Origin of the sequence: Pseudomonas sp. FP1740 (assembly GCF_030687165.1) — a bacterium.
Lineage (GTDB): Bacteria > Pseudomonadota > Gammaproteobacteria > Pseudomonadales > Pseudomonadaceae > Aquipseudomonas.
The window spans coordinates 3,405,234-3,866,606 of record NZ_CP117461.1 but is presented as its reverse complement, the minus strand read 5'-3'; the positions used below and the strand labels follow the sequence as shown (position 1 = coordinate 3,866,606).

General features: G+C 59.8%; 383 protein-coding genes, 3 tRNA genes and 8 pseudogenes (2 of these 394 running past the window's edge). 168 read left to right on the top strand and 226 right to left on the bottom strand.

The window, feature by feature from the left end; all coding sequences use genetic code 11:
- From narH to PSH69_RS17250, 8 genes are all read left to right on the top strand, one after another.
- On the top strand, window positions 1-492 hold the 3' portion of the coding sequence (narH, locus tag PSH69_RS17285; protein WP_105349140.1) for a nitrate reductase subunit beta. Its footprint begins 1,047 nt before the window's first position; 492 of the gene's 1,539 nt are visible here — the last part of the coding sequence; its start codon lies off the left edge, out of view; its stop codon occupies window positions 490-492.
- Window positions 493-494: 2 nt separating this feature from the next.
- Complete coding sequence (narJ, locus tag PSH69_RS17280; protein WP_018927812.1) at window positions 495-1,250, top strand: nitrate reductase molybdenum cofactor assembly chaperone; 756 nt, start codon at window positions 495-497, stop codon at window positions 1,248-1,250.
- Complete coding sequence (gene narI / locus PSH69_RS17275) at window positions 1,243-1,923, top strand: respiratory nitrate reductase subunit gamma (RefSeq protein ID WP_018927813.1); 681 nt, start codon at window positions 1,243-1,245, stop codon at window positions 1,921-1,923. Before narJ ends, narI begins: the two co-directional genes overlap by 8 nt.
- 10 nt (window positions 1,924-1,933) lie before the next feature.
- The gene (locus PSH69_RS17270; RefSeq protein ID WP_305409210.1) at window positions 1,934-2,890 is read left to right on the top strand and encodes a peptidylprolyl isomerase; all 957 of its coding nucleotides are present in this window, start codon (window positions 1,934-1,936) and stop codon (window positions 2,888-2,890) included.
- A gap of 25 nt (window positions 2,891-2,915) precedes the next feature.
- Complete coding sequence (moaA, locus tag PSH69_RS17265; RefSeq protein ID WP_305409209.1) at window positions 2,916-3,908, top strand: GTP 3',8-cyclase MoaA; 993 nt, start codon at window positions 2,916-2,918, stop codon at window positions 3,906-3,908.
- A 209-nt stretch (window positions 3,909-4,117) separates the two neighbouring features.
- A complete protein-coding gene (locus tag PSH69_RS17260; protein ID WP_305409208.1) occupies window positions 4,118-6,133 on the top strand; it encodes a ribonucleoside triphosphate reductase in 2,016 nt (671 codons plus the stop codon).
- 32 nt (window positions 6,134-6,165) lie between these two features.
- Window positions 6,166-6,333 (top strand): anaerobic ribonucleoside-triphosphate reductase, encoded by a 168-nt coding sequence (gene nrdD, locus PSH69_RS17255; protein ID WP_305409207.1) that lies wholly within the window; start codon window positions 6,166-6,168, stop codon window positions 6,331-6,333.
- A complete protein-coding gene (locus tag PSH69_RS17250) occupies window positions 6,330-7,025 on the top strand; it encodes an anaerobic ribonucleoside-triphosphate reductase activating protein (protein ID WP_305409206.1) in 696 nt (231 codons plus the stop codon). Before nrdD ends, PSH69_RS17250 begins: the two co-directional genes overlap by 4 nt.
- Window positions 7,026-7,041: 16 nt before the next feature.
- Here PSH69_RS17250 and PSH69_RS17245 read toward each other — a convergent pair whose 3' ends face one another.
- The 5 genes from PSH69_RS17245 to PSH69_RS17225 form a co-directional block, all read right to left on the bottom strand.
- Window positions 7,042-8,421 (bottom strand): 4Fe-4S binding protein, encoded by a 1,380-nt coding sequence (locus PSH69_RS17245; protein WP_305409205.1) that lies wholly within the window; start codon window positions 8,419-8,421, stop codon window positions 7,042-7,044.
- Entirely contained in the window at window positions 8,409-9,263 is an 855-nt protein-coding gene (locus PSH69_RS17240) for an FTR1 family protein (RefSeq protein WP_305409204.1), read from the bottom strand. Before PSH69_RS17240 ends, PSH69_RS17245 begins: the two co-directional genes overlap by 13 nt.
- A gap of 22 nt (window positions 9,264-9,285) precedes the next feature.
- Window positions 9,286-9,618 (bottom strand): cupredoxin domain-containing protein, encoded by a 333-nt coding sequence (locus tag PSH69_RS17235; RefSeq protein ID WP_305409203.1) that lies wholly within the window; start codon window positions 9,616-9,618, stop codon window positions 9,286-9,288.
- Complete coding sequence (locus PSH69_RS17230; protein WP_018927822.1) at window positions 9,619-10,143, bottom strand: iron transporter; 525 nt, start codon at window positions 10,141-10,143, stop codon at window positions 9,619-9,621.
- Window positions 10,144-10,230: 87 nt separating this feature from the next.
- Window positions 10,231-10,590, bottom strand: a complete 360-nt coding sequence (locus PSH69_RS17225) for a hypothetical protein (protein ID WP_305409202.1) — start codon at window positions 10,588-10,590, stop codon at window positions 10,231-10,233.
- A gap of 157 nt (window positions 10,591-10,747) precedes the next feature.
- On the opposite strand from PSH69_RS17225, the gene PSH69_RS17220 reads away from it, so the two are divergent.
- Window positions 10,748-10,960, top strand: coding sequence for a DUF3079 domain-containing protein (locus PSH69_RS17220; protein WP_204125088.1), 213 nt, complete (start codon window positions 10,748-10,750; stop codon window positions 10,958-10,960).
- Window positions 10,961-11,071: 111 nt separating this feature from the next.
- Here PSH69_RS17220 and antC read toward each other — a convergent pair whose 3' ends face one another.
- Genes antC through antA form a run of 3 tightly spaced genes read right to left on the bottom strand, consistent with a single transcriptional unit; the run spans window position 11,072 to window position 13,997 of the window.
- The gene (gene antC, locus PSH69_RS17215; protein WP_305409201.1) at window positions 11,072-12,103 is read right to left on the bottom strand and encodes an anthranilate 1,2-dioxygenase electron transfer component AntC; all 1,032 of its coding nucleotides are present in this window, start codon (window positions 12,101-12,103) and stop codon (window positions 11,072-11,074) included.
- A gap of 18 nt (window positions 12,104-12,121) precedes the next feature.
- Window positions 12,122-12,610, bottom strand: a complete 489-nt coding sequence (gene antB / locus PSH69_RS17210) for an anthranilate 1,2-dioxygenase small subunit (RefSeq protein ID WP_018927825.1) — start codon at window positions 12,608-12,610, stop codon at window positions 12,122-12,124.
- A 1-nt stretch (window position 12,611) separates the two neighbouring features.
- Entirely contained in the window at window positions 12,612-13,997 is a 1,386-nt protein-coding gene (gene antA, locus PSH69_RS17205; RefSeq protein ID WP_305409200.1) for an anthranilate 1,2-dioxygenase large subunit, read from the bottom strand.
- Window positions 13,998-14,192: 195 nt separating this feature from the next.
- Between antA and PSH69_RS17200 the strand changes: the two are divergent.
- Window positions 14,193-14,357, top strand: a pseudogene (locus tag PSH69_RS17200) (aldehyde dehydrogenase family protein); the annotation flags it as partial.
- 1 nt (window position 14,358) lies between these two features.
- Here PSH69_RS17200 and PSH69_RS17195 read toward each other — a convergent pair.
- Window positions 14,359-15,102: a GntR family transcriptional regulator gene (locus tag PSH69_RS17195; RefSeq protein WP_305409199.1), complete on the bottom strand. Its 744-nt coding sequence runs from the start codon at window positions 15,100-15,102 to the stop codon at window positions 14,359-14,361.
- A 135-nt stretch (window positions 15,103-15,237) separates the two neighbouring features.
- On the opposite strand from PSH69_RS17195, the gene PSH69_RS17190 reads away from it, so the two are divergent.
- The 4 genes from PSH69_RS17190 to PSH69_RS17175 all read left to right on the top strand — a co-directional run bounded on the left by PSH69_RS17190 (window position 15,238) and on the right by PSH69_RS17175 (window position 20,263).
- Window positions 15,238-16,077, top strand: coding sequence for an ABC transporter ATP-binding protein (locus PSH69_RS17190; protein WP_305409198.1), 840 nt, complete (start codon window positions 15,238-15,240; stop codon window positions 16,075-16,077).
- Window positions 16,074-17,075 carry an ABC transporter substrate-binding protein gene (locus PSH69_RS17185; protein WP_305409197.1) on the top strand — a complete coding sequence of 334 codons (1,002 nt, stop codon included), beginning with the start codon at window positions 16,074-16,076 and terminating at the stop codon, window positions 17,073-17,075. The genes PSH69_RS17190 and PSH69_RS17185 overlap by 4 nt, the downstream gene beginning before the upstream one ends.
- A 7-nt stretch (window positions 17,076-17,082) precedes the next feature.
- The gene (locus PSH69_RS17180) at window positions 17,083-17,832 is read left to right on the top strand and encodes an ABC transporter permease (RefSeq protein ID WP_019649017.1); all 750 of its coding nucleotides are present in this window, start codon (window positions 17,083-17,085) and stop codon (window positions 17,830-17,832) included.
- A gap of 61 nt (window positions 17,833-17,893) precedes the next feature.
- On the top strand, window positions 17,894-20,263 hold the full coding sequence (locus PSH69_RS17175; RefSeq protein ID WP_305409196.1) for a hypothetical protein: 2,370 nt from the start codon (window positions 17,894-17,896) through the stop codon (window positions 20,261-20,263).
- Between the two features lie 49 nt (window positions 20,264-20,312).
- On the opposite strand, the gene fdhA is transcribed toward PSH69_RS17175, so the two are convergent.
- A complete protein-coding gene (gene fdhA / locus PSH69_RS17170) occupies window positions 20,313-21,512 on the bottom strand; it encodes a formaldehyde dehydrogenase, glutathione-independent (protein ID WP_018927872.1) in 1,200 nt (399 codons plus the stop codon).
- Window positions 21,513-21,900: 388 nt separating this feature from the next.
- Between fdhA and PSH69_RS17165 the strand changes: the two genes are divergently transcribed.
- The 3 genes from PSH69_RS17165 to PSH69_RS17155 all read left to right on the top strand — a co-directional run bounded on the left by PSH69_RS17165 (window position 21,901) and on the right by PSH69_RS17155 (window position 25,761).
- Window positions 21,901-23,163, top strand: a complete 1,263-nt coding sequence (locus PSH69_RS17165; RefSeq protein WP_305409195.1) for a serine hydrolase — start codon at window positions 21,901-21,903, stop codon at window positions 23,161-23,163.
- Window positions 23,164-23,280: 117 nt separating this feature from the next.
- Window positions 23,281-24,618 carry an alginate export family protein gene (locus PSH69_RS17160; protein ID WP_111454914.1) on the top strand — a complete coding sequence of 446 codons (1,338 nt, stop codon included), beginning with the start codon at window positions 23,281-23,283 and terminating at the stop codon, window positions 24,616-24,618.
- 39 nt (window positions 24,619-24,657) lie between these two features.
- Window positions 24,658-25,761 carry a polyamine ABC transporter substrate-binding protein gene (locus PSH69_RS17155; protein WP_305409194.1) on the top strand — a complete coding sequence of 368 codons (1,104 nt, stop codon included), beginning with the start codon at window positions 24,658-24,660 and terminating at the stop codon, window positions 25,759-25,761.
- A gap of 91 nt (window positions 25,762-25,852) precedes the next feature.
- Here the strand turns inward: PSH69_RS17155 and PSH69_RS17150 are convergent, their stop codons facing one another.
- Entirely contained in the window at window positions 25,853-26,464 is a 612-nt protein-coding gene (locus PSH69_RS17150) for a TetR/AcrR family transcriptional regulator (RefSeq protein WP_305409193.1), read from the bottom strand.
- A gap of 217 nt (window positions 26,465-26,681) precedes the next feature.
- Window positions 26,682-28,457 carry a sigma-54-dependent Fis family transcriptional regulator gene (locus PSH69_RS17145; RefSeq protein WP_258613903.1) on the bottom strand — a complete coding sequence of 592 codons (1,776 nt, stop codon included), beginning with the start codon at window positions 28,455-28,457 and terminating at the stop codon, window positions 26,682-26,684.
- Window positions 28,458-28,750: 293 nt separating this feature from the next.
- Between PSH69_RS17145 and PSH69_RS17140 the strand changes: the two genes are divergently transcribed.
- The 10 genes from PSH69_RS17140 (at window position 28,751) to PSH69_RS17095 (ending at window position 42,695) form a co-directional block, all read left to right on the top strand.
- A complete protein-coding gene (locus PSH69_RS17140; protein ID WP_305409192.1) occupies window positions 28,751-30,226 on the top strand; it encodes a benzaldehyde dehydrogenase in 1,476 nt (491 codons plus the stop codon).
- Between the two features lie 71 nt (window positions 30,227-30,297).
- Window positions 30,298-31,065 carry a coniferyl-alcohol dehydrogenase gene (locus PSH69_RS17135; RefSeq protein WP_305409191.1) on the top strand — a complete coding sequence of 256 codons (768 nt, stop codon included), beginning with the start codon at window positions 30,298-30,300 and terminating at the stop codon, window positions 31,063-31,065.
- A 79-nt stretch (window positions 31,066-31,144) separates the two neighbouring features.
- On the top strand, window positions 31,145-32,794 hold the full coding sequence (locus PSH69_RS17130; protein WP_305409190.1) for a DUF1302 domain-containing protein: 1,650 nt from the start codon (window positions 31,145-31,147) through the stop codon (window positions 32,792-32,794).
- Between the two features lie 15 nt (window positions 32,795-32,809).
- Entirely contained in the window at window positions 32,810-34,171 is a 1,362-nt protein-coding gene (locus PSH69_RS17125) for a DUF1329 domain-containing protein (RefSeq protein WP_305409189.1), read from the top strand.
- A gap of 70 nt (window positions 34,172-34,241) precedes the next feature.
- Window positions 34,242-35,342, top strand: a complete 1,101-nt coding sequence (locus PSH69_RS17120; RefSeq protein WP_305409188.1) for a YCF48-related protein — start codon at window positions 34,242-34,244, stop codon at window positions 35,340-35,342.
- A 52-nt stretch (window positions 35,343-35,394) separates the two neighbouring features.
- Entirely contained in the window at window positions 35,395-37,818 is a 2,424-nt protein-coding gene (locus tag PSH69_RS17115) for an RND family transporter (RefSeq protein WP_305409187.1), read from the top strand.
- Window positions 37,819-37,962: 144 nt separating this feature from the next.
- The gene (locus PSH69_RS17110) at window positions 37,963-38,946 is read left to right on the top strand and encodes a helix-turn-helix domain-containing protein (RefSeq protein WP_096480362.1); all 984 of its coding nucleotides are present in this window, start codon (window positions 37,963-37,965) and stop codon (window positions 38,944-38,946) included.
- Between the two features lie 78 nt (window positions 38,947-39,024).
- The gene (locus PSH69_RS17105) at window positions 39,025-39,960 is read left to right on the top strand and encodes a transporter (protein ID WP_138867365.1); all 936 of its coding nucleotides are present in this window, start codon (window positions 39,025-39,027) and stop codon (window positions 39,958-39,960) included.
- A 10-nt stretch (window positions 39,961-39,970) separates the two neighbouring features.
- Window positions 39,971-41,218 carry an MFS transporter gene (locus PSH69_RS17100; RefSeq protein WP_305409186.1) on the top strand — a complete coding sequence of 416 codons (1,248 nt, stop codon included), beginning with the start codon at window positions 39,971-39,973 and terminating at the stop codon, window positions 41,216-41,218.
- Between the two features lie 16 nt (window positions 41,219-41,234).
- A complete protein-coding gene (locus tag PSH69_RS17095; protein WP_305409185.1) occupies window positions 41,235-42,695 on the top strand; it encodes an amidase in 1,461 nt (486 codons plus the stop codon).
- A gap of 205 nt (window positions 42,696-42,900) precedes the next feature.
- Here PSH69_RS17095 and mhpT read toward each other — a convergent pair whose 3' ends face one another.
- A complete protein-coding gene (mhpT, locus tag PSH69_RS17090; protein ID WP_018927888.1) occupies window positions 42,901-44,127 on the bottom strand; it encodes a 3-(3-hydroxy-phenyl)propionate transporter MhpT in 1,227 nt (408 codons plus the stop codon).
- Between the two features lie 332 nt (window positions 44,128-44,459).
- Between mhpT and PSH69_RS17085 the strand changes: the two genes are divergently transcribed.
- Window positions 44,460-45,770: an OprD family porin gene (locus PSH69_RS17085; protein ID WP_305409184.1), complete on the top strand. Its 1,311-nt coding sequence runs from the start codon at window positions 44,460-44,462 to the stop codon at window positions 45,768-45,770.
- 6 nt (window positions 45,771-45,776) lie between these two features.
- Here the strand turns inward: PSH69_RS17085 and PSH69_RS17080 are convergent, their stop codons facing one another.
- Window positions 45,777-46,265: a MarR family winged helix-turn-helix transcriptional regulator gene (locus PSH69_RS17080; RefSeq protein WP_018927890.1), complete on the bottom strand. Its 489-nt coding sequence runs from the start codon at window positions 46,263-46,265 to the stop codon at window positions 45,777-45,779.
- A gap of 212 nt (window positions 46,266-46,477) precedes the next feature.
- On the opposite strand from PSH69_RS17080, the gene PSH69_RS17075 reads away from it, so the two are divergent.
- From PSH69_RS17075 to PSH69_RS17055, 5 genes are all read left to right on the top strand, one after another.
- Window positions 46,478-47,308 (top strand): p-hydroxycinnamoyl CoA hydratase/lyase, encoded by an 831-nt coding sequence (locus tag PSH69_RS17075; RefSeq protein ID WP_305409183.1) that lies wholly within the window; start codon window positions 46,478-46,480, stop codon window positions 47,306-47,308.
- A gap of 129 nt (window positions 47,309-47,437) precedes the next feature.
- On the top strand, window positions 47,438-48,886 hold the full coding sequence (locus tag PSH69_RS17070; RefSeq protein ID WP_305409182.1) for an aldehyde dehydrogenase: 1,449 nt from the start codon (window positions 47,438-47,440) through the stop codon (window positions 48,884-48,886).
- A gap of 143 nt (window positions 48,887-49,029) precedes the next feature.
- A complete protein-coding gene (locus PSH69_RS17065; RefSeq protein ID WP_305409181.1) occupies window positions 49,030-50,913 on the top strand; it encodes a feruloyl-CoA synthase in 1,884 nt (627 codons plus the stop codon).
- Window positions 50,910-52,151: a thiolase family protein gene (locus PSH69_RS17060; RefSeq protein ID WP_305409180.1), complete on the top strand. Its 1,242-nt coding sequence runs from the start codon at window positions 50,910-50,912 to the stop codon at window positions 52,149-52,151. The genes PSH69_RS17065 and PSH69_RS17060 overlap by 4 nt, the downstream gene beginning before the upstream one ends.
- Window positions 52,152-52,228: 77 nt before the next feature.
- Window positions 52,229-52,942: a GntR family transcriptional regulator gene (locus PSH69_RS17055; protein ID WP_305409179.1), complete on the top strand. Its 714-nt coding sequence runs from the start codon at window positions 52,229-52,231 to the stop codon at window positions 52,940-52,942.
- Between the two features lie 10 nt (window positions 52,943-52,952).
- Here PSH69_RS17055 and PSH69_RS17050 read toward each other — a convergent pair whose 3' ends face one another.
- From PSH69_RS17050 to PSH69_RS17040, 3 genes are all read right to left on the bottom strand, one after another.
- Entirely contained in the window at window positions 52,953-53,903 is a 951-nt protein-coding gene (locus tag PSH69_RS17050) for a PDR/VanB family oxidoreductase (protein ID WP_305409178.1), read from the bottom strand.
- Window positions 53,900-54,946, bottom strand: coding sequence for an aromatic ring-hydroxylating dioxygenase subunit alpha (locus PSH69_RS17045; protein ID WP_305409177.1), 1,047 nt, complete (start codon window positions 54,944-54,946; stop codon window positions 53,900-53,902). The genes PSH69_RS17050 and PSH69_RS17045 overlap by 4 nt, the downstream gene beginning before the upstream one ends.
- A gap of 128 nt (window positions 54,947-55,074) precedes the next feature.
- Window positions 55,075-56,562: an aldehyde dehydrogenase family protein gene (locus PSH69_RS17040; RefSeq protein ID WP_111454927.1), complete on the bottom strand. Its 1,488-nt coding sequence runs from the start codon at window positions 56,560-56,562 to the stop codon at window positions 55,075-55,077.
- A gap of 274 nt (window positions 56,563-56,836) precedes the next feature.
- On the opposite strand from PSH69_RS17040, the gene PSH69_RS17035 reads away from it, so the two are divergent.
- Window positions 56,837-58,006, top strand: coding sequence for a p-hydroxyphenylacetate 3-hydroxylase oxygenase component (locus tag PSH69_RS17035; protein WP_305409176.1), 1,170 nt, complete (start codon window positions 56,837-56,839; stop codon window positions 58,004-58,006).
- Window positions 58,007-58,074: 68 nt separating this feature from the next.
- Window positions 58,075-59,031, top strand: coding sequence for a p-hydroxyphenylacetate 3-hydroxylase reductase component (locus PSH69_RS17030; RefSeq protein WP_305409175.1), 957 nt, complete (start codon window positions 58,075-58,077; stop codon window positions 59,029-59,031).
- A 108-nt stretch (window positions 59,032-59,139) separates the two neighbouring features.
- Here the strand turns inward: PSH69_RS17030 and PSH69_RS17025 are convergent, their stop codons facing one another.
- The 4 genes from PSH69_RS17025 to PSH69_RS17010 all read right to left on the bottom strand — a co-directional run bounded on the left by PSH69_RS17025 (window position 59,140) and on the right by PSH69_RS17010 (window position 63,455).
- Complete coding sequence (locus PSH69_RS17025; RefSeq protein WP_305409174.1) at window positions 59,140-60,246, bottom strand: class II histone deacetylase; 1,107 nt, start codon at window positions 60,244-60,246, stop codon at window positions 59,140-59,142.
- Window positions 60,247-60,281: 35 nt separating this feature from the next.
- Window positions 60,282-61,445 (bottom strand): MFS transporter, encoded by a 1,164-nt coding sequence (locus PSH69_RS17020; RefSeq protein WP_111454928.1) that lies wholly within the window; start codon window positions 61,443-61,445, stop codon window positions 60,282-60,284.
- Window positions 61,446-61,467: 22 nt separating this feature from the next.
- The gene (locus PSH69_RS17015; protein ID WP_172901189.1) at window positions 61,468-62,349 is read right to left on the bottom strand and encodes a transporter; all 882 of its coding nucleotides are present in this window, start codon (window positions 62,347-62,349) and stop codon (window positions 61,468-61,470) included.
- Window positions 62,350-62,477: 128 nt separating this feature from the next.
- Entirely contained in the window at window positions 62,478-63,455 is a 978-nt protein-coding gene (locus tag PSH69_RS17010; RefSeq protein ID WP_064617365.1) for a helix-turn-helix transcriptional regulator, read from the bottom strand.
- A gap of 266 nt (window positions 63,456-63,721) precedes the next feature.
- On the opposite strand from PSH69_RS17010, the gene PSH69_RS17005 reads away from it, so the two are divergent.
- A complete protein-coding gene (locus PSH69_RS17005; RefSeq protein WP_018927904.1) occupies window positions 63,722-64,627 on the top strand; it encodes a methyl-accepting chemotaxis protein in 906 nt (301 codons plus the stop codon).
- Between the two features lie 39 nt (window positions 64,628-64,666).
- On the opposite strand, the gene PSH69_RS17000 is transcribed toward PSH69_RS17005, so the two are convergent.
- Window positions 64,667-65,995: a hypothetical protein gene (locus PSH69_RS17000; protein WP_305409173.1), complete on the bottom strand. Its 1,329-nt coding sequence runs from the start codon at window positions 65,993-65,995 to the stop codon at window positions 64,667-64,669.
- 305 nt (window positions 65,996-66,300) lie between these two features.
- Here PSH69_RS17000 and PSH69_RS16995 point away from each other — a divergent pair, with 305 nt between their 5' ends.
- The 3 genes from PSH69_RS16995 to feaR all read left to right on the top strand — a co-directional run bounded on the left by PSH69_RS16995 (window position 66,301) and on the right by feaR (window position 69,446).
- Window positions 66,301-67,800 (top strand): APC family permease, encoded by a 1,500-nt coding sequence (locus tag PSH69_RS16995; protein WP_192351260.1) that lies wholly within the window; start codon window positions 66,301-66,303, stop codon window positions 67,798-67,800.
- Window positions 67,781-68,365, top strand: coding sequence for a DUF3156 family protein (locus PSH69_RS16990; protein ID WP_305409172.1), 585 nt, complete (start codon window positions 67,781-67,783; stop codon window positions 68,363-68,365). The genes PSH69_RS16995 and PSH69_RS16990 overlap by 20 nt, the downstream gene beginning before the upstream one ends.
- Window positions 68,366-68,483: 118 nt before the next feature.
- The gene (gene feaR / locus PSH69_RS16985; RefSeq protein ID WP_018927908.1) at window positions 68,484-69,446 is read left to right on the top strand and encodes a transcriptional regulator FeaR; all 963 of its coding nucleotides are present in this window, start codon (window positions 68,484-68,486) and stop codon (window positions 69,444-69,446) included.
- A gap of 60 nt (window positions 69,447-69,506) precedes the next feature.
- Here the strand turns inward: feaR and PSH69_RS16980 are convergent, their stop codons facing one another.
- The 6 genes from PSH69_RS16980 to PSH69_RS16955 all read right to left on the bottom strand — a co-directional run bounded on the left by PSH69_RS16980 (window position 69,507) and on the right by PSH69_RS16955 (window position 74,425).
- Window positions 69,507-70,289, bottom strand: coding sequence for an SDR family oxidoreductase (locus tag PSH69_RS16980; protein ID WP_305409171.1), 783 nt, complete (start codon window positions 70,287-70,289; stop codon window positions 69,507-69,509).
- On the bottom strand, window positions 70,282-71,082 hold the full coding sequence (locus PSH69_RS16975; protein ID WP_305409170.1) for an SDR family NAD(P)-dependent oxidoreductase: 801 nt from the start codon (window positions 71,080-71,082) through the stop codon (window positions 70,282-70,284). Before PSH69_RS16975 ends, PSH69_RS16980 begins: the two co-directional genes overlap by 8 nt.
- Window positions 71,075-71,896, bottom strand: coding sequence for a molybdenum cofactor biosynthesis F family protein (locus tag PSH69_RS16970; RefSeq protein ID WP_305409169.1), 822 nt, complete (start codon window positions 71,894-71,896; stop codon window positions 71,075-71,077). The genes PSH69_RS16975 and PSH69_RS16970 overlap by 8 nt, the downstream gene beginning before the upstream one ends.
- 93 nt (window positions 71,897-71,989) lie before the next feature.
- Entirely contained in the window at window positions 71,990-72,655 is a 666-nt protein-coding gene (locus tag PSH69_RS16965; RefSeq protein WP_305409168.1) for a LuxR C-terminal-related transcriptional regulator, read from the bottom strand.
- A 52-nt stretch (window positions 72,656-72,707) separates the two neighbouring features.
- The gene (locus PSH69_RS16960; RefSeq protein ID WP_018927913.1) at window positions 72,708-73,073 is read right to left on the bottom strand and encodes a cupin domain-containing protein; all 366 of its coding nucleotides are present in this window, start codon (window positions 73,071-73,073) and stop codon (window positions 72,708-72,710) included.
- 53 nt (window positions 73,074-73,126) lie between these two features.
- A complete protein-coding gene (locus tag PSH69_RS16955) occupies window positions 73,127-74,425 on the bottom strand; it encodes an FAD-binding oxidoreductase (protein ID WP_305409167.1) in 1,299 nt (432 codons plus the stop codon).
- 232 nt (window positions 74,426-74,657) lie between these two features.
- On the opposite strand from PSH69_RS16955, the gene hpaR (PSH69_RS16950) reads away from it, so the two are divergent.
- Complete coding sequence (gene hpaR, locus PSH69_RS16950) at window positions 74,658-75,080, top strand: homoprotocatechuate degradation operon regulator HpaR (RefSeq protein ID WP_305412843.1); 423 nt, start codon at window positions 74,658-74,660, stop codon at window positions 75,078-75,080.
- Window positions 75,081-75,235: 155 nt separating this feature from the next.
- On the opposite strand, the gene PSH69_RS16945 is transcribed toward hpaR (PSH69_RS16950), so the two are convergent.
- From PSH69_RS16945 to PSH69_RS16905, 9 genes are all read right to left on the bottom strand, one after another.
- Complete coding sequence (locus PSH69_RS16945; RefSeq protein WP_305409166.1) at window positions 75,236-76,690, bottom strand: NAD-dependent succinate-semialdehyde dehydrogenase; 1,455 nt, start codon at window positions 76,688-76,690, stop codon at window positions 75,236-75,238.
- A 16-nt stretch (window positions 76,691-76,706) separates the two neighbouring features.
- The gene (gene hpaI, locus PSH69_RS16940; RefSeq protein WP_018927917.1) at window positions 76,707-77,507 is read right to left on the bottom strand and encodes a 4-hydroxy-2-oxoheptanedioate aldolase; all 801 of its coding nucleotides are present in this window, start codon (window positions 77,505-77,507) and stop codon (window positions 76,707-76,709) included.
- An 18-nt stretch (window positions 77,508-77,525) separates the two neighbouring features.
- Window positions 77,526-78,329: a 2-oxo-hept-4-ene-1,7-dioate hydratase gene (hpaH, locus tag PSH69_RS16935; RefSeq protein ID WP_305409165.1), complete on the bottom strand. Its 804-nt coding sequence runs from the start codon at window positions 78,327-78,329 to the stop codon at window positions 77,526-77,528.
- Window positions 78,330-78,341: 12 nt separating this feature from the next.
- A complete protein-coding gene (locus PSH69_RS16930) occupies window positions 78,342-79,646 on the bottom strand; it encodes an MFS transporter (protein ID WP_305409164.1) in 1,305 nt (434 codons plus the stop codon).
- Between the two features lie 49 nt (window positions 79,647-79,695).
- Window positions 79,696-80,088, bottom strand: coding sequence for a 5-carboxymethyl-2-hydroxymuconate isomerase (locus tag PSH69_RS16925; RefSeq protein WP_305409163.1), 393 nt, complete (start codon window positions 80,086-80,088; stop codon window positions 79,696-79,698).
- A gap of 201 nt (window positions 80,089-80,289) precedes the next feature.
- Window positions 80,290-81,147 (bottom strand): 3,4-dihydroxyphenylacetate 2,3-dioxygenase, encoded by an 858-nt coding sequence (hpaD, locus tag PSH69_RS16920; protein ID WP_305409162.1) that lies wholly within the window; start codon window positions 81,145-81,147, stop codon window positions 80,290-80,292.
- A gap of 108 nt (window positions 81,148-81,255) precedes the next feature.
- A complete protein-coding gene (gene hpaE / locus PSH69_RS16915) occupies window positions 81,256-82,716 on the bottom strand; it encodes a 5-carboxymethyl-2-hydroxymuconate semialdehyde dehydrogenase (RefSeq protein WP_258613933.1) in 1,461 nt (486 codons plus the stop codon).
- Between the two features lie 5 nt (window positions 82,717-82,721).
- Window positions 82,722-83,492: a fumarylacetoacetate hydrolase family protein gene (locus PSH69_RS16910; RefSeq protein WP_305409161.1), complete on the bottom strand. Its 771-nt coding sequence runs from the start codon at window positions 83,490-83,492 to the stop codon at window positions 82,722-82,724.
- 11 nt (window positions 83,493-83,503) lie between these two features.
- Window positions 83,504-84,160: a fumarylacetoacetate hydrolase family protein gene (locus PSH69_RS16905; RefSeq protein WP_305409160.1), complete on the bottom strand. Its 657-nt coding sequence runs from the start codon at window positions 84,158-84,160 to the stop codon at window positions 83,504-83,506.
- A 189-nt stretch (window positions 84,161-84,349) separates the two neighbouring features.
- On the opposite strand from PSH69_RS16905, the gene hpaA reads away from it, so the two are divergent.
- The 5 genes from hpaA (at window position 84,350) to pcaG (ending at window position 88,377) form a co-directional block, all read left to right on the top strand.
- A complete protein-coding gene (gene hpaA / locus PSH69_RS16900; protein WP_305409159.1) occupies window positions 84,350-85,252 on the top strand; it encodes a 4-hydroxyphenylacetate catabolism regulatory protein HpaA in 903 nt (300 codons plus the stop codon).
- A gap of 187 nt (window positions 85,253-85,439) precedes the next feature.
- A complete protein-coding gene (hpaR, locus tag PSH69_RS16895; RefSeq protein ID WP_026286558.1) occupies window positions 85,440-85,862 on the top strand; it encodes a homoprotocatechuate degradation operon regulator HpaR in 423 nt (140 codons plus the stop codon).
- A gap of 196 nt (window positions 85,863-86,058) precedes the next feature.
- Window positions 86,059-86,937, top strand: a complete 879-nt coding sequence (gene pcaQ / locus PSH69_RS16890) for a pca operon transcription factor PcaQ (protein WP_225602758.1) — start codon at window positions 86,059-86,061, stop codon at window positions 86,935-86,937.
- 103 nt (window positions 86,938-87,040) lie between these two features.
- The gene (gene pcaH, locus PSH69_RS16885; protein WP_018927930.1) at window positions 87,041-87,760 is read left to right on the top strand and encodes a protocatechuate 3,4-dioxygenase subunit beta; all 720 of its coding nucleotides are present in this window, start codon (window positions 87,041-87,043) and stop codon (window positions 87,758-87,760) included.
- 11 nt (window positions 87,761-87,771) lie between these two features.
- Window positions 87,772-88,377 (top strand): protocatechuate 3,4-dioxygenase subunit alpha, encoded by a 606-nt coding sequence (pcaG, locus tag PSH69_RS16880; protein WP_305409158.1) that lies wholly within the window; start codon window positions 87,772-87,774, stop codon window positions 88,375-88,377.
- 104 nt (window positions 88,378-88,481) lie between these two features.
- On the opposite strand, the gene PSH69_RS16875 is transcribed toward pcaG, so the two are convergent.
- The 10 genes from PSH69_RS16875 to bcsQ form a co-directional block, all read right to left on the bottom strand.
- Window positions 88,482-90,905, bottom strand: coding sequence for a glucose/quinate/shikimate family membrane-bound PQQ-dependent dehydrogenase (locus PSH69_RS16875; RefSeq protein ID WP_305409157.1), 2,424 nt, complete (start codon window positions 90,903-90,905; stop codon window positions 88,482-88,484).
- A gap of 245 nt (window positions 90,906-91,150) precedes the next feature.
- Window positions 91,151-92,305 (bottom strand): cell division protein FtsQ, encoded by a 1,155-nt coding sequence (locus PSH69_RS16870; RefSeq protein WP_305409156.1) that lies wholly within the window; start codon window positions 92,303-92,305, stop codon window positions 91,151-91,153.
- Window positions 92,305-93,714, bottom strand: coding sequence for an MBOAT family protein (locus PSH69_RS16865; protein ID WP_305409155.1), 1,410 nt, complete (start codon window positions 93,712-93,714; stop codon window positions 92,305-92,307). The genes PSH69_RS16870 and PSH69_RS16865 overlap by 1 nt, the downstream gene beginning before the upstream one ends.
- Before the next feature lie 18 nt (window positions 93,715-93,732).
- Window positions 93,733-94,407, bottom strand: coding sequence for an alginate O-acetyltransferase AlgF (locus tag PSH69_RS16860; protein WP_064617413.1), 675 nt, complete (start codon window positions 94,405-94,407; stop codon window positions 93,733-93,735).
- The gene (locus tag PSH69_RS16855) at window positions 94,404-95,072 is read right to left on the bottom strand and encodes an SGNH/GDSL hydrolase family protein (protein WP_026286561.1); all 669 of its coding nucleotides are present in this window, start codon (window positions 95,070-95,072) and stop codon (window positions 94,404-94,406) included. Before PSH69_RS16855 ends, PSH69_RS16860 begins: the two co-directional genes overlap by 4 nt.
- A gap of 17 nt (window positions 95,073-95,089) precedes the next feature.
- Window positions 95,090-98,950 (bottom strand): cellulose biosynthesis protein BcsC, encoded by a 3,861-nt coding sequence (locus PSH69_RS16850; RefSeq protein WP_305409154.1) that lies wholly within the window; start codon window positions 98,948-98,950, stop codon window positions 95,090-95,092.
- A complete protein-coding gene (bcsZ, locus tag PSH69_RS16845) occupies window positions 98,926-100,167 on the bottom strand; it encodes a cellulose synthase complex periplasmic endoglucanase BcsZ (protein ID WP_305409153.1) in 1,242 nt (413 codons plus the stop codon). Before bcsZ ends, PSH69_RS16850 begins: the two co-directional genes overlap by 25 nt.
- A 7-nt stretch (window positions 100,168-100,174) precedes the next feature.
- On the bottom strand, window positions 100,175-102,433 hold the full coding sequence (gene bcsB / locus PSH69_RS16840) for a cellulose biosynthesis cyclic di-GMP-binding regulatory protein BcsB (protein ID WP_305409152.1): 2,259 nt from the start codon (window positions 102,431-102,433) through the stop codon (window positions 100,175-100,177).
- 41 nt (window positions 102,434-102,474) lie between these two features.
- Window positions 102,475-104,706, bottom strand: coding sequence for a UDP-forming cellulose synthase catalytic subunit (gene bcsA, locus PSH69_RS16835; RefSeq protein ID WP_305409151.1), 2,232 nt, complete (start codon window positions 104,704-104,706; stop codon window positions 102,475-102,477).
- A complete protein-coding gene (gene bcsQ / locus PSH69_RS16830; protein WP_370695210.1) occupies window positions 104,703-105,788 on the bottom strand; it encodes a cellulose biosynthesis protein BcsQ in 1,086 nt (361 codons plus the stop codon). Before bcsQ ends, bcsA begins: the two co-directional genes overlap by 4 nt.
- Before the next feature lie 614 nt (window positions 105,789-106,402).
- Between bcsQ and PSH69_RS16825 the strand changes: the two genes are divergently transcribed.
- Entirely contained in the window at window positions 106,403-107,179 is a 777-nt protein-coding gene (locus PSH69_RS16825; RefSeq protein ID WP_018927942.1) for an alpha/beta fold hydrolase, read from the top strand.
- Window positions 107,180-107,376: 197 nt separating this feature from the next.
- Here PSH69_RS16825 and PSH69_RS16820 read toward each other — a convergent pair whose 3' ends face one another.
- The 8 genes from PSH69_RS16820 to PSH69_RS16785 all read right to left on the bottom strand — a co-directional run bounded on the left by PSH69_RS16820 (window position 107,377) and on the right by PSH69_RS16785 (window position 118,379).
- On the bottom strand, window positions 107,377-108,075 hold the full coding sequence (locus tag PSH69_RS16820; protein WP_111454946.1) for an outer membrane protein: 699 nt from the start codon (window positions 108,073-108,075) through the stop codon (window positions 107,377-107,379).
- An 84-nt stretch (window positions 108,076-108,159) separates the two neighbouring features.
- Entirely contained in the window at window positions 108,160-108,636 is a 477-nt protein-coding gene (locus tag PSH69_RS16815) for a polyketide cyclase (protein WP_305409149.1), read from the bottom strand.
- Window positions 108,637-108,698: 62 nt separating this feature from the next.
- The gene (locus PSH69_RS16810) at window positions 108,699-112,109 is read right to left on the bottom strand and encodes a beta-ketoacyl synthase N-terminal-like domain-containing protein (protein ID WP_305409148.1); all 3,411 of its coding nucleotides are present in this window, start codon (window positions 112,107-112,109) and stop codon (window positions 108,699-108,701) included.
- Window positions 112,110-112,192: 83 nt separating this feature from the next.
- Window positions 112,193-113,278: an acyl carrier protein gene (locus tag PSH69_RS16805; protein ID WP_305409147.1), complete on the bottom strand. Its 1,086-nt coding sequence runs from the start codon at window positions 113,276-113,278 to the stop codon at window positions 112,193-112,195.
- Between the two features lie 118 nt (window positions 113,279-113,396).
- Entirely contained in the window at window positions 113,397-115,160 is a 1,764-nt protein-coding gene (locus tag PSH69_RS16800) for an FAD-dependent monooxygenase (protein ID WP_305409146.1), read from the bottom strand.
- 3 nt (window positions 115,161-115,163) lie between these two features.
- Window positions 115,164-115,775 carry an HAD-IB family hydrolase gene (locus tag PSH69_RS16795; RefSeq protein WP_018927948.1) on the bottom strand — a complete coding sequence of 204 codons (612 nt, stop codon included), beginning with the start codon at window positions 115,773-115,775 and terminating at the stop codon, window positions 115,164-115,166.
- Window positions 115,765-117,285, bottom strand: a complete 1,521-nt coding sequence (locus tag PSH69_RS16790) for a class I adenylate-forming enzyme family protein (protein WP_305409145.1) — start codon at window positions 117,283-117,285, stop codon at window positions 115,765-115,767. The genes PSH69_RS16795 and PSH69_RS16790 overlap by 11 nt, the downstream gene beginning before the upstream one ends.
- An 80-nt stretch (window positions 117,286-117,365) precedes the next feature.
- Window positions 117,366-118,379 carry an SDR family oxidoreductase gene (locus PSH69_RS16785; RefSeq protein ID WP_018927950.1) on the bottom strand — a complete coding sequence of 338 codons (1,014 nt, stop codon included), beginning with the start codon at window positions 118,377-118,379 and terminating at the stop codon, window positions 117,366-117,368.
- A gap of 529 nt (window positions 118,380-118,908) precedes the next feature.
- On the opposite strand from PSH69_RS16785, the gene PSH69_RS16780 reads away from it, so the two are divergent.
- Window positions 118,909-119,505 (top strand): TetR/AcrR family transcriptional regulator, encoded by a 597-nt coding sequence (locus PSH69_RS16780; RefSeq protein ID WP_305409144.1) that lies wholly within the window; start codon window positions 118,909-118,911, stop codon window positions 119,503-119,505.
- A gap of 117 nt (window positions 119,506-119,622) precedes the next feature.
- Here PSH69_RS16780 and PSH69_RS16775 read toward each other — a convergent pair whose 3' ends face one another.
- Window positions 119,623-120,243 carry a glutathione S-transferase family protein gene (locus PSH69_RS16775; RefSeq protein WP_305412842.1) on the bottom strand — a complete coding sequence of 207 codons (621 nt, stop codon included), beginning with the start codon at window positions 120,241-120,243 and terminating at the stop codon, window positions 119,623-119,625.
- 241 nt (window positions 120,244-120,484) lie between these two features.
- On the opposite strand from PSH69_RS16775, the gene PSH69_RS16770 reads away from it, so the two are divergent.
- Window positions 120,485-121,357 (top strand): DNA/RNA non-specific endonuclease, encoded by an 873-nt coding sequence (locus PSH69_RS16770; RefSeq protein WP_305409143.1) that lies wholly within the window; start codon window positions 120,485-120,487, stop codon window positions 121,355-121,357.
- 71 nt (window positions 121,358-121,428) lie between these two features.
- Here PSH69_RS16770 and PSH69_RS16765 read toward each other — a convergent pair whose 3' ends face one another.
- The 4 genes from PSH69_RS16765 to PSH69_RS16750 form a co-directional block, all read right to left on the bottom strand.
- Entirely contained in the window at window positions 121,429-122,469 is a 1,041-nt protein-coding gene (locus PSH69_RS16765; RefSeq protein WP_305409142.1) for an ABC transporter substrate-binding protein, read from the bottom strand.
- A 388-nt stretch (window positions 122,470-122,857) separates the two neighbouring features.
- On the bottom strand, window positions 122,858-123,829 hold the full coding sequence (locus tag PSH69_RS16760; RefSeq protein WP_305409141.1) for an FAD:protein FMN transferase: 972 nt from the start codon (window positions 123,827-123,829) through the stop codon (window positions 122,858-122,860).
- Window positions 123,813-125,993, bottom strand: coding sequence for a PepSY domain-containing protein (locus PSH69_RS16755; RefSeq protein WP_305409140.1), 2,181 nt, complete (start codon window positions 125,991-125,993; stop codon window positions 123,813-123,815). The genes PSH69_RS16760 and PSH69_RS16755 overlap by 17 nt, the downstream gene beginning before the upstream one ends.
- Window positions 125,994-126,017: 24 nt before the next feature.
- Window positions 126,018-126,488, bottom strand: a complete 471-nt coding sequence (locus PSH69_RS16750) for a DUF2271 domain-containing protein (protein WP_305409139.1) — start codon at window positions 126,486-126,488, stop codon at window positions 126,018-126,020.
- Window positions 126,489-126,650: 162 nt separating this feature from the next.
- On the opposite strand from PSH69_RS16750, the gene PSH69_RS16745 reads away from it, so the two are divergent.
- Together PSH69_RS16745 and PSH69_RS16740 are read left to right on the top strand one after the other, a co-directional pair.
- On the top strand, window positions 126,651-127,310 hold the full coding sequence (locus PSH69_RS16745; protein ID WP_111454957.1) for a response regulator transcription factor: 660 nt from the start codon (window positions 126,651-126,653) through the stop codon (window positions 127,308-127,310).
- Window positions 127,307-128,647: an ATP-binding protein gene (locus tag PSH69_RS16740; RefSeq protein ID WP_305409138.1), complete on the top strand. Its 1,341-nt coding sequence runs from the start codon at window positions 127,307-127,309 to the stop codon at window positions 128,645-128,647. Before PSH69_RS16745 ends, PSH69_RS16740 begins: the two co-directional genes overlap by 4 nt.
- A gap of 118 nt (window positions 128,648-128,765) precedes the next feature.
- Here PSH69_RS16740 and PSH69_RS16735 read toward each other — a convergent pair whose 3' ends face one another.
- The gene (locus PSH69_RS16735) at window positions 128,766-129,431 is read right to left on the bottom strand and encodes a bifunctional 2-polyprenyl-6-hydroxyphenol methylase/3-demethylubiquinol 3-O-methyltransferase UbiG (RefSeq protein WP_305409137.1); all 666 of its coding nucleotides are present in this window, start codon (window positions 129,429-129,431) and stop codon (window positions 128,766-128,768) included.
- Between the two features lie 188 nt (window positions 129,432-129,619).
- On the opposite strand from PSH69_RS16735, the gene PSH69_RS16730 reads away from it, so the two are divergent.
- From PSH69_RS16730 to PSH69_RS16715, 4 genes are all read left to right on the top strand, one after another.
- Complete coding sequence (locus PSH69_RS16730) at window positions 129,620-131,398, top strand: type I secretion system permease/ATPase (protein WP_305409136.1); 1,779 nt, start codon at window positions 129,620-129,622, stop codon at window positions 131,396-131,398.
- The gene (locus PSH69_RS16725) at window positions 131,376-132,689 is read left to right on the top strand and encodes an HlyD family type I secretion periplasmic adaptor subunit (RefSeq protein WP_305412841.1); all 1,314 of its coding nucleotides are present in this window, start codon (window positions 131,376-131,378) and stop codon (window positions 132,687-132,689) included. Before PSH69_RS16730 ends, PSH69_RS16725 begins: the two co-directional genes overlap by 23 nt.
- A 2-nt stretch (window positions 132,690-132,691) precedes the next feature.
- Complete coding sequence (locus tag PSH69_RS16720) at window positions 132,692-134,071, top strand: TolC family outer membrane protein (RefSeq protein ID WP_204125042.1); 1,380 nt, start codon at window positions 132,692-132,694, stop codon at window positions 134,069-134,071.
- A 755-nt stretch (window positions 134,072-134,826) separates the two neighbouring features.
- Window positions 134,827-135,543, top strand: coding sequence for a LuxR C-terminal-related transcriptional regulator (locus tag PSH69_RS16715; RefSeq protein WP_305409135.1), 717 nt, complete (start codon window positions 134,827-134,829; stop codon window positions 135,541-135,543).
- 117 nt (window positions 135,544-135,660) lie between these two features.
- Here the strand turns inward: PSH69_RS16715 and PSH69_RS16710 are convergent, their stop codons facing one another.
- The 7 genes from PSH69_RS16710 to PSH69_RS16680 all read right to left on the bottom strand — a co-directional run bounded on the left by PSH69_RS16710 (window position 135,661) and on the right by PSH69_RS16680 (window position 160,964).
- The gene (locus PSH69_RS16710; RefSeq protein ID WP_305409134.1) at window positions 135,661-141,723 is read right to left on the bottom strand and encodes a DUF5801 repeats-in-toxin domain-containing protein; all 6,063 of its coding nucleotides are present in this window, start codon (window positions 141,721-141,723) and stop codon (window positions 135,661-135,663) included.
- Between the two features lie 272 nt (window positions 141,724-141,995).
- Complete coding sequence (locus tag PSH69_RS16705; RefSeq protein WP_305409133.1) at window positions 141,996-148,025, bottom strand: DUF5801 repeats-in-toxin domain-containing protein; 6,030 nt, start codon at window positions 148,023-148,025, stop codon at window positions 141,996-141,998.
- Window positions 148,026-148,312: 287 nt separating this feature from the next.
- On the bottom strand, window positions 148,313-151,039 hold the full coding sequence (locus PSH69_RS16700) for a hypothetical protein (protein WP_305409132.1): 2,727 nt from the start codon (window positions 151,037-151,039) through the stop codon (window positions 148,313-148,315).
- A gap of 251 nt (window positions 151,040-151,290) precedes the next feature.
- Complete coding sequence (locus PSH69_RS16695; protein ID WP_305412840.1) at window positions 151,291-155,484, bottom strand: DUF5801 repeats-in-toxin domain-containing protein; 4,194 nt, start codon at window positions 155,482-155,484, stop codon at window positions 151,291-151,293.
- Window positions 155,485-155,823: 339 nt separating this feature from the next.
- Window positions 155,824-157,800, bottom strand: coding sequence for a metallophosphoesterase (locus PSH69_RS16690; RefSeq protein WP_305409131.1), 1,977 nt, complete (start codon window positions 157,798-157,800; stop codon window positions 155,824-155,826).
- Between the two features lie 157 nt (window positions 157,801-157,957).
- Window positions 157,958-159,697, bottom strand: coding sequence for a dipeptidase (locus tag PSH69_RS16685; protein WP_305409130.1), 1,740 nt, complete (start codon window positions 159,695-159,697; stop codon window positions 157,958-157,960).
- Between the two features lie 154 nt (window positions 159,698-159,851).
- The gene (locus PSH69_RS16680; protein WP_305409129.1) at window positions 159,852-160,964 is read right to left on the bottom strand and encodes a CapA family protein; all 1,113 of its coding nucleotides are present in this window, start codon (window positions 160,962-160,964) and stop codon (window positions 159,852-159,854) included.
- 224 nt (window positions 160,965-161,188) lie between these two features.
- Here PSH69_RS16680 and PSH69_RS16675 point away from each other — a divergent pair.
- Window positions 161,189-161,263 (top strand) — tRNA-Gln (locus PSH69_RS16675).
- A 170-nt stretch (window positions 161,264-161,433) separates the two neighbouring features.
- Here the strand turns inward: PSH69_RS16675 and PSH69_RS16670 are convergent.
- The 16 genes from PSH69_RS16670 to PSH69_RS16595 all read right to left on the bottom strand — a co-directional run bounded on the left by PSH69_RS16670 (window position 161,434) and on the right by PSH69_RS16595 (window position 181,425).
- Window positions 161,434-163,431: a U32 family peptidase gene (locus PSH69_RS16670; protein ID WP_018928889.1), complete on the bottom strand. Its 1,998-nt coding sequence runs from the start codon at window positions 163,429-163,431 to the stop codon at window positions 161,434-161,436.
- Window positions 163,432-163,550: 119 nt separating this feature from the next.
- The gene (locus tag PSH69_RS16665; protein WP_305409128.1) at window positions 163,551-163,844 is read right to left on the bottom strand and encodes a hypothetical protein; all 294 of its coding nucleotides are present in this window, start codon (window positions 163,842-163,844) and stop codon (window positions 163,551-163,553) included.
- A gap of 68 nt (window positions 163,845-163,912) precedes the next feature.
- Complete coding sequence (locus PSH69_RS16660; RefSeq protein WP_305409127.1) at window positions 163,913-165,382, bottom strand: family 16 glycosylhydrolase; 1,470 nt, start codon at window positions 165,380-165,382, stop codon at window positions 163,913-163,915.
- A complete protein-coding gene (galE, locus tag PSH69_RS16655) occupies window positions 165,379-166,443 on the bottom strand; it encodes a UDP-glucose 4-epimerase GalE (RefSeq protein ID WP_305409126.1) in 1,065 nt (354 codons plus the stop codon). The genes PSH69_RS16660 and galE overlap by 4 nt, the downstream gene beginning before the upstream one ends.
- Window positions 166,444-166,526: 83 nt before the next feature.
- The gene (locus PSH69_RS16650; protein WP_305409125.1) at window positions 166,527-167,945 is read right to left on the bottom strand and encodes an oligosaccharide flippase family protein; all 1,419 of its coding nucleotides are present in this window, start codon (window positions 167,943-167,945) and stop codon (window positions 166,527-166,529) included.
- A 13-nt stretch (window positions 167,946-167,958) separates the two neighbouring features.
- Window positions 167,959-168,912 (bottom strand): glycosyltransferase family 2 protein, encoded by a 954-nt coding sequence (locus tag PSH69_RS16645; protein WP_305409124.1) that lies wholly within the window; start codon window positions 168,910-168,912, stop codon window positions 167,959-167,961.
- Window positions 168,913-168,929: 17 nt separating this feature from the next.
- Window positions 168,930-170,243: an O-antigen ligase gene (locus tag PSH69_RS16640; RefSeq protein WP_305409123.1), complete on the bottom strand. Its 1,314-nt coding sequence runs from the start codon at window positions 170,241-170,243 to the stop codon at window positions 168,930-168,932.
- Window positions 170,240-171,352: a glycosyltransferase gene (locus tag PSH69_RS16635; protein ID WP_305409122.1), complete on the bottom strand. Its 1,113-nt coding sequence runs from the start codon at window positions 171,350-171,352 to the stop codon at window positions 170,240-170,242. The genes PSH69_RS16640 and PSH69_RS16635 overlap by 4 nt, the downstream gene beginning before the upstream one ends.
- The gene (locus tag PSH69_RS16630; RefSeq protein ID WP_305409121.1) at window positions 171,349-172,428 is read right to left on the bottom strand and encodes a glycosyltransferase; all 1,080 of its coding nucleotides are present in this window, start codon (window positions 172,426-172,428) and stop codon (window positions 171,349-171,351) included. Before PSH69_RS16630 ends, PSH69_RS16635 begins: the two co-directional genes overlap by 4 nt.
- 9 nt (window positions 172,429-172,437) lie before the next feature.
- A complete protein-coding gene (locus tag PSH69_RS16625) occupies window positions 172,438-173,145 on the bottom strand; it encodes a WecB/TagA/CpsF family glycosyltransferase (RefSeq protein WP_018928897.1) in 708 nt (235 codons plus the stop codon).
- A 10-nt stretch (window positions 173,146-173,155) separates the two neighbouring features.
- Window positions 173,156-174,547: an undecaprenyl-phosphate glucose phosphotransferase gene (locus tag PSH69_RS16620; RefSeq protein ID WP_305409119.1), complete on the bottom strand. Its 1,392-nt coding sequence runs from the start codon at window positions 174,545-174,547 to the stop codon at window positions 173,156-173,158.
- A gap of 142 nt (window positions 174,548-174,689) precedes the next feature.
- The gene (locus PSH69_RS16615; RefSeq protein WP_305409118.1) at window positions 174,690-176,936 is read right to left on the bottom strand and encodes a polysaccharide biosynthesis tyrosine autokinase; all 2,247 of its coding nucleotides are present in this window, start codon (window positions 176,934-176,936) and stop codon (window positions 174,690-174,692) included.
- A 3-nt stretch (window positions 176,937-176,939) separates the two neighbouring features.
- Window positions 176,940-177,473 (bottom strand): polysaccharide biosynthesis/export family protein, encoded by a 534-nt coding sequence (locus tag PSH69_RS16610; protein WP_305409117.1) that lies wholly within the window; start codon window positions 177,471-177,473, stop codon window positions 176,940-176,942.
- A 13-nt stretch (window positions 177,474-177,486) separates the two neighbouring features.
- Window positions 177,487-178,647, bottom strand: coding sequence for an outer membrane beta-barrel protein (locus PSH69_RS16605; RefSeq protein ID WP_028940767.1), 1,161 nt, complete (start codon window positions 178,645-178,647; stop codon window positions 177,487-177,489).
- A 247-nt stretch (window positions 178,648-178,894) separates the two neighbouring features.
- On the bottom strand, window positions 178,895-179,416 hold the full coding sequence (gene rfaH, locus PSH69_RS16600) for a transcription/translation regulatory transformer protein RfaH (RefSeq protein WP_305409116.1): 522 nt from the start codon (window positions 179,414-179,416) through the stop codon (window positions 178,895-178,897).
- A 476-nt stretch (window positions 179,417-179,892) separates the two neighbouring features.
- A complete protein-coding gene (locus tag PSH69_RS16595; RefSeq protein WP_305409115.1) occupies window positions 179,893-181,425 on the bottom strand; it encodes a PLP-dependent aminotransferase family protein in 1,533 nt (510 codons plus the stop codon).
- A 129-nt stretch (window positions 181,426-181,554) separates the two neighbouring features.
- Here PSH69_RS16595 and PSH69_RS16590 point away from each other — a divergent pair, with 129 nt between their 5' ends.
- Window positions 181,555-182,190 carry an FMN-binding negative transcriptional regulator gene (locus PSH69_RS16590; protein WP_305409114.1) on the top strand — a complete coding sequence of 212 codons (636 nt, stop codon included), beginning with the start codon at window positions 181,555-181,557 and terminating at the stop codon, window positions 182,188-182,190.
- A 37-nt stretch (window positions 182,191-182,227) separates the two neighbouring features.
- On the opposite strand, the gene PSH69_RS16585 is transcribed toward PSH69_RS16590, so the two are convergent.
- From PSH69_RS16585 to PSH69_RS16560, 6 genes are all read right to left on the bottom strand, one after another.
- Entirely contained in the window at window positions 182,228-183,220 is a 993-nt protein-coding gene (locus tag PSH69_RS16585) for a LacI family DNA-binding transcriptional regulator (protein WP_019651691.1), read from the bottom strand.
- Window positions 183,221-183,295: 75 nt separating this feature from the next.
- Window positions 183,296-184,798 carry a glycoside hydrolase family 32 protein gene (locus PSH69_RS16580; protein ID WP_305409113.1) on the bottom strand — a complete coding sequence of 501 codons (1,503 nt, stop codon included), beginning with the start codon at window positions 184,796-184,798 and terminating at the stop codon, window positions 183,296-183,298.
- Window positions 184,795-185,928: an ABC transporter ATP-binding protein gene (locus tag PSH69_RS16575; RefSeq protein WP_305409112.1), complete on the bottom strand. Its 1,134-nt coding sequence runs from the start codon at window positions 185,926-185,928 to the stop codon at window positions 184,795-184,797. The genes PSH69_RS16580 and PSH69_RS16575 overlap by 4 nt, the downstream gene beginning before the upstream one ends.
- Window positions 185,929-185,955: 27 nt before the next feature.
- Window positions 185,956-186,798 (bottom strand): carbohydrate ABC transporter permease, encoded by an 843-nt coding sequence (locus tag PSH69_RS16570; RefSeq protein WP_018928908.1) that lies wholly within the window; start codon window positions 186,796-186,798, stop codon window positions 185,956-185,958.
- Complete coding sequence (locus PSH69_RS16565; RefSeq protein WP_305409111.1) at window positions 186,795-187,757, bottom strand: carbohydrate ABC transporter permease; 963 nt, start codon at window positions 187,755-187,757, stop codon at window positions 186,795-186,797. The genes PSH69_RS16570 and PSH69_RS16565 overlap by 4 nt, the downstream gene beginning before the upstream one ends.
- A gap of 21 nt (window positions 187,758-187,778) precedes the next feature.
- Window positions 187,779-189,053, bottom strand: a complete 1,275-nt coding sequence (locus tag PSH69_RS16560) for an ABC transporter substrate-binding protein (RefSeq protein ID WP_305409110.1) — start codon at window positions 189,051-189,053, stop codon at window positions 187,779-187,781.
- A 168-nt stretch (window positions 189,054-189,221) separates the two neighbouring features.
- Between PSH69_RS16560 and PSH69_RS16555 the strand changes: the two genes are divergently transcribed.
- On the top strand, window positions 189,222-190,787 hold the full coding sequence (locus PSH69_RS16555) for a carbohydrate porin (RefSeq protein ID WP_305409109.1): 1,566 nt from the start codon (window positions 189,222-189,224) through the stop codon (window positions 190,785-190,787).
- A 120-nt stretch (window positions 190,788-190,907) separates the two neighbouring features.
- On the opposite strand, the gene PSH69_RS16550 is transcribed toward PSH69_RS16555, so the two are convergent.
- A complete protein-coding gene (locus PSH69_RS16550; protein WP_305409108.1) occupies window positions 190,908-192,794 on the bottom strand; it encodes a sigma-54-dependent Fis family transcriptional regulator in 1,887 nt (628 codons plus the stop codon).
- Window positions 192,795-193,141: 347 nt separating this feature from the next.
- On the opposite strand from PSH69_RS16550, the gene PSH69_RS16545 reads away from it, so the two are divergent.
- The 10 genes from PSH69_RS16545 (at window position 193,142) to otnI (ending at window position 204,305) form a co-directional block, all read left to right on the top strand.
- On the top strand, window positions 193,142-194,200 hold the full coding sequence (locus PSH69_RS16545; protein ID WP_305409107.1) for an ATP-NAD kinase family protein: 1,059 nt from the start codon (window positions 193,142-193,144) through the stop codon (window positions 194,198-194,200).
- A gap of 33 nt (window positions 194,201-194,233) precedes the next feature.
- On the top strand, window positions 194,234-195,211 hold the full coding sequence (locus tag PSH69_RS16540; protein WP_018928914.1) for a thiamine pyrophosphate-dependent dehydrogenase E1 component subunit alpha: 978 nt from the start codon (window positions 194,234-194,236) through the stop codon (window positions 195,209-195,211).
- Between the two features lie 33 nt (window positions 195,212-195,244).
- Window positions 195,245-196,264: an alpha-ketoacid dehydrogenase subunit beta gene (locus PSH69_RS16535; RefSeq protein ID WP_018928915.1), complete on the top strand. Its 1,020-nt coding sequence runs from the start codon at window positions 195,245-195,247 to the stop codon at window positions 196,262-196,264.
- Entirely contained in the window at window positions 196,261-197,373 is a 1,113-nt protein-coding gene (locus PSH69_RS16530; RefSeq protein ID WP_111453172.1) for an acetoin dehydrogenase dihydrolipoyllysine-residue acetyltransferase subunit, read from the top strand. The genes PSH69_RS16535 and PSH69_RS16530 overlap by 4 nt, the downstream gene beginning before the upstream one ends.
- Before the next feature lie 94 nt (window positions 197,374-197,467).
- Window positions 197,468-198,532: a 2,3-butanediol dehydrogenase gene (locus tag PSH69_RS16525; protein ID WP_305412839.1), complete on the top strand. Its 1,065-nt coding sequence runs from the start codon at window positions 197,468-197,470 to the stop codon at window positions 198,530-198,532.
- A gap of 454 nt (window positions 198,533-198,986) precedes the next feature.
- Window positions 198,987-199,892: an L-threonate dehydrogenase gene (ltnD, locus tag PSH69_RS16520; RefSeq protein ID WP_018928932.1), complete on the top strand. Its 906-nt coding sequence runs from the start codon at window positions 198,987-198,989 to the stop codon at window positions 199,890-199,892.
- Window positions 199,893-199,902: 10 nt separating this feature from the next.
- The gene (otnK, locus tag PSH69_RS16515; RefSeq protein ID WP_305409106.1) at window positions 199,903-201,201 is read left to right on the top strand and encodes a 3-oxo-tetronate kinase; all 1,299 of its coding nucleotides are present in this window, start codon (window positions 199,903-199,905) and stop codon (window positions 201,199-201,201) included.
- Window positions 201,198-201,836, top strand: a complete 639-nt coding sequence (locus PSH69_RS16510) for an aldolase (protein WP_007941469.1) — start codon at window positions 201,198-201,200, stop codon at window positions 201,834-201,836. Before otnK ends, PSH69_RS16510 begins: the two co-directional genes overlap by 4 nt.
- 204 nt (window positions 201,837-202,040) lie before the next feature.
- A complete protein-coding gene (locus PSH69_RS16505) occupies window positions 202,041-203,501 on the top strand; it encodes an SLC13 family permease (RefSeq protein WP_305409105.1) in 1,461 nt (486 codons plus the stop codon).
- A gap of 21 nt (window positions 203,502-203,522) precedes the next feature.
- Window positions 203,523-204,305 (top strand): 2-oxo-tetronate isomerase, encoded by a 783-nt coding sequence (gene otnI / locus PSH69_RS16500; RefSeq protein ID WP_305409104.1) that lies wholly within the window; start codon window positions 203,523-203,525, stop codon window positions 204,303-204,305.
- Between the two features lie 4 nt (window positions 204,306-204,309).
- Here otnI and PSH69_RS16495 read toward each other — a convergent pair whose 3' ends face one another.
- The 3 genes from PSH69_RS16495 to PSH69_RS30280 form a co-directional block, all read right to left on the bottom strand.
- Window positions 204,310-205,128 (bottom strand): DeoR/GlpR family DNA-binding transcription regulator, encoded by an 819-nt coding sequence (locus tag PSH69_RS16495; RefSeq protein ID WP_018928936.1) that lies wholly within the window; start codon window positions 205,126-205,128, stop codon window positions 204,310-204,312.
- Window positions 205,129-205,239: 111 nt separating this feature from the next.
- Window positions 205,240-205,797: a hypothetical protein gene (locus tag PSH69_RS16490; RefSeq protein WP_370695263.1), complete on the bottom strand. Its 558-nt coding sequence runs from the start codon at window positions 205,795-205,797 to the stop codon at window positions 205,240-205,242.
- An 86-nt stretch (window positions 205,798-205,883) separates the two neighbouring features.
- The gene (locus PSH69_RS30280; RefSeq protein WP_370695262.1) at window positions 205,884-206,450 is read right to left on the bottom strand and encodes a methyl-accepting chemotaxis protein; all 567 of its coding nucleotides are present in this window, start codon (window positions 206,448-206,450) and stop codon (window positions 205,884-205,886) included.
- Between the two features lie 1,349 nt (window positions 206,451-207,799).
- Between PSH69_RS30280 and PSH69_RS16480 the strand changes: the two genes are divergently transcribed.
- The 4 genes from PSH69_RS16480 to PSH69_RS16465 are packed head-to-tail and all read left to right on the top strand — an operon-like array spanning window position 207,800 to window position 212,108.
- Entirely contained in the window at window positions 207,800-208,657 is an 858-nt protein-coding gene (locus PSH69_RS16480; protein WP_305409101.1) for a sugar phosphate isomerase/epimerase, read from the top strand.
- Entirely contained in the window at window positions 208,650-209,699 is a 1,050-nt protein-coding gene (locus PSH69_RS16475) for an isopenicillin N synthase family oxygenase (protein ID WP_305409100.1), read from the top strand. Before PSH69_RS16480 ends, PSH69_RS16475 begins: the two co-directional genes overlap by 8 nt.
- Window positions 209,700-209,725: 26 nt before the next feature.
- On the top strand, window positions 209,726-210,523 hold the full coding sequence (locus PSH69_RS16470; RefSeq protein ID WP_305409099.1) for a transporter substrate-binding domain-containing protein: 798 nt from the start codon (window positions 209,726-209,728) through the stop codon (window positions 210,521-210,523).
- 49 nt (window positions 210,524-210,572) lie between these two features.
- Window positions 210,573-212,108 (top strand): amino acid ABC transporter permease/ATP-binding protein, encoded by a 1,536-nt coding sequence (locus tag PSH69_RS16465; RefSeq protein ID WP_305409098.1) that lies wholly within the window; start codon window positions 210,573-210,575, stop codon window positions 212,106-212,108.
- 29 nt (window positions 212,109-212,137) lie between these two features.
- Here the strand turns inward: PSH69_RS16465 and PSH69_RS16460 are convergent, their stop codons facing one another.
- The 11 genes from PSH69_RS16460 to bamA all read right to left on the bottom strand — a co-directional run bounded on the left by PSH69_RS16460 (window position 212,138) and on the right by bamA (window position 226,652).
- Entirely contained in the window at window positions 212,138-212,902 is a 765-nt protein-coding gene (locus PSH69_RS16460) for an ABC transporter substrate-binding protein (protein ID WP_305409097.1), read from the bottom strand.
- Window positions 212,903-213,164: 262 nt separating this feature from the next.
- Entirely contained in the window at window positions 213,165-214,142 is a 978-nt protein-coding gene (locus PSH69_RS16455) for a helix-turn-helix domain-containing protein (protein WP_305409096.1), read from the bottom strand.
- 88 nt (window positions 214,143-214,230) lie between these two features.
- The gene (locus PSH69_RS16450; RefSeq protein WP_305409095.1) at window positions 214,231-215,709 is read right to left on the bottom strand and encodes an aldehyde dehydrogenase family protein; all 1,479 of its coding nucleotides are present in this window, start codon (window positions 215,707-215,709) and stop codon (window positions 214,231-214,233) included.
- A gap of 76 nt (window positions 215,710-215,785) precedes the next feature.
- Window positions 215,786-216,634: a VOC family protein gene (locus PSH69_RS16445; RefSeq protein WP_305409094.1), complete on the bottom strand. Its 849-nt coding sequence runs from the start codon at window positions 216,632-216,634 to the stop codon at window positions 215,786-215,788.
- 24 nt (window positions 216,635-216,658) lie between these two features.
- The gene (locus tag PSH69_RS16440; protein ID WP_305409093.1) at window positions 216,659-218,305 is read right to left on the bottom strand and encodes a bifunctional 3-(3-hydroxy-phenyl)propionate/3-hydroxycinnamic acid hydroxylase; all 1,647 of its coding nucleotides are present in this window, start codon (window positions 218,303-218,305) and stop codon (window positions 216,659-216,661) included.
- Between the two features lie 24 nt (window positions 218,306-218,329).
- On the bottom strand, window positions 218,330-219,151 hold the full coding sequence (locus tag PSH69_RS16435; protein ID WP_305409092.1) for an IclR family transcriptional regulator: 822 nt from the start codon (window positions 219,149-219,151) through the stop codon (window positions 218,330-218,332).
- 3 nt (window positions 219,152-219,154) lie between these two features.
- Window positions 219,155-220,006 carry a fumarylacetoacetate hydrolase family protein gene (locus PSH69_RS16430; protein WP_305409091.1) on the bottom strand — a complete coding sequence of 284 codons (852 nt, stop codon included), beginning with the start codon at window positions 220,004-220,006 and terminating at the stop codon, window positions 219,155-219,157.
- Between the two features lie 316 nt (window positions 220,007-220,322).
- Entirely contained in the window at window positions 220,323-221,774 is a 1,452-nt protein-coding gene (locus PSH69_RS16425) for a carotenoid oxygenase family protein (RefSeq protein ID WP_305412838.1), read from the bottom strand.
- A 62-nt stretch (window positions 221,775-221,836) separates the two neighbouring features.
- On the bottom strand, window positions 221,837-223,018 hold the full coding sequence (locus tag PSH69_RS16420) for an MFS transporter (RefSeq protein ID WP_305409090.1): 1,182 nt from the start codon (window positions 223,016-223,018) through the stop codon (window positions 221,837-221,839).
- A 54-nt stretch (window positions 223,019-223,072) separates the two neighbouring features.
- Window positions 223,073-224,065 carry a transporter gene (locus PSH69_RS16415; protein ID WP_028940724.1) on the bottom strand — a complete coding sequence of 331 codons (993 nt, stop codon included), beginning with the start codon at window positions 224,063-224,065 and terminating at the stop codon, window positions 223,073-223,075.
- A 220-nt stretch (window positions 224,066-224,285) separates the two neighbouring features.
- Entirely contained in the window at window positions 224,286-226,652 is a 2,367-nt protein-coding gene (gene bamA, locus PSH69_RS16410; protein ID WP_305409089.1) for an outer membrane protein assembly factor BamA, read from the bottom strand.
- Window positions 226,653-226,875: 223 nt separating this feature from the next.
- Here bamA and PSH69_RS16405 point away from each other — a divergent pair, with 223 nt between their 5' ends.
- From PSH69_RS16405 to PSH69_RS16390, 4 genes are all read left to right on the top strand, one after another.
- Window positions 226,876-227,559: a response regulator transcription factor gene (locus PSH69_RS16405; protein WP_230139111.1), complete on the top strand. Its 684-nt coding sequence runs from the start codon at window positions 226,876-226,878 to the stop codon at window positions 227,557-227,559.
- Window positions 227,556-228,818, top strand: a complete 1,263-nt coding sequence (locus PSH69_RS16400) for an ATP-binding protein (protein ID WP_305409088.1) — start codon at window positions 227,556-227,558, stop codon at window positions 228,816-228,818. The genes PSH69_RS16405 and PSH69_RS16400 overlap by 4 nt, the downstream gene beginning before the upstream one ends.
- 107 nt (window positions 228,819-228,925) lie before the next feature.
- Window positions 228,926-229,375: a hypothetical protein gene (locus PSH69_RS16395; RefSeq protein ID WP_230139160.1), complete on the top strand. Its 450-nt coding sequence runs from the start codon at window positions 228,926-228,928 to the stop codon at window positions 229,373-229,375.
- Window positions 229,376-229,466: 91 nt separating this feature from the next.
- Complete coding sequence (locus tag PSH69_RS16390; RefSeq protein WP_305409087.1) at window positions 229,467-231,593, top strand: TonB-dependent siderophore receptor; 2,127 nt, start codon at window positions 229,467-229,469, stop codon at window positions 231,591-231,593.
- A 73-nt stretch (window positions 231,594-231,666) separates the two neighbouring features.
- On the opposite strand, the gene PSH69_RS16385 is transcribed toward PSH69_RS16390, so the two are convergent.
- Entirely contained in the window at window positions 231,667-232,350 is a 684-nt protein-coding gene (locus tag PSH69_RS16385) for a response regulator (RefSeq protein ID WP_305409086.1), read from the bottom strand.
- A 3-nt stretch (window positions 232,351-232,353) separates the two neighbouring features.
- Window positions 232,354-233,772 carry a sensor histidine kinase efflux regulator BaeS gene (gene baeS, locus PSH69_RS16380; protein ID WP_305409085.1) on the bottom strand — a complete coding sequence of 473 codons (1,419 nt, stop codon included), beginning with the start codon at window positions 233,770-233,772 and terminating at the stop codon, window positions 232,354-232,356.
- Window positions 233,773-233,885: 113 nt separating this feature from the next.
- Here baeS and PSH69_RS16375 point away from each other — a divergent pair, with 113 nt between their 5' ends.
- Genes PSH69_RS16375 through PSH69_RS16365 form a run of 3 tightly spaced genes read left to right on the top strand, consistent with a single transcriptional unit; the run spans window position 233,886 to window position 239,613 of the window.
- Complete coding sequence (locus tag PSH69_RS16375) at window positions 233,886-235,082, top strand: efflux RND transporter periplasmic adaptor subunit (RefSeq protein ID WP_019578709.1); 1,197 nt, start codon at window positions 233,886-233,888, stop codon at window positions 235,080-235,082.
- A gap of 2 nt (window positions 235,083-235,084) precedes the next feature.
- Window positions 235,085-238,231, top strand: a complete 3,147-nt coding sequence (locus PSH69_RS16370; protein ID WP_305409084.1) for an efflux RND transporter permease subunit — start codon at window positions 235,085-235,087, stop codon at window positions 238,229-238,231.
- A complete protein-coding gene (locus PSH69_RS16365) occupies window positions 238,228-239,613 on the top strand; it encodes an efflux transporter outer membrane subunit (RefSeq protein ID WP_305409083.1) in 1,386 nt (461 codons plus the stop codon). Before PSH69_RS16370 ends, PSH69_RS16365 begins: the two co-directional genes overlap by 4 nt.
- Before the next feature lie 28 nt (window positions 239,614-239,641).
- Here PSH69_RS16365 and PSH69_RS16360 read toward each other — a convergent pair whose 3' ends face one another.
- Both PSH69_RS16360 and PSH69_RS16355 read right to left on the bottom strand, forming a co-directional pair.
- Complete coding sequence (locus PSH69_RS16360) at window positions 239,642-241,405, bottom strand: L-lactate permease (protein WP_305409082.1); 1,764 nt, start codon at window positions 241,403-241,405, stop codon at window positions 239,642-239,644.
- A gap of 410 nt (window positions 241,406-241,815) precedes the next feature.
- The gene (locus tag PSH69_RS16355) at window positions 241,816-242,754 is read right to left on the bottom strand and encodes a class I SAM-dependent methyltransferase (protein WP_305409081.1); all 939 of its coding nucleotides are present in this window, start codon (window positions 242,752-242,754) and stop codon (window positions 241,816-241,818) included.
- Between the two features lie 202 nt (window positions 242,755-242,956).
- On the opposite strand from PSH69_RS16355, the gene PSH69_RS16350 reads away from it, so the two are divergent.
- Together PSH69_RS16350 and PSH69_RS16345 are read left to right on the top strand one after the other, a co-directional pair.
- Window positions 242,957-243,364, top strand: coding sequence for a response regulator (locus tag PSH69_RS16350; RefSeq protein WP_305409080.1), 408 nt, complete (start codon window positions 242,957-242,959; stop codon window positions 243,362-243,364).
- Between the two features lie 58 nt (window positions 243,365-243,422).
- The gene (locus PSH69_RS16345; RefSeq protein ID WP_305409079.1) at window positions 243,423-244,091 is read left to right on the top strand and encodes an HAD-IA family hydrolase; all 669 of its coding nucleotides are present in this window, start codon (window positions 243,423-243,425) and stop codon (window positions 244,089-244,091) included.
- Between the two features lie 25 nt (window positions 244,092-244,116).
- Here the strand turns inward: PSH69_RS16345 and PSH69_RS16340 are convergent, their stop codons facing one another.
- Window positions 244,117-244,776 (bottom strand): isoprenylcysteine carboxylmethyltransferase family protein, encoded by a 660-nt coding sequence (locus tag PSH69_RS16340; RefSeq protein ID WP_096480294.1) that lies wholly within the window; start codon window positions 244,774-244,776, stop codon window positions 244,117-244,119.
- Window positions 244,777-244,943: 167 nt separating this feature from the next.
- Between PSH69_RS16340 and PSH69_RS16335 the strand changes: the two genes are divergently transcribed.
- On the top strand, window positions 244,944-245,891 hold the full coding sequence (locus PSH69_RS16335) for a pyridoxal-phosphate dependent enzyme (protein ID WP_305409078.1): 948 nt from the start codon (window positions 244,944-244,946) through the stop codon (window positions 245,889-245,891).
- An 87-nt stretch (window positions 245,892-245,978) separates the two neighbouring features.
- Here the strand turns inward: PSH69_RS16335 and PSH69_RS16330 are convergent, their stop codons facing one another.
- A complete protein-coding gene (locus tag PSH69_RS16330; protein WP_305409077.1) occupies window positions 245,979-246,296 on the bottom strand; it encodes a DUF2388 domain-containing protein in 318 nt (105 codons plus the stop codon).
- Between the two features lie 231 nt (window positions 246,297-246,527).
- Between PSH69_RS16330 and PSH69_RS16325 the strand changes: the two genes are divergently transcribed.
- From PSH69_RS16325 to PSH69_RS16315, 3 genes are all read left to right on the top strand, one after another.
- Complete coding sequence (locus tag PSH69_RS16325; RefSeq protein WP_305409076.1) at window positions 246,528-247,637, top strand: NAD(P)/FAD-dependent oxidoreductase; 1,110 nt, start codon at window positions 246,528-246,530, stop codon at window positions 247,635-247,637.
- A 243-nt stretch (window positions 247,638-247,880) separates the two neighbouring features.
- Window positions 247,881-248,387 carry a DinB family protein gene (locus PSH69_RS16320; protein WP_305409075.1) on the top strand — a complete coding sequence of 169 codons (507 nt, stop codon included), beginning with the start codon at window positions 247,881-247,883 and terminating at the stop codon, window positions 248,385-248,387.
- A 237-nt stretch (window positions 248,388-248,624) separates the two neighbouring features.
- Window positions 248,625-250,394 (top strand): hypothetical protein, encoded by a 1,770-nt coding sequence (locus tag PSH69_RS16315; protein ID WP_305409074.1) that lies wholly within the window; start codon window positions 248,625-248,627, stop codon window positions 250,392-250,394.
- A 154-nt stretch (window positions 250,395-250,548) separates the two neighbouring features.
- On the opposite strand, the gene PSH69_RS16310 is transcribed toward PSH69_RS16315, so the two are convergent.
- The 3 genes from PSH69_RS16310 to PSH69_RS16300 all read right to left on the bottom strand — a co-directional run bounded on the left by PSH69_RS16310 (window position 250,549) and on the right by PSH69_RS16300 (window position 253,338).
- Window positions 250,549-250,908: a hypothetical protein gene (locus tag PSH69_RS16310; RefSeq protein WP_305409073.1), complete on the bottom strand. Its 360-nt coding sequence runs from the start codon at window positions 250,906-250,908 to the stop codon at window positions 250,549-250,551.
- Window positions 250,909-251,282: 374 nt separating this feature from the next.
- Window positions 251,283-252,677: a HAMP domain-containing sensor histidine kinase gene (locus PSH69_RS16305; RefSeq protein WP_305409072.1), complete on the bottom strand. Its 1,395-nt coding sequence runs from the start codon at window positions 252,675-252,677 to the stop codon at window positions 251,283-251,285.
- Entirely contained in the window at window positions 252,655-253,338 is a 684-nt protein-coding gene (locus tag PSH69_RS16300) for a response regulator transcription factor (RefSeq protein WP_007934994.1), read from the bottom strand. Before PSH69_RS16300 ends, PSH69_RS16305 begins: the two co-directional genes overlap by 23 nt.
- 160 nt (window positions 253,339-253,498) lie before the next feature.
- On the opposite strand from PSH69_RS16300, the gene PSH69_RS16295 reads away from it, so the two are divergent.
- From PSH69_RS16295 to hcnC, 5 genes are all read left to right on the top strand, one after another.
- Window positions 253,499-253,819, top strand: coding sequence for a hypothetical protein (locus tag PSH69_RS16295; protein WP_305412837.1), 321 nt, complete (start codon window positions 253,499-253,501; stop codon window positions 253,817-253,819).
- 182 nt (window positions 253,820-254,001) lie between these two features.
- Window positions 254,002-254,946, top strand: a complete 945-nt coding sequence (locus PSH69_RS16290; protein WP_305409071.1) for a hypothetical protein — start codon at window positions 254,002-254,004, stop codon at window positions 254,944-254,946.
- Between the two features lie 428 nt (window positions 254,947-255,374).
- Window positions 255,375-255,689: a (2Fe-2S)-binding protein gene (locus tag PSH69_RS16285; protein ID WP_019578726.1), complete on the top strand. Its 315-nt coding sequence runs from the start codon at window positions 255,375-255,377 to the stop codon at window positions 255,687-255,689.
- Complete coding sequence (gene hcnB / locus PSH69_RS16280; protein ID WP_305409070.1) at window positions 255,686-257,095, top strand: cyanide-forming glycine dehydrogenase subunit HcnB; 1,410 nt, start codon at window positions 255,686-255,688, stop codon at window positions 257,093-257,095. The genes PSH69_RS16285 and hcnB overlap by 4 nt, the downstream gene beginning before the upstream one ends.
- Window positions 257,088-258,347: a cyanide-forming glycine dehydrogenase subunit HcnC gene (gene hcnC / locus PSH69_RS16275; protein WP_305409069.1), complete on the top strand. Its 1,260-nt coding sequence runs from the start codon at window positions 257,088-257,090 to the stop codon at window positions 258,345-258,347. The genes hcnB and hcnC overlap by 8 nt, the downstream gene beginning before the upstream one ends.
- A 51-nt stretch (window positions 258,348-258,398) precedes the next feature.
- On the opposite strand, the gene PSH69_RS16270 is transcribed toward hcnC, so the two are convergent.
- The 8 genes from PSH69_RS16270 to PSH69_RS16235 all read right to left on the bottom strand — a co-directional run bounded on the left by PSH69_RS16270 (window position 258,399) and on the right by PSH69_RS16235 (window position 266,769).
- Window positions 258,399-259,268, bottom strand: coding sequence for an oxaloacetate decarboxylase (locus PSH69_RS16270; protein WP_305409068.1), 870 nt, complete (start codon window positions 259,266-259,268; stop codon window positions 258,399-258,401).
- 300 nt (window positions 259,269-259,568) lie between these two features.
- Entirely contained in the window at window positions 259,569-260,603 is a 1,035-nt protein-coding gene (astA, locus tag PSH69_RS16265) for an arginine N-succinyltransferase (protein ID WP_305409067.1), read from the bottom strand.
- 61 nt (window positions 260,604-260,664) lie between these two features.
- The gene (locus PSH69_RS16260; protein WP_305409066.1) at window positions 260,665-261,681 is read right to left on the bottom strand and encodes an arginine N-succinyltransferase; all 1,017 of its coding nucleotides are present in this window, start codon (window positions 261,679-261,681) and stop codon (window positions 260,665-260,667) included.
- A 119-nt stretch (window positions 261,682-261,800) separates the two neighbouring features.
- The gene (locus PSH69_RS16255) at window positions 261,801-263,150 is read right to left on the bottom strand and encodes an APC family permease (protein ID WP_305409065.1); all 1,350 of its coding nucleotides are present in this window, start codon (window positions 263,148-263,150) and stop codon (window positions 261,801-261,803) included.
- A 53-nt stretch (window positions 263,151-263,203) separates the two neighbouring features.
- On the bottom strand, window positions 263,204-263,956 hold the full coding sequence (locus PSH69_RS16250; protein ID WP_305409064.1) for an N-formylglutamate amidohydrolase: 753 nt from the start codon (window positions 263,954-263,956) through the stop codon (window positions 263,204-263,206).
- Window positions 263,940-265,271: a glutamine synthetase family protein gene (locus PSH69_RS16245; RefSeq protein WP_305409062.1), complete on the bottom strand. Its 1,332-nt coding sequence runs from the start codon at window positions 265,269-265,271 to the stop codon at window positions 263,940-263,942. Before PSH69_RS16245 ends, PSH69_RS16250 begins: the two co-directional genes overlap by 17 nt.
- Complete coding sequence (locus PSH69_RS16240; RefSeq protein WP_018928988.1) at window positions 265,268-265,912, bottom strand: isochorismatase family cysteine hydrolase; 645 nt, start codon at window positions 265,910-265,912, stop codon at window positions 265,268-265,270. The genes PSH69_RS16245 and PSH69_RS16240 overlap by 4 nt, the downstream gene beginning before the upstream one ends.
- Before the next feature lie 2 nt (window positions 265,913-265,914).
- Window positions 265,915-266,769 carry a MurR/RpiR family transcriptional regulator gene (locus tag PSH69_RS16235; protein ID WP_305409060.1) on the bottom strand — a complete coding sequence of 285 codons (855 nt, stop codon included), beginning with the start codon at window positions 266,767-266,769 and terminating at the stop codon, window positions 265,915-265,917.
- A gap of 466 nt (window positions 266,770-267,235) precedes the next feature.
- Here PSH69_RS16235 and PSH69_RS16230 point away from each other — a divergent pair, with 466 nt between their 5' ends.
- Both PSH69_RS16230 and cobF read left to right on the top strand, forming a co-directional pair.
- Complete coding sequence (locus tag PSH69_RS16230; RefSeq protein ID WP_305409058.1) at window positions 267,236-267,808, top strand: histidine phosphatase family protein; 573 nt, start codon at window positions 267,236-267,238, stop codon at window positions 267,806-267,808.
- Window positions 267,808-268,563, top strand: coding sequence for a precorrin-6A synthase (deacetylating) (gene cobF / locus PSH69_RS16225; protein WP_305409057.1), 756 nt, complete (start codon window positions 267,808-267,810; stop codon window positions 268,561-268,563). The genes PSH69_RS16230 and cobF overlap by 1 nt, the downstream gene beginning before the upstream one ends.
- Window positions 268,564-268,581: 18 nt before the next feature.
- Here cobF and PSH69_RS16220 read toward each other — a convergent pair whose 3' ends face one another.
- A complete protein-coding gene (locus tag PSH69_RS16220) occupies window positions 268,582-269,805 on the bottom strand; it encodes a DUF3422 domain-containing protein (protein WP_305409056.1) in 1,224 nt (407 codons plus the stop codon).
- A 259-nt stretch (window positions 269,806-270,064) separates the two neighbouring features.
- On the opposite strand from PSH69_RS16220, the gene PSH69_RS16215 reads away from it, so the two are divergent.
- The 3 genes from PSH69_RS16215 (at window position 270,065) to PSH69_RS16205 (ending at window position 272,087) form a co-directional block, all read left to right on the top strand.
- Window positions 270,065-270,952 carry a universal stress protein gene (locus PSH69_RS16215; RefSeq protein ID WP_230139139.1) on the top strand — a complete coding sequence of 296 codons (888 nt, stop codon included), beginning with the start codon at window positions 270,065-270,067 and terminating at the stop codon, window positions 270,950-270,952.
- Between the two features lie 49 nt (window positions 270,953-271,001).
- The gene (locus PSH69_RS16210) at window positions 271,002-271,682 is read left to right on the top strand and encodes a phosphoribosyltransferase (protein WP_305409055.1); all 681 of its coding nucleotides are present in this window, start codon (window positions 271,002-271,004) and stop codon (window positions 271,680-271,682) included.
- Window positions 271,683-271,757: 75 nt separating this feature from the next.
- Window positions 271,758-272,087, top strand: coding sequence for a hypothetical protein (locus tag PSH69_RS16205; protein WP_111453226.1), 330 nt, complete (start codon window positions 271,758-271,760; stop codon window positions 272,085-272,087).
- An 89-nt stretch (window positions 272,088-272,176) separates the two neighbouring features.
- Here the strand turns inward: PSH69_RS16205 and PSH69_RS16200 are convergent, their stop codons facing one another.
- On the bottom strand, window positions 272,177-273,175 hold the full coding sequence (locus tag PSH69_RS16200) for an acyltransferase (protein WP_305409054.1): 999 nt from the start codon (window positions 273,173-273,175) through the stop codon (window positions 272,177-272,179).
- Between the two features lie 153 nt (window positions 273,176-273,328).
- Complete coding sequence (locus PSH69_RS16195) at window positions 273,329-274,231, bottom strand: LysR substrate-binding domain-containing protein (protein ID WP_305409053.1); 903 nt, start codon at window positions 274,229-274,231, stop codon at window positions 273,329-273,331.
- 106 nt (window positions 274,232-274,337) lie between these two features.
- Here PSH69_RS16195 and PSH69_RS16190 point away from each other — a divergent pair, with 106 nt between their 5' ends.
- The 3 genes from PSH69_RS16190 (at window position 274,338) to PSH69_RS16180 (ending at window position 277,877) form a co-directional block, all read left to right on the top strand.
- On the top strand, window positions 274,338-275,750 hold the full coding sequence (locus PSH69_RS16190) for an MFS transporter (protein WP_305409052.1): 1,413 nt from the start codon (window positions 274,338-274,340) through the stop codon (window positions 275,748-275,750).
- Window positions 275,747-277,021 (top strand): glucarate dehydratase family protein, encoded by a 1,275-nt coding sequence (locus PSH69_RS16185; protein ID WP_305409051.1) that lies wholly within the window; start codon window positions 275,747-275,749, stop codon window positions 277,019-277,021. Before PSH69_RS16190 ends, PSH69_RS16185 begins: the two co-directional genes overlap by 4 nt.
- Before the next feature lie 130 nt (window positions 277,022-277,151).
- Window positions 277,152-277,877 carry a transporter substrate-binding domain-containing protein gene (locus tag PSH69_RS16180; RefSeq protein ID WP_305409050.1) on the top strand — a complete coding sequence of 242 codons (726 nt, stop codon included), beginning with the start codon at window positions 277,152-277,154 and terminating at the stop codon, window positions 277,875-277,877.
- A gap of 28 nt (window positions 277,878-277,905) precedes the next feature.
- Here the strand turns inward: PSH69_RS16180 and PSH69_RS16175 are convergent, their stop codons facing one another.
- Window positions 277,906-278,580 carry a glutathione S-transferase family protein gene (locus tag PSH69_RS16175; RefSeq protein ID WP_305409049.1) on the bottom strand — a complete coding sequence of 225 codons (675 nt, stop codon included), beginning with the start codon at window positions 278,578-278,580 and terminating at the stop codon, window positions 277,906-277,908.
- Between the two features lie 285 nt (window positions 278,581-278,865).
- On the opposite strand from PSH69_RS16175, the gene PSH69_RS16170 reads away from it, so the two are divergent.
- Window positions 278,866-279,786 carry an alpha/beta fold hydrolase gene (locus PSH69_RS16170; protein ID WP_064617623.1) on the top strand — a complete coding sequence of 307 codons (921 nt, stop codon included), beginning with the start codon at window positions 278,866-278,868 and terminating at the stop codon, window positions 279,784-279,786.
- Here PSH69_RS16170 and PSH69_RS16165 read toward each other — a convergent pair.
- Genes PSH69_RS16165 through PSH69_RS16150 form a run of 4 tightly spaced genes read right to left on the bottom strand, consistent with a single transcriptional unit; the run spans window position 279,763 to window position 284,379 of the window.
- On the bottom strand, window positions 279,763-280,227 hold the full coding sequence (locus PSH69_RS16165; RefSeq protein ID WP_018928998.1) for a response regulator: 465 nt from the start codon (window positions 280,225-280,227) through the stop codon (window positions 279,763-279,765). The two genes, PSH69_RS16170 and PSH69_RS16165, sit on opposite strands and share 24 nt — an antisense overlap.
- Complete coding sequence (locus PSH69_RS16160; protein WP_305409048.1) at window positions 280,224-282,551, bottom strand: ATP-binding protein; 2,328 nt, start codon at window positions 282,549-282,551, stop codon at window positions 280,224-280,226. The genes PSH69_RS16165 and PSH69_RS16160 overlap by 4 nt, the downstream gene beginning before the upstream one ends.
- Complete coding sequence (locus PSH69_RS16155) at window positions 282,548-283,198, bottom strand: response regulator transcription factor (protein ID WP_305409047.1); 651 nt, start codon at window positions 283,196-283,198, stop codon at window positions 282,548-282,550. The genes PSH69_RS16160 and PSH69_RS16155 overlap by 4 nt, the downstream gene beginning before the upstream one ends.
- Window positions 283,195-284,379, bottom strand: a complete 1,185-nt coding sequence (locus tag PSH69_RS16150; RefSeq protein WP_305409046.1) for a sensor histidine kinase — start codon at window positions 284,377-284,379, stop codon at window positions 283,195-283,197. Before PSH69_RS16150 ends, PSH69_RS16155 begins: the two co-directional genes overlap by 4 nt.
- 172 nt (window positions 284,380-284,551) lie before the next feature.
- On the opposite strand from PSH69_RS16150, the gene PSH69_RS16145 reads away from it, so the two are divergent.
- The gene (locus tag PSH69_RS16145) at window positions 284,552-285,070 is read left to right on the top strand and encodes an SgcJ/EcaC family oxidoreductase (protein WP_305409045.1); all 519 of its coding nucleotides are present in this window, start codon (window positions 284,552-284,554) and stop codon (window positions 285,068-285,070) included.
- A 57-nt stretch (window positions 285,071-285,127) separates the two neighbouring features.
- On the opposite strand, the gene PSH69_RS16140 is transcribed toward PSH69_RS16145, so the two are convergent.
- Window positions 285,128-286,054, bottom strand: coding sequence for a bifunctional 5,10-methylenetetrahydrofolate dehydrogenase/5,10-methenyltetrahydrofolate cyclohydrolase (locus tag PSH69_RS16140; protein WP_305409044.1), 927 nt, complete (start codon window positions 286,052-286,054; stop codon window positions 285,128-285,130).
- A gap of 528 nt (window positions 286,055-286,582) precedes the next feature.
- On the opposite strand from PSH69_RS16140, the gene nirB reads away from it, so the two are divergent.
- From nirB to PSH69_RS30270, 5 genes and pseudogenes are all read left to right on the top strand, one after another.
- Entirely contained in the window at window positions 286,583-289,144 is a 2,562-nt protein-coding gene (gene nirB, locus PSH69_RS16135; protein WP_028940688.1) for a nitrite reductase large subunit NirB, read from the top strand.
- Window positions 289,144-289,530: a nitrite reductase small subunit NirD gene (nirD, locus tag PSH69_RS16130; RefSeq protein WP_019578753.1), complete on the top strand. Its 387-nt coding sequence runs from the start codon at window positions 289,144-289,146 to the stop codon at window positions 289,528-289,530. The genes nirB and nirD overlap by 1 nt, the downstream gene beginning before the upstream one ends.
- Window positions 289,531-289,561: 31 nt before the next feature.
- Entirely contained in the window at window positions 289,562-290,002 is a 441-nt protein-coding gene (locus PSH69_RS16125) for a CBS domain-containing protein (RefSeq protein WP_018929008.1), read from the top strand.
- 130 nt (window positions 290,003-290,132) lie between these two features.
- A pseudogene (locus PSH69_RS30275) lies at window positions 290,133-290,840 on the top strand (MCP four helix bundle domain-containing protein); the annotation flags it as partial.
- A 42-nt stretch (window positions 290,841-290,882) separates the two neighbouring features.
- Window positions 290,883-291,746 carry a methyl-accepting chemotaxis protein gene (locus PSH69_RS30270; RefSeq protein WP_370695261.1) on the top strand — a complete coding sequence of 288 codons (864 nt, stop codon included), beginning with the start codon at window positions 290,883-290,885 and terminating at the stop codon, window positions 291,744-291,746.
- Window positions 291,747-291,775: 29 nt separating this feature from the next.
- Here the strand turns inward: PSH69_RS30270 and PSH69_RS16115 are convergent, their stop codons facing one another.
- Both PSH69_RS16115 and PSH69_RS16110 read right to left on the bottom strand, forming a co-directional pair.
- A complete protein-coding gene (locus PSH69_RS16115) occupies window positions 291,776-292,549 on the bottom strand; it encodes an L-iditol 2-dehydrogenase (RefSeq protein WP_305409042.1) in 774 nt (257 codons plus the stop codon).
- A 99-nt stretch (window positions 292,550-292,648) separates the two neighbouring features.
- On the bottom strand, window positions 292,649-293,959 hold the full coding sequence (locus tag PSH69_RS16110; RefSeq protein ID WP_305409041.1) for a sugar ABC transporter substrate-binding protein: 1,311 nt from the start codon (window positions 293,957-293,959) through the stop codon (window positions 292,649-292,651).
- Window positions 293,960-294,260: 301 nt separating this feature from the next.
- Between PSH69_RS16110 and PSH69_RS16105 the strand changes: the two genes are divergently transcribed.
- The 3 genes from PSH69_RS16105 to PSH69_RS16095 all read left to right on the top strand — a co-directional run bounded on the left by PSH69_RS16105 (window position 294,261) and on the right by PSH69_RS16095 (window position 295,760).
- A complete protein-coding gene (locus PSH69_RS16105; RefSeq protein WP_018929012.1) occupies window positions 294,261-295,163 on the top strand; it encodes an AraC family transcriptional regulator in 903 nt (300 codons plus the stop codon).
- Window positions 295,164-295,404: 241 nt separating this feature from the next.
- A tRNA-Cys gene (locus PSH69_RS16100) sits at window positions 295,405-295,478 on the top strand.
- Between the two features lie 195 nt (window positions 295,479-295,673).
- A tRNA-Leu gene (locus PSH69_RS16095) sits at window positions 295,674-295,760 on the top strand.
- A 94-nt stretch (window positions 295,761-295,854) separates the two neighbouring features.
- Here PSH69_RS16095 and PSH69_RS16090 read toward each other — a convergent pair.
- A pseudogene (locus PSH69_RS16090) lies at window positions 295,855-296,083 on the bottom strand (integrase); the annotation flags it as partial.
- Between the two features lie 215 nt (window positions 296,084-296,298).
- On the opposite strand from PSH69_RS16090, the gene PSH69_RS16085 reads away from it, so the two are divergent.
- Window positions 296,299-298,425: a TonB-dependent siderophore receptor gene (locus PSH69_RS16085; RefSeq protein ID WP_305409040.1), complete on the top strand. Its 2,127-nt coding sequence runs from the start codon at window positions 296,299-296,301 to the stop codon at window positions 298,423-298,425.
- 349 nt (window positions 298,426-298,774) lie between these two features.
- On the opposite strand, the gene PSH69_RS16080 is transcribed toward PSH69_RS16085, so the two are convergent.
- Window positions 298,775-299,488, bottom strand: a complete 714-nt coding sequence (locus PSH69_RS16080; protein ID WP_192350398.1) for a class I SAM-dependent methyltransferase — start codon at window positions 299,486-299,488, stop codon at window positions 298,775-298,777.
- Window positions 299,489-299,593: 105 nt separating this feature from the next.
- A pseudogene (locus tag PSH69_RS16075) lies at window positions 299,594-299,674 on the bottom strand (integrase); the annotation flags it as partial.
- Between the two features lie 194 nt (window positions 299,675-299,868).
- Between PSH69_RS16075 and PSH69_RS16070 the strand changes: the two are divergent.
- Both PSH69_RS16070 and PSH69_RS16065 read left to right on the top strand, forming a co-directional pair.
- Window positions 299,869-300,705 carry an AraC family transcriptional regulator gene (locus PSH69_RS16070; protein ID WP_305409039.1) on the top strand — a complete coding sequence of 279 codons (837 nt, stop codon included), beginning with the start codon at window positions 299,869-299,871 and terminating at the stop codon, window positions 300,703-300,705.
- Between the two features lie 99 nt (window positions 300,706-300,804).
- The gene (locus PSH69_RS16065; RefSeq protein WP_305409038.1) at window positions 300,805-301,296 is read left to right on the top strand and encodes an AraC family transcriptional regulator; all 492 of its coding nucleotides are present in this window, start codon (window positions 300,805-300,807) and stop codon (window positions 301,294-301,296) included.
- A 112-nt stretch (window positions 301,297-301,408) separates the two neighbouring features.
- Here PSH69_RS16065 and PSH69_RS16060 read toward each other — a convergent pair whose 3' ends face one another.
- The 5 genes and pseudogenes from PSH69_RS16060 to PSH69_RS16040 all read right to left on the bottom strand — a co-directional run bounded on the left by PSH69_RS16060 (window position 301,409) and on the right by PSH69_RS16040 (window position 305,025).
- On the bottom strand, window positions 301,409-302,095 hold the full coding sequence (locus PSH69_RS16060) for a phytanoyl-CoA dioxygenase family protein (RefSeq protein ID WP_305409037.1): 687 nt from the start codon (window positions 302,093-302,095) through the stop codon (window positions 301,409-301,411).
- 392 nt (window positions 302,096-302,487) lie between these two features.
- Window positions 302,488-303,177, bottom strand: coding sequence for a VIT family protein (locus tag PSH69_RS16055; protein ID WP_111453251.1), 690 nt, complete (start codon window positions 303,175-303,177; stop codon window positions 302,488-302,490).
- A 24-nt stretch (window positions 303,178-303,201) separates the two neighbouring features.
- A pseudogene (locus PSH69_RS16050) lies at window positions 303,202-303,421 on the bottom strand (hypothetical protein).
- A 137-nt stretch (window positions 303,422-303,558) separates the two neighbouring features.
- Window positions 303,559-304,032 (bottom strand): phytanoyl-CoA dioxygenase family protein, encoded by a 474-nt coding sequence (locus tag PSH69_RS16045; RefSeq protein WP_111453252.1) that lies wholly within the window; start codon window positions 304,030-304,032, stop codon window positions 303,559-303,561.
- A gap of 108 nt (window positions 304,033-304,140) precedes the next feature.
- Window positions 304,141-305,025 carry a LysR substrate-binding domain-containing protein gene (locus tag PSH69_RS16040; RefSeq protein WP_305409035.1) on the bottom strand — a complete coding sequence of 295 codons (885 nt, stop codon included), beginning with the start codon at window positions 305,023-305,025 and terminating at the stop codon, window positions 304,141-304,143.
- Window positions 305,026-305,184: 159 nt separating this feature from the next.
- On the opposite strand from PSH69_RS16040, the gene PSH69_RS16035 reads away from it, so the two are divergent.
- The gene (locus PSH69_RS16035; RefSeq protein ID WP_305409034.1) at window positions 305,185-308,214 is read left to right on the top strand and encodes an FAD-binding and (Fe-S)-binding domain-containing protein; all 3,030 of its coding nucleotides are present in this window, start codon (window positions 305,185-305,187) and stop codon (window positions 308,212-308,214) included.
- Between the two features lie 114 nt (window positions 308,215-308,328).
- On the opposite strand, the gene PSH69_RS16030 is transcribed toward PSH69_RS16035, so the two are convergent.
- From PSH69_RS16030 to PSH69_RS16015, 4 genes are all read right to left on the bottom strand, one after another.
- Entirely contained in the window at window positions 308,329-309,441 is a 1,113-nt protein-coding gene (locus tag PSH69_RS16030; RefSeq protein ID WP_305409033.1) for an alkene reductase, read from the bottom strand.
- A gap of 150 nt (window positions 309,442-309,591) precedes the next feature.
- Window positions 309,592-311,829 carry a molybdopterin cofactor-binding domain-containing protein gene (locus PSH69_RS16025; RefSeq protein WP_305409032.1) on the bottom strand — a complete coding sequence of 746 codons (2,238 nt, stop codon included), beginning with the start codon at window positions 311,827-311,829 and terminating at the stop codon, window positions 309,592-309,594.
- A complete protein-coding gene (locus PSH69_RS16020) occupies window positions 311,826-312,299 on the bottom strand; it encodes a (2Fe-2S)-binding protein (protein ID WP_111453256.1) in 474 nt (157 codons plus the stop codon). The genes PSH69_RS16025 and PSH69_RS16020 overlap by 4 nt, the downstream gene beginning before the upstream one ends.
- The gene (locus tag PSH69_RS16015) at window positions 312,296-313,576 is read right to left on the bottom strand and encodes a cytochrome c (RefSeq protein ID WP_305409031.1); all 1,281 of its coding nucleotides are present in this window, start codon (window positions 313,574-313,576) and stop codon (window positions 312,296-312,298) included. The genes PSH69_RS16020 and PSH69_RS16015 overlap by 4 nt, the downstream gene beginning before the upstream one ends.
- A gap of 296 nt (window positions 313,577-313,872) precedes the next feature.
- Here PSH69_RS16015 and PSH69_RS16010 point away from each other — a divergent pair, with 296 nt between their 5' ends.
- Both PSH69_RS16010 and PSH69_RS16005 read left to right on the top strand, forming a co-directional pair.
- Window positions 313,873-315,072 carry an MFS transporter gene (locus tag PSH69_RS16010; protein ID WP_305409030.1) on the top strand — a complete coding sequence of 400 codons (1,200 nt, stop codon included), beginning with the start codon at window positions 313,873-313,875 and terminating at the stop codon, window positions 315,070-315,072.
- Window positions 315,073-315,172: 100 nt separating this feature from the next.
- Window positions 315,173-316,102, top strand: a complete 930-nt coding sequence (locus tag PSH69_RS16005) for a LysR family transcriptional regulator (protein ID WP_305409029.1) — start codon at window positions 315,173-315,175, stop codon at window positions 316,100-316,102.
- Here the strand turns inward: PSH69_RS16005 and PSH69_RS16000 are convergent.
- The 8 genes from PSH69_RS16000 to PSH69_RS15965 form a co-directional block, all read right to left on the bottom strand.
- Complete coding sequence (locus PSH69_RS16000; protein WP_192350413.1) at window positions 316,080-316,364, bottom strand: hypothetical protein; 285 nt, start codon at window positions 316,362-316,364, stop codon at window positions 316,080-316,082. The genes PSH69_RS16005 and PSH69_RS16000 overlap by 23 nt on opposite strands.
- 297 nt (window positions 316,365-316,661) lie before the next feature.
- Entirely contained in the window at window positions 316,662-316,910 is a 249-nt protein-coding gene (locus tag PSH69_RS15995) for a hypothetical protein (RefSeq protein WP_018929055.1), read from the bottom strand.
- Between the two features lie 132 nt (window positions 316,911-317,042).
- Window positions 317,043-317,267 carry a hypothetical protein gene (locus PSH69_RS15990; protein ID WP_305409028.1) on the bottom strand — a complete coding sequence of 75 codons (225 nt, stop codon included), beginning with the start codon at window positions 317,265-317,267 and terminating at the stop codon, window positions 317,043-317,045.
- A gap of 107 nt (window positions 317,268-317,374) precedes the next feature.
- Entirely contained in the window at window positions 317,375-318,412 is a 1,038-nt protein-coding gene (locus PSH69_RS15985; RefSeq protein WP_305409027.1) for a DNA topoisomerase IB, read from the bottom strand.
- Window positions 318,413-318,497: 85 nt separating this feature from the next.
- Entirely contained in the window at window positions 318,498-319,577 is a 1,080-nt protein-coding gene (modC, locus tag PSH69_RS15980) for a molybdenum ABC transporter ATP-binding protein (RefSeq protein WP_305409026.1), read from the bottom strand.
- Window positions 319,578-319,580: 3 nt separating this feature from the next.
- Window positions 319,581-320,261, bottom strand: coding sequence for a molybdate ABC transporter permease subunit (gene modB, locus PSH69_RS15975; RefSeq protein ID WP_305409025.1), 681 nt, complete (start codon window positions 320,259-320,261; stop codon window positions 319,581-319,583).
- A complete protein-coding gene (gene modA, locus PSH69_RS15970; protein WP_305409024.1) occupies window positions 320,262-321,020 on the bottom strand; it encodes a molybdate ABC transporter substrate-binding protein in 759 nt (252 codons plus the stop codon).
- A 215-nt stretch (window positions 321,021-321,235) separates the two neighbouring features.
- Window positions 321,236-322,300 (bottom strand): nitronate monooxygenase family protein, encoded by a 1,065-nt coding sequence (locus PSH69_RS15965; RefSeq protein WP_305409023.1) that lies wholly within the window; start codon window positions 322,298-322,300, stop codon window positions 321,236-321,238.
- A gap of 214 nt (window positions 322,301-322,514) precedes the next feature.
- On the opposite strand from PSH69_RS15965, the gene PSH69_RS15960 reads away from it, so the two are divergent.
- A complete protein-coding gene (locus tag PSH69_RS15960; RefSeq protein ID WP_305409022.1) occupies window positions 322,515-323,498 on the top strand; it encodes an MDR family oxidoreductase in 984 nt (327 codons plus the stop codon).
- A gap of 53 nt (window positions 323,499-323,551) precedes the next feature.
- The gene (locus PSH69_RS15955; RefSeq protein WP_305409021.1) at window positions 323,552-324,040 is read left to right on the top strand and encodes a GyrI-like domain-containing protein; all 489 of its coding nucleotides are present in this window, start codon (window positions 323,552-323,554) and stop codon (window positions 324,038-324,040) included.
- On the opposite strand, the gene ada is transcribed toward PSH69_RS15955, so the two are convergent.
- The 5 genes from ada to PSH69_RS15930 form a co-directional block, all read right to left on the bottom strand.
- A complete protein-coding gene (gene ada / locus PSH69_RS15950; RefSeq protein WP_305409020.1) occupies window positions 324,004-325,077 on the bottom strand; it encodes a bifunctional DNA-binding transcriptional regulator/O6-methylguanine-DNA methyltransferase Ada in 1,074 nt (357 codons plus the stop codon). The genes PSH69_RS15955 and ada overlap by 37 nt on opposite strands.
- A gap of 87 nt (window positions 325,078-325,164) precedes the next feature.
- Complete coding sequence (gene alkB, locus PSH69_RS15945; protein WP_305409019.1) at window positions 325,165-325,845, bottom strand: DNA oxidative demethylase AlkB; 681 nt, start codon at window positions 325,843-325,845, stop codon at window positions 325,165-325,167.
- Window positions 325,835-326,545 carry a 2OG-Fe(II) oxygenase gene (locus PSH69_RS15940; protein ID WP_305409018.1) on the bottom strand — a complete coding sequence of 237 codons (711 nt, stop codon included), beginning with the start codon at window positions 326,543-326,545 and terminating at the stop codon, window positions 325,835-325,837. The genes alkB and PSH69_RS15940 overlap by 11 nt, the downstream gene beginning before the upstream one ends.
- Before the next feature lie 127 nt (window positions 326,546-326,672).
- Entirely contained in the window at window positions 326,673-326,843 is a 171-nt protein-coding gene (locus PSH69_RS15935; RefSeq protein ID WP_086945763.1) for a hypothetical protein, read from the bottom strand.
- 28 nt (window positions 326,844-326,871) lie between these two features.
- Window positions 326,872-327,174 carry a DUF1883 domain-containing protein gene (locus tag PSH69_RS15930; RefSeq protein WP_007900033.1) on the bottom strand — a complete coding sequence of 101 codons (303 nt, stop codon included), beginning with the start codon at window positions 327,172-327,174 and terminating at the stop codon, window positions 326,872-326,874.
- 212 nt (window positions 327,175-327,386) lie between these two features.
- Between PSH69_RS15930 and PSH69_RS15925 the strand changes: the two genes are divergently transcribed.
- Entirely contained in the window at window positions 327,387-327,743 is a 357-nt protein-coding gene (locus PSH69_RS15925; RefSeq protein WP_305409017.1) for a hypothetical protein, read from the top strand.
- Window positions 327,744-327,815: 72 nt separating this feature from the next.
- Window positions 327,816-328,046, top strand: a complete 231-nt coding sequence (locus PSH69_RS15920; RefSeq protein WP_007935641.1) for a hypothetical protein — start codon at window positions 327,816-327,818, stop codon at window positions 328,044-328,046.
- A 13-nt stretch (window positions 328,047-328,059) separates the two neighbouring features.
- On the opposite strand, the gene PSH69_RS15915 is transcribed toward PSH69_RS15920, so the two are convergent.
- Window positions 328,060-328,341: a hypothetical protein gene (locus PSH69_RS15915; protein ID WP_018929069.1), complete on the bottom strand. Its 282-nt coding sequence runs from the start codon at window positions 328,339-328,341 to the stop codon at window positions 328,060-328,062.
- Window positions 328,342-328,480: 139 nt separating this feature from the next.
- Complete coding sequence (locus PSH69_RS15910; RefSeq protein WP_007935646.1) at window positions 328,481-328,669, bottom strand: hypothetical protein; 189 nt, start codon at window positions 328,667-328,669, stop codon at window positions 328,481-328,483.
- A 280-nt stretch (window positions 328,670-328,949) separates the two neighbouring features.
- Here PSH69_RS15910 and galU point away from each other — a divergent pair, with 280 nt between their 5' ends.
- Complete coding sequence (gene galU, locus PSH69_RS15905) at window positions 328,950-329,789, top strand: UTP--glucose-1-phosphate uridylyltransferase GalU (RefSeq protein ID WP_003182953.1); 840 nt, start codon at window positions 328,950-328,952, stop codon at window positions 329,787-329,789.
- A 129-nt stretch (window positions 329,790-329,918) separates the two neighbouring features.
- On the top strand, window positions 329,919-331,277 hold the full coding sequence (gene gorA / locus PSH69_RS15900; protein ID WP_305409016.1) for a glutathione-disulfide reductase: 1,359 nt from the start codon (window positions 329,919-329,921) through the stop codon (window positions 331,275-331,277).
- Here gorA and PSH69_RS15895 read toward each other — a convergent pair.
- On the bottom strand, window positions 331,274-332,293 hold the full coding sequence (locus tag PSH69_RS15895) for a DNA-binding protein (protein WP_305409015.1): 1,020 nt from the start codon (window positions 332,291-332,293) through the stop codon (window positions 331,274-331,276). The genes gorA and PSH69_RS15895 overlap by 4 nt on opposite strands.
- A 179-nt stretch (window positions 332,294-332,472) precedes the next feature.
- On the opposite strand from PSH69_RS15895, the gene PSH69_RS15890 reads away from it, so the two are divergent.
- From PSH69_RS15890 to ahpF, 3 genes are all read left to right on the top strand, one after another.
- A complete protein-coding gene (locus tag PSH69_RS15890; protein ID WP_018929072.1) occupies window positions 332,473-333,411 on the top strand; it encodes a site-specific integrase in 939 nt (312 codons plus the stop codon).
- Window positions 333,412-333,550: 139 nt separating this feature from the next.
- Window positions 333,551-334,114, top strand: coding sequence for an alkyl hydroperoxide reductase subunit C (gene ahpC / locus PSH69_RS15885; protein ID WP_105345993.1), 564 nt, complete (start codon window positions 333,551-333,553; stop codon window positions 334,112-334,114).
- Window positions 334,115-334,259: 145 nt separating this feature from the next.
- Window positions 334,260-335,822: an alkyl hydroperoxide reductase subunit F gene (ahpF, locus tag PSH69_RS15880; protein ID WP_305409014.1), complete on the top strand. Its 1,563-nt coding sequence runs from the start codon at window positions 334,260-334,262 to the stop codon at window positions 335,820-335,822.
- Between the two features lie 188 nt (window positions 335,823-336,010).
- Here ahpF and gloA read toward each other — a convergent pair whose 3' ends face one another.
- Complete coding sequence (gene gloA / locus PSH69_RS15875; protein WP_007935657.1) at window positions 336,011-336,532, bottom strand: lactoylglutathione lyase; 522 nt, start codon at window positions 336,530-336,532, stop codon at window positions 336,011-336,013.
- Window positions 336,533-336,666: 134 nt separating this feature from the next.
- Here gloA and PSH69_RS15870 point away from each other — a divergent pair, with 134 nt between their 5' ends.
- Window positions 336,667-337,191 carry a DUF4946 domain-containing protein gene (locus PSH69_RS15870; RefSeq protein ID WP_026286641.1) on the top strand — a complete coding sequence of 175 codons (525 nt, stop codon included), beginning with the start codon at window positions 336,667-336,669 and terminating at the stop codon, window positions 337,189-337,191.
- 175 nt (window positions 337,192-337,366) lie between these two features.
- On the opposite strand, the gene PSH69_RS15865 is transcribed toward PSH69_RS15870, so the two are convergent.
- The 3 genes from PSH69_RS15865 to PSH69_RS15855 form a co-directional block, all read right to left on the bottom strand.
- Window positions 337,367-337,732 carry a histone-like nucleoid-structuring protein, MvaT/MvaU family gene (locus PSH69_RS15865; protein ID WP_007935661.1) on the bottom strand — a complete coding sequence of 122 codons (366 nt, stop codon included), beginning with the start codon at window positions 337,730-337,732 and terminating at the stop codon, window positions 337,367-337,369.
- Between the two features lie 233 nt (window positions 337,733-337,965).
- Window positions 337,966-339,501: an EAL domain-containing protein gene (locus PSH69_RS15860; protein ID WP_305409013.1), complete on the bottom strand. Its 1,536-nt coding sequence runs from the start codon at window positions 339,499-339,501 to the stop codon at window positions 337,966-337,968.
- A 103-nt stretch (window positions 339,502-339,604) separates the two neighbouring features.
- Window positions 339,605-340,477: a LysR family transcriptional regulator gene (locus PSH69_RS15855; protein WP_305409012.1), complete on the bottom strand. Its 873-nt coding sequence runs from the start codon at window positions 340,475-340,477 to the stop codon at window positions 339,605-339,607.
- A 78-nt stretch (window positions 340,478-340,555) separates the two neighbouring features.
- On the opposite strand from PSH69_RS15855, the gene PSH69_RS15850 reads away from it, so the two are divergent.
- Window positions 340,556-341,503 carry a DMT family transporter gene (locus tag PSH69_RS15850; RefSeq protein WP_305409011.1) on the top strand — a complete coding sequence of 316 codons (948 nt, stop codon included), beginning with the start codon at window positions 340,556-340,558 and terminating at the stop codon, window positions 341,501-341,503.
- Between the two features lie 246 nt (window positions 341,504-341,749).
- A complete protein-coding gene (hppD, locus tag PSH69_RS15845) occupies window positions 341,750-342,826 on the top strand; it encodes a 4-hydroxyphenylpyruvate dioxygenase (protein WP_007935668.1) in 1,077 nt (358 codons plus the stop codon).
- Window positions 342,827-342,893: 67 nt separating this feature from the next.
- Here the strand turns inward: hppD and rarD are convergent, their stop codons facing one another.
- The 3 genes from rarD to PSH69_RS15830 form a co-directional block, all read right to left on the bottom strand.
- Window positions 342,894-343,781, bottom strand: a complete 888-nt coding sequence (rarD, locus tag PSH69_RS15840) for an EamA family transporter RarD (protein WP_305409010.1) — start codon at window positions 343,779-343,781, stop codon at window positions 342,894-342,896.
- A gap of 206 nt (window positions 343,782-343,987) precedes the next feature.
- Window positions 343,988-345,001, bottom strand: coding sequence for an aldo/keto reductase (locus PSH69_RS15835; protein ID WP_305409009.1), 1,014 nt, complete (start codon window positions 344,999-345,001; stop codon window positions 343,988-343,990).
- Between the two features lie 69 nt (window positions 345,002-345,070).
- A complete protein-coding gene (locus tag PSH69_RS15830) occupies window positions 345,071-345,970 on the bottom strand; it encodes a LysR family transcriptional regulator (RefSeq protein ID WP_305409008.1) in 900 nt (299 codons plus the stop codon).
- Window positions 345,971-346,070: 100 nt separating this feature from the next.
- Here PSH69_RS15830 and PSH69_RS15825 point away from each other — a divergent pair, with 100 nt between their 5' ends.
- The 3 genes from PSH69_RS15825 (at window position 346,071) to PSH69_RS15815 (ending at window position 347,860) form a co-directional block, all read left to right on the top strand.
- Complete coding sequence (locus PSH69_RS15825) at window positions 346,071-346,787, top strand: SDR family oxidoreductase (RefSeq protein ID WP_305409007.1); 717 nt, start codon at window positions 346,071-346,073, stop codon at window positions 346,785-346,787.
- Window positions 346,784-347,158: a hypothetical protein gene (locus PSH69_RS15820; RefSeq protein WP_192350443.1), complete on the top strand. Its 375-nt coding sequence runs from the start codon at window positions 346,784-346,786 to the stop codon at window positions 347,156-347,158. Before PSH69_RS15825 ends, PSH69_RS15820 begins: the two co-directional genes overlap by 4 nt.
- Before the next feature lie 342 nt (window positions 347,159-347,500).
- Entirely contained in the window at window positions 347,501-347,860 is a 360-nt protein-coding gene (locus tag PSH69_RS15815) for a DUF6124 family protein (RefSeq protein WP_305409006.1), read from the top strand.
- 223 nt (window positions 347,861-348,083) lie between these two features.
- Here the strand turns inward: PSH69_RS15815 and PSH69_RS15810 are convergent, their stop codons facing one another.
- On the bottom strand, window positions 348,084-349,394 hold the full coding sequence (locus PSH69_RS15810; RefSeq protein ID WP_096480260.1) for an MFS transporter: 1,311 nt from the start codon (window positions 349,392-349,394) through the stop codon (window positions 348,084-348,086).
- 169 nt (window positions 349,395-349,563) lie between these two features.
- Between PSH69_RS15810 and PSH69_RS15805 the strand changes: the two genes are divergently transcribed.
- From PSH69_RS15805 to PSH69_RS15750, 12 genes are all read left to right on the top strand, one after another.
- Window positions 349,564-350,694 carry a sugar diacid recognition domain-containing protein gene (locus tag PSH69_RS15805; RefSeq protein WP_305409005.1) on the top strand — a complete coding sequence of 377 codons (1,131 nt, stop codon included), beginning with the start codon at window positions 349,564-349,566 and terminating at the stop codon, window positions 350,692-350,694.
- A gap of 274 nt (window positions 350,695-350,968) precedes the next feature.
- A complete protein-coding gene (locus tag PSH69_RS15800; RefSeq protein ID WP_305409004.1) occupies window positions 350,969-352,117 on the top strand; it encodes a glycerate kinase in 1,149 nt (382 codons plus the stop codon).
- Between the two features lie 334 nt (window positions 352,118-352,451).
- Window positions 352,452-354,077 carry a methyl-accepting chemotaxis protein gene (locus tag PSH69_RS15795; RefSeq protein ID WP_305409003.1) on the top strand — a complete coding sequence of 542 codons (1,626 nt, stop codon included), beginning with the start codon at window positions 352,452-352,454 and terminating at the stop codon, window positions 354,075-354,077.
- 40 nt (window positions 354,078-354,117) lie between these two features.
- Complete coding sequence (locus tag PSH69_RS15790; RefSeq protein ID WP_018929091.1) at window positions 354,118-355,305, top strand: pyridoxal phosphate-dependent aminotransferase; 1,188 nt, start codon at window positions 354,118-354,120, stop codon at window positions 355,303-355,305.
- 96 nt (window positions 355,306-355,401) lie between these two features.
- A complete protein-coding gene (locus PSH69_RS15785; RefSeq protein WP_305409002.1) occupies window positions 355,402-355,800 on the top strand; it encodes a hypothetical protein in 399 nt (132 codons plus the stop codon).
- Between the two features lie 104 nt (window positions 355,801-355,904).
- Window positions 355,905-356,303, top strand: a complete 399-nt coding sequence (locus PSH69_RS15780; protein WP_305409001.1) for a hypothetical protein — start codon at window positions 355,905-355,907, stop codon at window positions 356,301-356,303.
- Window positions 356,304-356,397: 94 nt separating this feature from the next.
- Window positions 356,398-357,084 (top strand): isoprenylcysteine carboxylmethyltransferase family protein, encoded by a 687-nt coding sequence (locus PSH69_RS15775; protein WP_305409000.1) that lies wholly within the window; start codon window positions 356,398-356,400, stop codon window positions 357,082-357,084.
- Entirely contained in the window at window positions 357,081-357,350 is a 270-nt protein-coding gene (locus tag PSH69_RS15770) for a DUF5676 family membrane protein (RefSeq protein ID WP_018929095.1), read from the top strand. The genes PSH69_RS15775 and PSH69_RS15770 overlap by 4 nt, the downstream gene beginning before the upstream one ends.
- Before the next feature lie 25 nt (window positions 357,351-357,375).
- Complete coding sequence (locus PSH69_RS15765; RefSeq protein ID WP_305408999.1) at window positions 357,376-359,559, top strand: heavy metal translocating P-type ATPase; 2,184 nt, start codon at window positions 357,376-357,378, stop codon at window positions 359,557-359,559.
- Window positions 359,556-359,774 carry a hypothetical protein gene (locus PSH69_RS15760; RefSeq protein WP_305408998.1) on the top strand — a complete coding sequence of 73 codons (219 nt, stop codon included), beginning with the start codon at window positions 359,556-359,558 and terminating at the stop codon, window positions 359,772-359,774. Before PSH69_RS15765 ends, PSH69_RS15760 begins: the two co-directional genes overlap by 4 nt.
- A complete protein-coding gene (locus PSH69_RS15755; RefSeq protein WP_305408997.1) occupies window positions 359,771-360,106 on the top strand; it encodes a DUF2933 domain-containing protein in 336 nt (111 codons plus the stop codon). The genes PSH69_RS15760 and PSH69_RS15755 overlap by 4 nt, the downstream gene beginning before the upstream one ends.
- A 101-nt stretch (window positions 360,107-360,207) precedes the next feature.
- Window positions 360,208-361,392, top strand: coding sequence for a methionine adenosyltransferase (locus PSH69_RS15750; RefSeq protein WP_305408996.1), 1,185 nt, complete (start codon window positions 360,208-360,210; stop codon window positions 361,390-361,392).
- A 95-nt stretch (window positions 361,393-361,487) separates the two neighbouring features.
- Here PSH69_RS15750 and PSH69_RS15745 read toward each other — a convergent pair whose 3' ends face one another.
- The 5 genes from PSH69_RS15745 to PSH69_RS15725 form a co-directional block, all read right to left on the bottom strand.
- Window positions 361,488-362,465, bottom strand: coding sequence for a D-glycerate dehydrogenase (locus tag PSH69_RS15745; RefSeq protein WP_305408995.1), 978 nt, complete (start codon window positions 362,463-362,465; stop codon window positions 361,488-361,490).
- Window positions 362,466-362,477: 12 nt separating this feature from the next.
- On the bottom strand, window positions 362,478-363,776 hold the full coding sequence (locus tag PSH69_RS15740; protein WP_019578820.1) for an MFS transporter: 1,299 nt from the start codon (window positions 363,774-363,776) through the stop codon (window positions 362,478-362,480).
- 153 nt (window positions 363,777-363,929) lie between these two features.
- Window positions 363,930-364,916: a sugar kinase gene (locus PSH69_RS15735; RefSeq protein WP_305408994.1), complete on the bottom strand. Its 987-nt coding sequence runs from the start codon at window positions 364,914-364,916 to the stop codon at window positions 363,930-363,932.
- A complete protein-coding gene (locus tag PSH69_RS15730; RefSeq protein ID WP_305408993.1) occupies window positions 364,909-365,691 on the bottom strand; it encodes a sugar phosphate isomerase/epimerase in 783 nt (260 codons plus the stop codon). The genes PSH69_RS15735 and PSH69_RS15730 overlap by 8 nt, the downstream gene beginning before the upstream one ends.
- Window positions 365,692-365,775: 84 nt before the next feature.
- Window positions 365,776-366,801 (bottom strand): LacI family DNA-binding transcriptional regulator, encoded by a 1,026-nt coding sequence (locus PSH69_RS15725; protein WP_305408992.1) that lies wholly within the window; start codon window positions 366,799-366,801, stop codon window positions 365,776-365,778.
- Window positions 366,802-367,040: 239 nt separating this feature from the next.
- Between PSH69_RS15725 and PSH69_RS15720 the strand changes: the two genes are divergently transcribed.
- The 4 genes and pseudogenes from PSH69_RS15720 to PSH69_RS15705 form a co-directional block, all read left to right on the top strand.
- On the top strand, window positions 367,041-367,877 hold the full coding sequence (locus PSH69_RS15720) for a hypothetical protein (RefSeq protein WP_305408991.1): 837 nt from the start codon (window positions 367,041-367,043) through the stop codon (window positions 367,875-367,877).
- Window positions 367,878-368,021: 144 nt separating this feature from the next.
- A complete protein-coding gene (locus PSH69_RS15715) occupies window positions 368,022-369,989 on the top strand; it encodes a hypothetical protein (protein WP_305408990.1) in 1,968 nt (655 codons plus the stop codon).
- A 198-nt stretch (window positions 369,990-370,187) separates the two neighbouring features.
- Window positions 370,188-372,731: an autotransporter outer membrane beta-barrel domain-containing protein gene (locus PSH69_RS15710; RefSeq protein WP_305408989.1), complete on the top strand. Its 2,544-nt coding sequence runs from the start codon at window positions 370,188-370,190 to the stop codon at window positions 372,729-372,731.
- Between the two features lie 130 nt (window positions 372,732-372,861).
- Window positions 372,862-373,787 (top strand): annotated as a pseudogene (locus PSH69_RS15705) (IS110 family transposase); the annotation flags it as partial.
- Window positions 373,788-373,901: 114 nt separating this feature from the next.
- On the opposite strand, the gene PSH69_RS15700 reads toward PSH69_RS15705, so the two are convergent.
- Window positions 373,902-374,543, bottom strand: a complete 642-nt coding sequence (locus PSH69_RS15700) for a DUF1345 domain-containing protein (RefSeq protein WP_305408988.1) — start codon at window positions 374,541-374,543, stop codon at window positions 373,902-373,904.
- A 273-nt stretch (window positions 374,544-374,816) separates the two neighbouring features.
- Window positions 374,817-375,428, bottom strand: coding sequence for a TetR/AcrR family transcriptional regulator (locus PSH69_RS15695; protein WP_305408987.1), 612 nt, complete (start codon window positions 375,426-375,428; stop codon window positions 374,817-374,819).
- An 85-nt stretch (window positions 375,429-375,513) separates the two neighbouring features.
- On the opposite strand from PSH69_RS15695, the gene PSH69_RS15690 reads away from it, so the two are divergent.
- Window positions 375,514-375,861, top strand: a complete 348-nt coding sequence (locus PSH69_RS15690; RefSeq protein ID WP_305408986.1) for a darcynin family protein — start codon at window positions 375,514-375,516, stop codon at window positions 375,859-375,861.
- 164 nt (window positions 375,862-376,025) lie between these two features.
- A pseudogene (locus PSH69_RS15685) lies at window positions 376,026-376,877 on the top strand (IS5 family transposase); the annotation flags it as partial.
- Between the two features lie 120 nt (window positions 376,878-376,997).
- On the opposite strand, the gene PSH69_RS15680 reads toward PSH69_RS15685, so the two are convergent.
- The 3 genes from PSH69_RS15680 to PSH69_RS15670 form a co-directional block, all read right to left on the bottom strand.
- Window positions 376,998-377,885 (bottom strand): hypothetical protein, encoded by an 888-nt coding sequence (locus PSH69_RS15680; protein WP_305408985.1) that lies wholly within the window; start codon window positions 377,883-377,885, stop codon window positions 376,998-377,000.
- A 188-nt stretch (window positions 377,886-378,073) separates the two neighbouring features.
- Window positions 378,074-381,169, bottom strand: a complete 3,096-nt coding sequence (locus PSH69_RS15675) for an efflux RND transporter permease subunit (RefSeq protein WP_305408984.1) — start codon at window positions 381,167-381,169, stop codon at window positions 378,074-378,076.
- A gap of 14 nt (window positions 381,170-381,183) precedes the next feature.
- On the bottom strand, window positions 381,184-382,341 hold the full coding sequence (locus PSH69_RS15670; protein ID WP_305408983.1) for an efflux RND transporter periplasmic adaptor subunit: 1,158 nt from the start codon (window positions 382,339-382,341) through the stop codon (window positions 381,184-381,186).
- Between the two features lie 222 nt (window positions 382,342-382,563).
- Here PSH69_RS15670 and PSH69_RS15665 point away from each other — a divergent pair, with 222 nt between their 5' ends.
- The 4 genes from PSH69_RS15665 to PSH69_RS15650 all read left to right on the top strand — a co-directional run bounded on the left by PSH69_RS15665 (window position 382,564) and on the right by PSH69_RS15650 (window position 387,254).
- Window positions 382,564-383,265, top strand: coding sequence for a response regulator transcription factor (locus PSH69_RS15665; protein ID WP_018929113.1), 702 nt, complete (start codon window positions 382,564-382,566; stop codon window positions 383,263-383,265).
- Between the two features lie 3 nt (window positions 383,266-383,268).
- Window positions 383,269-384,570, top strand: coding sequence for an ATP-binding protein (locus PSH69_RS15660; protein WP_305408982.1), 1,302 nt, complete (start codon window positions 383,269-383,271; stop codon window positions 384,568-384,570).
- Between the two features lie 234 nt (window positions 384,571-384,804).
- A complete protein-coding gene (locus PSH69_RS15655) occupies window positions 384,805-387,066 on the top strand; it encodes a hypothetical protein (RefSeq protein ID WP_305408981.1) in 2,262 nt (753 codons plus the stop codon).
- A 47-nt stretch (window positions 387,067-387,113) separates the two neighbouring features.
- Window positions 387,114-387,254 carry a hypothetical protein gene (locus PSH69_RS15650; protein ID WP_305408980.1) on the top strand — a complete coding sequence of 47 codons (141 nt, stop codon included), beginning with the start codon at window positions 387,114-387,116 and terminating at the stop codon, window positions 387,252-387,254.
- Window positions 387,255-387,422: 168 nt separating this feature from the next.
- Here PSH69_RS15650 and pncA read toward each other — a convergent pair whose 3' ends face one another.
- Window positions 387,423-388,052, bottom strand: coding sequence for a bifunctional nicotinamidase/pyrazinamidase (gene pncA / locus PSH69_RS15645; protein ID WP_305408979.1), 630 nt, complete (start codon window positions 388,050-388,052; stop codon window positions 387,423-387,425).
- Between the two features lie 229 nt (window positions 388,053-388,281).
- Here pncA and PSH69_RS15640 point away from each other — a divergent pair, with 229 nt between their 5' ends.
- Together PSH69_RS15640 and nudC are read left to right on the top strand one after the other, a co-directional pair.
- Window positions 388,282-389,094, top strand: a complete 813-nt coding sequence (locus PSH69_RS15640) for a crotonase/enoyl-CoA hydratase family protein (RefSeq protein WP_305408978.1) — start codon at window positions 388,282-388,284, stop codon at window positions 389,092-389,094.
- Between the two features lie 6 nt (window positions 389,095-389,100).
- Window positions 389,101-389,931: an NAD(+) diphosphatase gene (gene nudC / locus PSH69_RS15635; RefSeq protein WP_305408977.1), complete on the top strand. Its 831-nt coding sequence runs from the start codon at window positions 389,101-389,103 to the stop codon at window positions 389,929-389,931.
- Here the strand turns inward: nudC and PSH69_RS15630 are convergent.
- The 3 genes from PSH69_RS15630 to PSH69_RS15620 form a co-directional block, all read right to left on the bottom strand.
- Window positions 389,899-390,678: a TSUP family transporter gene (locus PSH69_RS15630; protein WP_019578834.1), complete on the bottom strand. Its 780-nt coding sequence runs from the start codon at window positions 390,676-390,678 to the stop codon at window positions 389,899-389,901. The two genes, nudC and PSH69_RS15630, sit on opposite strands and share 33 nt — an antisense overlap.
- Before the next feature lie 207 nt (window positions 390,679-390,885).
- Complete coding sequence (locus PSH69_RS15625; RefSeq protein WP_105346099.1) at window positions 390,886-391,362, bottom strand: nuclear transport factor 2 family protein; 477 nt, start codon at window positions 391,360-391,362, stop codon at window positions 390,886-390,888.
- A 56-nt stretch (window positions 391,363-391,418) separates the two neighbouring features.
- A complete protein-coding gene (locus PSH69_RS15620; protein ID WP_305408976.1) occupies window positions 391,419-391,982 on the bottom strand; it encodes a TetR/AcrR family transcriptional regulator in 564 nt (187 codons plus the stop codon).
- Window positions 391,983-392,230: 248 nt separating this feature from the next.
- On the opposite strand from PSH69_RS15620, the gene pssA reads away from it, so the two are divergent.
- Window positions 392,231-393,574, top strand: coding sequence for a CDP-diacylglycerol--serine O-phosphatidyltransferase (pssA, locus tag PSH69_RS15615; protein ID WP_019649652.1), 1,344 nt, complete (start codon window positions 392,231-392,233; stop codon window positions 393,572-393,574).
- Window positions 393,575-393,661: 87 nt separating this feature from the next.
- Here pssA and efeO (PSH69_RS15610) read toward each other — a convergent pair whose 3' ends face one another.
- Genes efeO (PSH69_RS15610) through efeU form a run of 4 tightly spaced genes read right to left on the bottom strand, consistent with a single transcriptional unit; the run spans window position 393,662 to window position 397,877 of the window.
- Entirely contained in the window at window positions 393,662-394,486 is an 825-nt protein-coding gene (gene efeO, locus PSH69_RS15610) for an iron uptake system protein EfeO (protein WP_305408975.1), read from the bottom strand.
- A 26-nt stretch (window positions 394,487-394,512) separates the two neighbouring features.
- Window positions 394,513-395,811, bottom strand: coding sequence for an iron uptake transporter deferrochelatase/peroxidase subunit (efeB, locus tag PSH69_RS15605; protein WP_305408974.1), 1,299 nt, complete (start codon window positions 395,809-395,811; stop codon window positions 394,513-394,515).
- Between the two features lie 18 nt (window positions 395,812-395,829).
- The gene (efeO, locus tag PSH69_RS15600; RefSeq protein WP_305408973.1) at window positions 395,830-397,029 is read right to left on the bottom strand and encodes an iron uptake system protein EfeO; all 1,200 of its coding nucleotides are present in this window, start codon (window positions 397,027-397,029) and stop codon (window positions 395,830-395,832) included.
- Window positions 397,030-397,037: 8 nt separating this feature from the next.
- The gene (gene efeU, locus PSH69_RS15595; protein ID WP_305408972.1) at window positions 397,038-397,877 is read right to left on the bottom strand and encodes an iron uptake transporter permease EfeU; all 840 of its coding nucleotides are present in this window, start codon (window positions 397,875-397,877) and stop codon (window positions 397,038-397,040) included.
- Window positions 397,878-398,059: 182 nt separating this feature from the next.
- On the opposite strand from efeU, the gene PSH69_RS15590 reads away from it, so the two are divergent.
- The 6 genes from PSH69_RS15590 (at window position 398,060) to PSH69_RS15565 (ending at window position 404,831) form a co-directional block, all read left to right on the top strand.
- Window positions 398,060-399,076 carry an AraC family transcriptional regulator gene (locus tag PSH69_RS15590; protein ID WP_305408971.1) on the top strand — a complete coding sequence of 339 codons (1,017 nt, stop codon included), beginning with the start codon at window positions 398,060-398,062 and terminating at the stop codon, window positions 399,074-399,076.
- Between the two features lie 168 nt (window positions 399,077-399,244).
- Window positions 399,245-400,909: an AMP-binding protein gene (locus tag PSH69_RS15585; protein ID WP_305408970.1), complete on the top strand. Its 1,665-nt coding sequence runs from the start codon at window positions 399,245-399,247 to the stop codon at window positions 400,907-400,909.
- A 16-nt stretch (window positions 400,910-400,925) separates the two neighbouring features.
- Window positions 400,926-401,687, top strand: coding sequence for an SDR family NAD(P)-dependent oxidoreductase (locus tag PSH69_RS15580; RefSeq protein ID WP_018929129.1), 762 nt, complete (start codon window positions 400,926-400,928; stop codon window positions 401,685-401,687).
- A 12-nt stretch (window positions 401,688-401,699) separates the two neighbouring features.
- Window positions 401,700-402,893 carry an acetyl-CoA C-acyltransferase gene (locus PSH69_RS15575; RefSeq protein WP_305408969.1) on the top strand — a complete coding sequence of 398 codons (1,194 nt, stop codon included), beginning with the start codon at window positions 401,700-401,702 and terminating at the stop codon, window positions 402,891-402,893.
- 22 nt (window positions 402,894-402,915) lie between these two features.
- Complete coding sequence (locus PSH69_RS15570) at window positions 402,916-404,043, top strand: acyl-CoA dehydrogenase (protein WP_007939689.1); 1,128 nt, start codon at window positions 402,916-402,918, stop codon at window positions 404,041-404,043.
- Between the two features lie 14 nt (window positions 404,044-404,057).
- Window positions 404,058-404,831: an enoyl-CoA hydratase gene (locus tag PSH69_RS15565; RefSeq protein WP_028940625.1), complete on the top strand. Its 774-nt coding sequence runs from the start codon at window positions 404,058-404,060 to the stop codon at window positions 404,829-404,831.
- 123 nt (window positions 404,832-404,954) lie between these two features.
- On the opposite strand, the gene PSH69_RS15560 is transcribed toward PSH69_RS15565, so the two are convergent.
- The 11 genes from PSH69_RS15560 to argH form a co-directional block, all read right to left on the bottom strand.
- Window positions 404,955-406,106 carry an acyl-CoA dehydrogenase family protein gene (locus PSH69_RS15560; RefSeq protein ID WP_019649662.1) on the bottom strand — a complete coding sequence of 384 codons (1,152 nt, stop codon included), beginning with the start codon at window positions 406,104-406,106 and terminating at the stop codon, window positions 404,955-404,957.
- A gap of 3 nt (window positions 406,107-406,109) precedes the next feature.
- Window positions 406,110-407,216, bottom strand: a complete 1,107-nt coding sequence (locus PSH69_RS15555) for an enoyl-CoA hydratase/isomerase family protein (protein WP_305408968.1) — start codon at window positions 407,214-407,216, stop codon at window positions 406,110-406,112.
- A 330-nt stretch (window positions 407,217-407,546) separates the two neighbouring features.
- Window positions 407,547-408,242, bottom strand: a complete 696-nt coding sequence (locus tag PSH69_RS15550; protein WP_305408967.1) for an HPP family protein — start codon at window positions 408,240-408,242, stop codon at window positions 407,547-407,549.
- A gap of 160 nt (window positions 408,243-408,402) precedes the next feature.
- The gene (locus PSH69_RS15545) at window positions 408,403-409,581 is read right to left on the bottom strand and encodes an MFS transporter (RefSeq protein ID WP_305408966.1); all 1,179 of its coding nucleotides are present in this window, start codon (window positions 409,579-409,581) and stop codon (window positions 408,403-408,405) included.
- Window positions 409,582-409,636: 55 nt separating this feature from the next.
- Window positions 409,637-410,995, bottom strand: coding sequence for an MmgE/PrpD family protein (locus PSH69_RS15540; RefSeq protein WP_305408965.1), 1,359 nt, complete (start codon window positions 410,993-410,995; stop codon window positions 409,637-409,639).
- A 17-nt stretch (window positions 410,996-411,012) separates the two neighbouring features.
- On the bottom strand, window positions 411,013-411,900 hold the full coding sequence (locus PSH69_RS15535; protein ID WP_305408964.1) for a polysaccharide deacetylase: 888 nt from the start codon (window positions 411,898-411,900) through the stop codon (window positions 411,013-411,015).
- On the bottom strand, window positions 411,893-412,741 hold the full coding sequence (locus PSH69_RS15530; RefSeq protein ID WP_111453306.1) for a polysaccharide deacetylase: 849 nt from the start codon (window positions 412,739-412,741) through the stop codon (window positions 411,893-411,895). The genes PSH69_RS15535 and PSH69_RS15530 overlap by 8 nt, the downstream gene beginning before the upstream one ends.
- A gap of 77 nt (window positions 412,742-412,818) precedes the next feature.
- On the bottom strand, window positions 412,819-413,643 hold the full coding sequence (locus PSH69_RS15525; RefSeq protein WP_305408963.1) for an ABC transporter substrate-binding protein: 825 nt from the start codon (window positions 413,641-413,643) through the stop codon (window positions 412,819-412,821).
- 39 nt (window positions 413,644-413,682) lie between these two features.
- Window positions 413,683-414,447 carry an amino acid ABC transporter ATP-binding protein gene (locus PSH69_RS15520; protein WP_064617790.1) on the bottom strand — a complete coding sequence of 255 codons (765 nt, stop codon included), beginning with the start codon at window positions 414,445-414,447 and terminating at the stop codon, window positions 413,683-413,685.
- Between the two features lie 10 nt (window positions 414,448-414,457).
- Complete coding sequence (locus PSH69_RS15515; protein ID WP_018929142.1) at window positions 414,458-415,336, bottom strand: amino acid ABC transporter permease; 879 nt, start codon at window positions 415,334-415,336, stop codon at window positions 414,458-414,460.
- Between the two features lie 84 nt (window positions 415,337-415,420).
- Window positions 415,421-416,848, bottom strand: coding sequence for an argininosuccinate lyase (gene argH / locus PSH69_RS15510; RefSeq protein ID WP_305408961.1), 1,428 nt, complete (start codon window positions 416,846-416,848; stop codon window positions 415,421-415,423).
- A 296-nt stretch (window positions 416,849-417,144) separates the two neighbouring features.
- Here argH and PSH69_RS15505 point away from each other — a divergent pair, with 296 nt between their 5' ends.
- A complete protein-coding gene (locus tag PSH69_RS15505) occupies window positions 417,145-418,110 on the top strand; it encodes a LysR family transcriptional regulator (protein WP_305408960.1) in 966 nt (321 codons plus the stop codon).
- 142 nt (window positions 418,111-418,252) lie between these two features.
- Here PSH69_RS15505 and PSH69_RS15500 read toward each other — a convergent pair whose 3' ends face one another.
- The 22 genes from PSH69_RS15500 to PSH69_RS15395 all read right to left on the bottom strand — a co-directional run bounded on the left by PSH69_RS15500 (window position 418,253) and on the right by PSH69_RS15395 (window position 445,124).
- Window positions 418,253-419,791, bottom strand: coding sequence for a glycosyltransferase family 39 protein (locus tag PSH69_RS15500; RefSeq protein WP_305412836.1), 1,539 nt, complete (start codon window positions 419,789-419,791; stop codon window positions 418,253-418,255).
- A 56-nt stretch (window positions 419,792-419,847) separates the two neighbouring features.
- Complete coding sequence (locus tag PSH69_RS15495; RefSeq protein WP_019649681.1) at window positions 419,848-421,212, bottom strand: UDP-glucose/GDP-mannose dehydrogenase family protein; 1,365 nt, start codon at window positions 421,210-421,212, stop codon at window positions 419,848-419,850.
- Window positions 421,209-421,622 (bottom strand): 4-amino-4-deoxy-L-arabinose-phosphoundecaprenol flippase subunit ArnF, encoded by a 414-nt coding sequence (arnF, locus tag PSH69_RS15490; protein WP_019578860.1) that lies wholly within the window; start codon window positions 421,620-421,622, stop codon window positions 421,209-421,211. Before arnF ends, PSH69_RS15495 begins: the two co-directional genes overlap by 4 nt.
- The gene (arnE, locus tag PSH69_RS15485; RefSeq protein WP_018925830.1) at window positions 421,619-421,963 is read right to left on the bottom strand and encodes a 4-amino-4-deoxy-L-arabinose-phosphoundecaprenol flippase subunit ArnE; all 345 of its coding nucleotides are present in this window, start codon (window positions 421,961-421,963) and stop codon (window positions 421,619-421,621) included. The genes arnF and arnE overlap by 4 nt, the downstream gene beginning before the upstream one ends.
- On the bottom strand, window positions 421,960-423,615 hold the full coding sequence (gene arnT / locus PSH69_RS15480; protein WP_305408959.1) for a lipid IV(A) 4-amino-4-deoxy-L-arabinosyltransferase: 1,656 nt from the start codon (window positions 423,613-423,615) through the stop codon (window positions 421,960-421,962). The genes arnE and arnT (PSH69_RS15480) overlap by 4 nt, the downstream gene beginning before the upstream one ends.
- Entirely contained in the window at window positions 423,612-424,496 is an 885-nt protein-coding gene (gene arnD, locus PSH69_RS15475; RefSeq protein WP_305408958.1) for a 4-deoxy-4-formamido-L-arabinose-phosphoundecaprenol deformylase, read from the bottom strand. Before arnD ends, arnT (PSH69_RS15480) begins: the two co-directional genes overlap by 4 nt.
- Entirely contained in the window at window positions 424,496-426,490 is a 1,995-nt protein-coding gene (gene arnA, locus PSH69_RS15470; protein WP_305408957.1) for a bifunctional UDP-4-amino-4-deoxy-L-arabinose formyltransferase/UDP-glucuronic acid oxidase ArnA, read from the bottom strand. The genes arnD and arnA overlap by 1 nt, the downstream gene beginning before the upstream one ends.
- The gene (arnC, locus tag PSH69_RS15465; RefSeq protein ID WP_305408956.1) at window positions 426,487-427,506 is read right to left on the bottom strand and encodes an undecaprenyl-phosphate 4-deoxy-4-formamido-L-arabinose transferase; all 1,020 of its coding nucleotides are present in this window, start codon (window positions 427,504-427,506) and stop codon (window positions 426,487-426,489) included. The genes arnA and arnC overlap by 4 nt, the downstream gene beginning before the upstream one ends.
- Complete coding sequence (gene arnB, locus PSH69_RS15460; RefSeq protein ID WP_018925835.1) at window positions 427,503-428,651, bottom strand: UDP-4-amino-4-deoxy-L-arabinose aminotransferase; 1,149 nt, start codon at window positions 428,649-428,651, stop codon at window positions 427,503-427,505. Before arnB ends, arnC begins: the two co-directional genes overlap by 4 nt.
- A 413-nt stretch (window positions 428,652-429,064) precedes the next feature.
- The gene (locus tag PSH69_RS15455; protein WP_305408955.1) at window positions 429,065-430,135 is read right to left on the bottom strand and encodes an ABC transporter ATP-binding protein; all 1,071 of its coding nucleotides are present in this window, start codon (window positions 430,133-430,135) and stop codon (window positions 429,065-429,067) included.
- A complete protein-coding gene (locus tag PSH69_RS15450; protein WP_370695260.1) occupies window positions 430,132-431,730 on the bottom strand; it encodes an ABC transporter permease in 1,599 nt (532 codons plus the stop codon). The genes PSH69_RS15455 and PSH69_RS15450 overlap by 4 nt, the downstream gene beginning before the upstream one ends.
- A 3-nt stretch (window positions 431,731-431,733) precedes the next feature.
- Window positions 431,734-432,750: an iron ABC transporter substrate-binding protein gene (locus tag PSH69_RS15445; RefSeq protein ID WP_305408953.1), complete on the bottom strand. Its 1,017-nt coding sequence runs from the start codon at window positions 432,748-432,750 to the stop codon at window positions 431,734-431,736.
- Window positions 432,751-432,951: 201 nt separating this feature from the next.
- The gene (locus PSH69_RS15440; protein ID WP_305408952.1) at window positions 432,952-434,481 is read right to left on the bottom strand and encodes a glycosyltransferase family 39 protein; all 1,530 of its coding nucleotides are present in this window, start codon (window positions 434,479-434,481) and stop codon (window positions 432,952-432,954) included.
- A gap of 27 nt (window positions 434,482-434,508) precedes the next feature.
- Window positions 434,509-436,230 (bottom strand): lipid IV(A) 4-amino-4-deoxy-L-arabinosyltransferase, encoded by a 1,722-nt coding sequence (gene arnT, locus PSH69_RS15435; protein ID WP_305408951.1) that lies wholly within the window; start codon window positions 436,228-436,230, stop codon window positions 434,509-434,511.
- Window positions 436,231-436,417: 187 nt separating this feature from the next.
- Window positions 436,418-437,098 carry a histidine phosphatase family protein gene (locus PSH69_RS15430; RefSeq protein WP_305408950.1) on the bottom strand — a complete coding sequence of 227 codons (681 nt, stop codon included), beginning with the start codon at window positions 437,096-437,098 and terminating at the stop codon, window positions 436,418-436,420.
- A gap of 286 nt (window positions 437,099-437,384) precedes the next feature.
- Window positions 437,385-437,939, bottom strand: a complete 555-nt coding sequence (locus PSH69_RS15425; protein WP_305408949.1) for a membrane integrity-associated transporter subunit PqiC — start codon at window positions 437,937-437,939, stop codon at window positions 437,385-437,387.
- Window positions 437,940-437,955: 16 nt separating this feature from the next.
- Complete coding sequence (locus PSH69_RS15420) at window positions 437,956-439,611, bottom strand: intermembrane transport protein PqiB (protein WP_305408948.1); 1,656 nt, start codon at window positions 439,609-439,611, stop codon at window positions 437,956-437,958.
- Window positions 439,592-440,260, bottom strand: coding sequence for a paraquat-inducible protein A (locus PSH69_RS15415; protein ID WP_305408947.1), 669 nt, complete (start codon window positions 440,258-440,260; stop codon window positions 439,592-439,594). Before PSH69_RS15415 ends, PSH69_RS15420 begins: the two co-directional genes overlap by 20 nt.
- On the bottom strand, window positions 440,257-440,853 hold the full coding sequence (locus tag PSH69_RS15410) for a paraquat-inducible protein A (RefSeq protein ID WP_305408946.1): 597 nt from the start codon (window positions 440,851-440,853) through the stop codon (window positions 440,257-440,259). Before PSH69_RS15410 ends, PSH69_RS15415 begins: the two co-directional genes overlap by 4 nt.
- A 300-nt stretch (window positions 440,854-441,153) precedes the next feature.
- On the bottom strand, window positions 441,154-442,455 hold the full coding sequence (locus tag PSH69_RS15405) for an FAD-binding oxidoreductase (protein ID WP_305408945.1): 1,302 nt from the start codon (window positions 442,453-442,455) through the stop codon (window positions 441,154-441,156).
- Entirely contained in the window at window positions 442,452-443,540 is a 1,089-nt protein-coding gene (locus PSH69_RS15400) for a polyamine ABC transporter substrate-binding protein (protein WP_305408944.1), read from the bottom strand. The genes PSH69_RS15405 and PSH69_RS15400 overlap by 4 nt, the downstream gene beginning before the upstream one ends.
- A gap of 225 nt (window positions 443,541-443,765) precedes the next feature.
- Window positions 443,766-445,124: a glutamine synthetase family protein gene (locus PSH69_RS15395; protein ID WP_305408943.1), complete on the bottom strand. Its 1,359-nt coding sequence runs from the start codon at window positions 445,122-445,124 to the stop codon at window positions 443,766-443,768.
- Between the two features lie 162 nt (window positions 445,125-445,286).
- Between PSH69_RS15395 and PSH69_RS15390 the strand changes: the two genes are divergently transcribed.
- Window positions 445,287-446,213: a helix-turn-helix domain-containing protein gene (locus tag PSH69_RS15390; RefSeq protein WP_305408942.1), complete on the top strand. Its 927-nt coding sequence runs from the start codon at window positions 445,287-445,289 to the stop codon at window positions 446,211-446,213.
- The gene (locus tag PSH69_RS15385) at window positions 446,210-446,662 is read left to right on the top strand and encodes a YMGG-like glycine zipper-containing protein (protein ID WP_105346200.1); all 453 of its coding nucleotides are present in this window, start codon (window positions 446,210-446,212) and stop codon (window positions 446,660-446,662) included. The genes PSH69_RS15390 and PSH69_RS15385 overlap by 4 nt, the downstream gene beginning before the upstream one ends.
- Here the strand turns inward: PSH69_RS15385 and PSH69_RS15380 are convergent.
- From PSH69_RS15380 to PSH69_RS15370, 3 genes are read right to left on the bottom strand one after another with little or no spacing between them, the layout of a single operon-like run.
- Window positions 446,647-447,678: a DUF2955 domain-containing protein gene (locus tag PSH69_RS15380; RefSeq protein WP_305408941.1), complete on the bottom strand. Its 1,032-nt coding sequence runs from the start codon at window positions 447,676-447,678 to the stop codon at window positions 446,647-446,649. The two genes, PSH69_RS15385 and PSH69_RS15380, sit on opposite strands and share 16 nt — an antisense overlap.
- Window positions 447,668-448,807, bottom strand: coding sequence for an HlyD family secretion protein (locus PSH69_RS15375; protein ID WP_305408940.1), 1,140 nt, complete (start codon window positions 448,805-448,807; stop codon window positions 447,668-447,670). The genes PSH69_RS15380 and PSH69_RS15375 overlap by 11 nt, the downstream gene beginning before the upstream one ends.
- On the bottom strand, window positions 448,800-450,338 hold the full coding sequence (locus PSH69_RS15370) for an efflux transporter outer membrane subunit (RefSeq protein WP_305408939.1): 1,539 nt from the start codon (window positions 450,336-450,338) through the stop codon (window positions 448,800-448,802). The genes PSH69_RS15375 and PSH69_RS15370 overlap by 8 nt, the downstream gene beginning before the upstream one ends.
- Before the next feature lie 206 nt (window positions 450,339-450,544).
- Between PSH69_RS15370 and PSH69_RS15365 the strand changes: the two genes are divergently transcribed.
- Complete coding sequence (locus PSH69_RS15365) at window positions 450,545-451,066, top strand: transporter suffix domain-containing protein (RefSeq protein WP_305408938.1); 522 nt, start codon at window positions 450,545-450,547, stop codon at window positions 451,064-451,066.
- Between the two features lie 6 nt (window positions 451,067-451,072).
- On the opposite strand, the gene PSH69_RS15360 is transcribed toward PSH69_RS15365, so the two are convergent.
- A complete protein-coding gene (locus tag PSH69_RS15360) occupies window positions 451,073-451,705 on the bottom strand; it encodes a response regulator transcription factor (RefSeq protein WP_028940608.1) in 633 nt (210 codons plus the stop codon).
- 33 nt (window positions 451,706-451,738) lie between these two features.
- Window positions 451,739-453,100, bottom strand: a complete 1,362-nt coding sequence (locus PSH69_RS15355) for a cache domain-containing protein (protein ID WP_018925860.1) — start codon at window positions 453,098-453,100, stop codon at window positions 451,739-451,741.
- 242 nt (window positions 453,101-453,342) lie between these two features.
- On the opposite strand from PSH69_RS15355, the gene PSH69_RS15350 reads away from it, so the two are divergent.
- The 3 genes from PSH69_RS15350 to PSH69_RS15340 all read left to right on the top strand — a co-directional run bounded on the left by PSH69_RS15350 (window position 453,343) and on the right by PSH69_RS15340 (window position 457,698).
- A complete protein-coding gene (locus PSH69_RS15350) occupies window positions 453,343-455,400 on the top strand; it encodes a carbon starvation CstA family protein (RefSeq protein ID WP_305408937.1) in 2,058 nt (685 codons plus the stop codon).
- Window positions 455,401-455,414: 14 nt separating this feature from the next.
- Window positions 455,415-455,612 carry a YbdD/YjiX family protein gene (locus PSH69_RS15345; RefSeq protein ID WP_007938220.1) on the top strand — a complete coding sequence of 66 codons (198 nt, stop codon included), beginning with the start codon at window positions 455,415-455,417 and terminating at the stop codon, window positions 455,610-455,612.
- Between the two features lie 322 nt (window positions 455,613-455,934).
- The gene (locus PSH69_RS15340; RefSeq protein WP_305408936.1) at window positions 455,935-457,698 is read left to right on the top strand and encodes a SulP family inorganic anion transporter; all 1,764 of its coding nucleotides are present in this window, start codon (window positions 455,935-455,937) and stop codon (window positions 457,696-457,698) included.
- A gap of 75 nt (window positions 457,699-457,773) precedes the next feature.
- Here PSH69_RS15340 and PSH69_RS15335 read toward each other — a convergent pair.
- Window positions 457,774-457,884 (bottom strand): annotated as a pseudogene (locus tag PSH69_RS15335) (ornithine carbamoyltransferase subunit F); the annotation flags it as partial.
- A 1,176-nt stretch (window positions 457,885-459,060) separates the two neighbouring features.
- Here PSH69_RS15335 and PSH69_RS15330 point away from each other — a divergent pair.
- Together PSH69_RS15330 and PSH69_RS15325 are read left to right on the top strand one after the other, a co-directional pair.
- Entirely contained in the window at window positions 459,061-460,470 is a 1,410-nt protein-coding gene (locus tag PSH69_RS15330) for a circularly permuted type 2 ATP-grasp protein (protein ID WP_111453329.1), read from the top strand.
- A gap of 3 nt (window positions 460,471-460,473) precedes the next feature.
- Window positions 460,474-461,373, top strand: the 5' portion of a protein-coding gene (locus PSH69_RS15325; protein ID WP_019578892.1) for an alpha-E domain-containing protein. It continues 51 nt past the right edge of the window; the window shows 900 of its 951 coding nt (coding positions 1-900); its start codon is at window positions 460,474-460,476; its stop codon lies off the right edge, out of view.

Genomic DNA, 461,373 nt, shown 5'->3' with positions numbered 1-461,373 from the left:
CCAATGGTCTGGTACGTGCCGCCGCTGTCGCCGATCCAGAACGCCGCTACCGCCGGCACCGTGGGCATGAACGGGGTGATCCCGGATGTCGACAGCCTGCGTATTCCACTGAAGTACCTGGCGAACCTGCTGACAGCGGGCGATGAAAAACCGGTCAAGCGCGCACTTAAACGCTTGCTGGCGATGCGCGCCTACAAACGTTCCGAGCAAGTCGATGGTGTTCAGGATCTGCAAGTGTTGAAGGACGTCGGCTTGAACGTGGCGCAGGTCGAAGAGATGTATCGCTATCTGGCGATTGCCAACTATGAAGACCGCTTTGTGGTTCCGAGTGCCCACCGTGAAGACGCCATGAGCGACGCCTTTGCCGAGCGCTCCGGTTGCGGCTTCAGTTTCGGCAGCGGTTGTAGCGGCAGCTCCGACACCAACATGTTCGGTGCAAAGAAAGCCAACCGCCGCGACGTCCTGAAAACCGTCCAGTTGTGGGAGGAGTGAGCATGCAAATTCTCAAAGTGATTTCGCTGCTGCTCGACTATCCGACCGAGACGCTGATTGGCGGTCGCGATGAACTGGAGCAGGCGATCATCCAGTCACGGGAAATCAGCCCTAAACAGCGCGGTGCGTTGTTCGAATTGCTCGAGCTGATCTGCGCCAATGACTTGATGGACGGGCAGGAGCACTACGGAGCGCTGTTCGGCCGGGGGCGCTCGCTTTCGCTGCTGTTGTTCGAGCACGTACACGGCGAATCCCGCGACCGTGGCCAGGCCATGGTCGACATGATGGCGCAATACGAAGCTGCCGGTTTTGCCATCGGCGTCAAGGAGCTGCCGGACTATATCCCGCTGTACCTGGAGTTTCTGTCCACCCGCGAAGACCTCGAGGCCCGCGAGGGCCTGGCGGATGTTTCGCATTTGCTGGCCTTGCTCGCGGCGCGTCTGGAAGAGCGCGAAAGCGCTTATGCCAGTTGCTTCCGGGCGCTGCTGCAAATCGCCGGGGCCGAGCCCCATCAGGCGGTGGCCGACCTGCGGGCGCAGGTGGCGGCGGAACCGCGCGACGACTCCCTCGAAGCCCTCGACAAGATCTGGGAAGAGGAGGCCGTGGACTTTCTCCAGGCCGAACAGCAAGACCGTTGCAGTTCGTTGCCTGGCGCCCCGGGCAAGGCCCGGGAAGAGAGCGCCGTGCCGTTGCACTGGGTGGATTTTCAGCATGAAGGGTTGGCCACCGTGCCAGCCAAGGAGGTAGGCAATGTCTAAATGGAACCTGTTGTTGTTCGGGATCTATCCCTATGTCGCTTTGGCGATTTGCCTGATTGGCAGTTGGGCCCGTTTCGATCTGTCGCAGTACACCTGGAAGGCTGGCTCCAGCCAGATGCTCAACCAGCGCGGCATGCGCGTGGCGAGCAATCTCTTCCACATCGGTGTGCTGTTTGTACTGGCCGGGCATTTCGTCGGCCTGCTGACGCCTGCATCGGTTTATCACCATGTGATCAGCACCGAGAACAAGCAGTTGCTGGCGATGGTGTCCGGCGGGCTCTTCGGCCTGTTGTGCCTGATCGGCTTGCTGATGCTGGTCAATCGGCGGCTCACCGATCCTCGGGTACGTGCCGCCTCTAGCGCTTCGGACATTTTGATTCTGCTGGTGCTGCTGGTGCAGTTGCTGCTCGGTTTGCTGACGATTGCAGCGTCCACCGCGCACATGGACGGTTCGGTGATGGTGATGCTCGCCGACTGGGCGCAGAACACCGTGCTGTTGCGGCCGATGGAAGCGGCGGCGTCCATTGCGCCGGTCGGGCTGACCTACAAGCTGCATGTGTTTCTCGGCTTGACCCTGTTCGTGTTGTTCCCCTTCACCCGTCTCGTACACATCGTCAGTGCACCGATCTGGTACCTGGGGCGTCGTTATCAAATCGTTCGGCAGAAAGTCTGAGGAGAACATCATGTCAGGTGGATGTGGATGTGGCGGCGGTAACGGCGGCAGCGGTGGCTGCGGTTCTTCTAAAAATGCAGAGTCTTCGGTGCCGGAAGTTGTCGACATCGCGCAGTTTGAAGCACTGCCGGTCGAGCCGGCGGCGGCCGAAGACGTCCCGGTGCAGTTGATCGCCAGCAGTGAACAGGAGTGGCCGATCATCAGCGTCAACGGGGTGTCGATCACGTCTGAGGCAATGGCCCAGGAGCTGCAATATCACCCGGCCGAAAGCCGTGAAGAGGCGGTCTATCTAGCCGCCAGGGCGCTGGTGATCCGCGAATTGTTGCAGCAGCGCATTGCCGAACTCGGCCTGGCGCTGGAGATCGGCGCTGGTGAGAACGAAGAAGAAGCAGCTACGCGTTTGTTGCTCGAACGCGAGGTGCACGTGCCGCAGTGCGACGAGGAAACCAGCCTGCGCTACTACGAAAACAATCGCGGGCGCTTTCACAGCGCGCCGTTGCTGGCGGTGCGGCACATCCTGCTCGAGTGCGCGCCGGATGATGTCGAGGCTCGCAGCCTTGCGCATGCTCAGGCCGAGATATTGCTGCAACGTCTGGAGGATTTTCCCGGCAGTTTCGCTGAACTGGCGGTGAAATATTCGGCGTGCCCATCGAAGGCTCAAGGCGGTTCCCTGGGGCAGATCAGCAAGGGTCAGACCGTGCCCGAACTGGAACGTCAGCTGTTCACGCTGGCGCCGGGCCTGGCCAGCAAACCGCTGGAAAGTCGCTACGGCTGGCATGTGGTGAGTGTCGATCAGCGGATTGAAGGCATGCCGTTGCCCTATGAAGTGGTGTCGACGGCGATCCGCACGCAGTTGCAGCAGGGCGTCTGGCAAAAAGCGCTGGTGCAGTACCTGCAAACCCTGATCGGAGCAGCGGATATTCGTGGCATCCACTTACAGGGCGCCGACTCACCGTTGGTGCAGTGAGCCTTGGGGCAAACCGGGAGATGTGATGAACGCTGTCATGCAGGATGGTTTTGGACGGCAGATCGATTATCTGCGGATGTCGGTGACGGACCGTTGCGATTTTCGCTGTGTGTATTGCATGGCGAAAAACATGACCTTCCTGCCGCGTCAGCAGGTCCTGACGCTGGAGGAGTTGCAGCGCCTGGCAACGCTGTTCGTCGGGTTGGGCGTCCGCAAAATCCGCCTCACCGGCGGCGAGCCGCTGATTCGTCCGGGGATTGTCGAGCTGTGCCGCCACATCGCCGCGCAGCCCGGTTTGCGCGAACTGGTGATGACCAGCAATGGCTCGCAACTGGGCCGTCTGGCCCGGCCATTGGCGGAGGCAGGCGTCAAGCGGATGAACATCAGCCTCGATAGTCTGGACGGGCAGAAGTTTCGCGCAATCACCCGCAACGGCGATCTCGATCAGGTGCTGGGTGGCATTGAAGCGGCGCGGGACGCGGGGTTTGAGCGGATCAAGCTCAACTGCGTGGTGATGAAGGGGCGCAACTTCGATGAAGTCCCGGCGTTGGTGCAGTACGCCATCGATCAGCGCATCGATATCAGTTTCATCGAAGAAATGCCGTTGGGCGATGTCGGCAGGTCACGGGGTGAATCGTTTTGTTCCAGCGATGAAGTGCGGGCATCGATCGCCGCTCAACATCGGTTGCTCGACAGTACGGAAAACAGCGGCGGACCGGCGCGCTATGTGCGTCTGGAACGCCATCCCGATACCCGGATCGGTTTCATTTCACCCAACAGCCATAACTTCTGCGGCACCTGCAACCGGGTGCGGATGACCGTTGAAGGGAAGCTGTTGCTCTGTCTGGGCCAGGAAGACGCGCTGGATTTGCGCGGATTGCTGCGGCGTTATCCGCTGGATGACCAACCCCTGATCAACGCGGTGCAGAAGGCGTTACGTGGCAAGCCGCTGCGCCACGACTTTGGCCCCGAAGGAGAGGTGCAGATTGTGCGGTTCATGAACATGAGTGGCGGTTGAGCAGGTCTGTAAAACACAACACTGTGGCGAGGGAGCTTGCTCCCTCGCCACAGTGTTCACACCGATTTTCCCTTCACCGCCTTCGGGCGGTTTTTTTCACCGGTAAATCTTGACGTCGATCAATTGCAGAACAGCGCTTTGTCCGTAGTCTTCACTGCATGTTGTGTTTATTTGAATATAAACATCTATATGTAGTATCTGGAGGCCAAATGCAGAGCACACTGATCTCAGTGGGATGTAACCGCTTGCACAAACGCGATGGCAGTCTGGTTGCCTTCGATGCCGACAAGATCCGTCAGGCGTTGATCGCCGCCGGCAAGGCAACCGGGGAGTACACCGAGGTTGAGGTTGAAGGCTTGCTTGAGGCGGTACTCGCCCGACTGGAAGGGCTGCCAAGGCTGCACGTCGAGCAGATCCAGGATCGGGTCGAACGGGTATTGATGGATGCCGGTTACTTCTTCGCCATGCGCGCCTACATCGTCTACCGCGAACAGCACGGGCGTTTGCGTCGTGACCGCCGGACCATGGTCGAGGTGGCGACTTCTATGAATGAGTACCTGGACCGTGAAGACTGGCGGGTCCAGGCCAACGCCAATCAGGGCTACTCCCTGGGCGGGCTGGTGTTGAACGTGTCAGGCAAGGTCACCGCCAACTACTGGCTGGACGAGGTGTACAGCGAGGCCATCGGCCAGGCCCACCGCGAGGCGGATTTGCATGTGCATGACCTCGATATGCTCGCCGGTTACTGCGCCGGATGGTCGCTGCGCACGCTGTTGCACGAGGGGCTCAACGGTGTGCCGGGGCGTGTCGAAGCCGGTCCGCCAAAGCACTTGAGCAGTGCCCTGGGGCAAATGGTGAATTTCCTCGGCACCCTGCAAAACGAATGGGCCGGTGCCCAGGCGTTCAGTTCATTCGACACCTACCTGGCGCCTTACGTGCGCAAGGACCGGCTGAGTTATCAGGAGGTGCGCCAGGCGATCCAGGAGTTCATCTACAACCTCAATGTGCCGTCACGCTGGGGCACCCAGACGCCGTTCACCAACCTGACCTTCGACTGGGTTTGCCCGCAGGATTTGCGTGAGCAGATACCCGTCATCGACGGTGAGGAGATGCCGTTTGCCTACGGCGACCTGCAAGTCGAAATGGACCTGCTCAACCGCGCGTACATCGAGGTGATGCAGGCTGGCGATGCGAAAGGGCGAGTGTTCACCTTTCCGATCCCGACCTACAACATCACCCATGACTTTCCATGGGACAGTGAAAACGCCGACCGTCTGTTCGAGATGACGGCGCGTTACGGTTTGCCGTACTTCCAGAACTTCCTCAATTCGGACATGCAGCCCAATCAGGTGCGTTCGATGTGCTGCCGGTTGCAGCTCGATGTGCGCGAGTTGCTCAAGCGCGGCGGTGGCTTGTTCGGTTCGGCGGAACAGACCGGATCGCTCGGCGTGGTAACCATCAACTGCGCACGCCTGGGCTATGTGTTCAAGGGCAACACCAGTGGATTGTTGCGACGCCTGGACACGCTGATGGAGCTGGCAATGGAGAGCCTGGAGGTCAAGCGCAAGGTCATTGCGCACCACATGGATGCCGGTTTGTACCCTTACACCAAGCGCTACCTGGGCACCTTGCGTAACCATTTTTCCACCATCGGCCTCAACGGCCTGCATGAAATGCTGCGCAATTTCACTGGCGACGAGGAGGGCATGCACACCGAACATGGCCGACAGTTTGCCCTGAATCTGCTGGACCATGTGCGCGCCACCTTGCTGCGTTTCCAGGAGGAAACCGGTCATCTCTACAACCTGGAAGCGACACCGGCGGAGGGCACCACCTACCGCTTCGCCAAGGAAGACCTCAAGCGCTATCCGGACATTCTCCAGGCGGGCAGTACGCAGGCGCCGTATTACACCAACTCCTCGCAACTGCCCGTGGGCTACACCGAAGACCCCTTCGAGGCCCTGGAACTTCAAGACGAACTGCAATGCAAATACACCGGCGGCACGGTCTTGCACCTGTACATGGCCGAGCGGATTTCCTCGGTGCAGGCCTGCAAGCAGCTGGTGCGCAAGGCCCTTGGACGTTTCCGCCTGCCGTACCTGACCGTGACCCCGACGTTCTCCATCTGCCCGGTGCACGGCTACCTCGATGGCGAGCATGAGTTCTGCCCCAAATGCGACGAAGTTCTGCTGCTGCAAGAACAGAAAGCCGGCGCTGTTCATTGATTTCGATCCACTCAACTGCAAGGAGCTTCACCATGACTGCATCGCAACCACTGCCCCAGGCTCAACGTCAACGCTGCGAAGTCTGGACCCGGGTGATGGGCTATCACCGTCCTGTGTCGGCGTTCAATCCGGGCAAACAGTCGGAGCACCACGAGCGGCTGCACTTCACTGAAAGCGCGGCACTGGCCGGGCGCCAATGAGTCGAATGCTTCGGGTCGGGGGCATGGTGCCCCTGACCACTATCGACTATCCGGGACAGCTCGCCTGCGTGCTGTTTTGCCAGGGTTGCGCCTGGCGTTGTCGTTACTGTCATAACCCGCAGCTGATTCCGCCTCGTGGCAGTGAGGAAGTGGATTGGCGGCGGGTGTTGGCGTTTCTGCAACGTCGTCAGGATCTGCTCGATGCCGTGGTGTTCAGCGGCGGTGAACCAACCTTGCAGGACGGCTTGCTCGGTGCCATGGATGAAGTGCGGGACATGGGCTTTCGCATCGGCTTGCACAGCGCCGGCATCAAGCCTGCCGCCTTCGCCAAGGCTCTGACTGGCGCGGATTGGGTCGGTTTCGACGTCAAGGCGTTGCCCGAAGATTGCCTGGCCATTACCCGGGTCGAGGGCAGTGGAACGGCTAACTGGCGCAGCCTTGAGCATCTGCTGGCCAGTGGTGTGGACTACGAATGTCGCACCACCGTGCATTGGCATCTGTTCGAGCCGGCGCGTCTGCTGATCCTGGCGAAACGCTTGAGCGCGCTCGGCGTCAAACGCTTCGCCGTGCAACTGGTCCGCACCGAGCGGATGTTCGATCCGCTACTGCCAAGCATTTCGGCACAAGCCTTGTTGCCGGAGTTGTGGGAGGCCATGCGCGAGTTGTTCCCAGCCTTTGTACTGCGGGGGTAACGGGGGCTGGGGAAACTCAAGCCCAGCCCCAGAACTGCAACCACCAGCCAAACCCGATCAGGGCGTTGGCGAGGAACAGGCAAACGCCACCCGACACGCGCCGAGCCAGGGGAATACCTTCGTGTTTCAGCCGTTTCCAACCCAGTAGCAGGCTCCACCCCATGGCGGCCAATAGCAGACAGGCCCTGGCGGGTTGTACCCACTCCAGCAGCAGACCTTCATAACGCAGTAATTTGACGGTGGTGGCCGACAGCCCGAGAAACAGTCCGGCGCCACCCACAGGCGTGAGTGTCAGCGCCAGAGGCCAATACAGTGCGCGATCTCGCGCCAGTCGGGCCGTCAGGCGCAGGAGCAGCATCAACGCCGTGCCGAGCATGATCGAACTCACACTCAAGTAAGCGACAATGCTGAAGCCGTCGAGCCAGCTGAAGCTGTCGTTGAGTTGCGGGTAATGGGTCAGCAACCACCAGGGGGCGTTGTCCCGTAAGGCCCAGAGCTGGTTGTGTTCTACCAGCCACTGGGCCAGGTTTTGTTTGAGGGCGATAAACCATGGGCTGACCGTCCACTGAAACGCGCCCATGGCCAAGCCGATCACGCCGAACAGCAGCAAGCGTGTATCCCAAGGGGACAGCGCCTGCGCGGTTGCGTGAAGAATCTCCTGATTGCTGGAGCGGGCGATCAGCTGCACGGCGCCGCGTTGCCCGCTGCAGCGTCCGCAGGCGTGGCAATCACTGGCGCCTTGCAGGCGGCGAATATCGAGCAGGGGAGCGCAGTTGGGTGGCGGCAGGCGTGGCGCGGCATTCTCTATCCAGCGTTGCTCATCGACCTGAAAGTGCACGGGGGCCAGCCTTGCGAGCAGGGCGAAAACCCCGCTGACCGGGCACAGGTAACGGCACCAGACCCGCTTGCCCCGGGCGAACAACAACCCGACGATGACCGCTGCGACGGTTGAGCCACCCAGAATCAACAGTGCGGCCTGGGCGTAGTCATAGACGCTGATCAATTGGCCGTAGAGGGTCGTCAGGCAGAACGCCAATGTGGGCCAGCCGCCCCAACGCAACCAACGCGGCACACCCAGGCCTTTGCCGTAATGGCTGGCCCATTCGCTGAGCGAACCTTCCGGGCACAGAACGCCACACCAGAGTCGGCCGAAGCACACCATCGACAGCAACACGAACGGCCACCAGATTCCCCAGAATAAAAACTGCGCGAGCAAGGTCAGGTTGTCGAGTATCCGTGCCTGGCTGTCCGGCAACGGCAACAGCGCCGGAGTCACCAACAGCACTGCGTAAAACAGTACGACAGTCCACTGCAGCGCACGGATGACGGACGCATGGCGACGCATCCCGTCACCCAGGCGCTGGAGCCATCGATTGTGCCGGTTCAGGTCAGGCATGGGACTTTCTCCGCAGTCCGTTGGCGTAGCCAGGCGCTGACGACCAGCCAGTAACCGACCCATACCAGTAAGGTCATGCCGCTGGGCGTTGCGCGATAACCGACAAAACCGGCCAGAAAGCCACCCAATCCATGGCTGTCGCTCAGCCACGCGCTGTTGTCCCAAAGCGATTCGCCTACGAGGCTGTAAACCACGTCCGGCACATCCAGGGCGAGCAGTTGGCCGCCGATTCGCTCGGTGCCGCTGACCAGCAACCCCGCGCCGAGCATGAGCAAGATGACTTCGCTGATGGCAAAGAATCGTTGCCATGAAATGAAGCGGCGACTGCTGTGCAGCAGCATAATGGTCAGCGCGGACAGCACCAGCCCCAACACGCCGCCGACGGCAAACAGGCCGAGCTGCGGACCCCGCAATCGGGCGCCGGCGCCATAGAGAAATACCACCGTTTCGCTGCCTTCTCGGCTGATCGCGAGCATGGCCAGCAGTAATAGACCTGCGCCTCCTTGGCGGGCCAGGTGGCTATCGGCGTGCCGTCGCAAATCGTGGTTGAGGGTGCGCCCGTGACGGTGCATCCAGCCGACCATTTGCACCATTAACAGGCTGGCAAACAGTGCGAGTGCGGCCTGGAACCATTCACTGGCCGACCCGCTCATGGCCTCACCGGCAAACAGAATCAACACCGCCAGCAGGCCCGAGAGCATCAACCCCAGCACCACACCCGCCCACAGGTATTTGACCAAGCGATGATGTTGGCCTTGTTGGCTGGCCCAGGCCTGGAGAATGCCGATCACCAGCAACGCCTCGACGCTTTCGCGCCAGACGATGAACATTGATTGATTCATGGAAGCTCCGTGTGCAGACAGGTTATTTCGCGAGGATGCCGCCCTCGGGCAATTGCGGATTGAACTCATCGAAAAACGGATAGTGGCCGGGCCTGAGCGGGTGAATGACCACGAAGGTCGTCACGCCCGGCGACAGTACCTTTTCAACCCGCAACGGCGTGCTCTCGAACTCGGCCGGCCCCTGACCGCTATTTTTCAGGACGATCTTGAAGCGCTGTCCGGCCGGGACCTCAAGCAAGGCAGGGGAGAAGTGGCCATCGCGCAGGGTCAGCTCAAAGCTCGGCAACTCGGCATGGGCCGTCAACGGCGCAACTGTTGCGGCCACGATCAGCCAGGTAAGATGCAGGCGCTTCATTCAATAGCCGCCTTTTTTACCGATGCCGGCGTAGATGAACTCGTAGTGCAGTTCGCAGCGTTCGAACCAGGGCGCTACACCGGTTTCCTTATCGGTATGACGCCCGAGGGAGCCGTGACCGGTGGGGGGTAGCACGGTGAACGTCAGCCGATATTTGCCCGGCCCCAGCAGCTTCACATTGTCGCCATAGTGCGGGCCGTCATTGGCGACCATGGCATGGAAGTCACCCTTGATTTCGTCCGGGTTACCCGCTCTACTCAAGTTGAACGAGACATTGAGGTAAGGCACGAAACTGCCTTCCTGAAAGCCCTGTCGATTGTCCGCGGTGGCCCGAATGTCGGCTTCCAGGTGAACATCAGAATCGACAGTAGCCCGCATCATGCCAGCCGGGGCCATCTCGATCGGTTGCAGATACACCGCCCCGACTTCCAGCCCCTGACACAGCTGTGGCTCCCCGATCGGGTATTCCTTTGCGTGAGCCAGCGGTACGAGCAAGAGCAGGGCGAGTGAGAGGTGGGTACGCATAATGTCTTCCTGAGCACTGACGAGTAGGAACCCGAGTCTAGGAAGCTTTGCTGCGAACAATAATGATTGTTATCAAGTTTTGATCAATTAAACCGATGGCTCGTCACGTTGGCGAAATCGCTGGGCGCGCTCGATGCTGTGGGCCATCTGTGCCGCCGCATGAACAGTCAAGGGATGCTGGGTAAAACCGGGTCTGGGGGAAATGTAGTCGGCCATTTCCCGGGCAATGGCGAGCTGGCGTTCCGAGGCTTCTGCCAGCAGCGCGATGACCAGGTTTTCCAAGGCAATCACGCGCACGCGCAAGTGAACCAGCTCGGCGTTGGTCAAGGCGGGCGGGGCGGCAAACGCGTCGCCATCGATGGATGTTGCGGCGTTTTGATCGTCCCATGTCGACAGGGTTGGATGGTCTGGTGTCCCAACGCTTGGGAAAGGATTTTTATTGAGCATGAGCGACGTCTCCAAGTCTGTTCAGTCGTTAGAAGCGTAGCTCCAGGATCGCGATAAGGAGAGCAGTCGCTCGATGTCGATTCTTGATGTCCATCAAGGATGGTTTTGCACAAAGGCTGTAGGTTGCAAGAGCGTCTCTCAATGATCGGAGATCGAAATGGCCAAGAACTTCCCCATCAGCCCCAAGCACCCCGAACGGATCTGCTGGGGATGCGACCGGTATTGTCCGGCCAAGTCCCTGGCATGCGGCAATGGCTCCGACCGTACGATGCATCCGGCGGAGATGTTCGGAGAAGATTGGTATTTGTCTGGAGACTGGGGCATCGAGCCCCTCATCGTCACAGACAAGACAGCGGATGATGGCGTCTAGTGCTCGCCAAACCTCGCTGATTCTTTGAGGAAGGGAGGTTGGCTGCGACGTAGTCAGACGATAAAAAAACAGGGAAATATCTGGATGCCTCTCCGGATATTTCCCTGTTGCTCAATGTGTGGAATTGCTATCGATAAACTTCTCGTAATACATCTGGAACTGCTCGATCTTCTGATCGTTGAACCAGGTTTTAATCGCGTCGACCATGGGCGGAGGACCGCACAGATAGATGTCGAATGGGTTGGCTTCGAAGGACTGACGGTCGAAGTGGTCAGGAATCCACCCGGTTTTACCTTGCCAATCCACGGAGGGTTTTGAAACCACAAGGTGATAGTCGAAGTCGGCGATTCGTTCGCGATAATCAGCCAGGCGTTGAGTTTCGCACAGGTCATTGTCCTGCGTGACGCCATAGAACAGTTGGATCGGGTGCCCGCAGCCACCTTTCTCTGCAATGTTATCAAGCATCCCGAGGAAGGCCGACAGGCCGGTTCCTCCTGCCACCAGTACGAGAGGTTTGGTTACCTGACGTAGATAGAAGCTCCCCAATGGGGCCTCGAGCTCGAGTACTTGACCGGGGCGGCAATGCTCACGGATGAAGTTGCTCATCACGCCATCAGGCAGGAGCCTGATGAGAAACTGCAATTGGTTGGTGGGGTTGGGGCGGTTGGCGAATGAGTAGGAGCGCCACTTACTGGTGCCCGGTACATGCAGTCGAGCGTATTGCCCCGGAAGAAAGTCCAATTGCTGCTGGTGGCCGCAAGCGTCCAGATGAAGGATCGCCGTGGTGGCCGAAACCTGCTCCACACCGGTAATCACCGCTTGCAACAACTGGGTGGCCCCAGCGTTGCACAAGCTCGAATCGAAGTCGAAATAGAACGACGCATCCGATTGCACGCGGGTCTGGCAAGAGAGCATTTTGCGTTGCGCCAGATCCTGCTCGGACAATGCCTCTTCATCGACGTAGTCTTGGGTGAATTGGCCTGATTCGCAGCGACCCTGGCAAGTGCCACAGACACCTTCGCGACAGTCCAGCGGGATGTTCACGCCATTGCGTAGCGCGGCGTCGAGCAGCAGTTCGTTGGGCTTGACCTCGAAGAACGAGGTCTTGCCATCTGCGAAGCTGAAAGCGACTTTATGGTTCATGACAGCGTGCCCCACAGTTCACAGGTGATAGAAATCAAGTACTGAGTTGATCGTGTCGTTGAGCAGCACGATGTGCTTGCGGGTGATCTTCCAGCTGTCTGCGTCCGCTTTGAGGTGGTAGGTCACATGGCCGTAGAACTGCTCGGACAGCCCTTGCCGGGTGTAGAGCGTGACCCAGGCGGCCTTGACTTCAAGCAAGCCGTTATCGATCTCCTTGATTCGCACATTGCTGATTTGATGCAAGGTGCGCGGCATCGGGTTTGAAGCCGCCGACTTGCCTGTGCGCAGACGAAATACCCGGTCTTCCAGGCCGGAGCGGTTCGAGTAGTAAATCAGCGACATGCCGCGCTTGGGATCGGTGGTGTACACATGCTCCGACTCCCATTGCGGCAGGTGGAATTCGCTCTGTTCATCAAACAGGGCGATGTAGGCGTCCCAATCCTGCTGATCACACAGCTCGGCTTTGCGGTAGAGGAATTGTTCGACGGAATGTTGTAGTGCGCTCATTTCACACCTCCTTCAACTTCAGGGCTTTTTGTGCAAGACCTTGCAGAAGGAAGCGCTGCCAGGATCCGTGCTGATTGATGTAGAGCCCCTCATGCGTGAACTCGGTGCCGGTCAGTACCGGGTTGATGCCCAGAACCTCGCTGTTCGGGGTGGGGCCTTCGACCCATTTCTCACTGCCGCGGGATACTTCGTTCCAGCGCTCGAGGCGGGCCTGGAATCCGCGCTGGGCTTCGCGAAACTCCACCAGGTCGTCGGGAGTGCCCATGCCTGAAACGTTGAAGAAGTCCTCGAACTGGCGGATCCGGTTTTCCCGATCTGCGTCGGACTCACCCTTGACGCCGATGCACTGGCTGGTGATCTCGGTCTTGTTCCAGGCCACTGGGCGCACGATACGCAGCTGCGAGCTGATCTGATCCATGAAGAACAGGCTTGGGTAGATGTTGAGATTGCGTAGACGATGCATCATCCACTCGGCTTGTTTCTGGCCGTATTCCTGCACCAGGCGCGGCATCACGCTGGCATAACCGGCGCGTACAGTCGGGTTGGGCATGTCGCTGAACAAGAGGCTGTGGCCATTCTTGAACGAGAACCAGCCGTCGTCGGTCTCGGCATCGCCGGCGCCCAACTTGCTGTAGTCCAGCGTGTCGGAACCGCCGCCCTTGGCCGCGTTGACTTGCTGGCGATGCTGCACCGTGGAGACGTAGTTGTAGTGCACGGTGCTGACGTGATAACCATCCAGGCCGTTTTCGTGCTGCAGTTTCCAGTTGCCGTCATAGCTATAGGTCGACTTGCCGGGCAGTACTTCCAGCTCGCCGGTCGGAGACTGCGCGACCATCATGTCGAAGAACACTTTGGCATCGCCGAGATAGTCTTCCAGCGAGTCGCTGCCATTGACGTCCAGGCTGATAAAGACGAAGCCCTTGTAGCTCTCGATCCGGGCCTTCTTCAGGCCGCGTGTTGCTTTGTCGAAACCCTCCGGGTATTCACCTGGGGCCTTGACCTTGACCAGGCGGCCATCACTTTTGTAACACCAGGCGTGGAACGGACAGGTAAAGGTAGATTGGTTGCCTTTGCTGACGCGAGTCAGGGTCGCGCCCCGGTGCTGGCAAGCGTTGATCAGCGCGTGGAGTTGATTGCTCCCATCGCGGGTGATGATCATCGGCTGACGACCGGCGCGCATCGTCAGGAAATCATTGGGATTGGCGATTTCACTCTCGTGGCAGGCGTAGATCCAGTTCTTCTCGAAGATCAGTTCCATCTCCAGGTCGAACAGTTCCGGCTCTGTGAACATGTCACGGGCGACACGGTAAATACCTTCAGCCGGCCGAAAATCCAGGCAACCCTGAATGTAATCTTGCCACTGCGCAATGCTTCTAGAGCTGTTCATCAGGTACACCCTTTTTGTAGTTTTAGGCACGACCTGATTGAAAGCCTTTCTGTGCGGTGCATCTATCCGGATTCGAGGCGATATCTATCCGTTTCTGAGGGGGCGGGGGGCGTTTTTAGTGAGGGGGGTGTTTTATGCGTTTTTTTGCAGATACCTGCTGGTGGAGATGGTCAGGCGCGTAACTTTTTGGGTCACATGGTGCCGCGTATCGAAGCGGGCACCGTTTGGGGCAACGCTCACGTGCTGCTCGACCCTGCGATGCCGTTTGGTGGTGTTAAACAATCCGGTATGGGCCGTGAGTTTGGTCGCGCGGTAATTGAGACTTACACCGAGCTGAAATCGGTGTGCATCGCGCACTGATTCAGCTGGCGGGTCTGGACTTGAAGACACCACTCAAGACAAAGGCATAACGTTCTGGGCGGATGTAGAAGGTCGTACGGTCGCAGCAGCGGCCGTTGGCAAACCAGGAGGTGCGCTCCATGACCAGCAGTGCCGCGCCACGTTTGATGTGCAAGGCACTGGCCAGGTGTTTATCGGCTTCTTGCGCGCGGATCGCCAGATCGGCTCGGGTGACCGCCATGCCAGTGATCGACTCGAGAATGGAGTAAATCGGTTGATGCTCGACTTCAGTCCAGACCACGCTGGCCAATTCGGCCGGTAAATGGCTGCGGCCCAGTGCGATGGGTTCGTCATCGACGAAATGCAGTCGTTCCAGAAGCAGGCAATCGTCCGCTTCTTCAAACATACCACGCAATGCCTCTGGAACCGGCTGCAGGGTATGGCTGATGACGCGCATGCTCGGTTCGAGCCCTTGCAGCAACAAGGCTTCATGAAAACTACGCAACGCGTCCAGGCCGTGCCGCACCTGTTTGGCCGCCACGAAGGTGCCTTTGCCTTGTTTGCGCTCCACCACGCCGTCGTCGCTGAGTTTGCCCACCGCCAGGCGAACGGTGACGCGGCTCACCGCAAAACGTTTACCCAGCTCTGCTTCTGACGGCAGCTTGCCGCTGGGCTCAAAGTCGCCGCGTTGAATCTCTTCCAGCAATTGCTGGGCAATCTGCTCGTAGAGTGAGGTGGTGCTGTCGCGAAGAATGGACGTAGACACTGTCGGTTTCCATGGCCTTGGAGGAGGGCGGTGCGCCTTCACTTCTAAGGTTATAAAAATAGGTTATTGGGACTACTTGTATTAATACGTATTATGTCAGGCATTCCCATTGTAAACGACCTGACGACACTTGCCATGTTCAAAGCCCTCCCTTACGCACAGCAGCAAGCCGATGCGCTGACGGTCGATGACATCAGCTTCAGCTACCCCAATGGGCATCGCGTGTTTTCCTCTTTCAGTCTGAACGCCAGGCCCGGTGAGTTCGTCGCGATCCTGGGGCCATCCGGCTGCGGGAAAACCACCTTGCTGAACTTGTTGTCAGGTTTTGTGCAACCGCAAAGTGGTCAGATCAGTATCAACCAGACGGCGGTGCGTCCAGAGCGTTCGGAGTTGGGTTATGTGTTTCAGGCGCCGCAGTTGTTTCCCTGGTTGAGCGCCTTGGAAAACGTCCGTTTCGGCCTGCGAATGGCGGCTCGGATCAACGAATCGCAGCAGCGTTCTCAAGCCTTGCAGTACCTGCGTCTGGTCGGTCTGGAGAATGCCGCGCATCGGTTGCCGCATCAGTTGTCTGGCGGCATGCAGCAGCGGGTTTCCCTGGCCAGGACCCTGGCATTGGAGCCCAGCGTGTTGCTGATGGATGAGCCATTCGCTGCACTGGATGCCATCAGCCGCAACAGCATGAACGAAGAGACCTTGCGCATCTGGGCTGAACTGGGTCAGACGGTGCTGTTCATTACCCACGATATCGATGAAGCGGTGTTTCTGGCGGATCGGGTCATCGTGCTCAACATTGCCCCCGGCGGTATCCACAGCGAACTGAATATTCATTTACCGCGCCCTCGCTCCAACCTCAAAACCCGCCGGTTGCCGGCCTTTCTCGATTATCGCAATGAGCTGATGGAGCGCATTTCCCAGGTCATGGAAGTGCCTGCAGCCTCCGCTTACCCAACCCGCCAACCTGAGTTGACAGCATGATCAAACATTCGCTGCTTGCCCTTTCCTTGTCTGTTGCCGCCTTGGCAAGCAGCGTATTCGCCGTGGCTGGCGAAGAGAAACCCTTGCGTGTGGGTTATGTATTCGCCATGGCCAACGCCCCGGCGTTGATCGCCGACAAACAGGGTTACTACCGCGAGGAAGGCTTGAATGTCGATCTCAAGGCCTTGGGCGATGGTCCGGTGATCCAGCAGGCACTGGCCGCTGGCGAGCTGGATGTGGCCTATGTCGGTACGCCGCCGGTGTATCAATGGTTTTCCCGGGGGCTGCAAAGCCGGATTCTGGCCAAGGTCAATTACGGTCAGGCTGCGGTGATTGTCGACGCCAAGAGTCCGGTTACCGCCCTGGATGAACTCAAGGGGAAAAAACTGGCCGGGGTCAAGAAGGGCAGTGGCATGGATGTGCTGCTGCGCGGCTATGTGCTGAAAGAAAAGGCCGGGCTCAATCCTGACAAGGATCTGGACATCATCGACATGCCACCCGGCAATATGAACGCGGCGCTGGAGCGCGGCATTGTCGATGCGGCGTTTTCCTGGGAACCCTTTGTCAGCCAGTCGTTGTTGCGCGGGTCGAGCCGGATCCTGCTCGACGTCAATCAGGCGCTGCCGAATTACCCTTGGTACGTGGTGATCGCCTTACCGAAAACCTTGCAGGAGCGACCGGACGATGTGGTGAGGCTGCTGCGTGCGCACCGCAAGGCCATCGCCTTTCTCAACGAGCACCCCGATGAGTCGAATCGAATCATCGCCGAGGCGTTCAAGCTTGAAGCGGTGCAAGGCGTAGACGGCAAGACCATCGCCCCGCAAGCCATCGTCGCCCAGGCACGTACCCGGTTGGGCTGGTCAGCGGACTTGCAGCCTGCGGATATTCAATTCATCCAGCGCCTGATGAATTACTCCCACGACCTGGGCTTTATCGATACCACGCTCAAGACCGAACAGATCGTGGATACCTCCTACCTGCAAAAAGCCTCGCGCTGAGTCTGTCATGTCCTTGCCAAAACCGAATTGGGGATGGGCGTCTCTGCCATTCCTGCTGTTGATCTGGATGGCCCTGGCCAGCCGCTTTCCCACTTACATCCTGCCGCAGCCATGGGATGTTGCCCGCGAGGCTGTGCGCTGGCTGGGCGACAGTTCGCTGTGGCAGCACCTGCGGGCCAGCGTCCTTGAAGAGGTTGGCGGCTTTTGCGCGGCGGTGATCGTCGCGATTCTGCTGGGTACTGCCGGTGGCCTGTCCTCGCGTTTTCGCGATTTCAGCTCGCCGCTCAACAGCCTGTTCATGGCCATCCCGCCGATCGCCTGGGCACCGCTGATCATGATCATTTTCGGTCTGGGCTATGTCTCCATCGTGTTGGTGATTTTCATTGCCGCGATGTTCCCCATGGCCGTGACCATTCAGGAGGGCGTGCAGAGTATCCGCGGCGGTGAAGTCCGTGCGGCACGCACCTTGGGCGCCAACCGCTGGCAACTGCTGGCCCACGTTTACCTGCCGGCCTCGCTGCCCTTCGTGACAGCGGCGTTGCGCATCGGCTTCAGCCAGGGCTGGAGGGCATTGGTCGCGGCGGAAATGATCGGTGCGTCCCAGGGCATCGGCTGGATGGTGTCGACGGGTGGGCAGATCGGCAACAGCAGCCAGGTGTTGCTGGGCATAGTCGTGATCGGCCTGATTGCCTGGCTGATGGAGAGTTTTGTGTTCAGGCGTATCGAGCGTCATTACCAGAAATGGCGAGTGCAATAAGCATCGTCATTTGATTTCAACCCCCTTCAAACCTTCAGTGGACCACTGCACGAGGTGTCATGTGAGTAACGTTTTCGATCCCCGCGAAGCCGGGTATTACATTGCCCCTCAAGGCCTCTACGAACGCAACAAACAACGCCCGTTTCTGGGCCGCATCCACTGTGATCGTGACACGCTGATTGCCGGCCAATGGGATGAAATCACCTTGGTCTACGAGGTCGGCGGCAGCGGCCTGGCGGACGGCGCCTGGCTGAAACTGGCCTTCAAGTTCTACTCCGACTGGGCCTTGTTCCAGACCTCGAATCCGACTGGCCCCAACTATGTCAGCGCCGAATATCAGGCAGGCGAGCTGGTCCCTGGCCAGAGCCAGGCCTCTGTGCAGCATCTGAAAGTGCGCTTCGACCAGAAGGGGCATGAACGGCCGTTTCAGAAAGCGATCATCATCGACATCATCGACGGTTACCTGAATCCGGGAGACAAAATAATCATTCGCCTGGGCGATCGTCGTCAGGGCGGCGCGGGTACGCGGGTGCAGAGTTTTGTCGAGAAGGACTTCCGTTTTCGTTTGTTCATCGACCCGCTGGGCAGCTCGAAATTTGCCGAGGTGCCGGGTGATCCGCTGCTGAACATCGTGCCGGGACCGGCGCAAAGCGTGCAGTTGATCGTGCCTCGCCTGGTCAGCGCGGGTGAGGCGTTCGACGTACTGCTCAGGGTGGATGATGCCTGGGGCAACACCTGCCGCAACTTGCCGCTCCAAGGTGTCCTGACTCTGGTTGATCCCGAAGGGGGGGAGCGACAACAACCGTTCACCCTGGCGGCTGAAGGTTGGGCGACTGCCCGGCTTGAGGGTTTTGATCTCGGTGCGGTGGGGGAGTGGCGCTTGTCGGCCGAGGTGGCGGCGCCATTTGTGCGTGCCGCTCGGGCGTTTGTCACGGTCGATCCGGCTGGCACTGCATTGCGCCCGCTGTACGCCGACCTGCATGTGCACTCCGATGACACGGTGGGCACCAACGACACCTTGTACAACCTCAGTTATGGTCGCGATGTCGCCGGGCTCGATGTCCTCGGTTACACCGCCAATGATTTTAATATCACTGAGCAGCGCTGGGATCAGGCGGTCAACCTGATTCACGAACTCAATGAACCAGGACGATTTGTTTGCTATCCCGGCACCGAATGGTGCGGCAATTCTTGCGCGGGTGGTGACCGTAATGTGGTGTTCCTGCATGACCGCAAACCCGAGTTTCCCTTCGATAATCAAGGTCGGCTGGTGCGTTCCTTCGAATGGAACGAATTCACCGCCGGCACCATCAAGCCGGGTGCCTGGCCGGTGGATGAGTTGTATGCCGCCTATGCCAAGGACCCCGAAGGGCATTTGATGATGCCTCACGTCGGTGGGCGCCGTTGCAACCTCGACTGGCACCATCCGGAGCTGGAGCGCCTGATCGAGGTCGGCTCGGCCTGGGGGCAGTTCCATTGGGTCTACGCCGAAGCGCTTCAGCGTGGCTATCGGGTGGGGGCCGCGGCGAACAGCGATGAGCATCAGGGGCGTTGTGGCGGTGGTGTTCCGGCCACGGCGGTGTTCGGTTCTCGCGGCGGGCTGACCGGCGTGCTGGCGGAGGCCTTCGATCGAGCCAGTGTTGGCAAGGCACTTCGCGCCCGTCGCACTTTTGCCACCACCGGCGAGCGTTCATTTGGCAGCCTGCGCCAGGGCCAGCATTTCATGGGTGAAGTGTTCACCGCCGATGCAAATGCCACGCTGGACTATCGACTGCTCGGAGAGGCGGGCTGGGAGCAGGTCGATCTGTTCGATGGCGACAAACTGATCTGGTCGCGCAATCTGCACCAGGAGCTGGGGTTTTCCGGACAGCGTATTCGTCTGCGCCTGGGCGGCGCAAGGATCAAGGACCGTTATCGCGGCGCCTACTGGACCGGCGAGATTCGCGTGACGGGTGCGGTCATCAACGGCTTTCGTGCCCTGGGTCTGGATCACCCCGAGCAAACCGTCTGGCGCAAGGATGCAACGGTCCTGGCCTTTCGTACCGACACCAACGGCGACACTGACAGCATCGAGATCGACCTGTCGCAATTGGCCGGCGCGACGTTGCAGGTTCATAGCCGCATCGATAACTACATCAAGGTCGGCGACCCGTCTGAACCGCAACCTTACGTGCATGCGCCGACGGTGCTGATGGAGTTGTCCGGCGATGAGTTGCTGGTGCAATCGCAAGTGACCGAAGAGTTGCCGGGCGCGGAGTTGAAGGTGTCCCTCGAAAGGACAACCGCTGCGCCGCTGCCTCGAGAACTGCAAGGGAAAATCGAGCTTGCCCGGTTGAATCTGGAGCAGGGGCGTGAACATCCATTGTTCATCTGCGCCCGGCAGCGCGATCAATCCCGAGTCTGGACCTCGGCGCTGTTTCTAACGTTATAAACGGCCATAAAAAGGGCAGCTCAAAGCTGCCCTTGTCCCAACCCATTCCTTAGGCCGCGGTAAACAGCTTGTGCGGATCCATGACGAATTTCTTCGGCGCCCCGGCATCGAACTCGTGGTAACCACGCGGCGCGTCGTCCAGGCTGATCACCTGTACACCGACGACCTCGGCAATCTTGATCCGGTCCCACATGATCGCCTGCATCAGCTGACGGTTGTACTTCATCGTCGGGGTCTGGCCGGTGTGGAAACTGTGGGACTTGGCCCAGCCGAGGCCGAAACGGATGTTCAGGCTGCCATGCTTGGCGGCTTTGTTGACCGCACCCGGGTCTTCGGTGACATACAGACCGGGGATACCGATATTGCCGGCGACCCGCACCACGCCCATCAGCGCGTTGAGCACATCGGCCGGGGCCTCGTGCTGCGCGCCGTCATGGCCGTGGCCACGGGCTTCGAAGCCGACCGCATCGACCGCACAATCGACTTCCGGCTCACCGAGCAGGTTGGCGATTTGCTCGTGCAGCGGAGTGTCCAGGGTCAGGTCGGCGATCTCGAAGCCCTGGGCCTTGGCATGCGCCAGGCGCAGCGGATTGACGTCGCCGACTATCACCACCGCCGCACCCAGCAGACGGGCGGAGGCGGCGGCAGCCAGTCCGACCGGACCGGCGCCGGCGATATACACCGTGCTGCCAGGGCCGACACCGGCGGTCACCGCGCCATGGTAGCCGGTCGGCAGGATATCGGAGAGGCAGGTCAGGTCGCGGATTTTCTCCATTGCCTTGTCGCGGTCGGGCAGCTTCAGCAGGTTGAAGTCGGCATACGGCACCAACACATATTCGGCCTGGCCGCCAACCCAGTCACCCATGTCCACATAGCCATAGGCACCGCCGGGGCGCGCCGGATTGACCGTCAGGCAGACGCCGGTGTGCTGCTCCTTGCAACTGCGACAACGGCCGCAGGCGACGTTGAACGGCACCGATACCAGGTCACCGATCTGCACGTTTTCCACGTCACGGCCCTTCTCGATGACCTCGCCTGTGATCTCATGGCCAAGCACCAGCCCGACCTGGGCCGTGGTCCGGCCACGCACCATATGCTGGTCGGAGCCGCAGATATTGGTCGAAACCACGCGCAGGATCACGCCATGGTCAATGCGCTTGCCGCGCGGGTCTTCCATTTTCGGATAGGGGATGGTTTGCACCTCGACCTTGCCTGCGCCGAGATACACGACACCACGATTACCAGACATGATTTCACCTCGCTTTTGTTGTTGTGAGAACACGGCCCTTGTACTGCGAAGGGTCGCGCGGCCTTACAGTGCGGCGGTAAATGTCTTGCGTTTGCGCGTGAATGCAGATGGGTTGGAAGTCACCTTCCAACGATGCGTGATAAGCCGTCATCGTATTGATCCTACGCCTGGTATCAGCACCCTGCGAGGGCATTTAGCACCCAATTACCCCCCGGTTGGCAGGGCTGGTGCAGGAGTAACGGGCGCTGAACGCCGTGTTTGCCCCCCATCAAAGCACAGCGTTTAAAATATTTTTATCTGATAAATGTTTTATTGACTAAAAAATAATACCGGGTAATTATTTCCCTGCATCTGCTTTCACGCAGAGTCATTTTGCAGGGGAAACCCGATGAGTCAGAACACCGTGCCGTTGCTGGCCAGTCTTTACATTGAGACGAATGAATCGTCACTCCACAGGCGCTTGGCGCCTTTGTTTATGCAGGGTTTTCCGGCCGAGCCGAAACGCCGCGTCACCTGGAACAACTGGATGCGTCCACCGTTCAATCAGTGGGGGTTCCGCAATCTGGCGCGCCTGCGTCCCTCCATTGATGTGGAGGCGGGTGGTGGAGCGGTCAGCGTCTTGAAGGAAGCGCCACAAGCGCTGGATGAACTGCACTTCGACAGTGAATGTGGCCTGAGCGTCAGTGTCATCGATCATCTGGTGGCCAGTCAGACCGACGCCTTTTTGGTGATGCAGGGCGACACCGTGTTGTTCGAGCGTTACTTCAACGGCCAGCGTCCCCGGGACCGGCACGTCATGTTCTCGGTGACCAAGTCGCTGATCGGCACCCTGGGGGAGCAACTGGTCTGCGATGGCATCCTCGATCCGCAATTGCCGGCGGCGTATTACGTGTCCGAACTGTTGGGTAGCGCGTTTGGCGATGCCACGGTGCGCCAGCTGTTCGACATGGCCGTGGGCATCGACTACAGCGAAGTCTATGACGATCCCAACTCCGAGAGCTCGCAGTACGGCTATGCCTGCGGTTTCCAGCCGGCACCTGCGCAGTACGCTCAGTTCGAGTCGCTGTATCAGTACCTGCCGTCGCTGAAAAAACGCGGCAGTCACGGCGGCTTTTTCCATTACGTGACCGCCACCACCGAAGCCCTGGCCTGGGTCATGGAGCGCGCTTCGGGCAAGGCTTGCAATCAATTGCTGCAAGACATCTGGAGCCAGTTGGGGTGTGAGCGCGACGGCTACTTCATGGCCGATCCTTGGGGGCGTAGCGTTGCCGGTGCCGGTTTCAACGCCACCTTGCGAGACATGGCGCGGTTCGGTCGGCTGCTGGCCAACGACGGTCGCCATGATGGGCTGCAATTGCTGTCGACCGAGACGGTTGCACGCATTTGCGCCGGCTCCGATCCAGCGATCTACGCCAAAAACTCCGAGTTCTCCCAATGGACCCCTGACGCTTCCTACCGCAGCCAGTGGTACGTCTTCAACGACCACACCCAGGCGATCATGGCCGGCGGTATCCACGGCCAGTACCTGTTCGTCGATAAGCCGTCCGGTGTGGTGATCGTCAAGCAGTCATCGCTGACCGAGGCTGTCAGCCCGTTCGATGCTGACAGCGTGCGCATGCTGCGTGCCATCGCCGCGCACCTTACTCACTGAAACGCCTCATAACGACAAGAAGTTTGCGACCTATTCGCCTGGCTCGACCAGGTGTTGGCGGCGCTTTGCGCCGCCATTCACTGCCCTGTAACAACAATAATCACACAGGAGCTTCATATGGTTCTCATGACGCGTTTCTCTCGAACGCTCTTAGCGGTCAGCTTACCCCTGACCGCCCAAGTCGCACTGGCGGGCTACACCTTCGAGGATGGCAACCTCAAGGGTGAGGTCAACTTCACTGCCGGCGGTGCGACCCTTTCCACCCGTAACGTCAACTTCGGCAGCGGCCGCGTCGATGCGCGCAGTGGCAAGAATGGCGGTACGAAAATCGACTGGCAGGAGCTCTACGTCAAGCCCGGCGTCAAGCTGGAATACGCCCTGCAGCCAGACTTCAGCCTGTTGGCCGGTGGCTCGCTGGTGGCGGCGACCACCTTTGGCGACGGCGATGCCGGCGGCTTCACCCGCAGCTCTGATGGTGATGTAGCCACCGAAGAACTCTACGGTGGTTTCCGGGCCGGGGAGTGGACGCTCACAGCCGGTCGCCAGAACTACATGATCGGGACCGGCTTCATCGTCATGGACGGTAACCTCGACCAACTCAAGGACGGCGCCTACTGGCTTGGCCCCAGAACCGCCTTCAAGGATTCGGCCATCCTGGCCTGGGATCATGGCGCATTGAAGACCCAGGCCTTCACCTTGCGGGTCGATGACGATCTGGGTGACTTCCGCATGACCGGCGCTAACCTGGACTACAACCTCGACGACCAGGTGACACTGGGGGCCATGGCGATGAAGGTCAACGCGCTGGGGCCCAAGGGCAGTACACTGCCACGACGCCGGGACGGGATGCAGGTGTACAACGTGCGTGCGTTGAAGGCCAAAGTACCGGGCGTGCCGGACTTGACCCTGAATGCCGAATACGCCGTGGAGCGGGGCAGTGGTGAAGGCGTGGATTACGATGCCAACGCCTGGTACGGTCAGGCGGATTACGCCTTCAATACGTTGCCGCTGACCCCGGTGATCGGCTATCGCTACGCCAGTTTTTCCGGCGACGACAACCTCGCCGACAACCGGCAGAAAGCCTGGGAGTCACTGAGCAAGGGCTTCGTCGACTGGAGCACCTGGCTGGTGGGGGATGTCGTCGGCAACTACCTGCTATTCAACAGCAACGAAAACGTCCAGCAGTTCTCGCTCAAGACCCACCTCAATGAAACGCTGACCCTCGGCGCGATCCACTATCAGTTCTGGCTGGACGAGAAGAACTACATGGGTGCGCAGGTCAGCGATCGGCGCTTTGCGGACGAGAGTGTGGTTTTCCTCGACTGGACCCCGACGCCGTCGTTCTATACGTCGCTCTCCTATAACTGGGTCAAGCCGCTGGCCGCTGCCAGGCAGGTGTTCGGCGATGACCAGAAATTCAGTGCGCTGGAACTGTACTTCACCTACCGCTATTAAGTGCCGCGAGCCTTCGCGGCCGCGCAGGAGTGCTTAACCATGAACATGTTTTTGCGTAACACCTTATTGGGCGCTGTAGTGTCATTGCTGGCCAGCGGTGTGTGCCTGGCTGAAGAGCGCACGGTGCGGATCTACAACTGGATCGAATACCTGCCACCTGAGGTGCTCAAGAGCTTCCAGGAGGAAACGGGCATCCGTCCGGTCTACGACGTTTTTGACAGTGTCGAAACCCTGGAGTCCAAGCTGCTGACCGGCAATTCCGGGTATGACGTGGTGTACCCCGGCAGCGCCAACCTGAGTCACCTGATCGCCGCCGGTGCCGTCCAGCCGCTGGACCGCAACCAGTTGCCGAACTGGCAGCACCTGGACCCGGAGTTCATGAAAACCCTGGAAGTTGCCGGTGATACGGGCAACCGCTACGCGGCACCGTATCTATGGGGCACCACGCTGATCGGCTACAACGTCGACAAGGTACAGCAAGTCCTGGGCGCCAATGTGCAGATGAACACCTGGGACATGATCTTCAAGGAAGAGAACCTCGCCAAGCTGGCCAGTTGCGGTGTCGGTTTCCTCGACGCAGCCAACGAAATCGTGCCCATCGCCTTGCATTACAAGGGCCTCGACCCCAACAGCCAGAAGCATGAGGACTACCCGCAGGCCCAGGCGGCGATGATGAAAATTCGCCCGCACATCACCTACTTCAACTCCTCACGCTACGGCATGGACCTGGCCAACGGTGACATTTGCGTAGCCGTCGGCTGGTCGGGTGGCGTGGCGCTGGCCAAGCAACTGGCCGATGCGGCCGGCAAGGGCGTCAGGGTGGAGATGGCGTTACCCAAGGAAGGTGCGCCGATGTGGTCGGATGTGATGATGGTGCCGGCCAACGCCCCCCATACCAAAGAGGCCTATGAGTTCATCAACTACATCCTGCGCCCTGACGTCATTGCCCGGATCAGCAACAAGATCGGTTACCCCAATCCGAACAAGGACGCCACCGCACTGGTGAACGCCGAGATCCGTAATAACCCCAACATGTATGTGCCGGACGAAGCGCGCAAAACACTGTTCGCTCTGCAGCCCATGCCGGCAGCCGTGGAACGGATCCGCACCCGCACCTGGACCACCATCAAGACCAACCGCTGATCATCGTGGCCCGGCGTCGTGACGCCGGGCTCGCCAGCAATGACGCGTCTGGGCTATAGCATGCAGCCAGTCTGGGAGGAGGCTGGCGTTCTCAGGCCCGCATTCCGTAAAAGAGCAGCTCGGTGATACGCCTTACCTGGGCGGAGTGTGACTCGATGTCCGGCTGTTCCTGGTTGACCAGCCTGAACAACTGCAGGTGTGAGTAGTCGTTCAACAGGAAGGCGGCCAGGTCGACGTTGAGGTCGGCGCGCAGCTTGCCGGCCTGCTGCAGTTCTCTAAGCAACCCGCTGATTTCTGCCCTGAGCGCATCGTTCATGGCGCGATAGCCTTCGGGCAGTTCATTGTCGCCACCAAACAATATCAGTGGCAGCAGTTCACGCCAGAGGCTGGGGTGCATGACCTCCAGGGCGTAACCGGTCAGCAGGCGTTCCAGGTAGCACAGGGCGTCGACCGGATCCTCAATTTCAGGGATCTGGTTGCGGGTGTCCTTGAGGGCGCGCTGGTCGGCGTCGTGCAGGATTTCCAGGATGATTTCCTGCTTGTTGCCGAAGTACTTGAACACGGTGGGCGCCGACACCCCGGCCTGGTTGGCGATCTGTTCGATGGTGGTGTTCTGGAAACCTTGACGCTCGAACAGTTCGATCGCTGCCTTGCTGATGGCTTGGCGTCGTTCGACTTTCTGACGTTCACGCAGTCCGCTCACGGTTGATCCCTTGTCGCTATGAATAAAGGGGGCGCATGTCGCCCAATCATCCATGCAAAATACTTAATCGGGTAAAACTTTTAAAGCGCTAATTTCTGTAGTGCGCGTTTATCCCGGAAGCGAAAAGTCTCGTTGGCTGATGGCGAGAGTCCTCAGGCTTAATAGTTAATTTCATTAATCTTTTCAGCGCTGTTCACCATGCATTGACCCGCCTGAATCAAGCCGATGCCTGTCGGTATTTTTTCAGTCGATAGGCAAACTGCGCGCGACTCAAACCCAGCAGTCGCGCGGCAGCGGCCAGATTGCCTTGGCTTTTTTGCAGCGCTTCATCGATCAGGCGCGACTCCAGCCCTTCAATGGAGAAACCGTGTTCCAGGCGAGCCAGGGTCTCCAGCAAGGCAGGGCGAGGCTGTGTGCCGGCGGGACTCTGGTCAGTTGCGGCGAGGCTGCCATTGTCGTCCAGAGAGTACGCATCCTGCGGCATGGGTTCGTTGCGAAACAGGTGGATCAGATCGATGGCTTGGCCGTCTTCGCTGGCGATCAGGCCGCGCTCCACCAGGTTCTGCAGTTCCCGTACGTTGCCGGGGAAGTCATAGCGCAATAACACCTTGAGTGCGCGCATGGTCAGGCCGGCGGGTTTGCGGGCGTAGGCCTGACAGAAGCGCCGCAGGAACGCGTTGACCAGCAACGGAATGTCATCGCGACGTTCGCGCAGTGGCGGCAGCACGATGGGGTAGACATTCAGCCGGTAGAACAAGTCTTCGCGAAACTCTCCGGCCGCCACGGCTTTGCGCAAGTCGACATTGGTGGCCGCCACCACCCGGACGTCGACCTTGATGGGCTGGCCACCGCCGATACGCTCGATCTCCCGCTCCTGCAATGCACGCAGCAACTTGCCCTGACCCGGCAGGCTGAGGCTGGCGATTTCGTCGAGAAACAGCGTGCCGCCCTGGGCGCGCTCGAAGCGTCCGGGGCGCGAATGGGTCGCGCCGGTGTAGGCGCCACGCTCGACACCAAACAGCTCAGCCTCTATCAGATTGTCCGGGATGGCGGCGCAGTTGAGCGCCACGAAAGGTGCTTGATGGCGTGGGCTGAACTGATGCAACTGACGGGCGAACAACTCTTTGCCGACCCCGGACTCGCCGCTGAACAACACCGTGGCGGGCGTCGGCGCCACTCGCTGCAAGGCGAGGGTAGCGGCATTGAAGGCCGCGCTGGCGCCAATCGGTTTTGGTCCGCCGGGGTTTTCGCTGTCGTCATCCTGGGGGGCGGGCGCCGGGGCTTGAGGCTGTTTGGGTGCGGCACTTGAGGGCGAGGCGGTTAGATAACTCAGGTCCTGCTCGACATCGCCCCATTGCTCGGCGGTCTTGCCGATCACCCGGCAGCTCTCATGGCCCATGCCCCGGCATTCGGTTTCGCGGAAGATCACCAGACGGCCGAACAGCCCGCTGACATAACCGATGGCATAGCCCAGTTCGGTCCAGCACACCGGATCCTGGCCGATCCCGTAGGCGGCGATATGTTCGTCGGCCTCACAGGAATGGTGCCAGAGGAATTCACCTTCATAGAAGCCTGAGTCGGCGTCGAATTTGAAGTGCAGGGGTTCGACCTTGGTCATGCCTTCAAGTGTATGCAGACGCGTGCCGGCCGAGAAAACCGCCGCGGCGTCGGCGTCTGGCCAGCGCTCGCGGATCAGCCGCGCATCGCGCGCGCCGGAGAGATAGCCGGTGCGGGTAAACAGGCCGCGGCTCTGTTCCAGTCCCTGGCGCTCGATAATTTCTCGTCGCAGCGCGCCGAAGGATGAGCTGTGCAATAGCAGCATGCGCTGGTCGTTGAGCCAGATACGTCCGTCAACAGGGGAAAAGAACAGGCATTCGGTCAACTCGGCCAGGGTCGGTGAGTTGCCTTCGGCCAGTTGGGTACTGTCGCCTCGGGGCGAGAAATGCTCCTCCTGCACGGCAAGATGAGGAAGCAGCGAATGGGGATTGTTCATTGTTATGCCCCTGAGCGAGTCGACTGATCGAAATGATCAACTAGCAAAACAGTTATTAAACATAACTTTATCATTTGGACAAGTGGCGAGCCGCCGGCTGTACGCCAAGCACCTTGTCCTATTCGCAAAAGCCCCTCTAAAGCCCGCAGGCCAGAGCCTTCGCCACTTGAAATGCGGCGCGACGCAGGAAGTCGGCACAGCCCTTGCTCTAGCGCTATCACCACGCAGACGCCTTGCATCGTTTTAGCAAGGCCGCGTCAGGCAATGACAAACACAAGAGCCGGGAGACCGAAATGTCGGTAAGTGAACCATCTGATTTTCTGCGGGACGAGCCATGGCGTGAACGCATCTTCAATGGCGACTGGCTACGTCCATTGGGCGGCAGCCATAGCGTCATCGAACCGGCCACCGGCGAGGTGTTGACCGTCACCGGTTTGGCCGATGCAGCGGACATCGCGTTTGCCAGTCTGAACGCCGCTCGTGCTCAACCGGCCTGGGCGGCGTTGGGACCACGGGAACGCGCAGAGATCTTTCGTCAAGCTGCCGCATTGGCTCAGCAACACTTTGCCGAACTGGCGTTGTACATCGCCCGGGAAAGTGGCGGCAGCCTGTTCAAGGGTGAACATGAGGTCCGTGAGGCGATCGTGTTGCTGCATCAGGCGGCCGGGCTGCTGTCGCAACCCCATGGTCTGGTTCTGCCGAGCGAAGCGGGGCGGTTGTCCTATGCACGCCGGTTGCCCCATGGCGTGGTCGGGGTGATCTCGCCGTTCAACTTTCCCCTGGTGTTGTCCCTGCGTTCGGTCGCGCCGGCGCTGGCGGCGGGCAACGCCGTGGTGCTCAAGCCCGATCCGCAGACCCCGGTCAGTGGCGGTTTCATCATTGCCCGGTTGTTCGAGGCGGCCGGTCTGCCCAAGGGCTTGCTGCAGGTGTTGCCGGGTGCGGCGCCAGCCGGAGAAGCGCTGTGCCGCGATCCGCATGTTCGGATGATCGCGTTCACCGGCTCCACCGCAGCGGGGCGCAAAGTCGCGGAGCTGGCTGGGCGTCATCTGAAAAAAGTCGCCCTGGAGCTGGGCGGCAAGAACTCGTTGATCGTGCTCGAAGACGCCGATCTCGAACTGGCGGCCAGCAACGCCGCCTGGGGTGCCTGGCTGCATCAGGGGCAGATTTGCATGGCCACCGGACGCATCCTGGCCCATGAGTCGATTGCACAAGAACTGGTCCGCCGGCTGGCAGAAAAGGCACGGGCAATCACGGTCGGCAATGCCGCTCGCGGTGAGGCGGTGCTGGGGCCGTTGATCAACAAACGCCAGCTGTTGCGAGTGCATGAAATCGTTACGGAGAGTGTGACGGCCGGGGCAACTCTGCAAGCCGGCGGTGAGTATGAGCAGCTCTTCTACCAACCCACGGTGCTTTCCGGTGTGCGCCCGGGCATGCGTGCATTCGACGAGGAAATCTTCGGCCCGGTGGCCACGGTGGTGAGTTTTGCCAGCGACGATGAGGCCATCGACCTGGCCAACCGCACCGAGTACGGCTTGTCCGCGGGGATCATTTCGCCCTCGGTCGGGCACGCGATGGCGATGGGTGAGCAACTCAATTGCGGGCTGCTGCACATCAACGACCAGACAGTGGCCGACGAATGCATCAATCCCTTCGGCGGACGCGGCAGCTCAGGAAATGCCGGCAGCGTTGGCGGCCCGGCCGACTGGGATGAATACACCCAATGGCAATGGGTGACGGTCAAGGATAAGGCGCCGCGTTACCCGTTCTGACGGGCCGGTTTTTCCGGGCCGACAAGGTAGGTCGGCTCACCGAGTACACAAAAATAATAAGAGGACTCAACATGAAACTCGACAACAAGATTGTGCTGGTGACTGGCGTCTCTTCGGGTATCGGCGCGGCCACGGCAAGCCTGCTGCGCAGCCACGGCGCCCACGTGATTGGCGTGGACCTGAAGGCGCCGCACATGACCCTGGATGGTTTTGTTCAGGGCGATCTGAGCAGTGCCGAGAACATCGACCGGTTGCTGACGCAGCTACCGGCACGGATCGACAGCCTGTGCAATATCGCCGGGGTACCGGGCACTGCAAACCCGCAACTGCTGGCGCGGGTCAACTACCTGGGGTTGCGCCACTTGAGCAGCGCGTTGCTGCCACGCATCAACGCTGGCGGCAGCATCGTCAATATCGCCTCGATCCTCGGCGCCGAGTGGCCGTTACGTCTGGAACAGCACAAGGCACTGGCGCGCATCGAAGGTTTCGCCGCCGGGCAGGCCTGGCTGGCCGAGCACCCGGTACCGGACCAGACCTGCTACCAGTATTTCAAGGAAGCCTTGATCGTCTGGAATTACCTGCAGGCCCAACCCTGGTTTCTCGAACATTCGGTGCGCATGAACAGCGTCGCGCCAGGTCCGGTTTTCACACCGATCCTCGGCGACTTCGTGAGCATGCTCGGTGAGGCCCGAACCCAGGCCGATGCCCATCGCATGAAACGCCCCGCTTATGCCGATGAGGTAGCGGCGGTGATCGCTTTCCTGTGTGCCGACGAGTCGCGCTGGATCAACGGCGTCAACCTGGCCGTCGATGGCGGATTGGCCTCCACCTACATCTGAAATGCACACCTGTAGACAGCGGCGCAAGCCGCTACCTGTGGCGAAGCCATGCCAAAAATAAAAATAATGAGGAGCGTCCATGGACAACGTTAAACGTTGCTTTCGTTTCAAGCATTGCGCCCTGTTTCTGGCGTTATGCAGCGCCGGTGTGATGGTCGAAAGGGTCGAGGCCATGCAAATGGACCTTGGTGATTCCGACTGGAAACTGCGTTGGGACAACACCATCAAGTACAGCCAGGCCTGGCGTCTTCAGGGGCAGGACAGCCGATTGGTCAACGCACCGACCGCCAACGGCCTGTATCCCTCGATCCAGAGTCAGGGCGATAAAAACTTCAGCAGTGGCCTGGTCTCCAATCGTCTGGACCTGTTTTCCGAAATGGACCTCAGCCGGCAAAACTATGGCCTGCGCGTGAGCGGCGCAGCCTGGTACGACGATATCTACAACCAGGACACCGACAGCAGCGAGCAAACGCATTTCCTCAGCGAAACCCGCAAGCTCCACGGTCGCGACGCTGAAATTCTCGACGCCTTCGTGTTTCTGCGCGGTGACCTCGGTGAAGACTCCCAGGGCGTGATGCGCCTGGGCCGACACAGCCTGATCTACGGCGAAAGCCTGTTCTACGGTGGCAACGGCATTGCCAATGCACAGGGCCCGACCGATGTGGTCAAGTTGCTCAGTGTGCCGGGGACCCAGTTCAAGGAGATCCTGCGTCCGGTCAATCAAATCTCCGGGCAGTTGCAGATCAACCCGCAGTTGTCGGTGGGCGCTTACTACCAGTTCGAGTGGGAACGTTCCAATGTGCCCGGCGCCGGCAGCTACCTGAGTGATGTCGATGCCATCGGTTACGGCAGCGGTTCACTGCGCGAAGTGTTCGGCAACGACACGGTGAATGGCGGCGATTTGAAACCGCGAAATTCGGGGCAGGGCGGTATGCAGATCCGCTTCAAGCCGACCGGCACCGAGCTGGAGTTGGGTTTCTACGCTGCGCAGTATCACGACAAAACCCCGACCGGCCTGTACGCCTACCTCGACGGTACGGCTGCGGCCGCCACCGGGTTGCCGATCCTGAGTTCCTATCGTCAGGTCTACGCCGAAGACATCAAGACTGTCGGCGTCAGCTTCTCCACCGCTTATGGGCCGTTCAACTTTGCCGGTGAAACCTCCGTGCGCTGGAACGCGCCGCTGGTGAGCAATCTGCAAGTGGTGAACCCTGGCGTGGCGGCCGATGGCGACGATAACTCACTGTTTGCCAGGGGCAAAACCGCTCACGCCAACCTGTCGGCGATTTACCTGTTATCGCCCACCGCATTTTGGGACGGCGGCTCGGCACTGGCCGAGCTGGCCTGGAACCGCACCCTGAGCGTGACCGAGAACGCCGCCGCGCTGGATGCCAACACCACCCGCGATGCCACGGCGCTGCGGGTATTGGTGGAGCCGGCGTACTTCCAGATTGTCGACGGGATCGACCTGACCGTGCCGATCGGCATGGGTGTGGTACTCGATGGGCGCTCTTCGGCGGTCAACAAATCGGGTTTCGGCAATACCCATTCCGGCGACTGGAGTGTCGGGCTCAAGGCCACCTACCTGCAGCGCTGGGATGTCGGCCTGAACTACGTGAACTTCTTCGGTGCCCCAAAAGCCGGGCTGCGCGAGGACGGCAATTTCAGTTACGGGCAGTCGTTGGCCGACCGCGACTTCGTCTCGCTCTACGTGAAAACCTCATTCTAATAAGGTGGATTCGCCATGCAGAACAAAGCATTTCTCAACACTTGCGTCCTCACCCTGGCCCTTGCCGGCATGAGCCTGGCGCAGGCGGCCGTGTCGCCTGAGCAGGCTGTACGCTTGAAGACTGAACTGACACCCCTTGGTGGCGAGCGCGCCGGCAACGCCGATGGCAGCATCCCGGCCTGGCAGGGCGGTTACACCAAGGTCGCGCCGGGCTACAAACCGGGTGACAAACGTCCCGATCCATTCGCCGGTGAAAAACCGCTGTATTCGATCAAGGCCTCGAACATGGAGCAGTACGCCAATGTATTGGCCGAAGGCACCAAACTGCTGCTGAAGAAATACCCGGACTATCGCCTGGACGTCTACCCGACCCATCGCTCGGCGGCAGCCCCGCAATGGGTGTATGACAACACCGGCAAGAATGCCACCCGCGCCACGCTGGACGTGGCGAGCGAGAAAGTCACCGGCGCCTATGGCGGCATCCCGTTCCCGATCCCGGAAAACGGTACGCAAGTGCTGTGGAATTATCGATTGTCCTGGCAGGGTGGCGACACCATCAGTTCGCCTTTCGATACCTGGCTGATGACCGCCGGCGGCAAGAAAGTCCAGGCGACCCGCGCCCAGTACACCTACCAGTTTCCCTACTACGTTGAAGGCGGCAGCCTGGAAAACTTTTCCGGCAAGTACCTGGTGGGCAAGCTGCTGACCGAACTGCCGTCGTCCAAGGCCGGCGAAGGCCTGATGACCCATTGGGACATGGACCCGGCCAACCGCGCGGCCTGGCAGTATCTGGTCGGTCAGCGCCGGGTGCGCCGGGCGCCGAACATCGCCTACGACACCCCGGACTTCGTGACCTCGGGGGTCGGTCTGTTCGACGAAGCGTTCATGCTGTTCGGGCCTACCGATCGCTATGACCTCAAGCTGATGGGCAAGAAAGAACTGATCGTCGCCTACAACAATAACCGCGCCGCTCTGGCCAAGAGCGACGACCTGGTCAAACAAAACTTCCTCAATCCTGACCTGGTGCGTTGGGAGAAACATCGGGTCTGGGTGGTCGAGGCCACGCTCAAATCCGGCAAGCGCCATGTGGTGCCGCGTCGCACCTACTACATCGACGAAGACTCCTGGCAGATCCTGATGGCCGACGGGTATGACGCGCAGGGCAAGCTCGGACGGCAGATGTATTCGCTGACGCTGCTGGCGCCGGACCTGCCGGCCCTCACCGCGCAGGTCATGTGGGGTAGCTACAACCTCGACACCGGGGCTTACTTCCTCAACTCCTCGAGCAACGATCTGGCGGTCCAGTACCAGAAAGTCGCGAAACCTTCGGCGTCCTATTTCACGCCGGATGCCATGGCCAACGAAAACATGCGTTGAACCTGAGGGGGCCGTGGTGGGTGAGGGTGCGCGCTACGGTCGCTTGTGACTTTGCGAGTGGGATACCGACATGATGGTGCAAAAACGCTATGCGGGCTTCGGCCTGCGCCGGGGCGCCTGCGTCCTGGCATTGGGTTTGATGGCGTGTGTGTGCGACGCCCAGGCGAGCACGTTTGCAGTGCTGCAGCAGCCGGCACTGCCGACCGCCAAGGCCCAGCGCGCGGCATTGCTTGGGCTGACCCGGGCCGGCGAGCGACTAGTGGCGGTCGGCGAGCGCGGGATCGTACTGCTTTCGGATGACGCTGGAAGAAATTGGCGCCAGGCCAGTGTGCCGGTCAGCGTCAGCCTGACGGCGGTGCAGTTCGTCGATGCCGAGCAGGGTTGGGCGATCGGTCATCTGGGCGTGGTGTTGCACACCGAGGACGGCGGTGAAACCTGGCACAAGCAACTCGACGGCGAACGCGCCGCCGCGCTGGCGGTGCAGGCCGCTGAGCGCGATGCCAATCAACCGGGCGGCGCCGGCAACCTGGCGCAGACACGGCAGATGCTCGACGACGGACCGGACAAACCGTTCCTCGACCTGTACTTCAGTGACCGCCTGCATGGCTACGTCGTTGGCGCCTATAACCAGATCTACCGCACCGACGACGGTGGGCGAAGCTGGCAGCCGTGGATGCAGCATGTGGACAATCCGCAGGGCTTGAACCTGTATGGCATTCGCGTCTCGGGCAACGATCTGCTGCTGGTGGGGGAGCGCGGTTTGCTGTTGCGTTCGACCGATGCCGGGCATTCATTCCAGGCCTTGAAGTCACCTTATGAAGGCAGCTTTTTCGGCCTGCTCGGCACTCGCGGCGGCGCCTTGATTGCCTATGGTTTGCGCGGTAACGCCTGGTGGTCCGATGACCGTGGCGGCAGTTGGCGACGCCTCGACACCGGCATCGAATCAACACTGTCGAGCGCCATCGAACTGCGCGATGGCAGCCTGCTGTTAGCCAGCCAGGGCGGCGAGCTTTTATTCAGCCATGACCAGGGTCGTAGCTTCGACAAACGCCAGAGCCGCAGCGGCGGGACTGTCGCGGCCGTGCAACAGGCGGTCGATGGCAGTCTGGCCAGCGTCGGTTTGAACGGTGTGGCCGCTGACCAGGATCCACGGGCCTCCGCCAAACCTTGAATCTTCACGGTGCAGCGCTATCGGGCCACGGCCCGTGCAACAGGAGTCAGACTTGAAAGACGACAAAACCCAAACCGTGATCGGCCGCCTGGCAGACTTCGACCAGGCGTCGGGCAACTTCGCCGAGCGGGCGATCTTCAACCATCGACCGCTGGTGATCCTGCTGTGTCTGCTGGTGACGCTGGTGCTCGGCTGGCAAGCCACGCGCATCGGCATCAATGCCAGTTATGAGAAAACCATTCCCACGGGGCATCCCTATGTCGCCAACTTCCTGGAGAATCGCAGTGAGTTGAGCGGCCTGGGCAACTCGCTGCGGATCGCCGTGGAGGTCAAACAAGGCAGCATTTTCACCAAGGACTATCTCGACACCCTGGCCAGGCTCAACGATGAGCTCTATCTGCTGCCGGGTGTCGACCGGCCCTACATGAAATCGTTATGGACCCCGACCACGCGCTGGACCGCCGTGACCGAGGAGGGGCTCGATGGCGGCACCGTGATCCCCGACGACTACGATGGCTCGGCGGCCAGTATCGAACAGGTGCGGACCAACGTCGCGCGTTCCGGTGAGATCGGTCAATTGGTGGCCGGCAACTTCAAGTCCAGCGTGATTTTCGTGCCGTTGCTGGACATCAGTCCGCAGACCGGCAAGGCCCTGGACTACGGCGAGTTTTCCCGGCAACTGGAAGCCCTGCGGGACAAGTACCAGAGCGACGACCTGCGAATTCATATCACCGGTTTCACCAAGATCGTCGGCGACCTGATCGAGGGACTGACCCAGGTGCTTCTGTTCTTCGTGGTGGCGGTACTGGTGACGGTGTTGGTGCTGTTTGGCTATACCCGCTGCGCGCGCAGCACCCTGGTGGTGGTGACGTGTTCGCTGGTGGCGGTGCTCTGGCAGCTGGGTCTGCTCGCCATCCTCGGTTATGAATTGGACCCGTACTCGGCGCTGGTGCCGTTTCTGGTGTTCGCCATCGGCATGAGCCACGGCGCGCAAAAGATGAACGGCATCATGCAGGACGTCGGTCGCGGCACCCACCGGGTGGTGGCCGCGCGTTATACCTTCCGCCGACTGTTCGCGGCCGGCATGACCGCCTTGCTCTGTGATGCGGTGGGCTTCGCGGTGTTGCTGCTGATTAATATCCGGGTGATTCAGGATCTGGCGATCACCGCCAGCCTCGGTGTGGCGGTGCTGATCTTCACCAACCTGATTCTGTTGCCGATCCTGCTCAGCTATATCGGTGTCAGCCCGGCAGCGGCGCAACGCAGCCTGAGTTCGGAAAACGCCGAACTGCAGGCACAGATCAAGCATCCGTTGTGGCGCGTGCTCGATTTGTTCACCCAACGGCGCTGGGCCATGGGCGCCATGCTGGGCGCTCTGCTGCTGGCAGCGTTCGGTTTTGCCGTGAGCCTGCACCTGAAGATCGGCGATCTCGACCCCGGCGCTCCGGAGTTGCGGGCTGACTCGCGCTACAACCGCGACGCGCTGTTCATGACCCAGAACTATGCGGCCAGCTCGGATATTTTCGTGGTCATGATCAAGACTCCGGAAGATCAGTGCACCCGTTACGCGAGCCTGTCGGCAGTGGATGCGTTGGCCTGGCGGCTGGAGCAATTGCCCGGTGTGGAGTCGACCACCTCGATGGCGGCGCTGAGCAAAATCGCCACGGCCGGTTACAACGAAGGAAACTTCAAATGGTATGAGCTGATCCCCAATGACGGTGCGCTGGGCGCCGTGCAAACCCGTGCTCCGCGGGAGCTGTTCAATCAGGGCTGCTCGATGTTGTCGCTGTACGTTTACCTGGCCGATCACAAGGCCGATACCCTGAATCGGGTGGTGCAGGCCAGCGAGAAATTCATCAGCGAGCATCAGGTGCCAGAGGTCAAATTCATGCTGGCCGCCGGCAGCGCCGGGATCGAGGCCGCGACCAATATCGTGGTGAAAAAATCCATGCGCGAGATGCTGTTCTGGGTCTACGGCGCGGTCAGCCTGTTGTGCCTGCTGACCTTCCGCAGCTGGCGCGCAACCCTTTGCGCGATGCTGCCGCTGATGCTCACCTCGATTCTGTGCGAGGCGCTGATGGTGGGGCTGGGCATGGGGATCAAAGTCGCGACCCTGCCGGTAATCGCACTGGGCGTGGGCATTGGCATCGACTACGCGCTCTACGTCTTGAGTGTGATTCTGGCCCGCATGCGTGCCGGCGACACCCTGGCACAGGCGTATTACCAGGCGCTGCTGTTCACCGGCAAAGTGGTGTTGCTGACCGGCATGACCCTGGCGGTCGCAGTGTCGACCTGGGCGTTCTCACCGATCAAGTTCCAGGCCGACATGGGGATTCTGCTGGCGTTCATGTTCCTGGTGAACATGCTCGGCGCCCTGATCCTGCTGCCGGCCCTGGCCTGGCTGCTGCTGCCGCAGAAGGTCTTCGCAAAAAAGCCTGAAGCCAGCCGGCATGGGCTGTTGGTCAAGGAGGGCTGAGGACTCGGCAAGCGCTACACGAGGACGGGGACAGTGAGGACCGACTAGCCGTTTTCGGCACAATTACGCCAATGCCTGTTACGGCGGAATGGAACTTGCCTCCCCAACAGTCTGCAAGACTTGTGTGCCCAACAGGAAAGGTCCATGAATAACAATAACCCTAGCGTGGAAGGCGCCACCGGTACGCCGGACATGACTGCGGCGATTCATCGTTATCGCACCAACGACATCGATCAGCACGCACAGAACATGGACGGCTGGCAGGTACGCTATGACCAGCTGACGCCCGGGCGCTTTGAAGGCGAGTTGATCGAGTTTCGCGCCGGATGGATGCAACTGGCGCGCGACCGCTCTAATCAGGCGATGCTCAAGAGTGGCAGCGCCTGGAAGGGAGCCATCACCTTCAGCGTGCCGCTGAGCGCTCAGGGGGCGGTGTTTTGTGCGGGGCATCCGATTCATGAGGCGAGCCTGTTGGTGGCCCATGGTGATCACTTGCCCGATCTGCGCACGCCCGAACATCTGGATCTGTTGGGGGTGGCGGTTGATGTCCAGGCCCTTGAACATGTGCTGGAGCGCCAGGGCGCCCGGTTTCAAATTACCGATCTTCCCAAGTGTTACCGTCTGGGGGCTTCCTCGGTGCAGGCTGAGTTGGCGGCGCTGTTCGACGAGCTGGCCGCTGCCGATCAAGGCCACGACAGCCTGCTGGGCTATGAGGCGATCCGTCATGGCATTCGCGATGCCGTGATGGTGCAACTGCTGGAGCTGGTCGCGCCGGATCAGGCCGCGCCCCTTAACCCGACGGCGCGCAAACGCATGGTCGATCGTGCCAGGGAATACGCGTTGGGGCATCTGGACGAACCATTGTCGATCCTCGATCTGTGCAATCACATCGGTGCCAGCCGACGCAAACTCCAGTACTGTTTCCAGGAAACCCTGGGTATCAATCCGGTGGCGTATTTAAGGGCGTTGCGCCTCAATGCAGTGCGTCGTGAACTGCGTGACAGCCCCCATGAACATGGGGTGCAAGAGGTGGCGGCGCGTTGGGGCTTCTGGCACCTGAGTCGCTTTGCCAGCGATTACCGCACACTGTTCGGAGAGACGCCCTCACAGACCTTGCGTCGCCATTAACTGTGCTGAAAACGGATAACCCGCCTACCGGAGTCGTTACTAGGATGGCCCACACCATTTGGTTGGGAGGGGCATTCGATGAATCACAAGAACAACAACTCAGGCATCAGCCGCGTCACTGTGTTTACCCTGGGGCTGTTCGGCCTGTGCGCCGGAGCACAGGCCACTGAAAACGGAGCGCCGACCACCGCGGTAGGCGTCTATGACTTCGGCGCCGGGATGATGCCGCCGGCCACGCCATTCGGCACCCTGGGCCTGCGCACGGCCTACTATTCGGCCAACGTGCAGAAGGACCGCCACGGTCGTTCTCTGGACAACAATCTCTCCCTGGACGTGCTGTCCATCGGCCTGGCCTATATGCGCATGACGGACTACAGCGTCCTCGGTGCCCAATACGGTTTCGGCACGGTGGTGCCTTTCTTCAAGATGGATGCTTCCCTGGAGGTGCCGACGCCGGGCGGTCCGTTGAAGCTTGAGGCCGATCCGTTCCGCCTGGCAGACGTGCAGTTTCTGCCGCTGATCCTGCAGTGGAACCTGTCGCCCAACCTGTTCGTCAACACCCAGTTTCAGATCCAGGCCCCCACCGGCGACTACGACAAGAACCGGCTGATTTCCCCCGGGCTCAATCACTGGACTTTTTCCCCCATCGTCAATGCCACTTACATCAGTGACACCGGCTTCGAGGTGTCATCGAGCTTCGAGGTGGACATCAACACGCGCAACCCTGCCACTGACTACAAGAACGGCGTGGAGTACCGGCATGAGTTCGCCGTGGGCCAGCACTTCGGCCCCTGGACCGCCGGTATCGGCGGGTACTACTACCGTCAGTTCACCGATGACGACGCCCCGGGCCTGACGAGTGGCAATCGCGCCAGGGTGCTGGCTGTGGGACCAGCGGTGAGCTACGTCAAACCGGGCCTGCCGCCGGTCTGGCTGCACCTCTACAAAGAGCAGGGCGCGAGCAACCGCGCCGAAGGCTACACCGTCGCCTTGCGCGTTTCCCAAAGTTTCTGAGGACCGGACCATGACTTCTGTGCATTGCGCTTCAACCCTGGCGACGCCTGTCGTGCGTCAGGCCACGGGACGCCGCGAAGGGCTGGTGCTGGTGCTGGGCAGCAGCCTGACCATCATGGGCTCGGTGATGATCGCGCCGATCCTGCCCAAACTCGGTGCCGAGTTCGGGCCGCTCACTTCCCGGGCCGACCTGCTGGTGCCACTGGCGGTCACCGGACCGGCGCTGGCGATTGCGCTGTGCGCGCCCTTGGCCGGTTGGCTCGCCGATCGAGTCGGGCGCAAGGCGTTGCTGGTGATCGCCACCTTGCTCTATGCCTTGCTCGGCGCGTTGCCGGCGGTGCTGGGAGATCTGCAGTCCATCGTCGCCGTGCGCCTGCTGTTCGGGGTGGCCGAGGCGGCGGTGATGACCTGTTGCGCGACCCTGATCGGCGACTATTGGCAGGGCGAGGAACGCTTGCGCTACATCAATCGTCAGGTGGTCACCATCGGTTTGGTCGGTGCGTTGTTCTTCGTCGTTGGTGGCGCTTTGGGCGAGCACTCCTGGCGCTTGCCGTTCCTCCTCTATTTGCTGCCGCTGCTGCTGGTGCCGGCCATGATGAAGGTGCTCTGGGAGCCGGTTCGTACGCAGCCGTCCGTTGAGGTTCAGGGACCGGAGCGGGTGGCGATTCTGCCGCTGGTGTTGGGTTATCTGCTGATCCTCGCGGGCATGGTGCTGAGCTTTGTGGTGCCGGTACAGACGCCCATTTTGCTGGTGGGTCTCGGGGTCACATCCAGCACCCTGATTGGCCTGTCCGCCGGCTTGAGCCTGCTGGCCACCCTGGGCGGTTCCCTGGCCTGGCCGCTGCTGCGTCGACGCTTGGGGATCGCCGGCACCAATGCGGTGTTGCTGCTGTTGTTGGCGCTCGGGTTGTGGTTGCTGATGCGCGGGCAAAGCTACAACCAAGTGGTGTTGGCGGTGGTGATCCATGGCCTGGGCGCGGGATTGCTGGTGCCCAATGTCATGGCGCCGATGATGGAGGCCTTGAGTGCTCGAACCCGTGGTCGGGGATTGGGAGGCTTCACCGCGTGCCTGTATTTCGGTCAGTTCGTCAGCCCCTTGGTGGTGGCGATGCTCGGCGCGTTTGCCGGCGACCTGCGTCACGCCATCGAATGGCTGGCCTTTGCCAGTCTTGCTGCCGCGTTGCTTTGGGCGATCGCCGGGTTATCGCGCCGCCGCTCGAACTCTTCCGTGCCATCCACCCATTCGTCATTGAAATAGATCCGGAGTATCAAACATGCAAGACATCCATCAGTTGTTGGACAAGGAAGACGCCACCGGCCTGGCCGCTTGGGTCAGGCGTGGTGAAGTGCAGCCCGTGGAGCTGGTCGACGCAGTGATCGAGCGACTGGAGCGGGTTGAACCGCAACTCAACGCAGTGGCCGAGCGGCTCTACGACAAGGCCCGCGAGGCAGCGCTCGAACCTCAGGTTCGGGACGGACTGTTTGCCGGTGTGCCGACCTTGATCAAGGACCTGTTCGCGCCGGTGCAGGGTGCCGCAATGACCAATGGTTCGCTGGCGCTGGGCGGGGCCCGCGCCGATTTCGAATCCGAGGTGGTGATCCGCCTGCGCCGCGCCGGTTGCCTGATCGTCGGCACCAGCACGGCACCAGAGTTCGGCACATCCTATTCCACCGAGTCGACACGTTTCGGCGCCACCCGCAATCCGTGGAACACCGAGCACAGCGCCGGCGGCTCCAGCGGCGGGGCGGCGGCCCTGGTGGCGGCGCGTGTGGTGCCGTTTGCCCATGGCAATGATGGCGGCGGTTCGTTGCGGGTGCCGGCGTCCTGCTGCGGAGTCTTCGGCCTCAAACCCAGCCGTGGTTTGCTGCCCTCCGGGCCAATGATAGGCGAGGGCTGGGCGGGCATGGGCACCAACCACTGCATCACCTTATCGGTACGTGACAGCGCGGCTTTGCTCGACGCCACGGCGGGAATCGATTTGGGTGCGCCCTATGCTGCGCCGCTGTCGGCGCAACCGTATGTGACTGCTGTACAACAGACTCCGCAGCCATTGCGTATCGCCCTGGTGGAGCAGATCGGGTCTTGGCCGACTTCCACACAAAGCCTGGAGGCGGTGCGTCAGGCTGCGAGCCTGTGTGAGTCGCTGGGGCATCGGGTAGAACCCGCCCGGTTACCGGTGGTGCTGCCTGAGTTTCTTGACCAGGTGTTCACTATCATCGGTGCCAGCACGCGAAACTACGTCGACCTGTTGGGCCAATTGCGTGGCGCGCCTGTACAGCCCGAGGAGCTGGAAGCCCGCACGCGGATCATTCTGCGCGACAAGGGCGGGGTCAGTGGCGCGCAATACGCGGCAGCGGTGGAGTGGATTCATGCCCTGGGCCGGCAACTGGCGCTGTTCATGCAGGATTACGACCTGATCCTCAGCCCGACCCTGACCCGTGAACCGGTACCGATCGGCGAGCTGGACCTGCGGGACGACCGCTTGAGTCTCGATGAATTGATCGAGCGCTTCCACAGTTACTCGCCGTTTACCGCGTTGTTCAATGCCAGTGGGCAACCGGCAATGTCGGTACCGCTTCACTGGAGCCCGCAAGGCTTGCCCATGGGCGCGCACTTCGCAGGCCGCTTCGGCGAAGAGGCGACCTTGCTGAGCCTGGCCGCGCAACTGGAGCAGGCTCAGCCCTGGCGGCAGCGCGTACCGCCGGTGAATGCGTGCCTGCGCACCACGCCGTAACACGATTGGTAGCAGCTGCCGAGCCTGCGAGGCTGCGTTCGGCTGCGCAGCAGTCGTGAATCCGGCTGATGCGGTCTGCCAGACGTACCGCAAGTTCTGGTTTGACGACTGCTTCGCAGCCGAACGCAGCCTCGCAAGCTCGACAGCTGCTACGGCCGAACGCGGTCACGCAGGCTCGGCAGCTGCTACAAGGAGGGCGCCCCGGTCAGGTTTTATCCGCAATCGGGTTCGCCGTACGCAACGGCGGCTCGGCCGAGCGGGCAATCACGCTGATGATCGCCAGTGCTGCAATCAGCAGCCCGGGCGAGGTCGCCAGCAAAACTCCGGTGGTGCCAGCCCCGGCCGCCAGAATCTGCCCGGCGGCCAAGGGCCCGGCCACTGATCCGAGGCGACCGATCGCCACCGCAGCGCCGACGCCGGTGGCGCGCACCGAGGTCGGGTACGACGGCGGTGCCAGGGCGTAAAGCACCAGCTGCGCGGCCATCACAAACAACCCGGCGGAAAAGCCGGCGATGGCCATGGGGACGATGCCCACCGACAGGCCAACTCCAGCCAGCGCCGCCAGCAACCCGGCGTAGACAAACAGCACCACTTTGATGCCGTTGCAGCGATCCAGCAGCAGCCCGCCGAGCAGGGAACCGAGGGCGCCGCCAATGTTGAACAGCATCTGCACCAGGCCTGCCTGGGGTTTGCTGAAACCCTGTTCCAGCAACAGCGATGGCAGCCAGTTGAGCAGCATGTACATCACGGTCAGGGTGAAGAAGTAGCTCAGCCACAACGCCAGGGTGACGCGGGTCCGGTCTTCGCCGAACAGCGCCTGGCCGGTTGACGCGCGCGCCACGTTGACGCTGCCTTGTTGCTGGCGAAAGGCGCTGGACTCAGGCAGCAGCAGGACCATCAACGGCACCACCAGCAAGGGCACGAGACCACCGATGATGAAGGTCATCTGCCAATGCTCGGCAAACAGCATGGCGACCACCGCCGCCAGCGCGCCGCCCAACGGCACGCCGGCATACATGATGCTGATCGCGGTGCCGCGACGTTGCTCACCCACGGCTTCGGCACACAGCGCGATCAGGTTGGGCAGGGCGGCACCCAGACCCAGGCCCGTCATGAAGCGCGCCAGCAGCAGGCCGGAAAAACTGCTGACATAGGCCGTGTTGAGGGAGAACACGCCGAACAGCAGCACGGCGCCGATGAGGATTTTCTTGCGGCCGATGCGATCGGCGATCCAGCCGCCGAAGAAGGCGCCCGGCAGTAAACCGATAATGCCGGCGCTGAATACCCAGCCCATCATTTTCGGGTCCAGGGCAAAGGTCTGGCGCAGGCCCGCGGCGGCAGTGCCGGCGGCTTGCAGGTCGAAGCCTTCGATCAGTGCAACGATAAAACACAGGGCGATGGTCAGCGTCGTGCGACGTGATGGGGTGTCCATGGCGAACCTCATTATTGTTTTTGTTGGGGTTTACGGGGGAGCGCGAGCCTGATTGCTGGAGGCGATAGCAGGCTGAAATTAAGATTAACAAAGATAACTAAAAAATGAATGTCCAAGATTTTTTTCTGAAAAATGCCATTAATTTCATTTAAATCAATGTGATGACATATGGTGGAAGATGTATTTAAAAAATAGATAATAATATTAATGTTCGATTATCGGTCATTGCGGATTGACTCCACTCTCAGGCGTTTCCATTCTCTGACCGGAGATCCTTGGGGCAACCCGACGATCCCGTTCAAAAAAACAACAACAATAAGTGGACATCGAACATGCCAAATCTCCCTCGGGACGCCCTCGTGGCGATCTCAACCTTACCTGTTCGCGCACGTCATCTGGCCCTGTTGGGTTTGAGTGTGATTGCCACTCCGGCGCTGGCCGAAGGCTTTATCGATGACAGTCACGGCACCTTGACCCTGCGCAATTACTACCTGGATCGGGACTACAAGGATGACGGGGCGAAGACCGCGGCCCGGGAATGGGCCCAGGGTTTCATCATGAATATGGAGTCGGGCTTTACCCCGGGGAGTGTTGGTTTTGGCCTGGACGCTCGCGGCCTGATGGGCGTCAAGCTGGACTCGTCGCCCGACCGCAGTGGCACCGAGTTGTTGCCGGTGTCTGCCAGTGACAAGCGTGCGGCGGACGAGTATTCGCGCCTGGCCATGACCGCCAAGATGCGTTTTGCTCAGACCACGGTGAAGACCGGCGATGTGTCGATCTTCCTGCCGTTCGCTTTCGCCAGTCCGTCTCGGCTGCTGCCGCAGACGTTTCGCGGCACCACCCTCAGTTCAAAGGACATCGACGGGCTGACCTTCAACACTGGTTACATCGATCGCATCAACAAGCGCGACTCCACCAACTACCAGCCGATGAGCATCGCCTCTCCGAACCGGCGTTTCAACGGCGCGGCCACCTCATCGCACATGGCCTATGTCGGTGGCGATTACCAGGTGAACAAGGATCTGAGCCTGCGTGCCTATCACGCCGAAGTGGCGGATCTGTATCAGCAGAACACCCTGGCCTTGCTGCACACGCTGCAGGTGGGCGAGGGCACGTTGACCACTGACTTGCGCAGTTTTTTCAGCGACGAGGACGGCAGCGCCAAGGCCGGCAAGGTGGACAACCGCAACCTCTCGGCGTTGTTCGGTTATCGCTTTGGCGGCCATCGCCTGAGCCTGGGTTATATGCACTCCAGTGGTGACACCGCGACGCCTTACGTGTCGGGCACCGAGTTGATGGGCATGAGTGAGCTGACCATGAGCTCGGACTTTCTCAATGCCAAGGAGCGAACCTGGCAGGCGATCTACGACTATGACTTTGCCGCCGCCGGGGTGCCCGGCCTGAAGAGCCGGCTGCGTTATGTGCGCGGTGACCATATCGAACTGGCGGCGCTGAATGCCGACGACCGCAAGGAGCGGGAGTTCCAGATGGAGCTGGGGTATGTGATCCAGAGTGGCCCGCTGAAGAACGTCGGGCTGATGGCGCGCAAGTCGATCTATCGCAATGACTTCCCCACCGGCGCGGCGTTTCGCGATGAAAACCAGACCCGCTTTCTGGTGCTCTACACCGTGCCGATCTGGTAAGTCGTTTCAGGCCTGATAGACCTTCTTCAGCAACCTGAGCAGTTCTTCGCGTTCCTGACTGTCGAGGGCGGACGTGGCATCCATGTCGCTCTCGGCAGCGATCAGTTTCAGCTCCTTGAGCAGGGTTTCGCCGGTCTTGCTGAGAAAAATCCCGTAGGAGCGTTTGTCCGGTTTGCAGCGCACTCGCACCGCCAGCGCCCGGCTTTCCAGTTTATTGAGCAGCGGCACCACTTGCGGTGGCTCGATGGCCAGTGCCTTGGCCAGGTCGGCCTGCATCAGCCCGGGGTTCTGGTCGATGATCGCCAGGGCCGAGAACTGCGCCGGGCGCAAGTCGTGGGCCGAGAGCCGGCCAATCAGGTTCTGGAACAGTTTCAGCTGCGCCCGGCGCATGGCGTAACCGATCAGGTCGTCGAGGGCTGCGTCCAGCGACGCCTGGGTTTCGGGGCTGTCGGCAGGCGCCTCGGGGGCGGCGGCAATCTTGGAAGACTTGGCCATTGCAGGGTGAATCCTCGGGCTGGCGGTTAAGAAGGCTATCTAGTTTGCCGAGATTGGCCGGGGATAGCCACGACCTCTTTCAGATTTATGGGCGCTGCGCCCGTTTCAGGCACGAAAACAACTCGGTTAATTTTATTAATAGTTAATTGACATAACTATATTTGCGGTTTAGTTTTTACCCATCGTCAAGCCAAGAACAAGAGAGCATCGCCATGAGCAATTACGAAGGTCGCTGGACAACGGTCAAAGTGGAAATCGAGGAAGGCATCGCTTGGGTCATCCTCAACCGTCCGGAAAAACGCAACGCCATGAGCCCGACCCTGAACCGCGAGATGATCGACGTTCTGGAAACCCTGGAGCAGGATCCGGACGCCGGTGTCCTGGTGCTGACGGGGGCGGGCGAAGCCTGGACTGCAGGCATGGACCTCAAGGAATACTTCCGCGAAGTGGACGCCGGCCCGGAAATCCTTCAGGAAAAAATCCGCCGCGAAGCCTCTCAATGGCAATGGAAACTGCTGCGCATGTACGCCAAGCCGACCATCGCCATGGTCAACGGCTGGTGCTTCGGTGGCGGTTTCAGCCCGCTGGTGGCCTGTGATCTGGCGATCTGCGCCGATGAAGCGACTTTCGGCCTGTCGGAAATCAACTGGGGCATTCCGCCGGGCAACCTGGTGAGCAAGGCCATGGCTGACACCGTGGGCCATCGCCAGTCGCTGTACTACATCATGACCGGCAAGACCTTCGGCGGGCAGAAAGCCGCCGAGATGGGCCTGGTCAACGAGAGCGTGCCGCTGTCGCAACTGCGTGAGGTGACGATCGAGCTGGCGCGTAACCTGCTGGAGAAAAACCCGGTGGTGCTGCGCGCAGCCAAGCACGGCTTCAAGCGTTGCCGCGAACTCACCTGGGAGCAGAACGAAGATTACCTGTACGCCAAGCTCGATCAGTCGCGTCTTCTGGACACCGAAGGTGGCCGCGAGCAGGGCATGAAGCAGTTCCTCGACGACAAGAGCATCAAGCCCGGTTTGCAGGCTTACAAACGCTGAGCCCTGGCGTTGAGAACAAGGCGAGCTGGCCGGGCGATCGAGCGTCCGCCAGCTGTTCGCCCCGGCGCCCAGGCGCTACTGTGAACCCCTCGACTGTATTCCCGATAAAGACAATAAAGAGGAATCACCATGCTGGACGTGCCCCTGCTGATCGGCGGCCAGTCGTGCCCCGCCCGAGACGGTCGAACCTTCGAACGGCGTAATCCGGTGACCGGCGAAATCGTGTCGCGGGTTGCCGCCGCCACCCTGGAAGATGCCGACGCCGCCGTGGCTGCGGCCAAAGCGGCATTCCCCACCTGGGCGGCCCTGGCCCCCAATGAACGACGCACCCGGTTGCTGCGCGCCGCCGAGCAGTTGCAGGCCCGCAGCGCGGAATTCGTCGCCGCCGCCGGTGAGACCGGCGCCATGGCCAACTGGTACGGTTTCAATGTGCATCTGGCGTCGAACATGCTGCGTGAAGCGGCATCCATGACCACCCAGATCACCGGCGAAGTCATTCCTTCGGATGTGCCCGGCAGCTTCGCCATGGCCCTGCGTCAACCGTGTGGCGTGGTGCTCGGCATCGCGCCGTGGAACGCCCCAGTCATCCTCGCCACCCGCGCCATCGCCATGCCGCTGGCCTGCGGCAACACCGTGGTGCTCAAGGCGTCGGAGTTGAGCCCGGCGGTGCACCGGCTGATTGGCCAGGTGTTACAGGACGCCGGCCTCGGTGACGGCGTGGTCAACGTCATCAGCAACGCGCCCCAGGATGCCCCGGCGATTGTCGAACGGTTGATCGCCAACCCGGCGGTGCGTCGGGTCAACTTCACCGGCTCGACCCATGTCGGGCGCATCGTTGGTGAACTGTCGGTGCGTCATCTCAAGCCGGCGTTGCTGGAACTGGGCGGCAAGGCGCCGTTCCTGGTGCTGGAAGATGCCGACCTGGATGCGGCAGTCGAGGCCGCAGCCTTCGGTGCCTTCTTCAACCAGGGACAGATCTGCATGTCCACCGAGCGCCTGATCGTCGATGCCAGGGTGGCCGATGCCTTTGTCGCCAAACTGGCGGCGAAGATCGCCACCTTGCCCGCCGGCAACCCCAGTGCGGAAGGTTCGGTGCTTGGTTCCCTGGTGGACAGCAATGCCGGCGAACGGATCAAACTGATGATCGACGATGCTCTCGACAAGGGCGCAACCCTGGTCGCGGGTGGCCGGTTGGAGGGCAGTATTCTGCAGCCGACTTTGCTCGATAGCGTCACCGATGCCATGCGCCTGTACCGCGAAGAATCCTTTGGCCCGGTGGCGGTGGTGCTGCGCGGTGAGGGCGATGAAGAGCTGCTGCGTCTGGCCAATGATTCCGAATTCGGTTTGTCGGCGGCGATCTTCAGTCGAGACACCGGCCGTGCGCTGGCCTTGGCCCAGCGAGTCGAGTCGGGCATCTGCCACATCAACGGCCCGACCGTGCACGACGAGGCGCAGATGCCGTTCGGTGGGGTCAAGTCCAGCGGCTATGGCAGTTTTGGCGGCAAGGCGTCCATCGAGCACTTCACCCAATTGCGCTGGGTGACCTTGCAGAACGGACCGCGGCACTACCCGATCTGAGCAGCTGTCGCAGCGCCGGGCGACGTACGCTTGAGAGCGCTCGTCGCCCGCGTGCAGGCCAGATATAACAATAACAAGGCTGCCATGCCCCAGTTGACTGCTTCGCAGCGGACCGGTGGCGTGCCTTGATGGAGAACAAGCACGTGAGTTCCGAATTCAGATCGCCACCCCAGGCCGACGCCAGTGCGCCACGCTATCGCCAGGTATCCATCGGCTGTCCTGCGGTCGAGGTCAGCGAAGAGCAGGGCATATTGCATATGCGCTCCCTGGAACCCTTGGCCGAGTTGCCCGTACGCTTGCTCGATCGCCTGGTGCATTGGGCCCGGGTGCGCCCGCAACAGACCTTTGTCGCCGCTCGCCAGGAGGGCGGCGACTGGCGCCGGGTGAGTTACGCCGAGATGCTGACCAGCGTCCGCGCCATTGCCCAGAGCCTGCTGACTTATGGTCTGTCGGCCGAGCGACCGCTGGCGATCCTCTCGGGTAATGACATCGAGCATTTGCAGATGGCCCTGGGCGCGATGTACGCCGGCATTCCCTATAGTCCGATTTCCCCGGCCTATTCGTTGTTGTCCCAGGATTTCGCCAAGCTGAGGCATGTCTGCGACCTGCTGCAACCGGGGCTGGTGTTCGTCAGCGACGCCGCGACCTATCAGCGGGCGATCGACGCGGTGCTGCCGGCCGAAACGCCGCTGGTTACCGTGCATGGCCAAGTACCGGGCCGCCGTCAGGCGGGTTTTGCCAGCCTGCTGGAACGGCCCGGCGGTGCCGAGGCCGATTGCGCCTTCACGGCTACCGGGCCGGACAGCATCGCCAAATTCCTGTTTACCTCAGGTTCCACCAAACTGCCCAAGGCGGTGGTCACCACCCAGCGCATGCTCTGCGCCAACCAGCAGATGCTGTTGCAAACCTTCCCGGTGTTCGGCGAAGAACCTCCGGTGCTGGTGGACTGGCTGCCGTGGAATCACACCTTCGGCGGCAGCCACAACGTCGGCATCGTGCTGTACAACGGCGGCACTTTTTACCTGGACGACGGCAAGCCGACCGTTCAGGGTTTTGCTGAAACACTGCGCAACCTCAAGGAAATATCGCCCACCGCCTACCTGACCGTGCCCAAGGGCTGGGAAGAGCTGGTCAACGCTCTGGAGCAGGATGGCGAGTTGCGCGAGCGTTTCTTCTCGCGCATGAAGCTGTTCTTTTTCGCTGCCGCCGGTTTGTCGCAACGGGTTTGGGATCGCCTGGACAGGGTCGCCGAACAGCATTGTGGCGAACGCATTCGCATGATGGCCGGGCTCGGCATGACCGAGGCGTCGCCGTCCTGTACGTTCACCACCGGGCCGCTGTCCATGGCCGGCTACATCGGCCTGCCGGCACCCGGTTGCGAAGTGCGGCTGGTGCCGGTGGACGGCAAGCTGGAAGGGCGTTTTCGCGGGCCGCACATCATGCCCGGTTACTGGCGTGCGCCGCTGCAGACCGCCGAGGTGTTCGACGAGCAGGGTTTCTATTGTTCTGGCGATGCGCTGAAACTGGCTGACCCCCGTGATCCGCAACTCGGGCTGATGTTCGACGGGCGCATCGCCGAGGACTTCAAGCTCAGCTCCGGCGTGTTTGTCAGCGTCGGCCCGCTGCGCAATCGCGCGGTGCTCGAAGGTTCGCCCTATGTTCAGGACCTGGTGGTGGCCGCACCGGACCGCGAGTGCCTCGGGGCGCTGGTCTTTCCCCGATTGTACGAATGCCGACGTCTGGCGGGTTTGAGTACCCACGCCAGCGATGCCGAGGTTCTGGCCAGCGCGCCGGTGCGTCAGTGGTTCGGCGATTGGCTGCAGCGGCTCAACCGCGACGCCACCGGCAATGCCAGCCGCCTGGAATGGATCGCGCTGCTCGACGAACCTGCTTCCATCGACCGTGGTGAAATCACCGACAAGGGCTCGATCAATCAGCGTGCGGTGTTGCAGTGGCGTGCCGACAAGGTCGAGGCACTGTATCGCGGTGAAGATCCTTCCATCCTGCGTGCCGGACCTCTGCCGTGAACGGCGCGGGGCAGTATTCGAGCTTTAGCGATGTGGCGATTTTCGAAGCCCTGCGCACGCCTTGGGTCGACCTTGGCGGGGCCTTGGCTCAGGTCTCGCCGATCGATCTGGGGATCAAGGTCGGGCGCGAGGTATTGGCCCGCGCCGCTCTCGATCCGTCCTCGGTGGACAGTGTGCTCGCCGGCTCCGTGGCTCAGGCCAGTTTCGATGCTTACCTGCTGCCACGACATATCGGCCTCTACAGTGGCGTGCCGCAAGAGACTCCGGCGCTGGGGGTGCAGCGCATCTGTGCCACCGGTTTCGAACTCTTGCGGCAGGCCGCCAGGCAGCTGGATGACGGTGTGCAGTTGGCCCTGTGTGTGGCGGCCGAATCGATGTCGCGCAACCCGATTGCCGCTTACACCCACCGCAGTGGTTTCCGGCTCGGCGCCGAGGTGGCGTTCAAGGACTTTCTCTGGGAAGCCCTCTACGACCCGGCCCCGGGCGTGGACATGATCACCACCGCCGACAACCTGGCCCGGCGGCATGGCCTGAGCCGCGACGAAGTGGATCGCTACGCTCTGCGCAGTCATCAACTGGCATTGCAGGCGCAAGCCGACGGCTGGTTCGAGCCGGAACTGGTAGCGATCGGTAATGAGCGTTTTGAGTTGGCCGGCTATCAGCCACGCAATATTCAGTTGCCACGGGGCGTGGACCGCGTAACGCACGATAGCCACCCGCGACCTACCGACCTGAGCGCTTTGGGCCGGTTGCGGTCGGTGCATGCCGGCGGGGTGCAAACGGCCGGCAACAGTTGCGCGGTGGTGGATGGTGCGGCGGCCGCGCTGGTGGGGCGAACTTCTGCGGCGCGGCGTCCGGTGTTGGCCCATTTGCTGGCCAGTGCCGTGGTGGGCGTGGCACCGGAGTTCATGGGCATCGGCCCGGCGCCGGCGATCCAGTTGCTGCTGCAACGCAGCGGCCTGGCCATTGACGACATCGGCTTGCTGGAAATCAACGAGGCCCAGGCGGCACAGGTGCTGGCCGTGGCGCAGGTGCTTGAACTGGACGGCGACCGCCTCAACCGGCGGGGCGGCTCCATCGCCTTGGGGCATCCCTTGGCCGCCAGCGGGTTGCGTCTGGTGCTGACCCTGGCCAGGCAACTGCGCGAGGGTAATCTGCGTTATGGCATTGCCGCCGCGTGTGTCGGCGGCGGGCAGGGCATGGCGCTGCTGATCGAGAACCCGGCCTATCAAGGCTGAACACCGCGACCTCTGCCCAAACCTGGCGTCTCTCTCTTGCGTTACTATGCAGGCCCATCTTTCTGGAAGTTGCCTGGATGAGTAAGCCCGGTCAAACGGTGTTGGTCGCATTGCGCAAGATGATCGCCTCGGGCGAGCTGGCGGCGGGCGAGCGGTTGATGGAAATCCCCACGGCGCAGTTGTTCGGTGTTTCGCGGATGCCGGTGCGCATGGCGTTCCGCACGCTGGAGCAGGAAGGCTTGCTGGTGCGTTTTGGCGGGCGCGGGTTTCAGGTGCGTTCGGTCAGCCCCGATGACATTGCCGGTGCGGTCGAAGTACGGGGCGTACTCGAAGGCCTGGCGGCGCGTCAGACCGCCGAGCGCGGGCTCTCGGACGAAGCCCGGGCGACCCTCGAACAGTGCCTGATGCAGGGTGATCAGCTGTTCGATAAAGGGTACGTGACCATAGAAGACCTGGAGGTCTATCACGACCTCAATATGCGTTTTCACCGGGTGATCGTCGAAGGCAGCCACAACCCGGCGATCGCCGATGCCCTGGCGCGCAACGATCATTTGCCCTTCGCTTCGGTGACCGCCCTGGCTGTGGACCGCAACGACATGGTCCGGGAATACCGACGCTTCAACTATGCCCACATGCAACACCATTCGGTGTTCGATGCCTTGGTCAACCGCCAGGGCGCGCGTGCCGAAGCGATCATGCGCGAACACGCCAACGCCACGTTGCGCTACGCCGAGGTCTTCGGCTCAGCGACGGCCGAGGAGCGGATGAAGGTCATTCTCCGCTCGGAATAAGCGTGGTTTATCAGATATCCAGCACCAGCAGCGGCGTTTTCGAGCGTGAGCAGCAAGGGGTGAACTGGTCGTTGCAGGCCTGTTCATCCTCGGTGAGGAACAGGTCGCGATGCTCCGGCACCCCCTCCAGAACCCGAGTCAGGCAAGTGCCACAAATGCCTTGTTCACAGGAAATGGCGATTTCGATGCCGTGGTCTTGCAGTACTTGCACCACGCTCTTGTCGGCCGGCACCTCAAAGACCTGACCGCTGCTGGCGAGCTTGATCGAGAAACTGCCATCGGCGCCAGTGTCGACGGGCGCGGCGGCGAAGTACTCGCGGTGCAGGCATTGCTCCTGCCAGCCCTGCTTCCTGGCCGTGTCCAACACGTGCTGCATGAAGCCACCGGGGCCACACACATATAAATGAACGTCGCTCTGCGGCGTGGCCAGAACCTTGGCCGCGTCCAGCACGGTGTCGGGTTCCTGATCGAAATGCAGGAACACCCGGTCGGCAAAAGGTGAGCGTTGCAGGCGTTCGACAAAGGCTGCACGGTCCCGTGATCGGGCACAGTAATGCAGCTCGAAATCCGCGCCACTGTGTGCCAGGCGTTCGGCCATGCACAGGATCGGCGTGATCCCGATACCGCCAGCGAACAGCAGGCTGCGCCTGGCCTCATGGACCAACGGGAACAGGTTGCGCGGTTCACTGATCGGCAGGCGCGTGCCGGGGTGGATCTGCTCGTGCATGGCCAGTGAACCACCGCGGGAGGTCGGGTCCTTGAGAACGCCGATCAGGTAGCGATGGCGTTCTTCGGGGTGGTTGCACAGGGAGTATTGCCGGATCAAGCCGCCGGGCAGGTGCACATCGATATGCGCACCGGCGCTGAAGGCCGGCAGCGGTCGGTCATCGACACTGGCCAGCTCGTAGCTGCAGATGTCCTGGGCTTCGTTGTTGCGCGATACCACCAGCACTTCGATCATGCCATTGACTCCTGCGGGGCTTGCTCCCTGGCGATCAAGCGCTCCAGAACGCGACGTGACTGCACGCCGCCAGCGTCGATATTGAGCTTGAGCAAGCTGCGCGCGGGATGGCTGAGCAGGTTCTGTTGCTGGCGTTCGAGCATCTCCAGGTCCTCGCTGAAAATCTTGCCCTGTCCCTCGCGAATGCTCGCGGTCAAGGCTTCATCCTGCGGATTGAAGTTGCGCGCCATGCCCCAGAAGTACCAGATCGAGGTCTCGGTTTCCGGCGTGATGAAGTCGACGACGATGCTCGATGCCTTGAGCTGCTGGGGAGCCTGATAACCACCATGGCCGGCATGGGCCACGCCGACTTCGATCAGCACATGGCTGGGCGGGGTGAAGCGGCAGATCTGCCAGCGGTCCACCGGCACATCGTCGGCCAGGTTGTTGCCGCGCAGGGCCATGCGCCAGAAGGGCGGGGCCATGATGTTGTCCATGTGGCGGGCGGTAACCACCTCATCGCCTTCGACCGTGGTCACCGGCGGCGCTTCGTCGATTTCCTTTTGGCCGATGCTGGACGCATGAACGTAGGTTTCATGAGTCAGGTCCATCAGGTTGTCGATCATCAGGCGGTAGTCGCACTGGATGTGGAACAGGCCGCCGCCATAGGCCCACTCGTCACTGACGGCCCATTCCAGGTGATGGATCAGCGCCGGGTCGGCCAACGCCTGATCGCCGGGCCAGACCCAGATAAAGCCGTAGCGCTCGACCACGGCAAAGGTCTTGTTGCACGGGAAGCCGCGAACCCGCTGCCCGGGCATTTCCACAGTCTTGCCGTCGCACCCCATCACCAGGCCGTGATAGCCGCACACCAGATTGCCGTTTTCCACATAACCCAAGGACAGCGGCGCGCCGCGATGGGGGCAGAAGTCCTCGACAGCCGCCACCTTACCCTCGTGGCCGCGGTAAAAAACCATCTTTTCACCGCAGATCTGACGGCCCAATGGCTTGCCAGCGATTTCATCGGGCGTGCAGGCGACGTACCAGGTGTTCTTGGGGTACATGGAGATTCTCCAAGGTTGTTTGTTGTTATTTAGTGGATCCATTAATGGTGATTTATTGAGGTTTTGTCAAACTGATTCTGTTTATTAACGATTTAGTGGATCCACTGGTGACTTTGGAACCCTCCGAATCAATAGCGGATCATCACGGATTTCAGCTCCGTGTAGTCGTCGATGAACGCGCCGCCGAATTCACGGCCGATGCCCGAAGACTTGATGCCGCCGAACGGTACTGCCGGGTCGAGCAGGGTGTGCATGTTCACCCAGACAGTGCCGGCTTCGATGCTCGGGATCATGCGCATGGCTTTGGACAAATCGTTGGTCCACAGGCTCGCGCTCAGGCCATACGGTGTGTTGTTCATCAGTTCGAGCAGCTCGTCTTCGGTGTCGTAGGGGAAGAAAGTGGCGACCGGGCCGAAGGTTTCTTCGTTGAGCAGGGTGTCGTTGACGGTGTTGGCGAGGATCACCGTCGGTTCGACATAACAGCCGGGGCGGTCGATCAGGTTGCCACCGCAGATGATGGTGTTGTTTTCGTCACGGGCCTTGTCGAAAAACGCGCCGAGCTTGAGTTGATGCTGGCGGTTGGTCACCGGGCCGAACTCGGTGCGCTCGTCCAGGGGCGAGCCGATGTTCAGCGTGCTCAAACGTTGGGCCAGTTTGTCCATGATCGGCTCGATCTGTGAGCGATGGGCGAAGAACCGTTCGGCAGCGGCGCAGATTTGCCCGGAATGCAGGAAGCCGGCTTCGATGATGCCATTGACCGCTTTATCCAGATCCACGTCGCGCAGGAACCCCGCCGAGTTTTTGCCGCCCAGTTCCAGGGTGGCGCGGGTCAGGCCGGCACCCATGGCGCTCTGACCGACGGCAATGCCGGTCGGTACGGAACCGGTGAACGAAACCTTGTCGGTGCCGGGGTGCTCGATCAGCCCTTTGCCAACCAGCCCGCCCCCTGTCAGTACGTTCAGCGCGCCGGCCGGGAGACCGGCTTCAATGGCCAGTTCGGCGATCCGCAGGATGGTCAGCGGGGTGAACTCACTGGGTTTGATGATGATGCTGCAACCGGTCACCAGCGCCGAGGCGAGTTTCCAGATGGCGATCATGGTGGAGAAGTTCCACGGCACGATGCCGACCACCACCCCGACGGGTTGGCGCAAGGTGTAGGCGGTATAGCGTTCGCCGGCGAAGGAGGGCAATGACGGGGTGATGGTCTGGCCGCTGATCTTGGTCGCCCAGCCAGCGTAGTAACGCAGAAAGTGAGCGGCCTGATCGACTTCGAAAGCCCTGGAAATCTGGATGATCTTGCCCGATTGGCAGGTTTCGATCTGTGCCAGTTCTTCGCGGTGGCGCTCCAGCAAGTCCGCCAGTTTCAGCAGCACATTGCCCCGCGTCGCCGGTGTGGCCTGGGACCATTGTTTGAAGCCACGTTTGGCCGATTCCACCGCCGCGTCGATATCGGCTGGATCGGCATTGGCGACCTGGGCAATGACCTTGCCAGTGGCAGGATTGATCACTTCCAGTGTCTGGCTGGAACGGCTCTGGACGTAGCCGCCGTCGATAAACAATGCATGGCTTCGACGGAGGAAGGCTTCAACTTGAGGCAGCAGCGCAATATCGCTCATGGGGGTTTTCCTGATCGCGAACAAGAGAAAAACCCGAGGTTAATCCGTGGGGGCATGCGTGGCTTGACTGTGCCTGCCGTGCTACATGCCCGTGGGTGCCAGAACGGCTTCAAGTGTGGGCAGTATGATTGGGCCATTGCCTTTGAAAAGTACAATCTTGGCTCTGGAAGGTGCATTTTCTATCGCGATGGCGGGTTCCATACTGGCCCTGTATCCAGCGCCGTGCCTCGATTCGGGGCACCGGGCGGACATCCAATAATAAGCAGGGCCGTCCATGAAAAAGCCAAACCCGCTCCTCGAAGACCTCAAGTCCATTCTGCCAACCATCGCTGCCAATGCCTTTGAGGCCGAGCGGAACCGCAAGGTCCCCGACGAGAACATTGCGCTGCTCAAAGGCATCGGCATGCACCGTGCCTTTCAGCCGAAGAAGTTCGGCGGCATGGAAATATCGCTGCCGCAATTTGCCGACTGCATTGCCTTGCTTGCAGGCTCTTGTGCCAGCACGGCTTGGGCCATGAGTCTGCTGTGTACTCACAGTCATCAACTGGCCATGTTCTCAGCCAAATTGCAGCAGGAAGTCTGGGGCACTGACCCGGATGCCACCGCCAGCAGCAGCATCGCGCCTTTCGGCCGTACCGAAGAGACCGAAGGTGGCGTGCTGTTCAGCGGTGAAATGGGCTGGAGCAGTGGCTGCGATCACGCCGAGTGGGCGATTGTCGGTTTCCGTCGCAAGAATGCCGAGGGGACCCAGGATTACTGTTTCGCGGTGCTGCCGCGCAGCGACTATCAGATCCGTGACGATTGGTTCGCCGCGGGCATGAAAGGCAGCGGCACCAAGACCTTGATCATCGACAATGTGCTGGTACCGGAGCACCGCATCCAGAAAGCCAAGGACATGATGGAGGGCAAGTCCGCCGGTTTCGGTCTGTACCCGGACAGCAAGATCTTCTACTCGCCGTACCGTCCTTACTTTGCCAGCGGTTTCTCCACCGTGAGCCTGGGTGTCGCCGAGCGGATGCTCGAGGTGTTCCGTGAAAAAACCAAAACCCGCGTGCGTGCCTACACCGGTGCGGCGGTCGGTGCCGCGACCCCGGCATTGATGCGCCTGGCCGAGTCGACCCATCAGGTAGCAGCGGCCCGGGCCTTTCTCGAAAAGACCTGGCAGGAACATGCCGAGCACAGCGAACGACATGAATACCCAAGCCGCGAAACCCTGGCGTTCTGGCGCACCAACCAGGCTTACGCCACCAAGATGTGCATCCAGGCAGTGGACCGTCTGTTCGAGGCTGCAGGTGGCAACGCCTGGTTCGAGCATAACGAGATGCAACGTCTGTTCCGCGACTCGCACATGACCGGGGCCCATGCCTACACCGACTACGACGTCTGCGCGCAGATCCTCGGCCGCGAGCTGATGGGTCTGGAGCCCGACCCGAGCATGATCTGAACCAGATCGTCACCGCGTCCCCATAACAACAATCAGGACTGCTCCTGAAAGCAGTCCGGGAGTCTTGCATGTCTCATAACAGCGTTTGTGCAGCTACTGAAACGACCTTCGACCCACGGGCCTTTCGCCGGGCGCTGGGCAATTTCGCCACCGGGGTGACGGTGGTGACTGCCGCCAGCGCATCCGGGCGCAAAGTCGGGGTGACCGCCAACAGCTTCAACTCGGTATCCCTCGATCCGCCGCTGGTGCTGTGGAGCATCGACAAGCGCTCCAACAGCCACGAGGTGTTCGAGCAGGCCAGCCATTTCGCGGTCAACGTGTTGGCGGCGGACCAGATTGACCTTTCCAATAATTTCGCCCGGCCCAAGGAAGATCGTTTCGCCGAGATCGAGTTCGAACCGGGCGAGGGCGGGGCACCAGTGTTCGCCGATTGCTCGGCGCGTTTTCACTGCGAGAAGTACCAGCAGGTGGATGGCGGCGATCACTGGATCATGATCGGCAAGGTGGTGGCGTTCGATGATTTCGGTCGCTCGCCCTTGCTCTATCACCAGGGCGCCTATTCCATGGTCTTGCCCCATACCCGCATGACTAAACGCGATGAAAGCCAGCCGCCGAGCAGCCATTTTCAGGGGCGCCTCAGCCACAATCTGTATTACCTGATGACCCAGGCGGTGCGGGCCTACCAGTCCAGCTACCAGCCACGGCAACTGTCCACCGGCCTGCGCACCAGCGAGGCGCGCATGCTGATGGTGCTGGAAAGTGACGCAAGGCTGAGCCCCGACGATCTGTTGCGTGAGGTGGCGATGCCTGTTCGGGAAATCGATGAGGCCGTCGCCAACCTCAAACGCAAGGGGTTGGTGAACGACGATGACAACGGTGTACGTCTGACGGCTGCCGGTATCGAGCAGACCGAAGACCTTTGGGCGATCGCTCAGGCGCAACAAGAGAAAGTCTTTGCCGAATTCAGCGAGACGCAGATAGAAACGTTCAAAACCGTGTTGAAACGACTGATCAGCAACTGCTGACCGTTTGATCTTGGGGGTTAAAAAATCCGATGCCGGTAATGGCATCGGATTTTTTTTGCGTCATGCTCGGGCCGTTGAACTGCGCTGCAACATTGTCAGCGCCAAGGCTCAGCGTGCTACGGCCAACTCATCGATCAAGTGCCGTTGAAATGCCGCAAACGCTTCCTTCGGTTGCTGCAGCTGCACAAACTCCAACATGGGGTCGGTGACTTCAGTCCTGATGCCAGCCAATTCCTCAATGGTCGCTAACCCGCAAAACGGCACATACGCTTCGGAGTACCCGCCTTCATGCACCAGAACGAGACGGCCTTGACACAAACGTTCGGCGGCTTCGCGCACGCAGCGAGTCATCTGCCGGTACGAGTCGCTGTGTAACAGCATCCGGGCGAGGGGATCGACGGCGTTGGCGTCGTAACCGCAGGCAATGATGATCAACTCGGGCTCGAAGCGCTCCAGCGCCGGAATCACGATACGCTCCATCGCATAGAGATAAGCCTCATGACCGCAGCCTGGGGGCAACGGAATATTGATATTCGCTCCCAATCCCGCGCCGCGGCCGCGATCGGCTTCACCGCTGTAACCGGCGGGGAAACAGCTGTCTTGATGCAGCGAAATGGTCAGCACATCACCGCGTTCCTCAAAGATTGATTGAGTACCGTTGCCGTGGTGCACATCCCAGTCGATCACCGCGACTTTGCCCAGGCCACGGTGTGCTTTTGCGGCTTCAATGGCGATGGCGATATTGGCCAGGAAGCAGAAACCCATGGCGCTGTCGGCCAGGCAGTGGTGACCCGGTGGGCGTGACAGAGAGTAGGCATTGTCGACCTCGCCGGACAGTACGGCATCGACCGCTGCCATGGCCAGTCCGGCGGACAGCCTGGCTATTTCATAACTGCCGGGCCCAATGGGAGCGTTCGGCCCCAATTCGCCGCCGCCGGCATCACTCATGGCCTTGAAGCGTTGCAGGTAGTCAGGCGTATGAACCCGTAGCAGATCCTCATCCGCTGCCGCATTGGCGCTTCGTACCTGTAAGTGTCGGGTCAGGCCGGAAACGTCCAGCAGGCTCTTCAGACGGCGCTTGGTTTCCGGCGATTCGGCGTGGCCGGCAGCGGCAGGCGGTTGCACCCAACCTCCCACCGGCAAGGTCAAGGCGTGCAGTCCGGCGCTGTGCCAGAGGCTGAGTTCGTCGAAGAAAAACGCACTTTTTCGGCTCATCGTTCTTTCCATTTTCTTTAGGGTAAAAGGACCACTCACGCGCTAGGGCGGCAGCTCAGAATCAACACCAGGGACAGCAAAGTGATGCAGGCCGCTCCGATAAGCAGCGATTGGAAACCGCCGCTGGCTTCGATCAGCCGGCCAGCCACTGTCGGGCCGATGGCGAGGCCACCACCGATCACAAGGTTGGAGGCATTCATCAGTTTTCCGGAACGGTCGAGGTCGGCCAGGCAGGCCAGAATCAACGGCAGAATGAAGGTCCAGGTGAACTTGAAAAGCAGCGCAGCCAAAGCAAAGCGCAGCATTTCAGGTTGGCCCAGCAACAGCAGCACCGAGCCTGCCATCAGCCCGTAACCCAGCAGCAACAACAGCAGGCGTGGCAGACGATTGCCGATCAGCGAGGCACAACCCGCACCGACAATGCCTGTCACCGTAGCAACGGCAAGAATCTCGCCGCTGGACTCGGCAGAGAGGCCGGCGTGGGTGCTGATGGAACCGATAAAGGTCCAGACGCCGCTCAGGCTGATGTAAAAACTCAGGATGGCAAGAATGCCCAGTGCCGCCTTCCACTTCGAGGCGAGGGCTACTCGCTCGGCGGTTTTCTCAGTCGGCGGGCTGCCTTGGGGAAAGTAACGGGCCATTGGCAAAAAGACCGTCATCAGCCCTGCAAGGATCAAGTAGCAGGCTGACAGCCCGTAGTGTTCGAACAGGCGTGGCAGGATGCTCAAGCCAATCGCCCCGACCACCAGTTGCCCCATCACCCATAAGCCATAGACGCGATCGGGGTTGGACGTCGAGGCGGCACTGGACAGACAGATGATCATCAGTGAACCGCCGGCCAGGGCGCTGCAAAAGCGCAATGCCAGGAGTAGCGAATAATCGTGGGCAAGCATCGAGAGCAGGTTGGCTGCAATGAACAGTATCCCGGCCAGCAATGCGGCGCGGCGCCAGTCGATACGTTTGAGCCACCAGAGAGCGGGCAGGGTGGCCAGGCTCATGGCACCGAGTTCGGTGGAGAACAGATTGCCTATCTGTGACGGGCTCAGCTGCCATTGAGTTGCCAGTTGCGCTGCCACAGCCGGTGCGGTCATGAGGATGGTCGGGGTGATGGCGGCGAACAACACAATGGCTGCCAGCAATGCCAGTTGGGATGATGCGAGCGAGCGTTGATTGGTCAGCGGTTTGGTCTGGGTGTTCATGTTCAAGCTCCGATGAATGAATTCAGAACACATGGACCAGACGCAGCAATGCGTCGGTACCGTGATAGCCGTTGTCGGTGGCGACGTTCTGCGAGAGGCTGAACATCAACTGATTCTGTTTATCGAGCCAGTGACCGACTTCGAAACCCACCTGGGTGTAGCGCTTGTGGGTGTCATCGATGCGTTGTTCATTGATCCGCAACTCGCCGCCATCGGCGTGGATCAGTCGCAACGCGCCATAGGTGCTCGACGTGAAGTCATAAGAGGCAAAAGCTTGCAAGCGATACAGAGGGTCCTGTTTGAGGTCATTGCTGAAGTAGTCGTCGTTCTTGCCATAGAGCTGGGCTTCGAGGTTGGCTTCCAGCACCCATTTTTCACCGATGCCCTGGGTGTAGTTGTAAACGAAGGTTGCCCCCCAGCGATTGGCACCGGGTGACACATCGGGATTTGTGCTGTGGTACTCGCCCACCGGCAGGGTAATCAGGGTCAGCAACCCGCTGTAGGTGCGCGAGGTGGGGTCGTTGATGAAGAACAGGGTGCCGCCGACCTGAGGATCACCGAAACCGCTTTCTCCGGTGTGCTGACTGGCACCTGGCAGGCGGGCGCTGATGTCGGCGAAGGGCACGATGAATTGTGGGGTGCAGAGGGTGCCGCAGATGTCGGTGAAAAAGACCTGGCGATAAGCTACGGCGTTGACCTTCAGGTCGGCCTTGCCCGTGCTGTCGGCGGGGCCGTGGAAATCATTGGCGCGGCTTGCCGGCAAATACAGCACGCCCAGGGTGGTGCCCGAAGGGGCGCCGAAAAAATCCCGGGCGTTGAGGTCGGCGGCGCCAGCATGCAGGCTCGACAGACCACTGATAAGAGCCAGTGCAGTGTTGCGGGTGAAGGTACTGGTCATGGGCATTGCGTCTCTTCTTTGAGTTGTTGTGCGGCGAACGGATCGCCCCTACGTGGCATAGGGAAAAAAGGGCAAAAGTGTCCCGTGGCTGTCAAAAAGGCAGCTAAAAAGTCAGCGCGAGTCAGCGGGGTAGATCAGTCAGGCGGGGCGTGCAGCAGATGGGCAATTCGGGCTTTGTCCTTGACCCCGAGTTTGCTGTAGATGGCGCGGATGTGGTGGCGCACGGTATTGGGTGACATGCCCAGATCGCGGGCGACTTCCTTGTAGGTCTTGCCTTCGCCGAAGCCTTGAGCCACATCGTTTTCTCGTGGACTCAATTGCATCAGCACAGTTCGGCTGCGGGCTGCCAGCAGGAACAGATCACCGACCGTCGAGGCCTCGATCTGCAGATGCTTGCCTTCATACCCATTAGCGTCCATTGCCACCGGCAGGCAAGGGCCGGTCCAGTCCGTCCACTCGGTCAGCAGCAAGTCGACGAAACCACGTTCCGCGCAGTGCAGTGTGCCGCGCTGGTCGCATACGGCGAGCGCCAGATTGCGCGGGCGGGTGAGGGTTTCGCGCATGGCCACAAGGGTGCGGATCTGGTTGGCCGATACCGCGGCAACCAGATGAAGCATGAGGTTGTTCAGCAACCGACAATCCTGATCGGAAAAGCGCGGTGCTTCGGGAGCGCGATACACCGTGAGGTGATCGCTGAGGTGGGTTTGTGGGTCGACGTACACAATGCACAGCAATTCGCCAATACCATAGGATTCGCCGAGCCAGTTGAGTCCGGAACCGTTGGAAGGGTCGCGCATGTCGACGATGACCGCTTGCCCGGGGATGTCGTGGACCCTGCCGACGGTCACGTCGATATGGCGAATCGATTGCCAGTCCGACAGGTAGCTGCGGGGCAATTTGTAGAGATAGGAGTTGTGTTCTTCAGGCAACCCCTCAATCAGCGCCGCACGCCCCCACCAGGCACTGTCGAAGGGTAACAACTGATTGATGCAGCCCAGCGCGGCGTGGTGGAAATGCTCGATGTCTTTGTCCTGTGCCAGGCGCTGAAGCTCCAGTGTCATTGCACTGAACGCCTCCAGGAGGCTGGCGTGACCATGATCATGACGGCTCATTCGTATGTACCTCTGTGCGACATTTTTATTGTTTTCGTCACGAAGTCATTAAGGACCGAAACGTCGTTTGGACGTGGGCAGGGCCTGAGGACGAGTATCGGCGGGTTGAGAGAGTATCGCTATCCTACAGATGCACGATGGCTGCTACAGGAAGGCCTTTTGTGTGTGGCAGACAGGAGCAAACGCCTCAGCAGCCAGGTACAAGCAATCATCTCCCGTTTGCTATCAGATCCAGTGTCTCGACTCGATGAACAAAGGACAGGCTGATGTTCTTCAAGAAACATAAACAGCAGCAGGCGCTCACCGAGGCCTTGCAACTGGAACGGTTTACACAAGAAAAAAACCAAATCGTGCAACGTCTGCGGGTCGCCGAGGAGCTGTCCAAGGGCCAGGCCTGCCAATTGGAGCGCAGCGAGCAGGCGCTTGAAACGCTTCGCCAACAGCTGGAACAGACCCGGCTCCGCGAGCAGGCGCTGGAGGCCGAGTTAAGCCTGCACGTGCAGTTGTCCCACCAGCACCGGCAGGAGGAGCAGATCTGGGAGCTGTTGCAGTCGACGCTGACCGAGGGTTGCTGGGACATCACCGTGGTCAACGGTGATGTGCAGGATCCAGCCAGTTGCATGCGGTTTTCCAGTCAGTTCCGCCTCCTCATGGGGTATGCCCCGCACGAGCTGCCCGACGGTTGGGATGCTCAAGTCAACATCACCCATGCTGACGATCTGCCGAAGATCATGGCGATCTTCGATCGGGAAATCCTCGCAACCCACGGCAGTGGTGAATACGTCTTTGAATACCGGATGCGCCACAAGACCCGAGGTTACATCTGGTGTCGCGAGCGTGGTCGCGCAGCCCGTGACGAGCAGGGCCGCTTGACCCGAGTGATCGGCGCGGTGCGCGACATTAGCGATGAGCGTTCAGCCGAGGCCACCCATCAACGAATGCTCGAGCAGAATCAGGCGACCTACGGCCAGATCGCGACGGTGGTAGGAGTCATTAAAGGCATCGCCGACCAGACCAACTTGCTGGCCTTGAACGCCGCCATCGAAGCGGCCAGGGCGGGGGAGGTCGGGCGCGGGTTTTCAGTGGTGGCCGATGAAGTGCGCAAACTGGCGGAAAATACCCGCCAGGCGACTCATCAGATTCAGACGATGTTGCATCAGCACAAACAATAAACCGCGTCAGGAGCTGCGCCAGGCAGCTCCTGAAATGGATTAGAAAGGCACGGCCACGGTCAGTTGGCTGTAGACATTGGTGCCGTTGCCACCAACCTGATTACCGCCGTTGCTTTCATCCTTTTCCGGCTTATACAGGCCCACCAACGGGGTGACGATCAGGTGCTCGTTCACCGCCCATTCGGCATACAGGTCCAGTTCACGACCATCGAGGTCCAGCGCATTGTTCTTGTGCAGGGTCTTGTAGTCGAAAAACAGCACGCCAACGGTCACTGGCTCCAGTGGTTTGACTTTGAGCGCCACATGCTGGATCGCGGTGTTGCTGTTGAACGGGCCCGAATAATTACCGGCCACTTCGCCCTGGAACCAGGTGCCGTAGCCACGGTTGACACCGTTGAACATCGAATCCCAATCTTTGGAATAGCGGCTGTAACGGTACGTCAGGTCCGGCGACCATGGCAGGTCGGCAAAGGTGTAGCCGGCTTCGGTGTACCAGGCTTTTTCCGGGCCGGCGTCCTTGTCCTGCCAGGCATATTCGAAGGAAAAGTGAGCGTTCTCTATTCCGGCATTGCCAGCGCCCCGCAGGCTATAGATGTTCATGCCTTCACGTTGCTTCTGGAAGTCGCTGGCATAACGATCATCGACGTCAATGCCGTGAATATACGTCAGCCCGAGGGTACCTGGCGTGGCGGTGTATTCCAGGGTGCTGGCGGCCATCTCGGTCTTGGCCTGGGCGCGGTTGTCCGACTTGATCCACATCAGGCTGCCGTGCACGCCTTCCTTGCCGCCCAAGCGCAGGACGGCCGTTTCGTCGAATGCATGGCGCGCCGCGAGATAATAGGCACCACCTCGGTTGAACTCACCATCCGCCACACCTTTACCCAGGTTCAGGCCGTCGTCGTTGATGATGAAACCGTCACCGAGAGTAATGACCTGGCGCCCAAACGACACATCCACGCCATCCTTGCCAAGTACCGGGAACAGGTCGCCGGAACGCCAGCCGGCGAAGGCTTCATCAAACTTTGTGGTTCGTTCGGTACCGTCGGTGATGCCCGCGGCATCGCCATCGCCCCAGGTGCCGGAACTGACCAGATTGGCCGTGCCGTAGGCGCTGCCCAGGCCGCCGAGCGTTTGCTCGACACTCAAGCCATACTTGATAAATCCTTCGCGCCAGCTAGACCCGCCAGTGGTGCCGTCATAGTTCTTGCGACTGTTGAACATCCCATAGACCGCGAGGAAGTTGCCCGTGACCTTGGTGTCGTTATCGGCATACAGCTCGTACGCCTGGGCCGACGAGTCGGCGATCAAGAGCGCGATCCCCAGACCAACGGCCTTGGGCAGCGCTCGTGCTTTCAGTGTTTGCTCCATTGTTGTTTTCCCCAGCTTTTGTTGGACAGTTCAATAGGTCGAGTGCGCATTAGGGCGACTGGAGATGGGGGAAGTCTTTCACCTGCGTGCCAGGCATTTGATCCTGTCAGCCACGCGGTGAAGCATGGCAGGGAGCAACAAGACGGGCGGCAGACATGGGCAAGACGATCTGGGTGGCAGAGGAGCACAGTCACTCTGCACACGGCGCCGTTTCGCTCAGGGACTGGCTGGGGAGGGCTTTATCGCCAGCTCCTTGAACGGCTCGTTACATCCACTATAAAAATCCGCTTTTGAGGATCTGCACTATGTCGATCAATGACAGACTCACCGAGCATTTGAACCGGGGCACGGTCGGTTTTCCCACTGCGCTCGCCAGTACCATTGGTCTGATCATGGCCAGCCCGGTGATTCTCACCGCGACCATGGGCTTTGGCATCGGCGGCAGCGCCTTCGCGGTGGCCATGCTGATTGCCGTGGTGATGATGTTGGCCCAGGCGACCACCTTCGCTGAAGCGGCATCGATCCTGCCGACTACCGGTTCGGTCTACGACTACATCAATTGCGGCATGGGCCGCTTCTTTGCTATCACTGGCACGTTGTCGGCCTACCTGATCGTGCATGTGTTCGCAGGCACTGCCGAGACCATTCTTTCCGGGGTCATGGCCCTGGTGAACTTCGAGCACCTCAATACCTTGGCAGAATCTGCCGGTGGTTCCTGGTTGCTTGGGGTTGGGTTCGTCGTGGTGTTCGGGATTCTCAATGCCTTCGGCGTCAGCGCCTTCGGCAGGGCAGAGATCATTCTGACCTTCGGCATGTGGACCACGTTGATGGTGTTTGGCGTGATGGGGTTGATCGCGGCGCCAGCGGTGCAACTGGATGGCTGGTTCGGTGTATCCCTTGTGGGTACTGACCTGATCACCATCCTGTCGCTGGTGGGCATGGCCATGTTCATGTTCGTCGGTTGTGAGTTCGTCACCCCTCTGGCGCCGGACTTGCGCCAATCGGCCAAGGTCATGCCCAAGGCGATGATTCTGGGGTTGTTGAGCGTTGCGTCGTGCATGTTCATCTATGGCGCGGCAATGAAGCGTCAAGTGGAGAACGTGTTGCTTGATGCCGCCGGTGGCGTGCATCTGCTCGATACACCGATGGCCATTCCAAAGTTCGCCGAGCAGGTGATGGGCAATATCGGTCCGATGTGGCTGGGGATCGGCTTTCTGTTTGCCGGGGCGGCGACCATCAATACACTGATGGCGGGTGTGCCGAGGATTCTTTACGGCATGGCAGTCGACGGCGCGTTGCCCAAGGTCTTCACCTACTTGCACCCACGCTTCAAGACGCCGCTGCTGTGCATTCTGGTGGCGATGCTGATTCCTTGCCTGCATGCGCTGTATCTGGGCGGTAACACTGACAACATCATGCATCTGGTGTTGGCCGCCGTTTGTGCCTGGAGTTTTGCCTATCTGCTGGTGACGCTGTCGGTGGTAATGCTGCGCATCCGTCGTCCCGATCTGCCACGGGCCTATCGCTCGCCCTTCTTCCCGTTGCCACAGATCCTTTCCAGCGTCGGCATCCTGCTGGGCATGTGGTTTATCACGCCGCCCGGCATGAACCCCGCAGATATCTATGTCCCGTTCGCGGTGATGCTTGGTGGTACCGCGGTATACGCGCTGTTCTGGACGTTAGTCGTGCAGAAGGTCAATCCATTCAAGCCTGCTTCGGTGGAAGAAGTGCTGGCCAAGGAGTTCTCCAATGAACCGGGGCACCCTGACAACGGGTATATCGACCATGCTGCAAAAACTGTCTGAGCTGTTCAGCGCCAGACGCGCCCCAGCTGGTTATCGGCCTGGGGTGACGCTCGAGCACCTGCGGCGCAACCTCGGTCTGGCCAGTTTCGAGCAGACAGAGCCGACAGCGGCCCGGGCTTCGCTGGACGATGGCAGCCTGCAATTGGAGATCGTCGAGCGCACCGAGTCGCAGCTGTTGATGCACCTGGTCATGACCGAGTTCGTGATCCGGGTGCCTGCCTCGACTGAGGGCGTTGCGAGCTTTGAACTGCACCATAGCGGGGCTGTTCGACGGACCGGGATCCGCTGTCGGCAGCGTGCTGGAGACGCCGCGCTATTAGCCAGGTTGCAGGCCAGGTTGCAGGAGGACAGTGCGCTGCACCAGGCCTTGATGCCGTTGGACTTCAAACGCTTGCGCATCGATCTGCAAGGGCATCAGTGGTGCGTACGGCTGGAGCATATGGGGGGCAGCGAGGTGGTCAACCGGATGCCGGCCTTTCGTCGCTACATCGCTTTGAGCCGTGATCAACGCACTTGGCTGCTTGACACGTTGACTGGATTGCAGCGCCTGTTGCGCACGTTCTGATTCGCGATTTTGGCATCATTAGTGCTACCCACTTTGGCAGACACGTACTTGTTGCGCGTATATAGATAACATGTTAACTATTGCGCAACAAAAACAAAAAGCCATTGTGGAGAGCCCCATGAGCATCCATCAGTCTGTGCAAGACGGGTTGGAAACCTGGACCCGGGATCTGCGAGCAGCCTGTGGTCATTTCGACACAGAATTGGCCTACAACCGTTCGCTGTTCATTGGTGAGGTTTCCGAGTGTTCCCGGGGCGGTCTGTCCTTGGCGAACTTGCGTACCAACGCAGGGCTTATCAAGCGCGACAAGCCCAACGCCGATCACGACAACGAACAGGATTGCTTCCTGGTCAGCCAGCGCAGCGGTTACTGCCAGATCACCCAGTACGGACAGAGCATCCAGTTGGCTCCCGGGGACCTGTTGCTGATGGACTCGGCAGGTTCCATTGAAATCAGCCCATTCGGGCTGATCGAGCATGTCTCGGTCTCCTTGTCCCGCAACGAAGTGTGCAAACAGCTTGGCAGCCAGTCCCGGACGTTCGGCAAGATTTCCTCGAGCAAGGCCTGTGGGCGGATGCTGCATGTGCTGGTGGATCAGCTGTGCAAGGACGCGTGGGTGGGCGAGGGCGCAGTCGGTGAGGGTGAGGCGTTGCAATCGGCTTTTGTATCGTTGCTGGGCTCGGCATTCGATCAGGATCAGGTGTCGGGGGATGACGTTACTTCGTTGCAGGGCAACAACCTGCGCAGCTATGTGCAGAAAGTCATCGACGAGTCCCTGACCCAGCCGGGCTTGAGTCCCGTCGGGCTGGCCAATCGATTGAACATTTCAGTGCGGCATTTGTATCGGTTGTTTGAAGAGCAGGACGATAGCGTCTGTCGCTACATTCAACGGGCGCGGCTCAAGCGCAGCGCCGATGACCTGACCAATCCGTTCTTGCGTAGCGAATCGATCACCTCCATCGCTTACAAGTGGGGCTTCACCGACTCGGCGCATTTCAGCCGCTCGTTCAAGAAGCAGTTCGAGTTGTCACCCAAGGATTTTCGTTCCAGTCATTTGCAACAGGCGGTGGGGGCGGCTTGACTCTCTGGATGAAAAAGGGGGGCCTTTCAAAGCCCCCTTTCAGCATGAAAAAACGCTATATCAAACCTCTGGCAAGGTCGAGCCGCCATCGACCACCAGCGTCTGTCCGGTGATGTAAGTTGCCAGATCCGATGCTAGAAACAGCATGGCTCCGGCAATATCCGCCGCCTTGCCAAGCCGTCCCAGGGGCACTCGACTGGCGATATTTTCGTTCAGTTGGTCGTCCCCCAGATTGCCCATGGCTGGCGTCGCGATCATGCCCGGCTCGACGCCATTGACCCGCACGTTGTGTCCGGCCAGTTCCAGTGCCGCGTTGCGGATGAAACCGTTGACCCCGGCTTTTGACGCCGCGTAATGGCTCAGCCCCGGGTAGGCTACTCGTGGGCCGGTGACCGATGAAGTCACCAGCACGCAGCCCTGACCCTGACGGCGGAACATCGGCAAGGCCGCCTGGGTCAGCCAGAACAGCGCCGAGAGGTTGACCGCCAGAGTTCGGTCGAGAATGGAAGGGGTAATCTCGGCGAACGGTGTCAGCGGAAAATACCCGGCGTTGTGCACGAGAACGTCCAGTTGCCCCAAACGCTGTTCAAGCGCGTGAATCAGTTCGAACACCGCCCTGGATTCGGCCAGGTCGACGCACACGGCTTCAACCTGACACGCTTGCGCAGACAATTCGACAGCCAGCGACTGGGCCAGCGGCAATTGAAGGTCGGCGATTACCACATGAGCACCTCGCACGGCGAAAGCTTCGACGATCGCCCGCCCAATGCCTTGTGCTCCGCCGGTCACCAGGACGGTTTTTCCGCTGAAATCAAGATCTTTGAAAGCGCAGCCTTCAGACATGAGTTTGCTCCATGTGGGTGTAGGCCAGGGTCGGCACATCGACGATGCTCGAGCCGCCGTCGGCCACCACGGTTGCGCCCGTGATAATCGACGCCTCGCGAGAGGCCAGGAAGCGGCAAACCCTGGCAATTTCCTCGGCGCTGGCCGGTCGTCGCAACGGCACGTCGGCGCAGACCCGGTCATAGGCTTGCTGCAGCGTTTCGCCATAAAAGTCCATCAGCGGCTGCATCTCCTGATCGGCCATGGGCGTGCGCACCCAGCCCGGGCAGACGGCGTTCACTCGTACACCGCGCGGGCCGTAATCCCTGGCCAGCGAGCGGTTGAGGCCGAGCAGCGCGTGCTTGGCCGTTGTGTAGCCGCAGACTTCGGGCCCCGCCGCCAGCGAGGCAATGGAACCGATCAGCACGATGTTGCCGGTACTCTCCAGCAGCAGAGGCAGGCAGGCCCGGGCACTGTAGAAGGCGCTGTCCAGGTTGCTGCGCAACGCTGCTTCCCAAGTCTGCGGGCTGGTGTCGGTGGCGCTGCCCAGGCCAAGGCCACCGGCACAGGCCAGCAGTACATCAAGGCGCCCGTAGCGCTGACGAATCTGCGCCACGAATCCTTCCCAGGTGTCCGGGCAGGCGGCATCGCCGACCAAAACCAGCCCGCCGGTTTCCCGGGCAATTTGCTCCAGGGGCTCGCGGCGGCGGCCGATCAACACCAGATTGACGCCTTCGGCTGCGTACAGCCGGGCACAGGCAGCACCGATGCCCGTCCCGGCACCGGTGATTGCAACGGTACGTGGCTCAGGCATTGGGATACTCCGTCCGGTTGAGAACCTGGCAGTAAGAGCTGACCGGAAAGTTCGACAGTTCATCGAAGGACGACCCGGCATAACCGAAGATCTTGCCGTCGCTGCGGTGCTGTTGCAGATCGATCAGCACCAGACCGAGAGTCGGGATGATCTTTTCGCGCCAGACGAACAGGTACAGCTGATCGGCGATCTTGTAGTAGTGACAACGGTCGGTGTCGCACAGGCCTTGCTCGACGCCCTTGAGGCACTGCCAGGAATAGAACTGATCGTTGAGGTAGATGTGTTCGTAGACTTCACTTGGGCTGTAGCGATACAGGTTGCGCAGGCCGGTCAGTTCGCTGGTCGGTGCGTGAGGGCATTGGCCTTCCTGCCACGGACGATCAAGGCTGCCATGCAAAAACTCGACTTCGACCGAGGTCAGGTGCTTGCCCGCCAGCGCACGGCTGTAGAGGCCTTCACAGGTTTGCTCCTGGGTCGGCATGCGGCCGATCACAGCGGTGAATGCAGCGCTAACGGTGTCGAGCACCAGGCTGATCGACCAGGCTTGACCACCTTCGTGCTTGATGAAGTCCACCAGATACAGACCTGGACGCACTGAGGTGGCTCGATAGTTTGCAGTGCCCGTGGAGTGCCCATCGGCAGCGGTCCAGGATAGGGCTTCGGTGTCGAAACGATGTTCGATCTGCCAGCCATTGGCGAAGTTCAGCGTGAAGGCCTTGCCGTTCAGGTCGGCCAGATTCGGCAGGATGAAGGCTTCAGGGGCGAAGCCGTCGGCCAGGGCGCCAACGGTGATCCAGTCGGATGATGTTGTCATTGCAATGCTCCAGTTGAGTGAAATAACAATCTGGAGCATGCGGTTCGCTAACAAGCTCGCCTATCAACCGGATGGTTGAGCCGGGCTAAAAAATCAGAGCTGGAGAAACAGGGTTCCCACAAGCTCGGTGCGGCTGCTGACGCCGGTCTTGCGAAACAGGTTGATCAGGTGGGTCTTGATGGTCGGCAGACCGACTTTCAGTTCCAGGGCCAGTTGCTTGTTGCTGGCGCCCTGGCGCAGCAACAACGCGATCTGCCGCTCCTTGGGCGTCAGGCCGGTCAGCGGATCTTCGCAGGGCTGTATGTTCGCGACGGCGAGTTGCAGCAGGGACTGCAAGGCATTGAGCTGGGCCAGTTGGTCGGTGGTGAAGGCGCCTTGTTCGGCGGTGCGTAACATCGAGATCGCGGCCTGAGGCTGGCCGGCGCGATGGGCGAGGATTTCCACCACATCGACAATGCCATAGCGCTGCAGAAAGTCCCGATAGCGCCGACTGTCCCGTGTCGGCTGTCGGGCCATGGCAAAACCCAGAGGCACCACGGCTCGCCCGCTGGACAGGCAATTTCGCGGTTGCAAAGGGTCGAACCGACGGTAGTTGTCCAGATAGTCGCGATGCATCTCATCGCTCATGCAATGCAGCCGGAAGTCACGGGCTTGCAGTTGCCGGTCGACACAGTAGAACGCCGCCTGACTGGCAGGTACGAGTTGAGTGAAAGCTTGCAGGCAATGGCCGGCGATTTCCTGGGTGGGGAGGACATTCATGTTCGGTACCTCGCCAAGGGGCTACCGGCTGTTCGCCGGCAACCCGAATCGGTCAAGCGACAGCGAAGTAGTGTTTGACGAAACTTTCGCTGACCACTTCCCACAGCACGGGAGTGCCTTTGGTCACGAACCAGCTGTCGCCGGCCTTGTAGCGAGCACTCTGGCCGGTGGATTCGTTGGTCAGGACCACTTCGCCGGTAACCACCGTAGCTTGTTCGGCGAACGGATAGACCATGCGGAACTTGCCCTGGGTGGTGCCGAAATAGGCACTGCTGACCGGGTCGGTCGGTGCGCCGAAAGTCATTTTGCCGAAGGCTTTGACTTCGCCTTCGAGGATTTCCGAGCCGAGGTCGGCAACGGAGCCCCAGGCGTCCAGTTCGGACAGCTGGATGTCTTTCTTGAGGGTGGTAAGGGTCATGGCAGTTGCTCCTGATGAGTAAAAAAACAGAAAAGGGAAGAGCGCCTTGGCAGTTACCGACGCCCGCTCCAATAACCTGACAGCTGGTGCCAGGACTTGCCGGCGGTCAGCAACAGTGGGCGAAACGCATCTTTGCCAAGGATGGTAGGGCGGTGGATCGAGCTGACCAGGTCATAGCGCGCCGAGCCTTCACTCATGCCTTCGGCCAGCACCTTGCAGATGATGTGGCTGGGGGTGACGCCGAAGCCTGAATAGCCCTGAACGAAGAAGGCGTTGCTGCGACCGGGCAGGGTGCCGATCTGCGGGAACAGATTCGGGCTGCAGGCCATCGGACCGCCCCAGGCCAGATCGATTTTCACGTCCTTGAGGTACGGGAAAATCTTCAGCATCAGGTTGCGGTTCCAGGCTTTCAGGTCCAGGGGAATGTGCTCGACCAGCGGTGTGGCCGCACCGAACAACAGACGGTTTTCGTTGGTGACGCGGTAGTAGTCGATCACCGGACGAATGTCGCTGTAGGCGCCGCGAATCGGGCTGATGCGGTTGATCAACTCGTCCGACAGTGGCTCGGTCATCATCTGGAAGGCGTAGGTGTTGATGGTCGATCGGTGTAGTTCCGGTTCCAGCTTGTTGAGGAAGCTGTCGCAGGCCCAAAGTAATTTGCTGGCCTTGACCGAACCACGGCCGGTGCGCACGGTGATGCGCTCGCCATAGCTGACTTCCAGCGCTGGACTGTTCTCGAAAATCCGCACGCCGTGACCGGCCAGCGCCTTGGCTTCACCAAGCAGCAAGTTCAGCGAATGAACATGACCGCCGCCCATGTGCAGCAATGCACTGCTGTAGGCGTTAGAACCGATGATTTGCTTGACGTCCGAACCACCGAGAAAGCGAATCTCATGCTTGGTGTTGATCGATTTGAAGTCTTTTTCCCAGGCACGCAGGGTCTTTTCCTGGCGAGCGTTGAAGCCCATGTAGCCGTAGCCGTGGCAGAAGTCGGCATCGATGTCGTACTTGGCGATGCGGTCCTTGATGATGTCCGCGCCCAGGTCGCTGATCTCGAAGACCTGACGCAGACCGTCTTCACCTACGTCCTTCTTGATCTTCTCCAGATCGTGACCGATGCCGGCCATGATCTGCCCGCCATTGCGTCCGGTGCCGCCAAAACCCAGGTAACGCGCCTCCAGCACGACGATATTGGTGATGCCTTTTTCGGCGAGCTCAAGCGCGGTATTGATGCCGGAGAAACCACCGCCAATGACCACAACGTCGGCTTCCACATCCTGTTCCAGGGTCGGGAAACTGAGGTTGTATTTTTTGGTGGCCGTGTAATAGGTGGGCGTTTCGATATTGATCATGGCGTAGCCTGAAAAAGTGAAGAAAAACTCAACGCAGGGCCTTTGATTAGCTCTGTACCGGATGACTCCTATTAAGAGCCTTGGCTCGGTGTATGTCTTGATTCTCTATGCCGGGATTTTTGATTCAGCGCGCCAGAAGGCCTTTGCGATAAGAAGTTATGGCGCGTCCGGGAGGACAGGATGATAGAGTTTCGTTAAATTATTAACTAAATCAACCGTGATCCTGACTCCGATGCTCAAACCCCGGCAATCCCTGACCTTGACCCTGCTGCAAGCACGTGAAGCAGCCATGAGTTTTTTTCGTCCCTCGCTCAACCAGCACGGGTTGACTGAACAGCAGTGGCGGGTTATCCGCATTCTCAGTCAGCACGGCGAGCTGGAAATCTACCAACTGGCGGAACTGGCGTGCATCCTCAAACCGAGCATGACCGGTGTGCTGGTGCGCATGGAGGCGGCCGGCATGGTCCATCGGCGAAAGGCCGAGCAGGATCAGAGGCGGGTGCTGGTGACCCTGGCCGAAAAGGGCGAAGCATGCTTTGAGTCTATGAGCCAGTGCATGGAAGAGAACTACCAACGGTTACAGGCGCAGTTGGGAGAGGAGAAGTTGCAGACGTTGCTTGGGTTGCTCGATGAATTGAAGACCATCAAGCGTTGAAAGCCTGAACCTGCAGGAGCCGGGCTTGTTCGCGAAGCAGATGCCGCGGTGTATCCAGCCCACCTCGCTATCGTTCATCGCGAGCAAGCCTGGCTCCCACAAGGTCCGCGCAGGACCTTGCTCCTTGCAGCTCCCCAAATCGGAGGTCAGCCGGACTATTTGATACTCAGGCACATGTACTTCTGCTCGATGTAATCATCGATCCCGTACTTGGAACCTTCACGGCCCAATCCTGACTGCTTGATCCCTCCAAACGGCGCCACTTCGGTGGAGATCAGCCCTTCGTTGACTCCAACCATGCCGTATTCCAGCGCCTCGCTGACGCGCCAGGCCCGACCCAGGTCGCGGGTGTAGACATAGGACGCCAGACCGAACTCGGTATCGTTCGCCATGGCGACGGCCTCGGCTTCGGTGTCGAAACGGAACAGCGGTGCCAGCGGGCCGAAGGTCTCATCCCGGGCCACCAGCATGGCCGGGGTGACGTCGCCGAGCACCGTGGGTTCGAAGAAGTTGCCGCCCAGTGCGTGGGGTTTGCCGCCGGCCAGCAGCGTCGCGCCCTGGGCCAGTGCGTCGTTGATGTGTTCCTCGACCTTGGCCACCGCCTTGGCGTTGATCAGCGGCCCTTGTTGCGCGCCTTCGGTTTCTGCCCGGGCGACCTTGAGGGTGTTGACCGCCAGCACCAGGCGGCGGGCGAACTCGTCATAGACACTGTTTTGTACCAGCAAGCGGTTGGTACAGACACAGGTCTGGCCGCTGTTGCGGAATTTCGAGCCGATCGCACCTTCCACGGCGGCATCCAGGTCGGCGTCTTCGAAGATGATAAACGGCGCGTTACCGCCCAGTTCCAGGCTGACTTTCTTGATAGTTTGCGCACACTGGGCCATCAGCAATTTGCCGATGCCGGTGGAGCCGGTGAACGAGAGTTTTTGCACTGCCGGGTTACCCGTCAGCTCTGCACCGATTTCCCGGGAGCGGGTGCCGGTGACGACGTTCAGCACACCCGCCGGAATGCCGGCGCGTTCGCCGAGTTCAGCCAGGGCCAAAGCCGACAATGGGGTTTCTGAAGCCGGTTTAAGCACCACGGTGCAACCGGCGGCCAACGCCGGACCGACCTTGCGGGTGATCATCGCATTGGGAAAGTTCCACGGTGTGATGGCCGCCACCACCCCGATGGCTTGCTTGATCACCACCAGCCGCCGACCTTGCTTGTCATGAGGAATCACATCGCCGTAGACCCGCTTGGCCTCTTCGGCGAACCACTCGATAAAGCTCGCGCCATAGGCAATTTCGCCACGACTCTCGGCCAGCGGTTTGCCTTGTTCCCAACTGAGCAGGCGGGCCAGGTCTTCCTGATGGGCCATGATCAGCTCGAACCATGTGCGCAATACCTTGCTGCGTTCCTTGGCGGTTTTGCCGCGCCAGGCGGGCAGGGCAGCTTGGGCCGCGGCGATGGCGCGGGCGGTTTCGGCTTGGCCGAGGGAGCTGATTTGGGCGATGACTTCGCCATCCGCCGGGTTGGTCACCGCGAAGCGTGAACCGTCATCGGCGTCGACCCATTGGCCATTGATGTAAGCCTGCTCGCGCAGCAGTTTCAAATCGTTAAGTTTCATCGGGCTTCTCGAAAAATCAGTACACGCCGCCGGAGCTGGTGGGCACCGGAGCATCTTTGAATTTGCCGGCGAGGGTTTGCAGGCCACGCATCAGCACGGTGGTGTCGACACCCACGGCAACGAATGCCGCGCCCAACTCGATATAGCGCCGGGCGAGTGTCTCGTCGGCGCTGAGAATGCCTGCGGCCTTGCCGGCCTTCTGAATCCGCACGATGGCGTCCTCGATGGCCGCCTGCACCTCGGGATGCCCCGGATTGCCGCGATGGCCCATGGACGCGCTCAAATCCGCCGGGCCGATAAACACCCCGTCCACGCCCTCGACCGCCGCAATGGCATCCAGGTTGACCAGGCCTTCGCGGTTTTCGATCTGTACCAGCAGGCACATTTGTTCATCCGCTTTGTCGAGGTAACCGGGAATGCTGTTCCAGCGTGACGCACGGGCCAGCGCACTGCCGACACCGCGTATGCCCTGGGGCGGATAGTGAATCGCACGTACCAGTTCCCGTGCCTGTTCGGCACTTTCAACCATCGGCACCAGCAGGGTCTGGGCGCCGATATCCAACACCTGCTTAATCAGTGCGATATCGCCGATCACCGGGCGTATCACCGGATGACTGGGGTAGGGCGCCACTGCCTGAAGCTGGCCGAGCAACCCGCGAAGATCATTGGGTGCATGTTCGCCGTCGATCAGCAGCCAATCGAAACCGGCATTGGCTGCCAGCTCGGCACAGTAGGCGTCGGCCAGACCGAGCCAGAGGCCTATCTGAGCTTCGCCGCTTTTCAGGCGTTGTTTGAAACGGTTGATGGGCATGTCCATGGAACAGTCCTCCAGGGATCAAACAAAGCGGCAGGAGATGGAACCCAGCATGTCGTAATCGACATGGAAGGTATCACCGGGGTTGGCCGCCACCGGGCGGGTGAAGGAGCCGCCGAGAATGATTTGGCCCGCCTCCAGGGTGACGTCGTAGGCGGCCAGTTTGTTCGCCAGCCATGCCACGCCTTTGGCCGGATGATTGAGCACGGCGGCCGACACCCCGGACTCCTCGATCACGCCGTTGCGGTAGAGCACCGCAGGCACCTTGCGCAGGTCGATCTCGGTCGGCCGCACGGCACGACCGCCCATGACCACGCCAGCGTTGGCGGCGTTGTCGGAAATGGTGTCGAACACCTTGCGTGTCGCCTTGGTCTGCGGGTCGATTTGCTGAATTCGCGCATCGATGATTTCCAGCGCCGGGATCACCCATTCGGTGGCGTCGAGCACGTCGAAGATCGTGCAGTTCGGACCTTTGAGCGGCTTGCCAAGGATGAATGCCAGCTCCACTTCCACCCGCGGCACGATGAAGCGCTCGAACGGAATGTCCGTGCCCTCGTCGAAGAACATGTCATCGAGCAATGCACCAAAATCCGGCTCGGTGATGTTCGAGGACACTTGCATGGCCCGCGAGGTCAGACCGATCTTGTGCCCGACCAGTTTGCGCCCGTCCTTGATTTTCTGGGCGACCCAGGCGCGCTGGATGGCATACGCGTCTTCGATGGTGATAGCCGGGTGATCGAGGGAAAATTGCCGGACCTGCTCCCTGGAGCGTTCGGCCTGATCCAGTTGTGCGGCGGCGTGAAGGATTTGCTGTTGATCGAGCATGACGAAGATCTCTTATTGTGGATTGACGATGGCCGCATTGGTGCGCAGCACCAGGAAGCCGCCGAGAGCGATTAACAGCGCCAGGACATACAGGGCCAGGCTGGCGCTCTGAGTGGTGTCGCGCATCCAGCCGATCAGGTAAGGCGCGAGGAACGAGGCGATGCTGCCGAACGAGCTGATCAGGGCAATGCCGGCGGCTTGTGTGCAGTTGGAGAGAAAGGCCGGAGGCAGTTGCCAGAACATCGGCAACGCGGCGCTGGCACCCATGCCTGCGACGGTCAAGCCGCCCATCACCAACAGCGGGTTGCCCGGCGCCAGGCCCGCCACTGCGATACCGGCGGCGGCCATCAGTAGCGGCACACACAGGTGCCAGCGGCGTTCGCGGTTACGGTCCGACGAGCGTCCGCAGCCGATCATGAAGAAACACCCGGCCAGATAGGGCACTGCACTGAGCAGGCCTACCTTGCCGTCGCTGCCAATTCCCGCGCCGTGGATCAGTGTTGGCATCCAGAAGGCCAGGGTGTTGACCGCCAGCATCACCGCAAAATAAATCGCCACCAGCAGCCAGACCTGCGGGTCGCGCACAATCCCACCGAAGGAGGTGATGGATTTACGCTGTTCTTCGCTGCTCAGTTGCGCGCTCAGTTGCTGTTTCTGCGCCGGGTTCAGCCACTTCACGACTTCGAAGTTATCCGGCAAACACTTGAGCACCACCAGGCCCAGCAAGACCACCGGCGCCCCTTCGATCAGGAACATCCACTGCCAGCTGCGCAGTCCACCGAAGTCATGGAGGTTTTCCAGAATCGCCCCGGACAGCGGTCCGCCGATGACTCCGGCCATCGGCACGGCAATGGCAAACAGCGCGGTGACTTGAGCCCGGCGCCGGGCCGGGTACCAGCGATTGAGAAACACCAGGATCCCGGGAAAAAAACCGGCTTCGGCTACGCCTAGCAGAAAGCGCAGGACATAAAAGCCGCTGGCGCTTTCGATCCACAACATGCTGGTTGAAAGCACGCCCCAGACCACCATCAGACTGGCAATCCAGCGCCGTGGCCCGACCCGGTCCAGCGCCATGTTGCTCGGAACGCCAAACAGCGCGTAGGCAACGAAAAACAGACCGGCACCGAAACCGTAAACGGTATCGCTGAACTGCAAGTCGGTACTCATCTGCATCTTGGCGAAACCGATGTTGATCCGGTCCAGATGGGCGAACAGGTAGCAGATCAGCAGCAAGGGCATCAGGCGCCAGGTCACGGTGCCATGGGTTCGATCGTGCTCGGCAACAGTGGTGCTGTCGGCGGTATTGGCTGTGCTCATGATGTTGTACTTTTTGTGTGAGTGGCCGTTGGCGGAAGGAGGGCGTGAATCAGCCCGCCTGGTTCTTCAAGAAGGCATGGACGTTGTTCTGCTTGAAGTTCAGTTCCGGGTGCAGTTCGATCATCTCGAACGACAGCGCCAGCAAGCGTTGCGACTGCAGCTCGGCGAAGTGCTCGGTGATCACTTTGAACAGCGTTTCGGCGACGGACTGGCGGGTCGGCAGATCCCGCCCGTGACCGACCTTGAGGGTCATATGGACGAAGGCGTAATCGTGCTTGCCATCAGCCATGCGCCAGGTATCCAGGCGCACGCCGCGACTGCGGATGCCGCCCAGGGGGAACACGCCGCTGTCGCCGAGGGAGGCGTGGACTTTTTCGAACAGGCTGGGCAAGTCGGCTTGTTGTTCGATGTTGTCGGTGTATTCAGCAATGAAATGAGGCATGTGAGTCTCCCGTAACGTTGATGTTTCGCATCGCGTAGCAGCTGTCGAGCGGAGCGAGGCAGCGTCCGGCTGCGAAGCAGTCGTAACCCCATACACCTCTGTGTTTCAGGTAAATCGAGAGCACCGGTTTTACGAGGACTACGTCCTCGGACGCCGCCTCGCTCCGCTCGACAGCTGCTACGCCAGTTCCTGTCTGGTACCTCAGAGAGGGAAAATGGCGTTGATCTGGCCGGTGCCGGAACTGCCGAACGGCGGGGTGATGATCTCGGCTGGCTTGTTGTATTCAGGCCCGCCCAGCAGTCCAAGGAGCATCGCGGTGTCGTGCATCTTGCCTTCGCCGAAGCAATGCTCGGCGTAGTCCGGGAGCATCGCGCAGAACTCCTTGAAGCGGCCTTGCTTCCACATCTCGACCACGTGCAGGTCCACTTGCTTGTCGAATTCGCGGGTCCAGTTGTGGATGTTGGCTTCGGCTTCGCGGTCGTCGGAGAAACGGTGGGACAGCGAGCCGGAGGCCAGTACCAGCACCTTGCGGTCGCTCTTCTCGATGGCCCGGCGCACGGCGGCGCCGAAGGCGAAGCTGTCTTCCAGGCGATGCCAGGCGCACCACGCGGCGATGGAGATCACGTCAAACTTCTGCTCGTCCGGGACGCCCATGTGCATGTAGCGCATAGGTACCAGAGTGCCGTATTCCAACTCCAGGCTCGGGATGTTGTGGGCCATGGTGCGCACCCCGGCCTGATTGGCCTCGGTGGCGATCAGCTCGCCCAACGCTGGGCAACCCGGGTACTCGTACTCCATGTTCTTGATGAAGTGCGGCAGTTCGTTGCTGGTGTAGATGCCCTTGAAATGCTCGCCGCAGTTGACGTGATAGCCGCTGTTGACCAACCAGTGCACGTCGAACACCACGGCGGTATCGGCACCGAGCTCGCGGGCGCGACGGCCGATTTCCTTGTGTCCGGCAATTGCCGCCTCGCGACAACCGTGATGCTTGCCGGGCAGTTCCGACAGGTACATCGAGGGTACATGGCAGATTTTCGCGGCCAGGACGACTTCGCCCATGATGATTCTCCTGAAATTGTTGTTATTCGATTCAATCTGGCGGCCGGTGAAGCCTGCGATGAGCCGATGCGCGGCCCATCGCTGCCTTCAGCAGCGACCATCGGCTGTTCAGAGACCCCAACGCGGGATGTGATGACTGCCCATGGAAATGCAGATGTTCTTGATTTCGGCGAACACCTCGAAGCTGTACTGGCCGCCTTCGCGTCCGGTACCGGAACCTTTCACACCACCGAACGGCTGACGCAGGTCTCGCACGTTCTGGCTGTTGATGAACACCATACCGGCTTCGATGCCGTAGGCCAGGCGATGGGCCTTGCCGATGTCCTGGGTCCAGATGTAGGACGCCAGGCCATACTCGGTATCGTTGGCCAGTTGCAGGGCCTCGGCTTCGTCCTTGAACGGAATCAGGCACACCACCGGACCGAAGATCTCTTCCTGGGCGATACGCATCTTGTTGTTCACGTCGGCGAACACCGTCGGCTGAATGAACTGGCCTTTACTCAGGTGCGCCGGCAAGTTGGCCGGACGTTCCAGACCACCGGCGAGGAGGGTGGCGCCTTCCTCGATGCCGATCTTGATGTAGCCCGTGACCTTGTCGTAGTGGGCCTGAGTGATCATCGAACCGACCTGAGTCTTCGGGTCCTGTGGATCGCCGACGATCAGGCGTTTGGCGCGGGCGGCAAACTCGGCGACGAACTGAGGGTAAACGCTTTCCTGAATGAAGATCCGGCTACCAGCGGTGCAGCGTTCGCCGTTCAGCGAGAAGATGGTGAACAGTGCCGCGTCGAGGGCGCGTTCCAGATCCGCATCTTCAAAAATCAGCACCGGCGATTTGCCGCCGAGCTCCATGGAGTACTTTTTCAGGCCCGCGGTCTGCATGATTTTCTTGCCGGTGGCGGTGCCGCCAGTGAAGGAAATCGCACGTACATCTGGGTGCCGAACCAGCGCGTCACCGGCGGTGGCGCCGTAACCCTGGATGACGTTGAGCACGCCATTGGGAATGCCGGCCTCAACAGCCAGACGACCGAGTTCGTTGGCCGTCAGTGGGGAGAGCTCGGACATCTTCAGCACTGCAGTATTGCCCAGTGCCAGGCACGGCGCGGTTTTCCAGGTGGCTGTCATGAACGGCACGTTCCACGGTGACACCAGACCGCAAACACCCACCGGCTGATACAGGGTGTAGTTGAGCATCTGGTCGTCGACGGGGTAAGAGTGACCGTCCATGCGGGTGCAGACTTCGGCGAAGAAATCGAAGTTGTGCGAAGCGCGGGGGATCAACACATTTTTGGTCTGATGGATCGGAAGGCCCGTGTCCAGCGTTTCCAGTTCGGCCAGACGCGGGACATTCTGCTCGATCAGCTCACCGAGCTTGCGCATCAGTCGGGCACGTTCCTTGGCTGGCGTATTAGCCCACTTGGGGAAGGCTTCCTTGGCCGCGGCTACGGCCTGAGCGACTTCTTCGGCGCCGCCGCTGGCGACTTCACCGATGGCTTCGCCGGTGGCCGGGTTGTAGTTGACGAAAACGTCTTTGCTTTCGACCTCACGGCCGTTGATCCAGTGTTTGATCATGCTGCTCAATCCTCTTTACGGGCGGAGAAAAATTCCGCTTCACTGACAATTCGATTGACCAGGCGGCCGACGCCTTCGACTTCCACGATGACTTCATCGCCCGGCACCACATCGGCCAGACCCTCCGGCGTGCCCGTGGCGATCATGTCGCCGGGTTGCAGGGTCATGAAGCTGGACAGGTATTCGATCAGGTAAGGGATGTCGAAAATCATGTCGGAGGTCGAGCCTTCCTGGCGCAACTCACCGTTGATCCAGGTGCGCAGTTTCAGGTTGCTCGGGTCCGGCACGTCGGCGACGTCGACGATCCACGGACCGACCGGGGTCGTGGCATCGCGGTTCTTCACCCGCAGGTTGGGTCGGTAGTAATTTTCCAGGTAGTCACGGATCGCGTAGTCGTTGCACACCGTGTAGCCGGCCAGGTAGTCGAGGGCGTCTGCGCGCTTGACGTTGCGCGCCGGCTTGCCGATGACGGCCACCAGTTCGCACTCGTAGTGCATGTAGGCGACGTTGTCCGGGCGCCATGTAGTCTGGTTATGGCCGGTGTAGGTGCCCGGGGACTTGATGAACGCCAGGGGCTCGGTGGGCGGCTTGAAGGCCAGCTCGGCGGCGTGGTCGGCGTAGTTCAGGCCCAGGGCGAACATACTGCCGGTGGCCGGTGGCAGCCATTGCACTTGATCTTCGGCCAGCAGGCGGCCGTCGGCCAGGCGCACGGCGTTGTGCTTTTCGACATGGACGAAGTGGACTTCACCTTCAAAGCGGATACGGGCGTGTTTCATGGAAGCTCCTGTTACTCGGCCACGATGTGGTTGACGAGGCGGCGCAGGCCGCTGATTTCGACTGCGACGGTGTCACCAGGCTGGACATCGACACGGCCTTCAGGGGTGCCGGTGATCAGCACATCGCCTTCGTGGAGGGTCATGAATTCGCTGATTTCGGCGATCAACTGGGGAATGCTGCGGACAAAGTTGGCCGTGGAGTTTTCCTGGCGTAGTTCACCATTGACGAACAGTTTCAGACTCAACTGATGCGGATCGGCGAGCTGGTCACGGTCCACCAATTCCGGGCCCAGCGAGCAGAAGCCGTCACGACACTTGGCTTTCACCGCCGGGCGGTAGTAGCTGTCTTCCGGCAGGCTGAACTCGTTGACGATGGTGTAGCCGGCCACATGTTCCAGCGCATTCTCGATGCTGACCCGGCTGGCGCTTTTACCGATCACCACACCCAGTGCAGGGCCCGGTTGCAGGCGTTCACCTTGCGGATGAATCACCGCGCGGTCATGGCCATTGCGGGTGTTGGGCGTCTTGATGAACAGCACCGGTTTAACCGGCGGTTTCTGGTAAGGCGCTTGCCCGAATTCGGCGATACGTTGGTTCAGCAACCCTTGATAGTTCAGCGCAACGCCGAACAGGGTGCCGTTCGCAACATCATGCAGGGCACGGCTCATGCTTTTCTCCTGGCAGTGGCGGAGCAGTGACTGCTTCGCGAAATATTCGTTAACCTGTTAACGTTATAATTAATATGTTAACAATCGTCAAGCGTGGCAAAATACGCTGGCAGTGGTTAGCCGCCGCAAACCGGCGCAGGATGAAAGTCCTTGCACTGCCAACACGCAAACAAGAAAGAGAACCGAGCGATGATCGATCGTCAGCCGATCCCCAATATCAACATCGGTCAGGTCTACGACCAGCGTTACAGCGATGCCGAAGTGCACTACGACAAACTCGGCAATCTGGCTGAGTTCTTCGGCCGCAATATGCCCGTGCACCGACACGACCGGTTCTTCCAGGTGCATTACGTGAAGAGCGGTGCGGTGCGGGTCTATCTGGATGACCAGCAATACCTTGAGTCGGGACCGATGTTTTTCCTCACGCCACCGACGGTGGCCCATTCCTTCGTCACCGAAGCGGACGCCGACGGGCATGTGTTGACGGTGCGCCAGCAACTGGTCTGGCAGTTGATCGATGCCGATCCGAGTCTGGCGCCGGGCTCGCAGTTGCCAGCGGCTTGCGTGGCATTGGCGGGGCTGGCACCACAGTTCCAGCCCGAGGTCAGGAGACTGGAGTTTCTGTTCGAGGAACTGTGCAACGAGATCAACGGCGACAAGCCAGGGCGGGGGGCGGCCTTGGAGAGCCTGACGCGATTGATCGTGATCAGCCTGCTCAGGCTGTGCGCCAATTCCCTGGAGGCCCGCCCGGCACGCCATGAAGACTTGCGGATCTTCCACCGCTTCAACGAGTTGATCGAAGATCACTACCTGCAGCACTGGCCACTGTCGCGCTATGCCGACGGTATTGGCGTTACCGAGGCACGGCTCAACGACGTGTGTCGGCGGATTGCCGATTTGCCATCGAAGCGGCTGATCCTCGAGCGAATGATGCAGGAGGCCAAGCGCCTGTTGCTGTTTACTGGCAGTTCGGCCAATGAAATCTGCTACCAGCTGGGCTTCAAGGACCCGGCCTATTTCAGTCGGTTCTTTCAGCGTTATGCGCAGATGACTCCAGGGGAATATCGCCTGCGACAATCGGGTTTGCGGTGAGGCAGCCATATTCTTCTCAATAGTCGTCGGCTGTTCGTGAAGCAATCATGGCCGCCGCCGGCACTCGGAAAAATGGCTTTTACAGGGAACCGATTGCACTTTTCACAGCGGGTCAGCGCTGCCGTGTTGCATGCGTACGATAGCGACTCTAAGCTTCGAAGCTTCGACCTCTTTTACTGCGTGAACCATGCCGACCCCCAGACCGTCCCTTACGCTCACCTTGTTGCAGGCCCGCGAAGCAGCCATGGCATTTTTCCGGCCGTTGCTCAACGAACATGATCTGACTGAGCAGCAATGGCGGGTGATCCGTATCTTGCGTCAGCACGGCGAACTGGAAAGCCATCAACTGGCCAATCTGGCGTGCATCCTCAAACCGAGCATGACCGGCGTGCTGTCTCGGCTGGAGCGCGACGGTATCGTCCGGCGCAGGAAGTCGTCCGAAGATCAGCGCCGGGTATTCATCGCCCTGACCGAACAAGGGCAGCAGTGTTTCGTCGACATGAGTGCGGGAATGGAAAGCAACTACTTGAAGATTCAGGAGCAGTTCGGCGCGGAATCGCTTGAGCAGTTGCTGGAACTGCTCAATAAATTGAAGAACATCAAGCCCTGATTGACGCAATGTCCTGTATTTGACATCCCCTCGGAGCAAGTCAAAAAAGTCCATTGCCACCATCCGATCACCAGGAAGTTGAACGCGCGCTAAGATCGCCTGCAAACGTTTCGATACCAATGAGGCAACCTCACGGGGCTCAGTAGTGAACATCGACACCCGCATCAAATTCCGTCACCTCGTGTGCTTTCTCGAAATGGCTCGTCAGGGCAGTCTGGCGCGGGCGGCGGATGTGTTGGCGGTGAGTCAGCCAGCGATGTCGAAGACGCTCAAGGAGCTGGAGGAGCTGCTGGCGGCAAGTCTGTTTATACGCAGTAAAAGTGGTGTGAACCTGACCGAAGCCGGGGTTGCCTTTTTGCGTTATGCCGGGCCTTCGGTGCAGGCGCTGCGCGATGGGGTGAACACCTTGCGCGGTGGCGAATATGCGGCAGGCACGGTTCGACTCGGCGTGTTGTCGACAGTGGAAAGTTTGCTGGTGCCTGAGGTTGTACGGCGCTTGCACGAGCGCCATTCGGCGCTGGTGGTGAGTGTGGTGACCGGGCCAAGCGCCTATTTGTTGTCGCAGTTGCGGGTGGGCGACGTGGACCTGGTGGTCGGCCGTATGACCGATAGCCCGGAGATTCAGGGGCTGACCTTCGAGCATCTGTACAGTGAATCCATGACACTGGTGGTGCGTCCCGATCATCCCTTGCTGGCCGAGCCACTGGAGCGTAGCGCCCTGGAAGATTTCCCGCTGGTGCTGCCGCTGGCAGGAACGACGATTCGCAAATATGCCGATAGCCTGTTCGTGCAATGCGGCATCAGCCAGTCGCGGCAGCGTCTGGAAACCTTGTCCGTGACCCTGAGCCGTCGTTATGTGTTGTCCAGCGAGGCGATCTGGATCGCGCCTCTGGATGCCGTGCGCCTGGATCTGGCAAGCGGCGAACTGCTTGAGATCAACCTGGGGCAGCGCGAACCGGGTGGTTCGGTGGGGATTTCCAGTAACGCCAGCTTGCCGTTGTCACTGGCGGCCCAGTGGTGCGTCGAGGTGCTGCGCGAGGTAGGGCAGGCGTATCGCGAAGGGTCTTATCCATAACCATTTGGTTATGTGTTGAGGGTGGCTTTTCAATATTCCCCAGCCTTCTGTTGTTTGAAACTGCGCAGGTAGTGCTCCATAAATCAAACAACAGGAGATCGACATGTCTGATGCAGACAGCAGTCGTTTCGTTATTCGTGACCGTAATTGGCACCCAAAAGCCCTGACCCCTGATTACAAAACCTCTGTCGCCCGTTCTCCACGCCAAGCCTTGGTGAGCATCCCCCAGTCGGCCAGCGAAACCAGCGGTCCGGATTTCTCTCACCTGAAGATGGGGCGGTTCGATAACGACCTGCTACTCAACTTCAATAATGGTGGGCTGCCGGTCGGCGAGAGGATCATCGTTTCCGGCCGGGTCTGTGATCAATATGGCAAGCCCATCCCGCATACCCTGGTGGAGATGTGGCAGGCCAACGCCGGTGGTCGCTACCGGCACAAGAATGATCGCTACCTGGCACCACTGGACCCGAATTTCGGCGGTGTCGGCCGGGCTCTGACCGACCGTGACGGCTACTACAGCTTCCGCACCGTGAAACCCGGTCCGTATCCTTGGCGCAACGGTCCGAATGACTGGCGCCCGGCGCACATCCATTTCTCCATCAGCGGGCCATCGATCGCCACGCGCCTGATCACCCAGCTGTATTTCGAAGGCGATCCGCTGATCCCGATGTGCCCGATCGTCAAGTCGATCGCCAATCCAGAGGCGGTACAGAGCCTGATCGCCCGGCTCGACATGGGTAATGCCAATCCGATGGATTGCCTGGCCTATCGTTTCGACATCGTGCTGCGCGGCCAGCGCAAGACCCACTTCGAAAACTGCTGAGGAGTCCGTCCATGCCTATCGAACTGCTACCCGAAACCCCTTCGCAAACGGCCGGCCCCTACGTGCATATCGGTCTGGCCCTGGCGGCTGCCGGCAACCCGACACGGCCGGAGGAAATCTGGAATCAGATGGCCAAGCCGGGTGCCGAGGGCGAACAGATTCTGCTGATTGGTCATGTCTATGACGGCAACGGTCACCTGGTACGAGACTCGTTTCTGGAGTTTTGGCAGGCCAATCATGAAGGTGTCTACGACCCGGTCTTCGACTCGGAAAAAACCTTCAACAGTTTCGGCCGAACCGCCACCACCTTCGATGCGGGGGAGTGGACACTCAATACCATCAAGCCGGGCGTGGTGAACAATGCCGCCGGGGTGCCGATGGCGCCGCACATCAATGTGTCGCTGTTTGCCCGCGGGATCAATATTCACCTGCAAACCCGGCTGTACTTTGCCGATGAGCCACAAGCCAACGCGACGTGCCCGGTGCTTAATCTGATCGAGCAACCGCAGCGTCGCGAAACGCTGATAGCGCAGCGTTGCGAGGTGGATGGCAAGGCGGCTTATCGTTTCGACATACGTATTCAGGGGGAGGGTGAAACGGTGTTCTTCGATTTTTAAAACCCGCTTCGCGCCGAGCCAGCGAGTTCAGCGGGCCAAGCGTGCAGACAACAAAAAGCCGCTGCCACCCTCACAGGGCGGCAGCGGCTTTTTGTTGTTACGGGTTACTTGCTATCAGGCAGCGCGTAAGCGATCACATAATCGCCGCGATCGGGTGACTGACGCGCACCACCCGCGGTGATGACAATGTACTGCTTGCCTGTTTTCGGTGACACATACGTCATCGGGCCACCCTGGCTGCCCACGGGTAGCCGGGCTTTCCAGGCCTCTTGTCCGTTGGCGGAGTTGAAGGCGCGCAGGTAGTAGTCCTGTGTACCGGCGATGAACACCAGGCCGCCCTGGGTGGAGAGCGTACCACCCAGCGTCGGCATGCCGATCGGCAACGGCAGATGCATCTTGATACCCAACGGGCCAGTGTCCTGGACGGTGCCGACCGGCACTTGCCACGCAACTTTCTGGGTTTTCATGTCGATCGCGGTCAGTGTGCCAAAAGGCGGTGCCTGGCAAGGGATGCCGGCAACCGACAGGAAGCGGTTCTTGTTCACTGCATACGGGGTGCCTTTGAGCGGTACCGCGCCCATGCCGGTGTTCAGTGCTTCACCACCGGAAGAGGCCTTGGCATCTTTCTGCGCCGCAATCATCTGGATCCACAGGCCCAGACGCATGTCGTTGACGAAGATAAAGCCGTGTACCGGGTCAGTCGAGATACCGCCCCAGTTCATCCCTCCCAGCGAGCCCGGGAAGCTCAGCGAGATATCGGTGCCTGGTGCGGTGTACAGCCCGTCGTAACGCATTTTCTTGAACGAGATACGGCAGAGCAGTTGATCGAACGGCGTTGCCCCCCACATGTCCGACTCGGTCAGGGTTTGCGCGCCGATCGCTGGCATGCCCACCGATTTCGGCTGAGTCAGCGAGTAAGGTTCGTTCGGGATGTTCGAGGTTTTGACCGGAACCTCTTCAACCTTGGTCAGCGGCTTGCCGGTGGCGCGGTCAAGCACGAAGATCTGGCCGGCTTTGGTGCCGATCACTACGGCGGGCACCTTGCTGCCTTCGGCTTTGGTGAAGTCGATCAGGCTTGGCTGCATGGGCAGGTCGAAGTCCCACAGGTCGTTGTGGACGGTTTGGTAGACCCACTTTTCTTCGCCGGTTGTTGCGTTCAGTGCAAGAACGGAAGCACCATACTTGTGGTTCAGTGCCGTACGCTCCACGCCGTAGATGTCGGTGGACGAACTGCCCATCGGCAAGAACACAGTGTTCATCGCCGGGTCGTAGGACATCGGTGCCCAACTGTTGGGCGTGCTGCGCACGTAGGTGCTACCGGCCACCGGAGCCTGTTTGTCTTCGGGGTTGCCCGGGTCGAATGCCCAGCGCATCTCGCCGGTGACGACGTCGAAACCACGGATCACGCCACCTGGCATGTCGGTCTGGACGTTGTCGGCGACACGGCCGCCGACGACCACGGTGGTCCCGGCCATCAGCGGTGCCGATGACAGCTGGTAATAGGAATCAGGGACGTCGCCAAGACCTGCTTTCAGATCAACCTGGCCGTTGTTACCGAAGCCCTGGCAGAACGCTCCTGTGTCGGCGTCCACTGCAATCAGGCGCGCATCGATGGTGTTGGTCAGCAGACGGCGCTGGCAGTTGGCGCCGGCCGGTACTGACACGGGCTTGGCAGGTGCGCTGCCGTCAGCAGGCTGGGCGAGCGCGGCGGTAGCGTCGAAGTAGGCGATACCGCGGCAACGTTGCCAAACACGGGTCTTGGCGTTGATCTCGTTCTTCCACAGCTGTTTACCGGTATCGGCATCCAGTGCGATGAGGTTGTTGTGCGGGGTGCAGATGAACACCTTGTCGCCAACCTGCAACGGCGTCATCTGATCTTCGGCGCCATTGCCGTCGCTGATCGCGATGTCCCCGGTATTGTAGGTCCATGCCGGCACCAGCTTCGAGACGTTGCTACGGTTGATCTGGTCCAGAGCGGCGAAGCGGCCGCCACCTTCGTCGTTACCGTAGTGTTCCCAGTTTTTCTGGGCCTTGGCAGGTTCGACCTTGGTCAGCCCTGGGCCGTCACCGGTCGGCGAAACAGGGGCATGGGGAACGAACATACCGGCACCACCTGCAACGATGGCGACTGCCAGCACACCGCTCAGAGCGTAGCCACTGCGACCGCTGGCCAGGCTATTGGCCTTGCGCAGATGGGGGTAGACCAATGCCACCAACAGGCTCAGCACACCCAGGGCGAACAAGCGAGAGATCAGTGGCCAGAAATTCAGTCCGACATCCGCCAGCGCCCAAATCACGGTCAGCACCATCACCGCCGCGAACAGCCAGGCACCTTGCAGACGCTGCTTGAAGAGCAGTACGGCAGAGACGATCAAACCGAAACCGGCGAGCAGGAAGTACCAGCTGCCACCCAGCGTGGCGAGGTAGCCACCACCGGTTGCGAAGAATAATCCAAATACCAGCACACCGAAGGCGACGACCCAGATGGGCCAGCGGCTGACGGATGCCGAAGGTCGAGACTTAGTCATGTTGCATGATCCTACTGACGCATGAACGTTTGTGGGGAGGGTTAAGAGCAGTGAAGGCAAGTCTGAAAATAGTTGTTAACTATTTGGTTAATTGCGCAAAGATATCAAAAAAAGCGAGCCCTGCGACAAATTGTCATTTGCCGGAAAGGAGAAACACTGTTGCGAAGATGGTAACAATCGAGAGAAATGCCTCTGAACACACGGGGCGAGCTGGCGAAGATTGCCTTCAGCCAGGTGTGATTGGCCTACCGCAAAGAGCGATAGGCAATGGGGTCGACGTACGCCGATTGCAGGTCCCGCTCCGGGATTTCCCAGATGATTTGCTTTGGCGGCGTTTCTTTGGAAGCCGGGTTGCTGAGGTAGCTGTTTGCAGCGCCAGAGAACGCTCCACCGTCTTTGGCGAAGTTACCCACGGGGGCGCCCAGTGCCTGCTGCAGAAACCCTGCGAAGTTGGAGTTGCGTGAGAACGAAGTGCCGATGAGCGCGGTGTTGGGGAGGTCGGCATCGCCAAAAAGGTCTGCCTCAGTGTCAGGGTTGGCGGCTGACGCAACGGGAAGTTCGTGGGTGCTGGTTTGGGCGACCATGTCGGGTGCAGGTTGCCATTTGAGCGGCAGCCAGTCGATGCCCGCCAGATGGACCAGATCCCCAGGTCGAACCGCGAGCGGGGCATGACGCTCGTTGAACGACCTGCTTGGCGCGGCGCTGATGCCCAGGGTCTTCAGGCGCTGTGTAATGGCATCGGCCGCCGCCTTCGCGCCGGGTTCGCTCCAGTGCGTATCGGTGCGCAACCAGGCACTGGCCCCCAGTGGCGTCAGTGCAGCGGTGAGGTCCAGATTCGACACGCCGCCCGCATCCAGCTTCGAGGTCCAGGCCTGGATGCGTCCTTCGAGAGCAGCTGGGCGGTGCAGTGTGCAGCGCTGCTCGGAAGCGATGCGGCTCTTGTCTGGAACGATGACCACCAGCAGGCTGATACCACGCTGGGAGAGCTGCTGCTTCAGATCAATCACGGCCTGGGCTTTGGCATCGGCATTGCGCTGCGCTTGATGATTGAGCTTGAGCTCATCGGCCAAAAACAACCAGCCAGGACAGCCTGAGCGAACCCTCGGCCCGGTGTCGTTCAGGAGCAGCCAACTGACTCCGCGCTCCAGCTCGGCGAAGGTCGTGGGGAGGTGAGCGTTCGACAGTTCCTTGGCGAGTCGATGAGTGATATCGCCATCAAGAATCTGCGAGGTCAGCACTTCACCGGGTAACAGTGAGATCTGCCCTGAAACGATCAGACGGCCAGAGGACAGCAGTCCGACGAACAGGAATATCAGCAGCGCCACGCCTGCCAACCGACTGCTGCGAATCGCCAAATCATCTGGCTGAGTAGGGAGCGGGGGAGGCTTTAGGGTTGTCATCAGAATTGGAAGTACAGGAAGGGTACGGTTTCGCGACTGGCGATCAGTGCGAACGACAGCATGAAGCCGGCGATGGGCCAAAGGGCGGTGGTGTGGAGCAATAGGCCGCCCAGTCGTTTCTCACAGTAAGGGTGCGACAACGGTGCAACGACACCGAACACCCCCAGCAAACCCGCAAGGCCGTGTACCGGGCGTAGGGTCGCGGACAGTTCGTCACCGAGAGCAATGCCTTGCAGGCCGAACTGTCCGGCATACAGGCTCAGCGCGCTATGAAAGTCGGGGGCGCGGAACAGTGTCCAGGCCAGGCAGACGAACAGCAGGGTCAGCCCATGGGAAAACACTGGCTGCAACGGGGGCAGGGTAGAGCTGTTCCAGACACGATTCACACACAACGCAATGCCATGGGCGCTGCCCCACAGCAGATAATTCCAGCTATCGCCACCGTGCCAGAGGCCGGCGATGGCCATGATCAGGAACAGGTTGCGATACGTTTTCCAGGTGCCGTTGCGATTGCCACCCAGCGAAATATAAAGATAGTCACGCAGCCAGCTGGACAGCGACAAATGCCAGCGGCGCCAGAAGTCCTGGATGCTGTTGGCCAGATAGGGACGGTTGAAGTTCTCGGGAAAGTGGAAGCCCAGCATCAATCCAAGACCAATGGCCATGGCGCTGTAGCCGGCGAAGTCGAAGAACAGTTGCAAGGAGTAGGCTAGGCAGCCGATCCAGGCGTCAGAGAAACTTGGGTTCTGCACATTGAACGCCACATCGACCACCGGCGACAGGGTGTCGGCCACCAGGACCTTCATGCTCATCCCGACCATGAACCGGCGTGCGCCCAGCGAGAAATTCTGCCAGTTGAAGTGACGCTGATTCAGCTCACGTCGAACCCAGTCATAGCGAATGATGGGACCGGCGACCGAATGGCCGAACATCGAAATATAGGTGGCGTAATTAATGAAGCTGCGTTCGGCCGGCACGGTACGGCGGTGTACATCCACCAGATAGGAAATCGCCTGCAAGACGATAAACGATAGCCCGGCCGGCATGATGACTCGCTGCCAGTCCAGCGGCATGGCGCCAGACCAGGCAAGGGCATCGATCAACGTACCGGCGACGATGTTGGCGTACTTGTACCAGCACAGCACCGCTGTGTTGAGCACGATCAGTGTCACGAGTAGCCGCACGCGACCCTTGTCTTTTTCCCGCAAGGCGTCAATCAGCAAGCCGCCGGCCCACGCCGTGATCGTCAGCACCACATGCACTGCGAGGAACCGAGGGCTCAACCAGCCATAGAATAGCCAGCTGCCGATCAGTAACGTGACGTTGCGCCAGGCGGCTGGGCACACTGCATAGCTGCACAAGAACAGCGGCAGGAACAACGTCAGAAACTCGAGAGAGGCAAAAACCATGGTGGTGGCGCGATCCGATCAGTGGGCCAGGACGTCAGTCGCGAGCAACAGGTGCGGGCCATTTGCACCAGGTAGCAGCACAACGCTGTAGCGCTCGCCGGCCTTGAGCTGGCCGAGGTCAAGTGGCGCACCGACGTTGGTTTGGGCGCAGACCAATTGAACCGACAGGCTGACCGGGTTGATCGCTCGGCGTTGCACGCTGCCGTCGGCCACCTCCTTGAACAGGTCGGTGTTTTTCCCCGCAGCACGCAAACCGGCCTGGGTGCACGCTGGATCGGCGCTGATAAACGCCAGCGAGGCTCTCAGGCTATTGAAGTCGTCGGGTTGCTCACGGATGACGACCTGGCGGATACCTTGAGCGCTGTCTGGCAAAGCGATCACACTGGCGAATTCGCCTGCTGCCACCTGGATGTCCAGCGGCTGGCTTTTGCCGTTGCGTTCCAGGGTGCCCTTGATCGGCTGGTTGGCGGGCACGGGCAGGTAGTCGGACACGGCATTCGAACCCTCGAGCCTGAGGCTGGCCCGCGAGCCTTCGGCCAGCAGCTGCAAGGGGCGGTCGGCGGCGTTGATAAAGCGCAAGAAGGCCGAGTCCTGATCCGGGCCCGTCGGGTACAGGGCAATGTCGGCGGCCTGGGCGTGCAGGCTCAGCATCAAGGGCGCGAACAGCGCCCAGCCACATGCGGATCGAGTCATTTGCCGGCTCCTGTGCTGCTGACGGTGTCGGCGGGCAACTTGGCCAACGCACCACCAATCGCAGTGCCCCAGGCTTGATAACCGGCGACGGTAAAGTGCTGCCCATCGGTGGTGATCCACTGCCCGGGTTTGGAGAACGTCAGCGAATCGATGTAGGTGCAAGGCGCCACGTTCGCGGCTAAAAACTGCGACATCAACTGGGTGCGGGCATCATTCTTCTGGTACATGCCACCGGCTTTGCCCCAGGCCGGGCCCACCCAGGCGCAACGGGTCCCGGTGGCCGCGATGGCCTTGGCCAGGCCGGTGACGCTTTGCCATGCCCAGGCCTTCGGAAACACGGGCTTGTCGTAGGACGCCATGGTGTCGCCGATGACCAGTACCACCAGGTCGGGCTTGTCGGCGGCGATCAGGTCCTGGATCGGTGTGGTGGTGGCGTCACGGCCCTTGATCACCATCTTGTCGTTGCCTTTGCGCTCGGCACCGCAGTCGACCTTTTTACTGATCAGCCAGTCGCCAGCGCTGGCGCCACAGGCGCCGATGGAGTGAACCAGGGCGCCTTGGCGAGTCAGGTTGTCGTGCAGCGGCTCCAGCAAATGGTCCGCGAGGCTCATATGACTCTCCCCAAGAACAAGGAGAGTCAGACCGGCAAGGGCAGAAGTGGGCATCGAAAACTCCAGAATGATCAGTTGGAATAAGGCGAGGTGTACGGGCTGACCGGCAGGCTCATGGGGCCGCTGATGTCCTCGAACAGGTAACGCAAAGACAGGGCACCGCTGAATTGTTGGTAGTCGTGGGCGTTGTCCAGGCCCAGATTGGCGCCCAGCAGGAAGTTCGAAGCGACCTTGTATTCAGCTGCCGCGGCGACGCTGTAGCCGATCCCGGTTTTGTTTTGCCCGGCATAACGCAGGCCCGAGGCCGCCTGCTGGGCTTTGTCGGTCGGGAAATAGTCGACACTGTCTTGCTCGAAATGCTGCACGCCGACCGAGCCCTTGACTTGATACGTCAAGCGCCCGGTGCGTTGTGCCCAGGTCACCGGTACGCCCAGGGCGAAGAACGTCTGCGGACTGAAATAGCCGCCGTGGCCATAGGTGAAATAGTCCTGATTGTTCGCGTAGCTGATGCCGGTCATGCTCAGGCCGACGGTCAGCTTGCTGTCCGTTGCATTTTGCAGGTACCAGTAGATGCCGCTGCCCAGTTCACTGCGGCTGTTGGATTCGACATGGTTGCCCAATAGCTGGTGCCAGGAGGCGTAGCCATAGGCGCCGACTTCGCTGTCGTCATAGCTCAACTGGCCGCGCCCGCCGTTGGCGGTCACACCGCCCCAGGACTGCCCGCTGCGTTTGTCCGTGGTGCCGGCAAACGAGGTGACGCTGTCGGTCACCGGACGCCGGGAAACGCTCACCCCGTAGCGGACATTGGAGGAGTCGCTTATGGGGCGATCAACGCTGATGCCGCCCGTGGCGGTGGTGTATTTGAAGCCGAGCGGGGTGGTGCCGAGATCGGCCTTGAGCCCATCCGCGGGCCGTTGAATAGCGACGGAAAGACCGACACCCTCGGCTTTTTGCGAGCCGGCGCCTTCGCTCTGCGCACCGCTACCGAAGCGCTGCAGTGCTTCGCCGCTGGCACTGCCGGCGTTCAGCGAGACCGGTGTCACGCGCAGGGCGACGCGGCTTTCATCCAGCGGGATATTGATTTCCAGCGGCGTTTCAATATCGGTCAGTTTGCTCAACCCCGACTCACTGTTGTTGCTGCGAATGCTCACGCCCGGGGTGACGTAGGCACTGCGCTCCTGAAGGATTTTATTCAGCGCCAGTTGTGCGGGGCTGATGTCTTCACTCACCAGTGCTGCGCGCGGCAGCTGCGACTCGAATGGATTGCTCGCCTGCTGGGGCCTTGGCAGGGCGTCGATGCCAAAAGGGGAGGTAGACCTCACGCTGCCCGGCATTTCCTGAGCCGGTGGCGGGATCGCTGCCAGCAAGGTGTCGCGACTGACCTCGCTACGTGGCCCCGACACCCCCGCAAAAGGGTTGGGTGCCACCGTCGACCCGGCCAGTTGGCCGCTCTGGTTTCTGCGTTTCTCGCTCTGTTCGATGGCCACTGCCTTGCGCAGCAGATCGGTCGCCGTGCCGGTCTTGCCCATGTTCTGGTAGAGGCGTGCGGCCTCGGTCAGCGTTTGAGGGTTACCGGATTCGGTCTTGAGCAGCTGTTGCAGCGCCTGTTCGGCAAAGCCTGTGTCATGTGCCAACACCGCCGCGTCGGCGGCACCCAACAGCAGTTGTGGGTCGTTTGGCTGACGTTGTAACAACGGTTTGTAGAGTTCGAGGGCTTTTGCCGTGTCGCCGTTGGCCGAATACATTCGCGCCAGCGCCGCGACGGCGGCGCTGTCACCGGGACGTTGCGCCAGCGCGGGCGCCAGCGTGTCATAAGCGCTGGCCAGATTGCCTTGTTCGCGTAGATGGTCAGCCTGGCGGATGCGATAGCGATGGAGCAGGTCGTCGAAACGCTTGCGAGTCGGTGCGTTCAAGGGCTTGTTCTGAAGGTCGCGCAGAATCTCGTTGACCTGCGCGTCTTCTCCGGACTCAAGCAGGACCGCGGCGTATTGCAGGATGAAGTCCGCCGAGGGCGCAGGGGTGTGTTGCAACTGGCCGCGCATGAGGGCCAGCGCCCGGGTCGGCTCGCCGATCTCGACATAGGCCGAGGCCAGGCTCGCCGTGCGATCTGGACTGTTGTTGGTCATCGGCTGAATACGATCGAGCAAGGTCAGGGCTTCCTGACGCTGTCCGCGCTTGCCCAACCCGATCGCCTGGCTGAGTTGCAGGTTGAGGCTGACATCAGCGGCCAGTGCTTCCGTGTCCGGGGTGCGTTGGTCGGGGCGCAAGCGTCCCAAGGTTGCCTGGGCGGCTTTCCACTCACCCATCTGGACCGACAGCAAGGCGCTGACGTAAAGCGCATCGGCATTGTCGGGGTGGGCCTGGAGCATGGTGTTGATCAGGTCCCGAGCCTTTTGCGGTTCGCCCATTGCCAGGTTCAGGCGGGCCAGGGCGAAACGTGTCCAGATGTTGTCCGGTTCGTAGCGCAGCGCGTCTTGCAAGGCGTTGCGCGCAGCGGGCAGGTCGTTGCGTTGTTCGGCGAGGGCGGCCAGTTGCGTCGCGCGCAAGGCTTGCAGGCGTGCGGACTGGCCGGTCTTTGCCTGTCCGGTGGCTGGCAGGCTGTTGATCAGTTGCAGGGCTTCATCGTTCTTGCCGCTCTTGAGCAGCACATTGACCAACCCTTCCTGTGCTCGAGGGTCGTCGCGGCGCAGATTCAAAACTTGCCGATAGTTGCGCTGAGCGTCATCGAACTGGCCCGCGCTGGCCTGAATATCCGCCAGGGCGAGGAGAGCATCCGCCCCGTTTGGATTCTGCCGCAGCGCCTGGTTCACCAAGGCCTGTGCCTGGGCTGTCTGGCCTTTGGCCTGGGCATCGCGGGCCTGCTGCAACGCAGACCAGTAGCGCACTTCGTTCAGCGCCACTTGCCAGTGGCTGCCGTTGTGTTGTCGCGTGGCCTGACCCAGGAGCTTTTCCGCTTCGGCCAGTCGCTGTTGCTGCTGGCGAATAACTCCAAGGCCGCCCAGCGCGTCAGCGTCATCGGGCTGGGTTTTCAAGCGTGCTTGAAACGCCTGTTCGGCGGTGGCCTGGTCGCCTGCTTTGAGCGCCTTCAGGCCGCGCGCGACTTCGGCGGGCGGTTGCCATTCCTTGGTGGCCGTCGTTGCCGGCTGTTGCTTGCCCTTGTTCATCTGCGCGCGGATTTCCACGTCATCCGGATGCGTCTTGAGGTACGCCTCGAACAACGGTACTTGTGCCGGATTGGGCGGACCGATCCAGGTCAGTGCCAGGCGCCAGCTTTCGTCGGCATCACCGGCAATGTCGGTACGCTGGGTCAGCGCGGCCAGTGCACGAATGCCCTCGGCACGGCTGTCTTCACGACGGACCAGATGCTTGGCGTAAAACAGCGCGACGATCGAGTCGTTGGGCATCTCACGTTGCAGGCGCTGGAATCCGCTGCGTGCTTCAGCCCAGTCAGCCTGATTGAAGGCAAGGTTGTTGTAATACTCGCGGCCGATCGTACCTTGAGGTGGGCGGCCATCGAACAGCGAGCGAAACACGGCGGTCGCCTTGTCACGCTCACCGGCATCGACGAGGCGCCGAGCCTCTTCCAGGCGCTGCTGGTTCTGCGGTTGGGCCACGCCGATGTCCTGCGCCAATTGCAGGGCCTGTCGAGGCGTTGGCTGGATGGCTTGCAAGCGGGCGAGGTATTGCTGCGCCTGTTGTGGCTTGCCCTGTTGCACGCCGATCAAGCCCAGGCCATAGAGTGCGTCAACCTGGACCGGGTCCAGCAGCAGGACTTTCTGCCAGACTTCCGTAGCGCGTTGAGGGTTGTTGTGCGACTGCCAGTAATGCCCTTGCTCGACGAGTAACGTCTGTGGCGTCGGACTTTGAGCGTGTGCAGCAGCCGTCCATGCGCTCATGACGGCGATGGCTAGCGTGCGGTGGTGCGCGTGCATGCGGTCTCCCAGGAGAGTTTCAGCGTTCCGTCTTCCCGGAATCGGTAATGTTTATCTGCCCAGCCGAGCGCGAACAGGCTAAGCATGAAGTTGTAGTAACGCGGCGGACTGGCGTCGGTATCAGGCCTGGCCAGCGCCTCTTGCAAGGCGAGCTCCACGCGCTGGCGTTGTTGATCGGCCAACCGGGGATGCCCCTTGGCCTCAAGGTAGGGAATCAGTGCAGCCCAGAATCCGAACGGGCTCTGACCCTGAACACTGCCGTGGAGAGTCTGGACTGTTTCCGGGGGGGAGCCCGTTGCGACAGTGCTGCGGGCCATGCCGTCCAGCCGTTTGAGCAGGAGCGCTGCCAGCGGTTCGGAGGTGTCACTCATGCCCAGCCAGAGGTACGCGCGAATGGCATCATAGCTGCCCGTGTCGCCGTTGATCGGGTCGCTGACGAAGACACCCGATTGCGCTGAAGTGCCTTGATAACCGACCCAGTCAGCGACAAAACCGTGGTGGCTTGATTGGGCAATCATCGTCGCGGTGTTGTTGGCAATCGCTTGCCAGGGGCCGTTGGGAGCTTCCTTGGCCAGCCGCCGTAACAGTGGCAGTGGCAGGTAGCTGGGGTTCAGGCGCCAGAGAGCATCCGGCAGGACGAAGCCCTGTGGTCCAGGCAATACCATCGGACCCAGCCCGGGCAGCGTGACGACCAATTGCGCTTCAATCGTCGCCATCAGGTGCAGGGCATCCTGGCGATAGTCTGGCCGATGCCACAGGCGTGCGGCTTCGAGCAGAGCGTAGGCGATCCACAGGTCGGCGTCGGCAGCCGAATTGGCGTCCTGCAGGCGCCACTGACCGTCCGTGCCTTGCCCCCATAACCAGCCTGGCAGGCGAGTGGCGGTGGCGGAGCCTGCGAGGTTGGCTGATGTCCAGCGCCAGAGTTTGTCAAAGCGTGGCTGATCGTTGCCGATCAGTGCGAAGAGCATGCCGTAGGATTGCCCTTCAGAAGTGCTGTGATTGTTCTCCAGGCTCGATTCCAGAACCCGGCCGTCGGCCTGGACGAAGCGCGTTGCATAGGTTTGCCACAGTGGCCAGGCCGGCAACTCACAGGGAGTTGTGGCGGCTATCGCAGGCACCGGCAGGGCGAGCGCAAGCACAACGCTCAACCTGCGCGCGTTACCGCGCAGGTACTGGCGAAGTGAAACAGCCCGGCTGCTCATGGACGACACAGGCATGCGCAGCTCATTGGCCAAGACGACGTTTGGCCCGTAAGCGCAGGGCCAGGTAAGTCATCGAAGCAAGCAGCAAGACCCCGAGAAGTGTGAACAGCATGAGCGCCATTACGTTTTGCGAGAGGTACCACTGCAGATAGCGCAATGGCCCCAGGCTCCCGACGTAGTAGTCCTGTTCGGCGACCAGCGATTTGACATGCTTGCCCTTGACCACCACCAGACTGCCTTGCAACTCGTGGGCGTTTTCTTCGCTGCTGAGCAGGGCGTTGGTCACGTCGGCCAAGCCGTTGGGCCTTGCGCTGGCGATAAACACCACACTGCGCCCACTTTTGAGCGGCGATTCGAATCCAGTCAGATAAGCACTGCCGTCGTCAGCACTGAACCTGAAGCTGTTGCGTGCTTCACGCAGATTGGTTTTCGTATCCGGGCTGATCCAGTTGCGCAGACGCAAGGGCAGGTCAGACAGCTCAAAGTACTGCGCAGCAGCTTCGTCCTTGGCCGGCAGCAGGCTTTGCCATTGCTCCAGCAGCGGCTGATTGTTGCCCGAGGCGAGCACCAGCAAATCCCGGTCGCGTTGCTCGGCCACCCGGTCGGCGTGGACCACCTTTACGCCGGTGGCCGGATAACCGGTGGAGTCGCCGAAGCGGCCCAGCACGGTCAGATAGGCGCTCAGATCGGCCGGGCCTGGCTCGTTGGGCAGGATCACCGATGTTTCAGAAAGGTCGGCCATGCGGGTGAACGGGAAGCCGCTGTCCTTGAACACCCCGAGGTTGGGCATGGCCATGAAGTGTTCGTATTGGCTGAGGTCCAGGGTCGAGTCCGGGTCGATCACTCCGCGCATGTTGTCGATGATGATGTCGCGGCAGTCGCCCTGTTTGATGTAGTCATACATAAAGCGAAATTGCAGGCGTGATTGCAGCGCTACGGAATTGAGCGGCAACAGCATGCGCGACGTGCGGGCCAGGCTGTCGTCGGTTTTGAGCATCGCCAGCAGGCTGTCGCTGTTGCCGAGTTTCTCGATCGAAGGCAGATCGATCGACTTGATGAAGGTATCGTTGAAATTGACCAGCAACGAGGAATTGGTGGAGACCGGCTGCGGCGTATAGCGGTATTTCAGGTCAAGTTGTGCGCCGGGCTCACGCCAGTTGAACAGGTCGGGTGGCAAGCGCAGCGCAACCGTCATTTGTCCTGGGTTGTAACCCGACACATTGAGTTCTGCGGGCTTGGCCAGTTCACCCAGGCGAACCGGGCGGTCGGAGGGCAGCCAGTTAGGCGCGTCGTACGGTCGGCGTGGCTTGAGCGAGTCGATCCGGTCGATCACCACGCTCTGCCCGGAAAAGGCCGAGCCACCGAGGGCCAGCGCTGTCGCGGCGACCTTGAGATCGGCGCCATCGCGCCCGGAGACGATCAACAGTTTGCCCTGAGCATCATTCGGGTTGCTCACGAGTGTCAATGTCGGCCCTGTGGCCTCTTTGATCGGTAAGCCACTCAAGGCCGTTGATTCGTTGCCGCTGACAAACACCACGGCATTGCCTTTGGCCGGCAGGCTGGTGAGGCTGGCGGGGAAGGTTGCGCCGCGGTAGCTGGCCAGGGCGCCAAACCAGGACGACAGGATACCGGCGGCCTCAAGCTCAGGGCCGCCCGGGCGCGCAGTGAACACGAAGGGCAGCTTCAGGGGCGAAGCGTCTCGACGATCGAACAAGGGCAGAGGCAGAGCGGACAGGTCGTTGGGCTGTTTAATCGAGGACACCTGGAGGCTCAGCTGGCTCTCGTTGCCGATCTTGGCCCACAGGCTGGAGTGCAGAGGGTCTTCACATTGCATCGTGTAGTGACCGATGAACTGCAGGCTGAGCCGGTTGAATTCGGTGATGGTCTGCGGCGGAATCTGCACGGTCCGGGTCTGCAATTTACCGGCCTCTTCCTTCGGGAGGGGCAGGCTGGCGGCCACTTGATCGTTGATCAGCACGTTGATTTGCGAAAGGTCGGCCAGCAGCGCCGGTGAATAGCTGTACTGCAGCGTGACCTGCGCAGCCGTGACGACTTCATCGGCGCGCACATTGAAGTTCACACTGTCGGTAGCCTCCACGCCTTTAAGGTTCATCGAATAGCTTTTGCCCAGCTCCTTGAGGGTGCGGGTATAGCTGTTGCTCGGGGCATCGGTCCCGGGCAGCGATGCGACCGGCATCACCGCCGGCTCTGTGGCGCTGATTGGGGTGGTAGCACTCAACGCCCAGTCGCTCCAGCCCACTAGTGAGCAGGCGAGCAGCATGAGTGAGCGACGAGGAGGAAAGGTCCGGCGAGTGGAAGGCTTCAAGATCGTTGCGTGTCCGCGGTGGGGTCGATGGGTGATGGAGTGTCCGGGCGTTTGCGCAGCAGCGCCTGGCTGTCCTTTAGGGTGGCAACGAACAAGCGCAGGATGGCGCGCAAGCCAATGCTGCTGACCTCGCGCAACGCTGACATTGGCGCGTCGAGGCGGCCGTTGCCCCACGTGTTGGCCCAGGTGTCGGCCCGTGAAAAGGTCAGTCGCACCAGCTCACTTTGCTGGCGCAGGGTCAAACCCTCGAATTTCACGCCTGCCACGTTGTCGTTGCTGAAGATCGTTGTTGCGGGAAAGAGGCTTGAGGGAGGTGTGCGCAGAATGCACAGCCGCAGCTTCTCTTTGGCGCTGAGCTGAACCTGCGGTGGCAGTACCAGACCCACGCCGTTTTGTGAGAAATCCCGGGTTATGCAATCGAACGATGTGCCGTCTTCGCGATAGACGCGCACGGGCAGATCCGCGGGCACCCTGGGCTCGTTGCGCACTTGAGAGGACTCAGTGGCCACCGCCACGGCGGTGCTGACGATGATGATGTTGTACAGGGTCCAGACCAGGTTGATCAGCAGGGTAGTGACCTCGGCCGAATCACTCCCGACCAGTTTCACCACGCCGATCGCGAGACCGATCATGTTCAAGGTCAGCAGGACGATGTAAGGCCGCGCGAGCTTCCAGTTGAAATAGTCCTTTTCGACGGTGCCGCCCTTGTCGGTTACGTTGAATTTGCCCAGCGAAGGGCTGATCAGGGCCAGCAGTACCGGTCGCATGATGTGCCAGGCCAACACCGACTCATACACTTCGTTCCAGAAGGAATGGCGGAAGCGCCCCTGGATGCTGGAGTTGGTCAGGCTGGAATGGAAAATATGCGGCAGTACATAGACCGTGACCATCAACGCCGAGGCATGGAAAATCTGCGCGTCGAAAAACAGGTAGGCCAATGGTGCGGTCAAGAACACCAGACGGGGCAGGCTGTAGAAAAAATGCATCATGGCGTTGAGGTAGCAGATGCGCTGCCCCAGGTTCAGTCCTTTGCCAAACAAGGGATTGTCGGTCCGAAAAATCTGCACCATGCCCCGCGCCCAGCGTATGCGCTGGCTGATGTGTCGGGAAAGGCTTTCGGTGGCCAGTCCCGCCGCTTGTGGAATGGCGAGGTAAGCGGTGTTGAAACCACGGCGATTGAGCTTGAGTGCCGTGTGCGCATCTTCGGTCACGGTCTCGGTGGCGATGCCGCCGACTTCCAGCAAGTGAGTCCGCCGGATGACCGCGCAGGAGCCACAGAAGAATGCCGCGTTCCACAAGTCGTTGCCGTCCTGCACCAGGCCGTAGAACAGCTCACCTTCATTGGGTACCGAGCGAAAGGTATCGAGGTTTTTTTCGAACGGATCGGGTGAGTAGAAAAAATGCGGCGTTTGCAGCAACGCCAGGTTCGGGTCCTTTAAAAACCAGCCCATGGTGATTTGCAGGAAGGAGCGGGTGGGCACGTGGTCGGCGTCGAATATGGCAATGAACTCGCCATCGGTGACTTTGAGTGCCTCGTTGAGGTTGCCGGCCTTGGCATGTTGATTGTTGTCGCGGGTGATGTAGTTGACACCAATCTGCTGACAGAAAGCCTTGAATTCCTCCCGGCGTCCGTCATCGAGCACGTGCACCCGCAGTTTGCCCTCGGGCCAGTCAATGGCCTGAGCCGCGAGCACCACCAGTTTGACGATACCCAATGCTTCGTTATAGGTGGGAATGAACACATCCACCGTCGGCCATTCAGCGGGTGGCTGTTGCAGAAACTGCGGTTTACGTTGCAACGGCCAGGCGGTCTGTATATAGCCGAAGACCAGGACGAGCAAGGCATACAGTTCTGCCAGCACCAGCCCGTAGCCAAATACGGCATCCTGCCAGTTGTCGAAGTCCAGGGTGTCGGACAGGCGCCAGTACATGTAACGCAACGAAGCGATCAGCGAGAGGGTAATCAGGGTCAGGATCGCCAGACGCCCGGTTTGCTTACGGATGATCAGGCTGGCGGCAAAACAGACGGAGGCAAACACGGCCTGAGAATACAGACTCTGCGGCGCAGTGAGGATACCCAGCACCAACAATGCTGCAATCAGCCCGCCTGAGATTTTCAGGCCCTGGCGCCAACGCAGGGGCCATTGACTGAAGCGATCCTGGAAAGAATCCAGTAGCTTCTGCAACCACCAGGTCTTTGCAGGTAGCTGATTCAGCTGGACGGTCATAGCGTGCCCTGCTGGCTGGAAGCATCCGCGAAAAGCAGGGCATGGACCGCGCCTGATAGCGACAGAATGTCCTGACAGCCAATGCTCTCAGGTGCGTACTGCAACAGGTCCCGACCATAGGCCAGCGACTCGTTGAACTGGTGATCGAGGCGAATCGTCCCGATCAGGTTAGCGCCGAGCCGTCGCTGAAACAGCACGCCCATGTCCCTGCTGAACGCACGGGAGTCATCCCGTTGGTTGAGCACATACCGCTGCCGCTGTGCGCGTCGCGGGCTGGTTTCCAGCCACTGGGTCATGGTGTCCAGTGCCAGGTAGGAGGCCGCGTCGGCCACCGTCATCACCAGCACCAGATCGGCGGCGTCGAGTGCCTGTTGCGAATAGACGGTCGCGCCCGAAGGCGTATCCAGGATCACGATATCGTTTTCGCTGAGGTTCATTGACGCCAGGTGCTGATTCAACCAGTCAGCATCTTCAAGCAGCATCTGCCTGAGCAATCGGCGTTCGTTCAGCTCGCCAGTGCCGAAGGGCAGGCACTCACTGTCACTAAAGCCCGGCAGGCGATGAGCGCCCCAATCGGCGTCCTGCTCTTTGAGCTGGATCAGCCCGGGAGCCGGCCTGGTGATACCCAAGTGGCTGGACAGCGCGTTCTGAGGGTCCAGATCAATCGCGATGACTCGCCCTCCAGGGTGCCGAAGGGTTTTCGCGAGGCCAGCGGCGACGGTACTTTTACCCACCCCACCATTCGCTGAAACGATGGCAATGACCTTCGCCTTCGTCCGCTTGTGAATCGTTTCTGGCAGACCGTCTCGGCGAACCTGGTTGAGTTCTCGCAACAGGTCGCTCAATCGCTGACGGTCACCGGTAGCGGAACTCGCAGGTGGTTCGGTCAGGGGAGGGGGCTTGGGCGAGGGTGGCGAGGGGACAGTATTTTTCACCGGTTCGACCGGCGGTTCTGGCTCAGCCACCGCAGGTATGACCGGGTCGTCTTTGAAATCTTTATAGTTTGGTTGTATTTCCTGGTAAGTCTCTGCGTTTGCGCCAAAACGTGTAAAGAGTTTCGTAATGTCATCTACATATTTCATGCGTTGTACCAGGAATGAAATAACTTAGAAACTCAGCATTCCATTAACTTAACAAAGTTGATGCGTCGTCTAGGCGTTGGCAGAGTGCCATTAATTTAGGGTTTCCATGTAGGTGTGTCAATAATTGTTATAAAAAGTCAGCGAGTCATGTTGGTGTTTGTCCAAGTATTATTTGTGTGTTGTGATATTTGTAGAAAGTGTGAATGTTAAAGTGCACCAAAATAATAACTGTCCAATGAGGTGTGGTGCGGTAGCAGATAATAAGTGTATTTATCGGGAGAAATAATTTCAGAGTATTTCTGCTTCAGGAATAAAAGAAATCTCTTCGGTTTCAATGGGGGTGGAGTAGTGTGAGTCTCGTTTCCGCTAAAGTTATTGTTCTATTGGCTTTCGTTGAAGTCCGTGAAGATTGAAAAAAAGAAACTTCGGTCTCTTTTCATGGTTACCAAGTTCCACCACTTCTGACGCAAATGTATCTCTGTGTATCCAGGCCGCATGCCGATACAGACTGTTTCTTTTATGGGCGGTTGGTGACACATCCGGGATACCCGTTCGGCGTCAAATGAACTCCATCGAGACATCGTTCAATAGTTCAACCACCCAAGGAGTTTCCAATGAAAAAAGTAATGGCCGCTCTGGCCTGCACCGTTAGCCTGATCATCGGCGCCAACGCGTCGGCGCAAACTGAAAAGCCTACTGTCGTTCTGGTGCACGGCGCCTTTGCCGATGCTTCGAGTTGGAATGGCGTGGTGAAGATCCTCGAAAAAGATGGCTACCCCGTTGTGGCCGCCGCCAATCCATTGCGCAGTGTGAAGAGCGATGGCGCTGCTGTTTCTGCGTTGCTCGATGGCATCAAGTCGCCTGTTGTGCTGGTCGGCCACTCCTACGGTGGCAACGTCATCAGCGAAGCGGCCAACGACCATGCCAATGTAAAGGCACTTGTTTACGTCGCCGCCTTCGCGCCCGAGGCGGGCGAAACGGTCGCCGGGCTAGCCGGAAAATTCCCGGGGAGTACCCTCGGCCCAACCCTCGCAGCGCCTGTCGCACTGGCTGATGGCGGCAAGGATTTGTACATCCAGCAGGACAAGTTTCACGATCAGTTCGCCGCTGACGTCCCCACCGCGCAGGCGGCATTGATGGCGGCGACTCAGCGCCCGGTCACCGAAGCGGCGCTGAACGAACAGTCAGGTACGCCCGCCTGGAAGCACATTCCGTCCTGGTACATCTATGGCGACAAGGACAAGAACATTCCACCGCAGGCCATGGAATTCATGGCCAAGCGAGCCGAGGCCAAGGTGGTGAAAGTCGTTAAAGGGGCTTCCCATGTCGTGATGGTTTCAAACCCGGAGCCGGTAGCCCGGCTGATTGAAAAAGCGGCTGCGGCGATGTGATCCCTGCGCTTGTGAAGTGTAGGTAGGCAGAGGGTCAAGTATCGAATCAAGGCATCAAGTGAGGAACTCATTTGTGCCTTGATCGATTTTTGAACGGGTGGTCGTCAGTAAGTTGATCAGCCGGTGAGCCTCTGCGCCGAAGCATTTCACCGGCTTGCCGTAGCGACGCCTCGCAAGGCGCCGATCTGTTTAACCCCTTAGAACCAATAATGCAGGCCGAGCATTAATGACTGGGCGCTGTAGTCAGTACGCACATCGCCTTGGGGCAGGCCCTGAATGTCACCGAAGTGCGCATCGCGAGTCTTGAGGTATCGATAATCCAGGGACATGGACCATTGTTCGGTGAGTTCGTAACCTACCCCGGCGCCGAGTTGATAGGCCGATACAGTGTCGCGATGAGTGCCGCCGAACTGGACGCCGCCGGCTTCCAGGCCACTGACCGACAGCGTGGTGTAACCCAGGCCGCCGCCGATGTAAGGGGTGAACCGACTGAAGGGTGCTGGCAGGTTCAAGACGTCATACCAGAGGTTGGCCATGACGCTGGTGGCTTCCTCTTCGCCTTTACCGTCGATGCTCCCGCCGCCTTCATAGACCCGGTTATTGAATTGGGTCAGGGTGTTTTTGCGGTAGCTGAGTTCCACTTCAGGTCTGAGCCCGATGGGGAAGCGCCAGCCCAGTGCCAGTCCGGTGGCGTAGCCGGAGTGTAACGGTTGGTTGAATTCCATTTCGACAAAGTCGAGGTTGTTCTGGTTAAGGTCCTGCGGAGCCACCCAGTTCAGACCACCCATGACACTGACATAGGGGCCGAGCGTGTCGGCGGAACTGGACTCAGGGGCAATAAGGCCCATGCCAATGACGCCCATCACGAGATACTGAGGTTTTTTAAATAGGTTCATGCTCGGTCCGAAGTGTGCCGTTATCGATAAGTAAGCGGGGGGTGTTAGGGAGCGAGCGTTCAACACGCTCCCTCCCGGGATATTTCATACACGGTGCAAATGCTTTCCAGGTTTTTCGAGCCCTGGGGTACTGATGGCGTTCGCTCGTTGTTCAGCCAGCGTGCACAGGTTGCGCAGTGCCGTGGTCATTGCCGCGGTCAGCATTTTGCGTAGCAGCCCGCGGTATAAAAAACTCAAGGGGCCAGAGATCTTCGCGCTATGGATGACCTGGGTTTCATTCGGGGAAAGTCTGCGCATCTGGTGATCGAACTCAAGGTCGATCCAAAGCAGTCTTGCCGTGTTCCGATAGCTTTCATGCAGCTTCACTGCTTCCAGTTTCAGCGGCATGTTCAGGCCATTTTTGAGGACGCATTTGCCTCGTGTTCCAGGTTGAAACGGGCCATTGAGCTCACACTGGCGAACGTCGGTATCCCATAGCGGCGCTTCTGAAAAATTGCTCCAGATATTCCAGATTTCAGCACGCGGCGATTTGACTAAGACTTGCACTTTGACATCGTTCACGGCGACACCTTGATTGTTGGGGGCACGGTCATGCGGGAGAGTAGTGGGATCAATTGAGTGCCTCAGGCAGCGGGTGCGGATTGACTCAGCACTTGAGCTGTAATGCTGGCTTGACCGATTTTTTCGCCCCGGTTGAACAGGTCGATATAGATGCGGTTGGTTTTGAACGGCTGCTGTGCGTCAAAACCGGCTTGCGGTGCCAATGACAGCGGACTGTTCCTGGGGATTGGTCGATCCAGGGTGAAACTCAAGGCCAGCAGGTTCATCGGGGTGTTGAGTGGAATCCGCAGATGGCTGTGGGCAATCTGCATGTAGCACTGGCGGGCAACTTCGAGGAAATACACCATCGAATGGTGCTCGGGGTCGCCCTCCTGGAAGAAGTGCTCATCCGGCAGTTTGAGCGTGTCCACGCTCAAGCCCTGAGCGATGCCGCTCATGTCACTGACGATGACGTTTTCTTCCCTGGCCTTGTGCAGCAAGGCCTTGTCGCGGCAGCGAGTGGCCGTGAACTCGCCGGCGGGCGATTTCTCGAACGCCGAGCTGTAGGCCATCCCAAGGACGCAGGTGCACATCAGCTTTCCGGCTTGCATCACCTTGGCATTGAACACATGCGGGTCTTTACCCTGTTCCAGATGCAGATCGATCACACCCTGCTTTTGTACGTATTGCTGGAACTTGATATTCAGGGTTTTGACATAGGCGACCCGTCCACTCAGTGGCGGCATGGCAAGTTCAATCAATTGCAACACGCCCTCAAGCAATAAAATGCCGGGGATGTGATCAAGAGGGTGATCGAAGAAATAAGGGTGCGCTTCATTCACCACGAGCTGGGCGCGTAGTGACTGGGGGCCGCGCTGGACGTTGGTGATTACGACGTTTTCCGGGCAACGTTGCCAGTGCGCCGGGCGCTGGGCTTCAGTGCCACGGTGCAGGGCGAAAAGACTCTCCATGGCGCGAACCCGGACACGCAACCCTGAGAGCAGGGTGTTGGTCAGCATGTCGCTGAGTTGCAACACATCGACGCCGTCGTTTTGTGGTTCGCGGACAAGGCTGACAGGACGGGCAGGCGGGATCACCGGCTGCAGTTCATGGTGGGCCGAGTGAGCAAAACGCAGGGTAAAGGGATGCTTGATGGCAGGAGCGGGTTCGGCCGCCGTGCTCCATTCCCGAAGCTTTTCAGTAAACAACCACATCACTGCCTTGCCGGCTTCGCGAACCTCGATCACCGTGTGAGCCGATGCACTCAACATCACCGCCAACAGGGTTTCGATGCCACTGGCTTCAGCCAGGAAACCGGTAATCTCTTGCAGAGATCCACTGGCATGAGTCGCGTCAGGTTGCAGCTCGCAGACTTCAATGTTCTGGTATTGACTCCGCTCTTTGCCCAGCAGTTGGCAAGCCTCTTCCAGCGAGTTCGCGGCATGGGCGAGAACCGCCGCGCGGATCACCAGTAAAGGTTTGTCGCTGGCGTCTGGTTGATACGGACGCAGCGCAATCAGCCCCAGTCCTTCGCCTTGCACCGTCGCTGAATGTCGGGCGCGCTCGATCTCGATTTCACCGCTGATAAAGCGCCCTGCACCGAGCAACAGCGTGGTTATGCCGTTCTTGAACCATTGCTGCGATGCCAGCAAGGTTTGCCAGAACAGACCCGAGGTGCCGACCAGTGTTTGATGGAAACCCTTGAAGTCAAAAATCTGCGTCGGGTAGCCGGACAACATGTTCGGCAGCATGGTTGCCACGTCCGCTACTTCCACGCCCGGTGGCGTGCCTTGAGCCTGGGAGTAGAAGGTGTGAGCGCTGCTGTACGCATTGCTGAAGCGTTCCCCACCCATGTTGCAGCACATGACCATCGCCGTGCCGGGTGAGCCGGCCACACCCGGCAGGCGTCGCAGCAAATGATTGACGCGATCGGTGATCAACAACTTGAACGGATCGACATGGGCCAGAGGTTTGGGGCCCATGCCGAAACCGTCGATATCAATGACGCGATCCTGCGCCAGGAATTGGCCCAGTAACGGCTGACCTGGGGCAGGGGAGTAATCAACGAAACGCCCATAAGGGAAATTGACTGATGGCGCTGCCGGCCGATCGAGCTGTTGCTTGAATGACTGCAATGAGCTGTGACCGCCGATCGCTGCTTCGGCCTCGACAATCGCGAGGTCCAGCATCAACACGCCGGGGGCGCTTAGAGGGACGGCAGGGCGGTTATCGGGAATATATTCATCCACCACCAGATGCGCATTGGCGCCGCCAAAACCGAAGCTGGAGATGCCTATACGGATCGCCGACTGACGATCCGCGAGGGGTTGTATCTGCTTTGTGGCCAGTCGCAGGCTGGTCTCGTCGACTTTTGCGCTGGTTCGGTAGTCGGGCTGAGGTGGAATCCCTTTGTGGCGCAAGATCATCAGCGCCTTGGCGAGCGAAGCGCCTCCAGCGGCGGCCAGTGGGTGGCCAATGACGGACTTGATCGAACCGATGGTGATTTTTTTGCCGTCTGTGCAATGGGGGGCGAAGAAGCTGTTCAGCGAGTCCAGCTCTGTCGCATCACCCAGCGGAGTACCGGTGCCATGGGTTTCGATGTAGTCCACGTCGTTGGGATCCAGACCGATATAGGCACGCTGGTAAGCCGTGTACTGGGCCTGTTTGCCAGGCGCAAACACTGAACCTTCGGCGCCATCGGCGGACATTCCCAATGCCCGTAAAACGCCCAGGGGGCGGCGCTGCGCAATCAGGGCCTGCGATACAGGTTCGACCAAAAAGGCGACTGCACATTCGCCCGGCACAATACCGTCAGCGTCCTGGCCGAACGCCTGCATTTGGGCCCGGGCGGAAAAAGCGGTCAACTGCGAGAAACCCAGAAACAGTGCCGGTGGCAGCACGGTGTTCAGTGCCATGACAATCGCGTTATCCGCCTGTCCGCTATTGACCAGCGCCTGAGCCATGTCGATTGCATAGGGGAACGAACTACAGGCGGTGTCGACCGATAACGCCGGGCCACCGAAGGCAAAAGCCGCCGCCAGTTCAGCCACTTGTTCACCCGGCGTGTAGCCCTGTGGTGCTTCGGTTTTTCCGGACATGCCTGTGACGAAATAACTCTCGTCGCTCCAGGATGTTGCGACCACCAATGCGGTGCGCTCCTTGATCAGTGTCGAGCCTTGTCCGGCAAGCTGGGCGAGGAGTGTCTGCAGTACTTTCTTACCGATGGCGACCTGCCGTCCTTCATGCCGTGAAGGGATTGAAGCGTCATCGGTCAGGCAAAAAGCACTGTCCAGGTAAACGCGATCCTTTTCACCTGCCTTTGCTGAATAGATTGACGCCTTATCCAGTTCCCAGCGTGTCAGCATCGAATTGATAGGTGCTATCTGTCCTTGCGTAAGCAAATGCCAAAGCGCATCCGTTGACGGTGCCCCGGGAAACTCGCCGGCCATTGCGCTGAAGCAAAAGTCGCCCTCTGTTGTTACCGCGCCATTCATACCCTGTCTCCTGATTGCCAAAATGCTGGGTGATCTGTCCGATCACCCGGATTCCATGCCATTTTTTACAGCGGCTCAGTGCTTCAGCTCAGTCGTGCCAGAAGCGACAAGGCGTCCTGCGGCGTACGACGCGACATCAGTGCTTCACCGGCAAACTCGCTGGCAGAGCACTGTTGCGCCATTGATTGGCAAAGTGCTTCTCGGGCAAAACCGTTGAGCCCCAACTGTGTAAAGGGCGTCTCGATGTCGATCGACTGTGGCGCGTCCGGGATCAGGGGTGACAGGGAGTTGAAAAGCAGGTTGCTTGCCTGCCCTTGGGCGTCCGTTGTGGCAGGTGCTTGCACTTCGGTAGCGGGTGTTGATGTCGACTCGGGGGCGGCAAGGGCGGCTTTAATCAGGGCGATTGTTGCCTGCGGATACTTGGCGTTGGCCAGCTCAGTGCTGTTGGCCTTGAGTTGCGGCCACAATGCGACGACCGACTCCAGGAAGTCCAGCTGCACGAGGGAGTCCAGGCCCAGGCTTTCGTAGCTTTGTTTTTGGTCGATCTGGTCAACCGTAAAACCGGTGATATTCGCCAGTTGTTCCAGTACCCATGCTTCGACATCCACGGCAGGTGCCTGCGGATCGGCTTCAAGCCGCGCCAGCAAAGCGGTAGGAGTGGGGGCATCAAAGAGCTGCGAGGTGAGCTCTTTCTTTTCCGGGAAGTGCTGGGCCAGGGATTCGAAAATATCGACCATGCCGAGAGAGTCGATACCCAGGCTTTCGAAACTTTGATCGAAGTCGATTTGTTCTTTTTTGAATCCTGTGACCGTACTTATTTCGGCGCGCAGCCATTGCCCGTAGTTGAGTGCTGGTGTTTGTTCCGCAACAGGTGTCGATTCCAGTATTACCGGGTTCGAGTGTACGGGCTCCAGCACCGCAAGGTTTTTATTGACGGGGGCTTCAATCCCATTGGCATAAACGCCCTCGAGGACTTGTTGGTGAGCATTGAAGTAATGCGCGGTGACGGATTCGGCCTGCTCCAGCAAACGCATCAATATTGATTCTTTTGCGATATTGGACTCGCACAGTGAATCAATGATTTTTTCTGAAAGAGAAAAATAGCTGTTGGCTATTTTTCCATTGGACACGATGAATTCCTGCACAACATCGTTGAGTTGGAAGCGCATGAGGTTCTCCTAACCAAAGTCGGTATATGTTTTCTACAAACAAGAAATAACAAGTCTTGGCCCAGGGGTGGGCCTTGTGTGAATCAATGAACCAGGTTGGCAGTAGCCATATAGCGACTTAAAGTTGGAGTTCCACTGCGTCGATCTCGGAAGATGTTGTTTTTCTGGCTCCCTTGAGCAGCCCGGATCTTACGTTCAGATAAGTGAAGAGCGTTATTGCATCGGCTCCCTGGAAAGCGATGTAGCCGTCAGGACGAATCAGCATCAACGTGCCCGCTTTGGCATGGTAACGCTTGTGCAGCCGCCAATCGGGGTCCAGCAACGTCGAGTGCCAGGAAGGCAGTTCGGCGCTGCTCAGGGCATCAATAACGCAATAAGCCTTGATGCCCGGGTAGTCCTTCTCCACCGACTCGGCCAGCGAGTAATAGCCCGGCAACAACGGGGAAAACTGATCGGCTGCGCTGAAAATCAACAGCGTGAACGTTCCATGGAACAAGTCGATCAAGCGCTTTGGCGGCATACCTTGCAGTTGCCACAACTCGACATCGGGTGCCAGTTGCCCGGCGCGAGGCACCGACGTCTGGAATTCAGGTTTCTTGCCTTTTTTATCCCAATTCATGCGCTGCTTTTTCGTCAGTGATTCCTGGATGTAATCACTCTTGCCGTAGTGGTACTGATGACCGGAAATCATCGACGGCAGTTTGCGCTGAACCTTGCGCCTGTTGCTTATCAGTGGCAGAACATTGTCGCGCAGCCAAACGAGGGCGCGATGCTTGACGGTAATCAGTCCGGTCAGTCGATGTGCTGTGTTCTCGACTTCCAGGGCCACCGGGTAGCGCTCTTCGTTGTAGCTTTCCAGCAACGATGGATCAGCCAGGCCCTGATCGACATAGGCCATTTTCCACGCCAGGTTATAGGCCTCGGAAACCCCCAGGTTCATCCATTGGCCGCCGATCGGGCTGCCGATGTGAGCCGAGTCGCCCACCAGAAACACAGAGCCTTGCTGCAACGACTGCACGCGGCGATGTTGGAAAGAGGCGATGGTGGTCGATGAAATATTGGACAACGTCATCTTTTGCCCGCGTCCTTCGCACAACCGCTGAAAGTTCTCCAGGCTCAAGGAAGGGCGTTCACCTTCTGGCGGCAGGTTGTAGGGCATCTCGATGAAAAGTCGATAGCGGGATTGAGCGCTGATCGGCGCGACCGCGACATAACCGTCCTGTGCACCCAGGAAGAAAGCGCCTTCGTCCTTACTTCCAGACCACTCGATATCGGCATCGGCGAGCATGAAGAAGCGGTCGTAGGACGATCCTTCGAAGGTCATATCAAGACGTTTTCTGATGTTGCTGCGAGCACCGTCGCACGCGACCACCCAGCGGCTGGAAAAGGATTCGGCGCTGCCGTCCGCGTGATGAAGCGTCATCTGCACTGAGCCCGGCTGATTTTCTATATCGACCAGCTCGGTATTCCATTCAACATCTGCTCCCAACTTGTTCAGTCGCTCAAGCAGAATCTTCTCTGTCTGCGGCTGTGGCAGGCTGAGGAGCAGGGGATAGGTGGCGTCCAGGTAGGAGAAGTTGTAGTTCAGCACCCGTTTGGCGTTCGATTGCACCGAAAACTGGTTGATAGTGAATCCGTCGCTGATGGCCTGATCGGCAACTCCCAGATCTCGGAAAATTTCCAGGGTTCTGGAATGGATGGCCATCGCTTTGGTAGCGGTCGAGGGACCGGCATTCTTTTCAATAATGCGAAAAGAGACGCCCCACTTCTTCAGCATGATTGCCAGGGACAGGCCAATCGGGCCGGCGCCTACGATCATGACTGTCGGGGTATTACCGGGTTGGCTGAAGTGCTTGGGGGGCAAAGTGCTCAGAGTGTTCATCGGTTAGTACCAGTTTCTGTAGAAGGGAGAGTTGGCAATGCCGAGCAGGGCATCGTCACCGGATGAATCCCCGTAGGCATAAATGTAAAAGTCATCAAGGTTGCTCAGACAGCCCTTGAGCCGTGTGACTTTTTCCCTCTCAACACAGTTGGTACCTGATATTCCGCCGGTCAGTTTGTTCTTCGCCGTTGCCAGGCGAGTGCCGCAGACATAGTCGAAACCCGCTGCCTGACCCCAGGGAATCAGGTAGTTTTCCGGCGAGTTGCTGACCAGCGCAGTGACATGCCCCATGGACTGATGCCATTGCAGCCGGCGCAGGGCCTCGGGCCTGAGCCAGAGCGGTAGCAGCTCGCTGATGAAATACTTGGCATGCTCGCGCTCTTGCTCAACGGACAGACCGCCCAGATAACAGGCAATGAATGCCAGTCGGGCTTGCATCAATGGCGTGATGCCAACGATTACACTGAGCATTTTGGGCAGCAGGGGAATGATCCTGAGCCAGAATGATCGGGTTCCCACGATATAACGCATGTAGCGCCAGAACGTATGTCTGTCGGTCAATGTGCCGTCAAAGTCAAACACGGCCAGTACCGGTTGTGTGCCATTAGCTTGCATGAATCTCTTCCTTGAGAGAGATGATCTCGATGGTTTTGGGCAACTTGAAGCCCGAGAGGTAGCGCGAGAGCAGGGTAGAGACAGCGCTCTGGGTCAGGTCGCCGCTCCCTTCAACGCACAGGTGCAGTACGTTGACCTCCTTGTTGTCCGGGACGATGTAAGCTTTCGCGCGCACCACATCCGGGTGCTTCAGGGCAATGGATTCGATTTCAGTCAGATCGACCATTTGCGCTTTGATCTTCGAGATTCGCAGGCGTTGGCAATAGAAGAACACATGCCCGTCGTCGTCCCGCCAGACCAGATCACCCGTGTGTAGCCAACCATCACGGAAGAACCGGGCATTGGCGTCCTCTGCATCGTTATAGCCGTCAATCACCATCGAACCGCGAATCAGCAGTTCGCCAATGCGTCCAGGTGCGACATCCCGCCCTTCGGCATCGACGACCCGTAGTTCTACGCCTCTGATCGGTTGTCCCATGGCGCCGCGATGGACCTTGCCAATCGAGCTCTGGACAATCACCGGCATGCTCTCGGTCAATCCATAGCCTTGCAGCACCGGATTGCACCCCAGCAGCCTTCCCAGCTTCTCGGCTTCGTCTGCGGGTAAATGACTACCACCCGAATAAATCATCAGGTGAGGGTGCAACGGCAACAGCGCGCCCTTGCGTTTGGCCAGTCGTGTATTGAAGTAGCGAATGACGTCGGGCACCAGGCAGGCAAAGGTGACCTTATGCTGGGACAAGACTTCGGCCAGATCCCTGTTGAGCAGGGTGTTAGTCATTAACAATGTGGCGCCCACACTCAAGGGGAAAACCATCATCACCGACAGGCCGAAGATGGCATACAGCGGCAGCGTCACCAGATGAACGGAACCGACACCTTGAAGATGAAACTGCTCATGCAGCCCATCACTCGATTGCGTCAAATCAAGGTAGCGGTGAGAAACGGCCAGCGGTTTACCGATGCCCCGGTAGGTGAACTGTACCGAGACGATCGGATTGCCTTCGGGCAGTAACAAGGGCTCGGTCTGTCGGGGAAGCCGAGAGTCCGCCGTTGCGTTGTCGGGCAGGGACGATGACGGTTCGCTTGCGGCGTTCAACACCAAGGAGTGCTTAACGCCGCAGGCAGGCTGAAATGTCTCGCTATGCTGCTCGAACAGCGTTTCGGTGGTCACTACCAGCGTCGGTCTGGCGATGCTGATGACGCTGTTCATTTCGAATGGCGTCAGTTTGTAGTTGAGAATGACCGGAACCGCACCGCGACCGATGATCGCCAAATAGTAAGCGATGAATTCCACCCCATTGGGTAGAACGAGCGCTACTTTGTCGCCAGGCAATACATTTAATGCTGAGAGTGCGCCATTGCACTCTTCAGCCTTTATACGCAACTCACGGTAAGTGACGGTATCTTCTTCCGCGTCCAGATTCCTGATAGCAATGTGCTCGGGGAACGACTCTGAAAAACCGACGAACCGATGCAGAAAACCTTCTTTAGATGAAAGGCTTTTCATTTACCAACCTCTCTCAATCCTTGAATTTATGGTCAGACAAAAAAGTACTACAGAGGCAGGCTATATATAAATTGTTTCAATTAAGCATCAATGTAGTTATTTTTCCGATACCAATCCAGGGTATCGGTCAATGTTTCCGTCACGGGGCGGAACTTGCACTGCAATTCTTTCAGGCTTTTGTTGTGGCTGAAATGGGTGCGCCCTTGCTCTTGTTCCATGAGTTTGACAGTGGAAGTACTGATGAGCACCGGCTTTTTCGTGATTCGGTAATAACCTTCATAGATCAAGGCAATTATACGCAGCATGAACAGTGGCACTTTGCGCTCCGGCGCTTTTACGCCACTGACACTGGAGAGCGCCTGGAAAATGCTTTTCATGTCCATGTGATTGCCGGCTGCCAGGTAGCGTTCTCCTGATCGGCCGCGTGTGATCGCCGCGAGTTGATGCTCTGCTACATCCCTGGCATCGACAACGGAAAAACTTCCAGGCAGTACGCCGGGCAATTTCTGTCCGACAAAGTCGAGCAGGAACTGTCCTGATGAGGTCGGGCCGATGTCCCCAGGGCCAAACATCCAGCCAGGCAATACCATGGCGACGAACATATCTGGATGCCGCGCCAGGAATTCCTGAACTTTCTGTTCAGACAATATTTTACTCAGGTAGTAATCGTCAGCCTCCGATTCACTGCGAGACATTGTTTCATCGATCACCTGATCTTTATCGCCCTTCAAGACGGCAATGGAGGAGGTATGGACTGCACGACGAATGCCTGCGGCATAAGCGGCCTGCAACAGGCGCTCGGTTCCGGTCACGTTAGTGTCATACAGTTTCTGCCAGTGCTTTCCGCCTTTGTAACTATCGCGGAAATAGGCGGCGGTATGAAACAAGGCATCACAGCCTTGCAAGGCATGGCTGAAGGCGTCGACATTGAGCATGTCGCCTTCGACAAATTCGACAGGCAGATTGCCGAACTGCTTCTTGGCTTTTTCGACGGAGCGGACCAGCGCTTTTACTTTGATGTTTCGCTTTAAAAGCGCATGAACCACATTATTACCGAGCAGGCCTGTAGCGCCTGTAACAAAGGCATATTCCATTAAAATCCAGCTCCTGTGGGGTAACCTGCTACTGCATTGAGATTGATGTCACCGCGCTCGATGCTTTGACCAGGCAGGGGGCGTCAACGGCGGCAAGTAAAAACCATTCGGTATCTGGAAATCAAGCGGTATTTAACAGTCGCCACAAGGTCGACGTCCTTGAACCCGACCTGAAACACGAAAATCCTGTGGTTTAGAGCGTTGTCGACAGCAGGCATTCACCGGGATCGGGCGGATTGAGGTCATCGCTAGACATTTTTGCCGTCCGTCGCCTGCCTTCTGGGGGGCGTCAAAAGACACCCTGGCTGACTCGATTCATCAGGGCGCGCGCGTCAGGCTGGATACCAAGGCGCCTGAACGTGCGGGGCCCAATACATGGCATTTACATGGCACTCCTTAAAAGTTTAAATGCAAAGTGATTAAGAGGGCTTAGTATAAGATATGATAGTTAAAACAGGTTTGCGCAGTGAGTGGCAGATCCGTTGCATCCAGTTACAAATAGATTTGTTTGGCCAAAGGAGCCGAAGGCGTGATTAAAAAGAGATTAGGTCGAGAAGAAAGTCAGCAAATAACAAGGGATAAGTTATTCGATACCGCCACTGACCTTATGGTGAGAAAAGGTTTTCACGCCACCAGTGTCAACGCTATTTCCGAGGAAGCCGGTTTTTCGAAGGGGGCCTTCTTTTCAAACTTTACAAGTAAGTCGGACTTGCTTCTGCAGTTAACTCAGAGATTCAAGGGAGTTGAGATTAATCGATTGAGTGTCACCCTGACTTCAGGGTATTCGTCGGAAGAGCTGACCCATGGATTGAATGCCTATATTGACACGCTTAAAAATAATACCAGTTGCGCGATTCTTGATGCTGAGTTGCAACTGATCGCCTTGCGTGATGAAGAGTTCTCAACGCATTACTACGATCTGCATCAGGAAAATAGTGAAGCCTTGGGTAAGTTGATTACCATCATATTTAATCATGCAGGCAAGAAGCCTCCTTTGGCGAATGCCGCTCTTGCAAGGACCTTCACCGCTTTGTCGGAAGGTTTGATACTGCAAGGGCATAAAGATCCGGCCTCTGAAATAAAACTGGTGTTGAACTCGCTTATCCAGACAGCAGAGCCTTTATAGAACGCTGCCATTCTTGTGATACATACGATATTCGCATGTCCGGGGCTCAGACCTCGGGCAGGATGCGAGCTGCCATGCCCATCTTTAGCGCACACAATAAGGTCTGCGCAGTAGCGCTCAGTGATTCTGGAACGTTTTCAATCCTCGTTGTACGGCGGGCCTGGCTTCGATCGCGTCGAACCAGCGTGATAAGCGTGAAAGCACTGCCCAATCCAGCCGATCACGAAATGATGCCGCGATGGTGAAAGCAGAGATGTCCGCCATGGAGAACTGACCTCCGGCCATAAAGTCGTCGGTAAGAAACCGTTCTGCATAGACAAGTTGTTCAATGACGCGTTGATCGATAACTGTGGCCGCATCATTAAATCCTGCCTGGCGCAGGGAAAATGCAGCATGACTGGGCCCGATGACGTCCGTTACGAAAAAGAAATAACGATCAAACACCCGGTCGCGTTTTGGTCCACGATGCGCTGGTGCGAGCCGACCCGGAGCTTTTGCATCAGCGAACTGAATGATTGCGTTCGATTGGTTAATGACCAGCGGGGGTGTCGATGAATGGTCGACCAGGGTTGGGACTTTTCCTGCCGGATTAAGCGCCAGGTACGACAAGTCGCGTTGCTCATTCGCCTGCAAATTCAGTCTTCGTGCGGTGTAGGGGATACCTGCTTCCTCCAAGGCTATTGCAGCCCTCAGACTGTTGCCGGTAGGCGCGCCATACAGCTCTATTTTCGGGCTTATCAGACATGGCCAAGTAGAATGTGAACGCTGCTCAGCACTAATGTGACTTGTAATGGTCAATACACCCCGCGCGACCGTCAGCGGTCGTACTGCCCGGCGCCGACCGGATCCGCATCGGCATTTTGATCAAGGACAGTGAAAGCATGCTCACCGCAATATAATCCGCAACCGCCTCCACCTGGTTCCGTGAATCGGGACTCGCCGTACGTTTACCCCTCAATCCAATTCGAAGATTTAAAGCATGCACCTACGCAAAATTGCAGTTGGGCTGTCGGCCCTTGTTTTGCTCTCGACCGGGGCACAAGCCCGCAGTCTGCTGGATTTCATCAAGCCGCCCACCCAGCATCAGCAACAAACCTCCCACTCGGGCTCGATCAGCCAGAGCGCGGCGCTGGAACTCTATTCAAACAAACAGAAACAGGCATCGTTTGACGACTGCACGGATCTGTTCCCGGCCGCGAAACCGATCAACATGGCCACTGTGCCTGCCACAATGAAACCCTTGGCTCTGTGTTCCGACAACTTCGCGGTGCTGTACTCGCAAACCAGCAAGACGCCGCTGGTAGTGGTCGAACGCCTTAATGCCGCCCAGCTGCAGGATGCCAAAGGGGAGGAGCGTACCAACCAGTTCTACCCGGACCCACGCATTCCCAAGAGTGGGCGGGCAGAGTTGAGCGACTACCGTAGCCAACATCCGGCCGTGGACCGTGGCCATCAATCCCCGGCAGCCGATGCACCGAACCCCAATGCAATGGCCCAATCCTTTGCGCTGTCGAACATGGTGCCGCAAGATCCAACCAACAACCGGAAGATCTGGAGTAAGGTCGAGTCCGATGTCAGAAAGTTTGCCAAACGAGCCGATGGCAATGTCTTTGTCTTTACCGGCCCGCTCTTTGATTCAGGCCACGGCACCGTCGGCGACAACAAGGTCTGGGTGCCGACCCGCCTGTTCAAACTGGTTTACGACGCATCGTCCAAGCGTGCCTGGGCTTACGTACTGCCCAACGCTGAAACTCGCATCGAGAAGCCGATGGACTATGACGCTTTCGTGAAGAGTACCGGGCTCAACTTGCTGGGAAATCTACCGGTCACAGGTTCCGTGGGGCGTTCTTGATGGCTTGATTGATTAATCCGTAGCAGCTGTCGAGCCGGGGCGAGGCAGCTGCTACAGAGAGTGTGTCGCGGCTAACGCGCCGCCCAGGCATTGAAGTGTTCTTCCAACTCCTCGCCATGGTCCACCCAGAACTCCGCATCTACCGACTGAGCCTTGGCCAAGTTGGCTTCGGCTGTCGGCAGTTGCTGGCGTACTGGCTCCGGCAGCAGCGCCAGGGCCTGGCGGTGGACGGGGCCGTAAGGGATGTTTTCCGAGAAAACCTTCTGGGCCTGCGGCTGGCTGGCAAACGCGATGAAACGCTCGGCCAGCGCCTTGTTCGGCGACCCTTTGACCACGGCCCAGTATTCCGGGTCGTACAGGCTCTGGGGCCAGACGATGCTCAGGTTCATGCCTTCTTTCTGCGCCGAGGCGATACGACCGTTGTAGGCGGCACTCATCACCACGTCACCGGCGATCAACCACTGCGCCGGTTGGGCTCCGGCCTCCCACCACTGGATGTTTGACTTGATCTTGTCGAGCTTGGCGAAGGCTCGGTTCACGCCCTCAGGGGTACCCAGCACTTTGTAGAGCTGGTCAGGCTTGACGCCATCGGCCAGCAGAGCGATTTCCAGGGTGTACTTGGCGCCTTTGCGCAGGCCGCGCTTGCCCGGAAAGTCGGTGACGTTCCAGAAGTCCGCCCAAGAAGTCGGGGCCTTGGCCAGCTTGTCCTTGTTGAAGGCCATGACCATCGACCAGACGTAGGTGGCCACACCACACTCGGTCAAGGTTCCCGGTACGAACTGGGCCTGGTCGCCAAAACTGGCCGTGTCCAGCCGCTCGAACAAGCCGGCATCACAGCCACGCAACAGTTCCGGACTCTCGACCTCGACCACATCCCAGGTGGCATGGCCCACATCGACCATGGCTTTGATCTTCGACAGCTCGCCATTGTATTCACCAGCGACGATGCGTCCCGCACCGCTTGCATTGAAGGGCTGAAAATAGGCCTTGTCCTGGGCCTGCTTGGTAGCGCCGCCGAACGAAATGACGGTCAGGGCCTGGGGCTCGGCGAGCACGCCGGTGCACAACAGGGCCAGGGAAAAAGGAACACAGGTACGTAAGGATAAAGACATGGAACGCTCCCACAGCTGGTTTTTAGAATGGTGTAAAGCCGGGCAGTGCTGGCCAGAGGCCGATAAGGTTCCACCGTGCCGGGCTCTTGGGGCTGGCATCGTTATGAAAAAAGCTTCCATCCGGGAAAGCCGGACCAGAGGTGCTCAGTGCGGTTTGATAGTGCGGCATCAATCGGAAGAGGAAAATTATTAAAAATATGCTTGGGAGCTATAAAAAAACTCTTCAGCAGTGGGCACTGCTGATCCGGGTTGTATTCAGATGAAGCGGATCAACCGGTCACAGGGTCTTCTACCGACCTGTTACCAATAAAGGCTCGAACTGGGCGTGGCCGCCCAGGGCGTCATGTTTCATCTGGCGGTTTGATTCGTACTGATTTCGAATGGTCCTTCAGCGCATTTCAATCTGCGCCTGCAACTGGCCGCCGACGATGGATATTTCTTTGAACTGTTCACCGTCGCGCAGCACGAACAACGCGTCCATCCCGCGCTCTTGTGCCAGGCGTGGGCCTTCGGTTTCGCCCAACACCATCAGCGCCGTGGCCCAGGCGTCGGCGAGCATGCACGAGGCCGCCACCACTGTGACGGCCGCGAGTGCGTTGCACAGTGGTGCGCCGGTGGTCGGGTTCATGGTGTGGGCATAGGACTGCCCCCTCACATCGACCCAGTGTCGGTAGTCTCCGGACGTGGCGATGGCAGCGTCGCTGAGTTCCATCACACCCATGACTTCGCGCACACCCCGGCAGGGTTTTTCAATGGCTACGACCCAGGGTTGAGCATCAGGTTTGACGCCGCGGGCGCGCATCTCGCCATCGATGCCGACCAGATAACGAGTGATGCCCAAATCCTCCAGACAGCGGGCCAGCTCATCGACAGCAAAACCCTTGGCGATACCGTTCAGGTCGAGGTTCAGCGGCGCACGTTTGCGCACCTGATTACGTTGCGGGTCAACGCTCAGCGCCGCACTGGCGGACAGGCGAGCTTGCGTTGGCAGCGTGTCGAGTATCTGCTCGGTGACGGTCTGTTCGCCGGGGCCGAACCCCCAGGCATTCACCAGATCGCCGACCGCGATGTCGAAGGCGCCGCCGGATTGCTGACTGACACGCAGCGCGGCAGACAGCACCATGGCCAGTTCCTTGGGTACCGGCACCCACTCCTGCTCGGGGGCGGCGTTGAGGCGGTTGAGATCGGAGTCGGGTTTCCAGGTGGACATTTGCTGGTCTACCCGGGCCACGGCGCGTGCCAGGCTATGGTCGATGTTGTCGGTATTGATCCCGGCTTGCGCATAGAACAGGGCGGTGTAACGGGTGCCCATGGTCTCGCCATTCAGGCTGTAGCGTTGCAAGTCAGTAGACGTCTTCACGGTAGCGTCCTTGTGCCTTGAGGGTCAGCACACTCAGGTTGATCGGCGCCAGCACTTCATCCAGGGCCAGCATCACGCCCTTGGCCATCTCGCGACCGCCACACACCAACACTTGGGCGCCTTTCTCAATCAACCGGCGTAAGACCAGCGCATCGCTGATCAACCGGTCTTGCACGTAACTGCCGTCCATGACCTGGGAGAAGGCGGCACGCAATGCCGTGAGGCGCTGGTCCGCCAGGTAACGCTTGAGCTCTGATTCATAGAGGAAATCCGAAGCCGGGTTACGCCCGCCCCAATACAAGTGCATGGGGTGTCGGGCCTTGTTGTTGCGAATAAAACCGGTCAAGGGACCTATGCCGGTACCGGCGCCGATCAGGATCACCGGGTGCGCGCCCGACGCGGGACGAAATTGCGGGTTGGGCTGGATAAAAGCTTCGATCGGCGCACCGATGTCCAGGCCATGAAGGAATTGCGAGCACACGCCGCCTTCGTGTTTACGTACGCAGATCTCCAGCACGCCATCTTCTGAGCTACTGGCCAGCGAGTAGAAACGCGGAACCTGGCTATCCGGCGGGAAAATCCCGACCAGGTCACCGGCCAGGAAATCCGGCAGCTCGCTGGGGGGCTTGAAGCGTAGTACGTGGGTCGGCGCATTCACCTGTTCGCCGTAGGCGATGCGTTCCATCAGCACCAGTTGATGGGTACGTGGCTGCTCCGGGGTGTGGACCAGCGTCAGGTCCTGCCCCAGTACTTTGCCCAGTGCGCGGCCCCAGCGAGCAAATTCCTGTGCGGACTGGCGGTTGACGGTTTCCAGCTCAAGCAGCGGTGAGCCACCGGCCTGTAACATCGCGTCCTGCACCTGATGGGCGTACTGACAGAACTGCGCAAACTGGCGGTCGCCCAAGCCCAGCACGGCAAACGGCAGGCCGGGTTTGAGGCCGACCCTGGTCAGCCGTGCCAGGAACTGCGAAGCCGAGGCTGGGGCATCGCCGTCGCCGTGGGTCGCGGTGAGGATGAACACCCGTTGGGCATTGCGGTATTCGCTGGTGTATTGATTCATCGCCGCGCTATGTACCCGGTGTCCAGCCTGGTGCAAGGCATCATGCAAGGTGTTGGCAAAGCCCCAGGTGCTGTTGTTTTCACTGCCGACCAGAATCACGCTGTCGGCGGATTGCGCGGTGCAGTTTTCACGGATGTTCGGAGCGGCCTTGCGGCGGCGCCACCACAGCAGGATGCCGGTCACGCTCATCAACGGCACGCAGAGGGCACAGAGCCCCAGCGGCAGACCGAGCCACCAGAGGCCTTCACCGGTGTGCAATTGATAAATCAATTCGTAGACGTTGCGCATCGAATCGTGGGCTTGATAGGAAAGCAAAGTGCCGCTGGCCTGGTCCACGTAACCGTCGCCCTGGGCCGTGCGCAGGGAAAACACGTCTTGCGGGTTGTTGGGGCTCGGGTAGACCAGTTCGCGCAGGTCATTCAGGTCAGTGGCCTGCAAGGCTTTCAGGTTCGCCACCGGCAAGGCCGGGCCGGCGCTGACGTGGGCGGGGAAGGTGGGCTCATTCTGACTGCCATCAGCGATAAAGCCGAAAGTCGTGGCGCACATATAGAGCCCGCTCAGTGCCGACAACAGCAGCCCAAGCAATGCCAGGCGTCCGACTTCAGCATGCCAGCGCTGGCTGAAGGAACCTCGCAGTGGCCGCAACAGGTTGCGCCAGCCGCCCAGCCGCCGGGCCAGCAACAGCGCACCAGACACCGACAGCATCAGCATCAACAGCGCGCCGACACCCGAAACCCCGTGGCCCGGTGTGCCAAGGAACAGCGAGCGGTGCAGGTCTTTCATCCAGCGCGAGAAGGCGGATGGCTCGTAAGGTGCGAGGCCTTGACCGGTCAGTGGATCGACCTTTTCGGCCCCGGCCTGACCGTCCTGGTTGTAGTAGACGATGACCGTCCCGGACGCTGTGCGCTGGATCTGCTCCACGCCCTGGAAATGGCTGGCTACGCGCTCGGCCAACTGACTGACGTTGACTTGCCCGGCAGCGGTGGACGTGCTGTGCAGGCGTTCCAGGGCGGGGTCGACAGACAGCATCGCGCCGCTGATGGCCAACAGCATGACCAGCAGGGCGGCGATCAGGCCGGGCAGGGAATGGAACTGGCGAAGCATGTTCAGCCTCCAGAATGGCCAGTGCTACAGATCGTAAGTAAAGGACTCGACGTAGGTGCTGCCGGTCGCCGGCTTGCCTGCGCCCTTGGACGTCAGGGGCACGCTGACATCGGCGCGGGCATCACGTTTGTCCTCGACGGCGCTGTCGATGCGGATTTGATAGCCGGCATCGATCAGGGCGTCTGCCAGTTCGACACTGACTTTGAGGGTGCGCCCACTGCCGACGCTGGCGCCGCTGACCCCGTCAAACTCGCTCGGGTTCATCCCGCTTCCACGGGCCCAGTCGGCAAGATGCTTGTAATACTTGGCCTTCTTGCCGGCCACCCAGAGGGTTTTCTGGTATTGGCCAGTGGCGTTGGTGACGTAGATCGCCAGATACGCATCATTGCCGCTGTAGTCCTTGAGCTGAGTGGTCAAGGTCACTTCACGGGCCTGGACCAGCCCTGGCAGGGCAACGGCGCCGGCGAGGCAGGATGCAGCGATAATTTTTTTCATGGGATTGTCCTTTTGATCGTTGGGTCCAGAGCCTGGACTTGCTTGCTGACAGCAACCTGAAGCGCAGTAAAAATCATCGACAGAGGAACTCACCTGAATCTTCAGATTCACGTCAGGTAAGACGATTAAGGTGCTGCACGATAACCATCAAGGAGGTGCCAGATGCGGGTTTTATTGGTCGAGGACGCACCGGGGTTGGGGGAGGCGGTGCGCGAACAGATCGCCGATGACGGCCACGCCGTCGATTGGGTACAGCGCCTGGAGCATGCGCGCAACAGTGTGCGCACTACCCCTTACGACCTGATCCTGCTTGACCTGATGTTGCCGGACGGTCGCGGGCTGGATTTTTTGCGTCAGCAGCGTTCTGCAGGGGATGCAACGCCGGTGATCATCCTGACCGCCCAGGATCAGATATCCGATCGTATCGCCGGCCTCAATGCCGGGGCCGATGATTATCTGGTCAAACCGTTCGACCTGTTTGAACTATCGGCCCGTGTGGCTGCAGTGGCTCGCCGTTACAGCGGCAACCCCAACCCGCAGATCAAACTCGGCGAATTGCAGATCGATATGAGTGCCCGTACGGTGCAGCGGGCCGGCGCGACTGTGGACCTCACGGCGCGGGAGTGGGCGCTGTTCGAGGCATTTGTCCAGCGCCCCAGCGCACTGCTGTCCAAGGCGCAGCTCGAAGAACGGTTGTACGCTTTCGGTGCCGAAATCGAGAGCAATACAATCGAGGTCTATATCAGCCGGTTGCGTAAGAAACTCGGGCGCGACCTGATTGAAACCGTGCGCGGCATGGGCTACCGGTTGACGTCCGCATGAAGTCGTCCAGCCTGCAAAAACGTCTCGGCGTGGGCTTGACCCTGGGCATGACCTTGCTTTGGCTGGGGGCGACCGTCGGCGCCTGGCTGGTGGTGCAACATGAGTTGAGTGAGGCATTCGACAGCGCGCTGGAAGAGACGGCGCAACGCATACTGCCCCTGGTCGTATTGGAAATCAGCAATCGGGAAAAGCCCGATGAGACACACCACGTGGCCCCCCTCACAATGCACAAGGAATACCTGACCTATCTGGTGCGCGATGCGAGGGGCAAGATCCTGATGCAATCCCACGACGCCAACCCGAATATCTTCAACAAACAACCGACCGAAGGTTTCTCCACCACTGAAAAATACCGTCTGTATGGCGCCAGTGCGTTGCGGGAAACGCTGTTCATTGAAATCGCCGAGCCCCTTGGCCATCGCCGTGAGGCTGCGCGGGAAGCCTTGTTTGCCTTGCTGATGCCGCTATTGGCGCTGATTCCCATCAGCCTGTTGGGCACCTGGTTATTCGTGCGCATCAGCCTGCGCAGCGTATTGGCCTATCGTCGAGCGGTGGAGGCCCGTGGGGTGGGTGATCTGTCGCCGATCAAAACGTCGCGCCTGCCGGCCGAAATCGATCCGCTGGCTGACGCGGTCAACCATTTGCTGGAGCGTTTGCGCAAGGCCCTGGAGGCCGAGCGTAGTTTTACCGCCAATAGCGCTCATGAACTGCGCACGCCACTGGCCGCGACCCTGGCGCAGGTCCAGCGGCTGCGTCACGAAGCGCCCGAAGGCCCGTTGCGAGTGCGCGCGGCAAAGATCGAAAACTCGTTGCGCGAGTTAGCGCGGCTCTCGGAAAAGCTCATGCAACTGGCCAAGGCCGAAGGCGGTGGGCTGCTGTCCGAAACGCCCCAGGATCTTGTTCCGTTGCTGGTCCATGTGGTTGATGAGTGGAACCATAGCAGCGCTCGCCACATCGAGCTGCAGTTGCCAACCCAGGCCTGTGTGTACTCGGTCATTGATCCAGACGCTTTCGGTATTCTGTTGCGCAACCTGATCGAAAATGCGCTGAAGTACGGTGCGATGGATCAACCGATCGAAGTCAGCCTGACCGACCAGGCGCTGCTACGGGTGGTCAACGGTGGCCCGGTGGTGCCGGAGCCCGTGTTGCAGCACCTGACCGAGCGTTTTGTACGCGGTCATAGTGAAGCCAGCGGGTCAGGGTTGGGGTTGGCGATTGCCAAAACCATTGTGCAGGGGGTCAACGCGCGAATGATGCTGGTGTCGCCGGCAACAGGTCGACAGGATGGATTCGAAGTCTGCGTCTGGTTACCGCTCGTGCCCGCTGTCGAAGGCTGAGGGCATGCTTGGCATGTGCTAACTGTTCGCCACTATTCTCTCTGGCTGCCCATGGACGAGGAGAGTCCGGGGAGAATTACAGCACCGATCTCAGACCAGGTTGACATGTGTAAAAGCGTTATCGCTCAGCCACCAGCAACAACGACTGCGGCACCGGACTTTGCGGGTGCTGCGGCTCCTGCAGGGCGGCCAGCCGGAAACCGGCCATGTCCAGGGCGTTGAGCCAACTGGACAAGGTACGTGAGTACCACGGCATGGGTTGCCACTGCCCCTTGAACCCGGCGAAGGTTTCTTCCCGCCAACCGTCCTGATAGTCGCCTGCCGCCGCGGTCCACGGATGCAGCGTCTGGATCACCAGCGCGCCGCCGGGGGCGAGCAGGGCGTTCATGGCGGCGAGCAGGGGGATAATGTCCTGGTGCAACAGGGCGAAGTTGGCGCAGATCAGGTCGTAGTCGCTGCCGATGTCCACCTTTGCCTCTACCAATTCTTCATAGCTCGCCAAATGCACCCGCGAAGAGCCCGCCGTCCGCGCTGCCTCGACCAGTGTCGCATCGCCATCCACACCGACTGCCTCGATGGCCCGTTCAGCCAGCGCACGCAACAACCAGCCCTCGCCACAGCCCAGGTCGAGCACACGCTCGGGTTGGCGGCCCAGTATTGCCAGCAGGATTGCCTGGTCGGTGACCTTGAGACGGCTTTCGATGGTGCCGGTGCGGATAGCCTCGATCCAGGATTGAGCGTTGTGGTGCCAGCTCTGGAGGAGGATTGATTCGGGGGCGGGCATTTTGATGTCCAGAGTAATGGGGTGGATGGAAGGATAGGACAAGTGCGGGGCCTTGTTGGGGAAAGAGCTGAACCGGGGCAATTACAGGGATAAAACTGGTGTGCCTTTGACGGTCTGTCGATTGCTACGCACAGACGTTCGGCATGATCTAAGCTCCTCAAGGTATGACTTTCCGAGCAGGGGTTTCCATGCGAAACACACCTGAAAACAGTCTGAAAATAGCGTTGAAAGCCTGTAGAGACAGCTTTGTTTCTGTTGGCTTTTTCAGCTTTTTCATCAACGCGCTGATGCTCGTTCCTACCTTCTATATGCTTCAGGTGTATGGACGAGTGGTCACCAGCGGAAGTCTGACGACCCTGGCGATGCTGACGCTGATCATGACCGGGTTGGTGGTAACACTCGGTTCTCTGGAATGGGTGCGTTCACGCATCATGGTTCGGGTCAGTACCCGGCTGGATGTGTTGCTGGGTCGCCAGGTCTATAAGGCCAGTTTCAAACGGGCGCTGGAAAGTGGCGGCATGGATGCCTCGGCCCAGTCGCTCAACGACTTGACGGGCTTGAGACAGTTCCTCTCCGGTAATGGATTGTTCGCCTTTTTCGATGCGCCCTGGTTGCCTATCTATATCGCTGTGATGTTCATGTTCCATCCCTGGTATGGCTGGGTAGCGGTGGGCAGTGCGTTGTTGTTGTTATTTCTCGCGTTTCTCAATGAGAGGTTGACGGGGCCGGCACTTGCCCAGGCTAACAAGGAACATATCAGCGCGACGCTCCACACCACGAAAAATCTGCGCAACGCTGAAGTCATCGAGTCCATGGGCATGCTTGAAACCCTGATGGACCGTTGGGGGCGTCGCCAGAGAAATGTCCTGATGCTGCAGTCCGGGGCGAGCGATAGAGGTGGCATCATCAGTACGCTTTCCAGGTCCTTCCGGATCCTGGTGCAATCGCTGATCCTGGGGCTGGGGGCGTACCTGACCGTGGATCATCAGGTGGGGCCAGGCATGGTGTTTGCCGGGTCCGTGCTGCTAGGGCGCGCCTTGGCCCCCATCGATCTGATTATTGGCAGCTGGAAGGGCTTTATTGCGGCCCGTTCGCAGTACCGCCGTCTCAACGACATCCTCGACAAACAACAGGCTCAGCCCGAGCGTATGTCATTGCCTGCTCCTCAGGGTCATGTGCAGGTGGAGAATCTGATCGTCGCGGCACCTGGCTCGAAAACCCCGATCATCAAAAACATAAGTTTCAGCGTACCTGCCGGCTGCATTGTCGGAATCATCGGTCCAAGTGCCGCGGGCAAGTCCACCCTGGCCAGGGCACTGATGGGGGTATGGGCGCCGCAGCATGGGGTGGTCCGGCTCGATGGCGCGGACATCAGCGCGTGGGACAAACATGAACTCGGGCCGTACATAGGTTACTTGCCCCAGGACATTGAATTATTCGAAGGCAGCGTCAGCGAGAACATTGCCCGCTTCGCCGAGGTCGACTCCGAAAAAGTCGTTCTGGCGGCCAAGTCTGCCGGCGTTCACGAAATGATTCTGCTGTTGCCCGATGGCTATGACACCGTCATTGGCAGCGATGGCGTCATGCTGTCGGGAGGGCAGCGCCAACGCATAGGCCTGGCCCGTGCCCTGTACGGCAACCCGCGGCTGATTATCCTCGACGAGCCCAATTCCAATCTCGACGAAGTCGGTGATCGTGCCCTGGCGGTGGCCATCCAGCAGCTCAAGCTGACAGGTGCAACCGTTTTTGTGATTACCCACCGAACCAACATTGTGTCCCAACTTGACCGGCTGATGGTGATGAGTGATGGCGCCATCAGTCTCTATGGACCACGCGAACAAGTGCTGGCCGAACTCGCGCAGCGGGCACAAAAGCACGCCACGCAAGCAGGCGCAAGCGTGGCTTCGGTGGCTACTCGCAAGGGTGATGCCGATGAACAGTACGATGCTCAGTCGTCAAACAGATAACTTCGCCGACCTGGCGGTCTCTGATCGAAAGATCCGTCGCCTGGGTTTTGGCATTTTATTGATGACCTTCGGGGTGTTCGGCACCTGGGCGGCGGTCGCACCGATCGATGGCGCGGCTTACGCGCCAGGTGTGGTCACCGTGCAGGCTTATCGGAAAACGGTACAACACCTCGAAGGTGGCATCGTCAAAGAGGTGTTGGCCCATGACGGTGACATCGTCAAGCAGGATGACCCGCTGATTATTCTCGATGATGCCCAGCTGCGATCCGAATACGAGATGACCCGAAGCCAGCTCATTGCCGCCAGAGCCATGGAGGCAAGACTCAAGGCTGAGCGGGACAATCTGCCAGTAATTGGCTTTGACGTCATGACCGATTCCGACAGCCTGCGAGGTGCCGAGGCGCGCCAGGGCGAGACCCAGGTATTCAACGCACGACGGGGCTCACGGTTGGGCCAGATATCGGTGCTGCAAGAGCGCATTGGTCAGTTGAATCAACAGATCAAGGGGCTGGAGGCGATGATTGGTGTCAAGAGCCAACTGAATAAATCCTACAGCGGTGAAATCGTTGAATTGACAGACATGTTGTCACAAGGGTTCGTCGACAAACAACGTCTGCTTGAGCAGCAGCGCAAGCTTGAAATGGTCAAGTCCGAATTGGCCGACCATCGTTCGACCATCACCAGGACGCGCCTGCAGATCAATGAAACACAGCTGCAGATTCTACAAGTCGATAAAGACTTCAATGCCGATGTCGCCAAACAATTGGCTGATGTCCAGACCAAAATCTACGACCTGCAAGAGAAGGCTTCCGCCCTGGAGGACCGGCTCAGCCATATCATCATCCGCGCACCCGAATCGGGCATGGTGATTGGCATGACGGTGCACACGATTGGCGGCGTCGTGCGCTCGGCGACGCCTTTGCTGGACATTGTTCCCTCGGTTTCTGAACTGGTCATAGAGGCCCAGGTGGCGCCGGTCGATATCGATCGCATCGCCATCGGCAAGCGTGCCGATATCCGTTTCGGCGCGTTCAACAGTGCGACCACGCCTGTGATCCAGGGCGAGGTCATCAGTGTCTCGGCGGACCGGCTGGTCAACGAAAAGACCGGGACTCCCTATTACCTGGCGCGGGTCCGGGTCACCGAAGCCGGCGTGCGCGCCTTGGGTGATCGCAAATTACTGCCGGGGATGCCTGCGGACGTGTTGATCATCACGGGGCAACGCACGCTGTTGCAATACCTTCTGCAGCCGGCCCGCAATGTCATCTCTCAAGCGTTGATCGAGGAGTGATCATGCGAGCGTCGACAGTTCTGCTGGGCGGGGCGTTCATGTTTGCCGCGGGTGCCGTTCTGGCGCAAACCACTGAAGCAAAGCCGACCGGGGTCAGTGCCTCGACGTACTCCACTGACCTCATGCAGTTGTATCGCGAGGCCCGGCTGGAAGATCCGCGAGTGTTGGCCTCGTATGCGCGAGCGAAGGCGGGCGAGGAACATCAACGCGAGGCCCTGGGCTCGCTGTTACCACAGATATCGCTCAACGCCGGGCAGAACCGGATTCATCAGGAGAGCGACCTGGTGCAGCGCAGTTACGATAGCGAAATCTACAGCCTGGTGCTGCGTCAGTACCTCTACAACAAGGCCGCGTGGGAGAACTACCAAAGATTCAAAAGCCTGGCCAAGCAAACCGAATCAGAAGCGCAGGAGGCCCAGGCCGAGGCCACAGTGGATCTAGCCCAGCGTTACTTCGCCGCGTTGGCGGCCGAGGATGAACTGGAGTTGGTAAAGGCGGAGCGTCAAACCACGCAAAAGAGCCTGGACAGGGTCAATGCGTTGTACGAAAAGCAGCTGGCAATGATTACCGATCAGCTCGACCTCAAGGCCCGGGTCGATTTGCTGGCGGCGCAGGAGCTGGATGCCCAGAACCAGGCCAGTATCACCCGCGAGGCACTGGCGGAGATCGTCGGCCGGCCGGTCAAGGAGAAGCTCAACCGGATTCGCGATGACGTGCAACTACAGGTGTCGACGCAGAGTCTTGAAACGTGGGTCCGCGAGGGTATAGCGCAAAACCCGGCGCTCAAGGCCAACGAAAGTGGTGTCGAGGCCGCAGGCGCTGCGTTACGCGGCGGCAAGGGCGGGCACTATCCGACCGTTAGCCTGTCTCTGAGCGCGCAACAGACCAACGAGGGCTACAACAACTCCCTGGCGCCGCGTACCGACAGTTATGTCGCTGGTATTGGCGTGCAAGTGCCGATATACAGCGGTGGCTCAACCTCGGCGCGGGTGCGGGGGCTCTACCAGGATCAGATTGTGGCGGAGCAGCAACTGGAAGCAGTCCAGCGGCAGGTGGTCAAGGAGATCACCACCGCTTACCTGACCGCCAACTCGAGCGCAGAAAAGATCAGTGCGAGCCGGCATGCCCTGGCCTCGGCACAGCTGTCCAGAGTGGCGGCAGAGAAAGGGCTCAGTTACGGAATGGTCAATGCTGTCGATGTACTGACCAGCGTACGCAACGAATTCCGGGCTCGTCGTGATCTGCTCAAGACGCAATACGACTTCGTCACCAATGTTTTCACGCTCAATCGCTGGGCGGGCAAGCCGCCTGTCGAGAGTGTCGAAAACGTCAATGCCTGGCTGAGCCCCCGCAGCTCCAGCCAAAAACTCACATCCCCCTGATACTGCCCCGCCATACCGGCTGTATATACCCATCCCGACAAGGGCACCGTTGAAGCGAGCCCACCGTCAGGCGGGTAGCTCAATGCATGTCCTGCAAGCGATCTGGTGACCCGGAAATACACAGCAGTGCCGAGTTCAACGAGGCCCGGGCCTTCATGCACCAACACGTTCACAGAATGGAGGCGGCCCGTGCAATGTGCTTGTTTCGTCAAGGCCGGGCTTGTTCATGATCAGAATTCGCCGATAAATTGACGCCAGCGTTGCTTGTGCGCTTATTCGCACACCACTCGTCGGTTAATTGACGATTTTGAATGAGTTCAACGTTGCCCGCAGGTTGTCTGCGTCGAGCCTAAGACCTTGATTTCCTAGAGGTGATGGCCTCTCTCGGGCACATCGGGGGGCTATTCGTATGAGGCTGAGTCGACGACTGGCAGATGGGTGGGCTGGCAGAACGCTAGGCTGGCCTAGACTCAGTTGAGCGGCTCCTGGGAGAACATCATCATGCGCAACTTATTGATGATTATTCCTATTTTTATTTTCTCGATGGCTTTGCCCGGCTTTTGGGAGTGTCCGCAAACCCTGCCGGTGTAACTGGTGGAAGTGTCCCCAGGGCCGAATATCCGGGTGGGAACCGTCGAGGTCTGTCGGTGCTCGCATCGGTCCTTCAATTGCGGTGGCCAGATGAGTGATCTGCTGATCCAGGAGGGCCAGTAGGTGGAGGCCATTGTCCACTTTTCAAGGGAGTCAGGACGGTAATGACGACCCAAATAAAACCAATAAGCGTGATGCTGATCGACTGTCGTCCTCTTGTTCTTATGGGCCTTCAAGACTTGATCAATACCCGTAAGCCTCAGATGGAAGTGAGCGGCCAGGCCACTACCTATACCAAAGCGCTGGATCTTGCCGATCAGTTGCGTCCCGATGTCATTTTTTTCAGTTTCTTTCCGGATGCGTTGAATCCGTTGGCGGTTATCGCGGGACTCGCCCGCAGCGCCGAAATCAAAGTGCTGGTGCTCAAGAGTCTGTACGAAACCGTCCCCGTTGCCCAGGCGATAGAGGCGGGCGCACGCGGCGTCGTGCTGGCGGAAGACCCGACAGAATCGATCATCCGGGCTATCATCCAGGTCCACCATCGTGACATCGGGCTGGATAGAGCCTGGGTCGGTGGGCTTTCCGACTATGCCGCGACCGGGCATATACCTTTGAAATGCAATTCGGAGCAGGCGAAACAGGCGCGGCTGACGCTGCGCGAAAGGGAACTGATTCGCGCCATCGTGGGGGATCCGTCTGCCAAATACATGTGCATCGCCGGGCGCCTGGGTATCAGCGAGCACACCGTGCACAATCACCTCAGTAACATTTATCAAAAGCTTAATCTCGTTAACCGGATCGACTTGCTGATATACGCACAGAAGCACGGGCTCACCAACAACGAAGAACCGCCCGAGTCCACTTGGGTGCAACTGCGCTGAATTTCCTGGGGGCGCCCTGGCCGTCACGGTGTCGCCGTCCGTGGATCTCATATCAGAACTGCAAGCAATGCGAGGGTGGTTTCCACCACCCTCGCATTTTTTTACGCGCGCGCCACCTCAGGCGCTGCCATGGACAATGTCGGTACTCAGCAGATCGACCCCGACCAAGGTGATGGTCGTGATTTGTCCGCCCGTTTCGGCAATCGTCACGATGCTGTTGGCGCCGCTGTTGTCGATCGACTGCACAACGGAGCCCTGGTCGCCGTTGAGCACCAGTGTGTCGCGCAGCCCTGCGCTCGCATCGAAGCCGGTGACCTGGTACTTGTTCTGGGTGAATGACAAATCGACGTTGAAGGCATCCCGCTCACCGGCCGTACCGGCCAGCGTGAAGTCGAAGGTGGTGCCCAAGTCGTTGGCGAACAGGTTGGCGTCGAATGTACTCGTCGCCGCGTCACCATCCTTGTCCGTCAGCGTCGCGTTGAACGCCAGCTTGACATCGCTGGCCAGGTTCTCGGTCTGCTGAATGAACTGGATCACCGGGATCTTGATCTCGCCTCGGCCCATCGTGAGCTGAACCGCGTCAATCAGCAACGCGCCTTGCTTCTGAATGAGGAAGGACACCTGTCCGCCGGCCTCCGGTGTCAGGGTGTTCACCTCGGTGAGGTTCGAGAACGAGCCATCCTCGTAGTAGATCCGGTAGTACAGGTCCTCGGTCGCCGTGTTGTACCCCGCCACGGAGTTGTCGATGAAGACCTTCATCCCCGTCAGCAGGCTCTCCGGATTGATCACGAAACTTTCATCGGCAGTGCTGATGGCCGCCAGGTTGTCTCCCTGGAGAAGGTTATTGCCGACGCCGATGCCGGACGTGCTGACGTTCATGGCCGCCGAGTCGATGTACGAGGGCAGGGGGGTAGTCTGTAGCTGGGCTTCGGTGGGGTCGGGTTTCCCGACCCCGATGCCGGTCAGGATGTCTTCGGTCGTCGCCGTCGCTTTCGCGGAAAAGAACACAATCTCCTCGGATGGCGAAGGAATCGTTGGCGGATCCTGCGTTGGGATCAGCAAGGTGCGCACGGGATCCGGGCCGCCGGCACTGAGCGAACCGTCGGCACTGCTGAGCACGATCGTCGAACTGAAGCCTTGCACCAGGTCCAGTGTATAGGTGCCATTGTTATAGGCGGTCAGCGTGTAGTCGACGCTGGTATTTGCCGTGGAGGCGTTGTTGTCGAAGTCGCCGGTCAACGTGCCTGCGAAGTGGTACGCGCCGTTGGCGTCCGGTGAAGGCGACTGCTCGGTGAGCGTGCCGGTCCCAGTGGTGGTCGTGTTGTCTGGCCGGACGAGGGTGAACTGGTTATTCACCAACGAAATATCCAGACCGGTGGCCCCCAGCCCGTCGGCTCCGGCGGAATTATCCCAGTACCCCTGTTGTGGAAGGATGCTACCGGTGCCGATGAGGTTGCCGAAGGCGAGTGTAGGGCCGTCGTCCTCGAATACCAGGTTTTGCCCGATATTGAGGGTCGCCTGGGCGCTGTCGCCGTCTCCATCGGTCTTGGTCGCTATCAGCGTCACCAGGTTGTCCGCCGACAGCGTTTTCGAATCATCCGGATTGGTCGCGTCGGGATGCACCACGGCGCGGAGTTGGTCGAGGGTGACGTCGCCATTGGCGGCGACGCTGACCGTGAACACCAGCAGGTTGCTGGTGGCCGTACGGCCTTCCACCACGCCGCCGTTGAGCGACAGGTTGACTGCCTGGCCGCTGGCCGTGTCGGTCAGCCCGGAGGCCCCCACCACCACGCCCAGGGCATAGGTCAGGGTGCCCGCACCATCGGCACCAAACGCCGAGGTGAAGTTGGCCGCAAAGCTCTTGGTATCGTTGGTCGCCAGCACGGTTTCGTCGACTGTCAGGGTTGGTTCCGTGCCAGTGGTGCTGATGCTCGGTCCGTCGTCCTTGAACACCAGGTTCTGGCCGATATTGAGGCTCGTATGGGCGCTGTCGCCGTCCTTGTCGGTGATGGTTGCCGTCAGGGTCACCAGATTGTCTGAGGTCAGGGTCTTCGAATCATCGGGATTGGTCGTGATGGAATGCACCACGGCGCGGAGCTGGTCGAGGGTGACGTCGCCATTGGCGGCGACGCTGACCGTGAACACCAGATCGTTGCTCGTCGCGGTGCGGCCCTCCACCACGGCGCCGTTAAGCGACAAATTCACCGCTTGGCCGGTGGCCGTGTCCACCAGCCCTGAGGCGCCCGCGACCACGCCCAGCGCATAGGTCAATGTGCCCGCGCCATCAGCACCATACGCCGAGCTGAAGTTGGCGGCGAAGCTCTGGGTGTCGTTGGTCGCCAGCACCGTTTCGTCCACCGTTAGCGTCGGCTCGGTGCCGGTGGTGCTGATGCTCGGTCCGTCATCCTTGAACACCAGGTTCTGGCCGATGTTGAGGGTGGCCTGGGCGCTGTCGCCATCCTTGTCGGTTTTGGTTGCCGTCAGGGTCACCAGAGTGTCCGAGGTCAGGCTCTTCGAATCATCCGGATTGGTCGCGTCGGGATGCACCACAGCGCGGATCTGGTCGAGGGTGACGTCACCGTTGGCGGCGACGCTGACGGTGAACACCAGCAGGTGGGTGGTGGCGGTGCGGCCTTCCACTACGGCGCCGTTGAGCGACAGGTTGACGGCCTCACCGGTGGCCGTGTCGGTCAGGCCGGAGCCACCCGCCACCACGCCCAGCGCATAGGTCAGCGTACCGGCCCCGTCAGCGCCAAACGCCGAGCTGAAGTTGGCGGCAAAGCTCTGGGTGGCGTTGGTGGCCAGTACTGTTTCATCCACCGTCAGGGTCGGTTCCGTGCCGGTGGTGCTGATGCTCGGTCCGTCGTCCTTGAACACCAGGTTCTGGCCGATGTTGAGGGTGGCCTGGGCGCTGTCGCCATCCTTGTCGGTCTTGGTGGCGGTCAGGGTCACCAGAGTGTCCGAGGTCAGGCTCTTCGAGTCATCGGGGTTGGTCGCGTCGGGATGCACCACCGCCCGTTGCTGGTCGAGGGTGACGTCACCGTTGGCGGCGACGCTGACCGTGAACACCAGCAGATTGGTGGTGGCGGTGCGGCCTTCCACCACGGTGCCGTTGAGCGACAAATTCACCGCTTCACCGGTGGCGGTGTCGGTCAGCCCGGAGCCACCGGCCACCACGCCCAGCGCGTAGGTCAGTGTGCCCGCGCCATCAGCACCAAACGCCGAGGTGAAGTTGGCGGCAAAGCTTTGGGTGGCGTTGGTCGCCAGCACCGTTTCGTCCACCGTCAGGGTCGGTTCCGTGCCGGTGGTGCTGATGCTCGGTCCGTCATCCTTGAACACCAGGTTCTGCCCGATGTTGAGGGTGGCCTGGGCGCTGTCGCCATCCTTGTCGGTTTTGGTTGCCGTCAGCGTCACCAGAGTGTCCGAGGTCAGGGTCTTCGAGTCATCGGGATTGGTGGCGTCGGGATGCACCACGGCTCGGATCTGGTCGAGGGTGACGTCGCCATTGGCCGCGACGCTGACTGTGAATACCAGATCGTTGCTCGTCGCCGTGCGGCCTTCGACCACGCCGCCGTTAACCGACAAATTCACCGCTTGGCCGGTGGCCGTGTCGGTCAGCCCGGAGGCACCCGCCACCACGCCCAGCGCATAGGTCAGCGTGCCGGCCCCATCGGCGCCAAACGCCGAGGTGAAGTTGGCGGCAAAGCTCTGGGTGGCGTTGGTGGCCAGTACTGTTTCATCCACCGTCAGGGTCGGTTCCGTGCCGGTGGTGCTGATGCTCGGTCCGTCGTCCTTGAACACCAGGTTCTGCCCGATGTTGAGGGTGGCCTGGGCGCTGTCGCCGTCCTTGTCGGTCTTGGTCGCGGTCAGGGTCACCAGGTTGTCCGCCGACAGTGTCTTCGAATCATCCGGATTGGTCGTGACGGGATGGACCACGGCCCGTTGCTGGTCGAGGGTGACGTCACCGTTGGCGGCGACGCTGGCGGTGAACACCAGCAGGTTGGTGGTGGCCGTGCGGCCTTCGACCACGCCGCCGTTGAGTGACAGGTTGACTGCTTCACCGGTGGCGGTGTCGGTCAGCCCGGAGGCACCGACCACCACACCCAGTGTGTAGGTCAGGGTACCGGCCCCGTCGGCGCCAAACGCCGAGCTGAAGTTGGACGCAAAGCTCTGGGTGGCGTTGGTGGCCAGCACCGTTTCGTCCACCGTCAGGGTCGGTTCCGTGCCGGTGGTGCTGATGCTTGGCCCATCGTCCTTGAACACCAGGTTCTGCCCGATGTTGAGGGTGGCCTGGGCGCTGTCGCCGTCCCCATCGGTCTTGGTCGCCGTCAGCGTCACCAGAGTGTCCGAGGTCAGCGTCTTCGAATCATCCGGATTGGTGGCATCGGGATGCACCACGGCGCGGATCTGGTCGAGGGTTACATCACCGTTGGCGGCGACGCTGACGGTGAACACCAGCAGGTTGGTGGTGGCTGTGCGGCCTTCCACTACAGCGCCATTGAGCGACAGGTTGACGGCCTCACCGGTCGCCGTGTCGGTCAACCCGGAGCCTCCTGCCACCACACCCAACGCATAGGTCAGCGTACCCGCACCGTCAGCGCCAAACGCTGAGGTGAAGTTGGCGGCAAAGCTCTGGGTGGCGTTGGTCGCCAGTGCCGTTTCGTCCACCGTCAGGGTCGGTTCGGTGCCGGTGGTGCTGATGCTCGGCCCGTCGTCTTCGAAGATCATCTTGGAGCCGATTTCGGTTTTCGAAATGGAGGCTTGGAGCAGCGTGAAACCACCAACATCAAAGTCGGCGTGGCTAGTGCCCTTGGCGTCGAGGGCCGCCCCGTTCTCGACGAGTACGCGGTTGTGATCCGAGGCTGTGGTGTATTCAATCTGGTAGCCGGCTTTGATGCCGGTGAGTGTTGCAACCCCACCGGTAAGGCTGATGGTAATGGCCGGGTCATTCACCGAGCCGTCTGAATTCTCGATCACCTGGCCGGTGCTGATGTTGATGACGCGAACGTTGGTGATGGCCACCGACGTATCATTTGCATAGCCGTTGATGAAATTCACGCCAGGTTCGGCAGCGGTGCTGAATGCGCTGATCTTTACCACGGCACTCTTGCCGCTTTGCAACTGCACGACGTCAAAACTGGCCGCCTTCGCATTGAAGACGTTGGTAAAGTCGATATTGGCTTCAATATCGGCTTCGTTCTGATCCAGGTTGGGAATGGTCATATCCTGCCGGGCACCGGTGACGAACGAAAAGCGGATGCCTTCCTGTTCCGTAATCATCTGGTTGTTGGTGCCGAAGGTAGTCGGGCTGGCCGCCTGGCTGGTGATGATCGTGTCGCCAGTGTTGATATTGGCGCCGCTTGACTGGTCTGCGGGATCCTTGCCGGTGGCGATGATGGTGGGATCGGTGATCCGCAAGACACCCGCGTCATCGACCACGGTCGGGTTCGCCTTCGTGAACATCAGGAAGAGGTTCGCACCGGAGGGCACACCGGCCAGACTGAATTCCGCGTCCTGACTGGCTCCGACGAACACCTTATTCAGCAGATTGAGCGCATCGTCGGGATTGCTGGCGTTCAGATGCTTGATCGGTTGGTACTCCACGGTCCAGATTTTGCCGCCTGAGACCGGCGATCCGGTTTCTTCGATATAGGCCGCGAACACGATTGCGCCGGTTGCGCTCCCGGCTCGGCCCACCAGGATGTTGTCGTTGCTCGTATCGGTATAGAGAAGGATGCTGGTGCCATCGAGGGTGTCCAGTCCGCTGTCCACACCATTGAGCGGTGCGCCGGTGCTGTCGACGAAGCTGATATTGGTAATGGTTGCACCGGGGTCGGCACTGACGCTGAACGCATTGCTGCCGGTATTGCCCGCGGCACCGGTATAGCCACTCAAGGCCGCACCCGTTGCGGTACCTGCACCCAGTGCGGTCAAACGGGTAGAGAAAGTCGAGGGCAGGGAGCCCAGCAGAATGTCGTTGTCGTCAGCGTCTCCTGCAGAGCCTGAAGTAGCAGTGGCGTTCTGCAGCCCGGCCGTTTCGTCCAGCGTAACGTTCGCGCCGGAGGCCACGACACTCAGCGCGTTGGTCGTAATCGACGTTGTCAGCGATGGGTCGAGGGTCGAAGTGTAGAGGGAGGTCGGATCGCTCGGCAGCGATGAATTTTGCTCGACAGTAGTCATAACTTGTTCCTGGGTAGTTGCGGTCATCGAGGCCTGACCGTTGACCTTTGGTCGCAACTATGGAGAAGCGCCGCGGATTGCACATCAGCCGAAACTCCCACGCGGGGTGGGAGTTTCAGACTAGCCGTCTTCGCCGCAGGGGGGCCGCGTTCAAGCCTTGTGGTGCTCGAGCGCTCACAACGAATGCGATCCGTGCGGATCTGGTATTGGAACTGCAAAAAAATGCGAGGGTGGTTTGCACCACCCTCGCATCCTTTTACGCACGCGCCGCCTCAGGCGCTGCCATGGACTATGTCGGTATTCAGCAGATCAACCCCGACCAAGGTGATGGTCGTGATTTGTCCGCCCGTTTCGGCAACCGTCACGATGCTGTCCGCGCCGCTGTTGTCGATCGACTGCACAACGGCGCTCTGGTCGCCATTGAGCACCAGCGTGTCTCGCAGCCCTGCGCTCGCATCGAAGCCGGTGACCTGGTACTTGTTTTGGATGAATGACAAATCAACGTTGAAGGCATCCCGCTCACCGCTCGTGCCCACCAGCGTGAAATCGAAGGTGGTGCCCAAGTCGTTGGCGAACAGGTTGGCGTCGAACGTACTCGTCGCCGAGTCCCCATCCTTGTCCGTCAGCGTCGCGTTGAACGCCAGCTTGACATCGCTGGCCAGGCTCTCGGTCTCGTGAGTGAACTGGATCGTCGGGATCTTGATCTCGCCCCGGGCCATCGTGAGCTGAACCGCGTCGATCAGGTTCGTGCCATCGCTCTGAATGACGAAGGACACCTGTCCACCGGCCTCCGGCGTCACGGTGTTCACCTCGATCAGGTTCGAGAACGTGCCATCCTCATAGAAGGCCCTGTAGTACAGGTCCTCGGTCGCCGTGTTGTACCCCCCCACGGAGTTGTCGATGAAGACCTTCATGCTCGTCAGCAGGCTTTCCGGATTGATCACGAAGCTTTCATCGGCAGCACTGATGGCCGCCAGGTTGTCTCCCTGGAACAGGTTATTGGCGACGCCGATGCCGGATGTACTGACGTTCATGGCCCTCGGGTCGATGTACGACGGCAGAGGGTTGGTCTGTAGCTGGGCTTCAGTGGGGTCGGGAGCCCCGAGCCCGATGCCAGTCAGGATGTCCGCTGTCGACGCCGTTGCTTTTGCGGAAAAGAACACAATCTCCTCAGATGGTGAAGGAATCGTCGGCGGATTCTGCGGCGGGATCAACAATGTGCGCACCGGGTCCGGGCCGCCGGCACTGAGCGAGCCGTCGGCGCTGCTGAGCACGATCTCGGAACTGAAGCCTTGCACCAGGTCCAGGGCATAGGTGCCATTGGCAAAGGCGGTCAGCGTGTAGTCAACGGTGGTATTCGCGGTGGCGGCGTTGTTGTCGAAATCACCGGTCAGAGTCCCAGCGAAGTGGAACGCGCCGTTGAGGTCCGGTGAGGGCGATTGCTCGGTGAGCGTGCCGGTGCCGGTGGTGGTCGTGTTGTCTGGCCTGACGAGGGTGAATTGGTTATTCACCAACGAAATATCCAGACCTGTTGCACCCAGTCCGTCGGCTCCGGTTGTATGATCCCAGTATCCCTGTTGTGGGAGGATGCTACCGGTTCCGATCAGGTTGCCAAACGCGAGTGATGGACCGTCGTCCTTGAACACCAGGTTCTGGCCGATGTTGAGGGTCGCATGGGCGCTGTCGCCGTCCTTGTCGGTGATGGTGGCGGTCAGAGTCACCAGATTGTCCGAGCTCAGCGTCTTCGAATCATCCGGATTGGTTGGGTCGGGATGCACCACCGCCCGGAGTTGGTCGAGGGTGACGTCACCGTTGGCAGCCACGCTAGCCGTGAACACCAGCAGGTTGGTGATGGCCGTGCGGCCTTCGACCACGCTGCCGTTGAGCGACAGGTTGACGGCCTCACCAGTGGCCGTATCCGTCAGTCCGGAGCCTCCGGCCACCACGCCCAGTGCATAGGTCAGCGTACCGGCACCGTCGGCGCCAAACGCCGAAGTGAAGTTCGCCGCGAAGTTCTGAGTGTCGTCGGTCGTCAGTACCGTTTCGTCAACCGTCAGGGTTGGCTCCGTGCCGGTGGTGCTGATGCTTGGCCCGTCGTCCTTGAACACCAGGTTCTGGCCGATGTTCAGTGTCGCATGGGCACTGTCGCCATCCTTGTCGGTGATGGTGGCGGTCAGGGTCACCAGATTGTCCGAGGTCAGCGTCTTCGAATCATCCGGATTGGTTGGGTCTGGATGCACTATGGCTCGTTGCTGGTCGAGGGTGACGTCGCCGTTGGCGGCGACACTGACAGTGAACACCAGCAGGTTGGTGGTGGCCGTACGGCCTTCGACCACGGAGCCGTTGAGTGACAGGTTGACGGCCTCACCAGTGGCGGTATCCGTCAGCCCGGAGCCGCCCGCTACCACACCCAGTGCATAGGTCAGCGTGCCGGCCCCATCGGCGCCAAATGCCGAACTGAAGTTGGCGGTAAAGCTCTGGGTGTCGTTGGTCGCCAGCACCGTTTCGTCCACTGTCAACGTTGGCTCCGTGCCGGTGGTGCTGATGCTTGGCCCGTCATCCTTGAACACCAGGTTCTGGCCGATGTTCAGGGTGGCATGGGCACTGTCGCCGTCCTTGTCGGTGATGGTGGCGGTCAGCGTTACCAGGTTGTCCGAGGTCAGGCTCGTCGAATCATCCGGGTTGGTCGCATCGGGATGCACCACGGCGCGGATCTGGTCGAGGGTGACATCACCATTGGCGGCGACGCTGACCGTGAATACCAGATCGTTGCTAATCGCCGTGCGGCCTTCCACGACTGTACCGTTAAGCGACAAATTCACCGCTTGGCCGGTAGCGGTATCGGTCAGCCCGGAACCGCCCGCGACCACGCCCAGTGCATAGGTCAGCGTACCCGCACCGTCAGCGCCAAATGCCGAGCTGAAGTTGGCGGTAAAGCTCTGGGTGTCGTTGGTCGCCAGCACCGTTTCATCGACCGTCAGCGTTGGCTCCGTGCCGGTGGTGCTGATGCTTGGCCCGTCGTCCTTGAACACCAGGTTCTGGCCGATGTTCAGCGTGGCATGAGCGCTGTCGCCATCCTTGTCGGTGATGGTGGCCGTCAGGGTCACCAGATTGTCCGAGGTCAGACTGGTCGAATCATCCGGATTGGTTGGATCGGGATGCACGACGGCCCGTTGCTGGTCGAGGGTGACGTCGCCATTAGCCGCCACGCTAACGGTGAACACCAGCAGGTTGGTGGTGGCGGTGCGGCCTTCGACCACGGTGCCGTTGAGCGACAGGTTGACCGCTTCACCGGTGGCTGTATCCGTCAGCCCCGACGGGCCGGCAGTCACGCCCAACGCATAGGTCAGCGTACCCGCACCGTCGGCGCCAAATGCCGAGCTGAAGTTAGCCGCGAAACTCTGGGTTGCGTCGGTGGTCAGTACCGTTTCATCGACCGTCAGGGTTGGCTCCGTGCCGGTGGTGCTGATGCTGGGTCCATCGTCCTTGAACACCAGGTTCTGGCCGATGTTCAGCGTGGCATGAGCGCTGTCGCCATCCTTGTCGGTGATGGTGGCGGTCAGGGTCACCAGATTGTCCGAGGTCAGACTCGTCGAATCATCCGGGTTGGTCGCATCGGGATGTACCACGGCCCGTTGCTGGTCGAGAGTGACGTCACCGTTGGCGGCGACGCTGACGGTGAACACCAGCAGGTTGGTGGTGGCTGTTCGGCCTTCGACCACGGTGCCGTTGAGCGACAGGTTGACTGCCTCACCGGTGGCCGTATCCGTCAGCCCGGAGGCACCGGCGACCACGCCCAGCGCATAGGTCAGCGTGCCTGCACCGTCAGCGCCAAATGCCGAGGTGAAGTTAGCCGCGAAACTCTGGGTGGCGTCGGTGGTCAGCACCGTTTCGTCGACCGTCAGCGTTGGCTCGCTGCCGGTGGTGCTGATGCTGGGCCCGTCATCCTTGAACACCAGGTTCTGGCCGATGTTCAGCGTGGCATGAGCGCTGTCGCCATCCTTGTCGGTGATGGTGGCGGTCAGGGTCACCAGATTGTCCGAGGTCAGACTCGTCGAATCATCCGGGTTGGTAGGGTCGGGATGCACTACGGCCCGTTGCTGGTCGAGGGTGACGTCACCGTTGGCGGCGACGCTGACTGTGAACACCAGCAGGTTGGTGGTGGCTGTTCGGCCTTCGACCACGGTGCCGTTGAGCGACAGGTTGACTGCCTCACCGGTGGCCGTATCCGTCAGCCCGGAGGCACCGGCTACCACGCCCAGTGCATAGGTCAGCGTACCCGCACCGTCGGCGCCAAATGCCGAGCTGAAGTTAGCCGCGAAACTCTGGGTGGCGTCGGTGGTCAGCACCGTTTCGTCGACCGTCAGCGTTGGCTCGCTGCCGGTGGTGCTGATGCTCGGTCCGTCATCCTTGAACACCAGGTTCTGGCCGATGTTCAGTGTGGCATGGGCACTGTCGCCGTCCTTGTCGGTGATGGTGGCGGTCAACGTCACCAGATTGTCCGAGGTCAGGCTCGTTGAATCATCCGGATTGGTCGCGTCGGGATGCACCACGGCCCGCAGCTGGTCGAGGGTGACGTCACCGTTGGCGGCGACGCTGACCGTGAACACCAGCAGGTTGGTGGTGGCCGTGCGGCCTTCGACTACGGTGCCGTTGAGCGACAGGTTGACGGCCTCACCGGTGGCCGTATCGGTCAGCCCGGAGCCGCCCGCGACCACGCCCAGCGCGTAGGTCAATGTGCCCGCGCCATCAGCGCCAAACGCCGAGCTGAAGTTGGCGGCAAAATTCTGGGTGGCGTCGGTGGTCAGCACCGTTTCGTCCACGATCAGCGTTGGTTCCGTGCCGGCCGCACTGACGCTCGGCCCGTCGTCCTCGAAGATCATCTTGGAGCCGATTTCGGCGATCGAGGTGGAGGCTTGGCGCAGCGAGAAGCCGCCGATATCAAAATCGGCGTGGTTATCGCCTCTGGCGTCGAGGGCCGCGCCGTTCTCGATGAGTACGCGGTTGTGATCCGATGTCGTGGTGTATTCAATCTGGTAGCCGGCTTTAATGCCGGTGAGTGTTGCAACCCCACCCGTAAAGCTGATGGTGATGGTCGGATCATTCACCGAACCGTCGGAATTTTCGATCACCAGCCCGGTACTATTGTTGATGACTTGAACATTGGTGATGGCAACCGGCGTGTCATTCGCATAGCCGTTGACGAAATTCGCGCCAGGTTCAGCTGCGGTGTTGAATGCGCTGATTTTTACCACCGCACTCTTGCCGCTTTGCAACTGCACGATGTCAAAATTGGCCGATGTCGAATTGTAGACACCGGTAAAGTCGATGTTGGATTCAACATCGGCTTCGGTCTGGCTAAGGTTGGGAACGGTCACATCCTGCCGGGCACCCGTGACGAACGAAAAGCGGATACCTTCCTGTTCCGTAATCATCTGGTTATTGGTGCCGATGGTGGTCGGGCCACCGCCCTGGCTGGTATTGATCGTGTCGCCAGTGTTTATGTTGGCGCCACTTGACTGGTCTGCGGGGTCCTTACCGGTGGCGATGATGGAGGGATCGGTGATCCGTGTGACACCATTGATAACTTCAGTTGTCGGGTTCGCTTTCGTGAACATCAGGAAGAGGTTCTGACCGGAGGGCGCACCGGCCAGGCTGAATCCCAGGTCCTGACTGACTCCGACGAACACCTTATCCTGCAGATTGAGCGAATCATCGGGGTTCGTCGCATCTGGATGCTTGAGCGGTTGGTATTCCACGGTCCAGATCTTGGCGCCCGAGACTGGCGATCCGGTTTCTTCAATATAGGCCGCGAACACGATCGCGCCATCTGCGGCCCCGGCTCGGCCCACAACGATGTTGTTGTCGTTCGTATCGGTATAGAGAAGGATGCTGGTGCCATCGAGAGTATCCAGCCCGCTGTCCACGCCATTGAGCGGTGCGCCAGTGCTGTCGACGAATCTGATATCGGTAATGCCGGACGGGTCGGTGAGGGTGAACGCATTGCTGCCGGTGTCGCCCACGGCACCGGTATAGCCACTCAAGGCCGCACCCGTTGCGGTGCCTGCTCCCAGTGCGGTCAAACGGGTAGAGAAGGCGGAGGGCAGAGACGCCAGCAGAATGTCGTTGTCATCAGCGTCTCCTGCGGGGGTTGGCGTGGCGGTGAGGTTCTGCAACCCAGCCGTTTCATCCAGCGTAACGTTTGCGCCGGGCGTCACGCTCAGAGCGTTGGCCGTAATCGATGTTAAGTTGAGGGCGGTTGGATCGCTCGTTAGCGATGAATTTTGCTCGCGAATAGTCATGACGTTCTCCTGAGCAATTACGGTCATCGAGGTCTGACCATTGACCTCTACAACTATGACTAAGCGCTGGAGATTGAACATTGGCCGATACTCCCATGCGGGGTGGGAGTTTCAGCCTATATGGTAGGGGAAAACGGGATGAGAGCGCTAAGAAGCGGCTCTGCATATTACGTTTGTGAATGAGGACCTACCGTCTGCGATCCCTGCGGATCCCATATCAGAACTGCAAAAAACAATGCGAGAGTGGTTTCTACACCACCCTCGCATCTTTTCACGCGAGCGCTGCCTCAGGCGCTGCCATGGACAATGTCGGTACTCAGCAGATCGACCCCGACCAAGGTGATGGTCGTTGTTTGGCCGCCCGTTTCGGCAACCGTCACGACGCTGTCTGCGCCGCTGTTGTCGATCGACTGCACAACGGCGTTCTGGTCGCCGTTGAGCACCAGCGTGTCGCGCAGGCCTGCGCTCGCATCGAAGCCGGTGACCTGGTACTTGTTCTGGGTGAATGACAAATCCACGTTGAAGGCATCCCGCTCACCGCTCGTGCCCACCAGCGTGTAGTCGAAGGTGGCGTTGCCCAGATCGTTGGCGAACAGGTTGGCGTCGAACGTACTCGTCGCCGCGTCCCCATCCCTGTCCGTCACCGTCGCGTTGAACGCCAGCTTGATATCGCTGGCCAGGTTCTCGGTCTGCTGAATGAACTGGATCACCGGGATCTTGATATCGCCTCGGCCCATCGTGAGCTGAACCGCGTCGATCAAGGCCGTACCTTGTTTCTCAACGAGGAAGGACACCTGTCCGCCGGCCTCCGGCGTCAGGGTGTTCACCTCGGTGAGGTTCGAGAACGTGCCATCCTCGTAATAGATCCGGTAGTACAGGTCCTCGGTCGCCGTGTTGTAACCTCCCACGGAATTGTCGATGAAGATCTTCATGGCCGACAGCAGGCTTTCCGGATTGATCACGAAACTTTCATCGGTAGCGCCGATTGCCGCCAGGTTGTCTCCCTGGAGGACGTTATTGGCGACGCCGATGCCGGAGGTGCTGACGTTCATGGCCCTCGAGTCGATGTACGACGGCAGGGGGTTGGTCTGTAGCTGGGCTTCGGTGGGGTCGGGGGCTCCAAGCCCGATGCCGGTCAGGATGTCCGCAGTCGACGCTAGCGCCTTCGCGGAAAAGAACACAATCTCCTCGGATGCCGAAGGAATGGTCGGGTCATTCGTCGGCGGAATCAACAAGGTGCGCACGGGGTCCGGGCCACCGGCACTGAGCGAGCCGTCGGCACTGCTGAGCACGACCGTCGAACTGAAGCCTTGCACCAGGTCCAGTGTATAGGTGCCATTGTTATAGGCGGTCAGCGTGTAGTCGACGCTGGTATTTGCCGTGGCGGCGTTGTTGTCGAAATCGCCGGTCAACGTGCCTGCGAAATGGTAGGCGCCATTGGCGTCCGGTGAGGGCGACTGCTCGGTGAGCGTGCCGGTGCCGGTGGTGGTCGTGTTGTCTGGTCTGACGAGGGTGAATTGGTTATTCACCAACGAGATATCCAGTCCGTTCGCATCCAGCCCGTCGGCTCCGGCGGAATGATCCCAGTATCCCTGTTGTGGAAGGATGCTACCGGTGCCGATCAGGTTGCCGAAGGCGAGTGTAGGGCCGTCGTCTTCGAAGATCATCTTGGAGCCGATTTCGGCGGTTGTCACAGAGGTTTGGAGCAGCGTGAAGCCACCGACATCAAAATCGGCGTGGGTATTGCCCCTGGCGTCGAGGGCTGCCCCGTTCTCGACGAGCACGCGGTTGTGATCCGAGGCTGTAGTGTATTCAATCTGGTAGCCGGCCAAAACGCCGGTGATGGTTGCAACCCCACCGGTAAAGCTGATGGTGATGGCCGGATCATTCACCGAACCGTTTGAATTTTCGACCACCTGCCCGGTGCTGGTGTTGATGACGCGAACGTTGGTAATGGCCACCGCCGTGTCATTTGCATAGCCGTTGATGAAATTCACGCCAGGTTCAGCAGCGGTGCTGAATGCGCTGACTTTTACCACTGCACTCTTGCCGCTTTGCAACTGCACGACGTCAAAACTGGCCATCTTCGCGTTGAAGACGGCGGTAAAGTCGATATTGGCTTCAACATCGGCTTCGTTCGGATCCAGGTTGGGAACGGTCACATCCTGCCGGGCACCGGTAACGAATGAAAAGCGGATGCCTTCCTGTTCCGTAATCATCTGGTTGTTGGTGCCGAAGGTAGTCGGGTTGGCCGCCTGACTGGTGATGATCGTGTCGCCAGTGTTGATATTGGCGCCGCTTGACTGGTCTGCGGGGTCCTTGCCGGTGGCGATGATGGTGGGATCGGTGATCCGCAAGACACCCGCGTCATCGACCACGGTCGGGTTCGCCTTCGTGAACATCAGGAAGAGGTTCTGACCGGAGGGCACACCGGCCAGACTGAATTCCAGGTCCTGACTGGTTCCAACGAACACCTTATTCAGCAGATTGACCGCATCGTCGGGGTTGCTGGCGTCCGGATGCTTGAGCGGTTGGTACTCCACGGTCCAGATCTTGCCGCCCGAGGCGGGCGACCCGGTTTCTTCGATATAGGCCGCGAACACGATCGCGCCGGTTGCGCTCCCGGCCCGGCCCAGAAGGATGTTGTCGTTGGTATCGGTATAGAGAAGGATGCTGGTGCCATCGAGGGTCAACAGTCCGCTGTCCAGGCCATTGAGCGGTGCGCCAGTGCTGTCGACGAAGCTGATATCGGTAATGGTTGCTCCGGGCGCGGCGCTGATGGTGAACGCATTGCTGCCCGTGTCGCCCACGGCACCGGTATAGCCACTCAAGGCTGCACCCGTTGCGGTACCTGCCCCCAGTGCGGTCAAGCGGGTAGAAAAGGTCGAGGGCAGGGACGCTACCAGAATGTCATTGTCGTCAGCGTCTCCCGCAGGGCTTGGCGTGGCGGTGGCGTTTTGCAAGCCGGCCGTTTCGTCCAGCGAAACATCCACGCCGGTGATTCCAATAGCCATGATTGTTCTCCAGAGCAATTGCGGTCATCGAGGCCTGACCGTTGACCTTGAGACGCAACTATGGAGAAGCGTCGGGGGGGGCGCATCGGCCGATACTCCCAGACGGGGTGGGAGTTTCAGACTAGTCGTCCTCGTCAGTGGCCTACCGCGTAACGTGTATGTACCCGCGGCGTTCAAGCCTTGTGGTGGAACGGCAAAAAAATGCGAGGGTGGTCTGCACCACCCTCGCATCCCTTTACGCACGCGCTGCCTCAGGCGCTGCCATGGACAATGTCGGTACTCAGCAGATCGACCCCGACCAAGGTGATGGTGGTGATTTGTCCGCCCGTTTCGGCAACTGTCACGACGCTGTCTGCGCCACTGTTGTCGATCGACTGCACAACGGAGCCCTGGTCGCCGTTGAGCACCAGCGTGTCGCGCAGACCTGCGCTCGCATCGAAGCCGGTGATCTGGTATTTGTTTTGGATGAATGACAAATCGACGTTGAAGGCATCCCGCTCACCGGCCGTGCCCACCAGCGTGAAGTCGAAGGTGGTGCCCAGGTCGTTGGCGAACAGGTTGGCGTCAAACGCACTCGTCGCCGAGTCCCCATCCTTGTCCGTCAGCGTCGCATTGAATGCCAGCTTGATATCGCTGGCCAGGCTTTCGGTCGGCTTAATGAACTCGATCACCGGGATCTTGACATCGCCTCGGCCCATCGTGAGCTGAACCGCGTCGATCAACTTCGTGCCCTGCTGCTGAACGAGGAAGGACACTTGTCCGCCGGCCTCCGGTGTCACGGTGTTCACCTCGGTGAGGTTCGAGAACGTGCCATCCTCGTAGTAGATCCGGTAGTACAGGTCCTCGGTCGCCGTGTTGTACCCCCCCACGGAGTTGTCGATGAAGATCTTCATGCCTGCCAGCAGGCTTTCCGGATTGATCACGAAACTTTCATCGGCGGCGCTGATGGCCACCAGGTTGTCTCCCTGGAGAAGGTTATTGCCGACGCCGATGCCGGACGTGCTGACGTTCATGGCTGCCGGGTCGATGTACGACGGGAGCGGGCTGGTCTGTAGCTGGGCTTCGGTGGGGTCGGGTTTCCCGAGCCCGATACCGCTCAGGATGTCCCCGGTCGACGCCGTTGCCTTCGCGGAAAAGAACACAATCTCCTCGGAGGGCGAAGGAATCGTCGGCGGATTCTGCGGTGGGATCAACAACGTGCGCACGGGGTCCGGGCCACCGGCACTGAGCGAGCCGTCGGCACTGCTGAGCACGATCTGCGAACTGAAGCCTTGCACCAGGTCCAGTGTATAGGTGCCATTGCTATAGGCGGTCAGCGTGTAGTCGACGCTGGTATTTGCGGTGGAGGCGTTGTTGTCGAAGTCGCCGGTCAACGTGCCTGCGAAGTGGTACGCGCCGTTGGCGTCCGGTGAGGGCGACTGCTCGGTGAGCGTGCCGGTGCCGGTGGTGGTCGTGTTGTCTGGCCGGACGAGGGTGAACTGGTTATTCACCAACGAAATATCCAGCCCGGTTGCCCCCAGCCCGTCGGCTCCGGCGGAATTATCCCAGTACCCCTGTTGTGGAAGGATGCTACCGGTGCCGATGAGGTTGCCGAAGGCGAGTGTAGGGCCGTCGTCCTCGAATACCAGGTTTTGCCCGATATTGAGGGTCGCCTGGGCGCTGTCGCCGTCTCCATCGGTCTTGGTCGCTATCAGCGTCACCAGGTTGTCCGCCGACAGCGTTTTCGAATCATCCGGATTGGTCGCGTCGGGATGCACCACGGCGCGGAGTTGGTCGAGGGTGACGTCGCCATTGGCGGCGACGCTGACCGTGAACACCAGCAGGTTGCTGGTGGCCGTACGGCCTTCCACCACGCCGCCGTTGAGCGACAGGTTGACTGCCTGGCCGCTGGCCGTGTCGGTCAGCCCGGAGGCCCCCACCACCACGCCCAGCGCATAGGTCAGCGTGCCCGCACCATCGGCACCAAACGCCGAGGTGAAGTTGGCGGCAAAGCTCTTGGTATCGTTGGTCGCCAGCACCGTCTCATCCACCGTCAACGTCGGTTCGGTGCCGGTGGTGCTGATGCTCGGTCCGTCGTCCTTGAACACCAGGTTCTGCCCGATGTTGAGGGTCGACTGGGCGCTGTCGCCGTCCTTGTCGGTGATGGTTGCCGTCAGCGTTACCAGGTTGTCCGCCGTTAGGGTCTTCGAATCGTCGGGGTTGGTCGTGTCGGGATGCACCACGGCACGGATCTGGTCGAGAGTGACCTCGCCGTTGGCAGCCACGCTGGCGGTGAACACCAGCAGATTGGTGGTGGCCGTGCGGCCTTCGACCACGCCGCCGTTGAGTGACAGGTTGACTGCCTCACCGGTGGCCGTGTCGGTCAGCCCGGAGGCACCTACCACCACACCCAGCGCATAGGTCAACGTGCCAGCCCCATCAGCGCCAAACGCCGAGCTGAAGTTAGACGCAAAGCTCTGGGTGTCGTTGGTCGCCAGCACCGTTTCGTCCACCGTCAGCGTCGGCTCCGTGCCGGTGGTGCTGATGCTGGGCCCGTCATCCTTGAACACCAGGTTCTGCCCAATGTTGAGCGTGGCATGGGCGCTGTCGCCGTCCCCGTCGGTCTTGGTCGCCGTCAGCGTCACCAGAGTATCCGAGGTCAGCGTTTTCGAATCATCCGGATTGGTGGCATCGGGATGCACCACGGCGCGGATCTGGTCGAGGGTGACGTCGCCATTGGCGGCGACGCTGACCGTGAATACCAGCAGGTTGGTGGTGGCCGTGCGGCCTTCCACCACGGCGCCATTGAGCGACAGGTTGACGGCCTCACCGGTGGCCGTGTCGGTCAGCCCGGAGCCTCCCGCCACCACGCCCAGCGCATAGGTCAGCGTGCCGGCCCCGTCAGCGCCAAACGCCGAGCTGAAGTTGGCGGCAAAGCTCTTGGTATCGTTGGTCGCCAGTACCGTTTCGTCGACCGTCAGCGTCGGCTCCGTGCCAGTAGTGCTGATGCTCGGCCCATCATCCTCGAAGATCATCTTGGAGCCGATTTCGGCGGTTGACGTGCTGGACTGCAGCACCTTGAAGCCGCCAATGTCGAAGTCAGCATGCGTCTTGTCGCCGTTCTTGTCGGTCAGCAACCCGGCGTTCTCGATCATCACGCGGTTGTGGTCGGTCGCCGTGCTGTAGGTGATCTGCGAGTCGGTCGGAACGCCGGTGATCAGCACCGTGCCGTCGGCGTTGTAGGTGATGACGGCGCCGCTGACGGTGGCGCCCGCGAACGTCTTGACGGTGACACTGCCGTTGATGATCGCGACCTTTTCGGTGCTGTCGTTGGCGTAGCTGTTGACGAAGTTGACACCGCTCTGCGACCCGCTGACGTTGTCGGCGTTCTTGACGGCGGTGAGCAAGAGCTTCGCAGTCGTGCCGCCCGTCTCCTGCACGACCTTGAAGGTCGCGGAGCGGGCGCCGAAGTACTGGGTGAAGTCGATGTTCGCTTCGACACCCGCTTCGCCGGGGCTCAGGTTGGGGACTGTGAAGTCCGCCTTGGCACCGGTGACGAAGCTGAAGCGCAGGCCTTCCTGTTCGGTGATCGCCTGGTTGTTGGTGCCCAGGGTTGTGCTGCCGCCGCCCTGGCTGCTGTTGACCGTGTCGGCGCTGGTGATGGCAGCACTGCTTGCCGACTGATCCAGCGGATCCCTGCCGGTGACGATGATCGAGACACCGGGAATCCGGCCGTTCGCATCGGCCGTCGCACCCACAGTGGTAAACATCAGGAACAATTGCTGGCCCGACGGCGCATTGTCCAGACTGAACTCTGTGTCCTGACTGGTTCCGATGAACACCTTATTCAGCAGATTGAGCGCATCGTCGGGGTTGCTGGCGTCCGGGTGCTTGAGCGGTTGGTACTCCACGGTCCAGATTTTGCCGCCCGAGACCGGCGATCCGGTCTCTTCGATATAGGCCGCGAACACGATTGCGCCGCTTGCGCTTCCGGCTCGGCCCACAAGGATGTTGTCGTTCGTATCGGTATAGAGAAGGATGCTGGTGCCATCGAGGGTATCCAGTCCGCTGTCCACACCATTAAGCGGTGCGCCGGTGCTGTCGACGAAGCTGATATTGGTAATGGTTGCTCCGGGGTCAGCGCTGACGCTGAACGCATTGCTGCCGGTATTGCCCACGGCGCCGGTATAGCCACTCAAGGCCGCACCCATTGCGGTACCTGCCCCCAGTGCGGTCAAACGGGTAGAGAAAGTCGAGGGCAGGGACGCCAGCAGAATGTCGTTGTCGTCAGCGTCTCCCGCGGGGCTTGGCGTGGCGGTGAGGTTTTGTAGCCCGGCCGTTTCGTCCAGCGTAACGCTCGCGCCGGAGGCCACAACGCTTAGAGCGTTGACCACTGAGTCGAGGGTCGGAATGTTTAGGAGGGTCGGATCGCCCGTTAGCGATGAATTTTGCTCGCCGATAGCCATGACTTTCTCCAGAGCAATTGCGGTCATCGAGGCCTGACCGTTGACCTTTGGCCGCAACTATGGAGAAGCGCCGGGGAATGCGCATCGTCCGAAACTCCCACACCGGGTGGGAGTTTCAGACTACTTGGGAGGGGAAAAGGGGAGGAGGGCGCGAAGGAGCAGCGTCGTATATTGCGATTGTGAATGAGGGCATGACGTCGGGGTTCTAAGGCCGCCCGGGCCGTTAACCGCGAACGCCTCGAGCTGAGTTTGAGTCAGCTCGGGCGGGCGGGTTTATTCGGGTCGTCTGGACAGCCAGCGTCATTCAAATCTAACCCTTGTTCGTTGAGGCCGGCGAGCTCATGAGGGGATTCCTCCACGCCGAATCACGATGGGCGGCTCGATCAGCCGTAGTTCGAGCTCACCCGAGGCCGGCACGAAGCGCGGGCCAGTGCTTTCAGGCGTTGCCCGCAACCTCCAGGTGCGCTGCACCTTCGCCAGTTTGGCGACTCCCGACGCCACGGACCAGCGCCGGCAGACCTTCTCTAGTTTGAGCGGGTAAAGGGTGAGTTGGTCGCCGTTGAAGTGCATGCGCAGGAAGCATTTGTGGTCGGCGATGCGTTGCGAGGAAAAAACCACTTCGCTATGCAGCCCCCATAAAGTGTTGGCCATGACCATCCAGGCACCGAATAGCAGGCCTCCCAAACTACCGCCGAGCACCAGTGTCCCCACCAGGAACAACAAGACCTGGAGCAGGTTTTCTACCTCGAACTGCAAGTAGTGGATGTTGATACGGCCCATGAGCCACAGCAGCCCGATCGCCAGTCCCAGATGAAGCAACCCGTGAACGGCCCCGACGCCATAGGCAAGCTTTCGGGTGCGTTTGACTCCGGCGGCTGAGAGCACTGCGCAGCCCAGCACAATGGTCACGGCAAACATCACCGAAGAAGGACTGTGTGCCAGGACCAGGACCAACTGTCGCCATACCTCGCGCAGGTTGGGAATAGATACTTCGAGGCCAGACAATACCTCGACCAGGCTGCGATTATCGCGCGCCGGATGGGGCACCTTGCTGGCGCTTTCTACCATCCAGTCGAACAGCAAGTACAAGATCGCCAGCATGCCGCAGAACGAGAGGTTGTGGGTGGGTAGCCGCCATGCCCGATTACGCAGTTGTTCGGAGGTTTTTTTGTCCGGGTAGGTTGCCGCCAGCTCGTAGTGCTGCGGCGTTCCGCCGACGCTGATCGGCTCGGGCGGATCTGGAAGCTGATGAGTGCCATGTAGGAAGGCGCCACCGCCTCCGCAGGTGATGCGTTGCGGTGCCTGGCTGCCGGCTTTTGGCTGGTAGCGCGCGTAGTGGTGCGAGTCTCCGGCCAGGACCACCGCCAAGTGGTCACCCAAGAGCTGTTCGATCTCGCGCAGACTGCTGAAGCGCAAGGTCTGGGTCTCGATCGAGGGCAGGGTCTTGCGCCCCACGCGTGCGAGTCGTTCGGCCTCATCCACCCAGCTCGGCTCGGGTGTACAGAGGATCACGCGGTCGCCTGGCTGCAGTTTGGCGCGCATCTCTTCGAAGTACTGCTTCTGCTGGCGGTCGATCATCGACTCCAATTGCAGGTCCAGGCCCCAGATCCACCAGCCATTGGGCAGCTGCAGCACGTAGTAACTGGTGTGTTGACGGGTTTCCCAGCCGCCGATGGGCTTCTGCTCGCAAAACAGTTGAGAGAAACCGCGCAGGCCGTCATACCAATCATGGTTGCCGGGCGTCGCCACCATCCACGGTGCACCTGGCTGCGGCACGGGCTGGTCCTGCTCATTCGGGCGTACCTTGGGGACCGGCGCGGGGAAGGCGGCGCGGAAGGGATCGAGGAAGCGGGTGCGATAGCCGGATTGGGCCGGTGTGGGATAGACCTGATCGCCGCCGAGCAGCAGCACGTCGCCGCGCGGCAGCGTGAGCTCCGGCAACTTGACATCCTGGCTGACGCACAACGCCATGGAATAGGTGGAGTCCCAGCCATCGCCGGTATCCGCCAGATAGTCGATCCACACGTCACCGTCGGCAGCCACCTCAATGGGTGGGTTAGAGTCCCGGGGGTTGAGCATGGCCAGTACATCGCGTGGGTCCGCGAAGGCACCCATGGTGGTGGCCGCGGCCGATTGCATGCCCGTGCGCATGAGCTGAAACGGGCCTAGCCAATTGACCATCGACTCCTGGGTGTAAAGCTCGATGCGGCTATTGGTCGTAGAAGATTGGGGGGTGTGGGTCATGGCGAGGAGCGCAGAGTGCCCCTCTTCAAAGTGTCCCTCTCCAGGGCGGAACTCAATCGATTGCTCCTTCATCGCCTAGCCTCCATTGCTGTAAAGAGTCCGGGTACATCAGGTGGGGTTTGACTTCTTGTCGGTTGATTCAGAATAGGTCAGTTATGCGATAGCCGCCGGTTCATGGCTAGACGATCAAAACGATGGACCCGCCAGAATGGCGGGTCCGGAAGGGGGATCAGAGTGTCGGCAACTGCCCGATGCGACCCATCATCTCGGTCACGATCTGCAGGTCCAGCAGGAACTGGTCGACGGTCTTGAATTCGTTGTCGTTGTGGCCGGTGTACTTGAGCTCGGGCCTGGCCAAACCGAACTGCACGCCGTTGGGCAGCTCATGGACCGAAGTGGCGCCGGCTGAGGTACCGAACTTGTGTTCCATGCCAAGGTTTTCGCTGGCCACCGCCAACAGCGCCTTGACCCATTCACCTTCTGGGTTGCGGTACATCGGCTCGGCGATCTTGTAGTCGAAGGCCACTGCAATGTGAGTCTTCTTGCTCCAGGCACCCAGCTTTTCGGCGATTTCAGCCTTGAGCGCTTCCGGGGACTTGCCCTTCGGCACGCGCAGGTTGACCGCAAGCTTGAAGGCTTTTTCATCGATCCCGACATAGGTCAGGGAGGTGGTCAGCGGCCCCATGAAGGCATCGGAAAAACCGACCCCCAACTTGCCGCCCAGGTAGTCCAGCCCCCAGTTGTCGACGGCGTAGCGGGCGGCGTCGGTAATGTGGTTGTGCTTGAGCGCGACCTTGCCGTCGAGGCTGTTGATGAAGCCCAGCATCCGTGCCACCGGGTTGATGCCTGACTCGGGCTCGGAGGAGTGGGCAGAAACACCGGTGACCGTGAGCTTGACGTCCTTGCCGACGACCTTGGCGGTCACCTCGAAGTTGCCGCCATTGCGCTTGGCATAATCGCTACCTGCCTTCTGCAGACTGGCGGCCAGTTCGGCGGGCTTGTCAGTCACAAGAGTGGCGACCGACGTCGACGGAATCTGGTTGGTTGCCAGGCCGCCCGTCATTGAGATGATTTCGGCACCCTTGCCCTGAGCGTTGCGCCGGGCAAAGTTCGCCATGACGGTGCCGTAGCCTTTCTCGGCAATCACCACCGGGTAGCCACCATCCAGCGCCAGGTTGTAGTTGGGTGTCGGGTTGTGTTCGAAGTAGTAGGGGATGGCGTCGCCGGTGGTTTCCTCGGTGGTGTCTACCAGCAGCTTGAAGTGGCGAGCCAGCGGCAGCTTCTCTTCCTTGATGATCTTCATGGCGTAGAGCGCAACCACGATGCCGTTCTTGTCATCTTCGGTGCCTCGGCCATACATACGGTCGCCGACCAGGGTGACCTTGAACGGATCGAGGCGGGTGCCGTCTTTCAGAACCCAGTTCTCCGGCGTCACGGGCACCACATCGGCGTGCGCGTGAATGCCCACGATTTCGTCGCCAGCCCCTTCGAGGGAGATTTCATAGACGCGGTTGTCGATATTGCGAAAGTTCAGGTCGAAGGCCTGGGCAAGGCCCTTGAGCTTGTCGCCGATCTTGATGAATTCAGGGTTCTCGTGCTGGGCCACGCCGTCCACGCGGAAGGTCGGGATGGCCACCAGTTCGCGCAGGGTCTCGGTGGCCGCGTTGCCGTACTTCACTCGTGCATAGAGGCCAAGCAGTCGATGGATCTCGTTCTGTTGTTCAGCGGAAAGGGGCTTATTGCCCTGGAAAGCACTGATTGCCGGGCCGAGATTGCCGGTTTTGGCAAGCTCGCTCTTGGCCAGGCGTTCCAGGAATTGCCTGAAATCCGTGACCGATGCATCGCTGAAGGTCTTGAGGATGGTTGCGCTCTGTTGCGGGGTAATGTTGGCGTGCGCTGAGGTGGTGAACGACGAAAGGCTGGCCAGCATCAGGGTTGTCGCGGCCAGGTGCTTGAGTGAGAAATCCATTGCTGGGGACATTCCTTTGCAGGTGGTTGGTAGGAAATATCTGATTGATTAGTCAGAAACTTTTCCAAACTAACACCAAGAGGGAGTAGTACGGGAGTACCTGAAGTGCGATCTGTCGCACAGAAATGCAAAAGCGACGCAGAAATGAAAAAGCCTACCAATGCAACTCGAAGGCATTTTGCGCGCCCGGCTGGAGGCTGCTGCCCAAGCGTTTGCACTCGCGAGAAAGGGTGTCGTGCAGCCATTGACGGTCATCCCCTTCGGCGCGACAGAGGCGAAAGCGCTGCAGGCGAGTGGGTATCAGCTCCAGCGTCTGCAGGCGTCCGTCCGGGGCCAGCGAGACAAAGTACAGAAGCCCCAGGTCGCCGCGATAATCTGCGTGGCCCTCGATGCCTTCGTAATCGTTCAGCAGATCCCCGCAGCCATAGAGAATCAGGCGCTCGCGGTACACTTCGATGCCCTTGACGTGGTGCGAGGAGTGGCCGTGCACCACGTCAACTCCGGCCTCATCGATCAGGGCATGGGCGAACCGGACCTGCTCCTGCGGGATCTCGAACCCCCAGTTGCCGCCCCAATGAATGGAGGCCAGCACCCGATCCCCCGGATTTTTGTACTGGAGAATCCGTTCGGCCACAGGGCGCAGGCTTTGCATCGACAGATCTTCCAGCCGCGCGACGCCCGCGCGGCTATCCGTGGCGGCCCACTGCGGTGGAATGCCGCTGTCGGGAGCGCCGAGGCCAAACACCAGCAAGCGCCGCCCGTCAGGCTGCGCCAGCACGGCGGGCGCTTCGGCGGATTGCCGGTTGTGCCCGGCGCCGGCACTGCACATGTCGTTGTTCGTCAGGGTGGCCAGCGTATCGGCCAGGCCAGGCGCGCCCCAGTCCAGCACATGGTTGTTGGACAGCACGCAGCAGTCGATGCCGGCGGCACTGATGGCCGGGAAGTTCTCCGGGCTCATGCGGTAATTGATGCCCTTTGGCTCCGGTCGTCCGCGGCGGGACACCGCCGTTTCCAGGTTGATGATGCGTGCGTGTGGCTGGCGAAGTTCGAACTCATCCAGCGCAATGCCCCAGATATAGGTGAAATCGACCGGGCGGGGAATCGGGCCATTGCGTCGTTCTGCCAACCGGACGTAATCGCCGGCTTTCTTGACGTAGTCTTCGTAAAGCCGTGGATCGCCAGGATGCGGCAGCACTGCGTCGATGCCTCGGGCGGTCATGACATCGCCGGTGAGAAACAGCTTCAGCGTATCGGTAACGGCTGCCATGGCACCCTCCGGATATCCCGAATAGCCTGGTTCAACAGTAAATGTCTGTTTTAAAACAAATTAGTTTGTTTTTGGGCTTCCCAGACGCCGCGAAAGTTGATAAATTTCCGCGCGTTCTTGCAGAGGCCCTTACGGGGCTTGCAGCGTAGGGACGCAGCAGCTCGATATTGCTCGCAAGCTGCGCATTCAGAAAGAGAGTGCCAGGCACTCGTCGCAACAGCTACAGGGGCGTCGCCAAGCGGTAAGGCAGCAGGTTTTGATCCTGCCATGCGTTGGTTCGAATCCAGCCGCCCCTGCCATTTTCCTTACACTCATCCAGTCATGACTCAGTCGGCAGTATTGCGCGAGTCCAGGATGGTCGTGTTTACGAGAAACGCCAGTGCCGATCCGGCCTGGCGTTTTTTGTATCGGTTAAATACCCCTCCTAACACAGCGAGCGCGACGCCGTGGCGGCGCGCTCGCCCGTCACTCAGTGGGGCGCGCGAGGGATGGTCTTGAGCAGGTCTTCAGGGCTGATGTGCCCGACAACCTGCTGCACGCTGCCCGGTTGCGGCAGACCAAGGATGTGCCCCTTCATCTTGCCGATCACGTGCATCTCGCAAGGCTTGCAGTCGAACTTCAGTGTCAGCACTTCGTCACCGTGCACCAGCTGCATCGGTGCGACCTTGGTGCGCACGCCGGTGACGCCTTTGGCCTGCTTGGGGCAGAGGTTGAAGGAGAAACGCAGGCAGTGCTTGGTGATCATCACCGGCACCTCGCCGGTCTCCTCGTGAGCCTCATAGGCCGCGTCGATCAGCTTGACGCCGTGACGGTGATAGAAGTCGCGGGCTTTCTGGTTGTAGACGTTGGCCAGGAACGACAGGTGGGACTCCGGGTACACCGGTGGCGGATTGGTCTCGGCCTTGCGACCACCCCGTGGGTGGGCTTCGATGCGGGCCGCGGTCAGCGCTTCGATGACTTCGCGGCGCAAGGCCTTGAGCTGCGAGTTCGGGATGAAATACGCCTGCGGTGCATCCAGCTTGATATCCGTGGCGTGGTATTGCGTGGTGCCCAACTGGCCGAGCAAGTCGTGCAGTTGCTCCAGGGCCTGTTCCGGCTTGTTGGCCAGGCCGAATGGACCGTCCAGGGCGACATTGGCGCTGACACCTTCCTCGCTGGTGGCGGTCAGTTCGAGGCGATCCTCACGCAGGCGAGCGACCCAGGCCAGACCCACCCGGCGCTCGGCGGAGGTCTTGAGCAGGGCTTGCTGCCAGTTGTGGTCGAGGTTGCGGCTCAGCGGGTGATTCGGCCGCAACTGGTGCAGCCCCTTCGGCATTTCGTTGGGCTCGACACGGTAGCGGTAGCGCTTTTCACCGTCTTCTTCGAACTCGCCCTTGGGCTCGGCGATGTTGGTACGCCAGCCCACCACCTCGCGCTTGACCAGCACATTGAGGCCGTCGCCGTTGGACAGCGGTTCGTGGGTGACCACCAGCAGGTCGCGCTTGCCGACTTTCTCCACCACGCCCACCGGCAGGCCGGTGAAGGTCGGCGAGTCGAAGGCGCCGATGTCGATCTTGCGCTCGCTGACGAAGTAGTCGGTGCTGCCACGATGGAAAGTCTTGTCCGGATCGGGCAGGAAGAAGTGCGCGGTGCGGCCGCTGGAAGCGCGAGCCAGGTCCGGACGGTCTTCGAGGACGTCGTCCAGGCGCTGGCGATAGTAGGCGGTGATGTTCTTCACATAGCCCATGTCCTTGTAGCGCCCCTCGATCTTGAACGAGCGTACGCCGGCTTCCACCAGCGCGCGGATGTTGGCGCTCTGGTTGTTGTCCTTCATCGACAGCAGGTGTTTTTCGTAGGCGATCACACCGCCTTTTTCGTCCTTGAGGGTGTACGGCAGGCGGCAGGCCTGGGAGCAGTCGCCACGGTTGGCGCTACGGCCGGTCTGCGCATGGGAGATGTTGCACTGGCCGGAGAACGCCACGCACAGCGCGCCATGGATGAAAAACTCGATGGCCGCGTCGGTCTCGTCGGCAATCGCGCGGATCTCCTGGAGGTTCAGCTCGCGGGCCAGTACCAGTTGCGAGAAACCAGCCTGATCGAGGAACTTCGCCCGCGCCAGGGTGCGGATGTCGGTCTGGGTGCTGGCGTGCAGCTCGATCGGCGGAATGTCCAGCTCCATCACGCCCAGATCCTGGACGATCAGCGCATCGACGCCGGCGTCGTACAACTGGTGGATCAGCTTGCGCGCCGGCTCCAGCTCGTTGTCATGCAGGATTGTGTTGATGGTGGTGAACACCCGCGCGTGATAGCGACGGGCGAATTCCACCAATTGGGCGATATCGCTCACCTCGTTACAGGCGTTGTGGCGGGCGCCGAAGCTCGGGCCGCCGATGTACACCGCGTCGGCGCCATGCAGGATGGCCTCGCGGGCGATGGCCACGTCACGGGCGGGGCTGAGCAATTCCAGGTGATGCTTGGGTAGGGACATGTTTTTTTAGTCTGGCTTGTCACGGTCAAGGTGCGCATTGTAGCGGCGAAACGCTTGACCGGCACCCATGCGCTGCCCGATGGCGTTTCTCCGCTGAGCGACACGAATAACCATCGGCTTCATCCTTTGGCCGAATCCGATGGCTGATGTGATGAATCTGCCGCTGAGCAAGGAAGGACAGAATATTCAGCCATGATTAATCGCAAATGTTCGATGGCTTCCTGGTATTTACGATCGGCGTTGCGTTTTTTCTCTTGGTACTGCGTGAATTTTTCTGCGTCCATGTGGGGCTGATCGAGAAGATCAAGGGCGGCGCGGCTCAGGTCATGGGCTTCATTGAACAGTTGTCTGTTTCGTTCAAGCGCCAGATTCAGACAGGCTGTCGCTTGCTCGGAAGTCATCGTGCCGTTCATTCACCGCGCCCTCTCGATTGACGTGAAGGGGGAAGGATCAAATTCAAAGACGCTGGATCAAGACCCGGCTATCGACCGCGCCGCCACACCTTGAGGTAGTCCACGCTGAATGTGGAGGGCAGATCGGTGTCGTCGACAACGCCGAACCAATTCCACATGGCTTCGCTGTCAAAGAGGATTTGCATCGGGAAGAACCAGTGGGTGTTCTTGGCCTCTCGCACCAGGACGCCGTCTACGTACCAGCGCAAGGTGTCGGGCTGCCAGTCAAAACCGTAGACATGGAAGGTGCTGGCCAGGCGCCACGGGGCGATCCAGCTGCTGCCATCGCTGAAGTGGGCGGTGCTCTGTGGCGTGGCCCAGACATGGGCGTTCATGTTGTATAGGCGGTCGAAGGCGGCGCCCTTGGTCTTGCCGCCGATCTCGAATATGTCGATCTCCGTGGCATTGTCGGCAAGCCCCGTCCACGCTAGCCAGAAGGCGCTGGAACCCGCCGAGTCCATGGGTTTGGCGCGGGCTTCGTAGTAGCCGTAAAAACTGCGCTCGATCGTGCGGACCATCGCCGAGCTATAGTCTCGGTAACCCAGCCGAACGTATTTTTGCGGCACGTTTTCCTTGCGGAAAACGATGTTCAGATGGCCATCGCTCAGGTAGGCATTGTTCGGCGTGAACAGCGCCGGTTTACGCCCGAGCGATTCGGTGCCCGTGGCATTGTTGACGTGCCAGCGACTGGTGTTAAGGGTCGCACCGTTGAAGTCGTCGGAAAACTGTGTGTCCAACTTCCATTGGCCGTCATTGGCCTGATCGGACAGCGGCAGTTCGGCATTGATCCGCTGCGGTACAGTGTCCAGGGGGCCAATACGGGTCCAGGAATTGGCCGCTTTGGGGATAGCGACGGACCATTTTTGCGCCAGATACTGAAACACGCGCTGCCGTTCCTCCAGAGAGGCCAGGTGACGGTCGTACACCAACACTTCCGCGATGTCGCCACGCAAGTCTTCAGTGCTACCGACCACATTGCGCCCCACCGCAAACGGGCCTATGGGCACGTCGTTGAGTTCCAGAACGAAGAGGGCCGGGGCGTAGGCGGAGGGCTGTTGCACGCTGATCGCGAAATTCGGTGCCACGTTGTCGTTTTCAGCGATCCACGGGCGCGAGCTGAACAGCCGCTGCCAGGTCTCGCCGCCGCTTTGCCCGTTCAGTCTGCGTGACACGATCAATAAGGTCATGGGGCCTTTTGCGGCACGAATTGTCTTGCCAAGGAACGCCGACGAGCCACTCAAACGCACCACCGAATGGCCATTCATGGCGTCCTCCACACGCTGAGGGAGGGCGCCTGTGGAATCGTCTACGGTAACGTCATTGGACTTGCCGGACTTGTCGTACCACCGCAGGAGGTGGTTCTGGGCATCGAAGGTCATTTTTGAAGCATCGGCAGCGTCGAGCCACAGCACCAGGCCGTTGGCCAGCGGCGGGGGAGTCCCCCCCGACGCGTAGCACACAACCGATACCAGGGCTGCCAAAAGAATGGACCTGCTCATACCCATTGCTTTAACACAATCGATGCGGCCAATCCGGGTTGGGAGCGGTATCCGTGCGGATTACACATTTGCCATCGCCAGGTGTCGATGATCATCTGCATCAGGTCGCGCTGTGCGTACCAGCCCAGATCGCGCCCCGCCTTGGTGGGGTCGGCCCAGCATTCGGCGATATCGCCGACACGGCGCGGCGCGAACCGGAACGGGATGGTAATACCGGTAATGTCCTCGAAGCTGCGGATGATTTGCAGCACGCTGTGGCCAATGCCTGTTCCCAGGTTCCAGACGTGGATACCGTTTCTGTTCTGCAACGCCCGCAACGCTTTGAGATGGCCTTCGGCAAGGTCGACCACATGGACGTAATCGCGCACGCACGTTCCGTCGACGGTGGGATAGTCGCTGCCGTATACGGTGAGTTCGGGTATTTGCCTCATCGCGACTCGTGTCAGGCAAGGGAGCAGATTGTTGGGCTTGCCATTGGGGTTCTCCCCGATCAGCCCGCTATCGTGAGCACCAATCGGGTTGAAGTAGCGCAGCACCGCTATGCTCCACTGCGGATCGGACAGGCACAAGTCGGTGAGCAACTCTTCGATCAGCAGCTTGGTGCGACCATAGGGATTGATCGGTTTGCCTGTGCCCAGATCTTCAATGAGTGGTATCTGTCGGGGAATGCCATACACGGTGGCCGATGAGCTGAACACCAGTTTGAAGACCTCGAATCGGGCCATCGCATGGCAAAGATTGAGCGTACCAATGACATTGTTGGCGTAATAGTCCAGCGGCTTTCGAATGCTTTCCTCCACGGATTTGAGACCGGCAAAGTGCACCACGGCATCGATGTCATAGCGGCTGAAGATATCATCGAGCAGGTGGTTATCGCGTATATCACCTTCAATGAAGTCGACTCGTTTGCGAGTCAGATACTCCAGGCGCTTGAGCGATTCGCGGCAGCTGTTACACAAGTTATCGAGGACCAGCACCTGTTGACCGGCGTCAATCAGGGTCAGGGTGGTATGCGAGCCGATATATCCGGCCCCGCCGGTAATCAACGTGGTTTTGTGCATGATGAGGCGTTCCTGTCACAAGGAAATTGCGCGAGTCAGGAGAATGTGGTCCGGGTAGGAGAAAGGTTGTCGGGTGCGTCCTCTCAGCGGGTGGTGAAAACCGATTTGAATTCTTGCAGCCAGCGCGGATGCATCACGCTGTACGCCACGGCATAGCTCAGCGCGCCAACCACGATGCTGCAGAACAGGTGCAGGTAGCCTTGAACACTCAATCGGGAAGAAACCATCAGGACGATCGCAGCCATGACCAACGAGGCGACCACGCTGCGATAGTTGGTTTCGAAAAACAGCCGCCAGTCATAGCCGATTGCGCTGTTCAATCCGCGGATTTGCAACGGCGTGATGATCGCCATCCGGGCTAGCAGGGCGAGGGCAGCGGCCATGCCGCCATAAAGGCTGCCGAAGCTATAGACCAGCGCCAGTGCCAGTACGGTGGTTGCCACTTCGGCCTTGATGGTCAGGTGGCTGCAATTGACCGCGACCAGTGCGGTTGTGGCGTACATGGCGGTATTGCCGATGGCTGCCGTACACGCAAGCACTTGCAGCAGGGGAATGGCCTCGGTCCATTTGGCGCCGAAGATCAGCAGGATCAGGTCATGTGCCGTGAGTGCGATGCCGATGAACAGGGGCGTCAACAGGAAGCCGCTGACGGCGGTCGAATCGCTGATGATCGCGCGCAACCGCGAGGGATCGGCGCTGCGCCGGGCAAACGCCGGCAGCGCGTAGCTGATCAGGCCGTGATAGATCGCCGTGCGCGGCAGATCGATGATGCGCATCGCCATGTTGAACATGCCGACCGCGTTGCTGCCGGCCGTCATGCCCAGGATGACGGTGACTCCGCGCTGTAGCGTTTGCGAACTCAGCGCGTTGACGGCAACCGGTACGCCGGCCTTCAACAGTTCGCGCAGGAGCGGGCCGTCAATGCAAAAGGCAATGCGGCGCGGGTCTGCACGCATCAATACGACAATGGACACGAACTCCATGATCAGTACCTGGGCAATGACCGCCCAGGCCCCCAACCCCCAAAGCGCGACCGCGATGCCACCCACGCCACCACACACTTTGCCCAGTAACGTGCGCGACGCCAACATCCTGAAGTTGCCGCTACGGCGCATTTGCGCCACATAGACCCGCGCCATCATGGTGAACAGGATTTTCACCGAGGCCACCGCGGTCATCCATCGCAGCACCGGGTTGGGTGTGTACAGCGTTACCGCGCCCGAGATGACGACGATGGACAGCAGGCTGACGAGTACCGACGCCCAGAAAGCTGTGGCGATGTGTTTGTCTTCCAGTCGTTCGAGTCGTACCAGCGGGTCTTCCAGAACCGAGGAATAAATCATCCCGATCAACTCGACGATGGCAATGATGACCGTGCCCACACCCAACTCTGTGGGCGACAGCAGCCTGGCATACGCGACAAAGGTAATCATCGACAGGAAAATCAGGCCGAATTTCTCGGTGAAAATCCAGATCAATTTAACCAGACGATGATTGGCCATGGCGGATACCGACTCAATGAGCGGTGGTGGACGCAGCTGTCTTGCGCAATGATTGGACGCATGCATAGAGGAAGCGCAATGTCGGTTTGCCGTTCCTGAAGATCAGCGTTTGCCAGGAATACTCCAGCATTCGCCGGTACACACCGATCACTTGGGTGTGCTCGCCTCTGCGGGAAAACAGTTCGAGAAAGTCGGAGAGGCTGCCCAGCGCGAAATCGATCCGTTGCTGCTTGCTGAGCTGCGCGCCAAATTGGGCGAGGAACGCTTCGATGAACTTGATCTTGTACGGGTAGTACCTTGTCGGTTGCGCGGTCATGTTGGCGCTGTTGACCATGCGCTGCAGCAGCACCTCTGGCACCGTATGGACCTCCCAGTGTTCGGCGATCCGGGTCCACATGAAGCGGTCTTCGGAGTAACGCAGGCTGGCATTGAAGCCGCCGAGTTGCATGATCACGTCGCGTCTGACCATCGCGGAGGACACGCCATTGAGGACGTTGGCGCGGATGAAATCGTCGAAATGCCTACCGTTTTTTTGCCGGTTTTCCAGTATTCGCCTGCCGTCGCTGTAGTCGTTATGCACGTAGCAATCTATCAGCCCCACCGGCCGTCCCTGACGACTCAGTTCCTCAAACAGTGCCACTTGTTGCTCCAGCTTTCGCGGATACCATCTGTCATCGGCATCGAGAAACGCCACAAGAGTCTCTTCAGTGTGCTGCAGTCCGTGATTGCGGGCGCTGGCCTGGCCTTCGTTGGCTTGATGCAACAGCGTCAGGCGAAACGGCGCCGCGAAGTCCCTGACCCGTTGGGGTCCATCATCGGTGGAACCATCGTCGATGACGATGACGTGATCGGGCAGTCGCGTTTGCCCGGCCACGGACGCCAGTGTTTGCTCAATGCTGTCGGCGCCGTTGTACATCGCGATTATGACGCACACGGTATGGGGTGAAGGGTGGGCTTGGTCTGGCATGGTTATTTCTCCTTTCGTTACGCCCTGGCTGAATCGCGCGGTAATGCCTCGCCGGACGGACGCTGAGGCAGGGTTGCTGCTGACAACACGGGGTATTTCGCGTGGTGATGCCGAAAGGACAGGGCCAGGACGCAGAACACCAAAAACTCCGCCGAGCGGTAGTTGGGCACGACATACGCTACATAGTTGGTGAGCATGAATGATCCGACGATGACCATCGCGCTGACATGAAACCGTGCCGATTGGTCCGCCATCACGGCCCGATAGTGTTTTAGCAGTGCCTCGATCAGCATGAGGAGCAGCGCTATCAACTGAACGATACCGCCGTTCAGCAAGGTTTCGATGTAGCCGTTGTGGGCATTACCGATGTAACCCCAGCGGCTGATAAAGACCCCGGCGCTGGGGCTGGACCAGAAGGCGCCGAAGCCGTAACCCTTGAGGAATTCGGCGTCGATCAGCGGTGTGAGCAGGTCCCAGATCAACGTGCGGTCGGTGAGTGATGGATCACGACCGGTCAGCTCCAGCAGCAGCGTGTAGTTGCCGTAGAGAAAGAGACAGATCAGCAAATAGACGATCGTCGTGCCGAGGAATGCGGGCCATGAACGGTTGATGTGCAAACGGATCAGCGTGAGGAAGTACCAGTAACTCACGGTGCCGGCAACAATCAGTGCTATGGCGGTGGCGGATTGGGCCAGTGCAATCGCGATCAGCGAGAACAACGAGCAGATGATGGCCCAGGGATTGCCCTGACGGATCATCGGCAGCAGTAGCAAAATGGCGATCGCGTTGATCCGGGCGCCGGCATTTTTATCCGGGAAAATCCCTTTGAATGCACCCTCGCGAACACCGCCGTAAATGAAGGCGACATCGGGCCTGACAAGCGCCAGTATCAAGCCGAACAACGCAGCGGCGCCGATGATACAGCCGAGCATGAAGGCGATTCTCTCGAGGCTGTAGTTGTAGGCAATGAAACCCGCAAAGAAGACCACGCTGATCAGCGCCACAAAACGTTTGAAACTCAGTATCGGGTCGTGGGACCAACTGATCGATACCGCCAGGCAGAGCATGAACACCAGCAGGAATACGTTGTTCCTGTAAAAGCTTTTGCTGAGGAAGACCTTGTTGCGGATGAAGAAGAACAGCGGTACCAGCAGGGTGATCAGACCGCAAATCTGATTGACCGCGTTGCCTTCGAGGTCTTTTTCGGCTGCGTCCAGATTCGACGTATCCGCCAGCCCGGAAAAAAATCCGATCACCTGGATGTAGAACAGCACACCGAACAGCGTGAAGGCGTTGCGCAGCGTGCTGTACCTGACTTCCAGTGTGTTCATGACGACTGGCTCCCGAGTAGTGCATCGAGATAAGTTTTCGCCGCGCAAGCGCTCACGAAACGGGCGGCGGCATCGATGCGGGCCTGGCGATTTACATCACGCGGCAACGTCAGCTGCATCGTGATGGCCTGCGCCAGTGCGTCAGGGTCGTCGACGGCCACCAGCGGAGCGATCGTCCCATTATCGAGAATCTCTTGCGGCCCATAGGGGCAGTGAGTCGATACCACCGGAGTGCCAGTGGCCATGGCCTCGACCAGTGCGTTGGGGCTGCCCTCGAAACGCGACGACAGTACAAAACAATCGGCCGCCGCCACTTCTGCCATCGGATCACTGGTATAGCCTGGTAAATCGAACCGGTCGGCCACGCCCACAGCAACCGCTTGTTCGAGCAATTGGGCCCTGAGCGCGCCTTCGCCGAAAATGATCAATCGGGCACGGGGATCGGGCAGTCGGGCGAAGGCATCGATCAATACGTCAAAGCCTTTTTGCCGCGCCAGGCGGCCCACGGCGACAATCACCGGGGTGGACTTTTCCTGCAGCCAGGGGTGGTTTGGACGCTCCGGTGCCTTGTCGCGAAAATCGTTGTCGAGCACCGGATTGTCGGCGATGGTGACATCCTGGGGGCGGGTGATGGTGGAGTCGACGAGATCCTGGGCGACGCCGCGCGAGACGCAGATCACCGGATTGGGGATCAGTCGATACAGCAATGGTGCCAACAGATACGCTGTGCGCACCGTCAGCGTGGGGTTGACATATTTGTCATGGGAAAACGCGTTGCGCTCGCTGACATGCAGGCGCGCCAGCGTACCTGACAGCGCGGCGGCAGCGATGGCCACGACGTTGACGTGGGTGAGGGCGGCCAGTAGCGCGTCGAAGCGATTGTGGCGAAGAAAGCGTGCCAGCGCCGGCACGGCCCTGGAGCTGCGCGCGCTGTGCAACTCGACCTGTTTTACCCGTGGGTCGAGGTGCGCCGAGTTCACGCCGGCGCCAGTGAGCATCAGTAAAGTCACGTCATTGCCAGCGTCAGTCAGTGCTCCAGCGAGGCGCGCCATCATTTTTTCGGCACCACCCCCGCCCAAGTCCTGCAGGATAATCAGCAATTTCTTCATTGATTCCATACCTGGTAATACGCCTGCGCGGCGTATTGACTGGTGTACTGGCGGACTGCATCAGCGGCTACTTGTGCGTTTGGCGCAGCCTGGTCTTGCGAGGCCAGGCTGCGTAGCATCCCTTCGGCCAGTGCCGGTACATCATTGACCTTGACCAGTTGGCCGAGTCGGCCGTTATCAAGCAGCTCCCTGGGCCCGGTCTCGCAGTCGCAGGCCAGCACGGGCGTACCCAGCGCCAGGGCCTCGATCAGGACGGTCGGCAAGCCTTCATGAAAGGAACTCAGGATCAGCAGTCGTGCATGCCTGATCAATGGGTAGGGATTGCTCAGGAAACCAGTGAAATGCACACGGTCCTCGATGCCCAGGTGGTTTGCCTGCGATGTCAGCGCGGCGAGTTGCGGACCATCGCCAATGATCACCAGATCCGGCAGCGCGGCGCTGCTCAAGGCCATGGCATAGGCATCGAGCAGCAAATGGAAGCCCTTCGGTTCCACCAGCCGGCCCACTGCCAACCAGAACTCGGTCGGCAACCCTCTGAGCAGGGGCGTCTGCGCGGCGCTGAGCAGTTGTTCGGTGACCACCGCATTGGGGCAATAGCGGATACGCTGGCGACCCCAGGGCACCAGATCGGCGAGGGCCTGATGCAGGCCTTTGGATACCGCCACCACCTGATCGTTGCCGCAGAGGTACAACCCATAGAGCAGGCGCAGGGTCGTGAGGCCGATTTTCTGTTCGCCGCAATCCAGTGCCGCGTGACGGGCGTAGATGACCTTGCATGAGCGACCCAGGGTGGCAAACCAGGTGCAGAGGTTGGCCTGTTCCTTGGCGGCGATAAGGTGGGTCACACGCTCACGATGGATAAGGCGACGCAGCACACCGATCGACTTGAGCAGACCGACGAATCCATTGCCGCCACCATTGAAGGTGGCCGCTTCTTCATCGTCCGCGGTATCGCCATTCATGACGAAATAACTGACTCGTTGGCCGTCCTTGAGAAACTGTCGGGCCAGGCGTTGCTGGACACGCTCCAGGCCGCCATCGGGCTTGAAGTCCTTGAGGATGAACAGGATATGCATGGTGGGCGCTCAGGGATAAGTGATATGGATCGTCACTTGGCGCCGGACGATCATCGCCAGCAGATGAACAAAATTGGTCGGGTAATCGACCAGGTAGCGCTTGATGGTGTGGGGTTCGCGGTACATTCGATAGAACGCGCGCAGATGCAGGCGGTTGATCAGCTCAGGGTAGTAATGGTGTGTGGCTGTCGCCTCTTGGCGAATGAAACCGCCACAGGTGAATGCCACACCGTTGAAGCCGGCACGCAGGGCATCCTGTTCGAACTGCTCCTGAAGCCCGGCGCCCAGACCAACGATCAGGATGTTGGCTTCACTGCGGCAGATGTCCGCCTGAATGCATGCGGCCTGCGGTGCATCGAAATAGCCATTGTGATGACCGGCGATAAGCAACGCCGGGTAGCGCCCCTTGATCTTGTTGATGAACAGGTCCAGTTCGGTTTGCCTGGCACCGACAAAATAGATGCGCTTGCCTTGTTTCTCGGCGCAACTGAAGACAGCGTCGGCGATGGAGGTGAAGTCGAAGCTTACCCGGCCGATCGTCCGGCCGGTGATGCGCGACATGAAGGTAGACATCAACATTCCATCGCAAAAATAGGCGATGGACGTCGGACTCCGATCGAACAGACTGCCGATGGACGCAAAGTTAATGAAGGAAAATGCTTTGTTGGCGTCCAGCAGGTTCGGTGCGAAATGCCCGATCAGTTCCAGATCTATCATGGCTGACTCCTTAATAAATGTCCTTTGAGAACAACGTGAAAGGGGTCTTGACGAGAATCTTGATGTCCAGCCACAGCGACCATTTATTGATGTAGTTGAGGTCTTGGGCGACGCGCTGCTGCATTTTTTCCAGCGTCTGGGTTTCACCGCGATGCCCGGTGATCTGGGCCAGCCCGGTGATTCCTGGCTTGAGGCGATGACGGGCCATGTAGGCGCGTACTTTGCCGGTGTAGTAAATATTGTGAGTGACCGCGTGCGGTCGCGGGCCGACAAGGGCCATTTCACCGAACAGTACGTTGAAAAGCTGCGGTAGCTCATCGATCGAACTACGGCGCAAAAAGCGCCCGAGCGGGGTGATGCGTTCATCTTCGCGAGAGGCTTGGCGCACTTCGCTGTCGTCATGGACATGCATCGAGCGGAACTTCCAGACCTTGATCACCTCGGCGTTACAGCCGTAACGATCTTGTTTGAACAACACCGGGCCGGGCGAAGAGAGCTTGACCGCTGCCGCCACGATCAGCAGCAAGGGGCTGAGCACAATAATGGCCACGGCGGCCAGGGTACGTTCGAACAGCTCTTTGCAGAGCAGGCTGCCGGGGTGCGAACTGATGAGGCTTTCATTGAGGTAGATGGCCGGCATTCGCTCTATTTCCGAGATCGATTGATTGAGCAACACCATGCTGCCGAAATCAGGAATCCAGACCACGTCGACATTCATGTCCAGAAGGTCGATGTACAGGGCTTCAATGATGGCGGCCTGTGCCAACGGCAGGACGATGTAGACCCGGCGTACGTGCAGGTGGGTGATGATCTCGCGAATTTCGTCGATGCGGCCCAGCAGCGGCAAAATGCTCGGTGCCGGGCCGGTATGTTCGGCGGTTGCGATAAACCCCAGTACGGGTACGCGGTTCGGTCTGGACAGTTTCCTTGCAAGCCGGCATGCGGTCGGGCAAGTACCGATGATTACCGCGCGGCGTTCGTTACAGAGCTTGCGCGAGTGCAAGCGAGCCAGGTAATGCAAGGGCAGGAAGCTTGCAGCCTGGATCAGGTAACCCAATACGGTCCAGACGATCATTACTTGACGCGAAAAAATCGCGCTGGTCTGGGTGACAAAGGCGATGCTGATCAGAACGGCCAGCAGAATCAGCCAGGCCGCCAGCAAACGACCGAGCCCCGACAACCACTCATGACGCTTGTGGTAAACCTGCATGACGCTGTAGATCGGAATCGAGCCGAGCACAGTGAGAACCATCAGGATGCGGTACTCACTGGTCAGGCTGCCGATCCTCCAATGCACCAGCAATATCAATAGCAGGTTGACCAGGCTGAGCGCACACACCCATTGGCCCCAGAAAGTCAGACCTCGCCGGTGCATCATTTGAGCGGTATATAGCGATGTCATCGGCTCAACCTCCAGGCATGGGTTGGACATCGGCGTCGAATTCTGCACGCCCTCGTTCCCGCACGCTGGTATCGATCGACTGGGATGAAGCAGTTTTTGGTGGTTGTTGGAAAGAAGCTACTCAAGAGACAGGCGCAAGGGTTTACCGGGTCAGATAGTCGTAGTTCTGGAACGTATCGCTATGGCTGTAGCCCTGCTTGCGCGCCTTGCGCAGGTCAACCTGGTTGAGCACTACACCGAACACCGGCGCGTGGCTCTGTTGCAGAATGGCGAGGCATTTCTGCACCTGGCTGACCGGTGTGCTTTCGGCTTTGATCACGTAAATCACCGCGTCCGAATGCTTGGCCAGCAATAGCGCATCGCTGACCATTTGCGCCGGCGGGGAGTCGATGATGATGCGCTGGTAACGCGATTTCAGTGCTTCGAGCAGGGGCGCCAGGCACGGCGAACTAAGTAGATCAAGCGGCGGGGGCGCAAGCTTGCCGGCCGGCAACATGTCTAGATTGCCGACAGTCCGGATACAGTCTTCGAGTCGGGCGGTACCCGCCAGGACATTGGCCAGCCCCAGGCTGTCTGCCGGAAAATCGAAATTGAGCGAAAGGCTGGATCGGCGCATGTCGGCATCGATCAACAGGACCCGCTCCAGCAATGCAAGCGAGTAAGCCAGGTTGTTGGCAATGGTGCTTTTACCTTCATCGGCCATGGTCGAGGCAACGAGCACTACCTGTGACGGCTTTTCTCCACTATGCAACATCAGCCAGGTGCGCAAGTTGCGAATGGTCTCGCAAAAACGCGGATGCTCGTTGTCGTCGAACAATCGCGCCAGTTGCCGGCGGCTTCTCTTCGTGACCAGCGGCACCACACTGAGCAGGGGGATATTAAGCATGCTTTCGACCGCTTCGTCGGTCTTGAAGGTTTTGTTCCGGGCTTCGGATATTAATGCCAGCGCCATGCCGATCAGCGCGGCCACGATGGCGACAATCGCCATGATCAGTGTTTTACGGGGTTTGCTCGGTTCCAAAGGCACAATCGCGGGGTCGACGATGCGCGCTTTGGTGGAATCCATGTCTGAGGTGGCCGCAGTTTCCTTCAAGCGAGTGATGAAGGTCTCATACAACGCGCGACTGCTGTCGACTTCTCGCTGTAACTCACGCAGCTGGAACTCCTTGCGCGAAATATCCTGTATCTGCGTCTTGTTGCTGTTGAATGATTTATGCAGTGAGCTTTCACTGGCCTTGGCTAGCTGGTAATCCTGTTCGATGCTGGCAACCACCTGTCGAACCTGTAGACGCAAACTGTCGGTGGCCGTACGCAACTCGGCGAGGGCGGCGATCAGGGTCGGATGTTTTGGACCGTAACGCCCGGACAATTCTTCGACCTTGGCTTGAGCCTTGGCCTGCTGTGCCTGGAATTTCTGCACCAAAGCGTTGCTCAAGACGGCGGGCACACTGGAGAGTCTGCTCAGATCGCCATTGCTCAGGGCCTGGACCTGACGGTACCGGCTCTCGGCTTCCGCCAGGTTACGGCGGGCATCGATCATGCGGTTGCCGGTCATTTCCAGTTCATTGGCGCTGATGGTGGCGACACCGCCGACATCGACCAGGCCTTGTTCTTCCCGATAAGCCTGAAGCTTGTCTTCGGCAATGCGCAGGTTATTGCGCAATTCGACCAGGCGTGAATTCATCCAACTGGCGTTGGTCTGCGAGGACTTCAGGCTATTGTCGAACTGGCTATCAATGAAGCCTTGGGCAATCGCATTGGCGGTTGCGGCCGCCAGGTCAGGGTCGGGCAGCAACACCTCTATGTTGAGCAGTTGGCTCTTGCCGACGAATTTGACGTCGGTGCGCTTCATGAGGTTCTGCGTAACTTCATTGAAAATATCGGTTTCAGTGGGCACTACCTGTCGGGGTATCAAAAAGCCCAATGCCGGCAACCACTGTCCAAGATCAAGGTTTGCCAACCATTCGCGTGGCGTAAACCATGACTGCGGTTGCTGGCGGGGATCGGTCACCGGGTTAGTGGTGAGGTTGAGCTTTTTGACGGCGCGTTCGGCCAAGTCTCGCGATTGCAGAAGCGCCAATTGCGTCTGCAAGTAATCGACGGTGCCGGAGCTTGAGTCCGTGACTTGCTGGAAGGTCAGCAGTGGTGGCGTTTTTTCTTTGATCAGCAGGGTGGCGCTGCCAATGTACTGCGCGGGAATGAATGACAGAATGGCCATCGCAAGCGCACAGGTAAGCAGCACCAACCAAGCGATTTTCCAATGAGCACGCCAGATCACCCTCCAGAATTTGAGCAGGTCAATGGTGTCCTTCTCCTCGCCGTGCTGCTGGTGCTGAGGCAGATGCGCCTGGAGCGGACGTTCAACGTAGATGCTTGGGCTGTTATCCATGATTTAGAAAAAGCCTTGTGCAATGGAGATGGTGTCACCGGGAGCGATGGCGGTGCTGCGCGTGACCGTATCGGTCAATGGTGGTGAGCCATCGCCGCGCACGATGGTCACTCGCTTGATCGAGGCCCGTTCGGTCAGGCCACCGCCCAGTGCAATGGCTTTTTCCAGTGTCAGCCCGGGCTCGTATGGATAGCTGCCGGGCTTTTGTACTTCGCCATTGATGTAGAACGAGCGGTAGACGATCAGGTTGAGGCTGACCTTGGGGTCGACCAGGTAACCTTGCTTGAGCCCGTCGACGATGATCTTTTCCACCTGATTGGGGGTGAGACCCTTGGCGGAGATCTCACCCAGGAACGGATAGGAAAATGTACCGGCGTCATTGAGGCGGATTTTGTCGAAGCTTAAATCCCGTTCTCCGAATACCGTGATGCGCAATACATCGCCGGCCGCCAGTTTGTACTGGGCGCCGTTGTCCGCTGCAAAAGTCACGGGCAACAGCCACGGCACGAACAACAAGGCAAGCATTCGCGAGTTCATGGGGGGAAACCTCTTAGAGACTTACGTTGAAGCTGAGCAGGAAGATGTTGCGTTCAAAACTATGGTTGTCGGCATCGGAATTGTCGTTGCGGTGGCGATAGCCCAATTCGATATCCAGCCAGCGGCGCATCTGGTATTCCACGGCGAAGTTGTAGTCGCGAAGGTTGTCGGTGCGGTTCTGCCCCTCGTACTCATAGCGGGCCAGCCCTGCTTCGGCCACGGTTGTGATCCGCTCGGTCCAGCCATGACGCCAGCCGAACAGCGCAGAGCTGGTCTTGACGGCGTCAGCACCGTCGTCGCCCTCGGCCAGCGCCTGGCGAGCAACGAACGAAAAGGTCGAGTAGGTTCGTGGCTTCCATCGCAGGTCCACCTGCCAGGTCGGGTTACTGAGGTCTTTGACACTGCTGTCATCAAAGTTCTTGCGCTCATAACCAAGGCGTACTTTGCCGGTGGTGCGTGCGGTGAAGTCCCACTCGGCACCGGCCAGGACCGCATTGGACGTGCTGTTGAGACGGCTGTCGGAGAGCAGGTAGTCGAAGACGGTATGGTCGTACTCCAGCAAACCGCGGGTGTTGCTGCCTATACGGTGGTACCAGGTGGTGGTCAGGCCGGTGGTATTGCGCTCTTTGTCTTTATTGATGCCGTCGGAGTTGTCGTAACGAAGTTGAGCGTAACTTGCGCCCAGATCGATCTGATTGGCAGCGCTCCTGGCGCCGTAGGTATAGAGACCATTGACGCGATTAGTGCGAATCTTGTCATTGATGCCATCGACAGCAGTCGATGTCGTGCGCTCGTATTTACGCGCTTCCCCTTCAAGTTTCAGGCGATGGCGGTCGGTGAACTCCATGATGCTGTCGAGCCGCACACGTTGTGCCGTATTCGAGGCGTCCGGATGATCATGATAAATGTAGCGGGTAGGCTGCCAGATAAGTCGCGTGGCACTGTTTCGATCTTCGGCCTTGAGTTCGAAAGAGGGCGCCACCTTGGTCACCATGGAAGACTGACGTCCCCGATCCAGCTCCCGGAAGTTGTCATCGTAGCTCTCTGAAAATAACAACGTGGGTGTGAAGTCGAATCCGTAGATGTTAATGGCCTGGGGGTCGAGACTCCAGGCCGCTCCGGGATATAGAGAGATCACTATCAGTGCGAAGGGGCCATGGGTCTTAAGGGTCATATCATTGCTCCTTGGGGATGAATCCAATGACTATAGACCGGAAAAACAGGGCCGAATGTGCGCGATGTAATATCGGCTGATGTTAGTGATTTCTTCATGTGAATGGAGTCCGTAAGTGTGAGTAATCACGCGCCTGGAAACAATCCATGAAATAAAAAAGGCATAAATTTTTGTTTGAATTTAAAGTTGGATGAGTGTGTTCAAGTTTGTAATTGAAGCAAGTTTAATCGGGGGTTTGAGTAGGGGTTTATAGATGGGGGCGTGCTCGCTCAATATCAGTCAGTGGAATACGAACCGGCTGCTCTCTATTCAGAAAGTGAAGCAGGATCATAACTCGCTCGTCACCTAACATGGTCATGAAAATGCCTTCGAGTGTCGACAGCGGTCCTCGGGTTATTTGCAGTTTTTCACCGGGCTTAAACGTGTGAGGTGCAAGAATTTCCGGTGGTTTATAACACCGCTCTTGCAAGTGTCTGATGACATCGTCAGGGACCATTGCCGGGCCGTGATTAAAATCGACGATTCGGCTGACGCCACGGGTAGAACGCAAAGGCGCCCACTTGTCGTCACGGCCTAGCTGAATGAAAAGGTACCCCGGGAAGAGAGGCTCAAGGGATTGATGGGGGCTACCATGTATCCTGCGTTGGCTAACGGTTTGCGGGCAAAATATGACATAGTTTTGCCGCAATAAATTGATTTTCGCCCGTTCGTCCTGACGTGGCTTGCACTGCAAAAGATACCAGTTAGAGGCTTGGGTAGTCGTCAGCATACTGGCAAGCTCCGTAACGTTGGTTTAAGCATGCCTGTTGCGTATCAGCGATGCCGTTATCCTTCCAGTGAACGCAATGAGGTTATGGAAGTCGTGAAAGTGTTAAGCTTTTAAAACGGTGTATCAATGATGAAGCATGTAACGCCCGGGAAACGGTAAATGATTGCAAAATGGAATGTGTAAACCTTACTTAACGCTATGCATGATATCGCCTTCGGGCACGAAATGAAGCCGGTACTTTGCGATGGCCAAAGCTACCGCACGGTCCGAACCTTCGGCCCTTTAAGAATAAGTACTTTTGTTCGTAAGCCTTACTTACAATGCAGTCAGCAATGGATATTCATCCACTAGATTGTCGCTTTTGTCAGGTGTCGACCCTGTTAGGTATTGATCACTCAAGGTGGCCTGTCAAATGTTACTAGTCAAAAATATAGCCTTCTGTCCAATAAGTTATTAAGGTTGTCCAACTAATTGTTTTAAAAATGTTTTATGGCAATTGGCATGATCCTGCGGCCCGACGGGTTCGCGGCCAACGTGATGACCTGCGCAAGGCGCCGGGTGGCGGACTCAATGTCTTCGGCACTGAAACCGCCCAAACCCAGAATCAATCCCGAACGGCCATTGCCACCGGCATACATCGGCGATACGGCACGTACCGATACCTGAGCTTCGGAAGCTTTGGCGGCGACCCACTGATCGTCGATACCTCCCGCCAGCCAAAGCACCAGATGCATGCCCTGATCGCTCGGTTCCAGCCATGCAAGTTCGCGAGGAATCAGCCTGGCAACCGCCTCGATGATTTGCCTGTGGATGTCTGCGTATACGCCGCGAATTCGCCGGATGTGCCGATCCAGATGTCCTTCTGCGATGAAGGCTGCGAGCACGTGCTGATCGGCGTTGGCGGGATGCCGATCCATCAGGACCCGCGCACCGCAGAAGGCTTGCACCAGATAAGGCGGAACGATTGCGTAGCCGAGTCGTAACGAGGGGAACAGTATTTTGCTGAACGTCCCCAGGTAAATAACCCGGTCGGGGTCCAGCCCTTGCAAGGATGGAAAAGGGTGGCCGGCGTAACGCAGTTCACTGTCGTAATCGTCCTCGACGATCCAGGCATCGGACGCCCTGGCCCATGCCAGCAGGGCATCGCGCCTGGCCATGCTCATTGGCATACCGAGCGGGTACTGATGTGACGAGGTCACGAAGGCTGCCCGTGCCTGGGGGCATTGCGCTATGCCGTTTTCAACATTCAGACCCTCGGCATCAACCGGGACGCGGATCATTTGATCGCTATGGCCCGCGCTTTCCAGAATCCCGGTGATACCCCGGTAGGCCGGATCCTCCACCCACGTAAAATCTCCCACATCGAGCAGCACCTGACAGGCGAGATACAGGCCCTGTTGCGTGCCGGATGTAATGATGACCTGGCTCGCTTCACAGCGCACAGAGCGTGACTTGCGCACGTAATCCGCTACCGCTTCCCGTAACTCAAGCGCGCCTTGTGGATCGCCGTATCCCGAGGGCGCTCCGGGACCCCGGGCCCTGATGCGATTGCCAAGGCGACGCCAGATATCGTCAGGCGCCGCTTTGCCAATCGGCACCGAGACCGAGAACGGAATCTGCGCAGCCGCTCTAAATTGCTGGGCCACCTGAGCGAACCGTTCGATTCGGGAAGAGGGCGTCCACGACCTGGTTTCAGTTGGCCGACCTTGTTCCTGCCGGGTGGTTGGCGACGCTTCCGCCAAAGAGCGGGCCACCCGCGTGCCTGCTCTGCCTTGGGATTCCAGGAAGCCCTCGGCGATCAACTGCTCAAAAGCCTCGATAACGGTGCCTCGGGCAATCGTCAGCGATTTGCCGAGAATGCGCGTCGATGGCAGCAGCTCACCAGGCTTGAGGTCGCCCCTGCGGATCGCGGACCTAAGCGCTTGAGCAAGCTGTCGTCCCAATTGACCGGCGGTTCGATCCAGCGTGCCCAGCGATGGAATTTCAACAACGTTGGCTTTACGTGCCATCAATTCTGGCTCAGTGATTATGTTGGATATTGGCTCTATACCATGGGCCAGTTCATCAACACAATTCACACGAAGGCCACCTCACCACTGGCGTGATCTCCCCACCCTTGAACGATTGAAGGAGTTGATATGTACGTACCTGCCCATTTTGATGAGCCTCGCGCCGAAGCCCTTCATGAACTGATCGTGCAGCACCCGCTGGGCATTCTGTTTACCAACGGTGAAAGCGGACTGGATGCCAACCACATTCCTTTCGAGTTGAAGGCTGCGCAGGGGCGGTTCGGTGTTCTCCATGCTCACGTCGCGCGGGCCAATTCGGTCTGGCAAGACGTTAGAAATGGCGACGAAGTCTTGGTGGTTTTTCGCGGTGCCGAGGCTTACATCTCGCCCACCTGGTATCCGAGCAAGCACGAAACCCATAAACAGGTTCCGACCTGGAACTACAAGGTGGTGCACGCCCATGGGAGGATCACCCTTCACGATGATGAGCGCTATGTCCGTGGGTTGGTGGCGCTCCTGACCCGGACCCATGAGTCCTCCCAGCCCGAGCCATGGAAAATGACGGACGCCCCGAAGGACTACATCGCCTCGATGCTTAAAGCGATCGTTGGGGTAGAAATCGAGATCACTCGCCTGGTCGGTAAATTCAAGCTGGGCCAGAACAAGGAAGCGAGAGACATCCGTGGTGCAGGTCAGGCACTCAAGGACAGCGGGAAAATCGTATTGGGAGAGGCAATGCTCGCGGGTGTCGATGCCGAATCCTGAGGCACCTCGTGCACTGGCTGGTCTGCGGCGCTCGCACTCATAGCGACGCCCTGACCACCAATGGACAATCAACCGGCTGGGCTCCCTCTACCTCAAGGGCTTCGATCAGGTGCCGGGCAGCCTGGCGACCGATCTCGTAGTACGGCAGTTGCACCGTGGTCAGCGGCGGGATGAACAGTTCGGCGATACCGATCATGTTGTCGTAGCCGAGCACGGCGACATCGCCGGGAATTTTCAGGCCTCGGCTCAACAACAGCTGATAGGCACAAAACGCAATCCGGTCGTTGCCACAGATCAGAATGTCGAATTGTGGGCGACCCTCAACAATGTGCCGGTCGAGGATGGCTGCGGTTTCACCGTAGGCGTCATGCTCGGAAAGGTCGTATTGCAGAAGCGCGTCAGGCGCCAGCCCGAATGCCTGACAGGCGCGCAGCAGGCCTTCTTGTCGCAGCCCCCAGGCCAGGCTCTGTTTTGGCAGATTGATGCACAGCGGGCGCCGATAGCCTTGGCTCAACGCGTGATGTACGGCGCGATACTGCCCCGTCTCGTCGTCCGGTACGTAACTGACCAGGCGACTGTCATCGGCCAGGCAATTGGCGAGTACCAGCGGTTTGCTCTTCAAACGCTCGGGAATGCTGACGTGGCGAAAGCCCATGGCGCTGAAGATCAGCCCGTCGGGGCGGTGCGACAGCATCAGGTCGATGTTCTGGTCAGTGGGCGGGTTGCTCAACAGGTTAAGGATGAAGACATTCCAGCCGGCCTGTTGCGCGGTCTGTTCGATGGACAGCAGCAGCTCCACCGCGAACGGTGTGGTCGCGGTGTCCAGCGCGAACACACCGATGGTGCGCGACTGGAGGTTGTCGCCGCGCATCTTGCGCGCCGACAGGCTCGGTACGAATTGCAGTTCATCAATGGCGCGACGCACCCGCTGAAGGGTTTCGGGGCTCAGTTTTTCCGGGTTGTTGAGCGCTCGAGAAACCGTCATCAAGGACACGCCGGCCAGCTGTGCAACGTCTTTCACTGAAGTCATGCGAGGCGAGCCCGGTCAGGTTGACGCAGAATCATGACACAGGGCCCGGGTTTCTCGCGACTCGAATGACAACGCTCATACCCAACCTGAAGCGAGAGGCCACGCCCTGGGAATCGAAGCACGCCCGCCACTGCCGTGGTTAAACAACTTCACGCCCAGACTGTCGGGCCGCGGATAGAGGCGACTGCTGAGGCTGAAGCGGCCGTTTTCGTCGAACACCTCGATGGACGAGCGATCGAGAAACACGCGCAGTTCCAGTCGCTCTTGTGTCGGGTCTATCGACACGCTGCGCTGGCCGCTGACTTGCGCACCCGAGCGGCTGCGGTCCAGCACCAGGCGCTGTAATGCCGCATCGTAATAGAGCAGGGTTTCTTCGCGGCCATCGTTGCTGCAGCGCAAGGCGATGCCCAGGTGGCCGTCGGTGCAGCCGCGTAAATCCAGATGCACATGGATTTCCAGCAGGTCGCCATTCACTTCCGGCACCCAACAGGTTCCCGACTCATCCCGCCAAGGCGTACTCGGCAATGGCGCCTCGCGCAGCGCGGTGAGCTCCCGTGCCGGATACACGCAAAGGCGATCGTCATGCAGTTCAAGTTCGCGCGGTAAACCGAGCATGCCGCACCAGTGATGGGCCTGGCTCGGCATCGGGCTTTCCCACATGTCGAGCCACGCCCACACCAGGCGCCGACCATCGGCGGCCACCAGCGTTTGCGCGGCATAGAAATCGTGGCCGTTATCCAGCTCGATAAAAGGCCCGCCGGTGAAGTGCCATTGGCTGTCGAGTTGGCCCACTCGATAACCGGTCTGGTATTTGTTGAGCCGTTCGTAACCGTGGGGTTGCATGCCCTGAGGGGAGTACAGCAGCACGTCGCGCCCGTTCAGGCGAAACAGATCCGGGCACTCCCACATGTAGCCATCGCCCTCGCTGCCGCTGGCAACATAGTCGAGGAACTCCCAGGTGTGCAGATCGGTGGAACGATACAGCGGTAGCAGCGGTTGATCGCCCAGACGTGCGCCGGCAATCAGGTACCAATAGTCGTCCTCTTGCCAGACCTTGGGGTCACGAAAGTGCATGATCGTGTCTTGCGGCGCGGTCTCGATGACCGCGCCATGTTTGACGAAACGGATGCCATCGACACTGGTGGCCAGGCACTGGACTTGACGAATCGAGCTTTCATCACCCACGTCCTTCAGCCAGGTGTGCCCAGTGTAGATCAGCGCCAGAGTGTCTCCATACACTACCGCGCTACCGGAAAAACAACCGTCGCGGTCGAAGTCATCGCCGGGCGCCAGGGCAATCGGCAGATGCTGCCAATGGACCAGGTCGGCGCTCTTGGCATGCCCCCAGTACATCGGGCCCCATTTCGCGTCAAAGGGGTGGTGTTGATAGAAAACGTGATACTCGCCACGGAAGTACACCACCCCGTTAGGGTCGTTCATCCAGCCTGTCGGGGGGGCAAGGTGATAACCGGGGCGATAATCGTGGATGACCCGAGACAGGCCGTCACTGAGCGCTCGCTGCGCAAGGTCAAGGGAGTCAGGCATTGGATCGCTCATGGTATTCAAAGACAAAGTCATAGGGCGCCTGCTCGTGCCGGGCGCAGAGGGACGGTTTCAATGGCATGTGGATGACGCTTCAAGGCTGTGCCGTCAGCGTCGAACAGGTGCAGGTTGTCGATGTCCAGCAGCAGCTCGACCCGGTCGCCCGCCTGCCATCCGGCGTGGACCTCACAACGACAGATCAGTGGCTCGTCCTGACCTGTCTCGAGGTGCACATAAGTTTCACTGCCCAGGTATTCGACCGCGGTCACCACGATGCCGGCGGCTCCTTCCGCTGCCTTGAGCGACACGTGTTCCGGGCGAATGCCCAGGCTCAGCAGCGTGCCCGCCGCCAGGTTCGAGCTGTCGAAGGGCAGGGACGTCATCCCCAACACGGGGCTGTCGACCAGGCTGGTTTCGCCCGGCGCCTGCAAGCGCGCCGGCAGAAAGTTCATTCTGGGTGAACCGAGAAAGCCGGCGACAAAGCGACTGGCCGGGCGCTCATAGAGTTCACGCGGTGAGCCGACCTGTTCGACGCGACCGCCATTGAGCACGACAATTTTGTCGGCCAGGGTCATCGCTTCAACCTGATCGTGGGTGACGTAGATCATGGTCGAGCCCAGCCGGGCATGCAGCCGGGCGATTTCGTTGCGCATCTGCACTCGCAAGGACGCATCCAGGTTGGAGAGCGGCTCATCGAACAACAGAATGTCCGGTTCCCGCGCCATGGCTCTGCCCATGGCGACACGCTGACGCTGCCCGCCAGACAGCTCCTTTGGCTTGCGTTGCAGCAGCTTGTCCAATTGCAGGATTTGCGCGGTTTTCAGCACGCGTTCGCGCAGGCTGGTCTTTTCGGTCTTGGCCAATTTGAGACCAAAACTGATGTTGTCGTAGACGCTCATGTGCGGGTACAGCGCATAAGACTGAAATACCATGCCGACGCCACGCTCGCGCGGCTCCAGGTCGTTGACCCGACGCCCGTCGATCAGCAGGTCGCCGGCGCAGATCGAATCCAGTCCAGCGATAAGCCGCAGCAGGGTCGACTTTCCGCAGCCCGAAGGGCCGACGAACACCACGAATTCACCCGCCGCGATCTCCAGGTTGACGTCGCGCAGAATCCGCGCGCCGCCCAATTGTTTGTTCACGTTATCCAGTTTCAACTTGATCACGATGCTGTTCCTTGTAGTTGTCGGGCATCAACCCTTTAACGCGCCGGTAGTGAGGCCGGAAACGATTCGGCGCTGGAAGATCAGCACCAGAATCACCAGTGGGACGGTGACCAGCACCGATGCCGCCATCAACAACCCCCAAGGCAACTCATGGGGGCTGCCGCCGGAAATCAGAGCGATGGCCACCGGCACCGTGCGTTGGGTGTCGGTGAGGGTGAAGGTCAGGGCAAACAGGAACTCGTTCCACGCCGCGATGAAAGCCAGCAAGCCAGTGGTGACCAGTGCGGGCCAGAGCAGCGGCAACAGCACCCGGGTCAGCGTGACCCAGGGCGAGGCGCCATCCATGATTGCCGCTTCTTCCAGCTCATGGGGCAGTTGACCCATGAACGTGGTCAGCACCCAGACGGTGAAGGGCAGGGTGAAAATCGTGTAGCTGAGAATCAACGCCCAGGACGTGTTGTACAGGCCCAAGGCACGGATCACCTCGAACAGCCCCGACAGCACCGCGACCTGGGGGAACATCGACACCCCAAGGACCATCATCAACACCGTGCCACGCCCACGGAATTTCACCCGGCCCAAGGCATAAGCAGCGGTCAGGCTGAGGAACAGCGCCAGTGTCACTACGCTAAGCGCGACCACCAGTGAATTACCGATAGCCCGCAGGAATGAGGCTTGGTTAAGCACCGCCGCGTAATTGGAGAAGTCGGGTTTTTTGATCCAGTAACTCACTTCGAACAAGGCGCTGGACGGCTTCAGCGACGTGACGATGGCGTAGTAGAAGGGGAACACCGCATACAGCAGCAACACCCCGATCAGACACCAGAAACCGAAACGCAACAGTGCTTTTTTCAGTAGGCGAGGGCTCATGACCGGACCTCCAGTTGACGGCGTCCGAGGTAGAGATAAAGCATGGCAATCACCGCAACCACCAGAAACAGCAGGGTTGAGGCCGCGCTGCCGTAACCGACGTCCTGGAACTCCACCAGGTGTTGGCGGGCATACACCGACATGCTCATGGTGCTCGACGAGTTCGAGGTCAGCACATAGATCACGTCGAACACCCGCAGGGAGTCGAGGATGCGGAAGATCGCCGCCACCAGCAACGCGGGCATCAGCAGTGGCAGTGTGACCCGCCAGAACACCTTCAGTGGATGAATGCCATCAACCCTGGCGGCTTCGTAGCAGTCGCTCGGCAACATCTGCAAGGCGGCGAGCATCAGCAGGGTGACAAACGGCACGGTCTTCCAGACGTCGACGATAATCACCGCCCACATCGACAGATCGGCATCTGCGGTCCAGGCCAGAGGCGCGGCAATCAGGCCGAGGCTGAGCATCAGGTGATTGATGATGCCGAACTGGTCATTGAGCATCCACGACCAGATCTTCGCCGAGACAATGGTCGGAATCGCCCACGGAATCAGAATCAACGCTCGCACCAGGGAACGGCCGGCGAACTGGATGTTCAGCAGCAACGCCACCAGCAGCCCCAGCACGACTTCCAGCCCCACCGACACCACGGTGAAATGCAGGGTGTTGCGCACCGCGTTCCACCATTGCGGATCGACCAGGATGCCTGACCAGCTGGAACCGTTGTGGAACAGATAATTGCTCAGGCCAACGAAGGTGCCGCCAGCGGTGTCCGACAGGTTGGCGTCGGTCAGGCTGAACCAGAATGTTCGCAGCAACGGCCAGGCCGCCACCAGGGCCAGACACAGCAACATCGGCGTCAAAAATAGCCAGGCAGCGCGCACTCGGCGACGCTGTACCGGCGTTTCCCTGGTGAGCAGGAGCTCGTCACAGGGGGCATGGGCAATAGAGACAGACATGGTGATTTTCTTCCTTGTGGCTTACCAGTTCCGGTGTTTGATGCGCGTGAGTTCGCCTTCCAGTTCGGTCAGCGCCTGATCGACCGGCAACTCGCCGGCCAGCACGCCATGCACTTGATCGAAGAACGCATTGGAAACCCGTGGATAACGAGCGGCGGTGATTGAAGCGGGGCGCATGACGCCATCGTTGAGAATGCTGTGCAGCTGACTGTAATAAGGCATGGCCGCGAGTAGCTCGGGATCCTGGTAAAGCGACTCGATCACCGGGTTATAGGCGCCAATCAGCGCACGATGTTTTTGCTGTTGGGCACTGCTCAGGTAGCTCACCAGTTCGGCGGCAAGCTTCGGGTTGGCGCTGTAACGCGATACCGCCAAACCCCACCCTCCGAGGGTGGAGGCATGGGTGCCGGTGCTGCCGCCGCGGGGCAGGGGAGCGACCCCGACCTTGTCTTTTACCGCACTGTCCTGGCTTTGCACCAGGGCCCAGACATAAGGCCAATTACGCATGAACAACGCATTGCCCGACTGGAATACGCCGCGTCCTTCTTCCTCGGTGTAATTGAGCACGCCACGCGGGGAGATGTCGCCTACCCAGCTTTTTGCCAGGGTCAACGCCGTTCTTGAGGCCTGGCTGTTGACCACGATGTCGCCTCGTGGATTGACCAGCCCGCCGTCCGGTTGGCTGCTGATCCATTCCAGCGCATTACACGTCAGGCCTTCGTAGGCACGCCCTTGAAAGATGTACCCCCAGGCGTTGGCGTTGCCGGCATTGCGCTCGGCCTGTTGTACATCCTTGGCGGTAGCGGTCATTTCCTCCCAAGTCTGGGGGACTTGCTTGTTGTATTTCTCGAGCAAGTCCTTGCGGTAATACAGCAGGCCCGAGTCGGTGAACCACGGCATCGTCACCAGCCGTCCATTCACCGTGGCGTTGTCCACCTGTGCCTGGAAGTAGCCTTGGGTTGCGTCGGCGGGCAGCACCTCGCGCAGATCCAGCAGATGTTTGGCCAGCATCCCCGGCCACACCATGTCGATCTGAATGATGTCGATGTCGCTGGACTGCGCACTGAGGATCTGTTGGTAGAAGGACAAGCGCTCGGTGGCCGAGTTAGGCGTGGACACCACCTCGACGTGATTGCCGGTCTGTTTCGACCACGCCTCGACGGCCTCCTTGCACAGTTGTAATTCCGCGCCCACCGCACCGCAGGAGATCGTCAGATTGGCTGCGCTGGAGAGGGATGGAAGCCCGGCGCAAAGGGCAAGCAGTGCTGCTGGAAGAAGTGATTTGAGCTGTTTCATAAAGCCCTCTTTATTTTTGTTTTTAGAAAAGTTAACGTTAACATCGCCAAATGTAGCAGCGTATTTGCGATGAGGCATCCTTTTTTTCGTGGATTTTGACATTTCAGAGTTCACGCAAGAAAAGACCGGTCGCAGGACAAAACAATAAAAACAAAACAGGAAATTCCTATGCAGAAAGCATCAAGCTGGCTACTCGCAGGCGTGCTCGGCACCTCGGTGGCCACCTCTCAGGCCGCGACTCTGGAAGAACGCATGGCCGCGTTTGAAGCCCGTGCCAGCGCCGCGGAAAAGCGTGCAGCTGCCGCCGAACAGCAAACCCAGGCACTCGCCAGGGAACTGCAGCAGCTCAAACAGTCCACTCCCGCCTTGCAGCCTGTTGCGTCCACTGCGACCGCCACTGCGGCGCCCAGTTTGGATACTCGGTTGGCAAAACTCGAAGCTCGTCAGCAAAGCCTGGAGAAGGAGGGCAGTACCGGACACCTCACCGACGGGTTCAGCTTCAAGGGCTACGCCCGCTCCGGATTGCTGATCAACGATGGCCTGGGGGGCGGGCGGGGCGGTCCTTATACGACGCCTGCCGGTTCAGTCGGTGGTGCAGTCGGGCGACTGGGTAATGAAGACGATACTTACATGCGTATAGACCTGTCGAAAGAAGCCTATGCGCAGAACGGCACCCATTCCAAATTCACGGTTTCCATCGCCGATGGAGTGGAAAGCTCCAATGACTGGACGGCCGCCGAAAGTAACCTGAACGTGCGCCAGGTATTTACGGAACTCGATCATCTCGCCGCATTCAAGGGCAATTCGACGTTCGAGAACGCCACCCTGTGGGCAGGCAAGCGATTCGACAGGGACAACTTCGATATCCATTGGCTGGACTCGGACGTCATCTTTCTGGCCGGCACCGGGGGTGGTATCTACGACGTGCAGATGAACAAGAACTGGCGCTCGAATTACTCGTTGATCGGGCGTAACTACGGGGATTTCAGTGAGGGCGGTGTCAATGCCGATGTGGAAAGCTACATCCTCACCTCCAACCAGTTCTTCGATAATGGTCAGTGGCAGTGGATGTTCAATGGTATTGGTTCAAAGAAAAACGACTTTAGCACTCGCACCAATGAAGCGGGCCTGAAGCCTGCGGACTCCGGCTTGCACAGCATGGTGGCCAACCACCAGAAAAACTTTTTCGGCAGGGAAGGCTTCTTCAAGACTGCGCTGCTCTACGGGCAAGGGTTGGGGGCCGAGGTCAAGAACATTGGCTCGGACGGCGAACTGATCGAAGACGCCCGTGCGCTGCGCCTGGCGCTGTACGGCGAGACACCGATTGCACCCCACTGGCGCATCGGTCCAAGTCTGCTGGCCGAACAAAGCAAGGATCGCTACGTCAAGGGAGACGACTACCGCTGGATGACCCTGAACATGCGGTTGGCTAATGAAATCAACAGCAATTTCGAGATGGCCTACGAAATGAGCTGGCAAACCATGAACCTCGACCCCAAGGGCTACCTGCAACGTAATGCGGTGGACGGCAACTTCTGGAAATTCACCATCGCCCCGACCTTCAAACCCGACGTTGGAGACCTGCTCACACGCCCCGAGTTGCGCGTATTCGCCAGCTTCATGAACTGGTCTTCGGACCTGGACCGATACAGCTCCACAGACAACTTCGGCAAGACCGACTTCAACGCCGGCGGTGTGTGGCAATACGGGATACAGATGGAAACCTGGTTTTAATAGCCGGGGCTTACTCCCACATTTACTCGATGCCGTTCACCGATACTGTGATCGATGCAAGTCCATTGTGCTGTCCGGTGGCCAACGCTCATTGAGCGGGGCCGCCGGATGAAATCGTGGTCAGCCCCTGCCAGGCATGTCGATGCCATGTTGATGCACCCGTCGATACAGCGTTGCCCGGGAGATGCCCAAAGCCTTGGCCGCGAGGGTGGGTTTCCAGCGATGACGCACGAGGGCATCGATGAGTGCCTCGCGTTCCGGACTGGCGCAGCGTTCCAGGGTGTCAGCTGAAGCCGAATCATTGAGTCGACGGCCGGGCAGATGCTCAGGCAAGTCACTCAACAGAATCAAGTCGGTCTCGCACACCGCGCAGGCGTAACGCAGCACGTGCCGCAGTTCGCGCACATTACCCGGCCAGCGATAGCCGAGCAGGCATTCCAGTGCGGCGCTTCCCAGTTGCATCGCCATTGCGCAGGCCGATGATTCTTCTTCGAGTATCCGGTTGATCAATGCCAGTCGATCACTGCGTTCGCGCAACGGCGGCAATTGGAATCGCGCACCACTGAGGCGGAAGTACAGGTCCTCGCGAAACTCGCCAGAGGCGACCAGGGCCTCCAGATCGCGGTGGCTCGCGCAGACCACCTGAATGTCTATCGCCTTGCTTCTTGACGCTCCCAGGGGCGCCACTTCGCCCTCGGCTAAAACCCGCAGTAGGCGGGTTTGCAGGGTCAGGGGCATATCGCCGATTTCATCGAGAAACAGGGTGCCGCCATCGGCCTGTTCCAGCAGACCTTGCATGCCTTTATTCGAAGCACCAGTGAAGGCACCGGCTGCATAACCAAACAGCTCGCTTTCGATCAGGTTTTCGGGAATCGCTGCGCAGTTCACCGCAATAAAAGGTCGATCACGGCGCAGACTGGCCTGGTGCAGCTGGCGGGCGAAGACTTCTTTGCCGGAACCGGTTTCGCCGTGGATCAGCACCGGCAGATTACGGTCTTTGACCCGAACCGCAAGGCGCAATCTTTCTTCCAGTCGCGGGTCGAGTTCGGCGGGTGACAGTACCCGACGAGCCGGGCTGCGTTTCACTTGCCGTGGCGCGCTGAGTCGCCCATGCAAGACATGGCGGCCACCCCGGCAGTGAAACAGGCAGAGCGATTCGTCCTTGGCGCGATGCAATAACTGCTGATCGAACACTTGGCCGATGTGGTCCGGCAGTTGACCAAAACGTTGCGACAGCCATTGCCGCGCCGCGGGGTTGAGTGCCTGCAGCTGTCCGTCGTCGTTCCAGGCGAGCAGGTAGTCGGGCTGGCTGTCGACGTAGCCTGGGCTGTTGTGGGCCCGCAGCACCCAGTAACCCTGGGCACTGTTCATGAAAAACGCTTGTTCTATTTCCCGTGCGCTCTGCACCACCAGTTGCCGGATCAGATGCTGCGAACGACGGTCGTCCGGCGAACGCACCGCAGACACATCGAGCACCCCGAGCAGTTCCCCCCGAGGGTCGAAGACCGGAGCGGCGGAGCAGGTGAGTCCGATAAAAGCCGCGCGGAAGTGATCCCGCTTGTGCACTGTGACCGGTGTTCGTGCGGTCAGCACCGCGGCCACCCCGCAGGTGCCTTCCTCGCCCTCTGACCAGCAGGTGCCCAGGTACAGGCCTGCTTTGCGGCAATCATTACGGATGGAGGTTTCCACGCGATAGTCGATGGTCTGGCCCTGTGCGTCGGTGAGCAACACGCAGTAGTCGGCATCGCGCACGCGACCGTGGAGCCGGGCGACTTCTTCGCTGGCGATGCGCAGGAACAGTTCTGAGCGTTCTCGACACTCTTGCAGCACGTTCTGGGACAGGATCCGCGGCCCTTGTAATGAGCCAGGGTCCAAGTGGTGTTGCTCCATGGAGCGGCGCCATGAATCCAGGATCAAGTCCGGCACCGGCAGTTGCGGCAGGTGTGCTGCATTCTTCAAAACACGGCTGACGCAATCCACATGCGCCTTCGAGTGTGCGGAAAGCATTTAAGGCCTCCGGTTCGATCTTCTTTTAGTTGTGCGGGCTATTAAGCGCCGTTCACGGACGGTCGACAAGCATCGGTTCACCCCACTGCGAAGCTGAGACGCGACGTCTCAAGGTCTGACCTCTAACCCGTGCAGGCTGACATGGGACGTCTCAATCGAGCGGGATCCCATCACTTGGAAATGTAGTCAAAACCGCTCTGGATCGGGCTTTTCGGCGATCTTTTGCGATTCTGGCACCGGCCTTGCTCTAACCCTGGCAACCAGCACGACTGGCAACCCGATAATAACAAGAGGTGCCCTATGTCCTCCTGCCGAGGCTTTTACTCTGCCGTACCCGTGGTGGCGACATGAGTCGCTTGCCCCTGACCGTCGGCATCATTGCCAATCCGGCGTCCGGCCGGGACGTAAGGCGCCTGACGGCGAATGCCGGGCTGTTTTCCAGCACTGACAAGGTCTCGGTGATCCAACGGCTGCTGGCGGCTTTTGGCGCCACCGGTGTCGAGCGCGTGCTGATGCCCACCGACATGACCGGCATCGCGGCGGCGGTGAAGAAGAACAGTCATGGCCGCCAGGCGCGTGACAGCCACTGGCCAACCCTGGAGTTCCTGGAACTGACCTTGCGCCAGAGCGTGGCGGACACTCGCCAGGCCGCGCGCTGGATGGCTGAACGCGGCGTGTCGCTGATTGCCGTGCTCGGCGGTGACGGCACCCACAAAGCGGTGGCTGCCGAAGTCGGCGACATTCCATTGCTGACCCTGTCGACGGGGACCAACAATGCCTTCCCGGAACTGCGTGAGGCCACCAGCGCCGGGCTGGCCGGCGGGCTATTCGCCAGCGGCCGGATCCCACCCGAAATTGCCTTGCGTCGCAATAAACGCCTGCTGGTGCGGATTCCGCGCCGCGACCTGTGCGAAGTGGCGCTGGTGGACGTGGCGGTGTCCTCGCTGCCCTTTATCGGCGCCCGTGCAATCAGCCGTGGGGTCGATCTGGCGGAGGTGTTCGTCACCTTCGCCGAACCTCAGTCCATTGGCATATCGGCCCTCTGCGGCTTGTGGTTTCCGGTATCGCGCCAAGCCTCCACCGGTGCGTGGATGCGCCTTGATCCGCAATCGTCCGAAGCCTTGCTGGTGCCCCTGGCACCCGGCCTGTTGCAAGGCTGCGGCGTGCTCGCGGCCGGCAGCCTTGAACCCGGTGTTGCCCATCGCCTGTGCCTGAGCAGCGGCACCCTGGCCCTGGATGGCGAACGGGAAATCGAATTCAACGCCGATGACTTGCCCACCGTGACCCTCGATGCCGGCGGCCCGCTGAGTATCGATGTCAATGCGGCACTGGCCTATGCCGCGCAAGAGCGGCTGCTGGCCATCGGTCGTGAACACCCGCAACACCCTTTGAACCTTGCACTTTGAAACTTGAGCCTCAAGACACCCTGGAGAATAAAAATGTCGACACAGCTGACTGCTGATCAATTGCTGCATGCCTATCGGGTGATGCGCACCATCCGCGTCTTTGAAGAGCGCCTGCACGTGGAGTTCGCCACCGGCGAGATTCCCGGTTTCGTCCATCTTTATGCCGGTGAAGAGGCCTCGGCCGCCGGTGTCATGGCTCACCTGAGGGATGACGACTGCATCGCCTCCAACCACCGTGGCCACGGTCATTGCATCGCCAAGGGCGTTGATGTGCACGGGATGATGGCCGAAATCTACGGTAAGAAAACCGGAGTCTGTCAGGGCAAGGGCGGCTCCATGCACATCGCCGATTTCGAGAAAGGCATGCTCGGTGCCAATGGCATCGTCGGTGCCGGTGCACCGCTGGTGGTAGGGGCGGCCCTGGCCGCCAGGCTCAAGGGAACCGATGGCGTCGCCGTGGCGTTTTTCGGCGACGGCGGTTCCAACGAAGGCGCCGTGTTCGAAGCGATGAACATGGCCTCGGTGTGGAACTTGCCGTGCCTGTTCATTGCCGAGAACAACGGTTACGCCGAGGCCACGGCGTCCAACTGGTCAGTGGCCTGCGATCACATCGCCGACCGCGCAGCCGGTTTCGGCATGCCTGGGGTCACCGTCGACGGCTTCGATTTTTTCGCCGTTCACGAAGCCGCCGGTGCCGCGGTGGCGCGCGCCCGAGCCGGTGAAGGACCGTCGTTGATCGAGGTCAAGTTGACCCGCTACTACGGTCACTTTGAAGGCGACGCCCAGACCTATCGGGCACCGGACGAGGTCAAGTATTTCCGCGAACACAACGACTGCTTGATGCAGTTTCGCGAGCGCACCACCCGGACCGGTTTGATCGATGCCAGCCAGTTGGACCAGATCGATGGCGAAGTGGACCTGTTGATCGAAAATGCCGTGCGCAAGGCCAAGTCCGACCCAAAGCCAAGCGCCGCCGACCTGCTCACCGACGTCTACGTTTCCTATCCCTGAACGCCCCCTATAACAAGAATCGAGACCTTTATCATGGCGAGAAAAATCAGTTATCAGCAGGCAATCAACGAAGCCCTGGCCCAGGAAATGCGTCGCGACCCCAGCGTGTTCATCATGGGGGAAGACGTCGCCGGCGGTGCCGGTGCTCCCGGTGAAAACGACGCCTGGGGCGGGGTATTGGGCGTGACCAAGGGCCTCTACCACCAATTTCCCGGCCGCGTGCTGGACACACCGCTGTCGGAGTTGGGTTATGTCGGTGCCGCGGTAGGCGCAGCGACCTGCGGCGTGCGCCCGGTGTGTGAGTTGATGTTCGTCGACTTCGCCGGTTGCTGCCTGGACCAGATCCTCAATCAGGCGGCCAAGTTTCGCTACATGTTCGGGGGCAAGGCTTCCACCCCGTTGGTGATTCGCACGATGGTCGGCGCGGGCCTGCGGGCCGCCGCCCAACACTCGCAAATGCTCACGTCGCTGTGGACCCACATCCCCGGCCTGAAAGTCGTCTGCCCGTCGTCACCTTATGACGCCAAGGGCCTATTGATCCAGGCCATCCGCGACAACGATCCGGTGATCTTTTGCGAACACAAACTGCTCTACAGCATGCAGGGCGAGGTGCCGGAAGAGCTCTATACCATCCCGTTCGGCGAGGCCAACTTCCTTCGCGACGGCAAGGACGTGACCCTGGTCTCCTATGGGCGCACGGTCAATACGGCAATGGATGCGGCCCGCAGCCTGGCAGGGCGGGGTATTGACTGCGAGGTCATCGACCTGCGCACCACCAGCCCGCTGGACGAAGACAGCATTCTGGAAAGCGTGGAAAAGACCGGGCGCCTGGTGGTGATCGACGAAGCCAACCCGCGCTGTTCCATGGCCACCGACATCTCGGCCCTGGTGGCGCAAAAAGCGTTCGCCTCGCTCAAGGCGCCCATCGAGATGGTCACCGCGCCGCACACACCGGTGCCGTTCTCCGACTCTCTGGAAGACCTCTATATCCCCGACGCGGCGAAGATCGAAAACGCCGTGCTCAAGCTGATCGAGTGGAGCAAGCGTTCATGAGCCAGATCCATACCCTGACCATGCCCAAGTGGGGCTTGTCCATGACCGAAGGCCGGGTCGATGTCTGGCTCAAGGAGGAGGGCCAGGCGATCGCCAAGGGCGATGAAGTGCTCGACGTAGAAACCGACAAAATTTCCAGCAGTGTCGAAGCGCCGTTTTCCGGTGTGCTGCGCCGGCAGATCGCGCGCCAGGATGAAACCCTCGCGGTCGGTGCATTGCTCGGCATCGTGGTCGACGGCGAAGCCAGCGAGGCCGAGATCGATGCGGTGATCGAGCAGTTCCAGGCCGCGTTCGTGCCAGGTGACGGTGCCGAGGAAGACAGTGGGCCGAAGCCGCAGAAGGTCGAACTGGACGGGCGACTGATCCGTTACTTCGAGCGCGGCGAAGGCGGGGTGCCGTTGGTGCTGGTGCACGGGTTCGGCGGTGACCTGAATAACTGGATGTTCAATCATGAAGCATTGGCCGCCGGGCGCCGGGTGATTGCTCTGGATCTGCCGGGCCATGGCGAGTCGGGCAAACAGTTGGAGCACGGAACTCTGGATGAGTTGAGCGGGGTGCTGCTGGCTCTGCTCGATCATCTGGATGTTCCCGTGGCGCATCTGGTGGGGCATTCCATGGGCGGGGCGGTGTCGCTGAACACGGCGCGCCTGGCTCCCCAGCGGGTGCGTTCCCTGAGCTTGATCGGCAGCGCCGGCCTGGGTGCGGAAATCAACGGCGATTACCTGCAAGGTTTTGTCGAGGCAGCCAGCCGCAATGCCCTCAAGCCACAATTGGTGAAACTGTTCTCCGACCCCGAACTGGTCAATCGGCAGATGCTCGAAGACATGCTCAAGTACAAGCGTCTGGAAGGGGTGGATGCGGCCCTGCGCCTGCTGGTTGCGGGGCTGTTCAAAGAAGGGCGGCAACAACTCGATCTTCGCGGCGTGGTGCAAGAAAACCGGCAACCGGTGTTGCTGATCTGGGGCAGTGACGACGCGATCATTCCTGCGACCCACAGCGCTGGCCTGGCTGCTCAGGTCGAAATCCTGCCGGGTCAGGCGCACATGGTGCAGATGGAAGCGGCCGAGCAGGTCAATCGGCTGATTCTGGACTTTGTCCAACAACACTGATGCCTCCCTTGGCGGCCGGCCATTTGCCGGGCGCCAAGGCCAACGATTTCAAGGAGATTCCAACATGAGCCTTCCAATTGATCCGACCCGCAGCATGCGTGCCGCTGTCTGGCATGGTCGTCACGATATCCGCGTCGAAGATGTGCCGTTGCCCGTCTCGCCACCGGCGGGCTGGGTGCAGATTCGCGTGCAATGGTGCGGTATTTGCGGCTCCGACTTGCATGAATACGTGGCCGGGCCAGTGTTCATTCCGGTGGATGCGCCGCACCCGCTGACCGGCATCAAGGGGCAGTGCATTCTCGGTCATGAGTTCTGTGGCGAGATCGTCGAAATCGGCGCCGGGGTCCAGGGGTTCAGTGTGGGCGAACCGGTGGCAGCCGATGCCTGTCAGCACTGTGGCACTTGTTATTACTGCACCCATGGGCTGTACAACATTTGCGAGAACCTGGCGTTCACCGGGCTGATGAACAATGGCGCGTTCGCCGAGTTGGTCAACGTACCGGCCAACCTGCTTTACAAGTTGCCGGCCAACTTTCCCGCCGAAGCCGGGGCGCTGATCGAACCGCTGGCAGTGGGCATGCACGCAGTGAAAAAGGCCGGGAGTTTGCTGGGGAAAAATGTGGTGGTGGTTGGCGCGGGAACCATCGGCCTGTGCACCATCATGTGCGCCAAGGCGGCTGGCGCGGCCCAGGTCATTGCTCTGGAAATGTCGGGAGCGCGCAAGGCCAAGGCCCAGGAGGTGGGGGCGAGCCATGTGCTGGACCCTAATGAGTGTGATGCGTTGGCTGAGGTGCGGCGGCTGACCGGCGGGCTGGGGGCGGATGTCAGTTTCGAATGCATCGGCAACAAACACACCGCCAAGCTCGCCATCGACCTCATCCGCAAGGCGGGCACGTGTGTATTGGTGGGCATCTTCGAGGAGCCCAGCGAGTTCAATTTCTTCGAGCTGGTCGCCACCGAAAAACAGCTGCTGGGTGCACTCGCCTATAACGGGGAGTTTGCAGATGTGATCGCCTTTATCGCCGACGGCCGGCTGGACATCACGCCGCTGATAACCGGGCGCATTCAGCTGGAACAGATCGTCGGGCAGGGCTTTGAGCAATTGGTTAACAACAAGGAGCACAACGTGAAAATCATCGTATCACCCGCTCGAATCTGAGGCGTCTGCAAGAGAGCGATTGATGATGGCCCAGCCTGCATAAAACCACTTAAGTGAACCCCTTGCTTTGATTTCCGTGGATTTCATCGCAAGGATCGCTTCATGAAATAAGAAACATTCAAGGTAAACATCCCGGCCAACGCGGCTGCTTGCGAGCAGCTGCGTCGGCTATCTGGATTGCAATCTGACTTTTTTCACCTGCGTAAATTCGACAGAGCATGCGTCGCGACGATGGATGTTCTTGGGTCTATGTTAAAAAATGTTATTTTAAAAAAATACTTCACATAATCTGTTCATTGGTGGATTATCTGCTCAACCAGTGTCAAGCAGCTCGTAGCTGCCATTGTGTTGGGCGATCCGCTGGCCATGCCGCGGGTGCTCATCTCTACATCGCGGCCCGCCGCCTGCGCTTTGTCGGCGTGGAACAGGCCGTTGCTTCCCTCAGGAGTACCCCATGAATAACAAGAATGTCGGTGTTGTCGGTCTGGGCGCGATGGGGTTGGGCATTGCCCGCTCACTGTTGCGCAGTGGTTTCAATGTGCATGCCTGTGATGTGCGTGCGCAGGTGACTGAACAGTTTGCTGGGGAGGGCGGTGTGGCGTGCTCTTCGCCCGCGCAAATGGCCGCGGCGTGCGACGTGATCATTACCGTGGTGGTGAACGCCGAGCAGACCGAAACCGTATTGTTTGGCGAGGGTGGTGCCGTCGCTGCGTTGCGCCCTGGCAGCCTGGTGATCGGTTGCGCCACCGTGGCCCCGACCTACGCTGTCGACCTGGGTCAGCGCCTGACCGCCCAGGGCTTGCTGTATCTGGACGCCCCGATCTCCGGTGGCGCAGCCAAGGCGGCTGCCGGTGAAATGACCATGATGACGTCCGGCCCGGCCGACGCTTACGCCAAGGCCGAAGCCGTCCTGGCAGGCATGGCCGGCAAGGTCTATCGCCTGGGCGACAGCCATGGCCTGGGCTCCAAGGTCAAGATCATCAACCAGCTGCTCGCCGGGGTGCACATCGCTGCCTCTGCCGAAGCCATGGCGCTGGGCCTGCGTGAAGGGGTCGATGCCGACGCGCTTTATGAAGTGATCACCCACAGCGCCGGCAATTCCTGGATGTTCGAAAACCGCGTGCCGCACATTCTCAAGGCTGACTACACGCCGTTGTCCGCAGTGGATATTTTCGTCAAGGACCTGGGCCTGGTACTGGATACCGCACGGGCCAGCAAATTCCCGCTGCCGCTGTCGGCCACTGCCCACCAGATGTTCATGCAGGCTTCCAGTGCCGGCTTCGGGCGTGAGGATGATTCTGCGGTGATCAAGATTTTCCCCGGCATCGAGTTGCCGACTGCCAAGACCGAGCCGGTTTGAGGAACGCACCATGAGCACAACCCCTGCACGCCCATTGCTGGGCTGCATCGCCGACGATTTCACCGGTGCCACGGACCTGGCCAACATGCTGGTGCGCGGCGGTATGCGCACCGTGCAAAGCATCGGCATTCCGAGCAGCGAAGTGGCGGCCGGGCTCGATGCCGATGCGATCGTCATCGCCCTCAAGTCACGCACCATTCCAGTCGCCGAAGCGGTCGAGCAGTCCCTCGCCGCGCTGGCCTGGCTGCGTGACCAAGGCTGCGAGCAGATTTTCTTCAAGTACTGCTCGACGTTCGATTCCACCGCGGCCGGCAATATCGGCCAGGTCAGCGAAGCACTGCTGGCGGCGCTGGGCAGCGATTTCACCCTGGCCTGCCCAGCGTTCCCGGAGAATGGCCGGACAATCTTTCGCGGTCACTTGTTCGTGCAGGATCAACTGCTCAGCGAGTCGGGTATGCAGCATCACCCGCTGACGCCGATGACCGATGCCAACCTGGTGCGGGTGCTGCAATCGCAGACCCGTCTGAACGTCGGCCTGTTGCGCTACGACACCATTGCCCAAGGCGCCGAAAAGGTACGCGGACGCATCGCCGAACTGCGGGCTCAAGGTGTCGGCATGGCGGTTGCCGATGCCTTGTCGGACCAGGATCTGTACACCCTCGGCACCGCCTGTGCCGACTTGCCGTTGCTGACTGGTGGTTCGGGGCTGGCCCTGGGCTTGCCGGAAAACTTCCGTCGCGCCGGTAAATTGCGCGACCTCGATGCCTCGAAACTCCCGGCGGTGGCCGGCGGTGAAGTGGTGTTGGCCGGCAGCGCTTCGATCGCCACCAATGGCCAGGTCGCGGCCTGGCTCGAAGCCGGTCGACCCGCGTTGCGGATCGATCCTTTGGCCCTGGCGGCTGGCGAACCAGTGGTTGCCCAAGCCCTGGCCTTCGCCAAGGGCAATGCACAAACGGTATTGATCTACGCCACTAGCGCACCGGACGAGGTCAAGGCAGTGCAACAGCAGCTCGGCGTCGAGCAGGCCGGCAGTCTAGTGGAAAACGCATTTGGCGAAATTGCCCAAGGCTTGCGTCAAAGCGGCGTGCGGCGCTTCGTGATCGCCGGCGGTGAAACTTCGGGCGCGGTGGTTCAGGCGCTGGGTGTGCAACTGCTGCAGATCGGCGCGCAGATCGATCCGGGTGTGCCGGCAACCGTCAGCAGCACCGATGAGCCTCTGGCGCTGGCGCTCAAATCGGGCAACTTCGGTGGTCGGGATTTCTTCAGCAAAGCGCTGAAGCAACTGGCCCAGACCGGAGGTGCGCAATGAGTAATGAAAACGCCCTGCGCGAAGAAATCTGCGACGTAGGCCGCAGCCTGTATGAGCGCGGTTACACCGTCGGCAGCGCCGGCAATATCAGCGCACGGCTGGATGACGGCTGGCTGATCACGCCGACTGACGTGTGCCTGGGCCGCCTCGACCCGGCAACCATCGCCAAAGTCAATCTGGCTGGCGAGTGGGTGTCCGGTGACAAGCCTTCGAAGACCCTGGCGTTGCATCGCCAGGTCTACGACCGCAACCCGAGTGTCGGTGGCGTGGTGCATACCCATTCCACTCATCTGGTGGCGTTGACCCTGGCGGGAGTCTGGCAGCCGAATGACATCCTGCCGCCACTGACGCCGTATCAGGTGATGAAAGTCGGGCATATCCCGTTGATCAGCTACCAGCGTCCCGGCTCGCCAAAGGTTGCCGAACAGGTCGCACAACTGGCCAACAGCGTTCGCGGCGTGATGCTCGAACGGCTGGGGCCGGTGGTCTGGGAGAGTTCGGTGTCCAGAGCCAGTTACGCCCTGGAAGAACTCGAAGAAACCGCGCGGCTGTGGCTGATGAGCAATCCCAAGCCTGAACCGCTCGATCAGGCAGCGCTGGACGAGCTGCGAGCGGCCTTCGGCGTGCACTGGTAGTGCGCTGAAGTGTTTTAAAACGATAGAACACGAAAGACCGATAAAGCAGGCCTTGTTCGGGAGACGTGCAGCGACTCCCACGACCCCGGCTTGCCTGAAAAATACAATAACAAGAGGACATCCAGGCATGACTCACCTTCACTGCGGCATTTTCAGACCCGGTTGCAGCACCCTTGTGTTCACCCGGCGCGGAGGGCTTGTGAAATGAGCCCGTTAATCTTGATGGTTACCGCGGGGCTAGGGATCGCTCTGTTGTTGTTTCTGGTGCTCAAGTACAAGTTCCAGCCTTTCGTGGCGTTGATGCTGGTGAGCATTCTGGTGGCGCTGGTGGCCGGGGTGAAACCGGCCGACCTGGTCGCCACCATCGAAGGCGGCATGGGCAAGACCCTGGGCCATATCGCGATCATCATCGCCCTGGGCGCGATGATCGGACGGATCATCGAACTCTCCGGCGGTGCCGAGGCGCTGGCCAAGACGCTGATCAACCGTTTCGGCAATCGACGCACGCCGCTGGCGCTGACGATTGCCGGGTTCATGGTCGGGGTGCCGGTGTTCTTCGAGGTCGGCGTGATCATCCTGATGCCGTTGGCCTATGGCGTCGCCCGCAGTGCGCGCAAGCCGCTGTTGGTGTTTGCGCTGCCGATGTGTGCGGCGTTGCTGACCGTACACGCCTTCCTGCCGCCACACCCGGGTGCGGTGGCCGCTGCCAGTCAGTTGGGTGCCGACCTTGGCCGGGTGCTGATGTTCGGTCTGCCGATCACCGCGTTCCTCTGCTATGTCGGTTACCGCGTGGCCGGGCGCATGACCCGTCGGGTGTACCCGATGACCGACGATATCCGTGCCGAAGTCTATGGCCCGCATGTCACCAACGAAGATTTGGTCGCTTGGGCCAATGGCAACGGCAAGAGCGCTGAACGAGCAGCCGTGGCCGCGTCGCACATGGGCCTGGAGGAAGCCACCAGCACTATCGTTTCCAAGTTGCCGCCTGCACCCGCGCCGGGTTTTGGCATGATCGTCAGCCTGATCGCGTTACCGATCATTCTGATTCTGCTGGGGACGCTGTCCAACTCGTTGCTGCCGGCCGACTCGGTCCTGCGCGGTATCATGACTGTGCTCGGTGCGCCATTGGTGGCGCTGCTGATCGACACCTTGCTGTGTGCCTGGTTGCTGGGTTCGCGTCGGGGCTGGAGCCGTACTCAGGTGTCTGACGTGATCGGTTCGGCCTTGCCTGGCGTGGCCATGGTGATTCTGATTGCCGGTGCCGGCGGTGTGTTCGGCAAGGTGTTGGTGGACACCGGCATCGGCGCCGTCGTCTCCGATTTGCTGCGCACCACCGGTCTGCCGGTGCTCGCGCTGGGCTTTCTGCTGACCATGCTGCTGCGTGCGGTCCAGGGTTCGACCACGGTGGCGTTGGTGACCACTGCCGGCATCATCAGCCCGCTGATCGCGACCCTCAACCTCACCGCGAACCACATGGCGCTGCTGTGCCTGGCCATGGGCGGTGGCGGGTTGGCCATGTCCCATATCAACGACGCCGGTTACTGGATCTTCACCAAGCTGTCCGGGTTGAACGTGGCCGACGGCCTGCGTACCTGGACTGTGCTGACCACCTTGCTCGGCACGCTGGGTTTCGGTATTACCTTGCTGATCTGGCCGTTTGTCTAACCTTCTATCCAAGGAGCTACCATGCCTCGTTTTGCTGCCAACCTCAGCATGCTCTACCCGGAACATGAGTTTCTGGATCGCTTCGCCGCCGCGGCCGCCGATGGTTTTGAAGCGGTGGAATACTTGTTCCCCTACGACTACAGCGCCCAGGAACTCAAACAACGCCTGAGCGACAACGGCATGGTACAGGCGCTGTTCAACGCACCGCCCGGCGATTGGGCGGCAGGCGAGCGGGGCACGGTGTCGTTGCCGGGGCGGGAGAGTGAATTTCGCAGCGGTTTCGATCGCGCACTGGAATACGCCGCGGTGCTGGGCAACTCGCGCATCCATGTGATGGCCGGGTTGCTGCCGTCGGAAAGCGATCGTCCACGGCATCACGGCGTGTACCTGGAGAACCTCGCATACGCCACCGCGCAGGCCGCCAAGGTCGGCGTCACGGTGCTGCTGGAACCGATCAACACACGCGACATGCCGGGCTTTTTCCTCAATCGCCAGGATCAGGCCCAGGCCATCTGCAAGGAAGTGGGCGCCGGTAACCTGAAGGTTCAGTTCGACTGCTACCACTGCCAGATCGTCGAAGGTGACCTGGCGACTAAACTGCGTCGGGACTTCGCCGGTATCGGCCATATCCAGATCGCCGGCGTACCGGATCGACATGAGCCGGACCTGGGCGAAGTCAACTATCCCTACCTGTTCGAGTTGATCGACCAGTTGGGTTATGACGGCTGGGTAGGGTGCGAATACCGGCCCCGTGGCAACACGTCGGCCGGTTTGCAGTGGTTGCGTGACTGGAAGGCGCGCTAACGCCTTACAGGTTGTTATCGGAAGGCAACAGCAGCTCGACACCCTGCTTGCGGATGCTATCGGCCGCGGCAGGGGTGAGTGCGTCGTCGCTGAGGATGATGTCGAACTGCTCGAGCCCGGCGATCCGGTACATGCTGAACGTGCCGTACTTCGAACTGCTGGCCACCAGCACCACTTGCGACGCCGATTGCATCGCGACTTGCTTGACCTCCACCTTCAGCGCCGAAGGCGTGGTGAGGCCGCGACGCAAATCCCAGGAGCTGGTGGAAATGAAAGCGATATCGGTGACGATCTGGCGCAAGGTGGCCACCGCCAGACCGCCCACGCACGATTGATTCGAATGATCCAGTTGCCCGCCGGTGTGAATCACCGTGACATGGGGCGCATCGATCAGCGCCTGGACAATCCCGAAGTCGTTGGTCACCACGGTCATTCCCGACAGCGCCTTGATGTACGGGACGATTTCCAGTGTGCTGGTCCCCGCATCCAGATAAACCGTCATATCGGCATGCAGTAGCCGCGCGGCCAGCTTGGCCATCGCCTGCTTCTGCGGCAACTCGACCACCGCCTTGAACTGATGACTGGGCTCGCTGTGGAGCTGGCTGGCAATTCGCACGCCGCCAGTGACCGAGTAAGCACGGCCTTCCTGTTCAAGCAGCGCGATATCGCGGCGGATGGTCATGTGCGAGCAGTCGAACATTTCCATCAGTTGATGAACGCTCAGCACCTGATGCTTGCGCAATTGGCGCAGCATCAATTCACGGCGCTGTTCAGGAATCATCGGTGCGCCGCTTTCGGCGGCGATGTCCTTTTGACTAGGCATTCGGGCTCCAGAGTGAAGAAATCCGCCGACAAGGAAAGCGGTGCAAACATAGTAGCGAATCTACGGTAAAGGAACGAGCTGTTGCGGATCTCTGTTCTGGTGACGGCAGCCTCAATCCAGATCCCGGCGGATAGCGTCCAGGCGTTCGTCGAGCAATGGGGTGAGGAGGGCGTAGCACTGCGCCGGGGTGATGGACACGGTGGTTGTCCCGATCAGGCAGCGTTGCAGTTGTTCGAGCGCAGTGTGCAGCGAATGGGGAGCGTGCTTGAGCAAGCGTTCGTGCAGGTACTGCAATTGAATCAGCATCTCCAACGGGCAACTTCGATGCGCGGCGGCGCGTACCGACAGCCCGCGCAGTCGTCCCAGCTCTTCAAGCTCCCAGCAGCGCGCGGCGATGCTCGGGCGCGCCAGGCTGAGCGCACAGCGTTGCAGTTCGAGGTGCTGGATGGCGCCGAGCAGGTCTTGCAGCAATCGGCAATGGCCATCGAAATCCGCCGGGTCGCGGCGTAATGCGCTCCAGGCCTGGCACTGTGCGGGATACGGCCACTCCCTCCAGCGTTGGTCGAGCGCGTGCCCCAATGCCTGGCAACGTTGTTGCGCCTCGCGGGTGACTTGTCCGCCGAGACCGCGATGTTGCTGTAGACCTTGCAGCAGGTCGAGACCGAGCAACAGCGCCTGCCTTAGTCCGGTGTCACCCTGCGGCAGACGGACTTGGCGGGATGGCCCATCGTCGAATGCTGTGGCGAATGCTGGATTCATGGGCGGCTTCCGGCGGTGAGCTGGTTGAGATAACGGGTCAGGTCGTGCAGCGCATTGGTTTGCGTGCTCTGTTCCTGCACCGCGCCATTGACCTGTTGCAACTGTTCGCTGAGGGCATGATTGGCTAGCTGATGCTCGCTGAGCGCCTGTTGCATGGCGCCGAGCTGTTGCAGATTGCTCTGGCTATGTTGCGCCAGGTCGTCGAGGTTGGCGGCGAGCTGCTCGCTCTGTTCACTCCCGGCGGCCAGCAGATCGCGGTGTTCCTTGACCTCGCCATCCACCTGGCGCACGGCCATGGCGATCGCTGTCGCGGCGCTGGTGATTTCATGGGTCGCCCGGTCGGTGGCCTGGGCCAGGCTGCGGACCTCATCGGCGACCACGGCGAAACCGCGCCCGTGCTCGCCGGCACGGGCCGCCTCGATGGAGGCATTGAGCGCCAGCAACTGGGTCTGTTTGGCCAATGCCTGAATGCTGTTGACCGTGCTTTCCACGGCGGTCGTGCGCTGCAGCAACGCTTCCACGGCGTGTGCGGTATTGCCCAGGCGTTGTTGAATGGCGCGCATGCTGTCACCCACTGAGCGCGCCTCCAGGCAACCGGTTTCGCTCTGGGCATGGGCGTTGGCGAAGGCTGCCAGCGCGCCCTTGGCCAAGGCATCGATGCTGTGCAGGGTCTGGTCGATCTGTTCGCTGGCGGCGGCGATCATCGCGATACGTTGGCTCTGTTCCGCTCCTTGGTCGCGGGCCTGTTGGGCCATCTGCTCCAGGGCACGGCTGGCGAACTGTACTTCGCTGCGCAAGCGTTCGTTGTTGCGCAGTTGCAGGCTGGCGGCCACCAGCAGCGTCGCGGGTTCGGCATCCTGGGAGCTGCGCAGCAGTTGTGCCAGTTCCGTGTCCCAGAATGTCTGCAGCTGGCGTTGATGACGCTCGCGAAGCTGCCAGGCGCATCCCAGGTACAGCACGCCAGGTATCAGGGCCAATGCGCTTGCGGGCTGTTCGGCCAGTGCGAGACCACAGGCGCCGAGGGCTAAACCGAGCGGTAGCCAGAAGCCGATCCTGCTGCGTTCGAGCAGGGCTCTGCCAGGTTCGAACAAGGCTTTGGCGAATGATGTGCCGGCCGGGTGCGATGTGCCGCCATCGCTGCGCAGATGAACGATGGCGTGACCCGGTGGGTGCATTCCTTGAGCGGACATGAGGATTTCCTTCTGATGCCGGGATGAAAGCAAAAACGGCGCACGCTCTCCTGCCGCAATGTGCAGGGGAGCGGACGCCGTTGTCCGAGATGTTTGCCAAACCATCGGTGTTGATGGCTCAAGCTTGAGCAGAGCCTAAGCAAGTTGTTTGCCAGCCTTTGTGCTCGACAACGGATCAGCCTGTCACCCCGCGGTGGAAGGAGAATTGCATCTGATGGCTACAGGGCTGTGAAGGCCGCACAGGCGAGCAACGCACCAGTCGCGGGAATGGCAGAGCCGCCGTGCTCTGTTCTGGTTCGTGCCCATCCGCACCGGGCGCGCGCTTGGTAGCAGCTGTCGAGCCTGCGAGGCTGCGTTCGGCTGCGAAGCAGTCGTGAATCCGGCTGATGCGGTCTACCTGACACACCGCGAGTTCTGGTTTTACGACTGCTGCGCAGCCGAACGCAGCCTCGCGAGCTCGACAGCTGCTACAGCGAGCGCAGGCTCGACAGCTGCTACGGATCGCATTGCGGCTTACACAACGCGAGAAAATCCGGCATCGTTAGTTCATGAATTTCTGAACTAACTATTTGCTGCAGCCTATTCAATCGCTTGTCGCCCTAGCCTTAGGATTCGTCACACGGGACCGCAGCCATCAGAGCAGCGGCCCGCAGCAACTTCTTTCGACTGCCCAGTAACGCCAGCCCAGACAGCGGGCGGCCTAACGCAGCCGAGAGGAATGCATGAAGCTAGAAATTTTCCGCACGTTATGGGGCTATACCGCCAGCAAGGCACAGGCCCTGGATGAGCTGCTCGCCGCTGGCTTCGATGGCCTCGAAGCACGCCTGCCATTGCAGGCCGATGAGCGTGGCGAGTTCGGCGCTTTCCTGCGCAGTAATCAAGTTCCCTACATCTGCACACTGTTCAGTGCCTACGATGTATTGCCCGACCAGAACGCCACGCCCACCCAGCACTTGGCCGACATTGATCGCAAACTGGGCTGGGCCTCGGAGCTGACCCCACGTTTCGTCAATCTGCTGGCAGGCAACGACCGCTGGCCGCAGGCATTGCAGGTCGAATTTTTCGGCCAGGCCATGGAACTGGCCGCCAGGCATGGCGTGTTCTGCAGTTTCGAGACGCATCGCGCCCGTTCCCTTTACAGCCCTTGGGTGACCCTGGAGCTGATCCGCCAACTGCCGGGCCTGCGTTTCACCAGTGACATCAGCCACTGGGTGGTGTGCTGTGAGCGACTGCTGGACGATCCGGCCGACGATCTTTCGGCCTTCGTCGCACGCGTGCATCACATCCAGGCTCGGGTCGGCTACGACCAAGGCCCGCAAGTCCCTCATCCCGCCGCCCCGGAATATGCCCGTGAATTGGCGTTTCATCAGCGCCACTGGGAGGCCGTCTGGACCGCTCAGCGCGAACGTGGCTACCCGGTCAGCACCTTGACCCCGGAGTTCGGTGCCGACGGTTATCTGCATCACTTGCCCTTCACCAACATGCCGGTGGCCGACCTCTGGACCTTGAACCAGTGGATGGCCCGGACCGAGCGCGAACACTTCGACCGTTTCACCCGTGAAGGAGCCCGCCATGCGTAACACCTCGCCAACCCAAGCCAACTTCAACAGCATTCCGGTGGTGAACATCGCCGGGCTCTTCAGCATCGAACTGGAGCACCGCCTGGCCGTGGCCGAGCAACTGGGCCGCGCCGCCAGCGATGTGGGCTTTCTGTACATCACCGGGCACGGCATCGATCCGGCGCTGATCGAGGGCTTGCGCCAGGCGGCCAGGGATTATTTTGCGCAACCGCTGGACGCCAAGATGCGCCACTACATCGGCGCCTCGGAAAGCCACAAGGGCTTCGTGCCCGAAGGCGAGGAGGTCTATTCAAAGGGCAAGCCGGATCACAAAGAAGCGTTCGATATCGGCTTCGAAGTGCCAGCGGATGACCCGCTGTTCCTCAACCGTACACCGCTGCTGGGGCCGAACCACTGGCCCGACGTGCCGGGTTTCCAGAGCGCGGTACAGAACTACTATCAGGCGGTGTTCGCGTTAGGCCGCCGGCTGTTCGATGGCTTCGCCCTGGCCCTGGGGCTGGAGGAGGGCTACTTCGACGCGCTGGTGACTCGCCCACCCTCCAAATTGCGGCTGATCCATTACCCCTTTGACGCCGATGTCGTCGATGCACCGGGCATCGGCGCGCATACCGACTACGAGTGCTTCACCATCCTGCACGCCGATCAACCGGGGCTGGAGGTGCTCAATGATCAGGGGCAGTGGATCGACGCACCGCCACTACCCGACGCGTTCGTGGTGAACATCGGCGACATGCTGGAAGTCATGACCGCAGGTGCTTTTGTCGCCACTGCCCACCGGGTGCGCAAGGTTGCCCAGGAGCGCTACAGCTTCCCGCTGTTCTACGCCTGCGACTATCACACGCTGATCAAGCCGCTGCCGGCCTTCGCCAGCGATACCCGTGAATACGAGGCGCTGGCGATTGGCGAGCACATGTGGAGCCAGGCCTTGCAGACCTACCAGTACCTGCGCAAACGCGTGGAGAGCGGCGAGCTTGAGTTGCCGTCCCGGGCCCGAAAACCATCGAGTTTCGGCCATCTGAAGAACACCACCTCTCATTCCTAAAAAAACAACCCACGGAGCTTCCCACCATGAAAAGCCACAACGCCCTGACCAAACTGAGCCTGCTCGCCGCCGGCCTGTTCTGCGCCAGCACCGCCTTCGCCAGCACCGCGACCCCCGGTGTGTTGAAGGTCGGTATGGAAATCACCTACCCACCGTTCGAGTCCTACGACGCTGACAAGAATGTGGTCGGTTCCGATCCTGAGTTGGCCCACTCCCTGGCCAAGGCGATGAGCGTCAAGGCCAATTTCGTCGACACCAAGTTTCCCAATCTGATCAACGGCCTCAACGCCGGGCATTACGACGCGATCATTTCCGGCATGTACATCACCCCCGAGCGCCAGCTCCAGGCCCGCACCATCGCCTACGCCAATACCGGCGCCGCGATCATGGTGCCCAAGGGCAGTGAGTTGAGCCCGCAGGTTCCCGAGGACTTGTGCGGCCTGAAGATCGGCCTGGAGCAGGGCACTACCTGGGTCGCCAAGTTCAACCAGTTGTCCAGCGACTACTGCGTTCCCAACAACAAAGGTGCGATCACCGTCAACGAATACCCCTCGGCCCCCGAAGTGACGCAGGCGCTGCTGTCGAAGAACATCCAGGCCCAGGTGGAAATCGCCGGTGCCGCACACATGATCGCCCAACGCACCAACGGGCGGGTCGTGGTCAGTTCGCAGAAGCTGGTTTACCCGCAGACCTTGGGCATCTACGTGAAAAAAGATGCCGACGCTACCTATCAGGCGCTGGTCAAGGCATTGGCCGACAGCAAGGCCAACGGTGAGTACGCCGCCATTCTCAAAAAGTACGACCTGGAACCGGTCTCCGAGTAATGGCTGAAGCCGCGCCCTCGGTCGAGGGCGCGGCGTGCACGAGGTGTCTATGCAATTCGACTGGTCTTACTTTATTTCGCTGTTCTCCAAGACTGACTTCTGGGCGGCGAGCCTGACCGTCATCGAACTGAGCGCCCTGGCCTGGTTCCTGGGGATGTTACTGGGCTTCATCCTGGCGTCAGCCAAGCTGTCCGGCTCGCCCTGGCTGCGCCTGCCGGCGTCACTCTACATCTGGTTCTTTCGCAGCATTCCGCTGCTGGTGCTGGTGGTTTTCATCTACAACCTGCCGCAGTTGCTGCCCGGTGCCGGGCCGGTGCTGTCGGTACCGTTCTATTCCGGTCTGTTGGCGCTGGTGGTCACTGAGGCCGCCTACATGGCTGAAATTCATCGTGGCGGGCTGATCTCGGTCGCCAAGGGCCAGAAGGAAGCCGGCCGCGCCCTGGGAATCGGCCTGTTCGGTCTGCAACGGCTGATTGTGATTCCCCAGGCATTTCGTATCTCTCTGCCGACCTTGATCAACGAATACATCACGGTGGTCAAACTGACGTCGTTGATCTCGGTGATTTCATTGACCGAACTGTTGACCGTCGGCCAGCGCCTGTATGCGCAGAACTTCCTGGTGATGGAAACCCTGGCGGCAGTGGGCGTGTACTACGTGCTGATCGTCACGTTGTTCGGCTTTGCCCTGCAGCGTCTGGAACGCTACCTGGACCTCAACCTGCGGACACCGCAAACCCTCGACAGCGCCTCGACACAAGCGCTGCGTGACAGCCTGGCGCCTGTGCTATCGAGCAAGCTCAAGCCCCCATCCAAAGGCGCCGCCCCGGCCCTGCAACTGCAGGGCGTGCACAAACGCTACGGCGATCATCATGTGCTCAAGGGCATCGACCTGAAGGTGCAAAGTGGCCAGGTGATTTCGATCATCGGCCCATCCGGCTCCGGCAAGACTTCGCTGATTCGTACGGTCAATGGCCTGGAGCGCATCGATCAGGGCGAAATCCTGTTGTTCGGCGAGGGCTACATCAATGCCTGGGACAAACCGGATAGCCGCCGGATTCGTCAGGGCGTACGGCGCATCGGCATGGTGTTCCAAAGCTTCAACCTGTTCCCGCACCGCACACTGCTGGAGAACATCAGCCTCGCTCCCCGTTATCACGGTGCCAGCCGCGCACTGAGCGAACAACGCGCCTGCCAGTTACTCGACAAGGTCGGCCTGTTGGCACACGTCCACAAATATCCGCATCAACTGTCCGGCGGCCAGCAACAACGCGTGGCAATTGCCCGGGCCATGGCCATGGACCCGGATATCCTGCTGTTCGACGAACCCACCTCGGCGCTGGATCCGGAGCTGGTCGGCGAAGTACTCACGGTCATCAGCCACCTGGCCCGCGAAGGCATGACCCTGCTGATTGTCACCCACGAGATGGATTTTGCCCTGTCGATTTCCGACCGGGTGATCTTCATGGAAAACGGCCACATTCAGCTGGATGCCTCGCCACAGGCGATCCGCGAGAAACCCGAGGCTCATAGAGTGCGGCGGTTCATGGGGTTGCAGGTGCCAGAGGAGGAGGGATGCCTGCCTTGAATGGGTTTAGCCGCGTGCCCTCAGAATTCCTATGGCGACAAATAGCGCTTTTGTATGCGCGCCAGGGTGCCGTCATCGCGAAGCGTTTCAACCGCCGCGCGCAAGTCTTGCACCAGTTGGGCGGAGCACTGCTTCGAGCAAGCCAGGTAGAGGTCCGCTCGGCTCATGACAGGGCTCATGTGCAGTGTATGTTCAGACACTTTCGGCCAGATGTATCGACTCTCCGGGACACCGTTGAACCAGGCATCGATGCGACCTTTCAAGAGCATCTGCGCGGGGTTGTCGCCAATGGTCAGGGGGTGGATCTGCTCGTCGCTGAAGCCTTGTTCACGGAGGATTTCCTCCTGCGCACTGCCCAGGCCGACGCCGATCACCCGGTAGGTTTGCTTCGCTTGCTCGAAACTGTTCACTGGCCGGTCAAGGCTGAAAAAAGCGCGCTCCATGGGCATGATCGGCGCGATCCAGGTGAAGCGATCCTCACGTTCTGGTGTGCGTGACAAAGGGGCGATCAGGATGTCCTGAGTCTCGCTGACGTGTTTCTGCGATCTGGCCCAGGGAAGCACATGGACATGCGCGACATAGCCGGCGTTGGCAATGGCGGTCATTACGGCCTCGCCAACCATGCCGTGGCCTTTGGAGCCATCGACGAACGTCAGGGGTGGAGCGTCCGGGATATACAGTTCGAGCGGCAAGGGCGCGCTACTCGCGTGACAGGCAGTCAGCAGCGAGATCGACAGGCATAACCTGCAAAGCGTCTTTGTACGGGCAGTTGAGATCCGTGAACTCCCGCTCATGGTTGATCATTCAGGCATTGAAAGTAGGGGGGAGCCACAATTCACCGGTGGTATTGATCACAGGGATGATGAGTCTGTTTTTGTATTGGATTCGGCATCGACGCCGTATTTTACGCAGACTTTGTGGCGGGACACATCTACCTCCCAAGTGAATGTGTTTTGCGGGGCCAGTACCTGTTGTGCACCCGCATCACAATGGGCGAGCAGCAGGTGACGCAAGGTCAAGGGCCGGATGGCTCATGAATGGCTTGACTTACCGGCGTCAGGAGCGGGCCTGGGTATCGCGGAACAGCTTGGGCGACATGCCGAACGCCGATTTGAACTGTCTGCTGAAATGAGCACTGCTGCCATAGCCCCAGGCAAAGGCGATGTCGGTGAGTGAGCGATGGGCATGTTCCCGGCTGCGCAGATCTTCGGCGCAGCGCGACAGGCGCCGTTGCCAGATGTATTCGCTGATGCTGCAGCCGAGCTCCTCCTGAAATGCGCGGTGCAAACTGCGCACCGAGCATTGCTCGACGCTGGCGATGCGCTCGATGGTCAGGTCGCGGTCGGCCAGGTGGCGCTCGATATATGCCTTGAGGCGGTTTTGCTTGAAGAAGCGGAAATCGTGTTCGAGTTGTTTTTCTTCCTGTTTGTTCTTCAGGGCGTTATCCAGAAGCCCCACGATACTGTTGCCGATCAGTTCGGCCGAATGATTGTTGAGCAGTGGGTACTGGCTGTACGCATCACTGATCAGATGCATCAACATGCGGCCCAATCCATTGCGCCCGTTCAGGTGAACATCGCCCGCTTGCGGTGGCTGTCCGGCCGGACCCTTGAAGAGCAGGATAAAATGTTCGCAACCTTGAGTGCTGGTGACACTGAAGGGCTGGCCGCTGTCGACCAACAGCATCTCGTCAGGCGCTAATGCGCTGCTGTGCCGACCTTGTTCGAAATGACTGACGCCGGCGATCTGCAGAATCAGCATGCGCGGTGTATCGGGTGAGTCGACCGCTTTGCTCAGATGGCGTGAGTAGCGATGGGCACTGGCGGTCATGCGGCAGAAGCCGAGCTGACCCAGATCGCCATATTCCAGCCGACCTTGAAAGTTGCTGTTATGCAACGGGTCGATGAACGTCGATTCCAGACGCTTGATGTAGTCCGGCGTGCGACCCAAGTGATCGCTCATGAACTCTTTCCACTTCATCAGCCGGTCGGAGCGAACAACTTGATCGGTGGACACACAGGCTAAATGACTCATCTTTTCGCCTCTTTTCTTATTGTTTTTGTTGATTGGGCAAGTGGGTCAACACTTGCCCAATTTTAGTCCGGTCAGTATCGATCAAGAGTCAGAAAGGGTAGTGGTGGCTCCCCGGTTGCCAGGTGACCCAATGGGCGCGGGTGAATTCATCCAGGGCGTAGTGACCATTGAAACGCCCGAGGCCGGAGTTCTTTTCGCCGCCGAAGGGCGCATTGGGCTGGTCGTCGACGGTGATGTCGTTGATATGGGTCATCCCGGCCACGATGCCACGGGCGAAGTTCAAGCCTCGGGCCATGTCCTGGGTGAATACCGCGCTGGACAGGCCATATTCGCTGGCGTTGGCCAACTCCAACGCATGCGCTTCGTTTTCTGCGATCAGCAGCGGCAGCAACGGCCCGAAGGTTTCATCACGTGCCAGTTCCTGATCGGCCCCGACTTCACCGAAGACATGCGCAGGCAACACCAACCCGGACGCTGGGCCGCCACACAACCGCTTGAGGCCCGCGTTCTCGGCGGCATCGATTTTACGCAACAGGCCATCGAGCTGGTTCTGATTGACCACCGGCCCAATCACGGTGTCTGGGTGGGCCGGGTCGCCGGTCTTGAGCTTGCGCACTCGCTCCACCACCAGCGCGGTGAAGTCCGCATACAGCGAGCGGTCGACGATCACCCGGTTGACGCTCATGCAGATCTGGCCCTGATGCAGGAAACGCCCGACCACTGCCGCGTGCGCGGCTATATCAATATCCGCATCATCCAGGACCACCAGTGGAGCATTGCCGCCCAACTCCAGCGCAACGCGCTTGATGTGTTTGCCGCCAGTCGCAATCCGGCCGACATTGCGACCGACATCGGTTGAGCCGGTGAAGGAAATCAGGCTTGGCACCGGGTGTTCGACGAAGGCATCGCCGATCTCCGAACCTGCACCGACCACGACATTGAGCGAACCCTCCGGGAAGCCTGCGTCTTCGAACAAATGAGCAATCAGCAGGCCGCCTGTTACTGCCGTGTCGCTGGCGGGTTTAAGCACCACTGTGTTGCCAAGCGCGAGTGCCGGGACCACCGAACGCATGCTCAGGTACAACGGAAAATTCCATGGGCTGATCACCCCGACAACACCCAGCGGTTCACGGAAGACAAAGCTCTGTTCACCGGGCTTGTAGCTCGTCAGGATCCGTCCTTCAACCTGCATCGGCAACGTTGCGCACTCACGCACCAGGTTCAGGGTGAACTGCCATTCCATGCTCGCCTTGATGCGCGTGCTGCCGGACTCACGAATCAGCCAGTCGATGATTTCATCGCGGCGGTTCAGGATGACGTGAGCGAGTTTCTCCAGTTGCGCGCTGCGCTGTGTCGGATGCAGCTGTGCCCACGCTGTTTGCGCACGATGTGCAGCCTGATAGGCATCGTCGAGATCGGCAATCGAGGCCAGTGGCATTTCCAGCAGTTGCTCGCCATTGAAAGGGTTACGGTCATCCAGGCGCCGCGAGGAACGACCTGTACGCCAGGTGCCATTGATGTATTGGTCGCCGTTGATGGTGTAGAGGGGCAAATGTTGAGTCGTCATAGTCTTACCTTTGGAGGCAGGTGGCCGCGTCGATTAAGGACATGGATGATGCAAAACCTTGTCTGAAGAAATGTGCTCAGCTTCTGATCCAGGCGCGCCCCCAGGAATTGAGTGTGTACTCCTCCTGCGGCCAGACACCGGGTTGGCGGGCGGCATCGGTCATTTCGAGTTCGGCGGAAAACTCCAGGCGGTTGCGATCGGCATCGACGACCATAAAGAACAGATTGTTGCCCGGCCCATGCCGGCCGGGGCCGAAGAAAATGGTGATGCGTTCCTTGGCGAAGCGATCACCCCAGTCGCGGATATCATTCCATTCATTGGTTTCGTAACAGTGGTGATCCCATTCGTTTTTCGAACCGCGGAAAAATGCCAGCGAATGATGCTCATCGTCCGAGCGCAGGAAGCACACCATGAGCTGGCCGGTCTGCTCGTCGACGACATTGTCCGATACCGTAAACCCGACCTTATTGACGTAGAAATCGATCATGGCTTCCAGTTCAGTGGTCTGGAATACCACGTGCTGCAAGCGGCCCGGCATGCCTTGACGGTCGACACCGGGATCAATGCGGGACACGCCAAATATCGTTTGTCGGCCTTGAGGGTCACGAAGCACAAAGGCATCCGGTTCGAGCAACGGCGAGTCGATGTCTTCCACAGCACAGCCATTCTCGTTCAGGCGGGCGCGCAGTTCTCCCAGCCGAGCCTGATCGCCCAGGTCATAGGCCGCCGCGAGCAGGCCGCTGTGATCGGCGGGCGACACGAGCATGGCGCGTTGCGGGCCACTGAGTATCCAGCTGCCATCGGGCTGTGCCAGGCCTTCCATGTCCAGCATGCGCCGGTAGAAATCGATTTGTCGTTGCGGCTCTTTGCTTGCCAGATGCAGGTAGCACAGGCGCGCAGGGGTGCAGGTCTGTAGAGTTTGCATAAACACCTCCGTAGCTTTAAGGGTTCAGGGAAAGACCGGCGCGATACTCGACTCGGCTGTCTGGTTTCGCGCCTGCGCGATGCCGAACAGCGACTGCAGCGACTCGGCAGCCTTTGTTTCGCCGGCCTTATCGAAAATGGCGGCGATATAGCGATCCGGGCGCAGCAGCAAGAACGTGTTTGAATCGCCCAGTATTTCTTTGAGCAAACCCTGGCGGTCATGAAGCACTGTGCAGCCAGGCATCGAAGGCATGTTTTTGACAGGCTCGGGAAGGATCAGAATGCGCTTGGCTTCGAGGTGGAACCATAAGCCATGCTGGAGTTCGTCGATGCGTTGGCGGCTGTGGTCGCCGTACTGAATCAAGGCGAAGCCTGCACCGATCGAGTCATCGAGCAGAAATTCCTGGCCTTGAGCATCGGTGAGCATCGGTTGAGGGAACATGTGCCCGCAGGACAGTTTCCCGGCTTTACCTTCGGTCAGTACCAGCCCTTTGGTGAATCGGGGTTTAGGCTTGAAGCGCATTTGCAGGAAATAGTCCCGCAACGGTGGCAGCAGGCCGATCAAAGCAAATGCACCGCTGATCAAACGAGCGCGCAAGACAGTTGCCGGCGCCATGACCACGCCGAGGTTCAAGGCCAGTCTGATCAGTGCCCAGGCGTGATCGCGACGCTCGCTTTCGTAAGACAGTAGAGCCGTTTCAGCCATTTTGCCCTTCAGCACGCCGATCAGTTTCCAGGCCAGGTTATGGGCATCGCGAACACCGCTGTTCATGCCCTGTCCGGCATAGGGAGGGGTCAGATGCGCGGCATCGCCGGCGAGAAACACGCGGTTCACTTGCCACCGTTCGGCAACCCGGGCGTGGAAGGTATAAACGGTCTTGCGCACGATGGACGCCGGGGTGTTGCCCTTGAAGGGATGAAGCAACGCTTGCAGGCGAGCATCGCCGAGTACCTGCTCATCGGTTTCGTCCGGCTTGAGCAGAAACTCGAAGCGGCGTGTGCGGTGGGGGCCGGGTACTTCAACGACGGGACGGCGTGCATCGCAGTACACACGCGTTTGCCAGAACGGATCGTCATCCTGATCAGTGTCGACCACCAGCCAGCGCGAGGAGAAGCTTGAGCCAACCATCTCGATTCCGAGTTGCTTGCGCACCGGGCTACGACCACCGTCGCAGGCGACCAGATAGGCCGCATGGACTTCGACTGTTTCGCCGTCTGTGTCACGGATCAGTGCGCGTACGCCATGCTTATCCTGACTGAATTCCAGCAGCTCATGGCTGAACCGTGCCTTCAGGTTGGCAAAGCGCTCAAGGCCCATTTTCAGGGTGTGTTCAAACAATGGCTGGCGAAATGCATTGCGCTTGGGGAACCCATACAACTTGCCGGTGGGCTCGACTTTGCCGAAGCAGCGGCCACCGGGCCGAGTGAAATAGTGCACGCCATAGCCCGGCACTACATCTCGCAACACGGCTTCATCCAATCCGACGGCCTGCATGGTGCGCAAGGATTCGTCATCGATCGAAACGGCCCGCGGCTCGGTCACGGTGTCCGGCTTGCGATCAATGATCAAGGTGTCCACATCGGCTTGGCCAAGCAAGTTGGCCAGGGTCAGCCCGGTGGGCCCGGCGCCGATGATCAAGACGTGCGTACTGATTTTTTTGAGGGGTGTCATTGTTGTTGTTCCCTTCCGGATGGCTCAGTCCAATGGCTTGGGGCGGTTGGCGAGTGCAGCCATGAGTTGCGACAGGTTTTGCGCCAGGGCAAGGATCTGCTGTCCTTGCTGTTCTTCCTGAGTGCTGTCACGTTCCTGAATCGGGCGCACGCAGCTGATGCTGCCGACGACTTTGCCATCGCCATCGAAGATCGGAGCGGCGAGGCCATAGACGCCAGCGTCGACTTCGCCGGCGCTGGCCACATAGCCCTGATGACGAAGACGCTGCAGCGAGCGGCGGAACTGCTCCCAGGTCTGACCAAGGTTGCTGGCGCGCACCTCATTGGGGTTTTCCAGGAAGAGTTGGCTGTGTTGACGCGAGGTCATGTTGGCGAGGATGGCCTTGGAGGTCGCCCCCAGGAACAACGGCCTCGGTGAGCCGCGTGAGTAGCTGACCTCGCTGAACAAATCGCCGTATTGATGAATGCAGACCACCTGGTCCTTGAACAGGCGGCAGATCAGCCAGATCTGCTGCTCGCTCCAGCGTGGGAGGCTTGGCTCCAATGATTGTGCGGCGCGCACCAAAGGGTCGCTCAGTCGCAACTGACGGTCCCAGGTAATGATTCTCGCGCCCAGGGCGTACCGTCCGGCCCCGACCTGGAACAACAAGTTGGCCTCGGCCAGTTCGCGCACATAGCGGTAGATGGTTGAACGGGTAAACCCCAATGCACCGCCCATGTCATCGACAGCCCAGATCGGACTCTCTTCGGTAAACAGATCGAGTACCCGCAGCATGCGCTCCAGGCTAGAACCTTTACTGTCGATATCCTGCACCGGCAATTGTTCTGATTCGCGGAGTGTGGCCATGGCTTACTGCTCGTCGACGATGCTGTTGCGCAGGATGCCGATTCGCGAAATTTCGATCTCGACTTCATCGCCCGGTTTCATCCATACCGGCGGTTCACGGAACGCGCCGACGCCGCCGGTGGTGCCGCTGACAATCACATCGCCGGGGGCCAGTTCGGTGAAGGTGGAGCAATATTCGATCAGTGCGCGGACGTCGAAAATCATGTCGCTGGTGCTGGTGTGCTGCATGACTTCGCCATTGAGGCGGGTAGTCAGTTCCAGGTCCTGCGGATCACCGATCTCGTCGCGGGTGACCAGCCAAGGGCCAAAGCCGCCGGTGTTCGGGAAGTTCTTGCCCGGCACGAATTGAATGGTGTGTTTCTGCCAGTCGCGGACACTGCCGTCGTTGTAGCAGGCGTAACCGGCGACATAGTCCAGCGCGTCGGCTTGCTTGACGTGACGCGCCGGTTTGCCGATCACCACCGCCAGCTCGCCTTCAAAATCAAGCTTGTGCGAGGCCTTCGGGCGAACGATGGGTTGCAGGTGGGCAGTCTGGCTGTCAGCGAAACGAGTGAAAATCATCGGGTAGGTCGGCATTTCACGGCCGGTTTCACGCACGTGTGTGGCGTAGTTGATGCCAATGCACAGCACTTTGCCCGGGTTCGGGATAACGGGTAGAAAAGTTACTTCAGCCAATGGGATACGAGGCAGGCTCGCCAGGACCTCGTGGCTCAGTTCGGCCAGGCGATTGTTGGCGATAGCCTGCTTGAGATCGGTGCCGAAGGATTGCTTGACCGACTCCAGATCGATGACGTGCTCGCCATCGACGACGCCGTAGGTGCTACGGCCTTTAACAATAAAGCTCGCGAGTTTCATTGAGTGCTCCTTGATAGAGGATCAGCGCATGCGCAGGGAGCAGAGAAGCTCGGCACTGCTCATGCAGCTATGGCGGCAGGTAAGCCGCGGCGGTTGAGGTTCAATCTAGTTGTGGAGATTAATCCTGTAAAGCGGGATTTATTAAAAATCCCAAAATGCAGGAATTATGCTTTTTTATGTATTTTTGGCAGCATTTTGCCGACCCTCCGGAACAGGCAATACGAGACAGTGACGTGTTTGGAAGGTCAGGGCAGGGGCCGTATCCCGGCCTGGTGAATCACAGGCTTCCTGTCATTTCAGTGGGCCGCCCATGGTTTCATTGTTTGCTCGGCACCCAGCAACCATGTAGCGACATGCGCATCCGGAACGGCACTTTGATTCGTGCAATGGGGCCATTCTCCATGTCACGAGAATCCAGAACTACAAGCTCGCTGCGACCGTCCGCGATGTGATTGAGAACGGAAACGACGTAGCCATCCGCCTCCTGCGCATCAGGGGAGCGCGGAATGAAAATGGGCTCCTGGAAGCATCCGCTGTCACCGGGAAACCAGGCATCGGTAGTGCCTGTTTTCAGGTTCACATGGGCCAGCAGATTGAAGAATTGAAACGGAATCGGCCCATTCGCCGGGTTGTACGGGCGCTCTGGATCGAACGCGAGCACAAAGCCGTGCTCATATTTTCGACCGATGTAGCGGTCATCGCACCTTGGGAATTCGCAGGGGTAATCCGTCAATGGCTGCGGTTGAATGTCCTCCTGCGTGCTGGTCAGGTCGAAGGTCCAGCGCATCAGGCTGGCAGCCAGTGTTTCGGGGGGCGGGACATGACCGTCGGCCTGGGGAAAGAAGTAAAAGATATTCCCGCCGGTGACCGGCATGTCTACGTAAACCTTGTCGCCCTCATCGAACGCGTTGAGCGTATGGCCCTGGAAACCGTCCTTGGGGCCCTTGAACCATCGAACGTCCTCTCCGCGCCCATTGCGTGGTACGACGGCGAAGAGCTGAGGCAGATCGGGTTGCCATTGGAAATGCTGGCCACCTTTCTTCATACGCTCGAGGTCGGTCGTCAACGGAATCAGCGGGAACACCACGTAGTGTTCGGTCACCGCGAAATCATGAACCATGGCTGCGTACGGCGCCTGGAACCAGATTTGGTGCAACAGCTTTCCGTCGGGCGACAGTTCGAAATAGGCCAGGTCAGGTGTGCCGTCACCTTTGGCTTCGTAGCTGAAGGCCAAGAGGTTTCCTGTTACCGGGTCGAGCTTGGGGTGGGCGGTGAACGTCGCTGATTCGATCTGCCCGTCAAAATTCCACTCGCCGAGGGTTTCCAGTGTTTCAAGATCCATTGCCCAGGGCATGGCATCTTCTTTGAGTGCAAGCAGCACACCGTTATGAGCGACAACGCTGGTATTGGCGGTGGTGTTGTTCTTCGCCGCCAGTGGATCATTGGTGTAGACGTTGCGATAGATTCCATTGAGCGAGCGACCTTCGCGGCGCTGAGCCATCAACCGGTCGGTTTTTACGTAGCGACGTCGCATCGACACCTTGCCATCGGCAAAGTAGAACGCGCTGACCATTCCGTCGCCATTGAAGAAAATATCCGAGCCCAGCATCGGCGGGTATTGCGGGTCTGGCGCAACCTGATAAAAAACGCCACGGATCGAAGCGGGAAGGGTGCCTTCAATCTCCAGGTCGAACACCTCGGCTTCTACCCGACTGGGTGCATAGAGCGCGCCGGAAAATTCAGGGGTTTGGGGAAACGGGGTGGTCATCGGCATAACCTCTGAAGATGGGTATCGATTGTTCATTGACGGGGTTCCTGTTTGATATCAGGTCAGGTCGACTGAGGCGACAGTGCTGTGGTGCAAGGCTTCGCGTCACGACGAAAACGTGCAACGAGCAGACACGAGATAACCAGGGCTGTCAGGTAGGCCGAGGCCGCCAGCCATCCGACGGCGCGGAATTGTCCTTCGCCTACCACGAGTGCCGCGCCAAACGGGCCGAGCCCCTGACCAACGAAAATCGCGGCGTTACCCAGCCCGGCCAGTCGGCCGGAAGGGTCCAGCTCGGCCGCCATGGACAGTAAGTAAGGCAGACTGAAAAACCATACTGCATGGATCAGGCAGGCAGTGACCGCAAATGCGACAGGGGTATTGCCATAGACCATGACCAGAGTCGCAATCAGCGCCGTGCCGAAGCTCAGTAGCTGCGGAAACAGCAACCCAAGGCGTCTGCCGATAAGTCCGGCCAGTGCCGCTCCAAGGGCTCCGGCAAGGATGCTGCCCCCCAGTATTGCACCGATCTGTTGCGGTTCCAGGCCAATGCCTTTACCAATGCGCTCTTGATAAACCCACAGTGCGGAATGGCCAAAAAACAGCAGCGTAAAAAGCATCAGCAGTAAGATCGATGTGAGCCCGAAAGGCGGGATCGAGCCGCTCGCTGCCCGATGTGCCTCGGGGTAGCTCCTCGGCACTCTCCAGCTACCAACCATCGCCAGGGCACTGGCGATGGCCAAGAGATAAAACGCCCCGGCCACGCCGAATGATTTCAGAATCACCGGCATGGAACTCACAAGCAGCATCCCCCAGAGCAGGTTGCCGATGTTTATCACCGCGAACGTCGAATCCTTGGATGTGCGCAGGGCTGCGGTGGCGTAGACAACGGCCATGACCGCGCCACCGCTTGCGCCGCATATCATTCGGCAGATCAGTAACAACCCCTGGCTATGCAGTTGAGCACTGGCCAGATTGCCGAGTACCAGCATCAGCAAGGCAATCAGGGCAAAGCGGCGCCGGTCGACGCTGGCCATCAACATGGCGCAAACGCCGCAGGCGACGGCCATCGCAATCAGTTCTGCCGCAAAAATGGCGCCGATGGCATTCAGTGGCAAACCGAGTTGGTCGATAAAGGCTCCGCCCAGAATAGGCTGGATTTGCAACGTCCCTAAGGAAATGACCATCATCAGGCAGATAGCGGCCAATGATTTTTTACTGTCAATGGAGTCGAGCGCGTTCATGAAACATCACCTCGGGTGAAAGGGCCCGCTCATGCACGAGTGGGCGCACATCGGTCAGAATGTGTGGGCGTATCGGATCTGGACGGCGTAATCCGTTTGCGCGCGGTTCTCGACGCCGGTCTCTTTATAGGTGTTCAGCCAGAAGCCCTGGCCATCGCTGATTTTCCAGAACAGGCCCGGGCCAATGCCCAGCACCTTTTCCCGAGAGTTGCTCAGCCGACCTCCGTTAACCTCGTCATCTGATATTTGCCTGAAGTAGTACCCGTTGATCCCGACGGATACGTTGGGGACCACTTCATACGAGGCCGTGAAGTTGGCCCACGCCGATTGTCCTGCCTGGGTGTCGCGCACAGGCTGGCCCTCGAAAAGTTGCGTCGAACTGCTCGCCGGATCGTTGTTCTTGAAGTTGTACAGGTAGTGCAGCCTCCAGCTCACTTCCCAACGAGGCGCCGGCATCCAGGTCGCGGCCCAGTAGGGGTTCAGAGAGAAGTAGTTGGAGCCTGGGTTCAGGTCTTTATGTTTATCGTATTTGCCGGTTGGAAGGATGGTGTCGAAAGCCAGACGCTGCACAAACACGGGCCTGCCGTGGGCGTCGACGATCGGGTCGAACTGGATCTGCGGCCCTACCGTGACATCACCAAGCCCTGTGCCGTTATCCTGGAGCTTGGCACCGTTGTCGCCAAAGTCACCGTCCAGGGAGATGATGGGCACCAATAAGCTCCAGCCCAGGTGTGCACCACCGCCGATGGTATCGGGTGAGTAATAGCTCAGTTGGTTGATCAGCGAGATGACGTTGATCTTCGGATTATCGAAGGCGCCATTATCCTTGCCTGCATTGTCCCTGATGCTGCGTGCGGTGCTGAATTTCAGATAGGTCAGGTGGGACAGGCCGGGCGGCCCCGCGAAACCGTCGTAGAAACTGGTGCCGCCCAGATTGATACCGCTGGGTTCACTCACCGATGGTGGTGGAGGGCCCTCTGCTGCTGGTACGGCAAGCGAGGCGAAGCTGAGTGCCAGGCATACTGGCAGGGATTTTTTCAGGCTCATCGAAGTGGCTCTATTCTTGGAATTGTGAGCCGGGGTAGCTCCCCTGGCACTTCGACTTTAATTCCCGAACGTTCGTGATGCTTGAGCACAACGGCCAGAGTTGACTGAGAGCGCCATAATGCAGGGGGGTAGCGCGAAACCTGTGGGGGCGGGCTTGCCCCCACATTCTGCACTTCGTGTCAGTGCACCAACGAAGTGGAATGCTTGCGGACTCATCGGTTCAAAAAGTCTGCCCCATAGAGAACTGGAACACCTGGGTATCGGCGTTCTCAGGCTTTTTGACCGGGAACGCCAGGTTGAAGCTCAGGGGCCCCATCGGGCTGTACCACGTGACGCCGACCCCCACGGAACTGGCCAGTTGACCGAGGTCGACACCGTCGCAACCCTGGGTGGTGCTCAGGTAGCACTTGTTGGAGTAGACGCTGCCGACGTCCCAGAAAACCGAAGTGCGCAGGGATTTGTTGTCTTTGATGAAGGGCATCGGGAACAGGTATTCGACCCCGCCGGTGATGAGGATATTGCCGCCCAATGCGTCGGTGTCCCGATCCGAGTAATACGCCTGGCCGGCACTGGCATAGGTGCCGGTGGCCGGGGTGTTGCGCGGGCCGAGGGTGCCGCTTTCAAAGCCGCGCACCGAACCTTCGCCACCGGCCGTGTAGTTTTCATAGAAGGGCAGGCCGTCGGTCGAGCCGTAGCTGTTGCCATAACCGAGCTTGGTGTGGAAACGCAGCGAAGTGGCGTTGCTCACTGGCAGGAAGGTCTGCCCGGTGTAATCGATCTTGTAGAAACTCAGATCACTGCCGGGCACTGTCACCGTCAGGTTGAGGTTCTGCGAATGTCCGCGGGTGGCCAGCACGCCCTTGTTCAGGGTCGATTCCGACCAGCCGAGGTTGGCCTTGAAGTTGTTGAACTCCTTGCCCTCGCGTGCAATGAAATCGTAGATCTCATCGGCGCTGTAGGTGCCTGGCTCGATGTTGTCGTGTTGCACGGTCAGGCCGAAACTCAGCCGTGAGGTTTCATTGATCGGGTAGCCAAGTGAAGTGCCGGCGCCATAACTGTTGATGGAATAGTACGAAACGCCGTCACTGTAATAATCGTTGTAGTCGGTGGCGTTGTAGAACAGGTTGTAGCCCAGGCTCACCCCGTCCGGCGTGAAGTAGGGGTTGGTAAAACCGAAGTTGTACTTGCTTTGGTAGTCCGAGCGGGTCAGGCCCAGGCTGGCGTAGTTGCCCGTGCCCAGGAAGTTGTTCTGAGTGATCGAACCTCCGAGGATCAGGCCGGAACTCTGAGAGAAACCGACGCTGGCGCTAATCGAACCGGAGGCCTGCTCTTCGACGCTGTAGTTCACGTCAACCTGGTCGTCGACGCCCGCCACCGCCGGCGTCTCGACGTTGACTTCCTTGAAGAAGCCCAGTCGTTCCAGACGGGTCTTGGATTGGTCGATCAGGTAGGTCGATGCCCAGCCACCCTCCATCTGACGCATTTCGCGGCGCAGCACTTTGTCGTCGGTCTTGGTGTTGCCACGGAAGTTGATGCGGTTGATGTAGGCCCGCTTGCCCGGGTCGACCACGAAGGTGATATCGACGGTATGGTCGTCATTATTCGGATTGGGGACCGCGTTGACGTTGGTAAAGGTATAACCCTCGTTGCCCAGGCGACGGGTGATCAAGTCCGAGCTGGTGGTCATCAGCTTGCGGGAGAACACCTGGCCTTGCTGAACCAGCAACAGGGAACGGATCTGGTCTTCAGGCACTTTCAGGTCACCGCTGAGCTTGACGTCACGAACGGTGTACTTCGCGCCTTCGTTGATGTTGACGGTGATATAGACGTGTTTCTTGTCCGGGGTGATCGACACCTGGGTCGAGGTGATGTCCATGTTGATATAGCCGCGATCCAGGTAATAGGAGCGCAAGCGCTCCAGATCACCGGAGAGTTTTTCGCGGGCGTACTTGTCATCGTTCTTGAAGAACGATAGCCAGTTGCTGGTCTTGAGTTCGAACAGGTTGATCAGGTCTTCATCAGCAAAGACCGTGTTGCCCACCACGTTGATGTGTTGGATCGCCGCGACAGAGCCTTCGTCGATCTTGATTTTCAGGCCCACGCGGTTACGCGGCTGCGGCACCACTTCGGTGTCGACGGTAGCCGAGTAGCGGCCCTGAGCGACGTATTGACGCTGCAGTTCGTTACGCACACCTTCGAGGGTCGCGCGCTGGAAGATCTCGCCTTCGGCCAGACCGGATTGCTTGAGGCCCTTCATCAGGTCTTCAGTGGAGATCGCCTTGTTGCCTTCGATCTCGATACTGGCGACAGAGGGGCGCTCGACCACCGTGATGATCAGCACGTCACCGTCGTGCCCCAGCTGGATATCCTGAAAGAAACCGGTCTTGAACAATGCACGGGTGGACTCCACCAAACGACGATCATCCGCTTCATCACCAACGTTCAACGGCAATGCACCGAACACGCTGCCGGCGGAAACCCGCTGCAGGCCATTAATGCGAATATCGGAAATTTTGAAGCCTTGGGCGTGCGCAAATGTGGCGTTGAGCAATAGTGCAGCCGAGCAGAGCAGGCGCGAAAAATTCATCAAGATCTTATCCAGAACACATCGACAAGCAGCGTAGGCGGGCGCGGATATCTCACAGCAAGACGAGTTACCGCGAAGCGAGCAGGCTGGTGGAGGTGAAGCATAAAAGCTCGGTGCGTTTGGTGCGGTTAACCAAGTGTCAAGTTAGGTAAAGGTTTGCCCGGGGCGATGACGCTGTGCAGCGCAAGGGCGATAATGCGCGGCCCCCACTCAAGAGCCCGCCATGATCTCTGTATTGCTAGTCGACGATGACCAGGAACTGACTGGAATGCTCAGCCAATACCTGGAGCGTGAAGGCTTCGAGGCGACCGCCGTGCACACGGGCGAGGAGGGCGAGATTCAAGCGCTTTCCGGGCGCTACAGCATTGTGGTGCTGGACGTGATGCTGCCACGCCTGTCGGGTATCGAGGTGCTCAGGCGCATTCGCGCCGTGAGCCAGGTGCCGGTGGTGTTGCTCACGGCCCGTGGCGATAACATCGACAAGATCACCGGCCTGGAACTGGGGGCCGATGACTATGTGCCTAAACCCAGTTCACCGGGGGAACTGGTGGCGCGTTTGCGGGCAATCATGCGCCGGGTGCAACCGGCGGATCAGCCCACCACCGAAGTGATCAGGACCGGCCCGCTGGTCTTGTGGCCCGGCAAGCGCCAGGCCCAGTGGCAGGGGTGCGAGCTGGGGGTGACCAGTACCGAGTTCAGCCTGCTCGAAGAACTGGCCCGCTGTGCCGGGCAGGTGGTGAGCAAACAGGACCTGTCGCTCAATGCCTTGGGCTGTCCCTTGACCCGCTACGACAGGCGCATCGACGTGCACATCAGCAGCATTCGTCAGAAGCTCGGTCCGCGTCCTGACGCCAAGGCCTGGATTCAGAGCGTGCGTGGCCTCGGTTATCTGTTGATCGCCGAATGATGAAACCCAGTCGGCTGTTCTGGAAACTGTTCCTGGCGTTCTGGCTCGCCACCAGCCTGACGTTTCTGGTCGGGGTGGGCATTCTGGTACTGGGTAATCACGGGCCTGGCGATCCTCATTTGGAGGCCATCCTGGCCAGCGAGGAACAGCTGCTGCGACAATTCGGCGTCGAGTCGGGAAGGCAATTGCTGGCAGTGTGGCGGCACCCCGGTGACGAAACCATTGGTGTCTATGACAGTGCCGGTCAACTGCTGGCTGGGTCGCCGGTTCCGCGGCCAGCGTTTGAGCGAACGGTCATCAGCAAGGACGGTTTGACCCTCTCGCTCAGATCCTCACAGTCCCTTGGTAAAGAAGGTGAGCAAGGGCCGGGGCGTTCGATCCCGTTGATCATCGGCACGGTGATGAGTGCGCTGTTCAGCGGGTATATGGCGTATTACCTGGCGTGGCCGCTGGCCTATCTCCGGCGGGCGATGAGCGACGTGGCCAAGGGGCGCTTCGAAACCCGGGTCAAGCCGATGATGGGCGGGCGCCGCGATGAAATCGTCGATCTGGCCGGGGACTGTGACCGAATGGCTAACCAGCTGAAACTGCTGGTGGAGGCCCAGCAACACCTGTTGCATGACATCTCTCACGAACTTCGCTCACCGTTGACGCGCATGCAAGCGGCCATCGGGCTGTTGCAGCAAGAACCGGCCCGCCAGGAAATGGTGGAGCGCATCGAACGCGAATCGGTGCGCATGGATACGCTGATCGAAGCGTTGTTGACCCTGGCACGCATGCAGGGCCGGCCCGAAAGTATCGGCCGCGAGCCACTCGACGTCATCGAGTTGCTGACGGTGATCGTCGAGGATGCTCAATTCGAGGCGGGAATGAAAGGTTGCCGGGTCAGCCTGCAGGCGTGTCCGGTCTTTGTCAGTCGGATCAGCGGCGAGTTGCTGTATCGGTGTTTCGAGAACGTCATTCGCAATGCGGTGCGCCATACCAAACCGATGACGGCGGTTGTTGTGTCGGCTGAGGTCAATCTCGAAGCAGACTGCCTGACGGTGCGGATTACCGATCAGGGGGCGGGTGTTGAAAACGAGCGGCTGCTGCGCATTTTCCACCCGTTCGAGCGTGGCTTGAGCGAGGCCAGTGCCGGTTTCGGCCTGGGCCTGGCGATCGCCTCAAGGGCCGTGGAAATGCACGGAGGCACGATTGTGGCGCGCAACGAGCCGTCCGCTGGGCTGACCGTGGAAATCAGCTTGCCCCGTCAGGCGTGATCTTTACACGATATTACATTGGCTTGACGGCTCTGTACGCCTCGCCTCAGTAGACTTCCCGCTCAAACTTACGCAGCGTTTGCTGATGTTTCAGCGTGGAGGTGGGCATGTTTCTGGTTCATAAAAAGGGCTTCGTTTCCGGCAAGAAAATGGTCGACGGGCTGGTGCCCTATGACTTCTTTTGTGAAGACAATCCGGCCATCAATCTGTTTGTGTTTACGGGTTCTACCGCGCAGGGCAAAACGGTCGAGGAGCAGACGCTCTGGGGCTTTACCCGGCTGGAGCGTTTCGAGGCGCTGACCAGCACCCTGGTATCGAACAAAAAAAATGATGGCTGGTTTCAAACGGTCAATGTGCTCACCGGGCCTGCCCAGAACGGCACCCAAAGCGTGAAATTTCAGCGGGTGCTGAAGATCATCAAGCATGCCGCTGTATCGAGCCGTGTCGCCAGCAAGGTGCAATACGAGATCCTCACGGATGACGGCGACACTTATTTCACCCGTCCGCCCACGACAGCAGACAGCGCGCAAACCATCATCTATGTGGCAGAGCAATAACTCGTTAGTTAATAACCGCGAAGGTGTTTACTGGAAATACATCGCACCATACAATGAGAATCATTACTACTAACTCATTGAGTGCAACGTCTTGAGCCATCCCCACCTCTTTGCCCGCCGCAAGGTTTTCATCAAACACGCGCTGCCGACACTGTCCTGCGTGATGTTCGCCGGTCCTTTGTGGGCACAGGAACTGATCGAACTGCCGACCACGGATATTCAGGCGAGCCGCGTCAGCCAAGACACCAGCTACACCACCGCCCAAGCCAGCACCGCAAGCAAAAGCGATGTGCCGATCAAGGAGGAGGCGCAATCGGTCAATGTCGTCACCCGGCAAACCCTGGCCGACTATCAGGTGCGCTCGCTGGACGACGCGATGAAGTTCGTCAGCGGCGTCAGCCAGGGCAACACCCTGGGCGGTTCCCGGGACTCGCTGGTCAAGCGCGGTTTCGGCACCAACGATGATGGCTCGATCCTGCGCGATGGCGTGCGTTCCAACCTGGGGAAAAACTTCAGCGCCACGACGGATCGCATCGAAGTGCTCAAAGGGCCTGCGTCGATGCTGTACGGCGCGCTGGAACCCGGCGGGTTGATCAACGTGATCAGCAAGAAGCCTGAATACACCCAGAGCACGACCCTGAGCGGCTCGGCCTACAGCGAAGGCGGCGGCACCCTGGCCGTGGACACCACCGGGCCGCTGGGCGATACCGGCCTGGCCTATCGCCTGATTGCCGAGCGCGGCCACGAGGATTACTGGCGCAACTACGGCGTGAATGAAAGCACCCTGGTTGCACCCTCGCTGACCTGGACGGGCGACCGTGCCAGCCTGACCCTCAGCTACGAATACAACGATTACTCCAAACCCTTCGACCGTGGCACGGTGTTCACCAATGGTCATCCGGCGGACATCGACTACGACAAGCGCCTCGACGAAAAATGGGCCAAAAGCGTCGGTATCCGTGAATTGGCTACCGCGCGTTTCGAGTATCAGCTGAGTGACGACTGGAAAACCCGCGTTACCTACGGCTGGAACAACGACCGCTACAGCCTCTCGATTGCCCAGCCGAGTTCGTTGACCGGCAACAACCTGCGACGGGCTGCCAACGGCGCTCACTACGATGACGAGACCCGCTACGCCAGCTGGGATTTCATCGGCCAGCAGGAACTGTTCGGCCAGCGCCATGACTTGCTGATCGGCGCGGACACCGAAGCGTCCGACCAATTCCGTGGCAAAACCTACCGTAATACCGCGCAGTCAGGCTTCGACATCACCTCGCCGGTTTATGGTCGTCTGGCCGAGCCGAGCCTTGTCAGTGCCAGCCAAAGTGACCTGAGCAACCAGTTGAACTCCAGCTCCGTGTACTTCAAGGATAACTGGCACCTCGATGACCGCTGGATCCTGGTTCTCGGCGGTCGCCAGCAGCATTTCGATCAGTACAGTGATCAGGGCCGCGGCAGCAGCTACACCGTCAACCGCGACGATAACGGTGATGCTTTCGTACCGTTCCTGGGGCTGGTCTACAAAGCCACCGATAGCTTGTCGCTGTACGGTAACTACAGCCGTTCGTTCAAGCCCAATACCCAAGTCGACGATGCCGGCCATACCTTCGATCCGGAGGAGGGCCGCAGTTATGAGGTCGGCGCCAAGTACGATCCGCTGCCGGGGCTGAACATCAATCTGGCGTTGTTCGACATTGAGAAGAAAAACGTCGTGACCACCCAGACCGTCAATGGTACGAGCCTTTCGGAAGCCGCGGGCAAGGTCGGTTCACAGGGCCTGGAACTGGATATCACCGGGCGTGTCGCCGAGCGCTGGGACCTGATTGGCACCTACGCTTACACCCACACGGAAATCCTCGACGATCCGGATGACGAAGGTCACCGCCTCGCCGATGCGCCGAAGCACACCGCAAGCCTGTACCTTACCCATCACCTGAATGTGCCCACGGAGTTCGGGGCCTGGCATGCAGGCGGCGGTGCGCGTTACGTCGGCGAGCGTGCGGCCAACAATGCCAACGATTTCTGGCTGAGCAGCTACACCGTCGCCGATGCCTTCGTGCGCTGGGAGGCGCCGATGTTCGGGTACAAGACGTCGCTGCAGTTCAACGTCGACAACCTGTTCGACAAACAGTACTACCCGTCCTCCACCGGCAGCCAACTGGCGGTCAATGTCGGTGAGCCGCGCACGGCACGCCTCAGCGCCAGTGTGACATTCTGATCGCACTGTCTTGATGTGCCGCCCCGTTCTGCCGTGGAACGGGGCGGTAGTCTTCCTTCATCTCGGCGACGCTTCAGGCGTCGGCGAGATGAAACCGATAACCCACCCCATACAACGATTCAATCGGATGCTCCCCCGGGCAGGCCTGTTCGAGCTTGCGCCGCAGATTGCGGATATGGCTGTCGACCGTGCGGTCGGTGACCACCCGGTGATCGGAGTAGATCCGGTCGAGCAACTGATCCCGGGAAAACACCCGTCCCGGCGAGCGGGCGAGGGTGCTTAGCAGGCGCAATTCCAGTGGTGTCAGGTCCAGCGTTATGCCGTCGAGGGAGGCCAGGTACTGTTCTTCGTCAATCTGTAGACGCGGTGGTGCGGACGTCAAAAGCTGAGGGCTGCGTCGCAGGATGGCTTTGACCCTGGCCACCACTTCACGCGGGCTGAAGGGTTTGCAGATGTAGTCGTCGGCGCCCAGGTCCAGCCCGAGCAGGCGATCCACTTCCTCGACGCGGGCGGTGATCATGATGATCGGTACGGCACTGAAACTGCGCAGTTCCTTGCACACTTGCAGGCCATCGCGCCCAGGCAGCATCAGGTCGAGCAAGATCAACCGCGGCTCGCGGGCACGGACCGCCGGCACCACCTCCAACCCGTTGTCCAGGCATTGGGTCGCATACCCGGCGGCAATCAGGTAATCACGCATCAACGCGGCCAGTTTGGGCTCGTCTTCGACGATCAGGATCGGGTTGTCGTTGACCATGGTTCAGGCTTTCCGTGGCAGGCGCAGGGTCAGCCAAAGGCCACCCAAAGGGGAATGATCGGCGCTGAGGCTGCCGCCATGGGCCAGGGCGATGCTGTGACAGATCGCCAACCCCAGACCGGCGCCACCACTGGCGCGATTGCGTGAGGTTTCGCCGCGGTAGAAGCGCTCGAACAGCCGCGGCAACTGATCCGCGTCGACCCCGGGGCCGGAATCCAGGAAATCGATGCGTACGTCGTCGCCATCGCTGGCCGCACAAATACGCAGCACACCGCCTTCGTCGGTATAGCGCACGGCGTTTTCCAGCAGATTGCCGAACAGTTGCTGCAAGCGCTTGGGGTCGGCTTCCACTCTTAGGGGTGGTGTCGGCAGCTCCAGCTCCAAGCGCAAGTGCCGGGCATTGCAGCGTTCCTGGAACATCGCTGCGCAACTGTCCAGCAGCTCGTTGAGATCGCATTCGCTCTTGCGGTAAGTCAGCGCGCCCACATCGGCCAGGGACAGTTCATACAGGTCATCCACCAGTTTACTGAGCATGCCGACTTCGCCTTGCAGCGATTTCATCGACGACTGATCGAGCGTGCGCACACCATCCTCGATGGCCTCCAGCTCACCGCGCAACACCGACAGCGGGGTGCGCAGTTCGTGGGACACATCGGCCATGAACTCCCGGCGCATTTTTTCGTTGCGCTCCAGCGTATAGGCAAGTTGATTGAAGTCGCGGGCCAACTGACCGACTTCGTCATTGGAGGACACTGCCACCCGGTTGCTGTACTCGCCTGCGGCCAATCGATGCGTGGCGGCGGCCACCCGCTTGACCGGGTCCAGCAGGGTGCGGGCGATCCACCAGGCGATCAGTATCGCCAGCAGCAACGAGAACACACCCATGGCCAGGCTGGTGCGCAACAGGTACAGACGAAAACGTTCGCCGCCGGCTTCGGTCACGTTCTGGAACGGCGTCACCGCCAACCAGCCGACGGTTTTACCGGAGACCTCGATCGGGCGCATCAGGGCGTCGTCGGCAATCGCCGAGTAACCCATCACCAGCTGCTTTTTCTGGTCCAGCAGGGCGATGCGAAACACTGCGCCGGTCAGGTCGGACGTGGGCAGGTTCGGCCGATGCGGGTCGGTGAAGTCTACGCCGGGCTCCGGCCGCATGAGCTCGAACCAGCGATCCGGCTGGTTGCGCAGAAATTCCCAACTGCCTTCGCGCTCATAGGCGCTGGCCAGGCGCGGCAGCACCGGAGTCATGCGCAACAGCGCCTGTTCGTTGAGGTAATCGAGAAAGCCTTTGCCGAAGCTCCAGCCGTTGGCCAGCCCCATGCTCAGGATGACAAACAGCACACTGGCCAGTACCGCGATAAACAGTTTGGTGGAGATACTCAGTTTCATGGGCTCGGGCAGGTCAGTGAATGGCCCGCCCATTTAGGCCCTGGCGCGGCGAAGATTCAAGGGCGGCGGGCAATCTTCAATTTTCCTGCACATTTGCCTCGCAGTATGGCGTCTGGCTTCAGCCACCCCGTCTTGCAGAGGCATTTATGTCGACCAAAATTCTCGCCAAATCCCTGGTAACCGCCGCGGTTTTACTGTCCTTGATCGTTCTGTTGGTATTGAGCGGCTGCTCCCCCGGCGCATCCGCGCCCGTGGTCGAACCGGCCAAGGTGTCAGTGATCACGGTGCAACCCCAAAGCCAGGCGCTGACCACGGAGCTGGCCGGGCGCACTCAGGCGTTCATGATCGCCGAGATTCGCCCGCAGGTCGGCGGTATCGTCCAGCAACGGCTGTTTGTCGAAGGCGCCGAGGTCAAGGCCGGGCAGGCGCTGTATCAGCTGGACGCGTCCTCATACAAAGCCGCATTGGCTGAAGCACAGGCGACCCTGGCCAAGGCTCGCGCCACGTTGAAGTCGGCCCAGGCCACGGCCAGGCGTGATGCCCAGTTGGCGAAGATCGATGCCATCAGCCAGCAGGACAACGAGGATGCCCAGGCCAGTCTGCTGACTGCCGAGGCTGAACTGCAAGTGGCCCAGGCCGGCGTGGATACCGCGCGTATCAACCTGGCCTATACCCGCATCAGCTCGCCCGTCAGCGGGCGCATCGAAACTTCGACGGTCACCCCCGGCGCATTGGTGGTGGCCAATCAGGACAGTGCACTGACCACGGTGCAGCAACTGGACCCGATCTACGTGGATATCACGCAATCGACCACCGAGCTGTTGCGCCTCAAGCGCGACCTCGCCAGCGGTGTGCTGCAAAGCAACGGCGAGGGCGAAGCGCGGATCAGTCTCAAGCTCGACGACGGCAGCACCTACGCCCATGAGGGCCGCTTGAAGTTCAGCGGGGTCAGCGTCAATGAGGGCACCGGCACCGTGACCCTGCGGGCGGAAATCGCCAACCCGGACCGGTTGTTGCTGCCGGGCATGTATGTGCGGGCGGTGCTGGAACAGGCCCGGGACGATCAAGCGATCCTGATTCCGCAGCAAGCCGTGACCCGCAGCGCCAGTGGCGTGACGTCGGTGTTGCTGGTGGTCAATGGCAAGGTCGAACAGCGCGTGCTGACCATCGATCGCGCCGTGGGCAACCAATGGTGGGTCACCTCGGGCCTGACGGCGGGTGACCAGGTGATTGTCGAGGGCGGGCAGAAAGTCCGGGTTGGCGCCCCGGTGCTGGCGCAAAACCCGGGCACTCGTAGCCGCACGCGACAATCGGCGCCGACTGCCATTGCGCAGGAGGGTTGAGCATGGCACGGTTCTTTATCGATCGACCGATTTTTGCCTGGGTCATCGCCATCGTCATCATGCTCGCCGGCGCCTTGTCCATCAGCCAACTGCCGCTGGAACAGTACCCGGACATCGCGCCGCCAACGGTACGGATCTCCGCCACCTACACCGGCGCCTCGGCCGAGACCGTGGAAAACTCGGTGACGCAGGTCATCGAACAGCAGATGAAAGGGCTGGATAACCTGACCTACATGTCGGCCTCCAGCAGTTCGGCGGGCAGCGCCAGCATCAGCCTGACCTTTGCCGCCGGCACTAACCCGGATGTGGCGCAGATGCAGGTGCAGAACAAACTGCAACAGGCTGAATCACGACTGCCGCAATCGGTGCAGAGCGAAGGCCTGACCGTGACCAAGGGCGGTTCGGACTTTCTGATGATTGCCGCCCTGGCCTCCGACAACCCAAGCGTCACCGGCACCCAGATCGGTGACTACATTTCCAGCACCTTGCTCGACCAGATCAGTCGTATCGATGGCGTCGGCGACGTGCAGACCCTCGGTTCGGGCTATGCCATGCGCATCTGGCTGGACCCGGCCCTGTTGGAAAAGTATGCGTTGATGCCGTCGGACATCAGCAGCGCCCTGGAAGCACAGAACACCGAAGTGTCCGCCGGCCAGCTTGGTGCCTTGCCGGCGGTGGCCGGGCAACAGTTGAACGCCACCATCAGCGCCCGCAGCAAGCTGCAAACCGCCGAAGAATTTCGCAACGTGGTGGTCAAGTCCACCAGCAATGGGGCGGTGGTGCTGTTGGGGGATGTGGCGCGGGTCGAACTGGGCAGCGAAAGCTACGACGTGAGTTCTGCCCTCAACGGCAAACCTGCCGCCGCCATGGGTGTGCAGCTCGCCGCCGGGGCCAATGCCTTGAGCGTGGGTGAGGCCGTGAAGGCCAAACTCAAGGAACTCGAGCCTTTCTACCCGGCGCAAATGCAGCTCAAGAACGTGATCGCATACGACACGACTCCCTTTGTCAGCCTGTCCATCGAAGAGGTGGTCAAGTCTCTGGGCGAGGCCATCGTGCTGGTGGTGCTGATCATGTTCCTGTTCCTGCAGAATCTGCGGGCCACGCTGATCCCGGCGATCACCGTGCCAGTGGTATTGCTGGGCACCTTTGGCGTGCTGGCGCTGTTCGGCTATTCGATCAATACCCTGACCATGTTCGCCATGGTCCTGGCTATCGGACTGCTGGTGGACGATGCCATCGTGGTGGTGGAAAACGTCGAGCGAGTGATGGGTGAGAAGGGACTTTCGGCGCTGGCGGCGACTCGCCAGTCCATGGCGGAAATCACCAGCGCGCTGATCGGCATCGCTCTGGTGCTCAGCGCCGTGTTTATTCCCATGGCATTTTTTGGCGGTTCCACCGGGATTATCTATCGGCAGTTTTCGGTGACCATCGTCTCGGCCATGCTCCTGTCGGTGTTGGTGGCGATGACCCTGACGCCGGCCTTGTGTGCGACCTTGCTCAAGCCGTCGGATGGCCAGGGCCATGGTGCGCAAACTGGTTTCTTCGGCTGGTTCAACCGCAGCTTCGAACGCAGCGCCTTGCGCTATCAACAATGGGTCGGCGGCATTTTGCAGCGTGGGCGTCGCAGCCTGCTGGTGTACGGGGTGATTTTGCTGGCGATGGGCGCTGGTTACGCCAGCCTGCCGACTTCGTTCTTGCCGGACGAAGACCAAGGCATCCTCATGGCGCAGATCCAGTTGCCGGTGGGCGCCACCGATAGCCGCACTCAGGCGGTGATGAAGCAGTTCGAGAGCTACATGCTCGAACAATCGGAAGTCGAGGCGCTGATCAGCATCAGTGGCCTGGGCATGGGTGGCAACAGCCAGAATACCGGCCGGGCTTTCATCAAACTCAAGGACTGGAGCGAGCGATCGGGGAAAGGGCAGGACGCAGCCTCTATTGCCCAACGCGCGACCCTGGCGTTGGCGAGCATTAGCGATGCCAGCGTGTTTGTCATGCAGCCGCCGGCTGTACGTGGCCTCGGGCAAAGTTCGGGTTTCGACCTGCAACTCAAAGACCTTGGCGGGCTGGGGCATGACGCCCTGGTTGCGGCACGGGAGCAGTTCATCGAGTTGGCGAAGAAAGACCCGCAGCTGCTGGGAGTACGCAGCAATGGCCTGGACGATACACCGCAGCTTAAGGTCAGCATCGACGATCGCAAGGCCGGGGCCTTGAGCCTGAGCACCAGCGATATCAACGCTACCTTGTCCACCGCGTTGGGCGGCACTTACGTCAACGACTTCCTCAACCAGGGCCGGGTGAAAAAGGTCTACGTGCAGGGCGAGGCGTCGGCGCGGATGCAGGCGGCCGACCTGGAGCACTGGTTCGTGCGCAACAGCAAAGGTGAGATGGTGCCGTTTTCCTCGTTCGCCAGTAGCGCGTGGAGCTATGGCTCGCCGTTGCTGGAACGCTACAACGGCAATGCCTCGCTGGAAGTGGTCGGTGATCCGGCACCGGGGGTGAGCTCCGGGGTTGCGATGGATGCGGTGGAAGCGATCATCAAACAACTGCCCGAAGGCATCGGCTACGAGTGGACCGGGCAGTCATATCAACTGCGCTTGTCCGGCTCCCAGGCACCGCTGCTGTACGGGATCTCGGTGCTGTTTGTGTTCCTCTGCCTGGCGGCGTTGTATGAGAGTTGGTCGGTGCCGTTTTCGGTAATGCTGGTGGTGCCGCTGGGGGTGGTCGGCGCGGTGCTGGCGACTCGGTTCAGTGGTTTGAGCAACGACGTGTACTTTCAGGTCGGGTTGTTGACCACGGTGGGGCTGGCGGCGAAGAACGCGATCCTGATCGTTGAGTTTGCCAAGCACCTGCAAGAGCAGGGCAATAGCCTGCGGGATGCGACACTGACTGCCGTGCGCCAACGCCTGCGACCGATCCTGATGACGTCTTTGGCCTTCATGTTCGGCGTGTTGCCACTGGCATTGAGCTCCGGCGCCGGTTCTGCCGGGCGCCAGGCCATCGGCACTGGCGTGCTGGGGGGCATGTTCAGCGCCACCGTGCTGGGGATCTTCTTTGTGCCGCTGTTTTTCGTGCTGATCCGTCGTCGTTTCGGTCGCGTATCCACCGCAACAACCGCCAACCCAACCGCGCAGAAAGGTGATGCATGATCAAGTTTCATTGGCCCTTGTTGGCTGCTCTGACGTTGCTCAGTGGCTGTGTCAATCTGGCGCCGCAGTATCAGCGCCCCGAAGCGCCGGTCGCCGGGCAATGGTTGCCGTCGACCGGCGTGCCCTCAGGCGATGCGGCGGCGGATATTCACTGGCAGCAGTTCTTTACCGACAGTCGCCTGGCGCGCTTACAGACCCTGGCCCTGACCAACAACCGTGATTTGCGCCTGGCCAGCCTGAACATCGAAAAGGCCCAGGCTCAATATCGCATTCAACGGGCGGCGGCGTTTCCCACCATCGATGCCGGAGTCAGCGGCACACATAGCCGCACGTCCAGCAGCGGCACGGCGAGCACCAGTCATGAGTACAGTGCGCAACTGGGGCTGAGCAGTTATGAACTGGATGTGTTCGGGCGGGTACAGAACCTTCAGGACGAAGCGCTGGAAGACTATCTGGCGCTGACCGAAACCCGGCGTAGCACCCAGATCAGCCTGGTGGCTGAAGTAGCCACCGCCTGGTTGACGCTGGCGGCGGACAACGAGCGTTTGCAACTGGCCCAGGAAACCCTGCGCAGCCAACAGGCAACCTACGAACTGACCCAACGCAGCCATGCCTTGGGTGGCTCTTCCGGCTTGGCCCTGGCCCAGGCGCAAACCACTGTGGAGTCGGCTCGAGGCGATGTGGCGGTCTACGCCAGTCAGATTCTCCAGGACCGCAATGCCTTGCGCTTGCTGGTCGGCAGCGATATTCCCGATGAACTGCTGCCCGGCGCGAGCCTGCAATCGGTCGCGCTACTGGTACAGGTGCCGGATGAGTTACCGTCCAGTCTGTTACAACGGCGCCCGGATGTGCTGGCTGCCGAACACACCCTCAAGTCTGCCAACATCGATATCGGCGCGGCGCGGGCGGCGTTCTTTCCGAGCATCAGCCTGACTGCCAATGCCGGTTCTGCGAGTTCGGCCTTGTCCGGTCTGTTCAAGTCCGGCAGCGGCGCCTGGACCTTCGCCCCGAGCGTCAGCCTGCCAATCTTCGATGCCGGCAGCAATCGCGCGACACTGGATGCGGCCAAGGTCGAGCGTGAAATTCAGGTGCAGACCTACCAGCAAACCTTGCAGACCGCCTTCAAGGAAGTGGCCGATGCCTTGGCGGTGCGCAGCACCCTGGACCAACGCCTGACGGCCCAGCAAGCCTTGACCGACGCCAGCCGTAAAAGCTTTGAACTGGCCGACGCGCTCTATCGCGGCGGCTCGCAAAGCTACCTCGAAGCGCTGGACGCCCAGCGTTCGTTGTACAGCGCCCAACAGGACCTGATCACGCTGCGTCTGGCCGAGCAGAGTAACCGGGTGACGTTGTACAAGGTGATGGGGGGCGGCTGGAATTAATGTTCGCGATCAGGCCCGCCCCCCTGGATCAGTGCCCGCCCACCACCATATGGCTGAACGGCGCCACATACGCCTGCAACGTCACCAGCCCGCCCACCAGAATCGCCAGCACCACGGAGTGGAAAAACACGTAGCGCAGGATTTCCCCTTCATGGCCGTACCAGCGGGTGGCGGTGGACGCGACCACGATCGATTGGGCGTCGACCATCTTGCCCATGACCCCGCCAGAGCTGTTCGCGGCGGCCATCAGCACCGGGCTCAGGCCCAGTTGCTCGGAGGTCACCCGTTGCAAGCCGCCGAACAGCACGTTGGAGGCCGTGTCCGAGCCGGTCAGGGCCACGCCGAGCCAGCCGAGCAGGGTGCCGAACATCGGGTAGAAAATGCCCGTTGCGGCGAAGGCCAGGCCCATGGTGGCGTCGAGGCCCGAGTAGCGAGTCAGAAAGCCCAGGGCGAGCATCGCCACAATGGTGATGAGCGAATAGCGCACCACCCACAGCGTTCGCAGGTAATGGTGCAGCAGTTGCGGGATGGAATAACCCATCAGCAGCCCGCCGAGGATCGCCGCGAGCAAGATGCCGCTACCGGTGCTGGTGAACCAGGTGAACTTGTAGATCGCGTCCTCGGTTTTCGGCGCAGGCACCACGGGCGGGACTTTCTCGATCTGTTGATGAATCGTGGTGAAGGTCACGGTCGGGGCAAAGATCGGGTTGGCCTCGCGCATCGGCTTGCCCTGGGGGTCGAGCCTGGCCGAGTGGGTTTGCGGATCCATGACCGGGCGGGTATCGAACAGGTTTTTGAAGCTTTGGGTGCCCCAGGCGAAAACGAACACCGTGAGGATGATCCACGGCATCCATGCGCGCATTACGGCGGGTTTTGCATCGCTGGCAAAGGTCGCGCTGGCGACGGGTTTTTGGTCATGCTCCTCGGCTATTTTGGAGTTGTCGACTCGCCCTGAAAGGGCGGCAGAGGTATGCACGGTGGCCGGTTTCCAGACCCTGAGGAAACCGGTCAGGCAGGCCATGGAAATCAGCGCCGCGATCACATCCACCAGCATCGGCCCGTGGTAGTTGGAGACCAGGAATTGCGGTATGGCGAAACTGACGCCGGCCACCAGGATCGCCGGCCAGATTTCCAGCATTTTGCGCCAGCCGGCGAAGGCCCAGATTAGCCAGAACGGCACGATCACCGAGAAGAACGGCAACTGCCGACCGACCATCATCGACAGCTCCATTTCATCCAGCCCGGTCACTTTGGCCAGGGTGATGACGGGCGTGCCCAGAGCGCCGAACGCCACCGGCGCGGTATTGGCGATCAACGCCAGGCCTGACGCGGCCAGGGGCGAGAAACCCAACCCGATCAAAATGGCCCCGGTTACCGCCACGGGAGTGCCGAAACCGGCGGCCCCTTCGAAGAAGGCACCGAAGCAGAAGGCAATCAGCAGCAACTGCAGACGTCGATCGTCGGTGATGCGCGCCAGGGAGTCTTGCAGCACTTTGAACGAGCCGTTCTCGGTGGTCAGCCGATGCAGGAAAATAATGTTGAGCACGATCCAGCCAATCGGCAACAGGCCGTTGGCGGCACCGAACAGTGCGGCCGAGCCCGCCATGTTCGCGGGCATGCCGAAGGCGAAAATCGCGATCAGCAAGGCCGAACCCAGGGCCAACAACGCCGCCAGATGCGCCTTGATGTGGAAAAACGCCAGGGAAACCAGCATCACCACCACCGGCGTCGCCGCCATCATGGTTGAGAGCACGGGGTTACCGAAGGGGTCGTAGATTTGCTGCCAGACCATGTTCCACCTCTGCTTTTTATTGTCGGTAGCGCAGGCCCCCCCATGGGGGGTAGGTGGCTTGAGTATAGGTGGCATTACGTTGATGGCCCGGAGGGGCTGCTACAGATCGCATTACGGCTTAAGTGAACGGTATTGCGATCGCATGTCTTTAGGGGGCTGGGGTTTTTACAGGCAAAAAAAGAGCCTCAAAGCTCTTTGATGGGGAGGAAGTAGAGCCGAGAGGCTCAAGATGCGCATGAAACAAGGGGTGGGCTTATTGGGGTTCAGTTCACCCACCACTTACGCAACGGTTTAAACCTCCAACCGCTGCGTATCATCATCGTAGGAAGCCGCGGGTTCGGGCTCAAGTACCATTAGTCTACTGAGTCTGGCCGGCCTGCCTGGCGTTGAATCACCCTTTTGATTTTCAACTACCCCTGCCTGAACACCAACGCCTTCAACCCACACTCAACATCGGCATCGGGAAACTCCGGCGGATTCTCCAACCGTTGCTCAAACCGCAGGCTCGGTGCTTCGCGAGTGACGCCGTCGATGAGGAAGTCCGCGCCAAAAGCCGGGTCGTTCATGCAGGCCAAAACCGTGCCCTGGGGGCTGAGCAATTCCGGGAGACGGCGCAGCACGCGCTGATAATCCTTGGTCAGCAGAAAACTGCCTTTCTGAAAGGACGGTGGGTCGATGATCACCAGATCATAAGGGCCGCTATTGATCACTTTGCCCCAGGACTTGAACAGGTCGTGGCCGAGAAAGCTCACCTTGCTCAAGTCATGGCCGTTGAGCCGGTGATTGTCGCGACCACGGCTCAGGGCCGCGCGGGACATGTCCAGGTTGACCACATGCGTAGCGCCTCCCGCGATGGCGGCCACTGAAAACCCGCAGGTATAGGCAAACAGGTTCAGCACCCGCTTGCCGTCAGCATTGGCCCGCACCCAATCGCGGCCGTAGCGCATGTCGAGAAACAGGCCGGTGTTCTGTTTGCGGCCCAGATCCACGCGATACTGCAGGTCGCCCTCGGTGATCGTCATTTCCTCGATCGGCTCCCCGAGCAGCCATTCGGTGGTGCTTTCCTGCAGATAGCGATGTTGCAGGAGCAAGGTATGTGCGCCGGAGGTTTTCCACGCAGGCGCCTGTGTGATCGCCATCAGTCGATGCTTCAAATCGTCCAGTTGCGACGCTAGCGGCTCCTTGAACACACAGACCAGCACCACGCCCTGGAGCCAGTCGACGGTCAATTGCTCCAGCCCCGGCCAGCAGCGGCCACGGCCGTGGAACAGCCGACGGGTTTCTGCAGGTGCTGCCGCAAGCGCTGTGAGCAAATGGTCGTGGAGGATGGAGAGGGCGTCTGGATTCATCGGACAGGGTCGGTCATGTGGAAAGGGCGGCATTTTAACCACAATTATGCGCGGACAAACGGTCATGTTTAGCGGCCTGGAACGGAGAATGCCCTGGATAGGTGTATCAAAAATGAATTTTTCGCGAGGTCCGCTGTTCATACCTGTAGGTGGCGGATTTGAGCCTGCGAAACTATTTGCGCAATCAGGGAGTAGTACAGTCATGAGTCCAGCATCAACGGCGGGCGCGCGCTTGTCTGGCGGATTGATTCTTGTGGTTGAGGACGACCCGTTGATCCTGGAGTTTCTTTGCGAAATTCTTCAGGAGGAAGGCTTTGCGGTTGAACCACAGATCAGCGCGGACGCCGCATCGCAGTTTCTGGAACAGCACGCCCCGCAGGTGAGGTTATTGCTGACGGACATCACCATGCCGGGCAAACTCAATGGCGCGGACCTGGCCAATCAGTTTGGCGACCGTTGGCCAGACAAACCGATCATGATCATGTCTGGCTTCGAAACTCCGAAAAGCTCCGGGGTCAAGCATCCGGTTTCGTTCATCAAGAAACCCTGGGCGGTGGGGCAGTTGCTCGATTGTGTGCAACGCGCCTTGCAGTCGACCCGAGGTCTGTAAGAGCTGGTGTACATTAGCTGACAACATTTGCCTGGCTCTTGCAAAAGGAAGTCGCCCTTTGTCTGTCAAAACATCCCGGCTCAACAGGTCATACCGTGGCTTGCTGTTCGATATGGACGGCACCGTCCTCAACTCCATCGCCGCCGCCGAGCGGATCTGGACAACCTGGGCCGTGCGCCACGGCGTCGATGTCGAAACTTTCTTGCCGACCATCCATGGCGTTCGCGCCATCGACACCATCAATCGCCTGGCGTTGCCAGGGGTAGATGTCGAAGCTGAAGCGGCGTGGATCACCGAGGCGGAAATCGATGATGTGGAGGGGATTGTCGAGGTGTCCGGCGCGGCCAATTTCCTCAAGTCGCTGCCCGCCCACCAATGGGCCATCGTCACCTCTGCGCCGCGGGCGCTGGCGTTGCGCCGAATGGCCGCGGCCGGTATTCCCGAGCCGGGCGTGATGGTGACCGCCGAAGACGTCAGCGCCGGCAAGCCCGATCCTGCGGGCTATCGGCTGGCAGCTCGTCGACTGCAGGTGGATCCAGCCGAGTGCCTGATCTTCGAAGACGCCGACGTCGGAATTCGCGCAGGCGAGGCGGCGGGTGCCAACATCATGGTCATCACCGCGACCCACGTTCATCCCCTTCAGACCCGGCACGCCACACTGGCCAGTTATGACTCGGTCACGAGTCATGTGGATGCCAATAACCTGATCCGTTTACACTTTTTGTAATCGACACGGCCCTGATGTGGTCAGTTCAGTAGATCCCCGGAATCAATCGCCAGCTACGGGCGCAATAAGCGTCGTATTCGCTGCCGAACTGCGTGCGTAACAGCGCTTCTTCAGAGCGAATGCGGGCGATCAGCGGTATCAACATCAGCGCCACCAGCAGCAACCCGACACCGGAACGAAAGGCCAGCGCCCAGCCCACGCCATTGATCAGCAGCCCCAGGTAGCTGGGGTTGCGCACATTCCGATAAATTCCGTCGGTGACCAGGCGGTGTCCTGGCTGAATCGCCACTAATCCGCTGAAGCGCTTGCCCAGTACAAACACCGGCCACATCCGCAACGCGCCGCCGCCAATGAACAGCAGCGCACCCAGCCAACGCACGCCCTCGCCACCGAAGGTCCAGAAGTCGATCCGGTCGGTGTAGGCCGGCAGATACCCGCTCAACAACCCGAGCACCCCGAAAACCGGCAGCACCCAGCGATTGGCCCGGTCTTCACGTTCGCCAGTGCTCAAATTGCCCTCACTGAACAACGACACGATCGCCATCACCAGGGTCGCAAGCGCAATGACCACCAGCGGTGGATGCGAGAAAAACGCCGCCAACCCGCCCAGCCCGAACACCGCGAGAGCCAGGTAGGCAAGGGTGCTGACGAGGGCGAAAAACGCGAGTTTGGCTGAGATTTTCATAACTGATCTCGCAAAAAGGGCATATCACCAGTGTAGAGGGGCAGCCCGTTATCAGAGCGGTAGTCGTCGAGCAGGGTGAACTAAGCTTGGATAAGGATGAGCCTGTCCGTTCGCTTCCAGCCCGTTGAAAGATCTCAACGCGCCGGTGCTGTCACAAGGAGCACACGATGCTTCACATCAGAACGCCCCTGATTCTGCATCCGGGTCTGTCGACTCCGACCCGGCGAATCTGGCTCAAGCTGGAAAACCTGCAACCCAGCGGCTCGTTCAAACTGCGCGGCATGGGCCTGTTGTGCAGCCAGGCGGCAGAGCAGGGCAAGCGCAAAGTCGTCTGCCCTTCCGGTGGCAATGCCGGTTTGGCCACAGCGGTGGCCGCCGCCAACCTTGGGCTGAAAGCCTGCATCGTGGTGCCGAACACGACCCCGGAAACCACCCGCGCCAGGATCAGGAAAACCGGTGCCGAGGTGATTGTCCATGGCAAGGTCTGGGACGAGGCCAATCAACGGGCGAAAGAACTCGCGCAAGGCGCAGACACCGAATACGTGCCGGCTTTCGATCACCCGGTGTTGTGGGAAGGACATAGCACCATGGTCGATGAAATCCTCGAGGACTGCCCTCAGGTCGATGCGTTGGTGACATCCGTGGGGGGCGGCGGTTTGCTGGCGGGTCTGCTCACCGGCCTGATCCGTCATCAGCGTATGGATTGTCGGATCGTTGCGTGCGAAACCCAGGGTGCGGCGTCGTTCGCTGCCGCCATCGCTGCCGGGCACCCGGTCAGACTGCCGCGCATCGACACCGTTGCCACCTCACTCGGCGCCGCGCAAGTGGCCGCCTGGCCGGTGCAGCACATCCTTGATTTCCCGCATGAATGCGTGGTGCTTAGCGATGATGAGGCGATCATGGGCGTGGTTCGTTACGCCAACGACCTGCGCCAGTTGGTCGAACCGGCGTGTGGCGTTTCATTGGCGATTGCCTACCTCGATCATCCAGCAATTGCCGAGGCCCATGACGTGGTGATTGTGGTGTGCGGCGGCGTCAGCATCAGCGCACAGTTGGTCGCCGGCTGGGCACGCCTGTCCGCTGGGGTTGAGAAGAACAGCGCTGAAACGAGGTAGGGCTGTCCGCGGGGGCGTTCTCAATTGGTTTTCCCACCGCGAAAACTAATTGAGAACGCCCCCTGGCCCTACCGCTCAGGTTTGATATCAGTGACCCGCTGCCACACCTTCCTGAACGAGGATCGCTCTGGCCAGATCTTCATCGCTGGCCTTCAGGTCGGGATGATTCTGGCGAATTTCGTTCAACACCGACTCCAGGTAGACGCCACGGATCGTACCGCCACTGGCGACAAAACTGGAGGCGTCATCCCGGGCGGGAATGGCCAATTTGTGATCCTTGAACGTCGAATACAGCGATGCGGAGACCCCGGCTGAGGTGGCGACATCTTTTGCATCTACACCGGCCATAGCCGAACCAACGGGCAAACAAAGCACTAGCGAAGAGATGATAAACAGACGGCGCATGACGGCGTCCTCCGAAGTGAAGCGTAAAGGAAGTAACACATAATTTAGGATGCCTGGCGGTGGCCAGGAGTTCCCCTGTCGATACGAGATATGCACCGGAGACTGTTCAAAACCGACTCAAGGGTCGAGAACTTCCCCGTACCGTATTCGATTCGTGGTCATGGACTGGCGATATTCTTCTGCCTGATTGATTATCGGCAGCCGGGGCTGGCTTGAATGAGTGGAGGGCAGGTGAGCGTCGATATCGAATGCGTGGTAGTCGGGGCTGGCGTGGTCGGGCTGGCGGTGGCCAGAGCCTTGGCCCGGACCGGGCGAGAAGTGATCCTGGTCGAGGCGGGCGAGGGGATTGGCGTGGGCATCAGTTCGCGCAATTCGGAAGTGATCCACGCCGGGATTTATTACCCGAGCGGCAGTCTCAAGGCGCAATTGTGCGTGGAGGGCAAGCTACGCCTGTATGCCTTCTGCGATGAGCGCGGCGTCGATTACCGGCGCCTCGGCAAGCTGATCGTGGCCACCGATGATCGCCAGCGTCATGCCTTGCAGGTGTTGCTGGAGCAAGGCCTGTGCAACGGTGTCGATGACTTGCAATGGCTGGATGCCGGACAGGCACGGGCGCTTGAACCGGCGTTGTCCTGTATCGCAGCCCTTTGGTCGCCGTCCACCGGGATCGTTGACTCCCACGCCTTGATGCTGGCGCTGCAGGCAGACGCTGAAGCGTGCGGTACTTCGATAGCCTTTCATACACCGCTGGAATCGGCCCGTTGCACCGCGCAGGGTTTCGAACTGCACATGGGCGGTGCTCAGCCCATGACCTTGAGCTGTCGTCAGTTGATCAACTGCGCGGGACTGTCCGCGCCTGAGGTGGCGAGCCGGATCGAAGGCTTGCCGGCGCGGCACGTGCCCAAGGCCTGGCTATGCAAGGGCAGTTACTTCAGTTTCAGTGGCCCGGCGCCGTTCCGGCATCTGATTTATCCAGCACCGGAAAGCGCCGGGCTGGGCGTGCACATGACTTTGGACCTGGGCGGTCAGGCGCGTTTCGGGCCGGATGTCGAATGGGTCGAGCAGATCGATTATCGCGTCGACCCCCATCGTGGCGACGGCTTCTATCAGGCGATCCGGCGCTACTGGCCGGCGTTGCCCGATGACAGTCTGCAACCGGCCTACAGCGGCATCCGCCCGAAAATCAGCGGGCCGACCGAGCCGGCCGCCGACTTCGTCATCAGCGGCCCGGGCGTTCACGGCGTACCGGGCCTGGTCAACCTGTTCGGCATCGAGTCACCGGGGTTGACCAGTTGCCTGGCATTGGCCGAACGGGTGGTGCAGCGCCTGACCTTAATGTAGTTCGCGATAAAGCTCTGTAGCAGCTGGCGCAGCCTGCGTTCGGCTGCGCAGCAGTCGCTAAACCACACGCTGCGGGTGGGTCAGATAAACCACGTGCGCAGGATTCACGACTGCTACGCAGCCGAACGCAGCCTTCGGCAGCTGCTACAAAGTCGTGCGGCGCAACCGATGATCAGGGTTTAGGCTGCAACCAGCTGCGAGGACTATTCTTGGCAATGCGCCCATCGCCATGGGAGACCTCTGATGATCAACGTACGTACCGCCCGCATGCTCGCCGATTACAAGCGCTGGGCCGATCAGCGACTCTTCGACAGCCTCATGGCGCTGCCACCTGAGGAACTCAATCGCAAACGGGTGTCGGTGTTCAATAACATGATCGGCGCCTTGAACCACACCTATGTGGTGGATTGCATCTGGCAAGCTCATCTGGAGGGCCGGGGGCACGACTTCAAGACCTCCCATGGCCTGCTCCATACCGAGCTCGCCGACTTGCGAATGGCGCAACAGGAGATTGATCAATGGTTCTGTGGCTGGAGCTCGGCCCAGACCGAGGAGTCGCTGGATAAACCCATCGAATTCACCTCCATGTCCGGGGAAAGCGGGGTCATGAGCGCCGGCGGCATGCTGTTGCATGTGGTCAACCACGCCAGCTATCACCGGGGCTGGGTGATTCAGATGTACTTCGACATTCCGGCCAAACCGCCGATCACCGACCTGTCAGAGTTTTTGCGCGAGGTTCCGGGGTATTGAGTTCCCGCTCCCACAGGGTAATGCTGTTCACTTAAGTCATTTCAGCCGCGTCGTTATCCTTTGTAGCAGTTGCCGAAGGGGGAGCACGTCCGGGTTCGTGGGAGTAACTGACCGGTCGACCCGACTCTCCCTTTACCGATGACCACTCGTCGCTGCTATCAGTTCTGACAGTAGCCGCCTCCGCCGTTCCGCTATTTCATAGCTCCAGCCCACTTCCATCGTGCCGGAGCCTCAGACATGACCGCCCCAGAATCTCCTGGCAACACCGTACTCGTGCTGTCCCGGCCCCAGGTGTCGGGCGCGACTCATCCTGTTGAAGGCGCGCACGTCGGCGTCCCGCTGGTGATTTATGACCTGGTCACCGATGGCCGGGGCGCGACCGTCGAGGTGTATCCGCCGTTGTCGGGTACGCTCGATCCCGGCGATGTCATTCGGCTGTGGCTGAAGGGGGAGAGCACATTCCTGGACAGTGTGATCGTTACCGATGTGGATGCCATTACAAAGCTGCGCATCCCCAAAGGTCGTTTGCACCCCGACCGGATCAATACGCTGTTCTACGAGATCCTGCGCGGCAGTCAGAACATCGGAACTTCCCTTGAGCTGACCGTGCTCTACAACAAAATCCGCCCTGCTCTGAAAGACAGGTTTCCCGAGAAAGATGGCCATTCCGAGCTGGCGTTGTCGTTGTCCGACGCAATCAAGAACGGCGTCGGCGCCGACTTTGTCAGCGCGTCGGTGTGCTTGTCCTACCCATACTGCCGGGCCTACGACACGATCACCTTGAAGTGCAACGGCGAAATCATGACGTACACCGTCGGCCCGGATGAAGCGCCACAGCCGCCGAACCCGGGCTCGGCGGAGCCGATCACCGTGTGTTTCATCGTGGACCGTGCGTTCCTGGAGAAGGCGGTAAGACCGGGCGGCAAGCTGGATTTTTCCTGCACCTGCACCGACCAGCTCGGCAACACCCCGGACACCGATGCGGTGTGGTCGGCGACGCAAACGGTGGACGAGGACCTGGCCGGTACGCGGTTCGCGAAGCCGATTCCGCTGGAAAACCTCGAGGACTACCCCGGTGATGATTCAAGTCTTATCGAACTGGACAAACTGGGCAGCAAGCCGCTGTCGGTGTTCGTCCAGACCGATGACAACCGCATCCAGATCGGTGACCGGATTGAGGCGGTTTACACCGCAGGGTTAACGGGGTCACCCGACATCGTGGTGCCACTGAGCGGTACCGTCGAGGGCAGGCTGGGGCAGAAACTGCCCTGTGTGCTGGAAGTGGCAAATGACAAGGTTATATCCGGTTACAGCGTCACCATTGTTTATAAGGTGTTCAGAGGCGAAACGCTGATCGGGGAATCGCGCGTGGCTTATGCGCAGGTTATCGGCGAATACCCGATAGAACTCATTGTGGACACGACTCCTCTTACTATCTCCGGGCAGAATATCTCCATTGCGGGTTCTGGACTTCCTTGGACTCTCACTGGGGTCGATCTTCCCGGCACTTTCGCCCATCGTCCTGCGTCCGGCGGCGTGCCCCCCATCACATTTACATCATCGGATGAGTCCATCGCTTCGGTCGACCACAGTGGAATGATTCGAAGTGAAGGGAATGGGAAGGCTACCGTCACCGTCTCGGACGCCGGTGGTCAAACAAAGACCATCGACATTTCCTGCGAAAACGTCATCACATACCTGTTCAACCCAACCACTTCCACGCATCAAACGTACGAAGCGTGGCGAACCTCGATCAATGCACACCACCCCATTACCCAATCCGGCGAGGTTATTCACATAGATCTCCTTGTCCGAAAATTCACGTCACACACCCTAACCAACACTTGGGCCGGACCGGTCGTCGTAACCAACCCAATATACGCTTGGGCCTTCACCATCCCCTTCCAGCACATTAATACGCTTCTTCTCACCACCCGTTGCCCCGGCCTCTCATGGCGAGTCATTAATTCTGCTGGGGCTCCTGGCTCCCGATCAGAGGATCAGTAAAACAATATTTCCATCCTGCACTTTCGCGTCGCCTCGCAGGATGGATGCTATCCGTGGCGAGGGAGCTTGCTCCCGCTTGGCCGCGCAACGGCCCCCAAAAAGGCACCGCTGCACAGCCCAACGTCAGTTACCCGCTCGCCACCGCAAGCGGCGCCTACTTGGGCAGATCAATCTTTTCCAGCACCCGGTTCGCGGTGATCTCCGCCACCATGATGCTGTTGGAAATGCCTAGCAGGGCGTAGCGCGACTCACCCTCCAGATGATCCACCAACTGGTGGACCATCACATCGACCGAGGCCAGGGTCTCGACCAGAAAAACCGCCAGGGTTTCGGCCGTCGCCTCTGGGGCGACGGCAAACAGTTTGCTGGGTTTACGCGTGGTGGCTTTGATGTCGGCGTTCGACGGGAAGTGGAAGTTCAGAGCCCGCTCGGCGGCCTCGTTGAGTTTCTTTGAATCGGGTTCGTACGGGGAGGTCGGATCGGTGTCCGGTGGGTTGGGTGTTACTTTGAACATAGTTGCTAACTCCTGAAATGGAGCCGCAGCCACTTCGCGACTAAACGAATGGAGGCAGCTGTGCGCAGGTTAGTCGACCGGGGAAGTTAGCAAAACCGGCGCGCCCGAGGGCGCCCTGCGCACAACCACCATTAAGTACAGGACTGAAATGCCTGACTGAATGATGCGCTATGCACCTTACTAACAACCACGGGCGACTAAACCCGATCACTGATGGGCAGTGACGGGAATCAAGTTACCGAGCGGCCCCCAGGCGCACAAGCCGGCGGATTCTGGCGCAGCCGTAGGCAACGACGCAAGGTTTTGTAGCTTTCAGGAAGTATCCTTGAGGGCGCTTAAACAAGCCCGTTTCACGGTTAAACACTAGCAAGGTCTCAAGCCTGGGGAATCAGGTCCTGCCTGCAATCGAGCACCAACCGCGCGCCCCCCAACTCGCTGCTGTCCACCTCCAGCGTAAACCCATGCAGGCTGGCAATCGCCGCGACGATCGACAACCCCAGGCCGAAACCGCTTTGCGGGTTGCCGCCTTCGGCGCGATAGAAACGCTGAAACACCGCCTCGCGCTCGGCGGGCGCAATCCCGGGACCGGAGTCGAGCACTTCAATGCGCGTATGCCCCGCGTCATTCACCCCACGCAAAATCACCTGGCCACCCGGCGGGGTGAATTTGATCGAGTTGCTCAGCAAATTCGCCACGGCTTCAAACAGCAGCGCACGGTCGCCGTTGAGCCCGGGCAAGGATTCGGGCATTTGCAGCTTAAAGGTCAGTTCGCCTTCTTCCGCCAGCGGCAGATAAAAGTCATGCAACTCCTGCAGCAATGGCACCGGGTCCAGTCGCACGAACCCCGAACGGCGCTGACGATCCTCCAGCTCGGAAATCCGCAACAAGCCACGGAAACGCGCCATCAAGGTATCCGCCTCGCCCAGCACCGAATCCAGTTGCACTGCCAGTGTCGAGCCTTCATCGGCCTGCTGCTGAATCCGGTACAACTGCGCCCGCAGGCGAGTGAGCGGCGTGCGCAGGTCATGGGCGATGTTGTCGCACACGCCCTTGACCTCATGCATCAAGCGCTCGATGCGTTCGAGCATGGCGTTGACGATGGCGGCGAGCATGTCCAGTTCGTCACGGCGATTGGACAGCGGCAGGCGCCGGGTCAGGTCGCCGGCGACAATGGCTTCGGCGCTGGCCTGGATCGCCCGGATCCGCCGCAGCGGGCGCCGTCGCAATAAATGCCAGCCGGCGATGCCCGGCAAAATCGTCAGCGACACGCCCCACAACAGCGCGTGCAGGATGATCCGGGTCACGGCAAACAACGAACCGTTGTCCCGCACCAGCACCAGCCAGCGTCCGTCCAGGGTCCGGGTGGCGACGGCGTCGCAGCTGTCGGCTGGCAAGGTCGGGTCGTCGGCGTCGACGCAGTCGCCGAGCATGTGAATCCTGCCGTCCAGCGGCAGGCCTTGGGGGATCTGGCGCAAGGCGCCGTAGAGGTAGCGCTGCTGGTCATCGAACAAGCCATAGGCATCGATGCCGCGAATGTCGAAGGTCATGCTGGCGGCGAGGGCATCCACCAGTTGCTCGCCCTGGAAGCGTGAAAACAGATGCTGACGTTGCATCAGCGAATGCTTGGCCAGCGTGTCCAGGTAGCTGGAGACCTCGTAGTACATGACCCCCATGAGAATCCCGCTCCAGGCCACGAACAGCGAACTGTAGAGGGCCAGCAAGCGGCTGCTGGAGGAACGCCAGCCTTTAGAGGGGTTCAGCAATGACATAACCCGAGCCTCGCACGGTCCGTATCAGTGGGACTTTGCCTGGCGGGTCGATCTTCTTGCGCAGACGGCCGATGTGCACATCGATCAGGTTGGTGCCGGGGTCGAAGTGATAACCCCAGACCTCTTCGAAAATCATCATCCGCGACAGAATCTGCCCGGTGTTGCGCATCAGAAATTCCAGCAACTTGTACTCGGTGGGCAACAGCGTCAGTAACTGGCTGTCGCGGCTGGCTTCGTGGCTGATCAGGTTCAGCTCCAGATCGGCCACGCGCAACGTGGTGGCCTGGGCGGTCACGGTGTTCTGCCGGCGCAGCAAGACTTCGACCCGGGCGGCCATTTCATCGGTGGCGAACGGTTTGGTCAGGTAATCGTCGCCGCCGGCGCGCAGGCCGCGCACTCGTTCATCGACGTCGGAGAGGGCGCTGATCATCAGGATCGGCGTGGCCACGCCCATGGTGCGCAAGGTGGTGACAATCGCCAGGCCATCGAGCTCCGGCAGCATGCGATCGAGGGTGATCAGGTCGTAGTCGCCGCTGACGGCGCGCTCCAGGCCTTCGCGGCCATTGTCGACCCAATCCACTTCGAGGCCGTGGCTGCTCAGTTCGGCGACGATTTCCCGGGCGGTCACGGCGTCGTCTTCGATGGTCAAAATACGGGTCATAGGGCTTGCCTGATAATCGGTTCAATACGAAGTTGAGGCATTTTGCCAAGAATTACGCGCGGGTTATTAAATTAACTTTCATGTGGTCTCGTGAGGCTGGTCACACCATTGATATCATCCAGCCATGACTCTAAATGGAAGCTGCACTGTGCGCACTTTAATGGTTCGTGGCTGGATGCCAATAGTTGTGCTGTTGTGCCTGTTCGGTTCATCCGCCTGGGCTGCCAATACGCCGTGTTCGGGGAAGAAGGGCGGTATCGATCGTTGCGACGGCGATCTGTTCCTGTGCAATGACGGCTCCATCAGCGGTTCGAAGAAAAGCTGTTCGGCGATGTTTGGCACAAAAAGCCAGGCGCGGCCGCAGACGCTGTTACAGGAAACCGACGGCTGCGCCTGCGGCACCGGTACGTTCTGCACCGGGCCCAGAGGCGGGGTGTATTGCCTGACGCCCAGCGGCAACAAGAGTTACAAGCGCAAGTAGTTCGGTTGGCGCAATGCATAAAACCCGCCGCCAGCGTCGGCTCCTTGCAAAGTGCATGGTCCTGAGAAGTTCATTGTTTTCAACTTGTTGAAATTCAAAGATTTATTTAAGTGGTGCGACTGGCACGCTGTCTGCAACGGCTCCTTTGACGAGTTGTAACAACTGCCTGGAGTACAACAACAATGAATAGATCCCCCGATGGTTTTTATCCTGTCGCCGAAGAGTCCAGCACACTATCGGGCGTCTCGTGGCCCGCAATCTTCGCCGGGGCCGCAGCGGCCGCGGCGTTGTCGCTGATCCTCGTACTGCTCGGTTTTGGCCTGGGTTTCACGGCGGTCTCGCCGTGGGCCAATGAAGGTATGAGCGCCAAGGGCCTGGGTATTTCGACGATTGTCTGGCTGGCCTTTACACAGATTGTGGCGTCCGGTCTCGGCGGTTACATCGCCGGCCGCTTGCGGGTGAAGTGGGCGTTCATGCACGGCGATGAGGTCTATTTCCGTGACACGGCCCATGGCTTCCTGGCCTGGTGTGTGGCGACGCTGGTGACCGCGACCCTGGTGGTCGGTTCGGTCAGTAGCGTCGTCAGCGGTGGTGTGCGGGCCGGGGCAGTGGTCGCCGGCGGTGCCGTCAGCGCCATGACCCAGGCTGCCGGCAGCGCTATCGGCAATCCCGCGAATGATCCGTACGGTTACTTCATCGACAGTCTGTTTCGCGATGACCGCCCGGTGGCTGTCAGTGATGACGCCACCCACGGCACCGTCACCCGCATCTTCGCGCGCAGCCTGAGCAACGACGGTCAGCTGGCCACCGAAGATCGGGCTTATCTGGCGCAATTGGTGGCCCAGCGGACCAACCTCACGCAAGCGGACGCCGAGCGTCGTGTCGATGAAGTGTATGCCCGCACTCAAAAAGCCGCGGCCGACGCCAAACTGGCCGCGCAACAAGCGGCTGACACCGCCGCGAAAGTAGCGGCATGGACGGCGTTGTGGATGTTCATCGCGCTGCTGGCCGGTGCGTTTTTCGCCAGCCTCGCCGCGACCTTCGGCGGTCGTCGCCGGGATGCCGTTGAGTATCTGGAAGCCGACGCCTATGTGACCACGACCACGACGCTACCACCTGTTCGCTAACCCAGGAGAACCCCCATGCGCTCATTACTGCTGTTCTTTCTCGGCGTTCCGATCCCGATCATCATTCTGATTGCCTTGTTCATGCACTGATCCCTTCGAGGCATTTGGCCTCTGCCGCTTCTGCCTCCGGTAGAAGCGGCGTTTTACTTTTTTTGCGCTCCGGGCGGCGAAGACGGTGTTCGCAGATTAGTTCGTCGGCTCAGGTGTTTTTACTGGCCTGGATCAATATTTCCTTCGGGGATATTTCCTAACATAAAACGATCCAGCCCCATCTCGCGGTATCGACTACATTGCTTGGACGCGCAGCTGATGCGTTGTCGAAAGTACCAGTGCAGACCTTCCCGTTTATCAGTCAGGTGGCCCGCAAGGTGTAGTGCAGCATGGAGCTGATGAAACTCACCTGAACCTTTCACGGATGAACAATCGCAATGCAACGCATAAACCGAACCTTCGATATCCAGCCGCTGGTGCGGGCGGATATGACTGTGCGCATCAATGGCCAGACCGTCAGCGCCGCCATCGGCGAAACCGTCCTGACGGTCATTCAATCACTGGGCATTCGCCAGGTAGCCCGAAACGATCACGATCAAATCAGCGGTGCCTATTGCGGCATGGGCGTGTGCCAATGCTGCCTGGTGAAAATCGATGGCCGGCACAAACGGCGTGCCTGCCAGACGATCGTGCGTGAGGGCATGAGCATCGAAACCCGGGTCAACCGTATTGCCGGGCAGGAGGTTTTATGAACCTGCAACCGGTGATCGTCGGCGGCGGGCCGGCGGGTATGGCCGCGGCCATTGAACTGGCGCGCCATGGTGTGCGTTGTACCTTGCTCGAAGAGGCTTCGCGTCTTGGCGGGGTGGTCTATCGCGGCCCCTTGCGCGATAACGTGCAACTGGATTACCTGGGGCCACGCTATTCGGAAGTGCTGGCCAAACTGCATGGAGAATTCCACGAGCAGTCGGGCCTGATCGACGTGCGCTTGAACCACCGCGTGGTCGGCGCCGAAGGTACCCGGGCGTTGGTGGTGCTGGACGTCAATGAGCATTTGCAGGAGGTCGAATACCCGCAGCTGCTGTTGGCTGCCGGTTGCCATGAGCGTAGCGTACCGTTCCCCGGCTGGACCTTGCCTGGGGTGATTCTGCTGGGTGGTTTGCAACTGCAAATCAAGAGCGGCGTCGTTCAACCCCAGGGGCCGGTGGTGATCGCCGGCACCGGTCCGCTGTTGCCGCTGGTGGCCTGCCAGCTACACGCTTCGGGGGTGAGCGTTGCTGGGGTCTACGAGGCGTGTGCGTTCGGCAAGATCGCCCGGGAAAGCCTCGCGCTATTGAACAAGCCACAGTTGTTCCTCGACGGTTTGAGCATGCTCGCGTACCTGAAACTGCACGGCATTCCCATGCACTATGGCTGGGGCGTGGTCGAGGCTCAAGGCGAGGAAGAGTTGAAATCAGTGACCGTTGCGCCGTACTCCAGCACCTGGGAGCCAGACCTGAGCCGCGCTGAACGGATTGCCGCGCAGACCCTGGCGGTCGGCTATGGCTTCATTCCTCGCACCCAACTCAGCCAGCAAATGGGCCTGGACCACGGCTTCAGCGATGACGGCTACCTGCGGGCCAGCGCCAATGTCTGGCAGCAAAGCAGCGAACCCCATGTGCATCTGGCCGGTGACATGGGCGGAATTCGCGGTGGCGAGGCGGCCATGCTCGCGGGACGAATCGCAGCAGTGTCGATCCTGCTGCAACGTGACGTGCTGGATGCGGAGCTGGCGCGTGTCAGACGTGACCGTTACCTGTCGAAACTCAAGTCCATCGTGCGCTTTCGCGCCGCCGTCGACCGTTACACCGAACGCGGTGCCGGGCAGACCGCATTGCCAGCTTCCGACACGGTGATTTGTCGCTGCGAGCATGTGACCCGCGCCGACATCGATCGGGCGCTGGAGCAGGGTGTGCAAGACCTGGCCAGCCTGAAAATGCGCACCCGCGTGAGTATGGGCGACTGTCAGGGGCGGATGTGTGTCGGCTATTGCACCGACCGTTTGCGCGAAGCCACCGGACGGCAAGATGTGGGCTGGTTGCGACCGCGCTTTCCCGTCGACCCGATTCCTTTTTCAGCATTCCAGTCTGTCGGCACGGAGGCTGCAAGCCATGAGTAAGTTCTACGACGTGATCATCGCCGGCGGCGGTGTGGTCGGGGCGTCCTGCGCCTATCAGTTATCCAAGCGCAAACACCTGAAGATCGCTCTGATCGACGCCAAGCGGCCCGGTAACGCGACCCGCGCTTCGGCCGGTGGCTTGTGGGCGATCGGTGAGTCGGTAGGCCTGGGCTGCGGGGTGATTTTCTTCCGCATGATGTCGGCCAATCGCAGGCGCGAAGCCCAGGGTGCGGCGGTGGCGGTGGACTCCAGCACGCCGCATATCCTGCCGCAGTCGTTCTTCGATTTCGCCTTGCAGTCCAACGCGATGTACCCGGATTTGCACCGGGAGCTTCAGGACAATCAGGGGATGGATTTCAAGTTCGAGAAGACCGGCTTGAAATTCGTGATCTACGACGATGAAGACCGGCTCTACGCCGAGCACATCGTGGCGTGCATTCCGCATCTGGCGGATCAGGTGCGTTGGCTCGATCAAGCGGCCCTGCGCGAAGCCGAGCCAAGCGTCAGCCATGAGGCAAGGGGGGCACTGGAGTTTCTCTGCGACCATCAGGTCAGCCCCTTCCGCCTGGCCGATGCCTACACCGAAGGCGCGCGGCAAAACGGGGTGGACCTGTATTTCAACACCAACGTCACCGGGGTGCTGCACCACGGCTCGCAGGTCACTGGCGTGCAGACCTCCGAGGCCGGCGTGTTCCGTTGCGATACGCTGATCAACGCTGCTGGTGCCTGGGCCGCCGACCTCAGCGAGCAGGCCACCGGCATTCGCATTCCGGTGAAACCGGTGAAGGGCCAGATCCTGCTGACCGAGCGCATGCCGAAGATCCTGCGCGGTTGCCTGACCACCAGCGACTGTTACGTGGCGCAGAAAGACAATGGTGAAATCCTGATCGGCAGCACCACCGAAGACAAAGGTTTCGACGTGACCACCACCTACCCTGAAATCAGCGGTCTGGTGCAAGGCGCGGTGCGCTGCATTCCTGCGCTCGCCGACATCAACCTGAAACGTTGCTGGGCCGGGTTACGTCCTGGTTCGCCGGACGAACTGCCGATACTCGGGCCGATGAAAGGGGTGCAGGGTTACCTCAATGCCTGCGGACATTTCCGCACTGGCATCCTGACCTCGGCGATTACCGGCGTGTTGCTGGACAAACTGGTGAACAACGAGCCGTTGCCGCTGGATATCACACCGTTTCTGGCGGATCGGTTTGAGGTGGCGCCGGAGGTTGAATCGAAAGAGGCGCAGATGGCTTGACCGCAACCTCACCACAGACGCGCGAGCGCTGTGGTGAGGGCGCTTGTGCCGTCACTCTTTAACGCTCATGAACTCCTTGGCCCAACGAATGTAGTCCTCCGGCTGCGTATAGGTATGCGTCAGTTCGGTGGCGTTCAGGTCGGAGGCTTGGGTGAAGATCTGGCGTTGTTCGCGCAGGCTGTCGTAAGTGGCTTTGATGGCGGCGAAGTAGGCGCCATGGCCGTCGATGGTGACGCGCACGCCCAATTCGGCCAGGCGTTTGTCGTCGCGCAGCAACGGGTTGCCGTAGGTGACCAGCATCAGCGGTACGCTCAGGTGTTCGGCGATCTGTTCCAGATGATCGAAATCCTGCACGCCCACCATGCAAATCCCGTCGGCCCCGGCCTGTTGGTAATGCTGGGTGCGGCTGATGATTTCCTGGACCGGCAGGATCCCTGCGTTGGTGCGGGCGATAATCGCCATTTCCGAATCGACCCGGGCTTCCAGGGCCGCGCGGATCTTGCCGACACCTTCGGCGACCGTGATCAGGTCGGTGGACTTGCGACCGAATTGCGCCGGCAGCAGAGTGTCTTCGATGGTCAGGGCGGCCACGCCGGCGCGTTCGAGTTCGACGATGGTGCGCATGACATTGAGCGCGTTGCCGTAGCCGTGGTCGGCGTCGGCAATGACCGGCAATTGCGCCACTCGGCCGATGCGGGTGGCCTGTTCGGCGAACTCACTGAGGGTGATCAACGCAAAATCGGGAGCGCCCAATACCTGCAACGACGCCACCGAACCACCCAGGATTCCCACCTCAAAACCCAGGTCGGCGGCGATGCGGGCCGACATCGGGTCGAAGACAGAGGCCGTGTGGTAGCAGGTGTTGGAAGCGAGCAGTTGGCGGAAATTACGGCGCAAATCTTGATGAGAAAGCCTGGACATACGAGTTCCACCATATAAAGGAATGGAAGGGCTTGAGCAAAAGTGTCAACGCCGAAGGAACAAAAGGCTATCACGCGGGCGGGTAAAGGATGATGACGAATTTTTTTGGCAAGGGCACATCATCTGGATTGACACCAATGCTGGTCTTCACGCGATCCTTTGTAGCAGCTGCCGAAGGCTGCGTTCGAGTGCGAAGCGCTCGCCATCAGATCAGAAGTCATGCGCAAATCAGCGATCAGTCTGAAAGACCGAATTGGCAGGTGTTACGACTGCTACGCAGGCTTCGCCAGCGGCTATAGCTCACGCCGCTACCGCTTGCTGCTGTTGGTTGCGCAGCGGCACGGCGCGTACCGAGCTGCCGGGCTGCAATTGCAGGCGTTTGGCGGTGAGGCGGTCGACCATCAGGCTATTGCCCACCAGCCGTGCCGGGGCGGTGGTGATGCGGCAGTTTTCCAGGCGACGGTTGTGGATCAGCCATACCGGAGCCTGGTCGTCGGGCGTGCCGATGGCCAGCACCAATGATTGGCTGTCGCGCACCGCGCGGATTCTCGACACCGGGGCTTCGATCACCGGGCCTGCATCGAAAATGTCGATGTAACCCTTATGGGCAAACCCCTCGGCGGTGAGGATCTTCAGCGCCGGTTCGGTGTTGGGGTGGGGCTTGCCGATCACCGCCTGGGCCTGTTCGGTAAGCAGGCAGGTGTAGAGCGGCTGGCGCGGCATCAGTTCGGCGATGAACGCTTTGCTGCCCAGCCCAGACAAGTGATCGGCATGGCTGAAATCCATCTTGAAGAAGTGCCGGCCCAGGCTGTCCCAGAACGGTGAGCAGCCATGTTCGTCGGCACTGCCGCGCAGTTCGGCGATGAGCTTGTCGCCGAACAGCTGGGGGAATTCGGCAACGAACAGCAGACGCCCCAGCGACAGCAATCGACCATTGCTGCCATAACGTTGATCGTGTCGCAGGAACAACGAGCAGATTTCCGATTGCCCGGTCATTTCGTTGTTGAGGAACAACGTGGGGATCTGGCGCTGAATACCCAGGTCCGGCGATGAACTGACCGTGAGCCCGACCCGGTAGTTGTACCAGGGCTCTCGCAGACCGACGGCCCCGATCAGGGCACTGACGCCGACCACTTGCTGATCATCGTCTTCGAGCACAAACAGGTAGTCGGCATCCGCGCGCTCGACCTGTCCGGCGAAAGTCCGCTGGGCCCAGCGCACCCGGTGGGTCAGGCGCTCTTCGTTGGCTGGCAGGGTAGTGAACCCGGGGCCGGCCCGTTGTACCAAATCCAGTAAAGCGGGCAGGTCAGTCATTTGAACCGGGCGCAAAATCATGATGCAGCTCCTTCTTCGCGCCTGCTCGGGCGCTGTCGTTGGGCTCGGGGCCGGTTGTCGCTCACAGGGCGATCAGCCGGATCGTACTGGCGTCGGTCACGTTCAAGGCCGCGCACATCTCGGCGCTCAAGGCGATAGGTTGCCCGGCGCTGTAGTCCAGCTCGGCGACAATGGCGCGGTAGCCCTTCAACGAATCGTTGCTCACCAGGTAACTGCCACGGGCGTCGATGGGCGAGCGCGTTTGCACCGTGCCGGACTGGCTCTGGGCGATGGAACGAATGCTTGAGGTGCGGGCGTATAGCGTCGGGCCGCCGTCGAACAGGTCGATGTAGCTGTTGGTCTCGAAGCCTTCGCGTTCCAGAATGTCGAAGGCCTCCTGGCCGTCGGGGTGGATCCGGCCGATGCAATCTTGTGCAGCCTGCGACAGCATCGGCACGTAGATCGGGTATTGCGGCATCAATTCGGCGAGGAACGTCCGGCTCTGCAGGCCGCAAAGCCGCTCGGCCTCGACGTAAGGCAAATCGAAGAAATGCTTGCCCAGCGCATCCCAGAACGGCGATTGCCCCTGTTCGTCGCTGTAACCGACGATCTCGGTGATCACCGCTTCGGCAAAACGTGCCGGGTGGGCGGCGATGAACAGCAGCCGCGCCCGGGACAGCAACTCGGAAAATGGCGTGCGCTCCAGTGCCGAGTCGATATGGAAACCGCGTAGCAAAGAGTGACCGCTGAGGTCTTGGCACAACGACAACGCCGGCACCCCATGCTCGATGTTCAGCTCCCGTGAGGCGCTGGTGAAATGGCGGTTGCGCAAACTGTAGAACGGCTCGCCGAACCCGGCGGTGGCGAGCACTTCCGAGCAGCCGACCAGACGGCGAGTCGTCAGGTTTTCCAGCACGAAGAAATAGTTCTCCGGACCTTGGCCCTGGACGTCTTTTTCGAACGAAGCACAGGAATCGAGAATTTTCTCCCTCAGGCGTTCGGTGTCGTCCGGCAAGGACGTGACCCCCACCAGACTGTCACGCGCCAGTTGCTGCAACTGGGGCAGGTCGGTTAACTCGACTGGACGTAAGACCAGCATGGACATACTCCTGTATCAAAGGGTTCGGCGGCTTGCACCGAACCTGACTATCACTGTCGGTTTCCACGCGTTAAATCGGCAGTCGCCTGAAATCATGTCAGACGTTGCTCTTTTTCTTGTCAGCCGTTGCTTGGGTCGGGCAGTGCGGTGCTGGCACCCAGTTTGTTGAGGAAGAACAGATAGACCAGGCCCAGGGCAATCCAGATCAGGCCGAGTTTCTGCGCATCGACGCCCATGTTGTACATGATGGCCGCGACGATGATGAAGCCGATGACCGGGCAGATCAGGTGACGGATCACCTGGCCGGATTGCTGCCGGCGCCAGTAGTAGTTGATCACGGTCAGGTGCAGCAGCATGAAGCCGCTCAGGGCGCCGAAGTTCACCAGGGAGGTGAGGGTGTCCACCGAGTTGATGAACAGGTAGCAGATCACCAGCGACAGCACCGCCACCAGATAAATGCTCAAGTACGGTGTGTTGTGTTTCGGGTGCACTTTGGCCAGCACTTTTGGCAGTTTGCCGTCTCGGGCCATGCCGAACAGCAGTCGCGAAACCGCCGCTTGGGAGGTGATGGCGACCGCCACACCCCAGGCCAGCGCGGTGGCCACGGCGGTCAGGGTGGCCAGCCAGCTACCGGCGGCGATTTCGGCGATTTCATAGAACGCGGTGTCGGCGGACTTGAAGCCCAGGCCGGCGGCCAGGTCGGTGGCGATCCAGGTCTGCACGACGAAGATCGCGCCCATCACCAGCAGCGTGATCAGCGCAGCCTTGCCGACGCTGCGGCCCGGATCGCCCTTGATCTCTTCGGCGAGGGTGGAAATGGCATCGAAACCGAGGAACGACAGCACCGCAATAGACACCGCTTGCATCAGCAGGGCGAAGTTGAAGGTTTCGGGGTTGTACAGCGGCGCCAGGGTCAGCTGACCGTTACCGCCGCCACTGTGCAAGGCAGTCCAGGCGTAGAACAGGAAGATCCCCAGCACCACCAGTTGCGCCAGCAGGAAGAGGATGTTCATCCGCGCGGTGAAGGTGATGCCCCGCAGGTTGACGAAAGTGGCGCTGACCAGAAAGGCCAGGATGAAACCGACTTTCGGGATGTCCGGGTACAAATGATTCAGCGCCATCGCCGCGTATACGTAGAGCAGCGGCGGAATCAGCAGGTAATCGAGCAGCATCAGCCAGCCGGCGATAAACCCGACATGTTGGTTGAGGCCGCGTTGTGCGTAGGAATACACCGAGCCCGCCACGGGAAAGGCCCGGGCCATGCTGCCGTAACTGAGGGCGGTGAACAGCATAGCCACCATGCCGATGATGTAGGCCAGCGGCACCATGCCGGGTGCTTCGGCGCTGACGTAACCATACACACCGAACGGAGCGATGGGGATCATGAAGATCATCCCGTACACCACCAGGTCGGTCAGTGACAGGCTACGTTTCAATTCTTGCCTGTAGCCGAATTCTTCAATGTCCATGAAGCCGTTCTCCTTGATATAAGCAGCTACACGCTGCGAGTTTGAAGCTGTTGCTACAGCAGCGGCGCCAGATAGTCGGTCCAGCGACTGACGTCCTCAGAGGTGCGCAGCAGGTCGTTGCGCACCTCGATCAGTACCGAGTCCAGCCCGCGTGCGTCGCCGTGAACCGGTACGGTCATGTCACCCAGCGGATCGACTTTGTATGGCTGATTACCGGCGACTTTCAATGGGTGCCGGCTCAGGCCGTCGATCATGCGCTGGGCGTACTCCGTGGCCTGGCCGTACAGCACGCCGACTTCCAGCGATCGTGGCTGGCCGTAATATATCGGCGTGAAACTGTGAATCCCCACCACTCGAACCGGTTTATTTTGCTCCACACGGGCGTCGATCAAGGTTTGCAGACGTGCATGAAACGGTTTGAACAGGCAGTGCCGGCGGTATTCACGGGTGGCCTCATCCAGATCGCGATTGCCCGGCACCTGATAAATCTCGCTCTGCAACGGAATGCTGTCCGGCGCGTGGCGCGGGCGGTTGAGGTCGATCAACAGCCGCGAATAGTTGGCCGCCAACAGGGTCGCGCCCAGTGCTTCGGCCAAACCCTCGGCCAGCGCCAGGGCGCCGATGTCCCAGGCGATGTGATCGCGGGCGGCCTCGTCGCTCAGGCCCAGGTCGTTTAACCGGTCCGGGATAAAACGACTGGCGTGTTCACACACCAGAATCAGCGGGTGCTCGGAAGCTTCCCGGCTCAGGGTGTAGGCAGGCCGGGTGTAGAGGCCCAGTTCGGCGGATTCAGTACAGGCGCGCATAGTGCTCACAGAGATCGGCGGGCGAGAGCTGTTCCGTCAGCGTCAGTTCCTCGGTTTTCAGGGCGAAGTAGGTGTCCAGTAATGCGCTCGGCAGGGCTTCGATCAGCGCCTCGCTGTTGCGCAGGCAATCCAGTGCCCGGGACAGCGACGCGGGCAGGGCGACGATGCCCCGGGCCTGGCGTTGCTCTTCGTTCAGGGAGTCGGGGATTTCATCGGTGATGGCGTTCAACGCCAGGCGCTGCTCGATACCCAGGCGTCCGGCGATCAGCAATGCAGCCATGGCCAGGTGCGGTGAGGCAGTGGCGTCCATGGCGCGAAATTCCAGGTTGTACTGCATCGCCACGGATTTGCCGCCCAGGCTGACGGTCGGGCAAATCCGCAGCGCCGCTTCGCGGTTGCGTTGGCCGAGGCAGGCGTAGGACGCGCTCCAGTGGTGGGGCTGCAAGCGTTCATAGGAAACCGGCGTTGGCGCGGTGAACGCACAGAGCGCCGGCAAGTAATGCAGAACGCCGGCAGCCCAATGCTGGCCGAGGGTCGACAGGCCGTTGGCGGTGCCGGCGTCATACATCGCCGGTTGGCCGGCCAGGTCCTGCAGGCTCACATGCAAATGCACGCCGTTGCACACGGCATGCTCGGCCGTCTTGGGGGCGAAACTAAGGTTGAGGCCCATTTGCCGGGCGATCTCACGGGTGATCTCACGCACGTTCACCGCGCGGTCGGCGGCAGCGACACCAAGGGCCGGGCGGCAGGTGATTTCGTATTGGTGCTTGCCGTATTCCGGCAGGAACATTTCCGGTTCGACGCCGCCGGCTCGCAGTGCACTGAGCAGCCAGCCGCCGAACCCGGCGCCCTGGCGCTGGGCTTCCAGAGAGAACGCCAGGTGCTCCGCCGTGCCGCTGTCGAGGTTGAATTCGTGTTCGAACGCGGCGTTGATCTGCAAACCCAACTCGTCGCGATAGCGCTCCACTTCGTTGCGCAACAGCGTACGAGGGCAGGCGCCCCACGGACGGCCATCGGTTTCGCGAATGTCACCGTGAATGAAGTCGAGCGCCGGGGCGTCGGCATCCGGGCCGTTGTTGACGGTCACCCGGCTGCTCAAGTCGGGAACCAGCCGTAAATCCCCATAAGCACCCCAAGGGTTGCTGGTGGCGATGATGTCTTGCGGGGTCAGGGCGCTATTGGCCGGTACCCAGCCGCAACCGGCCGCTTGATAGGCATCGAGTTCGTCGGTGGGGAAGGAACGGCCGCGTGTCACGCCGATCAGGTCGGTGGTGACGATGGTGGTCATGGGCAACGGCGACAGGCGAGCGCTCATGGCTGGATCTCCTGCAACCGGCCGAGCACGGTCTGGGTGTCGGTGATCCAGCAGTAGCCCTTGATGGCGTTCAGGCAGGCGTGATGTCGTTGCTCGGTGTAGGTGGCGCAGGCATCTTCGACCAGCGTTACCAGATACCCGCGGTCGGCGGCGTCGCGCACGGCCATGTCGACGCATTGGTCGGTGACGATGCCGGCGATGATCAGGTGGCGGGTTTCAAGGTTGCGCAGCACGTAGTCGATGCTGGTGGAGTTGAACACCCCGGAAGAGGTCTTGGGCAGCACGATTTCGTTTTCGGTCGGCGTCAGCTCTTCGATGATTTGCGCTTGCGGGCTGCCCTTGGGCAGGTGCATGTCCGAGAGTTTGTGGTCCAGCGAACGGTCGCGGCCATCGGCGGTGAGGCTTTCGATGAGTGTGTGCAACACATTTTGCCGGGCGCTGCGAAAGGCATTGAGCAGCCTGCGTTGATTGGGCACCACCTGCGTGCGGGCTCGGGTCAGGAAGTAGTCGGCATCCGGTTCGTTGAGGTGTGGGTCGAACTGCGGTTCGAGCCAGGCACGTTGCATGTCCACCAGCAACAGCGCGGTGTGGTCGGCGGCAAACGGCAAGTCCCGAGGCGAATGGTGGGGGAGCATGAACATCCTTATTTATCCTCCAGCAGGTGAGTGTCGAAGTCGGCTCGCAGGGCATCGATGCCTTCCAGGCGATCGGCCAGATCGGGGCTGCGCAGGGTCAGGCAGGCAATCAGTGCTTCAACCTGGGCCAGCGCCGGCACTATCGAGTCGAAGGCCGACGCCGATTCCACCGGTGCGCTGATGATCAGGTCGGCTATTTCCCGCAGCGGTGATGCATAGATGTCGGTGAACAGCACGACGCGCGCATGTCGGCTCTTCGCGGCATTGGCAACCCGCAGGGCCTGGGACTGATAGCGGCGATAGTCGAACACCAGCAATACGTCCTGACGCTGCACGTCAAACAACCGGTCCGGTAACTGGGCGTTGTCTTCCAGGGCGAAACAGCCGGGCCGCAACAGGCGCAGGTGATTGAGCAAATAGTTGGCGAGGAAACTGCTGAAACGACCGCCAAAGCAGTGGACCTGGTGGCGGGTGTCGAGCAGCCACTCCACCAGAATCCGCACATCTTCGGGCTGGGTCAGCGCCTGGGTTTCTACCAATGCCCGATGGCTGTCTGCCAGATAATGGCTCCAGGGGTCATCTTTTTTGAGTTTGGCGCGGGGCTGCAACAGGGTGCTGGGGGAGCGCAGGCGGTGATCCATGTCACTGAGCAAGGCTTCCTGAAAATCGGCGTAACCGCTGAAACCCAGCTTTTTTACCAGCCGCACGATGGTCGGATCGCTGACACCGGCATGTTCGGCCAAGCGTGACATCGGGCCCAGTCCGTTACGCGGGTACTGGTCCAGCAAGGCACGTATGACTTTGCGTTCCGACGGCGTGAAGTCCAGGCCGGGCTCGGTGATCAGGTCTCTGAGAGGGGGCATCCGGGCTCCTGCTGGATGGGTGTGTCGGTTTCATTTCATAAAACGCCAAATTAGTATTTATGTAACGTGCGCTACATGTCTAGTGAATTTTTGTGCGGATTTTGAAAGCACTAAAATGGGGCGAACCCCCCGTGCGTGCGGGGCTGCGTGGATGCAGACAGGCGTTGTAGGACATCGCCCATAGTGGTGTGAGATATCGACCCTGCCCAGGAATAAAATGGGCTGCGAGCCCGATGCCGTAGCAGCTGCCGAGCTTGCGAGGCTGCGTTCGGCTGCGTAGCAGTCGTAAAATCGGGCACTGCGGTCCGTCAGGCACACTGTGCTCTCAGGGTTTACGACCGCTACGCGGCCGAACGCAGCCTCGCAGGCTCGGCAGCTGCTACAAGGAAGGCATTCAGATTGCGTTTCTTGCGGCACAATGCACGGCATCGTGCCGTCTTTCATTCCACTGACAGAGAGAACCTTCGTGCAGGCAACCCGCTTGACCCTGATTTGCCACGCTCAAACCGTTGCACAGAAACTGGCGCGTTTTCCTACGAATGAACCCGTGGAAATGGATTGGCAGTCGGCGAAGGGCTCGCGCTGTCGTCAGTTCAAGCGAGCCCCCCGTTTACTCTGCGGCCCTGAACTGCGGACCCGCCAAACCGCTGAGCTGTTTGGCGACAACGTGGAGATTGTCACGGCACTGGGGGATTGCGATTTCGGACGCTGGAAGGGCACGTCGATCGACGACTTGCAAACATCCGAACCCGAGACGCTTCAGACCTGGCTCAGCGACCCGGCGTCGGCGCCCCACGGTGGAGAATCGGTGGCGCAGCTCGGTGAGCGGGTAGCCGCGTGGCTGAAGACCCTTGAGGCGACACCGGAGCATATCGTTGCCATCACCCATCCGTTTGTCATACGCGCCGCGCTGATGCAGGTGTTGCAGGGCGCGGCGTTCAACCAGATCGACGTCGAACCGTTGTCGGCCATCGAATTGCGGTTCAACGGTCGCTGGCGGTTTCGCTTGACGGGCATGGACCCTGAAGGAGCGCTGTGATGAAAAAACTTCTGGTCATCGGTGTCGGCGCCGGCAACCCCGACTACATCACGATGCAGGCGGTGAAAGCGCTGAACCGGGTCGATGTGTTTTTCCTCATGGACAAGGGCCAGAGCAAAGACAAACTGATCGACCTGCGTCGCGAGATCTGCGAGCGCTACATCACCGATCGCGACTACCGCTTCGTTGAAGCCAATAGCCCTGAGCGTGTGCGCGGCGATGTGGACTACAACGCCAGCGTCGAAGACCTGAACCGTGCCAAGCAGCAGACGTTCGAGCGGCTGATCGATGAGGAAATGACCGACGACCAGTGCGCCGGTTTTCTGGTGTGGGGCGATCCGGCGTTGTACGACAGCACCATTCGGATCCTGCAGGCGATTCTGGCGTCGGGTCGTTGTGTGTTCGAGTTCGAGGTGATCCCCGGCATCACCAGCGTGCAGGCGCTGGCGGCGCAACATAAGGTGCCACTGAACAGCATCGGCCGCTCGATCGAAATCACCACCGGCCGGCGGCTGGCGGCCGGCCAGGTAAGCGATGCCGACAGCCTGGTGGTAATGCTGGATGCGCAAGATGCCTACCATCACGTGGCTGATCAGGAGACAGACATTTACTGGGGGGCCTATCTGGGGACGCCGGATGAAATCCTGATCAGCGGCAAGCTCAAAGACGTGGCTGATGAGATTGAGCGGGTGCGCAAGGCGGCGCGGCTGGCGAACGGGTGGATCATGGATACCTACCTGTTGCGCAAGCCTTGAACGCCGCCAACCGATTGATCAGTGTTCTTTGGCCTTCCTGATCCTGATCAAAATAAACAGCAGGATGCACAGCGCGAGCGGGGTCATGGCCAGCATGGCGTCCCGCGCGGAAATGTCCGCGCCCAGGGTGTGCAGGCCCGAGTAGAACAGCTTGAACAGGCTCAGCAAATAATAGGTGATGGCGATAATCGACAAGCCTTCGACCGCACGCTGGATTTTGATTTGGGTATCGGCGCGAGCGTTCAGGCTGCTCAGGATTTCCGAGTTCTGTTCTTCCATTTCAACCTGCACCCGCGCCTGCAGCAGATCCCCGAGGTTGGCCACGCTTTTGGCCAGCTGCTCCAGGCGTTGTTCGGTGACGTCACAGTACCTGACGGTAGGTTTGAAGCGTCTTTCGATGAAGATCCCCAGTCGCTGGCAATCGCCCACGTGAGTTTCCCTGAGTTCGCCCAAACGCTCGAAAACCAGCTGGGCATACGCTTGGGTGGCGCTGAAGCGGTGTCGGGTTTTCGCGGTGCTGCTGACCACTTGCGCCGACAGACTGGCGATATCAGTCAACAACGCTTTCGCATTGCCGGTATCGGGGCCGGCGTTACGTTCCGAAAGGTTGACCAATGTCTTATCGAAGACGTTGAGCTGGGCGCTCAAGGTTTTCGCGGTGGTAAGGGAAAGCGACGCCATCATGCGGTAGGTTTCGATTTCCAGCAGACGGCGGATCATCCGGCCTTGGCGATAGGCATTCAGGCGCTTGTTGACGAACAGGAAACGGTTGGTGCCGTCCTCGCTCAGGCGAAAATCGCTCCAGACCGTCGCATCGCCACCGCCTATGCATGAGCCGCAAGGGTCTTTGAATCCATAAACCGACAGATCGCCGGAAAATGACGCATCGTTGCGCACCACAATCTGCACGGCGTTGATCACGTGCTGCATGAAGGGTTCGACGCGGTCCATCAAGGTCTTGGGGGGCTGGCTCCAGGCAGGCTCCTGACTGGAAGAGGGCACCACCAGTGTCAGCGTCAGGAACTCCGCGTGTCGCTCCCACTTCAAGGCATGCCCCTCCAGCCGGGTGATGCCCTGGGCCGCATCCGGGTCGACGGGGCCGGGGCAGCAACGACTCAGCAGGGTGTCGCATTGCCCGTCATTAGCCAGAAACGCCAGATGAAACACGTGGGCGGGTTCGTCGAAATACAGCGAAGGGCGCGCGTGCAACTCATTGTGCAGGGTCAGTCTTTGCGGGTGCATGCTGTCGAGGCCATGTTGGAGTTGTTTGTTCTTGGGACTGGGTGACCCATTTTCGAGTCACATACAAACCCCCTCGCCACACGAGCCCGGCACCAGATGCACAACACCGTTGTGAACTATTCTTTCCCAAGTGGGCACCTTCAATGACGCCCACAGAGGATTGATATAAATCAAGGCCCAAGAGACTTTAAGGGGGGAGTCTGGGCTGAAGCCGGGTTGTTGGCCTGGCGAAAACACCATCGCTGTCCGGAGTCAGATCATGAGCCAGTATCAACGGTTATTACTGATCATCAACCCGCTCCTGCGCCAATCTCCCGCGCTCAACCATGCCGCTGCCGTGGCCAAGGCCAGTGGAGCGAGTTTGCATATTGCTGCGCTGATCCCCTCGTTGGACATTCTGTCGTTACTTGAAGAAGGCGACCGGAAAGTGGCTCGGGCGAGCTACCTGCAGGAACACCGCGACTGGCTCAAGGAACAGGCGGAAAAAATGCAGGGCAGGGGGATCGAGGTGACAACCGAGGTCGCCTGGGCCGACAACATGCGCCAGGACATCCTTGATCACGTCACGGAAATGCACCCCGATCTGTTGATCAAGCAAGTCCAGCATGAGCCCGTGCTCAAGCGCGCGTTCTTTACGCCGCTGGACTGGCGATTGTTGCGCCATTGTCCGGTGCCGGTCTATCTGGTGGGCGCCGAAAGCCATGCCTTGCCGCAGAAGGTGGTGGCCGCGGTTGATGTTGTCGATACCGAGCCTTCGAACAGCGAACTCAATGACCGGATCATCCTGCAGGCCTCTACCCTTGCGCTGCAATGCAATGCCGAGTTGCATCTGCTGTACGCATGTGACATCCCGGCCGCTTTTCTGGCGGATCTGGGCGGTGGCCTGACGCTATCGGAGCTTACCCGGGAATTGCGCAAGGACCTGGAAACCTCATTCCTCAAGTTGGCCGCCCGGTTCGGCGTGCCCCCTGAATGCCGGCATTTCATCACGGGGCATCCGGTGTCGGCGCTGAGTGAGTTCGCCCACGAACACCAGATAGATGTGATCGTGATGGGTAGAACACAGTACGGCAGCCTGGAGAAACTGCTCGGCAGCACGACCGAACATATTCTGTATCAGGTGCCTTGCAGCATTCTGGCGGTGTAGTGCGAGCATCCTTGGCGAAGTCGATTTGCCCGTTTCGGGAGGTTTTCAGATGAATCACAGTCCTTCATTGCAAACCATCTTGCATGACCGGGTTGATGCCGGCCGAAGCCTGGTGGAATCGTTGCTTAAATACGCTAAAAGAACCGATGTCATCGTCCTGGCCTTGCCCCGTGGCGGCGTGCCGGTCGCCTATGAAGTGGCCACGGCCCTGGAGGTTCGCCTGGACCTGATGCTGGTCCGCAAGCTGGGCGTGCCGTCCCACCAGGAATTCGCCATGGGCGCTATAGCCAGCGGTGGTATTCAAATCGTCAATGACGATGCGCTGCGGGCTAACGGCATCGACCAGCGTACGCTCGACGCTGTGGTGGCGAAGGAAACGCAGGAAATGTTGCGTCGCGAGCAGCTATTCCGGGCATCCCGCGAGCCTGTGGCACTCAAGGATCAAGTGGTGATTCTGATCGACGACGGCCTGGCGACAGGGGCCACGATGATGGCCGCGATACAGGCCGTGCGCCTGCAAGCACCGTCTCGCATCGTCGTTGCCGTGCCGGTGGCCCCCATGGAAACGGCAGAGGCGCTGCGTGACGAAGTGGACGAGCTGATTTGCCCGCTCACCCCCGATTGGCTGGTATCGATCGGCTATTGGTACACGGATTTCTCTCAAACGTCGGATGAAGAGGTCATCGATCTTTTACATCGGGCCTGGCAGAGAGAATCAATGATGAAATGAGGCAAACTGCTGGCCCCCCGATCTTCGGTTCGTTGTCAAACTTGCTTTCTTTTCAGCAGGTTAGGCATTGGCGATATGCGGACTTTGGTATGGATGACTGCAACGTTTGTCCTGGTGGTTATCTCATTTGGAGCCCAGGCAAAGGAACTGAGCAAGAACTCTCGCTATGTATGCAGCTGGGGCTCGGAAATAGCCGAGGGCGCGCAAGCCTCGAAACTTTCCGGGCTTACGCTTTACGGGGCACGCAAGAAGTTGCAATCGCGCAAGTTTCCCCGGCCGTGGATGCGCATGACGGCCATGGGCATCACGGAGCAAACCTATAACAGCCCTTCGCGTCTCAAGCCTGCCGGCATCAAGCAAACGTATTACGAGCAATGCATCCGGCATGAGTTGGCGCAACGATAAGTGGCCTTACGGCTTCCATGCCTGAACAGGCGCCTCAGTCGAAAGATCGTAGCCTGCGGGCGGGGTTGGTGGTTCAAGGTGCCTTCGGATCAAGACGCTGTTTCGCCGACCCGCGGCTGACTCTCGCCATACCGTATGCCGGCCCGAAACGCATGACGAAGCTTCAGGGCCGGGCGCTCAACGTAGTAGTACGAAACGCCACTCAACAGGAACGACAGGGTCAATACTGCCGCAACGATGTGCCCATCGTAGGCAACTGGCCAGAAAGCGCGCAGAAAGTACATCACCACAAAGTGATTCAGAAACACTCCATAGCTGATGTTCCCGAGGAGCTCGTCAACCCGGTGAAACCTGAGCTTCGTCAACAGGTACACGGCAGGTACCCCCAATACGATGCCGGCGGTCACCTCCGCATTGAACGGGCGGCGCTCAATCAATCCTGCCATGATGGCCGTAAACATTAAGGCCGCCGCCACGGTTGTGCCCGCAGCGATCGCCAAATCCTTCGCCTGTGGTTTGTACAGATAGCTGCCACACAGAAACATGAACAGGACGCCGGGCAAGAGCCGGTAGCCGTACAGGTCGGCGTTGATGTAACCAAGGCTCGCGACCATGAAAACGGCAACAGACAGGACAAACGCAACGCCCCGTGCCTTGTAAAGGATCAGGAAAGGGATCACCAGGTAGAAGCACATCTCAAGCCCCAGCGACCAGGCCGGCGGCAAGATCTGCGACCCGGCCGCCCCGAACATGTAGAAGCCAAGAGGCACGATAGGAAGGCTCGCGGCGATATTCTTGAGCGTCAGATCGGCCGCTTGCGGTGTGCCGGGCAGCAGGAAATAGATCACCGCGCAGGATATGAAGAAGTAGAGCAGGAACTGGGGGTAAAGCCTCAAGGCCCTGTCCGTGTAGAACAGGCGGACTTTTTCCGACGCCTTGTAGTTGCGCTCGATCAGCGAGGTCATCACGAAACCGCTGATAATCAGGAAGGAAATCACGGCAATCACTCCGGGGTTCAGCCCCGCGAACGTCTTGCCCATATGAGAAACGGCCACCAGAACGGCCAACAGTAAACGATAAGCCCCCACTCACACCCCAAACGTCCTTTGTAATTATGGCGCGTAAATTACGATGCTTTGCCGCCGCAGGACAGGTTTTTCGCTACGCAGGAACTTTCCTCATTTTTTTTAAACCCGATTAAAGGCGGTTAACGAAGAGATGGAACTCGCGGCATTCGCGGTTCACAGCCCCCATCCCTCCCGCACAGCCTTGCGAATCCCCTCCAGCAACATCGCAAACGCCGGGTTGTCGTTGCTCTCGCGCCAGATCAAATGCAGCTCGCTTTGCACACCTTCCCCCAGATCGATATCGCGAAACACCACGTTCTTGAACACCACGCTGGTGGCGCAACGCGGTACCAGGGCCAGGCCCATGCCGGCGTTGACCAACGCCAGAATCGTCAGCGATGAGCCGAGCCACTGTACGTATTCCGGAGCAACGCGGGCCGAGCGGAGCATGCCGGTCAGCAGTTCGTTGAACGGCGGATAGGCCGCATGGGAGTACATGAGGAACGGTTGTGCATCCAGGTCTTTGACGGACACGGTTTGTGCACTGGCCAGCCGATGGTTGCTGGGCACGGCCAGCACAAAGGGTTCACGCACCAGGCATTCAGTGGCATAGCCCGGTTCCAGCAACGGCGCGCGGACGATGCCCAGGTCGATACGGCGCGCGCGCAGGGCTTCGTGCTGCTGGTAGGTGTTCATTTCCGACAGGTCGATTTTGACCTGAGGCTGTTTGAGCCGTGCTTCCGCGATGACCTTGGGCAGGAATTCATACACCGCGCTGCCGACAAAGCTGATGTTGACCGAACCGATATCGCCTTCAGCGAAGCGCCGGGCGGTGATGGCCGCTTGCTGGGCGCGCTCCAGCAGGTTCTGGGCTTCGATGAAAAAGGCGCGGCCGGCGGCGGTCAGGGCGACGCTGCGGGTGCTGCGGGTGAACAATTCGACGCCCAGATGATGCTCCAGCAGTTGAATCTGCCGACTGAGGGGCGGCTGGGTCATGTTCAACCGTTCGGCGGCCCGGCGGAAGTTGAGCTCAGTGGCCACGGTGGTGAAGCAGCGCAGTTGCGTCAGTTCGAACATTGATCTAATCCAGGTATCAATCGAATGCCAAGTTAGATTAGACGGGATCAATAGGCGCGTCCATGATCGGCTCTCCCCCTAAAAAAACAATGAACGGGAGTCGCCCTTGAATAACCATCTGAGTCCGCCGGACCCCACCGTCCTTGCCCGAGCAGCGGCCAAGGTCAAGCGCCATGTGCTACCGCTGTTCGTGGTGATGTTCATCGTCAACTACATCGACCGGGTCAACATCGGCTTTGTGCGCAGCCACCTGGAAACCGACCTGGGCATCGGTGCCGCGGCCTACGGCTTGGGTGCCGGGCTGTTTTTCATCGGTTACGCCATCTTCGAAGTGCCTTCCAATATGCTGCTGCAACGCTACGGCGCCCGTGCCTGGCTGACACGCATCATGTTCACCTGGGGCGCGGCGGCGATGGCCATGGCCTTTGTGCGCGGCGAAACCAGTTTCTATGTACTGCGCTTCATTCTCGGCGCCGCCGAGGCGGGGTTTTTCCCCGGCATCATTTATTACTTCACCCAATGGCTGCCGTCGACCGAGCGGGGCAAAGCCATGGCGATCTTCCTCAGCGGCTCGGCCATTGCCTCGGTGATTTCCGGTCCGGTGTCCGGCGCGCTGTTGCACGTCAGCGGTCTAAGTCTGCATGGCTGGCAGTGGATGTTCCTGATCGAAGGCTTCGCTTCCATCGTGCTCTGTGGGTTCGTCTGGTTCTGGCTGCAATCCCATCCGCGTCAGGCGAGCTGGCTGAGCGCCGAAGAAAAGGACGCACTGGTCAGCGCTATTACCTTGGAACAACAGGCTCGTGAAGCCGTGCAGACGGTCAAACCGTCGATGTTCAAATTGCTCGCCGACAAGCAAATCGCGCTGTTCTGCTTCATCTACTTTTCCATCGCCCTGACCATCTATGGCGCCACGTTCTGGCTGCCGAGCATGATCAAGAAGATGGGCAACCTGGGCGACTTCCAGGTCGGCCTGTTCAACTCGATCCCATGGATCATTTCCATCCTGGCGATGTACGGCTTCGCCGCCATGGCCAGCAAGTGGAAATACCAACAAGCCTGGGTGGCCGTGACGCTGGTGATCGCCGCGTTCGGCATGTTCATGTCGACCACCGGCGGGCCGATCTTCGCTTTTGTCGCCATCTGTTTCGCGGCCATCGGTTTCAAGGCGGCTTCGGCGCTGTTCTGGCCGATTCCCCAAGGCTATCTGGATGCGCGTATCGCGGCGGCGGTAATCGCCTTGATCAATTCCATTGGCAACCTCGGTGGTTTCGTCGCACCGACTGCGTTCGGTTTCCTGGAGCAGACCACCGGTTCCATCGAAGGCGGCTTGTATGGCCTGGCGGGGACTTCACTGGTGGCGGCCGTGGTGATCTTTTTTGCCCGCACGGCACCCCGTGGTGATACGCACCCTTCGCTCACCGGTAAACCGGTCGAAGCCGTGGCCCCGAAAAGTGCAGCAGCAAAAAATTCTGTCAGTCATCAAGCCTTGAATACCAAGCCAAAGGGAGCCGCTTCTTGAAAATCAAACGAGTCACCGTCACCCCCATCGCCTTCCGTGACCCGCCGTTGCTCAATGCCAGCGGTATTCACGAACCCTTTGCGCTGCGCTCGATCATCGAGATCGAGAGCGACAATGGCTACATCGGCCTTGGCGAAAGCTACGGCGACGCCCCGGCGCTGGCGATCCAGCAGCAACTGCAAGATCAACTGATCGGCCTCGACCCGTTCAACCTCAACCAGTTGCGCGCCATCGTGAAAGCCACTGTCGCGGCGAACAAAGCCCAGAGCATCGCCGGCGCGGAGCTGGCCCCCGGTTCCCATGCCAGCAAAGCGGTGAGCAACGCCTATTCAGCGTTCGAAGTGGCGTTTCTCGATCTACAGGCGCACGCGTTGAACGTGCCGTTGGTGGACCTGCTGGGTGGGGCGATTCGCGATGAGATTCCGTTCAGCGCCTATCTGTTCTTCAAGTACGCGCAACACATCGACTCACCGTACAAACCGGATAACTGGGGCGAAGCGCTGAACGAAGAACAGATCGTCGCCCAGGCCCGGCGCATGATCGAGGCCTACGGTTTCAAGAGCATCAAACTCAAGGCCGGTACATTGCCGCCGGAGCACGAAGTGTCGTGCATCAAGGCGCTGAAAAAGGCCTTTCCCGGTTACCCGTTGCGCATCGACCCGAACGGCAACTGGTCGCTGGAAACCTCGATCCGCATGGCGGAACTGCTGGGCGACGACCTGCAGTATTACGAAGACCCGACGCCGGGCCTCGACGGCATGGCCGAGTTGCACAAACGCACGGGGCTTCCGCTGGCGACCAATATGGTGGTCACTGATTTTGATGAGTTCCGCCGCAGCGTAGCGTTGAACAGCGTGCAGATCGTGCTCGCCGACCATCATTACTGGGGCGGCCTGCGCGACACCCAGACGCTGGCGAAAATGTGCGACACCTTCGGCCTTGGCGTGTCCATGCACTCCAATTCGCACCTGGGCATCAGCCTGATGGCCATGGCCCATGTCGCCGCTTCGGTGCCCAACCTCGATTACGCCTGCGACACGCATTACCCCTGGCAGGAACCGGACGAAGAAGTGATCAAGGGGGGCAAGCTGCCGATCGTCGATGGCTGCGTGAAAATCACCCGTGCGCCTGGGCTGGGCCTCGAACTGGATCACGATCAATTGGCCAGACTGCACGATCAATACCTGACTTGCGGCATTCGCCAGCGCGATGACGTGAAGCAGATGCAGCGTTACAAGCCGGAGTGGAAGACGGTCAAACCGCATTTTTGACTTCGCACTCGACCCCGCTCTCGGGGTTTCATCGGGCCATCATTGATTGGTATGGTCAAGGCAACAGCGAAAGCGCCGCCAATGGGTTACCGCTTTGGCCTGACCTCAATTTCTTGTTTCGGAGCAAATGATGAGTGCTGTTTCCCCTGCGGTTCTTGATGACCTGGCATCTGGTGGCGTGCTGCGTGCGGCGATCAACTTCGGCAATCCGGTGTTGGCGCAGCAGGGCCGGGATGGAACGCCCCAAGGCGTCTCCGTGGCGTTGGCAAAAGCTTTGGCGCAAGAGCTGGGCGTTCGTCTGGAAATGATCGCGTTCGATGCCGCTGGCAAGGTGTTTGCCGCGCTGGAGGAGGGCGCATGGAACATCGCGTTCCTCGCCATCGAGCCGGTGCGTGAACAACAGATTGCGTTCAGCGAGCCCTACGTGATCATCGAGGGCACCTATCTGGTGGCGGCCGATTCGACTTATATCGTGGTCGATGATCTGGATCGGCCGGGTTTGCGTCTGGCGGTCGGCAAGGGCGCGGCCTACGACCTGTTCCTGAGTCGTACCCTGAAGCAGGCGCAACTGGAGCGGGCAGCAACGTCCGCCGCCGCCGTCGACCTGTTCTTCGAAAAAGGTCTGGATGCCGCGGCGGGCGTGCGCCAACCGCTGGAAAAGGTCGCCGCCGCCGATCCACGCTACCGGGTGCTCGAAGGCGCCTTCACCGCCATCCGCCAGGCGATGGCCGTACCGCGCGACCGTGAAGCGGGGGCGGCCTATGTGAGGGCGTTCGTCGAGCGCAAGAAGACCGAAGGATTTGTCCGCGCGGCCTTGCTTGAGAGCGGTCAAGCCGATGTCACTGTGGCGCCGTAGATTTACAGCGTTCCTTGACTTACCGGTATTAGTCCGAAGCCTCACGGAACCGTTGCGCGATGTCATCCGCAAACGGATAAAACGAAAACCAGGGCCTGGCTTCGTCGATCACCCGCAGGAATGACGGTCGCTGTATCAGCCGGTCGAAATAGGCGCTCAAGTGCTGGTAGTCGTCGGGGAACGGCACCAGTGTGCAGGCATAGAACAACGCCGGGGCGGCGGCACAATCGGCCAGGCTGAAGTCCGGGCTGGCCACCCAGATTCTGGACGCCATCCGGCGCTCGAGCATGCTGTACGCCGTCGCAAGCGTGGCCCGTTCCCTGGTCAAATCACCGTTGGTCGCGTGTATCCGATCACTGACAATCTGTTGGACCGGCGTTTGTAGATAATTGTCGAAAAACCGGTCCCATAAGCGCACCTCCAACGCGTTCTCCCAATCGTCCGGAATCAGGCGCTGTTCACCTGGATACAGGCGATCCAGGTACTCGATGATGACGCTGGACTCCGGCAGATTACGTTGACGAGCATGATCGCGAAGTACCGGGAATTTTCCGATTGGCCACAATGCCTGAAGCTCTGCGCGGTCGGCGGCGTCCGTGAGATCGATGATTCTTCTGCCGAACTCGATGCCGTTTTCGTAGAGCGCGATGAGCACTTTGTGGCAGTACGACGACAGCGGATGGTAGTAAAGCGTTAGCGACATTTTTCAACTCCTTGTTGGGCAGATGAAAAGGGTGGGGCAATCAACAAGCATAGGCGGATGCCGGCGAAGCGTCTGGGCAGACACTTTCGAGCTTGTGAGCTTGCACACGGGAGAATTCCTGCTTAACTGGAAACCGCTGGTCGGGTTGTGACTCATTGGTCATGGCGTTCATCTCAGCGCCCTTGTACCGTTGTCGCTGGTTTGTGCTGTCAGGCTTGCCCTGAGGAAGCAGGGCAGTCGATCACGCTCTGTGTCTGGTCCAATTTGTTCAAGGAATAGAATGAAATGATGCCGAAAACTGCCATCGTCGAGATTGGTAAGAAGTACAAGGTTTATACCGAGCACTATCTCAACGCCGCTGCTGACAAGACGATCATTCTGGTCAATGGCTCGCTGGCAACGACCGCATCCTTTGCGCAAACGGTGCGTTACCTGCGGCCACGCTTCAATGTGGTCCTCTACGATCAGCCCTACGCCGGTCAATCGAAACAACACAACCGGCATGACCAACCGATCCGCAAGGAAGACGAGGCCGAAATACTGCTGGAGTTGATCGAGCACTTTCGCGCCCAGCATGTGCTGTCCTTTTCCTGGGGCGGTGCGGCGACCTTGGTAGCGCTGGCCCAACGGCCCCGCCGGATCGAAAAGGCGGTGATCAGTTCATTCGCCGCGCGGATCAATACGCCGATGCGTGAGTATCTGGAGAGCGGGCGGCACTTTCTCCATGCCTGCGATCGGCGCAACGTCGGGCGTTTGATCAACAGCACGATCGGCAAGCACCTGCCGTCGCTGTTCAAGCGTTTCAATGAGCGCCATGTCAGCAGCCTGGACGAACACGAATACCGGCAGATGCATTTTCACGTCAATGAGGTGTTGACCCAGGACACTCACTGCTACGTGTCCTGTGCCGATGCCATCGAAGTCCCGCTGCTGTTTATCAACGGTGAATGGGATGAGTACACCTCGGTGGAAGACGCCCGTCTGTTTGCGGCGCATACCCCCAAGGCTCAGTTTCAGACCATCGAGAACACCGGGCATTTCCTCGACATGGAACACCCCACGGCCTGGCATGACACGCAGCGGGCCTTGCTGGGCTTTCTGCAGCCGCCAGCCGTGAGGACGCCAAACCAGCCACGCAACCTGGCTTTCAGCGGCAAATCGTCAGTGATTCCGCCCCTGCAATCAGCTAACTGGCTGCGGCCTTAATTGACGCAGCAACTCGATTTGATCCGCAGGGACCAGCGTGCGCAGGGCTTTATACAGTGCGCGGGTCTCTAGCAGGTTCCAGACCCGCAGCATGGTTTCCAGGGCGTCCAATGGCTTGCTGATGAAGTCTTTGGCGCCCAGGGCCAGCGCGCGCAGGCGGGTATCGCGGGTGGCGTCGGCGGTGAGCACGAGGATCGGCAGGTATTCGCCGGCTGGAATGCGCCGGTTGAGCTGTTCGAGCACGGCAAAGCCGTCGAACTCCGGCATGTGCAGGTCGAGAATGACCAGGTCCGGCTCGAAGCTGTTGAACAGGTCCAGGGTTCGCAGCGGCTGGGTGCTGCTCAGTACATTGGTCAGGCCTTCGCGGACCAGCAACTGCTCCATCAAATCGAGGTTGGGTCGTTGGTCGTCGATGATCAGAATACGCAGGTCGGTGTTCACACGGGCTCCGGTAGGTGCTGGTCAAGGTGGGCGAGGAATGAAGGAATATGAATCGGCTTGGTCAGCACCGCAGTCGCTCCTGCTTCCAGCAAGGCCTGGTGCGTGCGGTCGCTGGCATCGGCGGTAATCATCAGCACGGGCGTGGCGCGGGTGCTGGAGGACAGACGCAAGCGCTGCAGAACGTTGAAACCATCAAGATCCGGCAGTGCCACATCCAGCAAAATCAGCTGCGGCGCATGTTGCCGGGCCAGGTCCAGGCCCATTTGCCCCTGCATGCTTGAGAGCAACTGGATGTGTGGCCGTCGCTGCAGCAGGGTTTCGATCAGGGCCAGGCTCGACAGATTGTCTTCGATGCACAGCACTTTGCCCTGGTAATCGGGGGCGGCGAGGGCGGGCGTTGCGGTTGGCGGGCTGATCAGTGCCGCAGGTGGCTCAGTGGTTGACGGCAATCGCTCGAAGGGCAGTTCCAGGGTGAAACTGGAGCCGTTGCCGGGTTGGCTTTTGACGGTCAGGCTGCCGTTCATCATTTCCAGAAGACTCTTGCTCAACGCCAGGCCGAGGCCCGTGCCTTCCACGTTCGGGTCGGTCTCCAGGCGCTCGAACGGCTTGAACAGTTGGTCCTGCCGATCAGCTGCAATGCCCTTGCCGGTATCGCAGACCGATACCGCAATTCGTTGTTGATGAACCCTGACCTCAATGTGCACCTGACCCTGGGGCCGGTTGTATTTGATCGCGTTGGACAACAGGTTCAGTAGCACCTGAACCAGCCGTTGCCGATCGGCGACGATCCCGCTGTCGGCGGCCAGCATCGGCAGTTCCACCAGTTGAATGCTGGCGTCGCAGGCCATGGGCGACACCAGCGTCAGGGCTTCTTGCAGCACCACCGCCAAGGGCACGGCTTCAACGTTGAGTGGCAGGCGCCCGGCCTCGATCTTGGCGATGTCCAGCACTTCGTTGATCAGGGTCAGCAGGTGTTGCCCGGCCCGCAGGATGTGACCGATCTGCGCCCGCTGCCCTTTGGGCGAGTCCATATCCAGCAGTTGCGCGAAGCCGAGAATCGAGTTGAGCGGAGTACGCAGTTCGTGGCTCATGCGCGACAGAAACTCGCTTTTGGCGCGGCTGGCGCGCTCCGCTTCTTCCCGCGCAGTACTTAGCGCGATCTCGGCGGCACGGCGATCGGTGATGTCGCGGGTGATCTTGGAGAACCCGCGCAGGGCGCCACTGCTGTCGTACTGCGCGGTAATCACCACACTGGCCCAGAAGCGGCTGCCATCCTTGCGGCAACGCCAGGCCTCTTCCATGTAATGACCATTGCGTGTGGCCTCGCGCAGCGCCATGTCGGGATGCTGCGGACATTCTTGTGGCAGATAAAACACCGAGAAATGCTGGCCGACGATCTCCTGTTCGGTGTAGCCCTTGATTCGTTCGGCGCCGGCATTCCAACTGGTGACGAAGCCGCGTGTGTCGAGGGCGAAAATACCGTAGTCCTTCACCCCGTCGATGATCAGCCGCAAGCGTTCTTCGTTGTCGCGCAAGGCTCGTTCACGTTCGGCCAGTAACAGCCCGGCCTCAACCAGGCGCGTGCCCAATTGACCGATCTCATCGTTCTCCGGCGGTTGCGGCAATAACGGCTGACCGAGTGCCAGCCGTTGGGCGTTGCCCTGAACCTGCTGCACCCGGGCGACGATGCCTTTGGACAGAAACAGTACCGCGACAATGGCGCCGAACAACCCGCAAACGGCGGCCAGCAAGGTGGAGAACAACAGGCGCTGTCGAGTGGAGGCCGCCGCTGCGGTGCGCTCGGCCAGCAGGGTGTCCTCAAGCGTGCGCATGGCGCTGATGCGTTCGCGTAATTCGTCGAGGACATGTTTGTTGTTGACCAGGATCGTGGTGATCGACTCTGGGGTTGCGTTGCGATCATCGAGCAGCTCAACCAGACCTTCGACCTTGGTGTCGATCAGCGGCGTGATCGCCTCCAGATGTTTGCGCACCCGCTGATCGCGAACGTTGCGGTCGAGCCGCTGCAGCGCCGATTCGATCAAGGGCTTGGCTTGCCGGTAACCCGGCAGGAAATCCTCGCGATGGGTCAGCAGGTAGCCGCGCACGCTGGCGGCGGCCTCGGCGAGCAGGGTGTGCACCGCCTGAATATCGCCTTGCACCAGCAACACGCGGCGCACGTCTTCTTCCGCGCGCGCGGTCTGCCGTTCGGTGGTGTAGATCAGCACCAGCGAGAGCAACAGAATCACCAACGGCAGGGAAATCACCACGAGGGCTTTGCCGCGTAACGGCAGGTCTGCCCAGCGGCGGGCGTTTGACGCTTTCATGACTGGGTCACCAGACCCAGCGCAATGCCACGCACAGCGGCCTGGGTGCGGTCCGCGGCGCCGAGTTTGCCGATGACCCGTTCCACGTGGGCTTTGGCCGTGCCGGTGGTGATGCCGAGTTTTTCGCCGATTTCACGGTTGCTCATGCCGCTGGCCACCAGCCCCAGCACCTGGCGTTCCCGTGGGGTCAGGGTGACGGGGGCGGCGCCGCTGGCGTTGCGCTCGGTCAGGCGGCGCAGCAACTGCGCGCTGACTGAACTGTTGAGGGCCTGCTCGCCGGCGGCGACACGTTGCAAGGCGTCGATCACCTCGTGGCGACTGGCATCCTTGAGCAGATAGCCCACAGCGCCGGCGTTCATGGCGGCTTCAAGGTGATCGGGGCTGTCGTCCATGGTGAACATCATCACTTTCAGGCTCGGCAGGCGCTCTTGAAGCAGGCGTGCGGCGCCCAGCCCGTTGAGCACCGGCATGCGGATGTCGAGGATGACGATGTCGGGCAAAAGCCGTTCACATAAGTCCAGTACTTGCTGGCCATTGCACGCCTGGCCGACCACTTCGAATTGCGTCAGGCCGGCGAGCAACGAGACGAAGCCGGTGCGCGTGACTTCATGGTCGTCCGCCACCACCAGTCGTATAACGTCAGTCATTGAGGGGTTCCATTCAGGCCGGAGGGGACGGTGGCGCGCAGTTGCGTTCCGCCGTGCGCATGGCTGATGCAGGTGAATTCGCCGCCCAGCAGGCTCGCGCGCTCCTGCATCGCGGCAAGCCCCAGGTGCCGGGCGCCGCAGGTGTCGAGGGGTTGTTCCATGGCAAAGCCCTGGCCGTTGTCGTCCACCCGCAGCGAGGCTTGTCCTTCATGCAGTTGCAGCTCCAGCACGACGTGGCTGGCCTGCGCATGTTTGAGAATATTGTTGATGCCTTCCTGGGCGATCCTGAACAGGGCGATCTCCACCTGGCTGGGCAAACGTGCTTCGCAACGCGCATTCCAGTTCACTTTGATCCCCGCCTCGCGCAGGCGATCGGCCTCTTTGTCGACCGCTTTCAGCAAGCCAAAGTCGTCGAGCACCGTCGGGCGCAGGCCGCGGATCAATTGCCGGCCTTCACCGACGCAATGCTGGGCCAGTTGAAGAATCGTCTGTAAGTCCGCACCGAGTTCGTCGGGCAATGGTGGGCAGCGGCCGGCAAAACCTTGCAGGCGCTGATGCAGCCCGGCGAGGGTTTGTGCCAGGCCGTCGTGCAGGTCGTAGGCCATGCGTTTGCGTTCGTCTTCCTGTGCGCGGAAAAGCCGGTGGACCAGATCGGACATGGTGCGCTCGCGGGTCACCAATGCGTCGAGCAAGCGCTGGTTTTCCAGGTGCGCGGCGAGCAGGGTGGCGAGCAGTTGCAGGGATTCGAGGTCTTCGGTGTCCGGTGCGCTGATGCTGACGCTGTTGGCCAGCACCAACGCACCGAAGGCGGCACCATCGCCACCGCGTAAAGGAACCCGCAACACAATGGGCAGATCCGCGCTCGGCTGTTCCTGCCATTGCGGTGCGCACATTGCGGTGTCGGCGAGGTGCTCGAGGCTGTGCAAACGATCACGGCTGCCGTGACTGGTGGTGGTCCGGACCTGTGCATTCTCATCCCATTCCAGCAGTAACGCATGATCCATCGCCAGGAAGGCGCAGGCCCGTTGCAGCACCCGCTGGCGCATGGCCTCGGGAGCCAGTTGGGTCAGCTCCTGGCCGGTATCCACCAGCAGCCGCAGCCGCGCGGCGCGACTTTGCGACTGCCGATATTGAGTGCGAATGGCCAGGGCGCTACCGGGGTCATGATCAGGGTTTTGCATGGGGGCAGGTTCCGGCGCGGGCACGCCCGTTCGGGCAGGGGCGTCATTAAACCTTGTTAGCGGGGCAGGGCGCTATCTGCCGAATGGCATAGGCGAATGGCTCCGGTTGGCCGATGGCGGGCCGCGTTCCGGGCGGCACAGTGTGCCCATCGACCATCATTGGAATAGCGCAATGAAATTCAAGATCTCGACCATAGCCCTGTTATTCGCCCTGACCGCCCCGTTGGCTCAGGCGTTGGAAGCGGTGCCATACGTTTACAGCAGCGTGGCGCAGCAACCGACCAATGCGAAGGATCGTGAAATCGCCGCCCTGTTTGACCATTGGAACAGCGCGTTGAAGAGCGGCAATGTTCAGAGCGTGGTCGACCTGTATGCGCCGAACGCGGTGCTGCAACCGACGGTTTCCAATCAGGTGCGCACCACGCCGGCACAGATCAAGGACTACTTCGATCACTTCATGGCGCTCAAGCCGGCAGGGCAGATCAACTTCCGTGAGATCCGCCCATTGGGCGCCAACGTGGCCATGGACAGTGGTGTCTACACCTTTACGTTGACCGAAGCCGATGGCAAGACCCGTCAGGTGCAGGCGCGCTACACCTTCGTTTATGAGCAGGTGGGCGGTCACTGGAAGATTCTCAACCACCACTCTTCGGCGATGCCGCAAACGCAGGTGTTGCACGCGGGGAAATAAAAAAGAAGATGTGCAAAACCGACACGGCCCACACTCAGGTGGGCCGTTTCGTTGTGCTCAGTTCAACGCCAGGTCGTCTTCGGGCTGCTGCCCGCGAGCCTGTGCCGCGCGTTGCAACCGGCTGGCGATCAACGTGTTCTTCAACAGATAGGCAATGGTCATCGGCCCGACGCCACCGGGCACCGGGGTGATCGCGCTGGCGACGGTGCGGGCGCTGGCGTAATCGACATCGCCCACCAGACGGTCGCCGGACTCGTCGGTAATTCGGTTAATGCCGACATCGATCACCACCGCACCAGGCTTGAGCCAACTGGCGTCGATCAACGCTGGCCGGCCCACCGCCGCGACCACGATATCCGCCAGCCGACACAACGCCGGGGCATCGACGCTGCGCGAATGCACCACGCTGACCGAGCAGTTGGCTTGCAGCAGCAAGGTCGCCATCGGTTTACCGACAATGTTCGACCGGCCGATGACCACCGCGTGCAAACCGCTCAAGTCAGCACCGCAGGTTTCGTGCAACAGGCGCATGCAGCCGCTGGGCGTGCATGGGGTCAGAACCTCGATGCCTTGCACCAGCCCGCCGACGTTTTCCCGATGAAAACCGTCCACGTCCTTGATCGGGTCGATGGCATGAATCACGGCCTGTTCATCGATAGGAGCCGGCAAGGGCAGTTGCACCAGGATGCCGTTCACCGTGGGATCGGCATTGAGTTGCGCAATCAGTTCCAGTACCTGGGCCTGGCTGGCGGTTTCCGGCAGGCGGTATTCCAGGGAGCGGATACCGACTTCCTTGGCGCGCAGCAGTTTATTGCGCACATACACATGGCTGGCCGGGTCGTCGCCGACCAGTACGACCGCCAGGGCGGGGTAGATCTGTTGGCCAGCCAGGGCCAGAACCTCTTCCCGGACCTCGTCGAGGACCTTGGCAGAGATGGCTTTGCCGTCGATATCGCGGGCAAATGTGAGGGTGCTGCTGATCAAGAGAGTCACCGTTGTCTTGATTGAATGGGGGTGAAGTGATCATCGCGGCGTCTTCGCGCGCCGATGATCCATCAGAGACATGCAGGCAAGGGTGCTCAGGCTATCAGGTGAGGGCAGGCCAATACCACCGCAACACCTGAAGATCAGACACGCAAACGCACTTTTATGAAGCTTGTCGCGCATGGCCTGCACTATGCCAAGGCAAAAACCGAATCATCCCGATGTTCGCTCACCCTGAAAGGAAAACACGTCAAACCCCGATAAACCCTCACTGAAGCGTCGTTTCGAAAGCGTCGATCGGCAACTGGCACAATCGCTGCATTACATCGATCAAAGGTCCACGCAGTGGGCCGCCCCCGTCGATCAACGAAGATCGACCGGCCGAGCAGGTCGTGGGCAACATCGGTGGATCAGGCGAAGGCGCCAGGTCGAACACCGCGAGAACAGGCAAAGACGCCTGAAACCGAGAGGTTTCAGGCGTTTTTTTTTGCTTTTTTATCCGTGATTGGCTTTGGCTGGGTGCTTACTATGAATTCCAATGTTGCCGCATTGAACAAACTGCAAACGCTGATCGTGATCGGCAATGGCATGGTCGGACATCATTGTGTCGAGCAGCTCATCGAGCGCGGCGCCCTCGACCACTACCGGCTGCATGTCTTCAGTGAAGAGCCGATGCGCGCCTACGATCGAGTACACCTGTCCGAGTATTTCGGCGGTCGCGATGCCGAATCGCTGGCCCTGGGCGAAGCCTCCCTGTATCAAACGCCGGGCGTCACCCTGCATTTGGGTGTGCCGGTGCTGGAAATCGACCGCGTCCGGCGCCAGGTGATTACCGCGCAAGGTTGCGTCGCTTACGACAAACTGGTTCTGGCCACCGGCTCTTATCCCTTCGTGCCACCCATTGAGGGGGCCGAAGGCGACTCGCGCCTGGTTTATCGCACCCTTGAAGACCTCGACGCGATTCGTGCTGCGGCGGCCAATGCCCGGCGTGGCGTGGTGGTCGGCGGTGGCCTGCTCGGTCTGGAAGCCGCCAACGCCCTGAAAAGCCTGGGCCTGGAAGCGCATGTGGTGGAATTCGCCCCGCGCCTGATGCCGGTGCAACTGGACGAGCAGGGCGGCCTGGCGCTGAAGGCGCAAATCGAGCGGCTCGGTGTGGGTGTGCACCTGTCCCGTGGCACGCAGTCGATCAGTGCCGGCGAGCAGTACCGTTACCGGATGAATTTTGCCAACGACGAATTTCTTGAAGCCGACCTGATCGTGTTCTCCGCCGGCATCCGTGCGCAAGATGCATTGGCCCGTCAATGCGCGCTGGACATTGGTCCTCGCGGCGGCGTGGTGATCGACGACCAGTGCCTGACCAGCGATCCGCACATCTACGCCATCGGCGAGTGTGCCGCCTGGAATGGCAGCCTCTTCGGCCTGGTCGCCCCCGGTTACCAGATGGCCCGTGGCGTCGCGTCGCTGCTGTGCGATCAAGTCGCCGAGCCGTTCCAGGGCGCCGATATGTCGACCAAGCTCAAACTGCTCGGCGTTGACGTGGGCTCCATCGGCGATGCCCATGCCCAGACACCGGGCGCGCGCAGTTATCAGTTCATCGATGAAGCGACGGCCAGCTATCGCCGGCTGGTGGTGGATGCCGACAGCAAGCGTGTGCTCGGAGCGGTGTTGGTCGGCGACAACAGCTATTACGACACCTTGCTGCAATACATGCAGAACGGCATTGCCTTGCCGTCGGAACCGGCCAGCCTGATTCTGCCATCGTCCACCGGCGCACCAACCCTGGGCCCGGGCGCGTTGCCCGAGTCGGCAACGGTGTGCTCGTGCCATAACGTCACCAAGGGCTCGATCTGCTCGGCCATCGATGGCGGCTGCACCGACCTGGGCCTGCTCAAGTCGCAGACCAAGGCGTGCACCGGTTGCGGCGGTTGCGCGGGGCTGCTCAAGCAAGTCTTCGAGCATGAACTGATTGCCCGTGGCGTCAGCGTCGACAAGAGCCTGTGCGAACACTTCGCCTACACCCGTCAGGAGCTTTATGCGCTGGTGCGGGTAGAAGGGGTGATCACTTTCGAAGAGCTGCTGGCCAAGCATGGCCGTGGACACACCGGTTGCGACGTGTGCAAACCGGCGGTGGGCTCGATCCTCGCCTCGTGCTGGAACCAGCCAATCATGGACGCCTCGCTGGTGCCGTTGCAGGACACCAACGATACCTTCATGGCCAACATGCAGAAAAACGGCACCTATTCGGTGGTGCCGCGCATCGCCGGCGGTGAGATCACGGCGGACAAGCTGATCGCGATCGGCGTGGTGGCGAAGAAATACGACCTCTACACCAAGATCACCGGCGGCCAGCGGATCGACCTGTTCGGCGCGCAGTTGCATCAGTTGCCGGACATTTGGTCCGAGCTGATCGAGGCCGGTTTCGAAACCGGGCACGCCTACGGCAAGTCGACCCGCACCGTGAAGTCTTGCGTGGGCAGCACCTGGTGCCGTTACGGCGTGCAGGACAGCGTGAAAATGGCCCTGACCCTCGAAGATCGCTACAAAGGCCTGCGCTCGCCGCACAAGCTTAAGTTCGCCGTTTCTGGTTGCACCCGTGAATGTGCCGAGGCGCAGAGCAAGGATGTCGGCGTGATCGCCACCGAGAACGGCTGGAACCTCTATGTGGCCGGCAACGGCGGCATGCGTCCGCGTCACGCCGAGTTGTTCGCCACCGACCTGGACGATGCAACCCTGATTCGTTACATCGACCGCTTCCTGATGTTCTACATCCGCACCGCCGATAAATTGCAGCGCACCTCGGTCTGGCGCGAAAGCCTGGAGGGCGGCCTGGATTACCTCAAGGACGTGATCATCAACGACAGCCTGGGGCTTGGCGCAGAACTTGAGTCGCAGATGCAACTGGTGGTCAACCGCTACGAATGCGAATGGGCCAATGCCCTCAAAGACCCGGAAAAACTCAAGCGCTTCCGCACCTTCGTCAACGATCAGCGGCCGGACCCGGACATCCATTTTGTCCAGGAGCGCGGTCAGCGCCGGCCGATCATGGCCGCCGAACTCAACCTTATCCCTGTCACCGAGGAAAATGCCTGATGAGCCAGTCCACTACCCAGCGTGTCGATGCCCTTGCCACCGCGGCCAATGCCCAAGCCTGGCAGGCGGTGTGCAGCCAGCAGGATCTGGTCAGCAACTCCGGCGTCGTCGTCTGGCTCGACGGCGCCCAGGTGGCGCTGTTCTACCTGCCACAAGCCGAAGGTCGCACCCTCTACGCCATCGACAACCATGATCCGCAATCCGGCGCGAACGTCATTGGCCGCGGACTGATCGGCAGTCTCAAGGGGGATCTGGTGGTGGCGTCGCCGATCTACAAGCAGCACTTTCGTCTTGAAGACGGCAGCTGCCTGGAGTACCCCGAACAGCGCCTGCGGGTGTGGCCGGTGCGCTTGAACGCCGGCGTCGTGGAAGTCGCGGCGGCTTGACCGTTGCCCTGAACCGTATCGGAGAACGTTGATGAAAACAGCCGCACAGTTGCTGAAACTGAAGATCGTGCAAAACCAGCAGGTGCACAGCATCGCACCGGATCAGATGGTCCTCGACGCCCTGAAAATGATGGCCGAGAAGAACGTCGGCGCGCTGCCCGTGATCGAAGAAGGGCAGGTGGTCGGCGTCATCAGCGAGCGCGACTATGCGCGCAAGGTAGTGCTACAGGGGCGTTCTTCGGTCGGCACGCCGGTGCGCGAGATCATGAGCGCACCGGTGGTGACTGCCGACAGTTTGCAGAGCATTGAGCGCTGCATGGAGGTCATGACCGACAGTCATTTGCGTCATCTGCCGGTGCTGGAAGGCGGGGAACTGATCGGGCTGCTGTCGATCGGCGATCTGGTCAAGGAAGCCATCGTCGAGCAGGCCGATTTGATACGGCAACTTGAGCACTACATTCGCGGGCATTGAGCCCGCGCATACCGTAGGTCGCAAAAATCGGCTGGCGTGGAAATAAACCTAAGTAACCGGTTGGAACAGTCGATAACCCCAACAGTAGGCAATTAGCCGACCACGCACCTGCCGACAGGGGAACCATCGAGTGTCCATAAAATTACGTTTGATCTTGTTGATCGGCACTGGCTTGCTCACCGCCCTGATCGTGAGTCTGGTCAGCTATGTGGGCAATACCCGGATGGCTGAAGCGGTGAGTGACAACGAGGTCAGCATGACCGCGCTGCGCAACCACCTCGAAGCCGACATGATGCACGATGCACTGCGCGCCGATGTACTGTCGGCGATGCTGGTAGGGTTGGGCAAGAGCCCCAGCAGCAAGGCCGAGGTGCGCAGTTCACTCAATGAGCATGCCGCGCATTTTCGCGAGATGCTCGGTGACAACCTCAAGCTGCCGGTCAACGAAACCCTCAAGGCCGCGCTGGACAAGATCAAGCCAAGCCTCGATACGTACATCAGTGCCGCCGAGCGCATTGTCGGGCTGGCGCTGGATAATCCTGATTCCGCACAACAGCAACTGGGCACTTTCAATAACGCGTTCAGCCAACTGGAAAGCCAGATGGCCACCCTCAGTGAGCTGATCGAAACCAACACTCAACAGACCAGCGCGGGCACTCGGCAAACCATCAGCAGCGCCAACTTCACTCTCGGTGTCGTACTCATTGCCAGCTTGTTGCTGCTGCTCGCCCTGGGACGCTCGGTCATCCTGAGCATCATGGGGCCGTTGCAGATCGCCAGCCGGATTGCCGACAGCATCGCCCACGGCAACCTGAGCGAGCCTATCGTCGAGCCCACCCGCAAGGATGAAGCCAGCACCTTGATTCGCAGCCTGGCAACCATGCAGCGTGACCTGCGCGGCATGATCGAAGTGGTTCGCAGCAACGCCCACGGCGTAAGTGGCATGAGCCAGCGGTTGAGCAGCGGTTGCCATCAGGTCGCGGGCAGCAGCCAGCAGCAAAGCGTTGCCGCCAGCACCATGGCCGCGGCGGCCAGCGAAATGACTGCGAGCATCGAGGAAATCACCCGGCATGCCGAGCGTGCACTGAACATGGCCAACCAGGCCGAGGAACTGGCCAAGGACGGCGGTCGGGTGATTCATCAAGTGGTCAGCGACATGGACGGGATTGCCCGTTCGGCGCAGCAGTCGGCCCAGGTGATCCGCACCCTGGACAAGGAGTCCGAGGGGATTTTCAGCATCATTCAGGTGATCAAGGGCATTGCCGATCAAACCAACCTGTTGGCGCTTAACGCCGCCATCGAGGCCGCCCGTGCCGGTGAGCAGGGCCGTGGTTTCGCTGTCGTGGCCGATGAAGTACGTAGCCTGGCGGGCCGCACCAGCGCCTCCACCCAGGAAATCGCCACCATGGTCGCGCGTATCCAGCAAAGCACCCGCGAGGCGGTCAGCAGCATGGAGGCGGGCGTCGCGCAGGTCGACAAGGGCATGGCGGTGACTGCCGACGTCGAGCGCGCCATCCGCGAAATCCTCCAGGCCACGCTCAGTACCACAGAATTGGTCAATGACATCAGCCGCACAATCGGTGAGCAGAGCCTGGCCAGCAACGAAATCGCGCACCAGGTGGAAATGATTGCCGGCATGTCCGAAGGCAACAGCAAGGTGATCAACCAGACCGCCTCGACCACCGATGAACTGTCCAGCCTGGCCGGACAGCTCTCGCAGTCGGTGGATCGGTTTCGCCTTTGAGGTGTTGCCTGGCCCTTTATCGGGGCCAGTCAGCTCATCCAGTTGCCACCATCGACGTTATAGGTCTGCGCCACGATGTAATCGCTTTCGGCGGACGCGAGGAAGATCGCCATGCCGACAAGGTCATCTGCCGTGCCCATGCGCCCGTACGGCACTTCCTGTCCCGCCAGTTTTTTCTTTTCCCCGAGCGGGCGGTTTTCATAGCGGGCAAACAGCGCGTCGACGCCGTCCCAGTGCTCACCGTCCACCACTCCCGGCGCGATGGCATTCACATTGATGTGATGGGGAATGAGATTGAGACCGGCCGATTGCGTGAGGCTGATCACCGCCGCTTTGGTCGCGCAATACACCGCGACCAGCGCTTCACCGCGCCGACCGGCCTGGCTGGCCATATTGATGATCTTGCCTCCATGGCCCTGGCGGATCATCTGCTTGGCCGCGGCCTGCAGTGTGAACAGGGTGCCGGAAACGTTGATCGAGAACAGCCGTTCGTAGCTGTCGCGAGAAATCTCTGTGATCGGTGCGAGATCAAACAGCGCCGCGTTGTTGATCAGGATGTCGAGCTTGCCTGTGGTGGCGATCACCGTGGCGATGGCAGCGTCAATGGATTGCTGATCGGTCACGTCCATCTCGACCGCATAGGCATTGGACCCCAACTCGATTGCCGTGGCTTGGGCACGTTCCAGGTTGATGTCGGCGATCGCGACCGTAGCGCCTTCGCGGATATAGGCTTGCGCGAACGTCCTGCCTATTCCTCTGGCGGAACCGGTAATCAGGGCGCTTTTTCCTTCTAGACGTTTCATTGTTTCCATCCAATCGTTAGAGCTAAAGAGACGCCCGTTGAGGGCATTAAAAATGGTCGTTAGTCTGCGAAGACCCCGCAGTGATTGCGCCACGCTGTGCTACTTGGGATAACCGGCGCGCTTCATCTCGCGTTCGGTGCTTTGCTGCGCGGAGGCCAGGGCCTGTTCCACCGGCATCTGCCCGGTGAGCGCCGCGGATACCAGCTTGCCGACCGACGTGCCAATCGCCTGGAATTCGGGAATGGTCACGTATTGGATGCCGACGTAGGGCACGGGCTGGACCGAAGGGTGCGCCGGGTCGGCGTTCTGCATCATTTTCAGCGTGACGCCGGCGAAGGGCGCGGCCTGCAAATAGGCATCGCTGTAGGTCGACATGCGGGTGCCAGGCGGTACGTTGCTGATGCCATCCGTCTCGGCAACCAGTTGGATGTATTCCCTGGAGGTGGCCCAGGTCACAAAGGCTTTGGCGGCTTCCTTGTGTTTGGATGTCGCCGGGATGGCCAGTGACCAGGCATAGAGCCAGGACGAACCCTTGTCGGTGACTTGTGTGGGCGCGGCGACGAAACCAACATCATTGGCCACCTTGCTTTGCGTTGTGTCGGTGATGAAGGAGCCGGCGACGCTGGCATCGACCCAGATTGCGCATTTGCCACTGTTGAACAGGGCCAGCGTCTCGTTGAAGCCATTGCTCGACACACCCGGTGGGCCGTACTGCTTGAGGGTGTTGACGTAGAAGTTGGCGGCGGCAGTCCATTGCGGCCCGGTGAGTTGCGGCTGCCATTGCTCATTGAACCAGCGCGCGCCAAAGGCGTTGGACATGGTCGTCAGCAGCGCCATGTTCTCACCCCAACCGGCCTTGCCGCGCAGGCACATCCCATACTGTTCTTTATCCGGCTGGTGCAGCTTGCCGGCGAACTCGCCGAGCTGCGTCCAGGTCGGGTGCTCGGGCATGCTCAGGCCGGCGTTCTTGAACAGGTCGGTTCGGTAATAGGTGACGGTGCTTTCGCCATAGAACGGCAGGGCGTAGAGCGCGTCGTTGACCGATAACCCTTGGCGAACCGCAGGGAAAATATCTTCGAGGTCATAGCTGGCGGGCAGGTCCTTTATTGGCTCCAGCCAATGCTTGGCGCCCCACAAGGGTGTTTCGTAAGTGCCGATGGTGAGCACGTCGAACTGGCCGCCCTGAGTGGCAATGTCGGTGGTCAGGCGCTGACGCAACACGTTCTCTTCAAGCACCACCCAGTTGAGCTTCACGTCGGGGTGCAGCTGTTCGAATGTTTTGGACAACCGCTGCATGCGGATCATGTCGCTGTTGTTCACGGTGGCGATGGTCACCGTTTCGCCAGCCTGGCAGAGCAGGGCAGAGCACAGGCCGGCGGACAGAAAAAGCGCGCTTGGAATGATCTTCATCGTGATCTCCGCTCTGCGCCTGGGGCGGCAGAAGCTTTATTGTTGTTGTAATCCACGAGGCGAGTCATAGCCGCACCGGGATGACCACAGAATTGCAGCTACCCAAGCAGCGAACAAATGAATGGCATACGCGCCGCTGATACTTTTTTGACCGTGGAAAAAAAGTATCAGCGGGCGCCATGTAACGCGCTAGGCGCCGGGCGTCGTTAGTGCGAGTCTCATGTCAGCGTCCCGAGACTTCGACCCGTCCCGGGCTTCGCGGTACCTTGATAAAACCAACAAAAACGGAATCGCCAGAGTGATGAACCATCACGTAACCGCAGACAAGCCGCCAGCGCTTGAAGTCATTCTGAACGAGCCCCAGCACAGCTTTCGTTGGTACGAACACGACTATCCCTTCGACCTGGCGCGCTGGAACCATCATCCGGAGTTCGAGATCCACCTGATCCGCGAAGGCAGCGGTCGGCTACTGGCTGGTGACTATATCGGCGTATTTGAAGCCGGCCATGTCGCCCTCATCGGCCCGGGCCTGCCTCACGACTGGATCAGTGATCTGGGCAAAGGCGAGGTGATTACTGGCCGCGACGTCGTATTGCAGTTTGATGGCCAGATGCTGATGCAACTGCGTGACAAGGTCCCGGAGCTCAGCGAATTGCAAAGCCTATTTCGCCAGGCGGCGCAGGGCATCGAATTTCATGGCAACACCCGCAAAAAAGCAGCTCGACTGCTGGAAGAGATCGGCCAGTGCCACGGCTTGCAGCGACTGTGCCTGTTCCTGTCGTTGCTGCAACTGCTGGCATCGGCCCCCGACAGCGAGAGACAGACGCTTGCCAGCCTGCAATACGCGCCCATGCTCGACGCATTGACGGCCCAGCGCATGAGCATTGTCTTCGACTACATCCTGAACGACCTCGCCGATGAGTTGCGGATGTCGGTCATTGCCCAGCGCCTGGACATGAACGAGCCGGCCTTCTCCAAATTCTTCAAGCGCGCCACCGGCCATACCTTCGTCGACCTGACGCGCAAACTACGAGTCCAGCGTGCCTGCCGTTTGCTGGCGCAAAGCAGTTTCAGCGTTGCCGATATCTGTTTTGAGGTGGGGTACGCCAACTTGTCGAATTTCAATCGGCACTTTCGCCATGAAATGCACGAGACGCCCAGCGAGTATCGGCAGCGATTGCAGCGCGCATCTTGCGGTGGGTAGCGCTTTCTGTGGCGCTGAAGTGTTAGTCTCGAAAGCAACCGGGTAGTGGCGTTAGCGCATCTGGAATTATTTTCTTCCAGTTCTTGACATGCCTTTCGAACCAGTCCAGAATTGCGTCCATTCCTGGTTCAGGAACACGAAAACCCCTTAGATTTCAAAGGGTTGGAAGCTAGATTAGAATCTTGTTTCCAGATACGAGTTTACACGTTTGATGTTGCTCTACTGAGCATCAGATGTTTGAGGCCGAATAGCAAAATGGTTATGCAGTGGATTGCAAATCCACCTACGCCGGTTCGATTCCGACTTCGGCCTCCACTTTAAACGAGCTCCGTAGATCCATGATCTACGGAGCTTTTTTATTTCCGCAGTCCTGCAAGATTTAGTCTTGAAAAGGGGATTTGCGAACTTGCTTCACCGGGGCGGGATGTATATATTTCCCCCTCTGTTGCACAAGCGTCAGAACTGCCAGGTCGTAACTGGTCAGTCTCCAGACTGCTTTACCGCGCTACCGCCCGAATGGCGAAACTGGTAGACGCATGGGACTTAAAATCCCCCGCTCGTAAGGGCGTGCCGGTTCGATTCCGGCTTCGGGCACCATGAATATCAAGGGCTTGCGTGAGATACCTCACGCAAGCCCTTATTTCTTTGCTCCGCAAAAACCAATCTCTGCTCCGCAATTCGCTACCACTGGTCATTTTGTGGGCGTCACTTTCATCCCTTTGCGCATTCGAATGTACTTCTCTGTCATGCCTACTGTGGTGTGCCCAAGTTGATCGCGTGCAGCACGAATGTTGCCTGTCGATTCTTCCTTATCCGTCGCGGCCTTCGCCCGTACGCGCATTTGAAAATCAGCCTTGGGAATGCCGGCAAACCTCGCGGGCATCATCAAACGACTTCCTGAGCATGCTCGTCGTCATCGGCTACACCGCCAATGTCGGCAGCGCTGGATGATCTCGGCCGTGGCGCGGGTGATGCTGCAATGGCCATTGCTTCAATGAAGTGATGACTTTATCGATGATTGTTTTCTGCGTGAATGGGAATCAGTGTTAATTACGAATGATTTTGTATAGCATGCGCCGCAGTTTTTGGCGGTTTTACTCCCTGCATTGGCCTATTCGTAAAGGTTTTTCTCTACATGCGTCGAACCCTGCTTTCCATTTGTGTGCTGCAAGCATTGTCGTCTACCTCATGGGCTGAACAAACGGAGGTGTCACCCTCAACGCTTGAGCTGGACGCAACCGATGTTATCGGTACTGCGAATTACGAAAGGGCGGACGGCCCGGTGCAGGGTTATCTGGCTACGCGCTCGGCCAGCGCCACACGCACCGACACGTCGATCCACGAAACCCCGCAATCGATCAGTGTGGTCTCGAAAGATGCGGTCGAGGATCTGGGAGCCACCCGTTTGCAGGACGCGCTGGACTACGCCGGGGGCGTGGGGCGGGCGAACAATTTTGGTGGACAGGGTCTGACCACGTTTACCGTTCGTGGCTTCACCACTGGCGAGTTTTATCGCAACGGTTTTCCGATCAACCGCGGTTATCCGAACATGCCGGATGCCAACACTATCGAGCGACTCGAAGTGCTACGCGGTCCGGCAACCATGCTCTACGGTCGGGGTGATCCTGGCGGCACGTTCAACGTGATTTCCAAACAGCCGTTGCCCGAGCGCACCGTCACCTTGGGCAGTCAACTGAACGATCAGGGCATGAAGCGTGGGACGCTGGATGCTTCCGGCCCGCTCGACGAAGAAGGGCGCCTGGCCTATCGACTGAACGTAGTGGGCGAGGGCGGCGACACCTTCCGCGATCACGTCGAAACCGAGCGCTACGGTATCACGCCGGTGCTCACGTGGCAGGCAACCGACGCGACCAAGCTGATTTTCGAAGGCGATTTCATGCGTAACAACGCGCCTCTGGATCGAGGCGTTACACGTTACCCGAGGCAGACGGGTACCGCCTCTCGCGACAGTTTTTTCGGCGAAAAAGACGCTGGCAAACTGCATAACGACAACAACATGGCGCAACTGCGTTTCGAGCACATGCTCAATGACGACTGGACGCTGGGTGGTGGCTTTCAGTGGCTCGATGGTTCGCTCAAGGGCAACGCAGTCGAGGCCAACGGTATTGCCGCTGACGGCCGCACCTTGGGGCGCAACTTCAACTATCGCAAGCTGGAGTGGACCGACAAGGATACCCAGCTCAATCTGACCGGCCATTTCGATACCGCTGGTTTGCAGCACACGTTGCTCACCGGTATCGAGTACGAAGATTATGACTACAAGTCGATCATTCAACGCTCCAGCGGTGCTGTCGATGCGTATCCGATCGACATCTTCGATCCGGTGTACGGCCAGTCGCGTCCAGCACTGACTCGTACGCCGACCCACGACAAGGAAAACCTCAAAACTTATGCCGCGTTTGTGCAGGATCAATTGGCACTGACCGACAAACTGAAGGTGCTGGCAGGGGCGCGTTTCGAACGCTTCGAACATGACTACGAAACCTTTGTCCCGGGCGGCAAGAGTTGGCAGGCGAGTGACAACGCAGTAACTCCGCGCATCGGCGTGACCTACGATTTGACCGAGACATTAGCGGTTTATGCCGACACCGCGCGCTCGTTCAAGCCCAACACCGGCGCTAGCCGCCTCGGGGGAGGGTTTGCGCCGGAGAAGGGCAAGTCGTACGAAATGGGTATCAAGTGGGAAGCACTGGATCAGCGGTTGAGTGTCGATGCGGCGATCTATCAGATCGAGAAGCGTAACGTGCTGACCACCGACCCTGTCGATTCCACCTTCAGCGTTGCTGCCGGTGAAGTGCGAAGCCGTGGTTTCGACATCAACGTTGCCGGCAACCTCACTCCCGAATGGCGCGTGATTGGCGGCTACGCCTATGTCGATGCCGAAGTGACCAAAGACAACGTACTGCGCTCTGGCACGCGGCTGCTGAACATCCCGAAAAACAGCTTCAGCCTGCTGAATATGTACGAGTTCCAGGACGGCACCCTCAAGGGATTGGGTTTGGGCACCGGATTCAAGTACGTCGACGAGCGCGCCGGACAAACCGCCAACACTGCGTTTTCGATGGGCAGCTACACCGTTGTCGACTTGCTTGGCTTCTACAAGATCAATGACAAGGTGCGGCTCAATCTTGACGTGAAAAACCTGTTCGATCGCGATTATGAAGAAGGCGCGTTCGGCAATGTTTACGCTTATCCGGGGGCGCCACGAACCGTGCAAGTCGGTATTTCCTACACGTTGTAGTGCGTTCTGCTGGTGCACACTGAGCAAGCTCGATAACGCTGGAAGTGAGGCGATGTGCGTCAGCAGTAGAGTCTGTGGATCCTGCAAAGGCGACAGTTGCAGACTTGAGAGGATTTTCATTTCGTACGCAAATCTGGAGTTGTTTTCAATCGCCAGATGAGAGAGGTTGCGGAAACTGCAGAAAATATGCGGAAACGATGCAGGAATGATGGAACAGAAATCTACAGCGCTATAAACGACAAAGCCCTGAGTAATCAGGGCTTTGTCGTACATAAGATGGCGGAAGGCGATGGGATTCGAACTCATGGACCTGTTACGGTCGACCTATATCTAATACTTTCAATCATGTTCAGACCACTTTGCACGTCAACCACGCCCCCCAGAAAAGGCTGCTGAAGAAACGGGTAGCGTCTCCAAATCCGGCGTCATGCAAGAGCTTTTGAACCGCCGCCTCGGAATGTGGAGGATCAGCGCCTTGAAGGATTTTCCCAAGCTTGACCTTCACTTCATCCGGGCTGGCTCCATGCTGCCGCCACCGCTGCCCCCAAGCCGCAAGCAGTAGCGGCTGGCTGGCGTAAGCGTATTGATTCCCCGCGACAATCAGCGGCGCACCCGGTTTTAGATGAGCCCGAATGGATCGTAAAATTTGTCGCTTGGTTTCATCTCCATCGAGATGATGGAGTACCCCGATCAAGGTCGCTGCGTCGTATGACTCGTCTGCTGCCAGGTCTTCAACATGCCCAAGATGCATGGCCGTTCTTTCAAGCAAGTTGTTTGCCTCTAATTGCTGCTTTGCAGCCTCCAACATCGGCTCGGACGGATCAACGGCCGTGAAGCGCCAACCCGGCTCAAGCTTGGCCATAGCAACAATTTCCTGCGCCGTACCGCCAGCGCCAACTACAAGTATTTTTGCCGAACGTGTAGCGCCCAGGCTTGCCGCCAGCATGCACGCAGCCAAGTCTTGGCAGGCGTCATATCCTGCTAGCGCAATACGGCTCTGTCGTCCGTACTCATTGGCTCGTGAGGTATCAAATTTTTCTGAGTTGAGAGGGGATGATTTCAAGGCGCTTCTCCATGTCCTGAAATCAAGCTACGCCAGACATAGCAATAATAAAAATTCATTAATTTTATGTGGCGCATTCCTGAAAGGAATGCATGCCTCAAAAAAATGCATAGCCGGATCAAGTCTGATGGCTGTTACCCATGTTTTGACTATTCGAGCGTATTGTCTGGTGGAGAGATGATCCGGATCATCCACAGCGATCGGCAGTGCGCGTGGGTCGGGCGCAAGTCAAGGGGGGAGGAGCCCTTTGGTCTGGTCGTGCGGCGTTGGGAAGGTATGTATGATGACGCATCTATTGTTACCGATGGTCCCCATCCGCCGCTCAGAACCGCCCCGACGAGGCTATTGCAGCGGTGCACTTGTATTAAGGGGTCTATTTTATGGCCTACATGTCGTCCAAGCTCAGTGGTCAGTCGCCCGAAGTGTTTCACTTGGAGACTAGCGACACCAGTGGCTACGCCGTGGATTGGCACGCCCACGACTGTCATATGCTGCTGTTACCACGCCAGGGAGGGCTATTTCTGTCGACCGAAAGCAGTCAGATTGCTCACGTTTCGCCCCGGTTGTTTTCCTTTGTGCCGGCAGACTTTGCACACGCAACCCAAGCGGTTCCGGGGCGGGAGAAACATATGACCTTGTATGTCGATCCCTCTTACATCAAACATCAAGGACAGATGAACGGTTACAGCGGTTTCGCCAAACAGGTAAATCGATCGGGGATCTGGCAAGGAACAGAGACGCTGGAAAGTATCTTGCGCCTGTACGACCAACTGCAAGGCAGTGCATCCGCGGAGGCCTTTCAGCGCCAATTACCCCATCTCAATCATCTGCTCTTCGAGGAGTGCGCGCGGGTTATCGCTTGTCAGCAGACTCAGCCGCAGCCGAGTGAACATCAGCAGCAGGCGACGCTGGTTCGCGACATACAGCGCTACATTCAGGAGAATCTGGAAACAGATTTGGATATTGAGTCGATTGGGCATGAGTTCCACCTGTCACGGCGTCACCTTACTCGTATCTTCAAAGACATTACGGGCGAAACCCTGCTGGATTTCACCAACCGCACCCGAGTGGAAACGGCCGCCCGGCTTGTTTCATGCACTTCACTATCGATCCTCGAAGTCAGCCTCGCGGTAGGCCTGGACTCCCCCTCATACCTTGCTCGACTGTTCAAGCGCCACCTGGGCCTAACCCCAAGCGGGCTACGCAAACCCCGCTAACGATCTGGCCCAAACGGGCGCATGGACGGCCCGATCAAGCGCTTTCGCCAAAATGATGCTGGCCACAATAGACCTCGTCTCCAACATTGAGAGGTCACAATGAACGACGTGGACGTTGTAGAAGTCTTCAAGTCCAGCCAGGGAGGCGACAAACGGGGATCCATCGCAATCGGTGCCGCCGGGCTGGGCGCTGAGCAGATCATGACGATGGCTCCCGCCTATCTGCGATTCATAGCGACCAGTAACGGGCCGGGCAGGCTGAGTTATTGGCAGGAGCGAAAAGCAAAAGAAGTCATGATGGAAAACCTTGATTGCGGTATTCAGGTTTCGGCCGTAGCCAAGGAGTGTTCCTTGTCACGAAGTCATTTTTCCCGAGCTTTCAAGAATGCTACGGGCCACTCCCCACGTGATTGGTTTCAGCTTGCAAGATTAACCCGAGCGAAAGAATTCCTTGAGCAAACTGATTTTTCTATTACTCAAGTGGGCTTGGAGTGCGGGTTTGCTGATCAATCCCATTTCACCCGAATGTTCTCCAGTAAATTCAATATGACCCCAGGAAAGTGGCGGGCACAAAAAAAGTCCCAGCTGTAGGGGTGGATCCCCCCTGGAGAATCCATCAAGGCCACCACACCCGTCCGATTGTCAGTCGGACGGGTGTGGTGCTGCCATTGATGGCAGGCACTCCTTGTTGGTTTCCGGTCCGCTATTCTTGATAGCTTGAGCAGGCAAAATCCGAAGGGTCGAACCGATCGGTCGTGTCCATCCGGATACTTCGCAGGTCCACTGTTTCCAGGTGTGACGCGTATAAAGGCTCCGAAAAATAGCTGATCAGGATGGAGCGACGGCGTGCGCCGATTGAGTTCAGACTGCCCGCATGCACTAAATCGGCATCAAACACCAGGATGTCACCCGCGGAGCCTGAAAGCTGCACGGACCGGGACTCGTCATTGAAGTCGAATGGCGGCGCTTCCTGGTCAGGGTGATGGCTGCCGGGGACGATACGTGTTGCGCCGTTCTCGGGGCCATAATCGTCGAAGTAAGCAATGGCGTTCACAATGTCGCCGGGCCGTTGGGCCGACAAGTCGCGGTGCAGCTGCTGATGACCGCCACCTGCAAGGGGCTCGCGACCCTCCACCTGCGAGAGGAAAAACCGCTCTTCGATCAATTCACCCACCACCGCCAGCAGCTCCGGCAGACGACACACCGCCAGAATCTTCGAATCAGAATCCAGCAGCGAATGGCGCCAATCCATGCCACGCGGCACTGGCCATTGGTCCGCCGGCTTCACGCCGGCATCGAACACGGCACGAAGGTCACCCAGCCACTCGGCCGGGATCGCTCGACGGAGCAGCGCAAAGCCATCTCGATGGAGTTGTTCGCGGTCAGTCATGGATTCCTCAATTCCCTTGCCACCAATGCATCAAAAATCCCGCAGTTGCGCGCGCAACTGATGGACATCATAGAAGAACAAAATGGTCAGCCTGTTCTTCGCGCTCGTTTAGATCTGGTCCAGCAACCAGGTACGGAACGCGGTCACCGATGCGGGGCGGCGGTTCTATGAACGGTTTATGCCGTCTACACCTCACGACAGTTTGTCGACGCAAAAATCGCTCGCTTTATTGACACGTTAAAAGACCGGGTTGGCAGTCAGCTGGCAGCCACTGCTCAGGAACTCATCGATTGAAACGCCGCGAGGGGTAAAGGTATTTGCGCCTCAATGAGACAATCCATCATCATGGTCCACGAGACGGCCATTATGTTGTTCTGCTCATTATCAAACATTTATGCTGCTACCCCAAACAGGGTACCCACCGCAGCGGTCAACGCCATTGCCAGGGCCCCCCAAAAGGTGACACGAGCAGTTGAAGCAATCATGGGGGCGCCGCCGGTATGGGCAGCCAGAACTCCTAAGAGCCCGAGAAACAGAAGCGAGCTGCCCGCAACCCCCCACATAAGTGCAGCAGTCGGAACCATCAGAACCACCAGTAATGGTAATGCAGCGCCCACAGAGAAAGTCGCTGCGGAGGCAAAGGCAGCTTGCACAGGACGCGCGGCCAATGTATCGGATATCCCCAATTCGTCGCGTCCATGAGCGCCCAGAGCATCGTGTTGCATCAACTGTGTGGCAACGTTTGAAGCCAGCGCTGTATCCAATCCCCGCTCGACGTAAATGGCAACCAGCTCTTCGTACTCCTGCTTGGGGTTGGCGGCCAACTCTTTACTTTCCCGAAGCAAGTCTGCGCGTTCGGTGTCGGCTTGGGAACTGACCGATACATATTCACCAGCCGCCATCGACATTGCTCCGGCGACAAGGCCGGCAACACCTGCGACCAGAATGCTCTTTGAACTCGCACCGGCCGCCGCAACTCCCAGGACGAGGCTAGCCGTTGAAACGATACCGTCATTCGCGCCAAGAACAGCAGCGCGGAGCCAGCCTGTCCGGTGTGTTTTGTGCCTTTCGCTGTGTCTCATGGGGATGACCCCGCAACGGAATGTTTAGTCAGGTGCCCAACGCATAGGCAGACTGGCGTCTGTCAGGCTTTGAGCATTGATATCCAGCGTTTCCATGGCCGCCATTGTGTTAGCGGCGACATTCTCGGTTCCATTTTCAGAGAACCAATTTGTCACCAATGGCTGCACATATGGCGTGCTGATTGTGCAGCAGCAGTGTGAGAGCGTCTGTTATGGCTATGTTCACTTCAGAGCGATCCGGCATTGGTACGGTTCCTGGGTACGTGATGTGATTAGACTAGCTGAACTTGCGCCAGCAGAAGTCATCTCTCTAGACCGACGTCCGCCTGCTTTGCCTTGGCCAACTGGAGGCATCGCGGCAGCTATGAGTTCTTCCGCAATTTATTTTGAGGTGCTGATTTTACTGGCTTTAAACGGTGAGAAAATTTGTGAGCCGCTTGAGCAGGTAAAATCCGAAGGGTCGAACCGATCGGTCGTGTCCATCCGGATACTGCGCAGGCTCACCGTTTCCGGGTGTGACGCGTATAACGTCTCTGCAAAATAACTGATCAGGATGGAGCGTCGGCGTGCGCCGATCGAGTTCAGACTGCCCGCATGCACTAAATCCACATCAAACACCAGGATGTCACCCACGGAGCCTGAAAGCTGCACGGACCGGGACTCGTCATTGAAGTCGAATGGCGGCGCTTCCTGGTCAGGGCGATGGCTGCCGGGAACGAGACGTGTTGCGCCGTTCTCGGGGCCATAATCGTCGAAATATGCCAAGGCGTTCACAATGTCACCCAGCCACTCGGCCGGGATCGCTCGACGGAGCAGCGCAAAGCCATCTCGATGGAGTTGTTCGCGGTCAGTCATGGATTCCTCAATTTCCTTGCCACCAACGCATCAAAAATCCTGCAGTTGCGCGCGCAACTGATGGACATCATAGAAGAACAAAGTGGACAGCCTGTTCTTCGCACTCGTTCAGATCTGTTCCAGCAACCAGGTACGGAACGCGATAAGCGATGGCAGCATTTCGTTGCGCGGCGGGTAGGTCAGGTAGTAGCTGCGCTGGCTGGCGAAGGGCTGATCGAGGCTGATCAGCTCTGCGTTGGCCAACTCGTCGGCCACTAGGATGCGTGGCACCAAACCGATGCCGATGCCGGCCCTGACAGCCTGGATCAAGTGCGAGGTGAGTTCGAAACTCGGCCCCAGCCGCATCATTCGATGGGGCAGGCCGTGGTGGCTGAACCACTCGCCCCAGACGTTGGCATTGTTTGTGACGTTGAGCAGTGTCTGTGCGCCAATGCGCTCCGGCGTCCAGGCGTCGTGGAGCTCGGCCGCTTCTGGAGAAATGATCACCATCAGTTCTTCGGTGTGCAGGCGATGGCTGATCAGGCCCGGCAAATCGGCATTGCCGACGACGATCGCGGCATCGATACCGCTGGTTTCGAAGTCGATGGCGTCGATCCGGGAATTGATGTGCACCAGCATGCCGGGATGGGTTTTGTAGAAGTCATGAAGGCGTGGCAATAACCACTTCGAGCCGAAGGTCGGCAAGGTGGCCAGGCGCAAGGTGCCGCTGCCGGATTGATAAGCCATGGCTTGCAACGTGGCGCTGCGGATGCGTCCGAGCGCTTCGCTCATTTCCCGCTGGTAGAGACGACCGACATCGGTCAACTGCACTTGCCGGCCTTCACGGCGAAACAGCGTCAGGCCCAGTTGCTGTTCCAGCGCCTGGACTTGCCGGCTCACGGCGCTTTGGGTCAGTGACAGTTCCATCGCGGCGCGGGTGTAGCTTTCATGGCGGGCGGCGGCCTCAAAGGCCAGCAGCAACGACATCGAGGGCGTGAGGTGACGGTAATTCATTCGTAAAAGTCATCGATAGCGGCAGGATTATCCGTTTGTCCGGCGCCAGAGCCTACAGGATCATTGGCGCAGCCGACGACCTGAGGCTGACCCATTAATGCTCAGGCGACAAGTGTTTTGATTTTTTTCATGATTAGACCGACAAGAGAACAGCCTGCGATGATCGCTCAGTTGCCCACCGTTGCACTCGCGGCACACTACCCGGAATTTCTTCAGGCCCTGCGCGCCAGCGGCTTTCGTGGCCAGCTCAGCGCCGACTACGCCACCCGCACCGTGCTGGCGACCGACAACTCGATTTACCAGCGCCTGCCGCAAGCGGCGGTGTTCCCCATGGACGCGGACGACATCGCACGCATCGCGACCTTGATGGCCGAACCACGCTTTCGCCAGATCAAGCTGACCCCGCGAGGCGGCGGCACCGGCACCAACGGGCAGTCATTGACTGATGGCATCGTGGTCGACTTGTCGCGGCACATGAACACCATCCTGGAAATCAACGTCGCCGAGCGTTGGGTGCGGGTGCAGGCGGGCGTGGTCAAGGACCAGCTGAATGCCGCGCTCAAACCCCATGGGCTGTTCTTCGCCCCGGAGCTGTCGACGTCCAACCGCGCCACCGTCGGCGGCATGATCAACACCGACGCCAGCGGCCAGGGGAGTTGCACCTATGGCAAGACCCGCGATCACGTGCTGGAACTGCACAGTGTGCTGCTCGGTGGCGAGCGCCTGCACAGCCGGCCTCTGTCCGACGCGGAGCTGGAAGTGGCATGCACGCAACCCGGCCGCATCGGCGAGGTGTACCGGACGGCGCGGCACATTCAGGAAACCCAGGCCGACCTGATCGAGTCGGTGTTCCCCAAACTCAACCGCTGCCTGACCGGTTACGACCTGGCGCACCTGCGTGACGAGCACGGGCGTTTCAACCTCAACAGTGTGCTGTGCGGTGCGGAAGGTTCGTTGGGCTACATCGTCGAAGCCAAGCTCAACGTGCTGCCGATTCCCAAGTATTCGGTGTTGGTGAACGTGCGCTACAGCAGCTTCATGGATGCGTTGCGCGACGCCAATGCGTTATTGGCGCACAAACCGTTGTCCATCGAAACCGTGGACTCCAAAGTGTTGATGCTGGCGATGAAAGACATCGTCTGGCACAGCGTCGCCGAGTACTTCCCGGCGGACGCCGGGCGCGCGACGCTGGGCATCAACCTGGTGGAGTTCAGCGGGGAAGACCTGGCGGACGTAAATGCTCGCGTGGCGTCGTTCGTGGAGCATCTGCAGGCCGATACGACGATTGAGCGACTGGGCCACACTCTGGCCGAGGGGGCCGAAGCCGTGACCCGCGTATACACCATGCGCAAACGCTCGGTCGGGCTGCTGGGTAACGTCGACGGCGAGGTTCGCCCGCAGCCTTTCGTCGAAGACACCGCCGTGCCGCCGGAGAAACTGGCTGACTACATCGCTGAGTTCCGCGCCTTGCTGGATAGCCATGGCCTGGCCTATGGCATGTTCGGTCACGTCGATGCCGGTGTGTTGCATGTACGTCCGGCGCTGGATATGAAAGATCCGGCCCAGGCCGCTCTGGTCAAGCCGATTTCCGATGCCGTGGCCGAGCTGACCCGGCGTTATGGGGGGCTGCTGTGGGGCGAGCACGGCAAAGGTTTGCGTTCGGAATATGTCCCCGAGTTTTTTGGCGAGCTGTACCCGGCGCTGCAATCGCTCAAGGGCGCGTTCGACCCGCACAATCAGCTCAATCCCGGCAAAATCTGCACTCCGCCGGACGCCGCCCAAGGCTTGCTCAAGGTCAACGAAGTCACGCTGCGTGGTGACCTGGACCGGCAAATCGACGAACGCGTCTGGCAAAGCTTCGGCTCCGCCGTGCACTGCAACGGTAACGGCGCCTGCTACAACTACGATCCCAACGATGCGATGTGCCCGTCGTGGAAAGCCACCCGTGAACGCCAGCATTCGCCAAAGGGCAGGGCCTCATTGATTCGCGAGTGGTTGCGTCTGCAAGGCGCGGCCAATATCGATGTACTGCAAGCGGCCCGAGGCAAATTGTCGTGGCTGAGCGGGTTACCAACGCGGTTGCGCAATAACCTGGCGCGCTCGCGCGGCGAGGCGGATTTCTCCCATGAGGTCTACGACGCGATGGCGGGGTGTCTGGCCTGTAAATCCTGTGCGGGACAATGCCCGGTCAAGGTCAACGTGCCGGAATTCCGTTCGCGATTTCTGGAGCTGTACCACGGACGTTATCAACGCCCGCTGCGCGACTATTTGATCGGCTCGCTGGAGTTCACCCTGCCTTACATGGCCTACGCGCCAGGTGTGTACAACGCGGTGATGAGCTCGAAATGGGTGAGCCGTCTGCTTGAGCGACAGGTCGGTATGCTCGACAGTCCGTTGATCAATCGCCATAACCTGCAGGCCACGCTGACCCGCTGCAAGGTCGCTGTCGCCAGTGTGCCAGCCTTGCGCGAGCTCACTGTCGCGCAACGCGAGCGCAGCGTGGTGCTGGTGCAGGACGCCTTCACCCGGTACTTCGAAACCCCATTGCTGGCGAGCTTCATTCAGTTGGCGCATCAGCTGGGTTATCGGGTGTTTCTGGCGCCCTATAGCGCCAACGGCAAGCCTTTGCATGTGCAGGGTTTCCTCGGTGCCTTCGCCAAGGCGGCGATCCGCAACGCCCATCAGCTCAAGACGCTCGCCGACTGTGGAGTGCCGCTGGTGGGCCTGGACCCGGCGATGACCCTGGTCTACCGCCAGGAATATCAGAAAGTACCGGGGCTCAACGATTGCCCAAAGGTCCTGCTACCCCAGGAATGGCTCTGCGACGCGTTGCCGGAAAATCCGCATCCGGCGACTGATACCTTCCGTTTGTTGGCGCACTGCACCGAGAAAACCAATGTCCCGGCCAGCACTTCGCAATGGGAAACCGTTTTCGCCCGGCTCGGGCTCAAGTTGACGACTGAGGCGACCGGCTGCTGCGGCATGTCTGGAACCTACGGTCATGAAGCCCGGAACCAGGACACCTCGCGGACCATTTTCGAGCAGTCATGGGCCGGCAAGCTGGACAAAAAGGGTGAGGCGCTGGCGACGGGATACTCCTGTCGCAGTCAGGTGAAGCGCTTTGCCAACATGCAATTGCGCCATCCACTGGAGGTTGTGTTGGAGCGCATTGTTCAGCCCGTTCGCTGATGCAAACGCTGCGGCTGATTGCACGCAGCATCAGTTCCTTGGCGCGGCGCTCCTGCCCGTCGGACAGGGCGCCCACGGGCGCGCCAAGGTGCATTGATGGCCTGGATTCACCTGTCAGGAGTGAGCCGGGTAATCCACGTATCCACGCTGATCGCCACCGAAGAAGGTGCTCGGATCCGGCGCATTGAGCGACAACCCATCGCGAATTCGTCGTGGCAGATCAGGGTTGGCCAGAAACGGCCTGCCGAACGCGATGATGTCCGCGCGGCCGTCGATCAAGGCCTGTTCCGCCGTCTCGGGGTCGTAGCCACCGGCGATCATCAGCACGCCGTCCCACGCTGCACGCAGTTGGCCGATGATTGCATCCCAGCGCGGATCGAAGTTCTCGTCCTTGACGGTGCCGACGACGGCAGGCTCGACGAGGTGCAGGTAGGCCAGATTCCACTGGTTCAACGAACGCACGATGTGGCCGAACGTAGCTTGCGGCGTCTCATCGCCCATGCCCATGAAGCGTCCCATCGGCGTGAGGCGTACGCCCACGCGCTGCGCACCGACTTCGTCGACGACGGCAGCAACCACTTCCAATAACAGGCGCGCACGGTTTTCCAGGCTGCCGCCGTAGCTGTCCTCGCGCTGGTTACTGTTGCTGTTGATGAACTGATCCAACAGATAGCCGTTGCCGGCGTGAATTTCCACGCCATCCATCCCGGCACTCAGCGCGTTGCGCGCGGCCCGGCGGTAGTCGTTGATGATGTCAGCGATCTCCGAAGTTTCCAGTGCCCGCGGAACCGGCACATCGCCCCACACACCGTTGCCTTCCGCGTCGACGATGAACGTCTTGCCCGGCACGGGTAATGCGCTCGGGGCCACTGGAAGGGCATTGCCAGGCTGGAAGCTTGGGTGCGACACGCGGCCCACGTGCCAGAGTTGCATGAAGATCAAACCGCCGGCCTCGTGCACCTGGCTGCTGACTTCGCGCCAGGCCTGTACCTGCTCATCGCTGTAGATGCCCGGGGTCCAGGCATAGCCCTGGCCCTGTCGGGAGATTTGCGTCGCCTCGGTGATGATCAACGCGGCGCTCGCACGCTGGCGGTAATATTCGGCGTTCATGGCCGTCGGGACATCGCCCGGTTGCCCGGCGCGTGAGCGGGTCAGCGGCGCCATCGCCACTCGGTGCGGGAGTGTGTATGGCCCCAATGCGATGGGTTGGAACAGTTGCTGCGTCATAGAATTTCTCCAGGTTTCGAAAAGAGGGAGCAGGGCGGCGATGGATGTTTGGCCAGGCACCGTATGGCTGTAAGTTAATCCGCTGCATGCCGCTTGATAATCCGCATCAGCCTCTACGCTGCATTGCGTGAAACGCAACGCTGCGCAGGGTCAGGACGGTTGCTCTGAGCGGGTCAGCGGAAGGTTCAGCCAGCGTCGACCGGTAGCGTTCGCCACAGCATTGCCGAGGGCGGCGGCCATCGGTCCCTGGACGATTTCGGCGGCGCCGAGAAACGGCTGTCCCGGTTGGTCGAGCAGATGAACATCGACCTTTTTCGGCACCTGCGAAAAGCGCAGGATCGGGTAGCCACTCCAGTCGTAGCTGCGTATGCCCCCGGCGTCATAGGCGACTTTTTCATACAGCGTCCAGCTGGTGGACTGCACGATCCCGCCTTCCACCTGGTTGCGCAGGCCATCGGGATTGACGATTTGCCCGACGTCTACCGCCGTGACGACGTGATCGACCTGCACCTCGCCGGTCTGCGGATGTACGCGCAAGCGCACCGCAATCGCGCAATAACCCATGATGTTTTTGTAGCGGGCAAACGCGAAGCCGATGCCCGCGCCAGGTTCGCTGCTTTTTTGCGGCCAGCCGATGGCGTCGCGCACGCGCTCCACCACGGCCCGCGCCCGGGGATCCGCCAGATGGGCAAGGCGCAAGGCCACCGGATCGCTCCCGGCCCTGGCGGCCAGTTCATCGATGCACGCCTCGATTGCGAAGACGTTGATGTGCGCGCCCAGCGAGCGCATGGCAGAGGTGCGAAACGGCATCTCGGTGACGAAGTTCATGTTGATGCGAGTGGACGCCAGCGTGTACAGCGGCACGGCATTGCGATCGCCGTCGCCTTCAGGTTGAGCGATGGGCACCGAAGGCGCGGAGGTGAACGGTCGGGCCAGCAGTCGCGCCGGCAGCAACCGGCCCGCGTTGACGATGCGTTCGTTATGCGGCGTGGTCCACAGTTCATAGTTCCAGTCCTGCAGTCGACCTTGCGCATCAAGATTGGCCTGCACTTCAGTCACCATCGCCGAGCTGTAGGGTTCCCAGAGATTTTCCTGCTCGCGCATCCACTGCACCCGCACCGGCGTGCCCGGTATTCGCATGGCAATCAACGTCGCGTCGGCCGCCGCATCGTCTGCGCCGTTGTGGCCGTAACAACCGGACCCTTCGGTGTGGATACAGCGAACGCGCTCGGGCGGTAGGCGCAGCATTTCGGCGATGCCGGCGCGCAGCGGATACACGCCTTGGGTGTGGGTCCAGACGGTGAGGGTGCCGTCCTTGAACCAGGCCACGGCGCAGGACGGGCCGATGGAACCGTGCATCAGGTATTGCTTGGTCACGCGCGCTCGATAGCTCTTGTCGGTCGCCACCTGTGGGGTGCCCTCATGACTGATCGGGTATCGACGTGAAGGCAGATGTTCGAGCAATGTGTGGATGTCCCGTGACTCGGGTATCGCTTGTCCGCCACTCCAGCGCGCCGATTCATATCCGCTGCGCATGGCTTTGATCGCTTGCCATTCATCATGTGCTACCACGGCAAGGTAATTGCCGTCGCGAATCACCTGCACAACCCCCGGCAACATTTTGATCGACTCCGCGTCGAAGGCCTCCAGCGTGCAGCCGGGACGAGGAGGGCGAATGACCCGGGCGTGCAGCATGCCGGGCAGACGAATGTCCTGGACAAATGCAGGGCCGCCGCTGACTTTTGCCGGAATATCCAGCCGTGGCAGCGAATGACCGATCAGCTTGAAACCCGTCGCTGGCATTGCCGGCGATTCGGACTTGGCATAGAGGTGCAGATCGACGTTTTTGACGGCGTCGGCGTAGGACATTCGTTGTCCGGCAGGGCCGTGAATGACGCCCTCCTGCGTCCTCAACAGTGGCGGTGCCAGCTCCCAGCTGCGCCCGGCCGACTGCAGCAACAACTCACGCACCTGCGCCGCCGCGTTGAACAACGCGGTGCCGCTGTCGAAAATGCTGTGGCTGCCGGCGGTGTAGCCTTCGTTGGGCGTCAGGGCAGTGTCGGCAGTCAGCAAGTTGATCGCCGTCGGCGAAACCTCCAGACGTTCGGCGGCAATTTGGAGCAAGGCTGTTTTGACGCCAGTGCCCAATTCGACCTTGCCGGTGTAGACGGTGATGCCTTCAGGGCCTACGCGGATCCACGCATCGAGGTAGGGGTTGGTGCGCAGGCTGCCGGGCAGATCAGGCGCCAGCACCACCGTGCCGAGGGTATCCACTTCGGTGTCGGCCCATGCACGACGCGCCGCCGGCACCAGGGTAAACGCCACCAGCAAGGCGCCTCCACGCAAGAACGCCCGGCGACTGTGGTCGACTTTTTTCTCCATCGTCATGTCGCGCTCCCGTTTTGCCCGGCCACCAGGCTGATTGCCTCGATAATCCGCAGGTGGGTGCCGCAACGACACAGGTTGCCTGCCATGTGCTCGCGAATGGTCTGCTCGTCCGGGTGCGGATTGCTTTCCAGCAATGACTGCGCGCGCATCAGCATGCCGGCGATGCAGTAGCCGCATTGAGCCGCCTGTTTGTCGATAAAGGCTTTCTGCAAAGGGCCGGGACGTTCGGCAGAACCGAGGCTTTCAACCGTTCGAACCTTCTTGCCCTCAAGGCCCGCGCAGGGCGTCACGCAAGAAAAAACCGGCTTGTCATCGACGATGACCGTACAGGCGCCGCACTGCCCCAAACCACACCCGTATTTGGCGCCGTTCAGCCCCAGATGATTACGCAGCGCATAGAGCAGCGGCATGTCAGGTTCCAGCTCCAATGCATGGGCCGAGCCGTTGACGTTGAGCGTGACTTGGGTCATTTCGTCTCCTGACGGATCGCTTCAATAGTGGAAGAAAGCTCTGTCCAGGGTTGGTCAGGCCTGGCTTGCTGGCGCAGGTATGACGCCAGGGCTGCGAGTTGAATGTTGTCCAGGCTGGCGGCAAACGGCGGCATGACCGGTCCGGGCACGCCCGGAGTTGCCGGCACACCTTCGAGCACGGTTTTCAGGAAGTTGCGTGCGCTTGGGGCTTGCAGTGCCGAGGTGCGATCAAGCGCCGGACGCCCGTCGATCTCGCGCATCGGCGCCGCAGGGGCATGACAACCGGCGCAGGCACTGGCGAACAGCAGGGCGCCGCTGGTCTGGTCCAAGGTCTCAACGCTCCCGGCGCCGGGTTGGATTTCGGTGATTGCCGCCTTGGTTTGCAGGCTCAGCAAATACTCGGCAATCGCTTCGGCGTCACTGACCGGCAAGCGAGCCAGACTGAGGCTGACCGGGCGCATCGGGCCTGCGGCTGTGCCGTGCCCGGCTACCACTTCTGCCCGCAGATAGTGGACCAACTGCTCAGTGCTCCACGGGTTTGCGCGACGGGCCATGCCGAGCAGCGAAGGCGCCTCCCAGCCATCCACCTCACCGCCCGCGAGACTTTCACCGGATTTCTCAGCACCGATCAGGTTCAGCGGTGAATGGCAGCCTGCGCAGTGGCCGGGCCCCTCAACCAGATAACGCCCGCGATTCCACGCTTCAGATTGTTGCGCCACCGGCGTCAGCGGCTTTGCATGCAGAAACAGCAGATTCCAGAACGACACCAGCGGCCGGATGTTCATCGGGAAATTCATGCGGTTTTGCATGGCCGGTGAGTTCACGGCAGGGCCGCTCATCAAGTACGCATACGCGTCGGCAATGTCGCCTTCGCTCATGCGCCGGTAGTGCACGTACGGGAAGGCGGGGTACAGGAAGTGGCCATCGCGGGAGATCCCTTCACGCATCGCCCGCTCGAACGCCGGCAGTGACCATTGGCCGATACCGGTCTGCGGGTCGGGTGTGATGTTGGTGCTGTAGAGCGTGCCGAACGGCGTCACCAGCGGCAGCCCGCCCGCCATGTATTGACGGCCCGGACGCGTATGGCACACCGCACAATCGCCTGCTTCGACCACCCGCGCACCGCGCTGCAATTGCGCGGCATCGAACGTTCGCGGGCGCTCAATCGGTGCTATCGCCGGGCGCCACATCAGCAGCGCCGCGCCGATTGCGCCGATCGAAGCGAGGACGGCCGCGCTGATCCAGAGGGGGCTGGATCTCAGGAAGTTGGCCTTCATGAGGATTTGCAACGCGAGGGACGCGCGGAGGGCATTGATGATGGATTCGGGGTCATGAACATCTCCTTGAGCAACCGGGGAAGGGCGCTGATGGAGAGCCCTGCGCCAAGTGCCCAAGGGTAGAGAAGACGCAAGCGCCGGAGTATTGCCACGTCGCGCAATAGCGCTTTGCGCCAACAGCAACGCCGGGGTCGTTGCGGATGGCGCATCACTCCATTGCCCGGATGATGGATTCTCTGTGTCGGCCCATGCCCTTAGCCTTGGTATCACTTTCCCGAACTCAACGAGGTGTCATCATGCTTACGGGTAACCCCACGGCAGCGGTCAAGGCCGAACAGCCTGCTTCACTCTCCGGCCTGATGGTCGCGTTCCTGGCGTTTTGCTGCGGCGCGGTCGTGGCCAACCTCTATTACGCCCAACCGATTGTCGAATTGATCGCGCCGCAGATCGGCCTGTCCAGCGCCAATGCCAGCCTGATCGTTTCACTCACACAGTTTGGTTATGCGTTGGGTCTGCTGTTGCTGGTACCGCTGGCCGATCTGATGGAAAACCGGCGCCTGGTTGTGGGTTTCACCCTCGCGGCGAGCGTAACGCTGCTGTGTGCCGGGCTGACGCACTCGCCGTCGATGTTCCTCGTATTTTCCTTGCTGATCGGCCTTACTTCGGTTGCAGTGCAGATTCTGGTGCCACTGGCGGCGCATCTGGCACCCGAAGCCACGCGCGGTCGTGTGGTGGGCAATATCATGAGCGGGCTGCTGCTGGGCATTCTGTTGTCGCGTCCGCTGTCCAGCCTGCTGGTGGAAGTGTTCGGCTGGCGCGGGGTGTTTTACAGCGCGGCGGCACTGATGGCCGTCATCGCCCTGATCACCGCGGCTGCGCTGCCGCGCCGTGTGCCGACGCATCAGGCGACTTATGCCGCGCTGATCGGCTCGGTGTTTACCCTGGCTCGTCGTCATCCGGTGCTGCGTCAACGTTCGTTGTATCAGGGGTTATTGTTCGCCAGCTTCAGCCTGTTCTGGACGCTTGCGCCGATTGAGCTGATGCGTCACCACGGCTTCAGCCAGGCGCAGGTGGCGATTTTTGCCCTGGTCGGAGCGGTAGGTGCAGTTGCTGCGCCGATTGCCGGGCGCTTGGCCGATGCCGGTCACGGCCGCCTCGGAACACGGGTCGCACTGCTGCTGGCACCGGCTTCATTGTTGATCGCTGCGCTGCCCGGCAGGAGCTACCTGTGGCTGGTGGTGTGTGCGGTGCTGCTGGATTTCGCTGTGCAACTGAACATGGTGCTGGGCCAACGAGAGGTGTACGCCATCGACCCGCACAGCCGGGCACGACTCAACGCCGTGTACATGACCAGCATCTTCGTTGGCGGTGCCTTGGGATCGCTGGTGGCGAGCCCGCTCTACGAACACTTCGGCTGGAACCTGTCTGCCGCATCGGTGGCATTGCTCCCGACGCTGGCCCTGGTGATGTTCCTCGGTCGAAAGGCCGATGCCTGAGCGCCGGGTGTGGGGGAGTCCGGTGAAGCACGGTCATACAAGACGGCAGGCGAACGGTGATGCACTATCATCACCGTTTCTTTTTGACCGGATTCCGCTTATGGACAAGTTGCTGGCACTGAAGATGTTTGTTGAAACCGTGCGTTGCGGCGGTTATTCCTCCGCAGCGCGCAAGCTCGGCATCTCGACGTCTTCGGTCACTCGCCAGGTGGCGGGGCTGGAAAACGAGCTCGGCGCCAGCCTGCTCAACCGCACGACACGCAACACCAGCGTGACCGTCGCCGGGCAAACCTATTTCGAAAAGGCTGTGGCGATTCTTGACGCCATCGACGAAGCCGATGCCGTGGTTGCCGACCGTGGCAGCGAGGCGCAAGGACGCCTGCGGATCAGCGTGCCCGTCGAGTTTGGTCGGCGGATCATCGCGCCGCATCTGGGCCGATTGCTCGAGCGCCATCCGGGACTGGAAATAAGCGTGTCGTTGAGCGATCAGGTCAGCGACCTGCTGAGCGAACAGATCGATGTGTCGGTGCGTCTGGGATCGTCGGTGGTCAGTGAAGACATCGTCAGTAAACGGGTAGGGGCCTTCCAGCGCTGGGTGGTGGCCAGCCCGGATTACCTGAGCCGCCACACGGCGCCGTGTCATCCTCGCGACTTGCTCGAGCACCAATGCCTGCGCTTCGATTACGGCGGTTCGCACCATTACTGGACGTTCCAGGGCGACGAGGAAACCATCCAGCTCAATGTGCACGGCCGCCTGCAAAGCAACAACGCCGACATCCTGCGCGAAGCGGCAATCGCCGGCGGCGGGGTGACCCTGCTGGCCGACTGGCTGGTGCGCGACGATGTCGCCGCAGGCCGGCTGACACGGTTGCTGGAGCATTACGAAGTCAACCCCGGCAGTGCAAGCAGTTGCATCAATGCGCTGTACTTGCCCAATCACCGGGGCTCTAGCCGGATCAATGTGTTTATCGATTTTCTGGAGGAAATCCTCACGCCTAACGTGTCAGCTATACAAATGGCTGGCCAGTAAAGCCACGCGGTAGCCGTTGCAGTCCGGGCATCTCGATCAGCCGTTGGGTCCACTCTGCGCGCCAGTCGTTGGCGGCGTGGGTGGCTTTGGCTTTGCGTGCGGCCCGACGTGCGGCGTTGCGTTCGGCTTTGCGCGCTTCCTTGTACGCATCGGTGTTGCGGCAGCTTCTGCATTTCACCCGGTTCAATATGCTGCTGGAAGTGAGGTTGCTGCCTTTGTGCCCGCAGGCCAGGTGCCCGCCGACTTTGAAGTGAGTGACCATGGGACATACTCCTTCGTGATGTGTAAGCGTTCGACACCCGGCGGGTGAGGGCGTTCGTTCGCGTTACGGCAGGCAAAAAAATGGCCCGCATGCGGGCGGGCCAGGGGATGTTTTCAAAGGAGCAAGTGAACTGTAGGGGCTCGGTTGTGAAGGCGGTGTGAAATGGTCAAAGCACGAATAAAAAAAGCCCGGCAAACCGGGCCGGGTTGGGCTGCAGCGCGAGTCGGGCAGGCAGGCACAAACACGGTGACAAAGAGGTCACCGTTCAGGTGTGCTGGATTGGACTCTGTCCCAGGCTCAAATAACGCGATCGCCTGATTTGAACCGAGGCAGTGGCGGCTCGACATGTTTGAGTGCAGACAACGCGCTGCGAATCTGCGGCGTGTCCTTCTCGATGTCGTTCAAGCGGTCACGAATCCTGAGCGCTGTCGGATGCCCCCCTTGATGATCGACCCAGTCGGCGATTTCCTTGCACGCAGCAGCAAGGCGGGCCTGACGGGAGTCAAGCAGGGTGAGCAGGGTGGCGATAGACTCTTTCTCGGACATGACAATCACCTCCGTTCAAGGAAATCGGCTAAAGGGCAACAAAAAGCCCGCGGGGGAGCGAGCTTTCTGCCGATGGGTCGCTGGTCCTTCAGCTCCTTCAAGTATAGACCCGGAAAATGAAAGTGGCCGGCGTCAAGCCAACCCGTGCGACACCGGCGAACTGGCCGCGTTAAGCCTGCGACATTCGCGCCTGGCGTCCTCTTCAAGATCGTAACCGTCACCGATGAAGCCGCGCGTGCGGGTATCGACGATGCGATACCAGACGGCGGCGTCGGGCGGTGGATGACCGGTTTCTCCAGCCCGGCGGCCATGAACGATGATCTTGTTGCAGCGTTTCACAACGAAAATGTCTTCCATGGCGTCCACCGAAGCTGTTCGTGTTCAGATCAAGCATAGAAGCGCTTGGCGATCATGCAAAAAACTGGTGGGTCAGTTCGTCGGTTCAGTGCACCCCTGAAGACGACTCATGGTGTTTCAGCCTTCTCGATGAGCTTCTCCAGAAACACCGCCAGCGCCACTTCCTCTGCCCTGAGCCTTTTACGCCCCCGCGACGGCGGCAGTCCGGCCAATGCGCCTTGCATAAACTCATCGACGACCGCCGGGTGGATGTAGCACTTGCGGCAAACCGCCGGGGTATTGCCCAATTGCCGGGCGACATGTTTGACCATGTCCACCACCTGCCGCTTTGCATCGGCTTGCGATTGCCACTGCAACTTGCGCAACACCGCCAACGCCAGTGCGCTGCCGGCCCAGGTACGGTAATCCTTGGCGGTGAAATCGGCACCGGTCAGCGTCTGCAAGTAGGCGTTGACGTCGGAGGAGCTGACGGTGTGCCGGTCACCGTTTTCGTCCAGATACTGAAAGAGGTTTTGCCCGGGAATCTCCAGGCAGCGCTTGATGATCCGCGCCAGGCGCCGGTCTTTTACGGTGATCTGGTGCTCGATGCCGCTCTTGCCGCGAAACTGGAACATGATCGCGCTGCCGTTGATCTCGACGTGACGGTTGCGCAGGGTCGTCAGGCCATAGGAGCGGTTGTCCCGGGCGTACTGCGTGTTGCCAACCCGGATCAGCGTCGCATCGAGCAAGGTAATCACCGTGGCCATCACCTTGTCGCGACTGAAGCCGGGAGTCGCCAACAGGGTTTCAAGCTGCTTGCGCAGTTTCGGCAGGGCCAGGCCGAAGTCCCGCAAGCGTGAATATTTGTCGGCATCGCGCACTTCGCGCCAGCGCGGGTGATACCGGTATTGCTTGCGGCCACGGGCATCGCGACCGGTGGCTTGCAGATGACCTCGCGGGTCGGGGCAAATCCATACATCGGTGTAAGCGGGCGGTACTGCGAGGGCATTGATGCGTTTGATTTCATCCGGATCGGTAATGCGCTGACCCGACGGGGCGAAATAGCCGAATGCGCCACGCAGCTTCTTGCGGGTGATGCCAGGCTGGCTGTCGTCGACGTAATGCAGGTCGGACGGCAGTCCATCGGGCAACGCGGTATCTGGCATGGCAGGCAATCCCGGGCGGCGAGTCAGGGTGTTAAGCCATTGACCACGCGCCATTGCCGGGGTGCCTAAAGAATGCCGACAGATTTCAGGCCAACACCGCCACCGCTTTGATTTGCGCCCAGAGTTGCTGGCCGGGGTGCACGCCCAGTTGATCCCGGGAGTAGCGGGTGATTCGCGCCAGCAGCGGTGTGCCGGCCGCGTTGAGGCGGATCAGTACGTGAGCAGCGTTGTCGGCGCCGATTTCACTGATCACCGTGACAGGCAGGCGATTGAGGATGCTGCTCTGTTCGACGCCTTGCAGGCTCAGGCTGACATCCCGCGCCTGTACCTTGCAGCGCAGGGCCTGGCCCTTGGTCATCGGCGCGTGGGCGACCCGAATGCTCAGGTTGGTGTCGGGCAGTTGCAAGGTCAGCAGCTGGTAGTCGGCGTCGTAGGCGCTGACGTGCCCTTCGATCACCACGCCGGCGTCATCGCCCAGCGCCAGCGGCAGATCGAGCCGGGCCAGGGTTTCGCCGATGGCGCCGCTGGCCAAAGCCTTGCCGTTGCTGAGCAGGACGAGGTGATCGGCAAGCCGCGCGACTTCATCCTGGGAATGGCTGACGTACAGCACCGGGATGTCCAGCTCATCGTGCAATCGTTGCAGGTAAGGCAGGATTTCGTTTTTACGCTGGGTATCGAGCGCCGCGAGTGGCTCGTCCATCAGCAGCAGTTTGGGGCTGGTGAGCAGGGCACGGGCGATGCCGATACGCTGGCGCTCACCGCCGGAAAGATTCTGCGGATTGCGGTCGAGTAAATGGCCAATCCCCAGTAACTCCGTGGCATGCGCCATGTCGACCCGCCGCTGTTGGCGAGGGATGCGCTTGAGGCCGAATTCTAGATTGGCTCGCACCGAGAGATGGTGAAACAGGCTGGCTTCCTGGAAAACATAACCCAGGGCGCGTTTATGCGGCGGGACGAAAATCCGCTTGTCGCTGTCCTGCCAGACTTCATCGTTGATCTGGATAAAACCCTGCTCGGCGTGTTCCAGGCCAGCGATGCAACGCAGGCAGGTGGTTTTGCCCGAACCGGAATGACCATAGAGCGCAGTCACTCCACGGCCGGGCAATTGCAGGTCGATATCCAGGGCAAATCCCGAATAGCTCAGTTTCAAGCGCGTTTGAATCATGGGTCAGCTCCAGGCCGCTTTGGTTTTACGGCTGGAGTAGAGCGCCAGCAACACTGCAAAGGAGAACACCAACATTGCCCCGGCCAGCCAATGGGCCTGGGCGTATTCCATGGCTTCGACGTGATCGTAGATCTGCACCGAGACCACGCGGGTTTTGTCGGGAATATTGCCACCGATCATCAGCACCACGCCGAACTCGCCGACGGTATGGGCGAAACCGAGAATGGCCGCGGTGATGAAACCGGGACGGGCCAGCGGCACAATCACGCTGAAGAACGTGTCCCAGGGATTGGCGCGCAAGGTGGCGGCCACTTCCAGTGGGCGAGTGCCGATGGCGGAAAAGGCATTTTGCAGCGGTTGGACCACGAACGGCATCGAATACAGCACCGAGCCGATTACCAGCCCCGCGAAACTGAAGGTCAGGGTGCCGAGCCCCAGTGATTGGGTGAAGTGGCCGATCCACCCGTTCGGGCCGAGCGCCAACAGTAAATAAAAGCCAATCACCGTGGGCGGCAGCACCAGGGGCAGGGCGACGATCGCCCCGACCGGGCCGCGCAACCAGGATTGGGTCCGCGACAGCCACAACGCTATCGGAGTGCCCATGATCAGCAGGATGACCGTGGTCAGGGACGCCAGTTTCAGGGTCAGCCAGATGGCGGAATAGTCGGCACTCGATAGCGTCATTTAGAGTTGGTAACCGTAGGACTTGATGACAGCGGCGGCTTTCGGCCCCTTGAGGTAGTCAACCAGCGCCTTGGCGGCCGGGTTGTCCTTGCCCTTGTTGAGGATCACCGCGTCTTGTTTGATCGGGTCGTGCATCTCGGCCGGAACGATCCATGCCGAACCGCTGGTGACTTTGCCGTCTTTATAGATCTGCGACAAGGCCACAAAACCGAGTTCGGCGTTGCCGGTGGACACGAACTGGTACGCCTGGGTGATGTTCTGGCCTTCAACGATCTTGTCTTTGACCTTGTCGGTCAGGCCTTGCTTGGCCAGCACCTGAGTGGCAGCCAGGCCGTACGGGGCGGCTTTCGGGTTAGCGATGGAAAGATGCTGATACTGGTTGTCGCTCAGAACCTTGCCCTTGGCGTCGACATAACCTTCCTTGGCCGACCACAGCGCCAGGGTGCCGATGGCGTAGGTGAAGCGCGAACCCTTGACGATATCGCCTTCGGTCTCGAGTTTTTGTGGCGTGGTGTCATCCGCCGAGAGCAACACTTCGAACGGCGCGCCGTTCTTGATCTGGGTATAGAACTGGCCGGTTGCACCAAAGGAGGTGACCAGTTTGTGCCCGGTGTCTTTCTCGAAATCGGCAGCGATGGCCTGGATCGGCGCGGTGAAGTTGGCGGCAACGGCAACCTGGACTTCGTTCGCGTGGGCGGACCCGAAAGCGAACACGCTGAACAGGCACACAGGGGCAAAACGTGAGGCACACATGGTCATGAAACGGCTCCGTGGTAGGCGAGTGACACGCTATATATCAGAATATATAGCGAAAAGCCTGTAAACGGAACTTGCCGGATGCGGAGTGCAGGGTGAACTGTGGCAAGGGAGCCTGCTCCCGTTGGGGCACGAGGCGCCCCCAAAAGCTCGCGACTGCTTCGCAGCCGAACGGGAGCAAGCTCCCTCGCCACAGGTTGTGGTTAGTCGCAGCTTGATTAGCGGTGAAGCAATTTGGCCAATGCCTCATCCGCCAAACGCCGGGTAAGCTCTGCCGAAGTCAGTTCAACGCCCAGGGTGAACGCCTGCCCGGCCCAAAGGTTGCTGAAATCCGCTTCCCCTTTAGCTCGCAATGGCATCAGCGCACCGCCCGCCAAGGGGAAGGCCGGTGCCTTGGCGCTGATCGGCCCCAGCTCACGCATCACCCGATTGAGAATCCCGCGCGCCGGGCGCCCGGTGAAAATGTTGGTGACCGCTGTCTCGCTTTCCTTGGCCGTGCGTAACGCCTTGTGGTGGGACGCGCTGACCTTGGCCTCTGGCGTGAACAAATAAGCCGTACCTACCTGAACCGCCGATGCGCCCAACATGAAAGCCGCTGCGACGCCACGCGCATCGCTAATCCCGCCCGCCGCAATGACCGGCACTTTCACCGCATCAACGACCTGCGGCACCAGCGCGAAAGTACCCACCTGGCTGCTCAAGTCATCACTGAGGAACATGCCCCGGTGACCACCAGCCTCGTAACCCATCGCAATGATCGCATCGCAGCCATGCTGCTCCAGCCAGATGGCTTCTTCGACCGTAGTCGCTGAGGAGAGGACTTTCGCTCCGGTGGCTTTTACCCGATCCAGCAGCGACTTTTCCGGCAGGCCGAAGTGAAAACTCACCACTGCGGGGCGAAACGCTTCGATCACTTCGCAGGCCGCGTTATCGAAAGGCGCGCGATTGGACACCGGCGTCGGTGCGTCGAAGTCGACGCCCAATTCCCGGTAGTACGGTTCCAGCAGGTTTTTCCAATCCCGGGCGCGCTGCTCATCCGGCGGCGGAGGTTGGTGGCAGAAGAAATTGACGTTGAACGGACGCTGGGTGTGTTGGCGAATCGTCTTCAGTTCTTCGCGCAACTGCTCGATGCTCAGCATTGCGGCGGGCATGGAGCCGAGGCCGCCGGCGTTGCACACAGCAATCACCATGGCCGAAGTCGTCGCGCCGGCCATAGGGCCCTGGATGATCGGCAGCTCGATCCCGAGCAGGTCAAGAATGCGGGTGTCTGGCCATTGGCTCATGTGCAGTGTTCTCCGACGTCGAAACAGGGCAGGGACGGTAGAAGCAAGTTTGTATCAGTATTGCCTGGCGCAAGGCCAGTCGAGTTTTTAATGTGTACAGGATGATCCGCAAGGCGCCAGCCGATGGGGATTGGCTTAAAGTCGGGTACGGTGATGGCGTTCCCTGTGTTATTTCAACAGCACGACAACTGAGCGATTCCACCAGGAGGCAGTGATGTTCAAAGGCATTCTGATCGACAAAGATGACAGCGGTTACCGGGCCACGCTGCAAGAGATCGCTGACGATCAATTGCCCGAGGGCGATGTGACGGTGCGTGTGGCGTACAGCACGCTGAACTTCAAGGATGGCCTGGCGATCACCGGCAGCAGCCCGGTGGTGCGCAAGTTCCCGATGGTGCCGGGGATCGATCTGGCGGGCACCGTCGAAGTCAGCAGTCATCCGGACTACAAGGTCGGTGATCAAGTCCTGCTCAATGGCTGGGGCGTCGGCGAAGGACATTGGGGCGGATTGGCGCAGAAAGCTCGCTTGAATGGCGACTGGCTGATTCCGTTGCCCAAGGCATTCACCGCCGCGCAAGCGATGGCCATTGGCACGGCCGGCTACACGGCGATGCTGAGCATCCTGGCGCTGGAGCACAACGGCGTGAGTCCCGAACAGGGCGACGTACTGGTGACGGGCGCCAACGGTGGTGTAGGCAGTTTCGCCATCGCGCTACTGAGCAAACTCGGCTATCGCGTGGTGGCCTCCACCGGCCGCACCTCCGAACACGACTACCTCAAGCAATTGGGCGCCAGTGAGATCATCGACCGCGCCACATTGTCGGAGCCGGGCAAGCCGTTGGCCAAGGAGCGTTGGGCAGCGGTGATCGACTCGGTCGGCAGCCACACACTGGCCAACGCTTGCGCGAGCACCAGGGCTAACGGCACCGTCGCCGCCTGCGGCCTGGCCCAGGGCATGGACTTCCCGGCGTCCGTCGCACCGTTCATATTGCGCGGCGTGACCCTGGCCGGGATCAACAGCGTGACCCAACCCAAAGCCCGGCGGATACTGGCCTGGAATCGCCTGGCCGAGGACCTGGATTTCGCCTTGTTACCATTGATCAGCCACGAAATCGGCTTGAGCGAAGCCATCGACGCCGCGCCGCGCTTGCTTGCCGGGCAGTTGCGCGGCCGGGTGGTGGTCGACGTCAATCGTTGATCGTCTTGGCACCAATCAAACAGACAAACTGTAGTGAAAAGGAAATAGCGACAATGGATGTAAAACTGCGTGAAGTGCTGCCCTTCAGTGTCTCGGGTTTGCAGGTGCGAACCCGCAATGCCGCAGAGCAGCAGCCGGATACCGCACGTATCGGCCCTATGTGGGAACAATTTTTCGTCGAGGACGTTTTCGACAAAATCGCCCACAAACAACCGGATTCCTTTATGTACGGCGTGTATTCCAACTACGAGTCCGACGCTTCAGGCCACTTCGATGTAACCGCGGGCGCGGCGGTCACCGCACCCTCCGAGGGCTTTGCGCAGATTCAGGTTGAGGGCGGCGATTACCTGGTGTTCAGCGCCAAAGGGGCGATGCCGGACAGCGTCATTCAGGCTTGGGGCTTTATCTGGGCTTACTTCGAAGACAACCCACAGGTTCGCCGCAAGTTCGCCACGGACTTCGAGGTCTACACCGGCCCGGAATCCGTGGCGGTCTATATCGGCATTCAGGACTCAAACGCGTTTTCGCGCGCCAGTAACTGACGCTTACGCTCCACCCCCCAGCGATAGCCCGACAGGTTGCCGTCGCTGCGCACCACGCGATGGCAAGGGATCGCCACCGCCAAACTATTCGCGCCACAGGCCTGGGCCACGGCGCGCATGGCTTTCGGCGCGCCGATGCGCTGGGCGATATCGGCGTAACTGGCGGTGCTGCCGGCGGGAATCTCCCGCAGGGCTTGCCACACCCGCTCTTGAAACGCTGTGCCGCGTACATCCAGCGGCAAGTCCAGGCCGAGGGCTGGGGCTTCGATAAAGCCGACGACCTTGGCGATCAACTGCTCGAACTCATGATCGGCGCCAATCAGGTTGGCGCGGCGAAACTTGTCCTGCAGGTCGCAGACCAGTTGATGCGGGTCGTCGCCCAGCAGAATCGCGCAGACTCCGCGCTCACTTTGTGCCACCAGAATCGCTCCCAGAGAGCACTGGCCGACGGCAAAGCGAATGTCGTTGTTCTGCCCGGCCGCGCGGTAGTCGCCGGGTGTCATGCCGAGCAATTGATCAGCCGCCTCATAGAAACGGCTGTTGGAATTGAATCCGGCGTCATACAGCGCATCGGTAACCGTGCCGCCATCGGTCAGGCGCTCGCGAACCTTGCGTGAACGATGGGCGGTGGCGTAGCCCTTGGGCGTCAGGCCGGTGATGGCCTTGAACACACGATGGAAGTGGAAACTGCTCAAACCGGCTGCATCTGCCAGCTCATTCAACGCCGGTAACGTTTCGGCGGATTCGATTTGACGGCACGCGGCGGCCACGGTGGCGGCGTGTTGCGCGGCGACGTCGCTGTGATCTTTCGCGGCACGTTTGCTGGGGCGATAACCCGCCGCCTGAGCTTGCTCGGCAGTGTCGAAGAACTCGACATTCTGCGGTTTCGGCAGGCGTGCCAGGCTGCTGGGGCGACAGTAGATACCGGTGGTTTTCACCGCATACACAAACTGCCCGTCGGCACGGGGATCGCGCGCGACCACGGCGGCCCAGCGAGGATCGTTTTCGGTGGCGATTGTTGGCGATTGAGTTGTCATGGCTTCATGTCCGTTGACCCGTTTCATGCAGATTAACCAGCCGGCACCGACGCCACACTCCGGGTCTTGCGGTCGAATTCGAATGCTTCATCCCGCGGTACGAAAAGTGAAATTGATCCGCTGTTCGCCCAGCCGCGGATGCTGGCCGTCCTTGATCGGCAATACCCCGTGGTAACGCAAACGGTCCACGCCGCCCCAAACCACGATATCACCGTGAAACAGCGGCACCCGCTGGCTTTTGGCGCTGCGTTCGAAGCCGCCGAACAGGAACGTCGCCGGCAACCCCAAAGACACCGACACGATGGGGGCAGTGTAGGCGTTTTCGTTTTTGTCCTGATGCAACGACATCCTGGCCCCGGGAACATAGCGGTTGATCAGGCAGGAATCCGGTACGAACGCCATAAACCCTGCCTCTCGCGCCGCCGCCTGGGCCAGTTCGAAAAACACCTCGGGCATTTCAGGCCAGGGCGCGCCGGTCTGCGGATCGTTGCGGGTGTACTGGTAGCCGCTGCGATCGGTGGTCCAGCCCCAGGTGCCGCAACTGCTCAAGGCCACCGACATGGTAAAGCCGCCGGGCGTGACCATCTGCCGAAACGGCGCCGCTGTCAGAACCGCCTCCAGCGCCGGTAGTAACCGGTCGAGCCAGGGTAGGGCGAAGCCCCTGAGGACGTAGGATTGTTCGCCGATCTGCTCGCGCCTGGGCTGCTGCTCGGGTTCGGCGTCGGCAAACAGATCGAGGGTGATCGGGCTCATGGGCTCATAACGCATCGTGAAAGATGATTCCAAGGGTATGCCGTTTTCCACTGTGCAGGCGACTCACTCCATGACGCAGGGTCACTCGGTAATAGCCGCGAACGCCTTTAACCGGGCGCTGACTCACGGCAAAAATCAACGCATCACCTTTCTTCAGACCGATGACTTGCGGGCGCGATTGCATCCGTGGGCGTTGTTCGGTCAGCACAAATTCGCCACCGGTAAAGTCCTTTCCCGGTTCTGACAGCAGAATCGCCACTTGCAGCGGAAATACGTGTTCGCCGTACAGATCCTGATGCAAGCAGTTGTAGTCCTGCGGGCCGTATTGCAGCAATAAAGGTGTCGGGCGTTCCTGACCGGCGGCATGGCAGCGTTGCAGAAACGCTTCGTGGGATTCGGGGAAACGGGTCGGCAGATCCATGCATTCGTACCAGCGATTGGCGATGGGAACCAGTCGAGGGTAGAGCGCGCTGCGCAACCGGGCCACCGGATCCGGCAGCGGGTATCTGAAGTATTTGTACTCGCCACGGCCAAAACCGTGGCGCGCCATTACCACTGTCGAGCGAAAGGGTTCGGGGCGGTTGTACAGGGCGCTTATTTCATCGCAGGTCTTATGGCTTAAAAGCGATTTGATGATCGCGCAGCCATCCTGGTCGAGTTGCTGCGTAAGTTTGCCCCAGTCGAGGGCATCGTGGTGAATCGGATCGGTAAACAAGGGTTCTGACTCCTTGACCAAAAGGTCGAGGCGGCCAGTTTAGTGAGCGTTGCGAGAGCGGGCACTCCGGCGCTTGCGGTCGAATTCGCGAGGGGAGCAGACGTCCATGTTGTCGCTCCAGATCGCGTTACAGCGCTTTGCTGACGCTGATCTCGCTGATGACGTCTTCGCTCTGGCCATGAAGCTTGTCCAGCGCAGCCTTGGCTTCTTCTGCAGTGCCGTTTTCAAGCTGGGCGAATTCGAAGCGACGCTCGCCGTTGAGTTTGTATTTGATGACGTATTTGGTCGTCTGGGCCACGGTCATACCTGCCTGTTCTAGTGTGGGCTCAGCTCAGCTTCGAGCTGGAGCGGCGGATGATCTTGATCGAGTGCGTCAGGGTCGGTTTGCGGGTCACGCTGATCGGCCGGCGGTTGACCGTGTCGATGGTGATATTCCAGAAACCGGTGCTCGGCGCGGTGATCCGGGCCGGGAAGGTGTCGAATGCGCCGCCGTGGTAAGTGTGACGGCCGCCGTTCTTGAAGCTGCGGAAGTTGGCGTCGTTCATCAAGCGGATGTTGCACATTTGGGAGCACTGAATGACGACGATGTCGTCTTCGTTGAGGTGCTCGCGCTGGTGGATAAATTTCATGAGGCGCCTCCAGAAGGGCTTTTTCTACAAAATCAAAACGATAGCATGGGCGATTGGCGCAGTTTATCAGCCCGAACAGGTTATTATCTGGCTGTCGGGGTCCGCTTTGACAATTAAAAACAGTTATTTGGAATTCTATGAGCGATAAAAGCAGGGAGCCTTGGAGAAAAACAGCATTTGTGCTGTCGGAGGGTCTTTATCGGAGGTTTCATATGAAATGGGGTGTTCTGGTCGTGCCGTTTGCATTGGCAGTGGGTGGATGTGCGACGGTCTCGGACATCACTGCGTCGCTGCCTACCATGAACGTGATTTCAGGCAAGAATCCCCATGAGTACGCCCAGTGCCTGGTCGAGAAGTTGGCCAGTAGCCGCGGGGCCCTGCAAGTCGAGCCGCAAAAGGATGGCATGCGGGTTATTGTGCCGCAGAAGTTCTCCTCGGGGCCGGCAGCGGTGTTTGACATTGAAGACCGCTCCGGTGGCAGCAGCATCAAACTGCATGAGCGCATCTCCAATGTGCCGTTGCGCCCATGGGATGTACGCAATGCCGCCACCGCGTGCATTTCCGGCTGATAGACTACCCCCGGTCAGCATCGATGCCGTCAAAGTCGCACTTTGACGGCATTGTCATTTCTGGAGTCGAGCATGAAACGAGAGCAGGTGCGGGAGCGCCACGCAGAGGGTCATATCTCTGCCACCCATGTGATTCAGAACCCGGCGAATCCGGGGGAGTGGATCGTATTTTTCAAGAAAAGCGCCGGGCGCAGTTTTTTCCTGGTGGATGACAATGATGAAGTCGAGTCCTTCAGCCGCCTCGACGATTTGATCGAGACCGTACGCGGGCTCGGGATCAAGTTCGCCGAAATCCATATGTAGGGCATTGGGTGCCCTACTTGCAGACCACCACCACACTGCGGTTCTTGTAATTGCCGACGTCGACGCCCAGGGTTTTGTCGCTTTCCTTGGTCGAAGGTGTACCGTCGGTACCGACAATCCGATAGCCGGTGCCGGCGCAAGAGGCATCGGCTTTTTCGTAGCAACTGGCCCAGGCGTTGGCTTCCCCGGAGCAGTCGATGGTCAGGCCTTGCTCGCCATTTTTCAGATAAGTCGTTTCGGACGTGGCGCAGCCACTCAGGGCCAGTACCGCAATCAGTGGCAAGAATCTTTTCATGTCGTGGTCGTCGTCAGTGATGGGGGCTAAACGCTATGACAGCGGCTGCAACGAAAGGTTATAGCGATTGGCCACTTCGTTACAGGCATTCACAAAAAGCCCTGCGCAAAGACAGGGCCGCGGTCGCGCCAGGTTCAGCTCAAGGCTTGTCCTTGCCGCGCCGCTTGGGTGCTGCGGGTTGATCCTGCAACACCGATGCCACTTCAATCGCCAACGCTTCTGTAGGGAACGGCCCGGCAATATTCTCGCCGCCGACGCTGTCTATCCACCACTGGCCGTCTTTCGCCTGATTGATCAGGTACCCGTTGACGCTTTTTGCTGCCGACATCTATCTGCCTCGTTGGCTGGTTCAGGTGCGCAATGATAGCGCCAAATGCCCTCAACGGGTGCCGATGGGTGTAGGGTGGGGCAGATTGTCGCTAGACTGATGGCCGCGCAGGTCGTCGATCTCTGCTATCTATAAGAGGTTGTGCAGCTTATCTGCGGAACTATCCATCAGAATATTTCTCTATGATGGCGTCGGTTAGCCAGTGCGGGGCATTGTAAGGTGCACGCCGCCTGATTAGACTGCGCCGAAACTCGTACACACAGCCCTTTCAAGGACTTATATGATCAAGAAATGCTTGTTCCCAGCAGCCGGTTACGGTACTCGCTTCCTGCCAGCGACTAAAGCCATGCCCAAAGAAATGCTGCCGGTGGTAAACAAGCCACTGATCCAGTACGGCGTCGAAGAAGCACTGGATGCCGGGTTGACCGAAATCTCCATCGTCACCGGTCGCGGCAAACGCGCGCTGGAAGACCACTTCGACATCAGCTACGAGCTGGAAAACCAGATCAAGGGCACTGACAAGGAGAAATACCTGGTCGGCATCCGTAAGCTGCTCGACGAGTGCTCGTTCTCCTACACTCGCCAGACCGAAATGAAAGGCCTGGGCCACGCGATCCTGACCGGTCGTCCACTGATTGGCGACGAACCTTTCGCCGTAGTACTGGCGGACGACTTGTGCGTCAACCTCGAAGGCGACGGCGTACTGACCCAGATGGTCAAGCTGTACAAGCAGTTCCGCTGCTCGATCGTGGCCATCCAGGAAGTCGATCCTCAAGAAACCAACAAGTACGGCGTGATTGCCGGCGAGATGATTCGCGACGACATCTATCGCGTTCACAGCATGGTCGAGAAGCCAAAACCTGAAGATGCACCGTCGAACCTGGCGATCATCGGCCGTTACATTCTGACCCCGGACATCTTCGACCTGATCGAACAGACCGAGCCAGGCAAGGGCGGCGAAATCCAGATCACCGACGCCCTGATGAAGCAAGCGCAAAACGGCTGCGTCATGGCCTACAAGTTCAAAGGCAAGCGTTTCGACTGCGGTGGCGCCGAAGGCTACATCGACGCGACCAACTTCTGCTTCGAGAACTTCTACAAGACTGGCAAGGCTTACTGATAGCGCCTGAGCTGCTTGTATTGAAAAGCCACCTTCGGGTGGCTTTTTCATTTTCCGGCCCCAAATAGTTTGCAACGCTTGCCCAAAGGCCGCCCGCAGGTATGCTGGTGTCCTGCCGAGGAGATAGAAATGGCCTACGATTTTGACCTATATGTGATTGGTGCCGGTTCTGGCGGTGTGCGGGCTGCGCGGTTCGCGGCCGGTTTTGGTGCGAAAGTCGCCGTGGCCGAGAGCCGTTACCTGGGCGGTACGTGCGTGAACGTCGGCTGTGTGCCGAAAAAACTGCTGGTCTACGGCGCGCACTTCGCCGAAGACTTCGAGCAATCGCAAGGTTTTGGCTGGACTCCGGGTGAAGCGACGTTCGACTGGGCGACGCTGATCGCCAACAAGGATCGCGAGATCAATCGCCTGAACGGCATTTATCGCAATCTTCTGGTCAACAGCGGTGTGACCTTGCATGAAGGTCACGCGAAAATCGTTGATCCGCATACCGTCGAGATCAATGGCGAGCGTTACACCGCCAAAAACATCCTGATTGCCACCGGTGGCTGGCCGCAGATCCCGCAGATTCCGGGGCACGAGCATGCCATCAGCTCCAACCAGGCATTCTTCCTTAAAGAGCTGCCCAAGCGCGTTCTGGTGGTCGGTGGTGGTTACATCGCGGTGGAGTTTGCCGGGATTTTCCACGGGCTGGGTGCCGAGACCACGCTGCTGTATCGCGGTGATCTGTTTCTGCGTGGCTTCGACGGCGCAGTGCGCAAACATTTGCAGGAAGAGCTGACCAAGCGCGGCATGAACCTGCAATTCAATGCCGACATCGAACGTATCGACAAGCAGGCCGATGGCAGCCTGAAGGCGACGCTCAAGGATGGTCGTGAGCTGGTGGCGGATTGCGTGTTCTACGCCACCGGTCGGCGTCCGATGCTCGACAATCTGGGGCTGGAAAACACCGGGGTCAAACTCGACAAGAAAGGTTTTGTCGAGGTGGATGAGCAGTATCAAACCGCTGAACCGTCAATCCTGGCTCTGGGCGATGTGATTGGTCGGGTACAGCTCACGCCGGTCGCTCTGGCCGAAGGCATGGCCGTGGCGCGGCGCTTGTTCAAGCCTGAGCAATATCGCCCGGTGGATTACAAGATGATCCCGACCGCCGTGTTCAGCTTGCCGAACATCGGCACTGTCGGCCTCACCGAAGAAGAAGCGCGAGAGGCCGGGCACGAGGTGGTGATCTTCGAAAGCCGTTTCCGGCCGATGAAGCTGACCCTGACCGAATGCCAGGAGCGCACCTTGATGAAACTGGTGGTGGACGCCAAGACCGACAAGGTCCTGGGTTGCCACATGGTCGGCCCGGACGCTGGTGAGATCGTGCAAGGGTTGGCGATTGCCCTGAAAGCGGGCGCGACCAAGCGCGACTTCGACGAAACCATCGGTGTGCATCCGACGGCCGCCGAAGAGTTCGTCACCATGCGCACGCCAGTCGCGGGTTAATCGTTCTTCTGTGGCGCTGATGCGTCTGGCGCTGTCGCAACGACAGCAGCCAGGCGCACGCTTTCATCCAGGCTTGCCTGCAACTTTATCAATTCAACTTCCAGCGCTTTGTTGATGTGCGACTGCTCGTCAATGTTCTGCTTGAGCGACTGGCTTTCCAGCAAGGCAATGCGCAAGCGTTCCTGGAGGAGGGTGCGTTCGCTGTCGATGCGGGTGACCTGTTCCAGTAACTGATCCTGTCGGCTGTTGGTGTGCTTGAGTTGCTCCTGCAACAGGCTCAACTCCCGCAACGTGCCACGGTTTTCGGTCAGTAGACGCTCGTTGTCGCGATGCAGTTGGGTGATTTCATCCTGGCGTACCAGTGCGCTTTGCTGGGCCTGACGCAATTCCATCTGAATTTGTTGTACCTGGCCTTCGTGGCGTCGCTGTTCCTGCTCGCGCTGGTCTTTGACGGCATTGCGGTAGTGCTCCAGTGCTTCGCGGGCGTGCAGGTGTTTTTCCTCCAGTGAGCGGATCTGCTCGTCCTTGTCCTGCAAGCGCAATTCAAAATCGGCCAGCGCCTGGTTCAGCCCGGCGTTGCGGGTTTGCTCGGATTGCAGCATCGAGCGGGTGTCGTGCAGTTCCGCCGATTCCTGGGTCAGCGCCAGGCTTTGAATTTCGTATTGCTGCTGCAATTCGGTATTGGCCTCATGGGCCTCGTGCAGCTGGGTTTCCAGCTCTTTTCGTTGTTGCTCGAACTGCGCGCGTGCCTGGTCGATGGGTTCTTGCGCCTGTTCTTTCAGGCGTTGCGCCAGCCGCGCCACCAGCGCTGTCAGCTCATCATCGATCGGTTCGGAAGTTGCTGGCGCGGGTTCGGCGCCGTCGTCGAGCTCTTTCAGATAGCGATGGATCGTGGTTTTCGAGCCGGTATTGCCCATTTCGATCCGCACTGCGTCGATGCTCGGATGCTCGCCCCGGGCGAGGATTGCCGAGCGTGCCGCTTGCACCAGTGCCTTGTTTACGCCGCCACGTGCCATGTGTTCTCCTACGATTTGATACTGTGGTACGTACCACTAATTTACGCAATGTACCATGCCGTGAATAAAGTTAAAAACTTGTGATGGCTGATGCGGGATATACTGGTATTACCCCGTGTGATCAGCTGTAGACCGGGGTTTTCAATCGCCAACGCGGTACGTTTTCGAGCACTGAGCCCATGACCGATCTGGATCGCTACCTGCAAGCCGCTACCCGCGACAACACCCGTCGCAGCTATCGCGCGGCCATCGAGCACTTCGAAGTCAGCTGGGGCGGGTTCCTGCCGGCGACCAGCGATAGCGTTGCGCGGTATCTGGTTGCACATGCGGGCGTGCTGTCGATCAATACCTTGAAGTTGCGCTTGTCCGCGTTGGCGCAGTGGCACAACAGCCAGGGGTTCGCCGATCCGACCAAGGCGCCGGTGGTGCGCAAAGTGTTCAAAGGTATTCGCGCGCTGCACCCGGCCCAGGAAAAACAGGCTGAACCCTTGCAGCTTCAACATCTGGAGCAAGTGATCGCCTGGCTGGAGCAGGAAGCGCAGTCCGCCAGGGCGCAGGGGGATCGAGCGGGATTGCTGAGAGCCAAGCGCGACACCGCACTGATCCTGCTGGGCTTCTGGCGTGGTTTCCGTAGCGATGAGTTGTGCCGCGTGCAGATCGAGCATGTACAAGCCAGCGCCGGTTCAGGCATTACCCTCTACTTGCCACGCAGCAAGGGCGATCGCGAGAACCTCGGCCAGACCTACCAGACACCCGCCTTGCAGCGCCTGTGCCCGGTGCAGGCCTACATCGAATGGATTACCGAAGCCGCGTTGGTCCGTGGCCCCGTGTTTCGTGGCATCGATCGCTGGGGCCATTTGAGCGAGGAGGGCTTGCACGCCAACAGCGTGATCCCGTTGTTGCGCCAGGCACTGGAGCGCGCCGGCATTGCGGCCGAGCACTACACCAGTCACTCCCTGCGTCGCGGCTTCGCCACCTGGGCCCATCAGAGCGGTTGGGATTTGAAGTCGTTGATGAATTACGTGGGCTGGAAGGATGTGAAGTCAGCCATGCGCTATGTTGAAGCCAGCCCGTTTCTCGGGATGACCCGAATCGCTGAAAAGCCGTTGGCGCTGTAGATCACGTTTTCTTCTATTAATACGCTCGGCTAATAGCGAAAACAAATCAGCAGCATCAGGTTTGCCAATGAGCCAACCGGCGATCGGGTGGGTAGGATTCACCACATCAACTTCTTAACCCCCTGACGGAGAGTCACCGATGCCTATCATCAACAGCCAAGTTAAACCGTTCAAAGCTACCGCCTACAAAAACGGCGACTTCGTACACGTGTCGGACGCTGACCTGAAAGGCAAGTGGTCTGTCGTTTTCTTCTACCCAGCTGACTTCACCTTTGTTTGCCCGACCGAACTGGAAGACCTGGCTGACAACTACGCCGAGTTCCAGAAACTTGGCGTCGAGATCTACAGCGTTTCCACCGATACCCACTTTGCCCACGCTGCCTGGCACAACACTTCGCCAGCGATCGGCAAAATCCAGTACACCATGATCGGCGACCCGACTCATGTCATCTCCCGCAACTTCGACGTGCTGATCGAAGAAGCTGGCCTGGCTGACCGTGGCACTTTCGTGATCAACCCTGAAGGCCAGATCAAAATCGTTGAACTCAACGATGGCGGTGTAGGCCGTGACGCTTCCGAGCTGCTGCGCAAAATCAAGGCCGCTCAATACGTCGCGGCTCACCCGGGCGAAGTCTGCCCAGCCAAGTGGAAAGAAGGCGAGGCCACTCTGGCTCCGTCCCTGGACCTGGTCGGCAAGATCTAAGTCTGTGACGCGCTTCATCAGGGCGGAGCTCCGCACCTACTAAGTAAGCTGCACCGCCCCATAAAACGCCCGGGCGAGATTCGCTCGGGCGTTTTTTTATGTCTGATAGCTCTCTATTCAAACAGCATCTAAGGAAATCGCCCGTATGTTGGACGCCAATCTTAAAGCCCAGTTGAAATCGTACCTGGAACGGGTCACTCAGCCGATCGAGATCGTTGCATCCCTCGACGACGGTGCGAAATCCCAGGAAATGCTCGCGCTACTCAAAGACGTTGCCAGTCTTTCCACCCAGATTACTTTGCTCGACAACGGTAACGATGCGCGTAAACCATCGTTCTCGATCAATCGCCCGGGGGCCGATATCAGCCTGCGTTTCGCCGGCATCCCGATGGGCCACGAATTCACATCCCTGGTGCTGGCCTTGCTGCAAGTCGGCGGCCACCCATCGAAAGCCAGTGCCGACGTCATCGAGCAGATCCGCTCGCTCAAAGGCGAGTTCAACTTCGAGACTTACTTCTCGCTGTCCTGCCAGAACTGCCCGGATGTGGTTCAGGCGCTGAACCTGATGGCTGTGCTGAACCCGAACATCCGCCACGTCGCTATCGACGGCGCGTTGTTCCAGGCCGAAGTCGATGAGCGCAAGATCATGGCCGTGCCCAGCATTTACCTCAATGGCGAGATTTTCGGCCAGGGCCGCATGGGTCTGGAAGAAATCCTCGCCAAGATCGACACCAGCGGCATCGAGCGTCAGGCCGAGAAGATCAGCGCCAAGCAAGCCTTCGACGTGCTGGTCGTCGGCGGTGGCCCGGCCGGTGCTTCAGCGGCAATTTACGCCGCTCGTAAAGGCATTCGTACCGGTGTGGCGGCTGAACGTTTTGGTGGACAGGTGCTCGACACCATGGCCATCGAGAACTTCATCTCCGTACAGGAAACCGAAGGGCCGAAACTGGCCGTGGCACTGGAAGAGCACGTCAAGCAGTACGACGTGGACATCATGAACCTGCAACGCGCCGACAAGCTGGTGCCGGGCAAAAACGGTGAACTGCACGAAATCCATTTCGTCAGCGGCGCGTCCTTGAAAGCCAAGACCGTGATCCTCGCCACCGGCGCGCGCTGGCGTGAAATGAACGTTCCGGGTGAGCAGCAATACCGCAACAAGGGTGTGGCGTACTGCCCGCACTGTGACGGTCCGCTGTTCAAGGGCAAGCGTGTGGCGGTGATCGGTGGCGGTAACTCCGGCGTCGAAGCAGCCATCGACCTGGCCGGGATCGTGTCCCACGTAACCCTGCTGGAGTTCGACGTACAACTGCGCGCCGATGCAGTGTTGCAGCGCAAGCTGCACAGTCTGCCGAACGTCACGGTGATCACCAGTGCGCAAACCACTGAAGTGACCGGCGACGGCCAGAAGGTCAACGGCCTGCACTACAAGGATCGTCAGTCGGACGAGCTGCGTACTGTCGAGCTGGAAGGGATCTTCGTGCAGATCGGTCTGTTGCCTAATACCGATTGGCTCAAAGGCACCATCGAGCTGTCGCCGCGTGGCGAGATCATTGTCGATGCCCGTGGTGAGACGTCGATCCCCGGCGTGTTCGCGGCTGGCGATGTGACCACCGTGCCGTACAAGCAGATCGTGATTGCGGTGGGCGAGGGCGCCAAGGCTTCCCTGAGCGCATTCGATCACTTGATCCGCACTTCGGCGCCGGCATAAACGCCGCCCCTGAAAACACAAAACCCCATGAGCGATCACGGGGTTTTTTGTGTCTTGCACTGATCGTTCCCACGCTCTGCGTGGGAATGCAGCCCGGGACGCTCCGCGTCCCAAAAGCGTGACGCAGAGCGTCACAGGAGGCGTTACCACGCAGAGCGTGGGAACGATCAAGGCTGCGATCTTTTGATTTACAACGGTGCTGGCTGAATGATTTCGACCCAGTAACCATCCGGGTCCTTGATGAACGCCAGGCTCTTCATGCGACCGTCGTTCAGGCGTTTCTGGAAATCGCAGCCCAACGCTTCAAAACGTTCGCACGCGGCACGGATGTCTGGCACCGAGATGCAGATATGGCCGAAGCCGCGCGGGTCGGTGTTGCCGTTGTGATAGGCGAAATCCGCGTCGTTCTCGGTGCCGTGGTTGTGGGTCAGTTCGAGAATGCCGGGGATCGACTTCATCCACTCGGTGCGGGCAGCAGCATCGGCCGGGATCTGGTTTTTATCGACCAGCGCCAGGAAGTACAGGCTGAACTCGGCTTCCGGGAAATCACGCTTTTCCACCAGCGAGAAACCCAGGACGCGAGTGTAGAAATCCAGCGACCGGGTGATGTCCTTGACCCGCAGCATGGTGTGGTTGAAGACGAACTTCTGGGTGGCGGTGTCAGGTTGGGCGGTCACACCAGGAAATGTATTGAGTTCGTGCAGGCTCATGGGCCCTCCGGAAATTCCAAGAATGCTCACAATGATACGCAAGGGCCCTGGCATCGCCAAACCAAAACCGCAGGCTTGCCTGCCGGGCGGGTGAAGCTCAGACTTCGCGGCTCAATCTGTGAGTGTTCATTACAATGATCCGACCCTGTCAATTGATGTTCGTCCTGATGTGTCTGCTTTCAGGTGTTACCCGTGCTGATGCAGAAGCTCCGGTCGTGACCTGGCCCAATGGATGGACTGTCGAGACCGTTCCGCAAGACGAGGCCAAGCCTCAGGTTTCCCGGCAGCGCGCGGTAAAAAACGACCAGGACGGGACACCGGTAATGGTGATGGAGTTGACCATGACTCAAGTGGAAAGCGGTCATCAGGTGAATCTGGAAGGTGTGTTACTGGAAATGCGCAAGTCCGTGCAGAAGGACTTTTTTCAGGGCGGCTATCAGAGCGTCTGCAACAAAATTCATCCGACTGCCTTGAGCCGGTTATCGGCGCTGGAAACTACCTGCACCATTACCCAGAACGGTCGACATGTGTTGTCTCAAACATTGGTCGCCGCAGTGGACGGTGATAAAGCCTATGTTCTTTCCTACGCGGGGCAGGCTGAGGTTTATAAGGCAAGTCAGGGCGACATAGAGGCAGCTCGAAACAGCTTGAAACTTTAGTTTAAGGTTTCTGTACCCACGTTTTTGAGCATGGCCCGGGTTTTTAGATAGCCAAACGGATTAAGCACAAAGTTAGTCAGGCTATAGCGAGTTGATCGGCGACTATCGTCGCATTTTAGACGGCATCCATGAAAAAGCCCTGCATTGGCAGGGCTTTTTTTATTACCGTGAGCGCTTAGGCACGCAGCCAGGAGTCAACGGTGGCTGCACCGTATTGTTCCTTCCAGGCTTTCAGGCCGCGGTGGTTGCCGCCCTTGGTTTCAATCAGTTCACCGGTGTGCGGGTTCTGATAAACCTTCACCACGCGAGCGCGGCGGGTTTTAGGGGCAGTTGCCTGCTGCAGGCCGGATTTCGCCGGGTGCGGGTCGAGGATGGCGATGATGTCGCGCAGGCTCTTGCCGTAGGTTTTCATCAGCCCCTGGAGCTTTTCTTCGAATTCGATTTCTTTCTTGAGCCCGGCATCGTTCTTCAGCGATTCCAACTGCTTGAGCTGTTCTTGAAGGGCCTTTTCAGCTGCACGGAATTCAGCGAGTCTGGACAATATCTTTACTCCAATAGTGTGTTTGGCTGAAACCAACCGCAAACAAAGCTATAAGCCAAGAGCCTTGAAGCGACTCGGTGATAATGGCACGCCTGCCGATTTTGCACAGGTATGAAAAATTGTAGTAGTTAAATGGCCAAGAGTAAATCCTGACTTTTTCTTCATTTAACAAGAGTAGTCTTTTGATTCAATCTGGTGCGCATCATCATGATCTCGGCGCTTAACGTAGCTAGTTAATGATCACTTAATGCACTAATGAATTCTGCTCCGGGCATCGGTCGACCGAACAGATAACCTTGCAGAAAGTTCACGCCATGGGCGGTCAGATAGTCACTTTGCTCCTCTGTTTCCACACCTTCGGCGACGATACCCAGATCGAGTTTGGCCGAGAGTTCGATGATGCTGTCCAGAATGTGCCGGGAGAGGGCGTCGACACCGATCATGGCGACAAAGCTCTGGTCGATTTTCAGGAAGTCCACATTGAACTGACGCAAGTAACCGAGGCTTGAATGGCCGGTGCCGAAGTCGTCGATGGCGATCATCACGCCCAGCGCGCGAAGCTGTTCGAACAACTGCAGAGTGATGGCTGTCGGTTCGACCAGTTCGCGCTCGGTCAACTCCAGCACCAGGTGGACACTGCCCGGTGCAAAAGCGCTGAGGAATTCACGGCAGTCTTCGACCAGTTCCAGGTCCCGGCAATGACTGGCGGTGATGTTGATGCCAATGTGGAACGGCCCGTCGAACGATGCCGACAAGGGCGCCAGCAATGTGGCGGTCTGTTGCATCAGCGAGCGGGTCATCGGCACGATCAGACCGGAATGTTCGGCAAACGGGATGAACAGATCCGGACGCACCAGGCCTTCCCTGGGATGTTTCCAGTGCATCAATACTTCGGTGCCGGACCACAGCTTATTGTCGCCATGCACCACGGGCTGAAAGTAAGGAATGAATTCTGCTGCCTCCAGCGCCCGCTGCATTTCACGGCTGGGCGACATCGAGCGCTTCTGCAGCACATGCCCGATCGAACCTGACACCACGCCGAAGAATATTAACAGACTGAACAGTGGCGGGTATTCACTACGCATGTAACGCCAGGTTTCTCCTTCGGGGAAACCAGCGGCCACCGTAAAGGCATAACGCGAGGACGTCAGCGTACTTTGTGCTACCGGCAAGGCGGGCAGGGCGTCCTCGTGAACTTTGCCGTCGGCAGACAACCAGTTGGGACCGACTTGTAGCAGCAGTAATGTCTTGCGGCCGATCAGGCGCAACTCGTTGCTCAGGTGATAACCGTTCAGCGTGGTCAATGCCCCTTTATTTCCTTCGCTGAGCCGATACACCAACAGCGCGGTATTGGGCGTGACGGGGTTGCCGTTCATGAGCCATAACTGGCCTTGGGTGTAGTCGCCGGGATTGACCTTTTCCTGATATTCACCGAACAACGAACTGCAATAGAGGTTGTCGTCCCACACCAGGTTGGTCGAGCGCACGAAGGGCCGGCGCGTAACTTGTTCGCGCAAGGCCAGTTTGACGTCATTGCAGTTTTTGCCAGCCAGCGGCAGGAGCTCCTGCGCCGCTTGGGCGGTGTTGTCGAGCATCAGTTCGAACTGGCGAATGGATTCTTCGCCAGTCAGTTCAGTACTCTGCTTGAGGGTACGTTCAGCCTGCAGATAGAGAATGGCGACTCCCAGCAACACCGGGAGCAATCCGCTCAAAACAGTCACAGTGATCCGGGTGCCACGCTTGCGGCGACTTTTGACGTTCAGTGGCATTCGCAAATCCATCGCGATAAAAGAGGGCTCTCAAAGGTTGGCAGGTCGACATGCCTCCCAAAAGAGTTCAGCCATGATAGTTGGCTATCGGCCCTTATGCCGCTCAACCTTTAATCAATCTTGAGGCCAGTTTAATAAAGGCCAGCGTCGCGGGGGATGACTGACGCTGATCGAGCACCGCCAGACCGACTTGGCGGCTGATGGGGGGCGACAGCGGTTTTTTCACGTAGCGGCTGTCGTTGTCGTCAGGCAGTGAGCTTTCGGCGACGACAGTCAAGGCATCGCCACGGCCTACGACGTCCAATGTGCTGAGCAACTGCGAGCAACGATAGCGAATGTTCGGCGTCAACCGCGCTGCATTGAACAGGCGCGACACCAGCTCCGAAGACCCGGCTTCGGTCAGCACAAAAGGGTCGTGGCACAAGTCGTTCAGGCGCAAGCTGCCGCGACCGGCCAGTACATGGTCGGCAGGCAGCAGCGCGACCATCTGGTCTTCGATCAGTGCAATCGTGTCAAAACGTTCCTGGGGTAACACCACGAAACCAATATCGATACGCCGTTCTTCCAGCCACTGGATCACCTGGCGATCCGGCCCTTCATCGATATGAACCTCGATGCCCGGATGCGAGGCGCGGTAGTGCTGCAAGATCCTCGGCAACAGCTTGATCGATGAGGTCGGGCCGAACGAGCCGATGCGCAGCGTGCCGCGTTTCATGCCGCGGGCATCGGCTGCTTCCTGGCGCAAGGTGTTGGCCAGCCCGAGCATCGCGCGAGCCCGCATTAATAGTTGCTGGCCGATGTCACTCAACTCGACCTGGGACTGATGCCGGCGCAGCAGCTCGACACCCAACTCCTGTTCCAGCGACTTGAGTGCGTGGGAGACCGCAGACTGGGAAATCTCCAAACGATGGGCGGCCGCCGTGAAGCCGCGCAATTCGGCCACCAGCGAGAAAATCTCGAGTTGAGTGAGGGTCATGAGTTTTTACTCATTTTACGATGATCGTTCATTAGTCGAATGATACGCCACATGCCCGATTGCTGGCGGTGGAGACTTATGACTACGTGTGAACAGACCCTTGCGAACTCTTCGGATGTGCCGGTTTATCTGAAACTGGCGGCGGTCACCATGATCTGGGGCGGGACGTTCGTCGCCGGGCGGTTTCTGGTCGACAGCCTCAGTCCGTTATTCGCTGCGAGTTTGCGGTTCCTGCTGGCGAGCGTGGCGTTGCTGTTGTTCCTGCTGCTGGCGCGGGTGCCCCTGGTGCGACCCAGCCCCAGGCAATGGTTGCAATTGGCGCTGTTGGGATTCTTCGGGATTTTCTTCTACAACCTGTGCTTCTTTTACGGGCTGCATTACATCAACGCGTCTCGGGCATCATTGATCGTAGCGTTGAATCCAGCGGTGATCGGCCTGGCTTCGTGGCTGCTGTTCAAGGAGCGGCTGAGTCGGGCGAAAGTGGTCGGTATCGTGATCTGCATTGCTGGCGCCAGCCTGGTGATCGTCAGCCGCAATCCGCAGTTGCTGGACGGCAATGCCGAAGCCTGGATCGGCGATCTGTTGATCTTCGGTTGCGTGCTCGGCTGGGGCATTTATTCGCTGTTCTCCAAAGGCCTGAATCAAACACTGGGGCCGGTGCAGACGGTGACGTACTCGATTTTGCTCGGCACGCTGATGCTCTGGGTGACCAGTGCCGTGCGGGGCGAGCTGAGTGTCGCGGCGCTCACCGGGCTCGGCGCACAACAATGGTTGAGCCTGATGTACCTGGGCGTGCTGGGTTCGGCATTGGCCTACATTGGTTATTACGACGGCATCCGCAAAATCGGCGCGACGCGCTCGGGTGTGTTTATCGCCTTGAACCCGTTGACTGCTGTTCTTCTCGGCGCGTTGTTGCTGGGCGAGCAGCTGACACTGGCGATGTGCCTGGGCGGCGGGCTGATCCTGATGGGGATTTTCCTGTGCAACAAACCGCTTGCGTGGGCCACGAAAAAGGGGATTGTATAAGAAGGCGGACAAACTGATTTACGCTGTGTAGAATCCGGTTACGCATATAAGAATAATCGTCTTCTGGCAGCAGAAGCCTCGCCCGCAAGAGCCTTGGGTCGACAATGAAGATATTTGGGTTCCAATTGATCTACGGTGACTTCCTCGCCCGCAGCGTGAGGGGCATCTCCTGCGCGCCACCCGCCGGTCTCAGCATTGCTAGCAACTAACGATCCGTTAATTCTAAAAGCATGATGAGGCGCCAAAATGGCAGATTTATACGAAAACCCAATGGGCCTGATGGGCTTTGAGTTTATCGAATTCGCATCACCGACCCCGAACACCCTGGAGCCGATCTTCGAGATCATGGGCTTCACCAAGGTCGCGACCCACCGTTCCAAAGACGTGCATCTGTATCGCCAGGGCTCGATCAACCTGATCCTCAACAACGAACCCCACAGCGTGGCCTCGTACTTCGCGGCCGAGCACGGCCCGTCGGTGTGCGGCATGGCGTTCCGGGTCAAGGATTCGCAAAAAGCCTACAAGCGTGCCCTGGAACTCGGCGCCCAGCCGATCCACATCGAAACCGGCCCGATGGAACTGCACCTGCCGGCGATCAAAGGCATCGGCGGTGCGCCGCTGTACCTGATCGATCGTTTTGGTGAAGGCAGCTCGATCTACGACATCGACTTCGTATTCATCGAAGGTGTGGACCGCAACCCGGTCGGCGCAGGTCTGAAGATCATCGACCACCTGACCCACAACGTGTATCGCGGTCGCATGGCCTACTGGGCCAACTTCTACGAGAAGCTGTTCAACTTCCGCGAAATCCGTTACTTCGACATCAAAGGCGAATACACCGGCCTGACATCCAAAGCGATGACCGCGCCGGACGGCATGATCCGCATCCCGCTGAACGAAGAGTCGTCCAAGGGCGCCGGGCAGATCGAAGAGTTCCTGATGCAGTTCAACGGCGAGGGCATCCAGCATGTGGCGTTCCTCACCGATAACCTGATCGATACCTGGGACCGCCTGAAGAAAATCGGCATGCGCTTCATGACGCCGCCGCCGGACACCTACTACGAAATGCTCGAAGGCCGTTTGCCGAACCACGGCGAGCCGGTCGATCAACTGCAAGCACGGGGCATCTTGCTGGACGGTTCGTCCGAGCCTGGCGACAAGCGTCTGCTGCTGCAGATTTTCTCGGAAACCCTGATGGGGCCGGTGTTCTTCGAGTTCATCCAGCGTAAAGGCGACGATGGTTTCGGCGAAGGCAACTTCAAGGCTCTGTTCGAATCCATCGAGCGTGACCAGGTTCGTCGCGGTGTGCTCTCCACCGATTAAGCCGTTCCTGATGTGAAAAAGCCCGGTCAGCAGCAATGCTGGCCGGGCTTTTTTTTGAATCATGCAATTACATTGGCCGGCGTCGTTGCCGGACCAGATGCTTGAACCCTTCAAACACCAACGCCACCACCGCCAGCCAGATCGGAATGTAAGTCAGCCATTCGCCGGCCTTGATGCTTTCCCCCAACAGCAACGCAACGCCCAGCAACAGCACGGGCTCGACGTAACTCAACAACCCGAACAGGCTGAACGGCAGCAGCCGGCTGGCAATGATGTAGACCACCAGCGCCGAAGCGCTGATCACCCCGAGCAGGGGAATCAACAGCGACAGCCACGGATGTTGATCGAACACGCCAAAACCTTGTTCACCTCCCTGCACGAACCAGAACGCCACCGGCAGCATCAACGCCATGTCCATCCAGAGCCCCCCAAGGTTGTCCGTGGCCAGGCGTTTGCGCAGGATGAAATAGATTGGATAGCCGATTACCACCAGCAAAGTCGCCCAGGAAAAACCGCCGACCTGATACAACTCGTTGAGCACGCCGAGGCTGGCGAAGAACACGGCTATTTTCTGCAGGTAGGAAAGGCGCTCGCCATAGACGATTCGCCCGGTCAGGACCATGGACAGCGGCAACAGGAAATACCCCAGCGACACGTCAAGGCTATAGCCGTTAAGTGGCGCCCACATGAACAACCAGAGTTGCAGGCCCAGCAGCACTGACGAGCCGATCAGGGCGATGAGCAACTTCGGCTTGGCGGCCAGCCGCCGAAGAATCTCGACCACGCGTTTCCATTCGCCGGACACTACCATGAACACGGTCATGCATGGCGCGGTCAGCAACATCCGCCAACCGAAAATCTCCACGCCACTCAAGGGGGAGAGCAGTGAGGTGTAGTAATACATGACGGCAAACAGCATCGAGGCTGTGACCGATAGAGCGATACCTTTAGACAAACTGTCCTCGCGGGTTGAAGGTCAAACGGGGCGCGCAGGATACGTGGTTTTTGTGCTGAATATTGGCCAAGTGATCGATATTTTCAACATCGCGGTGGATGTTGAATCGCTATCGCAGGCAAGTCAGCTCCCACAAGTCACTTCGTCGAAACATAGTCAGCAGATCGACACAGAACCTGTGAGAGCGAGCTTGCCCTTGATAAACCTCAAGCCGAACGCGGTTTGCGTCCCGGCACAAAATGGCTCACATCATTGAACCCTGGTGTCGACGCATGCCCCGGTGTCACCAGCGAATCGATAAAGGCTTCATCTTCCGCCGTGATTTTCACCGCTTGCGCCTTGGTGTACCCGTCCCACTGTTCTTCGGTGCGCGGGCCGACGATGGCCGAGGTGACGGCGCTGTTGTTCAGCACCCAGGCGATGGCGAACTCGACGATGCCCACGCCACGGTCCCGGGTGTATTGCTGGATCTGCTGGGCAATGCGTAAAGACTCAACCCGCCATTCGGTTTCCAGGATGCGTTTGTCCTGGCGACCGGCGCGGCTGTTGGCGTCCGGTGTCACATCCGGCGCGTACTTGCCGCTGAGCACACCGCGCGCCAGCGGACTGTATGGCACCACACCGAGGCCATAGTTTTGCGCGGCGGTGATCTGCTCGGTTTCCGCCTGACGGTTGACAATGTTGTACAGCGGCTGGCTGATCACCGGCCTGTCGACGCCGAGTTTGTCGGCCAAACGAATGACTTCGGCGATACGCCAGCCACGGTAGTTCGACAGCCCCCAGTAGCGGATCTTGCCTTGACGAATCAGATCGCCGATGGCCGACACCGTGACTTCCAGCGGCGTGTTGTGGTCTTCGCGGTGCAGGTAATAGATGTCCAGATAATCGGTGCCCAACCGCGTCAGGCTGGCGTCGATGCCATTGAACAAGTGCTTGCGGCTCAGGCCGGTACGGTTCGGCACACCGTCCACTGGACCGAAGCCGACCTTGGTGGCGAGCACCCATTCGTGGCGGTGGCTGGCGATCGCTTCGCCGACGATCTCTTCGGAGCGGCCATTGGTGTACACGTCCGCGGTGTCGATGAAGTTGATGCCCTGGTCCCAGGCCTTGCCGATGATCCGCAGGGAATCTTCGGTGCTGGTCTGTTCGCCGAACATCATGGTGCCCAATGTGAGGGTCGACACCTGTAAACCCGAATGACCCAGCGTGCGATAGCTCATGATGAAATCCTTTTACCGGTGAGAAAGCCTCAATCAAATACCAAGAACCGCAGCGCGGAGCAATCTGAATTATCGACGCAGTGCCTCACAACGCTCCTGCAAAAACGCTTGCAGCACTTTGACCCGTTCCGACACCTGCACCCGATGCGGGCACAGCAAATTGAACGGCACGCTTTCGCCTTGCCAGTCATCGAACAGCGTCACCAGGCGCCCGGCCTGCACATCGGCGGCGACGTCGAGCCAAGCCTTGTAGGCGATGCCATGCCCGGCCAAGGCCCAGCGGCGGGCAACTTCGCCGTCGTCGCTGAGGTAGTCGCCGCGCACCTTAACCTCCATCACTTCATCGCCACGGCTGAAACGCCATTGGTTGTAGGGCCGGCCATCGCGCAGGTAGAGCAGGGCGCTGTGTTCGCTCAGTTCCGCCGGGGTTAACGGCACGCCGCACCGGGCCAGATACTCGGGGCTGGCGCAGGCCACGCGGCGATGCTGCGGCAGAATCGACAGCGCCACCAACGTCGAGTCACTCGGCACACCGAAGCGCAGAGCCACATCGACCGTCTCGCGGAACAGATCGGCATGGCGATCGTTGAGCAGTAGCTGAAATTGGATGTGCGGATGTTCGCGTTTGAAGTCGTCGAGCCACGGCAACAGCACGTTGCGCCCGAAGTCCGATGGCGCGGCCAGTTGCAGCACACCACTCAAGCCTTGGGTTTGTTGCTTGAGCGCCTGCTCACCTTCGGCCAGCGCGGCCAGTGCCAGGCGCACGCTATCCAGGTAGCGCCGGCCTTCTTCGGTCAGGCGCATGCTTCGCGTGGAACGGGCCAGCAAGCGAATGCCGAGGCGGGTTTCCAGGCGTTTGAGGGCGATGCTGGCCGCCGCCGGGGTCAGCTCCAGGGCGCGGGCGGCGGCGGAAATGCTGCCGGAGTCGGCGGTGCGAACGAAGATCTCCAGATCGAGAATCGAGCTCATTGGTAAAAATCCTTTAAAGATCCTTCTGATTTACCGGGATTTTTCTTCGATTGGCAACCGGAGAAGATTGAATCTCCCTAACTCGACCGGAGATCAGCTCATGACACAACTCAACGCTTGCTTGCACCATCAGACCGTCGTGGTGATCGGTGGCAGCAGCGGAATAGGCGCCGCCGTCGTCCGGGCCGCAGCCGAGCGTGAAGCCCGTGTGGTGGCGGTGAGTCGCCGCCAGCCAGCGGCTGACCTTGATGCAAACATCCGACACGAAGCGGCGGACGTCACCGATGAAATGTCGTTGCGACAGCTGTTCGAACGCATCGGCCCTTTCGATCATCTGGTGATCACGGCCGGTCCGAGTGTGAGTGCCAAACCGCTGGCCGACAGCGATTTGCAGCACGCCCAACAGGCCTTCGATGTCAAATTCTGGGGCACGCTGCGGGCGATCCAGGTCGCGCTGCCATACTTGAGCGCACGTGGCAGCATCACGCTGACCTCGGGTCTGTTGTCACGCAAGTTCGTCGCCGGGCAGTTCATCAAAACCACCTTGAATGCGGCGCTGGAGGCCTTGGGCAAGCAACTGGCCAAGGAACTGGCACCGCGCCGGGTCAACGTCATAAGCCCCGGCGTGACCGACACCGAGGCTTACGCCGGCATGGACGAAACGCAACGCGCCGCGATGTTTGCCCGTACCGCCGCCGCATTGCCGGTGGGCCGGGTCGGCACCCCGCAAGATCTGGCGGCAGCGTTTATTCTGGCCATGGAAAACGACTTTATCAGCGGCACCGTCATCGACGTCGACGGAGGAGGGTTGCTATGAGTTGGCACTTTGATCATCTGGCCTTCAACACCCCCGACGGGCAACCGTTGCAGGAGGCCTTCGGTTCGTTGTTGGGATTGGCGCCGGGACGCCGCCCGCCATTCCCGTTCCCTGGACGCTGGTTGTATCAGGATGCGCAGGCGCTGGTGCATGTGATCGAACAGCCGACGTTCGATGAAACGGCGTTGAGCCACATTGCCTTTCGCACCGATGAGGAGGCCGCGACGGTGTTGCGACGGGTGCAGGCCAGCGGTTTGCCGTATCAGGTGGCGCAGGTGCCGGAAGACGGGATCTGGCAGATTTTCGTGCAGATGCCGGGTGGGTTGGTGATTGAGCTGGATGCCAAAGCAGGAAGTCTGGTGGGTGTTTAAGGGGATGTTTAAAAGACATTTCCAGATACTCACTGAGGCTACATATTCTTGCGCCGCTGCCTACGACTGCGCCAGAATCCGCCGGCTAGTGCGCCTTGAGCCCGGGCTGTATCGTTTCCTTGTCGCTGAAAAACAGCGATCGGGTTTGGTAGCCCGGGTCTCTAGTTGCAAAGCACTGCCTTTTGCCGAGCCTTTTCGTCTCGTCTTTATGGCGGTCATGCGCAGGGCATCTTCGGATGCGCCGTTTTCCTAGAGCCCGGTCTACCAACCTGCGTATGGCCTCCACCCATCGTTTGGTAGCGAGGGTGATGGCTCCTTTTAAGCGCTTTAGGAGTTTCATCTATGTTCAAACCAACACCAAATCCTCCGGAAACCGACGACGTTTCCCCCTACGAAACCCCCGATTCCAAAAAACTCAACGAAGCCGCCGAGCGCGCCCTCGATCATTACCTCAAACCACCCACCCCCAAAGCCACCAAGCGCAAACCCAGCACCATTTACCATGTCGGTGAGAAGGTCGATAACGAAACCCTGCTGGTCAACGCCTGCGAGTCCCTGGCATCGGCGAGCATGATGCTCAGCGAGTTCGCCGGGCTGATGGACATGCCGCATCGCAACATGATGCTGGGGATTCAATCGGTGGTCATGCTTGGGGAACTGGCCGTCAACCGGGTGCTGGATAACCTCGATCCTCAGAACTGAGTGATCCATTGTGGCGAGGGGGGGCTTGTTGTGGCGAGGGGGCTTGCCCCCGTTCGGCTGCGCAGCAGTCGTCAATCCGGTGTATGCGATTTCTCTGATACACCGTGGTTACAGGTTTTAGGGTCGCTTCGCAACCCAACGGGGGCAAGCCCCCTCGCCACGAAAGCAGTGGTGTATCCATGAAATGAAGAACGGCCCGAACGGGCCGTTTTTTTGCTGAATCTTAAACCCGCAAGGTCCGCGTCATGCGCAACGCCAGCAAACTCCCACACACAATCACACCCGCCAGCAGGTACAACGCCGCATCGGTCGACCCGGTGCTGTCTTTGACCCAACCCACCAGATACGGGCTAAGGAAACCCGCCATCTGCCCCATGGAGTTGATCAACGCCAAGCCACCGGCCGCCGCGCCGGCGCTGAGCATCGCCGTCGGCACCGGCCAGAACATCGGCAAGCCGGTGAGGGCGCCCATGGTGGCGAGGGTCAGGCCGAGGATCGCAATGGCCGGGGTGGTCGCGAAGTTCACGGCGATCAACAGACCCACCGCGCCCATCAGCATCGGCACCACCAGGTGCCAGCGACGTTCTTTGCGCAGGTCCGCCGAGCGGCCCACCATCAACATGAACACCGCCGCCAGCAAGTACGGAATCGCGCTCAACCAGCCAATCACCAGGTTGTCGCTGAAACCGAGGTTCTTGATGATCGACGGCAGCCAGAAGTTGATCGCGTAAACACCGCTCTGGATGCAGAAGTAGATCAAACCAAAGGCCCAGATCGCCGGGTTCTTGAACACTGCCCGCAAGGAGTCGGTGGTGGTTTTCGGTTTACTGGCCAGGTCTTCTGCGTGGTCGGCTTCAAGCACGGAACGCTCGTACGGGGTCAGCCACTTGGCATTGGCGTAACTGTCGCTGAGCAGGAAATAGGCGAGGGCGCCGAGGATCACGGTCGGGATGCCTTGCAGCAGGAACATCCACTGCCAGCCGGCCAAACCGGCCTGGCCCGCGCCGAAGTGGTTGAGAATCCAGCCGGAAAACGGGCTGCCCAGCAGGCCCGACACCGGGATCGCCGACATGAACAGCGCCATGATGCGACCACGGCGGAACGTCGGGAACCACTGCGAGAGGTAAAGCACCACGCCCGGGAAGAACCCGGCTTCGGCGGCGCCGGTGAACAGGCGCAGGGTGTAGAACTCGGTCGGGGTGGAGACGAACAGCAGGCACGTCGAGAGCGTGCCCCAAGTCATCATCATCAACGCGATCCAGCGTCGTGGGCCGAACTTGGTCAGGGCCAGGTTGCTCGGCACGCCGCACAGCACGTAGCCGATAAAGAAAATCCCGGCACCGAGGCCGTACACGGTTTCGCTGAATTTCAGCGCGTCGAGCATCTGCAGTTTGGCAAACCCGACGTTCACCCGGTCGAGGTAGTTGAACAGGTAGCAGATGAAGATGAAGGGGATCAAACGCAAGGTAATGCGTTTGTAGACGGCGTTCTTGTCGTCAGCGTTGGCCAGGGTAGCGGTGGCGCTCTGTGACATGGCGGGCTCTCTCTTTATTATGATTTTTTGCGACGCAAGGGTAACGTTGGTCGCCCGGTGAGTCTCGGCCACCCCTTGGGTGGTTGTCTTTGTGCCTGAGCACAGGGTTTGCGACCCTGGCCTGTGCGGGTGAACAACCCGTCCCATCACGTTTTCAAGGATCCGCGCTATGTTCGAACTCGATCACGACCTGGCCCAGGACATCGTCGACCGGGCGATGGCCATCCTGCCGTACAACGTCAATGTCATGGACAGTCAGGGGCTGATTCTTGGCAGCGGCGAGCCGGAGCGCATCAACACCCGTCACGAAGGCGCGCAACTGGTGCTGGCCAACGGGCGGGTGGTGGAGATCGACGCGCAAACGGCGATCCATCTCAAAGGCGTGCAGCCGGGCATTAATCTGCCGCTGTTGCTCGATCAGCGTTTGATTGGTGTGCTGGGCATCACCGGCGAACCGGAGCAATTGCGCACCTACGCCGAACTGGTGCGCATGACCGCCGAGATGCTGGTGGGCCAGCGCAATCAGCAGGCCGAGCAGCAATGGCGGCGCCAGCGGTGCGACGATCTGCTGGCGCTGCTGCTGAGCGAAGCGGGGGATTCGCCACGGTTGCTGGATGAAGCGCAGCAACTGGGGCTCAAGCCACAGCTGACGCGGGTGCCGTATCTGTTCGAGTTGGGCATCGAACACGGCCCGAGCCAGACCGTCGAAGCGCTCAGCGCCTGGTTGATGTCGCGCTATCCGGACAGTTGGTGCGTGAGCTCGGCCAAATCTTCCTTGCTCTGGTGTCGCCCGGCGACGCCTGCGGTCGAGAACGAACGATTGCTGGAAAAGCTCGATGGCCTGGGCTGGAACATTTTGCGCATCGCCGTGGGCGGGCAGGCCGACGGCTTGTCGGGGTTGCGCCGCTGCTATCGGCGGGTCGGCGATTTGCTGGCCTACGGGCGCGATGTGTTGCCGCATTCGCGCTTGTTGATCCTGAACCGTTATCGGCTGCCGGTGATGCTCTGGCGGCACCGCGACGACGATGCGCTGGATGAACTGCTGAGGCCGCTGCGCAAAGTCATCGCCAAGGATGGCAACGGCCAACTGCTGGCGACGTTGCGCAGTTGGTGCGAACACGACGGCCAGAGCCAGGCCTGCGCCGACGCCCTGGGCATCCACCGCAACAGTTTGCGCTACCGCATGGAGCGAATCGCCGAACTCAGCGGCGTCGACCCGCTGAAGCTCGACGGAATGCTCGCACTGTACCTTGGCGTCCAGCTCCTGCCACAAACCGAGCTGCCGACCACCGCTCCGTAGCAGCTGCCGAGCCTGCGAGGCTGCGTTCGGCGACGCAGTCGTCGTAAATTCTATAAATACGGCTTACCTGACACACCGCGCCGCATGATTTCACGACGGCTTCGCCGCCGAACGCAGCCTCGCAGGCTCGCAGGCTCGGCAGCTGCTACGACGAACAGTGCGGACAAGGGTTTTGTGGAAATGAACAATAATCCACATGGCCGCTTGTGCAGCGGACCGGCGTTATTGTTCAGCCCTGCTGGCAGCATAGACGCATTGGAACTGGAGAATTCGCATGAAAATCGTCATTGCCCCCGATTCGTTCAAGGATAGCCTGAGTGCCCAGGGTGTGGCCGAGGCCATTGCGCTGGGGTTGGCGGAGGTTTGGCCAGATGCACAATTGCTCAAGTGCCCGATGGCTGATGGTGGCGAAGGTACGGTCGAGTCGATTCTGGCCGCGTGCGACGGCGAACTGCGCCGCACCCGTGTTCGCGGGCCGTTGGGCGCCACGGTCGATGCGGCCTGGGGCTGGTTGCCGCAGAGTCATACCGCGCTCATCGAAATGGCCGAGGCCAGTGGCCTGCAACTGGTGCCGCCGAACCTGCGCGATGCCTGTACCAGCAGCACCTTCGGCACCGGCGAAGTGATCCGCGCTGCGCTCGATGCCGGGGCGCAACGAGTGATTCTGGCGATTGGCGGCAGCGCCACCAACGACGGCGGCGCCGGGGCGATGCAGGCCTTGGGGGTGAAGCTGCTGGATGTCCAGGGCCAAACCCTGGCGCCGGGTGGTCTGGCGCTGGCGCAACTGGCCCGTCTCGATCTGAGCGACATCGACCCGCGTCTGGCCGCGGTGCGTTTCGACATCGCCGCCGACGTCAATAATCCACTGTGCGGCCCTCAGGGGGCGTCAGCGATTTTCGGCCCGCAGAAAGGTGCGTCGCCCGAGCAAGTCCAGCAACTGGACCTTGCTCTCGGGCACTTTGCCGAGCTCTGCGCGCAAGCCCTGGACAAAGACGTGCGCGATGAACCAGGCAGCGGCGCGGCGGGCGGTCTGGGGTTTGCCGCGAAGGCGTTTCTCGGCGCGCAATTCCAGGCCGGTGTGGAAGTGGTCGCCGAACTGGTGGGGCTGGCCGAAGCGGTCGACGGCGCCGACCTGGTGATCACCGGCGAAGGCCGTTTCGATGCCCAGACGTTGCGCGGCAAAACCCCGTTTGGCGTGGCACGCATTGCACGCCAGCACGGTGTGCCGGTCATCGTTATCGCCGGCACCTTGGGCGAGGGGTATCAGGCTCTGTACGAGCATGGCATTGATGCGGCTTTTGCATTGGCGAGCGGGCCGATGACCCTGGAGCAGGCCTGCACCGAGGCGCCGAGATTGTTGCGTGAGCGCGCCAGTGATATCGCGCGGGTTTGGCGAGTGGCCGCCCGCAAAATCCAGAACTGACACCATTCCCAGTAGCAGCTGCCGAGCCTGCGAGGCTGCGTTCGGCGGCGAAGCCGTCGTAGATCCTGCAAGCAAGGTTTCCCTGAAACACCGCGTCGCATGATTTCACGACGGTTTCACCGCCGAACGCAGCCTCGCAGGCTCGGCAGCTGCTACACGTTTGAAAAATATTTCTCCAGCCCCCCTGCAAAAATCCTAAACCCCGGCCGATACAGCCAATAGGCGTACACAAACCTATTACAACAGTGGCGCCAAACTGAAAGGTGCGCGCCATCGCCCGCCTGCCAGTGATCACCGCAAGGATGCTCGCCGCCTCAATTACCGAGATCATCCTATGTCACTGCGTAATCTGAATATCGCGCCTCGAGCTTTCCTCGGTTTCGCCTTCATTGCCCTGCTGGTCATTGTGCTGGGTGTGTTTGCCGTGAACCGCATGTCGACCATTCGCCAAGCCTCTGTCGATATGGAAATGACGCAGTTACCCAGCATCGGGTTTCTGGGCAATGTGACGGAAAACGTTCTGCGCCTGCGGATTCTTTCGTTCCGCGTATTGGTTAACCGTGACCCGTCGGCGTTGCAGGAAGCCCAGACCCGCATCGGCGCGCTCGTCGACAAGGTGCGCAGCGCCCAAGCCAGTTATGCCGCCTTGCCGGCCGGCCCTGAAGAGGCGGCGCTGTATAAAACCTTCTCGGCAACCCTCGACAATTACATGCAGGCCCAGAGCCAGATGCTGGAGCTGTCGCGGCAGGACAAGCTCGATGAGATGCGCACCCTGATCAACACGCGGATCAAGGAAGGTACTGATCAGATGGGCGAGCAGCTGAACAAACTGGTGGCGTTCAACACCGCCGATGCCAAAGCCGCGTCGGCCAAAGCGGGCGAACACTACAGCGAAGCCTTTATCGGCATCGTGACGGTGGCGGTGATAGCTGCCCTGATGACCGTGCTACTGGCCTGGCTGCTGACCCGCAGTATCCTCACACCGTTGAACCGTGCGGTACTGGCGGCTGAAACCATTGCTGGCGGCAACCTGAGCAAGGTCATCGAAGTTGACGGCAACGATGAACCGGCGCGTTTGCTCGGTGCCTTGGCCGCCATGCAGACGAATCTGCGCAAGACCATCGAACAGATCGCCGGCTCTGCGACGCAACTGGGCGCCGCCGCCGAAGAGCTCAGCACCGTGACCCAGGAGGCGTCCCGTGGTCTGCAACAACAAAACAACGAGATCGAACAAGCCGCCACCGCCGTCAACGAAATGACCGCCGCCGTGGAAGAAGTGGCACGCAACGCGGTATCGACGTCCGAAGCCTCGAACCAGTCGACCCAGGCCGCCCGTGAAGGTCGTGACCGAGTAGTGGAAACCGTCGACGCGATCCAGACCATGACCCACGACGTGCAAAACACTGCACTGATGATCGAAGGCCTGGCCACTCAGGGCCGCGACATTGGCAAAGTGCTGGACGTGATCCGCGCCATCGCCGAACAGACCAACCTGCTGGCCCTCAACGCTGCCATCGAAGCGGCCCGTGCCGGGGAAGCCGGGCGTGGCTTTGCGGTGGTGGCGGACGAGGTCCGGGCGCTGGCCCATCGCACTGCGCAATCGACCCAGGAAATCGAGAAAATGGTGGCCGGTATTCAGAACGGCACCGGTGAAGCGGTTTCGTCGATGCAACAAAGCAATCAGCGCACCCAAAGCACCCTGGAAATGGCCCGTGCGGCAGGTGTTGCCTTGGAACAGATCACTTCATCGATTCAGCTGATCAATGAGCGCAACCTGGTGATCGCCAGCGCTTCGGAAGAACAGGCCCAGGTATCCCGTGAAGTCGACCGCAACCTGGTGAACATCCGCGACCTGGCCACCCAGTCGGCCGCCGGTGCCAACCAGACCAGCGCCGCCACCCATGAACTGTCACGACTGGCGGTAGATTTGAACGCAATGGTGGCGCGTTTCGTGATTTGAGATAGGGTTGAAACTGGAACTCGCGCGTTAGGAGAAGTACATGCGCTATTCAGCCTTGACCCAACGAATCGACGGTGATGGAGCGGCAGCCTGGAAGATTCACGATCGAGCGCTGGAATTGCGCGAGCAGGGCGTCGATGTGCTGCTGCTGTCGGTCGGCGACCCGGACTTCGACACGCCGCTGCCGGTCGTCCACGCGGCCATCGACAGCCTGTTGGCCGGTGACACCCATTACTCGGATGTGCGCGGCACCCGTACATTGCGCAGCAGCATCGCCAGCCGTCACCAGCAGCGCTGCGGCCAGGAGGTGGACGCCGACCATGTGATCGTGCTGCCCGGCGCTCAATGCGCGGTGTATTCGGTTGCCCAGTGCCTGCTCGATCCGGGTGATGAAGTGATCATCGCCGAACCGATGTACGTCACTTATGAAGGCGTGTTCGGCGCCTGCGGGGCGAGCGTGGTGCCGGTGGCGGTGCGCCCGGAGAACGGCTTTCGGGTCGAGCCGGCGGATGTCGCGGCGCTGATCACCGCTAAAACCCGGGTCATTCTGCTCAACAGTCCGAACAATCCGTCCGGTGCCAGCCTTTCCTTGAAAAGCTGGCAGGAACTGGCGGCGCTGTGCGTGCAACATGACCTCTGGCTGATCAGCGATGAGGTCTATAGCGACCTGTTGTATGAGGGCGAGCACATCAGCCCGGCCAGCCTGCCGGGCATGGCCGAGCGCACCGCGACCCTTAACAGCTTGTCCAAATCCCACGCCATGACTGGCTGGCGGGTAGGCTGGATGATCGGCCCGAAACCACTGGCCGATCATGTGATGCATCTGTCGTTGTGCATGCTGTTCGGCATTCCGGATTTCGTTCAGAAAGCCGCGCAAGCAGCACTTGATAAGGATTTGCCGGAAGTGGCGCTGATGCGTGAGGAGTATCGCCAGCGACGCGATCTGGTGTGCGCGAGGTTGAGCGGTTGCCCCGGTATCCGGCCGATCAAGCCCGATGGCGGGATGTTTGTGATGCTCGATGTGCGCCAGACCGGGCTCGGCGCCCAGGATTTTGCCGAGCGGCTGCTGGAAGGTTATGGCGTGTCGGTGCTGGCCGGCGAAGCCTTCGGGCCGAGTGCGGCGGGGCACATACGCATCGGGCTGGTGGTGGACCAGGTGAAGCTGGCGGAAGCGTGTCGGCGAATTGCGTCCTGTGCGGCGGATTTGCTGCAGATGCGACGGGCCTGACTGAGTCATCGACTAATTTGATATTGATCAACTTCTTCATCGCTTTGCTGGCTAGACTGAAAATCAATACGACGTAACAAGTCGAGGTTGTACTTCATGTCCTGGTTCCGCCGGCATCGCCAACGCCTACTGCGCCTGATCCTCGCCGTATGGGTGGTTGCTGTGACCGTGATGGCAATCCAGGGGTGTCTGGTACAGCCGATTCACAATTTGGCCGCGCCACACAATGTCGAACAGCATCTGGTGGAGGGGCATGCGCTCCACGCCAATGGTTGCCTTCAAAACTGTGAGGACACTGCCACGGCGATAAAACCTGCATTGCAGATGCCAGCAGCGGATCCTGTCCACTGGGCTGCCCTGTTACTGCTAATGGCGGCAGTCCTGATCATGGTGTTTGATCCTGAGCAAAAATCCTCCTTCGCCGCTCTTGTACTGAAACGTCCCGCGCCACCCGAAAGCCCTGTACGTCTTACTTTCGTCCGTTTCAACGATTAACCCCTACCTCAGAGTGGCAGAGCACTGGTTGCTCTGTCCTGCTGCGTCGCTTTTTCGCGACTCGGTTATTCCTGCTTATCCCGTCACAATCTCAGGAGTTCATCATGCAAGTGCATTCGAAATGGGTTCTGGCTGCCGTCTTGGCCAGCCGTGCATTCATGGTCGCTGCCGAGGATGCGCATCACCCGGCCGACGCGCCAGCCGACGCAACCGTGAGCACCGCCCCGGCATCGACGACCATGACCAAAGCCATGACCGAGCAAATGCAGAAAATGCAGGCTGCACATGACAAAGCAGTAGCGGCTGAAACGCCGGCTGAGCGCCAGTCCGCCTTGCAAGAAGGCATGAAAGCGATGCAGGACAGCATGGCCATGATGAGTAAGGAGCAGGGTGCGATGGGTTGTATGGGAGCTAAGGACAGTGAAGGCAAAGGAATGATGGACATGATGATGCAGATGATGGAGCAGCAGTCGTCCATGATGGAAATGCCGATGAAAAAGTGAATGTGCGGTAGAGCTGCTGCAAATGACATGGCTCTGGTGGATGGGTGAATGCAGCCAGCACCCGTCTGATGTGTGTTGTTGAGGAGCACCCATCATGAACCATACAGCATCGGCCTATGGTCTCTGGTCGCTGGTTATCATCAACTCGTTGGTATTTATCCTGTTTGCCTTCAGCTTCACCCGGCCCAGGACGAGCCGCGATTGGCGCTCCTTCGGTATGTTCTCGGCGTTCCTGGTGGCACTGTTTACCGAAATGTACGGTTTCCCGCTGACGATCTACCTGTTGATGCCCTGGCTCACTCGTCACTTCCCTGGCATCGACTTCCTTTCGCACGACGCTGGGCATTTGCTCGAAATAATGATGGGGTGGAAGGTTAATCCACACTGGGGTCCATTCCACATTGTCAGCAACCTGCTGATCGCTGGCGGCTTCTGGTTATTGGCGGCCGCCTGGCGTGTGCTCTACAAGGCCCAAAGCACTGGCCAACTGGCGCTCGACGGCCCCTATGCACGGATCCGTCACCCGCAGTACGTCGGCTTCGTGCTGATCATGTTTGGCTTTTTGTTGCAATGGCCGACATTGATCACCCTGGCAATGTTTCCAATTCTCCTGTTGGTCTACGCCAGGCTAGCGAAGCGAGAAGAGCAGGAGATGCTTGCGCACTTCGGTGATGCCTACCGAACTTACTGTGAACAGACTCCGGCATTCCTGCCCTGGTCAGCCCCCCACAGCCCCAACACTCCTACTGGTAGCCCTCCAGGCTCAGGAAAACAACCATGAACGCTCCCTGGAAAACCGGCATTTCTCTGGCCCTGACCATGGCCATTTCCTACACCATCTGCGCGTTGCTCTATGCGCTATGGCCGGCGCAGGGTATTGCTTTCCTCAGCGCCTTGTTCCATGGACTCGACTTCAGTCGTCTTCAAGCTCCGCAAGACTACAGTGTGGCGACTTTCGTCGGACCACTGCTGGTCTTGAGTGTATGGGGCGCGTTGGTCGGTACCTTGTTTGCGTGGCTGTCCGCCAAGCTTCATGGCAGGCCTTGATAGCCGCTTCGAGTAGGAGGCCGTGATGAGCGAATCACACATGCAGCACAGCCAGCACCAGCAGGCGCTTGCATCAGGGAAAATGGCGAAAGACCCGATCTGCGGGATGATGGTTGATATGACCATGGCGTTGTCACGAGAGCGTGGCGGGCGCACCTATTACTTTTGCAGCGATAGTTGCCTGCGCATCTTCGAGTCGCCAGAACATGAACTGAAGGCGATGAAAACCCGCGTGACTATCGCCCTGACCGGTGTATTGGCCTTGGCGCTGCTGCGTGCGGGCGCCTTTATCGCGCTGGCCGCGGGTGCCACCTTGCTGACTTGGGTGCCGATCCCGGCACTCCCTTGGTTCACGTGGGGTATCTGGCTATTCCTGCTGGTAACACCGGTGCAGTTCATCGGCGGCTGGAGTTTCTATAAGGGGGCGTGGAATGCCATTCGCACCCGTAGCATCAACATGGATTTTCTGATCGCCCTCGGCACATCGGTCGCCTATTTCTACAGTGTCGCGGTGTTGTTCTTCCCGGATGTCCTGCCGGTCAAGGTGGCCGAGCGCGACGTCTATTTCGAGGTGTCGGCGGTCATCATCGCCTTCGTACTGCTTGGCAGGTACATGGAGGAGATCATCAAGAAAAAGTCCTCGGCGGCGGTGCGGCGCTTACTTGATCTCAAGCCTGCGATTGCGCATGTGATTCGTGACGGACAAGAGGTCGACTTGCCCGCTGAAAACGTCATGGCCGGGGAGTTTCTGGTGGTCAAGCCTGGCGAGAAAATCCCCACCGATGGCGATGTCAGTGAAGGTCAGTCTACGGTGGATGAGTCCATGCTGACCGGTGAGTCGATGCCGGTCGACAAACACCCGGGCAGCCCGGTGATCGGAGGCACGCTCAATGGCAGCGGGGTGCTCACTTTCAAGGCGAGCAGGATCGGTGCCGATACCGCACTGGCGCAGATCATCAGGATGGTTGAGGAAGCACAGACCAGCACGGCACAGATCCAGCGGTTGGCCGATCAGGTCACGGGCTACTTTGTGCCGGCGGTGGTGACAGTCGCGATACTGGCCCTGATCGGCTGGTCTGTTGCAGGGAGTTTTCCGCAAGGGCTGTTGGCCTTTATCGCGGTGCTGATCATTTCCTGTCCCTGCGCCCTGGGCGTGGCGACGCCCGCTGCGTTAATGGTCGGTGTTGGCAAGGGGGCCGACAACGGCATCCTTATTCGCGGCGGCGAAGTGCTGGAGCGGGCAGAAAAACTGAGTACGGTGGTGTTCGACAAAACCGGCACGATTACCCGAGGCGAACCCAACGTAACCGATGTGATTTCGCTAGGCGCAGCGTCGGAACACGAGGTTTTGATGCTCGCCGCCGCCGTGGAGTCCGGTTCGGAACATCCGCTTGGTGCCGCGATTGTGCGCGCCGCCCGGCATCGCGATATCAGCCTGCCGAAAGCGAGCGACATCAAAGGGATCGCCGGTCACGGCATCGAAGGCAGAATCGACAATCGCACCCTCTGGCTGGGCAACCGGCGTTTATTCGCCCGCCAAGGCATTTCGACCGAGGCTGCCGAGGAGCACCTCATCCGTCTGGAAGCCGATGGCAAGACCGCCATGCTGGTCGGAGTCGATGAGCGTTTGCTCGGTGTGATTGCTGTGGCCGATACCATTAAACCTGAAGCGGTCGAGGCCGTTGCGGCGTTGCTGGCCAGCGGCATCAAGGTCGTGCTGCTGAGCGGTGACAACCACCGTACTGCCGAAGCAGTCGCACGCCAGGTGGGCATCGAGCGAGTAATTGCCGAGGTTTTACCGAACGACAAGGTCGCAGTGATCCGTCAATTGCAAAGCGAAGGGCAGGTCGTGGCCATGGTTGGCGATGGCGTCAACGATGCGCCTGCCCTGGCCACCGCAGACATCGGCATCGCCATCGGTTCGGGTTCCGATGTAGCCAAGGAAACCGGCGGCATCATCCTGCTCAAGAACGATGTGCGTGACGTGGTGACCGCGATCAAGCTGTCGCGCGCAACCATGGTCAAGATTAAACAAAACCTGTTCTGGGCATTCATCTACAACAGTATCGGCATTCCAATCGCGGCCTTTGGTGTGCTTAACCCCATCATCGCTGCCGCCGCCATGGCACTCAGCTCCCTGTCGGTGGTTGCCAACTCCGCACTGCTTAAACGTGCCCGTGTTGGTTTAAGCCAGGAGGCCACATCATGAAACGCGAAGTTTTGATTATCTGCCTTCTGGTCAGTATCGCGGGTATTTCAACGGTGATTTACCTGTTGGGGCTGACGGGCAAATCGTTGGCCATAGCAGCGATATTCCTGCTATGCCCGGTCTTGGTCGGGGTGCAACTTTTTCGCGGCGTCCGCCAATTCGATAAGGACATGGCCGAGGCCCGTCGCAAACCCCACAGGAGGAATCAGTTATGAGACGCCATGACGCCCCCCTTCGCAGCGCCGGCCGTGTCAACGGGTTCTTCCTCGGCTTTCTTGCCATCGCCGGGTACTTCCTGTTGACCGAGCACCGGGCCCACGTCATTCCCTACTTGCCATTCCTGCTGTTGCTGGCCTGTCCGCTCATGCATCTGTTCATGCATCGTGGACACGGTGGGCATGACGGTCACGAACAGGCCAATCGCGGTGAGCATGACGCGCACGGTGGCTGCTGCGGCCATCAGCACCGCGACGATCACGCAGGCCATGCGCCCGAATCCGGTAGTCAGTCGGACGGCGCGACGCAACGCCCAGACCGCCCGGTATGAGCGCCATGCCATATACCGCATGCGCGCTTGGGTACAAGCGGCACCGTCGTGCACGAGGAACTGAGTAGACCCGACGATCGGAAGATAACGCGGAGAGGAACATGAGCGACAGGACCCGGTTCGTCATTACTGCCTGCGAACGCTTGCACCGGATGAGCGAGGTCGAGATGTGCGAACACAAGGGGATCGGCCATCCGGACAGCCTGTGCGATGGTGTCGCGGAAGCCGTGTCGCTGGCGCTCAACCGCGCGTACCTGCAAGCCTATGGGCGCATTCAGCATTACAACGTCGACAAGGCCTTGTTGATCGGCGGCGAGAGCCAGCCGCACTTTGGTGGTGGACAGGTGCTGACGCCGATGCGCCTGATCCTGTGCGGCCGAGCCAGCTCCTTGCCGGACGCCGGGCTGGCCGAAAGCGTGCATGTAGCCGCACGTCGCTATCTGTCCGAGAACCTTCGCTGCGATCCGGCGTTGTTCGCAATCGAATGTGCGGTACGTAGCGGCAGCCCCAATCTGCAGCAGGCTTTTGTGCGCGGTATGTCTCACGCCCTGGCCAACGACACCTCCTTCGGCATCGGTTTCGCGCCATACTCGCCCCTCGAAAAACAGGTATTGCAGTTAGGGACGGTGTTGCACTCGGCCGAGTTTCAAGCGCGTTTTCCGGCGGCGGGCGATGACTACAAAGTCATGGGCGCGCGGGTTGGCGACAGGATGACATTTACCGTCGCGTTGGCGCTCATCGATCGGGAGATTCACCATGCGGCAGAGTATTTCGCGGTCAAGCGGTCGATCACGGAGCATTTACGCGCGACCCTGGCGAGCCCCTGTGATCTAGCCGTCAATACGCTCGACGATACGAACGCGATCGGCGTGGACGGGATTTACCTGACCGTCACCGGGTTGAGCGCAGAGCAGGGCGACGACGGCCAGGTCGGGCGCGGTAACCGCATGAACGGCCTGATCACACCTTGCCGCAGCATGTCGCTTGAAGCGGTGGCGGGGAAAAACCCGGTCTCCCATGTCGGCAAGCTGTACAACGCTCTGGCGTGGGAAATGGCACGCGCCATCGTCGCCGAAGTCGCGGGCGTGGAAGAAGCCACGGTGCAACTGTTGTCGCGTATCGGCCAGCCGGTTGACTGCCCGGCACTGGTTGCTGTCGAACTGGGCTGCCGCACGCCTTTGAGTGCGGCCATGCGCCAGGCCGTGCAAAACCTTGCGCATGCCCATTTGTCCGACATCGAACGAACCACTGCGCGTTTGGTGCGCGGTGATCTGCCTGCTTTTTGATAAGAGAAGTCAGCGGGGTTGCTCAGCGGTCGCACATCACTGAGCTACCTTTTCGGCACCTGGCTACCTGGATTCGGCGCATCCGATCAAATGCCTCATCCTTTCCACGCTCGCCCATTCACCAGATTTGCCGGCCGCTGACCCGCCAACGCCGCCAACAAATTTTCGACCGCGCAAGTCGCCATCGCCTCCCGCGTCTCATGAGTCGCCGAGCCGATATGCGGCGTCGCCACCACATTGTTCAACTGCAACAACGGCGAGTCATGGCGCAGCGGTTCGCGCTCGAACACGTCCAGCCCGGCGGCGCGAATCCGGTTCTGCTGCAACGCTTCGATCAACGCCGTTTCATCCACCACTTTGCCCCGGGAAATGTTGATGAAGATGCTTTGCGGGCGCATCAAGGCGAACTCCCTGGCGCCGATCAGCTTTTCGGTTTCAGCGGTCAGTGGCAAGGTCAGGCAAATGAAGTCGGCCTGCTGCAACAACTCGGTCAGGCTACGGTATTGCGCATTGAAGCGCTGCTCCACCGCCGGTTTCGGCGAATGGCTGTGATACACAACCGGCATGCCAAAACCGAAATGCCCACGCTGCGCCAACGCCTCGCCAATCCGCCCCATGCCGATGATGCCCAGCGTCTTGCCATGCACATCGCTGCCGAAATGCGCCGGACCAATGTTGCGGTTCCACTGGCCGGCGCGAACCATGTTCGCCAGTTCCACCACGCGTCGGGCGGTGGCCAGGATCAGCGCGAAGCCGGTATCGGCGGTGGTTTCAGTCAACACGTCGGGGGTGTTGCTGAGCAGGATCCGCCGCTCGGTCAGGTAGTCGATGTCGTAGTTGTCGACGCCCACGGACACGCTGGCAATCGCTTCCAGGTTCGGCGCCAGATCCAGCAGCCCGGCGTCCAGTTTCAGACTGGCGCCGAGCAACCCTTGGGCGCGGGGCAGGGCCTGGCGCAGCTTGGCCAGGCCTTCGGCGTCGAGGCTGTCGATCAGCGTCACCTCGGTCTGCTCATGCAAGCGAGCCATCAGCAGCGGCGAGAGTTTCTTGTACAGCACAACCTGCTTTTTCATATCAACATCCATTCAGGAATGAGCCGCCACCGGCCGGGGCGCGGCGGCTTTGGCCACGACCCGGTCACTGGCGCCGGGCTTGAGGAAAATCGTCAGCACCACCGACACCAGCAACGCGCCGCTCATCAGCAGATAAGACGCACCGGGCGATCCGGTGGAGCTGTTCAGGTAACCGACCAGATAAGAGCCGCCAAACGAACCGAGCGCGCCCATGCTGTTGATCAACGCCATGGCACCACCGGCCACGTTGGCCGGGAGGATTTCCGGAACGATGGCGAAGAACGGCCCGTACGGGGCGTACATGCAGGCACCGGCAATCACCAGCAGGGTGTAGGACCACCAGAAATGCTCCGCGCCCAGCGCGTAGGAGCCGTAGAACGCAATCGAGGCGATCAGCAGCGGCGGCCAGACGAAGCGTTTGCGCTTTTGCAGTTTGTCCGAGCCCCAGGACACCAACAGCATGCCGATCACCGCCGCCAGGTAGGGTAACGCCGACAACCAGCCGGCTTCGATCATGTCCATTTGTGCGCCGGCCTTGAGGATCGATGGCAGCCACAGCACGAAACCGTAGACGCCGATGCTCCAGCAGAAGAACTGCAAGGCGAGGATGATGACTTTCGGCGAGCGGAAAGCTTCGGCGTAGTTTTTCACCGCTTTAATACCGACCTGTTCGGCGGCCAAGGCACTTTCCAGGTCCTGCTTTTCCTGGTCGTTCAGCCACTTGGCCTGGGCCGGACGGTCATCAGCCAGACGCCACCAGATAAACGCCCACAACACTGCCGGCAAGCCTTCGATGATGAACATCCAGCGCCAGCTGAAATGCTGGATCAGGTAGCCCGAGACCACCGACATCCACAGCATCGTCACCGGGTTGCCGAGGATGAGGAAGGTGTTGGCGCGGGAGCGTTCGGCACGGGTGAACCAGTGGCACAGGTACACCAGCATCGCCGGCATCACCGCCGCTTCGACCACTCCGAGCATGAAACGAATGACGATCAGCCAGTAGGCGTTGGAGACGATCCCGGTCAAGGTCGCCAGGGCACCCCAGAGAATCAGGCTGACGAAAATCAGCTTTTTCACGCTGTGCTTCTGGGCGTAGATCGCGCCCGGAATCTGGAAGAAGAAATAGCCGAGGAAGAACAGTGCGCCGAGCAGGGAAGACAACCCCGGGGTGATCATCAGGTCCTTGGCCATCCCGGAGGCGGCGGCGAACCCGTAGTTGGCGCGGTCCAGATACGCCAGGCTATAGGTGATGAATACGATGGGCATGATGTACCACCAGCGGCGGGTGGCCAGTGTTGCGGTTTTCATAGTGATGCTCCTGAGCTTGTTGTTTTTGTCGCAGCAGGTAACGGTTTAAATCTTCAGTGACTGTGGCATCTCGTTCCCACGCTCTGCGTGGGAATACCTCTAGGGACGCGGAGCGTCCCCTGTGACGCGGAGCGTCCCCTGTGACGCGGAGCGTCACGGGCTGCATTCCCACGCAGGAGCGTTGGAACGATCAGTGTCAGCGGCCTCAAATTCAGCTTCCATCTCGGCCCGGGTGGGCAACCCCTCCATATCCCCACGGCTCTGCACCGCGCGGCTGCCGATCCAGTTGGCACGTTGTACGGCTTGGGCAACGCTGTGGTTTTCCAGCAGGGCGCTGATCAGGCCAACGGCGAACCCGTCGCCGGCACCGACCGTATCGACCACGGTTGCCACAGGTACGCCTGCAACGAAACCTTCATCCTGAAGCGTGCGGTAATACGCACCGTGCGGGCCAAGCTTGATCGCCACGGCTTCGGCGCCCTGGTCGAGGTAAAACGCCGCGATGTCGGCGGGGTCTTCGAAACCGGTCAGCAACCGTCCTTCGCTCAAACCCGGAAGTACCCAATGGGCGAGGGCGGCGAGGCGGTTGATCTCGCTGATCATCTGTTGTTCGCTGGCCCACAGACTTGGCCGCAGGTTGGGGTCGAACGACACGCTGCGCCCGGTATCGCGCATGCGGGTCATCAGTTCGAAGGACATTGCCCGGGCCGACGCGGATAGCGCCGGAGGAATGCCGGTGGCATGCAAGTGCCCGGCGTTGAGCAGCGACGGGGAAATCGACTGCACCGACAAGTGACTGGCCGCCGAACCGCGACGGAAATACTCGACCACCGGATCGCTGCCGTCATCTGCGCGGGATTTGAGCTGAAATCCGGTGGGGTGCGCCGGGTCGATGTCGACGTGGCTGCAATTCAGGCCTTCTTTCTTCAGCGTATCGATGACAAACCGACCGAGAGAATCGGCGCCCACCCGGCTCAGCCAGGCGACGTTAAAGCCCAATCGCGACAGGCCAATGGCGACGTTGCTGTCGGCCCCGGCAATGCGCTTGTGGAAGTGGCCGACGTCGGCCAGTTCACCGTTCTGCTCGGCAACGAACATCGCCATGGTTTCGCCGAACGACAGAATCTCGATCTCAGACATGCGCAGGCTCCAGGCGGGATTGGCCGAGGCGGGCGAGGGTAGCGACGTGTTCGGTGGTCAACTGCACCAGGTCATCGCCTTGCAGCGGATATTCCGCTGCGCGCATCACGTTCTGGGGCATGTGCCGCAGCAATTGTTGCCACAGGTGCAAGTCACTGGCCGCCGGTGGTACCGCCACCAGTTTGCCGTCGACCCGACGCGCCACTGCTTTGCAGTGCACGTAGCCGACATGTCGACCGAGCATTCGCGCGGCGCTGGCGGCGGACTGGTCCTGCCATTGCCAGTTGCCGATATCGAAGGTCATTTTTATTGGCAACTGATGCTGCTCGACGTCGGCGAAGAAACGCTGGAACGGCTCGATGCGGCCGCCGTGCAAGGTCTGGTCGTTTTCCACCAGCAATTGCACCGGGCTCTGCTGCAACACATACGCCAGTGTTTGCAGGTCATTGTTATCGGTGAAATAACCCAAGGAGACTTTCAGCCATTGGGCGCCGAATGCCTCGGCGCGTTGCAGGGTCGAGAGCAATTCAGGGTTGGGTGCCGATTGCCCGGCCAGCCACAACTCCAGCGGCGAGGAATACACGCTTTCCAGGCCCCGGGATTGCGTGGCGTCGGCCAATTGCGCGGGGTCTTCAAGGGTCAGCAGCTCTTCGCGCCATTCAATGTGCGTGGCACCGGCAGCGGCCAGCACCTCGACAAAACTGCCTTGGCCACGTTGGCGCACAAGCTCGGCGCCGTAGCTGGACAGGCTGATGGAAACGGGTGGTTTGTTCATTGTTATCACCTCTGAAACCGGTTTCATTTCTGTTCAAAAAAAATGTTCAAAGAAATATCAGTGGTTGATGTGCCGTTCTTTCAGTCACCGAAAATGCCCAAGAGTCGACCCACGCACGATCAACCGCGCCGGAAAATCCAGGGTCCGCACCGGCCCGTCATCCCCACGCAAACGCTTGAGCAAGCACTCAAACGCACTCGCGCCAATGTCCTCGGTCGGCTGGGCGAGGGCGGTAATCCCGCTGCCCACCAACGGATACCAATCCAGATCATCCAGGGCGATCAGCCCGACATCCTCGAACAGATTGCACTGCAATTCACGCAACGCATGGGTGCCGGCCAGCGCGGCGATGCCGTTGGCGCAAAACAGCGCTTTCGGGCCAGGGCCGGGAGTGTTCAGGAAGGTTTTCAAGCGGCTGGTCAGATCGCTGCCGGTTTCAACTACCGTGCCTGAGAGCGCCGGGCGTTGCGCAATCTGCGCCTTGAAACTGCTGACCCGCTCGATCCGTGAACTGGTGCCGTCAAATGGCTCCGTCACCATCAGCACATCGCGATAACCGCGCTCTTCCAGGTGGGCGAGGGCCATTTCAACGGCGGCAGGATTGTCCAGCCCCACCAGATCGCTATCAAACTGTTCGACCTTGCGATCCACCAGCACCATGGGCATTTCCCGCTGCAATTCGCGCAACTCATCCACGTGGTGGCCGAGGGTGTTCACGATCAAGCCTTCAATGTTGTACGAGCGCAGCAGCGCCAGGTGCTGACGTTCCTGTTCGTCATCGCGATCGGTGTTGCACACCACCAGGCTGTAGCCGTGCCGACGGCAGGCGGTTTCCACGCCATGCATCACGGCAATCGAATAAGGGTTCCGGATATCGGCCACCAACATGCCGATCAGACGCGTGCGCCCACGTTTCAAGCCGCGGGCCATCTGGTTCGGGCGGTAGCCCAATTCGTTAATCGCTTTTTCGATGCGCAAGGCAATGGCATCGGAGAGCAGGGCGCGGTCGTCGCCGATGAAGCGCGAGACGCTGGCCTTGGAGACGCCGGCTTGTTCGGCGACGTCGAGCATGGTGACGCGACTGCGTTGGGCGGCGGAGAAGTCGTTCACGGTTGAGTCTTCTTATTGTCTGAAACCGGTTTCAGGAGACACCAATTTCTTTGTTGGCGTCAAGTGAAGGTTCGTTCGGTAGCGAGAGTGAAGAACCTGTGTATCCGACAGGTGGTCGCCAGAACTATCAGATTTGACAGTAGGCAGACTAGGAAATCGAACGTTTAATTCTCCCAACGAGTGGCTTTTTGCGTTAATCGATTTCCCTTGCGAAAGTACGATGACGAGGTCAGGAATAAATGTCATTGCCCGCGGATGAAAACACATCTTCCATTGGCTCCTTCACGTCAATAGGAGATGGTGTTCTAGCAGAAATCATCAAGGTGGATGGCGTCGATCCGGTTGATGTAGACGGAAATATTCCTCTTCCACAACTGCATAAGGGAACGATTGGCAGAGTCCCAAGATGGGCGGAATACTCAGTGGATCCTGACAACCCAGACCGCTTGCAGGTGTTTTTCGAGCAGGATGGAGTTAAAAATACAATTCACGACAATTTATATAATCCGATAAATTTACTTGAAATCGAAATTCCGCTAAGCGCTGCATTATTGAGTAAAGATGGGGTCGCCTGGATTTCTTATTTGGTGAATGACGCGGACTCTAACCCGGACATCGCGCCTCCGAGAAAGTTGACCATCGATCATACGCAGTTGCCTGTTCAAAAACTGCCTGAAGCGAATTTTCTCAATGCCACTCTCTGGGGGTATTGGAATTGCTTGACTCGTCCCGCACTCAGCGGCGGGGGATGGATACACATTTTGCCTCAGTTGATCGGTAGGTCAGGCGATTTATGCGTAGTGACGTGGCGGGGATATCTTAGTTTGAATGGTGTTGGAGAAGTTGAAGAAGCATATGGTAGTTTCTCGAAGAGTCTGAGCACAGAGGATAACTCGCAAGGCTTCAATATGTTGATTCCTTTCAAACATATAAAACCATTGGAAAATAATGCCTCGGCAATCGTGATTTACCGCTTCTATCGAGCGGCAAAGTTGATCGCAGAGTCCGAGCCAGCACTGATCAAGATTGATCGTGTTATTTCCGGTGAATCGCTGCCCTGTTATTACGATGCTTGAATGTTTCTGGATACAGTTTGGTTGGCGGGGTTTGTCAATTGGGCGGGAAGTTTATTCGGTCGTTGAGGGGCTGGAAAGTTTTTAGTTGTTTTTGCAAGTGTTTGTAAAAAGCAGTCTGTCTGTTTTTATCATGGAGCGTGTGAAATGACCATTGAAGAGAAAATCCCAGCTGGTGCAAGAAGTTCAAATATTGATGGCGGAATACTTTCTGATCCACCCGTGGTTAAAAATCTGGCCGTGGATGGTCGCATTAAAAAATCTGATGATGACAGGGGGTATGTTGAAGTCGAACTTGATGGTTTGAACAATGCGGCGGGAGGCGGTAGTGCAGTGCTCGAATTACTCTCGCCCGACGGGACCACAAAACCGCTGGAGTCAAAAAGTCTAGAAGGCGTCAACGTACCTTTAATGTATCACCTGAATAAAGCAGACATTCCTGAGCTGACTACGCCTGAGGCTCCAACTGAATATTCTGTTCAGTTCAAGGTTTTCGATGGCGATGGCAACGATGACCACTCTACAGCGCCGACTCTTTTGCGGGCCAGGTATCGTGGACCCTATGCTACGAAGACCCCCTCAAGTAGAGGGGTTGTTCCACCCGTTACCTATGTGAATGCGCCGCCCTCTGGGGTTCTTGATGGGGCTTGGTTCAACTCGAACCCGGGCGGTCTGCGTTGCAAGGTGGTCACCACTTATCCTTTTCGACATGCCGATGATACTCATCATTTTTATTTGAGCTCGAGAGCTTTAGCCTCCACATCCCAAACCCCGATTTATGAGGGGAAACTGGATGCGAATGACGAGTTTGTTGTCAGTGTCGCCGCTTTACGCGCCTTGGGTAACACGACACTTTATCAGCTCAACACTATTACTGATGTCGCGGGATTTAGAAGTATCGACTCAACGCCCAGGAGAGATCTTGAGGTTCGTCAACCGCCTGCAGTGGTATTTTTCCCCCTCACAGTTCCTGATACAGGAACGGACGGAAATACCACGTTGACTCTTAAGCATTTCAACCCGGTTCCCAGGAATGTGAAGATCATCTTGCAGCGGCCAACCAATGCTGCTGTGGGCGCGATGATTGAAGTGAAGCTTGAAAATGAAGTGGTTGGCAGCAAGGCATTGGCTGCTTCGGGTGGCCTGGAATTCGATTTGACATTCGATGCCTATGAAGCCGCTTACGGTACAACTCTCGGAGAGTTGGCCGGGAAACTGACTTACACCTACAAAGATGGAACGGCGCCAACCCAGGACTCGAACCAAGTAACAATAGTCTATATGAACGCCGATTATCCGCCGATTGGTTTGCTGCCGGCGCCGGATCTAGAAAGTGACAACCTGCCCCCGGTCGAGGTTACTGGCGACACCGGCACCCTAAATCATCTTGTACCGGGTGATTTCGGCAAACCAGTTACGTTTACATTCAAACTATGGGAAATGGACGTTGGTGATCCTCTCACCCGAACTGCAATAGTCAATTTTTATTACGACAAAGAGTTTATGGGGGATGAAAAAATCGAGCCGACTGATACCGAAACTTCTATCAAGGTAGACTTCGCAAGAGTTGCCGCCCATGGTACCGGCACCAAGGACGCTTACTGTGACATCCGCTATCTGGACGTTGACGCTACCGTTGTGCAAAAAATTCCGACTCGGGTTAACTTTGAAGCAAATGAAGTCAAACTTCTTGAGCATGTCGCGAGAACCTACAATACCGATCGCGTCGTCAGTTGCCCAAGCTTTGATCTGGTGGGGGACGAGCGTCTATGGCGAGTGGCAGTACCGCAAGGACAAAGTTCCTTGCCTGACGGTCAATCAATAACTATTCATGCTGATGGCTATGAAGACATTGCGATGACCACTCCCATTGGCATTCCGCACGTGGAGACAAAAACAGTTAGTGGCACGGCGCAAACCATCTTTGATGTGAATTTTACGTATATCAAGACACTGCAAGGCCCAATCGTACCGCCACCTGGTACACCTGACTATAACTACGTGTATGTATGGTATGAAACTACGATTGCGGGAACTCTCTACAAATCACCGGAAGTACTGCACAGGGTTAACGTACGCAACACCAGCAGCTTGTTCTGCGATGGCACCGCATAATCCATGACGAAATGACCGTGCCTGGCTCACAGGGAGACTAAGTGAGTCAGGTTGCGGTTGTTCTTACGAGTCATGAAGGAATATCCGACTCGGATAGGGACTTTTCCTACATATAAGAGTGGGGTTGGTCTGTAGTCTCCCGGCGCTCAAATCGTGCTTCACCCGATATTGCCGACAACTCAATGTAAGAGCCCCCATATGTCCAGGTTTTCTTCGTGTTCAAAAAAAAACGTCAAAGGTTACGCATTATCGGCGCTCTCATCGTTAATGTTTCTCGGAGCACCTGCGCATGGCGGTAGCGTTCCTGCAGGCCAGACCCACACCATTGACAACTCCCTGCCCCCGGAAGATTGGACGCTGAACGCGGGTTCTACGCTCATCTCCAACGGCGCCGAGACGCTGATCATCGGGGCTGAAAGTGCATTGTTCAACGCCGTTGGTGGAAGCGCACAACGCCTGGATGGCAGGCTCAATTCAACGTTCAATCTCACGAATGCGTCAGTTGATCGTATAGGGGGGGGCTTTGCCATAAGGCTGAGCGACAGCACAGCAAACCTGACGAACAGTACGGTGACCAGTGACGACATCGGTCTGCAACTCATCAGGAATAATGCCGGGCAAATTGGCTCTACCGTCACGTTGACGAACAACAGCTCTGTAACAGCGCTAAACGGTGGCGCTCTTATGACCGGTTTCAGTCAATTGAACGTCTTGAATTCATCGATAGAAGCCACTGATGCAACCAGTTATGGTGTTCGATTGAGTCACGCCGATCTTAATGCGGCTGGCAGCACCATTATTGGAGGGTTGAACGGGTTGGAAGTCGGGCGAGAAATAGTTGATCTCGCGAGAACATCCGCGGTGACGCTGGATAGTTCAACCATCGAAGGAAAATCCGGTTCGGCCATCGTTGTGGGTTTTCAGGATCGTGCGGGAATCACGGCAAACATAGACGTACTCAACGGCTCCCGACTGGTCGGGGCCAATGGCACGATGCTCGAAGTCAACGATGGTGCCGCGGTCAATCTTAAAGTGGATCGGAGCGACTTGGCGGGCAATATTATCGTTGAGTCTGGCAGCACAGCGAAGGTCACATTGCAAAACGCCTCGATTCTGAACGGCAATTTACAGAACGTGACCCAAACCAGGCTTGATACACGCAGCACCTTGAACGGCGAAGTGCAAGCGGTCGCAGGTACTGGAGCCATGGTCAGTCTCGACAATGGATCGGTGGTCAACGGCAACATCAATCACGTCTTCAGCTTGTCGTTGAACAATGGCAGCAGCATGACCGGAGATGTGCTTACTGACACCAATGGCAGCGTGCTCCTGGACAACGGTTCGGTATTAACCGGCCAGATCAATAATTCAAGCAATCTGAGCATCAACAACGCGGCGCAGTGGGTGATGACCGGGAATAGCGCCATACAGAACTTGACGTCCAACGGCGGCATCGTGCGTATGGGGACTAACGAGCAGTTCCTTCGACTGGATGTCGCTAATTTTTCCGGTAAGGGCACTGTTTTCATGGGGACAGACCTGAGAACCGGCGATTCTGATTTTTTCAACGCCGGGCGCGCGGAAGGTCAACTTAAATTTGATGTCACCCCTACCGGCCACGAGCCACTGACTGCCGAGGACATACACATCGGCAATATCAATTCGGGCAATGCTGACGTTAGCTTGAACAATCGGGAAACAGTGGACGCCGGCACCTTTGTCTACCGGCTGGCGAGGGAAGGCGAGGGCTTGTACCTTCGGCCGGACAAGAAAACGGTCAGTACGTCGACCAATACGGCATTGGCATTGGCAGGCAGCGCGCGCAGTATCATGAACGCTGAAACGGCCTTGCTCAGCGACCAATTGGGTGAGCGTGGCATGAACGACAATCGGATGGGGTCGTTACGTGCAGCCGATGATGGCTCAGTCAAGAACCTCAGCAACAGCGTCTGGCTGCGCACGTATGGCAATCAATACAACGTCAAGAACGCCTATGGCAACGGGTACACCCAAAATCAGACGGGTATCACTGCCGGTGCCGACACAACAGTCGAACTGGCGGGTCGGTCATGGGTGCTGGGCGGGTTCGTCGGCTCGAGCCATACCCGAATGGATCTCAAGTACGATTCCAGCGCCTCCGTCGACAGTTTGAATGTCGGCGTCTACGGCAACACGTTCGATGTTGAGAGTGGTGTGTTCGTCAATGTCATGGCCAAGATCAACCAGTTCGATAACAAGGCCAACGTCACCATGAGTGATGGCACTCGGGCCAAGGGTGATTACAAGGCCTTGGGCGCCAGCGGTTCGGTGGCCGTCGGTAAGCATATTCCCTTGGCGAACGGCTATTTCGCCGAGCCTCTAGTACAAGTATCGACCGGTGCCACTAAAAGCAAAAAGTATCAGCTCGACAATGGCCTGGAAGTTAAAAGCGACACCATGCGTTCAGTGCAAGGCAAGGTTGGTGTCCGCGGCGGACGCGTCATCACTTTGGATAACGGCAGCCTGCTCGAGCCCAGCCTGATGACGGCGTTCAATCATGAGTTTGTGAAGAGCAATGAGGTCAAGATCAACAGCGACAGTTTCGATGATGACCGTGGTAGTAGATCGATTGAGTACGGAGCGGGTTTGAAGTGGATGCCGACTCAACGCAACTGGCAGGTTTCCGGCCAGGTCGGTGGCAGTAAAGGCAACACTGTCAGTCAGGAATGGAGCGGCAGCTTGAGAGTGAGCTATTTCTTCTGATGAGCGTTGTTTCAATGAAATGACCTTATAAAAATGCTCCGGCACTGCCGGGGCATTAATGAGATGGTCACCCCCACACCCTGCGAGGGCTACGCTTTCGCAGGGTGTTTTGTTTTCGGAGGCCATCATCATGAGCGAGTCAGCGCTGATCGGGATCGATCTCGGTAAACACAGTTTCCACCTGCACGGCCAAGACACAAATTGGGCCGAGAGGTGTTTCGCAAGAAGCTCTCGCGTCAACAGATGATGACGCTCTTTGGCAATCTGCCGGCCTGCACCGTGGTGATGGAAGCTTGTGCCGGGGCGCATTTCGTCGCTCGCCAGCTGATGGCCATGGGGCATGAAGCCAAACTGATTTCCCCGCAATTCGTCCACCCCTTCGTCAAAGGCAACAAAAATGATTTCGTGGATGCCGAAGCCATTTGCGAGGCGGCTTCACGTCCATCGATGCGCTTCGTTTCGCCTAAAACAGAGGCGCAGCAGACGCTTTCCGTTCTGCATCGCCTGCGCGAGTCGCTGGTACGCGATCGCACCAAAACCGCCAATCAAATGCATGGTTTCCTACTGGAGTTCGGCATCAGCCTGCCCAAGGGCCTGGCGATCATGAAGCGGTTGGCGAGTATTTTGGCTGAGCATGAGTTGCCCGTTCGGTTGACAGTCCTGTTACAGCGCTTGCATGAGCATTTCTGTTATCTGGATGAACAGATCAAGGCGCTGGATAAAGAGCTGGCAAGCCAACTGGCCGACGATGATCTCGGCAGCCGCTTGCTGAGCTTGCCGTGTGTCGGGCCGATCACCGCCAGCCTGCTGGCTGTAGAGATGGGGGACGGCAGGCAGTACCGATGCAGCCGTGACTTCGCCGCCTCCGTGGGCTTGGTGCCCAGGCAGTACAGCACCGGCGGCAGGGCTAATTTGCTGGGTATCAGCAAGCGCGGCGACAAGCACCTCAGGCAGTTGCTGGTTCAATGTGCTCGGGTCTATATGCAGAGGCTAGAACACCAGAAAGGGGCTCTGGCCGACTGGGTGCGCTCATTGCTTGGGCGACGACACTCTCATCGTGGCGCGGGGCATGCCCTGGATCGACGCCGGATAGATTTAAGCAAGCCAACCACTTCACCCATTAATCAGTATTGCAAAAATGGGGGTGACCATAGATTTTTTGTGCAGTCATCAGCCAAACAGACCCGCCGCGATATTGATCGAAAACCCGAGAATCGCCGTGTTGAACAAGAATCCGATCAAAGACTGCGCCAGCACGATTTTGCGCAAGCCTCGGGTGGCCACGCCTACGTCCGCTGTTTGTACGGCCACGCCGATGGTGAACGAGAAGTACAAAAAGTCCCAATAGTCGGGCTTCAGCTGCCCCTCGGCAAATCGCAGCGCAGGTTCCTTGCCTTCCCAGGTGTAGAACAGCCGCGCGTAATGCAGGCTGAAAATCACCCCGATCAACAACCATGAGCCGATTATGGTCAGCCCGGTAAAGCCGTAGTGCAACAGCCGGTGATAAGTGTCCAGATCCTTGCTGCCTGCCAGTTGGAGGGTGATGGCGGCGAGGCTGGCCAGTGCTGCCATGCTCACGGTGAACAGCACCAGCCCGGCGTTTTCGTCCTCGACTTCGGCGATGCGTTTCACATCGTCGGCTTTGGAGCGCATGGTCAGCCAGATGATCAGGGCCAGATATGTCCAGACCCCGGCATTCCAGCCGATGAGGATTTTGCCGAGGATTGAATCGGCCGGAGCCAGAATGCCTGCCGCGACGCCAAAGGTGGCGGCGGCGGACAGGCGAGGGTGGGTGCGGGCAAGGAAGGGCATGGAGACTCACGGTCAGGGGCTTTTCAGCACCTTAGCCCTGGTGTGAGTGGTGCATCAAGCGCTGCCTTTCAGGTCAAGCCTAGGGAAATTCTGAAAAAGACTTCCTGATTTTGGCAACATTTTCGGACTTCCCCCGCCGAGCTTCCAGAGAGTTCCGATAGCGCCACCTCTCGCCCACCGTTCCAGTCAGAGGTTCGCCGAGCACAATCGATCACCACCCTTACGCCATCCGGTCTTGTCTCCTGGCCGCCAAGAGCCGGCCCAGACAGCCCACTACCCGCACAAAAAACCCACCAACGCTCGCATCACCCGTCCTTCCAAACTCACCGCATCCGTCTCCCCCCGCTCCCCCGCCGCATCGATCATGCCGTGGGCCATCGCCAGCAGGTCTTGCGCGGTCTCCAGTACATCGGCGCAGACCCACGGGGCTGACGGAAGGGTCAGCGCCGCTATCAGTTCGGTATGAATGACGTTGGCCACGCGCTCATGGCGCTCTTGCAGCGGTAAGCGGCGCTCTTCGAAGTCGATGATTCTGGCCAGTTCCGGGCGCCGTAGCTGGTGGGCGACGGAGGCCTGGACCAGTGCGCGGATGCGTGCGAGGGCGTCGTCGTGTTGATGGACGTGCTGGACGTCATCGAGCAACTGAGTGGTTTCGCGTTCGATCAAGGCGACGGTCAGGGCGTCGCGGTTGGGGAAGTACTGGTACAGCGAGCCGATGCTTACGCCGGCGCGCTGCGCCACGGCGTTGGTGGAGCAGGCGGCGAGGCCGTCGGTTTCGAGAATGCGAGCAGCGGCTTCGAGAATGGTGTCAACGGTGTTGGCCGAACGGCGCTGGGTCGGGAGTTTGCGGGGGGTTAAGGGCGGCATTTCGCGGTGTTTGGTCATGATCGGGATGCGAGTTTTAAATATGAGTTATGACTCGTATTCTGGATTGGCTTTCCCCACTCTTCAACTACCAGGAATCATTATCATGGCAACGACATCACTGAGTGTTTTCATGTTGGTCAAGACCATCCAGGAATGGCTGGGGTTTTCAGTCGAGCATCGCTTTGAGCTGATGCGCACGCAGATGGAGCCGATTTTGCAAAAGCATGCGGCGCAGGTCTCGATGCGGTTTTTCGACATCGAGTTCTATTCGGCGCGGGTCACCGATCTGTGGTTGTGGGAAACCGACAGTCATCATGCGTATGAACTGCTGGTGGAGGATCTGCGGGAGACGCCGTTCTGGGATCGGTATTTCACCATCGTCGAGATTTTGCCGGGGGTGGAGAATGCCTATGCCAAGAATTATGATCAGGCACCGTTGTTGAGTGCGTAATGGGGGGGGCGTGTAGCTGCCGGCAGGCGGCCGTCCGGGCGCACAACCGTAGCGTGCCTGGACACCGTCTCGCGGGCCGCAGCGGCACGACAATGAACTAGCCGTTCAAGCCACTAGGGAAACCCTCAAAAAGACTTCCTGATTTTGGCAAAATACCCCGACTCCACCCGAAGGGTAATGGTGGTCGTCCAGCCTATCCGCTGATGGCGATGCAACGTGTCCATCTGATGCAAAATCGGTTCGGCTACAGCGATCCAACGATGGAAGAGGCACTGTATGAAACTACTATTCTGCGCCAGTTTGCTGGGCTGAGCCTGGAGCGCATTCCCGACGAAACCACCATCCTCAACTTCCGTCGCCTACTGGAAAAGCACCAGCTGGCGGCAGGGATTCTGGGCGTGATCAATGGCTATCTGGGTGATCGCGGCCTGTCGCTGCGCCAGGGCACCATCGTCGATGCCACGCTGATTCATGCGCCGAGTTCGACCAAGAACCAGGACGGCAAGCGCGACCCGGAAATGCACCAGGCCAAGAAAGGCAATCAATGGTACTTCGGCATGAAGGCCCATATCGGTGTGGATGACGAGTCGGGACTGGTGCATAGCGTGGTGGGCACGGCAGCCAATGTGGCAGATGTCACGCAGGTCGACAAGCTGCTGCGCGGCGACGAAAACGTGGTCTGTGCCGATGCCGGTTATACCGGAGTGGAGAAACGCCCCGAGCAGGAAGGTCGCCAAGTCATCTGGCAAATTGCCGCCCGGCGCAGCACCTACCAGAGACTGGGCAAGCGCAGCGTCCTGTACACAGCCAAGCGCAAAATCGAAAAAGCCAAGGCGCAGGTAAGGGCGAAGGTCGAGCACCCGTTCCGGGTGATCAAGCGCCAGTTCGGTTATGTGAAGACGCGCTTCCATGGCCTGGCCAAGAACACGGCACAGCTGGTGACGCTGTTTGCGCTGTCGAATCTGTGGATGGCCCGCCGACATTTACTGGGCAATACAGGAGAGGTGCGCCTGTAATGTGGGGAATAGCCGCCGCGAGGTGCTCGCAGCGGCTAAAAAGACAGGAATGAGTGAGTGATCTGAGCGTTTTGGATCGACACGCCACTTTCAAAATCGGCGGTGGCCGAAGTCAGCCCATTAAGGGATCTGAGGATTATTGTTGAAAGTGAAACGTCCGTTATTAAACGTAATCTGCTTCCCGTCGGAGGCTATTTCACTGATGAAATCCAGGCAGCCCGTGAAACCTTGCGATGAACCCGCAACAGGCACTTCCTCGATCACCAGTTTGCCGCTTTGTGCCAGGTAACCTACTATTCCCTGATGATACTCGCTGTAACTTACGCGGATTTTATCCTTGAAGGCGGTCAGTTCATAAGTGCCAGGTCCGAGGTCGCAGGCACATAAGATATTGACTGAATTCAGCGCGCGGTTGGGTACATCTAAGGAATAGGTTTGGGACCAGGCGCGCCAATGTGGAGTATTCGGGCCAATAACCGGGTCTGCGGGGAGGGCCTCCAGCTGAAATCTATTGGCGTTGTATTCTTTATATGCGCCGCCCTCAAGTTTAGCCGTGAAGGTGTCGGCGGTATCAGCCTTTACAATTGACAGGGTGTCATCAAAGTTTTGATATTCGCACGAGCCCTCGCTGACAATCACTTTTTGCCCTCCAGACTCTGCTATGAAAAAAAAATTAAAACTTGCCGTCCCGTTGGGGATGTCGAGATTGACGTTGGTCAACTCACCTGACGTTGCAATTAAAGGTCGGATTCCGTTTACGGAGTAAACGGTCCACGATGCACTTGCGCTCGTTGCGTCATTACTGTTGTTGATCTGGTAGGTTTCATTACCGTTGGAGGGGAATCGGAAAGACAACTGGATCACATTTTTTTCATCTTTACGATCAGCCGATTGTGCATTCCATTGATTTGTTTTGGGGTCTTTGTAGAAGCGGTAAAACTCATTGCTAACATACTTGGGGCCATCTTTCACTTCCGCTGTGACCGTACCGGTTGTTGTAATTTTCATGGGGCGCTCCTGAATCAAGCCGTGTAGGTATGATTGATGATTAGAACGTGCAGCTTATGGGTCCAGGAGATATTTCGGCTACTGTCAGATATGACAGGTGTAAGGGGCTTGTTAGTAATAACGATATTTTATATGCGTTAAATATCTTCTCGGGCGACAGCTGTTGGCATCGCCCGAGAAGCTTTGATCTATCCTTTCGCTTTACGCTTCACCCACTTCATCACCACCACAAAAAACACCGGTACAAACACCACCGCCAATGTCGCCGTGATCATCCCGCCGATCACCCCGGTGCCGATCGCCTGCTGGCTTGCGGAACTGGCCCCGGTAGCAATCGCCAACGGCACCACCCCAAGAATGAACGCCAGCGATGTCATCACGATCGGCCGCAACCGCAGGCGCGCCGCTTGCAGCGTGGCATCGATCAGGTCATGACCTTCGTCATACAGGCTTTTGGCGAACTCGATGATCAGGATCGCGTTCTTCGCCGACAGGCCAATGATGGTGATCAGCCCGACCTTGAAGAACACGTCATTGGGCATCCCGCGCAGGGTCACAGCCAGGACCGCGCCGAGCACACCCAGCGGCACCACCAGCAGCACCGAGGTCGGAATCGACCAACTCTCATACAGCGCCGCCAGGCACAGGAACACGATCAGCAGCGACAGACCGAGCAGCATCGGCGCCTGACTGCCGGACAAGCGTTCCTGCAACGACAACCCGGTCCATTCCTGACCCAACCCCGCCGGGCCTTGCGCCACCAGCCGTTCGATTTCCGCCATGGCTTCGCCGGTGCTGTAACCGGGCGCCGGTTCGCCGGAAATGCTGATGGCCGGGTAGCCGTTGTATCGGGTCAATTGCGCCGGGCCCTGGGTCCAGTTGGCCCGGACGAAGGCCGACAGCGGCACCATTTTTTCGGCGTTGTTGCGTACGTGAATCTTCAGCAGATCGGCGACCTGGCTGCGTTGATCGCCTTCAGCCTGGACCACCACTCGCTGCATTCGCCCCTGGTTGGGAAAGTCGTTGATGTAGGCCGAACCGACCGCCGTGGTCAGCACATTGCCAATGTCGGCAAAGGATATGCCCAGGGCGTTGGCCTGTTTGCGGTCGACTTCCAGCTGAACCTGTGGCGCTTCGGCCAGGGCGCTTTCGCGCACATTCATCAGGATCGGGCTTTTCTCGGCGGCGGCGAGCAATTCGCTGCGCGCTTTCATCAGCGTGGCATGGCCGAGGCCGCCACGGTCCTGCAAGCGGAACTCGAAACCGCTGGAGGTGCCGAGACCATCAACCGGCGGCGGCAGCACCGAGAAAGCCATGGCATCCTTGATCTGGCTCAGCGCGATGTTGGCGCGATCGGCGATGGAACTCGCCGAGTCGTCGCTGCCCCGATCCGACCAGTCCTTGAGTGTGGTGAACGCCAGCGCGGCATTCTGCCCGCTACCGGAAAAACTGAAGCCGAGAATCACTGTGCTGTCGCCGACGCCCGGTTCGGTGGCGTTGTGTGCTTCGATCTGCTCCACCACATTTATTGTGCGATTCTTGCTCGCGCCCGGTGGCAATTGGATGTCGGTGATGGTGTAACCCTGGTCTTCCACCGGCAGGAACGAGGAGGGCAGTCGACTGAAACACAGTCCCAGGCCGACTAGCAGCACGCCATAAATCAACAGGTAACGACCGGTGCGTTTCAACGCATAGGCGACCCAGCCCTGATAACGCTCGGTCAATTGTTCGAAGCGCCGGTTGAACCAGCCAAAGAATCCGGCTTTTTCGTGATGCTCGCCTTTGGCGATCGGCTTCAACAGCGTCGCACACAACGCCGGGGTCAACGTCAGGGCGAGGAACGCCGAGAACAGGATCGACGTGGCCATGGACAGCGAGAACTGTTGGTAAATCACCCCGACCGAGCCCTGCATGAACGCCATCGGAATGAATACCGCCACCAGCACCAGGGTGATGCCGATGATCGCGCCGGTGATCTGCTTCATCGCCTTGCGCGTCGCTTCCTTGGGCGACAGGCCTTCGGTGGCCATGATTCGTTCGACGTTCTCCACCACCACAATCGCGTCGTCCACCAGGATGCCGATGGCCAGCACCATGCCGAACATGGTCAGCACGTTGATCGAGAAGCCCAGCGCGAGCATGGTCGCAAACGTGCCCATCAACGCCACCGGCACCACCAGCGTCGGGATCAGCGTGTAGCGGATGTTCTGCAGGAACAGGAACATCACCGCAAACACCAGCACCATCGCCTCGCCGAGGGTGTAAACCACTTTGGTGATCGAGACTTTGACGAAGGGCGAGGTGTCGTACGGGATCTTGTATTCGACACCGACCGGGAAATAGCGCGCCAGCTCGTCCATCTTCGCCCGCACCAGCGTTGCAGTGCTCAGGGCATTGGCGCCCGGCGACAGTTGCACACTGACGGCGGTGGACGGTTTGCCGTTCAGGCGTGTGGAGAACTGATATTCCTGGCTGCCGATCTCGACCCGCGCCACATCACGGATGCGTACGGTGGAGCCGTCAGGATTGGCCTTGAGCACGATGTCGGCGAATTCTTCAGGCGTCGACAACTGGCCTTTGACCAGAACGGTCGCGGTGATTTCCTGAGTGGTGCGGGTCGGCAAGTCGCCGATGCTGCCCGCGGAAACCTGAGCATTCTGCGCGACGATAGCGGCGTTGACGTCGGCCGGGGTCAGGTTGAAGCCGATCAGCTTCTGCGGGTCGATCCAGATCCGCATCGCCCGCTCGGCGCCGTACAACTGGGCCTTGCCGACGCCGTCCAGACGCTTGATCTCGTTCATCACGTTGCGCGCCAGGTAATCGCTGAGCGCCACGTCATCGAGCTTGCCGTCGCTGGAGGTGAGGGTGATCAGCAACAGGAAACCGGCGGAGACTTTCTCCACCTGCAAACCTTGCTGGGTGACCGCCTGAGGCAGGCGCGACTCAACCGCTTTGAGGCGGTTTTGCACATCGACCTGGGCCATTTCCGGATTGGTGCCCGGCTGGAACGTCGCGGTGATGGTGGCGCTGCCGAGGCTGCTCTGGGATTCGAAGTACAGCAGATGGTCGGCACCGTTGAGTTCTCCCTCGATCAGGCTGACCACGCTTTCGTCCACGGTCTGCGCCGAAGCGCCGGGGTAGGTGGCGTAGATTTCGACTTTCGGCGGCGCCACGTTCGGGTATTGCGCCACGGGTAACTGCCCAATGGCCAACGCACCGGCCAGCAGGATGAACAAGGCAACCACCCAGGCGAACACCGGGCGATCGATAAAGAACTGCGGCATAAAAAGCGTCCTGCTTACTGACCAGAAACCTGGGCAAGTGGAAGAGGGGTGTTGTCGATCTGGACTTTTTCACCGGGGCGCGCGTGTTGCAGGCCTTCAGTGACGATGCGGTCGCCGGGCTTGAGGCCGCGGGTGACGATCCAGCGATCGTTCTGCACCGCGCCCAGCTCTACCGGTTGCTGACCGACCCGCTGCTCCGCATCGAGCAGCAGCACTTGGGCGATGCCGGCACTGTCACGCTGTATGGCCCGTTGCGGCACGCTGATGCCTTGCTGATTGAACGCTTGCTCCAGACGCACGCGAACGAAGCTGCCCGGCAGCAAGTCGAGGTCCGGGTTGGGGAACTCGCTGCGCAGGATGATCTGACCGGTGCCCGGGTCGACGGTGATGTCGGTGAACAACAACTTGCCGGGCAACGGATATAGGCTGCCGTCGTCCTGGATCAGCGTGGCTTTGGCCTGGCCTTGGCCCACTTCCTTTAACTGGCCGGAGCGGAAGGCCCGGCGCAGGTCGTAGAGTTCGCGGGTCGACTGCGTCAGGTCGGCGTGGATCGGGTTCAACTGCTGAATCAGCGCCAGCGGCGTGGTTTCGTTCTGGCCCACCAGCGCGCCTTCAGTTACCAGCGCGCGACCGATGCGCCCGGAAATCGGCGCGGTGACGGTGGCATAACCGAGGTTCAATTTCGCCCGCTCCACCGCGGCTTTGTTGGCGGCGACATCGGCGGCGGTTTGCCGGGCGTTGGCGCGGGCATTGTCGTAATCCTGAGCGCTGATGGCGTTACCTTCGATCAACTGGGCGTAACGCTGCTCCTGCAATCTGGCCTGGAACGCGTTGGCTTCGGCCTTGCGCAGCGCGGCTTCGGCGCTGTCCAGGTCGGCCTTGAAGGGGGCCGGGTCGATACGGAACAGAACGTCGCCTTTATTCACGTCGCTGCCTTCGCGGAAGGCCCGCTGCAACACCACGCCGGCAACCCGGGCACGCACTTCGGCAATTCGTGGCGCGGCAATCCGCCCGCTCAAGTCACTGCTGATTGACAGAGGACGAGCTTCGACGGTTTCGATGCGCACCGTGGCTAGCGGTGCCGATTCTTCGGCGGTCGAAGACTGGTCACAAGCGCTCAGCGTCAACGCCAGGGCAATCAGGCTGAGCGTGGCAAGCAGATTCTTTGACATGGAAATACCCCAATAATGACTACCCGCATCCTACGGGGAGTCGATGAGGGTAGCGGTGAAGCTTTGTTGGTGCTGTGTGAAATTGTGTAAGGGTTTTGCTCGCGTATGCGTGAGGGCGTATATCCTTCGCAGCTTGAAACTTTTTGCGACGGTCAGGCCGCCTTCGCGGGCAAGCCCACGATGAGGCCCCGCCAGTCGCCACAGCACTTTCTGGAAACACCCATGCCCAACATCCTCCTGGTCGAAGACGACACCGCACTCTCGGAACTGATCGCCAGCTACCTGGAACGCAACGGTTATTCCGTCAGCGTGATCAGCCGCGGCGATCATGTACGCGAACGCGCGCGGGTCAGTCCGCCGGACCTGGTGATTCTCGATCTGATGCTGCCGGGGCTCGACGGCTTGCAGGTCTGCCGCTTGCTGCGGGCCGATTCGGCGACGTTGCCGATCCTGATGCTCACCGCCCGTGACGACAGTCACGATCAGGTGCTGGGCCTGGAAATGGGCGCCGACGACTACGTCACCAAACCTTGCGAGCCCCGTGTGTTGCTGGCCCGCGTACGCACGCTGTTGCGTCGCAGCAGCCTCAGCGAACCGCAGACCGCTAATGACCGCATTCTCATGGGCAACCTGTGCATTGACCTGTCCGAGCGCACTGTGACCTGGCGTGGGCAACTGGTTGAACTGTCCAGCGGCGAATACAACTTGCTGGTGGTGCTGGCCCGGCATGCCGGCGAGGTGCTGAGCCGCGACCAGATTCTGCAACGCCTGCGCGGTATCGAATTCAACGGTACCGACCGCTCGGTGGATGTGGCCATCTCCAAACTGCGACGCAAGTTCGACGACCACGCCGGCGAGGCGCGCAAGATCAAGACCGTGTGGGGCAAGGGCTACCTGTTCAGCCGCTCCGAGTGGGAATGTTGAACCATGTTCAGAATCCTGTTTCGTCTGTACCTGGTGACCATCGTTTCGTTCAGCGCGGCGATCTACCTGGTGCCGGACCTGGTGATCAAGGCCTTCCATGAGCGTTTTGTGACCTACAACCTCGATTACTCCCGAGGTTTGCAAACGCTGATCGTCAAACAGTTTCGTACGGTGCCTGTCGAGCAGTGGCCGGCGCTGGCGGCGGAGATGGACAAGGAGTTCCAGCCGCTGCACATCATTTTGGCCCGCAACGACGATACCGAATTTACCCTGGATGAGCGCGAACGCTTGCAGCGCGGGGAGAACGTGGTACGCATCGGCGACTGGGGCTGGCGTACCCTGGCGGTGACACCGTTGAACGAGCAGATGGTGGTGGAGATGGTCGTGCCACCGGACCCCACGGATGTCAGTTGGTTGTACTGGAGCATCAACGTGCTGATCGGTGCGACGATGCTGGCCTGCCTGTTGTTGTGGCTGCGCCCGCACTGGCGCGACCTGGAACGTCTCAAAAGCACCGCCGAACGCTTCGGCAAGGGCCACCTGAGCGAGCGCACGCAGATTTCCCCCAGCTCCAACATCGGCAGCCTGGCCAACGTGTTCGACACCATGGCCGGCGACATCGAAAACCTGCTCAACCAGCAGCGCGATTTGCTCAACGCCGTGTCCCACGAATTGCGCACGCCGTTGACGCGGCTGGATTTCGGCCTGGCCCTGGCGCTGTCCGACGACTTGCCGGTCACCAGCCGGGAACGCCTGCAAGGCTTGGTCGCGCACATTCGCGAACTGGATGAGCTGGTGCTGGAGCTGCTGTCCTACAGCCGATTGCAAAACCCGGCTCGGCTGCCGGAACAGGTCGAGGTGTCGCTGGATGAATTCATCGACAGTATTTTGGGCAGCGTCGATGAAGAGCTTGAGTCACCGGAAATCGTTATCGATGTGCTGCTGCACGGTCAGCTCGAACGCTTCTCGCTGGACCCGCGATTGACCGCCCGGGCGATCCAGAACTTGCTGCGCAACGCCATGCGCTATTGCGAGAAGCGGATTCAGATTGGTGTGCAGGTGTGCGCCAAAGGCTGTGAGATCTGGGTGGACGACGATGGCATTGGCATTCCCGATGAAGAGCGGGAGCGGATCTTTGAGCCGTTCTATCGGCTGGATCGCAGTCGGGATCGCGCCACGGGCGGGTTTGGCCTGGGGCTGGCGATCAGCCGTCGAGCGCTGGAAGCGCAGGACGGCACGCTGACCGCGCAAGCATCGCCATTGGGCGGCGCACGGTTCCGTTTGTGGCTGCCCACCTCAGCCTGACGCATTCGTTGTAGCAACTGCCGAGCCCGTGAGGCTGCGTTTGAGTGCGCAGCACTCGTAAAACCAGCCTAATTGGTACGGCAGAAAGACTGCCGAAGCTCCAGCTGACAGACGGTAGCGATTATCAGGCCCTACCTGTCAGATATGACAGTAGCCAAGCCTCCGGCCTTAGCGCTCTCATATCAATGAAGCCTCTCTGCACCTGGAGCGGTGTCACTGACAGGAAGCGCTGCGATGACCGACATTCACCTGCTGACCCTTTACGCCCCACGAATTCCAGGCTGGAAAGATACCGTACCTGCCCCGATCAATGCTCATGGAGGGATTCCGCTGGCGCTGACCTACCTTTACCCTGAAGGGGTGAAAGTCTTTGTTGATGGCTATCTGGAGCAGGAAGTCGGTGACAACATCGACCTCTATCTCAACGGCGTTGTAGTGTCGGTCGCTATCGTCGAGTCACTGACCGACAAACGCTTCATTCTGTATTTGCCGGTAAAAGCGCTGTTCGACGGGCTCAATGAAATCTACTACACCATCCGGCGCGGCTCGGAAAACATTGACTCGTCGACGACGTTGCGAGCCTGGTTTCACAAGCGACGGCCAGGTCTTAAAGATCTCGAAGGCAATCACGAGTCGCACTCTGAACTGGGGATCAATGTATTGCCGCCACAGATGGTGGACGACGGTGTATACCCTGAGCAAGCCCGGCAAGGTGTGATCTGCACGGCCTTCTATCCCCTGACCCGAGCGTTCGACAAGATCCGCGTAAGATGCGGCGGCGAGTCGATTGAGCATGAGGTTTCAGAGGATGAGGCGAAGTCCGGCGAGCCCGTGAAGATCTTGATCGACGAAGCAGTGTTCAAAAAGATCGGTGACACACCCAAGTGTGTCGTGACCTATACCGTATGGGACTGGATCGGTAACAGCGTGGATCTGGATGCCCTGTGGTCGGCGGCCATCGAACTGTTCGTCAGCCTGAACGGCACTTGGTACGAGCCACCGCTGGTCAGCGAAGACCCGAACGACGCCTCGGACGATCCGGATAGCATCGATTTGGGCAAGCTCGCAGGCCAACCAGCGATTGCTCAAGTCCACGCGCAACGTTCATGGCTCAGGGGCGACATCATTGAGCTGACCTGCACGTTCACCTCGGCGACGGACTCGTCCGAGGTGCTGGTTCTCAAGGAAACCGTGGATCGCGCACCGTTCATTTACAAACTACCGGTGCCCCACGCACAGTTCGTCAGGGCAGTGGGCGGTTCGGCCAGATTCAAATACAAGTTGCTGCGCGGTGGCAAGGAAGTAGGGCGATCCTTCACGACCACGGTTGACGTGATTGGGGAGGCGCTGATCGAGCTGCCGCTGGTGACAGTGGTCGGCGTGCCGGGGTTGGTAGTTGATCCGCTGGCCTACCCGGAAGGCTTGATCGCTAGAATCGAGTTTGCGAAGGCACAAACGGGCGACACAGGCCTTCAACTTGTCCGTCCCGTCACGGCAGAGGGTTTTCCGATGTTTCCCGCCAAGGTGTTCAATGCCAATAAGCGGGTTAATAACACCCTGACGATTCAGGATCTGGTTGCTCGGCACGGCACAGTGATCCGATTGCCGTGGGAGCTGACGCGAAACGGCGTCAAGACCCGCTCGAAACCGACATTGTTGACGGTGCAGAAAGTTGTCGACGGGGATCCGAGACTGCCAACGCCGAAGGTGCCTCAAGCGCCGGATGACAAGGTGTTGGATTTCAGCAAGTTTGAAGGTGATGCCGAGGTGAAGGTGCTGCCTTGGTTGGGGATTCGGGAAGGGCAAGAAGTTGAACTCAAGTGCGTCGGGATCGATAGCGGAGGCGGCGAGTATGTGATTCCGCTACTTAAAGCATTTAAAGTAACAACGAAGGAAGTGAGTTCCGGACTGAGTGTGCCGTTGCGGAGAAAGGAACTGGCAGGTCTGAAACATGACAGTAAGGCAAATGTGAGCTTGAGTGTTTTGCTCGGCCAGAACACTGATCAGGTTAGGTCAGTTTTGTTTCCGATACGTGAGTTGACTGTGCAGCGTACGCTCACTGAAAATTTTGATAACCAATTGACACAGATTATAGTTTCAGGTCAGACGATCGAAACCTCGGTTATGAGAATAGGATTTGTATCAGGGGGTGGGATGACGGGGATCGCACCGACTACAGATGGTTTTATTACCATTCCGGAGAAAACAGAACTTCAAGTTTTACATATAGGTTACAAAGACTCGGGAGCACAACGCATTGCGTTAAACTTGAAGAAACCATGCAACGAAGTTTCGTTCTGGTACGGAGCGACGAATGTCGCCACGAATGTCGCATATTTTTATGGGGTGAACGGCTTGTTAGGGCAGCAATTTTTGCTTTTGAACTTGAATTCTGCAAATAAAATTGTTTTTTCTGAGGCCGGTATTGTGCGGATTGAGATCCAAAACCCAGAAGGAGATTGGTTAATATTAGATAATTTTTCATTCTCTTTCTGAGATAACTACTTCTGGCGTATATCCCCATCGCGCAGCAGCGTCGCCGCATGAGCACTCTGCTGCACGTCTGCACCACTGGCGCGGGTGATATCGAGGTGGTCAGTCTTTCCATCATCAGTGTGATTGCCAGAAACCGGCGGTTCATTTGTAGGTTTGTTCCGAACCTGAGCGGCGGCCCTGACCTGTAGCAACTGCCGAGCCCGTGAGGCTGCGTTCGAGTGCGCAGCACTCGTAAAACCAGGTAACCGGTTCTTTCGGGAAAACCGCATTCGCAGGACTTGCGAGGACTGCGTCCTCGGACGCAGCCTCGCGGGCTCGGCAGCTGCTACGAGCCAGGTGAGGGAACGATCTGCAGTTCAGTCGAGCAGTTCGGTTGACTCAATCAACCCGACCCCCGCCACCTGCATCCGCTCAATCGCCGCCGCCAGCGACCCTTCCAGATCAATCGCGCGGCAAGCATCCATCACCACAAACGCATTGAACCCCGCCGCCCGCGCATCCAGCGCAGAAAACATCACGCAGAAATCCAGTGCCAGCCCGACCATGTAAACCGTGTCTATGCCGCGTTCTTTCAGGTACCCGGCCAAACCGGTGGTAGTGGTTCGATCCGCCTCCAGGAATGCCGAATAACTGTCGATGTCCGGGTTGCAGCCTTTGCGGATGATCAATTGGGCGTGGGGCAGGTCCAGCTCCGGGTGGAACTCGGCGCCGGGTGTGGCGCGAACACAATGCTCCGGCCACAGCGTCTGTTCACCGTAAGGCAACTGAATCACGTCGTAAGGCTTGCGCCCAGGGTGGCTGGAAGCGAACGAGGCGTGGCCGGGTGGGTGCCAGTCCTGGGCAATGATGACCTGTTTGAACTGGCGACCCAGACGATTAATCAGGGGCACAATCAGATCACCCTCCGGTACCGGCAATTGACCGCCGGGAATGAAGTCGTTTTGTACGTCGATGACCAGTAAGGCAGCGCGTGAAGAAATTGGCATGGGGTAGGTTCCTCCTTGGAAAGTCGGGTGCAAGCATAGTGACAACTGTGTTCACGCGCCAAGACGGTTTCTAACAATTTCGGTGGTACGGCCAATCGCGAGCAGGCCCGTCCAGACGCTGAAAATCCAGAAGCCAGTCCCGCATTTGGCCGAACCGCTGCCTTACTGCCGGCACGGATGCCTTGTTATAGTTCGGGCTTCATTTTCTGCCCGGTAAAGGATCACTGCCATGTCTCAATACACCGCCTTCAGCGTCGAACTGGCCGATAACATCGCCCATGTGCAGATCAACCGTCCGGACAAGATCAACTCGATGAACGCCGCGTTCTGGAGCGAGATCATCGAGATTTTCCAGTGGGTCGATGATACCGATGAAGTCCGGGTGGTGGTGCTCAGCGGCGCTGGCAAGCATTTTTCTTCCGGCATCGACCTGATGATGCTCGCCGGTGTGGCCAATGAGCTGGGCAAGGACGTCGGCCGCAATGCGCGCCTGCTGCGGCGCAAGATCCTGGCGCTGCAAGCGTCGTTCAACGCCGTCGACAACTGCCGCAAACCGGTGCTGGCGGCGGTCCAGGGTTATTGCCTGGGCGGCGCCATCGATCTGATTTCCGCCTGCGATATGCGTTACGCGGCCCAGGACGCGCAATTTTCCATCAAGGAAATCGATATCGGCATGGCGGCCGATGTTGGCACTTTGCAACGCTTGCCGCGGATCATCGGTGACGGCATGCTGCGTGAACTGGCTTACACTGGTCGCACCTTTGGCGCCGAAGAAGCGCGTAACATTGGCCTGGTCAATCGCGTCTACAGCGACACCGCCAGCCTGATAGAAGGCGTGATGGGGATTGCCCGCGAAATCGCCGGCAAGTCGCCGATTGCCATCACCGGTACCAAAGAGATGATCAGCTACATGCGCGACCATCGCATCGACGACGGCCTCGAATACGTCGCCACGTGGAACGCCGCCATGCTGCAGTCCACCGATCTGCGCGTGGCCATGGCCGCCCATATGAGCAAACAGAAACCCGAATTTCTGGATTGATTAACCATGATTTCACGCTGGACCACCGCAGTACTGGACACCGATCAACCCGGCGGCTGGGCCGTGGCGCGCAGCCCCGAAGGCTTTCTGTTCGATGACAATGGCGCGCTGTTTCCACGGGAATGGCTCAAGCGTCAGGACTTGTCGGTTCTCGCCGAGCACGGCATCGGTCACCTGGATGGCGAACCGGTGTACCTGCTGGAACTGCGCAGTCACAGCGACGTGCCGGGCTGTAACTGGAAAGGCCTGCGGGCGTTCATGCTCGATGGCGATCACACCGTCTACAAGGTTCTGGGCTATGCCGCGCAAATCGGTACCTGGGCCCGTGAGCACCGTTTTTGCGGCAACTGCGGGCAGGCGATGATCCAGGTGCCGCGCGAGCGGGCAATGTACTGCGAGCCATGCGATTTACGCAGCTACCCACGTATTTCGCCGAGCATGATTGTGCTGGTGACCCGTGGCGACGAGGTTCTGCTGGCCCGTTCGCCGCGTTTTGTCACCGGGGTCTACAGCACGTTGGCGGGGTTTGCCGAGCCGGGTGAGTCGGCCGAAGATTGCCTGATTCGCGAGGTTCGCGAAGAGGTGCAGATCGAGGTCAAGAACATCCAGTACATGGGCAGTCAGTGCTGGCCGTTCCCCCATTCGATGATGCTCGGTTTTCATGCCGAGTACGCCGGTGGCGAGATTGTCTGTCAGGAAGACGAGATCGAAGACGCCCAGTGGTTCAACGTGCACGAGCTGCCGCCGCTGCCGGCGTCACGCTCGATTGCCCGCTACCTGATCGACGTCTACGTGGCGCGGCGCTTAGGCCACGCTGAACCAGTGCTGCCAGGCTAGGCGCACGGTCAGGCCGAGCACCACCGTAATGAACACCGGACGAATGAATTTCGCACCGCCGCTGATGGCGGTGCGCGCGCCGAAGAAGGCGCCGACCATCACCGACAGGCCCATGCTCAGGCCGATAATCCAGTCAACTTGCCCGGAAAAGATGAACACCGACAGCGCCGCAATATTGCTGACGAAGTTCATGCTGCGCGCCACGCCGCTGGCCTTGACCAGGTCGATGGGGTAGAGCAGCAGGCTGCTGACGGTCCAGAACGCTCCCGTTCCCGGGCCGGCCACGCCGTCATAGAAACCGAGGCTGAAGCCTTGACTCGATTGCCACTTTTTCTTGATCGGTGCATCGCTGTCCAGCGGCGCTTTCGGTGTGCCGCCGAACAACAGATACAGGCCGCAGGCGAACACAATTACCGGCAGCATCTTGTTCAGCCATTCCGCCGGCAAATAATGAGCGACGATGGCGCCGCTGAGCGCACCAACCAACGTGCCGACGATGGCGTGCATCCATTGCCGTGGATGAAACAGCTTGCGCCGGTAGAAGGTGAAACTGGCGGTGGCCGATCCGAAGGTGGAACTGAGTTTGTTGGTGCCCAGTACCAGATGCGGCGGCAGGCCGGCGGTCAGCAGTGCCGGGGTGGTCAACAGACCGCCACCGCCAGCGATGGCGTCAATGAAACCGGCAATGAAAGCGACGAGAGCCAGAACGGCCAAGGTAGTGAGGTCAACGCTGAGTTCGAAAGGCATGGAATGGGGCTTATTCGGCAGGGCGCAGAAGAGGGCTGCGGGAAAAGGCCGGTATCTTACCCATATCCAACTTCTGCGGCGACCTGAGCCGATCGTTCCCACGCTTCCGCGTGGGAATGCATCTTGTGACACTCTGCGTCACGGCGGACGCGGAGCGTCCGTGGCGGCATTACCACGCAGAGCGTGGGAACGATCGGTGAGGTGATGTTACAGACCCAGGTCAGACAACCCTGGGTGATCATCCGGCCGGCGACCCAGTGGCCAGTGGAATTTGCGCTCGCTTTCCTTGATCGGCATGTCGTTGATGCAAGCGTAGCGGTTGAACATCAAGCCGTTCTCGTCGAACTCCCAGTTCTCGTTGCCATAGGAACGGAACCAGTTGCCCGAGTCGTCGTGCCATTCGTAGGCGTAACGCACGGCGATGCGGTTGTCGCCATGGGCCCAGAGTTCCTTGATCAGTCGGTAGTCCAGTTCCTTGGCCCATTTGCGGGTCAGGAAAGCTTTGGCTTCTTCGCGGTTGTGGGCGAACTCGGCGCGGTTACGCCACTGGGTGTCCAGGGTGTAGGCAAGAGACACCCGTTCCGGGTCACGGGAGTTCCAGCCATCTTCGGCCAGGCGAACTTTTTCGATGGCCGATTCACGGGTAAACGGCGGCAATGGCGGACGAACTTCGGCAGTAGACATATTAAGTCTCCCTATCAAATTAACGTTCAAGCAAGTTGTCGGGCTTATTTAAAGTGTTACAGGTCCAATAACTTTCGCGCCATGCATTGCGCATTATCGGCGGCACTGTGATCACCCATCACAAGCGCTACGGTAATGGCACCGTCGATCAGGATCAGCAGCTGTCTGGCCAGCGTCTCCGGGTCTGTTGCGCCATATTCGGTACAGAGCTCGCGCACGTAGTCGAGCAGCTTCTGTTTGTGGTCTTTGGCGACCAGGCGAACCGGGTCTTGCGGGTCGCCGGTTTCGCCGCTGGTATTGATGAATGCGCAGCCGCGGAAGCCTTCGGAGGCGAACCAGGCCTTGAGCACGGTAAACAGGTTGAGCAGCCGCTCGGCCGGGTTTTGGGCCTTGCCGACTTCGCTCCGGTACCAGTGCATCCAGCGCTCATCGCGGCGTTGCAGGGCCGCGACGACAAGCTCCTCCTTGTTGGCGAAGTAGCGGTAAATACTTTTTCTGGAGACGCCGGCGGTTTTCACCAGAAGATCCATGCCGGTGGCAGCGATGCCACTTTTGTAGATCAACTTTTCGGTGACATCCAGAATGATGTCGCGTGTGTCGTTGCTAGTGATTTCGTTCATGTGGCTAACAGTAGAATGATCGTTCTCCTTGGTCAACTTTTTTTCAGTGATCGTTCCCACGCTCTGCGTGGGAATGCCGCCATGGACGCTCCGCGTCCAGCGTTAATGCGACGCAGAGCGTCACGAGATGCATTCCTTTGCTGCGCATGGGAACGATCGGTGCGGGGTCTTTACAGACAGTAACAAGACCCAAACCCATCCATGGTGTAAGCTCTCAGGCTCTTCGGATTCGACCCTTTGCGAGCCCTATGCCGTTGCTTTTCAAACGTTCTCTGCTGCCTAAATTGCGCAGTTTTCCGCTGACCGCCGATGCCGTCACCATCCTCTCTGGCGCTGCCGAGTTCCGTCGTTGCCTGCTGGAAAAAATCGCTCAGGCGACCCGGCGCATCTACATCGTTGCGCTGTACCTGCAACAGGATGAGGCCGGCCAGGAAATCCTCGATGCCCTGCACGCGGCCAAACTGGCGCGTCCGGAACTGGACGTGGTGGTGGTCGTGGACTGGCTGCGCGCCCAGCGCGGCTTGATCGGTGCCGGCAAGCAACCGGGCAACTCGGCCTGGTATCAGGAAACCACCCGCACCCACGAAAGCGAAGTGCCGGTGTACGGCGTGCCGGTGCAGACCCGCGAACTGTTCGGCGTGCTGCATTTGAAGGGCTTCGTGATCGACGATTGCGTGATCTACAGCGGCGCGAGCCTGAACAACGTTTACCTGCACAAATTCGACAAGTACCGCTTCGACCGTTATCACCTGCTGCAGAATCAGGCGCTGGCCGATTCGATGCATCATCTGATCCAGCACGGTTTGATCACCTCCAAAGCGGTGCATCGCCTCGACCTGCCGAACCTGCCGACCACCCGCAGTCTGCGCCACGACATCGGCGACCTGCGCAGCCGTCTCAAGCACGCGGCGTACGACACCACGGCGGGTAGCACGGCAAAGGGCGGTTTATCGGTCAGTCCGTTGCTCGGTGTGGGCAAGAACAACCCGTTGAGTCGGGTGATCTGCGAGCTGATTGCCAGTGCGCAGCATCAGCTGACCATCTGCACGCCGTACTTCAACCTGCCGCTGGCGGTGACCCGGGAAATCAATCGGGCCCTGGCTCGCGGCGTGAAGATCGACATCATCGTCGGCGACAAGACCGCCAACGATTTCTACATCCCGCCCAGCGAGCCGTTCAAGGTGATCGCGGCGCTGCCATACCTCTACGAAATCAGCCTGCGACGTTTCGCCAAGCGTCATCAGCGCAACATCGACAGCGGCAAGCTGAACCTGCATCTGTGGAAGGACGGCGACAACACCTATCACCTCAAGGGCATGTGGATCGATCAGCGCTACACCTTGCTGACCGGCAACAATCTCAATCCACGGGCGTTCCGTCTCGACCTGGAAAACGCGTTGCTGATTGATGATCCGAAAGGCGAGTTGCTGGAGCCGCGTGGCAAGGAACTGGCGGAGATTTTCCAGCACACCCGCCGTATTGAGCGTTACCTGGATCTGCAAACGCTGCCGGATTACCCGGCGGGGGTGGCCAAGTTTCTCAAGCGTGTGAGTCGCGTCAGGATTGAGCGGTTGTTGTATCGGATTTTGTAGGGTTCAAAAGCAAAGATTGCAGCCTTCGGCAGCTCCGCGCCTGTGCGCCGCCGAAGGCTGCGATCTTTTCACAGACAACGCCGATATTCAGTTCAACCCCAACTTCCCCCGCAACATCGACAAGTCCTCAGCCAACGTATTCACCGGCCCGACCAGCGCTTTGCGGTCGCTGTCCTTCACCTTGTCATACGTTTCAAAACCACCCCCTGCAGTTTTGTACTTGGCTAACGTCTTGTTCACCGTAGCGAAGTTCTTGTCGACTTTGGCCATGAATGCCGCGTCTTGCTTCTCGATCTGCGGACGGAACAGATCGACGATTTTCTTCGCGCCGTCGATGTTGCCCTGGAAATCATAGAGGTCGGTGTGGCTGTAGCGATCTTCCTCGCCGGATATCTTGGTGGCGGCCACTTCTTCAAGCAGCGCAGCGGCGCCGCCGACGACTTTTTCAGGTGGGAAGGTCAGGCCGGCGACGCGGGTTTGCAGGTCTTTCACGTCTTTGTTCAAGCCGTCAGCCAGCTTGTCCAGACCCTGGGTGCTGTTCTCTGAAAACAATGAATATTCGATGCGATGGAAACCGGTGAAGTCTTCGGCCTTCACGCCTTTTTCGTGGTCGTCGACCCGCGAGTCGATGGACGCATCGAGGTCACTGAACAACTCGGCAATCGGTTCGATCGACTCGTAATAGACGCGGGTCGGTGCGTAGAGCTTTTTCGCGGTGGCCAGGTCGCCTTTTTTCACTGCATCGGTGAATTGCTGAGTGTGGCTGGCGAGTTCATCCAGTTGTTCGGTGACGTAGATCTTGTAGTCAGAGATCGGCCCCACCAACTCCAGTGGCGCCGTCGCCGCGAAAGCCGAAAACGGGGTGTTGAGCAAACCAAGGGTCAGCAGTAACGTGAGGGGCGACTTTTTCATGGGACGGTTCCGTGGAGTGGTAAGGGTCAGACTGAGGCTTTGGGTTGTGTGGCGTTGAGCAGCGAGCGGCCGATGAAGTCCTTGTCGCCGGTCACACCCGGCAGGGTGAAGAAGTACCCGCCGCCAACCGGCTTCAGGTATTCCTCCAACGGCTCGCCATTGAGTCGGGTCTGCACGGTGATGAAGCCTTTTTGCAAATCCGCCTGGTAACAGATGAACAGCAAACCCATGTCCAGCTGACCGTTCTTGTTCACGCCGTTGGAGTAGTTGAACGGTCGGCGCAGGATCAGGTTGGCCTGGGTTGCGGCGGTGCGCGGGTTGGCCAGGCGGATGTGGGCGTCGAGTTTGGTCAGCTTGCCTTCCGGGTCTTTGGCGTAATCCGGGACTTGGGTTTCATGCGCACCATCCATCGGTGCACCGGTGCTCTTGACCCGGCCGATAATGCTTTGCTGTTCTTGCAGCGGCGTGCGGTCCCAGCGTTCGACGAAGTTGCGGATGATCCGCACCGCCTGGTAGCTGCCGTTGACCGCCCAGGCCGGTTCGTCGCTGCCGGGCTGGACCCAGACGATGCGGTCCATGGCCTTGGCGTCGTTGGAGTCGGGGTTGGCCGAGCCGTCGCGAAAACCCAGAAAGTTGCGTGCGCTTTGCGCCGGCACACCGGGTTTCGTCGGGGCTTGTGGAGGCACGCTGCCTTCCTGTTTCCAGCGCACCAGCAACAGGTCCGGAAGGTTTTTCACGATGTCGCGCAGGGCGTGGATGTTGGTGTCGGCGGTGTTGGAGCAGAACTGCAGGCTAAGGTCACCGTGGCAGCAGTCGGCCTCCAGTGCGTCGTTGGGGAAACCGACCATGCGGATCAGCCGCTTGGGCTTGGCGCCGGCCAGACCGAAGCGCTCGTCGAACAGCGACTCGCCCACCGATAAGGTGATGGTCAGGTTGTCCGGCGTGACCACCGGGCCAAGAATCCCCGAATCCAGCGGCGGCAATTTGGGGTCGACCTGGGCCACCGGACCGCCTTGCATCAGGAATGCGATACGCTCGTTGAGCGTGCGAAACAGCCGTTCCAGGTCACCGCGGTCGCTGGCCAATACGTCGAACGACACCAGCATGCCGGATGTTGGGCGCGGGGTGACGATGCCGGTCTGGTGCGGGCCGTGGAAGGCGTGGCGGTCCTCGGTCTTGTCGCTGCTGGGTGCTTCGGTGACTTGCGCGGGGCTGGCGGCCATGGCCGGGCAACTCAGGGCCGAACCGGCTATCGCCACACCGGCGGCTCCCATACCCATCAATACACGACGGCGTTGTGCTGAAAACTGTTCTGAGTCGTTCATCTGTCTGAGGTCTTCTGATTACAGGCCGGAAAGGCCAAGGGCGGGATCGATTCCATCGAGTGCATCGGCCAGAACCTTGGCCTTGTCGGCGATACGTTTGCGCTGTTCGGCGCTGACAGTGTCGTAGCTGGCGTAGCCATCCTTGACCTTGAAACCGTTGAGTTCGGCGTCGAAGGCCGTGACCGCGCTGTCGATTTTCGCCAGTAGTTCAGCGGCAGGTTTGCTCAGCAACGGCCGCAACAGGTCGACGACTTTGCGGGTCGCGTCGAGGTTGGCGGCGAAACCGTTCAGGTCGGAGTGGCTGTAGCGTTCTTCTTCACCGCTGCTGGCGCGTACCTCGGCGAGGCTGTTGAGGTTGCGCACCAGCATGCTCACCAGTTGTTCCGGTGGTAGCGACTGGGCCAGCAGTTGCTGTTTGAGATTGGCGACATCGATGCTCAGCCGTTGTGCAACAGGCGTCAGACCGTCGAGGTTGCGTTGTTGGAACAGCGCGTATTCGAGGCGGTGGAAGCCGACGAAGCCCGGATCCTGCTCGCGCTTATCGAAGTAATCGGCGCGGGCGTTGATCGCGTTGTCCAGCTCCGCCAGGCGCTGGGCTGCTGGAGCCAACCGTTGATAGGCTGCGCGAGCCGGCACATACAAGGCTTGCGCCTGGCTCAGGTCGCCGGCCTCGATCGCTTGCTCAAGCGCGGCGACGGCTTTGATCAAGGCGATGCTCTGGCTGCTCAGGTACACGCGAAATTCCGACAATGGGCCAATGAACGCCACCATCGACGGACGCGCCTTGGCCGCCGCATCGGATGCGGCGGTCGGACTGACATGCAAGGTGCCGCGCGGGTTGCTCAGCAAGCCGCAGGTGATGGCGTAGTCGCCGGGCAACAGGTTGGCGTTGATCACCTGGCTCAGGCCAGGGGCGATGTTCTCGCGCTCTTCGACCACCAGCACGCCGTCAAGAATTTCCCATTCGACGGCACGGTCCGAACGGTTGACGATACGGAAACTGGTGCGACCGGCCGGAACCGTCAGCGCATTCGGTTCGCAGCTGTGCGGGTGAAGGGTGACCAGCACTTGGTCGTGGTTGCTCTGGCGCTTGGCGGCGGCCATTTTCGAGGCGTAGTAGAACAGGCCACCGGCGGCGATCATCACGATCACCGATCCGGCTACCGCCCAGCGCAAGGCGCGGGGAGGGGAAGCCACTGGAGGAACTGGCGTTGACATGAAGGCCCTTACTGGCTGGAAACGGAAGAGGGTATTTGCGCGGGCGCGGCCGCCGGGAGAAAAAACATCACTAGCGCCACCAACAGATAAAGCAGATACGCCCCGAGAGTGCTGACGGTCGGCGCGTCCTGGTAGCCGAACATCCCGGCCAGCACCGAGCCCAGCGGGCCGTCCATCGGCAGCGTGGCACTGAAATCGAAGAGCACGGTTTGCAGGTGATTCCACACGCCGGCTTCATGCAGGGCTTGCACTGAGTTGGAGAGAATCCCGGCGGCTACCACCAGAATGAACAGACCGGTCCAGCGCAAGAACGCCGAGAGATTCAGGCGCAGGCTGCCGGTGTAGATCAGGAAGCCGACGATGATCGCCAGGGCCAGGCCGAGCAGGGCGCCGAGCGGTGCGGCCGGGCCTTCGCTTTGCTGGAACACGGCGAGCAGGAAGAACACCGTTTCCAGGCCTTCCCGGGCGACGGCGAAAAACACCATGGCGATCAGCGCGGTCACTTGATGCCTGGAGCCGGTCAGCGCCTGATCGAGGGAAACGTGCAGCGAATGCTTGATCGAACGCGCCACCTTGCGCATCCAGAACACCATGGAGCTGAGAATGCCGACGGCCAGCAAACCGACCACACCTTCAAACAGCTCTTGTTGCTTTTGCGGGAATTCAGCACTGACGAGTTCCAGGCCACCGCCGACCAGCAGGGCCAGCGCGGCGGCGAGGAATACACCGACCCACACTGCCGGCATCCATTGGCCGCGACCGGTCTGCTTGAGGTAACTGGCGATAATGCCAACGATCAACGCGGCTTCGATGCCTTCGCGCAGCATGATCAGAAAAGGAACGAGCATTCAGCACCGGGGAGTAATTAGTTAGGGTGCTAATTTGTAACATGATGAAACTCATTCTCATATGGTAGTTATTGCTAATTGCCTGAACCTAAGCTGAACAACCCTGAAGATCCCACCATCCCTTAGGAGCGAGCGGTGCGCTAATATGCCCACCACTCCAATAACAAGGCTCACCCCGGTCAATGTCGGAAAAAGACACCATCGCCATTCAACTGGTGCGTGAAGCACTGTTGCAAAGTTGCGCCCCGGGCGCTGCCACCGCAGAGGTGTTGAACAAGGTCGGCATCGATCCAGCGCTGTTGGACAGCACCGACGCCCGTGTCCCGGCCACCGCCTATGCGCGCCTGTGGCGTTTGCTGGCCCGGCGTGGGGACGATGAGTTTTTTGGCATGGACCCGCGCAAGCTCAAGTCCGGCAGCCTGGAGTTTCTCTGTCGCTGCTCCATGGTTCAGCCGAGCCTGGCCGCCGGGCTGACCTCGGGCCTGAGCTTTCTGTCGTTGATGCTCGAACGCCTGCCCGCACAACTGGTTCGCCAGCAAAGCCTGGCGGAAATCGTCCTGCTGGAGGAGGACGAAGAACCGCGCCGCGCCTTCACCTATTTCACTTACTGGATGATCGTGCACGGCGTTGCCTGCTGGCTGGCGGGGCGGCGGATTCCGATCCTGGCCATCGAGTTGCGTTGCCCGGAGCCGGATTTTTGCGATGACTATCGGGTGATGTTTTCCGAGAACCTGCGATTCGACCGGCCGCGTACGCGGATGATTTTCTCCGCCGACTGCCTGGATTTGCCGATCAAGCGCAGCGCTGAAGAGCTCAATCGCTTTCTGGCCCATGCGCCGGCGAACATTCTGGTCAAGTACCGCGACCCCGAGAGCCTGGCCAGCCGGATCAAGCACGATCTGCGGCAATTGCCCGCCGAGCGCTGGCCGGAAACCGAAGCGCTGGCGCAGCAACTGTGCATGTCGGCCTCAACGTTGCGCCGCCGCCTGGCTGAAGAAGGGCAGACGTATCAGGGGCTCAAGGACAGCGTGCGCAAGGAACTGGCCATCGTCTGGCTGGCCGAACCGGCCATCAGCTTCGCTGAAATCGCTACCCGTTTGGGGTTTGCCGATGCCAGCTCGTTCTACAAGGCGTTTCGCAAATGGTCGGGGTCCAATCCTGGGCATTATCGGAGTTTGATTCTTAACGAGGCGGACTGATCCGGATCCTGGGGTGCTGACGCCATCGCGGGCACGCCCTCGAACCTTGGCCAAACCAGTCACGCAACTTGATAGCTTTGACCATTGTCCCGCTCCCCGCGCAGAGCGAGTATTTCCCTGTTGATTACGGTTCCCCCAACCTAATAAAAATACAGAGGGATTCTGGCAATGCGCGATTACTTGTCTGCTACGTCACAGTTCAATTATCAGCACACCGTCGATGCCGCGCTCACAGGGTCGTTGACTGCGCTCAACGCCTGCGTCGAGTGTTGCGACCGGCATGCCTTGCCGGGGCGCATCGCGCTGTTCTGGGAAGGCCGCGACGGTAGCAGCGCGACCTACACCTTCAGCGATTTGCAGGACAAGGCCGCGCGTTTCGCCAACTTTCTGTTGGCCCAGGGCGTGAAGCAAGGCGACAAGGTCGCAGGCCTGCTGCCCCGCAACTTCGAATTGCTGATCACCGTGTTTGCCGCCTGGCGCATCGGGGCGGTTTATCAGCCGCTGTTCACCGCCTTCGGCCCCAAAGCCATCGAACACCGTCTGAACAGTTCCGGCGCCAAAGTGGTGGTCACCGATGCGGTCAATCGCCCGAAACTGGCTGAAGTGGCCGACTGCCCGACCGTCGTCACCGTCGGTGGCGCCAAGGGGCAGGGCATCGTGCGCGGCGACTTCAGTTTCTGGGCGGAACTGGCCAACTACTCCAGCGTCTGCGAACCGGTATTGCTGACCGGTGAAGACCCGTTCCTGCTGATGTTCACCTCGGGCACCACCGGCCCGTCAAAAGCGCTATCGGTGCCGCTCAAGGCCATCGTTGCGTTCCAGAGTTACACCCGCGACGCTGTAGACCTGCGCCCCGAGGACGCCTTCTGGAACGTCGCCGATCCGGGTTGGGCCTACGGCATTTATTTCGGTGTCACCGGGCCGATGGCGATGGGGCATCCGATCACCTTTTACGATGGCCCGTTCACCCTCGAAAGCACCTGCCGGGTGATCAACAAATACGGGATTACCAACCTCACTGGCTCACCGACCGCCTACCGCTTGCTGATTGCCGGTGGCGATGAGTTCGCCCGTTCGATCAAGGGCAAGCTGCGCATCGTCAGCAGCGCCGGCGAGCCGCTGAATCCGGAAGTGATCCGCTGGTTCGCCGACAACCTCGGCGTGGTGATTCACGATCATTACGGCCAGACCGAACTGGGCATGGTGCTGTGCAATCACCATGGCCTGGAACATCCGATCCACATGGGCGCCGCCGGTTTTGCCTCGCCGGGCCACCGTATCGTGGTGCTGGATGAGGAATACAAAGAACTCGGCGTCGGCCAGCCAGGCATCCTGGCCATCGACCGCACCCAGTCGCCGATGTGCTGGTTTGGCGGTTACGAAGGCGTACCGACCAAAGCGTTCGTCGGCAATTATTACCTGAGCGGCGACACCGTCGAGTGGAACCCGGACGGCAGCATCAGCTTCGTCGGCCGCAGCGACGACGTGATTACCACCTCGGGCTACCGCGTCGGCCCGTTCGACGTGGAAAGCGCGCTGATCGAACACCCGGCGGTGGTCGAGGCAGCGGTGATCGGCAAGCCCGACCCGGAGCGCACCGAACTGGTGAAAGCCTTCGTCGTGCTCAGCCCGCAATACCGTGCCGAACCTGCGTTGGCCGAAGAGCTGCGGCAACACGTGCGCAAGCGTCTGGCGGCGCACTCGTACCCCCGTGAAATTGAATTTGTCAGTGAATTGCCGAAAACCCCAAGCGGCAAATTGCAGCGCTTTATCTTGCGCAACCAGGAAATCGCCAAGGCTCAAGAGGCCGCCGCGAAGAACGTTTCAGCTTGAATCCAAGGAAGCAATGATGCAGATCGAAAACAAGGTTTTTCTCGTCACTGGCGGTGCTTCCGGCCTCGGTGCCGCCACCGCTGAAATGCTGGTGGCCGCCGGCGCCAAGGTGATGCTGGTGGACATGAATGCCGAAGCTGTCGCGGCGCAGGCTGCACGTCTTGGCGCGCAAAGCGTGGTGGCCGACATCAGCAATGAAGCGGCGGCAGAAGCGGCGGTGCAGGCGACGGTCAAAGCGTTTGGCGGCCTTAATGGCCTGGTCAATTGCGCCGGCATCGTGCGTGGCGAGAAGATCCTCGGCAAGACCGGCCCCCATGCCTTGGCCAGTTTCAGCCAGGTGATCAACGTCAACCTGATCGGCAGCTTCAACATGCTGCGTCTGGCCGCGGCGGCGATTGCCGAGACCGAAGCCGATGCAGACGGCGAGCGCGGGGTGATCATCAATACCGCCTCGGTCGCAGCCTTCGACGGCCAGATCGGCCAGGCCGCGTATTCGGCCTCCAAAGGCGCGATCGCCAGCCTGACCTTGCCTGCCGCCCGTGAGCTGGCGCGCTTTGGCATCCGCGTGATGACCATCGCGCCGGGCATTTTCGAAACGCCGATGATGGCCGGCATGACCCCGGAAGTACGTGATTCGCTGGCCGCCGGCGTGCCGTTTCCACCGCGCCTGGGCAAGCCGAGCGAGTACGCCGCGCTGGCCAGGCATATCATAGAAAACAGCATGCTCAACGGCGAGGTAATCCGTCTCGACGGTGCCTTGCGCATGGCCGCCAAATAAGGAGTATTTGTCATGACACTGTCCAACGATCCGATTGTTATTGTCAGCGCCGTCCGCACCCCGATGGGCGGTTTCCAGGGCGAACTGAAAAGCCTGACCGCGCCACAGCTGGGCGCCGCAGCGATTCGTGCCGCGGTCGAACGCGCCGGTATCGCCCCTGAATCCGTAGAAGAAGTGCTGTTCGGCTGCGTGCTCTCCGCCGGTCTCGGCCAGGCCCCGGCGCGGCAAGCCGCTCTGGGCGCCGGGTTGGATAAATCGACCCGCTGCACGACGCTGAACAAAATGTGCGGCTCGGGCATGGAAGCGACGATCCTGGCCCACGACATGCTGATCGCCGGCAGCGCCGACGTGGTGGTCGCTGGCGGCATGGAAAGCATGTCCAACGCGCCGTACCTGCTGGACCGCGCCCGCAGCGGTTACCGCATGGGCCATGGCCAGGTGCTCGATCACATGTTCCTCGATGGCCTCGAAGACGCCTACGACAAGGGCCGCCTGATGGGCACCTTTGCCGAGGATTGCGCCGAGACCAATGGCTTCAGCCGTGAAGATCAGGACGCGTTTGCCATCGCGTCGACCACCCGCGCCCAACAGGCGATCGAGGAAGGTAGTTTTAACGCCGAGATCGTGCCGCTCACCGTGACGGTCGGCAAACAGCAAGTGCTGATCAGCCACGACGAACAACCGCCGAAAGCCAAACTGGACAAGATCGCTTCGCTGAAACCGGCGTTCCGCGAGGGCGGCACGGTGACGGCGGCCAACTCCAGTTCGATTTCCGACGGCGCGGCGGCACTCGTGCTGATGCGCCGTTCCGAAGCCGAGAAACAAGGCCTGAAGCCACTGGCAGTGATTCACGGTCACGCGGCGTATGCCGATACCCCGGGGCTGTTCCCGGTAGCACCGGTAGGCGCGATCAAGAAACTGATGAAGAAAACCGGCTGGTCGCTGGATGAAGTCGAGTTGTTCGAAGTCAACGAAGCCTTCGCCGTGGTGAGCCTGGTGACCATGACCAAACTGGAAATCCCCCACGAGAAGATCAACGTCCACGGCGGTGCTTGCGCTTTGGGCCACCCGATTGGTGCATCCGGCGCGCGGATTCTCGTCACCTTGCTCTCGGCCCTGCGCCAGAAAGGCCTGAAACGCGGCGTGGCAGCGATCTGCATCGGTGGCGGCGAAGCGACGGCCATGGCCGTTGAATGCCTGTACTAAAGCTTGGCATTAAGGAATCTACATGCTGCCCAACGACGAACAACTTCAGATCAGCGACGCGGCCCGGCAGTTTGCCCAGGAACGGCTGAAACCGTTCGCCGCCGAATGGGACCGCGAACATCGCTTCCCCAAGGAAGCCATCAGCGAGATGGCCGACCTGGGCTTCTTCGGCATGCTGGTGCCGGAGCAGTGGGGCGGCTGTGACACCGGTTACCTGGCTTACGCCATGGCCCTGGAAGAAATCGCTGCCGGCGACGGCGCCTGCTCGACCATCATGAGCGTGCACAACTCGGTGGGTTGCGTGCCGATCCTCAAGTTCGGCAACGACGACCAGAAAGAACGCTTCCTCAAGCCGCTCGCCAGCGGCGCGATGCTCGGTGCGTTTGCGCTGACCGAACCGCAAGCCGGCTCCGATGCCAGCAGCCTGAAAACCCGTGCCCGGCTGGAAGGCGATCACTACGTGCTCAACGGCTGCAAGCAGTTCATCACTTCCGGGCAAAACGCCGGGGTGGTGATTGTGTTTGCGGTGACTGACCCGAGTGCCGGCAAACGCGGGATCACCGCGCTGATCGTGCCCACCGATTCGCCGGGCTATAAAGTCGCGCGGGTCGAAGACAAGCTCGGTCAACATGCCTCCGATACCTGCCAGATCCTCTTCGAGGATGTGAAAGTGCCGGTGGCCAACCGACTGGGTGAGGAGGGCGAAGGCTACAAGATCGCCCTGGCCAACCTCGAAGGCGGACGTGTCGGCATCGCTTCGCAATCGGTGGGCATGGCCCGCGCCGCATTCGAAGCGGCCCGCGACTACGCCCGTGAACGCGAGAGTTTCGGCAAGCCGATCATCGAACACCAGGCGGTAGCGTTCCGCCTGGCCGACATGGCCACCCAGATCGCCGTGGCCCGGCAAATGGTGCATTACGCGGCGGCATTGCGCGACAGCGGCAAACCGGCGCTGGTCGAAGCGTCGATGGCCAAGCTGTTCGCCTCGGAAATGGCTGAAAAGGTTTGCTCCTCGGCGTTGCAAACCCTTGGCGGTTACGGTTACCTGAACGACTTCCCGCTGGAGCGGATTTACCGCGACGTGCGGGTGTGCCAGATCTATGAAGGCACCAGCGACATTCAGCGCATGGTCATTTCGCGCAATCTTTGAGAAGGAGCCCACCTATGAACTACGAAACGATTTTGCTGGAAACCCACGGCCGCGTCGGCCTGATCACCTTGAACCGTCCGCAAGCGCTGAACGCGTTGAATGCACAGATCGTCAGCGAACTGAACCACGCCCTCGATGGCCTGGAAGCCGATTCGAACATCGGTTGCATCGTGCTGACCGGCTCGAAAAAAGCCTTTGCCGCCGGTGCCGACATCAAGGAAATGGCCGAGCTGACCTACCCGCAGATCTACCTCGACGACCTGTTCAGTGACAGCGATCGCGTAGCCAACCGCCGCAAGCCGATCATTGCCGCGGTCAACGGTTTCGCCTTGGGCGGTGGTTGTGAACTGGCACTGATGTGCGACTTCATCCTGGCCGGCGACAATGCAAAATTCGGCCAACCGGAAATCAACCTCGGCGTCTTGCCGGGCATGGGCGGCACCCAGCGCCTGACCCGCGCCGTGGGCAAGGCCAAGGCCATGGAAATGTGCCTGAGCGGGCGCTTGATCGATGCGGTGGAAGCCGAGCGTTGCGGGATCGTGGCGCGCATCGTGCCGGCGGATGAGTTGGTGGACGAAGCGCTGAAAGTCGCGGCGCTGATTGCGAAGAAATCACTGCCGATTGCGATGATGATCAAGGAAAGCGTCAACCGCGCCTTTGAAGTCAGCCTGTCGGAAGGCGTGCGTTTTGAACGCCGGGTATTCCATGCGGCGTTTGCCACGCAGGATCAGAAAGAAGGGATGGCGGCGTTTATTGCCAAGCGTGAGGCTGAATTCCAAGGCAAGTGATTAGCGTACCGATCGTTCCCACGCTCCGCGTGGGAACGCCGCCCGGGACGCTCCGCGTCCCTTCGCAAGCGTGACGCAGAGCGTCACAGGATGCATTCCCACGCGGAGCGTGGGAACGATCATCTAGACCAGGTAGTTCTTGAGTTCCCGGGCAATCACCATCCGCTGTATCTCGCTCGACCCTTCATAAATCTGCGTGATCCGCGCATCCCGGTAGTAACGCTCCACCGGGTAGTCTTCCAGATACCCATACCCGCCATGAATCTGAATCGCCGATGAGCAGACTTTCTCCGCGATCTCCGAAGCAAACAGCTTGGCCTGTGAAGCCTCCGACAGGCACGGCTTGCCGGCACTGCGCAACCGCGCGGCGTGCAGGATCAACAGGCGCGCGGCGTTCAGTCGGGTCTGCATGTCGGCCAGCATATTGGCGATGCTCTGGTGTTCGATGATCGGCTTGTCGAACTGCACCCGATCCCGCGCGTAAGCCAGCGCCGCTTCGAACGCCGCACGGGCGATGCCCAGGGCTTGCGCAGCGATGCCGATACGGCCGCCTTCGAGGTTGGAGAGGGCGATGGCCAGGCCTTTACCGCGTTCGCCCAGCAAATTGGCTTCAGGGACGGTGCAGTTGTTCAGGGTGACGGCGCAGGTGTCGGAAGCGCGGATGCCCATCTTGTGTTCACTGCGGTCGACGATGAACCCCGCTGTTTCGGTCGGCACCAGGAATGCCGAGATGCCACGCTTGCCCAACTCCGGATCAGTCACGGCGAAAACGATTGCCAGCTTCGCCCGTTTGCCGTTACTGACGAATTGCTTGGCGCCGTTGATCACCCACTGGCCATCGCGCAGTTCGGCGCGGGTGCGCAGGTTATGGGCTTCGGAACCCGCTTGCGGTTCGGTCAGGCAGAAGCAACCGATGGCCTGGCCGCTGGCGAGGTCCGGCAGCCATTCCTGCTTTTGCTCTTCGGTGCCGTAATTGAGCACTGGCCCGCAGCCCACGGAGTTGTGGATGCTCATGAGTGCACCGGTGGCGCCGTCACCGGCGGAAATCTCTTCCACCGCCAGCGCGTAGGCCACGTAGTCGACATAGGTGCCGCCCCATTCCTCGGGCACCACCATGCCCAGCAGACCCAGCTCACCCATCTTCGCCACCAGACCGTCATCGATCCAGCCGGCCTTTTCCCAGGCTTGTGCGTGGGGCGCGATTTCGCCGCGGGCAAAATCCCGGGCCATGTCGCGGATCATCACTTGTTCTTCGCTCAATTCGATATCGTGCATGGCTCAATTCCCGCTCTGGTCAAACCCGGTGAAAAAACTCGCGACGTGCCCGGCGTCCAGCGCCTGCAAGGTCGGCGGGTTCCAGCGCGGGTTCTTGTCTTTGTCGATCAGCAAGGCGCGCACGCCTTCGATCAGGTCGCCGCGTTCGAACCACTGGCGATCCAGGTGCAGTTCAAGGGCGAAGCACTGTTCCAGGCTCAGGTGCCGACCGCGCCGCAGCATTTCCAGGGTCACGCCCATGGCCAGCGGTGAACGGCTTTCCAGCAAGTCGGCGGTGGCCATGGCCCACTCATGGCTGTCGGCGACGGTCACCGCACGCAGTTGTTCCACCATACTCGGCACATCGGGCAGGGCGAAGAAGTGGTCGATGACCGGCCGCAGCGCCGCCAGCGGCGCTACCGGCAGTTGCTGCACGGCGAGTTTCGCCAGCGCGCCTTGCAGGTCCTTGAGCGGGGTGTCGTGCCATTCCAGATGGTCGAGTCGCTCGTCCAGCTCACCCAGGCTGCTGCTCTCCAGATACCAGTCGGCCAGGCCGCAATAGAGCGCATCGGCGGCGCGGATTTGCACGCCGCTGACGCCGAGATAGATGCCCAGCTCACCGGGAATGCGCGGCAGGAAGTAGCTGCCGCCGACGTCCGGGAAATAACCGATGGCCACTTCCGGCATCGCCAGACGGCTACGCTCGGTGACCACCCGCAAATCGGCGCCTTGCACCAGGCCCATGCCGCCGCCCAGGACAAAGCCGTCCATCAAGGCCAGAACCGGTTTGCGGTAGTGATGGATCGTGAGGTCGAGGGCGTATTCCTCGACGAAGAAATCTTCGTGCAGCGTGTCGCCGCTTTTGAAGCTGTCGTACAGCGAGCGGATATCGCCGCCGGCACAGAAGGCTTTCTCGCCAGCACCGCGCAACACCACCGCATGCACCTGCGGATCCTGTGCCCAGGCATCGAGTTGCTGTTGCAGGCTGCGGACCATGTCCAGGGTAATGGCGTTGAGGCCGGCGGGGCGGTTGAGGGTCAGGTGACCGATGTGATTGCGAACCTCGGCCAACACTTCGTTTTGCGTGGCATCCATGGACGGTGTCCCCGGGGATGAAACCTGAGCAGTCATCACTAACTCCCTGCTTTTATTGTTCTTTATAGAGAAGCTCGCGCGCGAGCGATGCAGGATCGTAACAGTGCAAATTTGCCCTGTACAACCGAGATACGTGCAGGTTCTTTCTGCATTTTTACCTTAGTGCAAAATCAAAAGATCGCAGCCTTCGGCAGCCTGACTCCGTTTTGAATCAACCTTGAATTTGTGGCGAGGGGGCTTGCCCCCGTTCGACTGCGCAGCAGTCGCAGATAAGGGCAATGAGGTATGCCTGGAAAAACTCGTTAGCAGGTTTTGGGGCCGCTTCGCGACCCAACGGGGGCAAGCCCCCTCGCCACAAAGATGCCTTTAGGTTCTGCTGCTCAGCACTTCACCGATACTGCGCCGCTTGGCATGCAACTCACTGGCATGAATCAACTGCTCGAGGTCTTCGGGGGTAACGTCGTAGAAGGCCTCCATGTCGGCGAGTGCCCGTCGCAGATCTTCGGCGGTGATCGCCTGGCTGTCGGCCGCGGGCATTAGCGGGGCCGGTTCGGCGGGACGTTTGGGGTAACGAATGCGCGTGGAGTTGTTGTACGCCAACGCGCTGAGCAGCATCGTCGAGCCGCTGAGCATTACCGGGCCGAGGGCTTTCCAGCCCATGGCGACGGTCGCCGGATCTGCCACCACCATAAGCAACGCCAAGGCACCGGCCGGTGGGTGCAGGCAACGCAACCAGCACATCAGAATCAGCGCCATGCCCGCCGCCAGGCAGGCGCTGCCGAGGGTGCGCCCGAGTACGTGGGCAACCAGCAGCGAGACCACTCCCGCACACAGGTAACCGCCAAGAATCGACCACGGCTGGGCCAGCGCACCCGAGGACACGGCGAACAGCAACACCGCCGAAGCACCCAACGGCCCGATCAAATGCAGCGCCACGTCGATGCCGAACACCTGGCCGCACAACCAGACACTGAACATCGTCCCCATGGCCATGCCGATGGCGGCACGGCTCCATTCGGAGGGGCGGGTGTTGATGGCGGCGGGCAACCAGTGAGCGAGCATGACGAACATCGATCCTTTGACAAAAAACAGAGCAAAAAAAAGGCTTGTCCGGATACCCGGAAAGCCCTTGAAGTGGTTCCAACTATTGGGGGAGGAACGGCGCACAGTTTGCCGATCATTGCCGATGCTGACAAATTCATATTAATGCAGCTTCAATGCATTATTTTTGCAGTATTGCGACGCGTCGACCGCTCATGAAACAGAGAAAACCGCCCATCGCCGTCAACGCACTCAGGGCATAGAACATGGTGGGCGCGGGTGTGTGCATCAGCAGGAAGCCGCAGATCACCGGGCTCAGCGCACCGCCGAGAGCCGCGAGGTTCTGCGCGCCGTAGTAGCTGCCACGCAATTCTTCCGGGGCCAGGGTGTCGACGAAGAGGAATTCGGCCGGGTAGATGATCATTTCACCGAGGGTGAAGATGAACATCGCGATACACCAGCTCACCAGGCCGTCGGCCAGGCTGAAACCGATCAAGCCGAGGATGAACAGGCTGCTGCCGCCGACAATCCAGTAACGCAGTTGTTCGCGTTTGAGAAACCGGCCGATCTGGTATTGCAGCAGGATCACGCTGATGGCGTTACAGGCGAGCAGGGCGGCCATGGTTTCCAGCGCTCGTTTGGAGTCGTGGGTCACTAGCAGGTATTGCGACAGGTACAAGGTAAAACGACCGTGGACCACGGTGCTGAGCAGGCAGCCGCAGGTGAACATGATCAGCGTGCGGTCGTTTTTCAGGGTGACCAGGGTTTTGAGAAAGCTTTGGGGCTGGCCGATGACGGGTGTCTGGTCCGGGTCCCTGGGAATGCCGCTCATCAGGAAAATGCTGAAGAACGCGATGCCGCCGGCGATCAGGAACGGGGCAATCGGGTACACGCCGGCGATCACCACACCGAGCATCGGGCCGGTGGCGTAGCCGATGTTGGTCAGGGTGTAGCGCAGCGAAAAGGCCTTGGCACGCTGGCCCATGGGCAGGTTGTCGCTGAGGATCGCCTTGGACCCGATCAGAAACAGCGCCGAGGCGGTTTCGGTGATCACCAGGATGGCGGTGGTCAGGTAGAGGTTTTCGGCAAAGGTCAGCAGCACGAAGCCGATGGCACTGGACAGCATGGCGAGGATCAGCAGACGACGCTTTTCGAGGCGGTCGATGATGTAACCGCCATAGAGCGCGAGCAGGGTGGCGATGAACACCGCAATGCCGAGCAGCAGGCCAACGTCCTGTTGGTTGAGGCCGAGCTTGGTGCTCAGGAACAGCGTGAGCAACGGGCTGGTGATGGCGCGACTGACGACGATGGTCAGCGAACAGATCATCAGCCGGCGGATAACGAGGGAGTAAGTGGCCACGGTGGGGCAAATGTCCTTATTCAGATTCTGTGGTGTTCGACGCGCAACGCCAGGCTCAACTCAGCCACCGATCAAGCGCCCTAACCGATCCCAGTTCTTCCAGCCGCCACAACTGCTCCAGCAGCTCTTTTGCCTGTTGTCGCGGTATCACCCGCCCGGCCAAGCTGAAGAATTTCTCCTCCAGCGCCGCATCACTCAGCGGATTGCCCGGCGCGCCCAACGGCACCTCAACGCACAGGCTTGCTTGCCGACCGTCCACGGTCCGCACGCTGACGACAGGCTCGCCATCCTCGGACAGTTGCGGGTCGACTTCAAGGCGAATACGCGACATCCAGTGCGCAATCCGTGGGTGGCGGCGCTGTTCATCGTCGTAGGCTTCCAATCGGCAATGCCCATGGAGCAGCCGGGCCGCCAGGGCATAACGCAGGCTCATCTGCGCCGCCGGCAACGTGCTGACGTCCTGGCCACCGCACATGTCTTGAAGGAATCCGCACAGCGACACCTGAACGTCCTCGACCTGCTCGGCGCTGACCTGCAATTGATCGAGCAACAGGCCCAATGCGTCGATCGCCGAATGGGTCCCACGGCAGGCCGCATAGGGCTTGATCGAGCAGCGCGCGAGTTTCCATACGTGGCCCAGTTCGGCGTCCAACGCCTCGGGCACGGCGGTGTCCGCCGCGAGGGTCTTGAGGAAACCGCCCCAGACGTCATCGAACAGTTTTGTCGGCCCGGTGATGCCTTGTTGAGCAAACCGCGCGGCCAGCAATCCACCTTCGGCGGCGCGTCCGCTGTGGAGTCTTTTGCTTTGCGAACCGTCATGGATAAACGCCCACAGACCACCGCTGAAGCTGCCGGCGATGCCCAGTGCCGACAAGGCTTGTTGTGCATCCAGCCCAAGAATCCGTGCACTGGCCGCCGCCGCGCCAAACACTCCGCACGTCGCCGTGGAGTGCCAACCGGCGCCGTTGTGGGCCGAGTAACTGCCGCAGGCTTCGAGCACCCGACGGCCGATTTCGTAGCCGATCACCACCGCAGTGATCAGTTCGCGGCCGTCAACGGACGCTTCAGAAACCGATAGCGTCGACATCGACAGCGCCGCCATCACCGCCGGCAGCACCACCGCGCCGGAATGGTCGCAGCCGCCGGTATCGTCCAGCTCCAGGGCATGCGCGGCGATACCGTTGAGCATGGCGGCTTGCGCCGCGCCGACTCGCTGACCGGTGCCCCAGACCAACGTGCTGCCGGCTTCCCCCTTGAACACCTGATGCGCCTGTTTGGCGACATCGCTGCCGGCCCCGGCCAGGGCTGCGCCGAAGGTGTCGAGGATGTGTCGCTTGGTTTGCTCCACCAACTCGGCGGGTAAATCTTCGAAACGGGTATCGACGCAGAACTGCGCCAGCCGCGCCATTCGCATAACCCCATCCTGATCTCTCATACGCCGTAATCCCGATAATGACGCTCGTACACAGCGGCCGGGTGATCCTCGGTCACCGACGCTGCCGACTCGGCCCACCAATGAGCCACTTCGGCACCGGTGGCGATCCACACGTCGTCGTGCTGCTGAATGCTTTGCAGCAATTCGCGCAACACGCCGATCCGCCCTGGGGTGGCGATGATTTCCGGGTGCAACCGCAGCACGTAACACAAGCCGAATCGGTGAAACCCGGCGAAGTCCATCTTCAGATTGCCAAGGGTGTGGCTGTAAGAGGCGATGCGCGATTGCGCCGGTGGCACCGCCGGGCTGAGGTTGAAGGCGAAATAGGGCTCGTCTTCCAGTTCGTAATGCAGCGGCAACTCGATCACCTCGGGCGCCGTCGGGTGGGCGAAGGGCAAATCATCGCCGCGCCATGACGAGGACCAACGGATACCGTGCTCGCGCAACGCCTCGATGAAGCCCGGTGCGCCATTGCCGGCGGGAATGCGAAAGCCTGTCGGCCGCTGACCGGTCAGCGCGCTCAAGGCCGCGCAGCCCTTGGCGATTTCGGCGCTTTGCTCGGCCAGGGTCAGGTTGTCGTAGTGCTGATGGCGGTAGCCGGCGCAGGCAATCTCGTGCCCGCCGGCCTGGATCGCCCGGAGGTGTTGCGGGTTTTCCTCGGCGACGATGCCGGGCACGAACCAGCTGCTGGAAACCCCCAGTTCTGCGAACACGCCAAGCAAACGCTCGACCCCGCGCTGGGTGCCGTAGCGCCACACCGACAAGGTCTTGTCGCGCCCGGCGACTTCCGGCGCCTGGGTAAGGATGCCGTGGATGTCGTTGTAATCGACAGTCAGCACCACGGCGCAGCGGTAGCCGTTGGGCCAGACAATGGAATCAGCCATGGTGATGCTCCTTCAGCCACCAGTGGGCGACATCGCGGCAGGTGGCGAACCACACGTCGTCGCGCTGGCGCATGTGTTCGAAGAGTTTTTCCAGTAACAGGATGCGTCCCGGTTTGCCGGTGATCTTGGGATGGAACAGGGTGGTCAGGCACAGTCCTTCAGCCATAGCGCCATCGAACTCGCGGCACCAGTTATCGAGGGTCAGTTCGTAGCTGGCGGTTCGGTCCAGCCCGGAAGGGAAGTCCGGTGCGCGGGTGTAGGCGAGGGAGGCGTAGTCGTCCATTTCCCAGCGGCCGGGGATCTCCACCAGTGGTGTATCGAAGCCCGGCACCTTGACCAGGTAGGGCCGGTCATCGCCGCGCATGCTGCTGGAATAGGTCACGCCGGCTTCCACCAGCATGGCCGGCGTTTCGGCCCGCCAGTCGCCGGACGGCGTGCGGAAACCTTCAGCGCGGATGTTCAGGTACTTCCAGAACACCTCGCGGGATTTGTGCATCACGTCCTTCTGCTGCTCCAGCGTCAGGGCGTAAAAAGATTCGTGTTTGTAGCCGTGATAGGCCACCTCATGCCCGCGCTCGACAATCGCCTGGCACTGTTTCGGCCAGTTCTCCACGACCCAGGCCGGAACGAAAAACGTGGTCGGGATCCGGAACTCATCCAGCAGATCGAGAATCCGCGGCAGCGCCCGATAGGGGCCGTAACCGCCGAAACCGAAATACTCGGGCTTGCGCCAGATCGAGCCGTTGAGCATGGCATCGCCGGTGGGGCCATCGAGGTCGAAGGCCAGGGCGAGGCAGGCCAGGTGCTGGTCGGGCCAGGTGGGTTGCAGCGAGGAGGACATCGTGTGGCGCTCCAGAATTAATAGTTGAAACACCCGTAGCAGCTGCCGAGCCCGCGAGGCAGCTGCTACGAACCGTGTTATTTCCCAGCGTTGATGGTCACGGTCTTGATCGCGCCCAGTTCCAGGTCCCATTTCTTCAGGATCGCCTGGTAGCTGCCGTCATCGATCATGCTTTGCAACGCGACTTTCACCGCTTCGCTCAGCTCAGGTTTTTTCTTGCTCACACCCATGCCCGAGAACTGCTTGGAGATCGGCAGGCCCACGGTTTTGTACATGTCCTTTTCCTGGGTCTTGAGGTACGACAGGGTTTCGCTGCCTTGCATGGCCGCGTCGATACGGCTCTGACGCAATTGCGCACGGGCGTCGGCCGAGCCCTCGGTGCCGATCACGTTGATCGCGGGTTTGCCGGCGGCTTCGCAGTTTTCCTTGCTCCACGCGGCGATTTCCGCCGGGAAGGTGGTACGGCGGCTGGTGCCGACTTTCTTGCCGCACAAGTCGACGATCTCGTTGGTGTCCTTGTTTTTCTGCAAGGTGTAGAACTGCGGACCACTGGTGAAGTAATCGACGAAGGTCACGCTGGCCTGACGCTCGGCGGTGTCGGTCATGCCTGACAGCACCATGTCCACGCGGTCGGTCGTGAGCGCGTTGATCATTTGCTCGAAACCGGTTTCCTGCCATTTGATCTTCACGCCCAGACGTTCGGCCAGGGCGTTGCCCAGGTCATAGTCAAGGCCGGTGAGGGTGTTGGTGGCCGGGTCCTTGAAATCCATCGGCGGGTAGTTCGGCATGATCGCAACAACGATCTCGCCCTTGTCCTTGATGCTGGCCGGCAACTCGGCAGCGAAGGCGAAACCGGATGCCAGGACACTGGCAAGTACTGCTGGGATTACTAGGTTCTTCATGGTCGTTCTCTTATGAGTGTTGTGAGCGCCAAAGGGCGCTTAGGTTCGAACGGCAGAAATGAAGCTTTGGGTGCGTGGGTTTTGCGGACTTATTAGTATTTCTTCGGGGCTTCCAGCCTCCACGATCTGCCCGCCGTCCATGAACACCATGCGGTTGGAAACCTCGCGAGCGAAGCCCAGTTCATGGGTGACGACGATCATGGTCATGCCGGTTTGCGCCAGATCGCGCATCACCGACAGCACCTCTCCGACCAGTTCCGGGTCGAGTGCCGAAGTGGGTTCATCGAACAGCATCAGCTTGGGGCGCATGGCCAATGCACGGGCAATGGCGACACGTTGTTGCTGACCACCCGACAGTTCAATCGGGTAGCTGTTGCGCTTGTCGGCCAGGCCGACGCGAGCGAGCAGTTCCACGGCTTCTTCGTGCGCTTCTTTGGGCGAACGCTTGAGCACCTGGCACGGCCCTTCGATGATGTTTTGCAGCACAGTCATGTGCGGGAACAGGTTGAAACGCTGGAAAACCATGCCGGTGGCCAGGCGCTGGCGGGCAATCTGCGATTCGTTGAGCTCGTGCAGTTTGTTGCCGACGATCCGGTAACCCACCAGCTCGCCGTCGACCCACAGGCCGCCCTTGTCGATTTTTTCCAGCTGATTCACGCAGCGCAGCAGGGTACTTTTGCCGGAGCCGGACGGGCCGATGATGCACAGCACTTCGCCTTGCTCGACTTCGATATTGATGTCCTTGAGCGCGTGGTACTGGTCGTAATATTTGTTCAGGCTCACGGCCTTGACGATGCTTCTCATGTTGGGCTCCTCAAGAACGCTTGCCGGCGCCGCGAGCGAAACGACGCTCCAGACGGCTTTGACCAAAGGACAGCACGGTGACCGTGGCCAGGTACCAGATACCAGCGACGATCAGCAGCTCCATTACGCGGGCGTTGGCGTAGTAGATGTTCTGCGCGTTGTAGAGCAGTTCCGAGTACTGGATGACGCTCGCCAGGGAGGTCATTTTCACCATGCCGATGAATTCGTTACCGACCGGCGGAATGATGATCCGCATGGCCTGGGGCAGGATGATCCGGCGCAACGCTTGCAGGCGCGGCATGCCGATCGACTTGGCGGCTTCGTACTGGCCGGTGTCCACCGACAGCAGGCCGGCGCGCACCACTTCGGCGGTATAGGCGCCCTGGTTGATGCTTAAGCCGAGGAGGGCGGCTACGAAGGGCGTCATCAGACTCACGGTGTCCATTTCGAACAGGCCGGGAATGCCGATGGTGGGGAAGATCAGCGCCAGGTTGAACCACAGCAACAGCTGCAGGATCAGCGGCGTGCCACGGAACAGCCAGGTGTAGGTCAGCGCCACATAGCGCAGGATCGGGTTGGCCGACATGCGCATGATCGCCGTGATCACCCCGAAGACAATGCCCAGCGCCATCGCCAGCACCGCCATGACGATGGTGTTGAGCAAGCCCCACATGATCGCTTGCGAAGTGAGGAACTGGCCGATGTACGACCATTCGATCTTGCCTTCGGCGAAGGCTCGTACCAGGCCAATAATCGCAATGACGATGACGCTGGCGAAAAAAATCCGCCCGTAATAACGCCGTGGCACGTGTTGATACTGGGTGATATCGAACTGGTTTTCCGCCAGTTTGCGCTCCGCCTGGAGTCGTTCTGCCTGTGTCTGGCTCATGTTGGTTCTCCGTACGCCGCCCTCGATACGGGCGGCGTGTGTGGTTTATCAGTTGCAGCGCTCGCGCAGGGTTTTCGCCCTGGATCAGAGACGGAAGCCCTGATAGTTCTCGGTCCACTGTTGCTGCGCGACAAGGGCGGTTTTCAGTCGGCCGATCTGTTCGCGCACCTGTTGCGGCGCGGTACCGCCCCAGCCACTGCGGGCGGCGATGGCGGCTTCGAGGGTCAGGCTGTCGCGCACCTCAGGTGTCAGGCGCGGATCGATCTCGGCCAGCAGCGCCGGCGAGGCTTCCCACAGTTCGATGTCGTGTTTCTCGCAGGCCTGGACCAATGCGCCGGTGATTTCATGCGCTTCCTTGAACGGCACGCCGCGCACCGCCAACCAGTCGGCGACTTCGGTGGCAAGGGTGAAACCCAGCGGTGCCTGACGGCGCAGTTCTTCGACGTTGACCTTCATGGTCGCGACCATCCCGGCCATGGCCGGCAGCACCAGCAGCAGGGTGTCGACGCTGTCGAGCACGCCGTTTTTGTCTTCGCTCAAGTCACGGTTGTAGGACAGCGGCAGGGATTTGAGCGTCGACAGCAGCCCGGTCAGGTTGCCGATCAAGCGGCCAGCCTTGCCCCGGGCCAGTTCGGCGATGTCCGGGTTTTTCTTCTGCGGCATGATCGAACTGCCGGTGGCGTAGGCATCGTCCAAAGCGACCCAGCGAAATTGCCGCGACGACCACAGGCAGAACTCTTCGGCGAGGCGGGAAATGTTGATCCCGAGCATGCTGGCAATAAACAGGAACTCGGCGACGTGATCGCGGCTGGCCACGGCGTCGATGGAGTTTTCGCACACGCCGCTGTAGCCCATTTCCTTGGCCGACTGCTGGGGCAGGCGAGCGATGGCGGAACCGGCCATGGCCGCCGCACCCAGGGGCGACAGCGAGGTGCGCGCATCCCAGTCCACCAGACGCTGCACGTCGCGCAGCATCGATTGGGCATGGGCCAGCAAGTGATGAGCGAAGACGATCGGCTGGGCCTGTTGCAGGTGAGTGAAGCCCGGGCAGATGCTTTCGACGTGTTGCTCGGCCTGCTCCACCAGTGCTTGCTGCAAGGCCAGCACTTCAACGGCCAAAGTACGGACGTGATCCCGCAGGAACAGCCGCAGGTCGTTGGCGGTCTGGTCGTTGCGCGAACGGCCGGCGCGCAGCTTGCCGCCCAGTGCGCCGAGGCGTTCGGTCAGCAGGCGCTCGATGAAGGTGTGCACGTCTTCGTCGTCCAGGGTCGGCGCGATGCTGCCGGCACGGAAGTCATCACCGATGCGCTGCAGGGCGTCGAGCATGGTCTGGGTTTCTTGCTCGCTCAGAAGGCCGGCGCGCTGTAATTCCCGGGCATGCGCCTTGGAACCGGCGAGGTCGTACGGGGTGAGGCGAAAGTAGCGCTCGGGGCAGCGGGACAGCGCCGCCAGGGCTTCGGACGGACCGCTCTTGAAGCGGGCACCCCAGAGACGGTCGGTGGTTTGAGACATTGTTGTTTTCCTCGTCGGTAACGCGAACTGATATCGGTGTGCAGAGCCTGAAACACTTCCCGGAAATTATTCGGGTGTGGTCATGGCCAAGCAGTGTTCAAGAGGGCAGTTGCTAAAGGGCGAGAGCTGATCGAAGTGTCAGCTTTTAATAGTTCGAAATCAGTGAGTTGGCACTGATCGGCGGGATTTATTAACGGTTGCCAAGCCTTGTTTTCTGTGTTCATTATTATTAGCCAGCACTGCTTTTGTTGTTGGACACAGGTTGTTGAATAGGGCGCCAGAGGTAAATAAGCATTATGGAAACCCCACTTTCCAATTCCGGAAACCCGCCGCTAAAAACGGTACATCGGGCGCCGCTGGCCCTCAGCGGTCTGGACTTCAAACTGCTCAAAGTATTCAAGGCCGTGGTCGAAGCTGGTGGCTTCAGTGCGGCGCAGAATGAGCTGAATGTGGGCTTGGCGGCCATCAGCAAACAGATTTCCGACCTTGAGATTCGCATCGGCATGCGCCTGTGTACCCGGGGGCGGGAAGGGTTTCACCTGACCGAAGAAGGGCGCCTGGTGTATCAGGCCTCGATCGATTTATTTGCCTCGGTCGATAACTTTCGTGATCGGCTTAGTTCGGCGCAGAACGAACTTATTGGCGACCTTGGGGTGGGTGTCATTGATAATACAATTACCGACTACAATTCTCCGTTAGTTGCGGCGCTTAGAAGGATAAATGAAGAATCGCCGAAAGTAAGATTTCAACTTCAGGCATCGCAGTTAGATGAAGTGGAAAGAGGCGTGGTCGAGGGGCGGCTAGTGGCCGGGATCGTGCCGGTTTATCAAAAAAGAGAAGAGTTCGATTACTTCCCGCTTTATGAAGAACGCTCGTACGTGTATTGCGCTGTCGGTCATCCACTGTTCTCGGTGCCGGAGGCGGACATGGGCGGCAATGTGCTGCAGGATTACGAGTGCATCAACCACCGTTACGCGATTCATCGGGACAAACTGAATTTTGCCCGCTACGACAGCTTTTCCGCCTCGGCGACTCAAGTGGAAGCCGTGGCGCTGCTGGTCAAGACGGGGCGTTTCGTCGGTTTTCTCCCCGAGCATTACGCGGCAAACCTGGTGGCTCAGGGACAGTTTCGGGCGGTGCGTCCGGACCTGATCAACATCGTCACGCCGTTCAATCTGATCCTGCGCCACAACACTGTGCGCAGTCCGTTGGTGAAGGCGTTTGCCCAGGCGCTGGGGGTGGATTTGAAGGCGCCGGTGTAACCTCAGACGTAGGCGTTCAAGTGTGGTTAACAGTAACTAACGGACAATACATGGATACGCAGGAGCTACTGCAGGCTACGGTCTTTGATCTTGCTCTTCAGCAACATCGAAACCATCAAAAGATCGCAGCCTGCGACAGTTCCTACAAGGGCGGTGTGTGCAGCAATACGAAATCGTTTTTATCGAAACGTCCGCTCAATACCGGTGGCTGGGCACCCAGCGGAGTGCCTTGCAAGGCGTTGTAGTCGTTTCGGTCCATCATCAGCCAGGCCGGCCCCGAGAGGGCTTCCAGCTCCTGAATCGATTCGGTGAACACCGGTTGAAAGTCCTGCTCGATATTGACCATGAACTTGATCGCCTTGGCGTCTTTGCCCATGCCGTGCAGCACCAACGGCGCCGGGGCTTTTTGAATTTCTGCGAACGCGGCTCGGCTGAAGGCTTGCGTATCGTAAAGCTGACGTTCGACCGGTTCATACACCAGGATATAAACCGACCACAGCGCCAGGACTGCGCAACAGGCCAGCACCTCGGCTCGCCAGTGAGCGCGGAACCAAGCCGCCAGCGTGATGACTTGCAGAGCCGCAAGCACGATCAATACCGGCACAAAGGCGGGAGGTTGTGCTGGCAGACGCCGCTGAATGATCAGCAATGCGACAATCAACACCCCCGGTATCACCAACCACAGCCCTTGCATCAAACCCCGCAACCAACCGAATACCCGACCTTGCGCCACCTGAAACGGGTACGCCGCAATGATCGCTGCCATGGGCAGCATCGGCAGCAGGTAACGGGCCTTTTTCGCCTGGGGAATGGATAAGCCAATCATCACGATCAACCCGGCCGCCGTGCAGTATTGCAACAAGCGTAATGCCGGACCTGCCTGCCGTGGATTCGTCAGCCAGACCGCGGCCAATACCAGCAGTGCCAATGGATAAGCGAGCGCATAGTTGCCAAACGAAGCGGTGAAGTAATACAGCGAACCACTGACGCCTTCACTGCCGTCCATGCGTCCCATGAACTGCATACGCACCACGTCATGCATGAAGGCCGTTCCACCACTGGCTTCGGCCAGCCACAGCAGTGCGCCGACGCACACCACCAACAACAGCGCCGCCAACAGGCCAAAACCGAACAACCGTGACCATTGGCGATTGAGCAGGTAGTAGCTGCACAGCATACCGGTGGGGATCACCAGCCCGATCGGCCCGCGAATCCCGAAGCCCAATAGCAGCAACGCAAAAATCAGCGGCCACCGACGGGGCATGGCGAAATGATCGGCGGCGTACCCAAGGTAGAACACCGAAAAAGCCACGGCCGCCAGCATCAGGTCCTGGGACACGGCACGGGTTTCAGTGACAAACGTACTGGTGAGCAACATCAACGCGATGCTCAGCAGCGCCCAGCGTGTGGAGCAGGGCGCGAGCAGCCGGTACATCAACGTGACGATCACCGCGGCGCCGATGGCGCTCGGCAACCAGGCGGTGAGGCTGTTGACCTGCCCGAATGGCAGGGACAGCAACCAGACGAACAATGTCGACAGCGCCGAGTAATCGGCATAAGGCTGGCCATAGGTGGTCGGGAAAAACGACGGCCCGTGGCGCAGCATCTCCTGGGCGAACAGCACAAACCGCGAATCGAAACCGATCGCCGTTTGCTGATACGCCCCGGCGATGAACAGCATCAGCGTCAGCAGCCCGATACCCAGGGACTGCCGACGAATGCCGGGCGATACCGTACTCACGCGATGACTGAGGCCGCTGGAATCGGTAACTTGCACGATTCACCGCGGCCCATCGGGAAGTACAGGAAACCGCTGCGCGCCAGGCGCTCTGCGTCGTACAGGTTACGTCCGTCGAAAATCACCGGTGCATTCAGGCGTTGCTGGATCAGGTCGAAGTCCGGCGCCTTGAACTGCTGCCATTCGGTGCAGATGATCAACGCGTCGGCACCCGAAAGGACTGATTCCGGCGTGCCCATGAGCATCAGCTTCGGTTCGTCAGGATAAAGCTGTTGGGTTTCCTGCATGGCTTCCGGGTCGAACGCCCGTACATTGGCCCCCGCAGCCCACAGCGATTCCAGCAGCACCCGGCTCGGCGCATCGCGCATGTCGTCGGTGTTGGGCTTGAAGGCCAGGCCCCAAACGGCGAAGGTCTTGTCGCGCAAATCACCCTTGTAGAACGCGTTGATGCGTTCGAACAATTTGTGTTTCTGCCGCTCGTTGATAGCCTCCACCGCCTGCAGCAGGTCGCTGTTGCAATGGGCTTCTTCGGCACTGTGAATCAGAGCGCGCATGTCCTTGGGGAAACATGAGCCGCCGTAACCGCAGCCGGGATAGATGAAGTGGTAACCGATGCGCGAATCGGCACCGATGCCCAGCCGTACCGATTCGATGTCGGCACCCAGGTGTTCGGCCAGTTCGGCGATCTGGTTGATGAAGCTGATTTTGGTCGCCAGCATGCAGTTGGCGGCGTATTTGGTCAGCTCCGCGCTGCGCAGGTCCATGAACATGACGCGGTCATGGTTGCGGTTGAACGGTGCATAGAGGTCGCGCATCACGTCGCGCACTTCATCGCCTTCACAGCCGATGATGATGCGGTCCGGGCGCCGGCAATCGGCCACGGCCGAACCTTCTTTCAAAAACTCCGGGTTGGAAACGATATCGAACTGCAGCTGACGGCCGGCCTTGAGCAGGTACTGGTCGATATGGGCGCGCAGCGTATCGCCGGTGCCCACCGGCACTGTGGATTTCTCCACCAGAATCACCGGTTGTTCACGATGACGCGCCACCGCTTCACCCACGGACAACACGTATTGCAGATCCGCTGAACCATCCTCCCGGGACGGCGTGCCGACGGCGATGAACAGTACCTGGCCATGTTGCACCGCGAACTTTTCGTCCGAGGTGAAGTGCAGCCGCTTGGCATCCAGGCTTTCACGCACCAGGCTGGCCAGCCCCGGCTCGAAGATGCTGACGTGGCCTTGTTGCAGCAACGCAACTTTTTTCTCGTCAATGTCCATGCACACTACGTCATGGCCGACTTCAGCCAGGACGGCGGCTTGCACCAGACCAACGTAACCGCTACCAAATACACTGATTTTCATGATGCACTCCTAAGTTCGGGCGCGCGAGCAGGTCGAGAATTAATAGTGATGACCCCCAGGATGACCAGCGCCACTCCCAGGGTTTTTGAAAGACTGAAGGATTCGTTGAACAGCGGCAGGCTGGCGGCCAGCACATACACCAGCGCGTAGCTGATGCTCAGCAGCGAATAGGCCCGACCCAGCGGCACATCCCGCAGGGCGGCGAGCCAGGTGAGCATCGACACGGCATAGGCGAGGATGGCGGCCAGCACGACAATCACAGCGGGCATATCGACGCTGCCGCTGCTCAAGGCCGCTAACCACTGTTCGGGATGTGGCAAGCGAGTCATGCTCCAGCGCATGCCCAGTTGCGCGGCGGTGCCCAGCACTACGCTGCCCATGGCGAAGGCGATTCCGCGACGCAGGCTCATGCGTGTTGCCCCAGCAACGCCACGCCACCAATCACCAGCGCCACGCCCAACCAGTGACGGCGGTCGATGACTTCGTGAAAGACGAAACGGGCGACCAGTGTGATCAGCACGAAATTCAGGCTGAGCATGGGATAGGCGATACCGACTTCGAGGCGCTGCAACACCAGCAGCCAGACCAGCAAACCAAGCCCCAGAGAGGCGAGCGCCAGCCACAGCCAGGGCGAACGCAGTTTCTCGCCCCAGCCCGAGGTCTTGCCACGCCAGCTTTCCACGGCGTACTTCTGGGCGATCTGGCCAAGGCAAGTCAGCAGGCAGGCGGTCAGTAGCAGCAATAGACTCATGACGCATCCCGAGGGAAGATCAGGATCACCAGGTTGCCTTGTTCATAGCGTTTGCCATCCTTGGGCAGCAGATCGATTTCTTGCAGTTCGTCATCCCCTTTGACCCGCATCACCACGCCGACCGAACCACTCTGACGCGCTTCGCGCATCCACTGTTGCACATGCTCGAGATCAACCCGCTGCTGCATTGCATCTGGCTCAGGATAGTCGAGGCCGTATTTCAATTCGCCTATCGTGTTGTACAACGCCACCTCCGGGCGTTTCAAACGCCAGGCCAGGGCCGAGGCAGCGCCCAGGTCGTTGCTCAACAGCTTGTCGGTTTGTGCCAGTTCCGGGGCGTGTTGGAGGATGAACTGGTCGGGCATCTTGTTCGCTACCACCGAATCCGGCATGGCGGCCGGCAGCACGCCGATCAGCAGCAAACTGCCAAAGGCTGGTGCCGCCCAGCATTGCAAGGGACGGAAGGCCTGCAGCAGGTTGGCCATGATCCAGCCGATCAACCCGATGAACACCAATACCAGGTTGTGCAGTTCGTGGGTGTACAGCGGTTTTTTCAGTTGCAGATAGACCAGCGCAATCAGGACGATCAGGCCCAGCGTCATGTTCAGCAGGCCATTGATCCCCAGCACCCGGCCTTGTTCCAGCTTCAGTCGGTCCGCCAGGGCATGGCCCAGCAACAACGCCAGAGGCAGCAGGCAGGGCATGATGTAGGTCGGCAGCTTGCCGTTGCTCAGGCTGAAAAACAGCAAGGGCATCAGCAACCACAGCAGCAGGAAAGCGATGTCGGCCTGACGTCGGGTCTGCCAGGCCTGTTTCAGCGCCGATGGCAGCAACGCCGCCCATGGCAGGCTGAACGCCACCAGCAGCGGCAGGTAGAACCACCATGGCGCATCGTGTTGGGCGTCATCCCCGGCGAAGCGGCGAATGTGTTCGTGCCAGAAGAAGAACCGCCAGTAATCGGGTTCCTGCGCGTGCACCGCCAAGGCCCACGGCAGGCTCACCGCGATGGCCACGACAATCGCCACCGGGCCGTAAGTCAGCAGTTCCCGCCAGCGTTTCTGCCAGAGCACCCAGGGCAGGGCGATCAACACCGGCAACGCCCAGGCGAGGAAGCCTTTGGTCATGAAACCCATGCCGCAGGCCAGCCCCAGTACTGTCCAGCCGAGCAGACGCTGGCCACGGCTGGTGCAGTCCAGTGCAAACCACAAAGCCACCAGGCTCAGGTTTACCCAGAAAGTGAATTGCGGATCGAGGTTGGCGTAGCCGGCTTGCCCGGCGACGATCGCAAAGCTCATGTACAGCAGCGCACAGGCAAAACTCTTGCGCGGCTCGTTCCACAGCCGGTGAGCGATCAGATAACACAGCAACACGCTCAGCCCGGTACTCAGCACCGAGGCGATACGCACGCCAAACAGATTATCGCCAAACAGCGCCTGGCCGATGGCGATCATCCAGTAGCCCGCGATGGGCTTTTCGAAGTAACGCAGGCTCATGAAGTGCGGCGACACCCAGTTACCGCTCAGGAGCATGTCCTGGCTGATCTGGGCGTAACGGGTTTCGTCGGGAATCCAAAGGCCGTGAGAGCCTAGCGGCAGCAGGTACGCCAGCGCCAGAACGACCAGTAATAACGGCAATGCCCAGGGTTTACTCATGTGCCTTGAACCCCTAGCCAGCCTTCGCGACCCTCTAGAGTGCCGCGTACGACCCGGCCTTTTGGCAAGATGGCGGGGGCGTCGGGAAGCAAATTGCCCAGGGGCTGGAAATGAATATCTCGTTGGCGAGCATCGGCCAATAATTGGCGAAAATCGTTGGCCATCAGAATCCCTTCTACTTCGGCATGGATAGTGTAGACATTGAGTTTTTGCGGGGAGAACCGCTCAAGAATGAAGGTGTTGAAGTCTTTGGCTGCAACGGTCGGGCCAACCACCTCGTCGAAGGTCGGCAGGTCCACCGGAATCTGCGGTGCGCCCAGACTACCATTGGTCAGGATTGGCTGGAACAGGTGCTGGCCTCGACAATCACTATTGTAGCGAAAGCCGAAACCTTGCTTGGCTTCGATCACACGCTCGTCCGCCCGCCAACCGGCGGACGCCGAGCATTCGACTTTTTGACCGAGGATGTCACTGAGGCTGTCGACGCCACGGCGAATTTGCTCGATCAGTTGCGCCTGGCTCCAGCGTCCGGCATTGGCCTGCCAGCCGTGGTGATCCCAGGCGTGCAGGCCGACTTCATGCCCGGCCGCCTGGGCCTGACGCATCAGGTGCCCAAGGTCGCGACCAATCGGTTTGCCCGGCCACGCAGTGCCGGCCAACAAAATATCCCAGCCATACAGGCCGGCAGCGTTGGAACGAAGCATCTTCCAGAGAAACTGCGGACGGATAAGGCGCCACAAGTGGCGCCCCATGTTGTCTGGCCCGACGCTGAAGAAAAACGTCGCCTTGACCTGTGCTTCATCGAGCATTTCGAGTAACCGCGGCACCCCTTCACGGGTGCCTCGGTAGGTGTCGACATCGATTCGAAGGCCTGCCTGCATCAACGTTTTTTGTCCGCGATTTCGAGCATCGCCTCGCGCAGGAAGAAGTCCAGCGTGTTACCGATGGTCTCCTTCATCTCCACGGTTGGCGCCCAGTCCAGCAGGCGTTTGGCGTTGGCGATGCTCGGTTTGCGGTGAGACACGTCCTGATAGCCGGTGCCGTAGAAGGCCTTGCTTTCGATATCGCGGAAACCGGCAAATGGCGGGAAGTTGTCGCGCAACGGGTGAGCTTCGAACTGACGCAGCAGTTCTTCGCCCAGCTGACGAATGCTGGCTTCGTTGTCCGGGTTGCCGATGTTGATGATCTGGCCGTTGCAGACATCGTTGTCGTTGTCGATGATCCGCGCCAGGGCTTCAACGCCATCGGCAATGTCGGTGAAGCAGCGTTTTTGTTCGCCGCCGTCGAACAGGCGAATTGGCGTGCCTTCCACCAGGTTCAGGATCAACTGGGTGATGGCCCGGGAGCTGCCGATACGCGCCGAGTCCAGACGGTCCAGGCGTGGGCCCATCCAGTTGAAAGGGCGGAACAGGGTGAAGTTCAGGCCTTTCTGGCCATAGGCCCAGATCACCCGGTCAAGCAGCTGCTTGGAGATCGAGTAGATCCAGCGTTGCTTGTTGATCGGCCCAACCACCAGGTTGGAGCTGTCTTCGTCGAAGTTGGCGTCCTGGCACATGCCATAGACTTCGGAGGTCGACGGGAAGATCACGCGCTTGTTGTACTTGACGCAGTAGCGAACCAGTTTCAGGTTCTCTTCGAAGTCCAGTTCGAATACACGCAGCGGATTGCGGGTGTATTCGATCGGCGTGGCGATTGCCACCAACGGCAGGACCACGTCGCACTTCTTGATGTGGTACTCGATCCACTCCGAGTGGATGCTGATATCGCCTTCGACGAAGTGGAAACGCGGATGGCTGCGCAGACGCTCGATGGCGTCCGAGCCGATGTCCAGGCCGTACACTTCATAGCGGTCGTCACGCAGCAGGCGCTCGGACAGGTGATTGCCAATGAAGCCGTTGACGCCAAGGATCAGCACGCGGGTGCGACGCGGTGCACGGCCCGATTCGGCGCCACGCAGCACAGAACCGTCGACCAGCCCCAGCTCATTGGCCAGTTGTGGGCCGCTGAGGTACAGACCGTTGTCGTTGCGTTGGCCGGCGTTGATCACCAGCGAGTCTTCGCCGCAGGCGATTCGCAGCGGATCGACGCTGATAACCCGGCCCGGTGCCTGGCCTTCGTTGCCCTTGACGACATCCGCGCTCCAGACAATCAACTTGTGCTCGCCCACGGCACAGAACGCGCCCGGGTAAGGTTGGGTCACGGCGCGGACCAGATTGAACAGTTCTTCGGCCGGTTTGCTCCAGACCAGTTTGCCGTCCGCCGGGGTGCGACGGCCAAACACTGTGGCTTTGGATTCGTCCTGTGGGGTTTCGCTGATTTTGCCCTGAAGCAATGCAGGCAAGGTGTCGCGCAGCAGATCGCTGGCGGCCTGGCGCAATTTGCCGTGCAGGGTCAGCGCGGTGTCGGCGCGCTCGATCGCCACCCGTTGCTGGGCAATGATGGCGCCGGCATCGGCACGTTTGACCATGCGGTGCAGGGTCACGCCGGTCTCGGTTTCACCGTTGACCAGTACCCAGTTGGCCGGTGCGCGGCCACGGTAGCGAGGCAGCAACGAACCGTGCAGGTTGAAGGCGCCTTTGCTGGCCGTGGCCAACAGTGGTTCGCTCAGCAGGTTGCGGTAGTAGAACGAAAACAGGTAATCGGGGTTGAGTTTGCTGATGCGCTCGATCCACAGCGGGTGGTTGGCGTCTTCCGGGGCGTGCACCGGGATGCCTTTACGGGCGCACAGTTGCGCAACCGAGCCATAGAACGCATTTTCCTTCGGGTCATCGGGATGGGTGAACACGGCTGCAATCTCGAAACCGCTGGCAAGCAGGGTTTCAATGCCGGCACAGCCAATATCGTGATACGCGAAGACAACAGCTTTTGCACTCATGAGAGAACCTGATCTGAAGAAGTGGAAGTGAGACCGTCAACGGTTACAACGGGGGCAGGAGCAGAGGGGGAACTACGCAAAACCTTTTCGATGAAAAACCGTGGACGTGCCCGGACGTCGCTGTACATGCGGCCCAGGTACTCGCCCAACAGACCCATGCCAATGAATTGCCCACCGGTGAAAACGAACAGCACGGCGAACAGGACGAACGTACCGCCGCCCGCCCAGCCGGCGCCGAAAACCATGCGCAGCACAACCAGCGCGATGGCGAACAGCACGCCGAGCGCCGCCATGCCGAAGCCGACGATGCTCAGCAATCGCAGTGGCGTGGTGGTCATGCAGGTGATCAGATCGAACATCAGGTTGATCAGGCGCATCGGGCTGTATTTCGATTCGCCGTGTTCACGCTCGGCGTGGGTCACCAGAATTTCCGTGGTGTGCCGGGCGAAGCTGTTGGCCAGGATCGGGATGAACGTGCTGCGTTCGCGGCAGGCGAGCATGGCGTCGACGATGGTGCGGCGGTAGGCGCGCAGCATGCAGCCGTAGTCGCTCATGGCAACACCGGTGGAGCGTTGCACGGCAAGGTTGATCAGCTTCGACGGCCAGCGACGCAAAGCCGAGTCCTGACGGTTGTTGCGCACCGTGGCGACTACGTCATAGCCAAGTTCGGCCTGAGCCACCAGCCGCGGGATTTCTTCAGGCGGGTTTTGCAGGTCGGCGTCGAGGGTGATCACCACGTCGCCCTTGCATTGTTCGAACCCTGCCATGATCGCCGCATGCTGGCCGTAGTTGCGGTTGAGAATGACCGCCACCACCGGGCTGCCGTCGAGACTGGCCGCCTCCTCGAGGATTTGCGCCGAGTTGTCGCGGCTGCCGTCGTCGACCAACACTATTTCGTAGTCATGGTGCAGTTGCTGGCACGCCGCTTCGGTGCGCCGGAGCAACTCGGGCAGACTGTCCTGCTCGTTGTAGACCGGGATGACGATTGATACGCAACGGATCGGATAAGGTTTCACAGGCTTCTGTCCAGTGTTTTTTCAATGGCGCCGACGACACGATCGACATCATCGGTGGTCATGTCGGGGAACAACGGGATCGAACACAGCCGCGCCGAGTTCCATTCGGTGTTGGGCAGGTAGATGTTGGGGAAACGCTGCCGGTAGTAAGTGTGCAGGTGGGTGGCGATGAAGTGAATACCTGTGCCGATGTTCTGTTCCTGCAACGCCTTCATAAACGCCTCGCGATCCAGCCCGCAACGTTCGGCGTCGATGCGCAGGATGAACAGGTGCCAGGCGTGCTGTTGCGCATGGGCTGGAATGGCCAGCGGTTGCACCGGCAGGCCTTCAAGGCGTTGCAGGTAGGTCTGGGCCAGCTCTGTGCGCTTGGCGTTGATCGCGTCCAGGCGTTCCAGCTGCACCAGGGCGATGGCGGCATTGATGTCGGCCAGGTTGTACTTGAAGCCGGGTTCGATCACCTGGGCCTGGGGTTTGCGGCCGTGGGTGAGGCGGTCGTAGGCGTCGACCCCCAGGCCATGGAACTTGAGCATGCGTACCCGATTGGCCAAGGCTTCATCGTCGCTGACGAACATCGCGCCCTCGGCGCAGGTCATGTTCTTGATCGCGTGGAACGAGAAGATCGCCGTGCCTTGGGCGCCGACATGCCGACCTTTATAGAAAGTGCCCGCCGCGTGAGCCGCGTCTTCGATGACGGTGATGCCATGTTTGTCGGCCAGAGCATAGAGCGGATCGAGGTCGAATGCCGCGCCGGCGTAATGCACCGGAATGATTGCCTTGGTGCGAGGCGTGATCGCCGCTTCGATGCTCTCCAGGTCGCTCATCAACGTGTCGCGATCAACGTCGACGAAAACCGGGGTCGCACCGAGCAGGCAGATCATGTTGGCGGTCGATACCCAGGTCTGGGACGGAGTGATGACTTCGTCGCCGGGACCGATACCCAAGGCCAATAAAGTAATGTGCATGCCACCGGTGGCCGAGGACAACGCGACGGCATGCCGACAGCCAACATAGTTGGCGAAGTGTTCTTCCAATTGCTGGTTTTTCGGCCCGGTAGTGATCCAGCCAGAGCGCAGTACTTGCTCTACCGCAGCAATTTCTTCGTCGCCGATACTCGGGCGAGAGAAGGGGAGAAACGCCTGACTCATGGGCACCTCGGAACTGAAAAAAAATTAGACTATCAGGCTTGAACGTTGGATCCAACATCAGCGTAGACGCTAAAACAAACGCTGCATCAAGCAGTTGCCAGTAATTTGTGACAAATTACATCGGTTGACTTTGCTTGTCATGCCCGCGGATTGGACGCCATCAAGACGCCATCTCCGGTCCGTTGAGGGTAAGCGCGATTTTGTGAAAGGAACATGAAAAACCGGTAGGTGATTCGTTTTATTTCAAGCCCATACAGGCACTGTTCAGGCTTCTACCGGCTCATCGCACTTTTTGTAGGGGAAGGCGTACAGAAGTGTCCGCCTTGATGGACTTGCGCTGCATTGCTTAGTTGTTTTTTTGAATTGTTATATTCGGGGCGATTTCGTTTCTTACCCGTTACCGATTCAAAAGCTTAAGGTTCGCTCAGTACATGAGCATGGCCGATGGTCGACACATGAACCTCGCTGCCAGCGGGTGGCGCGTACATGCCGGAACTGCGCACCAGCAACGAACGCCCCGGACGCTCATCAGCGCTCAACGTCTGCAATTCAACGGTCAATGTGCAAGTATTACCGCCGAAGTCGCATTCGGTGACCACGCCGCGACAGCCGTCCTGTTGCGCCAGACCGTGGGGCGCGCTGATCAGCTGAAGTTGCTCGGGGCGCAGCATGATTTGCGCTGATCGGTTGTTTCTGTGGTTGTTGACCGGTATGCGACCCAGATCGCAATGAGCCCAACCCGCTTCAATTCTGGCCGGCATGACCACGGCATCCCCGAGAAACAGGGCGGTTTGTTCATCGGCGGGATAGCGGTAAAGGTCCAGCGGATGTCCGGATTGCACTAGCCGGCCCTGACGCATCACCGCTAACTGATCGGCGAATGACAACGCTTCACTTTGATCGTGAGTCACCAGAATGGTCGTGACACCGGCGTCAGCCAGAAGCCTTGCGACCAATTTGCGCATGGCGGCGCGCAAACCGGTATCGAGTGCCGAAAACGGCTCGTCCAGCAACATCAGCCGTGGTTGTTGCGCCAGGGCCCGGGCCAGCGCGACACGCTGTTGCTGGCCGCCGGAGAGTTCATGCGGCCAACGATTGGCCATGCTCGAATCCAGTGCCACGCTGTCCATCAACTCGGCGACACGCTCCTGTTTGGCAACGCCCTTGGCCGCCAGCCCGAAACCGATGTTGGCGGCTACGGTCATGTGCGGGAACAGTGCACCATCCTGCGGAACATAGCCGATCAAGCGTTGATGCGCGGGCACCTCGCGGGTGCCGTCGACCAGCGTCTGACCATTGAGCGCAAGGCTGCCCGAGTCCGGGAACTCGAAACCGGCGATCATTCGCAGCAAGGTGGTCTTGCCCGAACCGGACGGGCCGACGATCACCGTACGGCTTCCCGTCGGCACCGACAGGCTGATGTTCTCCAGGGCTCGTTGAGAACCGTAGGACTTGCAGATCGAGTGGAGTTCAAGAGCGTTCATCGGCCAGCCGTGCGTTTGGATTGATGGTAAAGAAGTCCGGTTAACGGAAGCGACAGCAGAATCATGAGCAAGGCATAGGGCGCCGCGGCGGCATAGTCGATTTCACTGGTCATTGCCCAGAAACCGGTGGCCAGGGTGCGCGTGCCATTGGGGGCGAGCAGCAGGGTAGCGGTCAACTCATTGCTGACCGCCAGAAACACCAGCGCAGCGCCAGCGGCAGCACCGGGTGCGGCCAGACGCAGAGTGATCAGCCACAACGCCCGACCAGGCGAACGGCCGAGGCTGCGCGCCATGTTCTCCAGTTCCACCGGCGCCTGGGCGATGCCTGCGCGCAAACTCACCAGGGCGCGGGGCAAAAACATCAGTAAATACGCCAGCAGCACCGTGATGGTGGTCTGGTAAATCGGCCGGGCAAAATGAATCGTCAGGGTCACCAATGCCAGCGCCACGACAATCCCCGGCAACGCGCTGGTAATGTAGTTGCAGCTTTCCAGCACACGTTGCAACGGGCCCGGTGAGCGAATCGACAGCCAGGCGATCGGGATGGCCGCGCATGTGGTAATGAGCGAGCCGGCGGCCCCGAGCATCAGCGTCTGCTCCAGCGCCGGCAGCAGTTCGCTCAGGTTCCAGGCTTGCGCGCCACCGGCGATCAGCCACTTGCCAAGGGTGATCAACGGCACGCCGAGTGCCAGCACGCAGGTCATGCCTTGCAGCGTGAGCGCGAGCAGGGTGGTGCGCAACTTCAAGCGCACGATCCTTTGTTCGCGCGCGCTTCCCGACCCGACCCGGGCGTAACGCGCCGTGCCGCGAGCAGCCGACTCGGCCGTGAGCATGGCCAGGCAGCAGAGCGCGAGGACGCCGGCCAGCATATTGGCGGCAGGCCCGTTGAAGGTGGACTTGAACTGGTCGAAGATGGCCGTGGTGAAGGTGTCGAAGCGAATCATCGCGTACAGACCGTACTCGGCCAGCAGGTGCAGCCCCACCAGCAAGGCGCCGCCGCAGATGGCCAGGCGCAACTGCGGCAGCACCACGCGAAAGAACACTGCCCAGGGCTTGAGCCCCAACGACTCGGAGACATCTTCGATGGCCGGATCGAGCCGGCGCAAAGTCGCTGCTATCGGCAGGTAAAGAAACGGGAAATAGGCGATGACCGACACCAGAACGCCGGCAAACAGCCCATGAATCGGTGGCACCAGACTGACCCACGCATAGCTGTGCACGAATGCCGGCACCGCCAGCGGCGCCGTCGCCAACAGCGACCACCAGCGCCGCCCCGGCAAGTTGGTGCGTTCCGTCAACCAGGCCAGCGCCAGCCCCAGTGCGATGCACAAGGGAATGGTGAGCACCACCAGCAGCACGGTGTTGATCAGCAACTCGCCGACGCGTGGGCGCCATACCAGCGTCACAAGCGTCGCCCAGCCAGTCTGCACCGATACGCCGATCACGAAAGCAATCGGCAGTAACGCCAGCAACGACATCAGCACCGATAGACTTATCACCCAGGCGCCGCCACGGCCCGAGAAGACGCCGCGAGAGCGTGCGCGCAAGTTGACAGAGGACGCCGCAGCGACCTCTGCCGGTAGCGTTTCAGGCAACAATTAGAGCAACCCGGCCTGGGTCATCAACTCAACCGCCTTTTTGCTGTCGAGTTTCGAGACGTCGACAGTCGGAGCGTCGAGTTGCTGCAGCGGCACCAGTTTCGGATTGGACTCTGCATTCTTGCCCACGGCGTATTCAAACGAGTTGCCGTTCTTGAGGATCGCCTGGCCGTCTTTGCCGGTAATCCATTTCAGGAATGCCTGGGCCTGTTCCTTGTGTTGACTGGAGGCCAGGACGCCGCCGCCGGACAGGCTGACAAAGGCACCTGGATCCTTGTGTTTGAAGTAGTTCAGCGAGGTGTTTTTGCTGTTCTCGCCGGTCTTGGACTGATCGACGAAGCTGTAATAGTGATAGATCACGCCGCTGTCGATCTGACCGGCATTGACTGCCTTGAGCACGGCGCTGTTGCCCCGGTAGGCGGTGAAGTTGGTTTTCATGGCTTTCAGCCAGTCGAGGGTCGCGGCTTCACCCTTGAGTTCCAGCACGGCAGCGACGATGGCCTGGAAGTCGGCACCGGCCGGCGAAGCGGCCCAGCGGCCTTTCCAGTTCGGTGCGGCGAGGTCCATCAGCGATTTTGGCAAGTCTGCTTCAGACAGCTTGCTCGGGTTGTAGACGAATACCGTGGAGCGTGCGGCAATCCCTACCCATTTGCCATGCGCCGGACGATAGGCCGCGCCCACTTGTTCCAGCGTGCTCGGCGCAACCGGTGCAAACAGCCCCGCGTTGTCGACCAGCACCATCGCCGGGGAGTTTTCGGTCAGGAACACGTCGGCCGGGGAGGCTGCACCTTCCTGCACGAGCTGATTGCCCATCTCGGTGTCGTCGCCATTGCGCACGGTCACTTTGATGCCGGTTTCCTTGGTGAAACCTTCGACCCAGGATTTGGTCAGGCTTTCGTGTTGAGCGTTGTAGACCACGATACCCTCCGTCTGCGCAGCGGCATACACGTGACCGGCGCTGAGGAAGGCAGTGGTCAGCAATGCGTTTTTAAGGAACGAGGGGATACGGGAAATCATTCTGTCGACGGCTCCTGTTTTTTTAGTCAACACGCGCAGATTCATTATTGGAACAATGCGAATCATTTGCATGTTTGAGTCGCCGCGAATGTAGAGCGCCAAATGAGAAAAAAACGTCAAAAAAATCGTAAATAGATGTCATTTCACTGTCGACGGAAAACCCGAACCGACGCCGTGGTAGGCAAAAGCGTGCACTGGCATTCATTCGCCCCGGGGTATAAATGCCACGCTCTGGTCTTCACGGCCGTGGAATAGGCGCTCGCCGTTAGTGGGCGCGGTCGTGATGACCTGATGGTCGGCACTCAAGTAATCCAGCGGTAACGGATCACCGTTGCGGTACTGGGTGATAACGATGGTGCGTTGCGGGTTCCAGTGCTGGCCGCTGGTGTTGTCCAGCCAGGTCATCAGCGCGGCGGTATCGCCGGTGCGAGGAAAGTCCTGGGTTTGCTGCACGTAATAGAAGGGGGCGCCGCCGGTTTGCAGGTACATCGGCACTTTGTTGTCCACCTCGATCATCACCATGCGCCATGTATTGAGCGGTGCGCGTTTGCTGGCCTCAAGCCTGACCGTCTCACCGAACTGAACCACGCCGCCACCGCCGTTGGTCCAGGGATAGAACACACCGAGTATCGCCATCAACAACACAGCGGTCAGGCCGAAACCGATTTTTAATCGGCGACTACCGAACCTGTCTGTAGCGTTGCGTTCGGCCATTCGCCGGGTGATCCACCAGGCGCCCAGCAACTGGGCGAAGGGCACCAGGGGCAACACGTAGTAACTGCGACGACTGCCGCTGGCCGTGAAAAACAGCATCAACAGAGCCAACCCCCAAACCAGCCAGCGCGTATTGGGTTCGACGCTTCGCCAGTGGCGCAGCGCGAACCACAACCCCAGCATCCAGCAAGGCGCCCATGGCAGGGTGTAGACCGGGAGATAAAGCAGATAGGTGTAGATCGGTCCGATGTTGTCGAAGGGCTGGAAAAACCGCACGACGTTTTCCCGCAGCACCAGGCCCAGGCCACTTTCGCCATAAGTCGGCGCGCCGTAGAGGTGCGACAATATGAACGGCGTCATGTAAAGCGCCCCGGCGATGACCAGGGCAGCACACAGCCGCAGATTGAGGTGGCTTTTCCAGCGACCGTCCTGCACCACATGCGGTAACAGCAGCAAGCCCGGCAGAATGAACCCGATCAGGCCTTTGAACAATGAGGTCAGGGACAACAGCAGGAAAAACACCAGGTAACGGCTGAAACGCGTGTCTTGCGGCCCGCGCCAATACCACCATACCGCCGCCAGCACACCGCAGACAGTGAGGATGTCGGCGGTGGCGACCCGTGCCCAGAACGCGAAATAAAAGGTGGTCGCCAGCATCCAGCCGGCAATCAACCCGGTGCCTTTGCGCATCAGCTGCTCGCCGATCAAGTACACCAGCCAGATGCTCAACCAGGCAGCAATCACCGAAGACAAGCGTAATGACCAGTGTCCCAAACCACCGGTCAGCCAGGCCGTGGCCGTGATCAGCCAATAGGAGGGCAGCGGTTTGTCGTAATACGCTTCGCCCTTGAGGTAAGGATCGAAATAGTCACCGCTCTGCAGCATTTGCAGCGCGATGTTGGCCCAGCGGGTTTCCGGCCCCCATAGCTCCCGCGTGCCCAGACCCAACAACAAAATCAACGCAGACACACCCAGCAGGAGCGCCAACGCGCCCCTGTCACTTGCCCAAAACTTCATGACGGGTTTCCTGTAGAACGGACGGCGTCAGGGTTGGCTCTGCGGGAATATCAGAATCTCCAGTTGGCCGCGCTGATAGCGCTTGCCATCGATGGGCAACATCTCGACTTCCTGCATTTCCACGACACTGTTAACCCGCATCACCACACCGACCGCGCCTTTTTTGCGGGCCTCGGTCATCCATTGCCCGACGTTGTCCATGGTGACTTTACGTGAAGCCATGGCGGGATCATCGAGGCCATATTTCAGCTCGCCGATGGTGTTGTAAAGATCGACCTGTGGCCGCTTCAGTCGCCACGACAAAGCTGACGCCGCACCCAGATCGTTGCTGAGCAACGATGTCGTCTGACTCAAGGCATCCAGATGTTCGGCGATAAACTGATCAGGCATTTGGCTATTGACGATCTGTGCCGGCATCGCTGCCGGCAACAACGCTACCAGCAGCCAGATGCCGAGTGCAGGCATGGCCCAGAACATCAATGGACGCAGCACCTGCAAGGCGTTGGTGATGATCCAGCCGAGCAACACGATGAACGCCAGGGACAGGGGGAACATCTCGGTGTTTTCGTAGACTTCTTTGGTGGCTTGCAAATAAAGCAGGGCGATCAGGGCGCTGGTGGCGATGACGACGTTGATCACGCCGTTGATGCGAATGATCCGGCCTCGCCCCTGATTCAACAGCTCCATCACTGTGTGTCCCATCAGCAACGCCAAGGGCAACAGGCACGGCATGATGTAGGTCGGCAGTTTGCCGCTACTCGAGCTGAAGAACGCCAGCGGCAACAGCATCCAGAGCAACAGAAAACCGATCACGGGCTGGCGCTTTTGCTGCCAGGCCTGAACGAGCGTCGTCGGCAACAAGGCGGCCCACGGCAGGCTCGAAGCGAGCAGCAGCGGCAGATAGAACCACCACGGGCGAGCATGTTGCGCGTTATCGGCAGCGAAACGGCGAATGTGTTCGTGCCAGAAGAAGAACCGCCAGAAATCCGGTTCCTGATGGTGAATGGCGAGCACCCACGGCAGGCAGACCACCGCCGCCACGATCACCGCCAGTGGTCCGTAGCGCAACAGCTCGCCCAGGCGTCGCTGCCAAATCATGTAGGGCAGGGCGATCAACACCGGCAATAACCAGGCGAGAAAGCCCTTGGTCATGAAGCCCATGCCACAGGCAAAACCCAACAGCGCCCAAGCGCCGAGTTTGCCGCGGGAAGAATGGCTATCGATGGCAAACCACAACGCGACCAGGCTCAAGTTGACCCAGAGCGTGAATTGCGGATCGAGGTTGGCGTAACCGGCTTGCCCGGCGATCAGGCCGAAGCTCATGTAGAGCAAGGCGCAGATAAAGCTCTTGCCCGGATCATTCCAGAATCGGCGAGCAATCAGGTAAGTCAGCCAGACGCTCAGCCCGGTGCTCAGCGCCGAAGCGATACGCACACCAAACAGGTTGTCGCCAAACACCGCTTGACCGATGGCGATCATCCAGTAACCGGCGATGGGTTTCTCGAAGTAGCGGATACCCATGAAGTGCGGGGACACCCAGTTACCGCTCAGCAGCATTTCCTGACTGATCTGGCCATAACGGGTTTCATCGGGAATCCATAGACCGTGGGTGACTAGCGGCAGCAGGTAGAAAACCACGTACGCCAGCAGCAAGCCGGGCACGATCCAGCGTTCGGTGGTGGGCCGCGCACGCGCGGTGCCACGCAATAAAGAGCCGTCGGGGTGGGGCAACAAGTTATTGGACGTCATGACTCGACCTTGGCGCAGAAGGATGTTGTTCCGCTAGGTACACGCGTGCACTAGCGAAACTTCTTACATAAAGCAACACAATAGCGATGTGAACTACGGAAGTTGCGTCAGCCATCTAAGGGTTACGGACTAGTTATAGTCCGCCCGAGCAAAAACGCTTTCTCGGCATCGACTTTTTTTGCCGCGATTATTGTTTCAAGGCTTTGCCGTGCAACAGCGTCTGCCAGTCAGTGGCATTCACAATGCCGAGCACTTGAGGTTGCCCGTCGGCGGCAATTTGCACGAACAAGGCACTGCCATACTTACTGGTCGTCGCGTGCTCGAAACCGGTCTGGGCTTCGAAGTCGCTGATGCAACCGCTGTGCGTGACCAGCACCAGATTTCGACGGGCTTGCTTGTGCGCCACCACATCGTTACGCAGGGTTTCGCCGCAACTGACCAGCCATTCCTGGGTCACCGCGTCTTTACCGAACATGTAGCGCGAGGTTTGCGCCGTGCGGGTGGCTGGGCTGCTCAGCACATCGGTCTGGCTCATGCCCAGCTGCATAAAGCCTTGGCCCACGGCTGTGGCGGCGTCGCTGCCGACTCGGGTAATGCCGTCGGCGGGGCCAAGGCACGGATTGCTGGACTGGTCGCAGCGTTCCGCATGGCGAACCAGTACCACCACTTCACCGGCTTGCCAGCGATCGACCAGGCTGTTGGTCGCTTCGGACCCCGCGGTCACCAGGTTGATCGGAGATCTGGGCCACCAGACAAACCCCGTAACGAGCGCCGCGATAACCAGAGCGGCCGTTGCCGCGATTAGTTTGCCGAGCCGCGATGTAACGATTCGGGCCGCTGGCTGTTTGCGCGATACATGATCAACCATGTTTTGTTTACCCGTCGGTACGCAATAGAGAATAACTTTCAAATACAACCCGGCGTAACAGCGCTTGAAGGGCCATGGAAAGACACTAGTTCAAGGCAGGTGTCGGAGTGGTGAAAGGGATGTGAAAAATTTGCGTAGAAAAATTTCAGTACTTTTTAGTTGGTTGTTGCAACGCTTGTCTTGAATACCACGTACAGTGACCCATCAGAATTGGCGAGTGGCACTCAGCAGCCTTCAGCCCAACGGCAGTTGTTTCACCATTGAACTGGAAGGCGCCTGACGACCGTTATTTAGTTGCCGGGCAGCTTCTCGATGTGCCGGCGGTAGCCTGACTTATGGTGGCGGCCAAGCGCTTCACATTGTTCTGATGAGCCACCACCAACTCATCGATACTCGTGCCGGAAGGCGTCTGCAAGGTGCTGCGGCAGGTGACCAGTGCAGCATCGCCTTCGCCGAGTTTGCGCAGGCGCCATTTGACGTCGATCAATGCGTACTGGCCGGGTATCGAATCAAAACGCTGAACTTCCAGGCGCAACGACACTTTGCGCTGCGGGTTACTGTTGACCAGTTGATCGACCAGGGCACTGCGCAGTTCTTCTGACAGGCTTGCGCCCCACCATTGTGTTTCGAGGATTGCCAGGCCGGCGTTGCCTTGACGAATGACGATCTGCGGACGGTCGACCTGGGGCGGCACGGTGATGCTTTCGATCTGGATGTCCGCGCCGCCGCTTGCACCGCTCGGTTGAGCCGGGGTCAGGGTGTGGAATTGAATCGGATCACTGCGGCAAGCGGCGAGTAGCAACAACGCAGTGACCAGCGTGATCTTCAGCGAAAATGCCATGGGGTAGCTCCTGTGGTCAGTTGCGTGGTGGCCCTTGCAGATCCATCGGCGGGGCATTGTCGGGGCGGCCGCGAATCAGAGATTCCGGATGCCGTCCCATGTAGTCCGAGAGTTCACGCAACGAGCGCGACATGCGTCCAAGCTCGTCCAGGGTCTGGCTCAGTTGTTCCCGTTGCGGCGAATCTTCGGCGAGGGTCGAACTGGCCGATTGCAAGGTCTTGCTGACGTCCGACAGGGTGGTTTGCACGCCGGGCAGGGTCTTGGCGTTGAATTGTGCGAGGCCTTTGCGCAGTTCGACGAGGTTGCTGTCGAGGTTGCCGGCTATGCGTTCGATGGGCAGCTGGTTGATCTTGTTGACCATGTTCTCGAGTTTTTCCTGCAACTGCTCAAGGCTCCCGGGAATGGTGGGAATGACGACGGGACGGGCGGTCGGATCGAACGCAACTTTCTCTGCTTTGGGGTAGAAGTCGAGCGCGATGTACAGCTGGCCGGTCAACAGATTGCCGTTACGGGCCTGGGCTCGCAGGCCGTTTTCGATGAAGGAGCCGATCAGGCGCACGCTGGCGGCTTCATCGTTGGGGTCATGCTTCAAGGCTTCGAGCAATTTGAGATGAGCCTTACCGAGGCGTTGCGGGTAGATCACGATGCCGACATTGACCGGGAAGCTGCGGTTCTTCACGTCGAAATCCAGATTGACCGCCACCACCCGGCCGATCTCTATGCCGAGGAACTCTACCGGTGCATCGACCTTGAGCCCGCGCAATGCCTGATCGAATCGCAAGCTCAGGTATTGCGCCTTGCCGTTGGGCGGGGCGAGGGCGGTATGCTCATCCTCGAACAGGTCGAAGGCATTATCCTCGGCCGCCACTTGGTCGTTGGGGCTGTATTCCGGCGCGCGAAACGCGATGCCGCCCACCAACAGGGCCGACAGGGATTCGGTCTTCACCGCAAAACCGTTGGCGCCGACATTCACATCAATACCGCTGGCGTTCCAAAACCGGGTATTTTCGGTGACATAGGCATCGTTGGGTGCATGCACGAAGATTTCGATGTTCACCCCTTTGCCGTCGGCATCCAGTTCATACGCCACCACTTGCCCGACGGGGATCTTGCGGTAGTAGACGGGGGAGCCGATGTCCAGCGAGCCGAGGTCCTGAGTGTGCAACATGAAGCGTTTGCCCGGTTCGCCATAGGTAATGGGCGGCGGGTTTTCCAGCCCGGTGAAGTGTTTGGAGCGGGCATCGGCCTGGCCGATGTCGGCACCAATGTAGTCGCCCGACAGCAAGGTATCGATGCCCGAAACGCCACCAGCACCGATGCGCGGCCGCACAACCCAGAATTGCGAGTCTGCACGAGTAAAGCTTTCAGCCTGTTTGTCGAGCTGGATCGTGGCGTCGACGCGTTTTTGGTCGCCGCTCAGTTTCACCTCCGAGACGCGGCCGATGACCACATTGCGGTATTTGACCTCGGTCTTGTTGGCCACCAGGCCGCTACCGGTCTTGAACGTGACGGTAATGGTCGGGCCTTCCTGCAGCCAGCTGTGCACCACCAGGGAAATCCCCACCAGCACCGCAACGATCGGCACTATCCATACCAGTGAGACACTGAAGCGACGGGTCTTGATCGCGGCCTGGCCAGGGGCGTGCGGACCGTCAGTGGCTTGGGACTTCATCCATGCGCTCCTCATCTTGTGGGTTTTCCGGCGCTTGATCCCGTTCTTTATCCCAGATCAGTCGCGGGTCGAAACTCATCGCCGACAGCATGGTGAACACCACCACCAGACCAAAGAACAGAATGCCCGGGCGCGGTTCGATATCGCCCAAAGCCTGGAATTTCACCAATGCCGCCACCAGCGCAACGACAATGACGTCGAGCATCGACCAGTAGCCGATCAGCTCGACGAAACGGTAAAGCCTCGAACGTTCCTTGCGCGCCCAGAAGCTGCCGCGTTGCACCGTGATCAGCAGCAGGGAGAGAGCAACGAACTTGATGCCCGGCACCGCGATGCTGGCAATGAAAATGATCAGCGCAATGTCCCATGCACCGTGTGCCCAGAACTCCAGCACACCGCTCATGATGGTGCTGTCGGAGCCGTTGCCGAACAGGCTGGTGTTCATGACCGGCAGCAGATTGGCCGGGATATAAAACACCAGTGAGGCCAGCAGGTAGGCCCATGTCCGGGTCAGAGAGTCAGGTTTGCGGGCATGCAACGGCGCGCCGCAGCGTTCGCATTCGTGAGGTTGATCGGTCATGTCGCAGGCCATGCCACAACTGTGGCACAGGCACAGGTTGAGTTCGCTGGCGAGCGGTGGCCTGTTCATAGGGTGTCCCACAAATCACGTACATCGCGCCCGGCGATGCGGATCAGCAACAGGCTGAGGACCGCCAGGGCAAACATGCCGATACCCGGCAGCACATCCAGCAGCCCGGCGAGTTTGAACACCGCGACCATCGCCCCAAGCAAGCAGACTTCCAGCATGCTCCAGGGTCTGAGGGTTTCCAGCCAGCGCATGCATAGCTTGAAGCCTGGGGAGCGTCGGGAGGTAAGGGCGAAGCTCAATACCCAGATCAACAGGAGCAGCTGGAACATCGGCGCGATGATGATGGAAATCGCCGCCACCAACGCGATGAAAGTGATCGGCCCCTGGCTCAGCGCCACCACCGAATCCCAAAGTGTCGCGCTGTTCTTCATGCCCTTGAGGCTGATGCTCATGACCGGATAGAAATTGGCGAAAGTCCACAGCACTGCCGCCGTGAAACTCAGCGCCAGGCGTTGTTGCACCGACAAACCGTTGTAACGCGCAAGCACGCCGCCGCAACGGACGCACAGGGCCTTTTGATGTTTGGCGAGCGTGACTTTTTCATACACGCAGTCGCAGTGCTCGCAGATGATCAATGGGGCAGTCGTCGCCATGGGCCGCACTCGCCGGGAGGCAGAAATGTCAGAGCACTCCCTCAATATAGAAGTGACTTGCGATTGAGCAAATCTAAAGGCTACTCCAGGGATAACCCGAATGCGGCACTAGAGGGCATTTGTAGCAGCTGGCGAAGCCGGCGTTCGGCTGCGAAGCAGTCGTGAATCCGGCTAACGCGGTCTGCCTGATACACCGCAGTTTCCGATTTTACGACTGCTTCGCAGCCGAACGCAGGCTTCGCCAGCTGCTACGGACTGCACTTCGGCTTCAGGGTATGTGCAAAGCCATTACCACGAATCTCAGCCAAGCAATTCGCGCAACCGGTACCAGAACATGCCAAGCGCCAGCAGCGGTGAGCGCAGGGCTCGTCCGCCGGGAAAGGTCGTGTGCGGCACGGCGCTGAACACGTCCAGCCCCTGGCTGTGGCCGGCATGAATCGCTTCGGCCAGCAGCCGGGCGCACCAGTGGGTCACGTTCAGGCCGTGGCCGGAATAACCCTGGGCGTAAAATACGTTCGGGTACTGGCTCAGGCGGCCGGCCTGGGGGAAACGGTTGGCGGTGATGCCGATCTTGCCGCCCCATTGATAGTCGATGCGCACATCCGCCAATTGCGGGAAGACCTTGAGCATTTTCGGCCGCATATAGGCGCCGATGTCCACGGGGTCGCGCCCGGAATAATGGCAGGCGCCGCCAAACAGCAAGCGTCGATCCGCCGAGAGCCGATAGTAGTCGAGGCCGACTTTCTGGTCGCACAGCGCCAGGTTCTGCGGGATCAGTTGAGCGGCCACTTCGGGTGCCAACGGTTCGGTGGCGATGATGTAGCTGCCCGCCGGCAGCACCTTGCCACTTAAACGCGGTTCGAGCTCTTCCAGATGCGCGTTGCACGCCAGCACCAGGCTGCCGGCACGCACCGAGCCGCCGGCGCAGCGAACCTGCACGGAGCTGCCGTGGACCAACTCCAGCACCGGGCTTTGCTCGAAAATCCGTACCCCGAGCAATTGCGCCAGCCGCGCTTCGCCGAGCACCAGATTCAGCGGATGCAAGTGACCCGAGCCCATGTCGATCAGGCCGCCGGCATAAAGGTCCGAGCCCACCACATCCCGACGGATCTGCTCAGGGTCGACGAGTCGGGTTTCATGGGCGTAACCGCGCTCGGTGAGGCTTTGTTGTTCAGCCCTGAGCGCGGCGAATTGCGCCGGGGTATTGGCCAGTTCGCAGAAACCCCAGCGCAGGTCGCAATCGATGCCATGTTCACGGATGCGATTGCCCACCAGTGCCACTGACTCGATACCCGCACGCTCCAGATAACGCACGCCTTCCTCGCCGACATAACGGGCGAACCCGCTGACGTCATGGCCAATGCCACGGATCAACTGCCCGCCATTACGACCGCTGGCGCCCCAGCCGATCCGCCGGCCCTCCAGCAGAATCACCGAGAGCCCGCGCCGTGCCAGTTCGATCGCGGTGTTGACCCCGGTGAACCCGCCACCGATCACGCAGACATCGGCTTCAAGGTCCGAATCCAGCGTAGGGTAGGGCGCCATGCCATTGGCCGACGCGGCGTAATAGGAGCGGGCATGTTGCTTGTCATGCTGATTCATTGGTTGGACTTCACTTTGCTCCAGGAACGGGTCATCAGACGCATGATCGCCTGGGGCGGGGTGGTCGAAATGTAGAGTTTGTCGAGAACGTCCTGGGGTGGGTACACCTCTGGATTATTGACCAGCTCAGCATCCATGTAGGGCTTGGCCGCCGGGTTCGGGTTGGCATAACCCACCGAGGCGCTGACCTTGGCGATCACTTGCGGGTCCAGTAGGTTATTGATGAAGGCGTGGGCCTGTTTCGGGTTGCTGGCGTCGGCAGGAATCGCCAACAAGTCGAACCACAGGTTGCTGCCTTCCTTGGGAATCGAGTAGGCGATGTTCACACCGTTCTTCGCTTCCTTGGCCCGGTTCGCCGCCTGGAACACATCACCCGAGTAACCGAAGGCCACGCAGATGTCACCGTTGGCCAGGTCCGAGACGTATTTGGAGGAGTGGAAATAGGTGATGTAAGGCCGGATGGTCAAGAGTTTGGCTTCGGCTTTTTTGTAGTCCTCGGGATTTTCACTGCGTGGGTCCATGCCCATGTAGTTGAGGACTGCCGGGAAGACTTCATCGGCCGAGTCCATCATCGACACGCCGCACTGGTTGAGTTTTTTCAGATTCTCGGGTTCGAACAGCACGGCCCAGGAATCGATGTGATCGATGCCCAGCACTTGTTTGACTTTGTCGACGTTGTAACCGATGCCGTTGGTGCCCCACAGGTACGGCACTGAATGCGCGTTCTGCGGATCGTTTTTCTCCAGCAGCGTCAGCAGTTTCGGGTCGAGGTTTTTGAAGTTGGGCAGCTGCGAGCGATCCAGTTTGAGGAACGCACCGGCCTTCACCTGGCGCGCGAGAAAGTGGTTGGACGGCACCACCACGTCATACCCGGTGCGGCCGGCAAGCAGTTTGCCCTCCAGGGTTTCGTTGGAATCGAATACGTCGTAGATCACCTTGATCCCGGTTTTCGCCTGGAAGTCGGCGAGGGTGGTCTCGCCGATGTAATCGGTCCAGTTGTAGACGCTGACGCTCGGCTGAGCCTGCGCCCCGGTGCTGAACAATACCGCCAGCGCGACCGGAACCACGGATTTCAATAGACGCATATCGACACCTCTTTGAATTATTCGTCTTTGTGGGATCGGGCTTATGTGGCGAGGGGGCTTGCCCCCGTTCGACTGCGAAGCAGTCGTAAAACCAGTCATCACTTTCTAAATTCAAGATCGTGGTGACCGTTGTTAGGGGTGCTTCGCACCCCAACGGGGGCAAGCCCCCTCGCCACACAAGCCCGCTCCCACAGAGGATTGTGATCTCATGTGGGCGTGTGTTTTTTAGACGCTGAGCAGCAGGAACTCGCGCTCCCAGGAGCTGATCACGCGCTTGAAGTTCTCGTGTTCGGCGCGCTTGACCGCGACATACCCCCGGACGAATTTGCTACCCAGGTAGCGCTTGATGGTTTCGCACTCTTCCATGCGCGTGAGTGCGTCCTCGATGGTGATCGGCAGGCGCAGGTTGCGTCGCTCGTAGGCACGGCCTTGCACCGCGGCGCTCGGCTCGACCTTTTCGACCATGCCCAGGTAGCCGCACAACAGGCTCGCGGCGATCGCCAGGTAAGGGTTGGCGTCGGCACCCGGCAAACGGTTTTCCACGCGCATCGCGTCGGGGCTCGAGGTCGGCACGCGCAGGCCGACGGTGCGGTTTTCTTCTCCCCATTCGACGTTGACCGGTGCGGAGGTGTCGGGCAGGAAGCGGCGGAACGAGTTGACGTTGGGCGCGAACATCGGCAGCACTTTGGGGATGTACTTTTGCAGGCCGCCGATGTGGTGCCGGAACAGCGCGCTCATCTGCCCGTCGGCATCGGCGAAGATCGGCTGGCCGCTGGCGATGTCGACCACGCTTTGATGGATGTGCATGGCGCTGCCAGGTTCGTCACCAATGGGTTTGGCCATGAAAGTCGCAGTCACGTTGTGCTTGAGTGCCGCCTCGCGCAGGGTGCGTTTGAACACGGTGATCTGGTCTGCCAGGTCCAGCGCATCGCCATGACGGAAGTTGATTTCCATCTGTGCCGGGCCGTCTTCGTGGATCAGCGTGTCGAGGTCCAGGCCCTGCAGTTCGCACCAGTCGTAGACGTCTTCAAACAGTGGATCGAACTCGTTGGCGGCGTCGATGGAAAACGACTGACGACCGCTTTCCGCGCGGCCAGAACGCCCCAGCGGTGCCTTGAGTGGCAAGTCCGGGTCTTCGCAGCGCTGGGTCAGGTAAAACTCCATTTCCGGCGCGACAATCGGCTGCCAGCCTTTGTCGGTGTAAAGCTGCAGCACTTTCTTCAGCACGTTGCGCGGCGACAGTTCGATGGGGTTGCCGAACTTGTCGAAGGTGTCGTGGATCACGATGGCGGTGGGTTCGATGGCCCACGGCACCACGTAAACCGCGTCGGCGACAGGTTTGCAGACCATGTCGATGTCGGCCGGGTCGAGCAGGTCGTAGTAGATGTCGTCGTCGACAAAGTCCCCGGTTACCGTTTGCAACAGCACACTTTCCGGCAGGCGCATGCCTCGATCATGCAGGAACTTGTTGGTGGGTGCAATCTTGCCGCGAGCAATGCCGGTCAAGTCGCTGACCACACACTCGACCTCGGTAATCTTGTGATCTTTCAGCCACGTGAACAGCTGATCGAAAGGGACATTCATAAGGACCTCATTGTTGGTTTGAATTACGCCGGGGAAGGCGCCTTGATCCACCGGACACTTCCCCTGTGGCGCGTTGACGACTATCTTGGGCGGGCCGTGGCGTTCCATCTATCCACTTTAAGCAGCACCAAAACGCACCAAACAAGTGCGTAAGGTCATCCCATGACAGCGTGCAATCCGTTACAGGTTCAAGCGTTCAACACCGCCGACGTGGCCGAGCAGATCCGCGCCACTCCGGGTTGGGTGCAGCACTATCAGCAGATGTCACCGGGGCATTTCGCCGGGCGGGTGCGCTATCTGGACTTGCAAGGCGTGGAGATTTACGAAGAGCAGATGAACACCCGGGTCGAGCAGAATTTCAGCGCCCCCGAAGGCTCACTGGCGTTCTGTTTCGATCGCAGCGATAACTCGCTGTACGTGTTGAACGGCGAAAGCCGCAACATCTGGATCACCCCGGAGAACTACCAGGAAATCGCCGTGGTGTTCGGGCCGCAATTCGTTCAACGGCATGGCCTGGACGTGGCGCGGCTCGAAGGCTTGTTTATGTCGCCGCTCAATTGCGGGCAGAACGCGCTGTTCAGCCGCTGGTTGAGCGGCACCTTGACGCGACTGGAACAAACGCTGGATCCGCCGAGCAAAGAGGCATTGACCCAGCAGTTGCTGGAGGACTGTTTGTTCATCCTCGATAACGCCTGTGTGTGTCTGGATCGCGCAGGTATGCAGCGTCGGGCCGAAGAGCGAACGATCATGAAGCGCGTCGCCGAATGGGCCGCCGATACCCCGGAAGAAACCCTAAACTTGCTGGAACTGTCCCAGGTGGCCGGGGTTTCGTTGCGTCAGTTGCAGCACGCGTTCAAGGCGTATACCGGGATGACGCCTTCGCATTGGTTGCGCTTGCGCCGGCTCAACAGTGCGCGCCGTGAGTTGCTCAGCCGAACGGCCAGCGACACGACAGTCGCGCAAGTGGCGATGCACTGGTCGTTCTGGCATTTGGGGCGGTTTTCCAGCAGTTATCGAGCGCTGTTCCAGGAACTTCCCAGCCAGACGCTCGCCCGCCAACACAGTGGACCTGGTCGGAGATCATCATGAGTCGGTTATCGTCTTTCAGTCTGTGTGTCGTAGTGTCGATGGCCTGTACGCAGGTCCAGGCCGAAACGGTTGTGCCGTTGAAAGGGCAGAGTTCGCAACAAACCCAGCTGGACATCAACGATTGCCGCAACGTCGCGGCGAGTCAGAGTTCCTCAACACCACCACCCTCGGGCGGCCGCTTGCGCGGTGCTGCGGTGGGTGCTGCTGCCGGGGCGGTGGGCGCTGAGGTCCGGGGGCGTCAGCATGACGAGTTTTACGAGGGGGTCGACGACGATGTGAAACAGGAATATCGCCAGAACCGGGCCGGGCAAACCGCAGCGGCGGGCGCAGTAGTTGGTGGCGCGCGCCAGCGTCAGGAGCGTCGGGCGCAGCAACAGACCAACGCGTCGACCAGTTCAACCGCCTATACCAGCTGCCTGCAAGGGCGGGGTTATCAGGTAACGCCCTGAGTACCTGGCGTTCTCTGCCGCTGTTCGATCAGGTGAACCATCAAGTCGGCATAGAGCGTGAGGGCGATAAACAACCCCATGCGCACGGCGAAGGCGGTATAGACGTCTTTGCCGGCAAGACTGTCCTGCACCGACTGGCCCAGCAGGATAATCAGCGTGACCAGGCTGTTGAGCCAGAACCCCGGGGTTTGTCGAGTCGGACTCAGGGCATAGAGCTTGCGCGCCAACAGCAAGCCGAACAGCAGCATCCACAGAAAGAACATCCACAAGTGCACGAACAGGCTGAGCGCGCACCAGAACACAATGGCCAACAGCCCGCCCATCAAGGTCGAACCGAGCAGTTCGCGACTGGCGTTGCGCGTCGTTACCGTTGAACTCTGCTGGCCCAGACTGACCGCCTTCAAAATGATCGGCAGATAACTGGCTGGGTCGATCAGCGCCAACAAGAACGCCGGCATCACGATCAGGGTGGCACGCAGCGCTATCCTGGGCACTTCTTGCGCCGGCATAGCGCTGGCGGCAGGTGGCGAGGGTGCATTGGCCGGGTCGGGGAACAGCCAGTGACTGATCGCGACGACGATGACGGCGAGGAGCAAGGCCTTGACCAGGGCACCGATGACCATCATCGCCAGATCGAACTCGGCAACGCCGGCCGAGGAAATCATCGTCAGGCCAATGATCAGAAAGGTCACGATCAAGGTGTTGCCGCCGCGCAGCCCGAAACCAAAGGCCAGGAACAGACTGACACCGATCAGCAGCACACCGCTGAGGGGGTAATAACGCAGGACCGGGATCAGTAACAGCCCGATGCCGGTGGTCAGCATCGCAACCACTGCCAGCATCACGCCGGCCTTGAATGGCAGGGGTTTGTTAAGCGTGGCCAACAGCAACACGCAAAGCACCGGCGCAATAAACGGAATCGGCAGTGCCAGGCCGAAGCTGATGGCCAGGCACAGCGCCGTGCCGACGGCCAGACGCGGCGCCCGTTGGAGTCCGGGCGGGCGATCAGTAGGCATAAGACAACCAACTCATCAGCCAGAAAAACACGCGTCCCAAGGGATTCAGCGGATTGTTCTGCGCAGGAAAGGCCATGACTTCGGCCTGGCCCCCGGCACGAATGGCGCGATTGTCACGCAGCACCTGCATCGCCTCGTCAGAAAATTCGATGATCACCGGGAAGCGTTGGGCCGGACGCAACCAGTCGCGACTGTTTTGCACACTGGGCAAGGTGCCCGGCGCCGGCGTCTGCCCCACGCTGACGCCGTAGCCGACGCTGCGCACCCGTCCCTCGAAGACCTCGCCGGGCAGCGCGTCCAGCACGATCGCCACCGGAGTTCCAGGCTTGACCCGCCCCAGGTTGTTCTCGGTCATGTCCGCACTGATCCACACATCGTGAATGGCAATCAAAGTCATGACCGGCGTGCCGACCGCGGCGAATTGGCCGACGTCGGTGCGCAGGTCAGTTATCAAACCTGCCGAGCGCGCGCGGACTTGGGTGTTGGCCATGTCGAGTTCGGCTTTTGATAACGCCGTGGCGGCGCTGCGTAACAGCGCGTTGTCTTCCTCGCTGCCGCCTTCCTGTTCCCGTGCGCGCTGGACTTCGGCACGGGCCGCGGCAACCTGGCTGACGGCCTGTTCACGGCTGGCCCGAGAGGCTTCAAGCAAGCGCACGGAAATGGTTCCGCGGTCTTGGCGGTACAGGCTTTCGAGGCGTTCGTTATCCTGCCGGGCCTTGAGTTCATTGGCCTGGGCCGCCCGCAACGAGGCTTGCGCGGAGGCGATGCCGGCAGTGCTGGCACCGATCTGCCGGCGGGTAGACTCAAGATCCGCGCGTGCACGGTCGGCGGCTATTTGATAGGGCTGCTGATCGACCTCGAACAGCACATCGCCGACCTTGACGTCCTGGTTGTTGCGCACATTCACGCGGATCACCTGACCGGCCACCTCGGCCGCCACCGGAATCACAAAGGCACCGACCCGGGCCTGTTGCGTATACGGCGTGAAACGGTCAGCCAACAGATACCAGGCCAGACTCAGGACGATCAGCAGCAGCACCCATTTGATGCCTTTTTTTGCCGGATCGGCAGCCGGTTCGGGCGCCTTGGAAGAGGGCGCTTCAGTGGCGGGCGGTGAGGGTTCACTCATCGGCTTTGACCTTGTCTGACGTGGAAGAGAGGGCTGGCGAAGGGGCCGGCTGATTCAGCAGGTCGCCCCAGTCGGTGCGGTGTTCCATTTGTTGGCGCGTGCCTGGGTCGACGGTTGGCAGGGCGCTGTACCAGCCACCGCCGAGGGCTTTGTACAGGGCGATCAGGTTGCTCACGGCATTGCTGCGGCTGATCAGGTAATTGTCCTGTTGTTCGAGCAATGCGCGTTGGGCATCCAGCACCCGCTGGAAGTCCGAGTAGCCTTCGCGGTATTGGCTGTTGGCCAGGCTCAGCGAGCGCTTGGCGGCGACCTGCGCTTCGCTCAGGATGCGCTCGCGTTCCAGTGATTTGCTCAGGCCGCTGGCGGCATCATCGGCTTCGCGTGCAGCCTCGCGGACTTTGTCGCGATAAACCTCGATCAGCTGCTGCAACCGCGCATCCTGCACCCGCACGTTGTTGCTGATCTGACCGTGATCAAACAGGTTCCAGCGCAAACTGGGGCCGCCGATCAGGTCCAGGCTGTTGGAGGTGCCCTTCAGCGTGTCGGTCGACCAGACGATGCTGCCGAGCAAGGTCAGCGATGGATAGAAGTCGGTTTCTGCCACGCCGATCAGTGCCGATTGGGCGGCGACGTTGAGTTCGGCGGCGCGTACGTCCGGTCGACGCAACAGCAGGCTGGCGGGTACGTCTTGCAGCACGGCACGGTCTACCAGCGGAATCAGTCCTTGGTTTTCGAGCAATTGGGGCAGGGCGTTGGGCGGCTGTCCGATCAGTACGGCCAATGCGTTGCGGGTGCGCAGCACTTGCCCTTCAAGCTCGGGAATGCTGCTCAAGGTGCCGAGGTACTGGGTCTTGGCTTGTTGCAAATCGAGCTCGGCGCTCTGGCCGCTGTTGAACAGTTTCTCGGTGATTTCAAAGTTGCGCTTTTGCTGTTCGGCGTTTTCCCGGGCGACGCGTAAACGCGCTTCGGTGGTGCGCAATGAGAAGTAAGTGTCGGCCACTTGAGCACGCAGCAGTACCAGTACGTCTTCATAATTGGCTTGAGCCGCAAAGTAACTGGCATCTGACGACTCGATGGCCCGACTGAAACGTCCCCAGAAGTCCAGCTCCCAACCGACATCAAAGCCCACGCTGTGTTGCCAGAAATGGCTGTCTTGCGGGTTGCTGCCACCGGATTGCCGGCGGTTGAAGTACAGGCTCTCGGCACTGGCCTGTTGCAGTTGCGGATAGCGTCCGCTTTGCGCCATGCCCAGCCTGGCACGGGCTTCCATGACGCGAAGGCCGGCAATCTTCAGGTTGGAATTGTGCGCATCTGCTTCGGCAATCAATCCGTCGAGGACTGGGTCGGCGAACACTTGCCACCACTGGCGCACATCGGGATAGGCGCGTCTTTGGCTGGCCTGTTCAAGCGCAGGGCTGCTCCAGAGTTTTGTCCAGGCCTCGCCCGGGGCCTGGAAATCCGGTCCCAGACGCACGCAGCCGCCAATAGCGAGGGCAACCAGTAGAAGCAGCGGACCCGGGCGCGTCAGCATCGCAGCACTGTAAGTTGGTCACGGGAAAACCTCATCCGAGCGTCCCTAATGTTGAATGCCCTGGCTGTTGGGCGGGCTTGAACCGGTTTTGATTAGGTTAGTACAGCCAAGACAAACACAAAGTCATGTTTGACAAACAGGGCATTGAGCAACTGCTACGCTTTTGAAAGTTATTCATTCGGGTGAATAAGAAGGGTACGAAGACCATGACCAGTCCCCAGGACGAGATTGCCCCCAGCTCCACCGGTTGGCGTTTCAAAGCAGGCATCGGGATTCTCAGTTTGACAGTGCTCGCCTGGCTGTTGGTGCCGCTCGCCGCCGCTGCGGATGTGCCCGGCCCAAAGATCGCGGCACTGACAGGCATTTTGTTTATCAGCAACAAGATTCTGCTGATCCTTGCCATCGCCGTCATGGGCAAGTCCGGTTTCCAGCAGCTCAAGCGCAGCGTGTTTGGCTACGTTTCCACGCTTGCACCGACTGAACTGGAAGTAGGCCCGGCTCGCCATCGAGTTGGCCTGGTGATGTTTTGCCTGCCACTGATTTCATCATTTCTCGAACCTTACGTGGACACGCTGTGGCCGGGGCTGAGACCGAACCTCTGGCAGGTCCAGGCGCTGGGCGATGCCATGTTGGTCGGCAGCTTTTTCGTACTGGGGGGAAATTTCTGGGACAAGGTGCGTGCTTTGTTTATCCGCACGGCGCGTGTTGTCAACGTGAGTGCGGTGTGAGTGCTTCTAACGAGAGATGATCCCGTGATCGATCGCGTATTTTACGAGGGCGGCGGGTTTGTCGATGTTGAGTTTGCGGCGGATGCTCAGGCGATGGGTTTCCACTGTGCGGACGCTGATGTCCAGCTCGCGAGCCATTTCCTTGTTGTTCAACCCCTGAGCCATTTTGTACAGCACCTGGCTCTCGCGTGGTGTCAGTTCGTTGTCGGTACTTTTATCGGCGATGAGCCGTTGGGCGATTTCGGCACTGTAGAACGTCCCACCACTGACAATGGCTTCGATGGCCGCAATGATTTCCCGTGAAGGCGCGTTCTTCAGCACATAGCCGCTGGCCCCCGAGCGAACCGATTCACTGACGTATTCGTAGTTGTCGTACATGCTCAGCACCAGCACCTTGAGCGACGGGTACTGGCTGCGCAACAGCCGGGTCAGCTCGAGCCCGTTGATATCCTTCAGGCTGATGTCGACCAGCAACAGATCCGGCTGACAGCGCCCGACCATCGCAATGGCATCGGCGCCATTCTCGGCTTCGCCCACCACTTCCAGCGGCGCCATGACCGCCAGCAGTGATTTGATTCCATCGCGGACCAGGGAGTGATCGTCGACCAGGGCGACGCGGATCGGGTAGGGCAGGTTCATCGCAGGCATTCACTCTAATTGTTATGGGTTGAGTCAGCGTTCTGTACCGGGTGGCTTCATCGGCAGCAGCACGTCCAGCTCACTTCTTCCCGGCATCGAGGTCAGGTCGAATCGACCGCCAAAATGCTCGACTCGCTCGCGGATATTACGCAGGCCAATGCCGGCCTGGCGACGTTCGACCTGGGCGACATTGAAACCTATGCCGTCATCGATCACCGTCAACCGTACGGACTTTTCGCAGCCGTGCAGGGTAATGATGACGTGTTTTGCCTGGGCGTGGCGTTCGATGTTGGTCAGGCCTTCTTGCACAATGCGAAACAGCGAGGCGGCGGCGCCGTCGGCCAGGTGACAGTCGAATTCGTTATCGTTGAAGGTTACAACAAGACCGCTGCGTTGCTCGAACTCGGCGGCGAGTTGACCGATTGCCGCCGGCAGGCCGAGGGTGTCGAGCAATGATGAACGCAGGTCGTGGGAGAGGCTGCGAACCTCACCGATCGCTTCCCCCAGGCGCTCGGTGGCGTCTCTTAAAATGCTCAAGCCTTTGTCTTGGCCATTCTCCAACACATGGCTGGCCAGTTCGAACTGAAACTTGATAGAGACCAGCAACTGGCTGATACCGTCGTGCAGCTCTCGGGAAACCCGCGAACGCTCTTCCTCCTGCAGGCTGACGATACGTTGGGTCAGGCGCTGCAGCTTTTTGTCGGCCAGGCGATGTTCGCTGACGTTCAGCGTCATGCCGCTGGCGAACACAAACAGCACCGCTACAAGCGCCACCGCGGCAATCGCCAGCATGGTTGTGCGGATGCCCTGAGCCACCTCGGCACGCGCTTGTTGGGTGGCGCGTTCAACGTCTTCAAGGTAGATGCCGGTGCCGAGCATCCAGCCCCAACGATCGAGCATCACTACGTAGGCGAGCTTGTCGGTCACTTGGCCGGAAGAGGGTTTGTTCCAGGCGTAACGTTGAAAGCCTTCGCCGGATGCCGCGCTTTTGAGCAACGCCTGGATTACCGGCAGGCCGTGAGGGTCTTTCATGTCCCACAGGTATTGGCCCACCAGCTCCGACTGGCGTGCGTGCATCAGGCTGCGGCCCTCGCGGTCGTAGACGAAGAAGTAGCCATTGATGCCAAAACTGAGCTTGCGCAGTTCTTCCAGCACTTGTTGCTGTGCGTGTTCGTCACCACGGCCGTTGTCGTACAGCGGCGCGATCAGGCTTTGTGCCATTTCAACGTAGTTTTTCAGCTCTGCGCGCTTGCTGGCCAGAATGCTGTCTTCGATCAGTTGCGCCTGTTGATCGCCCAGTTGGCGGTTCAGGGAAATCACCAGCGCGCAGATGACCGCGATCGCCAACACCAGCGGCAGAATGCCGAGCGCGACGATTTTGTGTTTGAGCTGCATCTCTACTCCTGGCCAGACCGAGGGAGGGCGAAGGCCCGGCATCATATGCCAAAGATACGCGCCTCCAGTAGCAGTGCTGGACAGAATGACAAACCGTCTACGTAGAACTACGTAGACGCCACGTACGTAGTAACGCGGATTTATTTGTCGACAGCATGGGTGGATATTGGGCCCGCTCCGCAAAGCGGACACAATTATAATAATTACCGCCGCAGTCACTGGCTGTCGGCAGGAGACACGCTATGCCCCGTCTGGCTAAACACCTCGCCTGGTTTGCCGTGGCTGTCTTGGGAGCGTTTGCGCTAAGTGTCGTGGCCCTGCGCCGCGGCGAAGCCATCAACGCCCTCTGGATCGTAGTCGCAGCCGTCGCTATCTATCTTGTCGCATACCGCTACTACAGCCTGTTCATCGCCACCAAGGTGATGCAACTCGACCCCAATCGAGCCACTCCCGCCGTACTCAACAACGATGGTCTGGACTATGTGCCGACCAATAAACACGTACTCTTTGGTCACCACTTCGCAGCCATTGCCGGCGCGGGGCCGCTGGTCGGTCCGGTGTTGGCGGCGCAGATGGGCTACCTGCCCGGTACGCTGTGGCTGATTGCCGGCGTGGTGCTAGCCGGTGCGGTTCAGGACTTCATGGTCCTGTTCATGTCCACCCGCCGCAACGGCCGTTCCCTGGGCGACATGGTCCGCGAAGAAATGGGCCGCATCCCCGGCACCATCGCGCTGTTCGGCTGCTTCCTGATCATGATCATCATCCTCGCGGTGCTGGCGCTGATCGTGGTCAAGGCCCTGGCCGAAAGCCCGTGGGGCATTTTCACGGTGATGGCGACCATCCCGATCGCGATGTTCATGGGCATCTACATGCGCTACATCCGTCCGGGCCGCATCGGTGAAATCTCGGTGATCGGCGTGGCGTTGCTGCTGGGGTCGATCTGGCTGGGCGGGCAGATCGCCGCTGACCCGGTCTGGGCCAAGGCCTTTACCTTCACCGGACTGCAGATTACCTGGATGCTGATCGGCTATGGCTTCGTGGCGGCGGTGTTACCGGTGTGGCTGATTCTGGCGCCGCGTGATTACCTGTCCACGTTCCTGAAGATCGGCACCATCGTTGCGCTGGCGATCGGCATTCTGATCACCATGCCTGAGCTGAAAATGCCGGCATTGACCCAGTTCATCGACGGCACCGGGCCGGTGTGGAAGGGTGGGCTGTTCCCGTTCCTGTTCATCACCATCGCTTGTGGCGCGGTGTCCGGTTTCCACGCACTGATTGCTTCCGGCACCACGCCGAAGCTGCTCGCCAGCGAAGGCCATGCCCGTTACATCGGTTACGGCGGCATGCTGATGGAATCCTTCGTGGCGATCATGGCGATGGTGGCCGCTTCGGTGATCGAGCCGGGCGTGTACTTCGCCATGAACAGCCCGGCAGCTCTGGTCGGCGCCGATGCTGTTTCGGTTGCGCAGACAGTCAGCAGCTGGGGCTTTGCCATCACGCCGGAAGCGTTGCAAGCGGTGGCCAAGGACATCGGTGAAACCACCGTCCTGGCCCGTGCCGGCGGTGCGCCGACCCTCGCGGTCGGTATCGCGCAGATCCTGCACCACGTGCTGCCGGGTGAAAACACCATGGCGTTCTGGTACCACTTCGCGATCCTGTTTGAAGCGCTGTTCATCCTCACTGCGGTCGATGCCGGTACCCGTGCCGGACGTTTCATGCTGCAGGACTTGCTTGGTTCCTTTGTGCCGGCGCTGAAACGCACCGAATCCTGGACCGCCAACCTGATCGCCACGGCCGGTTGCGTGGCGATGTGGGGTTACCTGCTGTACCAAGGCGTGATCGACCCGTTGGGCGGGATCAACACCTTGTGGCCACTGTTCGGTATCTCCAACCAGATGCTGGCCGGTATCGCGCTGATGTTGGCAACCGTTGTGCTGATCAAAATGAAACGCCAACGCTATGTGTGGGTGACCATGCTGCCAGCGGTATGGCTGCTGATCTGCACCACCACTGCAGGCTTCATCAAGCTGTTCGACGCCAACCCGGCGATCGGTTTCCTCGCGCTGGCGAAGAAATACAGCGATGCCCTGGCCAACGGTCAGGTGCTGGCGCCGGCCAAGAGCATCGAGCAGATGCAGCACGTGATTTACAACGCCTACACCAACGCAACGCTGACGGTGTTGTTCCTGCTCGTGGTGTTCAGCATCCTGTTCTTTGCGCTCAAAGTCGGCATTGCCGCCTGGGGCACCAAAGAGCGTACGGATAAAGAAGCGCCATTCCAGGCGCTGCCAGATGCTTGATCGAGGAGGGCAGCATGTTCAATGACCTGAGTCGCCTCGGTAAATACCTCGGTCAGGCCGCGCGCCTGATGGTCGGCATGCCCGACTACGACAACTACGTCGAGCATATGCAAACCGAACACCCGGACAAGCCGGTGATGAGCTATGAGATGTTCTTTCGCGAACGTCAGGAGGCTCGTTACGGCGGTAAGGCAGGGCCGAAGTGTTGCTGACCTGACAGCCAGGTTGATCCAAGCCCTGTGGGAGATTCTATGTTGCAGGACAACCCTGCAACGGTCGATTCGGTTGGTATTCGCTCTGGTTTTTCATCAGGGCGAACGCCCCCATGATCGCTGATCATGTTCTAGACTCACCGGGGTCCTGATGGAGTTAAACGTCAAGAGCAGAAGGGCCGTCCACGCGATCTGGATAAAACGAATGAGCGGTCTGCAAGAGAAGGCAGGCGGTTATCGCGAACCGGATTATCCGCTGCGGCGAATTCCCGAAAAATTCTGACGGATTGCCGAGCGAGTCTCCGCCAAGGGCTGCGTTGCCATGAGTCATTCGGATATTGTGCCTCCCGTCCCGGAACCGGGGCGGATTGCGCACCGCAAGTCGAACGACGGCCAGACCCTCTGGGACCGCTGGCTCCCGGGACTGCGTACGTTGCGCGGATACCAAATGATTTGGTTGCGCCACGACCTCGTGGCCGGACTGGTGCTCACCACTATGCTGATACCCGTCGGCATCGCCTATGCGGTGGCATCGGGCGTACCCGGTATTTATGGGCTCTACGCAACGATCGTTCCATTACTCGCTTATGCGTTGTTCGGTCCCAGCCGGATTCTGGTGCTTGGGCCAGACTCTTCGCTGGCTGCCGTCATCCTGGCCGTCGTCTTGCCACTGTCCGGCGGCGATCCGCATCGCGCAATCGCCCTCGCGGGCATGATGGCGATCGTCTCGGGGGTGGTGTGCATCCTGGCTGGCATCGCGCGTCTGGGCTTCATTACTGAGCTGCTTTCCAAACCGATCCGCTACGGATACATGAACGGGATTGCGCTGGTGGTATTGATCAGTCAACTGCCAAAGTTTTTCGGTTTTTCGATCGAAACCGACGGGCCGCTGAGAAATGTATGGGCGATCGCTACAGCAGTGATGGCTGGGAAAACCAACTGGGCCGCGTTCATGGTGGGCGCAGGCACTCTGGCGGTGATCCTGCTACTCAAGGGCAATAAACGCGTGCCGGACATTCTGGTCGCAGTGGCAGGCGCGACCGTTGCCGTTGGTGTACTGGACCTTGCAGCGCGCGCCGGGGTGTCGGTCCTGGGATCGCTCCCACAGGGGCTGCCAGCATTCGCCATTCCCTGGATCACCAGGGCTGATATCGTCCCCGTCCTGATTGGTGGTTGTGCCGTCGCCCTCGTTTCGTTCGCCGACACCAGTGTGCTCTCTCGTGTCTATGCGGCGCGGACTCGTACTTATGTGGACCCGAACCAGGAAATGGTCGGGCTCGGCTTCGCCAACCTTACCGCCGGGCTTTTTCAGGGTTTTCCAATCAGCAGCAGTTCATCCCGGACACCCGTGGCCGAGGCCGCAGGCGCGAAAACCCAATTGACCGGTGTCGTCGGTGCGATCGCCGTTGCCTTATTGCTGATGGTGGCGCCGAACCTGTTGCAGAACCTGCCCACCAGCGCATTGGCGGCAGTGGTGATCGCATCCGCCATCGGCCTGATCGAAGTGACCGACCTGCGACGAATCTATCGCATCCAGCGCTGGGAATTCTGGCTGTCGATCGTCTGCACCATCGGTGTGGTCGTACTGGGCGCGATCGAGGGTATCGGCCTGGCGATCGTGATCGCCGTCATCGAGTTCCTGTGGGATGGCTGGCGCCCGTACTCGGCGGTTCTGGGCAGCCCGGAAAAGATCCGGGGTTACCACGACATCAAGCGCTATCCCGACGCGCGCCTTATCCCGGGCCTGGTTTTGTTTCGCTGGGATGCACCTTTGTTTTTCGCCAATGCCGAGCTGTTCAATGACCGGGTACTGGACGCCGTGGCAACATCGCCTTCGCCCGTGCGTTGGCTGGTTGTAGCGTCGGAACCGGTCACCAGCGTGGACGTAACCTCTGCCGATATGCTGGCTGAACTCGATGAAACCTTGCGTGGGGCGGGTATCAAATTGTGCGTGGCCGAGATGAAGGATCCGGTCAAGGACAAACTAAAGCGATTCGGGCTTTTCGCCAAGCTGGGCGAAACGGCATTTTTTCCAACGATAGACGATGCGGTCGAAAGTTATCTTGTGATTTATCCAGTGGGTTAGCCCGCGCCAATGAGCTTCGCAGGCGGGATTTCCCGGGAAAGCAAAGCGCTCGTGGACGCTCGGCTTTCACAGAGCGAATGCCGGAAGGCTGTGCTTGAACCGGGTGCGCGGGTTGCCGGTGGCTTTCATCAAGTCCGTGTTGACCTGGTACGGCAGCAGTCGCTTGATACGTTCGGCCCAGGCTTTACCAAGTGAGGTTCATCGTGCTGATCGAGAGGCGGACTACGGGAAATCGTTCCCGGCCATAAAGGACGGTTTGTAATCATTTCCAGAGAGTGCGGGGCATTGATTCGGGAGTTCAATCTCTCGACAAAAGACTCGGCACCATCAAGGCTGCGGAAGCTCGCCATCCACAGACCCATGTGAACCCACCAACAATTCTGTGCGGGGTCTTTTTCAACATAAATCTTCATTGACGGCGCTCCAAAAAGGCAGGAATCAATCATCCTGATGTGTGCAGGCTCATCCTTTGCTTTCTGAGTACGCTGGCGGTGAGCAATCCATGGCATTGCGTCGTTGCGTGCTCGACAAGCGTGGGCGCGATCAACCGGCAAACTATTGATCAGGATCAACTATCCTGGTCTGTTTGCCCGCGGCCTGATGCCGTGCGTCGGACAGCGACTGTCTAGCATGCCGATTGGGTTGTAGATGGGCCATCGGGACGTGAAACATGATGTTGGCGTAGCACGGATGGTAAGGCTCAGTGTCGGGCCGTCCTCCATGCTTCACTACTTTGCACATTCACTTCAGGCGTCATCTCCGGGTGCATTTTATTGACCATTAATAGTGCGTCGGTATTCATCAATGCGCCGCGCTGGACGCCTTGTATTACAAGCAGAATAAAAACAGTGAGTAGGAATTTCCCGCTTGTAGGGCATAAAACTCAAATCAGTTGCCAAATGCACCATTTTCGTCCGATCCAGAGTTGTGCAAGTTACAAGTGGAAAAACCGTTTCAGTAGTCTTATCGATTTTCGTCTCAAAAATGAAATGATGTGTCGCAATTCAGGCTTGTCGGAGGGTTTTTAAGGTTTTTATCGGTCGTAACAATAGTTGGGCACAGCCCTTGCAAAAGTACTTTCAAGCCACCGCTAGTGTGGTTTTTCATCGAAAAAAAATTATGGGGGAACGTTATAAATGGGGCGCCAGAAATCAAACCGCAAAGGCCAAGTCTCTGGCGTCGGAACGCGTCAAGAGGTTGCCGAATTCACGCGGAATTTGTTTCCAAATGAGACAGGAAGTTAACGACGCACACTGAGGTGCTCAACAGAAACAGTACTCACTAAAACAACGTAAGGCCTGATTTTATTGAAATAGCGAAGTTATAAGAAAATGCCGTCTGTATTGCGGCAAGGAGTAGGGTATGTCCCGAGCTTTTTTTAACGAAATGTATGATGCGAGTGGTGGCTGCCGCCCACATTACCAGGAGTTCGCGCGTTGGTTGGCGGACACACCTCTGGAGTTGCTGGATCAACGTCGTCGCGAAGCCGACCTGTTGTTCCACCGAGCCGGCATCACCTTCACCTTATACGGGGACGAGCAGGGCACCGAACGGTTGATTCCGTTCGACATCATTCCGCGCAGCATCAAGGCCAGCGAATGGCAAATGGTCGAGAAGGGCTGCATTCAACGGGTCCAGGCATTGAACATGTTCCTGGACGACATCTACCACGGGCAACGTATTCTCAAGGAGGGCATCATTCCGGCCGAACAGGTGTTGGCCAATGAGGGTTATCAGGTCGCCATGCAGGGCCTGAATCTGCACCGGGGCATCTACGCCCACATCGCCGGGGTCGATCTGGTCCGCGACGGCGATGGCAGCTACTACGTATTGGAAGACAATCTGCGCACTCCCAGCGGCGTCAGCTACATGCTTGAAGACCGCAAGATGATGATGCGTTTGTTCCCCGAACTCTTCGCCGCCCAGCGTGTGGCGCCCATCGATCACTACCCGAACCTGCTGCTGGACACCTTGAGGAGCTCCAGTCCGCTGGACAATCCTACGACCGTGGTGCTGACCCCGGGCCGCTTCAACAGCGCTTACTTCGAGCATGCGTTCCTGGCCCGTGAAATGGGCGTGGAACTGGTTGAAGGCGCAGATCTGTTTGTCCGCGACGATCACGTCTATATGCGCACCACCGCTGGCCCCAGACAGGTGGACGTCATTTACCGCCGTCTCGACGATGCGTATCTCGATCCACTGTCGTTCAACCCGGACTCCATGCTCGGCGTACCGGGCCTGATTGCCGCTTACCGCTCAGGCAACGTGGTGCTGGCGAACGCCGTCGGCACCGGCGTGGCCGACGACAAGTCGATCTATCCCTATGTCGGCGACATGATCCGCTTCTATCTTGCCGAGGAACCGATCCTCAAGAACGTGCCTACCTGGCAATGCCGCAAACCGGAAGAGTTGTCCCATGTGTTGGCGAATCTGCCTGAGCTGGTGGTCAAGGAAACCCAGGGCTCCGGTGGCTACGGCATGCTGGTCGGCCCGGCGGCCACGGCGGCGGAAATCGAAGACTTCCGCGCGCGCCTCAAGGCACGCCCCGAAGCTTATATCGCCCAACCAACCCTGTGCCTGTCGACGTGCCCGACCTTTGTCGAAAACGGCATCGCTCCACGCCACATTGACCTGCGCCCGTTTGTGCTGTCGGGCAGAGAAACCCGTCTGGTGCCCGGTGGCCTGACCCGCGTGGCATTGCGCGAAGGCTCGCTGGTGGTGAACTCGTCTCAGGGCGGCGGCACCAAAGACACTTGGGTAGTGGAGGACTAAGACATGCTTTCAAGAACCGCTTCGGACCTCTACTGGATGTCCCGTTACCTGGAGCGCGCCGAAAACCTGGCGCGCATGCTCGAAGTCAGTTACTCGTTGTCGTTGATGCCTCAGGCGGGGCGTACCGATGGCCGCGCCGAACTGGCAATGTCGCTGCTCGCCGCCGGTACGCTGGACGATTACAACGAGCGTTATGGAGAGCTCAACACCGAACGCATGTTGCACTTCTTCGCGCTGGATGAAACCAACCCCGGGAGTATCTATTGCTGTTTGCAAGCCGCGCGAGCCAATGCTCATGCCGTGCGCGGACGCATCACCGCCGACATGTGGGAGAACATCAACGCCACCTGGCTGGAGATGCGCAACATCGCCAGCAATGGTCTGGCGCGCTATGGCATCAGCCATTTCTGCGAGTGGGTCAAGGAGCGTTCGCACCTGTTCCGCGGTGCGACCTCGGGCACCATCATGCGCAACGATGCCTACTGCTTCATTCGCCTGGGGACTTTCCTTGAGCGGGCAGACAACACGCTGCGCCTGCTGGATGCACGCTACGAAATGTTCGGCGAGGAGTCGGAGGAGGTGAGTGACAACTCCGCGCGCGGCTACTACCAGTGGAGTGCCTTGTTGCGGGCCTTGTCGTCCTTCGAGGCGTTCAACGAGATCTACCGCAATGCGCCGGGCGCCGAGCAGGTCTCCGAGATGCTGTTGTTGCGCAGCGACGTCCCGCGTTCGTTGCATGCCTGTATCGAGGAACTGGACCATATACTCGCCAGCCTGCCGGGCAGCAACGGGCGGGCCGCCCAGCGATTGGCCGCCGAGTTGAATGCTCGGCTGCGCTACACCGGTATCGACGAGATTCTAGGCTTCGGTCTGCACCTTTGGCTGACTGACTTCATCTCCCAG

Excerpts from the sequence above, each read along its gene's own strand:
- narJ (WP_018927812.1), top strand. The coding sequence starts at position 495 with ATGCAAATTCTCAAAGTGATTTCGCTGCTGCTCGACTATCCGACCGAG.
- narI (WP_018927813.1), top strand. The coding sequence starts at position 1,243 with ATGTCTAAATGGAACCTGTTGTTGTTCGGGATCTATCCCTATGTCGCT.
- PSH69_RS17270 (WP_305409210.1), top strand. The coding sequence starts at position 1,934 with ATGTCAGGTGGATGTGGATGTGGCGGCGGTAACGGCGGCAGCGGTGGC.
- moaA (WP_305409209.1), top strand. The coding sequence starts at position 2,916 with ATGAACGCTGTCATGCAGGATGGTTTTGGACGGCAGATCGATTATCTG.
- PSH69_RS17260 (WP_305409208.1), top strand. The coding sequence starts at position 4,118 with ATGCAGAGCACACTGATCTCAGTGGGATGTAACCGCTTGCACAAACGC.
- nrdD (WP_305409207.1), top strand. The coding sequence starts at position 6,166 with ATGACTGCATCGCAACCACTGCCCCAGGCTCAACGTCAACGCTGCGAA.
- PSH69_RS17250 (WP_305409206.1), top strand. The coding sequence starts at position 6,330 with ATGAGTCGAATGCTTCGGGTCGGGGGCATGGTGCCCCTGACCACTATC.
- PSH69_RS17245 (WP_305409205.1), bottom strand. The coding sequence starts at position 8,421 with ATGCCTGACCTGAACCGGCACAATCGATGGCTCCAGCGCCTGGGTGAC.
- PSH69_RS17240 (WP_305409204.1), bottom strand. The coding sequence starts at position 9,263 with ATGAATCAATCAATGTTCATCGTCTGGCGCGAAAGCGTCGAGGCGTTG.
- PSH69_RS17235 (WP_305409203.1), bottom strand. The coding sequence starts at position 9,618 with ATGAAGCGCCTGCATCTTACCTGGCTGATCGTGGCCGCAACAGTTGCG.
- PSH69_RS17230 (WP_018927822.1), bottom strand. The coding sequence starts at position 10,143 with ATGCGTACCCACCTCTCACTCGCCCTGCTCTTGCTCGTACCGCTGGCT.
- PSH69_RS17225 (WP_305409202.1), bottom strand. The coding sequence starts at position 10,590 with ATGCTCAATAAAAATCCTTTCCCAAGCGTTGGGACACCAGACCATCCA.
- PSH69_RS17220 (WP_204125088.1), top strand. The coding sequence starts at position 10,748 with ATGGCCAAGAACTTCCCCATCAGCCCCAAGCACCCCGAACGGATCTGC.
- antC (WP_305409201.1), bottom strand. The coding sequence starts at position 12,103 with ATGAACCATAAAGTCGCTTTCAGCTTCGCAGATGGCAAGACCTCGTTC.
- antB (WP_018927825.1), bottom strand. The coding sequence starts at position 12,610 with ATGAGCGCACTACAACATTCCGTCGAACAATTCCTCTACCGCAAAGCC.
- antA (WP_305409200.1), bottom strand. The coding sequence starts at position 13,997 with ATGAACAGCTCTAGAAGCATTGCGCAGTGGCAAGATTACATTCAGGGT.
- PSH69_RS17190 (WP_305409198.1), top strand. The coding sequence starts at position 15,238 with ATGTTCAAAGCCCTCCCTTACGCACAGCAGCAAGCCGATGCGCTGACG.
- PSH69_RS17185 (WP_305409197.1), top strand. The coding sequence starts at position 16,074 with ATGATCAAACATTCGCTGCTTGCCCTTTCCTTGTCTGTTGCCGCCTTG.
- PSH69_RS17180 (WP_019649017.1), top strand. The coding sequence starts at position 17,083 with ATGTCCTTGCCAAAACCGAATTGGGGATGGGCGTCTCTGCCATTCCTG.
- fdhA (WP_018927872.1), bottom strand. The coding sequence starts at position 21,512 with ATGTCTGGTAATCGTGGTGTCGTGTATCTCGGCGCAGGCAAGGTCGAG.
- PSH69_RS17165 (WP_305409195.1), top strand. The coding sequence starts at position 21,901 with ATGAGTCAGAACACCGTGCCGTTGCTGGCCAGTCTTTACATTGAGACG.
- PSH69_RS17160 (WP_111454914.1), top strand. The coding sequence starts at position 23,281 with ATGGTTCTCATGACGCGTTTCTCTCGAACGCTCTTAGCGGTCAGCTTA.
- PSH69_RS17155 (WP_305409194.1), top strand. The coding sequence starts at position 24,658 with ATGAACATGTTTTTGCGTAACACCTTATTGGGCGCTGTAGTGTCATTG.
- PSH69_RS17145 (WP_258613903.1), bottom strand. The coding sequence starts at position 28,457 with ATGAACAATCCCCATTCGCTGCTTCCTCATCTTGCCGTGCAGGAGGAG.
- PSH69_RS17140 (WP_305409192.1), top strand. The coding sequence starts at position 28,751 with ATGTCGGTAAGTGAACCATCTGATTTTCTGCGGGACGAGCCATGGCGT.
- PSH69_RS17135 (WP_305409191.1), top strand. The coding sequence starts at position 30,298 with ATGAAACTCGACAACAAGATTGTGCTGGTGACTGGCGTCTCTTCGGGT.
- PSH69_RS17130 (WP_305409190.1), top strand. The coding sequence starts at position 31,145 with ATGGACAACGTTAAACGTTGCTTTCGTTTCAAGCATTGCGCCCTGTTT.
- PSH69_RS17125 (WP_305409189.1), top strand. The coding sequence starts at position 32,810 with ATGCAGAACAAAGCATTTCTCAACACTTGCGTCCTCACCCTGGCCCTT.
- PSH69_RS17120 (WP_305409188.1), top strand. The coding sequence starts at position 34,242 with ATGATGGTGCAAAAACGCTATGCGGGCTTCGGCCTGCGCCGGGGCGCC.
- PSH69_RS17110 (WP_096480362.1), top strand. The coding sequence starts at position 37,963 with ATGAATAACAATAACCCTAGCGTGGAAGGCGCCACCGGTACGCCGGAC.
- PSH69_RS17105 (WP_138867365.1), top strand. The coding sequence starts at position 39,025 with ATGAATCACAAGAACAACAACTCAGGCATCAGCCGCGTCACTGTGTTT.
- PSH69_RS17100 (WP_305409186.1), top strand. The coding sequence starts at position 39,971 with ATGACTTCTGTGCATTGCGCTTCAACCCTGGCGACGCCTGTCGTGCGT.
- PSH69_RS17095 (WP_305409185.1), top strand. The coding sequence starts at position 41,235 with ATGCAAGACATCCATCAGTTGTTGGACAAGGAAGACGCCACCGGCCTG.
- mhpT (WP_018927888.1), bottom strand. The coding sequence starts at position 44,127 with ATGGACACCCCATCACGTCGCACGACGCTGACCATCGCCCTGTGTTTT.
- PSH69_RS17085 (WP_305409184.1), top strand. The coding sequence starts at position 44,460 with ATGCCAAATCTCCCTCGGGACGCCCTCGTGGCGATCTCAACCTTACCT.
- PSH69_RS17080 (WP_018927890.1), bottom strand. The coding sequence starts at position 46,265 with ATGGCCAAGTCTTCCAAGATTGCCGCCGCCCCCGAGGCGCCTGCCGAC.
- PSH69_RS17075 (WP_305409183.1), top strand. The coding sequence starts at position 46,478 with ATGAGCAATTACGAAGGTCGCTGGACAACGGTCAAAGTGGAAATCGAG.
- PSH69_RS17070 (WP_305409182.1), top strand. The coding sequence starts at position 47,438 with ATGCTGGACGTGCCCCTGCTGATCGGCGGCCAGTCGTGCCCCGCCCGA.
- PSH69_RS17055 (WP_305409179.1), top strand. The coding sequence starts at position 52,229 with ATGAGTAAGCCCGGTCAAACGGTGTTGGTCGCATTGCGCAAGATGATC.
- PSH69_RS17050 (WP_305409178.1), bottom strand. The coding sequence starts at position 53,903 with ATGATCGAAGTGCTGGTGGTATCGCGCAACAACGAAGCCCAGGACATC.
- PSH69_RS17045 (WP_305409177.1), bottom strand. The coding sequence starts at position 54,946 with ATGTACCCCAAGAACACCTGGTACGTCGCCTGCACGCCCGATGAAATC.
- PSH69_RS17040 (WP_111454927.1), bottom strand. The coding sequence starts at position 56,562 with ATGAGCGATATTGCGCTGCTGCCTCAAGTTGAAGCCTTCCTCCGTCGA.
- PSH69_RS17035 (WP_305409176.1), top strand. The coding sequence starts at position 56,837 with ATGAAAAAGCCAAACCCGCTCCTCGAAGACCTCAAGTCCATTCTGCCA.
- PSH69_RS17030 (WP_305409175.1), top strand. The coding sequence starts at position 58,075 with ATGTCTCATAACAGCGTTTGTGCAGCTACTGAAACGACCTTCGACCCA.
- PSH69_RS17025 (WP_305409174.1), bottom strand. The coding sequence starts at position 60,246 with ATGAGCCGAAAAAGTGCGTTTTTCTTCGACGAACTCAGCCTCTGGCAC.
- PSH69_RS17020 (WP_111454928.1), bottom strand. The coding sequence starts at position 61,445 with ATGAACACCCAGACCAAACCGCTGACCAATCAACGCTCGCTCGCATCA.
- PSH69_RS17015 (WP_172901189.1), bottom strand. The coding sequence starts at position 62,349 with ATGCCCATGACCAGTACCTTCACCCGCAACACTGCACTGGCTCTTATC.
- PSH69_RS17010 (WP_064617365.1), bottom strand. The coding sequence starts at position 63,455 with ATGAGCCGTCATGATCATGGTCACGCCAGCCTCCTGGAGGCGTTCAGT.
- PSH69_RS17005 (WP_018927904.1), top strand. The coding sequence starts at position 63,722 with ATGTTCTTCAAGAAACATAAACAGCAGCAGGCGCTCACCGAGGCCTTG.
- PSH69_RS17000 (WP_305409173.1), bottom strand. The coding sequence starts at position 65,995 with ATGGAGCAAACACTGAAAGCACGAGCGCTGCCCAAGGCCGTTGGTCTG.
- PSH69_RS16995 (WP_192351260.1), top strand. The coding sequence starts at position 66,301 with ATGTCGATCAATGACAGACTCACCGAGCATTTGAACCGGGGCACGGTC.
- PSH69_RS16990 (WP_305409172.1), top strand. The coding sequence starts at position 67,781 with ATGCTGCAAAAACTGTCTGAGCTGTTCAGCGCCAGACGCGCCCCAGCT.
- feaR (WP_018927908.1), top strand. The coding sequence starts at position 68,484 with ATGAGCATCCATCAGTCTGTGCAAGACGGGTTGGAAACCTGGACCCGG.
- PSH69_RS16980 (WP_305409171.1), bottom strand. The coding sequence starts at position 70,289 with ATGTCTGAAGGCTGCGCTTTCAAAGATCTTGATTTCAGCGGAAAAACC.
- PSH69_RS16975 (WP_305409170.1), bottom strand. The coding sequence starts at position 71,082 with ATGCCTGAGCCACGTACCGTTGCAATCACCGGTGCCGGGACGGGCATC.
- PSH69_RS16970 (WP_305409169.1), bottom strand. The coding sequence starts at position 71,896 with ATGACAACATCATCCGACTGGATCACCGTTGGCGCCCTGGCCGACGGC.
- PSH69_RS16965 (WP_305409168.1), bottom strand. The coding sequence starts at position 72,655 with ATGAATGTCCTCCCCACCCAGGAAATCGCCGGCCATTGCCTGCAAGCT.
- PSH69_RS16960 (WP_018927913.1), bottom strand. The coding sequence starts at position 73,073 with ATGACCCTTACCACCCTCAAGAAAGACATCCAGCTGTCCGAACTGGAC.
- PSH69_RS16955 (WP_305409167.1), bottom strand. The coding sequence starts at position 74,425 with ATGATCAATATCGAAACGCCCACCTATTACACGGCCACCAAAAAATAC.
- hpaR (WP_305412843.1), top strand. The coding sequence starts at position 74,658 with ATGCTCAAACCCCGGCAATCCCTGACCTTGACCCTGCTGCAAGCACGT.
- PSH69_RS16945 (WP_305409166.1), bottom strand. The coding sequence starts at position 76,690 with ATGAAACTTAACGATTTGAAACTGCTGCGCGAGCAGGCTTACATCAAT.
- hpaI (WP_018927917.1), bottom strand. The coding sequence starts at position 77,507 with ATGGACATGCCCATCAACCGTTTCAAACAACGCCTGAAAAGCGGCGAA.
- hpaH (WP_305409165.1), bottom strand. The coding sequence starts at position 78,329 with ATGCTCGATCAACAGCAAATCCTTCACGCCGCCGCACAACTGGATCAG.
- PSH69_RS16930 (WP_305409164.1), bottom strand. The coding sequence starts at position 79,646 with ATGAGCACAGCCAATACCGCCGACAGCACCACTGTTGCCGAGCACGAT.
- PSH69_RS16925 (WP_305409163.1), bottom strand. The coding sequence starts at position 80,088 with ATGCCTCATTTCATTGCTGAATACACCGACAACATCGAACAACAAGCC.
- hpaD (WP_305409162.1), bottom strand. The coding sequence starts at position 81,147 with ATGGGCGAAGTCGTCCTGGCCGCGAAAATCTGCCATGTACCCTCGATG.
- hpaE (WP_258613933.1), bottom strand. The coding sequence starts at position 82,716 with ATGATCAAACACTGGATCAACGGCCGTGAGGTCGAAAGCAAAGACGTT.
- PSH69_RS16910 (WP_305409161.1), bottom strand. The coding sequence starts at position 83,492 with ATGAAACACGCCCGTATCCGCTTTGAAGGTGAAGTCCACTTCGTCCAT.
- PSH69_RS16905 (WP_305409160.1), bottom strand. The coding sequence starts at position 84,160 with ATGAGCCGTGCCCTGCATGATGTTGCGAACGGCACCCTGTTCGGCGTT.
- hpaA (WP_305409159.1), top strand. The coding sequence starts at position 84,350 with ATGATCGATCGTCAGCCGATCCCCAATATCAACATCGGTCAGGTCTAC.
- hpaR (WP_026286558.1), top strand. The coding sequence starts at position 85,440 with ATGCCGACCCCCAGACCGTCCCTTACGCTCACCTTGTTGCAGGCCCGC.
- pcaQ (WP_225602758.1), top strand. The coding sequence starts at position 86,059 with ATGGCTCGTCAGGGCAGTCTGGCGCGGGCGGCGGATGTGTTGGCGGTG.
- pcaH (WP_018927930.1), top strand. The coding sequence starts at position 87,041 with ATGTCTGATGCAGACAGCAGTCGTTTCGTTATTCGTGACCGTAATTGG.
- pcaG (WP_305409158.1), top strand. The coding sequence starts at position 87,772 with ATGCCTATCGAACTGCTACCCGAAACCCCTTCGCAAACGGCCGGCCCC.
- PSH69_RS16875 (WP_305409157.1), bottom strand. The coding sequence starts at position 90,905 with ATGACTAAGTCTCGACCTTCGGCATCCGTCAGCCGCTGGCCCATCTGG.
- PSH69_RS16870 (WP_305409156.1), bottom strand. The coding sequence starts at position 92,305 with ATGACAACCCTAAAGCCTCCCCCGCTCCCTACTCAGCCAGATGATTTG.
- PSH69_RS16865 (WP_305409155.1), bottom strand. The coding sequence starts at position 93,714 with ATGGTTTTTGCCTCTCTCGAGTTTCTGACGTTGTTCCTGCCGCTGTTC.
- PSH69_RS16860 (WP_064617413.1), bottom strand. The coding sequence starts at position 94,407 with ATGACTCGATCCGCATGTGGCTGGGCGCTGTTCGCGCCCTTGATGCTG.
- PSH69_RS16855 (WP_026286561.1), bottom strand. The coding sequence starts at position 95,072 with ATGCCCACTTCTGCCCTTGCCGGTCTGACTCTCCTTGTTCTTGGGGAG.
- PSH69_RS16850 (WP_305409154.1), bottom strand. The coding sequence starts at position 98,950 with ATGCACGCGCACCACCGCACGCTAGCCATCGCCGTCATGAGCGCATGG.
- bcsZ (WP_305409153.1), bottom strand. The coding sequence starts at position 100,167 with ATGCCTGTGTCGTCCATGAGCAGCCGGGCTGTTTCACTTCGCCAGTAC.
- bcsB (WP_305409152.1), bottom strand. The coding sequence starts at position 102,433 with ATGCTGCTCGCCTGCTCACTAGTGGGCTGGAGCGACTGGGCGTTGAGT.
- bcsA (WP_305409151.1), bottom strand. The coding sequence starts at position 104,706 with ATGACCGTCCAGCTGAATCAGCTACCTGCAAAGACCTGGTGGTTGCAG.
- bcsQ (WP_370695210.1), bottom strand. The coding sequence starts at position 105,788 with ATGAAATATGTAGATGACATTACGAAACTCTTTACACGTTTTGGCGCA.
- PSH69_RS16825 (WP_018927942.1), top strand. The coding sequence starts at position 106,403 with ATGAAAAAAGTAATGGCCGCTCTGGCCTGCACCGTTAGCCTGATCATC.
- PSH69_RS16820 (WP_111454946.1), bottom strand. The coding sequence starts at position 108,075 with ATGAACCTATTTAAAAAACCTCAGTATCTCGTGATGGGCGTCATTGGC.
- PSH69_RS16810 (WP_305409148.1), bottom strand. The coding sequence starts at position 112,109 with ATGAATGGCGCGGTAACAACAGAGGGCGACTTTTGCTTCAGCGCAATG.
- PSH69_RS16805 (WP_305409147.1), bottom strand. The coding sequence starts at position 113,278 with ATGCGCTTCCAACTCAACGATGTTGTGCAGGAATTCATCGTGTCCAAT.
- PSH69_RS16800 (WP_305409146.1), bottom strand. The coding sequence starts at position 115,160 with ATGAACACTCTGAGCACTTTGCCCCCCAAGCACTTCAGCCAACCCGGT.
- PSH69_RS16795 (WP_018927948.1), bottom strand. The coding sequence starts at position 115,775 with ATGCAAGCTAATGGCACACAACCGGTACTGGCCGTGTTTGACTTTGAC.
- PSH69_RS16790 (WP_305409145.1), bottom strand. The coding sequence starts at position 117,285 with ATGAAAAGCCTTTCATCTAAAGAAGGTTTTCTGCATCGGTTCGTCGGT.
- PSH69_RS16785 (WP_018927950.1), bottom strand. The coding sequence starts at position 118,379 with ATGGAATATGCCTTTGTTACAGGCGCTACAGGCCTGCTCGGTAATAAT.
- PSH69_RS16770 (WP_305409143.1), top strand. The coding sequence starts at position 120,485 with ATGCACCTACGCAAAATTGCAGTTGGGCTGTCGGCCCTTGTTTTGCTC.
- PSH69_RS16765 (WP_305409142.1), bottom strand. The coding sequence starts at position 122,469 with ATGTCTTTATCCTTACGTACCTGTGTTCCTTTTTCCCTGGCCCTGTTG.
- PSH69_RS16755 (WP_305409140.1), bottom strand. The coding sequence starts at position 125,993 with ATGCTTCGCCAGTTCCATTCCCTGCCCGGCCTGATCGCCGCCCTGCTG.
- PSH69_RS16750 (WP_305409139.1), bottom strand. The coding sequence starts at position 126,488 with ATGAAAAAAATTATCGCTGCATCCTGCCTCGCCGGCGCCGTTGCCCTG.
- PSH69_RS16745 (WP_111454957.1), top strand. The coding sequence starts at position 126,651 with ATGCGGGTTTTATTGGTCGAGGACGCACCGGGGTTGGGGGAGGCGGTG.
- PSH69_RS16740 (WP_305409138.1), top strand. The coding sequence starts at position 127,307 with ATGAAGTCGTCCAGCCTGCAAAAACGTCTCGGCGTGGGCTTGACCCTG.
- PSH69_RS16735 (WP_305409137.1), bottom strand. The coding sequence starts at position 129,431 with ATGCCCGCCCCCGAATCAATCCTCCTCCAGAGCTGGCACCACAACGCT.
- PSH69_RS16730 (WP_305409136.1), top strand. The coding sequence starts at position 129,620 with ATGCGAAACACACCTGAAAACAGTCTGAAAATAGCGTTGAAAGCCTGT.
- PSH69_RS16725 (WP_305412841.1), top strand. The coding sequence starts at position 131,376 with ATGCTCAGTCGTCAAACAGATAACTTCGCCGACCTGGCGGTCTCTGAT.
- PSH69_RS16720 (WP_204125042.1), top strand. The coding sequence starts at position 132,692 with ATGCGAGCGTCGACAGTTCTGCTGGGCGGGGCGTTCATGTTTGCCGCG.
- PSH69_RS16715 (WP_305409135.1), top strand. The coding sequence starts at position 134,827 with ATGACGACCCAAATAAAACCAATAAGCGTGATGCTGATCGACTGTCGT.
- PSH69_RS16710 (WP_305409134.1), bottom strand. The coding sequence starts at position 141,723 with ATGACTACTGTCGAGCAAAATTCATCGCTGCCGAGCGATCCGACCTCC.
- PSH69_RS16705 (WP_305409133.1), bottom strand. The coding sequence starts at position 148,025 with ATGACTATTCGCGAGCAAAATTCATCGCTAACGAGCGATCCAACCGCC.
- PSH69_RS16700 (WP_305409132.1), bottom strand. The coding sequence starts at position 151,039 with ATGGCTATTGGAATCACCGGCGTGGATGTTTCGCTGGACGAAACGGCC.
- PSH69_RS16695 (WP_305412840.1), bottom strand. The coding sequence starts at position 155,484 with ATGGCTATCGGCGAGCAAAATTCATCGCTAACGGGCGATCCGACCCTC.
- PSH69_RS16690 (WP_305409131.1), bottom strand. The coding sequence starts at position 157,800 with ATGAAGGAGCAATCGATTGAGTTCCGCCCTGGAGAGGGACACTTTGAA.
- PSH69_RS16685 (WP_305409130.1), bottom strand. The coding sequence starts at position 159,697 with ATGGATTTCTCACTCAAGCACCTGGCCGCGACAACCCTGATGCTGGCC.
- PSH69_RS16680 (WP_305409129.1), bottom strand. The coding sequence starts at position 160,964 with ATGGCAGCCGTTACCGATACGCTGAAGCTGTTTCTCACCGGCGATGTC.
- PSH69_RS16670 (WP_018928889.1), bottom strand. The coding sequence starts at position 163,431 with ATGTCCCTACCCAAGCATCACCTGGAATTGCTCAGCCCCGCCCGTGAC.
- PSH69_RS16665 (WP_305409128.1), bottom strand. The coding sequence starts at position 163,844 with ATGAACGGCACGATGACTTCCGAGCAAGCGACAGCCTGTCTGAATCTG.
- PSH69_RS16660 (WP_305409127.1), bottom strand. The coding sequence starts at position 165,382 with ATGAGCAGGTCCATTCTTTTGGCAGCCCTGGTATCGGTTGTGTGCTAC.
- galE (WP_305409126.1), bottom strand. The coding sequence starts at position 166,443 with ATGCACAAAACCACGTTGATTACCGGCGGGGCCGGATATATCGGCTCG.
- PSH69_RS16650 (WP_305409125.1), bottom strand. The coding sequence starts at position 167,945 with ATGGCCAATCATCGTCTGGTTAAATTGATCTGGATTTTCACCGAGAAA.
- PSH69_RS16645 (WP_305409124.1), bottom strand. The coding sequence starts at position 168,912 with ATGCCAGACCAAGCCCACCCTTCACCCCATACCGTGTGCGTCATAATC.
- PSH69_RS16640 (WP_305409123.1), bottom strand. The coding sequence starts at position 170,243 with ATGAACACACTGGAAGTCAGGTACAGCACGCTGCGCAACGCCTTCACG.
- PSH69_RS16635 (WP_305409122.1), bottom strand. The coding sequence starts at position 171,352 with ATGAAGAAATTGCTGATTATCCTGCAGGACTTGGGCGGGGGTGGTGCC.
- PSH69_RS16630 (WP_305409121.1), bottom strand. The coding sequence starts at position 172,428 with ATGCATATCCTGTTCATCCTCAAGGACTTCAAGCCCGATGGCGGCCTG.
- PSH69_RS16625 (WP_018928897.1), bottom strand. The coding sequence starts at position 173,145 with ATGATAGATCTGGAACTGATCGGGCATTTCGCACCGAACCTGCTGGAC.
- PSH69_RS16620 (WP_305409119.1), bottom strand. The coding sequence starts at position 174,547 with ATGACATCGCTATATACCGCTCAAATGATGCACCGGCGAGGTCTGACT.
- PSH69_RS16615 (WP_305409118.1), bottom strand. The coding sequence starts at position 176,936 with ATGGATAACAGCCCAAGCATCTACGTTGAACGTCCGCTCCAGGCGCAT.
- PSH69_RS16610 (WP_305409117.1), bottom strand. The coding sequence starts at position 177,473 with ATGAACTCGCGAATGCTTGCCTTGTTGTTCGTGCCGTGGCTGTTGCCC.
- PSH69_RS16605 (WP_028940767.1), bottom strand. The coding sequence starts at position 178,647 with ATGACCCTTAAGACCCATGGCCCCTTCGCACTGATAGTGATCTCTCTA.
- rfaH (WP_305409116.1), bottom strand. The coding sequence starts at position 179,416 with ATGCTGACGACTACCCAAGCCTCTAACTGGTATCTTTTGCAGTGCAAG.
- PSH69_RS16595 (WP_305409115.1), bottom strand. The coding sequence starts at position 181,425 with ATGGCACGTAAAGCCAACGTTGTTGAAATTCCATCGCTGGGCACGCTG.
- PSH69_RS16590 (WP_305409114.1), top strand. The coding sequence starts at position 181,555 with ATGTACGTACCTGCCCATTTTGATGAGCCTCGCGCCGAAGCCCTTCAT.
- PSH69_RS16585 (WP_019651691.1), bottom strand. The coding sequence starts at position 183,220 with ATGACTTCAGTGAAAGACGTTGCACAGCTGGCCGGCGTGTCCTTGATG.
- PSH69_RS16580 (WP_305409113.1), bottom strand. The coding sequence starts at position 184,798 with ATGACTTTGTCTTTGAATACCATGAGCGATCCAATGCCTGACTCCCTT.
- PSH69_RS16570 (WP_018928908.1), bottom strand. The coding sequence starts at position 186,798 with ATGAGCCCTCGCCTACTGAAAAAAGCACTGTTGCGTTTCGGTTTCTGG.
- PSH69_RS16565 (WP_305409111.1), bottom strand. The coding sequence starts at position 187,757 with ATGTCTGTCTCTATTGCCCATGCCCCCTGTGACGAGCTCCTGCTCACC.
- PSH69_RS16560 (WP_305409110.1), bottom strand. The coding sequence starts at position 189,053 with ATGAAACAGCTCAAATCACTTCTTCCAGCAGCACTGCTTGCCCTTTGC.
- PSH69_RS16555 (WP_305409109.1), top strand. The coding sequence starts at position 189,222 with ATGCAGAAAGCATCAAGCTGGCTACTCGCAGGCGTGCTCGGCACCTCG.
- PSH69_RS16550 (WP_305409108.1), bottom strand. The coding sequence starts at position 192,794 with ATGCTTTCCGCACACTCGAAGGCGCATGTGGATTGCGTCAGCCGTGTT.
- PSH69_RS16545 (WP_305409107.1), top strand. The coding sequence starts at position 193,142 with ATGAGTCGCTTGCCCCTGACCGTCGGCATCATTGCCAATCCGGCGTCC.
- PSH69_RS16540 (WP_018928914.1), top strand. The coding sequence starts at position 194,234 with ATGTCGACACAGCTGACTGCTGATCAATTGCTGCATGCCTATCGGGTG.
- PSH69_RS16535 (WP_018928915.1), top strand. The coding sequence starts at position 195,245 with ATGGCGAGAAAAATCAGTTATCAGCAGGCAATCAACGAAGCCCTGGCC.
- PSH69_RS16530 (WP_111453172.1), top strand. The coding sequence starts at position 196,261 with ATGAGCCAGATCCATACCCTGACCATGCCCAAGTGGGGCTTGTCCATG.
- PSH69_RS16525 (WP_305412839.1), top strand. The coding sequence starts at position 197,468 with ATGCGTGCCGCTGTCTGGCATGGTCGTCACGATATCCGCGTCGAAGAT.
- ltnD (WP_018928932.1), top strand. The coding sequence starts at position 198,987 with ATGAATAACAAGAATGTCGGTGTTGTCGGTCTGGGCGCGATGGGGTTG.
- otnK (WP_305409106.1), top strand. The coding sequence starts at position 199,903 with ATGAGCACAACCCCTGCACGCCCATTGCTGGGCTGCATCGCCGACGAT.
- PSH69_RS16510 (WP_007941469.1), top strand. The coding sequence starts at position 201,198 with ATGAGTAATGAAAACGCCCTGCGCGAAGAAATCTGCGACGTAGGCCGC.
- PSH69_RS16505 (WP_305409105.1), top strand. The coding sequence starts at position 202,041 with ATGAGCCCGTTAATCTTGATGGTTACCGCGGGGCTAGGGATCGCTCTG.
- otnI (WP_305409104.1), top strand. The coding sequence starts at position 203,523 with ATGCCTCGTTTTGCTGCCAACCTCAGCATGCTCTACCCGGAACATGAG.
- PSH69_RS16495 (WP_018928936.1), bottom strand. The coding sequence starts at position 205,128 with ATGCCTAGTCAAAAGGACATCGCCGCCGAAAGCGGCGCACCGATGATT.
- PSH69_RS30280 (WP_370695262.1), bottom strand. The coding sequence starts at position 206,450 with ATGCGCGCCATTCAACAACGCCTGGGCAATACCGCACACGCCGTGGAA.
- PSH69_RS16480 (WP_305409101.1), top strand. The coding sequence starts at position 207,800 with ATGAAGCTAGAAATTTTCCGCACGTTATGGGGCTATACCGCCAGCAAG.
- PSH69_RS16475 (WP_305409100.1), top strand. The coding sequence starts at position 208,650 with ATGCGTAACACCTCGCCAACCCAAGCCAACTTCAACAGCATTCCGGTG.
- PSH69_RS16470 (WP_305409099.1), top strand. The coding sequence starts at position 209,726 with ATGAAAAGCCACAACGCCCTGACCAAACTGAGCCTGCTCGCCGCCGGC.
- PSH69_RS16465 (WP_305409098.1), top strand. The coding sequence starts at position 210,573 with ATGCAATTCGACTGGTCTTACTTTATTTCGCTGTTCTCCAAGACTGAC.
- PSH69_RS16460 (WP_305409097.1), bottom strand. The coding sequence starts at position 212,902 with ATGAGCGGGAGTTCACGGATCTCAACTGCCCGTACAAAGACGCTTTGC.
- PSH69_RS16455 (WP_305409096.1), bottom strand. The coding sequence starts at position 214,142 with ATGAGTCATTTAGCCTGTGTGTCCACCGATCAAGTTGTTCGCTCCGAC.
- PSH69_RS16450 (WP_305409095.1), bottom strand. The coding sequence starts at position 215,709 with ATGACGACTCAACATTTGCCCCTCTACACCATCAACGGCGACCAATAC.
- PSH69_RS16445 (WP_305409094.1), bottom strand. The coding sequence starts at position 216,634 with ATGCAAACTCTACAGACCTGCACCCCTGCGCGCCTGTGCTACCTGCAT.
- PSH69_RS16440 (WP_305409093.1), bottom strand. The coding sequence starts at position 218,305 with ATGACACCCCTCAAAAAAATCAGTACGCACGTCTTGATCATCGGCGCC.
- PSH69_RS16435 (WP_305409092.1), bottom strand. The coding sequence starts at position 219,151 with ATGGCCACACTCCGCGAATCAGAACAATTGCCGGTGCAGGATATCGAC.
- PSH69_RS16430 (WP_305409091.1), bottom strand. The coding sequence starts at position 220,006 with ATGAAACTCGCGAGCTTTATTGTTAAAGGCCGTAGCACCTACGGCGTC.
- PSH69_RS16425 (WP_305412838.1), bottom strand. The coding sequence starts at position 221,774 with ATGACCACCCCGTTTCCCCAAACCCCTGAATTTTCCGGCGCGCTCTAT.
- PSH69_RS16420 (WP_305409090.1), bottom strand. The coding sequence starts at position 223,018 with ATGAACGCGCTCGACTCCATTGACAGTAAAAAATCATTGGCCGCTATC.
- PSH69_RS16415 (WP_028940724.1), bottom strand. The coding sequence starts at position 224,065 with ATGAGCCTGAAAAAATCCCTGCCAGTATGCCTGGCACTCAGCTTCGCC.
- bamA (WP_305409089.1), bottom strand. The coding sequence starts at position 226,652 with ATGAATTTTTCGCGCCTGCTCTGCTCGGCTGCACTATTGCTCAACGCC.
- PSH69_RS16405 (WP_230139111.1), top strand. The coding sequence starts at position 226,876 with ATGATCTCTGTATTGCTAGTCGACGATGACCAGGAACTGACTGGAATG.
- PSH69_RS16400 (WP_305409088.1), top strand. The coding sequence starts at position 227,556 with ATGATGAAACCCAGTCGGCTGTTCTGGAAACTGTTCCTGGCGTTCTGG.
- PSH69_RS16395 (WP_230139160.1), top strand. The coding sequence starts at position 228,926 with ATGTTTCTGGTTCATAAAAAGGGCTTCGTTTCCGGCAAGAAAATGGTC.
- PSH69_RS16385 (WP_305409086.1), bottom strand. The coding sequence starts at position 232,350 with ATGGTCAACGACAACCCGATCCTGATCGTCGAAGACGAGCCCAAACTG.
- baeS (WP_305409085.1), bottom strand. The coding sequence starts at position 233,772 with ATGGGCGGGCCATTCACTGACCTGCCCGAGCCCATGAAACTGAGTATC.
- PSH69_RS16375 (WP_019578709.1), top strand. The coding sequence starts at position 233,886 with ATGTCGACCAAAATTCTCGCCAAATCCCTGGTAACCGCCGCGGTTTTA.
- PSH69_RS16370 (WP_305409084.1), top strand. The coding sequence starts at position 235,085 with ATGGCACGGTTCTTTATCGATCGACCGATTTTTGCCTGGGTCATCGCC.
- PSH69_RS16365 (WP_305409083.1), top strand. The coding sequence starts at position 238,228 with ATGATCAAGTTTCATTGGCCCTTGTTGGCTGCTCTGACGTTGCTCAGT.
- PSH69_RS16360 (WP_305409082.1), bottom strand. The coding sequence starts at position 241,405 with ATGGTCTGGCAGCAAATCTACGACCCCTTCGGTAACCCCGTGCTCTCA.
- PSH69_RS16355 (WP_305409081.1), bottom strand. The coding sequence starts at position 242,754 with ATGAATCCAGACGCCCTCTCCATCCTCCACGACCATTTGCTCACAGCG.
- PSH69_RS16350 (WP_305409080.1), top strand. The coding sequence starts at position 242,957 with ATGAGTCCAGCATCAACGGCGGGCGCGCGCTTGTCTGGCGGATTGATT.
- PSH69_RS16340 (WP_096480294.1), bottom strand. The coding sequence starts at position 244,776 with ATGAAAATCTCAGCCAAACTCGCGTTTTTCGCCCTCGTCAGCACCCTT.
- PSH69_RS16335 (WP_305409078.1), top strand. The coding sequence starts at position 244,944 with ATGCTTCACATCAGAACGCCCCTGATTCTGCATCCGGGTCTGTCGACT.
- PSH69_RS16330 (WP_305409077.1), bottom strand. The coding sequence starts at position 246,296 with ATGCGCCGTCTGTTTATCATCTCTTCGCTAGTGCTTTGTTTGCCCGTT.
- PSH69_RS16320 (WP_305409075.1), top strand. The coding sequence starts at position 247,881 with ATGATCAACGTACGTACCGCCCGCATGCTCGCCGATTACAAGCGCTGG.
- PSH69_RS16315 (WP_305409074.1), top strand. The coding sequence starts at position 248,625 with ATGACCGCCCCAGAATCTCCTGGCAACACCGTACTCGTGCTGTCCCGG.
- PSH69_RS16310 (WP_305409073.1), bottom strand. The coding sequence starts at position 250,908 with ATGTTCAAAGTAACACCCAACCCACCGGACACCGATCCGACCTCCCCG.
- PSH69_RS16305 (WP_305409072.1), bottom strand. The coding sequence starts at position 252,677 with ATGTCATTGCTGAACCCCTCTAAAGGCTGGCGTTCCTCCAGCAGCCGC.
- PSH69_RS16300 (WP_007934994.1), bottom strand. The coding sequence starts at position 253,338 with ATGACCCGTATTTTGACCATCGAAGACGACGCCGTGACCGCCCGGGAA.
- PSH69_RS16295 (WP_305412837.1), top strand. The coding sequence starts at position 253,499 with ATGGTTCGTGGCTGGATGCCAATAGTTGTGCTGTTGTGCCTGTTCGGT.
- PSH69_RS16290 (WP_305409071.1), top strand. The coding sequence starts at position 254,002 with ATGAATAGATCCCCCGATGGTTTTTATCCTGTCGCCGAAGAGTCCAGC.
- PSH69_RS16285 (WP_019578726.1), top strand. The coding sequence starts at position 255,375 with ATGCAACGCATAAACCGAACCTTCGATATCCAGCCGCTGGTGCGGGCG.
- hcnB (WP_305409070.1), top strand. The coding sequence starts at position 255,686 with ATGAACCTGCAACCGGTGATCGTCGGCGGCGGGCCGGCGGGTATGGCC.
- hcnC (WP_305409069.1), top strand. The coding sequence starts at position 257,088 with ATGAGTAAGTTCTACGACGTGATCATCGCCGGCGGCGGTGTGGTCGGG.
- PSH69_RS16270 (WP_305409068.1), bottom strand. The coding sequence starts at position 259,268 with ATGTCCAGGCTTTCTCATCAAGATTTGCGCCGTAATTTCCGCCAACTG.
- astA (WP_305409067.1), bottom strand. The coding sequence starts at position 260,603 with ATGATTTTGCGCCCGGTTCAAATGACTGACCTGCCCGCTTTACTGGAT.
- PSH69_RS16260 (WP_305409066.1), bottom strand. The coding sequence starts at position 261,681 with ATGCTGGTCTTACGTCCAGTCGAGTTAACCGACCTGCCCCAGTTGCAG.
- PSH69_RS16255 (WP_305409065.1), bottom strand. The coding sequence starts at position 263,150 with ATGGACATTGAAGAATTCGGCTACAGGCAAGAATTGAAACGTAGCCTG.
- PSH69_RS16250 (WP_305409064.1), bottom strand. The coding sequence starts at position 263,956 with ATGCGCGCCTGTACTGAATCCGCCGAACTGGGCCTCTACACCCGGCCT.
- PSH69_RS16245 (WP_305409062.1), bottom strand. The coding sequence starts at position 265,271 with ATGAGCGCTCGCCTGTCGCCGTTGCCCATGACCACCATCGTCACCACC.
- PSH69_RS16240 (WP_018928988.1), bottom strand. The coding sequence starts at position 265,912 with ATGTTCATGCTCCCCCACCATTCGCCTCGGGACTTGCCGTTTGCCGCC.
- PSH69_RS16235 (WP_305409060.1), bottom strand. The coding sequence starts at position 266,769 with ATGCCCCCTCTCAGAGACCTGATCACCGAGCCCGGCCTGGACTTCACG.
- cobF (WP_305409057.1), top strand. The coding sequence starts at position 267,808 with ATGAAAAAACTTCTGGTCATCGGTGTCGGCGCCGGCAACCCCGACTAC.
- PSH69_RS16220 (WP_305409056.1), bottom strand. The coding sequence starts at position 269,805 with ATGCACCCGCAAAGACTGACCCTGCACAATGAGTTGCACGCGCGCCCT.
- PSH69_RS16215 (WP_230139139.1), top strand. The coding sequence starts at position 270,065 with ATGAGCCAGTATCAACGGTTATTACTGATCATCAACCCGCTCCTGCGC.
- PSH69_RS16210 (WP_305409055.1), top strand. The coding sequence starts at position 271,002 with ATGAATCACAGTCCTTCATTGCAAACCATCTTGCATGACCGGGTTGAT.
- PSH69_RS16205 (WP_111453226.1), top strand. The coding sequence starts at position 271,758 with ATGCGGACTTTGGTATGGATGACTGCAACGTTTGTCCTGGTGGTTATC.
- PSH69_RS16195 (WP_305409053.1), bottom strand. The coding sequence starts at position 274,231 with ATGTTCGAACTGACGCAACTGCGCTGCTTCACCACCGTGGCCACTGAG.
- PSH69_RS16180 (WP_305409050.1), top strand. The coding sequence starts at position 277,152 with ATGAGTGCTGTTTCCCCTGCGGTTCTTGATGACCTGGCATCTGGTGGC.
- PSH69_RS16175 (WP_305409049.1), bottom strand. The coding sequence starts at position 278,580 with ATGTCGCTAACGCTTTACTACCATCCGCTGTCGTCGTACTGCCACAAA.
- PSH69_RS16170 (WP_064617623.1), top strand. The coding sequence starts at position 278,866 with ATGATGCCGAAAACTGCCATCGTCGAGATTGGTAAGAAGTACAAGGTT.
- PSH69_RS16160 (WP_305409048.1), bottom strand. The coding sequence starts at position 282,551 with ATGAAAGCGTCAAACGCCCGCCGCTGGGCAGACCTGCCGTTACGCGGC.
- PSH69_RS16155 (WP_305409047.1), bottom strand. The coding sequence starts at position 283,198 with ATGACTGACGTTATACGACTGGTGGTGGCGGACGACCATGAAGTCACG.
- PSH69_RS16150 (WP_305409046.1), bottom strand. The coding sequence starts at position 284,379 with ATGCAAAACCCTGATCATGACCCCGGTAGCGCCCTGGCCATTCGCACT.
- PSH69_RS16145 (WP_305409045.1), top strand. The coding sequence starts at position 284,552 with ATGAAATTCAAGATCTCGACCATAGCCCTGTTATTCGCCCTGACCGCC.
- nirB (WP_028940688.1), top strand. The coding sequence starts at position 286,583 with ATGAATTCCAATGTTGCCGCATTGAACAAACTGCAAACGCTGATCGTG.
- nirD (WP_019578753.1), top strand. The coding sequence starts at position 289,144 with ATGAGCCAGTCCACTACCCAGCGTGTCGATGCCCTTGCCACCGCGGCC.
- PSH69_RS16125 (WP_018929008.1), top strand. The coding sequence starts at position 289,562 with ATGAAAACAGCCGCACAGTTGCTGAAACTGAAGATCGTGCAAAACCAG.
- PSH69_RS30270 (WP_370695261.1), top strand. The coding sequence starts at position 290,883 with ATGCAGCGTGACCTGCGCGGCATGATCGAAGTGGTTCGCAGCAACGCC.
- PSH69_RS16115 (WP_305409042.1), bottom strand. The coding sequence starts at position 292,549 with ATGAAACGTCTAGAAGGAAAAAGCGCCCTGATTACCGGTTCCGCCAGA.
- PSH69_RS16110 (WP_305409041.1), bottom strand. The coding sequence starts at position 293,959 with ATGAAGATCATTCCAAGCGCGCTTTTTCTGTCCGCCGGCCTGTGCTCT.
- PSH69_RS16105 (WP_018929012.1), top strand. The coding sequence starts at position 294,261 with ATGAACCATCACGTAACCGCAGACAAGCCGCCAGCGCTTGAAGTCATT.
- PSH69_RS16085 (WP_305409040.1), top strand. The coding sequence starts at position 296,299 with ATGCGTCGAACCCTGCTTTCCATTTGTGTGCTGCAAGCATTGTCGTCT.
- PSH69_RS16070 (WP_305409039.1), top strand. The coding sequence starts at position 299,869 with ATGGCCTACATGTCGTCCAAGCTCAGTGGTCAGTCGCCCGAAGTGTTT.
- PSH69_RS16065 (WP_305409038.1), top strand. The coding sequence starts at position 300,805 with ATGAACGACGTGGACGTTGTAGAAGTCTTCAAGTCCAGCCAGGGAGGC.
- PSH69_RS16060 (WP_305409037.1), bottom strand. The coding sequence starts at position 302,095 with ATGACTGACCGCGAACAACTCCATCGAGATGGCTTTGCGCTGCTCCGT.
- PSH69_RS16055 (WP_111453251.1), bottom strand. The coding sequence starts at position 303,177 with ATGAGACACAGCGAAAGGCACAAAACACACCGGACAGGCTGGCTCCGC.
- PSH69_RS16045 (WP_111453252.1), bottom strand. The coding sequence starts at position 304,032 with ATGACTGACCGCGAACAACTCCATCGAGATGGCTTTGCGCTGCTCCGT.
- PSH69_RS16040 (WP_305409035.1), bottom strand. The coding sequence starts at position 305,025 with ATGAATTACCGTCACCTCACGCCCTCGATGTCGTTGCTGCTGGCCTTT.
- PSH69_RS16035 (WP_305409034.1), top strand. The coding sequence starts at position 305,185 with ATGATCGCTCAGTTGCCCACCGTTGCACTCGCGGCACACTACCCGGAA.
- PSH69_RS16030 (WP_305409033.1), bottom strand. The coding sequence starts at position 309,441 with ATGACGCAGCAACTGTTCCAACCCATCGCATTGGGGCCATACACACTC.
- PSH69_RS16025 (WP_305409032.1), bottom strand. The coding sequence starts at position 311,829 with ATGACGATGGAGAAAAAAGTCGACCACAGTCGCCGGGCGTTCTTGCGT.
- PSH69_RS16020 (WP_111453256.1), bottom strand. The coding sequence starts at position 312,299 with ATGACCCAAGTCACGCTCAACGTCAACGGCTCGGCCCATGCATTGGAG.
- PSH69_RS16015 (WP_305409031.1), bottom strand. The coding sequence starts at position 313,576 with ATGAAGGCCAACTTCCTGAGATCCAGCCCCCTCTGGATCAGCGCGGCC.
- PSH69_RS16010 (WP_305409030.1), top strand. The coding sequence starts at position 313,873 with ATGCTTACGGGTAACCCCACGGCAGCGGTCAAGGCCGAACAGCCTGCT.
- PSH69_RS16005 (WP_305409029.1), top strand. The coding sequence starts at position 315,173 with ATGGACAAGTTGCTGGCACTGAAGATGTTTGTTGAAACCGTGCGTTGC.
- PSH69_RS16000 (WP_192350413.1), bottom strand. The coding sequence starts at position 316,364 with ATGGTCACTCACTTCAAAGTCGGCGGGCACCTGGCCTGCGGGCACAAA.
- PSH69_RS15995 (WP_018929055.1), bottom strand. The coding sequence starts at position 316,910 with ATGTCCGAGAAAGAGTCTATCGCCACCCTGCTCACCCTGCTTGACTCC.
- PSH69_RS15990 (WP_305409028.1), bottom strand. The coding sequence starts at position 317,267 with ATGGAAGACATTTTCGTTGTGAAACGCTGCAACAAGATCATCGTTCAT.
- PSH69_RS15985 (WP_305409027.1), bottom strand. The coding sequence starts at position 318,412 with ATGCCAGATACCGCGTTGCCCGATGGACTGCCGTCCGACCTGCATTAC.
- modC (WP_305409026.1), bottom strand. The coding sequence starts at position 319,577 with ATGATTCAAACGCGCTTGAAACTGAGCTATTCGGGATTTGCCCTGGAT.
- modB (WP_305409025.1), bottom strand. The coding sequence starts at position 320,261 with ATGACGCTATCGAGTGCCGACTATTCCGCCATCTGGCTGACCCTGAAA.
- modA (WP_305409024.1), bottom strand. The coding sequence starts at position 321,020 with ATGACCATGTGTGCCTCACGTTTTGCCCCTGTGTGCCTGTTCAGCGTG.
- PSH69_RS15965 (WP_305409023.1), bottom strand. The coding sequence starts at position 322,300 with ATGAGCCAATGGCCAGACACCCGCATTCTTGACCTGCTCGGGATCGAG.
- PSH69_RS15960 (WP_305409022.1), top strand. The coding sequence starts at position 322,515 with ATGTTCAAAGGCATTCTGATCGACAAAGATGACAGCGGTTACCGGGCC.
- PSH69_RS15955 (WP_305409021.1), top strand. The coding sequence starts at position 323,552 with ATGGATGTAAAACTGCGTGAAGTGCTGCCCTTCAGTGTCTCGGGTTTG.
- ada (WP_305409020.1), bottom strand. The coding sequence starts at position 325,077 with ATGACAACTCAATCGCCAACAATCGCCACCGAAAACGATCCTCGCTGG.
- alkB (WP_305409019.1), bottom strand. The coding sequence starts at position 325,845 with ATGCGTTATGAGCCCATGAGCCCGATCACCCTCGATCTGTTTGCCGAC.
- PSH69_RS15930 (WP_007900033.1), bottom strand. The coding sequence starts at position 327,174 with ATGAAATTTATCCACCAGCGCGAGCACCTCAACGAAGACGACATCGTC.
- PSH69_RS15925 (WP_305409017.1), top strand. The coding sequence starts at position 327,387 with ATGAAATGGGGTGTTCTGGTCGTGCCGTTTGCATTGGCAGTGGGTGGA.
- PSH69_RS15920 (WP_007935641.1), top strand. The coding sequence starts at position 327,816 with ATGAAACGAGAGCAGGTGCGGGAGCGCCACGCAGAGGGTCATATCTCT.
- PSH69_RS15915 (WP_018929069.1), bottom strand. The coding sequence starts at position 328,341 with ATGAAAAGATTCTTGCCACTGATTGCGGTACTGGCCCTGAGTGGCTGC.
- PSH69_RS15910 (WP_007935646.1), bottom strand. The coding sequence starts at position 328,669 with ATGTCGGCAGCAAAAAGCGTCAACGGGTACCTGATCAATCAGGCGAAA.
- galU (WP_003182953.1), top strand. The coding sequence starts at position 328,950 with ATGATCAAGAAATGCTTGTTCCCAGCAGCCGGTTACGGTACTCGCTTC.
- gorA (WP_305409016.1), top strand. The coding sequence starts at position 329,919 with ATGGCCTACGATTTTGACCTATATGTGATTGGTGCCGGTTCTGGCGGT.
- PSH69_RS15895 (WP_305409015.1), bottom strand. The coding sequence starts at position 332,293 with ATGGCACGTGGCGGCGTAAACAAGGCACTGGTGCAAGCGGCACGCTCG.
- PSH69_RS15890 (WP_018929072.1), top strand. The coding sequence starts at position 332,473 with ATGACCGATCTGGATCGCTACCTGCAAGCCGCTACCCGCGACAACACC.
- ahpC (WP_105345993.1), top strand. The coding sequence starts at position 333,551 with ATGCCTATCATCAACAGCCAAGTTAAACCGTTCAAAGCTACCGCCTAC.
- ahpF (WP_305409014.1), top strand. The coding sequence starts at position 334,260 with ATGTTGGACGCCAATCTTAAAGCCCAGTTGAAATCGTACCTGGAACGG.
- gloA (WP_007935657.1), bottom strand. The coding sequence starts at position 336,532 with ATGAGCCTGCACGAACTCAATACATTTCCTGGTGTGACCGCCCAACCT.
- PSH69_RS15870 (WP_026286641.1), top strand. The coding sequence starts at position 336,667 with ATGATCCGACCCTGTCAATTGATGTTCGTCCTGATGTGTCTGCTTTCA.
- PSH69_RS15860 (WP_305409013.1), bottom strand. The coding sequence starts at position 339,501 with ATGCCACTGAACGTCAAAAGTCGCCGCAAGCGTGGCACCCGGATCACT.
- PSH69_RS15855 (WP_305409012.1), bottom strand. The coding sequence starts at position 340,477 with ATGACCCTCACTCAACTCGAGATTTTCTCGCTGGTGGCCGAATTGCGC.
- PSH69_RS15850 (WP_305409011.1), top strand. The coding sequence starts at position 340,556 with ATGACTACGTGTGAACAGACCCTTGCGAACTCTTCGGATGTGCCGGTT.
- hppD (WP_007935668.1), top strand. The coding sequence starts at position 341,750 with ATGGCAGATTTATACGAAAACCCAATGGGCCTGATGGGCTTTGAGTTT.
- PSH69_RS15835 (WP_305409009.1), bottom strand. The coding sequence starts at position 345,001 with ATGAGCTATCGCACGCTGGGTCATTCGGGTTTACAGGTGTCGACCCTC.
- PSH69_RS15830 (WP_305409008.1), bottom strand. The coding sequence starts at position 345,970 with ATGAGCTCGATTCTCGATCTGGAGATCTTCGTTCGCACCGCCGACTCC.
- PSH69_RS15825 (WP_305409007.1), top strand. The coding sequence starts at position 346,071 with ATGACACAACTCAACGCTTGCTTGCACCATCAGACCGTCGTGGTGATC.
- PSH69_RS15820 (WP_192350443.1), top strand. The coding sequence starts at position 346,784 with ATGAGTTGGCACTTTGATCATCTGGCCTTCAACACCCCCGACGGGCAA.
- PSH69_RS15815 (WP_305409006.1), top strand. The coding sequence starts at position 347,501 with ATGTTCAAACCAACACCAAATCCTCCGGAAACCGACGACGTTTCCCCC.
- PSH69_RS15810 (WP_096480260.1), bottom strand. The coding sequence starts at position 349,394 with ATGTCACAGAGCGCCACCGCTACCCTGGCCAACGCTGACGACAAGAAC.
- PSH69_RS15805 (WP_305409005.1), top strand. The coding sequence starts at position 349,564 with ATGTTCGAACTCGATCACGACCTGGCCCAGGACATCGTCGACCGGGCG.
- PSH69_RS15800 (WP_305409004.1), top strand. The coding sequence starts at position 350,969 with ATGAAAATCGTCATTGCCCCCGATTCGTTCAAGGATAGCCTGAGTGCC.
- PSH69_RS15795 (WP_305409003.1), top strand. The coding sequence starts at position 352,452 with ATGTCACTGCGTAATCTGAATATCGCGCCTCGAGCTTTCCTCGGTTTC.
- PSH69_RS15790 (WP_018929091.1), top strand. The coding sequence starts at position 354,118 with ATGCGCTATTCAGCCTTGACCCAACGAATCGACGGTGATGGAGCGGCA.
- PSH69_RS15785 (WP_305409002.1), top strand. The coding sequence starts at position 355,402 with ATGTCCTGGTTCCGCCGGCATCGCCAACGCCTACTGCGCCTGATCCTC.
- PSH69_RS15780 (WP_305409001.1), top strand. The coding sequence starts at position 355,905 with ATGCAAGTGCATTCGAAATGGGTTCTGGCTGCCGTCTTGGCCAGCCGT.
- PSH69_RS15775 (WP_305409000.1), top strand. The coding sequence starts at position 356,398 with ATGAACCATACAGCATCGGCCTATGGTCTCTGGTCGCTGGTTATCATC.
- PSH69_RS15770 (WP_018929095.1), top strand. The coding sequence starts at position 357,081 with ATGAACGCTCCCTGGAAAACCGGCATTTCTCTGGCCCTGACCATGGCC.
- PSH69_RS15765 (WP_305408999.1), top strand. The coding sequence starts at position 357,376 with ATGAGCGAATCACACATGCAGCACAGCCAGCACCAGCAGGCGCTTGCA.
- PSH69_RS15760 (WP_305408998.1), top strand. The coding sequence starts at position 359,556 with ATGAAACGCGAAGTTTTGATTATCTGCCTTCTGGTCAGTATCGCGGGT.
- PSH69_RS15755 (WP_305408997.1), top strand. The coding sequence starts at position 359,771 with ATGAGACGCCATGACGCCCCCCTTCGCAGCGCCGGCCGTGTCAACGGG.
- PSH69_RS15750 (WP_305408996.1), top strand. The coding sequence starts at position 360,208 with ATGAGCGACAGGACCCGGTTCGTCATTACTGCCTGCGAACGCTTGCAC.
- PSH69_RS15745 (WP_305408995.1), bottom strand. The coding sequence starts at position 362,465 with ATGAAAAAGCAGGTTGTGCTGTACAAGAAACTCTCGCCGCTGCTGATG.
- PSH69_RS15740 (WP_019578820.1), bottom strand. The coding sequence starts at position 363,776 with ATGAAAACCGCAACACTGGCCACCCGCCGCTGGTGGTACATCATGCCC.
- PSH69_RS15735 (WP_305408994.1), bottom strand. The coding sequence starts at position 364,916 with ATGTCTGAGATCGAGATTCTGTCGTTCGGCGAAACCATGGCGATGTTC.
- PSH69_RS15730 (WP_305408993.1), bottom strand. The coding sequence starts at position 365,691 with ATGAACAAACCACCCGTTTCCATCAGCCTGTCCAGCTACGGCGCCGAG.
- PSH69_RS15720 (WP_305408991.1), top strand. The coding sequence starts at position 367,041 with ATGTCATTGCCCGCGGATGAAAACACATCTTCCATTGGCTCCTTCACG.
- PSH69_RS15715 (WP_305408990.1), top strand. The coding sequence starts at position 368,022 with ATGACCATTGAAGAGAAAATCCCAGCTGGTGCAAGAAGTTCAAATATT.
- PSH69_RS15710 (WP_305408989.1), top strand. The coding sequence starts at position 370,188 with ATGTCCAGGTTTTCTTCGTGTTCAAAAAAAAACGTCAAAGGTTACGCA.
- PSH69_RS15700 (WP_305408988.1), bottom strand. The coding sequence starts at position 374,543 with ATGCCCTTCCTTGCCCGCACCCACCCTCGCCTGTCCGCCGCCGCCACC.
- PSH69_RS15695 (WP_305408987.1), bottom strand. The coding sequence starts at position 375,428 with ATGACCAAACACCGCGAAATGCCGCCCTTAACCCCCCGCAAACTCCCG.
- PSH69_RS15690 (WP_305408986.1), top strand. The coding sequence starts at position 375,514 with ATGGCAACGACATCACTGAGTGTTTTCATGTTGGTCAAGACCATCCAG.
- PSH69_RS15680 (WP_305408985.1), bottom strand. The coding sequence starts at position 377,885 with ATGAAAATTACAACAACCGGTACGGTCACAGCGGAAGTGAAAGATGGC.
- PSH69_RS15675 (WP_305408984.1), bottom strand. The coding sequence starts at position 381,169 with ATGCCGCAGTTCTTTATCGATCGCCCGGTGTTCGCCTGGGTGGTTGCC.
- PSH69_RS15670 (WP_305408983.1), bottom strand. The coding sequence starts at position 382,341 with ATGTCAAAGAATCTGCTTGCCACGCTCAGCCTGATTGCCCTGGCGTTG.
- PSH69_RS15665 (WP_018929113.1), top strand. The coding sequence starts at position 382,564 with ATGCCCAACATCCTCCTGGTCGAAGACGACACCGCACTCTCGGAACTG.
- PSH69_RS15660 (WP_305408982.1), top strand. The coding sequence starts at position 383,269 with ATGTTCAGAATCCTGTTTCGTCTGTACCTGGTGACCATCGTTTCGTTC.
- PSH69_RS15655 (WP_305408981.1), top strand. The coding sequence starts at position 384,805 with ATGACCGACATTCACCTGCTGACCCTTTACGCCCCACGAATTCCAGGC.
- PSH69_RS15650 (WP_305408980.1), top strand. The coding sequence starts at position 387,114 with ATGAGCACTCTGCTGCACGTCTGCACCACTGGCGCGGGTGATATCGAG.
- pncA (WP_305408979.1), bottom strand. The coding sequence starts at position 388,052 with ATGCCAATTTCTTCACGCGCTGCCTTACTGGTCATCGACGTACAAAAC.
- PSH69_RS15640 (WP_305408978.1), top strand. The coding sequence starts at position 388,282 with ATGTCTCAATACACCGCCTTCAGCGTCGAACTGGCCGATAACATCGCC.
- nudC (WP_305408977.1), top strand. The coding sequence starts at position 389,101 with ATGATTTCACGCTGGACCACCGCAGTACTGGACACCGATCAACCCGGC.
- PSH69_RS15630 (WP_019578834.1), bottom strand. The coding sequence starts at position 390,678 with ATGCCTTTCGAACTCAGCGTTGACCTCACTACCTTGGCCGTTCTGGCT.
- PSH69_RS15625 (WP_105346099.1), bottom strand. The coding sequence starts at position 391,362 with ATGTCTACTGCCGAAGTTCGTCCGCCATTGCCGCCGTTTACCCGTGAA.
- PSH69_RS15620 (WP_305408976.1), bottom strand. The coding sequence starts at position 391,982 with ATGAACGAAATCACTAGCAACGACACACGCGACATCATTCTGGATGTC.
- pssA (WP_019649652.1), top strand. The coding sequence starts at position 392,231 with ATGCCGTTGCTTTTCAAACGTTCTCTGCTGCCTAAATTGCGCAGTTTT.
- efeO (WP_305408975.1), bottom strand. The coding sequence starts at position 394,486 with ATGAAAAAGTCGCCCCTCACGTTACTGCTGACCCTTGGTTTGCTCAAC.
- efeB (WP_305408974.1), bottom strand. The coding sequence starts at position 395,811 with ATGAACGACTCAGAACAGTTTTCAGCACAACGCCGTCGTGTATTGATG.
- efeO (WP_305408973.1), bottom strand. The coding sequence starts at position 397,029 with ATGTCAACGCCAGTTCCTCCAGTGGCTTCCCCTCCCCGCGCCTTGCGC.
- efeU (WP_305408972.1), bottom strand. The coding sequence starts at position 397,877 with ATGCTCGTTCCTTTTCTGATCATGCTGCGCGAAGGCATCGAAGCCGCG.
- PSH69_RS15590 (WP_305408971.1), top strand. The coding sequence starts at position 398,060 with ATGTCGGAAAAAGACACCATCGCCATTCAACTGGTGCGTGAAGCACTG.
- PSH69_RS15585 (WP_305408970.1), top strand. The coding sequence starts at position 399,245 with ATGCGCGATTACTTGTCTGCTACGTCACAGTTCAATTATCAGCACACC.
- PSH69_RS15580 (WP_018929129.1), top strand. The coding sequence starts at position 400,926 with ATGCAGATCGAAAACAAGGTTTTTCTCGTCACTGGCGGTGCTTCCGGC.
- PSH69_RS15575 (WP_305408969.1), top strand. The coding sequence starts at position 401,700 with ATGACACTGTCCAACGATCCGATTGTTATTGTCAGCGCCGTCCGCACC.
- PSH69_RS15570 (WP_007939689.1), top strand. The coding sequence starts at position 402,916 with ATGCTGCCCAACGACGAACAACTTCAGATCAGCGACGCGGCCCGGCAG.
- PSH69_RS15565 (WP_028940625.1), top strand. The coding sequence starts at position 404,058 with ATGAACTACGAAACGATTTTGCTGGAAACCCACGGCCGCGTCGGCCTG.
- PSH69_RS15560 (WP_019649662.1), bottom strand. The coding sequence starts at position 406,106 with ATGCACGATATCGAATTGAGCGAAGAACAAGTGATGATCCGCGACATG.
- PSH69_RS15555 (WP_305408968.1), bottom strand. The coding sequence starts at position 407,216 with ATGACTGCTCAGGTTTCATCCCCGGGGACACCGTCCATGGATGCCACG.
- PSH69_RS15550 (WP_305408967.1), bottom strand. The coding sequence starts at position 408,242 with ATGCTCGCTCACTGGTTGCCCGCCGCCATCAACACCCGCCCCTCCGAA.
- PSH69_RS15540 (WP_305408965.1), bottom strand. The coding sequence starts at position 410,995 with ATGCGAATGGCGCGGCTGGCGCAGTTCTGCGTCGATACCCGTTTCGAA.
- PSH69_RS15535 (WP_305408964.1), bottom strand. The coding sequence starts at position 411,900 with ATGGCTGATTCCATTGTCTGGCCCAACGGCTACCGCTGCGCCGTGGTG.
- PSH69_RS15530 (WP_111453306.1), bottom strand. The coding sequence starts at position 412,741 with ATGTCCTCCTCGCTGCAACCCACCTGGCCCGACCAGCACCTGGCCTGC.
- PSH69_RS15525 (WP_305408963.1), bottom strand. The coding sequence starts at position 413,643 with ATGAAGAACCTAGTAATCCCAGCAGTACTTGCCAGTGTCCTGGCATCC.
- PSH69_RS15520 (WP_064617790.1), bottom strand. The coding sequence starts at position 414,447 with ATGAGAAGCATCGTCAAGGCCGTGAGCCTGAACAAATATTACGACCAG.
- PSH69_RS15515 (WP_018929142.1), bottom strand. The coding sequence starts at position 415,336 with ATGAGCCAGACACAGGCAGAACGACTCCAGGCGGAGCGCAAACTGGCG.
- argH (WP_305408961.1), bottom strand. The coding sequence starts at position 416,848 with ATGTCTCAAACCACCGACCGTCTCTGGGGTGCCCGCTTCAAGAGCGGT.
- PSH69_RS15505 (WP_305408960.1), top strand. The coding sequence starts at position 417,145 with ATGGAAACCCCACTTTCCAATTCCGGAAACCCGCCGCTAAAAACGGTA.
- PSH69_RS15500 (WP_305412836.1), bottom strand. The coding sequence starts at position 419,791 with ATGCTGTTCATCGCCGGGGCGTATCAGCAAACGGCGATCGGTTTCGAT.
- PSH69_RS15495 (WP_019649681.1), bottom strand. The coding sequence starts at position 421,212 with ATGAAAATCAGTGTATTTGGTAGCGGTTACGTTGGTCTGGTGCAAGCC.
- arnF (WP_019578860.1), bottom strand. The coding sequence starts at position 421,622 with ATGAGCCTGCGTCGCGGAATCGCCTTCGCCATGGGCAGCGTAGTGCTG.
- arnE (WP_018925830.1), bottom strand. The coding sequence starts at position 421,963 with ATGAGTCTATTGCTGCTACTGACCGCCTGCCTGCTGACTTGCCTTGGC.
- arnT (WP_305408959.1), bottom strand. The coding sequence starts at position 423,615 with ATGAGTAAACCCTGGGCATTGCCGTTATTACTGGTCGTTCTGGCGCTG.
- arnD (WP_305408958.1), bottom strand. The coding sequence starts at position 424,496 with ATGCAGGCAGGCCTTCGAATCGATGTCGACACCTACCGAGGCACCCGT.
- arnA (WP_305408957.1), bottom strand. The coding sequence starts at position 426,490 with ATGAGTGCAAAAGCTGTTGTCTTCGCGTATCACGATATTGGCTGTGCC.
- arnB (WP_018925835.1), bottom strand. The coding sequence starts at position 428,651 with ATGAGTCAGGCGTTTCTCCCCTTCTCTCGCCCGAGTATCGGCGACGAA.
- PSH69_RS15455 (WP_305408955.1), bottom strand. The coding sequence starts at position 430,135 with ATGAACGCTCTTGAACTCCACTCGATCTGCAAGTCCTACGGTTCTCAA.
- PSH69_RS15445 (WP_305408953.1), bottom strand. The coding sequence starts at position 432,750 with ATGATTTCCCGTATCCCCTCGTTCCTTAAAAACGCATTGCTGACCACT.
- PSH69_RS15440 (WP_305408952.1), bottom strand. The coding sequence starts at position 434,481 with ATGAAGTTTTGGGCAAGTGACAGGGGCGCGTTGGCGCTCCTGCTGGGT.
- arnT (WP_305408951.1), bottom strand. The coding sequence starts at position 436,230 with ATGACGTCCAATAACTTGTTGCCCCACCCCGACGGCTCTTTATTGCGT.
- PSH69_RS15430 (WP_305408950.1), bottom strand. The coding sequence starts at position 437,098 with ATGGTTGATCATGTATCGCGCAAACAGCCAGCGGCCCGAATCGTTACA.
- PSH69_RS15425 (WP_305408949.1), bottom strand. The coding sequence starts at position 437,939 with ATGGCATTTTCGCTGAAGATCACGCTGGTCACTGCGTTGTTGCTACTC.
- PSH69_RS15420 (WP_305408948.1), bottom strand. The coding sequence starts at position 439,611 with ATGAAGTCCCAAGCCACTGACGGTCCGCACGCCCCTGGCCAGGCCGCG.
- PSH69_RS15415 (WP_305408947.1), bottom strand. The coding sequence starts at position 440,260 with ATGAACAGGCCACCGCTCGCCAGCGAACTCAACCTGTGCCTGTGCCAC.
- PSH69_RS15410 (WP_305408946.1), bottom strand. The coding sequence starts at position 440,853 with ATGGCGACGACTGCCCCATTGATCATCTGCGAGCACTGCGACTGCGTG.
- PSH69_RS15405 (WP_305408945.1), bottom strand. The coding sequence starts at position 442,455 with ATGAATCAGCATGACAAGCAACATGCCCGCTCCTATTACGCCGCGTCG.
- PSH69_RS15400 (WP_305408944.1), bottom strand. The coding sequence starts at position 443,540 with ATGCGTCTATTGAAATCCGTGGTTCCGGTCGCGCTGGCGGTATTGTTC.
- PSH69_RS15395 (WP_305408943.1), bottom strand. The coding sequence starts at position 445,124 with ATGAATGTCCCTTTCGATCAGCTGTTCACGTGGCTGAAAGATCACAAG.
- PSH69_RS15390 (WP_305408942.1), top strand. The coding sequence starts at position 445,287 with ATGACAGCGTGCAATCCGTTACAGGTTCAAGCGTTCAACACCGCCGAC.
- PSH69_RS15385 (WP_105346200.1), top strand. The coding sequence starts at position 446,210 with ATGAGTCGGTTATCGTCTTTCAGTCTGTGTGTCGTAGTGTCGATGGCC.
- PSH69_RS15380 (WP_305408941.1), bottom strand. The coding sequence starts at position 447,678 with ATGCCTACTGATCGCCCGCCCGGACTCCAACGGGCGCCGCGTCTGGCC.
- PSH69_RS15375 (WP_305408940.1), bottom strand. The coding sequence starts at position 448,807 with ATGAGTGAACCCTCACCGCCCGCCACTGAAGCGCCCTCTTCCAAGGCG.
- PSH69_RS15370 (WP_305408939.1), bottom strand. The coding sequence starts at position 450,338 with ATGCTGACGCGCCCGGGTCCGCTGCTTCTACTGGTTGCCCTCGCTATT.
- PSH69_RS15365 (WP_305408938.1), top strand. The coding sequence starts at position 450,545 with ATGACCAGTCCCCAGGACGAGATTGCCCCCAGCTCCACCGGTTGGCGT.
- PSH69_RS15360 (WP_028940608.1), bottom strand. The coding sequence starts at position 451,705 with ATGAACCTGCCCTACCCGATCCGCGTCGCCCTGGTCGACGATCACTCC.
- PSH69_RS15355 (WP_018925860.1), bottom strand. The coding sequence starts at position 453,100 with ATGCAGCTCAAACACAAAATCGTCGCGCTCGGCATTCTGCCGCTGGTG.
- PSH69_RS15350 (WP_305408937.1), top strand. The coding sequence starts at position 453,343 with ATGCCCCGTCTGGCTAAACACCTCGCCTGGTTTGCCGTGGCTGTCTTG.
- PSH69_RS15345 (WP_007938220.1), top strand. The coding sequence starts at position 455,415 with ATGTTCAATGACCTGAGTCGCCTCGGTAAATACCTCGGTCAGGCCGCG.
- PSH69_RS15340 (WP_305408936.1), top strand. The coding sequence starts at position 455,935 with ATGAGTCATTCGGATATTGTGCCTCCCGTCCCGGAACCGGGGCGGATT.
- PSH69_RS15330 (WP_111453329.1), top strand. The coding sequence starts at position 459,061 with ATGTCCCGAGCTTTTTTTAACGAAATGTATGATGCGAGTGGTGGCTGC.